At 55.7% G+C, this 456,143-nt stretch carries 431 protein-coding genes, 2 tRNA genes, 1 other RNA gene, 45 pseudogenes and 3 riboswitches (2 of these 482 only partly in view); of the genes and pseudogenes, 257 read left to right on the forward strand and 222 right to left on the reverse strand.

Annotated elements, in window-relative coordinates; genetic code table 11:
- The 6 genes and pseudogenes from RSAL33209_RS04935 to RSAL33209_RS04965 form a co-directional block, all read left to right on the forward strand.
- Positions 1-445, forward strand: the 3' portion of a protein-coding gene (locus tag RSAL33209_RS04935; protein WP_012244569.1) for an ABC transporter permease. It extends 260 nt beyond the left edge of the window; 445 of the gene's 705 nt are visible here — the last part of the coding sequence; the start codon falls outside the window, past its left edge; it ends in the stop codon at positions 443-445.
- Complete coding sequence (locus RSAL33209_RS04940; protein ID WP_012244570.1) at positions 442-1,251, forward strand: ABC transporter permease; 810 nt, start codon at positions 442-444, stop codon at positions 1,249-1,251. The genes RSAL33209_RS04935 and RSAL33209_RS04940 overlap by 4 nt, the downstream gene beginning before the upstream one ends.
- On the forward strand, positions 1,248-2,237 hold the full coding sequence (locus tag RSAL33209_RS04945) for an ABC transporter substrate-binding protein (protein WP_012244571.1): 990 nt from the start codon (positions 1,248-1,250) through the stop codon (positions 2,235-2,237). Before RSAL33209_RS04940 ends, RSAL33209_RS04945 begins: the two co-directional genes overlap by 4 nt.
- Before the next feature lie 121 nt (positions 2,238-2,358).
- Positions 2,359-3,576 (forward strand): pyridoxal phosphate-dependent aminotransferase, encoded by a 1,218-nt coding sequence (locus tag RSAL33209_RS04950; RefSeq protein ID WP_012244572.1) that lies wholly within the window; start codon positions 2,359-2,361, stop codon positions 3,574-3,576.
- A gap of 64 nt (positions 3,577-3,640) precedes the next feature.
- Positions 3,641-4,906: pseudogene (locus RSAL33209_RS16920) on the forward strand (IS3 family transposase).
- Between the two features lie 163 nt (positions 4,907-5,069).
- Positions 5,070-5,924 (forward strand): polyphosphate kinase 2 family protein, encoded by an 855-nt coding sequence (locus tag RSAL33209_RS04965; RefSeq protein ID WP_041684468.1) that lies wholly within the window; start codon positions 5,070-5,072, stop codon positions 5,922-5,924.
- Positions 5,925-5,941: 17 nt separating this feature from the next.
- Here the strand turns inward: RSAL33209_RS04965 and RSAL33209_RS04970 are convergent, their stop codons facing one another.
- A complete protein-coding gene (locus RSAL33209_RS04970) occupies positions 5,942-6,178 on the reverse strand; it encodes an exodeoxyribonuclease VII small subunit (protein ID WP_012244577.1) in 237 nt (78 codons plus the stop codon).
- Positions 6,175-7,464: an exodeoxyribonuclease VII large subunit gene (gene xseA / locus RSAL33209_RS04975; RefSeq protein WP_049759059.1), complete on the reverse strand. Its 1,290-nt coding sequence runs from the start codon at positions 7,462-7,464 to the stop codon at positions 6,175-6,177. Before xseA ends, RSAL33209_RS04970 begins: the two co-directional genes overlap by 4 nt.
- A gap of 213 nt (positions 7,465-7,677) precedes the next feature.
- On the opposite strand from xseA, the gene RSAL33209_RS04980 reads away from it, so the two are divergent.
- Together RSAL33209_RS04980 and RSAL33209_RS04985 are read left to right on the forward strand one after the other, a co-directional pair.
- Positions 7,678-8,514 carry a hypothetical protein gene (locus RSAL33209_RS04980; protein ID WP_012244579.1) on the forward strand — a complete coding sequence of 279 codons (837 nt, stop codon included), beginning with the start codon at positions 7,678-7,680 and terminating at the stop codon, positions 8,512-8,514.
- A 55-nt stretch (positions 8,515-8,569) separates the two neighbouring features.
- Positions 8,570-9,655 carry a 4-hydroxy-3-methylbut-2-enyl diphosphate reductase gene (locus tag RSAL33209_RS04985; protein WP_012244580.1) on the forward strand — a complete coding sequence of 362 codons (1,086 nt, stop codon included), beginning with the start codon at positions 8,570-8,572 and terminating at the stop codon, positions 9,653-9,655.
- A 4-nt stretch (positions 9,656-9,659) separates the two neighbouring features.
- Here RSAL33209_RS04985 and RSAL33209_RS04990 read toward each other — a convergent pair whose 3' ends face one another.
- Entirely contained in the window at positions 9,660-10,796 is a 1,137-nt protein-coding gene (locus RSAL33209_RS04990) for a DNA recombination protein RmuC (RefSeq protein ID WP_012244581.1), read from the reverse strand.
- A 33-nt stretch (positions 10,797-10,829) separates the two neighbouring features.
- Between RSAL33209_RS04990 and RSAL33209_RS17465 the strand changes: the two genes are divergently transcribed.
- From RSAL33209_RS17465 to RSAL33209_RS05025, 7 genes and pseudogenes are all read left to right on the forward strand, one after another.
- Positions 10,830-10,994, forward strand: coding sequence for a hypothetical protein (locus RSAL33209_RS17465; RefSeq protein WP_155116074.1), 165 nt, complete (start codon positions 10,830-10,832; stop codon positions 10,992-10,994).
- Positions 10,995-11,052: 58 nt separating this feature from the next.
- The gene (gene ychF / locus RSAL33209_RS05000; RefSeq protein WP_041684472.1) at positions 11,053-12,138 is read left to right on the forward strand and encodes a redox-regulated ATPase YchF; all 1,086 of its coding nucleotides are present in this window, start codon (positions 11,053-11,055) and stop codon (positions 12,136-12,138) included.
- A gap of 66 nt (positions 12,139-12,204) precedes the next feature.
- On the forward strand, positions 12,205-12,504 hold the full coding sequence (locus tag RSAL33209_RS05005; RefSeq protein WP_012244583.1) for a VOC family protein: 300 nt from the start codon (positions 12,205-12,207) through the stop codon (positions 12,502-12,504).
- Positions 12,505-12,723: 219 nt separating this feature from the next.
- A pseudogene (locus RSAL33209_RS16025) lies at positions 12,724-13,432 on the forward strand (VOC family protein).
- 332 nt (positions 13,433-13,764) lie between these two features.
- Complete coding sequence (locus RSAL33209_RS05015) at positions 13,765-15,543, forward strand: ABC transporter family substrate-binding protein (protein WP_041684474.1); 1,779 nt, start codon at positions 13,765-13,767, stop codon at positions 15,541-15,543.
- 193 nt (positions 15,544-15,736) lie between these two features.
- Positions 15,737-17,272: an ABC transporter permease gene (locus tag RSAL33209_RS05020; protein WP_012244588.1), complete on the forward strand. Its 1,536-nt coding sequence runs from the start codon at positions 15,737-15,739 to the stop codon at positions 17,270-17,272.
- Complete coding sequence (locus RSAL33209_RS05025) at positions 17,269-18,408, forward strand: ABC transporter permease (protein WP_012244589.1); 1,140 nt, start codon at positions 17,269-17,271, stop codon at positions 18,406-18,408. Before RSAL33209_RS05020 ends, RSAL33209_RS05025 begins: the two co-directional genes overlap by 4 nt.
- 15 nt (positions 18,409-18,423) lie before the next feature.
- Here the strand turns inward: RSAL33209_RS05025 and RSAL33209_RS05030 are convergent, their stop codons facing one another.
- Positions 18,424-19,041 (reverse strand): PH domain-containing protein, encoded by a 618-nt coding sequence (locus RSAL33209_RS05030; protein WP_012244590.1) that lies wholly within the window; start codon positions 19,039-19,041, stop codon positions 18,424-18,426.
- A 92-nt stretch (positions 19,042-19,133) separates the two neighbouring features.
- Between RSAL33209_RS05030 and RSAL33209_RS05035 the strand changes: the two genes are divergently transcribed.
- Entirely contained in the window at positions 19,134-21,020 is a 1,887-nt protein-coding gene (locus tag RSAL33209_RS05035) for an ABC transporter ATP-binding protein (RefSeq protein ID WP_012244591.1), read from the forward strand.
- Between the two features lie 52 nt (positions 21,021-21,072).
- On the opposite strand, the gene RSAL33209_RS05040 is transcribed toward RSAL33209_RS05035, so the two are convergent.
- Complete coding sequence (locus RSAL33209_RS05040; RefSeq protein ID WP_012244592.1) at positions 21,073-21,876, reverse strand: SGNH/GDSL hydrolase family protein; 804 nt, start codon at positions 21,874-21,876, stop codon at positions 21,073-21,075.
- A gap of 259 nt (positions 21,877-22,135) precedes the next feature.
- Here RSAL33209_RS05040 and typA point away from each other — a divergent pair, with 259 nt between their 5' ends.
- Both typA and RSAL33209_RS05050 read left to right on the forward strand, forming a co-directional pair.
- Positions 22,136-24,058 carry a translational GTPase TypA gene (typA, locus tag RSAL33209_RS05045; RefSeq protein WP_012244593.1) on the forward strand — a complete coding sequence of 641 codons (1,923 nt, stop codon included), beginning with the start codon at positions 22,136-22,138 and terminating at the stop codon, positions 24,056-24,058.
- Positions 24,059-24,075: 17 nt separating this feature from the next.
- Positions 24,076-25,383: a PIG-L family deacetylase gene (locus tag RSAL33209_RS05050; protein WP_233494275.1), complete on the forward strand. Its 1,308-nt coding sequence runs from the start codon at positions 24,076-24,078 to the stop codon at positions 25,381-25,383.
- Here RSAL33209_RS05050 and RSAL33209_RS16925 read toward each other — a convergent pair.
- Positions 25,310-25,810 (reverse strand): helix-turn-helix domain-containing protein, encoded by a 501-nt coding sequence (locus RSAL33209_RS16925; RefSeq protein WP_080503766.1) that lies wholly within the window; start codon positions 25,808-25,810, stop codon positions 25,310-25,312. The genes RSAL33209_RS05050 and RSAL33209_RS16925 overlap by 74 nt on opposite strands.
- Before the next feature lie 99 nt (positions 25,811-25,909).
- On the opposite strand from RSAL33209_RS16925, the pseudogene RSAL33209_RS05055 reads away from it, so the two are divergent.
- Positions 25,910-27,166 (forward strand): annotated as a pseudogene (locus RSAL33209_RS05055) (MFS transporter).
- A 7-nt stretch (positions 27,167-27,173) separates the two neighbouring features.
- On the opposite strand, the gene RSAL33209_RS05060 reads toward RSAL33209_RS05055, so the two are convergent.
- Both RSAL33209_RS05060 and RSAL33209_RS05065 read right to left on the reverse strand, forming a co-directional pair.
- Entirely contained in the window at positions 27,174-27,998 is an 825-nt protein-coding gene (locus RSAL33209_RS05060) for a hydroxymethylpyrimidine/phosphomethylpyrimidine kinase (RefSeq protein ID WP_041684475.1), read from the reverse strand.
- A 127-nt stretch (positions 27,999-28,125) separates the two neighbouring features.
- Entirely contained in the window at positions 28,126-28,374 is a 249-nt protein-coding gene (locus RSAL33209_RS05065) for a putative acetyltransferase (protein WP_012244599.1), read from the reverse strand.
- Positions 28,375-28,425: 51 nt separating this feature from the next.
- Between RSAL33209_RS05065 and fdxA the strand changes: the two are divergent.
- The 3 genes and pseudogenes from fdxA to RSAL33209_RS05075 form a co-directional block, all read left to right on the forward strand.
- Positions 28,426-28,788 (forward strand): annotated as a pseudogene (gene fdxA, locus RSAL33209_RS19565) (ferredoxin); the annotation flags it as partial.
- A gap of 24 nt (positions 28,789-28,812) precedes the next feature.
- Positions 28,813-29,982, forward strand: coding sequence for a succinyldiaminopimelate transaminase (gene dapC / locus RSAL33209_RS05070; protein ID WP_041685225.1), 1,170 nt, complete (start codon positions 28,813-28,815; stop codon positions 29,980-29,982).
- A 75-nt stretch (positions 29,983-30,057) separates the two neighbouring features.
- Complete coding sequence (locus tag RSAL33209_RS05075) at positions 30,058-31,341, forward strand: citrate synthase (protein ID WP_012244600.1); 1,284 nt, start codon at positions 30,058-30,060, stop codon at positions 31,339-31,341.
- Positions 31,342-31,416: 75 nt separating this feature from the next.
- Here RSAL33209_RS05075 and galE read toward each other — a convergent pair whose 3' ends face one another.
- Positions 31,417-32,430 carry a UDP-glucose 4-epimerase GalE gene (galE, locus tag RSAL33209_RS05080; RefSeq protein WP_012244601.1) on the reverse strand — a complete coding sequence of 338 codons (1,014 nt, stop codon included), beginning with the start codon at positions 32,428-32,430 and terminating at the stop codon, positions 31,417-31,419.
- A 103-nt stretch (positions 32,431-32,533) separates the two neighbouring features.
- Here galE and RSAL33209_RS05085 point away from each other — a divergent pair, with 103 nt between their 5' ends.
- On the forward strand, positions 32,534-33,145 hold the full coding sequence (locus tag RSAL33209_RS05085) for a hypothetical protein (RefSeq protein WP_012244602.1): 612 nt from the start codon (positions 32,534-32,536) through the stop codon (positions 33,143-33,145).
- 18 nt (positions 33,146-33,163) lie between these two features.
- Here RSAL33209_RS05085 and RSAL33209_RS05090 read toward each other — a convergent pair whose 3' ends face one another.
- A complete protein-coding gene (locus tag RSAL33209_RS05090; protein ID WP_012244603.1) occupies positions 33,164-34,030 on the reverse strand; it encodes a hypothetical protein in 867 nt (288 codons plus the stop codon).
- A 28-nt stretch (positions 34,031-34,058) separates the two neighbouring features.
- Positions 34,059-35,060, reverse strand: coding sequence for a 2,3,4,5-tetrahydropyridine-2,6-dicarboxylate N-succinyltransferase (gene dapD / locus RSAL33209_RS05095; RefSeq protein ID WP_041684479.1), 1,002 nt, complete (start codon positions 35,058-35,060; stop codon positions 34,059-34,061).
- Positions 35,061-35,138: 78 nt separating this feature from the next.
- Here dapD and dapE point away from each other — a divergent pair, with 78 nt between their 5' ends.
- Positions 35,139-36,212, forward strand: coding sequence for a succinyl-diaminopimelate desuccinylase (dapE, locus tag RSAL33209_RS05100; protein ID WP_012244604.1), 1,074 nt, complete (start codon positions 35,139-35,141; stop codon positions 36,210-36,212).
- Positions 36,213-36,222: 10 nt separating this feature from the next.
- On the opposite strand, the gene RSAL33209_RS19570 is transcribed toward dapE, so the two are convergent.
- The 3 genes from RSAL33209_RS19570 to RSAL33209_RS05115 all read right to left on the reverse strand — a co-directional run bounded on the left by RSAL33209_RS19570 (position 36,223) and on the right by RSAL33209_RS05115 (position 39,521).
- Positions 36,223-37,761 (reverse strand): amino acid ABC transporter permease, encoded by a 1,539-nt coding sequence (locus RSAL33209_RS19570; protein ID WP_012244606.1) that lies wholly within the window; start codon positions 37,759-37,761, stop codon positions 36,223-36,225.
- 66 nt (positions 37,762-37,827) lie between these two features.
- Positions 37,828-38,661 carry a glutamate ABC transporter substrate-binding protein gene (locus RSAL33209_RS05110; RefSeq protein ID WP_012244607.1) on the reverse strand — a complete coding sequence of 278 codons (834 nt, stop codon included), beginning with the start codon at positions 38,659-38,661 and terminating at the stop codon, positions 37,828-37,830.
- Between the two features lie 107 nt (positions 38,662-38,768).
- Complete coding sequence (locus tag RSAL33209_RS05115; RefSeq protein WP_012244608.1) at positions 38,769-39,521, reverse strand: amino acid ABC transporter ATP-binding protein; 753 nt, start codon at positions 39,519-39,521, stop codon at positions 38,769-38,771.
- Positions 39,522-39,655: 134 nt separating this feature from the next.
- On the opposite strand from RSAL33209_RS05115, the gene RSAL33209_RS05120 reads away from it, so the two are divergent.
- From RSAL33209_RS05120 to RSAL33209_RS16935, 5 genes are all read left to right on the forward strand, one after another.
- Positions 39,656-40,438, forward strand: a complete 783-nt coding sequence (locus RSAL33209_RS05120) for an LOG family protein (RefSeq protein WP_012244609.1) — start codon at positions 39,656-39,658, stop codon at positions 40,436-40,438.
- Positions 40,435-40,872, forward strand: a complete 438-nt coding sequence (locus tag RSAL33209_RS05125; RefSeq protein ID WP_012244610.1) for a DivIVA domain-containing protein — start codon at positions 40,435-40,437, stop codon at positions 40,870-40,872. Before RSAL33209_RS05120 ends, RSAL33209_RS05125 begins: the two co-directional genes overlap by 4 nt.
- Entirely contained in the window at positions 40,869-41,444 is a 576-nt protein-coding gene (locus RSAL33209_RS05130; protein ID WP_012244611.1) for a DNA-3-methyladenine glycosylase I, read from the forward strand. Before RSAL33209_RS05125 ends, RSAL33209_RS05130 begins: the two co-directional genes overlap by 4 nt.
- A 40-nt stretch (positions 41,445-41,484) precedes the next feature.
- Positions 41,485-42,696: a hypothetical protein gene (locus tag RSAL33209_RS05135; protein ID WP_244862352.1), complete on the forward strand. Its 1,212-nt coding sequence runs from the start codon at positions 41,485-41,487 to the stop codon at positions 42,694-42,696.
- 100 nt (positions 42,697-42,796) lie between these two features.
- Positions 42,797-42,970: a DUF3117 domain-containing protein gene (locus RSAL33209_RS16935; protein ID WP_080503864.1), complete on the forward strand. Its 174-nt coding sequence runs from the start codon at positions 42,797-42,799 to the stop codon at positions 42,968-42,970.
- Between the two features lie 107 nt (positions 42,971-43,077).
- Here the strand turns inward: RSAL33209_RS16935 and RSAL33209_RS05145 are convergent, their stop codons facing one another.
- A complete protein-coding gene (locus tag RSAL33209_RS05145) occupies positions 43,078-43,710 on the reverse strand; it encodes an O-methyltransferase (RefSeq protein WP_041684485.1) in 633 nt (210 codons plus the stop codon).
- Positions 43,711-43,877: 167 nt separating this feature from the next.
- On the opposite strand from RSAL33209_RS05145, the gene sigE reads away from it, so the two are divergent.
- From sigE to RSAL33209_RS05160, 3 genes are all read left to right on the forward strand, one after another.
- Complete coding sequence (sigE, locus tag RSAL33209_RS05150) at positions 43,878-44,549, forward strand: RNA polymerase sigma factor SigE (protein WP_080503768.1); 672 nt, start codon at positions 43,878-43,880, stop codon at positions 44,547-44,549.
- 6 nt (positions 44,550-44,555) lie between these two features.
- Positions 44,556-45,317 carry a hypothetical protein gene (locus RSAL33209_RS05155; protein WP_012244616.1) on the forward strand — a complete coding sequence of 254 codons (762 nt, stop codon included), beginning with the start codon at positions 44,556-44,558 and terminating at the stop codon, positions 45,315-45,317.
- A 68-nt stretch (positions 45,318-45,385) separates the two neighbouring features.
- Entirely contained in the window at positions 45,386-45,766 is a 381-nt protein-coding gene (locus tag RSAL33209_RS05160) for a twin-arginine translocase TatA/TatE family subunit (RefSeq protein ID WP_012244617.1), read from the forward strand.
- Between the two features lie 47 nt (positions 45,767-45,813).
- On the opposite strand, the gene RSAL33209_RS05165 is transcribed toward RSAL33209_RS05160, so the two are convergent.
- From RSAL33209_RS05165 to RSAL33209_RS05175, 3 genes are read right to left on the reverse strand one after another with little or no spacing between them, the layout of a single operon-like run.
- On the reverse strand, positions 45,814-46,953 hold the full coding sequence (locus tag RSAL33209_RS05165; protein WP_012244618.1) for an Mrp/NBP35 family ATP-binding protein: 1,140 nt from the start codon (positions 46,951-46,953) through the stop codon (positions 45,814-45,816).
- Positions 46,953-47,600: a DUF1003 domain-containing protein gene (locus tag RSAL33209_RS05170; RefSeq protein ID WP_012244619.1), complete on the reverse strand. Its 648-nt coding sequence runs from the start codon at positions 47,598-47,600 to the stop codon at positions 46,953-46,955. The genes RSAL33209_RS05165 and RSAL33209_RS05170 overlap by 1 nt, the downstream gene beginning before the upstream one ends.
- Positions 47,593-48,879 carry a magnesium transporter MgtE N-terminal domain-containing protein gene (locus RSAL33209_RS05175; protein ID WP_012244620.1) on the reverse strand — a complete coding sequence of 429 codons (1,287 nt, stop codon included), beginning with the start codon at positions 48,877-48,879 and terminating at the stop codon, positions 47,593-47,595. Before RSAL33209_RS05175 ends, RSAL33209_RS05170 begins: the two co-directional genes overlap by 8 nt.
- A gap of 148 nt (positions 48,880-49,027) precedes the next feature.
- On the opposite strand from RSAL33209_RS05175, the gene RSAL33209_RS05180 reads away from it, so the two are divergent.
- Positions 49,028-49,786: a general stress protein gene (locus RSAL33209_RS05180; protein WP_012244621.1), complete on the forward strand. Its 759-nt coding sequence runs from the start codon at positions 49,028-49,030 to the stop codon at positions 49,784-49,786.
- Between the two features lie 95 nt (positions 49,787-49,881).
- Here RSAL33209_RS05180 and RSAL33209_RS05185 read toward each other — a convergent pair whose 3' ends face one another.
- A complete protein-coding gene (locus RSAL33209_RS05185; RefSeq protein ID WP_012244623.1) occupies positions 49,882-51,543 on the reverse strand; it encodes an aminopeptidase P family protein in 1,662 nt (553 codons plus the stop codon).
- Here RSAL33209_RS05185 and RSAL33209_RS05190 point away from each other — a divergent pair.
- The gene (locus RSAL33209_RS05190) at positions 51,526-52,371 is read left to right on the forward strand and encodes a PHP domain-containing protein (protein ID WP_041684487.1); all 846 of its coding nucleotides are present in this window, start codon (positions 51,526-51,528) and stop codon (positions 52,369-52,371) included. The two genes, RSAL33209_RS05185 and RSAL33209_RS05190, sit on opposite strands and share 18 nt — an antisense overlap.
- A gap of 28 nt (positions 52,372-52,399) precedes the next feature.
- On the opposite strand, the gene RSAL33209_RS05195 is transcribed toward RSAL33209_RS05190, so the two are convergent.
- The 5 genes from RSAL33209_RS05195 to RSAL33209_RS05210 all read right to left on the reverse strand — a co-directional run bounded on the left by RSAL33209_RS05195 (position 52,400) and on the right by RSAL33209_RS05210 (position 58,345).
- Positions 52,400-53,257: a DNA-methyltransferase gene (locus RSAL33209_RS05195; protein WP_012244624.1), complete on the reverse strand. Its 858-nt coding sequence runs from the start codon at positions 53,255-53,257 to the stop codon at positions 52,400-52,402.
- An 8-nt stretch (positions 53,258-53,265) separates the two neighbouring features.
- On the reverse strand, positions 53,266-54,963 hold the full coding sequence (locus RSAL33209_RS05200; protein WP_012244625.1) for a DEAD/DEAH box helicase: 1,698 nt from the start codon (positions 54,961-54,963) through the stop codon (positions 53,266-53,268).
- Positions 54,964-55,244: 281 nt separating this feature from the next.
- Positions 55,245-55,400, reverse strand: a complete 156-nt coding sequence (locus tag RSAL33209_RS17470) for a hypothetical protein (protein ID WP_012244626.1) — start codon at positions 55,398-55,400, stop codon at positions 55,245-55,247.
- A 50-nt stretch (positions 55,401-55,450) separates the two neighbouring features.
- Complete coding sequence (locus tag RSAL33209_RS05205; RefSeq protein WP_012244627.1) at positions 55,451-56,833, reverse strand: MinD/ParA family ATP-binding protein; 1,383 nt, start codon at positions 56,831-56,833, stop codon at positions 55,451-55,453.
- Positions 56,834-56,869: 36 nt separating this feature from the next.
- Entirely contained in the window at positions 56,870-58,345 is a 1,476-nt protein-coding gene (locus RSAL33209_RS05210) for an RNB domain-containing ribonuclease (protein ID WP_012244628.1), read from the reverse strand.
- 58 nt (positions 58,346-58,403) lie between these two features.
- Here RSAL33209_RS05210 and RSAL33209_RS05215 point away from each other — a divergent pair, with 58 nt between their 5' ends.
- On the forward strand, positions 58,404-59,027 hold the full coding sequence (locus tag RSAL33209_RS05215) for a ferritin-like fold-containing protein (RefSeq protein WP_012244629.1): 624 nt from the start codon (positions 58,404-58,406) through the stop codon (positions 59,025-59,027).
- Between the two features lie 34 nt (positions 59,028-59,061).
- On the opposite strand, the gene RSAL33209_RS19980 is transcribed toward RSAL33209_RS05215, so the two are convergent.
- Together RSAL33209_RS19980 and RSAL33209_RS05220 are read right to left on the reverse strand one after the other, a co-directional pair.
- The gene (locus tag RSAL33209_RS19980; protein WP_411740984.1) at positions 59,062-59,262 is read right to left on the reverse strand and encodes a thiamine phosphate synthase; all 201 of its coding nucleotides are present in this window, start codon (positions 59,260-59,262) and stop codon (positions 59,062-59,064) included.
- Positions 59,247-59,726, reverse strand: coding sequence for a thiamine phosphate synthase (locus RSAL33209_RS05220; RefSeq protein WP_012244631.1), 480 nt, complete (start codon positions 59,724-59,726; stop codon positions 59,247-59,249). The genes RSAL33209_RS19980 and RSAL33209_RS05220 overlap by 16 nt, the downstream gene beginning before the upstream one ends.
- A 59-nt stretch (positions 59,727-59,785) precedes the next feature.
- Positions 59,786-59,909: riboswitch (TPP riboswitch) on the forward strand.
- Here RSAL33209_RS05220 and thiO point away from each other — a divergent pair.
- The 3 genes and pseudogenes from thiO to RSAL33209_RS05235 all read left to right on the forward strand — a co-directional run bounded on the left by thiO (position 59,904) and on the right by RSAL33209_RS05235 (position 62,032).
- Positions 59,904-61,010: pseudogene (gene thiO, locus RSAL33209_RS05225) on the forward strand (glycine oxidase ThiO). It overlaps the preceding riboswitch by 6 nt.
- Positions 61,007-61,243 carry a sulfur carrier protein ThiS gene (gene thiS, locus RSAL33209_RS05230; protein ID WP_012244634.1) on the forward strand — a complete coding sequence of 79 codons (237 nt, stop codon included), beginning with the start codon at positions 61,007-61,009 and terminating at the stop codon, positions 61,241-61,243. Before thiO ends, thiS begins: the two are co-directional and overlap by 4 nt.
- A 3-nt stretch (positions 61,244-61,246) precedes the next feature.
- Entirely contained in the window at positions 61,247-62,032 is a 786-nt protein-coding gene (locus tag RSAL33209_RS05235) for a thiazole synthase (protein WP_012244635.1), read from the forward strand.
- Positions 62,033-62,051: 19 nt separating this feature from the next.
- Here the strand turns inward: RSAL33209_RS05235 and RSAL33209_RS05240 are convergent, their stop codons facing one another.
- From RSAL33209_RS05240 to RSAL33209_RS05250, 3 genes are read right to left on the reverse strand one after another with little or no spacing between them, the layout of a single operon-like run.
- Complete coding sequence (locus RSAL33209_RS05240) at positions 62,052-62,357, reverse strand: hypothetical protein (RefSeq protein ID WP_012244636.1); 306 nt, start codon at positions 62,355-62,357, stop codon at positions 62,052-62,054.
- A gap of 1 nt (position 62,358) precedes the next feature.
- The gene (locus RSAL33209_RS05245; RefSeq protein ID WP_012244637.1) at positions 62,359-62,583 is read right to left on the reverse strand and encodes a DUF3107 domain-containing protein; all 225 of its coding nucleotides are present in this window, start codon (positions 62,581-62,583) and stop codon (positions 62,359-62,361) included.
- Between the two features lie 56 nt (positions 62,584-62,639).
- A complete protein-coding gene (locus RSAL33209_RS05250; protein ID WP_012244638.1) occupies positions 62,640-63,269 on the reverse strand; it encodes a TetR/AcrR family transcriptional regulator in 630 nt (209 codons plus the stop codon).
- A gap of 77 nt (positions 63,270-63,346) precedes the next feature.
- Here RSAL33209_RS05250 and moeB point away from each other — a divergent pair, with 77 nt between their 5' ends.
- Entirely contained in the window at positions 63,347-64,462 is a 1,116-nt protein-coding gene (gene moeB / locus RSAL33209_RS05255; RefSeq protein WP_012244639.1) for a molybdopterin-synthase adenylyltransferase MoeB, read from the forward strand.
- Here the strand turns inward: moeB and RSAL33209_RS05260 are convergent.
- The 3 genes from RSAL33209_RS05260 to RSAL33209_RS05270 form a co-directional block, all read right to left on the reverse strand.
- Positions 64,459-65,622, reverse strand: a complete 1,164-nt coding sequence (locus RSAL33209_RS05260; protein WP_012244640.1) for a hypothetical protein — start codon at positions 65,620-65,622, stop codon at positions 64,459-64,461. The genes moeB and RSAL33209_RS05260 overlap by 4 nt on opposite strands.
- A 284-nt stretch (positions 65,623-65,906) precedes the next feature.
- Entirely contained in the window at positions 65,907-66,176 is a 270-nt protein-coding gene (locus RSAL33209_RS05265) for a WXG100 family type VII secretion target (RefSeq protein ID WP_012244641.1), read from the reverse strand.
- Between the two features lie 111 nt (positions 66,177-66,287).
- Positions 66,288-67,601: a glutamyl-tRNA reductase gene (locus tag RSAL33209_RS05270; RefSeq protein WP_041685237.1), complete on the reverse strand. Its 1,314-nt coding sequence runs from the start codon at positions 67,599-67,601 to the stop codon at positions 66,288-66,290.
- Between the two features lie 112 nt (positions 67,602-67,713).
- On the opposite strand from RSAL33209_RS05270, the gene hemE reads away from it, so the two are divergent.
- The 9 genes and pseudogenes from hemE to hemL all read left to right on the forward strand — a co-directional run bounded on the left by hemE (position 67,714) and on the right by hemL (position 77,362).
- On the forward strand, positions 67,714-68,799 hold the full coding sequence (gene hemE / locus RSAL33209_RS05275; RefSeq protein ID WP_049758842.1) for a uroporphyrinogen decarboxylase: 1,086 nt from the start codon (positions 67,714-67,716) through the stop codon (positions 68,797-68,799).
- 39 nt (positions 68,800-68,838) lie between these two features.
- Complete coding sequence (locus tag RSAL33209_RS05280; RefSeq protein WP_012244644.1) at positions 68,839-70,275, forward strand: protoporphyrinogen/coproporphyrinogen oxidase; 1,437 nt, start codon at positions 68,839-68,841, stop codon at positions 70,273-70,275.
- A 73-nt stretch (positions 70,276-70,348) separates the two neighbouring features.
- On the forward strand, positions 70,349-71,059 hold the full coding sequence (gene hemQ / locus RSAL33209_RS05285) for a hydrogen peroxide-dependent heme synthase (RefSeq protein WP_041684490.1): 711 nt from the start codon (positions 70,349-70,351) through the stop codon (positions 71,057-71,059).
- Positions 71,056-72,249 carry a ferrochelatase gene (locus RSAL33209_RS05290; RefSeq protein ID WP_012244646.1) on the forward strand — a complete coding sequence of 398 codons (1,194 nt, stop codon included), beginning with the start codon at positions 71,056-71,058 and terminating at the stop codon, positions 72,247-72,249. Before hemQ ends, RSAL33209_RS05290 begins: the two co-directional genes overlap by 4 nt.
- A complete protein-coding gene (hemC, locus tag RSAL33209_RS05295) occupies positions 72,242-73,168 on the forward strand; it encodes a hydroxymethylbilane synthase (protein WP_041684492.1) in 927 nt (308 codons plus the stop codon). Before RSAL33209_RS05290 ends, hemC begins: the two co-directional genes overlap by 8 nt.
- A 38-nt stretch (positions 73,169-73,206) precedes the next feature.
- Positions 73,207-74,001: a uroporphyrinogen-III synthase gene (locus RSAL33209_RS05300; protein ID WP_233496578.1), complete on the forward strand. Its 795-nt coding sequence runs from the start codon at positions 73,207-73,209 to the stop codon at positions 73,999-74,001.
- Positions 73,998-74,978: a porphobilinogen synthase gene (hemB, locus tag RSAL33209_RS05305; RefSeq protein WP_012244649.1), complete on the forward strand. Its 981-nt coding sequence runs from the start codon at positions 73,998-74,000 to the stop codon at positions 74,976-74,978. The genes RSAL33209_RS05300 and hemB overlap by 4 nt, the downstream gene beginning before the upstream one ends.
- A pseudogene (locus RSAL33209_RS05310) lies at positions 74,975-76,064 on the forward strand (LLM class flavin-dependent oxidoreductase). Before hemB ends, RSAL33209_RS05310 begins: the two are co-directional and overlap by 4 nt.
- Positions 76,061-77,362, forward strand: coding sequence for a glutamate-1-semialdehyde 2,1-aminomutase (gene hemL / locus RSAL33209_RS05315; RefSeq protein WP_012244651.1), 1,302 nt, complete (start codon positions 76,061-76,063; stop codon positions 77,360-77,362). The pseudogene RSAL33209_RS05310 and the gene hemL overlap by 4 nt, the downstream one beginning before the upstream one ends.
- Positions 77,363-77,451: 89 nt before the next feature.
- Here hemL and RSAL33209_RS05320 read toward each other — a convergent pair whose 3' ends face one another.
- From RSAL33209_RS05320 to RSAL33209_RS05340, 5 genes are all read right to left on the reverse strand, one after another.
- The gene (locus RSAL33209_RS05320) at positions 77,452-77,925 is read right to left on the reverse strand and encodes a GNAT family N-acetyltransferase (protein ID WP_012244652.1); all 474 of its coding nucleotides are present in this window, start codon (positions 77,923-77,925) and stop codon (positions 77,452-77,454) included.
- Between the two features lie 227 nt (positions 77,926-78,152).
- Entirely contained in the window at positions 78,153-78,995 is an 843-nt protein-coding gene (locus RSAL33209_RS05325) for a MetQ/NlpA family ABC transporter substrate-binding protein (protein ID WP_012244653.1), read from the reverse strand.
- Between the two features lie 31 nt (positions 78,996-79,026).
- Positions 79,027-79,710, reverse strand: a complete 684-nt coding sequence (locus RSAL33209_RS05330; RefSeq protein WP_012244654.1) for a methionine ABC transporter permease — start codon at positions 79,708-79,710, stop codon at positions 79,027-79,029.
- The gene (locus RSAL33209_RS05335) at positions 79,707-80,726 is read right to left on the reverse strand and encodes a methionine ABC transporter ATP-binding protein (RefSeq protein ID WP_041684498.1); all 1,020 of its coding nucleotides are present in this window, start codon (positions 80,724-80,726) and stop codon (positions 79,707-79,709) included. Before RSAL33209_RS05335 ends, RSAL33209_RS05330 begins: the two co-directional genes overlap by 4 nt.
- 254 nt (positions 80,727-80,980) lie before the next feature.
- Positions 80,981-81,667 (reverse strand): 3'-5' exonuclease, encoded by a 687-nt coding sequence (locus RSAL33209_RS05340; RefSeq protein ID WP_012244656.1) that lies wholly within the window; start codon positions 81,665-81,667, stop codon positions 80,981-80,983.
- A 63-nt stretch (positions 81,668-81,730) separates the two neighbouring features.
- Between RSAL33209_RS05340 and RSAL33209_RS05345 the strand changes: the two genes are divergently transcribed.
- From RSAL33209_RS05345 to RSAL33209_RS05355, 3 genes are read left to right on the forward strand one after another with little or no spacing between them, the layout of a single operon-like run.
- On the forward strand, positions 81,731-82,135 hold the full coding sequence (locus RSAL33209_RS05345; RefSeq protein WP_012244657.1) for an MGMT family protein: 405 nt from the start codon (positions 81,731-81,733) through the stop codon (positions 82,133-82,135).
- A complete protein-coding gene (locus RSAL33209_RS05350) occupies positions 82,132-85,353 on the forward strand; it encodes an ATP-dependent helicase (protein WP_012244658.1) in 3,222 nt (1,073 codons plus the stop codon). The genes RSAL33209_RS05345 and RSAL33209_RS05350 overlap by 4 nt, the downstream gene beginning before the upstream one ends.
- Positions 85,350-88,592, forward strand: coding sequence for an ATP-dependent helicase (locus RSAL33209_RS05355; RefSeq protein WP_012244659.1), 3,243 nt, complete (start codon positions 85,350-85,352; stop codon positions 88,590-88,592). Before RSAL33209_RS05350 ends, RSAL33209_RS05355 begins: the two co-directional genes overlap by 4 nt.
- A 20-nt stretch (positions 88,593-88,612) precedes the next feature.
- On the opposite strand, the gene RSAL33209_RS05360 is transcribed toward RSAL33209_RS05355, so the two are convergent.
- Entirely contained in the window at positions 88,613-89,782 is a 1,170-nt protein-coding gene (locus RSAL33209_RS05360) for a macrolide 2'-phosphotransferase (RefSeq protein ID WP_012244660.1), read from the reverse strand.
- A gap of 151 nt (positions 89,783-89,933) precedes the next feature.
- Here RSAL33209_RS05360 and nudC point away from each other — a divergent pair, with 151 nt between their 5' ends.
- The 3 genes from nudC to RSAL33209_RS05375 are packed head-to-tail and all read left to right on the forward strand — an operon-like array spanning position 89,934 to position 93,602.
- Positions 89,934-90,875 (forward strand): NAD(+) diphosphatase, encoded by a 942-nt coding sequence (gene nudC / locus RSAL33209_RS05365; RefSeq protein WP_012244661.1) that lies wholly within the window; start codon positions 89,934-89,936, stop codon positions 90,873-90,875.
- Positions 90,868-93,012 (forward strand): ATP-dependent DNA helicase UvrD2, encoded by a 2,145-nt coding sequence (locus tag RSAL33209_RS05370; protein ID WP_012244662.1) that lies wholly within the window; start codon positions 90,868-90,870, stop codon positions 93,010-93,012. The genes nudC and RSAL33209_RS05370 overlap by 8 nt, the downstream gene beginning before the upstream one ends.
- Positions 93,009-93,602: a M48 metallopeptidase family protein gene (locus RSAL33209_RS05375; RefSeq protein ID WP_012244663.1), complete on the forward strand. Its 594-nt coding sequence runs from the start codon at positions 93,009-93,011 to the stop codon at positions 93,600-93,602. The genes RSAL33209_RS05370 and RSAL33209_RS05375 overlap by 4 nt, the downstream gene beginning before the upstream one ends.
- 13 nt (positions 93,603-93,615) lie before the next feature.
- Here the strand turns inward: RSAL33209_RS05375 and RSAL33209_RS05380 are convergent, their stop codons facing one another.
- Both RSAL33209_RS05380 and RSAL33209_RS05385 read right to left on the reverse strand, forming a co-directional pair.
- Positions 93,616-94,251 carry a class I SAM-dependent methyltransferase gene (locus RSAL33209_RS05380; RefSeq protein WP_012244664.1) on the reverse strand — a complete coding sequence of 212 codons (636 nt, stop codon included), beginning with the start codon at positions 94,249-94,251 and terminating at the stop codon, positions 93,616-93,618.
- Positions 94,252-94,259: 8 nt separating this feature from the next.
- Positions 94,260-95,672, reverse strand: coding sequence for a zinc-dependent metalloprotease (locus RSAL33209_RS05385; protein ID WP_012244665.1), 1,413 nt, complete (start codon positions 95,670-95,672; stop codon positions 94,260-94,262).
- A gap of 291 nt (positions 95,673-95,963) precedes the next feature.
- Here RSAL33209_RS05385 and RSAL33209_RS05390 point away from each other — a divergent pair, with 291 nt between their 5' ends.
- The 3 genes from RSAL33209_RS05390 (at position 95,964) to RSAL33209_RS05400 (ending at position 100,529) form a co-directional block, all read left to right on the forward strand.
- Entirely contained in the window at positions 95,964-97,130 is a 1,167-nt protein-coding gene (locus tag RSAL33209_RS05390; protein WP_233494279.1) for a YlbL family protein, read from the forward strand.
- A gap of 173 nt (positions 97,131-97,303) precedes the next feature.
- Entirely contained in the window at positions 97,304-100,318 is a 3,015-nt protein-coding gene (locus tag RSAL33209_RS05395; protein ID WP_012244667.1) for a UPF0182 family membrane protein, read from the forward strand.
- Positions 100,319-100,455: 137 nt separating this feature from the next.
- Positions 100,456-100,529: transfer RNA gene (locus RSAL33209_RS05400), tRNA-Met, on the forward strand.
- 224 nt (positions 100,530-100,753) lie between these two features.
- Here the strand turns inward: RSAL33209_RS05400 and RSAL33209_RS19155 are convergent.
- A complete protein-coding gene (locus tag RSAL33209_RS19155; RefSeq protein WP_012244668.1) occupies positions 100,754-100,981 on the reverse strand; it encodes a trypsin-like serine protease in 228 nt (75 codons plus the stop codon).
- Positions 100,982-101,037: 56 nt separating this feature from the next.
- Positions 101,038-101,478, reverse strand: coding sequence for a trypsin-like serine protease (locus RSAL33209_RS19160; RefSeq protein ID WP_012244669.1), 441 nt, complete (start codon positions 101,476-101,478; stop codon positions 101,038-101,040).
- A gap of 316 nt (positions 101,479-101,794) precedes the next feature.
- On the opposite strand from RSAL33209_RS19160, the gene RSAL33209_RS05420 reads away from it, so the two are divergent.
- A complete protein-coding gene (locus RSAL33209_RS05420; RefSeq protein ID WP_199533202.1) occupies positions 101,795-102,277 on the forward strand; it encodes a DUF6640 family protein in 483 nt (160 codons plus the stop codon).
- Positions 102,264-102,647 carry a winged helix-turn-helix transcriptional regulator gene (locus tag RSAL33209_RS05425; protein WP_012244672.1) on the forward strand — a complete coding sequence of 128 codons (384 nt, stop codon included), beginning with the start codon at positions 102,264-102,266 and terminating at the stop codon, positions 102,645-102,647. Before RSAL33209_RS05420 ends, RSAL33209_RS05425 begins: the two co-directional genes overlap by 14 nt.
- Before the next feature lie 17 nt (positions 102,648-102,664).
- Here RSAL33209_RS05425 and RSAL33209_RS05430 read toward each other — a convergent pair whose 3' ends face one another.
- Positions 102,665-103,774 carry an oxygenase MpaB family protein gene (locus RSAL33209_RS05430; protein WP_049758843.1) on the reverse strand — a complete coding sequence of 370 codons (1,110 nt, stop codon included), beginning with the start codon at positions 103,772-103,774 and terminating at the stop codon, positions 102,665-102,667.
- Positions 103,775-103,921: 147 nt separating this feature from the next.
- Positions 103,922-104,536, reverse strand: a complete 615-nt coding sequence (locus RSAL33209_RS05435) for a TetR/AcrR family transcriptional regulator (RefSeq protein WP_158539294.1) — start codon at positions 104,534-104,536, stop codon at positions 103,922-103,924.
- A gap of 216 nt (positions 104,537-104,752) precedes the next feature.
- Between RSAL33209_RS05435 and RSAL33209_RS05440 the strand changes: the two genes are divergently transcribed.
- Both RSAL33209_RS05440 and RSAL33209_RS05445 read left to right on the forward strand, forming a co-directional pair.
- Entirely contained in the window at positions 104,753-105,385 is a 633-nt protein-coding gene (locus tag RSAL33209_RS05440) for a DUF6230 family protein (RefSeq protein ID WP_145962044.1), read from the forward strand.
- A 55-nt stretch (positions 105,386-105,440) separates the two neighbouring features.
- Positions 105,441-105,968, forward strand: coding sequence for a DUF6114 domain-containing protein (locus RSAL33209_RS05445; RefSeq protein WP_145962160.1), 528 nt, complete (start codon positions 105,441-105,443; stop codon positions 105,966-105,968).
- Positions 105,969-106,003: 35 nt separating this feature from the next.
- On the opposite strand, the gene RSAL33209_RS05450 is transcribed toward RSAL33209_RS05445, so the two are convergent.
- Positions 106,004-106,402, reverse strand: coding sequence for a hypothetical protein (locus tag RSAL33209_RS05450; RefSeq protein WP_012244677.1), 399 nt, complete (start codon positions 106,400-106,402; stop codon positions 106,004-106,006).
- A 22-nt stretch (positions 106,403-106,424) separates the two neighbouring features.
- On the opposite strand from RSAL33209_RS05450, the gene RSAL33209_RS05455 reads away from it, so the two are divergent.
- Positions 106,425-106,862 carry a hypothetical protein gene (locus tag RSAL33209_RS05455; protein WP_041684502.1) on the forward strand — a complete coding sequence of 146 codons (438 nt, stop codon included), beginning with the start codon at positions 106,425-106,427 and terminating at the stop codon, positions 106,860-106,862.
- Here the strand turns inward: RSAL33209_RS05455 and lepB are convergent.
- Complete coding sequence (lepB, locus tag RSAL33209_RS05460) at positions 106,849-107,502, reverse strand: signal peptidase I (RefSeq protein ID WP_012244678.1); 654 nt, start codon at positions 107,500-107,502, stop codon at positions 106,849-106,851. The genes RSAL33209_RS05455 and lepB overlap by 14 nt on opposite strands.
- Before the next feature lie 4 nt (positions 107,503-107,506).
- Positions 107,507-107,965 (reverse strand): Lrp/AsnC family transcriptional regulator, encoded by a 459-nt coding sequence (locus RSAL33209_RS05465; protein WP_041684504.1) that lies wholly within the window; start codon positions 107,963-107,965, stop codon positions 107,507-107,509.
- Positions 107,966-108,058: 93 nt separating this feature from the next.
- On the opposite strand from RSAL33209_RS05465, the gene RSAL33209_RS05470 reads away from it, so the two are divergent.
- Positions 108,059-108,496 carry a rhodanese-like domain-containing protein gene (locus tag RSAL33209_RS05470; protein WP_041684506.1) on the forward strand — a complete coding sequence of 146 codons (438 nt, stop codon included), beginning with the start codon at positions 108,059-108,061 and terminating at the stop codon, positions 108,494-108,496.
- 21 nt (positions 108,497-108,517) lie between these two features.
- Here RSAL33209_RS05470 and RSAL33209_RS05475 read toward each other — a convergent pair whose 3' ends face one another.
- Together RSAL33209_RS05475 and RSAL33209_RS05480 are read right to left on the reverse strand one after the other, a co-directional pair.
- On the reverse strand, positions 108,518-108,784 hold the full coding sequence (locus RSAL33209_RS05475; RefSeq protein ID WP_012244681.1) for a DUF7218 family protein: 267 nt from the start codon (positions 108,782-108,784) through the stop codon (positions 108,518-108,520).
- Positions 108,785-108,787: 3 nt separating this feature from the next.
- A pseudogene (locus tag RSAL33209_RS05480) lies at positions 108,788-110,227 on the reverse strand (cryptochrome/photolyase family protein).
- A gap of 137 nt (positions 110,228-110,364) precedes the next feature.
- Between RSAL33209_RS05480 and RSAL33209_RS05485 the strand changes: the two are divergent.
- On the forward strand, positions 110,365-111,588 hold the full coding sequence (locus RSAL33209_RS05485) for an SGNH/GDSL hydrolase family protein (RefSeq protein ID WP_012244685.1): 1,224 nt from the start codon (positions 110,365-110,367) through the stop codon (positions 111,586-111,588).
- Between the two features lie 3 nt (positions 111,589-111,591).
- Here the strand turns inward: RSAL33209_RS05485 and RSAL33209_RS05490 are convergent, their stop codons facing one another.
- The 4 genes from RSAL33209_RS05490 to RSAL33209_RS05505 all read right to left on the reverse strand — a co-directional run bounded on the left by RSAL33209_RS05490 (position 111,592) and on the right by RSAL33209_RS05505 (position 116,024).
- Positions 111,592-112,368 (reverse strand): YidC/Oxa1 family membrane protein insertase, encoded by a 777-nt coding sequence (locus tag RSAL33209_RS05490; RefSeq protein WP_041685250.1) that lies wholly within the window; start codon positions 112,366-112,368, stop codon positions 111,592-111,594.
- 129 nt (positions 112,369-112,497) lie between these two features.
- Positions 112,498-112,824 carry a hypothetical protein gene (locus RSAL33209_RS05495; RefSeq protein WP_012244687.1) on the reverse strand — a complete coding sequence of 109 codons (327 nt, stop codon included), beginning with the start codon at positions 112,822-112,824 and terminating at the stop codon, positions 112,498-112,500.
- A gap of 157 nt (positions 112,825-112,981) precedes the next feature.
- Positions 112,982-113,800, reverse strand: a complete 819-nt coding sequence (locus tag RSAL33209_RS05500) for a PspA/IM30 family protein (protein ID WP_012244688.1) — start codon at positions 113,798-113,800, stop codon at positions 112,982-112,984.
- A 148-nt stretch (positions 113,801-113,948) separates the two neighbouring features.
- Positions 113,949-116,024 carry a TPM domain-containing protein gene (locus tag RSAL33209_RS05505; protein WP_012244689.1) on the reverse strand — a complete coding sequence of 692 codons (2,076 nt, stop codon included), beginning with the start codon at positions 116,022-116,024 and terminating at the stop codon, positions 113,949-113,951.
- 321 nt (positions 116,025-116,345) lie between these two features.
- On the opposite strand from RSAL33209_RS05505, the gene RSAL33209_RS05510 reads away from it, so the two are divergent.
- Positions 116,346-118,124, forward strand: a complete 1,779-nt coding sequence (locus RSAL33209_RS05510) for a trypsin-like peptidase domain-containing protein (protein WP_049758845.1) — start codon at positions 116,346-116,348, stop codon at positions 118,122-118,124.
- 310 nt (positions 118,125-118,434) lie between these two features.
- Here the strand turns inward: RSAL33209_RS05510 and RSAL33209_RS05515 are convergent, their stop codons facing one another.
- The 4 genes and pseudogenes from RSAL33209_RS05515 to RSAL33209_RS19165 form a co-directional block, all read right to left on the reverse strand.
- Positions 118,435-119,580, reverse strand: a complete 1,146-nt coding sequence (locus tag RSAL33209_RS05515) for an FtsX-like permease family protein (RefSeq protein WP_233494280.1) — start codon at positions 119,578-119,580, stop codon at positions 118,435-118,437.
- Positions 119,577-120,422 (reverse strand): annotated as a pseudogene (locus RSAL33209_RS05520) (ABC transporter ATP-binding protein). The gene RSAL33209_RS05515 and the pseudogene RSAL33209_RS05520 overlap by 4 nt, the downstream one beginning before the upstream one ends.
- Positions 120,305-121,570 (reverse strand): annotated as a pseudogene (locus RSAL33209_RS16940) (IS3 family transposase). Before RSAL33209_RS16940 ends, RSAL33209_RS05520 begins: the two co-directional pseudogenes overlap by 118 nt.
- A 12-nt stretch (positions 121,571-121,582) precedes the next feature.
- Complete coding sequence (locus RSAL33209_RS19165; protein WP_267895929.1) at positions 121,583-121,705, reverse strand: hypothetical protein; 123 nt, start codon at positions 121,703-121,705, stop codon at positions 121,583-121,585.
- A gap of 170 nt (positions 121,706-121,875) precedes the next feature.
- Here RSAL33209_RS19165 and RSAL33209_RS05535 point away from each other — a divergent pair, with 170 nt between their 5' ends.
- The 4 genes from RSAL33209_RS05535 (at position 121,876) to RSAL33209_RS05545 (ending at position 125,054) form a co-directional block, all read left to right on the forward strand.
- Positions 121,876-122,709 (forward strand): electron transfer flavoprotein subunit beta/FixA family protein, encoded by an 834-nt coding sequence (locus RSAL33209_RS05535; RefSeq protein ID WP_012244696.1) that lies wholly within the window; start codon positions 121,876-121,878, stop codon positions 122,707-122,709.
- Positions 122,710-122,730: 21 nt separating this feature from the next.
- Positions 122,731-123,684, forward strand: a complete 954-nt coding sequence (locus RSAL33209_RS05540) for an electron transfer flavoprotein subunit alpha/FixB family protein (RefSeq protein WP_012244697.1) — start codon at positions 122,731-122,733, stop codon at positions 123,682-123,684.
- A 119-nt stretch (positions 123,685-123,803) separates the two neighbouring features.
- Entirely contained in the window at positions 123,804-124,073 is a 270-nt protein-coding gene (locus tag RSAL33209_RS16040) for an NAD(P)-binding protein (protein ID WP_012244698.1), read from the forward strand.
- A 21-nt stretch (positions 124,074-124,094) separates the two neighbouring features.
- Positions 124,095-125,054 carry an NAD(P)-binding domain-containing protein gene (locus tag RSAL33209_RS05545; RefSeq protein ID WP_080503769.1) on the forward strand — a complete coding sequence of 320 codons (960 nt, stop codon included), beginning with the start codon at positions 124,095-124,097 and terminating at the stop codon, positions 125,052-125,054.
- A 52-nt stretch (positions 125,055-125,106) separates the two neighbouring features.
- On the opposite strand, the gene RSAL33209_RS18590 is transcribed toward RSAL33209_RS05545, so the two are convergent.
- The 9 genes from RSAL33209_RS18590 to RSAL33209_RS05585 form a co-directional block, all read right to left on the reverse strand.
- The gene (locus tag RSAL33209_RS18590) at positions 125,107-125,481 is read right to left on the reverse strand and encodes a TipAS antibiotic-recognition domain-containing protein (RefSeq protein ID WP_233494281.1); all 375 of its coding nucleotides are present in this window, start codon (positions 125,479-125,481) and stop codon (positions 125,107-125,109) included.
- Positions 125,423-125,884 carry a MerR family transcriptional regulator gene (locus RSAL33209_RS18595; RefSeq protein WP_012244701.1) on the reverse strand — a complete coding sequence of 154 codons (462 nt, stop codon included), beginning with the start codon at positions 125,882-125,884 and terminating at the stop codon, positions 125,423-125,425. The genes RSAL33209_RS18590 and RSAL33209_RS18595 overlap by 59 nt, the downstream gene beginning before the upstream one ends.
- Before the next feature lie 111 nt (positions 125,885-125,995).
- The gene (locus tag RSAL33209_RS05555; protein ID WP_012244702.1) at positions 125,996-126,793 is read right to left on the reverse strand and encodes an anti-sigma factor; all 798 of its coding nucleotides are present in this window, start codon (positions 126,791-126,793) and stop codon (positions 125,996-125,998) included.
- A gap of 1 nt (position 126,794) precedes the next feature.
- Positions 126,795-127,397, reverse strand: a complete 603-nt coding sequence (gene sigK, locus RSAL33209_RS05560; protein ID WP_041684508.1) for an ECF RNA polymerase sigma factor SigK — start codon at positions 127,395-127,397, stop codon at positions 126,795-126,797.
- 73 nt (positions 127,398-127,470) lie between these two features.
- On the reverse strand, positions 127,471-128,034 hold the full coding sequence (locus tag RSAL33209_RS05565; RefSeq protein ID WP_012244704.1) for a class I SAM-dependent methyltransferase: 564 nt from the start codon (positions 128,032-128,034) through the stop codon (positions 127,471-127,473).
- A gap of 12 nt (positions 128,035-128,046) precedes the next feature.
- Positions 128,047-128,307, reverse strand: coding sequence for a methyltransferase domain-containing protein (locus RSAL33209_RS05570; RefSeq protein ID WP_012244705.1), 261 nt, complete (start codon positions 128,305-128,307; stop codon positions 128,047-128,049).
- Between the two features lie 24 nt (positions 128,308-128,331).
- Positions 128,332-129,192: a class I SAM-dependent methyltransferase gene (locus RSAL33209_RS05575; protein WP_012244706.1), complete on the reverse strand. Its 861-nt coding sequence runs from the start codon at positions 129,190-129,192 to the stop codon at positions 128,332-128,334.
- A gap of 41 nt (positions 129,193-129,233) precedes the next feature.
- Positions 129,234-129,701, reverse strand: coding sequence for a tRNA (cytidine(34)-2'-O)-methyltransferase (locus RSAL33209_RS05580; protein ID WP_041684510.1), 468 nt, complete (start codon positions 129,699-129,701; stop codon positions 129,234-129,236).
- 58 nt (positions 129,702-129,759) lie between these two features.
- On the reverse strand, positions 129,760-130,680 hold the full coding sequence (locus RSAL33209_RS05585; protein ID WP_041685258.1) for a J domain-containing protein: 921 nt from the start codon (positions 130,678-130,680) through the stop codon (positions 129,760-129,762).
- Between the two features lie 215 nt (positions 130,681-130,895).
- On the opposite strand from RSAL33209_RS05585, the gene RSAL33209_RS05590 reads away from it, so the two are divergent.
- From RSAL33209_RS05590 to RSAL33209_RS05610, 5 genes are all read left to right on the forward strand, one after another.
- Positions 130,896-131,480 (forward strand): GNAT family N-acetyltransferase, encoded by a 585-nt coding sequence (locus RSAL33209_RS05590; protein ID WP_411740985.1) that lies wholly within the window; start codon positions 130,896-130,898, stop codon positions 131,478-131,480.
- A 101-nt stretch (positions 131,481-131,581) separates the two neighbouring features.
- On the forward strand, positions 131,582-131,878 hold the full coding sequence (gene gatC, locus RSAL33209_RS05595; protein WP_012244710.1) for an Asp-tRNA(Asn)/Glu-tRNA(Gln) amidotransferase subunit GatC: 297 nt from the start codon (positions 131,582-131,584) through the stop codon (positions 131,876-131,878).
- A gap of 4 nt (positions 131,879-131,882) precedes the next feature.
- Positions 131,883-133,445 (forward strand): Asp-tRNA(Asn)/Glu-tRNA(Gln) amidotransferase subunit GatA, encoded by a 1,563-nt coding sequence (gatA, locus tag RSAL33209_RS05600; RefSeq protein WP_012244711.1) that lies wholly within the window; start codon positions 131,883-131,885, stop codon positions 133,443-133,445.
- Positions 133,445-134,950, forward strand: a complete 1,506-nt coding sequence (gene gatB, locus RSAL33209_RS05605) for an Asp-tRNA(Asn)/Glu-tRNA(Gln) amidotransferase subunit GatB (protein ID WP_012244712.1) — start codon at positions 133,445-133,447, stop codon at positions 134,948-134,950. The genes gatA and gatB overlap by 1 nt, the downstream gene beginning before the upstream one ends.
- A 2-nt stretch (positions 134,951-134,952) precedes the next feature.
- Entirely contained in the window at positions 134,953-135,714 is a 762-nt protein-coding gene (locus RSAL33209_RS05610; protein ID WP_012244713.1) for a protein phosphatase 2C domain-containing protein, read from the forward strand.
- 95 nt (positions 135,715-135,809) lie between these two features.
- Here RSAL33209_RS05610 and RSAL33209_RS05615 read toward each other — a convergent pair.
- The 3 genes and pseudogenes from RSAL33209_RS05615 to RSAL33209_RS05620 form a co-directional block, all read right to left on the reverse strand.
- A pseudogene (locus tag RSAL33209_RS05615) lies at positions 135,810-136,370 on the reverse strand (S1 family peptidase); the annotation flags it as partial.
- Between the two features lie 12 nt (positions 136,371-136,382).
- Positions 136,383-136,517 (reverse strand): hypothetical protein, encoded by a 135-nt coding sequence (locus RSAL33209_RS19170; RefSeq protein WP_267895930.1) that lies wholly within the window; start codon positions 136,515-136,517, stop codon positions 136,383-136,385.
- Positions 136,518-137,201: 684 nt separating this feature from the next.
- Positions 137,202-138,467 (reverse strand): annotated as a pseudogene (locus RSAL33209_RS05620) (IS3 family transposase).
- A 63-nt stretch (positions 138,468-138,530) separates the two neighbouring features.
- Here RSAL33209_RS05620 and RSAL33209_RS05630 point away from each other — a divergent pair.
- Genes RSAL33209_RS05630 through RSAL33209_RS05640 form a run of 4 tightly spaced genes read left to right on the forward strand, consistent with a single transcriptional unit; the run spans position 138,531 to position 141,274 of the window.
- Positions 138,531-139,484, forward strand: coding sequence for a Gfo/Idh/MocA family protein (locus RSAL33209_RS05630; protein ID WP_233496584.1), 954 nt, complete (start codon positions 138,531-138,533; stop codon positions 139,482-139,484).
- Positions 139,485-139,528: 44 nt separating this feature from the next.
- Entirely contained in the window at positions 139,529-139,912 is a 384-nt protein-coding gene (locus RSAL33209_RS19175; RefSeq protein WP_080503770.1) for an SDR family NAD(P)-dependent oxidoreductase, read from the forward strand.
- Complete coding sequence (locus tag RSAL33209_RS19180) at positions 139,896-140,279, forward strand: SDR family oxidoreductase (protein ID WP_080503771.1); 384 nt, start codon at positions 139,896-139,898, stop codon at positions 140,277-140,279. The genes RSAL33209_RS19175 and RSAL33209_RS19180 overlap by 17 nt, the downstream gene beginning before the upstream one ends.
- A complete protein-coding gene (locus RSAL33209_RS05640; protein WP_041684514.1) occupies positions 140,276-141,274 on the forward strand; it encodes a DMT family transporter in 999 nt (332 codons plus the stop codon). Before RSAL33209_RS19180 ends, RSAL33209_RS05640 begins: the two co-directional genes overlap by 4 nt.
- On the opposite strand, the gene RSAL33209_RS05645 is transcribed toward RSAL33209_RS05640, so the two are convergent.
- The gene (locus RSAL33209_RS05645) at positions 141,219-142,205 is read right to left on the reverse strand and encodes a LysR family transcriptional regulator (RefSeq protein ID WP_012244720.1); all 987 of its coding nucleotides are present in this window, start codon (positions 142,203-142,205) and stop codon (positions 141,219-141,221) included. The genes RSAL33209_RS05640 and RSAL33209_RS05645 overlap by 56 nt on opposite strands.
- A gap of 85 nt (positions 142,206-142,290) precedes the next feature.
- Here RSAL33209_RS05645 and tdh point away from each other — a divergent pair, with 85 nt between their 5' ends.
- From tdh to menC, 18 genes and pseudogenes are all read left to right on the forward strand, one after another.
- Positions 142,291-143,337: an L-threonine 3-dehydrogenase gene (gene tdh / locus RSAL33209_RS05650; protein WP_041685263.1), complete on the forward strand. Its 1,047-nt coding sequence runs from the start codon at positions 142,291-142,293 to the stop codon at positions 143,335-143,337.
- A gap of 63 nt (positions 143,338-143,400) precedes the next feature.
- Positions 143,401-144,651, forward strand: coding sequence for a glycine C-acetyltransferase (locus tag RSAL33209_RS05655; RefSeq protein ID WP_012244722.1), 1,251 nt, complete (start codon positions 143,401-143,403; stop codon positions 144,649-144,651).
- Between the two features lie 92 nt (positions 144,652-144,743).
- Positions 144,744-145,316, forward strand: a complete 573-nt coding sequence (locus tag RSAL33209_RS16055; protein WP_012244723.1) for a M20/M25/M40 family metallo-hydrolase — start codon at positions 144,744-144,746, stop codon at positions 145,314-145,316.
- A 55-nt stretch (positions 145,317-145,371) separates the two neighbouring features.
- Positions 145,372-145,905: a M20/M25/M40 family metallo-hydrolase gene (locus RSAL33209_RS16060; RefSeq protein ID WP_233494311.1), complete on the forward strand. Its 534-nt coding sequence runs from the start codon at positions 145,372-145,374 to the stop codon at positions 145,903-145,905.
- A 19-nt stretch (positions 145,906-145,924) separates the two neighbouring features.
- Positions 145,925-146,197, forward strand: coding sequence for a hypothetical protein (locus tag RSAL33209_RS16065; RefSeq protein WP_012244725.1), 273 nt, complete (start codon positions 145,925-145,927; stop codon positions 146,195-146,197).
- Positions 146,198-146,256: 59 nt separating this feature from the next.
- A complete protein-coding gene (locus tag RSAL33209_RS05665; protein ID WP_012244726.1) occupies positions 146,257-147,573 on the forward strand; it encodes a PucR family transcriptional regulator in 1,317 nt (438 codons plus the stop codon).
- A 130-nt stretch (positions 147,574-147,703) separates the two neighbouring features.
- A complete protein-coding gene (locus RSAL33209_RS05670) occupies positions 147,704-149,017 on the forward strand; it encodes an ABC transporter substrate-binding protein (protein ID WP_158539295.1) in 1,314 nt (437 codons plus the stop codon).
- The gene (locus RSAL33209_RS16070; RefSeq protein WP_049758848.1) at positions 149,010-149,288 is read left to right on the forward strand and encodes a hypothetical protein; all 279 of its coding nucleotides are present in this window, start codon (positions 149,010-149,012) and stop codon (positions 149,286-149,288) included. Before RSAL33209_RS05670 ends, RSAL33209_RS16070 begins: the two co-directional genes overlap by 8 nt.
- Before the next feature lie 13 nt (positions 149,289-149,301).
- Positions 149,302-149,892, forward strand: a complete 591-nt coding sequence (locus RSAL33209_RS18055) for an ABC transporter permease (RefSeq protein WP_012244728.1) — start codon at positions 149,302-149,304, stop codon at positions 149,890-149,892.
- Between the two features lie 9 nt (positions 149,893-149,901).
- On the forward strand, positions 149,902-150,300 hold the full coding sequence (locus RSAL33209_RS18060) for an ABC transporter permease (RefSeq protein WP_012244729.1): 399 nt from the start codon (positions 149,902-149,904) through the stop codon (positions 150,298-150,300).
- A complete protein-coding gene (locus tag RSAL33209_RS18065; protein WP_012244730.1) occupies positions 150,300-151,406 on the forward strand; it encodes an ABC transporter permease in 1,107 nt (368 codons plus the stop codon). The genes RSAL33209_RS18060 and RSAL33209_RS18065 overlap by 1 nt, the downstream gene beginning before the upstream one ends.
- A 16-nt stretch (positions 151,407-151,422) precedes the next feature.
- On the forward strand, positions 151,423-152,121 hold the full coding sequence (locus tag RSAL33209_RS18070) for an ATP-binding cassette domain-containing protein (protein ID WP_267895942.1): 699 nt from the start codon (positions 151,423-151,425) through the stop codon (positions 152,119-152,121).
- A pseudogene (locus RSAL33209_RS18605) lies at positions 152,118-152,972 on the forward strand (ABC transporter ATP-binding protein). Before RSAL33209_RS18070 ends, RSAL33209_RS18605 begins: the two are co-directional and overlap by 4 nt.
- A 204-nt stretch (positions 152,973-153,176) precedes the next feature.
- Positions 153,177-156,275 (forward strand): serine hydrolase, encoded by a 3,099-nt coding sequence (locus RSAL33209_RS05690; RefSeq protein WP_012244734.1) that lies wholly within the window; start codon positions 153,177-153,179, stop codon positions 156,273-156,275.
- 43 nt (positions 156,276-156,318) lie between these two features.
- Positions 156,319-157,468: pseudogene (locus RSAL33209_RS17475) on the forward strand (M20 family metallopeptidase).
- Positions 157,465-157,788 carry a hypothetical protein gene (locus RSAL33209_RS18610; RefSeq protein WP_012244737.1) on the forward strand — a complete coding sequence of 108 codons (324 nt, stop codon included), beginning with the start codon at positions 157,465-157,467 and terminating at the stop codon, positions 157,786-157,788. Before RSAL33209_RS17475 ends, RSAL33209_RS18610 begins: the two are co-directional and overlap by 4 nt.
- Positions 157,719-158,246, forward strand: coding sequence for a hypothetical protein (locus RSAL33209_RS05700; protein ID WP_049758849.1), 528 nt, complete (start codon positions 157,719-157,721; stop codon positions 158,244-158,246). Before RSAL33209_RS18610 ends, RSAL33209_RS05700 begins: the two co-directional genes overlap by 70 nt.
- Before the next feature lie 56 nt (positions 158,247-158,302).
- On the forward strand, positions 158,303-159,427 hold the full coding sequence (gene menC / locus RSAL33209_RS05705; protein WP_244862353.1) for an o-succinylbenzoate synthase: 1,125 nt from the start codon (positions 158,303-158,305) through the stop codon (positions 159,425-159,427).
- 45 nt (positions 159,428-159,472) lie between these two features.
- On the opposite strand, the gene RSAL33209_RS05710 is transcribed toward menC, so the two are convergent.
- Together RSAL33209_RS05710 and hutH are read right to left on the reverse strand one after the other, a co-directional pair.
- Positions 159,473-160,087, reverse strand: a complete 615-nt coding sequence (locus tag RSAL33209_RS05710) for a LysE family translocator (RefSeq protein WP_012244740.1) — start codon at positions 160,085-160,087, stop codon at positions 159,473-159,475.
- Positions 160,088-160,152: 65 nt separating this feature from the next.
- On the reverse strand, positions 160,153-161,715 hold the full coding sequence (gene hutH, locus RSAL33209_RS05715) for a histidine ammonia-lyase (RefSeq protein WP_233494284.1): 1,563 nt from the start codon (positions 161,713-161,715) through the stop codon (positions 160,153-160,155).
- Between the two features lie 121 nt (positions 161,716-161,836).
- Here hutH and RSAL33209_RS19985 point away from each other — a divergent pair.
- The 5 genes and pseudogenes from RSAL33209_RS19985 to RSAL33209_RS05735 form a co-directional block, all read left to right on the forward strand.
- Positions 161,837-162,259 (forward strand): annotated as a pseudogene (locus RSAL33209_RS19985) (IclR family transcriptional regulator); the annotation flags it as partial.
- Between the two features lie 264 nt (positions 162,260-162,523).
- The gene (gene hutU, locus RSAL33209_RS05720) at positions 162,524-164,257 is read left to right on the forward strand and encodes a urocanate hydratase (protein WP_169305789.1); all 1,734 of its coding nucleotides are present in this window, start codon (positions 162,524-162,526) and stop codon (positions 164,255-164,257) included.
- Positions 164,258-164,261: 4 nt separating this feature from the next.
- Positions 164,262-165,485 (forward strand): allantoate amidohydrolase, encoded by a 1,224-nt coding sequence (locus RSAL33209_RS05725; RefSeq protein WP_012244743.1) that lies wholly within the window; start codon positions 164,262-164,264, stop codon positions 165,483-165,485.
- A complete protein-coding gene (locus RSAL33209_RS05730) occupies positions 165,482-166,693 on the forward strand; it encodes a formimidoylglutamate deiminase (protein WP_012244744.1) in 1,212 nt (403 codons plus the stop codon). The genes RSAL33209_RS05725 and RSAL33209_RS05730 overlap by 4 nt, the downstream gene beginning before the upstream one ends.
- Complete coding sequence (locus tag RSAL33209_RS05735) at positions 166,690-167,916, forward strand: amidohydrolase family protein (RefSeq protein WP_012244745.1); 1,227 nt, start codon at positions 166,690-166,692, stop codon at positions 167,914-167,916. The genes RSAL33209_RS05730 and RSAL33209_RS05735 overlap by 4 nt, the downstream gene beginning before the upstream one ends.
- A 55-nt stretch (positions 167,917-167,971) precedes the next feature.
- Here the strand turns inward: RSAL33209_RS05735 and RSAL33209_RS16080 are convergent, their stop codons facing one another.
- The 4 genes from RSAL33209_RS16080 to RSAL33209_RS16095 all read right to left on the reverse strand — a co-directional run bounded on the left by RSAL33209_RS16080 (position 167,972) and on the right by RSAL33209_RS16095 (position 172,548).
- The gene (locus tag RSAL33209_RS16080; RefSeq protein ID WP_049758851.1) at positions 167,972-169,999 is read right to left on the reverse strand and encodes an NPCBM/NEW2 domain-containing protein; all 2,028 of its coding nucleotides are present in this window, start codon (positions 169,997-169,999) and stop codon (positions 167,972-167,974) included.
- 73 nt (positions 170,000-170,072) lie between these two features.
- Positions 170,073-170,912, reverse strand: coding sequence for a glycoside hydrolase family 101 beta sandwich domain-containing protein (locus RSAL33209_RS16085; RefSeq protein ID WP_012244747.1), 840 nt, complete (start codon positions 170,910-170,912; stop codon positions 170,073-170,075).
- Positions 170,900-171,733, reverse strand: coding sequence for an endo-alpha-N-acetylgalactosaminidase family protein (locus RSAL33209_RS16090; protein WP_012244748.1), 834 nt, complete (start codon positions 171,731-171,733; stop codon positions 170,900-170,902). Before RSAL33209_RS16090 ends, RSAL33209_RS16085 begins: the two co-directional genes overlap by 13 nt.
- 38 nt (positions 171,734-171,771) lie before the next feature.
- Positions 171,772-172,548, reverse strand: a complete 777-nt coding sequence (locus tag RSAL33209_RS16095) for a hypothetical protein (protein ID WP_145962045.1) — start codon at positions 172,546-172,548, stop codon at positions 171,772-171,774.
- Between the two features lie 226 nt (positions 172,549-172,774).
- Here RSAL33209_RS16095 and RSAL33209_RS05745 point away from each other — a divergent pair, with 226 nt between their 5' ends.
- The 5 genes and pseudogenes from RSAL33209_RS05745 to RSAL33209_RS05765 all read left to right on the forward strand — a co-directional run bounded on the left by RSAL33209_RS05745 (position 172,775) and on the right by RSAL33209_RS05765 (position 177,322).
- Entirely contained in the window at positions 172,775-173,683 is a 909-nt protein-coding gene (locus RSAL33209_RS05745) for an SIS domain-containing protein (protein WP_012244750.1), read from the forward strand.
- Between the two features lie 44 nt (positions 173,684-173,727).
- Complete coding sequence (locus tag RSAL33209_RS05750; protein WP_012244751.1) at positions 173,728-174,696, forward strand: ROK family protein; 969 nt, start codon at positions 173,728-173,730, stop codon at positions 174,694-174,696.
- Positions 174,693-175,589 (forward strand): annotated as a pseudogene (locus tag RSAL33209_RS05755) (1-phosphofructokinase family hexose kinase); the annotation flags it as partial. The gene RSAL33209_RS05750 and the pseudogene RSAL33209_RS05755, both read left to right, overlap by 4 nt.
- A gap of 69 nt (positions 175,590-175,658) precedes the next feature.
- Positions 175,659-176,508, forward strand: a pseudogene (locus RSAL33209_RS05760) (class II fructose-bisphosphate aldolase).
- Positions 176,509-176,530: 22 nt separating this feature from the next.
- The gene (locus RSAL33209_RS05765; RefSeq protein WP_012244753.1) at positions 176,531-177,322 is read left to right on the forward strand and encodes a DeoR/GlpR family DNA-binding transcription regulator; all 792 of its coding nucleotides are present in this window, start codon (positions 176,531-176,533) and stop codon (positions 177,320-177,322) included.
- A 3-nt stretch (positions 177,323-177,325) separates the two neighbouring features.
- Here the strand turns inward: RSAL33209_RS05765 and RSAL33209_RS05770 are convergent, their stop codons facing one another.
- The 3 genes and pseudogenes from RSAL33209_RS05770 to RSAL33209_RS20165 all read right to left on the reverse strand — a co-directional run.
- Complete coding sequence (locus tag RSAL33209_RS05770; RefSeq protein WP_145962046.1) at positions 177,326-177,571, reverse strand: PLD nuclease N-terminal domain-containing protein; 246 nt, start codon at positions 177,569-177,571, stop codon at positions 177,326-177,328.
- A gap of 163 nt (positions 177,572-177,734) precedes the next feature.
- Positions 177,735-177,923, reverse strand: a pseudogene (locus RSAL33209_RS16955) (deferrochelatase/peroxidase EfeB); the annotation flags it as partial.
- 258 nt (positions 177,924-178,181) lie between these two features.
- A pseudogene (locus RSAL33209_RS20165) lies at positions 178,182-178,475 on the reverse strand (transposase); the annotation flags it as partial.
- Between the two features lie 183 nt (positions 178,476-178,658).
- On the opposite strand from RSAL33209_RS20165, the gene RSAL33209_RS05780 reads away from it, so the two are divergent.
- Together RSAL33209_RS05780 and RSAL33209_RS05785 are read left to right on the forward strand one after the other, a co-directional pair.
- Complete coding sequence (locus RSAL33209_RS05780; RefSeq protein ID WP_012244757.1) at positions 178,659-179,684, forward strand: polysaccharide biosynthesis protein; 1,026 nt, start codon at positions 178,659-178,661, stop codon at positions 179,682-179,684.
- Positions 179,685-179,687: 3 nt separating this feature from the next.
- On the forward strand, positions 179,688-180,917 hold the full coding sequence (locus RSAL33209_RS05785; protein WP_012244758.1) for a glycosyltransferase family 4 protein: 1,230 nt from the start codon (positions 179,688-179,690) through the stop codon (positions 180,915-180,917).
- A 164-nt stretch (positions 180,918-181,081) separates the two neighbouring features.
- Here RSAL33209_RS05785 and RSAL33209_RS05790 read toward each other — a convergent pair whose 3' ends face one another.
- The 5 genes and pseudogenes from RSAL33209_RS05790 to RSAL33209_RS19990 all read right to left on the reverse strand — a co-directional run bounded on the left by RSAL33209_RS05790 (position 181,082) and on the right by RSAL33209_RS19990 (position 186,327).
- A complete protein-coding gene (locus tag RSAL33209_RS05790) occupies positions 181,082-182,104 on the reverse strand; it encodes a GDP-mannose 4,6-dehydratase (RefSeq protein ID WP_012244759.1) in 1,023 nt (340 codons plus the stop codon).
- On the reverse strand, positions 182,101-183,084 hold the full coding sequence (locus RSAL33209_RS05795) for a GDP-mannose 4,6-dehydratase (protein WP_012244760.1): 984 nt from the start codon (positions 183,082-183,084) through the stop codon (positions 182,101-182,103). The genes RSAL33209_RS05790 and RSAL33209_RS05795 overlap by 4 nt, the downstream gene beginning before the upstream one ends.
- A gap of 77 nt (positions 183,085-183,161) precedes the next feature.
- Positions 183,162-184,280, reverse strand: a complete 1,119-nt coding sequence (locus RSAL33209_RS05800; RefSeq protein ID WP_012244761.1) for a glycosyltransferase family 4 protein — start codon at positions 184,278-184,280, stop codon at positions 183,162-183,164.
- Positions 184,281-184,354: 74 nt separating this feature from the next.
- Positions 184,355-185,620 (reverse strand): annotated as a pseudogene (locus tag RSAL33209_RS16960) (IS3 family transposase).
- A gap of 12 nt (positions 185,621-185,632) precedes the next feature.
- A pseudogene (locus RSAL33209_RS19990) lies at positions 185,633-186,327 on the reverse strand (GH25 family lysozyme).
- 364 nt (positions 186,328-186,691) lie between these two features.
- Here RSAL33209_RS19990 and RSAL33209_RS05820 point away from each other — a divergent pair.
- The 16 genes and pseudogenes from RSAL33209_RS05820 to ssrA all read left to right on the forward strand — a co-directional run bounded on the left by RSAL33209_RS05820 (position 186,692) and on the right by ssrA (position 198,847).
- A pseudogene (locus tag RSAL33209_RS05820) lies at positions 186,692-187,916 on the forward strand (TadA family conjugal transfer-associated ATPase).
- Positions 187,916-188,770 (forward strand): type II secretion system F family protein, encoded by an 855-nt coding sequence (locus tag RSAL33209_RS05825; protein WP_012244767.1) that lies wholly within the window; start codon positions 187,916-187,918, stop codon positions 188,768-188,770. The pseudogene RSAL33209_RS05820 and the gene RSAL33209_RS05825 overlap by 1 nt, the downstream one beginning before the upstream one ends.
- Positions 188,767-189,243 (forward strand): hypothetical protein, encoded by a 477-nt coding sequence (locus tag RSAL33209_RS19580; protein WP_012244768.1) that lies wholly within the window; start codon positions 188,767-188,769, stop codon positions 189,241-189,243. The genes RSAL33209_RS05825 and RSAL33209_RS19580 overlap by 4 nt, the downstream gene beginning before the upstream one ends.
- A 62-nt stretch (positions 189,244-189,305) precedes the next feature.
- A pseudogene (locus RSAL33209_RS19585) lies at positions 189,306-189,488 on the forward strand (type II secretion system F family protein); the annotation flags it as partial.
- Between the two features lie 258 nt (positions 189,489-189,746).
- Complete coding sequence (locus RSAL33209_RS05835; RefSeq protein WP_041684520.1) at positions 189,747-189,995, forward strand: hypothetical protein; 249 nt, start codon at positions 189,747-189,749, stop codon at positions 189,993-189,995.
- A gap of 2 nt (positions 189,996-189,997) precedes the next feature.
- The gene (locus RSAL33209_RS05840; protein ID WP_012244771.1) at positions 189,998-190,387 is read left to right on the forward strand and encodes a TadE/TadG family type IV pilus assembly protein; all 390 of its coding nucleotides are present in this window, start codon (positions 189,998-190,000) and stop codon (positions 190,385-190,387) included.
- The gene (locus RSAL33209_RS05845) at positions 190,368-190,865 is read left to right on the forward strand and encodes a hypothetical protein (protein WP_012244772.1); all 498 of its coding nucleotides are present in this window, start codon (positions 190,368-190,370) and stop codon (positions 190,863-190,865) included. The genes RSAL33209_RS05840 and RSAL33209_RS05845 overlap by 20 nt, the downstream gene beginning before the upstream one ends.
- 171 nt (positions 190,866-191,036) lie before the next feature.
- Positions 191,037-191,345 carry a hypothetical protein gene (locus RSAL33209_RS05850; RefSeq protein ID WP_012244773.1) on the forward strand — a complete coding sequence of 103 codons (309 nt, stop codon included), beginning with the start codon at positions 191,037-191,039 and terminating at the stop codon, positions 191,343-191,345.
- Positions 191,346-191,371: 26 nt separating this feature from the next.
- Positions 191,372-192,496, forward strand: coding sequence for a peptide chain release factor 2 (prfB, locus tag RSAL33209_RS05855; protein WP_012244774.1), 1,125 nt, complete (start codon positions 191,372-191,374; stop codon positions 192,494-192,496).
- Between the two features lie 157 nt (positions 192,497-192,653).
- Positions 192,654-193,403 carry a cell division ATP-binding protein FtsE gene (gene ftsE, locus RSAL33209_RS05860; RefSeq protein ID WP_049758858.1) on the forward strand — a complete coding sequence of 250 codons (750 nt, stop codon included), beginning with the start codon at positions 192,654-192,656 and terminating at the stop codon, positions 193,401-193,403.
- Positions 193,400-194,314, forward strand: coding sequence for a permease-like cell division protein FtsX (gene ftsX, locus RSAL33209_RS05865; RefSeq protein WP_012244776.1), 915 nt, complete (start codon positions 193,400-193,402; stop codon positions 194,312-194,314). Before ftsE ends, ftsX begins: the two co-directional genes overlap by 4 nt.
- 46 nt (positions 194,315-194,360) lie before the next feature.
- Positions 194,361-195,725 (forward strand): M23 family metallopeptidase, encoded by a 1,365-nt coding sequence (locus RSAL33209_RS05870; RefSeq protein WP_114597704.1) that lies wholly within the window; start codon positions 194,361-194,363, stop codon positions 195,723-195,725.
- Between the two features lie 48 nt (positions 195,726-195,773).
- Positions 195,774-196,244 carry an SsrA-binding protein SmpB gene (gene smpB / locus RSAL33209_RS05875; RefSeq protein ID WP_012244778.1) on the forward strand — a complete coding sequence of 157 codons (471 nt, stop codon included), beginning with the start codon at positions 195,774-195,776 and terminating at the stop codon, positions 196,242-196,244.
- Complete coding sequence (locus tag RSAL33209_RS05880) at positions 196,245-197,153, forward strand: cytochrome c oxidase assembly protein (RefSeq protein ID WP_012244779.1); 909 nt, start codon at positions 196,245-196,247, stop codon at positions 197,151-197,153.
- On the forward strand, positions 197,150-198,430 hold the full coding sequence (locus RSAL33209_RS05885) for a glycoside hydrolase family 3 N-terminal domain-containing protein (RefSeq protein ID WP_080503774.1): 1,281 nt from the start codon (positions 197,150-197,152) through the stop codon (positions 198,428-198,430). Before RSAL33209_RS05880 ends, RSAL33209_RS05885 begins: the two co-directional genes overlap by 4 nt.
- Positions 198,431-198,479: 49 nt before the next feature.
- Positions 198,480-198,847, forward strand: a transfer-messenger RNA (tmRNA) gene (ssrA, locus tag RSAL33209_RS16970).
- Between the two features lie 44 nt (positions 198,848-198,891).
- Here ssrA and RSAL33209_RS05890 read toward each other — a convergent pair.
- The 6 genes from RSAL33209_RS05890 to RSAL33209_RS05915 all read right to left on the reverse strand — a co-directional run bounded on the left by RSAL33209_RS05890 (position 198,892) and on the right by RSAL33209_RS05915 (position 203,200).
- Positions 198,892-200,028 carry a glycoside hydrolase family 3 N-terminal domain-containing protein gene (locus RSAL33209_RS05890; RefSeq protein ID WP_012244781.1) on the reverse strand — a complete coding sequence of 379 codons (1,137 nt, stop codon included), beginning with the start codon at positions 200,026-200,028 and terminating at the stop codon, positions 198,892-198,894.
- Between the two features lie 91 nt (positions 200,029-200,119).
- Positions 200,120-200,365 carry a holin gene (locus RSAL33209_RS05895; RefSeq protein ID WP_012244782.1) on the reverse strand — a complete coding sequence of 82 codons (246 nt, stop codon included), beginning with the start codon at positions 200,363-200,365 and terminating at the stop codon, positions 200,120-200,122.
- Between the two features lie 93 nt (positions 200,366-200,458).
- A complete protein-coding gene (locus tag RSAL33209_RS05900) occupies positions 200,459-201,283 on the reverse strand; it encodes a LysM peptidoglycan-binding domain-containing protein (RefSeq protein ID WP_012244783.1) in 825 nt (274 codons plus the stop codon).
- A gap of 42 nt (positions 201,284-201,325) precedes the next feature.
- Positions 201,326-201,610: a hypothetical protein gene (locus RSAL33209_RS05905; protein WP_012244784.1), complete on the reverse strand. Its 285-nt coding sequence runs from the start codon at positions 201,608-201,610 to the stop codon at positions 201,326-201,328.
- Between the two features lie 6 nt (positions 201,611-201,616).
- Positions 201,617-202,711 carry a hypothetical protein gene (locus tag RSAL33209_RS17765; protein ID WP_012244785.1) on the reverse strand — a complete coding sequence of 365 codons (1,095 nt, stop codon included), beginning with the start codon at positions 202,709-202,711 and terminating at the stop codon, positions 201,617-201,619.
- A 9-nt stretch (positions 202,712-202,720) separates the two neighbouring features.
- Positions 202,721-203,200, reverse strand: coding sequence for a hypothetical protein (locus tag RSAL33209_RS05915; RefSeq protein WP_145962047.1), 480 nt, complete (start codon positions 203,198-203,200; stop codon positions 202,721-202,723).
- A 411-nt stretch (positions 203,201-203,611) separates the two neighbouring features.
- Between RSAL33209_RS05915 and RSAL33209_RS16975 the strand changes: the two are divergent.
- Positions 203,612-204,877: pseudogene (locus RSAL33209_RS16975) on the forward strand (IS3 family transposase).
- A gap of 267 nt (positions 204,878-205,144) precedes the next feature.
- Positions 205,145-205,528 carry a YrdB family protein gene (locus RSAL33209_RS05930; protein WP_012244790.1) on the forward strand — a complete coding sequence of 128 codons (384 nt, stop codon included), beginning with the start codon at positions 205,145-205,147 and terminating at the stop codon, positions 205,526-205,528.
- Positions 205,529-205,554: 26 nt separating this feature from the next.
- Here RSAL33209_RS05930 and crcB read toward each other — a convergent pair whose 3' ends face one another.
- The 10 genes and pseudogenes from crcB to RSAL33209_RS05980 form a co-directional block, all read right to left on the reverse strand.
- Positions 205,555-205,935 carry a fluoride efflux transporter CrcB gene (gene crcB, locus RSAL33209_RS05935; RefSeq protein ID WP_012244791.1) on the reverse strand — a complete coding sequence of 127 codons (381 nt, stop codon included), beginning with the start codon at positions 205,933-205,935 and terminating at the stop codon, positions 205,555-205,557.
- Positions 205,932-206,357, reverse strand: coding sequence for a fluoride efflux transporter FluC (locus tag RSAL33209_RS05940; protein WP_041684527.1), 426 nt, complete (start codon positions 206,355-206,357; stop codon positions 205,932-205,934). Before RSAL33209_RS05940 ends, crcB begins: the two co-directional genes overlap by 4 nt.
- Positions 206,354-207,061: a metal-dependent transcriptional regulator gene (locus RSAL33209_RS05945; RefSeq protein ID WP_012244793.1), complete on the reverse strand. Its 708-nt coding sequence runs from the start codon at positions 207,059-207,061 to the stop codon at positions 206,354-206,356. Before RSAL33209_RS05945 ends, RSAL33209_RS05940 begins: the two co-directional genes overlap by 4 nt.
- Before the next feature lie 39 nt (positions 207,062-207,100).
- Positions 207,101-208,351 (reverse strand): Nramp family divalent metal transporter, encoded by a 1,251-nt coding sequence (locus RSAL33209_RS05950; protein WP_012244794.1) that lies wholly within the window; start codon positions 208,349-208,351, stop codon positions 207,101-207,103.
- Positions 208,352-208,437: 86 nt separating this feature from the next.
- Positions 208,438-209,211 carry a class I SAM-dependent methyltransferase gene (locus RSAL33209_RS05955; RefSeq protein ID WP_049759068.1) on the reverse strand — a complete coding sequence of 258 codons (774 nt, stop codon included), beginning with the start codon at positions 209,209-209,211 and terminating at the stop codon, positions 208,438-208,440.
- 72 nt (positions 209,212-209,283) lie between these two features.
- Positions 209,284-210,679 (reverse strand): annotated as a pseudogene (locus tag RSAL33209_RS05960) (aminotransferase class V-fold PLP-dependent enzyme).
- 50 nt (positions 210,680-210,729) lie between these two features.
- Positions 210,730-210,843, reverse strand: a riboswitch (SAM riboswitch).
- 62 nt (positions 210,844-210,905) lie between these two features.
- A complete protein-coding gene (gene hisN / locus RSAL33209_RS05965) occupies positions 210,906-211,718 on the reverse strand; it encodes a histidinol-phosphatase (protein ID WP_012244798.1) in 813 nt (270 codons plus the stop codon).
- Positions 211,719-211,764: 46 nt separating this feature from the next.
- The gene (gene rsgA / locus RSAL33209_RS05970; protein WP_114597586.1) at positions 211,765-212,862 is read right to left on the reverse strand and encodes a ribosome small subunit-dependent GTPase A; all 1,098 of its coding nucleotides are present in this window, start codon (positions 212,860-212,862) and stop codon (positions 211,765-211,767) included.
- Positions 212,838-214,205, reverse strand: a complete 1,368-nt coding sequence (locus tag RSAL33209_RS05975) for a 3-phosphoshikimate 1-carboxyvinyltransferase (RefSeq protein ID WP_041685281.1) — start codon at positions 214,203-214,205, stop codon at positions 212,838-212,840. The genes rsgA and RSAL33209_RS05975 overlap by 25 nt, the downstream gene beginning before the upstream one ends.
- A gap of 17 nt (positions 214,206-214,222) precedes the next feature.
- Entirely contained in the window at positions 214,223-214,723 is a 501-nt protein-coding gene (locus RSAL33209_RS05980) for a DoxX family protein (RefSeq protein WP_041684529.1), read from the reverse strand.
- 196 nt (positions 214,724-214,919) lie between these two features.
- On the opposite strand from RSAL33209_RS05980, the gene RSAL33209_RS05985 reads away from it, so the two are divergent.
- Positions 214,920-215,591 carry a sigma-70 family RNA polymerase sigma factor gene (locus tag RSAL33209_RS05985; RefSeq protein WP_174258556.1) on the forward strand — a complete coding sequence of 224 codons (672 nt, stop codon included), beginning with the start codon at positions 214,920-214,922 and terminating at the stop codon, positions 215,589-215,591.
- Entirely contained in the window at positions 215,588-215,848 is a 261-nt protein-coding gene (gene rsrA, locus RSAL33209_RS05990) for a mycothiol system anti-sigma-R factor (protein ID WP_012244803.1), read from the forward strand. Before RSAL33209_RS05985 ends, rsrA begins: the two co-directional genes overlap by 4 nt.
- Before the next feature lie 179 nt (positions 215,849-216,027).
- Here the strand turns inward: rsrA and RSAL33209_RS19995 are convergent, their stop codons facing one another.
- The 8 genes from RSAL33209_RS19995 to RSAL33209_RS06015 all read right to left on the reverse strand — a co-directional run bounded on the left by RSAL33209_RS19995 (position 216,028) and on the right by RSAL33209_RS06015 (position 223,330).
- Positions 216,028-216,102, reverse strand: a complete 75-nt coding sequence (locus RSAL33209_RS19995; RefSeq protein WP_369299106.1) for a 50S ribosomal protein bL37 — start codon at positions 216,100-216,102, stop codon at positions 216,028-216,030.
- A gap of 101 nt (positions 216,103-216,203) precedes the next feature.
- On the reverse strand, positions 216,204-216,365 hold the full coding sequence (locus RSAL33209_RS17490; RefSeq protein WP_155116076.1) for a hypothetical protein: 162 nt from the start codon (positions 216,363-216,365) through the stop codon (positions 216,204-216,206).
- Between the two features lies 1 nt (position 216,366).
- A complete protein-coding gene (locus RSAL33209_RS05995) occupies positions 216,367-217,005 on the reverse strand; it encodes a PadR family transcriptional regulator (RefSeq protein ID WP_012244804.1) in 639 nt (212 codons plus the stop codon).
- A complete protein-coding gene (locus RSAL33209_RS06000) occupies positions 217,005-217,811 on the reverse strand; it encodes a DUF4097 family beta strand repeat-containing protein (RefSeq protein ID WP_012244805.1) in 807 nt (268 codons plus the stop codon). The genes RSAL33209_RS05995 and RSAL33209_RS06000 overlap by 1 nt, the downstream gene beginning before the upstream one ends.
- 20 nt (positions 217,812-217,831) lie before the next feature.
- Positions 217,832-218,143: a DUF4097 family beta strand repeat-containing protein gene (locus tag RSAL33209_RS17495; RefSeq protein WP_114597588.1), complete on the reverse strand. Its 312-nt coding sequence runs from the start codon at positions 218,141-218,143 to the stop codon at positions 217,832-217,834.
- 33 nt (positions 218,144-218,176) lie between these two features.
- Entirely contained in the window at positions 218,177-218,653 is a 477-nt protein-coding gene (locus RSAL33209_RS17500; RefSeq protein ID WP_012244807.1) for a hypothetical protein, read from the reverse strand.
- A 177-nt stretch (positions 218,654-218,830) separates the two neighbouring features.
- Positions 218,831-219,430 (reverse strand): GDSL-type esterase/lipase family protein, encoded by a 600-nt coding sequence (locus RSAL33209_RS06010; RefSeq protein WP_041684531.1) that lies wholly within the window; start codon positions 219,428-219,430, stop codon positions 218,831-218,833.
- Between the two features lie 102 nt (positions 219,431-219,532).
- Positions 219,533-223,330: a multifunctional oxoglutarate decarboxylase/oxoglutarate dehydrogenase thiamine pyrophosphate-binding subunit/dihydrolipoyllysine-residue succinyltransferase subunit gene (locus RSAL33209_RS06015; RefSeq protein WP_041684533.1), complete on the reverse strand. Its 3,798-nt coding sequence runs from the start codon at positions 223,328-223,330 to the stop codon at positions 219,533-219,535.
- A gap of 224 nt (positions 223,331-223,554) precedes the next feature.
- Here RSAL33209_RS06015 and RSAL33209_RS06020 point away from each other — a divergent pair, with 224 nt between their 5' ends.
- From RSAL33209_RS06020 to RSAL33209_RS06060, 8 genes are all read left to right on the forward strand, one after another.
- Positions 223,555-224,202 (forward strand): TetR/AcrR family transcriptional regulator, encoded by a 648-nt coding sequence (locus RSAL33209_RS06020; protein ID WP_012244810.1) that lies wholly within the window; start codon positions 223,555-223,557, stop codon positions 224,200-224,202.
- Positions 224,203-224,246: 44 nt separating this feature from the next.
- Positions 224,247-225,137, forward strand: a complete 891-nt coding sequence (locus tag RSAL33209_RS06025; RefSeq protein WP_012244811.1) for an alpha/beta fold hydrolase — start codon at positions 224,247-224,249, stop codon at positions 225,135-225,137.
- Between the two features lie 30 nt (positions 225,138-225,167).
- Positions 225,168-226,634 carry a GMP reductase gene (gene guaB1, locus RSAL33209_RS06030; RefSeq protein WP_012244812.1) on the forward strand — a complete coding sequence of 489 codons (1,467 nt, stop codon included), beginning with the start codon at positions 225,168-225,170 and terminating at the stop codon, positions 226,632-226,634.
- A 249-nt stretch (positions 226,635-226,883) separates the two neighbouring features.
- Positions 226,884-228,221 carry a hemolysin family protein gene (locus RSAL33209_RS06040; protein WP_012244814.1) on the forward strand — a complete coding sequence of 446 codons (1,338 nt, stop codon included), beginning with the start codon at positions 226,884-226,886 and terminating at the stop codon, positions 228,219-228,221.
- Positions 228,218-229,258: a hemolysin family protein gene (locus tag RSAL33209_RS06045; RefSeq protein WP_012244815.1), complete on the forward strand. Its 1,041-nt coding sequence runs from the start codon at positions 228,218-228,220 to the stop codon at positions 229,256-229,258. Before RSAL33209_RS06040 ends, RSAL33209_RS06045 begins: the two co-directional genes overlap by 4 nt.
- Before the next feature lie 135 nt (positions 229,259-229,393).
- Positions 229,394-230,341 (forward strand): metal ABC transporter solute-binding protein, Zn/Mn family, encoded by a 948-nt coding sequence (locus tag RSAL33209_RS06050; RefSeq protein WP_012244816.1) that lies wholly within the window; start codon positions 229,394-229,396, stop codon positions 230,339-230,341.
- Between the two features lie 25 nt (positions 230,342-230,366).
- A complete protein-coding gene (locus RSAL33209_RS06055) occupies positions 230,367-231,173 on the forward strand; it encodes a metal ABC transporter ATP-binding protein (protein WP_012244817.1) in 807 nt (268 codons plus the stop codon).
- 29 nt (positions 231,174-231,202) lie between these two features.
- A complete protein-coding gene (locus tag RSAL33209_RS06060) occupies positions 231,203-232,081 on the forward strand; it encodes a metal ABC transporter permease (protein WP_012244818.1) in 879 nt (292 codons plus the stop codon).
- A 40-nt stretch (positions 232,082-232,121) separates the two neighbouring features.
- Here RSAL33209_RS06060 and RSAL33209_RS06065 read toward each other — a convergent pair whose 3' ends face one another.
- A complete protein-coding gene (locus tag RSAL33209_RS06065) occupies positions 232,122-232,553 on the reverse strand; it encodes a Fur family transcriptional regulator (protein ID WP_012244819.1) in 432 nt (143 codons plus the stop codon).
- Between the two features lie 100 nt (positions 232,554-232,653).
- Between RSAL33209_RS06065 and RSAL33209_RS06070 the strand changes: the two genes are divergently transcribed.
- Positions 232,654-233,187 carry an MBL fold metallo-hydrolase gene (locus RSAL33209_RS06070; protein ID WP_012244820.1) on the forward strand — a complete coding sequence of 178 codons (534 nt, stop codon included), beginning with the start codon at positions 232,654-232,656 and terminating at the stop codon, positions 233,185-233,187.
- Positions 233,188-233,306: 119 nt separating this feature from the next.
- On the opposite strand, the gene cds1 is transcribed toward RSAL33209_RS06070, so the two are convergent.
- Complete coding sequence (cds1, locus tag RSAL33209_RS06075; protein WP_012244823.1) at positions 233,307-234,404, reverse strand: L-cysteine desulfhydrase Cds1; 1,098 nt, start codon at positions 234,402-234,404, stop codon at positions 233,307-233,309.
- A gap of 72 nt (positions 234,405-234,476) precedes the next feature.
- On the opposite strand from cds1, the gene RSAL33209_RS06080 reads away from it, so the two are divergent.
- The 5 genes from RSAL33209_RS06080 (at position 234,477) to RSAL33209_RS06095 (ending at position 237,170) form a co-directional block, all read left to right on the forward strand.
- Entirely contained in the window at positions 234,477-234,788 is a 312-nt protein-coding gene (locus RSAL33209_RS06080) for a UBP-type zinc finger domain-containing protein (protein WP_041685293.1), read from the forward strand.
- A 10-nt stretch (positions 234,789-234,798) separates the two neighbouring features.
- Positions 234,799-235,446: a sulfurtransferase gene (locus RSAL33209_RS06085; RefSeq protein WP_325050123.1), complete on the forward strand. Its 648-nt coding sequence runs from the start codon at positions 234,799-234,801 to the stop codon at positions 235,444-235,446.
- A 3-nt stretch (positions 235,447-235,449) separates the two neighbouring features.
- Positions 235,450-235,620 (forward strand): hypothetical protein, encoded by a 171-nt coding sequence (locus RSAL33209_RS19590; protein ID WP_342341890.1) that lies wholly within the window; start codon positions 235,450-235,452, stop codon positions 235,618-235,620.
- Between the two features lie 63 nt (positions 235,621-235,683).
- The gene (locus RSAL33209_RS06090) at positions 235,684-236,733 is read left to right on the forward strand and encodes an NAD(P)-dependent alcohol dehydrogenase (protein ID WP_012244826.1); all 1,050 of its coding nucleotides are present in this window, start codon (positions 235,684-235,686) and stop codon (positions 236,731-236,733) included.
- A gap of 8 nt (positions 236,734-236,741) precedes the next feature.
- Complete coding sequence (locus RSAL33209_RS06095) at positions 236,742-237,170, forward strand: HIT family protein (RefSeq protein WP_012244827.1); 429 nt, start codon at positions 236,742-236,744, stop codon at positions 237,168-237,170.
- Positions 237,171-237,245: 75 nt separating this feature from the next.
- On the opposite strand, the gene RSAL33209_RS06100 is transcribed toward RSAL33209_RS06095, so the two are convergent.
- From RSAL33209_RS06100 to RSAL33209_RS06120, 5 genes and pseudogenes are all read right to left on the reverse strand, one after another.
- On the reverse strand, positions 237,246-237,866 hold the full coding sequence (locus RSAL33209_RS06100) for a flavodoxin family protein (protein ID WP_012244828.1): 621 nt from the start codon (positions 237,864-237,866) through the stop codon (positions 237,246-237,248).
- Positions 237,859-238,410 (reverse strand): annotated as a pseudogene (locus tag RSAL33209_RS18620) (SRPBCC family protein). The gene RSAL33209_RS06100 and the pseudogene RSAL33209_RS18620 overlap by 8 nt, the downstream one beginning before the upstream one ends.
- Entirely contained in the window at positions 238,407-238,745 is a 339-nt protein-coding gene (locus RSAL33209_RS06110) for an ArsR/SmtB family transcription factor (protein WP_012244830.1), read from the reverse strand. Before RSAL33209_RS06110 ends, RSAL33209_RS18620 begins: the two are co-directional and overlap by 4 nt.
- Positions 238,746-238,884: 139 nt before the next feature.
- Complete coding sequence (gene hrpA / locus RSAL33209_RS06115; protein ID WP_012244831.1) at positions 238,885-242,775, reverse strand: ATP-dependent RNA helicase HrpA; 3,891 nt, start codon at positions 242,773-242,775, stop codon at positions 238,885-238,887.
- Positions 242,776-242,787: 12 nt separating this feature from the next.
- Positions 242,788-243,747 (reverse strand): helix-turn-helix transcriptional regulator, encoded by a 960-nt coding sequence (locus RSAL33209_RS06120; RefSeq protein WP_012244832.1) that lies wholly within the window; start codon positions 243,745-243,747, stop codon positions 242,788-242,790.
- A 103-nt stretch (positions 243,748-243,850) separates the two neighbouring features.
- Between RSAL33209_RS06120 and RSAL33209_RS06125 the strand changes: the two genes are divergently transcribed.
- The 3 genes from RSAL33209_RS06125 to RSAL33209_RS06135 all read left to right on the forward strand — a co-directional run bounded on the left by RSAL33209_RS06125 (position 243,851) and on the right by RSAL33209_RS06135 (position 245,073).
- Positions 243,851-244,417 carry a DJ-1/PfpI family protein gene (locus RSAL33209_RS06125; protein ID WP_041685294.1) on the forward strand — a complete coding sequence of 189 codons (567 nt, stop codon included), beginning with the start codon at positions 243,851-243,853 and terminating at the stop codon, positions 244,415-244,417.
- A gap of 74 nt (positions 244,418-244,491) precedes the next feature.
- Positions 244,492-244,842: a hypothetical protein gene (locus RSAL33209_RS06130; RefSeq protein ID WP_012244834.1), complete on the forward strand. Its 351-nt coding sequence runs from the start codon at positions 244,492-244,494 to the stop codon at positions 244,840-244,842.
- A 36-nt stretch (positions 244,843-244,878) separates the two neighbouring features.
- Positions 244,879-245,073: a helix-hairpin-helix domain-containing protein gene (locus tag RSAL33209_RS06135; protein ID WP_012244835.1), complete on the forward strand. Its 195-nt coding sequence runs from the start codon at positions 244,879-244,881 to the stop codon at positions 245,071-245,073.
- Positions 245,074-245,097: 24 nt separating this feature from the next.
- On the opposite strand, the gene RSAL33209_RS06140 is transcribed toward RSAL33209_RS06135, so the two are convergent.
- The 5 genes from RSAL33209_RS06140 to RSAL33209_RS06155 form a co-directional block, all read right to left on the reverse strand.
- A tRNA-Arg gene (locus tag RSAL33209_RS06140) sits at positions 245,098-245,170 on the reverse strand.
- An 83-nt stretch (positions 245,171-245,253) separates the two neighbouring features.
- Positions 245,254-245,598, reverse strand: a complete 345-nt coding sequence (locus RSAL33209_RS18625; protein WP_012244836.1) for a ferric reductase-like transmembrane domain-containing protein — start codon at positions 245,596-245,598, stop codon at positions 245,254-245,256.
- Between the two features lie 14 nt (positions 245,599-245,612).
- Positions 245,613-246,773 (reverse strand): FAD-binding oxidoreductase, encoded by a 1,161-nt coding sequence (locus RSAL33209_RS06145; protein WP_012244837.1) that lies wholly within the window; start codon positions 246,771-246,773, stop codon positions 245,613-245,615.
- Entirely contained in the window at positions 246,770-247,636 is an 867-nt protein-coding gene (locus RSAL33209_RS06150; protein ID WP_012244838.1) for an FAD:protein FMN transferase, read from the reverse strand. The genes RSAL33209_RS06145 and RSAL33209_RS06150 overlap by 4 nt, the downstream gene beginning before the upstream one ends.
- Entirely contained in the window at positions 247,636-248,121 is a 486-nt protein-coding gene (locus RSAL33209_RS06155) for an FMN-binding protein (RefSeq protein WP_041684538.1), read from the reverse strand. The genes RSAL33209_RS06150 and RSAL33209_RS06155 overlap by 1 nt, the downstream gene beginning before the upstream one ends.
- An 878-nt stretch (positions 248,122-248,999) precedes the next feature.
- Between RSAL33209_RS06155 and RSAL33209_RS06165 the strand changes: the two genes are divergently transcribed.
- The 12 genes from RSAL33209_RS06165 (at position 249,000) to RSAL33209_RS06220 (ending at position 264,895) form a co-directional block, all read left to right on the forward strand.
- On the forward strand, positions 249,000-249,377 hold the full coding sequence (locus tag RSAL33209_RS06165; protein ID WP_145962048.1) for an MFS transporter: 378 nt from the start codon (positions 249,000-249,002) through the stop codon (positions 249,375-249,377).
- A 235-nt stretch (positions 249,378-249,612) separates the two neighbouring features.
- On the forward strand, positions 249,613-251,157 hold the full coding sequence (locus RSAL33209_RS16130) for an HNH endonuclease family protein (RefSeq protein WP_080503869.1): 1,545 nt from the start codon (positions 249,613-249,615) through the stop codon (positions 251,155-251,157).
- Positions 251,158-251,211: 54 nt separating this feature from the next.
- Positions 251,212-252,861: an arginine--tRNA ligase gene (gene argS, locus RSAL33209_RS06175; RefSeq protein ID WP_012244844.1), complete on the forward strand. Its 1,650-nt coding sequence runs from the start codon at positions 251,212-251,214 to the stop codon at positions 252,859-252,861.
- A gap of 2 nt (positions 252,862-252,863) precedes the next feature.
- Complete coding sequence (gene lysA / locus RSAL33209_RS06180; RefSeq protein ID WP_012244845.1) at positions 252,864-254,315, forward strand: diaminopimelate decarboxylase; 1,452 nt, start codon at positions 252,864-252,866, stop codon at positions 254,313-254,315.
- A gap of 4 nt (positions 254,316-254,319) precedes the next feature.
- On the forward strand, positions 254,320-255,687 hold the full coding sequence (locus tag RSAL33209_RS06185) for a homoserine dehydrogenase (RefSeq protein WP_049758871.1): 1,368 nt from the start codon (positions 254,320-254,322) through the stop codon (positions 255,685-255,687).
- Between the two features lie 8 nt (positions 255,688-255,695).
- Positions 255,696-256,784, forward strand: a complete 1,089-nt coding sequence (gene thrC, locus RSAL33209_RS06190; RefSeq protein WP_012244847.1) for a threonine synthase — start codon at positions 255,696-255,698, stop codon at positions 256,782-256,784.
- A 1-nt stretch (position 256,785) separates the two neighbouring features.
- The gene (gene thrB, locus RSAL33209_RS06195) at positions 256,786-257,757 is read left to right on the forward strand and encodes a homoserine kinase (RefSeq protein WP_012244848.1); all 972 of its coding nucleotides are present in this window, start codon (positions 256,786-256,788) and stop codon (positions 257,755-257,757) included.
- Positions 257,758-258,059: 302 nt separating this feature from the next.
- Positions 258,060-260,204 carry a transcription termination factor Rho gene (gene rho, locus RSAL33209_RS06200; RefSeq protein WP_041685301.1) on the forward strand — a complete coding sequence of 715 codons (2,145 nt, stop codon included), beginning with the start codon at positions 258,060-258,062 and terminating at the stop codon, positions 260,202-260,204.
- A gap of 115 nt (positions 260,205-260,319) precedes the next feature.
- Positions 260,320-261,402: a peptide chain release factor 1 gene (gene prfA, locus RSAL33209_RS06205; protein WP_012244850.1), complete on the forward strand. Its 1,083-nt coding sequence runs from the start codon at positions 260,320-260,322 to the stop codon at positions 261,400-261,402.
- A gap of 3 nt (positions 261,403-261,405) precedes the next feature.
- Entirely contained in the window at positions 261,406-262,308 is a 903-nt protein-coding gene (prmC, locus tag RSAL33209_RS06210) for a peptide chain release factor N(5)-glutamine methyltransferase (protein ID WP_012244851.1), read from the forward strand.
- Positions 262,308-263,105 (forward strand): L-threonylcarbamoyladenylate synthase, encoded by a 798-nt coding sequence (locus RSAL33209_RS06215; RefSeq protein ID WP_012244852.1) that lies wholly within the window; start codon positions 262,308-262,310, stop codon positions 263,103-263,105. Before prmC ends, RSAL33209_RS06215 begins: the two co-directional genes overlap by 1 nt.
- Positions 263,102-264,895, forward strand: a complete 1,794-nt coding sequence (locus RSAL33209_RS06220) for a glycosyltransferase (RefSeq protein ID WP_012244853.1) — start codon at positions 263,102-263,104, stop codon at positions 264,893-264,895. The genes RSAL33209_RS06215 and RSAL33209_RS06220 overlap by 4 nt, the downstream gene beginning before the upstream one ends.
- 22 nt (positions 264,896-264,917) lie before the next feature.
- Here the strand turns inward: RSAL33209_RS06220 and RSAL33209_RS06225 are convergent, their stop codons facing one another.
- Entirely contained in the window at positions 264,918-265,853 is a 936-nt protein-coding gene (locus RSAL33209_RS06225; protein WP_049759069.1) for an NAD-dependent epimerase/dehydratase family protein, read from the reverse strand.
- Between the two features lie 171 nt (positions 265,854-266,024).
- On the opposite strand from RSAL33209_RS06225, the gene RSAL33209_RS06230 reads away from it, so the two are divergent.
- The 13 genes from RSAL33209_RS06230 to RSAL33209_RS06290 all read left to right on the forward strand — a co-directional run bounded on the left by RSAL33209_RS06230 (position 266,025) and on the right by RSAL33209_RS06290 (position 277,367).
- Positions 266,025-267,821 carry a polysaccharide biosynthesis protein gene (locus RSAL33209_RS06230; RefSeq protein WP_114597589.1) on the forward strand — a complete coding sequence of 599 codons (1,797 nt, stop codon included), beginning with the start codon at positions 266,025-266,027 and terminating at the stop codon, positions 267,819-267,821.
- Entirely contained in the window at positions 267,822-268,859 is a 1,038-nt protein-coding gene (locus tag RSAL33209_RS06235; protein WP_012244856.1) for an MraY family glycosyltransferase, read from the forward strand.
- 110 nt (positions 268,860-268,969) lie between these two features.
- Positions 268,970-269,449 carry a Cg1360 family ATP-synthase-associated protein gene (locus RSAL33209_RS17505; protein WP_012244857.1) on the forward strand — a complete coding sequence of 160 codons (480 nt, stop codon included), beginning with the start codon at positions 268,970-268,972 and terminating at the stop codon, positions 269,447-269,449.
- Positions 269,442-269,741, forward strand: coding sequence for an AtpZ/AtpI family protein (locus RSAL33209_RS06245; RefSeq protein ID WP_114597590.1), 300 nt, complete (start codon positions 269,442-269,444; stop codon positions 269,739-269,741). Before RSAL33209_RS17505 ends, RSAL33209_RS06245 begins: the two co-directional genes overlap by 8 nt.
- A 103-nt stretch (positions 269,742-269,844) precedes the next feature.
- On the forward strand, positions 269,845-270,645 hold the full coding sequence (atpB, locus tag RSAL33209_RS06250; RefSeq protein WP_012244859.1) for a F0F1 ATP synthase subunit A: 801 nt from the start codon (positions 269,845-269,847) through the stop codon (positions 270,643-270,645).
- Between the two features lie 84 nt (positions 270,646-270,729).
- The gene (locus RSAL33209_RS06255) at positions 270,730-270,933 is read left to right on the forward strand and encodes an ATP synthase F0 subunit C (protein WP_012244860.1); all 204 of its coding nucleotides are present in this window, start codon (positions 270,730-270,732) and stop codon (positions 270,931-270,933) included.
- Positions 270,934-270,991: 58 nt separating this feature from the next.
- Positions 270,992-271,549: a F0F1 ATP synthase subunit B gene (locus tag RSAL33209_RS06260; protein WP_012244861.1), complete on the forward strand. Its 558-nt coding sequence runs from the start codon at positions 270,992-270,994 to the stop codon at positions 271,547-271,549.
- Positions 271,549-272,364: a F0F1 ATP synthase subunit delta gene (locus RSAL33209_RS06265; RefSeq protein ID WP_012244862.1), complete on the forward strand. Its 816-nt coding sequence runs from the start codon at positions 271,549-271,551 to the stop codon at positions 272,362-272,364. The genes RSAL33209_RS06260 and RSAL33209_RS06265 overlap by 1 nt, the downstream gene beginning before the upstream one ends.
- A gap of 86 nt (positions 272,365-272,450) precedes the next feature.
- Positions 272,451-274,088 (forward strand): F0F1 ATP synthase subunit alpha, encoded by a 1,638-nt coding sequence (gene atpA / locus RSAL33209_RS06270; RefSeq protein ID WP_012244863.1) that lies wholly within the window; start codon positions 272,451-272,453, stop codon positions 274,086-274,088.
- A gap of 84 nt (positions 274,089-274,172) precedes the next feature.
- Entirely contained in the window at positions 274,173-275,066 is an 894-nt protein-coding gene (locus RSAL33209_RS06275) for a F0F1 ATP synthase subunit gamma (protein ID WP_012244864.1), read from the forward strand.
- A 101-nt stretch (positions 275,067-275,167) separates the two neighbouring features.
- Entirely contained in the window at positions 275,168-276,622 is a 1,455-nt protein-coding gene (atpD, locus tag RSAL33209_RS06280; protein ID WP_041684542.1) for a F0F1 ATP synthase subunit beta, read from the forward strand.
- Entirely contained in the window at positions 276,623-276,925 is a 303-nt protein-coding gene (locus RSAL33209_RS06285) for a F0F1 ATP synthase subunit epsilon (protein ID WP_012244866.1), read from the forward strand.
- Positions 276,926-276,935: 10 nt separating this feature from the next.
- On the forward strand, positions 276,936-277,367 hold the full coding sequence (locus RSAL33209_RS06290) for a DUF2550 domain-containing protein (RefSeq protein WP_041684543.1): 432 nt from the start codon (positions 276,936-276,938) through the stop codon (positions 277,365-277,367).
- A 189-nt stretch (positions 277,368-277,556) separates the two neighbouring features.
- On the opposite strand, the gene RSAL33209_RS06295 is transcribed toward RSAL33209_RS06290, so the two are convergent.
- The 3 genes from RSAL33209_RS06295 to nucS form a co-directional block, all read right to left on the reverse strand.
- A complete protein-coding gene (locus RSAL33209_RS06295; RefSeq protein ID WP_041685304.1) occupies positions 277,557-277,763 on the reverse strand; it encodes a cold-shock protein in 207 nt (68 codons plus the stop codon).
- 270 nt (positions 277,764-278,033) lie between these two features.
- Positions 278,034-279,257, reverse strand: a complete 1,224-nt coding sequence (locus RSAL33209_RS06300) for an N-acetylglucosamine-6-phosphate deacetylase (RefSeq protein WP_041684544.1) — start codon at positions 279,255-279,257, stop codon at positions 278,034-278,036.
- 54 nt (positions 279,258-279,311) lie between these two features.
- On the reverse strand, positions 279,312-279,998 hold the full coding sequence (nucS, locus tag RSAL33209_RS06305; protein WP_041684545.1) for an endonuclease NucS: 687 nt from the start codon (positions 279,996-279,998) through the stop codon (positions 279,312-279,314).
- An 89-nt stretch (positions 279,999-280,087) separates the two neighbouring features.
- Here nucS and RSAL33209_RS16985 point away from each other — a divergent pair, with 89 nt between their 5' ends.
- The gene (locus RSAL33209_RS16985) at positions 280,088-280,432 is read left to right on the forward strand and encodes a hypothetical protein (RefSeq protein WP_080503777.1); all 345 of its coding nucleotides are present in this window, start codon (positions 280,088-280,090) and stop codon (positions 280,430-280,432) included.
- A gap of 19 nt (positions 280,433-280,451) precedes the next feature.
- Positions 280,452-281,264, forward strand: coding sequence for an alpha/beta hydrolase (locus RSAL33209_RS06315; RefSeq protein ID WP_041684547.1), 813 nt, complete (start codon positions 280,452-280,454; stop codon positions 281,262-281,264).
- Between the two features lie 26 nt (positions 281,265-281,290).
- Here RSAL33209_RS06315 and RSAL33209_RS06320 read toward each other — a convergent pair whose 3' ends face one another.
- Positions 281,291-282,547 (reverse strand): AI-2E family transporter, encoded by a 1,257-nt coding sequence (locus RSAL33209_RS06320; RefSeq protein ID WP_012244872.1) that lies wholly within the window; start codon positions 282,545-282,547, stop codon positions 281,291-281,293.
- Positions 282,548-282,836: 289 nt separating this feature from the next.
- On the opposite strand from RSAL33209_RS06320, the gene RSAL33209_RS06325 reads away from it, so the two are divergent.
- The 10 genes from RSAL33209_RS06325 to RSAL33209_RS06360 all read left to right on the forward strand — a co-directional run bounded on the left by RSAL33209_RS06325 (position 282,837) and on the right by RSAL33209_RS06360 (position 292,107).
- The gene (locus RSAL33209_RS06325; RefSeq protein WP_145962049.1) at positions 282,837-284,525 is read left to right on the forward strand and encodes a DUF8094 domain-containing protein; all 1,689 of its coding nucleotides are present in this window, start codon (positions 282,837-282,839) and stop codon (positions 284,523-284,525) included.
- Between the two features lie 14 nt (positions 284,526-284,539).
- A complete protein-coding gene (locus RSAL33209_RS06330) occupies positions 284,540-285,502 on the forward strand; it encodes a tetratricopeptide repeat protein (protein ID WP_012244874.1) in 963 nt (320 codons plus the stop codon).
- Between the two features lie 6 nt (positions 285,503-285,508).
- Positions 285,509-286,606 carry an NADH:flavin oxidoreductase/NADH oxidase gene (locus RSAL33209_RS06335; RefSeq protein ID WP_012244875.1) on the forward strand — a complete coding sequence of 366 codons (1,098 nt, stop codon included), beginning with the start codon at positions 285,509-285,511 and terminating at the stop codon, positions 286,604-286,606.
- A gap of 60 nt (positions 286,607-286,666) precedes the next feature.
- The gene (locus RSAL33209_RS06340; RefSeq protein ID WP_012244876.1) at positions 286,667-287,452 is read left to right on the forward strand and encodes an ABC transporter ATP-binding protein; all 786 of its coding nucleotides are present in this window, start codon (positions 286,667-286,669) and stop codon (positions 287,450-287,452) included.
- A complete protein-coding gene (locus RSAL33209_RS16135) occupies positions 287,437-288,069 on the forward strand; it encodes a hypothetical protein (RefSeq protein WP_012244877.1) in 633 nt (210 codons plus the stop codon). The genes RSAL33209_RS06340 and RSAL33209_RS16135 overlap by 16 nt, the downstream gene beginning before the upstream one ends.
- 67 nt (positions 288,070-288,136) lie before the next feature.
- Positions 288,137-288,466 carry a hypothetical protein gene (locus RSAL33209_RS16140; protein WP_012244878.1) on the forward strand — a complete coding sequence of 110 codons (330 nt, stop codon included), beginning with the start codon at positions 288,137-288,139 and terminating at the stop codon, positions 288,464-288,466.
- A gap of 39 nt (positions 288,467-288,505) precedes the next feature.
- A complete protein-coding gene (locus RSAL33209_RS16145; RefSeq protein WP_012244879.1) occupies positions 288,506-289,009 on the forward strand; it encodes a hypothetical protein in 504 nt (167 codons plus the stop codon).
- Between the two features lie 97 nt (positions 289,010-289,106).
- Positions 289,107-289,889 carry a glucosamine-6-phosphate deaminase gene (gene nagB / locus RSAL33209_RS06350; protein WP_041684548.1) on the forward strand — a complete coding sequence of 261 codons (783 nt, stop codon included), beginning with the start codon at positions 289,107-289,109 and terminating at the stop codon, positions 289,887-289,889.
- Between the two features lie 65 nt (positions 289,890-289,954).
- Positions 289,955-290,257 carry a DUF3039 domain-containing protein gene (locus RSAL33209_RS06355; RefSeq protein ID WP_411740986.1) on the forward strand — a complete coding sequence of 101 codons (303 nt, stop codon included), beginning with the start codon at positions 289,955-289,957 and terminating at the stop codon, positions 290,255-290,257.
- Between the two features lie 50 nt (positions 290,258-290,307).
- Positions 290,308-292,107 carry a DEAD/DEAH box helicase gene (locus RSAL33209_RS06360; RefSeq protein ID WP_012244882.1) on the forward strand — a complete coding sequence of 600 codons (1,800 nt, stop codon included), beginning with the start codon at positions 290,308-290,310 and terminating at the stop codon, positions 292,105-292,107.
- An 18-nt stretch (positions 292,108-292,125) separates the two neighbouring features.
- On the opposite strand, the gene thrS is transcribed toward RSAL33209_RS06360, so the two are convergent.
- From thrS to RSAL33209_RS06375, 3 genes are all read right to left on the reverse strand, one after another.
- Positions 292,126-293,385: a threonine--tRNA ligase gene (gene thrS, locus RSAL33209_RS06365; protein WP_114597591.1), complete on the reverse strand. Its 1,260-nt coding sequence runs from the start codon at positions 293,383-293,385 to the stop codon at positions 292,126-292,128.
- A gap of 166 nt (positions 293,386-293,551) precedes the next feature.
- Positions 293,552-294,169 carry a nicotinamidase gene (locus RSAL33209_RS06370; RefSeq protein WP_012244884.1) on the reverse strand — a complete coding sequence of 206 codons (618 nt, stop codon included), beginning with the start codon at positions 294,167-294,169 and terminating at the stop codon, positions 293,552-293,554.
- 29 nt (positions 294,170-294,198) lie between these two features.
- Positions 294,199-295,539, reverse strand: coding sequence for a nicotinate phosphoribosyltransferase (locus tag RSAL33209_RS06375; RefSeq protein ID WP_012244885.1), 1,341 nt, complete (start codon positions 295,537-295,539; stop codon positions 294,199-294,201).
- Positions 295,540-295,575: 36 nt separating this feature from the next.
- On the opposite strand from RSAL33209_RS06375, the gene clpS reads away from it, so the two are divergent.
- From clpS to rdgB, 6 genes are read left to right on the forward strand one after another with little or no spacing between them, the layout of a single operon-like run.
- Complete coding sequence (gene clpS / locus RSAL33209_RS06380) at positions 295,576-295,890, forward strand: ATP-dependent Clp protease adapter ClpS (RefSeq protein WP_012244886.1); 315 nt, start codon at positions 295,576-295,578, stop codon at positions 295,888-295,890.
- A complete protein-coding gene (locus RSAL33209_RS06385) occupies positions 295,883-296,464 on the forward strand; it encodes a DUF2017 family protein (RefSeq protein WP_012244887.1) in 582 nt (193 codons plus the stop codon). The genes clpS and RSAL33209_RS06385 overlap by 8 nt, the downstream gene beginning before the upstream one ends.
- Complete coding sequence (gene murI, locus RSAL33209_RS06390) at positions 296,461-297,381, forward strand: glutamate racemase (protein WP_012244888.1); 921 nt, start codon at positions 296,461-296,463, stop codon at positions 297,379-297,381. Before RSAL33209_RS06385 ends, murI begins: the two co-directional genes overlap by 4 nt.
- On the forward strand, positions 297,378-298,175 hold the full coding sequence (locus RSAL33209_RS06395) for an MBL fold metallo-hydrolase (protein WP_012244889.1): 798 nt from the start codon (positions 297,378-297,380) through the stop codon (positions 298,173-298,175). The genes murI and RSAL33209_RS06395 overlap by 4 nt, the downstream gene beginning before the upstream one ends.
- Before the next feature lie 45 nt (positions 298,176-298,220).
- Positions 298,221-298,973: a ribonuclease PH gene (rph, locus tag RSAL33209_RS06400; RefSeq protein ID WP_012244890.1), complete on the forward strand. Its 753-nt coding sequence runs from the start codon at positions 298,221-298,223 to the stop codon at positions 298,971-298,973.
- A complete protein-coding gene (rdgB, locus tag RSAL33209_RS06405; RefSeq protein WP_012244891.1) occupies positions 298,973-299,614 on the forward strand; it encodes an RdgB/HAM1 family non-canonical purine NTP pyrophosphatase in 642 nt (213 codons plus the stop codon). The genes rph and rdgB overlap by 1 nt, the downstream gene beginning before the upstream one ends.
- On the opposite strand, the gene RSAL33209_RS06410 is transcribed toward rdgB, so the two are convergent.
- The 3 genes from RSAL33209_RS06410 to RSAL33209_RS19600 all read right to left on the reverse strand — a co-directional run bounded on the left by RSAL33209_RS06410 (position 299,615) and on the right by RSAL33209_RS19600 (position 302,309).
- The gene (locus tag RSAL33209_RS06410; protein ID WP_012244892.1) at positions 299,615-300,340 is read right to left on the reverse strand and encodes a VTT domain-containing protein; all 726 of its coding nucleotides are present in this window, start codon (positions 300,338-300,340) and stop codon (positions 299,615-299,617) included. It abuts the gene before it with no gap.
- Between the two features lie 63 nt (positions 300,341-300,403).
- Entirely contained in the window at positions 300,404-301,636 is a 1,233-nt protein-coding gene (locus RSAL33209_RS19595) for a cation:proton antiporter domain-containing protein (RefSeq protein ID WP_012244893.1), read from the reverse strand.
- Between the two features lies 1 nt (position 301,637).
- A complete protein-coding gene (locus RSAL33209_RS19600; protein ID WP_012244894.1) occupies positions 301,638-302,309 on the reverse strand; it encodes a cation:proton antiporter domain-containing protein in 672 nt (223 codons plus the stop codon).
- 149 nt (positions 302,310-302,458) lie between these two features.
- Between RSAL33209_RS19600 and RSAL33209_RS06420 the strand changes: the two genes are divergently transcribed.
- Entirely contained in the window at positions 302,459-303,085 is a 627-nt protein-coding gene (locus RSAL33209_RS06420; protein WP_012244895.1) for a hypothetical protein, read from the forward strand.
- 185 nt (positions 303,086-303,270) lie between these two features.
- On the opposite strand, the gene RSAL33209_RS06425 is transcribed toward RSAL33209_RS06420, so the two are convergent.
- Entirely contained in the window at positions 303,271-303,681 is a 411-nt protein-coding gene (locus tag RSAL33209_RS06425) for an NUDIX hydrolase (protein ID WP_012244896.1), read from the reverse strand.
- Between the two features lie 130 nt (positions 303,682-303,811).
- Between RSAL33209_RS06425 and RSAL33209_RS06430 the strand changes: the two genes are divergently transcribed.
- The 3 genes and pseudogenes from RSAL33209_RS06430 to RSAL33209_RS06440 all read left to right on the forward strand — a co-directional run bounded on the left by RSAL33209_RS06430 (position 303,812) and on the right by RSAL33209_RS06440 (position 305,829).
- Complete coding sequence (locus RSAL33209_RS06430; protein WP_012244897.1) at positions 303,812-304,201, forward strand: GntR family transcriptional regulator; 390 nt, start codon at positions 303,812-303,814, stop codon at positions 304,199-304,201.
- Positions 304,198-305,143, forward strand: a pseudogene (locus RSAL33209_RS06435) (ABC transporter ATP-binding protein). Before RSAL33209_RS06430 ends, RSAL33209_RS06435 begins: the two are co-directional and overlap by 4 nt.
- Positions 305,140-305,829, forward strand: a complete 690-nt coding sequence (locus tag RSAL33209_RS06440) for a hypothetical protein (RefSeq protein WP_012244899.1) — start codon at positions 305,140-305,142, stop codon at positions 305,827-305,829. The pseudogene RSAL33209_RS06435 and the gene RSAL33209_RS06440 overlap by 4 nt, the downstream one beginning before the upstream one ends.
- 100 nt (positions 305,830-305,929) lie before the next feature.
- On the opposite strand, the gene RSAL33209_RS06445 is transcribed toward RSAL33209_RS06440, so the two are convergent.
- Positions 305,930-306,526, reverse strand: coding sequence for an HAD family hydrolase (locus tag RSAL33209_RS06445; RefSeq protein WP_012244900.1), 597 nt, complete (start codon positions 306,524-306,526; stop codon positions 305,930-305,932).
- 87 nt (positions 306,527-306,613) lie between these two features.
- Between RSAL33209_RS06445 and RSAL33209_RS06450 the strand changes: the two genes are divergently transcribed.
- Positions 306,614-307,597 carry an exonuclease domain-containing protein gene (locus tag RSAL33209_RS06450; RefSeq protein ID WP_012244901.1) on the forward strand — a complete coding sequence of 328 codons (984 nt, stop codon included), beginning with the start codon at positions 306,614-306,616 and terminating at the stop codon, positions 307,595-307,597.
- Here the strand turns inward: RSAL33209_RS06450 and RSAL33209_RS18110 are convergent.
- Together RSAL33209_RS18110 and RSAL33209_RS18115 are read right to left on the reverse strand one after the other, a co-directional pair.
- Positions 307,594-307,974, reverse strand: coding sequence for an SDR family NAD(P)-dependent oxidoreductase (locus tag RSAL33209_RS18110; protein WP_199533206.1), 381 nt, complete (start codon positions 307,972-307,974; stop codon positions 307,594-307,596). The genes RSAL33209_RS06450 and RSAL33209_RS18110 overlap by 4 nt on opposite strands.
- 17 nt (positions 307,975-307,991) lie before the next feature.
- On the reverse strand, positions 307,992-308,480 hold the full coding sequence (locus RSAL33209_RS18115) for an SDR family NAD(P)-dependent oxidoreductase (protein WP_012244903.1): 489 nt from the start codon (positions 308,478-308,480) through the stop codon (positions 307,992-307,994).
- A 51-nt stretch (positions 308,481-308,531) separates the two neighbouring features.
- Here RSAL33209_RS18115 and RSAL33209_RS06460 point away from each other — a divergent pair, with 51 nt between their 5' ends.
- The 3 genes and pseudogenes from RSAL33209_RS06460 to RSAL33209_RS06475 all read left to right on the forward strand — a co-directional run bounded on the left by RSAL33209_RS06460 (position 308,532) and on the right by RSAL33209_RS06475 (position 310,932).
- On the forward strand, positions 308,532-308,951 hold the full coding sequence (locus RSAL33209_RS06460; protein ID WP_012244904.1) for an MmcQ/YjbR family DNA-binding protein: 420 nt from the start codon (positions 308,532-308,534) through the stop codon (positions 308,949-308,951).
- Positions 308,952-309,035: 84 nt separating this feature from the next.
- Positions 309,036-310,302 (forward strand): annotated as a pseudogene (locus RSAL33209_RS16995) (IS3 family transposase).
- Positions 310,303-310,344: 42 nt separating this feature from the next.
- Positions 310,345-310,932, forward strand: coding sequence for a DUF4395 domain-containing protein (locus RSAL33209_RS06475; RefSeq protein WP_012244905.1), 588 nt, complete (start codon positions 310,345-310,347; stop codon positions 310,930-310,932).
- Between the two features lie 5 nt (positions 310,933-310,937).
- On the opposite strand, the gene RSAL33209_RS06480 is transcribed toward RSAL33209_RS06475, so the two are convergent.
- The gene (locus RSAL33209_RS06480; RefSeq protein WP_041684551.1) at positions 310,938-312,020 is read right to left on the reverse strand and encodes an ADP-ribosylglycohydrolase family protein; all 1,083 of its coding nucleotides are present in this window, start codon (positions 312,018-312,020) and stop codon (positions 310,938-310,940) included.
- A 161-nt stretch (positions 312,021-312,181) separates the two neighbouring features.
- Here RSAL33209_RS06480 and RSAL33209_RS06485 point away from each other — a divergent pair, with 161 nt between their 5' ends.
- Positions 312,182-313,162: an MIP/aquaporin family protein gene (locus RSAL33209_RS06485; RefSeq protein WP_012244907.1), complete on the forward strand. Its 981-nt coding sequence runs from the start codon at positions 312,182-312,184 to the stop codon at positions 313,160-313,162.
- A gap of 100 nt (positions 313,163-313,262) precedes the next feature.
- Here the strand turns inward: RSAL33209_RS06485 and RSAL33209_RS06490 are convergent, their stop codons facing one another.
- Both RSAL33209_RS06490 and RSAL33209_RS06495 read right to left on the reverse strand, forming a co-directional pair.
- On the reverse strand, positions 313,263-315,920 hold the full coding sequence (locus RSAL33209_RS06490; protein WP_012244908.1) for an AAA family ATPase: 2,658 nt from the start codon (positions 315,918-315,920) through the stop codon (positions 313,263-313,265).
- Positions 315,917-317,050 (reverse strand): metallophosphoesterase family protein, encoded by a 1,134-nt coding sequence (locus RSAL33209_RS06495; RefSeq protein WP_012244909.1) that lies wholly within the window; start codon positions 317,048-317,050, stop codon positions 315,917-315,919. The genes RSAL33209_RS06490 and RSAL33209_RS06495 overlap by 4 nt, the downstream gene beginning before the upstream one ends.
- 195 nt (positions 317,051-317,245) lie before the next feature.
- Between RSAL33209_RS06495 and RSAL33209_RS06500 the strand changes: the two genes are divergently transcribed.
- The 5 genes and pseudogenes from RSAL33209_RS06500 (at position 317,246) to RSAL33209_RS16160 (ending at position 321,226) form a co-directional block, all read left to right on the forward strand.
- Complete coding sequence (locus tag RSAL33209_RS06500) at positions 317,246-318,538, forward strand: MFS transporter (protein ID WP_041684552.1); 1,293 nt, start codon at positions 317,246-317,248, stop codon at positions 318,536-318,538.
- A gap of 65 nt (positions 318,539-318,603) precedes the next feature.
- A pseudogene (locus RSAL33209_RS06505) lies at positions 318,604-319,146 on the forward strand (flavin reductase family protein).
- A gap of 92 nt (positions 319,147-319,238) precedes the next feature.
- Positions 319,239-319,970 (forward strand): annotated as a pseudogene (locus RSAL33209_RS18630) (4-hydroxyphenylacetate 3-hydroxylase N-terminal domain-containing protein); the annotation flags it as partial.
- A 118-nt stretch (positions 319,971-320,088) separates the two neighbouring features.
- Positions 320,089-320,661: pseudogene (locus tag RSAL33209_RS18635) on the forward strand (4-hydroxyphenylacetate 3-hydroxylase C-terminal domain-containing protein).
- A gap of 31 nt (positions 320,662-320,692) precedes the next feature.
- On the forward strand, positions 320,693-321,226 hold the full coding sequence (locus tag RSAL33209_RS16160; RefSeq protein ID WP_158539297.1) for a GNAT family N-acetyltransferase: 534 nt from the start codon (positions 320,693-320,695) through the stop codon (positions 321,224-321,226).
- A 58-nt stretch (positions 321,227-321,284) separates the two neighbouring features.
- Here RSAL33209_RS16160 and RSAL33209_RS06520 read toward each other — a convergent pair whose 3' ends face one another.
- The 12 genes and pseudogenes from RSAL33209_RS06520 to RSAL33209_RS06575 form a co-directional block, all read right to left on the reverse strand.
- Positions 321,285-322,622: an MFS transporter gene (locus tag RSAL33209_RS06520; protein ID WP_012244916.1), complete on the reverse strand. Its 1,338-nt coding sequence runs from the start codon at positions 322,620-322,622 to the stop codon at positions 321,285-321,287.
- A gap of 45 nt (positions 322,623-322,667) precedes the next feature.
- Positions 322,668-323,747 (reverse strand): annotated as a pseudogene (hpaD, locus tag RSAL33209_RS06525) (3,4-dihydroxyphenylacetate 2,3-dioxygenase).
- On the reverse strand, positions 323,744-325,204 hold the full coding sequence (hpaE, locus tag RSAL33209_RS06530; protein ID WP_233494316.1) for a 5-carboxymethyl-2-hydroxymuconate semialdehyde dehydrogenase: 1,461 nt from the start codon (positions 325,202-325,204) through the stop codon (positions 323,744-323,746). Before hpaE ends, hpaD begins: the two are co-directional and overlap by 4 nt.
- Before the next feature lie 47 nt (positions 325,205-325,251).
- Complete coding sequence (gene dapA / locus RSAL33209_RS06535) at positions 325,252-326,214, reverse strand: 4-hydroxy-tetrahydrodipicolinate synthase (protein WP_012244920.1); 963 nt, start codon at positions 326,212-326,214, stop codon at positions 325,252-325,254.
- The gene (locus RSAL33209_RS06540) at positions 326,211-326,885 is read right to left on the reverse strand and encodes a GntR family transcriptional regulator (RefSeq protein WP_012244921.1); all 675 of its coding nucleotides are present in this window, start codon (positions 326,883-326,885) and stop codon (positions 326,211-326,213) included. The genes dapA and RSAL33209_RS06540 overlap by 4 nt, the downstream gene beginning before the upstream one ends.
- Positions 326,882-328,348, reverse strand: a complete 1,467-nt coding sequence (locus RSAL33209_RS06545; protein ID WP_411740995.1) for a fumarylacetoacetate hydrolase family protein — start codon at positions 328,346-328,348, stop codon at positions 326,882-326,884. Before RSAL33209_RS06545 ends, RSAL33209_RS06540 begins: the two co-directional genes overlap by 4 nt.
- Positions 328,349-328,513: 165 nt before the next feature.
- A complete protein-coding gene (locus tag RSAL33209_RS06550; RefSeq protein ID WP_041684553.1) occupies positions 328,514-329,353 on the reverse strand; it encodes a serine/threonine-protein kinase in 840 nt (279 codons plus the stop codon).
- 123 nt (positions 329,354-329,476) lie between these two features.
- Positions 329,477-330,265, reverse strand: coding sequence for an alpha/beta fold hydrolase (locus RSAL33209_RS06555; protein ID WP_012244924.1), 789 nt, complete (start codon positions 330,263-330,265; stop codon positions 329,477-329,479).
- Positions 330,265-330,594: a biotin/lipoyl-containing protein gene (locus tag RSAL33209_RS06560; protein ID WP_041684554.1), complete on the reverse strand. Its 330-nt coding sequence runs from the start codon at positions 330,592-330,594 to the stop codon at positions 330,265-330,267. Before RSAL33209_RS06560 ends, RSAL33209_RS06555 begins: the two co-directional genes overlap by 1 nt.
- A complete protein-coding gene (locus RSAL33209_RS06565; RefSeq protein ID WP_012244926.1) occupies positions 330,587-331,618 on the reverse strand; it encodes an alpha-ketoacid dehydrogenase subunit beta in 1,032 nt (343 codons plus the stop codon). Before RSAL33209_RS06565 ends, RSAL33209_RS06560 begins: the two co-directional genes overlap by 8 nt.
- Positions 331,611-332,582, reverse strand: a complete 972-nt coding sequence (locus RSAL33209_RS06570) for a thiamine pyrophosphate-dependent enzyme (RefSeq protein WP_233494317.1) — start codon at positions 332,580-332,582, stop codon at positions 331,611-331,613. Before RSAL33209_RS06570 ends, RSAL33209_RS06565 begins: the two co-directional genes overlap by 8 nt.
- Before the next feature lie 203 nt (positions 332,583-332,785).
- On the reverse strand, positions 332,786-334,183 hold the full coding sequence (locus RSAL33209_RS06575; RefSeq protein ID WP_012244928.1) for an amino acid permease: 1,398 nt from the start codon (positions 334,181-334,183) through the stop codon (positions 332,786-332,788).
- Between the two features lie 98 nt (positions 334,184-334,281).
- Here RSAL33209_RS06575 and RSAL33209_RS19605 point away from each other — a divergent pair, with 98 nt between their 5' ends.
- From RSAL33209_RS19605 to RSAL33209_RS06605, 8 genes and pseudogenes are all read left to right on the forward strand, one after another.
- A complete protein-coding gene (locus tag RSAL33209_RS19605; protein ID WP_012244929.1) occupies positions 334,282-334,518 on the forward strand; it encodes an Lrp/AsnC family transcriptional regulator in 237 nt (78 codons plus the stop codon).
- A 16-nt stretch (positions 334,519-334,534) separates the two neighbouring features.
- Positions 334,535-334,747 carry an Lrp/AsnC ligand binding domain-containing protein gene (locus RSAL33209_RS19610; protein WP_012244930.1) on the forward strand — a complete coding sequence of 71 codons (213 nt, stop codon included), beginning with the start codon at positions 334,535-334,537 and terminating at the stop codon, positions 334,745-334,747.
- 143 nt (positions 334,748-334,890) lie between these two features.
- On the forward strand, positions 334,891-335,670 hold the full coding sequence (locus tag RSAL33209_RS06585; protein WP_012244931.1) for an NUDIX hydrolase: 780 nt from the start codon (positions 334,891-334,893) through the stop codon (positions 335,668-335,670).
- 26 nt (positions 335,671-335,696) lie between these two features.
- Entirely contained in the window at positions 335,697-336,989 is a 1,293-nt protein-coding gene (gene nadA, locus RSAL33209_RS06590) for a quinolinate synthase NadA (RefSeq protein WP_012244932.1), read from the forward strand.
- Between the two features lie 7 nt (positions 336,990-336,996).
- Positions 336,997-338,048: pseudogene (locus RSAL33209_RS06595) on the forward strand (L-aspartate oxidase); the annotation flags it as partial.
- Positions 338,049-338,255: 207 nt separating this feature from the next.
- A complete protein-coding gene (locus tag RSAL33209_RS18640) occupies positions 338,256-338,480 on the forward strand; it encodes a hypothetical protein (RefSeq protein ID WP_233494318.1) in 225 nt (74 codons plus the stop codon).
- A 14-nt stretch (positions 338,481-338,494) separates the two neighbouring features.
- Complete coding sequence (gene nadC, locus RSAL33209_RS06600) at positions 338,495-339,379, forward strand: carboxylating nicotinate-nucleotide diphosphorylase (protein WP_174258559.1); 885 nt, start codon at positions 338,495-338,497, stop codon at positions 339,377-339,379.
- Positions 339,380-339,383: 4 nt separating this feature from the next.
- On the forward strand, positions 339,384-340,565 hold the full coding sequence (locus RSAL33209_RS06605; protein ID WP_041684555.1) for a cysteine desulfurase family protein: 1,182 nt from the start codon (positions 339,384-339,386) through the stop codon (positions 340,563-340,565).
- Between the two features lie 17 nt (positions 340,566-340,582).
- Here the strand turns inward: RSAL33209_RS06605 and RSAL33209_RS06610 are convergent, their stop codons facing one another.
- Positions 340,583-340,942, reverse strand: a complete 360-nt coding sequence (locus tag RSAL33209_RS06610; RefSeq protein ID WP_012244937.1) for a nuclear transport factor 2 family protein — start codon at positions 340,940-340,942, stop codon at positions 340,583-340,585.
- A 102-nt stretch (positions 340,943-341,044) separates the two neighbouring features.
- On the opposite strand from RSAL33209_RS06610, the pseudogene RSAL33209_RS18645 reads away from it, so the two are divergent.
- A pseudogene (locus tag RSAL33209_RS18645) lies at positions 341,045-341,923 on the forward strand (LysR family transcriptional regulator).
- Here the strand turns inward: RSAL33209_RS18645 and RSAL33209_RS06620 are convergent.
- The 10 genes and pseudogenes from RSAL33209_RS06620 to RSAL33209_RS06660 all read right to left on the reverse strand — a co-directional run bounded on the left by RSAL33209_RS06620 (position 341,920) and on the right by RSAL33209_RS06660 (position 349,238).
- On the reverse strand, positions 341,920-342,444 hold the full coding sequence (locus RSAL33209_RS06620) for a GtrA family protein (RefSeq protein ID WP_049758882.1): 525 nt from the start codon (positions 342,442-342,444) through the stop codon (positions 341,920-341,922). The pseudogene RSAL33209_RS18645 and the gene RSAL33209_RS06620 sit on opposite strands and share 4 nt — an antisense overlap.
- Before the next feature lie 63 nt (positions 342,445-342,507).
- The gene (locus tag RSAL33209_RS06625; RefSeq protein ID WP_012244941.1) at positions 342,508-343,164 is read right to left on the reverse strand and encodes a DUF1684 domain-containing protein; all 657 of its coding nucleotides are present in this window, start codon (positions 343,162-343,164) and stop codon (positions 342,508-342,510) included.
- Positions 343,165-343,173: 9 nt separating this feature from the next.
- Complete coding sequence (locus RSAL33209_RS06630; RefSeq protein WP_049758883.1) at positions 343,174-344,046, reverse strand: MurR/RpiR family transcriptional regulator; 873 nt, start codon at positions 344,044-344,046, stop codon at positions 343,174-343,176.
- Positions 344,039-344,968 (reverse strand): metallophosphoesterase, encoded by a 930-nt coding sequence (locus RSAL33209_RS06635; protein WP_012244943.1) that lies wholly within the window; start codon positions 344,966-344,968, stop codon positions 344,039-344,041. The genes RSAL33209_RS06630 and RSAL33209_RS06635 overlap by 8 nt, the downstream gene beginning before the upstream one ends.
- Positions 344,965-345,795 carry a phosphonate ABC transporter, permease protein PhnE gene (gene phnE / locus RSAL33209_RS06640; protein WP_049758884.1) on the reverse strand — a complete coding sequence of 277 codons (831 nt, stop codon included), beginning with the start codon at positions 345,793-345,795 and terminating at the stop codon, positions 344,965-344,967. Before phnE ends, RSAL33209_RS06635 begins: the two co-directional genes overlap by 4 nt.
- A 111-nt stretch (positions 345,796-345,906) precedes the next feature.
- Positions 345,907-346,596, reverse strand: a complete 690-nt coding sequence (locus RSAL33209_RS06645; protein ID WP_012244945.1) for a PhnE/PtxC family ABC transporter permease — start codon at positions 346,594-346,596, stop codon at positions 345,907-345,909.
- Positions 346,593-347,408 (reverse strand): phosphonate ABC transporter ATP-binding protein, encoded by an 816-nt coding sequence (gene phnC, locus RSAL33209_RS06650; RefSeq protein ID WP_012244946.1) that lies wholly within the window; start codon positions 347,406-347,408, stop codon positions 346,593-346,595. The genes RSAL33209_RS06645 and phnC overlap by 4 nt, the downstream gene beginning before the upstream one ends.
- A 3-nt stretch (positions 347,409-347,411) precedes the next feature.
- The gene (locus tag RSAL33209_RS19190; protein WP_012244947.1) at positions 347,412-347,546 is read right to left on the reverse strand and encodes a hypothetical protein; all 135 of its coding nucleotides are present in this window, start codon (positions 347,544-347,546) and stop codon (positions 347,412-347,414) included.
- Between the two features lie 21 nt (positions 347,547-347,567).
- Positions 347,568-348,305: pseudogene (gene phnD, locus RSAL33209_RS06655) on the reverse strand (phosphate/phosphite/phosphonate ABC transporter substrate-binding protein); the annotation flags it as partial.
- A 201-nt stretch (positions 348,306-348,506) separates the two neighbouring features.
- Complete coding sequence (locus RSAL33209_RS06660; protein WP_012244949.1) at positions 348,507-349,238, reverse strand: HAD family hydrolase; 732 nt, start codon at positions 349,236-349,238, stop codon at positions 348,507-348,509.
- A 113-nt stretch (positions 349,239-349,351) separates the two neighbouring features.
- On the opposite strand from RSAL33209_RS06660, the gene RSAL33209_RS06665 reads away from it, so the two are divergent.
- Both RSAL33209_RS06665 and RSAL33209_RS06670 read left to right on the forward strand, forming a co-directional pair.
- Complete coding sequence (locus tag RSAL33209_RS06665; RefSeq protein WP_012244950.1) at positions 349,352-350,728, forward strand: M20 family peptidase; 1,377 nt, start codon at positions 349,352-349,354, stop codon at positions 350,726-350,728.
- 123 nt (positions 350,729-350,851) lie between these two features.
- Entirely contained in the window at positions 350,852-351,601 is a 750-nt protein-coding gene (locus tag RSAL33209_RS06670; protein ID WP_012244951.1) for a transglutaminase-like domain-containing protein, read from the forward strand.
- Here RSAL33209_RS06670 and RSAL33209_RS06675 read toward each other — a convergent pair.
- Together RSAL33209_RS06675 and RSAL33209_RS06680 are read right to left on the reverse strand one after the other, a co-directional pair.
- Positions 351,598-352,062: a MarR family winged helix-turn-helix transcriptional regulator gene (locus RSAL33209_RS06675; RefSeq protein ID WP_012244953.1), complete on the reverse strand. Its 465-nt coding sequence runs from the start codon at positions 352,060-352,062 to the stop codon at positions 351,598-351,600. The genes RSAL33209_RS06670 and RSAL33209_RS06675 overlap by 4 nt on opposite strands.
- Positions 352,059-352,262: pseudogene (locus tag RSAL33209_RS06680) on the reverse strand (5,10-methylene tetrahydromethanopterin reductase); the annotation flags it as partial. The pseudogene RSAL33209_RS06680 and the gene RSAL33209_RS06675, both read right to left, overlap by 4 nt.
- Before the next feature lie 55 nt (positions 352,263-352,317).
- On the opposite strand from RSAL33209_RS06680, the pseudogene RSAL33209_RS06690 reads away from it, so the two are divergent.
- Positions 352,318-353,583 (forward strand): annotated as a pseudogene (locus RSAL33209_RS06690) (IS3 family transposase).
- 643 nt (positions 353,584-354,226) lie between these two features.
- Complete coding sequence (locus RSAL33209_RS06695; RefSeq protein ID WP_080503782.1) at positions 354,227-354,637, forward strand: flavodoxin family protein; 411 nt, start codon at positions 354,227-354,229, stop codon at positions 354,635-354,637.
- Positions 354,638-354,661: 24 nt separating this feature from the next.
- Here RSAL33209_RS06695 and RSAL33209_RS06700 read toward each other — a convergent pair whose 3' ends face one another.
- The gene (locus RSAL33209_RS06700; RefSeq protein WP_041684559.1) at positions 354,662-355,240 is read right to left on the reverse strand and encodes a GNAT family N-acetyltransferase; all 579 of its coding nucleotides are present in this window, start codon (positions 355,238-355,240) and stop codon (positions 354,662-354,664) included.
- A gap of 107 nt (positions 355,241-355,347) precedes the next feature.
- A complete protein-coding gene (locus tag RSAL33209_RS06705) occupies positions 355,348-355,929 on the reverse strand; it encodes an alpha/beta fold hydrolase (RefSeq protein WP_199533207.1) in 582 nt (193 codons plus the stop codon).
- Between the two features lie 144 nt (positions 355,930-356,073).
- On the opposite strand from RSAL33209_RS06705, the gene RSAL33209_RS06710 reads away from it, so the two are divergent.
- The gene (locus RSAL33209_RS06710; RefSeq protein ID WP_012244957.1) at positions 356,074-357,036 is read left to right on the forward strand and encodes a helix-turn-helix transcriptional regulator; all 963 of its coding nucleotides are present in this window, start codon (positions 356,074-356,076) and stop codon (positions 357,034-357,036) included.
- Between the two features lie 137 nt (positions 357,037-357,173).
- Positions 357,174-358,010: an endo-beta-N-acetylglucosaminidase H gene (locus RSAL33209_RS06715; protein WP_012244958.1), complete on the forward strand. Its 837-nt coding sequence runs from the start codon at positions 357,174-357,176 to the stop codon at positions 358,008-358,010.
- Between the two features lie 157 nt (positions 358,011-358,167).
- On the opposite strand, the pseudogene RSAL33209_RS06720 reads toward RSAL33209_RS06715, so the two are convergent.
- The 6 genes and pseudogenes from RSAL33209_RS06720 to RSAL33209_RS06740 all read right to left on the reverse strand — a co-directional run.
- Positions 358,168-360,599 (reverse strand): annotated as a pseudogene (locus RSAL33209_RS06720) (ATP-binding cassette domain-containing protein).
- 60 nt (positions 360,600-360,659) lie between these two features.
- Positions 360,660-361,070, reverse strand: coding sequence for a VOC family protein (locus tag RSAL33209_RS06725; RefSeq protein WP_012244962.1), 411 nt, complete (start codon positions 361,068-361,070; stop codon positions 360,660-360,662).
- A gap of 5 nt (positions 361,071-361,075) precedes the next feature.
- Positions 361,076-361,525, reverse strand: coding sequence for a helix-turn-helix transcriptional regulator (locus RSAL33209_RS06730; RefSeq protein ID WP_041685340.1), 450 nt, complete (start codon positions 361,523-361,525; stop codon positions 361,076-361,078).
- A gap of 148 nt (positions 361,526-361,673) precedes the next feature.
- A complete protein-coding gene (locus RSAL33209_RS17855) occupies positions 361,674-361,910 on the reverse strand; it encodes an LPXTG cell wall anchor domain-containing protein (RefSeq protein ID WP_012244964.1) in 237 nt (78 codons plus the stop codon).
- A gap of 36 nt (positions 361,911-361,946) precedes the next feature.
- Entirely contained in the window at positions 361,947-362,108 is a 162-nt protein-coding gene (locus tag RSAL33209_RS20000; protein WP_411740987.1) for an SdrD B-like domain-containing protein, read from the reverse strand.
- Between the two features lie 38 nt (positions 362,109-362,146).
- Positions 362,147-364,555, reverse strand: a pseudogene (locus tag RSAL33209_RS06740) (SdrD B-like domain-containing protein); the annotation flags it as partial.
- Positions 364,556-364,557: 2 nt separating this feature from the next.
- Between RSAL33209_RS06740 and RSAL33209_RS20005 the strand changes: the two are divergent.
- On the forward strand, positions 364,558-364,845 hold the full coding sequence (locus tag RSAL33209_RS20005; protein ID WP_012244966.1) for an NmrA family NAD(P)-binding protein: 288 nt from the start codon (positions 364,558-364,560) through the stop codon (positions 364,843-364,845).
- Positions 364,842-365,210, forward strand: a complete 369-nt coding sequence (locus tag RSAL33209_RS16185; RefSeq protein WP_049758889.1) for a Rossmann-fold NAD(P)-binding domain-containing protein — start codon at positions 364,842-364,844, stop codon at positions 365,208-365,210. The genes RSAL33209_RS20005 and RSAL33209_RS16185 overlap by 4 nt, the downstream gene beginning before the upstream one ends.
- Before the next feature lie 9 nt (positions 365,211-365,219).
- Here RSAL33209_RS16185 and RSAL33209_RS06750 read toward each other — a convergent pair whose 3' ends face one another.
- On the reverse strand, positions 365,220-366,071 hold the full coding sequence (locus tag RSAL33209_RS06750; RefSeq protein ID WP_012244968.1) for a 3-hydroxyacyl-CoA dehydrogenase: 852 nt from the start codon (positions 366,069-366,071) through the stop codon (positions 365,220-365,222).
- 157 nt (positions 366,072-366,228) lie between these two features.
- Here RSAL33209_RS06750 and RSAL33209_RS06755 point away from each other — a divergent pair, with 157 nt between their 5' ends.
- Positions 366,229-367,128: a dihydrodipicolinate synthase family protein gene (locus RSAL33209_RS06755; protein WP_012244969.1), complete on the forward strand. Its 900-nt coding sequence runs from the start codon at positions 366,229-366,231 to the stop codon at positions 367,126-367,128.
- 531 nt (positions 367,129-367,659) lie between these two features.
- Here the strand turns inward: RSAL33209_RS06755 and RSAL33209_RS06765 are convergent.
- The 4 genes from RSAL33209_RS06765 to RSAL33209_RS06780 all read right to left on the reverse strand — a co-directional run bounded on the left by RSAL33209_RS06765 (position 367,660) and on the right by RSAL33209_RS06780 (position 370,060).
- Positions 367,660-368,262 carry an aminoglycoside phosphotransferase family protein gene (locus RSAL33209_RS06765; RefSeq protein ID WP_012244971.1) on the reverse strand — a complete coding sequence of 201 codons (603 nt, stop codon included), beginning with the start codon at positions 368,260-368,262 and terminating at the stop codon, positions 367,660-367,662.
- A gap of 9 nt (positions 368,263-368,271) precedes the next feature.
- Positions 368,272-368,883: a VOC family protein gene (locus tag RSAL33209_RS06770; protein WP_012244972.1), complete on the reverse strand. Its 612-nt coding sequence runs from the start codon at positions 368,881-368,883 to the stop codon at positions 368,272-368,274.
- Positions 368,884-369,018: 135 nt separating this feature from the next.
- Entirely contained in the window at positions 369,019-369,648 is a 630-nt protein-coding gene (locus RSAL33209_RS06775; protein ID WP_012244973.1) for a class I SAM-dependent methyltransferase, read from the reverse strand.
- Between the two features lie 136 nt (positions 369,649-369,784).
- The gene (locus tag RSAL33209_RS06780) at positions 369,785-370,060 is read right to left on the reverse strand and encodes a hypothetical protein (RefSeq protein ID WP_145962050.1); all 276 of its coding nucleotides are present in this window, start codon (positions 370,058-370,060) and stop codon (positions 369,785-369,787) included.
- Between the two features lie 155 nt (positions 370,061-370,215).
- Here RSAL33209_RS06780 and poxB point away from each other — a divergent pair.
- The 3 genes and pseudogenes from poxB to RSAL33209_RS16190 all read left to right on the forward strand — a co-directional run bounded on the left by poxB (position 370,216) and on the right by RSAL33209_RS16190 (position 373,129).
- Positions 370,216-371,929 (forward strand): annotated as a pseudogene (gene poxB, locus RSAL33209_RS06785) (ubiquinone-dependent pyruvate dehydrogenase).
- A 130-nt stretch (positions 371,930-372,059) separates the two neighbouring features.
- Entirely contained in the window at positions 372,060-372,575 is a 516-nt protein-coding gene (locus RSAL33209_RS06790) for an HAD family hydrolase (protein WP_199533208.1), read from the forward strand.
- Complete coding sequence (locus RSAL33209_RS16190) at positions 372,572-373,129, forward strand: YbhB/YbcL family Raf kinase inhibitor-like protein (protein WP_049758892.1); 558 nt, start codon at positions 372,572-372,574, stop codon at positions 373,127-373,129. Before RSAL33209_RS06790 ends, RSAL33209_RS16190 begins: the two co-directional genes overlap by 4 nt.
- Positions 373,130-373,160: 31 nt before the next feature.
- On the opposite strand, the pseudogene RSAL33209_RS06800 reads toward RSAL33209_RS16190, so the two are convergent.
- Positions 373,161-374,166: pseudogene (locus tag RSAL33209_RS06800) on the reverse strand (sugar phosphate isomerase/epimerase family protein).
- 122 nt (positions 374,167-374,288) lie between these two features.
- On the opposite strand from RSAL33209_RS06800, the gene RSAL33209_RS16195 reads away from it, so the two are divergent.
- Positions 374,289-374,489, forward strand: a complete 201-nt coding sequence (locus RSAL33209_RS16195; protein WP_012244981.1) for a DUF1801 domain-containing protein — start codon at positions 374,289-374,291, stop codon at positions 374,487-374,489.
- A 149-nt stretch (positions 374,490-374,638) separates the two neighbouring features.
- On the opposite strand, the gene RSAL33209_RS06810 is transcribed toward RSAL33209_RS16195, so the two are convergent.
- Positions 374,639-375,355 (reverse strand): SRPBCC family protein, encoded by a 717-nt coding sequence (locus RSAL33209_RS06810; protein WP_012244982.1) that lies wholly within the window; start codon positions 375,353-375,355, stop codon positions 374,639-374,641.
- The gene (locus RSAL33209_RS06815; protein ID WP_012244983.1) at positions 375,352-376,002 is read right to left on the reverse strand and encodes a winged helix-turn-helix domain-containing protein; all 651 of its coding nucleotides are present in this window, start codon (positions 376,000-376,002) and stop codon (positions 375,352-375,354) included. The genes RSAL33209_RS06810 and RSAL33209_RS06815 overlap by 4 nt, the downstream gene beginning before the upstream one ends.
- Positions 376,003-376,103: 101 nt before the next feature.
- Between RSAL33209_RS06815 and RSAL33209_RS19615 the strand changes: the two genes are divergently transcribed.
- Entirely contained in the window at positions 376,104-377,330 is a 1,227-nt protein-coding gene (locus RSAL33209_RS19615; RefSeq protein WP_325050130.1) for a sigma-70 family RNA polymerase sigma factor, read from the forward strand.
- A 31-nt stretch (positions 377,331-377,361) separates the two neighbouring features.
- Here the strand turns inward: RSAL33209_RS19615 and RSAL33209_RS06830 are convergent, their stop codons facing one another.
- The gene (locus tag RSAL33209_RS06830) at positions 377,362-378,105 is read right to left on the reverse strand and encodes a 2-phosphosulfolactate phosphatase (RefSeq protein WP_012244985.1); all 744 of its coding nucleotides are present in this window, start codon (positions 378,103-378,105) and stop codon (positions 377,362-377,364) included.
- Positions 378,106-378,163: 58 nt separating this feature from the next.
- Between RSAL33209_RS06830 and RSAL33209_RS06835 the strand changes: the two genes are divergently transcribed.
- Both RSAL33209_RS06835 and RSAL33209_RS06840 read left to right on the forward strand, forming a co-directional pair.
- Positions 378,164-378,577, forward strand: coding sequence for a DUF3054 domain-containing protein (locus tag RSAL33209_RS06835; protein WP_012244986.1), 414 nt, complete (start codon positions 378,164-378,166; stop codon positions 378,575-378,577).
- 28 nt (positions 378,578-378,605) lie between these two features.
- Positions 378,606-378,887, forward strand: coding sequence for an Lrp/AsnC family transcriptional regulator (locus tag RSAL33209_RS06840; protein WP_012244987.1), 282 nt, complete (start codon positions 378,606-378,608; stop codon positions 378,885-378,887).
- A 43-nt stretch (positions 378,888-378,930) separates the two neighbouring features.
- On the opposite strand, the gene trpD is transcribed toward RSAL33209_RS06840, so the two are convergent.
- Entirely contained in the window at positions 378,931-379,944 is a 1,014-nt protein-coding gene (gene trpD / locus RSAL33209_RS06845) for an anthranilate phosphoribosyltransferase (protein WP_049758894.1), read from the reverse strand.
- A gap of 215 nt (positions 379,945-380,159) precedes the next feature.
- On the opposite strand from trpD, the gene ctaE reads away from it, so the two are divergent.
- The 4 genes from ctaE to qcrB all read left to right on the forward strand — a co-directional run bounded on the left by ctaE (position 380,160) and on the right by qcrB (position 384,527).
- A complete protein-coding gene (gene ctaE / locus RSAL33209_RS06850) occupies positions 380,160-380,798 on the forward strand; it encodes an aa3-type cytochrome oxidase subunit III (protein ID WP_459178745.1) in 639 nt (212 codons plus the stop codon).
- A 91-nt stretch (positions 380,799-380,889) separates the two neighbouring features.
- Entirely contained in the window at positions 380,890-381,678 is a 789-nt protein-coding gene (qcrC, locus tag RSAL33209_RS06855) for a cytochrome bc1 complex diheme cytochrome c subunit (protein ID WP_012244990.1), read from the forward strand.
- A gap of 84 nt (positions 381,679-381,762) precedes the next feature.
- A complete protein-coding gene (qcrA, locus tag RSAL33209_RS06860; protein ID WP_012244991.1) occupies positions 381,763-382,806 on the forward strand; it encodes a cytochrome bc1 complex Rieske iron-sulfur subunit in 1,044 nt (347 codons plus the stop codon).
- 2 nt (positions 382,807-382,808) lie between these two features.
- Positions 382,809-384,527 carry a cytochrome bc1 complex cytochrome b subunit gene (gene qcrB / locus RSAL33209_RS06865; RefSeq protein ID WP_080503786.1) on the forward strand — a complete coding sequence of 573 codons (1,719 nt, stop codon included), beginning with the start codon at positions 382,809-382,811 and terminating at the stop codon, positions 384,525-384,527.
- Positions 384,528-384,625: 98 nt separating this feature from the next.
- On the opposite strand, the gene RSAL33209_RS06870 is transcribed toward qcrB, so the two are convergent.
- Positions 384,626-385,444 (reverse strand): GntR family transcriptional regulator, encoded by an 819-nt coding sequence (locus RSAL33209_RS06870; protein WP_012244993.1) that lies wholly within the window; start codon positions 385,442-385,444, stop codon positions 384,626-384,628.
- A 141-nt stretch (positions 385,445-385,585) separates the two neighbouring features.
- Between RSAL33209_RS06870 and RSAL33209_RS06875 the strand changes: the two genes are divergently transcribed.
- Positions 385,586-385,906, forward strand: a complete 321-nt coding sequence (locus RSAL33209_RS06875; RefSeq protein WP_041684564.1) for an HPr family phosphocarrier protein — start codon at positions 385,586-385,588, stop codon at positions 385,904-385,906.
- Between the two features lie 107 nt (positions 385,907-386,013).
- On the opposite strand, the gene RSAL33209_RS06880 is transcribed toward RSAL33209_RS06875, so the two are convergent.
- The 5 genes from RSAL33209_RS06880 to RSAL33209_RS06900 form a co-directional block, all read right to left on the reverse strand.
- Positions 386,014-386,415, reverse strand: coding sequence for a cytochrome c oxidase subunit 4 (locus RSAL33209_RS06880; protein ID WP_012244995.1), 402 nt, complete (start codon positions 386,413-386,415; stop codon positions 386,014-386,016).
- Positions 386,412-388,169: an aa3-type cytochrome oxidase subunit I gene (gene ctaD / locus RSAL33209_RS06885; RefSeq protein ID WP_012244996.1), complete on the reverse strand. Its 1,758-nt coding sequence runs from the start codon at positions 388,167-388,169 to the stop codon at positions 386,412-386,414. Before ctaD ends, RSAL33209_RS06880 begins: the two co-directional genes overlap by 4 nt.
- A 12-nt stretch (positions 388,170-388,181) precedes the next feature.
- A complete protein-coding gene (gene ctaC, locus RSAL33209_RS06890; RefSeq protein ID WP_041685349.1) occupies positions 388,182-389,054 on the reverse strand; it encodes an aa3-type cytochrome oxidase subunit II in 873 nt (290 codons plus the stop codon).
- Positions 389,055-389,292: 238 nt separating this feature from the next.
- Entirely contained in the window at positions 389,293-389,667 is a 375-nt protein-coding gene (locus RSAL33209_RS06895) for a HesB/IscA family protein (RefSeq protein ID WP_012244998.1), read from the reverse strand.
- Positions 389,668-389,800: 133 nt separating this feature from the next.
- The gene (locus RSAL33209_RS06900; RefSeq protein WP_049758896.1) at positions 389,801-391,225 is read right to left on the reverse strand and encodes a dipeptidase; all 1,425 of its coding nucleotides are present in this window, start codon (positions 391,223-391,225) and stop codon (positions 389,801-389,803) included.
- 65 nt (positions 391,226-391,290) lie between these two features.
- Between RSAL33209_RS06900 and RSAL33209_RS06905 the strand changes: the two genes are divergently transcribed.
- Positions 391,291-391,893 (forward strand): DUF3043 domain-containing protein, encoded by a 603-nt coding sequence (locus RSAL33209_RS06905; protein ID WP_012245000.1) that lies wholly within the window; start codon positions 391,291-391,293, stop codon positions 391,891-391,893.
- Positions 391,894-391,926: 33 nt separating this feature from the next.
- Here the strand turns inward: RSAL33209_RS06905 and RSAL33209_RS06910 are convergent, their stop codons facing one another.
- The gene (locus RSAL33209_RS06910) at positions 391,927-392,994 is read right to left on the reverse strand and encodes a quinone-dependent dihydroorotate dehydrogenase (RefSeq protein ID WP_041684565.1); all 1,068 of its coding nucleotides are present in this window, start codon (positions 392,992-392,994) and stop codon (positions 391,927-391,929) included.
- 141 nt (positions 392,995-393,135) lie between these two features.
- Between RSAL33209_RS06910 and RSAL33209_RS06915 the strand changes: the two genes are divergently transcribed.
- Together RSAL33209_RS06915 and RSAL33209_RS06920 are read left to right on the forward strand one after the other, a co-directional pair.
- Entirely contained in the window at positions 393,136-394,170 is a 1,035-nt protein-coding gene (locus tag RSAL33209_RS06915; RefSeq protein ID WP_012245002.1) for an alpha/beta hydrolase, read from the forward strand.
- On the forward strand, positions 394,167-395,189 hold the full coding sequence (locus tag RSAL33209_RS06920) for an alpha/beta hydrolase (RefSeq protein WP_012245003.1): 1,023 nt from the start codon (positions 394,167-394,169) through the stop codon (positions 395,187-395,189). The genes RSAL33209_RS06915 and RSAL33209_RS06920 overlap by 4 nt, the downstream gene beginning before the upstream one ends.
- Before the next feature lie 21 nt (positions 395,190-395,210).
- Here the strand turns inward: RSAL33209_RS06920 and RSAL33209_RS06925 are convergent, their stop codons facing one another.
- From RSAL33209_RS06925 to leuA, 3 genes are all read right to left on the reverse strand, one after another.
- On the reverse strand, positions 395,211-396,059 hold the full coding sequence (locus RSAL33209_RS06925; RefSeq protein ID WP_012245004.1) for an isoprenyl transferase: 849 nt from the start codon (positions 396,057-396,059) through the stop codon (positions 395,211-395,213).
- Positions 396,059-396,814 (reverse strand): DNA repair protein RecO, encoded by a 756-nt coding sequence (gene recO, locus RSAL33209_RS06930; RefSeq protein ID WP_012245005.1) that lies wholly within the window; start codon positions 396,812-396,814, stop codon positions 396,059-396,061. Before recO ends, RSAL33209_RS06925 begins: the two co-directional genes overlap by 1 nt.
- 96 nt (positions 396,815-396,910) lie before the next feature.
- On the reverse strand, positions 396,911-398,659 hold the full coding sequence (gene leuA / locus RSAL33209_RS06935) for a 2-isopropylmalate synthase (RefSeq protein ID WP_012245006.1): 1,749 nt from the start codon (positions 398,657-398,659) through the stop codon (positions 396,911-396,913).
- Positions 398,660-398,914: 255 nt separating this feature from the next.
- Between leuA and RSAL33209_RS06940 the strand changes: the two genes are divergently transcribed.
- Positions 398,915-400,690 carry a M13 family metallopeptidase gene (locus RSAL33209_RS06940; protein ID WP_012245007.1) on the forward strand — a complete coding sequence of 592 codons (1,776 nt, stop codon included), beginning with the start codon at positions 398,915-398,917 and terminating at the stop codon, positions 400,688-400,690.
- Here the strand turns inward: RSAL33209_RS06940 and RSAL33209_RS06945 are convergent.
- Positions 400,651-401,916 (reverse strand): annotated as a pseudogene (locus tag RSAL33209_RS06945) (IS3 family transposase). The gene RSAL33209_RS06940 and the pseudogene RSAL33209_RS06945 overlap by 40 nt on opposite strands.
- A gap of 242 nt (positions 401,917-402,158) precedes the next feature.
- On the opposite strand from RSAL33209_RS06945, the gene RSAL33209_RS06955 reads away from it, so the two are divergent.
- Positions 402,159-402,926: an SGNH/GDSL hydrolase family protein gene (locus tag RSAL33209_RS06955; RefSeq protein WP_114597713.1), complete on the forward strand. Its 768-nt coding sequence runs from the start codon at positions 402,159-402,161 to the stop codon at positions 402,924-402,926.
- Between the two features lie 98 nt (positions 402,927-403,024).
- Here RSAL33209_RS06955 and RSAL33209_RS06960 read toward each other — a convergent pair whose 3' ends face one another.
- The 4 genes and pseudogenes from RSAL33209_RS06960 to RSAL33209_RS06970 all read right to left on the reverse strand — a co-directional run bounded on the left by RSAL33209_RS06960 (position 403,025) and on the right by RSAL33209_RS06970 (position 406,153).
- The gene (locus RSAL33209_RS06960; RefSeq protein WP_145962051.1) at positions 403,025-403,639 is read right to left on the reverse strand and encodes a TetR/AcrR family transcriptional regulator; all 615 of its coding nucleotides are present in this window, start codon (positions 403,637-403,639) and stop codon (positions 403,025-403,027) included.
- A 69-nt stretch (positions 403,640-403,708) separates the two neighbouring features.
- Positions 403,709-404,656, reverse strand: coding sequence for a homoserine O-acetyltransferase MetX (gene metX, locus RSAL33209_RS06965; protein ID WP_012245010.1), 948 nt, complete (start codon positions 404,654-404,656; stop codon positions 403,709-403,711).
- A 31-nt stretch (positions 404,657-404,687) separates the two neighbouring features.
- A complete protein-coding gene (locus RSAL33209_RS20010) occupies positions 404,688-404,843 on the reverse strand; it encodes a homoserine O-acetyltransferase (protein ID WP_012245011.1) in 156 nt (51 codons plus the stop codon).
- Positions 404,840-406,153 (reverse strand): annotated as a pseudogene (locus RSAL33209_RS06970) (bifunctional o-acetylhomoserine/o-acetylserine sulfhydrylase). The gene RSAL33209_RS20010 and the pseudogene RSAL33209_RS06970 overlap by 4 nt, the downstream one beginning before the upstream one ends.
- A gap of 90 nt (positions 406,154-406,243) precedes the next feature.
- A riboswitch (SAM riboswitch) is annotated at positions 406,244-406,371 on the reverse strand.
- Positions 406,372-406,506: 135 nt separating this feature from the next.
- Here RSAL33209_RS06970 and RSAL33209_RS06975 point away from each other — a divergent pair.
- The gene (locus RSAL33209_RS06975; RefSeq protein WP_041685357.1) at positions 406,507-407,145 is read left to right on the forward strand and encodes a VOC family protein; all 639 of its coding nucleotides are present in this window, start codon (positions 406,507-406,509) and stop codon (positions 407,143-407,145) included.
- A 93-nt stretch (positions 407,146-407,238) separates the two neighbouring features.
- Here the strand turns inward: RSAL33209_RS06975 and RSAL33209_RS06980 are convergent, their stop codons facing one another.
- Positions 407,239-407,991, reverse strand: coding sequence for a CPBP family intramembrane glutamic endopeptidase (locus RSAL33209_RS06980; RefSeq protein ID WP_012245015.1), 753 nt, complete (start codon positions 407,989-407,991; stop codon positions 407,239-407,241).
- 93 nt (positions 407,992-408,084) lie between these two features.
- Here RSAL33209_RS06980 and RSAL33209_RS06985 point away from each other — a divergent pair, with 93 nt between their 5' ends.
- From RSAL33209_RS06985 to RSAL33209_RS07010, 6 genes and pseudogenes are all read left to right on the forward strand, one after another.
- Entirely contained in the window at positions 408,085-408,762 is a 678-nt protein-coding gene (locus tag RSAL33209_RS06985) for a histidine phosphatase family protein (protein ID WP_012245016.1), read from the forward strand.
- 101 nt (positions 408,763-408,863) lie between these two features.
- On the forward strand, positions 408,864-409,838 hold the full coding sequence (gene efeU, locus RSAL33209_RS06990) for an iron uptake transporter permease EfeU (RefSeq protein WP_012245017.1): 975 nt from the start codon (positions 408,864-408,866) through the stop codon (positions 409,836-409,838).
- Positions 409,795-410,496, forward strand: a complete 702-nt coding sequence (locus RSAL33209_RS16200; RefSeq protein ID WP_049758898.1) for a hypothetical protein — start codon at positions 409,795-409,797, stop codon at positions 410,494-410,496. Before efeU ends, RSAL33209_RS16200 begins: the two co-directional genes overlap by 44 nt.
- 47 nt (positions 410,497-410,543) lie before the next feature.
- Positions 410,544-411,809: pseudogene (locus RSAL33209_RS07000) on the forward strand (IS3 family transposase).
- 50 nt (positions 411,810-411,859) lie between these two features.
- Positions 411,860-412,597 carry a glycosyltransferase family 2 protein gene (locus RSAL33209_RS07005; protein ID WP_012245020.1) on the forward strand — a complete coding sequence of 246 codons (738 nt, stop codon included), beginning with the start codon at positions 411,860-411,862 and terminating at the stop codon, positions 412,595-412,597.
- Between the two features lies 1 nt (position 412,598).
- Positions 412,599-413,000 carry a DUF2304 domain-containing protein gene (locus RSAL33209_RS07010; RefSeq protein WP_012245021.1) on the forward strand — a complete coding sequence of 134 codons (402 nt, stop codon included), beginning with the start codon at positions 412,599-412,601 and terminating at the stop codon, positions 412,998-413,000.
- 382 nt (positions 413,001-413,382) lie between these two features.
- On the opposite strand, the gene wecB is transcribed toward RSAL33209_RS07010, so the two are convergent.
- Genes wecB through glf form a run of 8 tightly spaced genes read right to left on the reverse strand, consistent with a single transcriptional unit; the run spans position 413,383 to position 424,609 of the window.
- Complete coding sequence (gene wecB, locus RSAL33209_RS07015) at positions 413,383-414,534, reverse strand: non-hydrolyzing UDP-N-acetylglucosamine 2-epimerase (protein ID WP_012245022.1); 1,152 nt, start codon at positions 414,532-414,534, stop codon at positions 413,383-413,385.
- Positions 414,531-415,625: a polysaccharide biosynthesis C-terminal domain-containing protein gene (locus tag RSAL33209_RS07020; RefSeq protein ID WP_041685359.1), complete on the reverse strand. Its 1,095-nt coding sequence runs from the start codon at positions 415,623-415,625 to the stop codon at positions 414,531-414,533. Before RSAL33209_RS07020 ends, wecB begins: the two co-directional genes overlap by 4 nt.
- Positions 415,626-415,643: 18 nt before the next feature.
- Positions 415,644-417,623: a DUF6541 family protein gene (locus RSAL33209_RS07025; protein WP_012245024.1), complete on the reverse strand. Its 1,980-nt coding sequence runs from the start codon at positions 417,621-417,623 to the stop codon at positions 415,644-415,646.
- On the reverse strand, positions 417,620-419,809 hold the full coding sequence (locus RSAL33209_RS07030; protein ID WP_158539298.1) for an acyltransferase family protein: 2,190 nt from the start codon (positions 419,807-419,809) through the stop codon (positions 417,620-417,622). Before RSAL33209_RS07030 ends, RSAL33209_RS07025 begins: the two co-directional genes overlap by 4 nt.
- A gap of 13 nt (positions 419,810-419,822) precedes the next feature.
- Complete coding sequence (locus RSAL33209_RS07035) at positions 419,823-420,554, reverse strand: ABC transporter ATP-binding protein (protein WP_012245026.1); 732 nt, start codon at positions 420,552-420,554, stop codon at positions 419,823-419,825.
- A gap of 1 nt (position 420,555) precedes the next feature.
- The gene (locus RSAL33209_RS07040; RefSeq protein WP_012245027.1) at positions 420,556-421,428 is read right to left on the reverse strand and encodes an ABC transporter permease; all 873 of its coding nucleotides are present in this window, start codon (positions 421,426-421,428) and stop codon (positions 420,556-420,558) included.
- Positions 421,425-423,428 (reverse strand): glycosyltransferase, encoded by a 2,004-nt coding sequence (locus RSAL33209_RS07045; protein ID WP_012245028.1) that lies wholly within the window; start codon positions 423,426-423,428, stop codon positions 421,425-421,427. Before RSAL33209_RS07045 ends, RSAL33209_RS07040 begins: the two co-directional genes overlap by 4 nt.
- A complete protein-coding gene (glf, locus tag RSAL33209_RS07050; protein WP_012245029.1) occupies positions 423,425-424,609 on the reverse strand; it encodes a UDP-galactopyranose mutase in 1,185 nt (394 codons plus the stop codon). The genes RSAL33209_RS07045 and glf overlap by 4 nt, the downstream gene beginning before the upstream one ends.
- A 233-nt stretch (positions 424,610-424,842) precedes the next feature.
- Between glf and RSAL33209_RS07055 the strand changes: the two genes are divergently transcribed.
- Complete coding sequence (locus RSAL33209_RS07055) at positions 424,843-425,298, forward strand: hypothetical protein (protein ID WP_012245030.1); 456 nt, start codon at positions 424,843-424,845, stop codon at positions 425,296-425,298.
- A gap of 715 nt (positions 425,299-426,013) precedes the next feature.
- Here the strand turns inward: RSAL33209_RS07055 and RSAL33209_RS07065 are convergent.
- Complete coding sequence (locus RSAL33209_RS07065; RefSeq protein ID WP_145962052.1) at positions 426,014-426,343, reverse strand: hypothetical protein; 330 nt, start codon at positions 426,341-426,343, stop codon at positions 426,014-426,016.
- Between the two features lie 379 nt (positions 426,344-426,722).
- Between RSAL33209_RS07065 and RSAL33209_RS17005 the strand changes: the two genes are divergently transcribed.
- A complete protein-coding gene (locus tag RSAL33209_RS17005) occupies positions 426,723-426,971 on the forward strand; it encodes a WhiB family transcriptional regulator (RefSeq protein WP_041684568.1) in 249 nt (82 codons plus the stop codon).
- A gap of 46 nt (positions 426,972-427,017) precedes the next feature.
- Here the strand turns inward: RSAL33209_RS17005 and RSAL33209_RS07075 are convergent, their stop codons facing one another.
- The 4 genes from RSAL33209_RS07075 to RSAL33209_RS07090 are packed head-to-tail and all read right to left on the reverse strand — an operon-like array spanning position 427,018 to position 435,469.
- Positions 427,018-428,481 (reverse strand): sensor histidine kinase, encoded by a 1,464-nt coding sequence (locus tag RSAL33209_RS07075; RefSeq protein ID WP_012245033.1) that lies wholly within the window; start codon positions 428,479-428,481, stop codon positions 427,018-427,020.
- 27 nt (positions 428,482-428,508) lie between these two features.
- Entirely contained in the window at positions 428,509-433,389 is a 4,881-nt protein-coding gene (locus tag RSAL33209_RS07080; protein ID WP_012245034.1) for an NAD-glutamate dehydrogenase, read from the reverse strand.
- An 11-nt stretch (positions 433,390-433,400) separates the two neighbouring features.
- Positions 433,401-434,828 carry a CpaE/TadZ family protein gene (locus RSAL33209_RS07085; protein WP_012245035.1) on the reverse strand — a complete coding sequence of 476 codons (1,428 nt, stop codon included), beginning with the start codon at positions 434,826-434,828 and terminating at the stop codon, positions 433,401-433,403.
- Entirely contained in the window at positions 434,825-435,469 is a 645-nt protein-coding gene (locus RSAL33209_RS07090; protein ID WP_012245036.1) for a CpaB family protein, read from the reverse strand. Before RSAL33209_RS07090 ends, RSAL33209_RS07085 begins: the two co-directional genes overlap by 4 nt.
- A 192-nt stretch (positions 435,470-435,661) precedes the next feature.
- On the opposite strand from RSAL33209_RS07090, the gene RSAL33209_RS07095 reads away from it, so the two are divergent.
- Entirely contained in the window at positions 435,662-435,880 is a 219-nt protein-coding gene (locus RSAL33209_RS07095) for a helix-turn-helix domain-containing protein (protein WP_012245037.1), read from the forward strand.
- 46 nt (positions 435,881-435,926) lie between these two features.
- Here RSAL33209_RS07095 and RSAL33209_RS07100 read toward each other — a convergent pair whose 3' ends face one another.
- Positions 435,927-436,280 carry a hypothetical protein gene (locus RSAL33209_RS07100; RefSeq protein WP_145962053.1) on the reverse strand — a complete coding sequence of 118 codons (354 nt, stop codon included), beginning with the start codon at positions 436,278-436,280 and terminating at the stop codon, positions 435,927-435,929.
- Between the two features lie 372 nt (positions 436,281-436,652).
- Here RSAL33209_RS07100 and RSAL33209_RS07105 point away from each other — a divergent pair, with 372 nt between their 5' ends.
- The 4 genes and pseudogenes from RSAL33209_RS07105 (at position 436,653) to secA (ending at position 441,859) form a co-directional block, all read left to right on the forward strand.
- The gene (locus RSAL33209_RS07105; RefSeq protein ID WP_145962054.1) at positions 436,653-437,351 is read left to right on the forward strand and encodes a LysM peptidoglycan-binding domain-containing protein; all 699 of its coding nucleotides are present in this window, start codon (positions 436,653-436,655) and stop codon (positions 437,349-437,351) included.
- 29 nt (positions 437,352-437,380) lie between these two features.
- Complete coding sequence (locus RSAL33209_RS07110; protein ID WP_041684570.1) at positions 437,381-437,611, forward strand: hypothetical protein; 231 nt, start codon at positions 437,381-437,383, stop codon at positions 437,609-437,611.
- A 47-nt stretch (positions 437,612-437,658) separates the two neighbouring features.
- A pseudogene (locus tag RSAL33209_RS17010) lies at positions 437,659-438,924 on the forward strand (IS3 family transposase).
- Between the two features lie 136 nt (positions 438,925-439,060).
- Positions 439,061-441,859: a preprotein translocase subunit SecA gene (gene secA, locus RSAL33209_RS07125; RefSeq protein ID WP_012245042.1), complete on the forward strand. Its 2,799-nt coding sequence runs from the start codon at positions 439,061-439,063 to the stop codon at positions 441,857-441,859.
- Positions 441,860-441,871: 12 nt separating this feature from the next.
- Here the strand turns inward: secA and RSAL33209_RS20015 are convergent, their stop codons facing one another.
- From RSAL33209_RS20015 to RSAL33209_RS20170, 11 genes and pseudogenes are all read right to left on the reverse strand, one after another.
- Positions 441,872-442,123, reverse strand: a complete 252-nt coding sequence (locus RSAL33209_RS20015; RefSeq protein WP_012245043.1) for an Rv3235 family protein — start codon at positions 442,121-442,123, stop codon at positions 441,872-441,874.
- Between the two features lie 36 nt (positions 442,124-442,159).
- Positions 442,160-443,425 (reverse strand): annotated as a pseudogene (locus RSAL33209_RS17015) (IS3 family transposase).
- Positions 443,426-443,602: 177 nt separating this feature from the next.
- A complete protein-coding gene (locus RSAL33209_RS07145) occupies positions 443,603-443,947 on the reverse strand; it encodes a hypothetical protein (protein WP_012245045.1) in 345 nt (114 codons plus the stop codon).
- Positions 443,948-443,990: 43 nt separating this feature from the next.
- Complete coding sequence (locus tag RSAL33209_RS19195; RefSeq protein ID WP_267895931.1) at positions 443,991-444,437, reverse strand: DNA glycosylase AlkZ-like family protein; 447 nt, start codon at positions 444,435-444,437, stop codon at positions 443,991-443,993.
- Positions 444,438-444,489: 52 nt separating this feature from the next.
- Positions 444,490-445,248, reverse strand: a complete 759-nt coding sequence (locus RSAL33209_RS19200; protein ID WP_267895932.1) for a DNA glycosylase AlkZ-like family protein — start codon at positions 445,246-445,248, stop codon at positions 444,490-444,492.
- Positions 445,249-445,322: 74 nt separating this feature from the next.
- Positions 445,323-446,051, reverse strand: a complete 729-nt coding sequence (gene hpf / locus RSAL33209_RS07155; protein ID WP_041684573.1) for a ribosome hibernation-promoting factor, HPF/YfiA family — start codon at positions 446,049-446,051, stop codon at positions 445,323-445,325.
- A gap of 141 nt (positions 446,052-446,192) precedes the next feature.
- A complete protein-coding gene (locus RSAL33209_RS07160) occupies positions 446,193-446,861 on the reverse strand; it encodes a ComF family protein (RefSeq protein WP_158539299.1) in 669 nt (222 codons plus the stop codon).
- A 311-nt stretch (positions 446,862-447,172) separates the two neighbouring features.
- A complete protein-coding gene (locus RSAL33209_RS07165; RefSeq protein WP_012245050.1) occupies positions 447,173-448,927 on the reverse strand; it encodes an LpqB family beta-propeller domain-containing protein in 1,755 nt (584 codons plus the stop codon).
- On the reverse strand, positions 448,927-450,609 hold the full coding sequence (mtrB, locus tag RSAL33209_RS07170) for an MtrAB system histidine kinase MtrB (RefSeq protein WP_114597594.1): 1,683 nt from the start codon (positions 450,607-450,609) through the stop codon (positions 448,927-448,929). The genes RSAL33209_RS07165 and mtrB overlap by 1 nt, the downstream gene beginning before the upstream one ends.
- A gap of 58 nt (positions 450,610-450,667) precedes the next feature.
- Positions 450,668-451,342: an MtrAB system response regulator MtrA gene (gene mtrA, locus RSAL33209_RS07175; RefSeq protein ID WP_041684574.1), complete on the reverse strand. Its 675-nt coding sequence runs from the start codon at positions 451,340-451,342 to the stop codon at positions 450,668-450,670.
- A 344-nt stretch (positions 451,343-451,686) separates the two neighbouring features.
- Positions 451,687-452,103, reverse strand: a complete 417-nt coding sequence (locus tag RSAL33209_RS20170; protein WP_145962162.1) for a hypothetical protein — start codon at positions 452,101-452,103, stop codon at positions 451,687-451,689.
- Between the two features lie 161 nt (positions 452,104-452,264).
- Between RSAL33209_RS20170 and RSAL33209_RS07185 the strand changes: the two genes are divergently transcribed.
- The 6 genes in view from RSAL33209_RS07185 to RSAL33209_RS07205 are tightly spaced (at most 24 nt apart) and all read left to right on the forward strand, a layout consistent with a single transcriptional unit that may run on beyond the window.
- Positions 452,265-452,774, forward strand: coding sequence for a DUF7847 domain-containing protein (locus RSAL33209_RS07185; RefSeq protein ID WP_483313987.1), 510 nt, complete (start codon positions 452,265-452,267; stop codon positions 452,772-452,774).
- Positions 452,774-453,487: a DUF4129 domain-containing protein gene (locus tag RSAL33209_RS07190; RefSeq protein ID WP_041684577.1), complete on the forward strand. Its 714-nt coding sequence runs from the start codon at positions 452,774-452,776 to the stop codon at positions 453,485-453,487. Before RSAL33209_RS07185 ends, RSAL33209_RS07190 begins: the two co-directional genes overlap by 1 nt.
- Entirely contained in the window at positions 453,484-453,681 is a 198-nt protein-coding gene (locus RSAL33209_RS16210) for a hypothetical protein (protein ID WP_049758906.1), read from the forward strand. Before RSAL33209_RS07190 ends, RSAL33209_RS16210 begins: the two co-directional genes overlap by 4 nt.
- A 24-nt stretch (positions 453,682-453,705) precedes the next feature.
- Positions 453,706-454,755, forward strand: a complete 1,050-nt coding sequence (locus RSAL33209_RS07195) for a DUF4350 domain-containing protein (protein ID WP_012245056.1) — start codon at positions 453,706-453,708, stop codon at positions 454,753-454,755.
- Positions 454,752-455,888 carry an AAA family ATPase gene (locus RSAL33209_RS07200; protein WP_012245057.1) on the forward strand — a complete coding sequence of 379 codons (1,137 nt, stop codon included), beginning with the start codon at positions 454,752-454,754 and terminating at the stop codon, positions 455,886-455,888. The genes RSAL33209_RS07195 and RSAL33209_RS07200 overlap by 4 nt, the downstream gene beginning before the upstream one ends.
- 11 nt (positions 455,889-455,899) lie before the next feature.
- Positions 455,900-456,143 carry the 5' end (the start) of a DUF58 domain-containing protein gene (locus RSAL33209_RS07205; protein WP_012245058.1) on the forward strand. It continues 1,049 nt past the right edge of the window, so only the first 244 of its 1,293 coding nucleotides appear in the window; it begins with the start codon at positions 455,900-455,902; the stop codon falls past the right edge of the window.

Raw genomic sequence — 456,143 nt, forward strand, 5'->3', positions numbered from 1 at the left:
GACTATTTACGCCGTGGCGCTTTTGGTTCGTACGTCGTTGGATGCGCTTAACTCAATTGATAATGATCTCCGGCAAGCGGCCGTGGCGATGGGGTATCGACCCGTGCGCAGGTTCTTCACGGTTGATTTGCCGTTATCAATTCCGGTGCTGTTCTCCGGGTTACGCGTGGTCTCTGTCAGCAACATTTCGCTGGTCAGCGTGGGTGCGCTTATCGGCGTACCGAGCTTAGGCACATTATTTACCGACGGACTCACAAGCGATAATGTCAGCGAGGTCTTGACCGGCATCGTGATGATTCTGATCCTGGCTCTGCTAATGGATTTGCTTCTTGTTGGTCTGCAACGGCTGCTAACGCCGTGGCTTCGCACTAAGTTGCCAAGCCAAGAGGCGCCGTCGAGTTTTACCCCGCCGAAAGTTCTGAACACGGAAGGAGCAAGCTCATGAGCCTTTCCTTCCTGCCCGGCATAGTGCCGGCGGCTCTACCCCGAACAACCAAATACACCACCGATGATCCGGTAGGCCAAGGCATCCAGTGGCTTTTTGATGCGCAGAATTGGCAGGGTGCCAATGGGATTCCGCTGAGGTTGGTCGAGCACCTTGGCTATTCGGCGCTAACAATCGGTTTAGCTTTGATCATTGCCATTCCAATCGGGCTGTACGTTGGCCATACGGGTCGCGGCAAGGTCATCATCGTTTCGCTAGCGGGCATGTTGCGTGCGTTGCCAACCCTTGGCTTAGTGATTTTATTCGCCCTACTAACTAGCCCGTTGGCGCTTATGCCGCCGATCTGGGCCCTAGTCCTCTTGGCAATTCCGCCGATTTTGACCGGTGTGTACGCCGGAATATCGTCCGTGGATCCAGACATTGTTGACGCAGCTAGGTCCATGGGCATGTCTGAAGCGCAGGTACTTTTCCGTGTGGAAGTGCCGAACGGCCTCAAAGTGATGCTTGGCGGATTCCGAGGCTGTGTCTTGCAGGTTATTGCCACTGTGGCAGTGGTCGCCTATCTACCGCAGGGCGGATTAGGCCGCTTCATTGTCACGGGGCTGAAGTCCTATGACTACGGAAGTGTCTTCGGCGGAGCCGTAGTCATCGCTGTTTTGGCGATTGTGCTCGACGGAGTTTTGGCTTTAGTCACTCGGGTGGTTGTGCCCGCTGGCTTACGCGGCGGCGCTCTGAAAAGATTTCAACAGAACCATCATCGCGACGCTGACATCAGTGTGGCGGTCTCACAAGGAGGAACACTATGAAGTTCAGCGGAAAAGCGTGGTTGGGCGGATCAAAGACACGCGCGACTTTGATTCCTGCCGCGGCCGCCGTGACCCTTGCCGTCGCACTGACGGCGTGTGGCGGCAACAGCGGGCCTTTGAATAACGGATCTAACTCCGATAAGTCCGGTGCTGCTGGCACTGTGACGGTCGGTTCTGCCGATTTCCCAGAGAGCCAGGTCATCGCTCAGATTTATGCTGGCGCCTTGGAAGCTGCCGGGGTCACGGTCAATACCAAGCTCGGCATTGGCTCGCGTGAAATCTATATCAAGGCTCTTGACGACGGATCAATCAATTTGATTCCGGACTACACCGGTAATCTTTTGGGTTACGTTGATCCGCAAAATACCTTGACTGACAAGGGCGATATTGTTAAAGCCTTGCCAGACAAGCTCGCGGCTTTTGCTGACAAACAAACCAATAAAACCAAGTTGGCAATTCTGGATGCAGCTGCTGCGGAAGACAAAGATGCCATGGTGGTGACCAAAGCTACCGCAGCAAAATACGAGCTCAAGTCGATTGAGGACCTGGCGAAAGTCTGCGACAAGCTCACCCTGGCTGGTCCGCCGGAATTCGAGACGCGTCCATATGGTCTGCCTGGTTTGAAGGATAAGTACAACTGCGTTCCGTCAAAATTCACGCCAATTACCGGTGAAGCGCTGACGGTCAAAGCGCTGATCAATGACGACGTTCAGGTAGCGGATATCTTCACTACCTCACCGGCAATCCCGACGAACTCATTGACGGTACTGACTGACCCGAAGAACAATTGGCTTGCCCAGCAAGTTGTTCCGCTTTACGCGGTAGGCAAGCTCTCGGACGCTGCAAAGCAAGCATTGAACAATGTTTCCAAGCAGCTCACCACGGACGATCTCATCTCGCTCAACGGTGCAGTTTCAGGCGACAAGAAGCAGAATCCCAAGGATGCCGGGCAACAATGGCTCAAGGACAAAGGCATCACAAAGTAGTAGCTAACTAGCAACGAAGAACCGAGCGGCGCGCAACCAGGACTCCACTTTTTGTCCATTGGCCTGCGCGCCGCTTCGCTTTGCCAGTGCCACAACCTTGGGAATATGACATTCTTGGCAGATGGCCAAATTCTCTCAATCCGCAAAGCTGTCCAGCGTTCGTTACGACGTCCGAGGCCCGATCTTGGCCAGAGCGCAGCAGCTGGAGGCCGAGGGGCACCGGATTCTGAAACTGAACTTGGGCAACCCGGCACCGTTCGGATTCGAAGCACCGGATGCAATTTTTGTCGATATGATTCGGCATCTGCCGCACGCTCAGGGCTATAGCGATTCACGGGGAATCTTCTCTGCTCGGACCGCAGTGGTCAAGTACTACCAGACCCGAGGAATTCAGAATATTGATGTAGATGACGTCTACCTTGGCAACGGGGTGAGCGAGTTAATCGCGATGTCGCTGCAAGCTCTTTTGAACGACGGCGACGAAATTTTGATTCCGGCTCCGGACTATCCGTTATGGACCGCCTGCGTGAGCTTGTCGGGTGGACATCCCGTTCATTACCTTTGCGATGAAGAAGCGGACTGGCAACCCGATCTAGAAGATCTGGAAGCCAAAATAACGCCCCGCACGCGCGGAATAGTCATCATCAATCCAAACAACCCGACGGGAGCGGTCTACCCGCAAAAAACCGTCGAGGCTATGGTCGAATTGGTCCGCAAGCACGGCTTGATCGTTTTTTCGGATGAGATTTACGAAAAGATCCTTTATGAAGATGCCGTGCACTACAACACCGCCTTGGCTGCTCGCGACGATGTACTCTGCCTGACCTTCAGCGGACTATCAAAAGCCTACCGAGTTTGTGGCTACCGCTCGGGCTGGATGACTATTTCCGGTCCTAAAAAGGCGGCTGCAGATTATTTGGAAGGAATCAACCTACTTTCTAATATGCGCCTTTGCGCCAATGTGCCGGCACAGCACGCGATCCAAACAGCGTTAGGTGGCTACCAAAGTATTAATGATTTGATACTGCCCGGTGGCCGATTCCGTGAACAACGAGATCTTGCCTACAAGCTGATCAATGAAATCCCCGGTGTCTCTACTCGGCAGGCTCAGGGAGCGCTTTACCTCTTCCCGAAACTTGATCCAGAAGCGTACCCGATCAAAGACGATGAGAAATTTGTTCTTGACCTGTTGCAGGAACAGAAGATTTTGGTGACGCACGGTAGCGGATTCAATTGGATCAATACTGATCACTTCCGGCTGGTCACTTTGCCGAACATTAGGGATCTCACTGATGCAATCGGAAGAATTGCTGAATTCTTAAGCCATTACAAGCCCTGAGCAGCATCTGGCTGTGAATCGCCCCGGTGTGTCCGGAGACTTTCTTGTTTGAGAGGATCAGGACATGGCAGGGAAGACTACGACACGGTATCCGCAGGAGTTGAAGGATCGTGCGGTGCGCATGGTGGCGGAGATGGAGGGTGCGTCTTCGGAGTGGGCGGCGATGCAAAAAGTTGCCCAGCTTTTGGGTGTGGGTGTGCCGGAAACGGTGCGTAAATGGGTCCGGCAAGCCGAGATCGATGTTGGTACTAGAACTGGAACAACGAGCACGGAATCGGCCGAGCTGAAACGGTTACGGCGTGAGAACGCTGAGCTGAAACGGGCGAACGCGATCCTTCGGAGTGCTTCAGCTTTTGTCGCGGTCGAACTCGACCGCCACAACACTGATCGTGAAATACATCAAGGACCATGCCGGTCACCGCGAGAATAATGGATTGCGGTGGGGTGTCGAGTCGATCTGCCAGGTGCTTACTGGGACGGGGTGAAGACCGCCCCGTCCACGTACTACGAATGGGTGGATAAAACACGATCTCACCGAGAACAACGTGATGAGGTGCTCAAGCCCGTGATCCAGAAGGTGTATGCCGCTAATTACGGGGTTTACGGCACCAGGAAAGTCTGGTTGGCGATGAACCGTGAAGGTGTGCCGGTGGCCAGGTGCACGGTAGAACGGCTCATGGGGTTACTTGGCATACAGGGTGCGGTCCGTGGCAAGGTCAAACGCACCACGATCAAAGACTCGAAGGCGGCCCGAGCGAAGGACTTGGTCCGCCGTGATTTCACACCAACGGCACCGGATCGGCTATGGGTAGCTGATTTCACCTATGTTTCGACCTGGTCCGGGTGGGTCTATGTTGCCTTCGTGATCGATGCTTACTCTCGGAGGATCCTGGGCTGGTCAGCGAGTGCTTCTATGAACACCGTGCTAGTGCTCAACGCAGTTAATCAGGCAATCTGGAGTCGTGAACGGGCCGGGGCTGAGATTTCCGGGGTGATTCATCATCACGATGCCGGGGCTCAATACGCCTCCTTGGCCTTCACCGAACGCCTGGCCCAGGCCGGTATCCGCCCCTCGATCGGTTCTGTGGGTGATAGTTACGACAACGTCTTGGCGGAAACCATCAACGGGCTTTATAAGACCGAGCTGATCAAACCCGGCAAGCCCTGGCGGACTCTAGAAGAAGTCGAAATCGGCACCGCTGAATGGGTCGATTGGTACAACCACCGAAGGCTCTACCAGTACTGCGGAGACATCCCACCAGTAGAGCTAGAAAACCACTACTACAATCACTACCAGAGCACGGCAGCCGCCGACAGGCTCATCGTCTGAGAAACCCTCAGGACACACCGGAGCGATTCACTGACCAGAGGGACTTGAATTGAGGGAAACCGCCGTTGTTTCGTGGCGCAGCTGAATTTGCCTCGATTTCGAGTACGGTGGAATTGATCTGTTCAGGCGTTCTGAAGAGAACTTGAGTCTGGGAAGGCCCGCTATGGCATCGAAGCACGGGTTTAAGAAATCGCCCGCTGAATTACTTGTTGTTGGACCAGAGTTCAACCTCGATCAGGTGGACACCTCGGGGGCGCCCGGATTTAGCGGCAAAAAGCGCGACGCAGAACAAGTCCTGGCCGAGGGAGAACGTAAACTTTCGGTCTTACAGGAACAGCTCTTTGCCCAGAGCAAATTTGGTGGTAAGCATTCAGTATTACTCGTCTTGCAAGCCATGGACACGGCAGGAAAAGGCGGCATCGTTTCTCACGTTGTGGGCTCGGTTGATCCGCAGGGTATGCAGCTGCATGCGTTCAAGGCGCCCACCGATGAAGAGAAGCAGCACGATTTTCTTTGGCGCATTGAGAAGGGAGTACCAAAGGCTGGAATGCTGGGCGTCTTCGATCGCTCACACTACGAAGACGTGCTCATTCATCGCGTGCATGGCTGGGCAGACGAAACCGAGTTGGAACGTCGGTACCAAGCCATCAACGATTTTGAAGAGCAGCTCACTTCGAATGGAACCAAGATTGTTAAAGTGATGTTGGACATCAGCCCGGAGACTCAAAAGGAGCGCTTGACTGCGCGTCTGGCTGAACCAACTAAACACTGGAAATACAGCCCAACTGATGTCACAGAGCGCGAATTTTGGCCGCAGTATATGGAGGCGTATCAACTAGCCTTCGAAAAGACCAGCACCAAGATTGCGCCTTGGCACGTGGTACCGGCGGATAAGAAATGGTACGCACGGCTTGCGGTTCAGGAGCTGCTATTGGACGCCTTTGAATCACTTGACTTGAGCTGGCCCGAGGGAGACTACGATCTTGCGTTAGAGCGCAAACGAGTTGCCGCCTCATAAATTCGCGGATTCAGCGATTAGGCTTTTTCTGTCGCCGCTTTAGCTGCATCGAGGCGTTTTTGCACGCCTTCGAGCCGATGCTCGCAACGCAATGCCAAAGCTTCGCCACGCTCCCAGAGCGCTAGTGATTCTTCGAGGCTGGCTCCGCCCGCTTCTAATTTGGCAACCACAGTAACAAGCTCTTCGCGGGCCTGTTCGTAGCTTAAATTGTCAGTGCTTGAATCGTGAGTTTCTAAAACTTCGTTTTCTTTCACGATGTTCCTTTCTGGGGGCTGGCTTTGCCTTGGGAAACGGCGTCGATCATTCCACGCGCGAGTCTGACGCGCAACGAGGTACCGTCCGGAGCCTGATCGGGGGAACTCACCACGGCACCGTCGGATAGCTGCAGGACTGCATAACCGCGGTCCAAGGTCTTTTGCGGCGACAGCGAACGCACCTGGGACAGCAGATGGGCCAAAGTATCTTGATGCCTGGCGACCATAGTTGAAATTGAGCCAAATGCGCGGTCTTGAAGGCGGACTAAGTCTTCCCGTCGTACCGCGATCATGCCATCAGGCTGAGCGAGCACTGGTCGGGAGCGCAATTGCTGCAAACGGTCTTGCTCGCGGTGCAAGAATAGCGTCAGCGAACGTTGGAGTTGGTAACGAGCTTGGTTGACCAAGCCGAGCTCCTCAGCCAGGTCGGGCACGATTCGCTTAGCGGCGTCGGTTGGCGTCGAAGCACGCAAATCCGCAACTTCATCAAGCAGGGGGCGATCCGCTTCATGGCCAATGGCGCTGACCACTGGCGTGTGTGCCGCCGACACCGCACGGATAAGCGTCTCGTTGCTGAATCCCAATAGGTCCTCTAAGGAACCGCCGCCGCGCGCAATCACAATGACGTCTACCCGATCATCGGCGTCGAGCTCGGCCAACGCGGCACTGACCTGGCTGACCGAATTGACGCCCTGGACCGCTACTTCGCGGACCTCAAACTGCACAGCAGGCCAGCGTAAGGTCGCGTTGCGCAGCACATCCTTCATAGCGTCCGAGTCTCGGCCAGTAATAAGGCCGATTCGGTTCGGCAACAGCGGAAGTTTCTTTTTTCGTTCCGCATCAAAAATTCCTTCGGCGGCCAACGCCTGCCGTAACGCCTCAATTCGAGCAAGTAGATCGCCTAAACCGACTGCTTTGATTTGCCGGCCCTGCATCGACAACCGGCCAGTTTTCATCCAGAAGTCGGGTTTTAGTTGCGCAACCACGCGGGCACCGCGTTCCAGCGGGACCGCCATCGCGTCCAGTGCAGAGCCAAAAAGAGTCACACTCAAAGAGATTTCGGCATCAACATCTCGCAAGGTCAGATAGCTTATGTTAGCTCGGCGATTCAGCTCGATGACTTGCCCTTCGACCCAAGCGGCGGGAGCCCGGTCGATGTGCGCCTTCAGTTTTTCAGACAGCATGCGCAGGGGCCAAGGCCTGTCCGCGGTGGTTTCTGCCGCCGTCGTCGGCAACGTACTTTGCGGCACTGGATGTTCGGGGCTGGATTCGACTGGTTCGTTCATCTTGCCCTCCATTGCGCTGAGTTGAATTACGGCGTCTTGTTTGCTGGCCGAGTCTAAGCCTATCTACTTCCACCGACAGCGAATCACAGGAACCCTCAAGCCTGTTCGAATAGGTTCTTTTCAGTCAACTTCTCTGTTCGTTTGCCCGCGCGGCTCTGTGCTGGTGCACAGGACAAAACGATAAAGTTGAGGCGAGCAACTTGAAGGGGATTCATGCGCAGCTTTTTCTCCGCCATCGTCGCATTAGCGGCACTTTTGTTGGCGGCTATTTCGATCCCGGCCATCTGGGCTGATCGGACCGTCGTCAACCAGGCGGGTTTCGTTGCAATGGCTGCGCCTTTGGGCAGCGATCCGCAGTTTCAACAAGCGTTGGCTAGTGCCACAGCGAAAACTGTCACAGGTCAGCTTGATGCTATGCCGGGTCTGCAGAAAATCATCGCGCCCATTATTAATGACGCGACGAAGAATCTCGCTACCGACCCGGGATTTGGTACCGCCTGGACCGAGACACTTCGGCGAAGCCATGAGCTGACCGTTGTGGACCCGGCCTCGAACGCCAACGATCAGGGTGCGCTGAACTTGGACGTGGCACCGATGCTGCAGCTGGTGATCAACAAAGTCAGCGCCGGCCTTGGCCAACCCCTCCAAGCGCCCCAGCAGCTTTTAATCAGCCTGGGTAGTTCTAGCCAGCGCATGGCAATCGTGCGTTTGGCCGAGTTCAGTCCGTTGGGTATCTGGCTTGCGGGGGGAGCGGTGCTGGCTTTTGCGCTGGCTTTAGTGATCGCCCGACGTCGTTCGACCACCTTGGCGCTCATCGGCCTGGGAGTCGCGATAATTGCCGGAGCTTGGAAACTGCTTTTAGAAGTTGTCTCGAAGAATGTGCTTGATTCGGCCGGTGGCAATCCGGTAGCCGATCTCTTCAAGCAACAGTACGTTAGCGTGGTCTCGGCCAATTTCGATATGTGGATTATTTACGCCCTTTTTGCCGCTGCATTGCTGATTTTGGTTGGCCTGCTCGCGCGAGTTATGGCGCGGCGCGGTACCGTCTGACCTGGACGAAAAGCCGATGAAATCCGTATCAGCCGGAAAACCGTAGAATAGAAGTATGACCAGTACCGCCGTTTCCGTGCCGATGCCAACTATTCCGCGCAAGCGGCGTAGTCCGGAAGAGATCGCTGCGGCTTCACCAGCAACCGCTGCGAAGAAGGTGCTGCTGGCGGCTCCGCGCGGCTACTGCGCCGGTGTTGATCGCGCTGTGATCGCGGTAGAGAAGGCCCTGGAGCATTACGGCCCGCCGGTATATGTTCGGAAGCAGATTGTGCACAACGTGCACGTAGTTTCTTCGCTCGAGGCGCAAGGTGCCATTTTCGTTGAGGAAAACGAAGAGGTTCCCGAGAGAGCTTTGGTGATTTTTTCAGCGCATGGCGTTTCGCCAGCGGTGATTCAGTCCGCTGAAGATCGAGGCCTGCGCACAATCGATGCAACGTGCCCGTTGGTGACTAAGGTGCACCGCGAGGCAGTGCGCTTTGCCCGCGACGATTTTGATATTTTACTGATCGGCCACGAGGGCCACGAAGAAGTTGAAGGCACAGCAGGCGAAGCCCCAGAGCATATTCAGATCATCAATGGTCCGCACGAAGTCGACAAAGTAAAGGTGCGCGATCCGGAGAAGGTTATTTGGCTTTCTCAGACGACCTTGAGCGTTGACGAGACGATGGAAACCGTCAGAATGCTCAAGGAACGCTTTCCGACTCTGCAAGATCCGCCCAGCGACGATATTTGTTACGCGACAACCAACCGACAGGTGGCCATCAAAAAGATTGCGCCGCAAGCGGAGCTCGTGATTGTTGTTGGCTCAGCGAATTCCTCTAATTCGGTACGCCTAGTTAAAGTAGCTTTGGAGCACGGCGCAAAAGCTTCCTACCGAGTCGATTTTGCAAATGAGGTCGATGAGTCTTGGTTTGAGGGTGTCGCCACTGTCGGAGTTACTTCTGGTGCTTCAGTGCCTGAAGTCTTGGTGCGGGATGTCTTGAGCTTGCTTGCTGACTACGGCTATGGCGACGTCGAAGAGGTAGTGACTGCCGAAGAAGACTTGCTGTTCTCGCTGCCAAAGGAATTGCGCAGCACACTCAAAAAGGCTGGCGATTCATCGCGGGCTTTGGGCGGCCGGGGCCAGCGACCCGAACGTTAAGACCTCAGCCGGTGTATCCGGGCGCGCTGAGATGTCTGGGCTGAACGTCGACTTGGGCTGGTGCAGCCAACGATTCAGGGTCTAATAAATTCAATCGTCGAGCAGACGGAAGCACTCTAGCTTCCAATGACCCAACCATGGTGTTGTACTTTTCGACCGACGATCTAATCGATGCGCCAAGCTTTCCCACGTGTTCGCCAAGGGTTGCCAATCGTTCGTAAAGCTGGCTGGAAACTTCGAAGAGCTCTTTCGCGCTTTCGGTGAGGACGTCTTGGCGCCATGAATAGGCAACAGCTTTGAGTACTGCGAGCAGACTGATTGGCGAGGACAGCACTACGCCTTTACCCAAGGCATAGTCGAGTAATTGCGCGTCAGCACTCAGTGCCGCCGAAAGGATGGACTCGGCCGGCAAGAAACAGATCACTAGTTCAGGGGAGGTAGGCGAGCCCTGCCAATATTTCTTGGCGGCTAATGCGTCAATATGGCTTCGAACGGCCTTGGCATGCTGGTTGAGGGAAATTGCGGCATCTCGTTCGCTACCGGCCTCCTGCGCCTGCAAAAAGGCGCTAAGCGGAACTTTGGCATCCAGAATTAATTCCTTTCCACCGGGCAAGCGAACGATCATGTCTGGCCTTTGCACGCCGTCGATACCGGACTGTTGAACCTGCTCACTGAAATCCACGTGAGCCACCATGCCTGCAGACTCGACGACGCGGCGCAACTGAACTTCGCCCCAACGACCGCGAGCGCTGGTAGAACGCAATGAAGACGCAAGATTTTGCGTGGTCTGCAGAAGAAGCCGGTCCGCATCTTTTGCATCATTGAGCTGCTGAGATAGCTGACCGTACTGTTCCACCCTGTCCCGTTCTAGCAGTGTCACTTGACGTTGCACATCACCCAGGCGCTCCGATACTGGGGCTAAAGCTTTCAAAATCGAAGAGTTCTCACCGCTTTGCGCCGTCAAAAGTCGGGATTCGGCTTCAGCCGCGGCCAGCGCGGCATTTGCTTCGCTAAGCCGATCTGACATGTCGTTTAGATCGGACGCTAAATTAGCTTGCCGACGTCGGCTGACAAAGTAGCTGACGATCGCGCCGAGAATGAGACCGAGCAGCAGACCAATAAGCAATGTGGAACTCTCCATAGCGCAAGCCTGTCACGAGGCTCTGACAAAATCGTGACGCGGCTTATCGCTTCTTGCACGGACGTTGCTGCCCACTCGAACCGCAGTCTTGGTGGGGATAGCTGGTTCCTGCCCACCGAGCATGCGGTTCGAGTGGGCAGCAACGTTGACGACGGCACACCGTTCCGTCAGTTTGGGTCCCTCGCCGGTATCGTTTAGCGGCTGCCTCCGCAGTTCGTTCCTCACTGCGAGGATCCTGCCGCTAAACTTAGTTCCCGTGGCTCTTACTATTGGCATCGTCGGACTGCCCAACGTCGGCAAATCAACTCTTTTCAATGCGCTCACCCGCAATAATGTGCTCGCGGCGAACTACCCGTTCGCTACGATCGAGCCCAACGTGGGTGTGGTAAATCTTCCTGATGCCAGGCTGGCCAAGCTCGCTGAGGTGTTTGGTTCGGCGCGGATCCTGCCCGCCGTCGTGTCATTCGTGGACATTGCCGGCATTGTCAAAGGCGCTTCCGAGGGCGAAGGATTGGGCAATAAATTCCTGGCCAATATCCGCGAGGCAGAAGCAATTGCCCAAGTAATCCGGGTTTTCGACGATCCCGATGTTATTCACGTCGACGGCAAAGTCGATCCGAGCTCCGATATAGAGACCATCAACACCGAGCTGATCCTTGCCGACTTGCAGACCATTGAAAAGGCTGTTCCGCGCATCGAGAAGGCGGTCAAGCTAAAGCAAAAAGACGCCGCTGAGCTGAATGCGATTCTGACTGCGCAGAAGGTCCTCGAACGTGGTGACACCATTTTCTCCTCGATCAAGAGTGACAAGCTGGAGATGGAACATCTCAAAGAATTGGGACTGCTCACGGCTAAGCCCTTCATCTACGTGTTTAACGTCGATGAAGCGGTGCTGAACAATACCGAACGCCAGGGCGAGCTGCGTGAACTGGTGGCCCCGGCTGACGCTATTTTCCTGGACGCGAAGCTCGAAGCCGACCTGGCCGAGCTGGATGAAGAAGAAGCTCGCGAGATGCTGGAAATGAACGGGCAGGAAGAGTCTGGCCTGGACCAGCTTGCCCGCGTCGGCTTCCACACCCTTGGTCTGCAGACCTATCTGACCGCAGGAACCAAGGAAACGCGCGCCTGGACCATTCGACAAGGCGACACCGCACCGCAGGCGGCTGGAGTCATTCACTCGGACTTCCAACGTGGCTTTATCAAGGCTGAAGTCGTCCACTTTTACGACCTGATCGACGCCGGTTCGATGTCGGAAGCCAAGTCGCGCGGCAAGGTTCGGATCGAAGGCAAAGAGTATGTAATGTCCGACGGCGACGTGGTGGAGTTCCGCTTCAACGTCTAGGCCAGAGGCTGATATCTGCCACGATTTTTCCTTCTTTTCGGTCGCCTCCGTTGGTAGGGTCAAGACATGGCATTCAGGTTTGACAACATGGGAATTGTCGTAGAGGACCTTGAACTTACGGTCGAGTTTTTTCTTGCACTTGGCCTTGAACTCGAAGGCCGAGGGATGGTCGAAGGTGAGTGGGCTGGCAAGGTCACTGGCTTAGGCAACCAACGCGTCGAGATCGCCATGATGCGGATGCCTGACGGACATGACCGGCTTGAACTTTCGCGCTTTCTTTACCCAGCAGTCATCGCCGATCATCGAAACGCCCCGGTAAACGCTCTGGTGTTATCTTCGAGTGATGTTCACAGTAGACGACATTGAAGACACGATGGCGAGGCTAAGTAAGTTCGATGTAGAGCTTGTAAGCAGCGAAATCGTTCGTTACGAGGACGTTTATAAGCTTTGCTACATTAGGGGACCCGAGGGCCTTCTGCTGGGCCTTGCCGAGGAGCTGGCGTAAGCCTTCGACGCGACTGCTAACCCAGCTGGAATTCTCTTCAAACCCTGGTAGTGCCGCACACCCTCGGGGTAGCATGCGCTATGACATCTGATCTTGCCGCGCTCTGTTTTGATGCGCACCGGCCTGCACAGCTTGCGAGGTTTTGGTCTGAGCTACTGGGGCGGAAAATTGGCGTCTACTCCGAGGATGAAGTTGAGCTGTTGCCAGGTGCGGCAAGCGAATTTCCAATCCGGTTCTTCCCGACGCAGGAGCAAAAGCAGGGCCAGAATCGCGCCCATTTTGACCTCACCAGTTCTTCCCTTGAAGAGCAAGAACAAATCGTGGCCCGAGCTCTGGAACTTGGCGCTAAACACATTGACGTTGGGCAGCTGCCAGAGGAAGAGCACGTGGTGCTCGCAGACCCTGAGAGCAACGAATTCTGCGTGATTGAACCAGGGAACGACTTTCTCGCCGGATGCGGGGTCTTAGGCGCGTTGGCTGGAGACGGTTCGCAGGAAGCTGGTTACTTCTGGAGCAAAGTATTGGGCTGGCCTTTGGTCTGGGACGAAGATCAAGAAACTGCTATTCAGTCGCCACGTGGCGGTGCAAAACTTACCTGGGGTGGCCCGCCACTCATGCCCAGGACGCATACGGATCGACTTCATTTTGACTGCTCAGGGCGTTAGTCAGGATGCTGAGATTGAGCGTGCCATTGCACTTGGCGCTAGCCGAGTTGGCGTCGATGAACGTGAGTCTATCGTCATGGCCGATCCAGATGGCAATGAATTTCGAATATTGGCCAAGAGATAGCTAACGCAGTCTGGACATCAGGAGTTTTTGCGCAGTTAACCTGAGTCTTGGCAACGTATTTCGTTGCACTTCCAAGCATTTAGATGTGGTTTAGACACACATAGAGGTACAACAATGACGAATGAATCTGGGAATGTCCTGGACGTTGACAGTGAATTTCAGGTTGCATCTCGGTAACAACCCAGTAACGGGAGTCAATTTTTTACCACTCGGCAACAAATCCGGTCTACGCTCTTGACAATGTGAGACAGGAAACTTGCCGGATCGGCAAGGGTTGTCGGGTCAGGATGACAGCATCTTGGTTAACACACTCTTCAGATATAGGAGGCGGAATGCGTTTCGGACGTATTTCCAAAGCAGCCGGCATTGCAGCAGTAGCTGCACTTGCTTTGAGTGCTTGCGCCGGCAACTCCGGGAACACCAATTCCAGCGCTTCGACGAGTGGCAAGACGGGTGGCTCAGCCACAGTGGTTGAGGTGAACGGCTTCACATCGTTCAACTCAACCACCCCAGCCGGAAACGTTGAGATCAACTCAAAAATTGCGTACGCCACGCACTCCGGTTTTGGCTACGTTGACGACAAGCTAAACGTTGTCAACAACGATAAGTTCGGCAAGATCGAAAAGGTCTCTGACGATCCGTTGACGGTCAAGTACACCGTTAACGACGGCGTCAAATGGTCTGACAACGCACCGGTTGACGTAAATGACTTGGTCCTAGCTTGGGCGATCGGATCGGGTTACTACAGCGATTCGAACCCCGATGCGAAGACCGGCAACGCGTACTTCCAGACTGCCGCAGACACCGCTGGTTTGAACCTCACCAGCTTCCCGGAGCTTGGCAGCGATGGCCGTTCAATGACGATCAAGTACTCGAAGCCTTATGCTGACTGGGCGATTGCGCTTGGTATTCCAACCATCGACAGCCCGGCACACGTTTTGGCACAGAAAGCTGGCCTCAAAGATGCTGCTGCGCTGACTGACTTGCTGAAGGGTTTGCCTAAGGGTGATCCGGCCAAGCCAGCCGCTGTTAACGAAACCCTCAAAAAGGTCTCAGACTTCTGGAACACGGGCTTCGACAGCAAGCAGTTGCCATCGGACGCTAGCTTGTTCCTCTCCAACGGCCCGTACGTCGTGAAGTCAATGGAGCCGGACCAGTCAATGACTTTGGTCAAGAACAATGACTTCAGCTGGGGCAACAAGGGCAAGCTTGATCAGATTACGGTTCGTTACATCGGTAGCGCATCTGCTCAGATCCAGGCTTTGAAGAACGGTGAAGCGGATATCGTTGCACCGCAGGCTTCCGCAGACACGGTTGACCAGCTCAAGGCTCTAGCGGGCCAGGGCGTCACCATGGACAAGGGCCCGCAGCTCTCCTATGACCACGTTGACCTGAACTACTCGGGTGTCTTTGCTGATCAGAACGTTCGTGAAGCATTCATGAAGACGATCCCGCGTCAAGATATCTTGAACAAGATCATCAAGCCGCTCGATCCCGACGCCAAGGTGCTCGATTCGCAGTTCTTCTTGCCGGGCCAGCCGAAGTACGACGATTCCGTCAAGAACAACGGCTCTGATAAGTACCCGAGCGTAGATATCGACGGAGCTAAGAAGCTGCTGAACGGTGCAACCCCGACCATTCGGATCATGTACAACAAAGACAATCCAAACCGTCTTGATTCCTTCACTCTGATTTCCCAGTCGGCTTCTAAAGCCGGATTCACCGTCGTTGACGGTGGCTTGGGCAAGTCTGAGTGGGGCAAGGCGCTCGGTAACGGATCCTACGATGCTTCGATCTTCGGCTGGATCAACCCGGGCGTTGGCGTCAACAACGTTCCTCAGGTATTCAATTCCGGTAACGGCTCGAACTACAACGGCTTCGCTAGCGCAGACGCTGACAAGCTGATGGACACCTTGATGACCACGCCGGATAAGGCTAAGCAGGACGACCTGATTTCTCAGATCGACAAGATTGTTTGGAGCACGGGCTACGGTTTGCCGTTGTTCCAGACCGTCGGTGTTGACGCTTACAGCGACAAGGTCACCGGAGTTACCTACAACCCGACGCAGACTGGCGTTTGGTGGAATGTATGGAACTGGTCCTCTAAGTAATAGTTTCCAACCTTTACGGTAATCATCAGAAGGGCGCCAGGACCACGTTGTGGTTCTGGCACCCTTCTGATGATTAATACCTACAGGTTTTCCAGCAATTTGTTCATGCGACTCGTAGTCACTGAGGCTCAGGAAGCTGAAGTAGACTTCAACAGCATCGGGTAATCCCCACCCCCCACAATTCGAGGTCCACATGCTCAGCTATCTCGTGCGGCGAATCATCACAGCCGCACTAATTCTGCTCGGGGTGTCCTTCGTGGTGTATCTTCTGACAGCGGCGTCGGGCGATCCACTCGAAGCGCTTCGCACCAGTCAAAACCCTAATAAAGCCGATTTGATCAAAGCCCGAAGCGACTTGCTTCACTTGGATGTTCCGGCACCTCTGCGCTATTTCGTTTGGCTAAAAGGCGCGGCCGGTTGCTTGGTCCCCTTTGCGAATGCTTGTGATCTAGGCAAAAACCTACAAGGCCAGCCAGTTACCGAGCAGCTTAGCCAAGCTCTTGTCCAGACATTGTCTTTGGTTACCACGGCTACTTTGCTCGCGATCATCATCGGCGTCACGGTCGGTATCATTACCGCTCTTCGCCAGTACAGTGCATTGGATTACGGCGTAACGTTTATGACGTTCCTGTTCTTCTCGCTGCCCATCTTCTGGGCTGCTGTGTTGCTGAAAGAGTTTGGCGCGATCAGCTTCAACACCTTCCTCCAAGATCCACAGATACCAATAGGCGTCATTCTGGTCGTCGCGGTGATCTTCGGTTTGATAGGTATGGCGGTTGCTCGAGGAGCATGGAAGAAACGATGGATTGCCTTCGGTGGGACGGCCGTCGTCGTCGCACTGGTACTGGGTTACATTTCACTGACCGGTTGGCTCAAGACTCCCGGATTAGGGCCCGTTGTCATTGCGGCCAGCGGGGTGGGAATTGCTTTTGGTATCACCGCGCTCACCGCTGGACTTAAGAATCGCAAGGCGCTTTACTCTTCGCTAGTCGTGGTGGTTATCGGTCTGATTTGCTACTACGCACTTCAGCCGTTGCTAAGCGATGCGACCTTCTTGATGGTTGTTATCTTGGCGATCGTCGCGATCCTGGTTGGAGTTGCGGTTGGCTATTTCTTCGGCGGTTACGACAGAGCTCAGAATATGCGTGCTGCTGCGCTAACGGCCTTTTTAGTTGCCGCTCTAGTCTTGCTTGACCGTTTTATGCAGTCTTGGCCTCAGTACTACGATCAAGTTCGTGGTCGCCCAATTGCAACGATCGGCGCGTCGACGCCGAACTTCCAAGGTGATTTCTGGACCGGCGGCTTGGACCGTTTTACGCACTTGATCCTGCCGACCATCGCCTTGATCTTGATCTCGATTGCTTCTTACACTCGCTACTCGCGAGGTTCGATGTTGGAAATCATGAATATGGATTACATCCGCACCGCTCGGGCCAAAGGGCTCTCCGAACGTACCGTTGTGATGCGGCACGCTTTCCGTAACGCGCTGATTCCGCTAGCTACTGTGGTCGCCTTCGATATTGGCGGTTTGATAGGTGGCGCGGTGATCACTGAATCGGTCTTCTCCTTCACAGGTATGGGACAAATGTTCGCGCAAGGCCTGCTCAACGTCGACCCGAATCCCGTGATGGGCTTCTTCGTGGTCGTGGCTGCTACGGCGTTGGTATTCAATCTCTTGGCGGATCTGGTCTATTCCGCTCTCGATCCCCGAGTGAAGGTGAAGTCATGACGACACTCACAAACCCTGAAATAACGCCCCAACCACCGGCTGTAGGCATCGAAGACATCCAGGAAACCAAGGGTCTAAGTCAAGGCCAAATTATCCGGAAACGGTTCTTTGGCCACACCGCTGCCATGGTTGCTTTGGTGGTCTTTCTGCTCGTGGTGATCTTGGTATTCAGCGCCAGCGGCATCAAGCTTTGGGGCTGGATTAATATTCCTGGCTGGTGGAAGTACAGCTATCTTGACGTGCAGGACCTAGTCAAAAACGCTGCTCCCACTTATCAATTCCCGTTCACGCTAGGCGACCATCCCTTCGGTCAAGACCGGGTTGGTCGGGATATGTTCGCGATGACTATGCGCGCAGCCCAGCTGTCCATCATGGTGATGTTCACGATCGGTATTGTTGCTTGTTTCATCGGTGTTGTTGTTGGAGCGCTTTCCGGCTTCTTCCGCGGTTGGGTTGAAACAGTTCTTATGCGTATCACCGACGCGATCATCATCATCCCGGTGATTGTCACCGGAGCCGTCCTCGGTCAGATTGTCGGCAACGCAAGTGTGGGTAATACGGTTATTGGCGCGGACGGCCAGCCTGCTGTCCAACGTGACTTAACAGCGGATCTCTTCAAATGGCTGCAAGATAACCTGGGCGTAGTTCTGCTCGGTATCTTCTTGTCCTTAGTGATCTGGGTCGGGCTGGCTCGATTGGTTCGTGGTGATTTCTTGAGCTTGCGTGAGCGTGAGTTCGTTGACGCGGCACGAATTGCGGGAGCTTCAAACGGCCGAATTATCTTCAAGCACATCCTGCCCAACGCGGTAGGCGTGATCATTGTGAACACCACGCTGTTGATGTCCTCGGCAATCTTGCTTGAAGCGGGTTTGAGCTTCATTGGGCTTGGCGTGAAACAGCCAGATATTTCACTGGGCTCGCTTGTTGTGCAAAACCAAGAAGCGTTTTCCACCCGTCCGTGGCTGTTCTGGTTCCCTGGCTTGTTCATTATCATCATCTGCTTGTGCATCAACTTCATTGGTGATGGCTTGCGCGATGCCTTCGATCCGCGGCAGAAGAAGTTCAACGCCAAGCGGGCCAAGAACAAGGCAGATGCTGCTATCGCTAAGGCCGAGACCAAGGCTGGCAAGGCCTAAGCGATGGCTGCTAAATCAGACAAACACGGCAACAAGCGTTACCACCGCGGCGAGCAGTACCGCCGCGATTGCAATACGCAGCCAGTTAATCTTGATGTCAGCGCGAGCAGACTCAGTTTGCTCGACGTCGATCTTGCCGGCGTCAACCAAGCCAGCCCAGCGCGCGCGGACCAGATAGGCTGCCGCGCCGGAGTCGCTTCGCTTGAGGTCGCCAGGTCGCAAGGATCCAGCCGCACCGTAGCTGCTACCCGGCAGGTTCAAAGCGTCTTCGCGCTTTCCACGGAAGGTTCCGATGACGCCGGGAGCCGGTGCAGCCCAAGCGCTGTATCGGCCGTTGGCAGTAATCAGGGTCAAGGCGAATTTCGTCTCGACGGTGACCAAAGCTACCCATGGCACTCGGATCGTTCGGCTGGGATTGACCAGAGTGATGCCGTCGTCATCGACCACCACTTCGGGGTAACCGAAGAGCCAGTATCCGCAGTAAGCCAGAAATGCCAGAACCGGAAGAGTCAGCAAGATTTCGCGTCCGTTGAGCCCGCTCAACAGTGCGACGGCCAGTCCGGCCACAGCCAAGGCGTAAAGAACGATGGCCAAAATAATGCCGGTACGGGGGCGGAAACGCTCAGTTGTCATGCACCTATCGTGACAGCACAGCCGAGCAGCCGACTAATTCGCAGATCAGCGAACGCTTATGTGGCGTTCCTGAGCGGAAGGAAACACACAGCATGAGTGAAGAAAACATCACTCCATCGGAACCCACCGAAGTCGACAACATCGGCCCAACGTCAGCGACTCGCGCTTCGGGCCGCCGTAGTTCGGCCGAGGCAGTGCTCCAGGTCAAGAACCTTTCGGTGGACTTTGGCGTGGACAAGCAATGGGTGCCGGCGGCAATCGAGCTTAATTACGAAGTCAAGGCTGGCGAAGTGCTAGCAATCGTTGGCGAGTCAGGTTCGGGCAAGAGCGCAAGCTCGATGGCGATCTTGGGTCTGCTGCCGGACAACAGTCGGGTGACCGGCTCGGTCAAACTCAACGGCGAAGAAATCCTCAACGCATCGCCCTCCAAACTGCGCAAGATCCGCGGCAGTGACGTCGCAGTGATCTTCCAGGAGCCGATGACCGCGCTTAACCCGGTTTACACGATTGGGTTTCAGATTGTGGAGACCTTGCGTCTGCACAACGAGATCTCACCGGACGAGGCAAGAGTAGGTGCGATTCGGATGCTCGAATTGGTCGAGTTGCCAGATCCGGAAAAAGCGTTCAAATCGTATCCACACCAACTTTCGGGTGGCCAACGGCAACGCGCAATGATTGCGCAATCTTTGTCTTGCGATCCGAAATTGCTGATTGCGGATGAGCCGACTACTGCGCTGGATGCGACGGTTCAAGCAGAAATCTTGGACCTGATGCGTAACCTGCGCAACAAGTTGGATTCGGCGATCGTCCTGATCACGCACGACATGGGTGTGGTTGCTGACCTCTCCGACCGAATCGCCGTGATGCGAAAAGGCGTCATCGTGGAAACGGGTACCGCAGAGGAAATCTTCTACAATCCGCAACACGAATACACGCAAGCCCTACTTGCCGCCGTGCCGCACCTTGGCCAAGGCAACGATCAAGCGGCCGAGGTAGATGTCACCGCGGTACTTGCTGACGCAACCCAATCGTCAGTTTCGGCAGTTGATTCTGAGGAACTAGCCCGTCGTGAAGCGGCAAAAAGTAGTGCTCTTGCCTCAGCTCGTGCGGTTAGCGAAGCGCAAGCCAAGGCTGAGCACGGTGAGCCGGTACTGGAGTTGCGAGACGTTGCGATTGAGTATCCGAAGCAGGGTCGAGTGCCAGCATTCAGGGCGGTCGAAGGCGCAAATCTGACCATCTACCCAGGCCAAGTTGTTGGACTGGTAGGGGAGTCGGGCTCGGGAAAGACCACGATTGGCCGGGCAGCGGTTGGTCTCTTGCCAGTTGCCGAAGGCACGCTTCAGGTCGTTGGCCAAGACATTACCAAGGCCAAAAAGAACGGCCGGCAGCTTTACGAGGCCCGACGCAACATCGGCATGGTATTCCAAGACCCCTCGTCATCGCTCAACCCGCGGTTGCCGATCGGTGAAAGCATCGGCGAGCCAATGTTCTTGGCCAAAGAAGCCAAAGGCCCTGAGCTGCAAAAGCGAATTGAAGATCTGCTTGATCAGGTGGAACTCCCGAGAAGCTACCGTAACCGCTACCCGCATGAGCTTTCCGGTGGCCAGAAGCAGCGCGTGGGCATTGCCCGAGCCCTGTCGTTGAAACCGAAGCTCATGGTTGCCGATGAGCCGACGTCGGCATTGGATGTTTCGGTGCAGGCTCGCGTCTTGGATCTTTTGCAGAACTTGCAGAAGGAAATGGGCTTTGCCTGCCTCTTCGTGACCCACGACCTTGCCGTCGTTGATTATTTGGCTGACCGCATTGTGGTGATGCAGTGCGGCAAGATTGTTGAGCAGGGCACTCGTGACGAGATCCTACGCAGCCCGAAAGAGGCTTACACTCAGCGATTGCTGGCTGCTGTGCCGCTGCCGGATCCGCAGAAGCAGCGCGAACGCAGAGAACTGCGCGAACAGCTGCTTGCCGCCGGCGTCGAGTAGCAGGGCGTTTTGAGCTAAAAACTAAATATCACGCCGCTTGTGGGTTCGAACGCTATTCTGCGTTCGGGCCCACAAGTGCAAGTAGCCGCTCGCGCAGGGCGATTGCCAAAATGCCGTGTCCTGAGGGGTTCAGATGGACGCCGTCAACAAGTTTGTTGCTGACTTTGTATTTGGTCAGCCAATCACCCACGCTAATAAAAGGAAGCTGGCGTGAAGCGGCAACTCGGCCAAGGAGCGCATCAATCTGGCTCCGCCGACCACCATTGTCGTTCAGGCCTCGGCCCAGAGTGCCGATCATAATTATTTGTGCTTGTGGGTAGAGCTTTTTCAGATCGGCAAGCAAACGGTCCGCATTGGCGGTAATTTGTGCGTCGCTGGCGCCAATGCGTGCGTCATTTCCACCACCCTGAATCACTACCAAGCCGCGCCCGAGGGAGGGAGATTGCAAGCTGGGCGGCAAACTTAGTGCCCACTGACCCGTTTCCAGCGCCTCAGGATAATTCGAAGCCTTTGCCTTGCTAGCTACGAAACCGGTACCACCTCGGCCGCAAAAGGCAACGCGGTAGTTTAGCGAGCGTAAGGCTTGTTGTACCCAGGTGTCCGCGCCGGGAACACCGGCTGCGCCGTCGGACTGCGAGTCGCCAATCAGTACGGCAGTTTGGCTAAAGGGTGCCAAACTAGTGCTGAAAGACTTAAAAATTACTTTACCAGGTTTGACGACTGGTGAGGTGGCGTTTGCTTCAAACGGTGCGATGACGCCCAAAGCCGTGACGCAGGTAAAAACTACGGCTCCAACCCGCCAATAACGTTCGTGGCCGGCTGTTCCGTGTGGTTTTCGGTACACTGTGCTCTGCACTTTTCATGAATTCCCCGGTCAGCGATCTGATCTTCTCTTCATGATGAGGCATCTATCGGCGGTTTACTAGAGCAGTGTGGTGAACAAGTCAGTAATGATGCGTGTTTTAGCGCATTTAGGCTGCGGCTGCGGTAGCGACTAGAATATTGTTGTGCTATGTCGGCGCGAAGCTGCGCCGAGCCCTTGACAGCTAACTTTTGTGACGCTGAGAGGGACACCGGAGCGCACCCGCCGAAAACACTGAAACGAGTCTTCACGCATGTCCGATATCACTACTGCCCCGGCTACCGCTTCGCGGAATGATCTGCGCAATGTGGCCATTGTGGCGCACGTTGACCACGGCAAGACCACGTTGGTCGATGCCATGCTGAAGCAGACCCACTCCTTTGCCTCGCACGGCGAGGTTGCCGACCGGGTCATGGACTCAGGTGACTTGGAGCGCGAAAAGGGCATTACGATCCTCGCGAAGAACACGACTGTTTCCTATAACGGTCCTGCTTCCAACGGCGAGACTGTCACGATCAACGTGATTGATACTCCAGGCCACGCTGACTTCGGTGGCGAGGTGGAGCGCGGCTTGTCCATGGTCGACGGCGTCGTGCTGCTGGTTGATGCCTCAGAAGGCCCGCTGCCGCAAACTCGCTTCGTGCTGCGTAAAGCGCTGGCCGCAAAGCTGCCGGTGATCTTGCTGGTAAACAAGACTGACCGTCCGGATGCTCGCATTGACGAGGTCGTGCACGAGTCGATGGACCTGTTGCTTGGCCTGGCCAGCGATATGGCCGACGAAGTTCCAGATCTCGATTTGGACGCCATTCTCAACGTACCAGTGGTCTATGCGGCCGCCAAGGTCGGTGCCGCATCGCTGGAGCAGCCGGAAAACGGCAGTGCGCCGTCGAACCCGGATCTGGAGCCTTTGTTCAAGACCATCCTGGACCACATTCCGGCGCCGACTTACAACCCGGACGGTGTGCTGCAAGCTCACGTCACCAACTTGGACGCTTCGCCGTTCTTGGGTCGTTTGGCTTTGCTGCGTATCTTCAACGGCACGCTTCGCAAGGGCCAGACCGTTGCCTGGGCCCGTCACGACGGAACCATGAAGAGCGTTAAGATCACCGAACTGCTGGCCACCAAGGCGCTCGAGCGCGTTCCTACCGAATCGGCTGGACCGGGCGAAATCGTCGCCGTCGCCGGAATCGAAGACATCACCATCGGTGAGACGCTGACCGACTTAGACAACCCGCAGCCGTTGCCGCTGATCACTGTCGATGATCCCGCGATCTCGATGACCATTGGTATCAACACCTCGCCGCTGGCCGGCAAGGTAAAGGGCGCCAAGGTCACCGCGCGCCAGGTGAAAGACCGTTTGGACAAGGAACTTGTCGGTAACGTTTCGCTGCGCGTGCTGCCCACCGAGCGTCCTGACGCTTGGGAGGTTCAAGGTCGTGGCGAGCTTGCGCTGGCCATCTTGGTAGAGCAGATGCGTCGTGAAGGCTTCGAGCTGACCGTTGGTAAGCCGCAGGTTGTTACCCGGATTGTTGACGGTAAAGTCAACGAGCCAATGGAGCACATGACCATTGACGTGCCGGAAGAGTACCTCGGTGCCGTGACTCAGCTGATGGCTGCGCGCAAGGGCCGGATGACCAATATGGCCAACCACGGCACCGGCTGGTGCCGGATGGAATTCCTCGTTCCGGCTCGTGGCCTGATCGGCTTCCGGACCAAGTTCCTCACTGACACCCGCGGTGCTGGTATCGCTTCCTCGATCGCTGAAGGCTATGAGCCGTGGGCCGGTCCGATTGAATACCGCACCAATGGGTCATTGATCGCGGACCGCGCTGGCGTGGTCACTCCGTTTGCGATGATCAAGTTGCAGGAGCGCGGTTCATTCTTCGTTCAGCCAACCTCGGAAGTATACGAAGGCATGATCGTTGGCGAGAACTCGCGAGCCGATGACATGGATGTGAACATCACCAGGGAAAAGCAACTCACCAATATGCGTGCAGCGTCCTCGGATACCTTTGAGAACCTGACCCCGCCGCGGGATCTGACTTTGGAAGAATCACTCGAATTCGCCCGTGAAGATGAGTGCGTTGAGGTTACTCCGGAATCAATCCGCATCCGTAAGTTGATCTTGAACATCTCGGAGCGAGCTAAAGCTGCTCGCTCGCGCTCGCACAACTAAGGTCGCAACAGTCTTTGTTGCCTGAAAAAGCCACGGCAGCAGACGGAATATTCCGTCTGCTGTTTGTGCATGCCCACCCGGATGATGAATCCATCACCACGGGCGGCACGATGGCTTATTTTGCCCGCTCCGGTGCGCAGGTCACGTTGTTGACCTCCACCCGGGGTGAGCTAGGCGAAGTGATTCCGGCAGACCTGCGTTACCTGGAACAGGGCTTGCCAAAGCCAGGCCGGGCAGGTCAATCCATTGACGACGGCGGCGCTGGCCTAGCGCGAATGCGCACCGCCGAGTTGAATCAAGCGGCGGCAGAGCTAGGCGTTTCGCAGCGGATGTTTCTGGGCGAAGCTCCGGCGCTTGCGCCCGGTGCTGAGCCGGTCATTTACCGTGATTCCGGCATGATGTGGGCGCCAGATGTGCCAGGGGAGCGCCGTCGAGCGATTGCCTCAGAAACCGTGCTGCCGGGATCGTTCTCTCGAGCACCGTTGGATGAAGTTGCCAATCATACTGCCGTGCTCATCCGGGCCTTGCGGCCAGACGTCGTGGTCAGCTACGCCTCCGACGGGGGCTATGGTCACCCCGATCATGTCCGGACGCATGAGATGACTGTGCGAGCTCTGGAGCTGGCTTCGATGCAGGGAGATGCTGTCAATCCAGCGTGGCGAGTGCCGTTGGATTACGAGATTCTTTCGAGAAGCGAACTTGAGCCAGAGGCAACAAATACGCCATTACTCTGCGTTGACGGATCTTATGACGCCAAACGTGCCGCAATGCTGGCGCATCGGACCCAGATTGTTGTTAACCAAGATCAATATGCGCTGAGTGATCTGGAGCTTAAACCGATAAGTGCGGTAGAAGGGTTCCGGCTCGGGGCTCATACTGCCGCTCGGCAGCCGTCATTGCCGCCACGACGGACGATTTCTGAGTGTGTGGGATACACGCTGGGTGCACTGCTCGCTGGCGTCATTTCAGCTTTTCTTGGTACAGCCCTGCATTTGCAGACGATGCAAATTGGCGATACTTCGGTGCCGTGGGGTGCTGCGCTTGCTTTGGTTTTGGTAGCTGCAGTGCTGACGCTGGTGGGCAGCTGGGCACGTTCACCAACCACGGGCTTACTCAGCGGTGCTGCGGCCTATCTGAGCTGTGTTGTTTTGGCGATCCCGCATGGTCGGATTGGCATGATTATTGCCAATTCAGCCGGAAATATCTGGCTTTATGGCGTTGCCGTGGTGACGGTACTTTACTGTCTTGTTGCTATGGTGCTGGCCGGGCGCTCAAAGGCTGCTCGGGGTCGGCGGAATTCTGGTCGACGCGGTGAGCGAACATAATTCCAGTTGGTTCGCTGTCTGGGTCTGAGGGCATCTCAGCATATTCTCGGAGCAGGGCGTTGAATCTGGAGAGCATCTCCTCACGATGTTCCTGATTCAGGTGCAAGCCCAATCGAGAAGTTTCAATCTGGCTAGGATGTAGCCCTTTAATTTCCTCGAGAAAAGCGTTAATGAGAATTGGCGATGCATCAGGGACACTCTGACTGAACGACCGTCGGGTGGCTAGATAAGGCACTTCACGTGCGCCTCGCGTTCCTCTTCGCAATTCCTGCGGTGCAAGGAATCCAGTGTCAACAAGCTTTCTCACGTGGTGCAGAATCGACGCCGGATTAGCCTCGAGCAATTCTGCAATCTCCTTATTCGTACGTGCTTGGTGTAAGCAGAGCCGAAGGATTCGCAATCTCAGTGGCGATGAGAGCGCCTTGATCTTGGCTTCATTAAGACTCTAGCTCCGTGGCTGAACATATTCCAAGTATAAGTGATTGACTTAAAACAATCACTTCAGAACACTGGAATGGTGAACACCATGAGCCTGCTCCGCAGCAGCAATTTTCTGAAGTTCTGGTCAGGTCAGACGATCAGCCAGCTCGGCTCTCAGCTGGGATTATTAGCGATGCCGGTGCTGGCAGTTGGCTTGCTGCATGTCAGCGAATTTGAAGTGGGCGTACTGGCTGCGGCCGGCACCATCGCGTTTCTCGTGGTGGGATTGCCTGCTGGTGCTTGGGTAGATCGCTGGGTGAAAAGGCGCGTGATGATTGCCGCGGACCTGGTCCGAGTTGCTGGCATGCTAGCCGTTCCAGTGCTTTGGTGGACCGGCACGCTGCACGTTTGGCACCTCTATCTCATTGCTGCGGTGGTTGGCGTAGCCACGGTCTTCTTTGATGTTTCCTACCAGAGCATTGTGCCGTTGTTGGTGCACGGCGAACAGGTTGCTGACGCTAATTCGAAGCTGGAGGGCACGGCGTAGATTTCCCGTATTGGTGGACCAGCGCTTGGCGGCGGTCTGCTGACAATTATTAGTGCGCCGGTATTATTCGTGGGCGAAGCCTTGGGTTACTTTGCTTCGGCAATATTTCTCTGGCGGACAAAGGTTTCTGAGCAAGCTCAGCCCAAGGCGGATCGCAGACCATTAGTCGTCGAGATCAAAGAGGGGCTTGTTTTTGTCGCCAAACACGCTTTGTTGCGCCGGATTGTGATTTGCACGGCGTCGTCGAACTTCTTCGGCAATATCTCGGCCACTTTATTGCCAATATTGGTTCTACGCCATTTAGATTTAGGTGCCGCAGGACTGGGCATAGTGCTTTCCGTCGGGGCTGTTGGCGGGCTTTTGGGCGCAATCGCAGTTCCTCGCTTAGCCGGTTGGGTGGGTGAAGGCCCGCTGATTCCGATCTCCTCGATTGCCTTTTCGCTGGCGCTACTTTTAGTCCCGTTGAGTGCCACATTGTCTGGTCGAGGTTTACAGCTGAGCGTTTTGATCGTTGGTGAATTCATCTCAAGTTTTGGCATTCTTGCTTACAACGTGATGCAGGTGAGTATGCGGCAACGAGTCTGCCCACCCAAGTTACTGGGTAGGATGAACGCGTCGATCCGGTTTGTCATTTTCGGTGTGATGCCGATTGCCGGCATACTCTCGGGTTTGCTCGGCAGCTGGCTCGGATTGCTACCAACTATTTGGATCGGTGTCCTTGGCGGATTACTGGCACCGGTCGCTGTGGTCTTCTCGCCGCTGTGGCAGATGCGCAAACTGCCGGATTCGGTCGATTACTCGGCAGCTTCAGTGTGAGGGCCAGCTAGCGCGTAGTTCCCTGCCAGACGGCGTCAAAGGGTGCGTGTGAAGCGACGCGGGCTTGTATTGCCTCGGTCACAAAAGACTTAGCAGTCTGCGCCGCAGCCAAATGCGTTGCGCCCTTAGCTAGTTCGGCGGCCACAGCTGCGGCGAGTGAACAGCCTGCGCCGGAGACGGCGACTTCACCAACCTTGGCCGCGCTCAGTACTTCAAGAGTGGATCCGTCATAGAAAACGTCCACTGCCTCAGCTCCGGCGAGCCGGACGCCGCCCTTGGCCAGGACCGTGGCACCAGAGGCATCAAAGATCCGTTGGGCGGCTTCTTTGAGCTGCGCCACAGTGTTGATCTCGGCCAAGCCAGACAAGGAGAGCGACTCAAAGTGGTTTGGCGTGACGAAGGTTACCTTGGGCAAAATTTCGCGCTTCAAGGCTTGATCGGTATCCAAAGCAGCGCCAGGTTCTTGGCCTTTGCAGATGAGAACCGGGTCAAGCACGATGTTTTTCCAGGACTGCCCAGCCAGCGCGTTTGCCACCGTCTCGATCGTTGCTGGCGTGCCCAACATGCCAATCTTGACGGTGTCCAACTGATCCGGTTGGTACGCCGTCGTAATCGCTTCTAGTTGGTCAGCAATGACCTGCGCTTCAACCGGAACGAAGCGGTGGTTCCAGTTCTGTTTCGGGTCGAACGAGACGATGCAAGTTAGAGTCGCGATGCCAAAAACGCCAAGTTGTTGAAACGTCTTCAGATCTGCTTGCGCGCCAGCGCCACCGGTTGCTTCGGAACCAGCAATAGTCAAAGCAATGGCGGGATTGTTCTGGGTAGAAGTCATAAGAACAATCCTGCTCTTCTGAGCCGCCAAACATCAAATTGCGCATGCACACCAAATCGCGTATTCGCGATAGCTTGACAGCTTTGCGTTAGCCAGAAGGCGTGTCAACTAGCTAACGCAAAGCTGTCTAGCTATCTGAAACCGGTGCGGGGCCCAAGCGTCGGGTTCGAGGGAGCGGAGCGGGTGGTACCTCTTTAGCCGCCACGATGTCTGCGCGAAGAATTACGACGTCGCCACGCTTGGTCTGCACCGTGGCCGAGATATCGTCGAGGGTCAAAAGCTGGCCCAGGGCATCGGTGAGCGGCAACGGTCCTGGAATCCGATGCCGCACAATAACGCGCATTCCAGCCTTGAGAGCCGCCATGTGATCAACCACCTGTTCATAGTAAGACTTGATGGCACGTCACGGGCCGTCTTGTGGGGGATAATGAATAAGGCTCGAGTCGAACCAGATCGAGCTGAAGGCAGCAGGAAAGGTTGGGACGTGACGTATGTAATCGCGCAGCCGTGCGTGGATATTAAAGACAAGGCATGTATTGAAGAATGCCCTGTTGACTGTATCTACGAAGGTGAACGATCGCTTTACATTCACCCCGATGAATGTGTGGACTGCGGCGCTTGCGAGCCAGTGTGCCCAGTCGAAGCAATCTATTACGAAGACGATGTGCCGGAAGAATGGGCCGATTATTACAAGGCAAACGTCGAATTCTTCAACGAAATCGGTTCTCCTGGTGGAGCGGCCAAAGTTGGCAGTACCGGCACCGACCACCCCTACATTTCGGCACTTCCGCCGCAGAATCAAGGCTCATCTCCAGTGCCGGGCGCTAAAAGGGGGTTTAGCCTAGAGCTTCCAGAATATCCCTGGGAAGCAGTTGCGCCCTACGCCGAGCGTGCGCGGCAACACCCGGACGGCATAGTGGACTTGTCAATTGGTACGCCGGTTGATCCGACGCCACAACTGATACAGGACGCGCTACGTTCTGCGACTGATGCGCATGGTTATCCGACCACGCAAGGCCGTGAACCGTTGCGCCAAGCCGTGGTCGGTTGGTTCGCTCGACGGCGTGGCGTCGCGGGGCTAAGCCCAGAACAGATCTTGCCAACGATTGGTTCAAAAGAACTTGTTGCCTGGCTGCCGTTGCTGCTGGGCCTGGGCGAGGGCGACGTCGTCGTCCGGCCAAAGATTGCTTACCCCACCTATGACATGGGGGCTTTGCTGGCCGGAGCAACACCGGTTGCCGCAGATTCGCTGGCTGAGTTGGATGCGGACACTCTAAGCCGGGTGCGGCTTATCTGGCTAAACTCGCCGGGCAACCCTACTGGCGAAGTGCTTTCCACTACGCAGATGGCAGAAGTGGTCGCGCAAGCGCGCGAGCTCGGCGCTGTGGTCGCCTCTGACGAATGTTATGCCGAGCTCGGTTGGGGTGAGTGGGAAGACGGTGTGCCGTGCATTCTGTCGCAAGAGGTCTCTGCTGGTTCTAGCCAAGGTTTGTTAGCGATTTACTCGCTCTCCAAACAATCAAATCTTGCCGGGTACCGGGCTGCTTTTGCCGCGGGTGATGCAGATTTGATTGAGAACCTGCTCAATAGCCGCAAACATGCGGGCATGATTGTGCCTTGGCCGGTTCAGGAAGCTATGCGAGTGGCTTTGGGTGATGATGCGCATGTTCAGGTACAAAAAGACCTGTATCGAGCTCGACGTGCGGCGCTCAAGCCAGCTCTTGAAGGTTTTGGATTGCAGATTCACGGTTCAGAAGCAGGTCTCTATCTTTGGGCGAAGCCGGTCGGTGCGCATGCGAATGATGACTCTTGGGCTACCGTGGGCAGGTTTGCCGATCGTGGCATTTTGGTAGGGCCAGGGGTGTTTTATGGCGAGGCTGGTACGGGATTCGTACGAGTATCGCTGACCGGCACCGACGAGCGAATTACAGCTGCAGTGCAGCGGCTAAGTCAAGAGATTCCTGAGTTCAGCACTTCAAATTAGCGCTACAGCCCTACTGGGCGGTAGTTTCTTAACTGCGGAGACATCCCATTAGCCGCGAAAATCGAAGGGGACCCCATGACTGATTCCACATCGGCATCGTTGCGCTATGCGGGCGGCGAGCTCGAGTTGCCTCGAATCAAAGCTGCCGAAGGCAATGACGGGTACGACGTATCCAAACTTCTCAAAGACACCGGAGCGGTCACCTATGACCCCGGTTTCATGAACACTGCGGCCACGACCTCCGCAATCACCTACATCGATGGTGACGCCGGCATCTTGCGTTACCGGGGTTACCCGATTGAAGAGCTGGCGCAACACTCAAACTTCCTTGAAGTTTCGCACTTGCTGATCTACGGAAACTTGCCGACCGGAAACGAGCTGTCGGAGTTTGATCAGAAGATTCGTCGGCACACGTTGCTGCACGAGGACCTGAAAGGGTTCTTCGGCGGATTCCCTCGGGATGCACACCCCATGCCGGTGCTGTCGTCCGCGGTCTCGGCACTTTCAACGTTTTACCAGGATTCGCTTGATCCGTTTGACGACGATCAGGTGGAGCTGTCCACAATTCGACTGATGGCAAAGCTGCCCGTTATCGCGGCATATGCGCATAAAAAGTCCATTGGCCAGCCGATGCTTTACCCGGATAACTCGATGAATCTGGTGGAGAACTTCCTGCGGATGTGCTTCGGCCTGCCCGCCGAGCCATACGAGCTGGACCCGGTAATGGCTAAGGCGCTCGACTTGTTGCTCATCCTGCACGCCGATCACGAGCAGAACTGTTCGACGTCGACGGTGCGTTTGGTCGGTAGCTCGAATGCAAACATGTTCGCTTCGATTTCCGCGGGTATCAATGCACTTTTTGGTCCTTTGCACGGTGGCGCGAACGAAGCTGTGCTGAACATGCTTCGACAGATCCAGGCCTCGGGCGATCCGGTAGAGAAGTTCATTGAGCGAGTCAAGAACAAAGAAGACGGCGTGAAGCTCATGGGCTTCGGGCACCGGGTCTACAAAAACTACGACCCGCGGGCCAAGATCGTCAAATCAGTAGCTGATGACGTGCTCTCGCGTTTAGGCGGTAACGACGAGTTGCTAGACATCGCGATGAAACTTGAAGAGAAGGCGCTGACTGATCAGTACTTCGTCGATCGCAAGTTGTACCCGAACGTAGACTTCTACACCGGCGTGATCTACAAAGCGATGGGTTTCCCGGAGAAAATGTTCACGGTGCTCTTTGCCTTGGGCCGTCTGCCCGGTTGGATCGCGCAATGGCGCGAAATGATGAAGGATCCGGCCACCAAGATTGGCCGCCCTCGCCAGTTGTACACGGGAGAGCCTGAGCGCGCTTACCCCTCACGCTAACTTTCAACAAACGCTGCACCACTTTTCGGCCTTAAACCAGGGTTTTAAAGCCGAAAACTGGTGCAGCGTTTGGGGTTAAGCGGTGTAGCCGTTGGGGTTGTTCTTTTGCCAACGCCAGTGGTCTTCACACATTTCGTCGAGCGACTTTCTGGTCGACCAGCCTAAATCAGCTAGCGCCGAAGAAGGATCGGCCCAGAACGCTGGCAGGTCTCCTGCACGTCGAGCAGCAATTTCGTAGGGCAGCGAGTGACCCACTGCCTTCTCAAACGAGTGCAAGACTTCAAGAACCGAACTGCCGACGCCGGAGCCCAAGTTCCAACGAAAAACACCCGGCATTGCGGTGATGAAGTCCAAAGCGGCGACGTGACCTTGGGCAAGGTCCATCACATGGATGTAATCACGCTGTGCCGTGCCGTCCGGGGTATCGTAATCGCCACCGAAAATCATCAGCTTATCTCTGCGGCCCACGGCAACCTGAGCGATAAAAGGTACTAAGTTATTAGGAATGCCCAGCGGATCTTCGCCAATCCGGCCCGAAGGATGTGCGCCTACCGGGTTGAAATAGCGCAGCAAAGCAATTTTCCAACGGTCATCTGCGGCGCAAATATCAGACAAGATGTCTTCAATGTGTTCTTTCGTGCGGCCGTAGGGGTTGTCAGAGCCGATTTCCATTTTTTCGATATACGGGAACGGACTCAGGCCACCGTAAACCGTAGCTGACGAAGAAAACACAATATTCCGGACGCCATGCGCGTCCATCGCTCGGAGCAGATTGATCGTGCCAGTGACGTTGTTGTGGTAATAACGCAATGGCTCGCGAACGGATTCGCCAACAGCTTTCAGCCCGGCGAAGTGGATGACCGAGTCGATATTTTCCTGGCTGAAAAGCTCAGTCAACGCCACTTCGTCGAGCAAATCGATCTGACGGAAAGCCGCAGCTTTTCCGGTAAGTTCTTCAACACGTCGTAGCGATTCTTCGGAAGAATTCACTAGGTTATCTAGTACCAGCACCTCATGGCCGGCCTCGAGGAGGGTCAATGTCGTGTGGGAACCGATATAACCGCTTCCGCCTGTTACAAGCACTTTCATAACGTCAGCCTACCGGGCAAATAAGCTAGCCAGCCGAAGCGAAATTGCCGGTATGGCGAAAATTAAACCGAGACTGTGGCTGGAACTGAGCTAATCTTGAGGCATGCACCATACCGGCGGCCCCGGATGGCGAATCACCATGGACAGTTCCGGCCCTTTGCTGATCGCCCTCTATCTTCGAGACGTTTCAGGCTTGGTGACGGCCGGGACTCCATCGCTCTGCGCTGCTAGCCCCGCGATCAAGGCGACCGATAGCCGGCAACTAACCCAGGCCGTTGGCGGTATGGAGATGCTGCGCTTCGAATGGGAGCAATGGTGGTCGCAGCTTTTAGGTACTTTCCCTGGACTGCCACCAGAACTGACTCCGCCAGATTTTCCTGGTTTTGATGGAAACGCTGCCTTACAACGTCTTCTGCAAGCCCATTTCGGCGCCGCATTGAATTGGTCGCGCGAACGACTAAGCGAGTATCAATTGCTCGCAAGCCAGCGCGAGACTTTGGGGAACCCCAAGATTTTGGCACGACTGGTCCAAGAGCGAGAGCTTGAACTGGGCCGGAATGCGCGGGATTTCAACCTGAAAATTGTAGAACTTCCGTTGGCAGAACCCAGAGCCTGGTTTTTGGAACCGAATCGAATGGTGATGAGTCAAGAGTTGCTGGGGGACCCAGAAGCGTTTCGAAGCTACGTGCAGCCAGTAGTCGAGATTCTGGTCTGAATCGTCTCAAGATTACCGTTAGGGCGATTTCAGAGTGATTATGACTTCCTGGTTGTTCGACTGATCGGAAGGCTGCCAGCCGCGATTTGCGCCGGCGTCGTTATTTGAGCGTTGCCAACTTTCCCCGGCATAGCTCACCTGGACTATGCCAAGGTCTAGCGCGTTTGCCACCGCCCATTGCGCAAAAGCCCAACCAGCGGGCTCGCTTGCACTGATTCTGACCGCGGAGCCATCAATACGTGCCGGTGTGGAACCGAAACTCGACTGCAGCTTGGTCAAGATAGCCTGGCCCGGAACTGCTGCATCGGGGGCTTCTAAGGTGCAGATGAGCGCGGCAGTGGAATAGCCAGTAAGCGCGGAGGCGAAGGCTCGCGCCATTGACTCATGCTGACCGTAGGCCTCAGGAAAGGCTGAGCGTTGCACGGCGTCGCCAGCTTCGGTAATAGTCAGGTTTTGATAGTTGGCAATTTTGACTAAGCCATCATAAAAAGCATTGATTGAATAAACCGGGTCCATAATCTGTTCCACCGTGCCCCAGCCTTGTGAGGGACGCTGCTGAAACATGCCCACCGAGTCCCGGTCGCCATGCGATATGTTCCGCAATTTGGATTCCTGCATTGCGACGGCGATCGCGATGGTCACGGCACGTGGCGGCAGCGAACGTCGGGTGGCAACGGCGGCTATGAGGGCAGCGTTTTCAGCTTGATCTGGTGCCAGCATAAACTTGCCGCTTTCAATTGCGGCTGAGCAACCGACTAACAGCTTGGCTGGCGGCTGTTCGAAGAAATTGACCGCCCACAGCCCACCAGCAACGATCAGCACGATCGTAAAAGCCATGGCCAGTAGCCAGATTAAGGCAGCCCGAGTTCTAGACTTGCGACTCATTGGCTACTCAACTTAATATTCATTGCGGCTAATTGCTATGCAGGGCCGCGTTGAGCTCAACTGTTTGGCCTTGGCGGGGCAAAACTTCAACGCCGCCCGAAGTCGAGTTGCGTCGGAAGAGCAAGTTTGGCTGCCCGGAGAGCTCGGCGGCTTTGACGATCTGGAACGTGTCTTCACCGTCAGCGTCCTTCGGGCCAGGCACTCGCACCCTGGTGCCCGCGGTAACGTAGAGCCCGGCTTCGATCACCGAATCATCACCCACCGAGATTCCGACGCCGGAATTGGCGCCGAGCAACACCCGGTCACCAATAGTGATGCGCTCTTTGCCACCGCCGGAAAGCGTGCCCATGATGGATGCGCCGCCGCCGACGTCGGAGCCTTCACCCACTACAACTCCGGCCGAGATACGGCCCTCAACCATGGAGTTACCCAAAGTGCCGGCGTTGAAGTTGACGAATCCTTCGTGCATGACGGTGGTGCCCTCGGCCAAATGCGCACCCAAACGAACCCGATCAGCGTCGGCAATGCGCACGCCCGCCGGGAGCACATAATCAACCATGCGAGGGAACTTATCTACCGCGAAGACCTGTACATTGCCACGGCTGCGGAGCCGGCCTCTTGTGAGTTCAAAGTTCTCCGGGGAGCAGGGGCCAAAGTTCGTCCACACGACGTTTGGCAATACTGCGAAGATGCCGTCCAGTGAAATGCTGTTCGGGGCAACCAATCGGTGTGAAAGAAGGTGCAGACGCAAATAAGCATCGGCAGTATCTGCCGGAGCAGCGTCGAGGTTAATCTGGGTAAAGATCACTTGCTGGCTTACAGTACGGTCGGCGTCGGTGCCGGATTCAGCGAGCGCGCTCAGTTCTGGATCAGCTTCCGGCGCACTGCCTAGAGACTCGGTGGCTAACCCGAGAGCTGGCGCGGGGTACCAGACCTCCAAGACGGTGCCATCAGCGGCGATTGTGGCCAGGCCGAAGCCGTGTGCCGCGCGGTCAATAGTGGTCTCTGCCCCGGATGCTGTTGTGCTCATAACTCCATCTTCGCTTAGTCGCTGCAAGCATGCCAAAAGCGTTGCTGTGAATACCAACGAAAGTATTAGGCTAAAAAGATGCGATTTGACCTGCACGCTGACGTTGCCGAGCTGGCTGCCGCCCTCCTCGATGTTGAGAGTGTTTCAGCTAACGAAAAACAGATTGCTGATTTCGTTGAGGAGGCCTTGCATGCGCTTCCGCATCTAACAGTGTTGCGCGACGGTGATTCGATCATTGCGCGAACCGAGCTTGGCCGGGCGGAGCGGGTTATTTTGGCTGGGCACTTAGATACCGTGCCATTGCCGACGACGCCGGGAGCACGCGGGACGGTACCTTCCAGCTGGTCGGATGGGGTGCTATACGGTCGGGGTGCCACCGATATGAAGGGCGGCGTGGCCGTGCAATTGGCGCTCGCTGCGGCGCTCACCGAACCAAACCGGGATCTTACCTTTGTGTTTTATGACCATGAAGAGGTTGAAGCGGATCTGAGCGGCCTGGGCCGGCTGGCTAAAAATCATCGTGAGCTATTGAACGCAGATTTCGGCATTCTGTTGGAGCCTACCGATGGCGTAGTGGAGGGTGGCTGCAACGGCACGATGCGGTTTGAAGCCCGGATGCACGGCAAAGCAGCACACGCAGCCAGGGCTTGGATGGGGCATAACGCAATTCACGATGCTGCTGAGATTTTGAACCGGCTGCGCGATTACGCGCCGTTAACGGTATCGGTGGAGGGTCTTGATTATCGGGAGAGCTTGAACGCGGTAAAAATTCGCGGCGGCATTGCTGGAAACGTCATCCCAGATGAAGCGGTTGTGGAGATCAATTACCGCTTCGCGCCGAATAAGACCATAGAACAGGCTGAGGCCGTGGTGCTTGAGTTGCTTGCCGGATTAGATATAACCCGTACTGACGCTGCTCCGGGTGCGCGACCGGGCTTGGACCAGCCAGCGGCTGCGGCTTTTGTCGCGGCGGTAGGTGGCACCCCGAAACCCAAGTTTGGTTGGACCGACGTCGCCCGGCTTGGACAACTGGGCATCCCGGCCGTGAACTTTGGCCCGGGGGATCCGTTACTTGCGCATAGCGATGATGAACATGTCAGCGGCCAGGCAATCCGTGATTGCCTGGCCGCGTTGACGCGTTGGTTGAGCTAAAAGGATTAGCTTACGAAACTCCGATACCAGCGTTGCCCATATCGAGGTTGCCAGCTCCTGGTACAGCTGGAGGGTTCTTATTTGACGCTTTAGGGCTGCGACGCAGTCGGCTTTCTGCGAACTTCGCGAGGCCAGCAAGGATCAAACAACAGCCCACATAGAGCGTGCCGCCGATTATTGCGGCCGGGATGATCGGGGTTTCATATGAGGTCTGACCACCGTAGTAGTTGATCTTATAGAGCAACTCTTGGTACGTAATGATGAAGCCAAGCGCGGTGTCTTTGAGCGCTACCACCAATTGCGCAATGATCACCGGCAACATAGTACGCACCGCTTGCGGCAGCAAGATCATCGTCATCACACGGGTCTTGCGCAGTCCAATGGCATAAGCTGCTTCACTTTGTCCTTTCGGGACCGCGAGAATGCCAGCTCGAATGACTTCAGCAAGTACCGATCCGTTGTACAGGATTAGGCCCACAACCACCGCGATAAACGGCGTCATTCCTTGGAATCCAATTGACGGCAGACCGTAGAACATTAGCGCCATCAAGATCAGCAGCGGCACTGCGCGGAATAGCTCGGTAAACCAACCGACCGGGACCGAGATCCATCGTCGGTCAGACAACCTGCCGACAGCAAGAACCATACCTAAGATCAGTGAGCCAACTGCAGCGACGCCGAAGGCGCTGAGCGTAGAGCCGAGACCCTGCAGAATGTTTTGCTGAACTAGTGGAAAAGTGAAAAGACTCCATTTTTTCGCGCTAAATTGGCCGCTTTCGGCGAATTTATAGATGATAAATGCCAGAACTGCGGCAACAATCACAACAGTGATGATGCCCAATACTCGGTTGCGGCGAATGGCTTTGATGCCTGGGGCATCGAACAAGACCGTAGTCATCGGGCACCGCCTACTTTCCACTTCATTTTCTAACTTGCGCTGCACGAGGCTCAGTACCGCGACCAAAATAATGAAGCCCAACGCCACCCAAAGCAAGCTCTGCATCGCGGGATAGCCACGTTCGGAGAGGTTCGACCGGATCGCACCAGCCTCCAGCACCGAGAAGCCGGCTGCCACCGTGGTGTTCTTCAAAAGCGCGATAAATACGCTCATCATTGGCGGCACCACCGCACGGAAGGCTTGCGGCAGAATAACTAGCGACATGGTCTGGCCAAACGGCAAGCCAATTGCTCTAGACGCCTCGGCCTGGCCTACTGGCACAGTGTTAATACCGGCTCGAATGGCCTCAGAGACATAGGTCGCGGTGTAGAGCGACAATGCGATGATCGCCAATGGCACGAAACCGGGATTTGGAAAGCCGAGCTTCGGGTAGCCAAAGAAGAAAAACAGGAACACCAGAGTCAGCGGGGTATTCCGGATGACATTGACGTAAAACGTACCCAGAGCGCGCATCGGTGTGACTGGTGAAACGCGCAATGCCCCGACAATGACGCCCAGAATCAGGGCGAAAATTGCGGAGAAGAAGAACAGGATGATGGTGTTCTTGAAGCCTTCACCGAAGAGTTCAAGATTGTCTGTCAGTGTGTTCACTGAGTGATTCGCTGTCGATCAAGACGACGGTGGCACTCCGCATTGCGCGGAGCACCACCGATAGTCTTAGTAGTTTTCGACGGCGGGCTGGTCAACCTTGGTGCCCGATTTGCCCAAGGTACTGTCGTAGATTTTGGTCCAGACGTCTTTGCCCTTGGTCAGAGTGTCATTGAGGAAGGTCCGCAGCGCGGTATCACCCTTTTTGACGCCAATGCCGTACTTCTCCGTAGTAAACGGCGGCCCAACAACCTTCAAATTGTCCGGATCCTGGGCGGCGTAGCCGAGCAGGATCGCCTGATCGGTGGTCAACGCATCAGCTGAACCGTTCTTAACTTGTTCTACGCACTTTGAGTACAGATCGAATTCGGTAGTTTTAGTATCCGGGAACTTCGCCTTGATGTTCTGGATCGGTGTCGATCCGGTCGCCGAGCAGACCGTTTTGCCAGCCAAGTCTTTTTCGGAGTTGATCGAAGTGTTGTCCTTCTTCACCAGTAGGCCCTGACCGGTAACGAAGTACGGGCCAGCGAAGTCAACAAGGGCTTTGCGCTTGTCTGTAATCGAGTAGGTGCCCACGTACAAGTCAACCTGACCGTTTGCGAGCGCCTGCTCTCGGTTCGATGAGGCAATGGCTTGGAACTGGATCTTATCCGCGCTCAAGCCCAGCGAAGCGGCCATCCAACGGGCAATTTCAATGTCGAAACCGGAGTATTCACCGGTTGCGGGATCTTTGAAGCCCAGACCAGGCTGATCTTCCTTTACCCCAATGGTGATTTTGCCGTTTGACTTAATCTTGTCAAAGGTCGGGCTGCCGGAGAGGGAGACGTTGTCCGCGACCTTGTATGCGGCCTCGGAACCACCCTCGGAACTGCCGGGGGTGCTACCGCCACCACAAGCGCTCATGGTCAGCGCTGCGGCGACTCCAATGGCGCCGAAGATGCTGGCTTTTTAGTGAATCGCATGTTCTACCTTTCGATGGTGCGAGTGAGTTGCTTGATATCAGTCAAGGGTCAGTGCGTCAGAATCTTGGACAGGAAGTCCTTAGCCCGGTCACTCTTAGGGTGCGTGAAGAACTCTTCTGGCGTGGCATCTTCAATAATCTGACCGTCGGCCATGAAAACCACGCGGTCTGCTGCGTTGCGCGCGAAGCCCATCTCGTGAGTCACCACGACCATGGTCATGCCGTCCTTTGCCAAACCGACCATGACGTCCAAGACCTCATTGATCATTTCCGGGTCCAAGGCCGAGGTGGGCTCGTCAAAAAGCATCACCTTGGGTTTCATCGCTAGAGCTCGAGCGATCGCAACGCGTTGCTGCTGACCGCCGGAGAGCTGCGCCGGTAACTTCGCTGCCTGCTGGGCGACCCCCACCCTTTCGAGCAAAGCCATCGCGTCCTTTTCAGCCTCAGTCTTTGAAAGACCTTTGACTTTGATCGGGCCTAACGTGACGTTTTCCAGAATTGTTTTGTGCGCAAAGAGGTTGAAGGCCTGGAAGACCATGCCGACCTCTGCACGCAAATGTGCCAACTCTTTACCTTCTTGCGGCAATAGCTTTCCATCGACCCGAATTTCGCCGTCGTCAATGGTTTCCAACCGGTTGATCGTCCGGCACAAGGTTGACTTACCCGAACCGGACGGTCCGATGACTACGACGACCTCGCCCTTAGCGACGTTCAAATTGATGTTTTGCAGCACGTGAAGTGCTCCGTAATGCTTGTTCACCGCCTTGACTTCCACCAGCGATTCAGCATTTTTACTACTCATGCTTAGAACTTACCGAAAGTTTTCTTGTTATTCACCATATGTCGCAGATTACTCAAGATCGTAACCAAGGTGTGACTGGCGCCACTCCGGGCGGGTAACCCTTTGGGGACCGGCTCATGGCATAGCCTGGCACTATGAGTTCGCCGACTGAGAAAAAGACTGAAGTTCCGTCCAGGCATCGTGGACCGGTGGAACTTCGCCGGAGTCTTGCCCAAGGATCCACTGCGGATCAGCATTTGTTGGATACCCGATCGCCGTCGGAATTCACCAGCACTGATCCTTGGCTTGTACTTCGAATCCAAGCTGAATTCGTTGAAGGCTTTGGCGCCTTGGCCGACGTCGGGCCCGCCGTGAGTGTCTTTGGTTCCGCACGCACTAAACCGGGTACCGATTTTTATGAGACCGGAGTCGAAGTAGGTCGCAAACTTGCGCAGTCTGGATTCGCGGTGATTACCGGTGGTGGCCCGGGCTCAATGGAAGCGGCGAATAGGGGCGCTGTTGAAGGCAAGGGATTGTCGATTGGCCTTGGCCTTGAGCTGCCCTTCGAGCAAGGGATGAACCAATGGGTTGATCTAGGGGCCAACTTCCGATACTTTTTCGCGCGAAAGACGATGTTCGTCAAGTACGCGCAAGGATTCATCGTGCTTCCGGGCGGGCTGGGCACCTTGGATGAACTGTTCGAAGCCATGGTTCTGGTGCAAACTCACAAAGTGACCTCGTTCCCCATCGTGCTGATTGGCACGAAGTTCTGGGGCCCGATGGTGGAGTGGATTCGCGAGACGCTCGTGGCCGACGGTTTGGTCTCGCCCAAAGACCTCAACATCATTTCAGTTGTTGATAGTGCCGAAGAAGCGGTTGCTACCGTAATCGCCGCGATCCGCGGTGACGAAGAGTCATCTGAAACAATAGACCAGTGAGTTATTTCCTCATTTTTCTTGCCGTGATCCTGGCCGGCGCAGTCGCACTTTTCTTAGTGGGGCTCCGCCGCCGTGAGACGCGCGCCTCGAGTGGCCGCTCGGAGCTGGTCAATGACTTGCTCGACGACGGTCTGGCGGCGCCCGTATCCAACCTGCCGCCAGTGCTCCTGCCGGACGCTGCGACGGCGTCCGACGTCGAAAAGGTGCGCTTCTCGCTTGGCCTGCGCGGTTACCGGATGGATCAGGTGGACCAAGTCTTAGACCAGCTGGGGGCTGAACTAGACCAGAAGGACCAACGGATTAACGTGCTGGAAAACCAGCTGAATCCGGTTGCTCAGACGGTACCTGAGCCGTCATTCATTGATGAGGCAATTTTTCAACGACCTCGACACAAGGCAGCCGAAGACCTTGAGGGCAAAGGATCTGCAGGATGAGTGAATTGATCGTTGGCAATGACGGTAAAGCGCGTTGCAATTGGTTTGGCATGCTTGGCGATGAACTTTACGAGCGGTACCACGACCAAGAGTGGGGCCGCCCAGTCAGCGGCGAAATCAACCTCTTTGAACGACTGAGCCTGGAAGCATTTCAGTCTGGGCTCAGCTGGCTGACCATCTTGCGCAAACGTGAAGCCTTTCGGGCAGCATTTGCCGGCTTTGATCCGGAAAAAATCGCAAAGTTCAATGAGACCGATGTGCAAAGGCTCATGGCAGACGCCGGCATTGTCCGTAACGGTGCCAAAATCAAAGCAGTCATCAACAATGCTCAGGCAATGCTGGTGCTGCCGGCGGACACCACGCTGCAGTCTTTGCTGGAAGAGCATCGTCCGGGCCCGCGAGCTAAGGGTGAACCAATTCCGGCTTCAACGTTGGAGTCAGCAGCGTTGGCGAAGACGCTCAAAAAGCACGGATTCCGGTTTGTGGGCCCGACTACCGCCTACGCGATGATGCAAGCGGTCGGATTAGTCAACGACCATCAGCCTGGCTGCTGGGTTGCCCATGAGCTCTAGGGCTACCCGGCCCGGCGTGAACCAGATGATCTGGGAGAGTGTGCTCCAGCTCGTTCGTCCGGTAGCCAGATCACCTTGGTGGTTACGGATCACGGTGCTTTATTTGCTCACCCGGCTTGTCACGTTTGTCATCTTCTCTGCGGCAGCGCTGCATCAGGGCCCGAATCCTTGGATTCAAGCCAGCCCTGGTTACCTACAGTTCATCGGTATTTGGGACAGCGAGTGGTATCATCGGATTTTCCAAGATCTATATTCACAAGTTATTCCGCGAGCTGCCAACGGCTCACCGCAAGAGAACGCTTGGGCCTTTTATCCGGTGTTTCCCCTGCTGGTTCGAGGGCTGTGGCTAGTAACGGGTCTTGACTGGCTTGTGTTGGCACCGTTGGTGGCGACCATAGCTGGTTTGGCTGCGACGTTAATGGTCTACAAGCTGTTCCGGCTTTTTGCCAGCACAGTGACGGCGACTTGGGCCATAGCATTCTTGCTCGTCTTCCCGATTTCACCGATTCTGCAGGTGCCGTATTCGGAGTCTCTCAATCTGTTTTTGCTTTCCGCGGCACTGTACCTGGTGATCAAACATCGCTACGTCTTTGCGGTTCCAGTCATGGTTTTGGCTGACTTGTCCCGACCAATCGGCGTGGCCTTTGCCGGATTCGTCTTTTTGCATCTGCTCTTCCGATTAGTGCCAGTGGGGCAGATTAGCTGGGCTGCAATTCGACAGGCCTGGCATCGGATCCCTGTTAGAGAAAGAATCAGCGCGCCAGTTCTGCTCGTTGCTAGTGGACTTGCGGCTTTCGCGTGGCCAATGATCGCCTGGTGGGTTACCGGCGATCAGAATGCCTATACCGACACCGAAACTGTCTGGCGCGGCGGGCCTTTGATCTTGTTCAAGCCTTGGTTCGACTCTGGAGTTCAGCTACTCGGTCCGCTGCTGGGATTGTTGGCCCCACTGCTGCTTATTGCAGCGTGCTTTGTCTATTTGAACTCTGCCTCGGTGCGCAAAATCGGAATTGATTTGCGGCTTTGGTGCGCTTGCTACATCTTTTATCTTTTGGCAGTTTTGCACCCGCAGACTAGTACTTTTCGATTGTTGCTGCCCCTTTTCCCGCTTGCTTTGGCAACGGCATTTATCTCGAAATCCAAGGCGTTCCGTGGCGCGGTACTGGTGAGTTTTCTGCTCTTACAAATCGTCTGGGTGGTCTGGCTATGGGCGTGGGCGCAATTGCCCGGTGGTGGCGACTACCCACCTTGATGGTTTGTCAAGCGTGAGTACCAATTGGCTCCAGAGTGTGATCTACGAGATAATGGACCAAGCGATCATTCGCTCGAGCAACTGTGAAGGGGTTTACCTGATGGCGGCTATGAAGCCCAGAACCGGTGACGGTCCAATGGAGGTCACGAAGGAAGGGCGCAGCCTGATTATGCGTGTTCCGCTTGAAGGCGGCGGACGGCTAGTGGTCGAACTTAATCTCGACGAAGCAACTCGTCTTAAGGATTGCCTTCTTGGTGTGACCGGACAAAGCTAGCTCGCAGCCCGCCTTCTTCTGCGATTGCCGCTATGGGCGGACTGCCAACTTTCAGGGCAGTCTGATACCTAAGCAGGCACTGCAGCGAGGGCGGGCAGCAAGCTGGTCTAGCGCTTAACTGCGAGTAATACGCCGTCCCCAGTGGGTAACAATGTCGAAACTAACCGTTCGTCATCACGAATGTTTTTTCCTACTTCTCGGAGCACCACTGTGCTGGCCTCGCGGACCGCGGGCTCGGCAACCCGATCTTTGTCGAGTGCATCGTTCACAATCAGCAAGCCGCCAGCCTTGAGTAGCCGTACTGCTTGGTCAACATAAATCGGGTATGAGGCTTTATCAGCATTCACGAAGACCAGATCGTAGGCCGCGTCAGTCAATCGAGGCAGCACATCGGCGGCGCGACCGCTAATGGTCCGGGTCCGGTTCGCCGGAAATCCTGCTTCGCTGAAGGCTTCGCGGGCGGCTTTGAGGGTTTCAACATCGCCATCGATGCTGGTCAAAACAGCTGCCGTAGGCAAGCCTCGCAAGAGGTAGACGCCTGAGACGCCGGCACCGGCGCCGATCTCGACGGCGGTCTGAGCCTTCGAAGAGGCGGCCAAAACGCTCAGAAGCGCTCCGGTTGCGGGCGTGACCGTGGGGGATCCCAGCTCATGTGAACGCTCTCTGGCGCGCAGCAATCTTTCGTCCTCCACCGGGAGGCCTTCGGTATACGACCAACTTGTGGTTTTGTCCGTGCTCATGATGCCAAGCCTACTGCGAATTGGCACTTTGAATGTCTTCTGCTTCAGCTCTGCGCGGAATAGCTCTTTGGCACAGGAAACTTCCAGTCGAATCTGTTATGATAAGTCTTCCAGAATTCTCGGGGGTGGGCCCTTTGGCACTAAACGTGGCAATAGAAAATTCGGCAATGAACTCTGCGTCAAAAGCCGCAGCCGTGCCGGCCGTTGACGCGGCTCCGTTAGAGCGGAGCGCCTTCATTGACGCTGCCGGTGAAGAATGGGTCGCGCCCAGCTGGGAAGAAGTGGTGCGCAACCATTCAGCCAAAGTTTTCCGGCTCGCTTATCGCCTTACCGGAAATAAATTTGACGCTGAAGATCTCACTCAAGAGGTTTTTGTTCGCGTATTCAGATCACTAGCGAATTTCACGCCCGGCACTCTCGATGGCTGGTTGCACCGGATCACAACAAATCTGTTTCTCGACCAAGCCAGACGCAAATCTCGAATCAGGTTTGACGCGCTCGCCGAAGATGCTGAGACCCGGTTGCCTGGCCGGGATCCTGGTCCTGAGCGTAGTTTTGAATTTAACAACTTAGACGTAGACATTCAGAAGGCTCTGGATGCGCTGCCACCGGATTTCCGGGCTGCCGTTGTGCTCTGCGATCTTGAAGGTCTTTCCTACGACGAGGTTGCTGCGGCGCTCGATGTGAAACTTGGCACTGTCCGCTCGCGAATTCATCGTGGCAGAATCATGCTCCGGGCCTCTTTGGCGCACCGCGACCCTCGGCCGTTGTCTACGCAGCAACCTGCGGTCAAGAAGCTACCGAAGCTGAAGTTGCCGCGCATCGTCAGCGCACACTAAATCAAGATGGTGGCACCGATCCCTTCACCGTTCAATTCTGACTCGCCGATTTCCGAGGATCTGACCAGAAAGATCCTGCAGCGAACACAAAACATCAGTACCACCTGCTCGGAAGAGTTGCGCTTGCCGTACCGGCACAGCCCGTGGAAGAAGCCGGCGTTCTTTGGCGCCTGCTTAGTAGCAATCACCGGTCTATTTGGTGGTGCAATCTATTTAGTTGGCGCACCAGACCCAAGCCAGGAGATCATTGCGCAATGGCCAGCAACTCCGGCAGGCGGTTTAGCGTTAGTCGGTAATGAGGATATTGCCAAACTGCGGCAATCTGGCTGGACCTGCCCAGATTTGCACGCGTTGGGCTTCAAGCTTGATCAAGCCCAAGGCGCGGTGCTGGACGGCTCACCCACGCTCAAGCTGAAGCTTAGCGACGGCGGAAATTCGGTCACCGTATACGAGCGGCATTCGACCAGCTCCGGTAGCACAGCGCCGATGAATCCTTTGACTGGTCATCCAGCGTCGCAAGATGGCTTTCAACCCCTTGGCGGTGGCAAAGTCTGGCTTCAGCCAGGGCCTACCTGGCAAGCGGTGCTTGCCTCGGGAGACACCAGCTATTTAATGGTGAGTAACATGCCGCCGAGCTCGCTCAAACCAGCCACAGCAGCGCTCACCTCGGGGCCGACGTCGAATTCAACCTTGGCAGTCACCGGGCCAAGCAACGACCTCTCGAGTCGACTCATGCGCGGCTTGGCACGAATCCTAGCGATGGAGTGATGATGCGCGTTAATCTTTTCGAGCCGAGTCGTGGGGGCCCGCGCTAAGCGGGTAATGTTTGCTCAGAAATGTTTAACATCAACGGCTTCGAATTCCTGATCATCGGCATCATTGCGGTGCTGGTCATCGGTCCAAAGCGGCTGCCAGAATATACGCAAAAGTTCCGTAATTTTGTCCGAGAAGCTCGCCGAATGGCTAGTGGGGCTCGCGATCAGATCAAAGAAGAGGCTGGCGTCGATCTCAGCACGATTGATTGGCAAAAGCTGGACCCGCGGCAATATGATCCGCGCAGAATTATTCGCGAAGCGCTGCTTGATGACGACGTCAAACCGGTTTCCGAAGGTGCTCCGGTGGCTGCGGCAATCGAATCGGCCCCGCCAGCACCAGTTCGCGAAGTTGAGCGCCTGCCAACGGGGCAACGCGCGCCGTGGGACGCTGAAGCCACCTAAGCCAACATTGGCAACATTGGCAAGACAGACAGATTAGGCCCGGCAGATTAAGTCGGCGAGACGCCCAAATTTCGGCCGGCCAATCCGCGCGGTCGTCCGGCCAGCTGCTCGGCAATCGCAATCAATGCCGAGCCCGCGGCTGATGCTGGGTCACTCAGAACAATCGGCAGACCAGAATCGCCGCCTTCTCGAAGGGCAATGTCGAGTGGTACTTGGCCCAGCAACGGAATTTTACTGCCAATTGTTTGCGTAAGCCTGTTTGCAAGCTGCTCGCCGCCACCCTGACCGAAAAGCTCGATTCGGCCGCCGTCTGGCAACTCCATCCAGGACATATTTTCCACAACGCCGATGACTTTTTGCTGTGTTTGCAGCGCAATCGCTCCCGCTCGTTCGGCAACCTCGGCTGCTGCCGATTGCGGCGTCGTGACCACCAGAATCTCAGCATGCGGGAGTAGCTGGGCGGCTGAGATGGCGATGTCTCCCGTACCGGGGGGTAGGTCCAGGAACAACGCATCTAAATCACCGAAGTAGACGTCGGTCAGGAATTGCTCTAGTGCTCGGTGCAACATCGGTCCGCGCCAAGCAACCGGTTGGTTCCCGGCCACGAACATGCCGATCGAGATGACTTTTACGCCGTGGGATACCGGGGGCAGAATCATTTCGTCAACCCGGGTAGGCTGCTTGACGCTGCCGGCATGGCCCAGGCCCATCAGACCTGGCACTGAGAATCCGTAGATATCCGCATCAATGATGCCGACTTTCAGGCCCTGAGCCGCCATGGCGCAGGCTAAGTTCACGGTCACACTAGATTTGCCAACTCCGCCCTTGCCACTAGCCACGGCATAAATCCGGGTGAGTGAGTCAGGGCGATTGAACGGTATTTCGGTACGATCTTTCTCTGGACGCAAGAGCGATTTCAGCTCTGCGCGTTGCTCCGTACTCATGACGCCAAGTTCAACCTCAACGGAGGTGACACCCGGTACAGAAACCAATGCTGCGCGGGAATCAGCCGTGATGGTGTCTCGAAGCGGGCAACCAGCGATGGTTAGCAATACCCGTACCGTGACTCGGCCGTCGTCGTCGGCCGAGACACTTTCGAGCATGCCTAACTCAGTAATAGGACGGCGCAGTTCAGGGTCGATCACCGATGTCAGCGCGACGCGAAGGTCCTCGTTGCTGGGACGCATTACGAAGCCGGAGCTGCCGGCGGCTCTGAAGAATCCAGCGGCTTTTCGGTTACCGTCTTTTTCTTGACCTTGGGCAGCGCTTGTGTTTTAGGGGAGCCTTTTGAATCTCTAGATTTCTCCCGCGGGCGTTCGCTTTCTTCAGATTCGTTGGCGCTCAGTAAGTCTTCCAAAAGTGACTTCAGCTCAGATCTCACAAAGTCACGGGTAGCAACTTCACGCAATGCGATACGCAATGAGGCGAGCTCTCGCGTGAGGTACTCAGTGTCAGCCAAATTGCGTGCTGCGGTTTGCCGATCTTGCTCAATGGCTACCCGGTCCCGGTCATCTTGACGGTTTTGGGCCAACAACAACAGCGGCGCAGCGTAGGAGGCCTGCAACGACAGGATGAGCGTGAGCAGTGTGAAGTTCAGTGCCCGCGGATCGAACTGCAATTCTTCCGGAGCTAGAGTGTTCCAGCCTAGCCAAGCCGCACAGAAGAGCGTCATGTAAAGCAGGAACTGCGGAGTACCCATGAATCGCGCGAAACCCTCGGTCAACCGACCGAAGGAATCTGGGTCGGGAGAAAATCGAGGGAAGAGCCGCGAGCGAAGTTCTAGCGGGGTGTCTAACCCGCTGTTCTGCCGCTTATCGCTGTATTTTTCAGCCAACTCTGCCTCCTATTTTCTTCAATGGTTCGCCATCTTCATGTGCACGCCAGTCATCTGGTAGCAGCTGATCCAGGAGGTCATCGACCGTCACCGCCCCGACCAGGCGACCGGCGTCGTTGACGACCGGCAAGGAAACCAAGTTATACGAGGCCATAACGTGTGAGACTTCGCTGATGGAGGCTAGATCTGAAACCGGTTCGAGATTCTTATCAACCAAAATGCCGAGTTGTTCTGGCGGCGCACTGCGTAACAACTGTTGCACGTGTACAACGCCTAAGAATCTGCCAGTAGGGGTTTCTAGCGGCGGACGGCAAACGAAAATTGCCGATGCCAATGCGGGGGAGAGCTCTTCGCTGCGCACATGGGCTAAGGCTTCTGCCACGGTAGCTTCCGGCGGCAAGATGACTGGCACCGGCGTCATCAGGCCACCGGCAGTGTCTTCGTCATATTGCAACAGACGGCGAACGTCGTCCGCTTCGTCGGGCTCCATCAAAAGCAAAAGCTCTTCGGCTTTGGCGCTGGGCAAATCCGCGAGTAGATCAGCGGCGTCGTCCGGGTCCATCTCTTCGAGCACATCAGCGGCGCGCTCATTGTCCAGCGCAGAGAGTAGCTGCACCTGATCTTCTTCAGGCATTTCTTGCAGCACATCGGCTAGGCGTTCATCTTGAAGCTCTGAAGCGACTTCGATCCGACGCTTATCGCTCATTGCTTGCAGTGCGTCCGCGAAGTCAGCAGGTTTAAGGTCCTCGTAGCTCGCGACGAGCTGCGTCGCGCCCTGCGGGTCATCTGAGTCGTGGATCGCTTCATTCCAGTCAATCAAGAGCGTGTGACCACGGCTGAGGCGGCGGAGCCGGGAAGCTGAGTTGCCTCGGCGCACAAAGAGTTTACTGATCAACCAGTCGCCATTGCGCTGCTGATCAAGGGCAATATCTTCGACGATTGCGGAACCAGAACCATCGGTCAAAGTCAGTTTGCGGTCAAAAAGCTCGCCAACAACTAACTGTTCGGCGCCACGCTGTTCAAAGCGTCGCAGATTTACCAAACCCGTAGAGATGATTTGCGTTTGGTCCATTGAGGTCAACCGGGTCATGGGCACAAATACTCGTCTTTTGCCGGTGACTTCAACAACGATGCCAACCGCGTGCGGTGCCTGGTGACCACGTGAATGCACGACGACGTCGCGCAATCGCCCCAGGCGATCGCCTCGCGGGTCGAAGACGTCGAGTCCAATAAGACGCGCAATGAAGACGCGGGCCGAGCTAGCATTCGTGTTCACCACTCAAGGCTACTGTTTTAGCGGCTGTCCGTGAAACAACGTCTCGATACTGACACTAAATATAGGTGCACAGCGTTTCCACTGGTTCACTCGCAGCGATACAGCTGTCGCTTGCACCGCGAAATAGGCGAGAATAGGCGAGAATAGATCCATGTCAAACCTTTTTGGAAATGCCCGTACACTCGCAGATCCTCGCAGTGTTCCCGACGGCGACACGGTGGGAACCTACACTTCTTACCTGGATGCCCAAAAAGCTGTGGACTATTTGGCTGACCAACAGTTTCCCGTCCAGCTCGTTTCGATTGTAGGAAACGACCTGAAAATGGTTGAACGGGTGACCGGGAAACTCAGCTATCCCAAAGTGGCGCTCAATGGGGCTCTTACCGGAGCATGGTTTGGTTTATTCGTGGGTGTGTTGTTGTCCTTCTTCAACCCGAATGCGAGCACGTCGTTTCTTTCCATCCCGATTGCCATGGTTTTGGGCGCAGCCTTCTGGATGCTCTTTGGCATCGTGACCTATGGGGCGCAACGCGGGAAACGCGATTTCACCTCAACGTCCCAGGTTTTGGCATCTAGCTATGACGTCATCGTGGCTCGTGAAGCTTCCGCCGAGGCGCAGCGATTGCTAAAGAATCTGCCGATGGCGCAAACTGCGGTGTTGCCGCAGGCCAAACCCAGGGAGCAACACCTACCGGATGCTTCCCAAGCGCCCCAGCGGCCAAGCGGCTGGACCGATCCTTATGCTGCGAAGCAGGACGGTCAAGCTGAAGCAGCTGAGCCCGCCGCGCCAGTTGTCGAAGGTGCGATTGAAACGGCGCGAGGAAAATACCCTGATTTGTGTGACGGTCGGCCGCAGTATGGCGTTCGGGTAGATCCAGAAAAGTCGAAAGATGAACCCTCCGCCGGATAACCCGCGGCAGATGTTTTAACAAACGTAAAGCGCCCGTCTACAGATCAATCTGCGGACGGGCGCTTTACGTTTATTCTTCGAAGTGGAAGCTGAAACTAACGAGCCTGATCCTCGTAAATGCCAGCCATCCAGGATTCGACGTCTTCTGGCGTGCGCGGCAGCGCTGCGGAAAGATTGACATTTCCGTCTGCGGTGACCAAAACGTCGTCTTCAATCCGGACGCCAATGCCGCGGTATTCCTCAGGAACTGCGAGATCGTCGGCTTTGAAGTACAGGCCAGGTTCGATCGTGAAAACCATACCTTCCTCCAGGATGCCGTCAAGGTATAGCTCTGCTTTTGCCTGCGCACAATCGTGCACGTCAAGGCCCAAGTGGTGACTGGTGCCGTGTGGCATCCAGCGGCGATGCTGCTGGCCCTCGGGGGCGAGTGCTTCTTCGACCGGGACGGTCAGTAGTCCCCACTCGACCAGACGCTCGGCAAGCACCTTCATGGCAGCGCCATGCAGCTCGCGGAATTTGATGCCGGGCTTGGCAATCGCGAAGCTAGCATCAGCCGCATCGAGAACAGCCTGGTAGATCTTGCGCTGAGTATCGTTGAACTTTCCATTCACCGGCAGCGTGCGAGTAATATCCGCGGTGTACAGCGAATCTGCCTCCACGCCGGCATCCAGCAGAAGCAATTCGCCGGAATTCACTTGGCCGTTATTGGTGATCCAGTGCAAGGTTGTTGTGTGGTCTCCGGATGCTGCGATGGTCTCGTATCCGAGGCCATTGCCTTCCTCACGGGCTCGGGCCGCAAAGGCCCCTTCAACCACACGCTCGCCGCGATGATGCGTGATGGCACGAGGCAGCGCCTTGACCACCTCCGCGAATCCTTCAGCCGTGGCGGCAACGGCAATTTTGAGCTGTTCAACTTCCCAGTCATCTTTGACCAGGCGGAGTTCGGAAAGCGCTTCAGCGAGTTTCGCATCTAATTCATCGGCTTGCGAAAGATCAACGGTTTCCGGATTTGACGCGGTATTGATCCGAGCCGTGTCGATCAGTGCATCAACGCTGAGATCAACATCTCGAACCAAGCGCACCCGGATGCCACCGAGGCTCTGTTCACCGATGTTTTTAGTCAAAGCAATTTCCAGCTCGGAAAGGTCGGCAGTATTCAGTGCCAGCTCTGCACTCAATTCAGCCAAGGCGGGGCGCTTACCGATCCAGAACTCGCCTGAACGCGCATCAGAATAGAATTCCTTGGTATCCCGGCCAGCCAAGGGACGGAAGTACAGCGTAGCCTGGTGGTTACCGCCGTCGTCGCCGGCGTCCTCATTCACCGGTTCCAAAACTAATACCGCGTCGGGTTCGTGATCTACGCCCAAGCCGGTGAGGTGCGCAAAGGCCGAATGCGGGCGGAACATGTAGTCGGTGTCATTGGAGCGCACTTTGTGCGGCCCGGCAGGCAGCACAAGGCGTTCGCCGCTAAAGGCGGCGCTGATCGCCCGACGCCGTTGGGCGGCAAAGTCGGCGACGGCAGATTTGGCCGGTAGCTCTTGGCTTACCGGAGCCCAGCTAGAACTCATGAACTCTCGGAACGCATCCGAATTCGGTCGCAACGAACGGTTGTTTACCCGATCGATGAGCGGTTGCTCTTGGCCAGTGTTTTCGGTTTCAGGGGTCTCAGTCACGCCCCTAATCCTGCCACCGCTCGCGCAACGCCGCCAGTCGCCATCGCTCGGGGCTAAGGTGGGGTGGTGAGAATTGACCTGCATACGCACTCAAATGTTTCCGACGGCACGGAGTTGCCAGCGTACTTAGTCCAATCTGCCGTTGCGGCGAGGCTGGATGTGGTGGCACTTACCGATCACGATTCCACTGCTGGTTGGCCGGCTGCAAGTGTTGCTGCGCGGGAGTTAGGCATTGCGTTGGTGCCAGGAATGGAAGTTTCTTGCCGAACCAGCGAGGGCATTACCGTGCATTTGCTGAGCTACTTACATGATCCGCAGCATTCAGGTCTTTTAGCAGAAATCAGTAAATCCAAAGACGCTCGACTCCGCCGGGCCGAAAGCATGGTGTCTAAACTGGCGGAAGATTACCCGCTAAATTGGGACGATGTTAGCCAGCACGTTGCCCCGGGGGCGACGGTAGGGCGGCCGCATATTACCGACGCTTTGGTCGCCGCTGGCATAGTCTCGGATCGTAACGAAGCCTTCGCTTCAATTCTTACTTCGCGGAGTAAATACTGGGTTTCGCACTATGCTCCGGACCCGATCCTGGCCGTCGAACTGGTTAGAGCGGCAGGGGGCGTGCCGGTCTTCGCGCACCCGGTAGCGGTGGAACGTGGCCGAGTAGTTTCGGAGGCCGTGTATCAGGACATGATTGATGCCGGACTTGCTGGCCTAGAAATTGAGCATCGAGATAACCCTGCTGAGGGCAAGGAATTCCTTTACAAACTGGCGGCAAAACACGAGCTAATCGTTACTGGGTCCTCGGATTATCACGGCACGGGCAAACCAAATCGTTTGGGCGAAAACCTCACCAGCCCCAACTCGCTGGCAAGGATCGAAGCGCTGGCCACCGGAACCACTGTGGTGCGCTGAAGCCCAGAACCTCTCGGCTCAGATCGTGTCAGGCGCGGACGATTTCAGCTACGTTACTCAGCCTTTGCGTCATGATCTCGATTGCGGCCGGATTCTGGTCAACACAGACGAATCTGCGGTCCAGTGCCACCGAAACTGCGCCAATGGTGCCGGAACCAGCAAAAAAGTCCAAGACCCAGTCGCCTGGTCGTGACGAGGCAGCTACCACTCGACGCAGCAATCCCACCGGTTTCTGCGTAGGATAACCAGTTTTTTCCTTACCCGTGGGAGAAACAATGGTGTGCCACCAGACATCAGTGGGCAACTTACCTAATGCCACTTTCGCCGCGGTGACCAAACCCGGCGCCATATAGGGCTCCCGGTCCACAGCAGCATTGTCAAAGTGATACTTATTCGGGTTCTTGACGTAAACCAAAATATTGTCGTGCTTAGTGGGCCAGCGTTTATTTGCTCGCGCACCAAAGTCGTAGGCCCAGATGATTTCGTTGAGAAAGCTCTCCCGGCCAAAAATTGCGTCCAGCATGACCTTGGCGTAATGGACTTCTCGATAGTCCAGGTGCAGGTAAAGCGTGCCGTCTTCGGAAAGTAAGCGCCAAGCCTCTACTAATCGGGGCTCTAAGAATGCCCAGTAGTCGGTAAAAGCGTCATCATAGTGGTGTAGCGCGCCTTTGACGGTCTCATAATTTTGACCGCAAAAGCCTAGTCGTGAGCCGCTTTGACTACGCACCATAGTGGTGGATTGACGTTTTTGAGTCCGCCCGGTGTTGAAGGGCGGATCCAAATAGATGAGCGAGAACGCCCCATCTGGCAAGGTCGAGAGATAACTGGAATTTTCTGCCTCGACCACCAGATTAGGTCCGTCGTGCCGCCAAGCGTTCCCGCTCATCGAAGCGTTCAGGAATCCGACGACGGCGCGCTGGCCGTAGCTGAATCCGTGCCGCGATCCGTCGCCGAATTGCTTTCGGTGACAACTTCGCCATTACGACGACGAGTCCGGCTGCGCCGAGCGCGGGCAGGTTTACTGGCCTCGGTGGACGGCGTTGAATCCGCAGCATTGTCCGCGGCCGGGCCGTTGCTGTTGCGGCTCCGCGCGGGGCGCTCGTCATTGGAACGACGGCGTTGGCCATCTCGTGACTGGCCGCCCCGATTTCCGCCGGCACCGTTTCGGTTGTCGTTTCCGCGCCCCGATCCAGTGCTTTGACCACCGTGGCGTTTGCCGGTCTCGCCCAGATCCTCTAAGACCTCAGCGTTCAAACCAGCATGCGTACGCTGGCTCTTGGGGAGTCGGCCCTTGGTGCCTTCCGGGATATCCAGATCGCTGTAAAGGTGCGGCGAGGAAGAGTAAGTCTCCACTGGCTCATCGAAAGGCAGGCCCAGGGTTTTGTTGATTAAGCCCCAGCCTGGCATGTCATCCCAGTCCACGAAGGTCACTGCAGTGCCCTTATTGCCAGCGCGGCCCGTGCGGCCCACTCGGTGCAGGTAGATTTTTTCGTCTTCCACACACTGGTAATTGATCACGTGCGTCACATCGTCAACGTCAATGCCACGAGCAGCGACGTCGGTTGCGACTAAGACGTCGACCTTGTTGTTACGGAAGGCGCGCAACGCTTGTTCACGCGCGCCTTGGCCTAGGTCGCCGTGGATCGCGGCTGAAGCGAATCCGCGCTCTGCGAGTTCTTCAGCCACCTTGGCGGCGGTGCGCTTGGTCTTGGTGAAGATGATGGTCCGGCCGCGGCCGCGTGCCTGCAGGATACGAGCGACAACCTCGATCTTATCCATGCTGTGTGCGCGGTAAACGAGCTGGCGGATATCCCGCTTGGTGAGACCCTCATCATCCGGATCGGCGGCGCGGATGTGCGTCGGCTGAGTCATGTAGCGCCGAGCCATCGCGACGATCGGGCCAGGCATGGTCGCGGAGAAAAGCATTGTCTGGCGCACCGCGGGGGTTGCCGCCATCAACGTTTCAACGTCCGGCAAGAAGCCCAGATCGAGCATTTCGTCGGCCTCGTCAAGAACCACCATGCGAACGTTCTTCAAGTTCAAGTGGCGCTGTTTGAAGAGGTCAATCAATCGGCCCGGGGTACCAACAACAACTTCGACGCCCTTGGTGAGGGATTCGATCTGCGGTTCGAAAGCACGGCCACCGTAGATTGTGGTGATGCGTGCGCCACGCTTGCGAGCGGCGGTCTGTAAATCATTAGCTACCTGCACGGCAAGCTCACGCGTGGGCACCACAATAAGTGCTTGCGGAGCTCCTGGCACGGGTAAAGCGTCATAGCCCTCATCTTTTGGCGCGGTAACGCGTTGTAGCACCGGTACGCCAAAGCCAAGAGTCTTTCCGGTGCCGGTCTTAGCCTGACCGATGATGTCATGGCCGCCCAGTGCGACCGGCAAGGTCATCGACTGGATCGGGAAGGGGTGCACAATGCCGGCGTCGGCAAGCGCCTCAACAATATCCGCCCGAACGTTGAAGTCGGCGAAGGTTTCAGCCGCTTCTGCGTGCGGATCTTCGGTGGTGGTGGGTGAGGCTTCGACTGTCAGTTCGTCGTCGGAACCTTCGGCATGCAAATGGTAGTCGTTATCGATAGTCAAGAGCGTGTACTTCCTTTAAGGTGCCATCTCAGGCTCGACGTCGGCCGCCCGATTGGGCGGTGGACGGAGCCAAGGTGGTTGGCACAGCCAGTGGAAGCCGATCGCGGATTTGCGTGTGACGCCGAGAGATTCAGCGCCACTGGAAAGATCGCGGCGATAAGTGGAGCGATCGTGAAAAGTCATTGCAGGAACGACCGGGCATCCTTTTATACCGAATCAGTCTATCTGATCTAACGGGAATCGCTGGCGAGGTGGATTTAGCCGCGTCGATCTGCTGTTCCTTAACCGCCAATGCCGCCGAACCAAGAGGACACGGTGCTGGCCCAGCCGCTCACGGTAGTCACCACGTTATTGATGCCACTGATGATTACGCCAACTGTGCTAGTGATCCAATTCCAGGTGGAACCGATCCATTTGAAGATTTCTTGAAAGTCCATACTCAGCAGTACACATCAATATATACAAATATCTAAATGTTTATCGAGACTCAAACATAACCGCCCACAATTGCTGCCGCGATTTCTTTATACGCTCGCCGAGTCGCAGGCCGCAGCGCGTCGAGGGAAATCTGATCGCCATCGGCCACTCCGCGATCATGTGGCACCGCGATCAACTGTTTGCAATGGCCAGCAAGTTCGGCATCAATCGCGTGTTTGTCCACTCGACTAGACACCTCGTCTTTGTCCGTGATCACCACGACCGCGTTGCGTGCCAGGGTTTCGTAGCCATGGCTAGAGAGCCATTCGAGCGTGCTGCGCGCCCGCTTCGCACCGGAGACTGCGTATCCGGCGGCGATAATCAGATTTGTGGCGGTGGGAAGGATGCCAGACATTGCCGCGTGCGATACCCCGGTGCCGCAGTCGGTCAAAATCACCGAGTAGTACTGAGAAATCAGATTTCGAATGCGCAAATACTCTTCTGCAGTGAGCGAATCTGACAGCGCAGGATCCTGCTCACCGGCGATGAGGTGTAGCCGGTTGGCGCGATGCATATAGCGCGAGAGCTCGGTCAAGGTTGTGATTGAGTCAATGTCCCGAATCACATCGCTGATGGTTCGGGAGCCTTCCGGCTGGTATAGCAATTCGCCCAAGGCGCGTTCGGCGAGATCGCCGGAATCTGGGTTCGCGTCAATTGCGCAGGGCGGGTCTCCTCGGTACTCGGCCAAGATCATGCCCACCCCGACCGTAGTTGAGGTTTTGCCGATGCCGCCTTTGAGCGAAAGCACGGCAGTGGTGTAGCTGCCCGGCAGCTGACGGGCAATTCGGCGCTCCAGCTCGGCTTCTTCGCGCTCGCGGACGCTCATGCCTAAATTCACGGCACCGCCACTGAGGGTATACACCGCGCGCCGAATGCCGGTGGCTGGACGTTCCTTGGGCGGTTTGACGAACTGCCGTCGAGTCAGAGGCTGCACAGCGTCAGCGATGTCAGTGGTTACCTGGGTCGGCACGGCCTCGGCAGTCGCGGAGGCTCGAAAAGCTTGCGCCATTGACGCTTCGGCGCGCTGCTGGATTGGCCGATCTCGCAACACAGTTTCGGCCACGTCATCGTCCGGATGTACCGGATAAGGGTCGAAATTAGGAAGTTGATCGATGGGTGCATTGTTGACAGCAGTAGGTTCAGTGGCGGCTGCGTTAAATGCCGAGTAGGCCTCGCCGCGTTCGTCCACGTAGAACCAACTCACATCGCCATTGGTATGGTCGATGCCTTTGGCTAGTAACCGGGTGCCACGTTGGGCGGCTTGGTTTCCGATGTAGGCAATTGCAGCGGTGTAGGCGTCCTGCTGCCCTTCCGGGCTGATTGAACGGCCAGATACGGCAACCTGGCCATCAAGAAATACTTCGACCAGGATGAACTCGTCTGCACCTGACATTTATTGCTCCCATCGATGGATCATGGCTGGCTCAGTTTATCCAGCGGAGTTCGTTTTAGCAGGTGAAACCGTGAAGAGCACTTTTCGGCTGTGGATATCTGCTCTGAGCAAGCGCACCGTAACCTCGGTGCCGGGGGCCAAATCACCTTCGCAAGGGGCGTTGACTGCGGGTTCCCGGAGCTGAACAGCGCAGCGGGTGTCGCCGTTTTTCTCGCCACCGGATTTGCGCGCGCCTGCAACCACTACGGCGTCGAAATCTTGACCAACTCGGGTACTCAAGAGCGCCGCTTCAATCGTGTCGAGGGCAGCACGCTCGACCTTCCCCGCCAGCTGATCCGAGGCAGCCATCAGAGCAGGCAAGCTGGGCAGCGCTTCACGAGCCCATTGCGGCGCCGGCTGATTGTTGCTGAGCGCATCGCAAATTGTCAGGACGAAGCGATCAACCAGCCTGCGCAGGGGAGCGGTGGTGTGCGCATAAGGCGCAGCTACCGCCGCCTGGCCGGGGTTTGGCGGCAGCTCGCCGTCGAAATTGGTGTAGCCGGCACCGCGGAAAAGCGACGTGGCATCGTGTAATAGCGCCAGCTGCTTAGGGTCAGCTGCATCAAGTGAGCGCAGAAACTCGCCGTAAGCGAGCTCCGCAGGCCAGGGTTTACCCAGCGCCACCGCTTGATGGCGAAACTTAGCGATCGCAGCCGGGTCCGGGGCCGGCATAGTGCGTAAGATGCCGATCTTGCCATCGAGCATTATTCGCGCAGCAGCCATGCCCGTCAGCAGCGAGATCTGCGCATTCCAATCTTCAATCGCTAGATTCGGCCGGAAGATCAGGCTGTATTCGCCGTTTTCATGAACTATTTCCTGCTGGGGAGAATTCAAACTTGCGCCACCGCGCTCGCGTTCAAGTTGAATCCGTTTAAGCCCGATTTCTTCGAGAAGTTTGAGAGTTTCCAGATAAGCCGATTCAGTCTGGGCGGTTAGCTCATCTTGGGCTTGCTGATATCCAAGCTTTGCGATCGAAGAAATAACAGCCCGTCCGACGACGGCGCTCACGGTCTTGCCAGAGGCGTCCAGCACAATTTGCCAGACGAAAGCGCCGCGACGTTGTTGCGCTAAAAGGCTCGCGGCGGCTTCGCTGAGCTTAGTCGGATGCAAGGGCACCACTTGGTCTGGTAGATAGATCGTTTGCCCGCGCTTGCGGGTTTCGGCATCTAAAGTCCCGCCAGCGGGCACAAACGCCGGAACGTCAGCGATCGCATAGTAGACCCGATAACCTTGACCTTCGCGGCACAAGAACATCGCTTGGTCCAGATCCATCGAACTGGGTGGATCAATCGTGATGAAGCCCAGCTGGCTCAAATCCGCCGTTGGAGCGTCATAGTCTTTGATCGATTGCTCGAGCTCAGCCATCACCTCCGGGCTAAAGTCTTGAGGCAGTTCGAACTCAAGCCGAAGGGCTGCCAGGGCTTCGCTTAAGCTCTGGTCACTGTCACGCACAAAGATGTGGGAATGAGGCACAGGCTCAGCCTAGCGTCTCGGTCCAGAGGTATGTCCATTGTGATTTAGTCTTGCAAGCATGACTGATCGGTTTATTGTTGGCTTGCTCGGCGCAATGGCCTATGGCGAGCTTTCTGCTTTTGAGCGCTTGTCTTCAGATGCCAGATTTTCGCCAACGCTGCAAGATCGTGCCGCGCTCGGTCGCATTGCCGTGCTGGAGTTTGGGCACTTTGAATCGGTTTCTGATGCGCTAATTGAGCTTGGCGAGGATGTTGAGTCTGCAATGCTGCCGTTTCAGAGCTCGGTTGATTCCTTCCACGAACGAACCCGGCCTGCCGATTGGTACGAGTCAATGATGAAGGCTTATGTCATCGACTCGGTCTCCGCAGACTTCTATCAAGCTATTGCGAAATTCCTTGACCCGGCGACAAACAGTCTGATCGAGCGAATCATGGCGGCAGATGACACGTCATCGGTTCTACAACGCCGACTTCGCAGCATGCTTGACGACGATCCGCGGCTGGCTTCACGACTGGCGCTTTGGGGGCGACGTTTAGTTGGCGAAGCACTGACACAAGTACAAAGAATCAGCCAAGAAAACGGATTCATACCAGGGATCAGCACAGCTGAGCGGCAACAGCTGCTGGCCGGATTGAGCAGAAATCACTCTCGCCGCATGAGTCAGTTGGGGCTTACCGCGTAAATATCTTTACCGGGATGTCGCGTCGCGAGCCAGTTCAGAGCTGAGGCAGCTCAGCTTTGAGCGCAGTGGCCGCGGCCGCCGGGTCGGTAGCTTCAGTGATCGCCCGAACCACCACAACGCGTTGCGCGCCAGCAGCCACTACTTCAGCGATATTGCTCAAATCGATGCCGCCAATACCGAACCACGGTTTACTCGCCTGCAGCGTCGCGGCATAGCGCACTAAGGCCAGGCCCACCGCGGCTCGGCCGGGTTTCGTGGGCCAGGCCCACCGCGGCTCGGCCGGGTTTCGTGGGCGTTGGCCCACAGTGGCCCAACGCAGAAATAGTCGACGCCGGGATTCGCTGCCGCTGCCGAAGCCTGCGCGGGTGAATGGCTAGACAGTCCGGCGCTAACGTTGGGTAACAGCGCGCGCATCGCCGGAACTGGCAGATCCTTTTTACCAATATGGAAGACCGGTGCTTGGCTCAACTGGGCAATGTCTGCGCGATCATTGACTGCCCAGAGCTTGCCGTGCTGTTCTGCAACGCTGCGCAGCACGCTCAGCAGTTCCAATTCTTTGGCGGCCTCAAGGCGCTTGTCTCGGAGCTGAATAATATCCACACCACCGCTGAATGCCGAGTCAAGGAAATCCTCGAAATAACCTTCGCGCTCGCGGGCCTCGGTGCATAAATAGAGCTGAGCTGTCTGCAAATTCGTCACGAGTTCCAGCCTAGCGGGCGATTCGTGGCTTGCCGGTCAGGGCAATAACTCACTTAGACTAGAGCTACCGCGGGAGCCCATCGTTTGATCAACGGGCTGAGAGGGTGCAACTGACAATAGCGCCGACCGTCAACGAACCTGAACCGGATCATGCCGGCGTAGGGAAGGGACCAATGAATGCAACACCATGACGTCGTCATAGTTGGCGGCGGCATCGTCGGGTTAGGCATTGCCTGGCAGGTTCAATGCAGCGGACGTAGTGTGCTGGTGGTTGATCCAGACCCAGCCTCTGGCGCCACCTTCGCTGCTGCCGGGATGCTGGCGCCGGTCACTGAATTTCACCATCAGGAACGGCCGCTGCAGTCGCTGATGCTTGCGGCGGCGGGATTATGGCCGCAATTCGTAGCCGGATTAGCAGCCAACATTGGTTATCGAAAAACCGGCACCGTGTTAGTTGGTGTGGATGCCGCAGATAGAGCTGCGCTTTCGGACTGAGTTGCGGCGCAATCACTAGCAGGCTTGCCGGTGGATCGGCTTTCCTTGGCTGAACTACGCCGCCAAGAGCCGCTACTGGCGGCGCATGTTGGCCCTTTTGGTTACTTTGCCTCCGGCGATCACCAAGTTGATCCGCGAAAGCTCGCGCAGGCCCTGATCGAAAGACTCGACATTCAGCGCACGGCGGCGGTGGCGGTTGCCCCCGGCATGGTTCAGCTTGCTGACGGAAACCAGTTCTTTGCCGATGAGGTGATTGTGGCTAATGGGCTTGCTGCGGGCACGTTATTGGGGTTACCGGTGCCGCTTCCACTGCGACCAGTCCACGGTGATATTTTGCGACTTGGGGTTCCCCAGGCCCTTCGACCGCTTCTGACACACACCGTCCGCGGACTGGTACATGGCTCGGCGGTGTACTTGGTGCCACGTGATGACGGCACCGTGGTGATCGGTGCGACGCAACGTGAAGATCAACAAACGGGAATCTCAGCAGGTGGTGTCTACCAACTGCTGCGGGATGCGCAGGCGCTAGTGCCAGCGGTTGCAGAACTAGAACTGCTTGAATCCACCGCTCGAGCGCGCCCCGGTACGCCGGACAATTCGCCGTTGCTCGGACGAGTCTCAGCCGGATTGATAGTAGCCACTGGAATGTTCCGGCACGCTGTTCTTTTGACTCCCGCGATTGCCAAAATCTGCCTCGAGATCTTGGCTGGTGCGCCGGATCCGCAATGGGATCAGTTTGCCGCAACACGGTTCAGCACAGAGGGATTATCCACAAAGGAACCACGATGAGAATCAGCGTCAACGGACAGGAATTCCACACGAATTCAACGTCGAACGTTGCCGATTTGGTGTCAGCGCACACCGGTCGCGGACTCTTGACCAATGGGCAACCGGCCGACGGCGGCAGGCTAGGCATCGCCGTCGTCCGCAATGCGGAACTGGTGCCGCGCTCACAGTGGGCGAGCTTTGCTCTCACCGAAGGCGACCAGCTTGAAATCGTTGCTGCAGTTCAGGGAGGCTGAAAGATGTCCAAGAATCTGTTGGCCGATGAATTGGTCATTGATGGGGTTTCGCTAGGTTCCAGACTCATCATGGGCACTGGTGGCGCCCCGAGCCTGAGCGGGTTGGGCGAGGCGTTGCTGGCTTCGGGCACCGAATTAACTACGGTGGCGATACGGCGTTACGCCCCGGGGCAAGATAACTCGCTCTTTGAATTGCTGCTGAGCAATTCAATTCGGGTGCTGCCAAATACTGCGGGCTGTTTTACCGCCAGAGAAGCAATTCTTACCGCCGAGATTACCAGAGAAGCTTTGGAAACCAACTGGGTGAAATTGGAAGTCATCGCAGACGAAGAGACATTGCTGCCAGATTCGGTGGAGTTACTTGAGGCCACGGGGCAACTTGTTGAACGCGGCTTTACCGTGTTCGCCTATAGCAACGACGACCCTGTTCTGGCGCTTCGACTGGAGCAGCTTGGCGCCGCAGCCGTGATGCCCCTTGGTGCGCCAATTGGCACCGGTCTGGGCATTCTCAACCCGCACAATATTGAACTTATTGTGTCCCGGGCATCGGTACCAGTTGTGCTTGATGCCGGAATCGGTACTGCATCGGATGCTGCGCTCGCGATGGAACTTGGTTGCGACGCCGTGCTTTTGGCAACAGCGGTCACCCGCGCTGGCGATCCGGTCCGAATGGCTGAGGCCTTCAAACATGCAGTGATTGCCGGGCGTTTGGCGGCCGGGGCTGGTCGCATCCCACGACGCGAACACGCCCTGGCATCTTCGCAGATGCAAGGGCGTGCCGAGTTATGAACGTTTAGTTGTTGCTCGCTTAGCCGCGAAGCAGGATCGCGGTCATCTGCGCGGTGTCAATGTTGCTCCGGCTGCGGCCGACTACCTGCGTCGCAATAACCGAAACGATCACACCGACTAGCAGCGAAGCGATCCAAGGAACCCAAATCCAGCCGGAAATGTAGCCTAGTCCTACCGCGACGGTGAGTATCCAAGTAAGCATCGCACCAATGACGGCAGCAGCCGGAGCCAGTACTGCTCCATACTTTTCATGCCGCTTGTCAGCTGCCCAAACAATCATGCCTAAGCCCACTGAAATCAGCGCGATGACCACCAGATCTACCATGTCAGAGTGATCCGAATCCGACTCGTCGGGCTTCTTCAGCACCGAGCTCTACATAGCCAATGGAACTTCCGGGCACAATCACGGTGCGTCCCTTGTCGTCCGCTAGGCGGAGTTCCGTGCCAGATTTAATAGCTTCTGAAACCAGCTGCGCAACCGCGTCAGCATCCTGATTGGATTCGAAGACGATCTCTCTAGCAACGTTCTGAATACCGATCTTGACTTCCACCGCGCATGCTCCTTCTGGGTTTGCTACCGCTTAGTTTCCTAGCTTAGGCCTTCAGTCTAGCTTCCTTCAGCCGTGGGCTCCTTGGGGAATCGGCTGATTCCGCGCCAAGCTAAACGGTAAATCAATTGAACGGCCCGATCCAGCTCAATTTCGCCGTCGTTTTCAACCCGATACCGGGCACTTACGTTAGACAAACCCGCCAGCGCGCGGGCCAATAAAGTAGCTTCTTTGTCATCTAACGCTGTGTCATGCACAAAGACGCCCGCGATCGCATTGGCGTACGTTGCGTTGAACAGCTCAATTTTTGCGGCAACTTCAGGATCGTTGACCAGATCATTTTCGAAGATCAGTCGATGCGCCTGATCGTCCTTGGAGACGAACTCGAAATACGCCTTGATGGTGGCCTGTACTCGATACTTGTTGTCGTCCGTTGAAGCTAGTGCGGTGAGCATGCGTTTGGTTAGCTCAGCCAATTGTTGATCCAAAAGCGCTAAATACAGATCTCGCTTCGACGGGAAGTGTTGGTAGAGCACCGGTTTTGAAACTTGGGCAGCAATCGCGATTTCGTCCATCGCAGCACCATGGAATCCGTGAGCAACAAAGACTTCTTGGGCGGCCAGCAGTAATTGGGCGCGGCGCTCTTCTCGGGGAAGCCTTGCTGGTCTAGTGCGGATATCTTCGGTCATCGCATCTCCTTAACGTGCTCCGTACATCCTACTGGGCGGTAACATCGCCGTCGCGGAAATGCGGATAGATTTGAACCATGTCCTGGCCAACTGATGTGGATCTACCTGTTCTCGTCCAACCTGATGCTGAACTTACCGATTTAGAAATGCACCGCTATTCACGGCACCTTTTGCTGCCAGAAGTTGGTGTTCTGGGTCAGCGAAAACTGAAGAACGCCAAAGTTCTGCTGATTGGTGCTGGTGGCTTGGGCTCGCCAGCAATTGCGTATCTAGCCGCGGCCGGTGTGGGCACTATCGGGATCATTGACGACGACGTCGTCGATGTGAGCAATCTGCAACGCCAAGTTCTGCACAGCACTTCTGCGCTAGGCCAAGCAAAGGTTGATTCGGCCGCTGAGCAGGTGGCCGCTCTCAACCCGTTAGTTTCGGTGCAGTCCTATCAGAGCCGATTGACCGCTCAGAACGCCTTGCAGATTTTTGCCGAGTATGACCTTGTGCTTGATGGTTCAGATAATTTTGCCACCAGATATTTGGTTTCAGATGCCTGCGAAATCTTGGCTAAACCGCTTGTCTGGGGTTCAATTTTGCGCTTCGACGGCCAAGTCTCGGTATTTTGGGCCGGGCAGGGGCCCACTTATCGGGATATTTTTCCAGAGCCACCCGCGCCGGATTCGGTACCGTCCTGTTCAGAGGCTGGCGTTTTCGGCATGCTTTGCGGAGTAATCGGCTCGGTCATGGCCGGGGAAGCGATCAAACTTATTACCGGGGCCGGCACGTCACTATTAGGTAAGCTACAGATTTTTGATCAGCTGGAGAGCTCGTGGCGTACGATCACGGTGCGTCCAGATCCGCAGCGCGCGGCGGTTACTGAGCTCATTGATTACGACGAGTTTTGCGGAGTCTCGATGCCAGAGTCAGTGGCAATCAGGCTTGCGGATCTTGCGCCGAATAGTTATCAAATGATTGACGTCCGAACTCCGGCGGAAACTGCACTCGCGGTGCTGCCAGGCGCAATTTTGCTGCCGAAGACGCTTCTTGACTCGGGCGACTATTCACTTTTGCCTGAACGTCCCGACGGCGTTGCTTTGGTGTTGTTTTGCCGGACAGGATTGCGCTCCGCCGTCGCAGCACTTGCCTTGCGTCAGGCAGGTTTCCACTCCGTTTTCAGCGTGGCTGGCGGTTTGGAACTTTAGCGTTTGGTGACTGATCCGGGGAACTCTCGCGGGTTGCCTTGTTCGAGGTTGTTGGCTTGCTGATTTGCCCCCGCGATCGATTGCAGCAAGCTTTGACCGTTCCCGCCAGCAGTTTGGATTTGCACGGCGAACTGGTCTGGTTTGTAATCCGAGCTCAAGCCCAGGACTGAAGAATCGCCCGTGTACTGGGTGATATTTTGATGTGCTGCTTTTGCCGTGTCCTGGAAAGTAGCCAGCTGTTGTGCGGTCAGGTTCACTGTGATGTTGTCTCCAGGCTTGAAACCGCCGCCGTTGATCCCCGAGTAGGACTTGGTGTTGAGAATTTGGGCATCAAGATTTGAAATGTTGTTCATTTGGTAGCTGTAGTTTCCGGAGCCCGGAACCAAGTTTCCGCCTTGGTCGAACTTTGACGTGATAGCCATGTCCGGGGAGCCAGGACTGTGTACGTTGACCAACTGGTCCGAATAGCCATCGCCGTATTTCGTGCTGACCATCGAGGACGTGTAATCCTCTCCTTTGCCGCCAAGCTCAAGCGGGCCGATTTTGATGCCGGCTTCGGTACCTGAGGTGTAAGTGACTTTAGTTACCGTAGCCAAATTTCTTACGCCAGGACCGTCATTGCTGGGGATCTTGCCGCTGCTCATATAGTCATTAATCGCGGCCTGACCTTGAGGGGTGTTCGGGTCAAAAGTCGCGGAGTTGAGCGTGGTATCTGTGAGGGATTTGCTGGCACCAATGGAAGCTTTGATTTCGTCGAGGCCCAGTGAAAGCGTTGCGCTATTGGTGATGTTGTTGGTGGGCCCGGTCATGACCGAAACTTTGCCGTCCGGATTTTTGGCAATTATCTGCGAGGTTCCGTCTGAAGAAGAAACATTGCTATCAAGGCCCAAAGCGCCGTATTTGATGCCCATACCTTGGGTGGAAGAATCTGAGCTATCAACCTGCACGGTGGTCCCGGGTGGCCAGGTGGCCGAATCGTTGGGATTGATACTTAGGGGATCGGTACCCTTGGGCACCGTGCCTTTATATTCGAACTTTTGACCATCAGATAATGAACCACTGAGGCCGAAGCGTTTGAGATCGATGGAGCCTTTGGCTTCTGTCTCTACCGTGCTGGTGACTTTGAAGCTCGTGGTGGTATCGGTATGTCCAATCTCCACGCCAACACTGGCTACGTTTTTAATGCTGCCGCCAACTTTAAACTTTTCCGGATCCAGACCGCCCAGCCCCGGGATTTTGGCCAGCGGTTGTTTTCCGTCGACCGAATTCGAATTGGTTACCGTGACACTGTCGGAATCTTTGCCGTGTTTGATCGAGACGCTGCCATCAGGTTTTCCGCCGGGGAATGGCGGCGCGATTGGAAGGGGAACAGACGTAGGGCGGACGCCCGGAACTATTGCCTGAGGTTGAACTGCCGCCTGCGCCGTTTGAGCTGCTCAGGCTGTCAACGGAACTGGCTTTTTTCTTGTTCATCGGCATTATTTCGAAGTTTTTTGGCACAGTCCCGCAACAGGCTTACGGCGCTGACCAGTTGTGGCAACTGTCGGTTGTGGAAGCCGTCTATCGAGTGCGCTGCATCGGGACCACGCCAACGGATTGAATTGAACGTGCTGGCAAGCTGGGTTCTTGCTGAATCGAAGCTGGTTGCGGATTTTTCCATATCCGCTGCAAGTAAGCGGAGCTCTGCTGGGTTGGCTCCAAGCATCTCAGTCATATCGTCCCCCAGAATTAGCTATCGATTGTGTTAAACAATAGCTAACGGTGAGGAATCTGCCTATGGGCAGAACTATCCATCTGGTTTCTTAGTTGCCGGAAGGTCGAAACTTCAGGCTGATTGGCTACGATCAACAGCGTTGTGGTTAACCGGGCAGGATGCCGGTTCAACCGCTGGAATTGATTCGACTGGCTGGGCTGCTGGAGTGGGGGACTCCAGTTCAATGCCGTACAAAGATTGAAGTGCTGCGATGTATTCAGCCTGTTGGCCGGCGGCGGCCAGTTCCCGTGCTCGAACCGTAGGACCGTGCAAAAGCTGTTTGACCATCCGACGCAGCGCGAATTCGACTTCTTCAGCGGCTGCGGTGCAACCATGCTGAGCGCGGACGCGTTCCATCTCGGCATCCAGCACGGCCATGGTGTGCTTACGCAGGGCGACAATCGCGGTATCTACACTTCGAGTGGCAATTGACAGTTCAAAATCGGCGGCGGCCCGCGAAACGATCACTTGGGTCTGTAGCAAAGCTGATTCTTGCTCGGAAGGGGCTGCCAAGCGAACAGTTTCTAGCGTCAAGAGTTCAACGCCGGGAAGTTCGGTAATCGCCGGATCAAAGTCCCGGCTCAAAGCCAGGTCAATCACTGATAACGGTTCGCCGGCGGTGCCGGTGCGGCGTCGAATATCTGCCAGAGTCTCTGCGCTAACCCGCTGATCAGAACCACTGCAGCCGATGACTAAATCTGCTGAGCCCAAAGCTTCTTCAAGCGACTCCGCTGCGGTGCCGCCCCTTGAGGCGACGAAATCTGCTGCTCGGCCTGATGAGGAATAGACGCTGAGATCGCTCACACCGCGTTCGCGAAGTAAGGCCATGGTCACGCCAGCGTAAGCGCCGGTGCCGAAGACGACGGCCTTGCGCTGATCCCAGGCGGTAGCCGATGAATCGCCAGCAAGGTCCAAGGCGACCGAGACAATCGAGCGCCCCTGGCTGCCAAGAGCAGTTTGTGAACCAACATCTTTGGCGGTCCGCGAAGCTGTTTGGAAAAGTCGTACCAGCGGCCCCGGTACGGGGAACGCAGTTTGCGCGTCAATGAGTGCGCGGCGAACTTGGCCAGCAATTTCGCGTTCGCCCACCACAGCAGAGTCCAAACCTGAAGCCACCGCGAAAAGGTGCTTAGCGACGTCGGTCCCGGTCAAAAGCTTGAAAGAAGATGAAACTAACGACGGCGCAAAACCGGTTGCATGGGCCAGTGCGGCTTCCATTTCGGCGCGGGCGGTCGCGGGGTTTTCTGCCGCTGAGTAGATCTCGAAGCGATTGCAGGTGGCTAAAACCACAGTGGAAGTGGATACGGCTGCAGAGCCGGCGCTCAATCGGGCGACGGTTTCCAAGTCGATGTCAGCGTGAGTCGCTACCAGAGAAAAGAGAACCACAACGTTCATATCCTACGATTTCGTAGCCTTGTAGAATAGAAAGGCTTGCCTCACCAGAAAATTGACAGGGTGTCGTTATCTTAGCGACGAAACCACCGGCAGAATCGAAGTCATGACGCTGAATTCCAGCCATCCGTTGATCGATGGACGTACGACTGAATCACCACTGATTATGGCCTACTCGGGAAAGACCCCGAGTCGCCGTCCGGTGTGGTTCATGCGCCAAGCCGGCCGTTCGCTGCCCGAATACCGGAAAGTCCGCGAAGGCATCTCGATGTTGGACTCGTGCCTGAAGCCAGATCTGGCCAGCGAGATTACTTTGCAGCCGGTGCGCAGGCACGATGTTGATGCGGCGATCTTTTTCTCCGACATTGTTATTCCGCTGAAGCTGGCCGGCGTCGGCGTAGACATCGTGCCAGGAGTGGGGCCGGTGCTGGAAAAGCCGGTTCGAACCCTTGCTGATGTTCGGGCACTGCCAAAGCTCACGGAAGATTCACTTGAACCGATCCGGCAGGCTGTTGCTTTGACGGTTGCTGAATTGGGCAACACGCCCCTTATCGGTTTCGCGGGCGCACCGTTCACGCTCGCTGCCTACATGGTGGAGGGCAAGCCTTCCCGAGATCATTTAGGGCCACGCACCATGATGCATGCAGATCCACAGGCGTGGCAGGAGCTCGCCGCCTGGGCAGCCGATGCCTCGGGAATGTTTTTGCGTGCGCAGCTGGAAGCAGGCGCTAGTGCGGCGCAGCTTTTTGATTCTTGGGCGGGATCTTTAGGGCTCTCCGACTACCAAACTCACGTGGCGCCGGCGTCGAAACAGGCTTTGGACCATGTTCGCGACCTGGGCGCACCGCTTATTCATTTTGGCACTGGCACATCCGAACTTTTGTTGGCGATGCGGGACGTTGGTGTGGATGTTATTGGCGTTGACTACCGACTGCCGCTGGATGAAGCGAATCGCCGCCTCGGGGGTATGACTCCGCTGCAAGGAAATATCGACCCCGCATTGCTTCCCGCGCCGTGGCCGGTGCTCGAAGCGCACATTTTGGATGTGTTGCGGCGCGGCGAATCTGCGCCCGGAAACGTCGTTAATTTGGGCCATGGGGTGCCGCCAGAGACTGATCCGTCGGTGCTGAGTCGTATCGTTGAACTAGTGCATTCCGTTGATCCGGTCCGCACTGACGATCAGAGCGCTTAGCCAGCAGAAGCTGGCCGGAGAAACTGGGAGCTGAACGCCATGACAGACGGATCTAGTACGGACAAAACCTTTTCCGTACCGCGCAAGACGGTTGCGGTAATTGGTGGTGGAATGGCGGGATTGGTCGCCGCGCGCGAGTTGGCCAATGCTGATTTTGCGGTGACACTGCTTGAAGCTGGTGTTGAAGTAGGCGGCCCCGTGTCTGCGCATGAGGTGGGCGGGCTGGTTTTAGATGCCGGCGCAGAAAGCTACGCCAAACGAGGCAATGACTTTGCTGAGTTGGCCACCCAACTCGGTTTGGCCGACCAGCTTGTTGATCCGAATCCGGTGGGAGCTTGGCTCGAATACGCAGAGGGCAAGGGTCAGCCAAAAGCAACTCCGTTGCCGAAAGTCGCAATTTTGGGAATTCCTGGCGATTTAGATGACCCGATCCTGCGTGAAGTATTAGGGCGCACCGGGTTATTGCGCGCCAAATTAGACGGGAATTTGCCACGAGGAGTGGGTGCAAAAGCTAGGACCGTTGCGGATCTTGTCCGTGCCCGAATGGGCCAGACCGTGCTCGATCGTCTAGTTACGCCGGTTATTGGCGGCGTCTATTCGAGTTCTGCAGAAGAGCTGGACCCGGATGTAGCTCTGCCGGGCCTGCGCGCAGCGTTGCGTGAACACGGTTCGCTCGCAGCTGCTGTGGCAGCCCTCAAAACACCAGCCGGGCGAGTCAAGCCAGGATCAGCTGTGGGCGGTTTGCGCGGCGGAGTATTCCAAATCGCTCGCGCCCTGCGCACCGAACTCGAAGAACTGGGCGTACAGATCAAGTGCGAGACCAAGGTCGGCTCGATTCGACCGACCGGCACCGCTTGGCACCTCAGCATCCCGGACGCGGAGCTGGAAGTAGACAAGGTGGTGCTGGCTACCGAAGCTGCTGCTGCCTTGGATTTGATCCGCGAAATCGTGCCGGAAGCGGAAGAATTTGGCCAGCCAGAAGCTAAGGTGTTGGCGCTCGTCACAGTTGTTGTTGATCTGCCTGAATTGGACGCTGCTCCGCGTGGTACCGGTGTGTTGGTTTCGCCATTGGTGCCTGGCGTACGCGCCAAGGCGCTCACGCACGCTACGGTGAAATGGCCGTGGCTGGCTGATGAAGAGGGCCCGGGCACGCACGTGCTGCGGCTTTCCTACCCGGTAGCTAGTTCGGGGGCAGAGGACTCTGCTGCGGCGCCTGTTGATCTTGCTCAGGCGCTCACCGATGCTTCGACCTTGCTGGGCCTAGAAATTCAGGAAGAAGACGTTTTGGACTGGGACTTGATCGAGTGGACCAGTTCAGTTTCGGCCGCGGGTCTAGGTCGGGCAAGCAAGATTGAGGCTTTCCGGGCTGCCGTTGAAAACATTGACGGTCTTTGCGTAACTGGCGCTTGGTTGGCAGGAAATGGCCTGGTTTCAGTGATCGCGGACGCCAGGGTGCAAGCGCTACGTCTGGTGTGACTTTAGTAACTTCTACGCCTTGTAGAATCATTTCGTTTAGACATTAAAGCCGGTGAGGAGCAGACTGTTAGCCATGAGCGACACTTTGGCAGAATCTGTCAGTAAAACTGTTGAGATCGATCCTTCGAACACCCCGTTCACGTTGTGGACTGTGGTGAAGCGGACAGGCCAGCCGACCGTTGGGAACGGCAAGGTTGGCGCTTTCGATGAGGTGATTGACCGCTTGTCGAGCCAAGGGATTACCTTGCGTGGTGCCTACGACGTCTCGGCGATGCGCAATGATGCCGATGTGATGATTTGGCTGGTTGGGCCAAGCGCAGAAGGCCTGCAGCAGGCTGTTCGCGACATTCGGCGCACCGAGCTTTTTGCCAACACCGAGATCACTTGGTCAGCGATGGGCGTACACCGTGAAGCTGAGTTTGCGAAGAACCACATTCCTACCTACATGCGCGCCGGAATCGAACCCAAGAAGTGGGTTTGTGTTTACCCGTTCGTACGCTCATACGAGTGGTACATTTTGCCGAACGAAGATCGCGGACGGATGCTTCGCGAACACGGCATGCTGGGCCGGGACTTCCCAGGAGTACTGGCAAACACGGTCTCTTCGTTTGCCTTGGGCGACTGGGAATGGCTGCTCGGATTGGAAGCGGACGACGTCGTGGAACTTGTGGATCTGATGCGTCACCTGCGGGCCACCGATGCCAGAATGCACGTCCGTGAAGAAGTTCCGTTTTACACCGGGCGGCGGATCAACGCTGCTGAGATCGCTGAGGTATTGCAATGAGCATCAGCCCTATGAGCAAAAATGCCATTACCGAGCGCGGCCGAATGGCGGCCAAAGACTACGACGCAATTTTGCTCGCGTCTTTTGGCGGTCCTGAAGGTCAAGATGACGTCATTCCGTTTCTGCGTAATGTCACCAGAGGTCGAGGCATCCCGGACGAACGTCTTGAAGAGGTTTCGCACCACTATCGGGCGTTTGGTGGGATCAGCCCAATCAACGAGCAAAACCGTGCATTGAAACTGGCGCTTGAGACCGAGCTTGCTGCTCGCGGCATTGAACTGCCGGTGCTTTGGGGCAACCGAAATTGGGATCCCTACATTCCTGAGGTGCTTCAAGAAGCCTACGACGCCGGTCATCGCCGAATCCTCACGGTCACCACGAGTGCCTACTCTTGCTATTCGTCCTGCCGACAGTACCGAGAAGACTTGGGTATGGCCTTGGTTGACTCTGGCTTGGACGGCAAACTTGAAGTGGACAAAGTCCGGCAATACTTCGATCATCCTGGTTTCGTTGAACCCTTCATCGAAGGCACCACCGCGGGCTTGGCCAAAGTGCGCTCCGAGTTATCTTCCGATGAAAAAATTCACGTTCTGTTTGCAACGCACTCAATCCCTACTCGCGACGCAGAAGCAGCTGGCAACTCCGCCGAGGAGCCTCGCGAGTTCGCTGAAGGCTCCGCGTATGTTGCCCAGCATCTTGCCGCTGCTACCGCGGTGATGGCACAAGTAGATGCTGCATCGGCTGAGCCCACGGATTGGTCGCTTGTCTATCAATCGCGTTCTGGGGCACCGCATGTACCGTGGTTGGAACCCGACATTAGCGACGCAATGGAAGAGCTTGCTGAGCAGGGCGTACGCGGCGTCGTCGTGGTTCCCTTGGGTTTCGTCAGCGACCATATGGAAGTTGTCTGGGATCTAGACACCGAGGCAAAAGAGACCGCCGAGAAACTGAATATGGCCTTTGACCGAGTACCCACGCCGGGAACGCATCAGAAATTTGTGGCCGGATTGGTTGATTTGGTCTGCGAACGTACCCTGGCGAATAACATTGCTGATCGTCCAGCGATGACGCCACTGGGCCCCTGGTACGACGTTTGCCGTCCTGGCTGTTGTACGAACTTCCGCGGTGAGAAGCCCACCATTGCTGGTGCTGACACCTTGGTCGGAACGGTGGCGGCAGCCAGTGCCTAACAGACCGGCGGTAGAAACGTTTAAGCTCGGTACGCGTGGATCAAAATTGGCCCGCACCCAATCTCAGTTGATTGCCGATCAATTGAGCGCAATCGGTGGTTTTGAGGTTGAGCTGGTGCAGATTCGCACCGATGGCGATGTGTTAACCGGCCCGCTGTCGCAAATGGGCGGTACTGGCGTGTTTGTGACCGCCCTTCGAGAAGCGGTGCTTAACGGCAGCGTCGATTTTGCCGTCCACTCGCTCAAAGACCTACCCACCGCGGCAGCGCCGGGCATGAAGATAGCGGCTATTCCGGCCCGCGCCGAAGTGCGAGATGCTTTGTGCTCGCGATCCAATCGATCACTGGCAGAGCTGGCCACCGGTGCGAAAGTTGGTACCGGTTCGCCTCGACGTGCTGCCCAGTTGCGAGCGGCCCGTGCGGATATCGAGGTTATTGATATCCGCGGGAATGTAGACACTCGGTTAGCGCGCTTGGAAAATGATCTAGACGCGGTAGTGCTGGCAGCTGCCGGGCTGGGACGGATCGGCCGTTCAGCGGCAATTTCAGAGCTTTTCGACGACGCCGTGATGCTTCCGGCCCCCGGCCAAGGTGCGCTTGCCGTGGAAACCGCCCTGGACGTTCCCACGGAATTAGCCGCAGCGTTAGCCGCTATTGACGATGCCGACAGTCGGCTAGCAGTAACCGCGGAGCGGGCATTGCTAGCCCGGCTTGAGGCTGGCTGTAGTGCCCCTGTCGGTGCCTTTGCCCAGCGCAAGGGCAGCATGCTTCGTTTGGAAGCTTGTATTTGTTCTTTAGACGGCTCCCGAGTGATCCGGCAAGCTAAAGCTACTGACGGGCTCGCCGAGGTCGCGGCAACCTTATTAGGTATCGAACTGGCCGAGTCAATGCTCGCCGACGGTGCTGCCGACTTATTGTGATGTCTTTGCCTCTTGCGGGTTCGTTACACGGGATCTCGGTGTTGATCACCCGTAGCCCGGACCGCGCTGGCGGATTGGTTTCCGCGCTCTTGGCTGTCGGTGCGGAGCCGTTGTTGCTGCCCTTGATTGACTTCGAAGCGGTGGATTTCTCGGTTGAAGATTTGCGGGCCGGAAATTACTCCTGGTTGGTTGTCTCCTCGATCACCACGGTGCGCGCATTGAAGGCAGCAGCGGCGAAAATTGGCTTGCAGCTTGCCGAGCTGGTGCCGCCGAAGACGAGGATGGCCACCATCGGTCCTTCCTCGCGAAGAATTTTAGAACACGAAGGTCTCACCGTGCACTTGGCACCGGAAGATATTCAGTCCGCAGCCGGGCTTGTTGCGATCTTGCCAAGATTAGACGGTAACGCCGTGTGGCTGCCGCAGTCCGACGTCGCAGGTCCTGCACTTGCCGAGGGGCTTCGCGCTGCTGGTGCGCAGGTGAGCGTGACGACGGCCTATCGCACGGTTGATTACCCGGCGTCGAACCGCTTGGTGACCGAGCTCGCCGTCGGCGTCGAACCGGTGGCTGCGCCCATGCTGAGCTTGGCCGCTGCCCGCGCGAAGATCGCTGATGGAAGTCTGCAGGCTGTGGTGGCTGCTTCAGCCAGTGCGGCAAGCCGGATCGCCGAAACTTTGCGGCCACTACAGAACACCAAATTTATTGCCATCGGAAGACCGACAGCAGAACAAGCTGCTGCCGAAGGGATTGTGGTGGCAGGGATCGCTGAGCAACCGACACCTGAGGGCATCGTAGCGGTGCTGAATAGCGTTTTTGAAAGGGATATCTCATGAGCTTTCCTACCCAGCGGCCGCGTAGGCTGCGCAGCACGCCGGCAATGCGTCGTCTCGTCGCAGAATACCGAGTGCACCGTGCTGATCTGATTTTGCCGGTGTTTGTGAAAGAAAGCCTGCGCGAGCCGAAGCCTATTCCATCGATGCCCGGCGTTGTACAACACAGCTCGGATTCGTTACGACGTGCTGCTGCCGAGGCTGCCGAAAAGGGCCTTGGCGGCATCATGTTATTTGGCATCCCGGCCGAACGAGATTCGATGGGCAGTGGTTCGATTGCTGAACAGGGGATTCTGAACCGATCAATCCGTGAAGTTCGTGCCGAAGTGGGCGACGAACTAGTGGTGATGAGCGATCTCTGCCTTGACGAGTTCACCGATCATGGCCATTGTGGCGTCTTGGACGAGCAGGGCCGGGTGGACAACGACGCCACGCTGGAAATCTACGCCCAGATGGCGGTGGCTCAAGCTAACGCGGGCGCGCATTTGCTCGGCCCGTCTGGCATGATGGACGGCCAAATTGCGGTGATCCGGCAAGCCCTTGACGAAGCCGGTTATCAAGAGACCGGGGTGCTGGCCTATTCAGCGAAATATGGATCGGCATTTTATGGGCCGTTCCGCGATGCAGTTGATTCGGCGTTGCAAGGCGACCGGCGCACGTATCAGATGGACGCTTCCAATCGCCGGGAGGCGCTGCTGGAAGTTGAGTTAGACCTCCAAGAAGGTGCAGATATGGTGATGGTGAAACCGGCCATGAGTTACCTGGACATTTTGGCCGACGTCGCGGCGATTTCGCCAGTACCGGTTGCCGCATATCAAATCTCCGGCGAATACGCGATGATCGAGGCGGCAGCTGCCAACGGCTGGATCGATCGGCGAGCAGCTATTGAGGAATCGGTATTGAGTATCAAACGCGCAGGTGCAGATTCGATTTTGACTTATTGGGCCACAGAATTAGCTGATTGGTTGGCAGAACGATGAGTAACTCCTTAAGCGGCCCCACGAATCCGGTCGCGGCCGATCAGATCCTGCTAGGCCTTAATAAGCTTTGGCGACATTGGTTTGGAAGCTGACGGCACAGCGGTGGCGCCAGCCAAGGTGCTTCGCCAGTTACTGCAACAAGCAGAGCTTGCGGACTCGCTTGGGCTCCATTCCTTCGGGGTGGGGGAGCACCATCGCAGAGACTTCGCGGTCTCCGCTCCCGAGGTTTTCTTGGCCGCTGCTGCCGCCCGGACTGAGCAAATCAAACTCGGTTCCGCAGTCACGGTTTTGAGCTCAGATGATCCGATTCGTGTTTTTCAGCGGTTCGCCACTGTAGACACCTTATCAAACTGGCGTGCCGAAGTCATGCTCGGCCGGGGTTCGTTCATCGAATCTTTTCCGCTTTTCGGGCTGGATCTCGACGACTACGAAATGCTCTTCGAAGAAAAGCTGGAACTCTTTGATCAGGCTCGATCGCAAAAACCGATGCATTGGGAAGGCCGGAGTCGGCCCGGAATTAGCGGGCTCAAGGCGTATCCGCCGCTAGAAAATCACCTATTGCCTGCCTGGATCGGAGTTGGTGGCACACCGGAATCAGTACTTCGCTGTGCCCAGTACGGTTATCCGATTATTTTTGCGATCATCGGTGGTCGGCCGCGTTCATTCGCTCCTTTGGTCGATCTTTACCGTGAAGCGATGGTCAAGTATGGCCATCCGATGCAGCAAATTGCCACGCACTCGCCGGGGCACATTGCGGAAACCGACGAGCAAGCGCGCGACGAATTGTTTCCGCATTGGATTATTAGCCGGAATAAGATCGGCGCTGAACGTGGTTGGGGCCCGGGCAGTCGTGAGGACTTTGACGTGATGTGTGGACCGGAAGGCGCGCTCTACGTTGGTTCGCCAGAAACGGTGGCGCAAAAGATCGTGCTGCTCAAAAACAATCTTGGCGTAGATCGCTTTGATCTGAAATACAGCAACGGAACCCTTCCACATGAGGCCATGATGCGTTCGATTGAGCTCTTTGGTTCAGTCGTGAAGCCGCGCGTTACCGAACTACTTGAGATCTCCAGGAGACTGCCATGACGTCGTCGCAAGAACTTTTCGATCACGCCCGCGAGCTGATGCCCGGTGGAGTTAACTCACCGGTCCGTGCCTTCGGTTCGGTGGGCGGTACGCCGCGTTTCATCACCTCAGCACAGGGTGCCTATCTTACGGATGCGGACGGCCGCGATTATGTCGACTTAGTCTGTTCCTGGGGACCGGCGCTCTTGGGCCACGCGCACCCCGAGGTAATCGCTGCGGTGCATGCCGCCGTCGACCGTGGCTTATCTTTCGGGGCGTCAACACCGGCCGAAACCGAGCTTGCCGAGCTCGTGCTCGGACGAGTTTCCGCCGTCGAGCGACTACGGATGGTCTCCACCGGTACCGAAGCGACGATGACCGCGGTTCGCCTGGCTAGAGGGTTCACCGGACGAAATCTGATCGTGAAATTTGCTGGTTGTTACCACGGCCATGTAGATAGTTTGCTGGCCGCGGCGGGCTCTGGTTTGGCGACGCTAGCAATGCCAGGTTCCGCTGGCGTTACTGAAGCTACTGCGGCGGAAACCTTGGTGCTGCCGTACAACGACCTTGAAGCAGTTCGCGAAGTTTTTGCGGTACACGGTGGCCAGATTGCCGCAGTTATCACGGAGGCAGCACCAGCAAATATGGGTGTGGTTGAGCCCGCCCCCGGATTCAATGCTGGCTTGGCACAGATCACTCGAGAGCATGGCGCCTTGTTGATTTTGGACGAGGTATTAACAGGTTTTCGGGTTGGGCCTTCTGGCTATTGGGGCCTAACGGGCGCATCTGAAGGCTGGACGCCAGATTTGCTAACCTTCGGCAAGGTCGTAGGGGGCGGATTGCCGACGGCGGCACTCGGCGGCCGGGCCGATGTGATGGAGTATTTGGCACCATTTGGCCCGGTCTATCAAGCAGGCACGCTGAGTGGGAACCCGGTGGCAATGGCTGCCGGCGTCGCCACGCTGAAAGCTGCAACGGCTGACGTGTATGACCAAGTTGATGCGCGGTCGCTGGAGCTCTCAGCGGCGTTGTCGCGGGCGCTTGAAGCAGAGGGAGTGCAGCATTCAGTGCAGCGCGCTGGAAACCTATTTTCGGTTGCATTTGGGGTATCTGAAGTTCGCAATTATGCGGATGCGAAAGCCCAAGAAACGTTCCGGTATGCGCCGTTCTTCCACTCGATGCTGGATTCTGGCGTCTATTTGCCGCCGTCAGTTTTTGAAGCTTGGTTCCTGTCTGCCGCGCACGATGATACCGCGATGAACCGAATCTTCGACGCGCTGCCGTCCGCGGCAAAAGCGGCTGCCGCCGCAACCGTCTAATTCCCAAACGCCTAATTCCGCAACGCTGCACCACTTTTGGTCGCTAAAACGACGTTTTAGCGACCAAAAGTGGTGCAGCGTTTACGTTATCAAGGGTGGAGGTGAAGTTCGAACTGATATTCCAGTCCGCCTTCGGGATCTATTTCTTCGCCAACTTTACTGAAGCCATAGGGCTGAAGCGGTTTGTTTGAGGCGATGTTTTGCGGTGCGATGCTTGCCCTGACAACCTTTACTTCTGGGGTTCGCCAAGCACGGTCCAGTAATATTTCTAGCGCCGCTTTCGCATAACCCTTCCGACGAAATTCAGGGTCGATTTCGTAACCAACTTCGACCATGCCGCGCTCATCGGGAGGGCCGTGGTAACCGGCGCGGCCAACGGTCTGTTGACTTTGTAGATCCAGAATGATGCCGGTGATCCAAGGCTCGCTGGCCGGATCTGCGCTCACTTGCTTACTACGACGAATCCAAATGCCACGATTCTCGACTCTGCCAAAGTATTCGCTCAGTGGTAGAGCTGAACTGCGGCGAGCTCCAGCCAGGTCACCAGCGGCTAAGGCGTGCAAACTAGCTGGGGCAAGATGGACGATCTTAATCTTGGGCCGCTTTGACTCAGCACTCGGACTGTTGGTGATCGCTCCTGAGAATGGAAAACTTCGCTGGCTTCTCAGCCTAGCGCTTGAAGCTCAATGGTGTTGTTTCAAGGTCGCTACGAAAAACGCTGCACCACTTTTGGTCGCTAAAACACGGTTTTAGCGACCAAAAGTGGTGCAGCGTTTTTTGAAAAGATGGTTTAGAACGCGGGGGTCACATCGCCATTCGGCCAGGTGTCCTCGATGTATTTCTTCACCTCGGGGGAGTGCAACAGCTCATCCAATTTTGCGATTCGGGCATCGCCCTTGGAGTCGCTGCGCCAGGCCAGGAAGTTCGCATATGGATTGTCTTTGATTGACTCCACGGCGAGCGCATTCTTAGTGGACAGACCAGCTGCCAAGATGAAGTTTCCGTTGATCAGTGCCAAGTCCACGGAGGGGTCCTTGAGGTCATTGACCAAAAGCTCCGGCTGGTTCTCGGAGAACTTTAGCTTTTTCGGATTCTGCGCGTCGGTTAGTGTGATCGCCGTCGATTTGTCATCGATATCTTTCAACAGTCCGGCGACTTGGAGTACCTTGAGTGCTCGAACCTGGTTCGAAGGGTCGGAAGTGATGGCAATCTTGCCACCCTCGGGGATCTCTGAAATGGCTTTGTGCTTTTCGGAGAACGCAGCATAAGGCTCAATGTGCACCCCTGCTCCGTGATCGAACTTATAGCCCTTAGTTTGAACCTGATCATTAAACCAAGGCAGGTGTTGATAGAAGTTTGCGTCTAAGGAGCCATCACTCAAGGCGGTGTTCGGGGTCTGGTAGTCCTCGATTTCCTTGATCTCAAGCTTCAGCCCGGCTGCTGGAGCCAGCTTCTCATTGACGAATTCCAAAATCTTGGCATGCGGGGTGGGGCTTGCCCCCACTTTGAGGGTTACTGGATTTTTTGGATCCAGAGTTGCGGACGAACTTGACGTTGCGGCGGCGCCGCCACAAGCCGTCAGCGCAATCGCTGCCACAATCCCCGTTACCGCAAGTGCGAGTTTCTTACGCATGTAGTACTCCCTTTTCGTAGTTCTAAGCTGATTAGCGGTGATCAGTACGACGGGCGATGAAGTCGCCGATCAACTGAATAGCAATGACCAAAATGACGATCAAGACCAATACCGCCCACATGACATTTGGCTGGAAACGCTGGAATCCGTAGTTATAGGCAAGCTTGCCTAGGCCACCGCCGCCTACTAGCCCAGCCATAGCTGAATATCCGACCAAGGTCACGACCGTCGTCGTGATGCCAGATACCAAACTAGGCATCGCTTCGCGCACCATAACCTTTGAGATCACTTGATAATTTGTTGAGCCCATTACCAAGGCCGCATCGATTTTTCCCTTGTTGACATCGCGCAGCGCCGTCTCAACGAGCCGGGCGAAAAACGGGATAGTACCGATAGACAATGACACCGAAGCCGCAATGGGGCCTAGCGAGGTGCCAGTGATGAGCCGAGTAAACGGAATAAGCGCAACCATCAAGATGGCAAACGGGATCGAGCGGGTGATGTTGACAATAATCTCGGAGAGTAAGCGATGGAAAATTGGCAACGGCCTAAGCCCGCCCGGTGCGCAAACATGCAGCACAATGCCTAAAAGCAAGCCGACGACGACGGTCACCACAGCCGAGATACCCACCATGGTCAGCGTCTCGATGGTGGCTTCGGGTAAGGCCTTCTGGATCACGGGATCGTTGAAAAATTCGGAAAAGAAGTCGCTCATGCCGAGGCCTCCTCATCGGTTGCGCCGAGATGGGCTAGACCTGGTCGGCCCACTGATACGCCGAGCTCTTCCAAATAGCGGATAACAGCCTCGACATCGGTTTCCGGCCATAGGCCGATGCGCAGCCGGCCGAATTGTTGTCCGCCAATTGGCTCGATGCTCCCGGAGATCACATTGACATCAATGTCGAATTTTCTGGCAAGTCCAGATAGCACTGGTGTTCCAACGTTATGGGCGCTGAAAACGATGTCTAGCAAGATCTGGTTTTCCGGGTTGGCAACCGCCGGTAACGGCAAAAGCGCCTGGGCGAGTTGACCATCAGCATTTTCGGAGATCTCCTGCAAGGAGCCGTGCTCGACGATTTTGCCTTGCTCAAGCAGAGATACTGAATCGCAGGCCCGTTTTACTACGTGCATTTCGTGCGTGATGATCACCACGGTGAGGTCCAACCGGACGGTCAGATTCTTGATTAAGTCGAGGATTTCTTCGGTGGTGGCGGGGTCTAGGGCCGAGGTCGGCTCATCGCACAGAAGCACATCTGGGTCTGCTGCCAATGCCCGGGCGATGCCAACTCGTTGGCGTTGGCCACCGGAAAGTTGTGCCGGATAGGCATTTTCGAAGCCTTCAAGACCGACCAATGGCAGTAACTGCCGAATCTTTTCATCGATCTGAGCTTTATTGGTTCCGACGATTTCTAAGGGGTGAGCCACATTAGCGGCCACGGTTCGGGAGTCGAGTAAATTCGCGTGCTGGAAGACCATGCCGACTTTGCGGCGTGCTTGCCGAATCTCTTTATTACTTACTGAGCTGAGGTCCACGCCGTTGATTTCCACCCGACCAGATGTGGGGCGGTCCAGTAAAGTTAAGCAACGAACCAGCGTCGACTTCCCTGCACCAGAGTGGCCAATGATGCCGTGAATCGAACCTTTAGGCACGCTCAAGGAGACGCCGTCGAGGGCTGTCACTTCGCGGCCGCCTTGCTGATAGACCTTACGGAGATCAGTAATGGTGATCATGGAACCTCTTGTGGGAATCGGAATGCCTGCGGGTCGCCAATGGCGCACGTCGTTGCAAGCGAACTTAAGTATTCCATGAATCCTAGCTGTGAAGATTCTTCGAACTTATAACGCCACATTCCGCTAAGCATCGAATATTATTCGAACTTTGGCGATTCAAGGCGCTTCCTTTAATGCTCGATAGCCGCAGAGCGAAACTATTACTCGCCAATTACGGTAAAACCGGTGAGTGTGAGTTTGCCCGCAATGGTGTTTTAGAGCTGACCTTGCGGCCAAAGCCCATCGACGACGGCGTCGGCTTGCGTTCGGCGCAGGTATTCCTGGAAGCTTGCGGCTTGTTCGGCCGCCCAGACTATTTGTTGAGCGTGTAGCTCTTCAGCTGGAATTGAAAGTTCTGGGAAGCGACGAGCTAGCGCCTCGGCGAGCTTGATCGTGGCCAGTGCATCAGCTGCCGAAGTATGTGCATCGATCAGTGGGATGTTGTAGTGCTCGCAGATTGCGACAAGTGTGCGTTTTCCACGGCGAAACCCATCGACTTGTTTGTCTAAGACGAAAGGATCGATGACCGGAAAAGCGGTGGGTGCAGAAACACCAATCCGAGCACATTCGGCAGCTAATACGGTGAAATCATAAGGCGCGTTGAACGCCATAACCGGAGTTCCAGCAGCGAAATATGAACGAAGAACCTGGGCGACTTCGGTCACCACAGCACCGATGGGGGCACCCTCAGCTCGCGCGCGGGCGGTACTAATACCGTGGATTAGCGTCACGGCCTCAGGGATCTCGACGCCGGGATCAGCGAGCCATTCGTGTGATTCAACGACGTCATTATTGGCATCGACTAAAACGATCGAGGCACTAACTAATCGAGCTTGGCGCGGGTCACGACCAGTAGTTTCCACATCGAATGCTGCACGGTTTCCGTCAAGCCAAGTATTCATAAAATAACGCTAACCGATAGAATTGACAGTTTTCGTACGCCAGCATTGGATAGGCTAAATCCCATGCGGACGGAGTACATCGATGCGGTGTTGAGAATTGCGGCTCTCATCCCCTCGGGTCGAGTGCTCGCATATGGTGATGTGGCTGAAATGATCAACAACGGCGGCCCTCGGCCAATAGGCAGCGTCATGTCTCACTACGGTGATCAAGTGCCGTGGTGGCGCGTGTTACGTGCCAGTGGTCGGCCGCCGGAAGGCCATGACGAGCGTGCCCTGGCACAGTATCGACTAGAACAGACTCCGTTACGTGGCAAAACTAGCGGTGAAGATTCCTCCTGGCGGGTTGATATTGTTCAGGCGCGATGGCAGCCGGATGAACAATCTTGGCTAGAGATTGATCGAATCGCTGATTCACTCGAGCCCGCGGTACGTGTTTTGTCGGAACCCGATGATTTGATGGGGTCTTGAACCTTCCGCAGAGCCCAGTGCTGCGACTCGTCCCCTCAGCGAGCCGCCTTGCTGACGCGCCCGAGCTAAGTTGGGACCAAGCTCAGATTGTCGAACGGAAACAAGGTAGCGGCCCGCTATTGATATGGGGCGCACCCGGTACTGGGAAATCCACGGTGCTGATCGAGTCAACAGTTCGCAGAGTAAATCACGATGACGTGGATCCGGCCAAAGTTCTACTTTTGGCTCCTAGCCGAGTCGCAGCCGCTCGATTGCGGGATGCTCTCAGTGCTCGATTAGACCGGACGGTGAGCACGTCCCCAGCACGCAGCTGGGCATCATATGCTTTTGACATCTTGCGAAGGGCTCAAGCTGAGGGGTTGGTCCCGAACGCAGATCGGGTGCCTAAATTGATCAGTGGGCCCGAACAAGATCTGTTTATTCGTGAGTTGTTAGCTGGCCACGCTTTGGGCCTGGCCCCGGGCCCGCAGTGGCCAGAAGAACTTCACGAGGCGTTGCTTACCAGAGGCTTCCGGCAAGAAGTACGGCAGCTCTTTGATCGTATTGTCGACAACGGCCTGTTGCCGAGCGATTTAGTCGAGCTCGGTAGGGAAAATAATCGACCCGATTGGCAAGCCGCCGCCCAGCTTTATCGCGAATATCGAGATCTCATCGAATTGAAGAATCCGGGTTGTTATGACCCGGCCGGCATCGTCCGGGCAGCTAGCGAACTATTCGATGCCAACCCGGATTGGCTGGCGCGCGAACGAGAACGACACAGCCTGATCTTGGTCGATGATCTGCAGGAGACCGGTCGAGCGGTACACGGACTATTACGCAGAATTGGTACTGGTCAAGAGATGCTGGCCACGGCCTGCCCAGATACCGTAGTCCAGGGTTTTCGTGGTGCCAGACCAGACCGCGTTGGTTTGGTCCGTGATGAGCTCGGTGCAAATGAGGCAGTGCTCAGCAGCTCGCATCGGCTCAATCAACCGCTGGCCGCGGCCTGGCTCAGAATTGCCGAGCGAATTGCGCAAAGCAAAGGTGGGCACAAGGCTCGCCAGCTAGATTTCCCAGCGGATGAGCCGACTGTAGGCCCAGAATCAGAGCAGGTGGTGTCCGGCGTCGTCGTTGGCTCTGATGTGCAGCAGCGTCGATTTGTGGCAGAACGAATTATGCACTTCCACGTAGATCGCGAGCGTCCGCTTCGCGATATGGCGGTCATCGTGCGCACCGGTGCGCAGGTTGCAGCCTTTGGCCGGTACCTGGTCTCACACGGCATCCCCGTCCGAATTTCGGCAGCGGAAACGCCAGTTCGTGATGAACCCGCAGTGCGGCCATTACTGCTGGCATACCGAGTTGCGGTAACACCAGAGCTTCTGGATGCCGAGCTTGCCGTGGACCTATTGACCTCCAGGATAGGCGGACTGAGCTCGGTACAGATCCGCCGAGTCCGAAAACTCCTTCGGGCCGAAGAGATCGCTAACGGCGGCGTGCGTGGCAGCGATGAGCTGCTGGTTGAGGGCCTACAGAGGCCGGCGCAGTTGGCTGCCCTTGGCGTTGATGGTCGGGCAGCTGCCAGAATGGCTACTGTCCTGGCTGCGGGCTCGCAAGCTATGACTGAGCCCGGAGCCAACCCACAATCCGTGCTTTGGGCCCTTTGGGATGCCACTGGGTTAAGCACGGAGTGGGCTACGGCAGCATTACGCGAAGACGCTAACGGTTCGCGGGCAGATCGGGATCTGGATGCCATGATGGCGCTGTTCCAAGCCGCCGAGCGCTATGTTGAACAGTCGCCCGCAGCAAGCCCAGAAGCCTTCGTTGAGTATCTACTCAATCAGGAACTGCCCATGGACACCTTAGCCGCGCGGGCCGAAAGCGGTGATGCTGTTGAAGTGATGACTCCTGCCAGCGCAGCAGGCCGGCAATGGCCAGTAGTTATCGTGGCTGGCTTGCAGGAAGGAGTTTGGCCGAATAATCGCTTACGTGGTGAATTATTGGGCAGCCAATATCTTGTTGAAGTATTGGAACTTGGCGCAGCGTCGGCTAGAAGGTTAGCCGCAGTACAACGGATGCGAGATATCCGCTATGACGAATTGCGCAGTTTTGCCACCGCGATCTCTCGCGCCTCTGAGCGGTTGATTTGCGTTGGCGTTTCGTCTGAAGACGAGCAACCATCAGGATTTTTGGACCTGGTTGATCCCTGGCCGATCGAAGATAACGATGGGCTGCGCCCTTTGACCGACGTTCGTCGGCCCAAGACGCTGCGGGCATTGGTTGCTGAGTTGCGTCAAGCTAACGAACGAGGCGCTAACGAACGAGATTCCGACGATCGCGCTGAGCAGCCAGCCGCTGAAGCCGCTCGAGTGCTGGCTGAGCTTGCCCGCAATGCGGTACCGGGGGCTGATCCTTCGAGCTGGTGGGGTTTAGCACCGCTTAGCTCCACTGATCCGATCTTGCCGGTGGACGCCGTGGTGCCGGTCTCGCCGTCGAAAATTGAAGCTGTGCATGAGTCTGCTTTGTCCTGGTTCCTACAAGCTGCTGGCGGCGAAGCGCAACTGGACTTAGCCCGAAGCCTGGGCACGCTAATTCACGGGATTGCACAGGATTTGCCTGCTGGCAATGCCGAGGAGCTGTTAGCTGAATTGGCCAATCGGTGGCCTGCGCTTGGCTTGCCAGAAAATTGGGAGACCGCCGCTCAACTTCGACGAGCCGAACGAATGCTGCGTAAGTTGGCAGGCTATTTACGGCTCATTTCGGCGCAAGGGCATGAACTGGTCGGCGTCGAACAGGGTTTTGGTATTGAAGTACCTGGTGCACGGATTGCGGCGCTGAAAGGCATCGTTGATCGGCTCGAATTAACGGCCGAGGGCACATTGATTGTTGTTGATCTCAAGACGGGTAAGAACAAGCCGACGGCAGCCCAAGTGGAGCAGCATCCGCAACTTGGTGCTTATCAAGTTGCGGCCAAACATGGGGCTTTCGAACAGATTGCTCCCACTGCCAGTGTGGGCGGAGCAGCCTTGGTGCAGCTAGGCGACGGCACGGATAAGTACGATCCGCAGTTCCAGGCGCCGGTGGATCCGGAGCATGATTGGGCGACGCCGCTGGTTCAGGAAGCAGCAGTTCTGATGTCCGCTGCGGCTTTTATCACAGCGCACGACCCTTCCGCGAACCGAAATAATTGTCCATTGCCAGATGTCTGTCCACTATGCCGTGGAAAGCAGGTTACGCAATGAGTGAGGCGTTGAGCGGCACCGCACGGCAGCCCACCGCCGAGCAGCGGGCGATTATCGAAGCGTCCCTGGATCCGATGCTGGTCATCGCCGGTGCCGGATCTGGAAAGACCACCACAATGGCAGATCGAGTTGTGCACCTTGTTGCCAACCGATTAGCCAAGCCAGAAGAGATTCTTGGCGTTACATTCACTCGAAAAGCTGCCGGTGAACTGGCAGCTAAAATTCGAGCCAAACTGCGGATTCTCGGCCAGCAAAATCCGGAACTCTCAGATGTGCTGGGCCCGGACTCTCTGGAAGCCGAAATTTCTACTTACCATTCCTACGCCAGCGGGATTGTTTCAGACTATGGCCTTCGAATCGGGGTAGAACGGGATGCCACGGTGCTGGGGCAGGCGCAGTGTTGGCAATTGGCAAGCAAGATTGTGGAGGCGTACGACGGCGATTTGTCTCGGTATTCTGGTGCGTCCTCGACGCTAGTGCAGGCCGTGATTTCCTTAGCCTCCGAATGCGCAGAACATCTTCAAAATCCCCGTGACGTTGAAACTTGGCTAGCCGCGTTACGTGATGAATTTGAAGCGCTGCCATTGAACACTGGAAAAGGCCGTGGCCCGGCTGGCAAGGCTTTAGAGCTTGCTGACCGGCTCGACATCCGGGCACATGTGGCACAAATGGTTCAGCAATACCAGCTCGCAAAGTCTCAACGGAATGCCCTGGACTACGGCGATTTAGTGGCGCTTGCGGCCAAGCTCGCGTTGAACGTGCCTGAAGTGGCAGAACAAGAACGGCTAAAACACCGAGTGGTGCTACTTGATGAGTTTCAAGACACTTCGCACGCCCAGCTGACCTTATTCGCGGCGCTTTTCGGCGCTGGTCATCCGGTCACCGCGGTCGGGGATCCGCACCAGTCGATCTATGGATTCCGGGGTGCATCGGCAGGTCAGCTTTTCCGGTTTCCCGGAATCTTTCGCCGTGCGGACGGGCAGCCAGCTGAAACCGCGGCGTTGACCGTTGCCTGGCGAAACTCACTGTCGATTCTTGAATCCGCAAATGCAATGTCTAGCGAGCTCAATCGTCGAGCTGAACAAGGGCACGCGGAATCGTCGACGCAACTCTCGCCGCTGCAGCCACGGCCCGGAGCACCGCGCGGCGAAGTGGAACTTTCCAGATTTGGCACGGAAAACGAAGAGGCCCAGGCTGTGGCAGATCGTATTTTGGCACGGCGATCGGTCCGGTCCCAGGACGTCAGCGTGGCGATTTTGTGCCGCCGCAGAACGCAGTTTCAAGCCCTGCAAACTGCCCTGGAAGCGCAAAATATCGACTATGAAATCGTTGGTCTGAGTGGTCTATTGGCCACTCCAGAGGTTATTGATGTGGTCTCAACCTTGCGTGTTCTAGTAGACCCAACTCGCTCTGATGCACTCATGCGATTGATGACCGGTGCGCGTTGGCGAATCGGCAGCAAAGATCTGATGGCCTTGGCAGACTGGTCGAAGTTTTTAGTTGCCAGCGCGAAACGAGCCCGCAAGGCAAGTCCTACAGTTATTGACGATGTAGCTGAAGCTGCAAGTTTGATCGAGGCAATCGATGCCTTGGACGCTGATTACTGGCCAGATTCCGCTCGTGAGCTCAGCGCAACGGGGCTGCAACGCCTGCTGGCATTGCGTGATGAACTGCGAACGTTACGCCGTTTTGTGGGTGATGACTTGCTCAGCTTGATTAGCGAAGTAGAACGGACCATTCTGCTCGACATTGAACTCGCCGCCAAACCCGGAATCTCCTACCATCGCGCCCGGCATCATCTTGATGCCTTTCAAGATGCGGCGTCCTCCTTCCTGCAAAGCGCTGAACGCGTTGATGTGCTGGCGTTCTTGGCTTGGTTATCCGCCGCAGACGGTGAAGAAGGCGGACTGGAAATGCTTCCCGTAGAGCCTAAGTCTGGTGCGGTGCAGCTTTTGACCGTGCACGCGGCAAAGGGACTTGAATGGGACGAAGTGTATGTTCCGGGGTTGGCGACGAAGAGTTTTCCTAGCGATCGGGCCGATCATTGGGGTACTGGAAATCGCGCTTTGCCCTGGCCCTTACGCGGGGACCGAGCCGATTTGCCGGAATGGAAGCTCCAAGGGGAGGACCAGCGAACTTGGATTGGTGAATTAGCTGAATTCACGGAGTCCGTCAAAGATCATGCACTACAAGAAGAGCGTCGACTGGCCTATGTTGCCTATACCCGAGCCCGGAGCTTTCTGGCCGTAAGCACGTCAAAGTTTGCTGGCACTTCGGTACGTGCGAAGGAAATTTCACCCTTCCTGACTGAGCTGGTGGACGTCGCGGAGCAAGAATCGGCGGCAAGCTATGGTCTGGGATTTAGGCATTGGCCAGCAGAGCAGCATCTTCCAGAGGAAAATCCAGAGCGTGAGGCAGTAATTCGCGCGCAATGGCCATTCGATCCTTTGGCGGGTCCATATCTGAAGATTGGCGAGAAAGTGGTAGAGCCATTGGGCAGCCGCCGGGCGGCGTTGCTATCCGCGGCACAGCGGGTGCAAGCCGCACGGCCCTCAGAGCTTTCGCTGCCCGAGCTCAGTGCTCGGTGGGGGATTGAAGCTAAGCGCCTTCTGGAGCAACGTACCGTGCGAAAGCAAGTGATCGACGTCGAACTACCGACGCATATTTCCGCTTCAACGCTAGTTGAGCTGCGCGTCAATCCAGCGGCGGTTGTTGCCCAGATTCGGCGGCCGGTTCCCCGAAAGCCAGGTCTCGCGGCACGCAAAGGTACAGCCTTCCACGCCTGGGTAGAAAGCTATTTCGGCCGCGCCGGCCAGCTTGACTTGGGCGAGTTTCCTGGCGCCGCTGATGATTTTGTTGAAGATGCTTATCAGCTTGAGCAGCTTCGAGAGAATTTTGAAGCATCCGAATGGGCGGCCAAACAGCCAAGTGAAATTGAAGTTCCGATTGAGACGAAAATTGCGGGCGTGGTAGTTCGCGGACGAATAGACGCCGTGTTCCAAGATGCCGATGGCGGATGGGAATTGGTCGATTGGAAGACTGGGCAGTTACCCAAGGGTAAAGAACTTGGCGACCGTTCAGTGCAGCTGGCGCTTTACCGTCTAGGTTGGGCGCGGCTCAAAGGGATTGCGGTAGAGAAGGTCCGGGCCGCCTTTTATTATGCCGCCCGGAATCAGACCGAGCGCGTACTAGACCTAGCAGGAGAGCAAGAGCTGGAAAGCATTATTTCCCAAGCCTAGGGCGGCAACCTAACAGCCGACTAAGCGCTTTGCTGGACCACTTTCAAAGCAGTGGTTTCGGTATTATCTGCAGATTTGGCAACTGGCTCCGCCGATTGCTCAGGCTGGTCCGATGGAGTGTCAACCGTTGATTCCGGGATAGGTTCTACCGCTACTTTGGCAGCATCTGCGGAATCAGTCGGAGCGGTGGGCTCTTCAGCCGTGGTGCTTTCAATCGTGACCGCAGGTGTGGAGACTGGCACAACAACGGGGGCGTCAACGCTAATCGGTTGACCACCGTGCTCAGCAATGTCCTGTTCCAGCGAATGCAACATATCTTCAGCTTCGGCAATCATCTCTGGATCACCGGCGGCGACACCTCGGACTAGCCATTGCGCTAGTGCGAATTCAGCGGAAAGGGCTGCTCTCCGCAAAACGTGCCGGTCTGGTACCTCTTGGCGAGCGGCCGAGTAGCTTTCCTGAACGGCGTCGGTAAATGCTTGATCGCCAATGGCCGTAAGCCACGCAAAATCATCTGCCGGGTCACCAATCCGCAAATCAGTCCAGCCGGTAATTGCGGTCAGCCTTGACCCTTCGAGCAGAAGATTATCTTCGTGCAGATCGCCGTGAACTACGCACGGGTTGAAGCGCCACAGCGCCACATCTTCCAGCGCATGCTCCCAGCGGTGAAGGAGCACAGAGGGGATCTTGCCGGTGGTAGCTGCCTGGTCCAGCTCGTTGAGTCGGCGCTGGCGGAATTCGTTGGCGGTATAAGAAGGAAGATCTGCCTGGTGCACCATGGCTACCGGAAGGTCATGAATGGCCGCCATCGCAATGCCTATTTCTTTGGCAACTGCGGCACCGCCAGCGGCAAGAGTTTCAACAGGAGTAGCTCGGCCAGCCAAGTGTGAGTAAACAAAAGTGGTTAAATCGCCAACGCGAACGGTGCCGGCCACTGTTGGCAATAAAAAGGGCAGTTCTGCGCGGACCGCTGGGCTAAAGGCGCGCAATACGAGAAGTTCAGTCTCGAGTCGAGTGCTCGCTTCAAGGTGTTTCGGCGCGCGAACTCGCCAGCGCTTACGGTCGGCATCGAGGAGCAACGCTGAATCAAAGTCCACGACGTCGTCGGGTTCAATGGCGACTGCCGTCGGACTCAGGCCGGGCACAGCCGCACTGGCAATGGCAGCAAGTTCCATAGGTGTACGTTTCACCTTTCCACCGTACGGCGGCTTATCCGGATCCTGTGCAGCTGGGGCGGCGAGTCGTCCGAACTGGCCAAATCACAGCGTGTTTTCAGCTCACGTCCGGCTATGGGTCGCTGATCGAGTGTGAATTGTCGGGCCTAGTCAGTACGGTAGGACTATGACCCGTTTGGACGCATTGCCGTGGCAGCACTCTGTAATCGACAGAGGGAGCGAACGGCGAATCGAAGACGGTTTTTTGGCCAGGCTTGCGGCAAACCCGCGGACAGCTTATTTGCTGGTCCGAGAGGGCAAAACTTTGGTCCACGACGGCCAGATTTATCTCGCGAGCGCTGCCATACCGGGTGCGCTAGCGGTTTATTTGGGCCGTACTGAAAATGGCACTGAATTAGTCGCGTTGGATTTACCGGCTGCAGACCAATCCGTTGAGGAGCTCTCTGACGCTGAGGCTTTTGGCGCTCCTGAGAATAGCCGTTGGCTCGGATTCCGTCAGGTTGGGATGGATTTAACTGCTGATCGTTCACAGCACTTTATTGAAGCGCTGGCCATTCTCAATTGGCATCGGGTGCACACACACTGTCCTCGATGCGGATCAGTCACAGTGCTGGAAGCCGCAGGTTGGGTACGTCGCTGCCCGAATGAGAATTCTGAGCACTATCCGCGCACCGATCCGGCGATCATTGTTACGGTGGTGGATCGTGATGACCGGTTGTTGCCAGGTAACGGCGCCACCTGGGAACCGCATCGGTTCTCTACCTTGGCTGGCTTTGTTGAGCCGGGGGAGTCATTAGCGCAAGCCGTGGTGCGGGAAATCGGCGAAGAAGTAGGCGTCCGAGTGCACACCGTGGATTATTTGGGCTCACAACCTTGGCCGTTTCCGGCGTCATTGATGCTCGGGTTCCATGCCATCACTGACGATACTGAGGCAAAGCCCGACGGCGTCGAAGTTGCCAGTGCGCGTTGGTTCAGTAGAGACGAGTTGCAAGCGGCCGTACTCAGTGGCGAAATCGTCATCTCGCACCGGATGTCAATTGCGCGCGCGTTGATTGAAAATTGGTATGGCGGGCTAATCCAGGAGCCACTGAGTAAAACTGATGGTTGATTCACTTGAAGAGCGCGTACTGGCTGGCCTGGATGAGGAGCAGCTGCTAGTAGCTACTACGCTGAGCGGTCCAGTATGTGTGCTTGCTGGTGCCGGCACTGGTAAGACTCGGGCAATCACGCACCGAATTGCCTATGGCGTGCTTGGCGGTTCCTATAATCCTCAACGGCTACTTGCCGTGACATTTACCGCGCGGGCAGCTGCCGAGATGCGCACTCGGTTACGTGATTTAGGTGTTGGATCGGTTCAAGCCAGGACCTTTCACGCCGCGGCACTGCGGCAGTTACAGTTTTTCTGGCCGCAGGTGGTTGGCGGTGCATTGCCCGGATTGCTAGATCACAAGGCTGCATTAATTGCGGAATCCGCACGACGATTAAGGCTCAGCACGGATCGGGCTGCCGTTCGAGATCTTGCCTCCGAGGTTGAGTGGGCCAAAGTATCAATGCTTACGCCGGAAACCTATGCCCAGAAAGCCACCGATCGAGGCACTCCTGGTGGCTTCGACGTCACGACGATGGCAAGGATTTTCCAGTCTTATGAGGACGTCAAAACCGACCGAAATCTGATTGATTTTGAAGACGTGCTGCTTTTGACCGTAGGGATATTGCAGGAAGATCAACGGGTAGCCGCGACGGTTCGGGAGCAGTACCGGCATTTTGTTGTGGACGAGTACCAGGACGTTTCGCCACTCCAGCAGCGATTACTTGAGCTTTGGCTGGGCGGGCGTGAGGAACTGTGTGTAGTCGGTGATGCCAGCCAGACTATCTACTCGTTCACTGGTGCTGACTCAAAACATTTGCTTGAGTTTGGGCAACGGTACCCGGAAGCGCAATTGGTGAAACTTGTCCGAGACTACCGTTCCACCCCGCAGGTTGTGCAGCTGGCTAACTCGCTGTTGGCGGCACGCCGGCCTGCCGGTCGAGTTGCTGACGCCGCGTGGGCACAACCATTGCAGTTGATCGCTCAGCGTGCGGCTGGTCCAACACCAACATTCACAGAATGTGCAGACGATGAGGCAGAAGCGGTTTCAGTAGCGGCGAAAATTAAGGCGCTCATTACTTCCGGCGTGCAGGCAGCTCAAATCGCAGCGCTATTCCGAACAAACGGTCAGTCTGAGGCCTATGAGCAGGCCTTGAGCTCCGCGGGGATTGGTTATCAGCTCCGCGGCGGCGAACGGTTCTTTGCGCGCAAAGAGGTCCGCGATGCAATTCTGTCTCTTCGGGCAGCCTCGCGTGCTGACACAAGCTATGACGACGGCCAAAACCCACCGCTACCGCAGCAAGTACGTGATGTGCTCACTAGCTTGGGGTATTCGGAGCAAGCACCTGCTGGCGGCGGCGCCGTCCGTGAGCGCTGGGAGTCCCTTGCCGCGTTGGTGGCGCTAGCCGATGAACTGACGGTTGCCCGCGCCCCGGTAGATGGCGGCCCAGAGTTTGCTTTGACTGATTTTGTTGCCGAGTTGCAAGAGCGTTCACTTTCGCAGCATGCGCCTACCGTCCAAGGCGTCACCTTGGCTTCGTTGCACTCTGCCAAGGGTCTGGAGTGGGACGCGGTGTTTTTAGTTGGCCTGAGCGAGGGTCTGATGCCGATCAGCTTCGCCGATACCGCCAAGGGTGTAGACGAGGAGCGCAGGCTTTTTTATGTCGGTGTCACTCGGGCACGCGAACACCTGAACCTGAGTTGGTCGTTATCGAGGACTCCGGGCGGCAGAGCACATCGAAAGCCCTCTCGTTTCCTGGACGGGCTCCGTCAAGGAACCGCGCCCGTGTCTGGGCGAAATTTTGCTGCCCGCGCTGAGTCGAAGTTGACCCGGAAACCGCCCGCGCTGTGTCGGGTGTGCGGCAAGCCGCTTAGCAGCGGTGCTGAGCGGAAGATTGGTCGCTGTGCTGAGTGCCCGGCCACGTATCAGGAAGCAACTTTCGAAGCGCTGCGCTCCTGGCGGCTCGAAGAGGCACGAACGGCACAGCTTCCAGCCTTCATGATTTTCACAGATGCGACCTTGGTCGCGATTGCCGAGGCTCGACCAAGTTCAATGGAAGATTTATCCGCCGTGGTGGGCATTGGCCCGAGCAAATTGGAACGGTATGGCGATGCCGTGCTCGAGTTATTGCGGTTGGAAGTAGAAAAAGCCGGATGAAAGCAACGAAGCCTGCGCAGGTTTGGGACGGCGAAAGCGAGTTGCGCACCTCGGAGGGATTGCCGGTCATCATCCGCAGGTCCGCCAGGCGTCGTCGAACTGTTAGCGCATTCTGGGAAGACGGCCGCGCGGTCGTAGCGATTCCGGCGAGTTTCAGCCGTCGGCAAGAGCGTGAATGGGTGCAGAAAATGTTGCTAAAACTGGAGGCGACTAGTCGTCGAGCAGCGCCCAAGCACAAGAGCGATGATTCGTTAATGGCGCATGCTGTGATGCTTTCCGCGCGGTATCTGGACGGGCGTGCGGCCCCGGCTTCGGTGCGATGGGTCAGCAACCAAAACGGTCGGTGGGGTTCAGCAACTCCAGCAGAGAAAACCATCAGACTCTCGGACAAACTTCGAGGGATGCCAGACTGGGTGGTCGACTACGTGCTGCTGCACGAACTTTCGCATTTAATTGTTGCTGGGCACAGCAAAGATTTTTGGGCTTTACTCGAGAGCTATCCAAAGACAGCTGAGGCTAAAGCATTCTTGGCCGGCGTCGGATTTGCAATCGGACGCGGGATAGAGCAAGAAGCGGATTCACCCGAGTAGCCGGGAAATTACCTCATCTTTTGGTCGCGAAAATAAAGGCCTGTGGTGTCTTTTCGTAGTCTTCGGGAGCACGTAGCGTAGTGGCTCGGATAGTGAAGCCTACTGCCTCCAATAAGGTGCAAATTTCTTCGGGCGGAAGACGGAAAGCACCGAGGTCGATCTGGTGCCCATAAGCATCGGCAATATGCCGGGCTTCATTCCCTGACTGACATGCTAGTAACAATTCGCCGCCCGGACGCAGTACACGAGCAAATTCCTCGAAAGCTTCTGGCAGTAGGGTTGGCGGCAAATGAATGATCGAATACCAAGCCAGCACGCCCGCTAATGATGCGTCTGGCAGTGCCAAGGCGAGCATCGAGCCGACGTCGAACTGGATATTCGGATGCCGTTCTTTGGCTACCGCAATCATGCTCGGAGACAGATCGATTCCGCTGGAATCAACGCCTAAAGCGCGAAGATGAGCGGTCACTCGTCCCGGCCCGCAACCAATATCGAGCACCGGACAGGTCAGAACGTATTCGGCAAAACCGGCGAGGATCGCCCGGTCTAAAAATTTGCTATCCAATTCGTGACGCAAAAGTTTTTCGTAGTCCGCGGCAACCGTGTTGTACGCCGTTCTGGTCGTGGTCAGATGCGTGGCCTCGGACATCGGCTTAACTAACTCTTTTCGGGAGGCAGTGCCGGACCAGCATCGCCGTCCTCGGGACCCTGCTCCTCAGAGGGCTCCTCTAGAGTGTCATATCCGCCAGCTAAGAGCTTCTCAAGAGCTTCATCAACTGCTGAGTCCGAAGCCTCGGCCAATTGGCGCCGCTCGCTAAAGCCGCTCGGATCATCCAAATCCTCGGCCGTGGGCAACAAATCCGGGTGTTTCCAGATTGCATCGCGGCCAGCAATTCCGCGCTCGTCTTTCAATGCGGCCCACAAAACTGCGGCTTCACGCAAGCGTCGCGGTCGCAACTCCAGCCCGACCAACGAACCAAACGCGTGCTCCGCCGGCCCACCAGTTGCCCGACGTCGTCGAACCGTTTCACGCAGCGCGGCTGCCGAAGGAAGTTGTGCCGCTGCTTCGAAAGTTAGTTCGTCCACCCAACCTTCAACCAGAGCTAAAGCCGTTTCTAGCTTGGTCAGAGCGGCATCCTGTGCCGGTGTGCGCTGTGGCATAAATACGCCCTGCGAAAGAGCTTCACGAATCCGCTCGGGGTCCGAGGGGTCCAAGTCGCGAGCGAGCTCCTCCATCCGAGAGGTGTCAATGTGAATCCCGCGGGCATAAGCCTCAATGGCACCCAAAAGGTGGCCTCGAAGCCAGGGCACCTGTACGAAAAGGCGCGCATGCGCAGCTTCGCGCAATGCGAGGAAAAGCCGAACATCTTGCTCTGGCAGCTCGAGCCCCTCGCCGAAAGCCGTGACATTAGCCGGCAGTAGGGCCATCTGCAGATCCGCCAACGGAATTCCGATGTCGGTGGAAGAAACAACTTCCTTGGCGAGCGCACCGACGGCCTGGCCCAATTGCATACCGAACATTGCGCCGCCCATGTTTTGCAGCATCGAAGCGGCTCCGCCCATCATGGACTTCATCTCTTCGGGCATTTGCTCTTGCAACGTGGTGGACAGTGCCAAAGCCACGCTATTCGCGACTGGTTCGGTAAGTCGCTTCCAGGTTCCTAAGGTTTCCTCGACCCATTCAACGCGCGACCAAGCTTTACCGATTAGTCCAGTGCTGGCCAGGTCTGTAACCGGGTCAAGCCACAGCTCAGCTAACCGCAACGCCTCGTCGACTTCATGTGATTGCAATTCGGAGACGGACGGGTCGCCGCAAGCTGCCGCCTGCCGCGCATTGTCGTGCGCCAATTGCCAATTGACGGGCCCTTCGGAGGGCGAATTCATCATCGTCTGGAACTGGGCGAACATCTGCTGGAGCACATTTGGATCGGAAGGCAGCCCGGCAGCTTTTGCTAGCTCGGCGGGATCGATACCCTCCAGGCCCTTGCCACCCATCAGGTTCGCCAACATTTCTTGCAGCGGGTCGCGGGGCGTCTCGTCATCGTTGTTATTGGCTGGCTCGTTGCTCATCGCGCATCCTCGGCTGGGCTGACTATTCCAAAGACCGGTGCTCTGGCCTTCATGCCAAGGTACCGCCGTGGGGTGCTCTTTGTCTGCGTATCTGGGCTTTAAGTTCGCTCTAGGCCAAGATCTCAGCAGATTTCACAGGCTCGGGGGAGCAATTGTTGTTCCGGCCAATCGCCTCAGCACAGGCAGAACGCGTAGGCTAGGAGTTTGACGCCCACCAGTGTGCACTCAGCGTAAAAATTGTCGGGGAGTCGGATTGAGGTCGAATTGAGTCAGGCGCACCCCGGGAATCCGGTGCCCAACAGCAACATCCCCGATAACCAGCTGCCCAGTTATCCGGCAGTGAATTCGCAATTTTCACAGTTTCCACCGAGCTATCCGTTGCCGGGCTACCTGCCGCCTAAGCGACCACGGGACGGTCGTTCGGTAGCGATGATCGTTTCAGGCGTGTTGGCGCTAGCCTTGGCCGTCCTGGTTATTGTCTTGCCAGCACCGTACGTACTGGAGTCTCCTGGACCGACGCTCAACACCTTGGGCGAAGAAAACACGTCCAAAATCATCTCTATAAGTGGTCACGATAGTTTCCCAGCGAGCGGGCAGCTAGATATGGTCACCGTTTACGTTAACGGTGGGCCACAGAATCCGGTTAATTTATTTGAGGCTTATCGGGCGTGGTTAGACCCCAAACAAGCGGTCATTCCGGTCGAATTGCTTTATCCGCCCAGCGCGACCAAAGACCAGATTAATTCACAAAATGCTGCGGAAATGAGCAACTCGCAAGATAACGCTCGGGCAGCGGCACTGGGATATTTGGGCATTCAATATCAAGACCAGATTCTGATTGATTCGGTTGCCGACGGATCGCCTTCTACTGGCAAACTCCAACCGGGCGATCAGCTGAAAAGTATCAATGGGAAGCCGATTACCGGATTGACTGTGATCCAAGACGAACTCGCTGCTGGCAATGGCGCTGCAGTGACAATCGATGTTTTGCGCTCGGGGCAAGCACAGAAGCTGAGTATCGAGCCGAAAAAGAATAGCGAAGGTCGGTATCTGCTCGGCGTTGTCCTCAAATACAAATATGTTTTTCCGTTCGACGTGAAAATCAGTTTGGAAAATGTTGGCGGACCGAGTGCTGGAATGATGTTTGCGCTGGGCATCATTGACACGCTGACGCCAGGTGATCTCACCGGTGGAAAGCATTTTGCTGGGACCGGGACTATTGACGCCGCCGGAAATGTTGGTGCCATTGGCGGCATAGTGCAGAAAATGTACGGCGCACGCTCTGCCGGCGCAACGGTATTCCTTGCGCCTGCGGTTAATTGCAATGAGGTAGTGGGCAATGTTCCGGAAGGTCTTCAAGTAGTGCGGGTGGACACGCTCAAGAGCGCGTACGACGCCGTCAGCCTGATCGCCAGCGGAAAAGATAGCTCAGCGTTGCCTAGCTGTACCACGAGCTAACCAAAGCGAACGTGGAAAGCGTCAGAGTAAAGACAAAGAAAGCGAGTGGAAATGGAACTGCGAAACACCGTCGTTCGTGGGCTATTTGGGGGAACCTGTGCCTGGGCACTGGAAACCCGGCAAACTTGCTTAGCATTTGAACAAAGCATTACCACTGAGGACAGAGGATCACTGTGACATCCGGACAAAGCACTTCGACACCACGGCGCCGCCGCGGCGCACTGCTTCCCACCCTGATCATCTTGGTGTTGGCGATTATCGCCTTCGTCTTTTTTGCCAATGTTTACACCGAGGTTCTCTGGTTCAACCAGCTGGGCTTTGGTGGAATTTTCTGGCAGCAAAACATTTCCAAGGCGATTATTTTCGTCGCAGCGTTCCTGGTGATGTCGATCGCGGTTTATTTTTCGATCAGAATCGCGTACCGAGCCCGCCCGGTCTACGCACCCGATAGCCAAGTTCAGGACAATCTAAACCATTATCAGGCCCAGCTTGAACCGGTTCGCAAGGTTGTCATGATCGGCGTGCCAATTGTTTTTGGTGTTTTCGCTGGTGCAGCAGCCCTGGGTCAATGGCAAAAGGTGTTGCTTTTCCTTTTTCAAGTTCCGTTTGGCCAAACTGATCCGCAGTTCGGCATGGATATTTCGTTCTACACGAACACCCTGCCGTTCTTTGGCTTCTTGTCCGGCTTTTTGATCGCAGTGGTGCTGATTTCCGGCATCGCAGCTTTGCTCACGCACTATCTTTATGGCGCGATTCGCTTGCAGGAACGCGGAATCTTCACCTCGCGTGCGGCGCGCGTTCAGCTTGCCGTCATGGCTGCGCTGTTCCTGATCATCCTCGGTGTCAACTTCTTCTTGGACCGGTTTGCGACTCTGCAGAACAATGGCGCATTACGTTCTGGCGCCATGTACACCGACGTCAATGCGGTAATCCCGACCAAGGCGATTCTTGCGGTCGCCGCCGGCATCGTTGCCATCCTATTTATCGTGGCCGCCGTCGTCGGACGTTGGCGTCTGCCAGTAATCGGCGCCGCGATGCTCATTATCACCTCAATTGTGGCGGGCGGAATTTACCCTTGGGTCATCCAACAGTTCCAAGTTGGCCCTTCTGAAGCTTCGGTGGAGAAGCCCTATATCCAACGCAATATTGATATGACCCGGTCTGCTTATGGCATCAACGACGTCGAAGTGATTCCTTATAAAGCTTCGACGACGGCGACGCCCGGTGCACTTCGCCAAGACGCTACTACGACGGCAAATATTCGCCTGCTTGACCCAAACTTGATGTCGCAGACTTTTGGCCAGCTGGAGCAGTACCGGCCCTACTACGGTTTCCAGAAGACACTCAACGTTGATCGGTACACGGTTGATGGCAAGTCGCAAGACACCGTGATCGCGCTTCGCGAGTTGAACTCTGGCGGCATTCCGGCCGAGCAACAGACTTGGTACAACAAGAAGCTGGTCTACACGCACGGGTACGGTGTGGTGGCTGCTTACGGCAACACTGCAACAGCAGACGGCAAGCCGGTCTTTATGCAGTCCGGTGTGCCCACCAATGGCAAGCTCGGCGACGATAATTCTTATCAGCCGCGGATTTACTTCGGTCAGAGCACTACTGATTATTCGATCGTCGGTGCCGGTGAAGGTACCGCTTCGGTCGAGCTGGATCGCCCACAAGGCGGCGACAATAGCTCGGACTCGAAGAACACTTTCAGCGGTAATGGCGGCCCGGATGTTGGCAATTGGTTCAACCGATTGGCGTACTCCATCAAATTCCAGTCGACTGACCTGTTGCTTTCTGACGGCGTGAATAGCAAGTCACAGATCCTCTACGACCGCACTCCGGTACAGCGTGTGCAAAAGGTCGCACCGTATCTGACTATCGATGGTAATCCTTACCCGGCAATCGTCGATGGCAAGGTCAAATGGATCGTAGATGGCTACACCACCTCGAATGCCTACCCTTATTCGCAGCAGCAGCCCTTGGATTCGGCTACCTCAGACTCGCTGACGCAGCGCAGTGGTTCTGGCGCGTTGGCCGGCTCGATTAACTACATTCGTAACTCGGTCAAGGCTACGGTTGATGCCTTCGACGGCTCGGTCAACCTCTATGCCTGGGATGACAAAGATCCGATTCTGAAGACTTGGCAGAATATCTTCCCGGCTACGATCAAGCCGATCTCAGAAATGTCTGGCGCATTGCTGAGCCATATTCGCTACCCGGAGGACCTTTTCAAGGTTCAGCGTGAGCTACTTGGCCGTTACCACGTCACCAATGCGACTGAGTTCTATAACAACACCAATGCTTGGAGCGTCCCGAATGATCCAACTACCGGTGATAACACCAAGCAGCCGCCGTATTACATGTCGCTACAGATGCCAGGGCAGAACGCGCCGGCATTCTCGCTGACTTCTAACTTGATTCCGCAACAGGTTGGTGCTAATACCCGTAACGTGCTTTACGGCTATCTAGCTGCCGATGCGGACGCTGGCTCAACTCAGGGCGTGAAGTCGGACTCGTACGGCAAGCTCAGGCTATTGTCATTGCCTACTGATACCCAGGTACCTGGGCCTGGTCAGGTGTTTAATAAGTTCGTCTCCGATCCCAGCGTCTCTAGTTCGTTGAACTTGTTGAAGCAAGGGCAATCGCAAGTGGTGAATGGTAACTTGCTCACGCTGCCCGTTGGCGATGGCTTGCTCTATGTGCAGCCGGTCTATGTGCAGTCTTCCACTGGCGGTTCAAGTTATCCCACATTGCAAAAGGTCTTGGTTGCTTTTGGTGACAAGATTGCCTTTGCTGCGACGCTGAGCGCTGCACTGGATCAGCTGTTCGGTGGCGACTCTGGCGCGGTGACGGGGGATAAAGACAAGCCAACGACGCCGGGCACTGGCGGCACCGGCGGAAACACCGGAACGCCGGGGGAGAACCCGGACGCTAAGGCTGCTTTGGCGAAGTCGCTGCAGGATGCAAACCAGGCGATCAAAGATGGCCAGGACGCATTGTCTAAGGGTGACTTCACCGCTTATGGCACGGCGCAGAAGAAGCTCAATGATGCGATTACGGCAGCTCTAGCAGCCGAAGGGAAGCTCGACGTGACTGCGCCGGGCAGCACCGGCGCACCCACCGGCAGCGCTCCGCCGTCGACTCCGCCGACGGCTGGTAGCTCAACCGGATCGCCGACGCCGTAGCCAGGCGGTCTAAGCTGAAATAAGCGTGAATCGCAGTGCTAATATCCTCACGATATTGGCACTGCGATTCGCATTTTCACAATGAAAAGCCGCCGATTTGGTTCCCAGCACCTGAGCGGGTAAAGTTAGTAAAGCGCAGCGGGGTGGAGCAGTTCGGTAGCTCGCCGGGCTCATAACCCGGAGGTCGCAGGTTCAAATCCTGCCCCCGCAACGAAAGTTGCACGGATAGTGCGTATAAAGTGGCCCTGACCAGCAGAAATGCTGAGCAGGGCCACTTTGCTTTAAGTAGATCACGGTTCAAAAGAAGACCAAGGGGAAGCTGTATAAACCTTAGGGATAAGCGCAGTCGGAAAGTTGGCACTCGTTGAGCGCGGCGACAGCATCCAAAGATGGTCTTGACCAATAGATATTCTGGCCAAGACCATCTAGCAGGGCTTAGAGACCAGAGGTCTGAGTGATCCAGCTCCGAGAGTCAGTCAGGTTCGCGTATTGGCTTGTTGCGTGGGTATCCGATCCCTTGTCGTCAAGATCGCCTCGCGAATCCACTGCAACGATCTTGTTGTTGATGATCAGCGGTCCGCCAGAGTCACCGTGATTTGAGGTTCCCGAGACGCCTTGAACCTGAACTGAGTTTCCACCGTAAGCATCTTGGCCGGAGCCCAAGACCTTGACGGTAGCCTGGTACAGGCCGTCTGAACGGACCGCGTTCGCGCGTCCGCCTAACCCATGATGAGTCCGGAATCGCCCTCATTCGCCTGGTAAGAGTCAGCCAACGCAGGATAGGAAGAAAGGCTCTTTGACTGGGAAAAATGTACCAGACCAACGTCTCCAGCCGAGGAGGCATAAACGTTATCGGCTGCGATTGCGGAGCCACGGTTGGACGTGCTGTTCGAATAGTAGACTTTCATGGAGGAAATGCCGTCGACGCAGTGCTTCGCGGTTAAAACCCACTCTGAGGAAATGGCCTCGCCCGTGCAACCATAGCTGGTGCCATCTTGGACGAACACTAGCTGAACTTCCCACGGCGTATTCGGAGCCTGGCTGCCGCCGATAATTCTTGGCGTGAAGCTTCCAGAAGCTGCCGGGGCCGCACTCGTGCCCGCAAAGGCGAGCGAAGCAACAGCTAATGAGATGACCGTAGATTTGATAACACTTTTCACAGTGCAATCCTTTCAAATTGATTCCAACGCTTGGCGAGCATCGTTGCCTGCCAAGTTGCCAGCGGCAAAGTTGTTTGGACGGGTAGTAAGTAAATGAATCCGGGCAGTTCCGTGCGGAGTTGCCGGGCCGAGTTCGAAACTATGAGCGGTTCCTGCGGGAAAGCTGCGGATATGCCTGAGGAACGTTGAATTCGGCAAAATAGTGAAAAAGATGACGAATAACGGCACTATCTATTTGTTAACTAGTTTCTTTAGGAAACTATCCTGAGGGGTAAGCGCGCCTTTGGCGTTCGATACCCAAGGGAGGTCTCCACTCGTGAACAACTCAGCACGCACAGTAATTGGCACTAAAACACATCTCGGTGGCGGAAAGCTTAGCTTCGGAAAAGCAATTTTGACCCTGACATCGGTGGTGACCATGGTTTCGCCCTATCTAGCTGACTTTAACCGGACGCATGTTTTCAACCCTGAGTGGACTCCACATGCAAAATTCCACAATGGGCAAACCATGGGTACCGGGGCCGCCCTTGGTGCAGCTGCGTTGTTGGCGCTCTGGAAGAGGGGCGATTTTTCTCGGGGCCGATTAGAAGTTGCTGCCGCGTCGGCTTCACTTTATTGGCTCACCCAAGCGTCAGCGTTGCTTTACCCGGGTGCCAAGATGCTCGACGCAGACGGCGATCGGCCAGCAAACAATAAGGGCCCGCAATGGGCAATTTTTAGCGGGATTCTAGCGATGAATGCCTGGGCGTATCGGAGTGAGATACGAAAAATTCTGCGGGGCGTCGATGTCAAAGTCTAGTCAAGACCTGCAGGGCATTGATCCTTGTCCGATTGCCCCCGCGGTTGGTTTGATCTTTGGGCGTTGGACCTCGCACGTCTTGTGGGTGCTGACCCAAAAGGGTCGATTGAGATTCACGGAATTGAGCGCTCAGCTGCAGGCAATTACGCCTAAGATCCTTACCGAGCGATTGCGTCAATTGGAGCGCAACGGATTGGTCAAGCGAACGTATCACGCTGAAGTACCACCACGTGTTGAGTACGAAGCTACTGAGCTAGCACATACGCTGAGCCCAATTTTCACTGCCCTTACGGATTGGTCGGAGGCATATCTACCCGAAGTGGCCCAGTCACAGCGCGTTTTCGACGCGGAGGCTGCCTCTCGAAGGTAGCCTCCGCGAACCCGTGATTAGTCGAAACTTAGAATCGCGTCATGGTGACGGGGTATGTACGGCTTTGGCCCTTTACCTTGTGCGCGTGCTTCTTGATAGGCCGCAAACTGCTCGATCGGTGAGACGGTGTGGCCGAACTTTTCCCGGGCTTCAGCGATGTCGTAGACCTTATCTTCGAGCGGTTGCTGCTTCATGAAGATTGGATCCAGGATCGGGTAAGACAATGGAGAAATATCCGCGACGACCTTCATGACTAGTTTGGGTTTATCACTGAGGAACTTGTGTGCGAACCGCACCGAAAAATTGCCAAACACCGTCATGAACGCCTGATCAAAGGCGGTGACGCGCTGGCCACCCATGGTGTTGGCCCATTCTGGCAGCGTTGAAAGAATCGCGCGAGAGGTAACGAAATTGAGGATCTTTCCAGCAAATCGACGTTTCGGGTCGTCGTATTGCGAAGAGATGTTCCCAATGCCGTTGACTAAGAAATCGTAGTGTTGCTGACCACCCTCGGTTGCGGTGTTACGCGGGCGCCAGTCCCTGAAATATGCTCGAACAGCCTCCCGAGACCGAGGTACTTTGTCTGGATCCATGGTCTGGAACTCGGCGGCTTTAGCGCAGTCTTCCCAGTACTTCACTTCGTCTTGCCGGCTTAGCTTGCCGGGCCCAAACTTCTCATACATCTTAAGAATCGAGTGCCAAGCGGTCATATGAATCCAGAGTTGCGAGTCCGGATTGTTCGCGTCGAACGTCTTGCCAGTGACCGGGTCATGACCGTGAGCTCGGGAATGGATCTTCATCAACATATCCGAATACTTCAACACGGTCTCCGCGTCGGCATACAGCACGGCGGCAAAGTACTGCAGCGTGCGGTCATAACGGAGTTGAGTCCGTTGGCGCACTTGGTCAGTCTGCATCACGGCCGCTGTCAGGTGCGGATCGAGGAACTCTACCGATACCGCTCGAAGGAAACCTAGGGATACCGAGGTAGGGTATAGCCAAACTTGATAGCCAACCGATTCCGGACCGAAAAATCCCCAATCGGCCAACGGCTGTTGTTGGTTTTCTTCGCGTTTTGCGGTGAGTCTGGCCTCGCGATTACTGGCACTTTTAGCTGTGTCTGACATTTCTGCACCTCTTTGAGCAATGAAATCCAACGAAACTGTCCGGGGTGAACCTTAGTAAGTTACCGTCCGGTAATTTACTTCCAGTAAAGTTAGATCTATGCTGACGAGTTGTCAACGACTTGGCTCGAATTCGAGGAATTACCGAAGTTACACCCGGCCAATTCCCAGCATTGGTACGAGATAGCGCAGCGCAAAAGCGCGGATTTCATCTTCGTTTTCGAGGTCAATTTTGCTGACTGGGGTGATGAAGAACGAAACTGTGATGCGCGAATACAACTCGGCCATGATCTCGATATCCACGTCAGGCGCGATGGCGCCGTTCTCTTGTTCATAGCGCAGCGCGTTGACCAGGAAAGTGAACATCGGATTATCGTTGGAGGCGGCAAAGAGCGCCCTTACCCGCTCGGGTTCTGTTACCAGGAACGTCTTCAATAGCGGATGGCGGTGCACTGCGGTGAGGGTAGCGGCGAAGCCTTCCGCTAATCTACCCTCGAGAGTGTCGACGCTCCTCACTGAGTGTAAGTAATGTTCCATCAACACGCCGGCCTCGTGCAGGAAAACATGTTCCACTAAGCGTTCTTTGTTTTCGAATCGGCGGTAGACGGTGATTCGTGAGACTCCGGCCCGCTGCGCAATATCTTCCATACTTGAACGCCGGATGCCGAGGTCGCGGAACTGAGCTTCGGCAGCGGCAAGAATTCTCAGTCCGACTGGATCTTGAGCATCAGAAAGATATGAATCTGGCATTGCGGCGAGATCCAAGCTTTGGTCGTTGGTAGCATCATTCATTATCTTCGCAACGTTACCGGAATCTTGCCAGACTAAGGTGCTAAGGCCGCTGATTTTTCAGATAGTTCTGCGGATAGTCTTGCCAATGGCGCTTGAGCAAATGATACTGAGCTACACAACGTGTATCTATGTTTCATAACAGTCTGGACCGTGAGCTTGCTCACTGTCCTCAGGTTCAAGGAGGAACCGATGGCGCTTAACGTGCAGTCTGGGCAATCAAGTGTTCGGCGTGGCGGACGGACTCGGTGGCGCAAGGCTGTGCTGCTCTTCGCACCGTCGTTGGTCGTCGTGGGAGTACTCGGCGTCGGAATGGCGCAAGGCGCAATCGCTGCTTCTTTCGGCGTATCCGGTAATAGTCTGAAATTCACCACTGGCGATGTGGAGGCTTCAAACGTCTCAGCATTTTTGGGCACTGCTACGAGCACCACATCGTCTGATAAGCCAGTGATGCTTGCTGGAATTCAGACCGCACTGGTGCATGGAATTTGCGCTTCTTCGGTGCTGGACGTGCCAGTTTTTGGCACCATCTCGCTGAAATTCATCGCGAATCCGGACCAACCGATCACCGCAACTAACCTAACTGCTGATGCGGACAGTCTGTTAACTGGCGACGGTGTAATCAATGGCATGCAGGCCGGGATCGATGCTTCGACGCTTAGTGCCACTCCCGGCTTCAAGGGGCCCGCCGGCGTCTTCGGGTTTCAGTCCAGCAGCCTGAACGCGACCGGTTTGAAAGGTACCGCATGGCAAGCAGCCGGTGGATCGATGAAAATTTCTGACATGCAGGTTCAGATGAATCAGGGCAAGGTCGAGTGTTACTGATCCGGCTTTTCGCTTTCTAGATTTTCGAAAGGCCAGCAGAATGCCGATGAGTTCGATGAGTTCCAAAGTGAGAGATGCTAGAAGCCAAGTCAGCGAATGGTTTGATCGAGTACTGCCCTTCCCCGGCCTCCGGCACGGATTCCGAAAATGGCGCCGCTCACGTCCGTTCTGGGGTGGGATCTTTCTGCTCATAAGCGGTGCAATTATTATTGCTATTCCGCTAGCGCCATTGCCGATCATGCTGGCCGTTGGCATCGCCTCGATTTCCGGCGTTTCGCTCGGATTCATTATCGGCATCGCAGGGTTGTTCATGTGGTTCGCGCCGCAGCAACGGATGTTTATTGCGATCGTCGCAGCGGTTTGCGCCATTATTTCCTTTGTTACCTCGAACTTGGGTGGCTTTGGCTTCGGGATGATATTCGGTCTGATCGGTGCCAGCATGTGCTTTGGCTGGCAGCCCGGAGCCAATACTCCTGAGGGGCGGCGACAGTCTGCTCGACGTCGGGCAAGTACTGCTTTCCGGCGGTCGGCAAAACCGATACCGGCTGCTGAAATAGCTGATCGAGTGGACATCGAAGATTAATCGGCAGGCACCGGAACGACGCAACCGATCAGTATTCAGGAGCTCAAAGAATTTACTACCCGAGCAAGCATGAAGTCCGTGGTGCTGCCAATGGTGATTGCCACGGCGATGATGTGGGCCGTCGCTGTTCCAGCCGGGGTTGCCTCCGCAGGTGCGCCGGCGGTAACCCAGCAAGCAGACGACGGGTGCTGGCTTTGGATATTCTGCCCGGTCAAGCCATCTCCCACCCCTACTCCTCCACTTACTCCGCGCCCCACGCTGACAAGCCCAGCCAGACCTACGTCATCGCCAACCCCCTCAACAAAGCCCACCCCGAGCCAAAATCCGACCCCACTGCCGAGCGTGCCGGGCCAAAATCCTAGCCCGGCAACGCCGGCGCAGCCGCCGTCGACTTCAGCCGATAAGCCAGTAGCCAGCTCGAAATATGATGACAATGATCGCGTACCGGCACCGCAAATGGCTGACCCAGGCGCGCTGGCAGAAGTTGTTAATCCAACTCAGGTGAAAGTCACCATTGACAAGTTCGACGCTAATAATTTCATCATCAAGGGGTCTAAGACGATCAGCACGACTAGTGGCCCGCTTCGGGTACTAGTGCTTGGTGGATCCTGGGTGCACGGTGATCCCTACACCATTGATACGGCGGATGCCGGCCCACATCTATCGTTTAGCAGCGACATCACTGGCGAGAACATGGAAGTGTACGTAACCAAACTTGTGGCGACGATCAGTTTGCTGGGCATACCGGTCACGATCACCTTGAACCCGGACACGATTCCCAGCTGGTTACCGATCTGGTTTCCGGTATTTTCCGCAACTAAGGTCCAGATGGATCAAGCGCTCATGAAACTGGACATCAAATCTCTGAAAGATACGAAGATTATTGCTTCCTAGCTAGCTTTCCTAAAAGCCATTGGCCAATGAGTAAGAACCCGGCCAGGACGCTCAGCAGCAACCCAGCAGCTACACCACCAAACAATACTTTGATGAATCCGTTCGTTGGAAAGATCGAAGCATGTGCTGCCGGGTAGATCGTGGCGGAGTATTTTGCTTGAATGCTGGCGATGGGGATTGTCCCGCTGGATTGGTCTAGATGTGCTCGTGAATCCAGCGAAGAGTTTCGATTATCGCCTAGCAGAAACACCCGGCCTGCTGGCACGACGATGTCGAAGCTGACGGTAGAGCCCGAACCGCCTTGCGGAAGATAAGTTTCCAGCACCGGTTCACCATTAACGAGCAGCGGACCACCGGCGTTGCAAGAGACTTTGTCACCGCCAATGCCTAAAACTCGTTTAATTTCAGTGCCCCCGGCACCCCATAAGCTTGCATTGAACACGAAAATATCGCCGCGTTGCGCATCGGTATCCCATCGGTCAGCGAGCACTCGGTCACCAATCTGCAACGTGGAGGCCATCGATGAACTAGGAATCGCGAAGGGTTGATAGCGGAGCAGGACTAGCGCTACCGAAGCCAAAAACAACACGATGCCTGCGGTAAGAATTACCGAGAACCATCGGCGTCCGGTTTGTTGCATGTGCTTACTTTACGTGGGGTAGCAGTTCGCGACCGGTCAATACCGAGGAATAGACCACCGATGTTGTCACTGAGCCAAGCTGCCCGATCCGGCCACTTATACGTTCAAGATGCTGCATCGACGATGCCGCTACTTTCATAATGAAACAGTCGTCACCGGTGACATGGTGCGCCTCAAGCACCTCCGGTGTTTTAGCAAGCAGATCATGCAATGGTTCATATTTGCTGCTGGGATAGCGCAACCACAAGTACGCCAATAACGGGTAACCGAGCTGTTCTGGGTTGACCACAGCGGCGTAGCCAGCGATGGCACCGCACTCTTCGAGTCTGCGTAAGCGCTCGGTGGCAGCGCTGCTAGACATGTTGATCTTGCGGGCAAGCTCGGCGACCGATTGGCGGCCATCACGTTGCAGTTCGGCGAGAATTTTGGTGTCAATTGCATCGAATGTGATTTCTCCGGTAATCTTCGGATTATACCGTGAAAAGTCTTGCTATTCCAGTAGAACGCCGGAATATCTATCTTCAAATACACCTGAAACTTGAATAATCTCAGCTTCATGATAAATAACCAGCACGCAATCGAGCACTTTAGCCACAAACTTCGCTTTGAGACGGACCCCTCTGATGTCTATGCGGCCTGGCAAAGTGGCAGCGGTCTTGTCTTGGTGGACAGCCGGGGCGAAGATTCATGGCGGCAAGGCCGAGCGGCTAACGCCGTACACCTGCCGACGGCGATGATCGCGGAAAAGGCTTCGGAACTTATTCCGCGCGATAGCTTGGTAGTGGTTTACTGCTGGGGCCCGGGCTGCAACGGGGCAGCTAAAGCTGCACTGGAATTCGCTCGGCTAGGCTACCAAGTCAAGGAAATGATCGGCGGCTTTGAATATTGGGCGCGGGAAGGCTTCCCAGTGCTCAACGACGACGGACCCGTTTTGCGGCAGACCGATCCGCTCACCGCGCCGCTAGCCACTACTGGCATCAGCTGCGACTGCTGAAATTGCGCTAAGGCTGCAAGCCTAGGAATTGCGAAGGGCTGCGATTAGCCCGGACTTCCGCATGGATGAATAACCTTTGAGGCCAAGCTCTTTGGCACGAGCTTTGAGATGAGGCACGGTCCAGTCTTGGTAATCGCCAGACTTGCCGCCCTTCTGCGCAATAGCACTTCGCCCTTTTGCCGCAGCTGCGTTTGAAATTCGTGCTGCTTTTTGTTTGGACGCGCCATCATCGCGGAGTTTTTCGTAGAGTTCTTCATCTTTAAGTGATGGATTCTTTCGAGGGGACATGAGCTAGCTCCTTCCAGCTACTTTTGCGCGCAGTTCTGCGTAAGCCTCAAGCGCCCGTTCTCGGGATACGCCGAGGTCTACCAACGGATCAGGATATTCCAGCGGTTTGTCATCAAGGGTGGGCTTGATTTTCCAGGGTTCATGGATTTCTTTGCTGCCCAAAGCAGCCAACTCGGGCACAAATTTTCGTAAATAGTCGCCGTCAGAATCGAATTTCTTTGATTGCGTCACGGGATTGAAGACCCGAAAGTAGGGCGCCGCGTCTGCGCCGGAGCCAGCCACCCACTGCCAGTTTGCCGGGTTACTGGCCAGATCGGCGTCGACCAAAGTATCCCAGAACCACTTTTCGCCCTCACGCCAATCGATCAAAAGATTTTTGACGAGGAAGCTGGCCACCACCATCCGCACTCGATTGTGCATCCAACCTGTTTGCCAGAGTTGACGCATGCCAGCATCGATTATTTGGTAACCGGTGTGGCCATGCTACCATACCGATAGCTCTGAGTCAGAAGCTGGCTGCCAGCGAAAGGCGTCAAAGTCGCGTCGGTAGTTAGTGTCAGCCAAATCAGGGTGGTGATAAAGCAGATGCCAGCAAAACTCACGCCAACCGACTTCGCTACGGAAGACTCGTTCGTCTTCTGCGGCAATACCAGGGGATTGACGTAACGCTGCCCAAACTTGGAATGGGCTGAGCTCGCCAAACCGCAAGTGCGGGCTTAATTTGCTGGTGGCCGCCATTGCGGGGTTATCGCGCGCCACGGCATAGCTTTCGGCCCGACGGTCTAAAAGTCGCTGAGCCTAAATTTCCGCGCCAGATTCGCCGGGCGTCCATTCCGCAGCCAAACCGTGCGACCAATCCGGTTTACTCGGCAAGAGCCCCCAATCATCTAAGACATCGCTCGGCGCCGTTAAACCTGCGAATGATTCAATGCGAGTCAACGGCTGACGAGGTTCAGCTGACTCTTGGCAAGCTCGCCAAAACGGGGTGAAAACCTTGTAATGAGCAGAACTTTCAGCTGGCCCAGCACCCTTGGGCTGAATCGTCCAGGGCTCAAAAAGCAGATTGGCTTGAAAGCTCTGCACGGTGAAATCGGCTTTTGTGAGCGCGCTCTTGAGTTCCGAATCAATCGCACGCTCGGCACCGCCATAACGTCGATTCCAAAACACCGCCTCAGCACCGGTTTTTTGGGCAACTTCCGGCACAATCTCAGCAGCATTCCCGCGCCGCAGAATGAGCGAGCCGCCCAACTCAGCAATTTCAGCAGCCAAGTTCTGGAGCGAATGATGCAGCCACCACCGGGTGGCACCGCCGAGTGGCCGGATGCCTTCGGAGACTTCATCGAGAACGTAGAGAACAGCGGTTGGTCCAGTTGCACAGGCTTTGGCCAACGCCGGGTTGTCCGTTAAACGAAGGTTATCTCGAAGCCAAACCATGCTTTTCATACCTTCGAACCTACCGGCTCTAGCGATGTCTTGCAGATGTTTACTCATAGGTAACTTCTCGGTAGGCTCCGGTTAGCCAGAGAACGCTCGGATAGTAACTGTCAGTTCAAGGACGAACAGACCTTTCGCAATGACGCGTGGGGTCGGAACAGGTATCGCGTGAAAAACAACTTCTCTTTCCGCACTGCAGCAGCAATCATTGCAACTTCGCTACTCGCGGCGAGCGCTATTTCGCTGGCCGCACCGGCTCAAGCTGCGCCGCCGTCGGGCGCTGCCTGGGCGGTAAGCCTCGGCGATTCATATATCTCGGGGAGGGCGGTCGCTCGGCCGGAAACTCTTCAGATGCTGCTCAGGTCGATGCGCTTGGCAGCGGCGCATATCTTGATGGCGGGAATGCTGAAACCATTGAGCGATGCCACCGCTCCACTTCAGCCGAAATCAAAGTGGGTGGCGGTAGCTCGCTCAACCTGGCCTGCTCAGGTTCGAAGACTTCAACCTTTACGAATTCGAAAGGCTACTTCAAGCCTGGATTAGATTTCTTCGATGACGGAAAAGGGAACATCGGCCAAGCGTTGGCACTACAGCAGTTCGCGGCAAAAAATAAGGTCAGTACCGTCGCCGTCTCCGCGGGCGGTAATGATTTGAACTTCGCCAGCGTAGTAGCTACTTGCGTCACAAAGTTTTTGACCACCTCCTCGTCTTCGCCAGGATTATGCAAGGATGATGACTCGGTGAAGGCCAACTGCACGCAGTCGAACGTGACGGCTGTGGCCAGTAAAATTTCGGCGTCGTTGAAAAACATTCGTCAAGCAATGACCAATGCGGGCTACGCGGATTCCGACTACCGGATCATCATGCAGAACTATCCGCAACCGTTGCCTACCAGTGACAAGATGCCTTACCCACAATCCGGATTCTCGCGGCAAAGCACCTACGGCTGCGGGTTCTGGAATGCAGATTTGGATTGGGCGGCAAAGACAGCTCTCCCGACCATCAACTCCACTGTCAAAGCCGGGCTGTCCGGTGCTGGCTTGAGCAATGGCAGCCTTTTGGACATCTCGAAATTGTTCTCCGGGCACGAGCTATGTGCCAGCGGAACCAAAAAACTCAATGACACCTCGCTGACTAACTGGAAGAGTCAAGGTGCCTCTGATGTGAGCGAATGGGTCAACGAGATCCGTACCGTGAGTACCGCATTTAGCGACTACTACATTCAAGAATCGCTACACCCGAACTACTGGGGCCAACTGGCATTAAGAGGTTGCCTGCGCCAGGCGATCCAATCCGGTTCCGGCGGTGCTTGCCGCAGCTCCGGAACCGGATTGACTTCATTGGGGGAGCCGAAGGTCAAGCTGGGCTGAGCTTCAAGCTGGACTCAATTGAGGTGCCGGGCTGCCGCCTAAAGCGCGACGCATGATCGCTCGCTCGACGGCGGTCCACACGGTAGTTGTCATCAAGTACAGTGCGGCGGCCAGCGGAAAAAACAAAGCGGTAACCGCAGTGATGTAGGAAAGCCAGGGCAAGATCCGAGCCAGCGTACCGGTACCCGCCGGTTGCGTTGCGCTTGGATCTTGCCCTGCTGCATTGAGCCGGAGCGCCCGACTTCGGTTGTACTCGGCCACCGCGAGAATCACCGCTACCACGCCTGCATAAACCCAGCCGGCAGGTAGCATCGATCCGGTCGAAACGAGATGCACGACTGATTGACCCAGGGGAGCGCCACCAAAAACCTGATCGAGCAAGGTATTGGCATGACCGCCAATTTGCGCCAGGATAAACAAGCCATAGACCACCATGAGCACGGGTGCCTGTAAAAGCGCCGGACCAATTCCGGCGAACATTGAGACGCCTTCTGACTTGTAGAGCGCCATAGTCTTCTCGCTGAGCAGCTGCGGATTCTTTGCGTGCTTCCGTTGAATTTCTTTGAGCTGGGGCGCAATTCTGGCCCGGCCAATTTCGCCGCTTACCTGGGAAAGCCCCGCCGGAATAAGCACCGTGCGAACCAGAATTGTCAGAGCAATAATAGCCAGTCCCGCGCTCGCGGCCCCGGCAAAAGGTTCAAGAACTGAGGCGAGCCAGTGCAGAAATTGGTAACCGATTTCTAGAGCCCAAGCCAATGGTGGAAAAGCGTAAATATTCATGATGTCCTCGCTGAAGAATGGTTGCCTGGCCGCTAGCCAAAGCAATGTCAGTGCTGGAAAAAGCGCGGCAGCCAAAAAGATGCCGCGCAGCGTAGCGAGGAGGGTGAAAGTTGTTGAAGGGACGTCCTGCTACGCGGAGCAGGACGTATTCGGTGCGGGAGGTTGGGGGCGTCCTGACAGCTGCGGATCATCCGCGACGCGGAACTTTTCTGGACCGGGGTAGTCACGGTCCACTAATCGAACGGCAGCGGGGCGCGCCGTAGATCGCGTAACGAGCATTGCTAGCCCGGCGGCAAGCGTGGCAACTGCTGCCGCAGTCAAAGCCACGGTGAGTACGTCCTGCTGCCCAAGCAACGGAATAACGATTGCAGCCAAGACACCCAAAAGTGCGAAAAAGCCGAAGAAATGGCGCACAACAGCGAGCTGGTGCTCTTGCTGCTGATTCTTATGGCGCATAATTCAACGGTAGCAGCTGCTGATCACCGAATGTCCGGAAATTTGCCGAATCTGCTGTGCTGGCAGCGAACAGCTGATGAAACAGGAGGGCTCGAACCTGTTCTCAGGTTCGAGCCCTCCTGTTTGCTTATTCAGCTAAAGACGGGTTTCACAAAGCTTAGAGCGTTTTGAAGTCGTCTTCGTTGACTACCGGAGTAGCTGCTGGCGCGGCCTGTACCGGGTTCGCAGCCGGAGCGGCCGGCGTCGCGCTAATAGCAGCTGGCGTAGCGCTAGCTTTCAGCGCGGCCAGGCGTGCTTCAACTTCGGTCTGCTCGCCCAAATCTTCTAGGCTATTGAACTGCGCATCCAAGCTAGAAGACGCCAGTTCTTGCTGACCACGGACTTTGGCTTCTTCGCGGCGAATCTTATCTTCGAAGCGGCCAACCTCGCTGGTTGGGTCCAAAATGTTGATGCTGCCGAGCGCATCGTTAACCTGCGTCTGAGCTTGAGCTGTCTTAGCGCGAGCTACCAGTTCGTTGCGCTTAGAAGCCAGCTCGTTGAGCTTGCCCTTCATCTGGTTCAGCCCGGTCTTGAGCTGCTCAACAACAGCCTCTTGGGACTGGATATTAGGCTCTGCCGTTTTGGCTTCATTCTCCGAGGAGATCTGGCGCTGCAGCGCGACCTTGGCAAGGTCGTCGAACTTTTGTGCATCAGTGGCATTGCCAGCAGTGCGGAATTCGTCCGCCTTACGGCTTGCCGCCAGAGCTTTATTGCCCCAGTCCTGCGCGTTTTTGATGTCTTCGTTGTAGTCGTCCTGCAGCATCCGCAGGTTACCGATGGTCTGTGCTACTGCTGACTCCGCCTCAGCGATGTTATTGGTGTAGTCGCGCACCATTTGATCGAGCATTTTCTGCGGGTCTTCGGCCTGATCAAGCAGCGCGTTGATATTAGCCTTAGCCAACTGTCCAATGCGGCCAAAGATTGACTGCTTTGCCATCGTGTTACCTTTCGTTCTGCGATTGTTGAACTTCGATTGTGGGAGATTTCGCCGAGCTGAGTACTGCTGTTCTGTAGGTAGACTGCCAAAAATAAACGGTCTTGGCTACTGATACTGCTTCACGTGCCGGGTTCGTTACTCACGGGGCTTAGAAGCTGGAGTCGCCTCCAGAGTCGCCACCCCAACCGCCGCCGGAATCTCCGCCGCCAAAGCCGCCGCTAGAATCTCCGGAACTCCAGCTGCCAAAGCCGCCGCCACCAAAGTTATTGTTGTTGTGGCCGCCAGAAAGCATGCCGCCAAGAATGCCACCAAGAATCGCGCCGCCGAAGCCGCCACCAAAACCGCCGCCCTCGCCGCGGTTGCCATAACCGCCGCCATAGCCGGAATTGGCTAGACCAAAACCGTCGACATCTGATTGTGCGAGTTGAGTGGCCTGTTGCGCTAGCGTGATTGCCTGGTTGGCGTAGGTGAGCGCGCTGACCGGATCAGATCTCTGTATTGACAGCGCATAATCGAGGTTTCGTTGCGCTTCAGCGATACGGGTGCGTGCTTCAGCTCCGACGCCGCCGCGTCGAGCAGCAATGTAATCCTGTGCTGACGAGATCTGAGCCTGCGCGTTCATAATGGCCTGTTGCAGCGAAGCTTGAGCGCGTTGCGCTTGTTGTTGTTGATCTCTGATGCCGCTGAGCAACTGATCAAGATTCGTGTGTGCAGTTTCGACCTGTTGCAAAAGCGCAGTGGGATCGATTTTGCCGGAATTCAGCTGGGCCTGAGCCTGATTGATCACTGACTCGGCTGCCGAAACTTGGCCAGCGGCTTGCGTATTCTGGCTTGCCGCAACCATTGCCTTGGCTTTGGCCAGGTCAGTCTGAGCTTCTGCGATCGCTGCCGGCAAGTTAGTGGCTGCGCTTTGTAAATCGGCAGAAACCTTACCAATAGCGTCCTCAAGCAAGCTGGCTTGGTGCAAAGCTTCTTCGGCAGCGCGCACCGCCACGGCAGCTCCGGAGGCATCTTGCGCGCTGAGCCGTTGACTGGCCTGCTGCGAAGCAGTGTCAACGAAGGTGAGCCGTTCTTGAGCTTGGCCAATATTGTCTTTGATTGTCGCGGTCGCTGAATCTGCATAGCGGCCCTGAAGATCGCTCAGCGTAGCTTGTGCGGTCTGCAGTCCTGCTCGGACTTGTTGCGATTTAGCGGAAACATTTGCTAGCGCCTGCGGGGCATTCTTCTCTAACTCGCGCAGCGAATCGAAGCTCTTCTTCTGTTCCGCGAGTGCTTGGTTGGCTGCCTCCGACCGGCGAATAATTTCACCGTACCAAGAACGTTGCTGCTCAATGGTGTCTGGAATTTCGTCGTCGAGCTGCTGTTGCAACTTGAAGGACTCAGTAAGATGCCCTTTTGCCTCGAGCAAAGCAGTCTGGAACGGTTTGACTGCTTCATCGCCATAAGCGGCTTGGGCGAAGCTGATTTCTTGGTCACTCGATTTAACGGCGTCATCGGCAGCGATCAGCATTGAACCGGCTTTGGTGCGCAGCTCTTCGACGCTGGTGCCAGCCATCGGATCAAGCTGTTCACCGCTAGGGCTGTATCCGGAAGCGGTAGCAATTGCCGCTTTTTCTTTCCGACGACGTCGAACGACGACAAAGGCCACTACGGCGCCGGCCACTAGTACTAAGAAGATGACTGTTCCCACGATTCCCCCTGCTGGATTGGGTACGGTGCCTTTGCCGCCGCCGACCGCGTCGCCAATGGCGGCTGCGGTATCTATTGCCGCCTGTGCATAATCCTTTTTGCCGCCAGCAAGATTCGCGGTTACCGCGTTTTCATTGATACTGGCGCGCTGAGCGGTGGTGATTTTGCTCTTATCGCTTTTTTGCAGAGTGGCTTTGCCTTGTTCCGTGGCAATGGCCAGGATCAGGTCATTAGCACCCATCGACTTATTCTTGGCAACTTGCGCTGCCCACTGCGAAGGATCGCTGGGGTTTTCAAAGTTCTTGACAATCACCACGTAGAGGTTGTACTTCTTCTCATTCAGCAATTTCGTGATTGCTGCTTGAACCTCACCTTTTCGGCTGCCAAGTGCGTTTGAATCGTCGATGATGTTTTGGCCAGCAGGGATGCTCACGGGCGGTTCCGCTACCGCGATTGCTGCCTGCGCACCGGCGGCAGGCAGAGCCAGCGCAACGGCTAGCCCCGTCGCAACGAGAATTCTGCTGAGCATCCGCATGGCATTCCTTCAGTATGTGGACGTGGCTACTATCGAATTCCGACCTTGCCGCGCCGCTCTCAACGCTTATTTCAATACTATGGGTGTATGTTCCGGCCAGTCCATCGTCAGGGCCCTTACTGACTACGCCGCTGGCGAAAAAGACGACAGCGGTAGGCATTCTTAGCGAATACTGGCGAAAACACAGAGGAACCACAGAATAGTAAGCCCCGCATACTTTCACCTTTCTCACAGGTAGTGTCCAGCGAACTTTCGCAATCAACTTATATCGGCCCTCGATAGTTGAACCAAGATCACAACGAGCAGAGCAGGGGACAGAGAATGTCTGATCAGATCAACGGTCCGACGCCGAACGAGGAGAACAAACAGCCGAAGCACGGCTGGTGGGACTCAGTCGAAGGCGGTAATGAATCGAAGAGTGAAGCCGCTGACGGCGCAGCAGTGAGCCCGGAAAGTAGCGCCGCTCAGCACAGCGAGCCTTCCGAGGCTAGTCCGCTTGAGACAAATCAAACTGAGACTCATCAGACCGAGCGGCTTTCGCAGAGCTCATTCACTAGCCCGTCGCAGTCCTGGGCTGACTCCCAGCCAACTGAGCCGCAACCGACCGAGCCGATCAGCGCACAGCCAGCTGACCCCCAGCCGACGCAGCCGCAACCGATGCTGCCGACGCAGCCGGTACACCAGCCGCGGCACGGCCAATATGCGGGCGGTGCTTCATATGGCACTCAGCCCGGTCACGAGGTGCCAACGGCTAACCAAACACCGGGCGCAACGCCGCACTACGGGCAAGCTGGCGCGTGCAACGGTGCTTTTGGCACTCCCACACCGGCACCAGGCGCCTCGCCCGTCAAAACGGAAAAAAAGCGTTTCGGTGCCGGGGTTCTGATTAGTGGCATGGTGATTGCCGCTTTGATCGGCGGCGGGGCGGCCGCAGGAAGTTCTGCCCTTTTGAACGGCAACCGCTCCTCCTCGGTTTCACAACAACAAAACCAAAACGCTCCGGTTGTGGTGAACAACCCGGACAAGGTCAATGCCGTGACTGTCGCCGCACAAAAAGCATCCCCCTCCGTAGTGACTATTGCGGTGAGCAGCGGAAATTCGGCCGGCAGTGGCTCGGGCATTATTTTGGATACGGATGGCAACATCTTGACCAATACCCACGTGGTCACGCTGGATGGCAAGGTTGCTAACCCAACATTGCAGGTCAAACTCAATGACGGACGCCTGTTCAATGCCAAGGTCGTTGGCACCGATCCGCTCAATGACTTGGCGGTCGTCAAAATTGATGCACCAAATCTCACACCCGCTGAACTCGGCGATTCGTCGAAGACCAACGTGGGGGACACTGTCATCGCTATCGGCACACCATTGCAGCTTTCCTTGAGTAATACCGTGACCGACGGCATCATTTCTTCGAATAATCGCACTATTTCGGTAGCTTCTTCGGCTGCGCCGAAGAGCCAGGGTGACACTTCGAGCGATGGTAGCTCCAGCAAGGGCAACGGAGGGTTCAACTTTGCGCCACCGGACGGTTCAACTCCCAATAGCAGCGCTCAAGGTTCGATCAATCTCAACGTGATCCAAACTGACGCGGCAATCAATCCCGGCAACTCGGGTGGCGCGTTGGTCAACTCTAGCGGTCAAGTCATTGGTGTCAACGTAGCAATTGCCGGCGCCAGTTCGGGATCGAGCGAAGGATCAAGCGGAAACATTGGTGTTGGCTTCTCAATTCCGATCAATACTGCTAAGTGGGTCTCGCAACAGATCATCAAGAACGGCAGCGCCACGCACGGAATGCTTGGCGTCAGCGTTCAGCCAAAAGCACCTGGCGATGACAGCAGCAGTAACCAGCAATCCAGCAGCCAGTTCTCGGTTGGTGCCTTGGTCGCCTCGGTAACCGATGGCTCGGCAGCCTCGAAAGCCGGTCTCAAACAAGGTGATGTCATCACCAATTTCGGCAGCCGGGTGATTGACGACGCGTCCTCGCTCACCGCCGCAGTTATGGAGCAGCAAGCCGGGGCCACGGTCAAGGTGACCTTCACTCGTGGTGGCCAATCGCAATCGGTAGACGTCACGCTCGACGCGAAGAGCAACGGCTAAAAACTAACGAATCCGCTCCCGTGCTTCTGTAAGTGACCAGCTGGTCGAAGAAGCGCGGGAGCGGTTTCGGTTTAGATCAGAATCGCTCTGGTGCGCGTAAGACAGTCGAAACTACGGGTGAGGTAGATTTCAGGCTGAGCCACACCAGGGCGATTCCTGCTGCTAAACAGCTGAGCACAGTGGCTGGATTAGTCAACAGTGGAAGTGCAGTGAGTGGAAAAGCACCACTGCTGCAATAACGGCCGAGCCGAGTGAAACAACACAGAGCGGCACCATGACGGCACGAGCGCGCGCAGCTTCAAGGACCCGCCTAGGTGCCCCAAACCGGTCCAAGCTGACCAAAACGTCGGCGCGGTCCAAGATTTGCGATGCCTGGTTGACGCCTACCGAACAGGCCACCATCAGGAATGAAACGACCACGGTGATGATTACTCCAGTACGGATATCTGCAATCAATATAGAGGTCATCCCCACTGTTTGAACCAGAAGACTCGGCCGTGCTGATGACCGCTAATCCAACGCCGGTAAATACCGCCATGAAACTAGTCATCGCCACACCAGACACTTGCCGCCAGGCTGCCTTAGGCGAGTCCAAGATTTGCCGGGCGGACAAGAGCTTTGCTGGCCTCACGGCCCGGCGGAGCTGCCGTTTTGCGATGCCGCGAATCACTGCCGGGCCCATGAGGTTCAGTAAGCCCAGGACGCCGCCAAAGCCGACTACCAAGACGATTCCCATGGCAAGAATCGACGGGGCTAAAGCCAAGTTGGACATCGCCGCGTAGACCCCGGCAACGACCAGAACCCCCAATACAATGCGTAGTGCAGCGACCTTCGGCGGATTCGCACGGGTACGCACGCCCAACGGTGAAATGTTCACCCGGCGTAAGCCAATCGCCGAGCTGAGCACGGACAGGATCGCGATGAAGAGGACAACGGCAGCAATGATTAGCGGGTTGAGCAACAAGGCGTCGAAGCCCAGCGGATTGCCGCGGAACGGAATCAATGCCACGACTGGTAGCAGCACAAAGTAGCCAGCCACGCCGGCAAAAGCCCCGATAAGCGCCAGTGCACTGGATTCCAAAACCGTCATGGTGCCCACGAGTGCAGGCGTAGCACCGAGCAGCCGAAGCGTGGACAACTTGTCATCGCGACGCCGTGCGGAAAGTCGAGCGGCAGAACCACCTAAGGCAATTAACGGGACCGCCAGTAATGCGACGGCGATTCCGGCGAGTATTTGATAGAAACCGCCAGTTTCGTCATTCCAGCGGAAGAAGGACAACGCCCACGATAACACTGTCAGCAGCAATGCCGTAGTCAAGGTAAACGCGAAGACCGGTAAAATGAGTGTACTGCGCCCCGCGCCGCCACGGGCCGTGAGCCGACTCAGTCGAATGGCGGTGACGAAGCCCAGGGATTTACCAGCAGCGGGTGCCTGCAATGCCAAATCGAGGCTCATTGGACCGACCAACTTGTGCTAATCGCCGTCGAACTTGGGGCAGAAGCTGAGGCTGGAAACTGCTCCTGAGCGGTGTCGCGAACAACGCGGCCGTCGCGAACAACGCGGCCGTCGCGAAGCTCGATCAGCCGGCCGCATCGCGCGGCAACTGAGGGGTCAGTGACAACAACCAAGGTCTTTCCCATCCCCACAGTGCTGTCCAATAATGCGTCCATCACCTCGGCGGAGGTATTTGAGTCGAGAGCACCGGTGGGCTCATCGGCAAAGATCACATTGGCGCCGGTTACCTGTGCGCGGGCAATGGCAACACGTTGGGCCTGTCCGCCGGAAAGCTCGCCAATTCGGCGTTGCTCCATGCCACCCAAGCCAAGAGCCGTAAGCCAGCGCGCAGCGTAACCTTCGGCTAGTTCTCGATTGCTGCCGTTGAGCATCAGGGCTAGCGCAACATTTTCCAGCGCGGTCAGCTCAGGAAGTAACAATCCTTACTGGAAGACGAAACCAAAGGACTCGCGACGGAGCCTTGACCGCTCAGTCTCACGTAAGGAGCTGATGGTTTGTAAGCCGGCGGCAGTGGTTAACGTCACGGAACCCGCATCAGGGGTAATGATGCCGGCCAAACAATGCAACAGCGTAGTTTTTCCAGAACCGGAAGCGCCCATGATGGCTACGGATTCACCACTGAGCAAATCCACATTGAATCGCTCCGGTGTGTCCTGAGGGTTTCTCAGACGATGAGCCTGTCGGCGGCTGCCGTGCTCTGGTAGTGATTGTAGTAGTGGTTTTCTAGCTCTACTGGTGGGATGTCTCCGCAGTACTGGTAGAGCCTTCGGTGGTTGTACCAATCGACCCATTCAGCGGTGCCGATTTCGACTTCTTCTAGAGTCCGCCAGGGCTTGCCGGGTTTGATCAGCTCGGTCTTATAAAGCCCGTTGATGGTTTCCGCCAAGGCGTTGTCGTAACTATCACCCACAGAACCGATCGAGGGGCGGATACCGGTCTGGGCCAGGCGTTCGGTGAAGGCCAAGGAGGCGTATTGAGCCCCGGCATCGTGATGATGAATCACCCCGGAAATCTCAGCCCCGGCCCGTTCACGACTCCAGATTGCCTGATTAACTGCGTTGAGCACTAGCACGGTGTTCATAGAAGCACTCGCTGACCAGCCCAGGATCCTCCGAGAGTAAGCATCGATCACGAAGGCAACATAGACCCACCCGGACCAGGTCGAAACATAGGTGAAATCATCTACCCATAGCCGATCCGGTGCCGTTGGTGTGAAATCACGGCGGACCAAGTCCTTCGCTCGGGCTGCCTTCGAGTCTTTGATCGTGGTGCGTTTGACCTTGCCACGGACCGCACCCTGTATGCCAAGTAACCCCATGAGCCGTTCTACCGTGCACCTGGCCACCGGCACACCTTCACGGTTCATCGCCAACCAGACTTTCCTGGTGCCGTAAACCCCGTAATTAGCGGCATACACCTTCTGGATCACGGGCTTGAGCACCTCATCACGTTGTTCTCGGTGAGATCGTGTTTTATCCACCCATTCGTAGTACGTGGACGGGGTGGTCTTCACCCCGTCCCAGTAAGCACCTGGCAGATCGACTCGACACCCCACCGCAATCCATTATTCTCGCGGTGACCGGCATGGTCCTTGATGTATTTCACGATCAGTGTTGTGGCGGTCGAGTTCGACCGCGAAAAAAGCTGAAGCACTCCGAAGGATCGCGTTCGCCCGTTTCAGCTCAGCGTTCTCACGCCGTAACCGTTTCAGCTCGGCCGATTCCGTGCTCGTTGTTCCAGTTCTAGTACCAACATCGATCTCGGCTTGCCGGACCCATTTACGCACCGTTTCCGGCACACCCACACCCAAAAGCTGGGCAACTTTTTGCATCGCCGCCCACTCCGAAGATGCACCCTCCATCTCCGCCACCATGCGCACCGTACGATCCTTCAACTCCTGCGGATACCGTGTCGTAGTTTTCCCTGCCATGTCCTGATCCTCTCAAACAAGAAAGTCTCCGGACACACCGGGGCGATTCACCTCGATTCCGGCCAGCGCAATAGTGTTGTTCTGCGAACCATAGCTTTTCTGTAGGTTGCGAGTGCTGAGGATGATTGAATTCATAGCTCTAGCATCCGTTCCATTGTGGTGTCGCGGCATCGGGCTCTAGCAGGAGATTCGGCGCGCTGACCCATACCTCGGGATGACAGATTCGACACATGGAATGTCCGTGACGGCGGGAATCCACTAAGCTCCGAAGGAGAGGTTCGCCCACCAGGAGAGGTTTTCCGAGCATGGCCAAAGCAAGCCGAACAGACGGCAACTCATCAGCACCGCTGACGATTGCGGTGCTGGTCAAATACGTACCTGATGCCCAGTTTGACAGGCAGTTGGCTGGTCCGCAGCATACTGTTGATCGATCTGAGAGCATCTTGTCCGAGCTGGACGAGTATCCGATCGAAGCCGCCTTGAAGCTTTCTGAAGAGCGCGGCGGAGAATCGGCGGGGAACCGAGTCATTGCCATCACGGTGGGTCCGGAGTCGGCGCAAGCCGCCGTCAAAAAGGCGCTTAAAATTGGCGCCTACGAAGGCGTACATCTGAGTGATCCGGCCCTGGCAGGCTCCGATGTGACAGGAACGTCTGTTGCTCTGGCTGCGCTGATCGGTTCGCTGGGCAGCGTTGATTTGGTGCTGACCGGAATGGCTTCCACCGACGGCGAAACCTCAATGGTTCCAGCGCAGCTTGCGGCGAGGCTAGGCATTGCGCAGATTACCTTTGCTTCAACCCTTGAAGTCGACGGCGACACCGTGCAGGCTCGACACGACGGCGATGGATACTCCGAATTGCTCGAAGCTAGCTTGCCAGCTCTGGTCTCAGTAACAGACCAGGTCAATGACCCGCGGTATCCAAATTTCAAAGCCATGATGGCGGCCAAAAAGCGCAAAGTCACCGTGGTATCGCTGGCAGATTTAGGCATCGACCCAAATTCAGTGGGCAGCCAAGGGGCCTTGACCACTATCACCGAGGCTTCGACTCGGCCGCCACGCAGCGCGGGAAACATCATTACGGACAATGGAGATGCCGGCATCAAGCTGGTGGACTTCCTTGTTGAACAGAAACTGCTTTAAGAGAGCGCGGGGAAATCTACTATGAGTGACATTGTTGTCTTTATTGATCAGCCTGGCGATTCGCTTGGCAAAGCGCACCGAGAATTACTGACCTTTGCGCACCGTGCCGGAACTCCGGTAGCCGTCGTCGTCGGCGTAGTCCCAGCGGGAGTATTGGCCGAGCTGGGCAGCTATGGAGTCGTGCAGGTATTTTCCAGCGAACAAGCTGAGCTGACGAATTATTCAGTAGTACCCAAAGCCGAATTTCTGGCCACCATTGCGGTCAAAGTTGGCACCCGTGCGGTTCTCACCGGAAACTCTTCGGAGCAAAAGGACATTGCGGCTCGGGTAGCCGTTTCGCTAGCTGCAGGGGTGATTTCTGATGCCGTCGGACTAGATGAGCAGCTGGTGGCCGAAAAGTCAGTGTTGGCAGGTTCGTATTCGGTGCGAGCAAAAACTACCAGTCCGGTGTCAGTGATCGCGCTGAAATCGAATAGTACTGAGCCAGAAGTTTCACCAAACCCTCAGCAAGCCGTTCTAGAAAGCGTGACTGTCGATTTTTCTACGGCGGCATGGGGCAGCAAGGTTCTTGAGCGCACCGACAGGCCAGCTAACGGACGACCAGAACTAAGTGATGCTCGAATCGTGGTGGCAGGTGGTCGCGGGGTCGACGGCGATTTTGGTCCGGTTGAAGCTTTAGCGGACGCCCTTGGTGCGGCCGTTGGCGCTTCGCGCGCAGCAACTGATGCGGGTTGGATTGACCATGCGGCGCAAGTCGGGCAGACCGGCAAAACGGTATCGCCACAACTCTATATTTCAGTCGGAATCTCGGGCGCGATTCAGCAAAAAGCTGGTATGCAAACCGCCAAACTCATCGTGGCGGTTAACAAGGACGCGGATTCGCCAGTTTTCGAAATTGCAGACCTGGGCATTGTTGGCGATCTATTCAAAGTCTTGCCGCAAGCCGTTGAGGAAATCAACCGACGCAGACAGTAAGTCATAGGCTACATCTGGCCCGGATTGGCAAGCATCTGTGGCATTTTTCACATTATAATAATGGCTCTCATTTTGGTGTCTAAGGTTGTCCTTACTATTCACCATGTGAGGGAGGCGCCATGTCCGAAAACGGTCAGAAAATTGGCACGGTCATCATTGGGGCTGGCCAATCCGGCTTGGCTTTGGCTTGGGAACTGCAGCAACGAGGCGAACATCCAATAATTTTGGAACGTGCATCAGCAGTGCATGCCTGGCGAGACGATCGCTGGGACAACTTCACTTTGGTAACGCCCAACTGGATGTGTCAATTACCCGGATATTCCTATCTGGGGGATGACCCGCACGGCTTCATGGCTAAAGACGAGATCTTTGGTTGGTTGAAGGAGTAGGTTCGGGTCGTTGGCGCGGAAATTCGTGAAGGCGTGAACGTCGAATCGGTAACCGCTGAAGCTGGCGGATTCGTCCTCCAAACCAGCCAAGGGTGCTTGGAAGCGCGCAATGTGGTGTTGGCTACTGGCGGTGCATTCCAAGTGCCGTTCACACCGGAGCTGGCCGCAGATCTGCCCGAGTCATTGCATCAGATTCATTCGATGGCCTACCGCAATGCCGCGCAGTTGCCTGCCGGTGGCGTGTTGGTAGTTGGCTCTGGCCAATCAGGTACTCAAATTGCCGAGGATCTGATGTTGGAAGGACGCCAAGTTCATCTTGCGCTTGGCAAGGCGCCCAGATACTCACGGTTCTATCGTGGCAAAGACATGTTGGATTGGCTCGACGAACTTGGCCGAGACGGTCGGATATCCGGAATCTCGTTGGGGCGGGATAAGTTGACTTCGCCTTATGTCACCGGGCGCGATGGCGGCCGAGACATCGACCTTTACGACTTTGCCGATCGCGGTATGCAACTTTACGGTCGGATCGCCAAAATCTCAGCAGCGGCAGTCTATTTCGAGCCAACGGTCAATTTCTCACTGGAAAATGCGGACGCCTTTAACCGAGGTTTCAAAGGGATGGTGGATGCCTATGTTGCGGACCGAAATATTGATGCTCCGCGCGAAGCGCCCTCGGTAGCTCGAGCACCGCTTGCTGAACCTGAACTGCTGGACTTTGCTGCCGCTGGAGTTACCAGTGTTATTTGGGCTACCGGGTTGAAGCAAGACTGCAGCTGGGTTGATTCTGCCGCGCTGGACGAGGCCGGTCAGATTCGGCATCTGGACGGTGCCACCGAGATTCCGGGGCTTTATTATTTCCGCACGTCCGGTTTGCTCGGATCGGGGGCAAATTGGTTCGATCCAACGCCGATTGATGCCGGGCGGATCGCCGAGCAAATAGCAGCGAATTCGACGTTGACAGCCCGCCAGGACTGCGGGTAGGTGCGACTGAGCTGCGGCCGGGCGGATATTTCCCGGCCGCAGCTCAATGCCTTTAGAGCTTATTTACCGCGTAAACTTTGATGCCTTCAAGTAAAAACTCGGGGCTTACGCCAACTTTTTCATAAGTCGCTCGGAAGCGATCATCATCGACGTACATCTGGCCAAGGTTTTGATAGCTTGTCGCATCTGGCGTCCAGCTTAAGAGGATCCAACGGTAGTGCCGGTCCACCGCGGCCTGGACTTTTACGTCGTCGGCCGGCAGCTTTTCTTCTTGGCATTGGACGAGCGATTCGTTGATTGCGGTGAATTCATCTGCAGCCGCCATTCGGCCCTCTTTGCCCATCGCAGACCAGGTTGCTTTCGACTTCTCAACAGCTTCCTTGCCCCAACGCTGGATGGCTTCTTCCTGATACGGGTCCTTTTCCAAACCCTTCGAACATTTCTCGGGCTGACATATTTTCTCCTTTGCCCAAAGCCGCCAACGTCGTTTCAACTGTCTTGGCCAGACGCGTCAACCGGTCCCGTTCCGCAATGAGCCAACGGTAATGAGTGTCAAGCGCCTGACGTTCATCAGCCTGTCCGTCTAGTACCTCGGCAATTGCGTCCAGCCCCAAGCCCAACTCGCGCAATAGCAGGATGCGTTGCAATCGATGCAGCTCGCCTTGCGCATAATGGCGGTAGCCATTTGGCGCAGTCCAAGCGGGAGGCAACAGACCTAGCTGATCGTAATGTCGAAGCGTCCTGGAGGAGATTCCGGCGATCTTAGCAACCTCAGAAATTCCCCAAGAGTCTTGGCTCAGATCGTTTCCAAGCATCCTCGGCGTGGACATGTTGACCTCGACTCAACTGGCGGTGACCAGGACTTTCCCGGCCGAAAACCACGTTATTAGTTGACGTTACGTCAAGGTCAAGTAGCTGCCAAGAATAATCTGCCGCTACTTCTAGGCGTGCAGTTGGGCGATCATCACCGGCGTGGTGGTAGGCGTCTTGGAACCGCCAGACGGTTCGACGGTAATTGCCAGGGCTTGACCCTTATCAATGCCATCGACCAAAGCTGGTTTGCCCAAAGCTGTGCTGGATGACATCAAACCCAATGAAACCGGAGCAGCCGCATTTTGTGGGATAAGCCAGAGTTGATAGGTGGTGCCGCTAGCCGGAGCCGCAACATTTTCCATCCGAACTACTGCCGCATTTTTGCTACTGGAAATGCTGACCTTCGCTTGGCCGCCACCTTGCACGGAAACATCGAGCGTAGAGACGTCCGAGGCAGAGATCACCTGGTTGACCGGGTCCTGCGCCTGAATGATGCCATTTACCCCAAGGGTTCCAGCAACCGCGATAACGGCAGCGGCGGCCGTAGTAAGCACCCAAGTCCGCAGGGGACGGCGTTTTGCTCCTGCACCACGTTGCTCGCGTCGGGCAGCGAGTTCGTCAATAACAGGGCTAGCGACTGCTGGAGTTGGTACTGCCGCGGCGGCAATTTGAGCCTGAATTCGGTCGAATAACCCAGCCGGAGGCTCTTCCTCGATCGTGCCGTAGGCGCTAGCCAAAGTCTCGCGAGCCTGGCGAACACGGTTATTAAATTCCGCTTGGGCTGATGAATCTAGTTGTTCTAGGTTCGCCTCAATAGCAAAGCGCTCTTCCTCAGCTACCGCATTGATCGCATAGAGTTCTGTAAGTTCCAGGACTCGGCCGGCGGCCAAGTCAGAGTAGATATCCTCTGCAAAGTTTTCGCTCATTTCAGCTCACCTCCAAACATGATTTCAGTCTCAATAGTCCGTCTCTGATCCGTGATTTCACGGTGGGCACCGCAGCGCCCAATTTCTCCGCGACTTCGCGGTAAGTCAATCCGCCGTAATAGGCGAGTTTGACCGATTCTTGCTGGGTATCAGTCAAAGTAGCCAAGCACTTGACCACTGATTCTGCGTCAATTTTGTCACTAACGGCATCGGCAACTTCATCGTGTTCGATGCCTTGACTGGCTGCACCATAACGGGCTTCCCGGTCAGTGGAACTTTGCGTCGATCGCACTTTGTCTACCGCTCGACGATGCGCAATCGTCATGAGCCAAGCAAGCGGCGAACCTGCGCTGGAATCAAATTTCGCTGCGTTCTGCCAAATCTGCAGATAAACCTCTTGGGTAGCATCCTCGGCCAGCTCGGCATCAATCAACACCCGCCGTGCCATGCCATAGACCCGACGCGAGGTGAGTCGATACAGCTCAGCAAATGCTTCATGGTTGCCCTGGGCGGTGGCTCTGATTAACTCGACCAAAACATCAAGTCCTTGGCCCGGCTTGGGCAGGGCTGCGGGGGCAGCTTCGGTAGTCTTCGGTGTATCCATTTGGTACAAGCTTAGGCGGGTTCTTGATCCGAAGCCCGTATATGGAGATAACTGAATCGTTGCGGCCACCTGTTCACCCCCTCTTGCAAATCTCTGACACCTGATATTCGCAGCTCAGGGCGGGTTGGATGGGCCAGGGTTTTGTGGCACGGGCAATAAGGGCATCTGCTTCTAGATTTAGGGGACACCAATTCGCAATAAGACGTTGTCGAACGCGTTCGACAACGCGCGGATCAGTGGGCAGCGCAGCGATAAGCAGGCTCGAGAGCACAAAGTCCCAGGCGCTTTCTGGCGTGAGAGGCACGGAAAAAGGAATCGCACTCACCGTAATATCCGATAGGCCTGCCGTGCTGAGGATGTCAATCAGTTTTGCTTCGGTATTGGTTTTGCCAAGATTTCGTGCAGATGCGCTGGCTACTTGGCGGGGGCCGCCTTCCGCTTCGCAAGCGGCCAACACCAACTTCGTTAGCGAGCTAAAAGGCCTACCTTGCCAGACGCTCAGCACTAGCTGGCCGCCTGGTCGTAGCCGAGAGCTCAAAGACTCGCAAGCTACCGCTGGCTCGCCGAGGAAGAAGACGCCAAAACCACAGAGTACGGCGTCGTAATTGTTTGACTCGGTAGTGAGCGCGTCGCCCACTTTGAAGGAGAGTTACGGAACGTCCAGTAGCCGAGCAGTATTTTGGGCTGCGCTAACCATCTGCGTTGACAGATCAACGGCAGTTACGACGCCGGCTGAACCCAGGGCTTTCGCCGCGAGAAAGGCTGATGCACCTGTGCCGCAACAGGCATCGAAAACCGCTTCACCAGGCTGCAACGCGGCGGCGTCCACTAAGGGGATAGCCAGCGGGGCCCAGAGCGATTGGGTCCATCGATCGAATCTGTCCGCGGCCCGGTCCCAAAGTTCGCTCATCCAGTCCGACTTATTCGAGCCGAATCAGGCTTTGCTAGCTTTGGCGACGAGCGTGTCGGAATTGAACTCAACTTGGCTACCAAGCGCGCGGATCGAGCCCAAAAACTCTTTGCTTACCCGGGCAATGGCATCTGGATCGCGTGGCAAAAGCGTTCGCCAGCCACTTCCCATAACCAAAGCCCAGGCCATTTCCGCGTCAACACTGAGTTTGAGCGGGTGCGTTTCGACCTCGATGGCGGTGAGGCCGAGTTTCGCGAGCCAGTCATGTAGCGAATCGGCATTGGAGATCAGGTCCATATTTTGATTAGCCAAGGGAATGACCTCAGCAAGTCGCGGGCGTTCAGTAATGGCCGCTTGCAAAATCAACTCAGCAAGCGGTGACAATGCGCCCCGGACCCAGGTATTGAGCACAATTCGCCCGTCAGGCCTAAGCATCGAAAGCAGATGGGCTACGCCGTCGGACATGTCTTGAAAGAAGAAAATCGAGTAAGAACACAGCACCGCATCGAAAGTTCGATGGCCGCGCCAAGCAGTCACATCGGCGTGCGTCAAAGTGGTGTTCAGAATGTGAGCTGCACCGAGCTTCTTACCGGCCGAGGCGAGCAACCCGGACGAAAGGTCAACGCCGTCAACGCTCCCGCTGGCCCCTACCGCGAGCGCCGCTGGAATCGTTGCTGCCCCCGATCCGCAGCATGCGTCCAAGACTCGTTCGCCTTCTTTGAGCTGAGTAGCCGCCACTATTGTGCGCGCGGCCGGATCCCAGAGCGCTTCGGACCAGGCCTCGAACTGCATCGAACCATCGGTAAAGGCTAAGCCAGGATCCCGAGCCGTCAGGCTGCTTCTGGGGCTAAAGGTTCTGACGTTGTTATTGCTGCTCGAGTCCATGGCGTTCCTTTGCTTAGTCCGGTGTTGCGGGGCGGTTCCGGTCAGAGTTGTGCGCCGGGAAATCCGTGTTGCCGCCAGGCTTCATAGACAGCGATTGAAGCAGCATTGGCCAGATTGAGTGATCGCAGTCCAGGCAGCATAGGCAGCCGAACACGAGAGGTAACGTGCGGGTCGGTTTTGACTTCTGCTGGTAGGCCGACAGATTCCGGACCAAACATCAGCACATCGCCAGCTTGATATTCGATGTCGGTATAAGAAGCTTCCCCGTCAGAGGTGAAAGCGAGCACTCGTTCAGGAGCGAGCGCAGCCCAGGCGCTCGGCAAATCCGGGTGTACGTGCAAAACGGCAAGATCATGATAATCAAGACCTGCGCGGCGTAGCTTGGAATCTTCTAGCTCGAACCCAAAGGGTTCTACTAAGTGCAGCTCGGAGCCGGTAATTGCCGCAAGCCGAATGGCATTGCCGGTATTGCCCGGGATTTCTGGGGTATAAAACAGGATGCGAAACACCGGATCAGTGTAGCGGTTTAACTTTGCCAGGCCTTGTGATTTAGCTTGCGTGAAGCAGTTAGTACATGCCGCCCAAAAGTCGTGAAAGTACTTGTAGATCGACAACCTGCGGTGTGCGCCCGGCGACCAGAAATGAGCCGAGTTCTCGCCCTAATCGAGCAGCGCCAACCACGTTGAGGTGCGGGCCGCCGTCGGTCTCGTTGCGGCGAGTGTAGTCAATTACTGGTTCAAAGGGATTCCCGCCGGGGGAGTGCACGATGATCCACGCGGACACCGTACATTCAGGGAAAAGCTGGGAAAGCGCGTGCACTGCCGGTAAGAGCCGAGGAGCCTCGATACCGCGTTGGCCATGCACCAGGGTGCTGCCATTCCAACGGTAGGCTCCCTCGGGCACCATCATCGAGGACACTACGGCCAGCCGATATCCCATCAGCACCACGTGATCTAGATGACTTTTGTCAATGGGCGATACCAAGCCATTGACCAGCCGGGCTGAGGGATATTTGTGCAGAATGTGCTGTTGGATCAGCTCGATACTGCGGGCTTCGCAAATGAGTCGAGCCTGTGCACCGAAGAGCCCTCGTTTCCGAGGTGCACCGTGAATCTGTCGGCTAGCTTGCTCCAGCGGCAGTAGTGGGGCTTGCTGCCCGCCGAACGCAGGCACGAACACCGGGAGGCCCGTGGCGTTACGGTTTGCCTGTTCCTGTTCTGTACGGCTAGTTCTAAATTGCGCTTTCTGCGTACTTTGCCTAGCTTGCTCTGGCCCAACCGGGGCATAAGCGCGGTCGTAACTGGCTCGCTTAGTCGGATCAATGAGGGTTTGATACGCCTCAGTGACAATGCGGAATTCTTCGGCATTTCCACCATGATCAGGGTGAGCTTCGCGGGCAGCACGCCGGTAAGCGGCTTTGATCTGCTTCTGGTCTGCTGTCACGGCTAACTGCAAGACTTGGTAAAACGTGCGGTATTCACGGCTCACGTCGAGGCCTTTCCACACGTTCGGATTGAAGTTTAATAGTTGGCGGATTGGCTGTGTAACCGCCGGTAATATGGTGCGGCACTCAACCGTTCCTTGGCAACTGGGCGCGGCCAGAGTTCTTGAGAAGCGATTCGCAATCACTGTCTCGATGTCAACGCCTTAGCGGGCGTGCAGGTTCCAATCAGCAGGTTTTGCGAGGTGATCGAGTTGATATTGTGCCCTTAGGCTCTGTCATCGTGGGGATAGTGATTACTTTCCGCCCTGCCGTTCCTGGCGATTTTGACGACGTCGCTCGAATCACCAGAGATTCCTACCTGGGTGCTGGCTACTTCGATTCAGCTGAACACCCCTATTTAGTTCAAATCCAAGACGTGAAACGGCGGGCCCAAGCTGCGCAAATTTGGGTTGCCGAGCAGGATCGTGGCAACGGTGCCCAGGTGGTTGGTGCGGTTACGCTAGCTCGGCACGGTGAGCCCTATGCGGATATTGCCATGCCTGACGAGCTCGAAATGCGAATTTTGGTGGTAGACCCCAGACTTCAGCGCAGCGGAATTGGCAAGGCTATGGTGAAGGCCATCATTGCGCACGCTCAGAGTTTAGACGGCGTTGATGCGGTGAGTCTGACCACGGGGGACAACTGGGTGTCAGCCCATGCCCTGTACCAGTCGATGGGCTTTAGCCGCCAAGAATGGCGTGACTGGACGGTGCCAAATACCGGGCCAAATACCGATCCTGAGGTAGAAATCTGGCTGCGGGTTTACCGCCTGGAACTCGAAGAGTCTTTGCCCGAATTTCCGTAGCGATTCCCCTAGCGATTCCCACCGCACGGAATGATTCTCGCTGGGTCTACGGCTACGCATAGACTAGTGGGGAATCTTTACACAGCTTCCAAGGGAGTCCCATGGCTGAAATCAATCGTGATGACGTTGCGCACCTGGCGCAGCTCGCGCACATTGACATGTCCGAATCAGAACTGGATCGGATGGCTGGAGAATTGGCCGTCATCGTCGATTCGGTGAAGTCTGTTAGTGAAATTGCTGGCGATGATGCGCCGGCAACCTCGCACCCTATCCCGTTGAGCAATGTGCTTCGGGAAGATACCGTGGGCCACGTGCTGAGCCAAGAACAAGTACTCTCCGGTGCTCCGGATGCTGAAGACGGCCGTTTCAAAGTCCCCGCGATCCTGGAAGAGGACTAATTTCATGACGGAACTGATTAAACTTTCGGCGGCCGCTTTGGCGGCCAAGCTTGCCTCGGGTGAAGTGACCAGCGTCCAGGTGACGCAGGCATATTTGGACCGAATCGCCCTGGTAGATGGCGAGTTGAACGCCTTTTTGCATTTGAATGCTGAAGAAGCTCTACGCGTCGCTGCCGAGGTTGATGCAGACCGTGCGGCAGGCAAAGAGCTGCACGAATTGGCCGGTGTGCCGATTGCGATCAAAGATCTCATCGTGACTAAAGGGCAACCGACTACGGCCGGTTCTAAAATCCTGGAGGGCTGGATCAGCCCTTACGACGCCACCGTGATTGAAAAAATCCGGGCTGCGAAGATGCCAATTTTGGGTAAAACCAACTTGGACGAATTCGCGATGGGCTCCTCAACTGAGCACTCCGCTTTTGGTCCCACACGTAATCCTTGGGATTTGACCCGGATCCCCGGTGGCTCAGGTGGTGGTTCGGCAGCTGCCGTAGCTGCTTTTGAAGCGCCATTGGCATTGGGTACTGATACCGGCGGTTCGATTCGTCAGCCGGGTGCAGTTACTGGAACTGTCGGCGTCAAGCCGACCTATGGCGGCGTCTCCCGCTATGGGGCAATTGCGATGGCCTCCTCGCTGGATCAAATCGGCCCGGTTAGTCGTACCGTGCTCGACGCTGCGCTGCTGCAAGAAGTCATTGGTGGCCACGATCCCAAAGACTCAACGTCCCTGGTTGATCCGATTAACGGGCAGACTGGCTGCACGGGCCTCGCGGATGCCGCCCGGCTGGGAGCCAACGGTGACCTAACTGGCGTGCGCATCGGCGTCGTCAAGGAGCTCGGTGGCGAAGGTTACCAAGAAGGCGTTGAGGTGCGCTTCCGTGAGTCTTTAGAGTTGTTACGCGGTGCAGGTGCTGAGATCGTAGAAGTTTCCTGCCCTAGTTTTGGTTACGCCTTGGGCGCGTACTACTTGATCATGCCGTCAGAGGCATCAAGTAACTTGGCAAAGTTTGATGGCGTTCGCTTTGGTCTGCGCAAGCTCCCCGAAGACGGCCCGATGACGATTGAGCGAGTCATGTCTGCGACCCGTGCGGCCGGATTTGGCAACGAAGTGAAGCGTCGAATCATCCTTGGCGCCTATGCGCTTTCAGCCGGCTATTACGACGCCTATTACGGCTCAGCACAAAAGTTCCGTACGCTGATTCAGCGTGATTTTGAGGCGGCATTCGCTCAAGCGGATGTCCTCATTTCACCCACTGCGCCAACCACGGCGTTCAAATTTGGTGAGAAAATGGCTGATCCGCTGGCGATGTACCTCAACGACGTTGCGACCATTCCGGCAAACCTCGCTGGTGTACCTGGTATGTCATTACCGAATGGCCTGGCTGATGAAGATGGGCTACCTTCCGGCATTCAGCTGTTGGCTCCGGCCCGCGAAGATGCGCTGATGTACCGCGTAGGTGCCGCGTTGGAGGCATTACATGAAGCGCAGTGGGGCGGGCCCATCCTAGACCGGGCCCCGGAATTGGGCGCTGCCTCGAATGCAACAGCTGTGGAAGGAACGAAATAATGACTGAAACTTTGGTTCCCTTCGACGAATTGCTCGAACGGTACGAGCCCGCGCTTGGCTTTGAAGTACACGTGGAATTGAACACCGCCACGAAGATGTTCTCCTCAGCTCCGAATGCTTTTGGCGATGTACCGAACACCAATGTGAATGAAGTTGACTTGGGCCTGCCCGGGGTTCTTCCAGTGGTGAACAAAGCCGCGGTGGAAAGTTCGATCAAAATCGGACTTGCGCTGAACTGCAAGATTGCCGAGTTCTGCCGCTTCTCGCGGAAGAACTACTTCTACCCGGATACACCCAAGAACTTCCAGACCTCGCAGTACGACGAGCCAATTGCTTATGACGGCTACCTGGACCTTGAGCTGGCTGATGGCACGGTGTTTCGCGTTGAAATCGAGCGCGCGCATATGGAAGAAGACGCTGGAAAGCTGACCCACTTGGGCGGCTCGACGGGCCGAATCCAAGGTGCCGACTACTCTTTGGTTGATTACAACCGTTCCGGCGTTCCGTTGGTGGAAATCGTGACCAAACCAATTCTCGGAGCTGGTTCTCGCGCTCCGGAACTGGCCAAAGCCTACGTTGCTGCGATCCGCGAAATCGTCAAAAACTTGGGTGTTTCCGATGCCAAGATGGAGCGCGGGAATGTGCGCTGTGATGCGAACGTTTCACTGATGCCTAAGGGCAGCACAACTCTTGGCACCCGGTCCGAGACCAAAAATGTGAACTCGCTGCGCGCCGTCGAACATACCGTTCGCTTTGAAATGGAACGGCATGCCGGAATTCTGGATGCCGGCGGCAAGGTAGTCCAAGAGACTCGACACTGGCACGAAGACACCCGCACGACGACCTCGGGTCGACCGAAGTCTGATGCCGATGATTACCGGTATTTCCCAGAGCCAGATTTGGTCCCGGTGGTCACCACCGCAGCTTGGGTTGAAGAGCTGCGCGCGCAATTGCCCGAACCTCCTGCTGAACGACGCAAGCGGCTGCAGGCCGACTGGGGCTATACGGACCTTGAGTTCCGGGATGTTGTCAACGCCGGTATCATGGATGAAATCGAAGCGACCATCACCGCGGGTGCTACTGCTGCGGTCGCCCGTAAGTGGTGGATGGGTGAGATCGCTCGTCGAGCCAAGATCGCCGACGTCGAACCGGTAGAGCTTGGCGTGAGCCCCGCGGTTGTTGTTGAGCTACAGGGCCTAATCGACGCTGGCAAGATCAATGACAAGCTGGCCCGTGATGTGCTCGACGGCGTATTAGCTGGCGAAGGCTCGCCTACCGAGGTTGTCGCCTCACGTGGCTTGGCTGTGGTTTCCGACGACGGCGCTCTGCAAGCTGCTATTGATGAAGCCCTGGCAGCTCAGCCCGATGTCGCGGACAAGATCAGTGGCGGCAAGGTGCAAGCCGTTGGCGCGATTGTTGGCGGCGTGATGAAAACTACTCGCGGACAGGCGGATGCCGGTCGCGTGCGTGAACTGATCCTGAAGACTCTGGGCGTGGAGGGCTAACTTTGTCTTGGCAGATTGTTGCCCGGGTACTTTCTGAGGGCGACAATCATCCCAATGAGGATGCTTGTGGCTTTGCCGGTAATACTGCCTGGGTCATTGATGGAGCTACCTCAGTCCTGGGGCCCTTGAGCTTGCCTGCCGCGAGCGATCCTGGTTGGTATTCCGCAGCTTTGGGCCAAGAACTCGCTTTGGCCGCTAGCTTGTCTGGTACTCGGGCGGTGCTGGCGGCGGCCTTGGCTCAGATTGATCGAATCGGTGCGCAGCTGGTCGGTGAGGAACGGGTGCGATTTCCCTCCGCAGCTTTATCAGTGGTGCAGCTGACCTTTAATCGGGCAGGCGACTGCGACGGCGTCGAAGTACTTTCGCTTGCGGACTGTCATGTGGTGGTACGAGAGCGCGGCGGCGCAATCAAGCACGTGGTTGCTGCGCTCGCTGATCCTCAGGCCGCGAAGATGAGCTCTGAGGATTTGGCGGCTTCGCGTCGCCGTCGCAATACTACCGAGGGTCTCTGGGTGGCTCGACGCGAGCCGGAAGCCGCTGAGCATGCCTTGGTAGTTCCTTGCAACGCGCCGGAATTGTTAACTCTGGTCAGCGATGGTGCCTGGCGGGCCGTCGACCTTGGCCTGATTGCCAGCCCGGAGGAGTTTCTTGACGCGGTCTCGACCCCGATTGGCGTCCTGGAGTTACAGACCGAGCTGCGCCAGCACCAGGCCGCTATTGGTGAAAAGGCCGACGACGCCACAATCCTCACCCTCCACCCCTAACGCTCTACCCCCGTCGAGTGTCGATTTGTGGCTGGTTTGAACACCAAAAACCAGCCACAAGTCGACACTCGACGGAGTGGAAAAGCGGGAGTTGCTTAGAGTCCGGCGACGTCCTTGATCCAGGAAAGGCCCTTGGCTACATCAACGTAGTCGCAAGCGCCCTGTGGGTTACTGCCGCCATTGGAGCTAGTCGAGGCAACTCCAACGACTTTGCCGCCAACGATCAAGGGACCACCGGAATCGCCCTTCCAGCAAGATCCGCTGATGCCATTGAACCTAACGGACGGTCCACCAGCATTGTCTGAACCGTAGCCGGTAACCTTCACACTGGCCGTTTTCAGCACGGGCGAAGCTGGGCCGGTAGGAGTTTCCCGTCCCCAACCGTAAATGTTGCCCTTCGCGCCAATTGAAGGCGTCGTGGAACCGAGCGTGGCAGTTGGTGTGTCTGTTGGCTGCGCCAACTCTACGAGAGCCAAATCGCCGTCATCCCAGGTGACAACTTGGCTGCTGTCTAGCTAAGTGCCACCATCGATGTCGGTGCTGCCTACTTTGATAGTGATTGTGCCGCCCACGCAGTGCTTTGCCGTCAGAACCCAAGTGCTAGAAATAACTTCTGAGGTGCAATTGAATGCACCGTTCTTGAGAAGTTTTGCGGTGAAGGGAACCGATTAGAAATCAGCAGCTTCACCGCCGACAATTCGGGGTGCCACGGGCGCAGCATTTGCTGCACTGGGCAACGCAGATGCGCCGCTTAGCGCAATTACCGTCAGTGCGGCGCCGACGAGAAATTTATTCAGCTTCATAAGAACTTCCTCTATTGAGACTGCTCGATGTGCCAAATCTTCCGCATTTTTTTTGCACAGAAGATTCAGTGGATAGTTTCACGATCCCCTAAATTCGCATGAATTATCAATGGAAATTGAAGATTGTGAGAAACTTGACGGTAAATTCGGATTTTTCTTTCAGGCTCGCAGAATTGTGATTTATTTTGAATTAATTCCGAAGGTATCTATCTCATTCGTTTGATCGTAAAATCGCCGAATTTTTCCCAGCTTTCTTACCAGCAAGAGCCCGTTAGTTTCGAGCGAGACGCTCGACGCACTCAACCGCGATCATGGTCCAAGCTGATCGAAACTTGGTTCTGCAATCATCTTCTTGCATGTTTTCGATTTGACTCTCATGGTTTGTTAAACGATTAACAAGATCTGAGCTGAGTCACTGATCCAGTTCATGGTGAGAGAGGGACTCCATGGGTTCAGCAACGCTGCAACGCTCCGATTCTCCGCAGAGCAATGCCGGGTCGGCCTCATCCGGAGTGTCAACCGATACTCTCGGGCGAAAAGGCCGGGGGAGTAAGAGAGGTCGAGGCGGTAAGAACGCAACGGCCAAGAAGATTCCATTGCGTCTGAGGTTCAAACGGGATTGGCAAATGTTGCTGCTCATGATCCCGGGCCTGTTGAATCGCCCCGGTGTGTCCGGAGGGTTTCTCAGACGATGAGCCTGTCGGCGGCTGCCGTGCTCTGGTAGTGATTGTAGTAGTGGTTTTCTAGCTCTACTGGTGGGATGTCTCCGCAGTACTGGTAGAGCCTTCGGTGGTTGTACCAATCGGCCCATTCAGCGGTGCCGATTTCGACTTCTTCTAGAGTCCGCCAGGGCTTGCCGGGTTTGATCAGCTCGGTCTTATAAAGCCCGTTGATGGTTTCCGCCAAGGCGTTGTCGTAACTATCACCCACAGAACCGATCGAGGGGCGGATACCGGCCTGGGCCAGGCGTTCGGTGAAGGCCAAGGAGGCGTATTGAGCCCCGGCATCGTGATGATGAATCACCCCGGAAATCTCAGCCCCGGCCCGTTCACGACTCCAGATTGCCTGATTAACTGCGTTGAGCACTAGCACGGTGTTCATAGAAGCACTCGCTGACCAGCCCAGGATCCTCCGAGAGTAGGCATCGATCACGAAGGCAACATAGACCCACCCGGACCAGGTCGAAACATAGGTGAAATCATCTACCCATAGCCGATCCGGTGCCGTTGGTGTGAAATCACGGCGGACCAAGTCCTTCGCTCGGGCCGCCTTCGAGTCTTTGATCGTGGTGCGTTTGACCTTGCCACGGACCGCACCCTGTATGCCAAGTAACCCCATGAGCCGTTCTACCGTGCACCTGGCCACCGGCACACCTTCACGGTTCATCGCCAACCAGACTTTCCTGGTGCCGTAAACCCCGTAATTAGCGGCATACACCTTCTGGATCACGGGCTTGAGCACCTCATCACGTTGTTCTCGGTGAGATCGTGTTTTATCCACCCATTCGTAGTACGTGGACGGGGTGGTCTTCACCCCGTCCCAGTAAGCACCTGGCAGATCGACTCGACACCCCACCGCAATCCATTATTCTCGCGGTGACCGGCATGGTCCTTGATGTATTTCACGATCAGTGTTGTGGCGGTCGAGTTCGACCGCGAAAAAAGCTGAAGCACTCCGAAGGATCGCGTTCGCCCGTTTCAGCTCAGCGTTCTCACGCCGTAACCGTTTCAGCTCGGCCGATTCCGTGCTCGTTGTTCCAGTTCTAGTACCAACATCGATCTCGGCTTGCCGGACCCATTTACGCACCGTTTCCGGCACACCCACACCCAAAAGCTGGGCAACTTTTTGCATCGCCGCCCACTCCGAAGACGCACCCTCCATCTCCGCCACCATGCGCACCGTACGATCCTTCAACTCCTGCGGATACCGTGTCGTAGTTTTCCCTGCCATGTCCTGATCCTCTCAAACAAGAAAGTCTCCGGACACACCGGGGCGATTCACGATTTGGACGCTGTGGTGGTGCTGACGCCGGACTATCTGCACGCCGAGCATGCGATCGACGTCTTGGAATCTGGCAAGGCCGTTTACGTTGAGAAACCGCTTGCCGTAACGGCCGAGCAGGCGGAAGCGGTGCTGGCCGCAGCAACGCGCAATCAAAAGCTGCTTTTTGTTGGGCACAATATGCGATTCATGCCAGTGGTTGAATCGCTCAAAAAAGCGATCGACGACGGCTTGATCGGTGAAGTGAAGTCCATCTGGTGCCGGCATTTTGTTGGTCATGGTGGAGACTTCTTCTTCAAAGACTGGCATGCAGATCGGCAGAAGGTGAACTCGTTGCTCCTGCAAAAAGGAGCCCATGATCTGGACGTGATTAACTATCTCTCCGGTTCTGAGCCTGAGCGGGTGAGTGCTTTTGGTAAACGCACCGTGTACTTCCCGGTACCTGGTGCGCGGCCCGAACCTTCGATCGACCATGATTGGGAGGCCTACTTACGCAGTTGGCCACCGGTGGATCGTACTGATCTGGCTGAGGTAATTGATGTCGAAGATCTCAGCATTGTGAACCTGCAGATGAGCAACGGGGTCTTGGCGACCTATCAGCAGTGCCATTACACACCGGATTATTGGCGCAGTTACACGGTGATTGGTGACCGGGGCAGATTAGAGAATTTCGGTGACGGACCGGGAGCTCAGATCAGAGTCTGGAATCAGCGGATCATGGGTTATTCGGAGGAACCAGATATCCGAATCAATGTGCATCATCCTTCTGGCAGTCACGCCGGCGCGGATCCACGCATCGTGGCGGCTTTCTTGCAAGCGCTGGCTGAAGGCGATCCGGGCGCCGGAAACGGTCGCTCGGCCCTCGCCGCGGTCCGGGCAGGGGCCGGAGCTACCGAGTCGCTGCGCGATGCCGGTAGACCGGTAGGGTTCAAACGAGTGGGGTTCAAGCGAGAGGCTTCGATTTGAGTGCCGAGATCGCTCTGGTAACCGGTGCTGCGGGCTGATTAGGACTGCCCGTTGTGCAGAGGTTGGCCGAGCACGGTGCAACTGTGGTGGCCACCGACATTTCCGCTGAAGGCATCGCACGAGCGCAAGAAATTACGGCTGCATTCCAGCCTGGATTGGTGCACTGGCAGTTGTTGGATGTTACGGATGAAGCCGCTGTTCAGCAGGTTTTCGCCTGGTCTGCCGCCGAGCTTGGCCCGTGCAGTATTTTGGTCAACAACGCGATCAAGCCATGCGCTATCCCGCACAGTTTTATCGATACTGAGCTGACGCAATGGCGCAGCGACTACGCCATCATTGTGGAGGGCGCCGTCAGTTGTAGCCGGGCCGCTTTGCAGCAGATGCTGCTAGCCGGGCGAGGCAGCATCGTTAATATTTTCTTCGGTTAACGCTGCGGGGTTTTATGGTCATCCGCCCTACAGCGCGGCCAAAGCAGCGCTGCTCTCGCTGACGCGCAGTATTGCGGTGCAATATGCGCCGAAGGGCATTCGCTGCAATGCGATTGTGCCGGGAACCATTAAAACGCCGGCCTGGGCCGAGCAAGTTGCGGTCAACCCGGAAACGTTTGAGATTCTGCGGCAGTGGTACCCCTCCGGGGACGTTGCAGAACCAGAAGATATCGCTGATATTGTGCTGTTTTTAGCCTCTGCACAAGGCAAGGCCATGAACGGTGCGTCATTAGTGGCCGACAGCTGGCTCACGGCAGGAAATCTGGCGATGTCCCGGTTTGTCGAAGGAGTTTTGGGCGAAGCATGAGTCAACATCCGGCAATTGACCAGGTGCAGCGGCCCGGTTTGCGGCGAGGACTGGTGCTAGCCCTGTGTGGTGGGCTGGCATTGTTACTGGCCGCAACATGGATTCTTTCTGGCGCTTTAGTTGAACACAATGATGCTCAGACGGTTGCTGCTGGCCGCTCGTTGTTTAGCTGCATTGGCTTGTTGTTGATTGCTTTGCGCAGCAGAGGGTCACTCAAACGATCTGTGTATTTGATTGTTAACCGACCAATCCCGCTCTTGATATCGGGTCTTCTGGGTGTTGCCATCTATGCTTTGTTCTCGGTTTTTGCCATCTCCATCGTAGGCACCTCGGTGACCAATCTGGTGATTGCGATGGCGCCCGGATTATCAATGGTGTTCGGGGTACTTTTCTTCAAACAACGCACCAGCTGGTTGGCGGTAATGGCCGTGGTCTTGGCGGTTGCCGGCGCAGCGGTTTACGTTCTGGGCTCTTTCCAGGACTCCAGTGCAGACGGCGCGATGCGAATCGCGGGAGTAGTTGCCGCGGTCATTGCGGTGTGTTCGATTGCCCTCTACGGCCAGCACTATGCGCGGATATCGCGGGGACACAACCCCAGTGATCTTCTTTTAAGAATTTTCCTTTTTGGCACGGTGCTGCTGTTTTGCGTTATGGCCGCGAGCGGAACTTTGGCGGGATTCTTCCGCATTGCCCCGCTTGATTGGTTATGGTTCCTGATTTTGGGCGTGGTGGTTTACGTCCCGGTGTATGTGATCCAGCATCGGCTGATTCACGAAAAGGGCGTAGTATTCACCGCAACTGTTTCGCTTGCCGTGCCGTTCCTCGTGCGAGCTGCCGAAATTATCTGGTTTGGCCGATCCTGGCCAAACCTTGCTGAGACCATCGGATTGCTGGTCTGCGTTGCTGGGATCGCCGTTGTCGTGCGCAATGGAACCGCAACTAAAACTGCCGTTGAGACACCGGGGGAGCTGAGCGAAAAGCCAGCTCGGTCTTAGCGTCAACCAACTCGGTAACCACTTCTTGCAAGGTTTCCGCGACAATCCGGACGGATTTTCTGGCCAGGTTTTCTGGTCGGCTGAGCAAATCGATTTTCCGTCGAGTTCGAATTCCTTCGAGCGGCTTCAGCGTGACCCCCGCGGGCAGCGCAGCAGTAGCCAAGTAGCGCGGCAGTAAGCCCAAGACCCCACCTGCTACCACGACGCTGGCGACGGTGCTGTAGTCGTTGACCCGGTGCACCACCCGAGGCTGTTCGCTGGTCAGCACCGAAATCGCGTTCAGCACATCGGCGGGGGAGTAACCGGGTCTAGAGGTTGCCCAGCGCTCACCAACAACGTCCTGCGGTCGTAACGAAGGTCGGGAGGCAAAAGGATGACCCGGCGGCAGCACGACGTCGAAAGGCTCTTCGGCCAGGGTAGTTGCGGTGATACCGGGTGACTGCCATTCGCCGCTATGTGACATTCGGTGCGCCAGCACCAGGTCGTAACGTCCAGCCAACGCGGGAAAGTCCTGCTCGGCGACGTCTTCGTCGGCCACAATGACTTCCGGGCCGCCACGCGCGGCAATCCGGGCGATGAGTTGACCAAAGAGCGTTTGCCCAGCGCTGTGGAAGGCACAAATTCGTACCGTACCCGTTGGCTCCTCAAGATGCTCACCGATAGCGGCTTCGGCTTGAGCCATGGCCTGCACGACTTTGCCACCGGCCTCAGCGAGCACTCGTCCGGCATGAGTAAGCACCAAGATGCGACCTTCTTTGCGCGTCAGTGGCACCGTAACTGAACGTTGGAGCTGGGCGAGTTGCTGAGAGACTGCGGACGGCGTCACAAACAATGTTTCGGCCACGGCGGTGACGCTGCCTAGTTCGCCAAGCTCGCGCAGCAGCTGTAGCTGATGTATTTCCATGTAGTAAATGCTAAAGGGAACTTTCATGTATTCGAGATTGTGCTAACGCGATGTTCGTCATCTAATGGAGCTGACAGCAATCAGCGCATCAGCAGCGAAGGTCAAAGACATCATGAAAGCACTGTTCAAACCTGGTCCGCAGGCAGGTTTCGAACTCGTTGACCGGCCAGAACCACAAGCTGGCGAGTTTGACGTCAAAATCAAGGTCATGACCGCGGGTATTTGCGGTACAGACCTGCACATCCAGGCATGGGATGCTTGGGCTGCCTCGACGATCAACGCGCCGTTGGTGCCCGGGCATGAATTCTACGGCGAGGTCGTAGAGGTCGGCTCGGAAGTCAAGGACGTCAAGGTTGGCGATCGCGTTTCTGGGGAGGGTCACATTGTCTGTGGCACCTGCCGTAATTGCCGCGCTGGCCGGCGACAAATGTGTATTCGGACCCAAAGCGTTGGCGTGCAGCGTGATGGTGCATTCGCGGAATATGTGGTTATTCCAGAGACGAACGTCTGGGTGCACCACGACGAATCAATGACGCCCGAACTTGGCGCGGTCTTCGATCCTTTTGGCAACGCGACGCATACCGCATTGGCGTTCCCGGTACTAGGCGAAGACGTCTTGATCACGGGGGCTGGCCCGATTGGCTTGATGGCAATCACCGTCGCCCGGCACGCTGGCGCACGCAAGATTGCGATCACTGACATTTCGCAGCCCCGGTTGGAGCTGGCCCGCAAACTTGGCGTGGATTTAGCCGTTGATGTTTCCAAGATGCGAGTCAAAGATGCTCAAGCCGAGCTGGGTATGCGTGAAGGGTTCGACGTCGGACTAGAGATGTCTGGTCACCCTACTGCTTTGCCGGAAATGATCCAGAACATGAATCATGGCGGTCGGATTGCGATGCTGGGCTTACCTGCGGCTTCAATCGATATTGACTGGGCTAAGGTCGTGACCCATATGCTCACGCTTAAGGGCATCTATGGGCGAGAAATGTATGAAAGCTGGTACGCCATGAGCGCTATGTTGAGCTCAAATCCTGTTCTTCGCGCCGGAATTTCCTCGATCATCACGGATGTATTGCCCGCGACTGAGTGGGAGACTGGATTTGCCGCGGCGAAGTCCGGCGTTGGCGGCAAAGTTGTTCTTGACTGGACAGTTTTCTAAAACCGTAACGGCTTCGATAGCCACTCCGCTTGTCATCTGATCACCAGCGTCTGAAGGAACATTATGTATTCAAGTATCAAAGACCAGCTCGGCACGGAGCTCGCTGAGATCCGGGATGCCGGATTGTTCAAAACCGAACGCAAGATTGCCTCTGCGCAAAGCTCGCACATCGAAGCCGGACCGCTTGATGGCAGCGTTCAAGCTGGCACGGTAAAAAAGGTACTCAACTTCTGTGCGAACAACTATCTTGGTCTGGCGGATAATCCAGCGTTGATCGCAGCGGCTAAAGATGCGCTGGATAATCGTGGATTCGGTATGGCGAGCGTTCGATTCATCTGCGGCACACAGGATGTGCATTTGGAGCTGGAACAAAAGCTTTCCGCCTTCCTCGGCACCGAAGACACGATCTTATTCTCCTCCTGCTTTGATGCCAATGGCGGTGTCTTTGAATCCTTGTTCGGTCCCGAAGACGCGATCATCTCGGACGCCCTCAACCACGCTTCGATTATTGACGGCATCAGATTGTCTAAGGCCGCTCGCTACCGCTATGCGAACCAGAATATGGCGGACTTGGAAGCTAAGCTCATCGAGGCTTCGCAGCAAAAGAACGCAGATGGCGCCATCATCGGCGCACGCCGCAAGATCATCGTGACCGATGGTGTGTTCTCGATGGACGGATATTTGGCCCCGCTTGAGGCGATTTGCGATCTGGCCGATAAATACGACGCCTTAGTGATGGTGGACGATTCGCACGCCGTTGGCTTTATGGGCGGCACTGGTGCCGGAACCGCTGAACATTCCGGAGTCTCGGATCGAGTCGATATTTACACCGGAACGTTCGGTAAAGCTCTGGGCGGCGCATCCGGCGGCTACGTGGCAGCCCGTTCGGAAATCGTTGCTATGTTGCGCCAAAAGGCGCGGCCTTACTTGTTCTCCAACTCCTTGGCTCCGGCTATTGTCGCGGCTACGCTCAAAGCCCTTGAGCTGGTGCAAAACAGTGGCGAATTGCGCGAAAAGCTCTTTGCCAACGCTGCTTTGTTCCGGCGCAGAATGACCGAAGAAGGCTTTGAGCTACTAGACGGCGAACATGCCATTATTCCGGTAATGTTTGGCGATGCTGCGTTGGCTGATCAAGTTGCTGATTCGATGTTGACGCACGGTGTTTACGTCACAGCGTTCAGCTTTCCAGTAGTGCCACGTGGCGCGGCAAGGATCCGGGTGCAGCTTTCAGCTTCGCATTCTGCTGAAGATGTTGAAGCCTGTGTGCAGGCCTTCGTTGCAAGCCGTGCGGCGGTTGGCTCCAGCTTAGGCTGATAGCATTCCGGCCGAGCGCTTATTGCGTTCAAAGCGCGATCCCTAAGCCGGGGTTCTGCGTACCGGGATATTGACCTCAGGAAGGCCCGTCCTTGCCGAAACTGCTGATTTCCGTACCGCGCGCCGCAGGCTCAGTTGAATCGCTGCTGAGTGAGCTCAAAGTGCTTGTGCATGCTGAGTCGCCAAGTAGGGACCGGATCCTATTGGAACGTTGCGCGGGTTTGATCTCTGCGATCGCAGAACTACACCTGGGCGTCTCGGCACAAATTGAGATTGAGCATGGTGTGCCTCGGCTACATTTTGATTTTGGTGCGCACCCCGAAGGTCGAAATGTTTTGCTACTGTGCCATTACGACACAGTGTGGACAGAAGGCGCTTGGTGCGGCGAGATGTTCGTGCGCGAGTTAGATACGATTCGGGGTCCGGGCGTCTTCGACATGAAGTCGGGATTGCTGCAAGGTTTGCGAGCCTTACGATTACTCCGTGAAGCGGGAGCTTCGCTGGAGGGCGTGCAGCTGTTGATCACCGGAGACGGCGAGGCTGGCTCGGATACCTCTCGTGGTGCTATTGAGAAGCTAGCCAAAATGGCAGAGGCGGTGCTGGTTTTAGAACCTTCGGCCGACGGCGGCACGCTCAAAACGGCCAGAAAAGGCGTTTCGACCTAATCTCCTTGAGATCGAAGGCGTTGCCTCGCATTCTGGCCTTGAGCCACACAAAGGCATTAACGCCACGGTGGAGGCTGCGCACCAGGTGCTGGCCATTACCCAGCTGGCCGACGCCTCGTTGGAAACTTCTGTGGCACCAACCGCCTTGCACTCGGGCACGACGTCGAACACCATTCCGGCTCGGGCAGAATTACAGATCGATGTGCGTGCCTGGACGGTTACCGAGCTAAACCGAGTTGATGCGCAGCTGCGGGCCTTGCTGCCGACATTACCTGGCAGCGTGCTCCGGTTGGAAGGTGGGATTAACCGGCCACCACTGAGCGCAGAAGCATCTGCGAGCCTATATTCGCTGAGCACTGAAGTGGCTTCCGAGCTAGGCATCAAACCGCCCGGATCGGCTGCGGTTGGCGGAACCTCAGACGGAAATTTCACCGCAGGACTAGGCATTCCCACTTTAGAGGGGCTGGGCTCGGTAGGCGGTGGTGCGCATTCTGCCGATGAGCACGTGCTCATTCCCTCGATTGCGGAAAGAACGGCGTTACTTGCCGGATTAGTACAGCGGATCTTAGAAGGTCATTTGACGCGCTGAGCCAGGTAGCATCGGCTAGATGAGTAGAGCAGCAGAACGAGGCATCGCCATTGCTGAGTTGAAACAGCGATTGGGCTCGATTCTTATCGACTTCGATCTGGAACTTCCGGCCGAACCGGGCTTAGTAAGCAGTGTGTACCTAGTCGCTGACGAAACTGAACCTGCCCAAGGCTCAATGGTTCTTGCCAACACGATTACCTCGACTGAGCTGGCAGATTTGCTTGCGCAATGCCTAGAAGCTAAGGCTGCGTTGCTGTTGTTGCCGGCAGGCCTGTCCTCGCTGAACCTCTGATAGATCTGACCCGATCCTCGCAACTGGCCCTGGCAAATTTAACCCGAGAAGCGTCGTGGTTGCAAGTAGCGGCCATTGTGCAATCAATGATCGACGGCGTGATTCAAGTACCGAATGCGCCGTTGGTGCCGGATGCGCATGCTGACCTCTTTGACCTGGCCAATTCGCTGGCCAGAATTCTCGGCGGGCCGGTCACGATTGAAAACATGGCCTCAAGAATCTTAGCTTTTTCCGCGGATCAAGCTGACGCAGATGAAGCACGGAAACACTCAGTCTTGGGGCACCAAGTGCCGGACCGCTACGCTTCGATGCTGGAAGAACGCGGGGACTTTAAGCGCCTGTATGCTTCGGAGACGCCATACTTCATGCCATCCATGGGCGAGTCAATCAGGCCATGTGTCGGGTTACGGATCAAAGCGGGGAACGAGCTGCTGGGCTCAATCTGGGTGGTGGTGGATGCACCGTTGGATCCACATCGAGCCAATGCTTTGGTGGAAGGCGCCGATATGGTTGCGCTGAGTATGCTGCGTACTCGAACCGCTAACGATGCTGCACAACGGCTCCGACTCGGCTTGCTGATGATGCTTTTGGAAGGCGGTGCAGCCGCCGAAGAAGCAGCCGCCAGAATCGGATTCGCTGGCGAAGCTGCGGCTGTGCTAGCCCTGGGCCAGGCGAAACCGGCGGCAGATGAAGCAGAACTTGACCGGATTGCCAGTGCCCTGATTTTGCACTTGCATGCCGCGCATCCCTTGTCGATCGTTGGTGTGGTGGGCCGCACGGTCTATGGAGTTCTGCCGGCTAACGGGAGCGCTGCGCCCGGTGAGATCGAAACCACCATGCGGACGCTTGCCCGGGACTTTCTGGCGCGCCTAGGCAGGATTGAGCCGGTATTTGTTGGCTTGGGCCGATCTCAGCTCCAAGCTGGGCTACTCAACGTTTCTAGAGCTGAAGCAGATGCTGCGCTACGCGTGCTCAGACAACGTGACTGGCCCGATGCCGGTTCAATGACTGGCTTGTCGGAGCGAATTGTCAGCTCACCGCAAGTGCAGATCGAATCGTTGATGATTCGGTTGAGCGATCAATTGGCGGTTGGTCGTGAGCCTTTGGCCGGGCCCTTGGCCACGATTGTGGCCAAGGATGAGCAGCACCAGAGCGAATATTTACTCACTTTGGCCGCCTGGCTTGATGCTTTTGGCGATATTGCGCTCGCAGCAAAGGCATGTCATATTCATCAAAACACCTTGCGCTACCGATTGGTCAAGCTGTCAGAGCTGGCCGGTATAGATCTAGCTGATCCGCAGCAGCGGTTTGAACTCATGATGCAGATTCGACTTTTCCGGCTGACCAGTTCCGCCCGAACCGCGGAGGCTTTATAGAATTCTACAAAATTGAGGCAATTCTTCATATTTTTCCCTGATGCTTTATGGCTGGTGCCGAGGCAAGATTTCTTCAAGGCTCAACCTCGCTGAGGTCAAGGTCGCTCGCCTGGGGATCTTTGGAGGAAACATGAAGAAGCAGATAACCGTAGTTTGTGCACTGATAGCCACATCAGCTTTGGCCATGACTGCGTGTTCAAGCAGTAGCAACTCTGGCGATAGCAATGCAGAGTTAGCCAAAGATGGCAGCTACAGTATGGCTTTGAGTAGCGATCCCGGCACGCTGAGTCCTTTGATGACGGCGTCGAGCACCGCTCGATCAGTGATCAACTACCTCTACGACCGAATGGTTTTTATCGATCCTAGTTCGGGTGAGGTGAAACCGTGGTTGGCTGAGTCCTGGACCGAATCACCTAGCCAAGTGAGCTACAAGCTCAAGACGGGCATCACCTGTTCTGACGGCAGTGCCTTGACGCCGCAAACCGTGGCCGACAACTTTAACTTCGTCGCTGACAAAGCGAATAAATCTCCGTTGCGCGGTGCGTTTGTGCCCGGAGATCTGGTTGCCACTGCCGATGGCAGCACTGTGTTGTTGAAGATGTCTAAGCCTTCGCCATTTTTGCTCGCCAATACCGCAGCCCTAAACATCGTCTGCCAAAGCGGCATCAAGAATCCAGATTCATTAGCTACCGCCTCGGTGGGAACCGGCCTATTCAAGCTCAATCAGGCGGTACCGAATGATCACTATTCGCTTGATAGGCGGGACGGCTACAGCTGGGGACCGGATAACCAAACCACCTCGGACACTCTTGGCGTGCCAAAGACCGTGAACTTCAAGATCGTCTCGAATTCCAGCACCGCGGCAAATCTGGTGCTCTCTGGCGAACTAAACGCAGCAAACGTCACTGGCGCTGACGAGGATCGATTGGGTTCGTTGCAGTCGATCAGCACCAACCGTCCGGTGGGCGAAATGTTTTTCAATCAAGCCGAAGGTAAGCCGACGGCTGACGCTGCTGTTCGGGAAGCGCTGACCAGCTCGATTGACCTCAACAGTCTGGCCAAGATCATCACGGCGGAGAAGGGCGGCATCAGCAAGCAGCTCTCCGGTATTGCTCCGTTGGGCTGTCAGATGGAGACCACTTCTGCGCTGCCGAGCTTCGATGCGGACGGCGCGGCCAAAAAGCTCACTGCGGCCGGATGGGCCCTAGGCAGCGATGGGAAACTTACAAAGAACGGTCAGCCGCTTACCCTGAATTTCATTTACGAAAACAGCCAAGATACCTCGAACGCTGCAGCCGAGTACGCACAGCAGCAATGGGCCAAAGTTGGTGTGACTGTCACCCTGAAAGGCGGTGATGAGAACTTCATGGTTGACCAATTGCTCAGCGGAAAAAAACGCTGGCTGGGACATCTCCTGGGAGACCATCAACGTCAGTGTGCCTAGCACTATCGTGCCGCTGATTTCTGGTGCAGCTCCGCCAGAAGGAACCAATTTCGGCGTCATCAAGAATGCCGATTATGAGGCGGAGGTAGCTAAGGCTGCCGGTCTGGTTGGCACAGAAGCTTGCGCGGTTTGGGGCGATGGCGAGAAAGCTCTGTTCAGCAAAGCCGACGTCGTACCTTTTGCCTCCGCGCCGAGTAATACCTACCTCAACAAGGTCAAACCGCTCTTCGGTACGGTAAGCTTGGGCCCTGCCGTCCGGCTGCAGAAGTAGGCTGACGCACGCTATGGCCGTCAATACGCTCTCGCCAGAAGCACAGCAAAGCGCCTGGTTTGCGCCGGGAAGCTGGTCACGGTTTGCCGCCCGGCGAACCGGACGGTTTCTGATCGCAATTGTCATTCTGGTCACGGTGGCATTTCTGATGCTGCATCTGATTCCCGGTGATCCAGCGCGGCAATCCTTAGGACCTACGGCTAGCCAAGAGCAAGTTGCTGATCGCCAGCATGAACTGGGCTTGGACCAGCCGCTCATTGTGCAGTACTTCAGCTTTTGGCAGGGTCTGCTTACTGGCAATCCGGGGCATTCAATTAGTTTGCGAATTCCGGTTTCCGAAGTAATCGCCAGTAGATTCCCCGCCACCGCGGAGCTTGCCTTATTCACTTTGATTGTGGTGCTAGTTGTTGCGATTCCGTTGGGACTGCTTGCCGCGGCCCTGACCAGGGGCGGCCGGCGTCGCGGATTGGAACTTGGCTTCACCTCGGTAAGCGGCTTAGTTTCGGTCATTCCAGAGTTTTTGATTGGCGTCGGGCTGGTGTATTTGTTTTCGGTCAATGTGCAATGGCTGCCGGTAGCTGGCCGGGCCGGACCCAGTAGCTAAATTCTGCCGGTGGCGGCACTGTCGATCGGCTCCATTGCTGCGTTATCTCGGATAATTCGCTCCGAAGCGATCGAGGTGCTCGGCTCGGAATACCTGCGTACTGCACGCAGCAAAAGGATGTCTCAGCTGAGGCTGCATTTACGCCATGCACTGCCGAATCTGATGACGTCGACGCTGACAATTGCCGGACTTTTCCTGGGCTCTTTGATCGCTGGCACGGTGCTAGTCGAAAGCATCTTTGCTTGGCCTGGCTTGGGTATGACGATTGTGCAGTCGATCAAAGAAAAAGACTTCCCGCTGGCTCAAACACTGGTGGTGGTTTACGGCGGTATTGTGCTGCTGATCAATCTTGCCGTGGACATTTTGCTGGCCATTCTTGATTCGCGCTCGACGATTAAGGATTCCTGATGAGTGCCTCAGTCTCAGAGCAACGCTGGCGCTCTGCGTTGCTCTCGCCAACCGGCGTCGTCGCCGTCCTGGGGCTTGCAGTCCTGCTCTTTTTGGTGATCTTTGGCCCGGTGATTTGGGGTGGTCAGAGTGTCACAGCAGACCCCAGCGCGCTTTCTAAAAAACCCAGCTCGCTGCACCCTTTTGGGACCGACGCTGGTGGCCGTGATGTCTTTACTCGAACCATGACCGCCACGCAGCTGAGCGTATTGATGGCGTTGATTGCGAGCGCAATGGGGGTGCTGGTCGGTACCGTCCTCGGCGTGCTGCCCAGCGTGTTGCCTAAATTTTTGGGCCGGTTCATTCTGGCCGGGATTAACTTCGCGATTGCCTTCCCGGGCTTGTTGATCACCATCGTGCTTTCGGTGATTTTCGGCCAGGGCGCGGTTGGTGCTGTGTTTGCGATTGGCCTGGCGATCGTGCCGGCGTATGCCCGTCTGACCAGCACTCTGTCTGCTTCCGTGCAAGGACGTGATTTCGTGGCAGCTGCCAAGGTTCTCGGTGTCAGCAGGTTTGGCTTGCTGACACGGCATATTGTGCCAAATATTGCCGCACCGCTGGTAGTCAATGCCTCGGTGACCGCCGGGGGCGCGCTGATTGCCTTTGCCGGGTTGTCTTATTTGGGCTTGGGCGTGCAGCAACCGGACTTCGATTGGGGACGGATGCTTAACGAAGGTCTACTGAAGATCTTCGTGAACCCGGCGACCGCGTTGGCTCCGGGCATCGCCGTGGTCTTCTCTGGCATCGTCTTTACTTTGCTAGGCGAGACCATCGCTAGAACTACCGGGGCCAATCAAGGGCTCAATTTCCGGCTGCCGCGCTGGTTAAAGGCGGCAGGCACACGCCAGCTCGCGGCTAACGAGGCAGCTGATGCCGAGAACGGGCAGATTCAGGAACCAGTTTTGCGGGTCCGCGGGCTCCGAGTGTCTGCGCCGCATAAAACTGGCTGGACTGACCCGGTGCAGCAAGTTAGTTTCGACGTCGGACGCGGCGAGATTGTCGGCATCGTGGGTGGAAAGTCGCTCAGCTGCATGGCCGTGGCTCAGTTGACCGACTACTCCGCTTAAGGTCACGGCGGAAAGCATCCGTTTTGACGGTGTGCCCATTTGGGCGGGTGAGCAGCGTGTTGGTTCTGCGCGACAGATAGCCAAGTTGCTGGGCACCAAGATGGCGATGGTCTTCCAAGATCCGATGTCCTCACTCAATCCCTCGCTGACCGTCGGCAGCCAAGTGGCTGAGCCAGGGTTTCTGCACGGTGGGCTGTCCGTCGCGGCGGCCAAACGCAATGCGGTACAGCTGTTAGCTAAAGTACAGATTTCCGAACCGGCCAGACGTGCCCGGCAGCATCCGCATGAGCTTTCCGGTGGGATGCGGCAACGAGCCATGATCGCGATGGGTCTGATGGGCACGCCGGCCTTGATCATTGCCGATGAGCCGACGACGGCGCTTGACGTGACGGTGCAGCGCGAAGTGCTCTCGTTACTTCATCAGGTTCATGAAGAATCTGGCACCGCGATCTTGATGATTTCGCGCGATATTGCGGTGATCACCGGTTTCTGCAGCCGGGTTCTCGTGATGTACCAAGCCCAGATTGTCGAAGAAATCAGCAGCGCTGAGCGAGTTGCGGGTAACGCCAAACATCCATATACCCGAGCATTACTTGCCGCAGTACCCACGATGCACACCGATCGAGATGCTCCGATGGCCAAAATTTCTGAAGGTCAAGATTTTACGACTGACCGCGCAGCTTCAGCGGTTGAGACGGATGAACACTACGTATGAACGAATTAGTTTTTGATCGGGTCAACGTACGTTTCGGTCATGGTTCGCGCGCCTTCAGCGCAGTGGAAGATTTCAGCTTGGTGGTGCCGGCAGGCAAAGTGGTGGGCTTGGTGGGGGAGTCAGGCTCTGGCAAATCAACGGTGGCTCGCGCCGCGGTGGGGCTCTGCGAACCAAGCTCAGGTTCTATCCGATGGCGATCAGATTCTGCTGATATCGAGTTGGGGAATGCGCGCGGGGCAGCGTTGCGGGCCCGTCGTCAGGTTCAGATGATTTTTTAAGATCCAGCCTCTTGTCTTGACCCAAGAATGACCGTTGGTCAGTCAATCACCGAGGCTTTGCGCGCCGTCGAACGCCGTAAAGCTAAGGCTGGCACCTCCCAGGAGGTTAGATCGTCCGCCACCCAGCGTCGCGTCCGTGTTGGTCAGCTGTTGGAATCGGTGCAGCTGCCTGGCAGCCGAGCCGATGATTTGCCCGGTGCGCTTTCTTGCGGTCAGCGGCAACGCGTGGCGCTGGCTCGGGCACTCGCGGCAGATCCGGCCTTTATTTTGGCGGATGAAATCACCTCGGCACTGGACGTCTCGGTCCAGGGTTCAGTACTTAATCTGCTGGTGGAGCTGCAAGCCGAGCAACAATTTGGTCTGCTTTTTATTAGCCACAACCTCGCGGTGGTGCGTTATCTTTGCGATGAAGTTGCCGTGATTCGTCAGGGCAAACTTGTTGAATCCGGTCTAACAGACCAGGTACTTCAATCGCCGCGCGAGGAATACACCCGGCAACTACTTGCAGCCGTACCTGGAATTGGCGAGCCGCTGTTCGCGGGCTCATCGAATGTTGAAAGGACATCACTATGACATCAGCTCACAGCACCTTCCGAGCAGAGGATCTGTCCCGGCTGGAAGTTGCCGCGAATCCGGTCATTCGACCAGATGGACTGGAGGTTGCTTATCAATTACAGCGGGCCGATGCGGAAACGGATTCAACAATTAGTGCACTCTGGCTGGTCAGCGTAGCTGCCGAAAGTTCGCCTCGTCGGCTGACCTCGGGGCCCGCAGATAGTGAACAAGCTTGGTGGGCGCTCACTCGCGTTCTTACGTGCTTCGAAGGACCAGCCGGCTCAGTTGCATCGAATTGGTGCTGCCGGTGGCGAGGCCGAACCGCTCACTGACGCGGCAGATTTTCCTTTTGGCGCGGGCCGGCCAGTGTTGAGCGCCGATGGCAAAACGATCTATTTTGCCGCACCGGTGTCAATTGACGCAGGCTATTCAGCAACTGCTCCAGTGGTCGCGAAGTCGCTGTCCTATAAGTACGACGGCGCAGGCAACTTTGGTTCGTTGCGCCAGCACATCTTCGCGTTTGATGTTGCCAGCGGAGTGGCGCGACAACTTACCGACGGCGATTGGCACGCCGGTGAGCCTGTGGTTTCTGCAGATGGTAGCAAGCTTGCTTTCACCGCGGCTCTGGGTGAGTGCGCAGACTTGGAACTTAGTAGTGAAGCTTGGTACCTGGAGCTGGCGGATCCGATGCTGAAGCTGCACAAACTCGGTCAAGCCGCTTCAGTCCATGGTTCATTGCAATGGGAGGGCGAGAGCGTGCTGGCTGTTGGCCAACAGCGCACCGAGATTGGCAATGCGAGCTTGTGGCGGCTGTCGGTGGACGGTAGCTTGGATGTTGAACTCAGTGCGGGTTTGGATCGAAACGTCATGATTGGTGGGGTTGGCTATCCCGGTGGGCGGCCGCAGCTTGGCGAGGCTGGGCGAATCTACTTTTGCGTTCGAGAAGGTGGCAATACCAACTTGCTTTGCCGCGAACTCGATGGCGGCATCAAAACGATACTTGGTGAGCCGCATCAGGTAGTTGCTGGGCTGTCTTATGCCAACGGCGTCTGTGCTGTGCTGCTGAATGATCAGCACAGTTTTGGTGATGTTGCGGTTGTCCGGGATGGCGAATTGCACAAACTGACGAAGCACACCGAGCTGAGCCTGCCTGACCGGGAGCTTATTGCGCCGCAACCGCGTCAATTCAGCATTTCAGATGGTCAAACGGTGCACGGTTGGCTTATTCGGTCAGCACAAACTGAAGGTGCTGCGCCGACGCTGCTGGATGTGCATGGTGGTCCACACAATGCCTGGACCGGGGTCGCGGATACCATGCATCCCTACCACCAGAGCCTGGCGGCCGCTGGCTGGAATATCGTGATTCTCAATCCGCGCGGTAGCGATGGCTATGGTGATGCGTTTATGCGTGCTGCCTGGGGTGAAGGTGACGCCCAAGATTTTATGCAACCGTTGGATGCCTTGATCGCGGAAGGTTTAGCCGATGAAAACCAGCTTGCGGTCACTGGATACAGTTACGGCGGCTTCGCGGTTTGCGATCTAACAAGTAGAACGGACAGGTTTTCTGCAGCGATTGCTTGCGGTTTGGTCTGCGATTTGCGGCACTTCCCAGGCGCTTCGGATCTGGGACATTTCTTAGGCTCGGTCGAATTAGCGGCTTCTGACTCTGAAGACCGTGCTGCTGAGCTCTCGCCCATCAGCCGGGTTAACAACGTCAAAACACCCACTTTGGTGCTGCATGGCGGAAGCGACCAACGTTGTCCGGTAAACCAGGCTGAACAATGGTTCGCCGAATTGCGCATCCGTGAAGTGGAAACCGCTTTGGTGCTCTACCCAGGACAGCCGCATGCTTTTCCGCTCACGGGACCGTTGAGTCACCGGGTTGACTACAGCAACCGCATTATCGATTGGTTGCAGCGACATGTGGGTGAGCCTGCCGCTGTCTACTCGAGAGTTGGTATTCCGGAGTTTGACCGGGGATATTGGCAGCACCGCCTCGATGTGATCCGGCAGAAGTACGAGGTCCCGGGTGCGGTCTTTGGCATTTTGCAACTTGCCCGAGATGCTGAACCGGAATCATCCGGCAGCGGCGTGACCTCGATCGACAGCAAGATTGAAGCGACCGCGGACACCTTGGTGCAAATCGGTTCAATTAGTAAGACCTATACCGCGACCCTAGTCATGCAGCTCGTCGAAGAGGGGCTACTGGACCTGGATGCACCGATTCGCCAAGTGCTGCCAGACTTCAAAGTTGCTGACCAACAGGCTTCGGAAACGGTGACCATGCGACACCTACTGACGCACACCAGCGGCATTGACGGCGACATATTTCAGGACACCGGACGTGGCGACGATTGCGTACAAAAGTATGTGGAATCGCTTGGCGACGCGGAACAGCTCTTCGCACCCGGCGAGACTTGGTCCTACTGCAATACCGGACTGGTTATTGCCGGTCGGGTGGTGGAGGTATTGCGCGGCAAGATCTGGAACAAAGTGCTTGAAGAACGAATTTTCGCACCACTGGGGCTTAAAGAGAGCACTACCTTGGCCGAGCAAACCGCTTTGCACCGCTACGCCGTCGGGCACATCGGGCTGGGCGCAGAGCAAAAGACCACTCCGCAGTTCGACATCATGCGTAGCGCCGGACCAGCCGGGCTAATTACCTCCTCCAGCGCTGATGTGCTTCGATATGCCCGATCGGTGATCCAAACCGATCCAGCATTGTTGCAGGCAGATTCATGGTCTGAACTGCTCCGGGCTCAGATTGATGTTTCAGCCGCTTGCCCGATTGCGGAACATTGGGCGCTTGGCTGGTGCTTGCCGGAGTGGGGCGGTCAACGTTGCCTAAATCACAACGGAGGTACCTTCGGACAAAGTAGTTTTCTGCACATTTTTCCGGATGCTGGAGCGGCATTATTTCTTTCACTCAATGGTGGCCGAGTGGCTGAAGCCTTCCAAGAGTTGTTTACCGAGGCGGCTGCGCACTTCGCGACTGCTGAGTTCCCGGAACCATTTACGCCGGATGGTCAAGGGGACAGCCTGGCGCCGGCGATTGGCTCATACGAGGCAGCTGGCAGTCGGGTCGAGATCCGCGAATCTGAACAAGGAATACGAATTTTCCAAACTGGCACCTCGGGCATGGTGACCGACGGTGAAAAGCACGAATTCGAAGTGCGCGAAGATAGCTCGGGGCATTTTGGTGCTCGAATGACGCCGAATAGTCCGTGGACCCAGTGCTACGTCGAATCAGTAGCCAGCGGACGGTTGGTCCACTTAGGTACCAGAGCCTATCCACAGCGAGATGGTGTCAGCGATGACTGAGCTTTCAGTGAGTTCCTCAGCAGCGGCAGGTGCCGCGGCCGCGATGAGTCAGCGGTTACAAGCCTGGGTGGAGGCAGAGTCGCCCAGCTCAGATCTGGTGGCATTGTCTCTGCATGCAGACTTGCTTGCTACGCAGATTGAGTCCTTATTAGGCGTGCCGGCTCGACGGATCGAAACCGCAGGATTGCAACATCTAAGTTTCGAATTTGACGCGGCCAGCCCAGCCGGTCAGCGGGTGCTGTTGTTGTGTCACTATGACACGGTGTGGCCACTGGGGTCCTGGGGCGAGCATCCTGTTGTGCTCGAGAGAAACGGTCGAGACGGGCCAATTTTGCGTGGTCCAGGAGCTTTCGATATGAAAGCTGGCACCGCGCAATGCGTTCAAGCGCTGCAGCTGCTACGCGAAAAGGGCCAGTCGATAGATGGTGCGGTTGCTGATTACCGCTGATGAAGAGCTTGGCTCAGGCAGTTCGCGGGAGCTCATCGAGTATGCCGCCGCAGAGTGCGCCGCTGTTTTGGTCTTTGAAGCATCCTCCGACGGCGGAGCGTTGAAGACCGGTCGCAAAGGTACCTCGATCTACCAACTGGTCATCGAAGGGCGTGCCGCTCATGCCGGCCTAGAGCCAGAAAAAGGAGTCAATGCCACGGTGGAAATTGCGCATCAAATTTTGGCGATTTCGGCACTGGCGGATCCGGCTTTAGGCACTACCGTCACGCCCACGCGGATGATTTCGGGAGAGACCAGTAATACTGTGCCCGCGCGGGCTGAATTGAGTATTGATGTCAGGGCACGCAGCGTGGCGGAATTGAAACGAGTTGATCGAGCAATGCGTGCGCTACAGGGCTCGTTGCCCGGCAGCCTGTTGCAACTGCACGGCGGGATCAACCGCCCACCACTTGAAGCCAAGGCGTCAGCCGCTCTTTATCAACTCAGTTGCCAGGTCGCCATCGAACTCGGCATCGCGCCGACTGGGTACGCCGAAGTAGGCGGCGCTTCAGATGGCAACTTCACGGCAGGCTTGGGCATCCCCACCTTGGACGGCCTTGGTGCGGTTGGCGGCGGCGCACACGCGCAGAATGAGCATGTAGACCTTTCGGCAATGCCGGAACGCACCGCCCTGGCGGCGGGACTGATTCAACGACTTCTCGAAGGACAGCTTCACCATTTTGACGAATCCGAGGTGCCACAGTGAGCGCAATTTTGGCCGGTTTGCAGTTCCGCGAATTACACGGTGTGGAGCAGATCAATCAGGCAAATGCGCTCTTCGATTCGATTTGGCGTACCGGACCAGACCGTCCGCACTTTGAGCCAGCTTTGCTGACGGCAATGGCGCACGCTGGTAACTACGTAGTTGGCGTCTACGAAGGTGAAGAAATGATCGCGGCCTGTGTCGGGTTTTTCGGCGCACCTGCGGGCAACGTTTTGATTCGCATATCGCTGGCGTGCGGGCCGATCACGCCGGGCGAGGCATCGGCGTCGCGCTCAAGCTGCATCAGCGGCAATGGGCTTTAGAACGTGAGCTGACCGAGATTACCTGGACCTTTGATCCTTTAGCGAGCCGAAACGCTTACTTCAATTTGGTCAAACTGGGTGCGGACGCCCAGGAATACGTGATCGATTTTTACGGCGATATGCACGACGGCGTCAACGAAGGTCAGCCAAGTGACCGCATGATTGCGCGGTGGTCGCTCTTGGCACCGTTGTCGGACCGAGCAACATCAGGGGCCGGGTACCTGCCGGTGCTAAGACTCGGCAGCGAAGGGCAGCCGCAGCACGAAAGCGCAGATTCATCGGTCCAGCGGCTGGCAATCGGCATTCCACAAGATATTGAATCTTTGCGTGGAGAGCGTCCAGAAGCCGCAAGGCTTTGGCGGCACGCGTTACGTGAGGAGATGGCTGACCGGTTGCAATCGGGATGGCGGATCGCAGGCTTTGACAAACGAGGTAGCTACCTTTTGGCGCGGGGATGAAGAGTATTTCCGGCTTAGACGACGATAGGACAATAGTGCGCATCGATTCAGTACAGATGAGATTTTTAACTCTGCCTCTGGTGGCTCCGTTTACCACCTCTTTTGGCACTCAGACTGAACGCAAAGCTTTAGTGATTTCGGTACGTGGGAAGGCTCCGGATGCCTCAGGTGCTCCCGCTCCCGTCACTGGCTGGGGCGAGTGCGTAGCGTTAGCGGATCCCTATTACTCAGCCGAGTACACGGAAGGCTGTGCAGCGATGATTAAGAATTATCTGGTGCCAGCGTTATTCGCTGCGCAGGAATCGGGTAGCCAGATCACAGCTGAAACCGTGGCTTGGCATTTGCGCCATATTGTTGGCCATCCGATCGCCAAAGCAGCAGTTGAGATGGCGGTGCTGGATGCGCAGCTCCGAGCCCAAAAGCAATCTTTAGCCAGTTATCTGGGTGTTGTGCGCGCTACCGTGCCATCGGGGGTCTCGGTAGGAATAATGGACTCGATTCCGGAGCTCTTGGCAACCGTTGCTGATTATCAGGACCAGGGTTACGTTCGAATCAAGCTGAAAATCAAACCTGGCTGGGATCTGGAACCGGTTCGGGCAGTGCGAGAGTTGATTGGCGACTCAATGGGCCTTAAGGTGGACGCGAATGCTGCTTATTCACTGCTGGACGCGCCACTGTTGCGCAGGCTAGATGAGTTTAACTTGCTATTGTTGGAACAGCCGTTGGCTGAAGATGATCTAGTCCAGCACGCTCAATTGGCAAAATCTATGAACACGCCAATCTGTTTGGACGAATCGATTGTTTCCGCAAAAAGTGCGGCCGATGCGATAAGCCTTGGCGCCGTCGATGTTATCAACGTCAAACCGGCGCGTGTCGGCGGATATTTGGAAGCTCGTAAGATTCACGATTTAGCGCAGGCACACGGCAAGGCGGTGTGGTGCGGCGGAATGCTAGAAACTGGGCTGGGGCGTGCGGCTAATGCTGCCCTAGCAGGTATGAATGGCTTCACACTGCCAGGGGATATTTCCGCTTCTAAGCGTTTTTACGCCGAAGACATCACTGAGCCTTTTGAACTCGAAGACGGCCAAATCCGCATTCAACAAGGTCCAGGAGTCGGTGTTGAACCACTTGACGCTATGCTCAAAAAATTCAGCACGGCATCGGCGGAAATCAAACGGTAAGTCTGAGATAGCTGCTGACTTCAGACAGATCTGGCCGCGTTGGGTTTAGGCTTCGGTCGCGGTGCTGATCGCAATGCCGAGGCCCAACGCGGCTAAGATTCCGCTGGTACTTCGATCAATGACCTTGGTAACTTTTGGCTGTTTGAGCCAGCTGAACATTTTTGCCGAAGCAAAAGCAATGATTGATAAATATGCCATGCCCACCGCGCAGTTAATCGCGCCCAAAAGCAGTGCGGTAGGCAATGCGGTTCCATCATGGGGCAAGAACTGCGGCACCACAGCTAGGCAGAAGAGGCCGACTTTCGGATTCAGAATTGTCGATAGCGCACCAGCAGAAAAACCTGACCACAGGCTCATTTTTCGGGCCGCAGGCAATTCTGGACTTTTCGCTGCTTTGCGCGACTTGATGAACGAAGAAACTCCCAAGTAGATCAAGTAGGCAGCGCCAAGTAATTTGACTCCTCGGTACAGCTCTGCAGATTGTTCAAGAACTGTTGCAATGCCGAATCCCGCCAGTAGCGCCCAGACCAATGTTGAGAGTGAGCAACCGGCTGCGGTAGCCAAACCAGATGCTGTACTACCCAGCGAGTAGCGCAGCACAAGGAAAGTATCTGGCCCGGGAGTAATGACTAGTAAGGTGCATAGGCCAAGGAAAGCCAAAAGTTAAGGTGAGCGTCACCCCTGATTCTAACGCGATATTTCGCGCTAAAAACAAGGGCTGGAATTTAGAGCAGTGGCTCAGCTAAAGCACTGTTTACTGCCTCGAGTAGCGAGCCGTCGTCAACGAGTTTGCGAACCGCCTCGATCTCAGGTGCCAGGTATCGATCGGTACCAGGGCCCTCCACATGTTGCCTGACCACGGCCCGCACCGCGGTAGTCGCGGCAGAACCTTTAGAGCTTGCAACTCCGCCATCGCGGAAGTCCATTGCTCGGGCAGAGGTGAGGATCTCAATTGCCAACACCCGGGTGAGTCCATCCAAAGACCTCCGCAATTTCAGGCCCGCTGCCCAACCCATTGAAACGTGATCTTCTTGCATTGCAGAGGAAGGAATCGAGTCCACGGAAGCAGGGGCAGCTAATCGCTTGAGCTCGGAAACGATGCCAGCCTGCGTGTACTGGGCAATCATGTGGCCGGAATCAACGCCGGGATCGTCGGCCAAGAAGGCGTTGAGGCCGTGGCTTCGAGCTTTGTCTAAGAATCGGTCGGTGCGGCGTTCACTCATTGAGGCAACGTCTGCGACTGCGATAGCCAAGAAGTCTAGGGCATAACCAACTGGTGCCCCATGAAAGTTTCCATTGGATTCAACCCTGCCGTCCAGGGTGACGACGGGGTTGTCCACCGCAGAGGCCAGTTCATAACCCGCTACTGATTCGACGTGGCTCAGTGTTGCCCTGGCTGCGCCATGAACTTGTGGAGCGCAACGGAGCGAATAGGCGTCCTGGACACGGGTGAAGGAGCCTTCCGCCCTCGTTTCGGCGATGAGCGCGGAGCCGGCAAGGACTCGGCGCATGTTGGCTGCTGAGATCTGCTGGCCCGGGTGCGGCCGCAGTGCGTGCAAATCTTCGGCGAAAACTGAATCGGTGCCGAGTAGTCCTTCGACGCTCATTGCTGCGGAAATATCTGCGAGCGTGAAAAGTCGGTGTAGGTCATGCGAAGCCAAGATCAGCATGCCGAGCATGCCGTCAGTGCCGTTGATAAGGGCCAGACCCTCTTTTTCCCGCAGCTCAACGGCTTGCAGTCCCGCTGCGGCAAGAGCTTCGGAGGTAGGCATCAGCACGCCAGCGTTGTCGCGGACTTCACCCTCGCCCATCAAAGCCAAAGCGCAATGTGACAGCGGCGCAAGGTCACCAGAACAGCCAAGCGAACCGTATTCGCCGACAACGGGGGTAATCCCGGCATTGAGTAAACCAATATAGGCCTGAGCCGTAGTCGGCCTGACACCGGTCCGGCCCGTGGCCAAAGTTGCGATCCGGTTGAGCATGAGGCCGCGAATGACTTCTCTGTCTACCTCAGCGCCTGAGGAGGCAGCATGCGATCGGATCAGCGAACGTTGCAGCTGGCTGCGCAGCTCGACAGGGATGTGCTTTGTAGCAAGGGCCCCAAATCCTGTCGAGACACCATAGTGTGGCTGCTCGTCATCTACCAGCGCATCGATAACGGCCCGAGACTCTGTCATAGCGGCCAAAGACTCCTGACTCAAGGTCACTGTGGCGTCGTGCCGAGACACTGCCACTACATCCTCGAGGGAGAGTGCGCCGACTCCGATTTCCGCTTCAGTCTTGATCACTTGAGTCCTCTTCGCCTTAGCTCTTGCCAATTGTTGAAATACGCGTTTCAATAAGTGAAATACATTGCGCGTCGGAATGCAAGAGCGAAGACGGCAATTAAACAGATTTTAGGAGACCAAGATGGCTGATCCATCGACTCGCACGGTTGAGCGAGCGCTGAACCTCCTGGCTGCCGTATGTGATGCCGGAAGTATGAGCTTGGCGGAGGCTGCGCGTGAGACCGGGCTTTCAGCATCTACCGCTTTGCGGCTACTGCGCACGATGGAAACCGAAGGTTTTGTTCGCAAAGACGACGACGGTTACCGGCCCGGAATGCGGATCGTCCAGCTGGGTGCGCAGGCTTTGGCTAATGAATCACTGGTCTCGCTGGCGGAAGAGTCTATGAAGCGACTGGTGGACGCGACGGGAGAGTCAGCCTATCTCAACGTGCGCTCTGATCGTGGCTCTGAAAATGGGATCTACATTGCCGTTCGGGAAGGAACGCATTCCGTCCGGCATTCAAGCTGGGTCGGACGGAGCATCCCGCTTCAGGGCACCGCCGCTGGGGCGGTACTGCGCGGTGATATTGGCCCTGTTGACTACATCGTGGTCAACGACGGCGTAGAGGTAGATATTACCGCGGTGGCCGCACCGGTGATCGTCGGCGGCAAGACCGTGGCTGCGCTGAGCGTCGTCGCACCGAGTTACCGAATTAGTTCGCAAGAAGCAGAGCGGATTGGCAAGCTCGTCGCGGCCGAAGCGCAGTCCATTTTGCATGCCGAACCCGCTCCTATTGAGAAATTTGCGTTACCCGAAATAGAGAGGCCAATGATGGCAACGTTTACCCAGCATGATCCGAGCCGAAGCATCCGAGCTGCTCGTGGCACTGAGCTCAGCGCCAAATCGTGGCAGACCGAAGCTCCGCTACGGATGTTGATGAACACCTTGGACCCCGAGGTTGCTGAACGCCCGGAAGACCTTGTGGTTTATGGTGGAACGGGACGGGCGGCGCGCAGCTGGGAAGCCTACGATGCGATCGTGCAGAGTCTTACTACGTTGGAAAAAGACGAAACGCTGCTTGTTCAATCAGGCAAACCAGTCGGCGTTTTTCGGACCAACGAATGGGCGCCGCGAGTATTGCTAGCCAATTCCAACTTGGTCGGTGACTGGGCGACTTGGCCGGAGTTCCGCAAGCTCGAGGCAGAAGGCCTCATGATGTATGGCCAAATGACTGCTGGCTCGTGGATTTACATTGGTACACAGGGTATCCTGCAGGGCACTTTCGAAACCTTTGCCGCTATTGCTAAGAAGCTGCATGCCGAAGGCCGAATCGCCACGCCAACCTTGGCCGGGACGTTGATTCTGACCGGCGGCTGCGGCGGCATGGGCGGTGCCCAACCATTGGCAGTGACCCTCAACGGCGGAGCCTGCTTGATTATCGACGTCGATGAGTCCAGAATGCGGCGTCGGTTGGGTAAGCGCTATTTGGACGATGTCGAAACCGACCTAGAGGCTGCTTTGGTAAAGGTTTTGGCTGCCAAAGCCGAAGGCCGTGCTCTTTCTATCGGCTATGTGGGTAACGCCGCAGAGGTGTTCTCCGTGCTGCTGGAGCGGCACAAAGCCGGCGAATTTCACATCGACATCGTCACCGACCAAACCAGTGCGCATGACCCGCTGAGCTACTTGCCCGAAGGTATTGCCGTTGATGAATGGCAGCGCGAAGCAGAAGGAGATGCTGAGGGCTTCACTAAGAAGGCGCAAGCCTCAATGGCGCGCCAAGTAGAAGCAATGGTTGGTTTTCAAGACGCCGGGGCAGAAGTCTTTGACTACGGAAATTCGATCCGAGATGAAGCTCGTAAGGGCGGCTATAACCGCGCATTCGATTTCCCCGGGTTTGTTCCCGCGTATATTCGTCCCTTGTTCTGCGAAGGTTTGGGGCCGTTCCGTTGGGTGGCGCTTTCCGGAGATCCGGTTGACATCGCCGTGACTGATGCCGCGTTGAAAGAGCTGTTCCCGCAAAATGAACACTTACACCGCTGGCTAGACGCGGCCGCTCAGCACGTGGAATTTGAAGGTCTGCCGGCTCGAATCTGCTGGTTGGGCTACGGCGATCGCGCCAAGGCGGGGTTGCTTTTCAACCAGTTGGTAGCGGAGGGCAAAGTGTCTGCACCGATCGTTATCGGACGGGATCACTTGGACTCCGGCTCGGTCGCCTCGCCTTATCGGGAAACCGAAGCAATGGCCGACGGTTCCGACGCAATCGCAGACTGGCCGCTGCTCAATGCGCTGCTCAATACCTCTTCGGGGGCTACCTGGGTGTCGATTCACCATGGTGGTGGCGTAGGTATTGGTCGTTCGATTCATGCGGGTCAAGTTTCGGTAGCTGACGGAAGTGAATTAGCTGCGCAGAAGCTAGAGCGTCTGCTGACTAACGATCCCGGTATGGGCGTCATCCGACACGTTGATGCAGGCTATCCTCGGGCTGATGAGGTTGCGGCAGAGCGTGGCGTGCGAATTCCGATGAACGAGGTTGCTAACGCCGCCGGTTCAGTTCAAGGCTGACGCGATGGCCTCGGTATCGTCGCTGTTAGCAGGCATTTCTGGCATCGGGCGGGACCAAACCCGCGGCGGCTACAGTCGGCCGGTCTACTCCACCGCAGAACTCGATCTGCGTAGCTGGTTCGTATCTGAAGCGCAGTTGCGCGGTTTGGACGTGCGGACAGACCGAAATGGCATCATTTGGGCTTGGTGGGGTCCGGAGCAAGATGATTCCTTGGTGACGGGAAGTCACCTGGACTCGGTTCCTGGCGGTGGGGCTTTTGACGGCCCGCTCGGTGTGGCCGCCGCTCTCGCAGCCGTGGACGAGCTCAAAACCAGGGGTGTGACTCCTGGCGATGGTGCGCGTTCCCTGGCCGTCACAGTATTTCCCGAGGAAGAGGGATCCCGCTTTGGCATCGCTTGCCTTGGCTCGCGGTTGCTCAGCGGAGCGATTGACGCAGACAAAGCACGAAATTTGCGTGATGCCGATGGGAACTCGTTCGCTGAACTCTCAGCGCAAAATGGGATCAATCCGGAGTTCCTCGGCACCGACCCTGAAGCGCTGGCGCGGATCGGTCAGTTCATTGAACTGCACGTTGAGCAGGGCAAAGGACTGATTGACCTTGACGGCGCTGGAAGTAGTTGGCCCACCGCGATTGGCGGTGCAGTACTTGGCCATGGTCGGTGGAAGTTCGCGATTCGGGGCCAAGGCAATCACGCTGGAACAACCCTGATGGCAGATCGAGCAGATCCGATGGTGGCTGCCGCGCAGATCGTACTAGCCGCGCAAAAGGTTGCTGCTGAACAGCCTGAGGCGCGCGCAACCGTCGGCAGAATCGTTCCAATCCCCGGCGGTACAAATGTCATCGCATCCAGCGTCGAGCTGTGGCTTGACGCTCGGCACCCGGATGACGCCGTGACCGCAGCGGTTGTCCAGAAGATCCACGGCAAAGCGCAGATCGCTGCGGCAAATGAAGGTTGCTCAGTGTTTCTGACCGAGGAGTCGCTTAGCCCAACGGTAGGTTTTGATGTAGGTCTGCAGCGACGTCTGATGGAACTTCTGCCCGGCTCACCTGTGCTAGATACCGGAGCTGGCTATGATGCCGGAATCTTTTCGTCCTTAGTCCCCGCCGGAATGGTATTTATCCGCAATCCAAGCGGAATCTCACATTCACCTGAGGAAGCTGTCGAAGATGCAGACGCTGATCTCTCGGCCAAAGCGCTCGCTGACGTCTTAGAAGGTCTGTTATGACGGTAATACTTCCTTCGGTGGTCAACGCACACTCACATGCCTTCCACCGAGTGCTTCGCGGTCGAACGCATAGCGGCGAAGGCAGTTTTTGGACTTGGCGCGATCAAATGTATTCGGCGGCCAAAGCGCTAACACCCGCGCTGTACGAGAAACTTGCCACCGCTGTCTATGCGGAAATGGTTGTGAGCGGCTATACCGCGGTGGGGGAGTTCCACTATCTGCATCATCAGGCGGATGGCTCGCCGTACCCGCACCATGACATGGAACTCGCGCTAGCTCGTGCGGCAAGGAACGCGGGGATCAGACTGGTTCTGTTGGACACCTGTTACCTCGACGGCGGCTTTGATCTGGAAATTGGTTCGCCGAGCGGATCACGCGTGCCTCCCAACGAAGTTCAACAACGATTTAGCGACGGTACTGCCGAATCGTGGTTACAACGGCTGGCGTCTTTACGACAAGTTATCTCTGATGAATTCGACCCGCAGCTGGTTCAAGTTGGTGCGGCAGTGCACTCGGTTCGGGCTGTTTCACCGGAGCAACTCAAAGTCATCGCTGAGGGTTTGGACCCTGAACTAGTGCTGCACGTGCATTTGTCCGAACAGCCTAAAGAGAACTCGGATTCGCTTGCCGCGACAGGCTTGACTCCGACTGCCTTGCTTGCCGAAAGTGGATTGCTCAGTCCAAGAACTTCTGCGGTGCACGCTACGCATTTGACGGATGCGGACATCAAGCTACTGGGCGAGCATGAATGTACCGTCGTGATGTGTCCAACCACCGAAGCTGATCTGGCCGATGGCATCGGCCCGCCTCATGAGCTAGCCGCGGCTGGCGCGCATTTGGCAATTGGCAGTGATCAACACGCCGTGATCGACCCATGGCAGGAACTGCGTGCCTTGGAATATGGTGAACGGCTGAATTCCGGCATTCGAGGCCGATTCTCACCCGATCGGCTGCTAGACATCGCTTCGACTGGCGGTTCGAGAAGTCTAGGGCTCGGCAAGATTGACGACGTCGTCGGGATCGCTGCGAGTTCGCTGCGAACCACGGGATCGAGTCCTGACCAGCTCGTCATGAGTGCAACCGCCGCCGATGTGCGTAGCGTCTCAGTTGCGGGACGTAAGGTAGCCTCCGACGGAGTTCATGCCGAACTTGGCGATCCCGCGATTCTGTTAGCAAAGGCCATCGACGAATTGGAACGCACATTATGAGTGAAACCTCCGCAAGCGTTTTGATCACCAATATTGGTGAGCTCATGACCCAAGATTCTGAGCATCGAGTTCTCCAGGACGCGGCAATAGTCTTTGAAGGTGAGCGGATCTCCTGGATCGGTGAGGCAAAAGCTGCACCAAGCGCAGACAGCACATTCGACGCGGATGGTAGCGCGCTGCTGCCGGGCTGGGTGGATTCACATAACCACTTGATATTTGCTGGCGACCGAACTGCCGAGTTTGAGGCTCGGATGGCAGGCCAGAACTATGTAGCTGGCGGGATTGCGGTAACGACTACGGCTACCCGGGCGGCCACCGACGTGGAATTGCAAAAACTGGCCAAGAGCCGTGTCGATGAAGCTCTGGCGCAGGGCACAACGTTTGTCGAAACAAAAACTGGCTACGGTTTGGACGTGGCCAACGAGGCGCGAAGTGCGCGCATCGCCGCAGCCGTTGCAGATACCGTGACCTATTTAGGTGCACATCTAGTGCCAGCTGGCGTAGATGCGGACGAATACACCGACTTGGTTTGCGGGCCAATGCTCGAAGCCGTCAAACCGTGGGTGCAGTGGGCGGATCTGTTTTGCGAACGTGGTGCCTTTACCGAACAACAGTCACGACGAGTTCTCGCCGCTTGCCAAGCTGCTGGTTTGGGCCTGCGAGTGCACGGAAACCAGCTGGGCCCAGGGGCGGGGGTGCGTCTGGCCGTCGAGTTTGGTGCGGCTAGCGTGGACCACGTCAACTATCTCGATGCGCAGGACATAGCCTTACTCGCGGAAAGCTGGCAAAACGGCAGCTGGGACGGCGCCAGCGGTAAAGCTGGTACGGTAGCGACTTGTTTGCCGGCTTGTGATCTTTCCACCAAGCAACCATTTGCACCCGGTAGGGAACTCCTCGACGCCGGAGTTCCTATTGCCCTGGCTGCCAACTGTAACCCAGGCACGTCTTTCACCACTTCGATGCCGTTTTGCGTCACGACGGCGGTGCTTCAAATGGGTTTGAGCGTTCACGAAGCGGTCCGGGCCGCAACCTGGGGCGGCGCACTTGCGCTGGGACGGCATCAAGGCGCAGATAGCGACGGGCTGCGTGCAGTCGGCTCAATCGCTGTAGGCAATCGAGCCGACTTGCAGCTACTTAAAGCTCCGAGTGCGACGCATCTGGCATACCGCCCAGGTGTGCCGCTCACCGGTGCAGTATGGCGTGCCGGAATCAAGGTGCACTAGACAGTCAGGGGGACTGTCAGCGCGACCCGCCAGCTCATTGACAGCCCGAACCGGATCAGGAGTGACGGTGCCTTCGTACGATAATCGCGGCAGCACCGATGAGCAGCAGCATTAACCCAATCCCGAGCGGAAGTACCAACCCGGAAAAGCCCGTTTCGGCCAAAGAGCTGGCCGAGTTGCTGCCAGTTTTGGCGTCCATACCCGCACCATTGCCGAAGCTGCCGCCTGACCCATTTACGTAGGTTCCATTCGCACCGGAACCATTGGCGCCACCGCCCGAACTGTTGCCGCCAGCGCTGCCCGTGCCGGGATCGGTCCCCGGGTTGCTACCCGTACCCGGATTGCTGCCAGTACCCGGATTGGGATTTGCCGCTTTGATTTGCGCGTCAACGGTACCGGTCGCTGCCAGCCCGTTTTTGTCCGTGCCGGTGACAACGATTTGATGATTGCCGAGGGGCGCGTCCTGAGCCAAAGTCACCTGGAAGCTGGCTACGCCGTCGTTATTGGCTTGAACGCTACCCAAATCGATTGGATCAGAGTGCAACTCCGCTTTGGCAGTCGACCCCGACTTAAGCTGATCCACCCGCACGGTAAAGGCACTCCCTGGCTGCAAGGAGTCCGTTGGAACTGAGAGCGTCGGTTGCAAAGTAATCGGTGCAACGGGAGCCGAGCATAAGAACTTGGCATTCGCCCAGTCGGACCAAGCGTTGCCATTATTAGCGCCAGAAATCGCGACCTTCAGGTCAACATACTTTGCGCCGTTAAGCGGCACTGTAATAGTTTGAGCCGCGGCTCCGCCCTTCATGACCGGCGAGGTATAGAGCGAATTCCCGTCGCCGAGCACGGAGAAAACAGCTTGGCCCTTGAGCTTTTGAAAGTCATCAATGCCAATCACCGCAGTAAAGGCGCTGCACTGTGATCCAACATAATAACGAATGCTAGAAGCAGCGTGTGCGCCAAGCCCCTTCGGGTAGGTGACGCCGCCTAGTTTGAGCGGTGGACCATCGCCTTGCGCTTGTTCGCCGTTCGCCTGATCTTTCTCCACCGGGCCCCAGCCATTGCTCGGCGTACCAATCCACTGCATGTCCGAGGCGTAAGTGTCCTTGGTCGGCGGCTTTGGCAGTGTGTAAACCGCCGTTTCTGTTGTGGCGCTACGGGAGCCGATCGGATCCACTGTGGTTTGATAACTGGCCTTTGCCTTGATGGTGTAATCGCCATCCGCATCGGCTGGAACCTGGACCTTCCACTGAGTTTCTAAGCTACCACCGGCAGGTAAAGTTGCTGCCGTCGCCGGTGTCGCGGCGCTAGCCGTCCAGCCTGCAGGCAAGTCCAGCGCCACCGAAAGCCCGGCAATCGATTGTGCTTCGCTGCTGCTAAACGATGCGCTAAAGGTATTAGTTTGGCCCTGCTCAATCACGTCTTGACCAGAGGTTAGCGAGAGCGAAGCGCAAGCCGGCGTCTCGGCGGAAGGACCAAGATCCTCTACCAAGAGGTTGTCCATACTGAACTCGGCGCCGCCGCTGCTACCGGTACGCTGCAAGCCAACCCAAGCCGGTCCACAGCTGCCCGCACTCAGCGTCTGGCTCCAGCGCGTGGTGTCAGTAGCTACCGGAATTGCGGTACTTGCAGTCTGCACGGGGTTCTTACCGCTGTCGTAGCCGGAAACCCAGGTATATTGATTGGCCAACGAAGCTTGGTAGTCGAATGAGACTCGGTATTGCCGGCCGGCCTGTAACGGAAGGGTGTAATTGCTGGTGCGGTAAACCAAACCTTGATTCTCTTCATGCGAGTGCAAGGAATACGTATCATCCAGCACATCAGAGGTGGTCTTCCCGTTCCAGCCCTTCTGGGTATATGGCGCATTGAGTTTCGCGATGTGCGTACGGGGATCCGTTTGACCGCCAGCGTCGCCCTTGATAAATGGCAACCAACCTTGGTCAGTGTTCTCAAAGTTCTCAGACAGGATTCCGGTCGTCGGCACCTTGTTAGCTTTGACGACTCGGACGTCGTCGATTCGTACGGCAGCCTCACCGGCTGGTGCCGATATTGACAGTTGCGGTGCGCCAGCGTTCGCGATGTCCACCAAGACTCGTAGGCGCTGGAAATATGTACCGCGTTTCTCATCCGAAGCAACGAAATTCTCGGCACCGGACTGATCAACGGTAACGCTGATGGGCGCGCCACCGGCCGGGGTGACGGTGAGCGTCGTCGGGTTCTATTTCTACCCAGGCGCCGATCGAGTAGCTGCCCGGATCCAGACTTCCCAGTGTTTGGGAGATTGCGGAGCTGCCTTGGCCTAGCTTGGCAACCAGCAGACCCTGCGCAGTGCGTTCGACGGCGGCACCGCCGGTGGCGTTCCAGTCCTTGAGTCCGGCCGAGTTAAAGCCCGGGTCCTTGACCTTGCTACCGGCCCCATAGCTTGGATCGGCCGGAACCGTCGTCACCGAGGCGTCAGCGACCAGTACGTAGGCTTGATTTGCCTCTGCAGTCAAGGTTACCGAGCCGTTCACGACCGGCACCGAGCCAATAAGTTCACGCCCATAATCGGTGAGCTTGTAGATTTGCAGGCTGCTCGCAGTGGCAAATTGTGGCGTCAGCTGCCACGTACTGGTGCCGCCGTCCGCGCTGTAGTGATACAGCTTGTTTTGCGTGGTGTCGTTGACCGCGCCGGAGCCAAAGGATACCGGAGCCGCAGACCAAGGCAGCAAGTAATTAGAGCCTTTGAGCACCGGCACGCCCTGCTGACTAATAACGCGATCTGCAAGCGAAGTACCAGTGACTTTGAGCCCGCCGGTGAGATCGACAGATCTTGACTTCCAGGAGGTGATCTGCTGCTGTTGAAGGAACTTTACTGGCAGGTTGTTTCCCCAGATGTTCTTCAAAAACGCGTTGTAGTCATTTTGATTGGTCCAACCTTCCCACTCCACAATGTGCGAGGTGCCCAATAACGGGTCAGGATTCCAAATATCGCGTTGTGAGTTGTCTACAAAGCGCAAAATCTTTGAGTTCCAGCCTTAATGTTATTGCTGCCACCGTGCTTCTCATCATTAGCCCAGTGCGACCAGGTGTTGTTTGCTGGCATAGCAGTAGCAAATTCGCTGGCAACACTGAATCCAGCATCTTTAAGGCCTTTTTGTAACCGGTAGGATTTCCAGCCACTTTCGTAATAGACGTCTACGTAGGCCATCGTGAGATTTGGGCCGGCTTCGCTGCGGAGCTGATCGATTCGTTGCTGTTGGCTGCCGGAGAGAATATCGCGTTGTTGATCGATGTAGAACGACTGATCTAGCCAGTTCCAACCCTTCTTCGTCGGGTCGACAAAGTCGTTGCTGAACGAATTGGCTTCAGGGTAGGCCTCGGTGTTGTTGATATGTACGCCAAAGGTGGCGCCGTAAGCTGAGCCACCGGAAAGCATCGCGTTAAAGTCGGTCAAACCGCCGGCACGCTCGTTGAAGTTGCCGCCGAAGTCTGAGTTGGCCGAATCGTGGCCTTCCGAGGTGTAACCCTTTTCCAGGGCCATCTGGCCAAGGCCATCAGTGGCGAGCGCAATGTGCTTCACATCGTCCAAAGTTCGCAAAAACGGGTGCGTCGCTTGGCTCGCGAAGTTAAACGGGATATGCGTGACTACCCGATTTTTCACATCATCGCCGCCAGCGGGCTTGGACTCAATGCTGCGGTAAGCAATTGCGCCATCTTGCCAGTCAACTTTGCCGTCAGCATTGGCATCGCCGCTGATGACCACTTTGCTCCAAGGCAACTCTTCGGTCTGGTCCGAGCCAGCGGATCGGTAGAGCCAGGCTCCGGAGGAGACGGCCATTTTTACTGCCGGTTTGCCGTCGGCACCGGTGCCATCCGCTAGCGCTTGGCGCCAAAACTTACCTTGGTCCGATGGTCCGATGGTGCGCTGGGGTTACCGGAGTCGTAAAGCGAATTGGTTTCAAAGCCCGCCGCTAGCTGATCGGTGGCGGCGATGGCCAGCATTGATCGTTTTGCCGTGGGGTCTAGCGCGGTGGTGGAGCTGAGGTTGGTGATCGTGTCGCCGGATACCGCGCGATCGACCGAGACGACGGCGGAGGCAACTGTCGCGCCAGGCTCTTGAGAAGAGACTGTGACCAAATCCTGGTTCTTGATCTGGAGATTATTTACCCGATTTTCAGCGGTGTCCTTGATTTTGCTGATCTTGAAGGTGAGGGTCATGCCCTCCACCCGTAATTGTGCGTCAAGGCTTACGCCGGCCAAGTTATTGGGTGTGATGAGATAGTTCACGGTTTGGGCATCGGCTTTTTGTGAACTGACTTTGACCGGTTGATCCGTACCGTTGATGGTGATCGAGCTTGCTAACGTGCGGGCACCGGAGAGATGTTTTGCGCTGGAGGTCTCGGTGTAGCTGAGAGCTTGCGGAAAATCGGCGGAAACTTCCACGGTGAGGTTGGCGGAGTTGATACTCAGGCCAGCGGCAGTAGGTAGTGGATCCGCTTGGGCGGGGGTGGCGAAAAGCGCTCCGCTGATACCGCTGCTGCCCGCGGCCAAGCAGAATGTTGCAGCCAGGCTGAGGCCGCGGAGCGCGCTCTGGCGTCGCCGCCCACGAAATGGCATAGCGCGCTCGGCGGGTGTTGAACCTATAGTCGTCATCGGTCTCTCCTGAGGAAACGGCTGCGACGAAGCTATGATGCGGCTATGAATCGCAAGGAATATCGTCCATCCTGCCGGAGTAATTCCTTTGCGACAAGAGGTTTCAATCAAAAAGATGATTGAATTAACACAAGTTACTGATTGATAACTAGCCAAATACATCATTAATCATCACTGCGTGATATCTTCGCAGTAGACTTTTGAGTCGAACCGGGAGAAGACTCGTATGACTGATTACCTCGTCCGTGCTGGTGCTTCGATGGAGGCCGAGCTACGGAGTCAACCTGAGATCTGGGCGCAAGCGATTGCCGAGTCTCGCGCTGAGAACTTGTTGCCGCAACACGGCGCGCGGATCGCCGTCGTCGGCTGTGGCACCTCCTGGTTCATGGCGCAAAGCTATGCCAATGCCCTTGAGGCAGCCGGGCACGGCATCACCGATGCTTATGCAGCATCTGAAGCGCAGCTAGACCGGGACTACGATGCGATCGTTACCCTCTCGCGCTCTGGCACTACGACCGAAGTTCTTGAGGTATTGCGCCGTTTCCAAGGCAAAGTCCCCACGGTCTTGATCGTTGGCGATACTTCCTCCACTGCGGTTGAACTTGCGGACAAGGTGGTCGCCTTGCCGTACGCCGACGAAAAATCAGTGGTGCAAACGCGATTTGCCACCGCAGCATTGAGCTATATGTTGACCAGCCTGGGCATCGATTTGAGCCAGGCCGTTGCCGATGCGCGAACGGTTCTCGCCGAGGAATTGCCCGCTGAGCTAATCGATGCGGAACAATTCACTTTCTTGGGCCATGGCTGGACTGTGGGGTTGGCACACGAAGCCGGCCTGAAGATGCGTGGAGCAGTTCAAGGCTGGACTGAGTCCTACCCTGCGATGGAATACCGGCATGGGCCAATCTCGATTGCCGCGCCGGGACGGGTGACCTGGATGTTTGGCGAGGCACCAGAAGGCCTCGACGCCGAAGTGGCGCGCACGGGCGCGATCTTCCACGCAGCAGCTGTCCACCCATTGGCCGATTTGGTCCGGGTACATCAACTTGCCTTAGAACGCGCTCGGGTTCGTGGCTTGGACCCGGATGCACCAAGAAACCTTAGCCGTTCAGTAATTCTTACCGAACAAAACTAGACATGGTTGATTTGCTCTTGGACATTCGCGCCTAGACTTTTCGAATGGGAAAACCAGCGGCCGTGCTGGCCTTCGACGTCGGCGGAACTGATACTAAAGCTGGCCTAGTCTTGGCTGCCGAAGCCGGGCAGATACCGCAAATCATCGATATCAGGAGATTTCCTACTGCGCTAAACGCAGAGCAGCCAGGGGAGACTTTGGTGGAATTTCTGGCGGGTCTAATGGAGAGCTATCAAGCCGACCACCCAGAGCATCAAATTCAGGCGGTTGGCGTCACTGTGCCGGGGCTGGTTGATGAAGTCGAAGGCATTGGGGTTTATGCGGCAAACCTGGGTTGGAAGAACTTTGGTTTCAGAGCAGCGCTCGAGCTACGGATGCAGGTGCCGGTAGCTTTTGGGCACGACGTCGGAACAGCTGGCGACGCCGAAGTCGCTTTGGGTGCCGCTCAACACGCACTCAACGCGATGATTTTGATTGTTGGTACCTGGATCGCTGCGGCGCTTTACGTCGATGGAGGCCGGCTCAACGCGGGTGGGTACGCTGGCGAGGTTGGCCATGCACTGGCACCAGCGCCAGGGGGCGGACTCGGCATTGTCGAAGCCAACGGTTCCGCCGGCAGCATTGCTCGACGGTACGGTGCTCGAAAGCATGGCTTCGAAGGCGGTGCGCGAGAGGTGCTTGCGCTTGCTAAAGCTGGCGACGCGCTCGCCCAGCAAACCTGGAACGAAGCCATAGACACGATAGCGTTTTCGATCGCCCAGGCGGTCGCTATGATCGGCACCAATAAAGTCGTGCTGGGTGGCGGCCTTGCTGAAGCCGGTGATGACTTGCTCGTTCCGCTGGCTGCCCGCATCGATGCGCTGTTGACTTTTCAACCGCGCCCCGAGCTGGTGAAAGCTGCGCTGGGTCAGAATGCGGGCCTGATTGGTTCGGCGCTCAAGGCAATCGAGCGCCGAGATGAGCAATTGAACGATGAAGCCGATCTTCGCAGAAAGACCGTGCAGCACAGATGATTCTCACGCTCACCCCGAACCCCGCAATCGACTTGACCTACCACATCGAGTCATTCGTCCCGGGTAGCACGCATCGGATGCCCACGCCATTGGCACGAGCCGGTGGCAAAGGCATCAATGTAGCGCGAGTATTGGCCGGCCAAGGATTCCCAGTAGAAGCGGTAGCAACTGCGGGTGGGCAAACCGGGCTGGAGCTTGAATCCGGTCTTAAGGAGATAAGACACCGACTAGTTCCGGTGGCAGCTGCGACTCGAAGGACCATTGCCTTCTTTGATGAGAAATCGGGCCAGACCAGCATTTTCAATGAATTCGGTGCGCCGCTAAGCGCCACCGAATGGCAAGCTCTAGCCGTTACGGTGACCGAAGAGCTGCAGGGTGCTTCGATTTTGTTGGCATCGGGTTCGTTGCCAACGGGGGCGCCAGCTGATTTTTATCCAGGTCTAATCGCGCTCGCAAAGCACCTCAACGTGCCTTCTATTATTGATGTCTCCGGGGCTTGGCTGTTGTCTGCAGCCAGCGCAGGCGCGGACTTACTCAAACCGAATCGCGCAGAACTTGCCGAGGCGACCGGCGAAAAGGAACTTTTGGCTGGCGCGCGAGTCTTGATGCGTCTAGGCGCACGCCGAATCCTGGTGAGCGACGGCGAGAATGGCATGTTGGCCTTTGAGAACGGCAGAGCTGGCTATTTGAGCGCCAGACTAGCTGAGCCTTTAGCCGGAAACCCGACCGGTGCCGGTGATGCCGCAGTTGCTGGCGCAGCCACTGTGTTGGCTTCCGCCGTCGCAGTTCAACCAGGCGACGCCCAGCCTGCTGGGGGCCAACCAGCTGACGGCGAGCTGAAAAATTTACTCCGGCGGGCAGCCGCTTGGGGATCGGCAGCAGTCTTGATGCCTGGTGCCGGCGAAATTTCGGCACGCTGGAAAGAATTTGAATCGGAAATGATAGTGGAGGAGCCATTCTTAATGGCTTTGACCCCAACGCGAGAACTCATGGACGCCGCAGTTGCTGGCGGATTCGGCCAAGGTGCCTTCAACGTTTTGCATTTGGAAACGATTGAAGGCTTGATTGCTGGTGCCGAGCTGGCGCAAGCTCCGTTGATCTTGCAAATCTCAGAAAACTGCATTGCCTTCCATGGCGGGCTATTGCCCATCGCCAAAGCAACTCTCGCCGCCGCCGAAGCTGCATCGGTGCCAATTGCGGTGCATCTAGACCATGCCGAAGATGAGAATCTAGCGCTACGTGCCGTGGACCTAGGCTTCGGCTCGATTATGTTCGACGGCGCAAAGTTGCCATACGAGCTCAATGTGGCGGCGACTCGGCGGGTTGCCGATTATGCGCATGCACACGGAGTTTATGTCGAAGCCGAGCTGGGCGAAGTAGGCGGTAAGGACGGCGCACATGCACCGGGTGTGCTCACCGATCCGGTTGAGGCCGCAGAGATTCGTCGCCGCCACCGACGTCGATGCCTTGGCCGTAGCCGTTGGTTCCTCGGATGCTATGACCGAACGGAGCGCTGCGCTGAATTTGGTAAGAATTGCTGCGCTAAAAGAAAGTTTGTCAGTTCCCTTGGTGCTGCACGCCTCCTCCGGCGTGCCGGAGGAGGCTCTTTTGCGCGGAATCCAAGCTGGAATGCGTAAGATCAATGTTTCTACCCATTTGAATGGATTTTTCACTCGCGCGGTTCGCGAGTATTTGAGCCAGAATCCAGATGTGGTGGATTCGCGCAAGTATTTGGCGGCGGGGCGTTCCGCGCTGGTGCCAGAGGTTGCGAGATTATTGAATTTGTTCCGCAGTAACCCCGAACGTCCCTGAACGGCAAAGGAAAGGCCCCGCAATGAATCGAACGGAGCGACTGACAGCGATTCTGGACTTGCTGGCGCGATCTGGCCAAGTTGAAGTTGACGACCTGGTAGACAAGCTAGCTATTTCGCCAGCTACGGCTCGGCGGGATCTGGACTCACTGGCCAACGAACGTTTGCTCAGTCGCACCCGCGGCGGCGCCGTCGCCAGTGCCGTTGCTTACGATTTGCCTGGCCGATACAACCGGGATGATCACGGCTCGCTGAAACATCAAATTGCGCTCGCTGCGAGCGAGCTCATTCCGCGCGGTGCGGTGATCGGCTTGTGCGGCGGCACGACGTCGACGGCGCTCGCCCAGGTGCTCTCTACCCGAGAGGACCTAGCGGAACCCTCGAATAAGCCAACGTTGACCGTAGTGACCAATGCCATCAACATTGCAGCGCAACTCGCCGTTCGACCGAATTTCAAAATCATGGTCTGCGGTGGCATCGTGAACCCGCGCTCCTATGAGTTGGTTGGCCCTTATACCGACATCATCTTGCAAAAGGTTGCGCTTGATTTTGCCTTCATCGGCGTGAACGGAATTGATCCACTCGTGGGGCCAACCGTGACCGACGAGGGCGAAGCCACGGTCAACTCGCTTATGGCTAGGCGGGCAGCTGATGCCTACATGCTTGCTGACTCGTCAAAAATTGGTAAGCGAGCCTTTGCCACCATGGAGGGTTATCATTTTCAACGTCTCATCACAGACTCCGGGATCACCACCGAGCAAATCGAGGCGTTTAGCGAAAACGGCATTGACGTACTAGTAGCGCCGGAAGCCTAAACTCTAGCCAAGCTGATTGGCTGACACGGAACGCTCCAAGGACCTCTTGCTTGCGAACCAGACAATGCAACCTAAGAACGGCATTGCCAGGACCAGCAAAGCGCAGACCAATTTCATCGTCGGGCTAATTTTGCTGCGCACAATGCTTACTATTGTCAGAATAAACAGCGCCACGGCCAATAAGCCCAATGACACCAAGGCGATATCCCAAATATTGGGGATTATTGGGTTTGTTCCTTCAGAGCTCATCTGCTGATCCTGACACGGCTTGATGATGCAGTCCAGGGCTTTCGGCAACAGCTCGAACACGCTACAACAGATTCCCCAAATCAGGGACGCAAATTAGACACAGCGGCCTCAGCAGTCACAACCGCACCACTATCTGTTGTGGCGTGTTCCGGGAAAATTCGGGTCAGCTGAAAAATTCTTGCCCGTAGTATCTGCCAGCTTCGGGCAGCCCACGCGGCACAGCAAATAGTACCGAGCCAACATGCCGAATGTACTCATTCAATCGGTCGTTTGCGCCAAGCTTCGATTGTAAGGAGATGAACTGAGCTGGATCTTTTTGGAAGCTGAGGAAGAACAAACCAGCATCTAGGCGCCCTGAATCGCCCCGGTGTGTCCGGAGGGTTTCTCAGACGATGAGCCTGTCGGCGGCTGCCGTGCTCTGGTAGTGATTGTAGTAGTGGTTTTCTAGCTCCACCCATTCGTAGTACGTGGACGGGGTGGTCTTCACCCCGTCCCAGTAAGCACCTGGCAGATCGACTCGACACCCCACCGCAATCCATTATTCTCGCGGTGACCGGCATGGTCCTTGATGTATTTCACGATCAGTGTTGTGGCGGTCGAGTTCGACCGCGAAAAAAGCTGAAGCACTCCGAAGGATCGCGTTCGCCCGTTTCAGCTCAGCGTTCTCACGCCGTAACCGTTTCAGCTCGGCCGATTCCGTGCTCGTTGTTCCAGTTCTAGTACCAACATCGATCTCGGCTTGCCGGACCCATTTACGCACCGTTTCCGGCACACCCACACCCAAAAGCTGGGCAACTTTTTGCATCGCCGCCCACTCCGAAGATGCACCCTCCATCTCCGCCACCATGCGCACCGTACGATCCTTCAACTCCTGCGGATACCGTGTCGTAGTTTTCCCTGCCATGTCCTGATCCTCTCAAACAAGAAAGTCTCCGGACACACCGGGGCGATTCAGAAAGCGTGCTGCGTTGCATCGACCACGCGGAGAGCGGCCTGCCCGGTGCGCATTGCGTTCTACCGCGCTGATATCATCGAACGGATGGAGCCGGACTTATGCCGGTTGATAGGCGTTGAACGAGGAGACTAAGTGTTCAGGGACAAGACTCTACTAATAACTGGCGGCACAGGTTCCTTTGGAAACGCTGTTCTCAAGAACTTCCTCGATTCAGACATTGGTGAAATACGCATTTTCTCGCGAGATGAGAAGAAGCAAGATGATATGCGCAAGGCTTTCAACAACGACAAACTCAAGTTCTATATTGGGGATGTTCGTGATCTCGCAAGCGTCCGCGAAGCGGTTCGAGATGTGGACTTCATCTTCCACGCTGCCGCTTTAAAGCAGGTGCCCTCTTGCGAGTTCTTTCCAATGGAAGCAGTTCGGACGAACGTCATGGGTACCGATAACTTACTCACAGCAGCGATCGACGAAGGCGTCAAGCGGGTCGTCTGTCTCTCTACTGACAAGGCGGCCTATCCGATCAATGCGATGGGGACCTCCAAAGCAATGATGGAAAAGGTAGTCATTGCGAAATCAAGAAACGTTGATCCTGCAAAAACGATGATTTCCTGTACTCGATACGGGAACGTTATGGCATCTCGAGGTTCAGTAATTCCGCTATTTGCTGAACAGATATTGGCGGGAAAACCGCTAACCATTACAGACCCGAATATGACCAGGTTCCTGATGAACCTTGATGAGGCAGTCGAACTCGTGATTTTCGCCTTTGAACATGCAAATCAAGGTGATCTTTTTATTCAGAAAGCCGACGCATCTTCAGTAGGAGATCTAGCGCAAGCGATGAAGAAAATTTTCGCTTCTTCCACGGATATTCAGGTTATTGGTACCCGACATGGCGAGAAGGCTCATGAGACGCTGCTTACTCGTGAGGAGCGTGCTAAGTCTGAGGATCTTGGTGATTATTTTCGCGTTCCTGCGGACACCCGTGATCTTAACTACGGTAAGTTCTTTGACTCTGGTGAAGCATTGGAAGACGAACTTGATGACTATACGTCGCACAACACTCAACAGTTGGACGTAGACCAGATTGTGGAAAAGATTCTGAGCACAGACTATATGAAGGCTGTTTTGCAGTCGCGCTCCGCCGGTAACTAGCCAATGGCTCGCAAACCTAAAGTCTTGGTAGTTGGGCAGCATTTTTGGCCTGAAGGTTTTCGAATAAACGATATTTGTGACTTTTTTGTTGAAAACGATCTCGATATAGAGGTCTTATGTGGACTGCCAAATTATCCGACGGGGGAGTATTCGCCCGGATACTCATGGCGAGGTCCGTATCGTGAATCTCATCGGGGCATAAAAATATATCGTGCATTCGAGATCAGACGCGGATCAAACTCTAACGCTAGAGTTTTTTTGAATTACGTTTCGTTTCCATTTTTTAGTCTGTTTCATCTCCCTCGATTGATCTTCGGCAGATACGATCATGTTTTCATTTACCAACTTTCACCAGTGATGATGGGAATCGTCGGTATCTTTTTGGGCAAGATCAAGCGGATTCCAACGACGATGTATGTCTTGGATCTTTGGCCAGAGAACCTCTTTTCAGTGCTCGATGTGAAGCGTCCCTGGATGCGGAAGATCGCGGAAAAAGTATCGCATTGGCATTATCGACAAGTAGATAGGATTGTCGTTTTATCGGACTTGATGAGATCCAAATTGGGTGAGATATCGCATCTCGCCGCCGAAAATATTGAAGTGATTCCTCAGGCCTGTGAAAAGATCTATGAGGAAGAAATTCACGACGCTGAACTTGCCGCCCAGCTTGGCCCCGGGTTCAAGATAGTCTTCGCCGGTAACATCAGTCCTACACAGTCTTTCGAGACCATTCTGGACGCGGCGACGGAGCTCCAGCTTGACGGCTATACCGACATAAAGTGGGTCATCGTTGGCGATGGCATGAGCCGACATGAGGTCGAGGCCGAGGTTGAAAGGCGTGGACTCTCCTCGGTATTTGTTTTCGAAGGTCATCACCCGATTGCAGATATACCGAAATACACAACCTTGGCCGACGCTTTAGCCGGGTGCCTAGTGAAGAGCGAGCTGTTAGAAGCAACCGTTCCAGCAAAGGTGATGTCCTACATCGCGGCGGGGCGCCCGCTATTGCTAGCTATGGATGGCGAAGTAAAAGAGCTCGTGACCGAAAATGCGAAATGTGGTCTGGTCGGACCCGCTGGAGATGCTGCTGCTTTGGCCGCCAACGTGCGCGTTCTCTACTCGATGTCAAGCGACGAACGGCAAACGATGGGTGCTAGGGGCAAGAAGTATCACTTTGAGCACCTCGAGAGGAATTTAGTGTTGGGCCAGCTCACCGATTTCTTGCTGAAATAGCTGAGCTGCGTACTTGGCCGAGCTGGGTAAGGTTTGAAAAGAGAATCTTTGTTGGTTGAATACGCGTGAAATGAGCTTCAGGCAGAAGTTTGCCACTTCGCCCAGAATGAAACTATCAAGACGTGATAACCATCTTTCAGCTTGGTTCGGAAAGTAAGACTTTTCTATGCTTCGTTGAGTAGTTCCGGCCCTTTTTGCCTTAGTAATGCCAAATCATGTTCAACCATGTTTCTGGCGATTTCGTGGAATCGAGTTGTCGGGCTCCAGCCCAGTCGATCTGAAATCTTCTTCGCTTCTCCTCGCATCTCGGGTGCCTCCAGAGGGCGAGCGAATAGGGGATCGGTTCGGATCAGTGATTCTCCGTTAGCGATTCCAGCCGCTTCGAAAGCCGACAGTACAAATTCTCGGATGCTGTGTGATTCGCCGCTGGCAATGATGTAGTCATCCGCTTCTGCCGACTCTAAGATTAACTCCATGGCCCGAACACAGTCCGGTGCCCAGCCGAAATCTCGAATAGCATTGAGATTTCCTAGAATCAAGTCTTTTTTCATCCCAAGCGCTATTGCTGCCACCCCGAGGCTTATCTTGCGGGTGACGAAGCTAGGCGGGCGACGGGTCGATTCGTGGTTATACAAGATGCCGGTTGAGGCGAGCAGTCCTCTGGACCTATAGAGTGCTGCCGAGCGATGCGCCATAGCCTTAGCGACTCCATAAGGAGAAAGCGGAGCTAAAGCTGTCCCTTCAACCTGTGGGACTTCGCTGGCATGACCGAAAATCTCTGCACTCGAGGCCTGAAAAAAGCGAACTTCTGAGCCGGAAGCATTTTGGAGCTCCAGCGAGGCGTCCATCAAGGCGATTGCTGAAGCCCCACTGATCAAAGCAGTTTGGTATGGCTCTTTCCACGAAGTGGCAACTGAGCTGATCCCACCGAGATTGAACACCGCATCAGGAGTCAAGTCTAAAATTAGTTGGCGAAGCCGATTTGAGTCCGAAAGATCGCCTTGATGCAGTTCAACTTGCTCGACCAACGTTTCGTTTCGCGGCAGTTCGGTCTCGCGTACTAGTCCGTGCACCTTCCAGCCCTTGGCAACGAGACTTTCTGCTAGATATGATCCATCCTGGCCACGGACTCCAGTAATAAAAGCAACACGATCGGTAGCGATCGAAGTAGGGCTCGGCTGACTCATCGTGCTAAGTGTCGCTGTTCCTGTAGATCATTGGTAACCATCATCGTGACTAGTTCTTTGAACGACACCTTAGGTTGCCAACCCAATGCGTTTTTAGCCTTGGCAGAGTCACCAATGAGTAGATCGACTTCAGCGGGTCGCATGAACTGCGGATCTTGGCGAACATAACTCCGCCAATCGCTGAGCTCCGCCGCTTCAAAAGCGGCATCGAGGAAGTCCTCGATCGAATGAGTTTCTCCTGTGGAGATGACGTAGTCGTCAGCCTCTGGCTGTTGCAACATAAGCCACATGGCCTCAACATATTCTCCCGCGAATCCCCAATCACGCTTCGCATCAAGATTACCGAGAACAATTTGTTGCTGCAGGCCCAATTTAATCCGGGCTACAGCCTGCGAGATCTTGCGCGTGACGAACTCGGGTCCGCGCCGCGGCGATTCGTGGTTGAACAGAACGCCGCTTGAGGCATGCATTCCGTAAGATTCCCGATAGTTGATAGTCATATAGTGACCGAAAACCTTAGCTACACCATAAGGGGATCGTGGCCAGAGCAGGGTCTCTTCAGTCTGAGGAACTTGTTGAACCTTCCCAAACATTTCAGAGGACGACGCCTGGTAAAAGCGAACCTTTGTGATGTCATCTGCAGCATAAAGCCTGGTTGCCTCAAGCATGTTGAGCACGCCCTTGCCCGTTACATCTGAAGTAAGAGACGCGTTTTCCCAGGAGTAAGCGACGAACGAGATTGCACCAAGGTTATAGACCTCATCTGGTTGTGCAATGCCTAAAACCCGCACCAAGGAGGAAACATCAGTGAGATCCCCTGTTAATAATTTGACGTCAGGTACGGTCTCCCGCACTAGATCGAACTTTGGATTGTTCTGGCCTCGGATTAGGCCGAAGACCTCGTACCCCTTGGAGAGCAGTAACTCTGCGAGATATAGCCCGTCTTGGCCCGTAATTCCTGTTATTAGCGCGCGAGGCATCGTCCATCAATCCTTTTCGTCGAGAAGTAGGCAAGGCAATTGCAGTTGCCTAAACGCTTGCCTATTGTTTCACTGTTTTACTGGTTGCGCTGGTTCAACGCGAATTTGTAGGCGGCATCGTGGGCGGCTGCACACCGTTCCCAGGTGAATTCTTTGACTCGGTCCAACCCTTTCGCCTGAAGTTCCGCGCCGCGCTCGGTCGCCTCCAATATTCCCTGTGCAATCGATTCAGCTGACTCGGCGTCGAAAAGAACTGCTGCGTCGCCCACTACCTCTGGCAGCGCGCCGGACTTTGACGAGGCTACTGGACAGCCAGAGGCCATCGCTTCTAACGGGGGTAAGCCAAATCCCTCGTACAGGCTCGGGAACACCATGCATTTAGCGGTGCGATAAAGATCCTTTAGCTCTTCAAACGACACTAAACCGCGGACTTCGACATTATCCGGCGGTGATAATTCGTCCAATCCGCCTCCCGTAAGAACTAGGGTGAGATCGGGATGCGATTTTTTAAGAATTTTCATGGCTTCAAATAACTTCGCGTGGTTCTTATGTGCCCAACCTCTAGCTGGGTACATAATGAAGTCGCCGCGGTCACCCAAATTCGGTATGAATGCCTCAGTCTCGACGGCTAAGTACGCTGTGAAGATTTTTTCCGGTGAGACTCCCAGATGATCTATGATCGTTTGCTTTGCAAAGTCACTGATAGTGATCAAAGCATCAGCTTTCCGGGCGGTCCTTTCGTAGAAGAATCTGCGATAAATTTTCTCCACACGGCTGAAGAGGTGCGGCAGGTCGCGATGCTGAACATCGCAAAGCGTTTGAACCATTGGCATCGACTTGCGAGGTCGGGGGAGGGCTACGGCAAAAGGAACGTGGTAGACATCGTTACCATCAATCCGCCGACGGAGTTTCGAATGATGAATTAGACCTTTGAAGAGAGTCAAGATCTTGTCTTTGTTGGAAGCGCCGCCTGCCATTTCCGGACACACGACCTCGTCAATTTTGGCTGAAAAGCCTTGAGCTTGTGGCCCGACAAAGGTAGTGGCTTTGATCTTCGGAAAATCTTCTAACCCTTGCATCAACCCTCGGGCATACGTCTCGCCGCCACCCATGGACCCAGGTACTAGGGTGAGCATCGGAATCGCGACGCGTAAGTCGGGCGCTGTTGAATCATTGAGGGATGTACTAGAACTCATGACTCAACAATATCTGTCCCAAAGGTCCACCTGAATCGCCCCGGTGAATCGCTCCGGTGTGTCCGGAGGGTTTCTCAGACGATGAGCCTGTCGGCGGCTGCCGTGCTCTGGTAGTGATTGTAGTAGTGGTTTTCTAGCTCTACTGGTGGGATGTCTCCGCAGTACTGGTAGAGCCTTCGGTGGTTGTACCAATCGACCCATTCAGCAGTGCCGATTTCGACTTCTTCTAGAGTCCGCCAGGGCTTGCCGGGTTTGATCAGCTCGGTCTTATAAAGCCCGTTGATGGTTTCCGCCAAGACGTTGTCGTAACTATCACCCACAGAACCGATCGAGGGGCGGATACCGGCCTGGGCCAGGCGTTCGGTGAAGGCCAAGGAGGCGTATTGAGCCCCGGCATCGTGATGATGAATCACCCCGGAAATCTCAGCCCCGGCCCGTTCACGACTCCAGATTGCCTGATTAACTGCGTTGAGCACTAGCACGGTGTTCATAGAAGCACTCGCTGACCAGCCCAGGATCCTCCGAGAGTAAGCATCGATCACGAAGGCAACATAGACCCACCCGGACCAGGTCGAAACATAGGTGAAATCATCTACCCATAGCCGATCCGGTGCCGTTGGTGTGAAATCACGGCGGACCAAGTCCTTCGCTCGGGCCGCCTTCGAGTCTTTGATCGTGGTGCGTTTGACCTTGCCACGGACCGCACCCTGTATGCCAAGTAACCCCATGAGCCGTTCTACCGTGCACCTGGCCACCGGCACACCTTCACGGTTCATCGCCAACCAGACTTTCCTGGTGCCGTGCACCCCGTAATTAGCGGCATACACCTTCTGGATCACGGGCTTGAGCACCTCATCACGTTGTTCTCGGTGAGATCGTGTTTTATCCACCCATTCGTAGTACGTGGACGGGGTGGTCTTCACCCCGTCCCAGTAAGCACCTGGCAGATCGACTCGACACCCCACCGCAATCCATTATTCTCGCGGTGACCGGCATGGTCCTTGATGTATTTCACGATCAGTGTTGTGGCGGTCGAGTTCGACCGCGAAAAAAGCTGAAGCACTCCGAAGGATCGCGTTCGCCCGTTTCAGCTCAGCGTTCTCACGCCGTAACCGTTTCAGCTCGGCCGATTCCGTGCTCGTTGTTCCAGTTCTAGTACCAACATCGATCTCGGCTTGCCGGACCCATTTACGCACCGTTTCCGGCACACCCACACCCAAAAGCTGGGCAACTTTTTGCATCGCCGCCCACTCCGAAGATGCACCCTCCATCTCCGCCACCATGCGCACCGTACGATCCTTCAACTCCTGCGGATACCGTGTCGTAGTTTTCCCTGCCATGTCCTGATCCTCTCAAACAAGAAAGTCTCCGGACACACCGGGGCGATTCACTGATTCGCGGCCAGTTTTGGCTTTGTAAGTTGAAAAGAAATCTGAGGACCACGCCGTTAGCTGTGCGGAAGTCTGGCTGAAGCAGCGGTTTGTTCCGTCTTTGCCGTTATTGAACTCAAGGTCCAAGACGCCAGGAAGCGTCATTCCATCGGCGGACCAGCCACCGCCGCTTTGGATGAATACTTGCGCCTGGTTAGCCCCACTAGATTGATTGGGCTGTGCGAAATGATATGCGCCCCTAATCATGCCTATGTTGGCTGCCCGTTGTATTGCTGAGCAAAATAGTCGTTCATCGTCCAGGGGCCTTCAGACGCCTTGATATAGGCAAATCGGGCACCTTGGTTCCAGACAGTTTGCCAGTCGGCGTTTGCTTGCCAGCCGCGGACGTCGACGCCGCCCGGCATGGATTCAGCTCCAGATGGCTTACTGCCTGCCGCAGCCGCAGCTTGTGGTGCGGCGAATTGGCTATTTCCAAACCGTGTTTGAAGGTCTGGTTGTGCTGAAATTGCCTCAGCATTGGCGCCCATCACAGTGCCTGGACCGCTGGGCTTAACAATGACTTGGCCGGAAGGTAGAACCACTGAGCTTGGATTAATCGCGTTCGGGTCAGCTGGGCCGGCAAGGGGCAAATGATTGAGCGACATCGTCGATGCCATCGTGATAGGCGCGGTGGCTAGCGAGACTACGACTACGACGGAGAGTGCCGCGAGCAGCCTGATCGATTGTTGATTTAGGCCCAATGCTTTTCATTTCCGCTCAAGGGTTGCCTCGAACGTGACTGGTCTGCAATAGCGAGGCGTTGGCTTTCGAAGGTCGAAACACCACAGTCAATTCGTGCTTAAGGTTAGCAGCTGTGTTACAGGTGTGACTACTGTGAATATTGTGAACTCAAATCCATTGATTTGATTGAAGCGGTTCGAAATATTTATCCACAGCTTTTCGAAAATAATGGCAAACCTCCAGATTCGTGAATTATCCTGTCGCCAGTCACAGGAAAAACACAGACTGGAAGGTATTGCGGTGGAAGCGACCAAAATCGTTGAGGACGAGGTCAGGGGATTGATCCGTCGGCGCGGGATTGATCCTTCGCGTCATGCAGCAGAATTACGTCGACTGATTGAGGCGGCCGTCAACGACTATGCCGATCGAGCGCTGCTAGGTGCTGTGCCTTCATTGGGTCATGCTGAGTTAGCTCGGCAATTGGTTTTTGATGCCGTTGCTGGATTTGGCGTTCTACAGCCGTATCTTGACGACCCAAATATTGAAGAAATCTGGATCAATTCGCCGACCGAAATTTACGTCGCCCGTCAGGGGAAAACTGAGCTCACGCCGCTACGGCTCACCGCCCAGCAAGTCCGCGATTTGGTTGAGCGGATGCTCAAGAGCTCTGGACACAGGCTTGACTTGAGCAGCCAGTTTGTTGATGCGGCGCTACCAGATGGTTCTCGACTGCACGTGGTGATTCCGGACATTACTCGTGAGCATTGGGCCGTCAATATCCGTAAATTTGTCGCCAAAGCGACAAGGTTAGAGCACCTTGTGGAGCTTGGGAGTTTGAATCAGCAAGCTGCCCGTTTTCTTGGCGCTGCCGTAACTACGGGACTGAATATTCTGGTCTCGGTGGCCACTCAGGCAGGTAAGACGACCTTAGTTGAATTGTTTGTCGGCGAGTATCGGTACACGTGAGCGCGTGGTCACGGTTGAAGAAATTTGCGAATTGCAGTTTCCGCTTCGCGACGTTGTTGGGCTGCAGTGTCGTCAGCCCAATTTGGAAGGACAGGGAGGAATCCCGCTGCGCAGGCTGGTCAAAGAAGCACTGAGAATGCGCCCTGACCGCCTCATCGTCGGTGAAGTGCGGGAAGCAGAGAGCCTAGATATGTTGATCGCGCTCAACAGTGGCTTGCCGGGCATGTGCAGTATTCACGCCGATTCCGCTCATGATGCCATCACGAAGCTTTGTACCTTGCCGCTGTTGGCCGGGCAGAACATTTCGTCCTCGTTCGTGGTGCCAACAGTAGCCTCGTGCATCGATTTGGTGGTGCATTGCACGCGCCTTCCCACTGGACGCAGGCAAGTTACCGAGATCCTGGCGGTAGGAAGCCGAGTGGAAAACGGAATCATCGAAACTTCGCCAGTCTTCGCCGTGAAAGATGGCGTACTAACTTTAGTTGCCGCTGAGATGCCATCGCAGCGCAAGTTCGCTCAGGCCGGTTATGACGTGGCCGCGCTGTTAGAGGGGCGCTAATGGCCGCCGCCTGGGGATTGCTCGGTGGCTTGGGGTTGCTCCTACTCTGGTGGTCTTGCTGGGTACATCCGGTAAGACCACGTCGGCACGCCATTTTGGATCCGATGACGCAGATGGTGTTGCGAGCGGGAATCGAAAATGTTTCTGCTATTGGGTTCGCCGCGACCTGCCTGGGCTGCGGCGTTACTGCGTTTTTGTTGACTTTTATCATTTCCGCCTCGATGCCAATAGCTTGTTGTTTCACCGTGTTCGGTTTGATGCTCCCGGTCTTGGTAGTCCGACGACGCGCTAAACGTCGGATCGCCGTGTTGCGCGAACTTTGGCCAGATGTAGTCGATCATCTTCGCTCGGCAATCCGAGCCGGGCTCTCGCTAGCCGAAGCACTCATTCAACTGGCCGAAAAGGGGCCAGAGCCGTTACGGCCCTACTTTCGCGATTTTGGTGCGGACTACCGTGCCGGCGGCAGCTTCGAGACATCCTTGGACCTGCTCAAAGAACGCCTTGCTGACCCGGTTGCCGATCGAATCTTCGAAGCCCTGAGATTGACGCGTGAAGTGGGCGGATCAGACCTTGGACTGTTACTAGGCACCTTGTCCGAGTTTTTGCGGGAGAGTGCTCGAACTCGAAGCGAGCTTGAGGCGAGACAATCATGGACGGTGAATGCGGCGCGAATTGCGGTTGCTGCGCCCTGGATTGTCTTGGTCCTTCTGGCGGCTCAGCCCAATGCTCTGCTGGCGTACAACTCGCCCTCCGGATGGATATTACTGCTGGCCGGATTGATAATCTCGGTGGTCTGCTATCGATTGATGTTGCGGATCGGTGCATTGCCGGATGAACGGCGGACCCTGCGATGAATGTCTCGTTGGCCGCCGCATTGCTTACCGGGCTTGGCCTCGGGTGCGGAATCTTGCTGGTATCGCTGAGATTGCCTTTTATGAGACAGCGGAGTTTTAGCGCAAGAATTGAGCCCCAACTCCGTTCAGTCGCCGCTGACTCAAGGCTTTTGCGGCCGGTCGAGGCCACCCTGAGATTTTTCGGTCCGCTCGAACGAATTCTGCGCGCTCTGCTCAAGGACACGTCAAGTTGGCTCAATAGATTTAATACTGGAAACGCCGCTCTTACGGCTCGGCTGGAACGCGCAGGCAAAGATCAGGCAGCTATTGACTTCAGGGCGGAGCAACTCATCTGGGGGAGTTGCAGTTTTGTCCTAGCCGTTGTCACAGTGATCGTCTTTGCCAGCTCAGGAGCGTTTAATCTGCTTTTTGCGGTTCTCATCTGTTTGGGCGCGGCAATTTTTGGCTATAACTACTCCGCGACTACATTCTGACCGTGAAAATAACCCGACGTGAAGCTCGAATGCTGGCCGAATTTCCATCGCTTGCCGAGTTGATGGCGTTAGCCGTTAGGGCGGGCGAAAGCGCAACAGGAGCTTTAGAACGTGTTTGCCGAACTTCGCAGGGCGATCTAGCCCAGGAGTTTGCGAGAATCCTTGGCCAAACTCGAAGTGGTGTCCCGCTGACCGAAGCTTTGGCCGCCTTCTCACGTCGAACCAAAATTGCGCCGTTGGTTAGGTTTACCGATGGTCTGACGGTCGCGGTGGAACGCGGCACCCCATTAGCTGGCGTATTTACGAGCTCAAGCTCAGGATGTTCGAGATCTCTCCAAACGGGAATTGATGGAGGCAGCGGGCAAAAAAGAGATCGCCATGATGATCCCGCTTGTCTTTGGCATTTTGCCGCTAACCGTGATCTTTGCGGCATTCCCCGGACTTCAACTGCTAAGTTTCGGTTTTTGAAAAAGGTAATTCAACTTTAATTGGGAAGGAAAAGCATGAATACTTCGGTCAAGAGGTTCTTTCGACAACGACTGAGCCCGGTTGCCCTATTCTGTGTGCTCAGTGTGGTGGCATCTACGTTGATAAGTCGGTTGAAAGCCGACGACGGCGACGAGCGTGGCGATGTGCCTGGTTGGGTTATGGTCACCTTGATGAGCGCACTATTAGTGGTCGGGCTGCTGGCGATTGCGGGCCCAGCGCTGGCCAAAATGTTTGAAGACGCCATCGGCAAGGTCGGCAAATAGTCTTGAAATCGGCAGTTAAGCAGTCTGCGGAACGAGGCTCAGCAGTCGTCGAATTCGTGTTGGTTGGTGCCTTATTAACCCTGGTCTTTATCTCAGTTGTACAGCTGGCCTTAATTCTTCACGTGCGAAATACCTTGATTGACGCTGCCGCCTTAGGCGCTCACTTTGGCACCCTGGCTGATCGTTCTCCTGAGGAAGGAACAGACCGCACACGAGAATTGATTGCTGTGGCACTGAATTCCGGCTACGCACAGGACATTAGTTCTTCGCGTGAGCGCGTCAATGGAATCACTACATTGAAAATCACGGTTCGAGCGCCGATGCCGATTATTGGGCTGATAGGGCTATCGAACGTTATGGAAGTGAGCGGACATGCTGCCTTCCAGCCGTGAACCATTCAATTCGGTAAAGCTAACAACCGATATTTCAAGACATCTGCCTCGAGTCTTCTTTGAAGAGCGCGAATCCGGCAGTGCCATGATCGAGTTCGTATTTCTTGGGCTGATTTTGCTGGTACCGGTGGTTTATCTCATTATCACCCTGGGGCAGTTACAAGCCGGGGCTTTTGCCGTAGTAGGTGCTGCAGACCAAGCCGCAAAAGTTTATGTCACGGCACCCGAATCTGGGTCTGCACAAGGGCAAGCTGAACAAGCTGTGCAACTTGCCATGCACGATTTCGGATTCCGTGCCGAAGACGTGACTCTTCAAATTAACTGTGATCCAGCTGATTGCCAGTCTTCGGGCAGCGTCGTCAAAGTTTCGGTCAAGGTTGCCGTTCCTTTGCCGCTTATCCCGTATTTGCCCGGGGTTCAACTGCACGCTGCCACGATGGCAGCGGAGGCGACGCAAGTCGTTGGCAGGTTCCGATGAATATTCGGCGCATGGTTCGTTGCCGGCGAAATGAGGCGAGCTGCTTTGACCGTGATGGCGAGCGCGGGCAGACGATGATTTTGATTATCGGGTACGTGGTGCTGACGCTTTTAGTGGTATCCGTTGTGACCGGGGCGTCCGCTGTATATAGGTCATAAGAAACTGCTTTCGGTGGCGGACAGCGCTGCAGCCGCCGCGGCAGACAGTTTTTCGCTCGGCACGGCGAGCGAAACCAATGAACCGGTGGTCAGCTTGGACCGGGAGCAAGTTCGTAGTGTGGTTCAGCGCTACCTGAAAAACAACGTAGCGCTGAACAGTTTCGATGAGCTGACAATCTCGGCGAAAACCGGAACGGATGATGCGCGCAGCGCGACGGTCACTTTGGGGGCAATCGTACATCCACCGATCATAAATTTCCTGATTCCTGCTGGAATTTCGATTTCGGCCACGAGCACGGCCAGACCTCAACTGCGCCGCTGAGCTTCAATGCCATAAGCTAGAGCATCATGGCTGACATCGATTTTCCGGCAGAGCTCCGCGCACTTCGCGCACTTCGCGCCACCTACGATTCCATCGAACGGGTGATCGATGCCGACTCACTGCGGAAAGATATTGCAGTGCTCTCCGAACAGGCTGGCGTGCCTGACCTTTGGGACAATCCTGCCGAAGCGCAGAAAGTTACCTCGAAGCTTTCACACGCACAGTCGAAGCTTGAGCGCCTAGAGACCTTGACCGCACGAATCGATGATCTTGAAGTTCTTGTTGAACTTGCCGAATCTGAACACGATGAAGACAGCTTGGCGGAAGCAAGCAAAGAGCTTGTCTCTTTGCAGAAATCATTGCAAGAGCTGGAAGTTGTCACTTTGTTAGCGGGGGAGTACGACGAGCGCGAAGCCGTGGTGACCATTCGCTCGGGTGCTGGTGGCGTCGATGCCGCCGACTTTGCTGAAATGTTGCTCCGGATGTATCTGCGCTGGGCCGAACGGCATGGTTACCCGACCTCGGTTTTGGATACCTCCTATGCCGAAGAAGCCGGTTTGAAGTCCGCCACTTTCGAGGTGAAGGCACCTTATGCCTTTGGCACACTCAGCGTTGAAGCTGGAACCCACCGGTTGGTGCGAATTAGCCCCTTTGACAATCAGGGCCGCCGGCAGACTTCGTTTGCCGCGGTAGAAGTCATTCCGCTGATTGAGCAGACCGACAGCATAGAGATTCCAGATAATGACATTCGAGTCGACGTATTCCGGTCCTCTGGCCCAGGCGGCCAGTCCGTGAATACCACCGACTCAGCCGTCCGCCTGACTCACTTGCCCACCGGTACCGTGGTGTCAATGCAGAACGAAAAATCCCAGCTGCAGAACCGGGCGGCCGCGACGCGTGTGCTGCAGTCCAGATTGTTGCTCTTGAAGAAACAACAAGAGGACGCTGAGAAGAAGGCGCTCGCTGGTGATGTCAAAGCATCCTGGGGCGATCAGATGCGCTCCTACGTGCTGAATCCATACCAAATGGTTAAGGATTTGCGCACCGAACATGAGGTCGGTAATACCTCCGGTGTGCTCGACGGCGACATCGATGACTTCATCGACGCGGGCATCCGTTGGCGGGCGAATAACCGCAACGCGGCCGAGTAATTCCGGTCTTGGTGTAGAAGCAATTAGCTGGGAAATCACCGACACACCGCGACTCGTCCCTGATTTAGCGGGGTTCCGATGCCTATAGTCGATTGGCCGGTGGATTCTTCCCCGAACCATGCCCAGCTACCGGCTATCGTCTGGGCGAAAAAGAGCCATGATTCGTTTCGACAATGTCACCAAAGTCTACGACCGCAAGAGCCGGCCTGCGCTGGACAAGATCTCCTTGGAGATTGACCGCGGCGAGTTCGCCTTTTTGGTGGGCTCTTCCGGTTCTGGAAAGTCTACTTTCTTGCGCCTAGTGCTCAAAGAGGATCGCGCCACAGGCGGTGCGGTGTACGTTGCTGGCCAAAATGTGGCCAATATTTCCTCCTGGCGAGTGCCCAAGCTTCGCCGAGGCATTGGTGTTGTCTTCCAAGACTTCCGCTTGCTCCCGCAAAAGACGGTCTTCGCGAATGTTGCCTTCGCCATGCAGGTGATTGGACGAAATCGAAGCATCATCCGCGAGACTGTCCCCGAGGTTCTTAAAACCGTTGGCCTTGAGGGCAAAGAAAACCGCCTTCCGCATGAACTGTCCGGTGGTGAGCAGCAGCGCGTGGCAATTGCCCGCGCCGTCGTCAATAAGCCCGGTATCTTGCTCGCTGACGAGCCCACTGGAAACTTGGACCCAGACACGTCGCTGGGCATCATGAAAGTTCTGGACAAGATCAACCAAAACGGCACTACCGTGGTGATGGCAACCCACGATGACGACATTGTTAATCAGTATCGAAAAAGAGTTGTGGAATTGCGTAACGGCGTGATTGTCCGCGATGAAGCAAAGGCCTTATACACCTCGATGATTCCCAAGCTAGCCCCAGGCACCGTGGACTCTGACCGCGCTGCGGACGAGGAGGCTGGCGCATGAGGCTCGGATTTATCCTCGGCGAGATTGGCTCTGGTCTGCGCCGCAATCTATCAATGGTCGTCTCGGTTATCTTGGTGACCGCAGTTTCGCTGGGCTTCGTGGGCGCTGCTATTGGTTTGCAAGTCCAGATCGGCACCATGAAGGACTACTGGTACGACAAAGTTCAGGTATCGGTCTTTCTCTGTAACGCAGGCTCACCCTCACCGGCATGTGCCGCGGGCGCGGTGACAGATGAGCAGCGCAAGAATGTCGAAGCGATCTTGAATTCGGCTGGACTGAAACCAGATATCAAGAGCTATGTCTACGAATCCCAGGCTGAAGCGCTGGAGCACTACAAAGACCAGTTTAAAAATTCAGCCATTGCCAGCTCGGTTACGGCTGACCAGCTGCCTTCTTCATACCGCGTGAACATGGTCAATGCCGAAAAATATCAGGTGGTCTCCGAGGCGCTTTCCTCGGTACCCGGTGTAGATCAGGTAGTTGATCAGCGCAAAGCTCTGGAGCCACTGTTCGAAGTGATGAACCGGCTTACCGCGGTTGCCGTTGGTGTTGCGTTAGTAATGATCCTGACCGCCTGGCTGCTGATTGCTACCACAATTAGGCTCTCTGCCTTCAGCCGTCGTCGCGAAACTGGCATTATGCGCTTGGTCGGAGCGTCTAAGACCGTTATTCAGCTGCCTTTCATTATGGAAGGCGTGATATCCGCTGTGATCGGTGCCGGAATTGCTTGGCTGGCGATCTGGGGCTCAATCAAGATCTTCGTCGAAGGCGCTTCCGCAGCAAATCAGCAATCCATCGCGCTGATTTCTGCCGCAGATGTTTGGTGGATCGGGCCAATTCTGATTGGCATCGGCATTTTTGTTTCCGCATTTTCTTCGTGGATAACCCTCAGGAAGTACCTGAAGGTTTAGGCTGCACGAAGACGACGATCACATGGAGAGAATTCGCATGGACGCAATGGTGCCGAAAATTAAGCGAGTCGAGCGAACGACGTCGGCTTGGCGCAAGTCAATCGCGGGCGTAGCTTCTGCCGGTCTGGCGGTAGCTCTTTTGGTGCCAGCCCTTGCCCTTGCTGCGCCAGCGAGCGCGGATAACCTTGACGATCAAGCTCAGAAGCTGAAAGACCAAGCGGCCGCGGTGCAGTCTTCACTGGAGTTCGTCGACGCTGGAATTGCCAAATCGGCGGCTGATCTCACCTTGTACTCTGGCATGTTGCCGGGTGCACAACAGGCATTAACTGACGCGCAGGGTCGGGTCGCCACGGCTACCGGACAAGTGCAGTCCTTGGCGGCTCGGGTCGATTTGGCGCAGCAAAAGAAAGACAACATCGCTGCGCAGATCGAGTCAGACAAGGTTCAAGCTGAGTCGTCGAAAAAGGTCATTGGTCAGATAGCCGCCCAGTCTTATAAATCTGGCGGAGTGTCAGGTAATTTCTCGCTGTTTTTGGGTACCGACCTTGGCAAGGTTGCCGACAATCTAAATATGGTCGACCAGCTGATGCGCAGTCAGTACGCCGCCTTGGACAAACTGAATCAGCAAAGTGCCACCAACTTAAACTCGCAAGCCCGGCTGGTTGCTGTTGAAGCGGAAATCAAAGATCTAAAAGCCAAGGCCGACGCCGCTTTAGTTGCCGAGAAGGCAGCTCAAGATGAAGCTGCGGCTAAAAAAGTCGAACTAGACAAACTGGTGACCGATACCACTTCGCTCAGCAACGAACTCAATGCGCAGCGCCCCACGATTCAAGCGAAGTTGGCCTCTGTGAAGACAGAGCAGGACAACATTGCCGCACAGATTGCCGAGCGGCAGCGCCAAGAAATCGAAGCTGAGCAAGCTCGGCAACGTGAATTGGCGAAGAATCAAGGCAATAACAACTGGACTCCACCGCCAGCCGGAAACCCCTCAGCATTTGGCTTGGTTTCGCCCTTTGCTGGTTTTCCAATCACCTCCGGCTGGGGCTGGCGGCAAGTGCCGGCCGGCACCATCGACTGGAATGGCGCCGGCGGATACATGCACACGGGGCTCGACTACGGAGCTCCTTGTGGGACTCCGGTCCGTGCGCCAGCGCCGGGAACCGTGGTAGTTGCGGGCTGGCTCAATAACGGCGGCGGCAACGCCATCCAGCTTTCACATGGTGTTGTTCAAGGCAATGCGTTGACCACGGTTTATTATCACAACACTTCGGTTGCGGTTTCGGTGGGCCAACGAGTTAACACCGGAGACATTTTGGCGTACACCGGGAGCACCGGAAACTCCACTGGTTGCCACGCGCACTTTGAAACTTGGCTCAATGGAACTCCGGTTAACCCGGCAGGATTGCTCTAAATACCGGAGTAGACTAATTATTCTGCCAAGACGATAGAGGAGACTGCTGTGCCGAAGGAAAGTGGCCGGAAAGTAGTGGCCACCAATCGCAAGGCGCGGCACGAGTACCACCTCGGTGATACCTACGAAGCTGGCCTTGCCTTGATGGGCACAGAAGTTAAGTCGTTGCGTGAAGGTCGGGCAAATCTGACCGATGGTTTCGCAACCTTTTATGGTGACGAGCTCTGGCTTGAAGCCGTCTACATCCCTGAGTACCTTAACGGTTCTTGGAATAATCACAGCGCCCGCCGCCGTCGAAAATTGCTTTTGCACCGTGCCGAATTGATCAAGATTTCGCACAAGACTCGTGAAGCTGGGTTTACTTTGGTGCCGCTGCAGCTATATTTCCTCGATGGCAAGGCCAAGGTCGAGATTGCGTTGGCTAAAGGCAAGCGGGATTATGACAAGCGTCAAGCGCTGCGTGAAGCACAAGACACACGTGAGTCCTTACGGGCGATGCGGGAAAAGAACCTGGGTTAAATGCCCACACTTAGCGAATTCTTCTCCACCTGGGGTTTTGGTCCCTGGGCGTTGATCGCTTCAGTTCTCCTTGCAGCCTTGTACGGGGCAGGAGTTTACCGGCTGCGTGGACAATGGCCCTGGCACCGAACCGCGTTTTTCGTTGTTGCCGGGCTTGGCTCCTATTTGTTGATCAGCTGCGGATTTCTTGGCATGAACGCGGCAAGCCTTCGTTGGGCGTTCGCCATCAAACTGGCAGCTCTGCTCTTTGTAGTCCCCTTGCTTTTGGCTTTGGGTAAGCCCATAGCCTTGGCCCGTGCCTCCATCAAAGAAGGTCCGTTTCGGGATCGACTGGCTTCTTTGAGCCGCTGGCCAATGAAAGTATTCGGCAACGCGATTGTTGCTCCTTTGGTGGGGTTGGCCTTTTTCGCCTCGTTGTTGATGCCGATTTCCGGCGCAGTGCGAATGAGCGGGGTCGCAGAAGGTCTTCTGACAATCTTGGTCCCGATTTTAGGTCTGGTCCTGATCCTTCCGGTAACTGAAGCTGGCACTCGAATCTCCAGCACCTTCATCGTGCTGGAGATTTTTTTTGCCTTTATTGAACTATTAGCTGATGCCATTCCCGGCATTCTGCTGCGGCTCTCGGAGACGGTTCTTGACGGGGCTGGCATTGTTCCGGGCGCGCATCCTGGCTGGTTTCCCAATCCACTTCGGGACCAGCAGCTTGCCGGTGACTGGCTGTGGTTTATTGCCGAAATCTCGGACTTGCCAATTTTGGTGTTGATGTTCTTGCGGTTCGCTCGCACCGATAAGCGAGAACGTGCGGAAGTAGATCGCCTGACTGACGAGGAGATGGAAGCATTGAGCGAGGAGCACCTTCGTAGATTCAGCAACCATGGCGCAGCCGATCACGGAGCGTCCAGCCGATGACGCGCAACCGTTGGATTGCCTTGACTGCGAGCATCGCCGCGTTGGTCGTTATTGTCGTGTTGTTTGCCGTGAATTCTTTGATCTTCCAAGGGGTGAGCGCGCCGAGCTTGGCCTCGAGCGGAACTTCCACGAGTTCGACGCCGTCCACAACTGACTCGCCACTTGCGAGCGCCACACCGAGCAGCACCAGCCCATCACCCAGCAATCCACCGGCAACTAGTCCGCCGCCGCTTTCACCTGCGCAGCAGACGCTCGCCAGGCTGACGCTGGCGCAGCGTGTGGGCCAAATACTTATGGTTTCTTCTCCGGTGGGTGGCCCAGACGGTAATACTTTGGCTGCATTGAACACGATGAATGTTGGCAATGTCTTTTTGAAGGGTCGCGGTTACGGTGGCACCCAGGCGGTTGCCGCCGTCGTCGGGCAACTGAATGCCTTGGTTTCGCCGGCTACGACGGGCGGAGTCAAGCAGTTTATTGCGACCGATCAAAAAGGCGGTTTAGTCCAGATCATGAATGGTCCGGGCTTTTCAAAAATTCCTTCAGCTATTGATCAAGCTGCCTTAGGGCCGTTTCAGATCAAGGCTGATGCGACCATCTGGGGCCAACAGCTTGCGGCCGCCGGTGTGAACGTGAACTTTGGTCCGGTCTTGGACACCGTGCCGTCAGCTGCTTTTGCCCCGCAGAATGCCCCCATCGGCTACTTCGGTCGCGAATACGGCTTTACACCGCAAGACGTTTCCGCCAGGGGAGTTGCGGCGGCGCTTGGATTTGCTGCTGGTGGAGTTGCGCCAACGGTGAAGTATTTTCCGGGACTTGGCCGGGTGAGTGCGAATACTGACGTGGCAAGTAACGTCACCGATGAGACTACCGTGCGTCAAGACGCGTTTCTGCAACCATTCCGAGATCCTGTCGCGTCAGGCGTGCGTTGGGTGATGGTATCTAATGCCTATTACCCGGCGATCGATCCGCAGAACATCGCACCGTTTTCGCCTGTCGTCATGAAAGAAATGTTGCGCGGAGATTTGGGCTTCAACGGAATCATCGTTTCCGACGACATTTGTGATGCGGTGCACCTGTCGCCGTTCGCGGTGGCAAATCGTGGCGCAAATTTTATCGCCGCTGGTGGCAGCATGGCTCTTTGCACAAACCAAGCCTTATTGCCTGCTATGTATCAGGGAATATTGGCCAGGGCGACGGCGGATCCAGTGTTTGCTGCTTCTGTTGATGCAGCCGCTTTGAAAGTTTTGGAAATAAAAGCCGAGTCTGGGCTGCTGTAGCTGATGTCTGCCGAATACGGTAGAGTGGAACACCTTGATAACTGAACACGGGGATGACTGGTTTCGACGATGTTAGTCGCGACAGGTGAAGCGGGCCGAGGATGCAGAATTATCTCGTAAACGCTGTCTGCAAACCAATAAGTGCCAATTCTAAGCGCACTGACTTCGCTCTCGCTGCCTAAAGCAGCCTGACGGTCCGTCAAGCCGGGGATGCTCTCTACCCGGACCTTGACGTCATTTAGAGAGCCACTGCTTTGCGTTGTTGCCGTTGCAACGTGAGGGACTTTTAGATGGCTGGGCCTGGCAGCGACTTGTTTGCATGATCACTGGGGCCAAGAAAAACCGACGCAAACTGCGCCCGGAGAAGACCTGGCAACACGACATCGGACGGGGGTTCAATTCCCCCCATCTCCACTAAAGCGGCCTCGGCTGAATACTCAAGTATTCGGCCGAGGCTATTTTTATGAAATCTTCGAGGCCAGCTTCGATATGCGCTGCTGCGAGCGCAAAAGTGTGAGCAGGTCTAGCTTGCCGCCCTTGAATCCGGAAACGAGGCCTTGGGCTGCCTCTTCGCCTTGGGCTAGCGATCGTGAAGAACAGCACAAAAGGTCATTCCCGGCCTGGAGAGCCTTGACCGCACGTTCGGCTGGGCCACCGAATGGTTTGAGCGATCCCGCTTCGAGGGCATCGGTCACCGTGACCCCTTTGAATCCGAGCTCGTTGCGAAGCAGGCCTGAAACGATTTTCTTCGAAAAACCGGCTGGAACGGCAGGGCCAAATGCAGGGTAGATTGCCCACGACGGCATCACCATTGGCACGCCGGCCTTGATCGCAGAGTGATAGGGGAAAAGGTCGATGCGCCGTAGTTCTGCTTCAGTTAGGTCAATCGTTACTGGCACAAGGTCGGTATTGGCTTCTTGCGGGGCGGCGCCAAGGCCTGGGAAGTGCTTTGCGCTCGAGATCACGCCGGCGTTGTTCAAAGTTCTAATGAAGGATTCACCACAGTTCGAGACAATTGCAGGGTCTTGGCTGAAACTGCGGTCGTAATGATCCAAAAAGTCATCGTATTTACGGTAAACACCTAAAACCGGCGCCAAATCGGAGTTCATCTTCGCAGTGGCCAGCACAATAGCTACCGTGCTGGCTTGGGCAGCAGCAGCCGCTGCTGGATCAGTAGCTCTGCCTACCACGGCTGCTGATTCCTTGGGGCCACCGGGAAGCCGATTGACGTAGCCGCCCTCCTGATCAACCTTAAGCATGAGTCGGCGCTTGGCCGCACCAGCGAGGGACGCCTCTTGAAGCTGTTGGGCCACCGAAGCTATTTGAGCGATTGAACTGATATTTTCGCCGAAGAAGATGATTCCGCCTATGGTGCCCTGGCTAATAATCTCAAATAGTTCGGCTGGAGGAACTAGCCCAGAATATGAATAAATGACGTGCTGACGTGCCGCCAGTAGTGGAATTCGGTTCCAGAAATTGTTCGGGGATGCGAGCGAAGAATCTGCGTCCTGGGCATTTTGCAGTCCAACGGTACCAACGGCGGCGGCACCTAATGATGCCCCGAGAAATCCGCGCCGGGAGATGTTCGAAAGTGTCATGTTCCCTGTCTAGGCGGTGTGGGGGTTTTGGTCAACCCTTTGAATGGAGAGTGCCCCTTGCCCGAGATTCGGACAAGGGGCCTTCCTCCGGCTACCGGGGAGCGTGCCTGCCGCCGGCGGTTTCCGCGTTGGTCGCGGAGGGGTTGCCATCTCCAGCGGCTGAGGCCAGCGAGGTCAAGATAGAGACCACTGCGGCTACGCCGGAGACGGAAGAAATTTGTAGCCAATTCAGGTCAGTGAACCCCACAGCTCCGGTACCAATCAAAGCGATCGCAGCTTGGGCAGCGGTTTTAACGGCCCGTTCGAAGGCGGCTTTCCAAAAAAGTAGCGTGAGCATGGGTTCTCCTAAAGACCTGCCAGAAGATTCAAGCCCCGTTGGAGGGCCTGCGAAAAAAAACGATTAAACAGCTGAGGGCTATTCGTTCGCTCATTATTGGATCGTCAATACTTGACCCGGATAAATTAGATTTGCATCCGCAATGTTGTTGAGTCGCTGCACGTAGTCAGCGCTCAGACGGTAATAGCTGGCAATACTGCTCAAAGTGTCGCCCGGATCCACGACCCATTGCAGTGGACCAGGAATGGTCAGTACCTGGCCAACCTGGAGGTTATTGGGGTCAGCAATGCCGTTTACCGCGGCTATTTCAGCAACACTTGGACCTTGATAGTAAGCGGCAACTTGGCTCAACGTTTCGCCTGGTTCTACGAGCCACTGCACTGGCTCATTTTCTGGGTTCCGGGCCGAGGGAGTTACCGTAGGCGGAGCGATCACCGGTTGAATATGCGGTGCGGGACTAGCGCCAGCCCGAGCTATGGAGTCCAGCCGTGCCAGATCCCAGCTACCGGGGCACGCCGTCGCTGTCCAATCACTGTGCCGAAAAAGTCGCAGATCGCCATAAGCTTGACGCAGTTCAACAACTAGCTCCGCAACTGTCGCGTAGTCACCGTCCGTAGCCTCGGGACGACACTCGATACCGATCGTCTTTGCATTTCCGCGCGGGTTTCCGGCATGCCAGGCCGCGTCGTTTGGAGACACTATGCACGCGATGGTGCCCGTTTCGACCACGTAGTGTGCCGAACTGGGTACGTTATTCGTGCAGAGCCAATCCCGGACTTGCTCGAATCGCTGCCCCGGAGCGCCCCAATGGTGAATGGTGATTCCTTCGATGCTGCGGGCCATACCGAAGACTGCTGGCACCTGTGCTGCTGGCATGAAATTTTTGCTGCTGTATTCGGTTTGAGCGGTATATGCCATGGTGATTCCTTCCGTTCTGCTAGCACAACTTCTGCTCCGAGTTCAGGGGATGTAGCCCGCTGGCGGGTCAGGTGGCGGTGGTTCTTTGCGTTGCCAAATATGGTCCAAAAGCGCCGCGACGTAGATTCGGCTGGCATGCTTATCTGCGTAGAAGGCATCAATGCGGTGCTCTAGATCGGTGATCTGAGCTTCCTGAAGTGTTCGTTCTTCTTGTAGCTGATCGATCATCGAGTGGCGGTTCCGGCTCAATCCGGCTAGAAAAGCTACATAGCTGGTTAGCATTGCCGGAACCGCCGTCGCAATGACAAGGGAAATCCAGGGTTGCATCAGTCCCTAGGCTCCGTCGTCATATACGCAGAGCTCTCGGCTGGTTATAGAGAATTTGCTTGTTCCCGTAGCACGAGCGACTTCAACGTAGATTCGGACAATCTCATCAGCTGTCGCGGTAAAATTCCAAGAGTATGCCCCAGCAGTGGTTCTGTTGCTCAACGGGGCGGTGATGTGGACTCTGACGTCAGAGAGCCGGGTCCCGACCATAGCGCCAGTCGTGCCTGCCGGCGCCTTACCCAAGAAGATAAAGATCGAATCACTACTTCCGTTGGAGGACTGAAAGTTTGTCTCGAACTTGATTCGATAACGGCGGCCATTGATGAGTTGAACACCATCAATCGAGTCGGGAACACTAGAGTCACCTGAAAGTCCGTCGACCGATTCAGTTTTGAACGAACGGGCAATCAATCCCAAGGCCGGGCTAGTCCAGTTTTTGTGAAAGGACGCGTCGAAGATGTAAGTCGGGTAACCAGGGCAGTCGAGGGCTACAAATTGGGTGCCGTGAAACAAATTCAGCTCATCACGCTCTGCTTGATTCCGAACCGGAATGGGAACGCCGCGAGGCACGGTGTATCGCCAAACTTGGGTAATGGATGCATCTATTGTGGTGCTTGCGCCCGCGGACAGCAGGGCCTCGGATAATACATATGAATTTGCTGGCAACGAGGCAGTTGGTTTGCTCGGTGTTCCGGAGGCGGCTCCTTGGAGCACTGCCAGTACCGGCTTGGACGTCGTCGAATCAGAGGTGGACTCAGGAAACCGGACATAAATTAAGTCCCAGCGGCTGCCAGTGCTTGGCGCGGGAGTTGTGGGTACATCAACGACCCCGTCGTTCGCATACAGCACGACGCCGTCACTACCATTGGTTTCGCGGGCTATCACGCCTTCGAACGGTTTGATGCGATAGATCATCCCGGATTGCGAACCGATGACAATTAAGACATCTTTCTGCGCGAAGAGGCCGGAACGCGGAACACCGTCTGCATTCGTGGCGATGAGCCAGCTGAGGGCTTTGCGAGCAGATCGGGGATCGGTACCTGCCGCTTCGGGAACAGATTTTCCATCTTTGCGAACAAAGATTCCTCGGGTGAGTGCCATGGGTTTCTCCTATCGGATGAAGTGGACCTGCATCATGAGATCGCAAGTCATGTCTGGGTCGGAATGGTAACCAGCTGGGGTATTCGATGCTGCGGAACACCAAAGCTGGATCTTGCCTTCGATCGTGGAACCGACGGCTAGATCTTGCCCGCGAAGTTGGATGAGCGCAGTAGGAACGGAAAGTGATTTCACCACCCGGCTCAATTTGCCGTCAGCGTCGGTCTCTTGGCGAACTATCGTCGGGCCAGCAGCGAGAAAAGTCTCGGCACCAATTTGAAACCTTCCATAAGCTTCGCCCCAGCCCGGGTAACCGGAAGGACTTGCTTTGGCATCCCAAATAATCTGAATTTGTGCACTCAGAGTTACCAAGGCGAAATTGAAAGCTTGTGGCACAACTGCGGTTGTAGTGAGTAGTGCGACTGGCGTGCTGCTCAGGGCAAAACCCACAGAACGTCGTCGATCGTAAGCTGAAGAGATCGAACCAGGCATTGTTCGAGTCTCCAGATCGCTAAGCCGGCGCCCGAAGGCTTGAAACATCTGCGCCATGCCAAACTGATCCTCTGGCCGGCGAGTCGGGTATTACCAGCCTTGATCCTGGCTCATCGGTCCTCCATTGTTGGTGCAATTTCTACTGAAATTCCTTCGGAAGCAAGCTGTCCGGATACCGAAAGAACTCGGGTGCGGTATGGACCTGGGCGAAGGTAAAGATGATCATCCGGGACGAGTATTTGGCACCAATCGCCTGGACGGTAGTCGCCCAGAGCTGGGCTGCCGGAAGGTGTCACAGTCAGTTTCCAGGTCTGCCAAGGTCTACTGCTGGAGGCCACTAGCGCTCGAGCATACGAATCACTGAATCGCCCCGGTGTGTCCGGAGACTTTCTTGTTTGAGAGGATCAGGACATGGCAGGGAAAACTACGACACGGTATCCGCAGGAGTTGAAGGATCGTGCGGTGCGCATGGTTGCGGAGATGGAGGGTGCGTCTTCGGAGTGGGCGGCGATGCAAAAAGTTGCCCAGCTTTTGGGTGTGGGTGTGCCGGAAACGGTGCGTAAATGGGTCCGGCAAGCCGAGATCGATGTTGGTACTAGAACTGGAACAACGAGCACGGAATCGGCCGAGCTGAAACGGTTACGGCGTGAGAACGCTGAGCTGAAACGGGCGAACGCGATCCTTCGGAGTGCTTCAGCTTTTTTCGCGGTCGAACTCGACCGCCACAACACTGATCGTGAAATACGTCAAGGACCATGCCGGTCACCGCGAGAATAATGGATTGCGGTGGGGTGTCGAGTCGATCTGCCAGGTGCTTACTGGGACGGGGTGAAGACCACCCCGTCCACGTACTACGAATGGGTGGATAAAACACGATCTCACCGAGAACAACGTGATGAGGTGCTCAAGCCCGTGATCCAGAAGGTGTATGCCGCTAATTACGGGGTGCACGGCACCAGGAAAGTCTGGTTGGCGAGGAACCGTGAAGGTGTGCCGGTGGCCAGGTGCACGGTAGAACGGCTCATGGGGTTACTTGGCATACAGGGTGCGGTCCGTGGCAAGGTCAAACGCACCACGATCAAAGACTCGAAGGCAGCCCGAGCGAAGGACTTGGTCCGCCGTGATTTCACACCAACGGCACCGGATCGGCTATGGGTAGATGATTTCACCTATGTTTCGACCTGGTCCGGGTGGGTCTATGTTGCCTTCGTGATCGATGCCTACTCTCGGAGGATCCTGGGCTGGTCAGCGAGTGCTTCTATGAACACCGTGCTAGTGCTCAACGCAGTTAATCAGGCAATCTGGAGTCGTGAACGGGCCGGGGCTGAGATTTCCGGGGTGATTCATCATCACGATGCCGGGGCTCAATACGCCTCCTTGGCCTTCACCGAACGCCTGGCCCAGGCCGGTATCCGCCCCTCGATCGGTTCTGTGGGTGATAGTTACGACAACGCCTTGGCGGAAACCATCAACGGGCTTTATAAGACCGAGCTGATCAAACCCGGCAAGCCCTGGCGGACTCTAGAAGAAGTCGAAATCGGCACCGCTGAATGGGCCGATTGGTACAACCACCGAAGGCTCTACCAGTACTGCGGAGACATCCCACCAGTAGAGCTAGAAAACCACTACTACAATCACTACCAGAGCACGGCAGCCGCCGACAGGCTCATCGTCTGAGAAACCCTCCGGACACACCGGAGCGATTCAGAGCGGGGTGGTGAGCACGGAAAGTGCTAGGCAGGTCGCTTTGTTTTCGGCAGTGCTGCTCATTCTGGGTGGAATTGTTTCAGCGATCGGGATACAAGACCCCCATTCGAAAAGAAATGACATGGCAGCGAAGCTGATTCCGCCCGCGACGAATCTTCACCCGTAAGGCGGGCGGCGCTCAGATTGCTAGGATGCTGAATATGGACTACAAAGTGCAACAGTTGACTGACGCTGCCGATGAATAAGTCAACACTGGATTCAAGCCTTACTCTGGCTAACAACGTGATTGCCTTTGTCTTAGAAGTGGCCCTTCTGGTTGCCGCATTTTTTTGGGCGTATAAGACATTCTCTGCACCAACCGGGCTAATAACGGGCCTGCTGCTGGATATCACAATAGTTGTCTTTTGGACTTTCCTTATGGCGCCAAAGTCACGCTTTCGGATCCGCTGGCCAGCTCAGCCTTTAGTAGCACTAGTACTATTTCTGCTTGCCGGATTGGGTTTGATCCTGGCCCAAGCGGGATTATTAGGCATTCTGATGATCATCGTGGCCGTAGCGAATGCCGCGTTGAGCTACTGGCTCAAGTGGAAAAATGGCACAGCATCGAATCCGGATAAATAGCGCTTTAGCTACCGCAAAAGCTGCTTTCAAGCCGCTAGCGACAGCCCTAGCCAAGCGGCGCCAAGGCCTAAGACTAGATTCAACCCGATATTCACCATTGCGCTAAATTTGTTTCCTAGTTGCCATAGTGAAACCGTGGCTACGGCGAAAGAGCTGAACGTGGTCAGTCCGCCCGCAATACCGATGGAAATAGCTGAATGCCAGTCCGGCGAGAGTTCTGCGTGCGAAGCAAAGCCGCCCGCCAGGCCGATAATGAAGCTTCCCAGCACATTTACTGACAAGGTTGCCAACGGAAAATGATGAGCTTGGCCGTGCGCGAAGCGTCCCCGTTGGGCAAAGAAAGAGTCAAGACCAAAGCGCATCAATGCGCCTAGAACTCCTGCGAGACCGACGAATATTACGATCATTGAGATCTCCGAGCGGTGCCCTTGGCTGACCAGTTAGTACCCCAACGTAAGCCAAGCCAGGCCGCACCAAGACCTGCTAAGACTGTTGCCAGCAAATAACCTATCCAGAGGCCATGCAGGCCGACTCGCGCGTACTGATCGACTGCGTAAAATACCGCTGAAAACGTGGTGAATGAGCCAAGCAATCCAGGGCCCAAAGCTGCGCGTAGCCACCAACGCGCGGGACGTCGAGACCAAAGCCCGGTAAGGACGCCAAGCGCGAGTGAGCCCGAGAGGTTGATAAACAGCGTGACAAAGGGGAACGCCGTCGAACTTTCGGGGAAAAGTAAGCCCAATCCGTAACGTAGTTCGGTGCCAAAGAATCCACCCACTGCAACAGCCAGCCAAGCGCTAGCTGGCGGCCAGGAAGTGCTCTGGGTCACCGAACCAAACAATCTTGATGCACTGAAGTGTCCACGACCCACAGAGCAGAGCCAACCTCTTCGCTCAGATCGATCTCTCGGCTTTGCGAGCCGTCACCCAGACGAACCACCAACGCACCGCCAAAAGGCTTACGATCAATGACTTCCACGGCGGCATCCAACTGAATGTTTTCGTCGTCTAAATAGCGCAACAACTTCGGATTTTCATCGCTGATCCGAATTATTTGCCCCCGGTGGCCAGAATCCAGCACTGCTAGTTGATGAGCCGGCGGTAACTCAATGGTGCCGTCAGGCCCAGGAATGGGATCGCCGTGCGGATCTCTGGCTGGGTGGCCAAGTTTCTCGGAAAGCCGTTCGATAAATGTGTCAGAGACCGCATGTTCTAACGTCTCTGCTTCATCATGAACCTGATCCCAGCGATAACCCAGTTCTTGAGCAAGATAAGTTTCCAGCAATCGATGCCGACGCACCATAGAAAGCGCTAGCTTCAGGCCATTGGAGGTCAAAGTGACACTTCCATATGGTTGATGGTCTACTAGCCCGGCATCCTTGAGTTTACGAACCATTTCGGAAACAGATGAATTGGCAACACCTAGCCGGGTTGCCAATTGTGATGAGTTGATCGGCTTATCTTGCCACTCGGTGTAGGCATAGATGGTCTTGACGTAGTCTTCGACGCTCGATGAGGTGGGGTTCGCCTTCACTCACACCACAATACCTTCCCTGGACGGTATAGCTGATAATTAGCTCGTTCCGGTGACTGTAATGAACACTAGAGCCAGATTAAGCGCGACGATCAAAATTGCCGACACTATTGAAACTACCCGGAGCACTAACGAGTCGCGGTGTTCGCCCATGATCTTCTTGCTGAAGGTCAATCGCAGCAACGGGATAAGTGCAAACGGAATGCCAAAACTCAGGGCTACCTGGCTAACCACTAGCGCCCAGGTGGGATCCACGCCGAGGCTGAGCAGAAGGAGCGCTGGAATAAGACTGATCACTCGACGCAAAAGAAGTGGGACCCGGAAGCTCAGTAATCCAGACATGATGGTCGCCCCGGCATAGCAGCCGACCGAAGTAGAAGCTAGGCCGGAGGCGAGCAAGCCGATGCCGAAGATGATGCCCACCGCTGGGCCCAGCGACGCAGTGATAGCTTGGTGGGCTCCGGCGATGCTGTCCGTGCCGTCGACGCCGCGAAGCGTCGAAGCGGCGAGAAGCAACATGCCAATGTTGACGGTGCCAGCGATAAGTAGCGCAACTACGACGTCGACCCTGGTAGCGCGCAAAAGTTGACGCAATTTCCCTGCGCTTGGTGCTTCTGAACCGGCCGGTCGATGCCGGTCCCGGGCTAATGCAGAATGCAGATAGATTGCGTGCGGCATGACGGTAGCGCCAAGCATGCTGGCGGCGAGAAGTACCGATTCTGAGCCGCTGAACCGCGGTAGGAGCCCGGCTACCGCGTCGCCGGCATTTGGTGGGCTGAATATCAGGCCGAAGAGGAAGCCAACCGTGATGATCGCTAACAAAAAGATAATGACCGATTCGAAATGGCGTTGACCAAATCGATTTTGCACCGCGAGCATTGCCATCGACAGGACACCAACGATGAGTCCGCCTATGGGGAGGGGGAGTCCGAAGAGTAGATTCAAGGCGATGGCTCCGCCGATTACTTCCGCAAGGTCAGTAGCCATCGCCGTGAGCTCAGCTTGGAGCCAGAATGCTCGTCGTGCGGTTGGTTGGAGCCGAGTCCCCAAAACTTCAGGGAGCGATTTACCCGTTACCAAGCCCAGCTTGGCTGACTGGTACTGGATCATCATGGCCATCAGATTCGCTGCTACCAAAACCCAGACCAGGAGGTAACCGAACTTTGCGCCGCTGGTGAGATTCGCGGCGACGTTGCCAGGATCAACGTAAGCAATTGCCGCGACGAAGGCCGGGCCCAGCATGAAAATTGTTCTGGCCGGAACCTTGATCTTTGACGTCTTTTGCAGCACACATTCTCCTGAAAATCGGTGTGCCTACTAAAATAATTTAGGCATAACGAAATTCTAGGCTTATGGCTTCGATTTGGCAATCAAGCTCAGGACTTTTTTACCTGCCGAGCAATCGTCAGATAGGGCAAATCAAGTTGATCCTCGGCTCGGTGTCCTAGATGCTCAAAAAGGTACCAGTTCATGTTCTGGATAACCTTCGCGCGGCTTGTTTCGTTGGCGCGCAGATAGTAGCTCCGAGATTTGACCAATTCAATCAACTCCGCTGGGCAGAGAGTTTGGTTCCAATGGCTCAAATGCGAACGCGCTGGGCTAAACTCCTTGCCAATGACGGGTTGATGATCGCTTTGATGAACGTCACCGGCGTGCATGATTCTGGACAGTCGATGTACCCAAGGCACACGTACGTCCAGCTGGTTCCAAATGAGGCCGAATGTGCCGCCTGGACGCAACACTCGTGCGATTTCAGTGCTCGCCGCGATCGGATCGAACCAATGCCAGGCCTGGGCAACCAGCACTGCATCGGCGCTCGCTGTTGCCAACGAGCTACCTTCAGCGCTGCCGACCACTGTGCGTACCTCTGGAAAGCGTTGATTAAGCTGTCTGAGCATATTCGCCGAAGGATCAACTGCCGTCACCTCGAGTCCAATGTCAACGAGCCGCTCAGTGAATTTTCCGGTGCCTGCGCCAAGGTCAACCACTTGTTTCGCCCCGGCCGGAACCAGCCAGCGAGCGGGTCCGTCCGGATAACCAGGGCGAACCCGCTCGTAAAGTTCACCGCCGGTGGCAAAAGCCGAGCCGAGCTCGCGACGTCGAAGATCTTCAATTTTGGGCCCGCTTGATTGCTGCGGATTGATGGGCACGAGTGCGGCCTCCTCATAGCGGTTTGCGTGTTTCAGCGCCTCCACTCTAATCCACCCGGCTACCCGGGCGAACTATTCAGTTGCGCACGGCGCAGCGCCAGCGGTGCCGTGGGTATTGGGCGCCCAGTCGGGGAAGACCCGGGAGTCATTGGCCGGTACCCAACGGCCGGCGTCGACGACGTAGTCCCAGCTAGGGCCTTGTTCTACCAAAGTGCGGACGCCAGCAATAAGTTGGTTGACGTCCTCAAGTCTGGACCCGACGCCGAAGCTCGCGCGAAGAGATTCCGGAAGGCAGCCCTAAACGGCGCAGCAAGGGGTGGGCGCAAAACCTGCCATCGCGGACGCCAACGGCAAATTCCGCGGACAAGAACGCCGCAGCCAAGCCTGAATCGTAGCCTTCGATCGAGAAATTTACCACGCCGATGCTGCCGCCGCCGGGGTAACTATCGGTGTCTTTAAACAGCGTGTGTACCCGAACGCCCGGGATCTCTGCCAATGTCTCAATTAGCGTGCTTCGAAGCTGGTCTTCGTGCTCGCGCCAAGCAATCGGGTCCAGGTTAGCTAGCGCCTCGGCGGCCCGGGCCAATGTCGCGGCGCCCAAGACATTCGGCGTGCCGCCTTCATGCCTTGCGGGGCCTTCTGCCCAGCTGACCGAATCAAGTCGGACTTCGCGCACCGCACCGCCACCAAAGAGATTGGGTAGGCCGCCGTCGAGCCAATCAGGGCGACCAACCAACACGCCCGCGCCAAAGGGAGCGTAGAGCTTGTGGCCAGAAAAGGCTAGATAGTCAATGCCAGCGGCGCTGATATCGATGCGGCGGTGCGGAGCCAACTGCGCCGCGTCGACGACGATCCTGGCTCCGTGTCGATGGGCCAATGCGGCCAGCTCGGCTACTGGGAGAATTTCGCCAGTGACGTTTGAGGCGCCAGTGATAGCGAGTAGCGAAACCGGTCCAGCAGCAAACTCTGCTTCAAGTACCGAAATTGTCTCGGCAATAGTGTCCGCAGCGAGCACGCTTCGATGCGGTAGCGACTGCCAAGGCAGCAGATTAGCGTGATGCTCAATATCCAAATACAGCACGTCGCCCTGCGTTGCGCCGTCCGCTTCTGGCAGGCAACGAGCCAACAGATTCAGCGAATCAGTGGTGTTCCGCGTGAAAATCACGGCGTCGTCTGCTCGGCCACCGATAAAGGTTCGTACGATGTTTCGAGCATTTTCATAGACCGAGGTGCTGATTTGCGAGGCATAGCCAGCGCCACGATGAACACTGGCGTAATAAGGCAAGATTTCCTGCAAATACTCAGCAACCGATTCGATTGCCGGAGCAGAAGCAGCATAATCCAGATTGACGTACCGGGTTTGACCGCCGTGAATCAGCGGTGCTTGTAGTTCTGCACCCACAACCGGAAGTAACGCGGGCAGATCGATCTTATTCGGGGCGGGGTTTTCGACAGTAAGCGTGCTCATGAGACCTCGTTTAAAGAAAACCTCCACTGTTTGGCCGTGACAGGCCTGGAAGGTCGCGCTTGCCGGGACCACTCCGGTCCGGCCAGGTCGTCACCCGGGGCACCCCGCCGCGATAGGAGGGTTGCCGGCCAGCAAACCGGGGTTTAACGCTGGCACTCGTGACCTGAAACAAGCCTAAAGGAATCAGGCAGGTCTTCGCACACTGTTACGGAACACTGCTTTGTGCTTAGATCAGCGGATCCAGCTGTGGGTTCAGCAGACGCAATACTTCTGAGTGCAGAATTCCATTAGTGGCCAAGGCATTTCCACCAAAGGGGCCTTCCGTGCCTTCCAAGGAGGTGAATCTGCCGCCGGCTTCAGTCACGATGGGAACCAAAGCTGCCATATCGTGCAGGTTCAGCTCGGGTTCGCAGGCGATGTCTACCGCGCCTTCGGCAACTAGGCAGTACGACCAGAAATCGCCGTAGGCCCGGCTCCGCCAGGTGGAATCCATTAAAGTAGTGAATTCGGAAAGATTGCCCCGCTCACGCCAGCCCTTAAGCGAGGAATAAGACAAGGAAGCATCGGCTAGTTTTGACACGTTGGAGACTCGAAGTCTGCTCGCTGCAGCCAAAGATTTTCCAGTGAATGCACCGGTCCCTTTAGAAGCCCACCAACGTTTGCCCAGCGCTGGCGCACTGACTAACCCGACGACCGGCACGCCCTCATCTACCAAGCAGATCAGCGTGGCCCAGACCGGCACGCCCCGAACAAAGTTTTTAGTACCATCAATCGGATCGATGATCCACCGGCGGGATCCATGGCCGGAACTGCCAAATTCCTCGCCTAAGATCGCATCTCGCGGCCGAGACCTCGACAACTGGCTCCGGATCGCCTCTTCAGCGCTTTTGTCTGCGTCAGTTACCGGAGTCAGGTCGGGCTTGGTCTCAATTTTCAGATCGAGAGCCTTGAATCGGTCCATAGTCTGAGCATCAACGGAGTCTGCGATGACGTGCGCGAGGCGTAGATCATCGTTGTAACCTTGCGGGGCGAAGTTCATGCCTCAACGCTATCCTGAAATTTCAAGAATTCTGAGTATTCTTCGCTCAGTTCGAGCTCGTGCCTGTATTCGACGGACTTGCCAGCACTGCGGCAAGCAAACGGCGGAAGGATGCTAATCGTTCTGGTCCGCTTTCACCGGCGTTTCCCTCCGTAACCCAAGCGTCTAGCCCGCATTCGGGCGCCTCGGCGTCGTGCTTGCAACCGCGTGGGCAATCTTCCAAGCCCGGTAATAAATCAGGGAAGGCGTTCAAGATCCGGGCCGGATCAACATGCGCTAAACCAAATGATCTAATGCCAGGTGTATCAATAATCCAACTACCGGGCTGAGCTTCGGCGAGTGGCAGCGCAAGCGCGGATGAAGAGGTATGCCGGCCACGGCCAGTCACCAAATTTACGCCGCCGGTTGCACGGGCAGCACCGGTGAGTGCGTTGACCATAGTGGATTTCCCGACGCCGGAATGGCCAACCAGAACCGAGACTTTGCCATTTAGATGTTCGCTGAGTTTTTCCACTGCGTCATTCGCTAACGCTGCAGATCCAGTTTCTGCTTGAACGCCAATTGTTCGGCTGAGCACGATGGTGAAATCGAGCTGTTCATAATGTGCCAGCAATTCGGCTGGGTCTTTCACATCCGTTTTGGTGATGAGCAGGATCGGATCGAGCCCAGCATCGTAGGCGGCAACTAGTGCGCGGTCGATAAAACCGGTGCGAGGCTCGGGGTTTGCCGCAGCGACCACAATGACCAGCTGGTCCGCATTGGCCACTAACACTCGCTCAACTGGATCGGAATCATCAGCAGAACGACGTAACAGAGTTTTGCGTCCCTCTATCCGAACCAATCGAGACAAAGTGTCTGGCTCGCCGGAAGTATCACCGACTAGCGAGACGAAATCACCTACGACAACTGGTGAGCGACGCAGTTCGCGGGCTCGGGCGGCGATCAAGACGCGTTCAGTATCGAGTCCTTCGTCAACGATCGCGGTATAGCGGCCGCGGTCGACAGTGATAATCCGACCGATGAGTGCGTCAGAATACGCTGGTCGATCTTTGGTTCGCGGACGAGTTCCTTTTTTGTTAGGCCGAATCCGAACATCAGACTCATCCCATTCGCGGGCCACTATTGAGCCAACATCCGGTGCCATAGTTCGGGAAACTCCGGCATTGTCTTTGCTGTGGTCGCGATATTTTCGACGGCGACGCCGGGCACTGCAAGACCGATGATCGCGCCCGCAGTAGCCATTCGGTGGTCGGCGTAGCTGTGGAATATCCCGCTATGCAAGGGCTGTGGCTCGATGATTAGGCCATCGGCAGTCTCAGCCACGTGCCCACCGAGGGCATTGATCTCAGCCGCAAGAGCGGCAAGGCGGTCGGTCTCGTGCCCACGAAGATGAGCGATGCCGGTTAGTCTGCTGGGTCCCTCGGCCAAGGCACAGAGTGCAGCAACCGTAGGCGCCAGTTCTGAGGTGTCAGCTAGCTCTACGCCGCTAATGTGTGCGCCGCCAGTCACTATGAGCGTGTCGCCCTCCAGGACGACGTCGGCGCCAAAGGCGGTAAGAATTTCGCGCCAAGAATCACCGACTTGGCTTGTGTGAACTGGCCAACCCGTGATGCGGACCGTGCCTCTGGACACCAGCGCTGCGGCAAGGAACGGGCCAGCATTTGATAAATCCTGTTCGACGATGACATCGAAGGCTCGGATCGGTCCAGCAGCGACGATCCAATGATTCGGTACCGAATCATCTACCTCGACGCCAGCTTCGCGTAACAGGCGGACAGTCATTGCGATGTGATCTAGGCTCGGCACCGGCTTGCCAAGGTGTTCCAGATGCAGCCCGTTTTTGAACTGTGGCGCGGCAAGTAGCAAAGCTGAAACGAATTGTGAGGATCCCGAAGAATCGAGTGAAATATAGCCACCCTCGACGGATCCAGCAGCGTCGAGTACGAAGGGGAGGCTTTGCGGCAGAGCCGTGTTTTGGCTCGCGTCTTCGGCGGCGTGATCTTCTTGAACCGATTGGACAGATTGAACAGATTTGACCGGTCGAACAGCGACGCCTAATGAACTCAATGAGGTCAGCACCGGTCCCATCGGACGCAGCCGGGCATGTTCATCGCCGTCGAACTGGATTAGACCCTCAACGAGAGCGGCAAGCGGCGGCACGAAGCGCATGACCGTGCCAGCCAAACCACAGTCGATAGCAGTTTGACCGATTTTTTGTCCTACTTTGATCGGCGTTACCAGAAGGTCCGGACCGTAAGCGCCTTGCCCCGGCGTCTCCTTAATTTCTGCACCAAGCTGCCGCAAGGCTTGAACCATCAGGAGTGAATCACGTGAGTGCAGCGGGGCGCGAAGTCGGGAAGGACCATCGGCAAGCGCCGCCAAAACGAGATAGCGATTGGTTAGTGATTTAGAGCCGGGTACCGTGAGATCAGCCGAGATGGGCTTTTCTGCAACCGGGGCTGGCCATAAGTTATCGGATTCAAGCATTGTTCCGGTTTGGTTCACTATCCCTGCACCGCGTCAGAGATCGAGTTTGCAGTCTTTTTCAATTGCTTCTTGCCAGCCTTTTTGCCAGATTCGGCCAAATGCTCCGCGCGCCAGGCGAGGCCGGGCTTGCCAGCAGTATCAACAGATGCCAGTAAGACTCCGCCAAGCAGAGAGACGTTCTTCAGCAATTGCGTACGCTGCCACCGTCGGCCTTCAGCCGTGGTGGTGTCTGCTGAGCCGAACTCGGCTGTGGCGTTGACGGTTGAAGTAACCGCCAATAAGAATCCAGCGAAACGAGGGAGCTTTCCCACCGCGAGTAAAATTCCGGCGCCAAGCTGCACTCCGCCGATGGCCCGGGCTACGAGTTTTTCGTCTGCTTTGGGCAACGCATTGGCCACAGGCCGGAGGACTATGCCCAGGTTTTGAGCCGTTTCGTCCGCGTGTCGGATTCTGCCGATCCCGCCGACAATGAAACTCGAAGCGAGCAACGGACGAGCTATGGCGCGGACGAGTGACATCAAGAGCCTCCTGTTGATTGGTGCTGGTGAGTTCTAGTCTGGCACTTTTACGGAATAATTTCGCTCCCGGCCAAGTTTGGATGGTTAGAAGTCGAGAGAAAAGGACATCATGGCTGAGTTGCGTTTGGCAGCGCCTGGACGAGCTGACGTCACCGCAGGCGATAACCCGTTGCGTCTGAGACTAGACTTGAAGACAATGAGCAACGCTAGCAATGAAGTCCTGACCTCCGCGTCCGAGGAACTTGTGGTCGATCCAACTACGGAGTCGATCGAAGATCGTCGTGTGCGCTTTGAACGTGATGCCATGCAGTACGTTGATCAGCTGTATTCAGCTGCAATGCGGATGGCACGTAATCCCTCCGATGCTGAGGACCTGGTCCAAGAGGCATATACGAAGGCATTTTCAGCCTTTCATCAGTACCGGCCAGGTACGAATCTGAAGGCTTGGTTGTACCGGATTCTGACGAACACGTATATCAACCTTTACCGGAAACGTCAGCGTGAGCCGTTGCAGTCTGGGTCTGATCAGATCGAAGACTGGCAATTGGCTCGGGCCGAGTCGCATACCTCATCAGGGCTGCGAAGCGCCGAAGCTGAAGCTTTGGATCATTTGCCAGATTCTGATGTGAAGCGGGCATTGCAGTCGATTCCGGAAGAGTTCAGGTTGGCGGTCTATTTCGCCGACGTCGAAGGCTTCGCTTATAAAGAGATTTCAGACATCATGAATACGCCGATCGGCACCGTGATGTCGCGATTGCATCGCGGGCGAAAGATGTTGCGCGAGATGCTAGCCGACTATGCCGCCGAACGCGGATTCACGGCGAGTAATACACAGGACAGAGTTGAAACTAGGGGAAGTGCTTCATGAACGACTGCCAGAGTCTAGGGGATTGCGAAGACTCGCGCGTCCAAAAGATTTACGAATATTTGGACGGCGCGTTATCTTGCGATGATCTTGCCGAGATCAAGGACCATCTGGATACTTGCGCCGATTGCGCCGGTAAACACGATTTGGAGTGCGTCATTCGATCAGTCGTGAAGCGCTCCTGCACGGAAGCTGCGCCAGAGAACCTCAAGGCGTCGATTTTGGAGCGTATTCACGCGGTGAACTCAGTCAACTCTTAGAGTTTGAGGCACGCGGTCTCGTTGTTTCTGGTGGCTATCTCCCAGGAGCAGCGGCCGCCCAGCGGGACAAAATGGTACTTCCCACTCAGATAGCTGATTCAGCGGGACTGAATGGGAGCACAAAAAGAAAGACCCCCTCGGATCAAGCGGATTCTTGCCGAAGGGGTCTTTTTCACGTCTCAGGTGTTGGGGCGCTTACCGTGGTTCGCGCCGCCACGCTTCCGGTCACGACGCTTGCGTGCACGCTTTGACATAGCAGCCTCCATTCCTCTATTGATACTGAATACTTCAGATGAGCTCTGAAACGAGCTCAAAAAGATTCGCATCCAAGTCTTTCACACCTTTGCTGTCCGGCCTAACCGGGAAGTTGATAGGCCACGATTTTTGCGCCCGCGGCCAGGTCGTTGTCTGCCACTAGCCGCAATCCCTGCGTCGTATTGTGCGGAAGGTTCTGCCGCCGTCGGCTTGTCTCGGCATCGAAGCGGCGTGGTGGGAGGTGGTTCCAAACTAGTTGCATCTCATTCTCCTGTCGGTTCCGAACTTCGATTTTCGCTGCCGCGCAAAGTAGCCCGGATGGCAATTTTGGCCTGGTCTAAGACAGTCCGAACAGTTTCCAAAGTGACTTCCGCCAACACATCTTGCCGAGTATATTGCCGCAACTCAACGCGCATCTCGTCGCGGAAAGATTGCAACAACATCTCCGCCTCTTTGAGTAGACGTTGGTTTGTCGGGGAGTAGCGGCCAGCTTCGGGCATCTTTCGAGCCGCACTTCTGGCAGCTTCGGCCGTTGCGGCTAGATCTGCCCGTAGGCCCTTCATATTCGTCCTGATGTCTTGGCGCAAGGTGTCCGCCAAGCGGCGTACCGAGGCTGAGATGTCCTGCTCGACCTCGTTTAGCTCATCCCGGCGTCGATCTAGCTCGGCTCGGCCACTATCGGTGATGTTGTATGTTGTTCGCCGGCCATCTGTTGTAGTGCCAACAAGTCCTTCCTCCTCAAGCTTGGCTAGCCTAGGGTAGACCGTTCCGGCGCTGGGGGAGTAGGTGCCGCCAAAGCGGTCGCTGAGCGCCCTGATCACGTCGTAACCGTGTTTGGGGCCCTCTTCCAGCAGGGCCAGCAGGTAGAGTCGCAGGGCGCCATGCGCAAAGACGGGAGGCATTAGTTTTGCACCCCGCTGAGCTGGTTGACCACTGAGATGGCACCGGTTACGGAAACGCAATTGATTTGCACCGCTCCGTTGCTGCGCTCGCCGAAACTGCGTTTGGTGTTACCTAAAACTCTTATCGATTCGTCATTGATAGTGATATTGCTGGCCACCGAGGTTGCCGAAAGGTCTACGGCGAGCTGCTGCGGCAATCTGATGAGTAAGTCGCCGGACACCGAGTTGCTAGAGATCTTCTGAATGGGACCCAGGCAATCTAGGGTTACATCGCCAGTGCCGGTATTAGTTTTTACCGAACTCAACGCGCCGGAAGCGGTCATTTCGCCGGAAACGGAATTGAGGGAAAGATCGCCTTGATGATCACGAACAATAACTTCACCAGAGACGGTATTTGCCGCCACAGAACCTTGGGTGGAGTCGCTGATGACCGACCCGCTGACCAAAGAAACTTTCACTCGACCGTTGATCCCTTGAACCAGTCCGTCTCCACTGACCGTTCCGGCGTCAATCGCGGTTGTTGCGGGAACCGAAATGGTGATGACTAGCCTATTTGGCGATTCGACCGGATTGTTTTTGGCCAGCCAGCGGCTAGCGTCGTGGTGCCCGTGTTTGATCTGTAGCGCCCCATTGCTGAAATGGATTTCTAATGAATCGCCCGAAATCTCAGCGATGGCAAGGCGAGTAACCGGCTCGTCGTGCACCACGACGTCGAACCTGCCGCCGACTGCGTTCAGCTTGAGTTCGGTGACGTCATCTATCTCTAGGGTCTGGGGAGATTCAATGCTCCAGTGTTGATCATTCATGGTGAGGTCTCCTTTTAGATTTATGCGTTTTGGTGCACAACGGAGATATTTCCGGAGACTGAGCTGCCGGAGATACTTAGTTGCGGTTGTTGGGGGCCCGTGCTGGTCCGGACCTTTTGGCCAGTGCCGGAGAACTTTTGGTCGTCGAGAATAATTCGACCGGACACGGTTTTGACGTCCAGAGCTGCGCCGACGTCGGACGGTAGCCGCACGGTGACATCGCCAGAGACGCTGTTCAGATCCAGCGAGTCGGGCTCGCCATGGAAATCGAAACTCAGATCGCCACTGACAGTTTTGGCACGTACTGCTAAAAGTTCTCCCGATGCAGTTATTTCGCCGCTAACACTTTTGGCACCGAAGCGGCCCTAGTGGTTGCGAACGATGATTTCGCCACTGACGGTGTCCACATCTAGGCTCCCACGAGTTCCATCGGCCATTACTGAGCCGGAAACAGTCTTCAGCTCGTTGCTGCCGGTAGTTCCGCTGATGAGACCTTCGCCGCTTACCGTTGAAGCGCGAACAGTGGTTTCCGCCGGCACCGCGATGCTCAGCACAATGCGTTGTCCCGATAATGTGCCGAGTCGTTTGAGCCAACCGAGCGGATTGTGATCCCGATGTTCAATGGTGAGCACACCGTTATCGAACGAAATTTCAAGATCTGTCCCGCTGATCTGGGCAATTTCAATCCGAGTAGTGTGTTCGTCATGCGTAATAACATCAACTCGACCAGCAATTATCGCGGCCCGTAGCTCGCGGACGTTGTCCACATCGATGGTTTGAGCAGACCCCACGCTCCATTGTTTGCTGGTGGATTCTTGGTCCACTGATTCTTGTTCGCTCATGATCTCTCCTGGTCGAGTTATATCGCGTTTATGAATCCACGATATATCGCGTTTGCGAAGAGGTCAAGCTATATCGCGTCTTAATTGTCGTCTAACGAAAACGCCCCCGATATTGGTGAGAGCCGCCAAAATTTCAGCGGCTCCCACCAATATCGGGGGCGTAAGTGGGGTAGGGGACTAGACGGCTTCAGGGATCCCAAGCCACTGGAACCAGCCACGATGCAAAACTAGCCACGCCATAAGCCCGTAACCGGCTTGGCCAGGCGTGCCGCCGTTGGCAGCTAAGTCGGCGCGCCACTGCTCATGGTTGAGTAACGGCGAGAAAGTGTCAACGTAGACGTGTCGACGTCGGGTAGTGACGTCGACGAAGGCGGTATTGAGCTCACTGAGCTTCTTATTCGACGTCGGGTCCAGGCCCGGAGGTGGGCCGACGACGAACACTGGCACGCTGAGTTGAGCAGCGCCGTCGAGAATATTTGCTAGATTCAGCCGACTGCGCGCCGTCGAAAGTCCCAGCTCAATGTCTCGGCTAGACAAACCGATGACCAGTCGATTCTCGTAGAAGTCATCGAATCTACGGCCAGATTCGGAGAGCCAGCGCGCGGCTAGTGCTTCGGTGCCCTCTTGCGGGCATGCCAAAGAATACGACTCGAGTGAAAGCTCCTCCTGAGGGGTCCGGGCTAACACTCTGCCAACCCAACCCAAGGCACGAGGGTCGCCGTGTCCGGCCAACAGCTCATCGCCTACTGCGGCAAGCCGAATCTTTCTGTGCTCCACGCCAAGCCTTCTTTTCATTGATGGGGATGTTCTTGAAACAGTACTCGTCTAGACACGCCGATGCCCAGTCCGCGCTATGGCGAACTGGGCATCGGGATGAAACTAGCGAGTGAGAACGCGATTTACCAGCTGCGTTTGCTCAACCGCATGTCGCTTGCTTGAACCGGTCGCGGTGGAAGCCGAGGCGGGCCGAGAGACTAGGCGGATGCCGCGCTCTAGTGCTTGCGGCACGTTCAGACCCATGTACGGCCACGGACCCTGGTTGGCCGGTTCGTCCTGTGCCCAAACAACTTCGGCATTCGGATACTTAGCAAGTTCAGCTTTGATTTCCTCAGCTGGCAAGGGGTACAGCTGCTCGACTCGAACCAGCGCGGTGGACTCATCGCCGCTCTTTTGGCACGCCGCGAGCAGGTCGTAGTAGAGGCGACCAGATACCAGAACCACGCGATATACCTTGGTACCATCAAGCGGGCGGTGTTCACCGATCACCGGGCGGAACGCACCGGTAGTGAAGTCCTCAACGGGTGAAACAGCTGCCTTGAGACGCAGCAGTTGCTTCGGTGTGAAGACGATCAGCGGACGGCGCGGCTGAAGGTAGGCCTGCCGACGCAATAGGTGGAAGTGCGAAGCAGGAGTGGTGGGCTGGGCCAGAATCATGTTGTCCTCGGCGCACATCTGCAAATAACGTTCGATGCGAGCTGAGGTGTGTTCTGGTCCGTGGCCTTCGTAGCCGTGCGGAAGCAGCATAACCAGCGAAGAACGTTGCCCCCACTTCTGCTCGGCAGAGGAGATGAACACGTCGACCATTGACTGCGCACCGTTGGCAAAATCGCCATACTGAGCTTCCCAGAGGACCAAAGCATCGGTCCGTTCCACTGAGTAGCCGTATTCGAAGCCAACCGCTGCGTACTCACTGAGCGAGGAGTTGTAGATCATCATCTTGGCTTGCTGATCAGTGAGCTGCTGGTACGGAGCCCATTCAGCATCGTTTTTGCGATCATGCAGAATCGAATGCCGTTGCGCGAAGGTGCCGCGCTGAGTGTCCTGACCAGTAAGTCGGATCGGGATTCCTTCAGTGGCCAGCGAACCCAACGCCAATAATTCGCCGAAACCCCAATCGATATTGCCTTCGCGCGTCATCACTTCGCGCTTTTTCAGCAGTGGTTCAATTTTGGGGTGCACGGTGAACTCGGGTGGGATCGTTGCTTGAACGGCACCAATGTGCGCAATCATCTCCGGGCTGACATTTGGCACGTCAGTTGAGAGCTTCAGCTCAGAGTTGCGTTGCGCTACTGGGCGCTCTAGATCGGAAACCGCTTTGGAGTCTTCGGTGATGATCGGAATCGGCGAAGTCTGCGCGGCATGCGTTTCGGCAAAGGCCCGCTCCAAGCGTTCCTGGTAATCGCGCAGCAGCTGCTCGGCTTCTTCGCTCGTGATGTCGCCACGGCCGATCAACGCTTCAGTGTAAAGTCGGCGAACCGAACGCTTGGCATCGATCAAGTTGTACATCATCGGCTGGGTCATCGAGGGATCGTCGCCCTCGTTGTGGCCACGACGGCGGTAGCAGACCAAGTCGATCACGATATCTGCAGCAAACTTCTGCCGATACTTGAATGCCAATTGCGCAACGCGAACAACCGCTTCAGGGTCATCGCCATTGACGTGGAAAATTGGTGCCTGAATCATCTTTGCCACGTCGGTTGAGTAAACCGAAGACCGCGATGACGACGGCGAGGTGGTGAAGCCAACCTGGTTGTTGATCACCACGTGGACAGTGCCACCGGTACGGTAACCGCGCAGCTGGGAGAGTTGGAGCGTTTCCGCAACGACGCCCTGGCCAGCAAATGCGGCATCGCCATGGATCAGGACAGGGAGCACGTCGAAGCTTGCACCATTGGTATCCAGCACGTCCTGCTTGGCTCGAACGATGCCTTCAAGAACCGGATCAGCTGCTTCCAGGTGCGAGGGATTCGCGGCTAAGTACACCTTGGTTTCGTTACCGTTGAACGAGGTGAACGTGCCTTCAGTGCCCAAGTGATACTTCACATCACCTGAGCCCTGAACGGTGCGTGGATCTTCGTTTCCTTCGAATTCACGGAAGACCTGAGCGTAGGTCTTGCCCGCAATGTTGGTCAATACGTTGAGTCGGCCACGGTGTGCCAGGCCAATAGCGACCTCGTCGAGGTTGTCGTCAGCGGCATCGGACAAGATCGAGTCGAGCAGCGGAATTAGCGATTCGCCGCCCTCGAGCGAGAAGCGTTTCTGACCGACGAACTTGGTCTGCAGGAAGGTTTCAAAGGCCTCTGCGGAGTTCAACTTCGAGACAATGCGAAGCTGCTCTTCGCGACTGGGCTTGGAGTAAGGGTGCTCAAGCTCATCCTGGAACCACTTGCGCTGTTCCGGATCTTGCAAGTGCATGTATTCGACGCCGGTGGTGCGACAGTAAGCGTCGCGGAGCACGCCAAGGATGTCGCGGAATTTCAGGCTGTCTTTGCCACCGAAGCCGCCGGTTGGCCATTCGCGGTCCAAGTCCCACAGGGTTAGACCGTGATTGAGCACGTCCAAGTCAGGGTGTTTGCGCTGCACATATTCGAGCGGGTCAATATCCGCCATCAAGTGCCCGCGAACCCGGTAGGCGTGAATCAGCTGTTGGATCCGGGCGACCTTGTTGATCTGATCAAACGGATCCACCTGGACGTCCGGGCTCCAGCGCACCGGCTCGTAGGGGATGCGCAGCGATTCAAAGATCTCGTCGTAGAAATTCTCTGCACCAAGAAGGAGCTGGTGTACGAGCTTCAGGAACTCACCGCTACCGGCGCCCTGGATGACTCGGTGATCGTAGGTTGACGTCAGCGTAATGACTTTGCTGATCGCGTTCTTGGCGATGATTCGTTCGCTGGTGCCCTGAAATTCAGCGGGGTAGTCCAGTGCGCCAACGCCAATGATGCTTGCTTGGCCCTTGGAAAGCCGCGGGACCGAGTGCACGGTGCCAATGCCGCCAGGGTTTGTCAGCGAAACCGTGGTGCCGGCGTAATCGTCTGCCGTCAGTTTGCCGTTGCGGGCGCGCTTGATGAGCTCTTCGTAAGTGCGCCAGAATTCGGAAAAGGAAAGCGTCTCAGCTTTTTTAATGTTCGGCACCACAAGCAAACGGCTACCGTCCGGCTTGGGCATATCAATGGCGATGCCGAAGTTAACGTGCGCGGGCTTCACAGCAACCGGCTTACCATCGCGCTCTTCGTAATGAACGTTCATGGAAGGGAATTGCTTGAGCGCGCGAATGACGGCGTAGCCGATGAGGTGCGTGAACGAGACCTTACCGCCGCGGGCCCGGGCCAAGTTTGAGTTGATGACCAAACGGTTGTCGATCAAAAGCTTTGCTGGAATGGCGCGCACGCTGGTAGCTGTGGGTACCTCGAGGCTGCTGATCATATTGGAAGCGATCGCCTTGGCAGGTCCACGCAATACGTCGACTTTGTCCTCTTCAGGAGCTGCGGTGTTCTTCGCAGTTGGCGGCAGCTGGGCCGGAATCGGCGCTGTGGCAGTCTTCGGAGCCCGGATGCCGGGGGAGCTCACCGGTGCCGCTGCCGGCGCAGGAGCTTCAGTCGCCGTCGCCGTCGCCGCCGGAGCCGCCGCTACGGGCGTTGCAGCTACCGGAGTCACCACAGGAAGTTGGCGAGTAACCGGTCGAGGGTCTGCCGCCGCTTTTTCTGCAGCGTGCTTACCGTTACTGTCATCTGAAGTCTGGCTAGAAGAGGAATCGGCGTCGAGGGAAGCGAATAAAGGCCACCACTTTTCATCAACCGAATTCTTATCTTGCCGGTACTTTTCGTACAGTTCGTCGACGAGCCATTCGTTTCCGCCGAACTCTTCGGTCAAACGAGGAATGGATTGTTCTGGCACCTGAAATACGCCTCTTCCATGAGCTTTAAGACATTGCCGTCCGGGTATCATTCTAGTAACGGCGAGTGCAGACAATCCAATCAAAACGGCATGTTTCGGATTTCTGTGTTGCACACCACATCAAATCAGTGCCCGGGGCTTCAAGCGGAGGTGGTTGGACGTCCTATTCGACAATGTCTTGAGCTTCAATTACGATACGGTACGTTACGTATATTAAAGATGATGTGGCGAGCTCACGAGGGCGGCCCAGAGACACCGAGTTGGAGCGTCGGATTGGCGCCGCCGTGCTCATGGTGCTCGCTGAGGGCGGGTACGAGGCAGTGTCCTTTGAAGAGGTGGCGCGGCGCTGCCACACGTCTAAAGCCAGCCTGTATCGCCGGTGGAAATCCAAGCGCGAGATGGTCATTGCTGCGGTAAAGGCTGGCCCAGCACAAGATCATCAAGGAGCGATTGTCGACGCAGGCAACCTACGGGGGGACCTCCTGAGCCTGTGCCGACAGCTTGATCGCACTATGCGCGCAACCGATAGTCGAACAGCGATGCTCTTGCTGCAAGCTGGCCTAGAAGACCCGGACTTGTGCGAGGCCATCGAGACCTCGGTGGGGCCCACCGGATCACGCCTTCCGGCTCAAGTTATTGAGGCAGCGGTAGCTCGTGGCGAGTTACCGGTAAACGTTGATCCCTTCGCTTTCGAGGAAGTAGTTGGTGCCGTACTGCTACTTCGGCGTGTCAATGGCTTGGCGGCTGACGAACAGTACCTGGCAGCGCTAATCGACACCGTCGTCATCCCTGCTTTGAAGTCGTCAGCCGGTAGGCAAACTGCTTTGCCAGCGGGGATCTTCTCGGGCCGAACTAGCACCACCGTCGCATAACTCGCTACTTCCACAATCGAGTATCCACAAAATGAGGACTAAGCATGACTAATCAATTGACCATCGATGGATTCAAATATCACCGCGTTCCGGGTGTCAACGGAGTCAACATTAATGTTGCGGTGGGTGGAGAAGGGCCAGCCGTTGTCTTACTGCACGGCTTTCCGCAGACCCACTATATGTGGCGCCATGTCGCCGAAAAGCTCGCCCAAGAACACACTGTGATAGCCCTTGACCTGCGTGGTTACGGCAATAGCGATAAGCCTGAGGCGAGTAGCGCTGGTACTTATTCCAAGCGCGAAATGGCCATGGATGTTGTGGTTGTTGCAGCGCAACTCGGCTTTGCGCACTTTGGCCTGATTGGTCATGATCGCGGTGCCTTGGTTGCGGTCCGCGCCGGCTTAGACCATCCCGGCGTCGTCGATTACCTGGGCATCCTCGATGTGCTGCCTACCCTGGATACTTGGGCTGTACTGCAGGGAGTTAACGCGAAGGTGGCCTGGCATCTCTATCTGATGGCCCAGCCTGTTGGGCTACCCGAAAAGATGATTCGTGCCGTCGCTGCGGAGTTCTTCGGATCCTTCCTTACGGCGGGGGATCCCACCGGGAGTACTTTCACAAAGCAAGAGCACGACTACTACGTCGACAGCTCGACCGCCGCCATCGATTCGATCGCTGCCGATTACCGCGCCAGCGCGAGTGTGGACCTTGAGATGGACTTGGCGGATCGCGAACAAGGAGCGCAGCTGTCGATGCCGGTGGGGGTTATCTCGCAGGATTGGGGCTCGCAATTAGGATTTGCTGCTGCCGCGCTGTGGCGTGCATGGGCACCTGGGTCGACGTATCAGCCGACGACTTCGGGACACTTTATGGCTGAGGAGAATCCTGACGAGATTGCAGCTTTCATCACCGGGTTGGCTGCCCGGGCTGAGTAGGCCAGGCAATGATCCAACTAGACTGAAAATATGCGATTCATCGATGGTGCCCAGCACGCCGCAAATCCTGATCTGACCTACTCAGACGTATTTCTGGTCCCGTCACGCTCAGAAGTCATTTCCCGGCTCGACGTCGATTTGTCCAGCGACGATGGTACCGGGACGACAATTCCGCTGGTGGTAGCCAATATGACGGCGGTGACCGGCAAGCGGATGGTGGAAACCATGGCGCGCCGTGGCGGGTTAGCGGTCTTACCGCAAGACATTCCGTTGTCGGTGCTGCGCGAAGTCACTGCGTGGGTCAAAGCCCGCGATGTACTTTTTGAGACTCCGGTAACGCTGACTGCAGCTGACACCGTGATTGATGCCTTGCACCTCATCGATAAGCGCGCTCACGGCGCAGTAGTAGTCACCGATGAAAGCGGTGCTTGTTTGGGTGTGGTCCGGGCCGCCGATTGTGAAGGTGTGGATCGCTTCAGTTCTTTGGGTTCGGTCATGAAAACCAACCCGATCACCCTTGATGCGGAACGCTTTGACGGCGCAGACCGCACTGCAGCGCTAAGAGAAGCCTTCGATACGCTCGACGCTGCGCCTGGTGGATTCGCGCCAGTGCTTCGTGTGGGCAAACTGGTTGGTGCACTCACCCGCACCGGCGCTTTGCGGTCGACAATCTACGCCCCGGCGGTGGATCGGACAGGAAAGCTGAGGGTCGCGGCCGCCGTCGGAATCAACTGCGACGTACAGGCCAAAGCCGCCGAGTTGCTCGACGGCGGTGCGGACTGCCTGGTGATCGACACCGCACATGGGCATCAACAAAAGATGTTTGATGCCCTCGCCGCCGTGCGCGAGATTGGGCCCAAAGTGCCGATCGTCGCCGGCAACGTGGTTAGCGCAGCTGGCGTGCGCGATTTGATTGAGGCTGGCGCGGACATCATCAAAGTCGGTGTAGGCCCGGGCGCCATGTGCACTACTCGGATGATGACTGCCGTTGGTCGGCCGCAGTTTTCTGCGGTGCTGGAATGTGCCAAGGCCGCACGCGAGTTGGGCAAGACCGTCTGGGCCGACGGCGGCGTGCGCTATCCACGCGATGTTGCTTTAGCGCTCGCAGCTGGGGTAAGCCAAGTGATGATCGGCTCTTGGTTTGCCGGTACTTACGAAAGCCCAGGCGATCTCATGGTGGACGCTTCCGGACGCAGGTACAAAGAAAGCTTCGGTATGGCCAGCGCACGCGCCGTACAGAACCGAACACAGCGCGAAGGCGCTTTTGATCGGGCCCGCAAAGCCTTATTTGAAGAGGGCATCTCGTCGTCCAAGATGTATTTGGACCCCTTGCGTCCGGGGGTCGAGGACCTGTTGGACATGATCACTTCGGGCCTACGCAGTTCCATGACTTATGCCGGTGCTACCGATCTTGGCCAGTTCCGGGATAAGGCGCTCGTTGGCATCCAGTCTGCTGCCGGATATGAAGAAGGTCGTCCGTTACAACAGAGCTGGTAAACGAATCCGAACGCACTTGCCTCGAAAATCCGGTAACCTGGAGAGACTATGGACTACCACTCTAGGAGCCGGCAGCCGATTCGACCTGCGGTCGCGGCACTTGCCGGCACATCTCCTGTCGAAGCCTCTGCCCAACTCATTTCGGCCCTACTGGGCGATTTGCCCGGCGAATACGGCCAAGAAGACCAGCCTCCATCATCTGCAGCGCATTGCGCGCGCGGATACTCAATCGCGGTGGTGAACCGCTAGATGGAATGGCTATTACTCCTGCTTGGATTAGGGCTCATCCTTGGCACTGGTTTTTTCGTCGCAGTGGAATTTTCGCTGGTGGCGCTTGACCAGACCACGGTTCAGAAAGCCGTTGACGACGGCGATCGTGGCGCGGAGCCGTTGCTGCGCTGCCTCAAGTCACTTTCTACTCAGCTCTCTAGCTGCCAACTGGGTATTACGCTCACTACTTTGCTGACTGGCTTTGTGATGGAGCCGTCTCTGGGCGTGCTTTTGGACCCGCCTTTGACCGCAATCGGCATTCCGTTAGCGATCAGTCATACCGTGTCATTAATTGTGGCGATGGTTCTGGCCACCTTGCTGTCGATGTTGCTGGGTGAGCTAGTGCCCAAGAACATGGCGATCTCGCGTTCGTTTGCGATTGGCAAACTAGTGGCGCGTCCGCAGCTGGTCTTTACTGCCGTTTTCAAACCAGCGATTGTGCTGCTGAACGGATTTTCTAATCGCGTCCTGCATGTCTTTGGCTTTGAAGCTAAAGAGGAGATCTCTGGTGCTCGAAGCCCTGCGGAGCTGGCATCATTGGTGCGGCGGTCTGCCGAAATGGGGACTTTGGACGCGGGTACAGCAAACTTTCTGGCCCGGTCGCTGAGGTTTTCCGACCGCACCGCGGCCGATGTGATGACGCCGCGGATTCAGACCGAGATGATCGATATCGATGCCCCGTTGACTGATGTTATCGAGGCTGCGCGGCGAACAGGTTTCTCCCGGTTCCCGGTTATTGGGGATTCGGTCGACGATATCCGTGGTGTGGTGCATGTTAAACGCGCAATTGCAGTACCCACTGATAAGCGTGAAGGGTTACAAGCCGGCACGATCAAAGAAGATGTGCTGCGAGTCCCCGAAACGATCCATTTGGATGCCTTGTTGCGCGAGCTTAGGGCTGGAAACCTGCAATTAGCAGTTGTTGTTGACGAGTATGGTGGCACGGCTGGCGTGGCGACGTTGGAAGATCTGGTCGAAGAAATTGTTGGTGAGGTAGAAGACGAACACGACCATACGACTCCCGGCGTATTGCAGAGCGCTTCAGGGGATTGGCACTTCCCGGGGCTAACGCGGCCTGATGAAATTACCGATCAGATTCCGGGGCTTCGCGTGCCGGATGAAGCCAGTTATGAGACGGTTGGCGGCTTCTTAATGGCTGGACTCGGCCGGATTCCGGAAGTGGGAGATTCGGTCGAAACTGTTGGCGGCTTACTTGAGGTAGAACGCATGGATGGAAAGCGGGTCGATCGGATCCGATTCGTCCCGGGTGCGCCCGGCGTCCTTGGCCTGGCAGTTCAGCAGGAGGAACAGCGATGAACGACTGGGTAGGAATCGTCTGGCTCATTGTTCTGTTGTTGGTGAACGCTTTTTTCGTTGGCGCCGAGTTCGCGATTATGAGTGCAAGGCGAAGCCAGATCGAACCGCTGGCCGAAGCTGGATCGGCGCGTGCTCGCACTGCGTTGTACGCAATGGAACACGTTTCGCTGATGCTCGCCTGCGCTCAACTAGGTATTACGGTTGCCTCACTGCTGATTTTGAACGTAGCTGAACCAGCGATCAAGCACTTAGTCATCGGACCAGTGCTGGATCTGGGCATTCCGGAAAGCGTCGCTTTGCCAGCGGTGTTTGTGCTGGTGTTGCTTCTGGTGACTTTCCTGCACGTAACCTTCGGCGAGATGGTGCCCAAGAACATTTCGGTGTCTGCCGCAGATAAAGCTGCGCTGTGTCTAGCACCACCCTTGGTATGGATCTCAAAAGTCGTCCGGCCGGTGATCTTTACGTTGAACTGGCTAGCAAATCACATAGTGCGGTTGTTCGGAATTGAGCCGAAGGACGAGGTGACGTCGAGCTTTACTTTGGAGGAAGTCCAGTCCATTGTGGCGGAATCTACTAAACACGGTTTGGTTGACGATGGCACCGGACTGCTCAGTGGAGCGCTCGAGTTTTCCGAGCATACGGCCGGCCAGGTCATGGTTCCGCTAGCCTCGTTGCACACGCTTGGGGTGACTTCGACGCCGTTGGATGTCGAAGCGGCGGTGCGTCACACGGGCTTCTCCCGATTTGTCTTGGAAGATCGGGCAGGTGGCAAGGGACTAACTGGCTATGTGCATATCAAAGACGTTTTGAACGTGCCCGAGGACGAATACGAAATGTCGCTAGCGGAGTCCCGGGTTCGAACCCTGGTGAATCTGAACGAGTCTGAGGAAATTGAAGATGCGCTCAAGATTATGCAGCGCACCGGCTCGCACTTGGCCCGCGTGATTGCTGCCGACGGCGAAGCTTCCGGAGTGCTGTTCCTGGAGGACGTGATTGAAGAGCTAGTGGGCGAAATCAGGGAGCGAGAGACGCGCTGATCTCTTCGCGGTTGGAAGCTACTTAGTCTCGTTTATGCGAATGATTCCGATTAGCCTATGCTGAGAGCTTGCTTGTTGCACATCATTCTCGATAACTGATCGGGCTGCGAACTGCTGAAGAAACTTGGGGTCCCCATGCGTCAAAATCAATCAACGTCGTCAATTCGTCCTTTCCGCGCAGTGTCTGCGCTCGCAGGTGCGCTTGGCCTGGCGCTAGTACTGGCCGCCTGCGGTGGATCGACTGCTGGCTCAGCCGGTAGCTCCGGTGGCTCCGATAAGACGATTGATGTTGTTGCGGTAACCAATGTCTACGGCAGTATCGTCTCGAAAATCGGCGGGGATCGGGTCAAAGTAACTTCGATCATCGCTAACACCAGCCAGGATCCGCATTCTTATGACAGCTCACCGCAAGACAAGCTGGCAGTGAGCAAAGCTGGATTGCTGATTGAAAATGGTGGCGGCTACGACGATTTCTTTACCAAGCTGACCGACGGAATCGACAAGTCCAAGCTGATCGACGTCGTCGATCTTTCCGGCCTAAAGACTGCGGAAAACAGTGCGGATTTCAACGAGCACGTGTGGTACTCCTTGCCGACCATCGCCAAGCTTGCAGACACCGTGGCTGAGAAGCTTGGCGCCCTGGATTCGGCACATGCGGCGGACTTCACTGCGAATGCGGCAAAATTCAAAACTTCACTCGCTGATATTGAGACGACGTTAGCTGGCGTCAAAACGACAGCTAATGGCCAGCCGGTAGCTATTACCGAGCCAGTCCCGCTTTGGATGTTGCAATCGGCCGGTCTGGTTAACAAAACACCGGAAGCATACAGCCATGCGATTGAAGAAGGCTCTGACGTGCCGCCAGCGGTACTCAAAGAAACGACTGATTTGATCAGCAGCAAGTCGGTAAAGTTTCTCGCCTACAACGATCAGACCGAGGGTCCGCAGACCAAGTCACTCAAAGCCGCCGCGGAAACTGCCGGGGTTCCGGTGGTCAATTTCACCGAAACGCTTCCTGAGGGCCAAGATTATCTGGGATGGATGACGCGGAACGCGCAAAACATCGCTAAGGCCGTCAAGTAACTGAACTCAATTGAAAGCGTGACCGGTGCCAACAACCACAGTGCCCACTAACTTGGTGCCAAAAACTGTACTCAGCTTGCGACAGGCCACGCTGAGCTATGGTGAGTGCACTCTGTGGAGTGGGTTGGATCTTGATATTCAAGCTGGTGAATTCTTTGCCGTCCTTGGTCCAAATGGCAGCGGCAAGACAAGCTTTCTCAAGGTGCTTCTAGGCTTGCAGCAACTTAGTGCCGGTTCGATTGAGATTTCTGGCAAACCCGCAGGGCGTGGAAATCGAGATATTGGCTATGTTCCGCAGCAAAAAGGCTTTGCCAGTCAGACGCCACTTCGCGCTCGGGACCTAGTCGGTCTGGGCATCGACGGCGACCGATGGGGAATCCGGATGGGCTCGCGGCGGTACCGGCACCGAGTTGATGCGCTCTTAGACAAGGTTGGTGCACTGGCGTATGCCGATGTGCCAGTTGGCATTCTCTCCGGTGGCGAGCAACAGCGGCTACGCGTAGCGCAGGCTCTTGCTACAGAGCCGGCCTTGTTGCTTTGTGATGAACCGCTGCTTTCACTTGATCTGCAACATCAAAAGGCGGTCAGCTCCTTGGTAGCCGAGCAGGCACACCAAGAGGGCACCTCGGTGGTTTTTGTCACGCACGAGATCAACCCAATTATTGAGCACATGGACCGGGTGCTTTATCTTGCCGGTGGCAAGTTTCGAGTGGGCACTCCGGACGAAGTCATGACATCTGAGGTGTTGAGCGATCTTTGCGGAACGCCGGTGGACGTCTTCCGCAGTAATGGTCGAATCGTAGTGGTTGGTCAACCTGATGCAACCACGTAAGATCACTCACATGCGGGGGAGGAAGCCGGATGAACTGGCCAGACTTAGTCGCCTTTTTTGGCGAAATCTTCAATTTCAGTAACTACGGTGAACTGCTTCCGCTTTTCCGGGATTCGATTCTTGCTGGTGCGGTGATCGGCGTCGTCGGCGGCTTGATCGGCGTCTTTGTCATGATGCGCGACCTAGCCTTCGCGGTGCATGGTATCGCCGAGCTATCTTTCGCGGGCGCGGCCTTTGCCTTGTTAATTGGTGCGGATGTCATTACTGGTTCGCTGCTTGGTTCGGTGATCGCCGCGGTGATCCTAGGCCTGATGGGTGTGAGAGCCAAAGACCGGAATTCAATTATCGGCGTGCTGATGCCGTTTGGACTCGGGCTGGGCATCTTGTTTCTGTCTCTGTATCAAGGCCGGGCGGCGAACAAGTTCGGCTTACTTACCGGACAGATCGTTTCGGTGGATGCTACGCAACTCAACTCCTTGGTGATCGCGGCAGCAGTGGTCATCGTTGCTTTGGTGCTCATCTGGCGACCGCTGACTTTTGCCAGTGCAGATGCGGATATAGCTCAAGCTCGTGGCGTGCCGGTTCGCGCCCTGTCGATCGGCTTCATGATTTTGTTGGGCGTTTCCGTCGCCTTGTCGATTCAAATCGTTGGCGCGCTGCTAGTTTTGGCGCTGTTGGTCACGCCAGCTGCCGCCGCGATGCAAGTAGCAACTTCACCGAAGATCGTGGTGCTGCTGAGTGTGGTTTTTGCGGTAGGAGCAACCGTCGGTGGCATTATGCTGGCGCTGGGCGGACGCATTCCCATCAGCCCCTATGTCACAACGCTGTCGTTTGCCATCTATCTTGTCTGTCGGTTAATAGGCGGACGACGCCGGGCGCGCGGGCTCACGCGAAAGCGCGCGGTCTGATCCAGATCAGACTTGCCTGCAGCTAATCAGTGCGAGGAGCTTAGCGTTTTGCCGCTTGCTGGCTGGCCGTGCACTCCGGGCATAGACCGATGATTTCCACGGTGTGGCTCACCTGGGTGTAACCGTGTTCTTGGGCGACCTTTGCTGCCCACTTCTCCACGACCGGTGCTTCGATTTCGACTGCCTTACCGCAATTTCGGCACAACAGATGATGATGGTGCTCAGCCACGGCGCAGCGGCGATAGACAGCTTCGCCGTCAGGGTTGCGCAAGACGTCGACTGCACCATCTTCGGCCATGGACTGCAGGATTCGATATGAGGTAGCCAGTGACACCGACACACCACGCTCGTGCAAAATTCGGTGTAATTCTTGCGTGCTGACGAAGTCATCGAGCTCATCAAGGGCAGCGCTCACAGCGAGTCGTTGTTTCGTGACTCGTTGTTCTTTGACTGGTGTGCTCATCTCAACCATTTTGGCCCCCTGCTCCTTCATCATTCCCCATATTCAAGGCTATCAGTCAGCGCAGTATTCCCAGACTTGGCAAGCCAAGTCTCCGGCGTATGCTGATCTCATGTTGCTCACGAAATTTGCTCACGCATGTGTCCGCCTAGAAAAAGATGACTTTGTTTTGGTGATAGATCCGGGCAGTTTTTCAGAACCGAAAGTAGCGCTGAAGGGTGCCAATGCGATTCTGATCACGCACGAGCATTTTGATCACATTGATAGTGAGGTAGTCGCTGAGGCATTAGCGAGTAATCCAAAATTGCAGATCTATGCGCCTGCCGGGGTAGCCGCAGAATTGCAGACGGCTAATCCAGCTCAATCCGAACAGGTACATGAGGTCTTGCCAGATAGCTCCTTTGACGCTGCGGGCTTCTCAATCAAGACTTATGGTGGTCAGCACGCTCTGGTCAACCCGAGACTCATGCCGGTGGCAAACATCGGATATTTGGTGGACGGCAACTTGTATCACCCCGGCGATTCTTTTACCGTGCCCGATGGCTTACAGGTGGAGACGCTTCTGGTACCGATTCATGCACCATGGTCAAAAACCATGGAGGTGGTGGATTTTGTCACCTCAATTCGGCCAGCCAAAGCATTCTAGATTCACGACGCTTTGCTGTCGGAACTAGGGTTGAAGTTCGTGGCTACCCAAATCGAACAGTTTGGCTCCCGTTACGGCGTTGAGTTCAGAACCCTTGCGGTTCAGGAAAGCGTCGAGATTTAACTCTCGGCGGTATCAGCCCACTCTCCAGTGCGGAAAAAGGCCTCGATCTGCTGTTCTCTAGCCGCAGGAGCGAGGCCTTTTTCCGCCAACCAGGCGTCGTCGTAGTAGCTAGCCTGATAACGATCAGCGGCATCGCAAAGCAGCGTAACGATGCTTCCGCGCTCGCCGTTGGACACCATCCTGGAAACCAGTTGCCAGACACCCCACAGGTTAGTTCCGGTTGACGGGCCAGCATGTAAGCCAGCCCAGTCCGCCAAATGGCGCATCGCGGCAATGGAGCCAGCATCGGGAACGCTAAACATTTCATCAATGACGCCGGGGATAAAACTGGGTTCCACTCGAGGCCTACCAATGCCCTCGATGCGCGAGGGCATCCCGGTGGTTAGTTCGGGATCGTGATTTTCCCAGCCGGGCAGAAATGCCGAGTTTTCTGGATCAACTACGGCTAGTTGGGTGGGGTGCCGATGGTAGCGAAGGTATCGGCCGATGGTTGCGCTCGTGCCGCCGGTGCCGGCGCCGACCACAATCCAGCGCGGAGTCGGATGTTCTTCGGCAGCGAGCTGCTCAAAGATCGATTCAGCAATGTTGTTGTTACCGCGCCAATCGGTTGCGCGCTCCGCGTAGGTGAATTGGTCCATGTAATGTCCGTTGGTCTCGGCAGCGAGCCGGGACGCGGCGTCGTACATTTCATCGGCCCGCTGCACAAAGTTGCATCGACCGCCAAACTTTTCAATGAGCGCGATCTTTTCCTTACTGGTACTAGCGGGCATTACCGCGACGAAAGGCAAACCAAGTAACTGGGCAAAGTACGCTTCAGAGACTGCGGTACTGCCGCTGCTGGCCTCAACAATGGTGGTTCCTTCATTGATCCAGCCATTGACCAAACCGAACAGAAACAGCGACCGGGCTAAGCGGTGCTTTAAGCTGCCAGTACGGTGGGTGGATTCGTCCTTGAGGTAAAGTTTGACGCCCCATTGTTCCGGCAACGGCACCGAATAGAGGTGGGTATCTGCCGAGCGATTGTTCTCCGCTTGAACGAGCGCGATTGCAGAGTCGGACCAGCGGCGGTTAGCGGCACAATGAAAAGTAGTCACCTTAAGAGTTTAGGTGCCGAGCCGGTCAAAGTGTGGTTAAGTAAGCCTAAGCCGCCCGAGGAGGAGAAAAAGATGGCCCAGACGCCCGGAATTGATGAAACCGCACCGCCCAGCGGCACTGGCTGCGCCGAATGCGACCATATTGGCTGTTGCGATACTTCGCCAGAACAACATGCTTCGGCACATGTTCGGCTAACCGGTCACGCCATTATTCGGAGTTTTGAACCTGGCGAAAACTGGTTTTATGACTTTACGACGGAAGGCTTTTTACGTGGACCGGTTCTTGCTGGCGCGCAAAGCCGTCCAGCGAAGCAGCCAGTACCGGGTCCGCTGGGGGCGGTGCCGGAAAATTGGCGTGAGCTGATTCATGGCGAGCCCAGCTAGCATGGCAAATATGACCAACATCTTGATCGACGCCCAGAAGCTACAGGACCGCCTTGATCACGGTGAGCGCACCGTGTTGATCGATGTTCGCTGGGTTTTGGGTGATCCACAGGGGTATCAGCACTATCTGGACGGGCACCTTCCTGGCGCAATCTTTGCGAATTTGGAAACCGAACTCGCGGGGCACGGAGATCCGCAAGACGGCCGGCATCCTTTGCCAGCTGAAGAGTCGTTTCAAGAGACTGTTCGCCGTTGGGGGATCAACGCTGGCGACTTTGTGGTGGTGTACGACGACTCCGGCAATATGGCGGCGGCAAGATTGTGGTGGCTGCTTCGGCATGCTGGCATGGAGTCAGTGGCAATGCTCGACGGCGGCCTCGGTGCCTGGGCTGCGGCGTCATATCCGGTCGAAACCGGGCCTAGCGTGCTGACCGCGCCAGGAAATGCTGAGATCAACTTTGGGCAGATGCCGGTTATTTCAATAAAGGACGCAGGTGAGTGGTCCTCGCACGGAGTCTTACTTGATGCTCGTGCCGCTCAGCGGTATCGCGGCGAAGTTGAGCCCATCGATCCGAAAGCGGGGCATATTCCCGGTGCGCTGAGCGCGCCGACGGCCGGCAACTTGACCAGTTCGAAGCAGTTTTTGCCGGCTAATTAATTGTTGGCCAGATTCGAAGGGCTAGGTGCGCGCCCCGAGTCCGCCGTCGCAGTTTATTGTGGTTCCGGCGTAACTGCCGCGCATCAGATTACGGCCTTGGAAATCGCCGGAATCAAAGCGGCGCTTTCCCAGGATCTTGGTCTTCCTGGTCGCAGCATGCTGAATTGCCGGTAGCTACCGGGACCGAGTGATTGTAGCCGGAGGCAACGGTCTGCTGAGCTTCGATATGATGGTGCTATGACTGTTGCCAAAGCTTATGCAGCTATGTCCGCTACAACCGGACTGAAACCCACCACCATCGATCGGCGCGAGCCCGGCGCGAACGACGTCGAAATCGATATTGAATTCTGTGGCTTATGCCACTCGGACGTGCACTCAATTCGAGGTGAATGGGGTAATACGCACTGGCCGCTTGTTCCTGGGCACGAAATCGTCGGAACGGTGTCCCGAGTGGGCTCCGAGGTTACCGAATTTAGCGCCGGCGATTCCGTCGGCGTCGGCTGCATCGTTGACTCCTGCCACGAATGTGATTCCTGCCAGGAAGGCTTTGAGCAGTATTGCGAACGCGGAATGATCGGCACCTATGGTGTTCCGGATGCCCGTAACGGTGGCGTCATCACCCAAGGTGGTTACGCCAGCTCTGTTGTTGTTGATGAAAATTACGTGGTGCGCGTTCCCGCGGGACTAGATAAAGCCGCCGCGGCTCCCTTGCTTTGTGCTGGAATTACCACCTACTCACCGCTTCGCTACTTCGGCGTTGAAGAGGGCGACACCGTTGGTGTGGTCGGCTTGGGCGGTCTAGGCCATATGGCCGTCAAAATTGCCAAGGCGATGGGTGCCGAAGTTACCGTATTCACCACCAGTCCGGCGAAAGCCGAAGCTGCACATGAGCTTGGCGCGGACAACGTGGTGGTATCTAAAGATGCAGAGCAGATGAAGGGTGCGCGCAATACGCTCAACCTGATCATTGATACGGTCGCTGCCGATCACGACATTAATACTTATTTGAAGACCCTCAAGCGCGACGGCGCAATCGTCCAGTTAGGCATGCCGGAAAAGGCCATGCCGCCGGTCAACCCCGGTGCGCTGATCCGTCGTCGGCTTGCCTATGGTGGTTCGATGATTGGTGGCATCGCGGAAACCCAAGAAATGCTCGACTTCTGTGCCGAACACGGTGTGGTCTCGGACATCGAAATGGTGACTGGCGAGCAAATCAACGGCGCCTATGACCGGATGGTTGCCGGTGACGTGAAGTACCGTTTTGTCCTCGACACGGCAACTCTCTAGGAGCGATCATGGCTTCGCTTTTCGGCAAGATCATCGCCGGTGAAATTCCGGGACGTTTCATCTGGAAAGATCCGGACGTGGTGGCATTTTTGACCATTGGGCCGTTAGCGGACGGACACACTTTGGTGGTGCCGCGGCAAGAAGTGGATCGCTGGACTGATGCCGATCCAGAGCTGATGCGAAAGTTGACCGACGTAGCCCAGATTATTGGTAAGGCTCAGGTGGAGACCTTCGCCTCGGCCCGGGCTGGGCTGACGATTGCGGGCTTTGAAGTGGAGCATTTGCACTTGCATGTCTGGCCGGTCAACGAAATGGCCGATTTCAACTTTAGCCAAGTGGATAACAACCCGGACCCGGCGCGACTCGATGCGAATGCGGAAAAGCTCCGCGCTGTGCTGCAAGCCGCCGGCCATCAGGAATTCGTACCAGAGTCCTAAACCCTTCGAAACGCTGCACCACTTTTCGGCCTCAAACCACCTGGTTAAGCCCGAAATGTGGTGCAGCGTTTCGGGTTAAGTGGTTGCTGGGGTCAATGCTCGACGTCCGGCGACCAATTCCGCCGTTACTTCTGCTACCCGGTGGCCCAAGTATTCGCAGGTGCGAATATCAGCCTCGTGTACTTGGTCTGCTGGTAGGTCGACGTCGGTCTGTGCGGCAGCGCCCAGCCAAAACCCCAAGCGATTCAGGTCAGAGGGACTGCTGGTGCTGCTGTTCCAGCCAGCAGCGAGGCCAAGATTCACCCAGTGCATATGGTGTTGCGCGGCGAATATTGACAAGGTCATCAGCGAATTGAGTTTATCCCCACTTTTTGCGCCGGAATTTGTGAATCCTGCGGCTACTTTGTTTCGCCAGCGACCGCTGCTCAATCGCTTAGACGTCCGTTCGGCGAAAACCTGAAATTCGGCGGCGATGCTGCCCATATAGGTCGGCGCGCCAAAGATGATGGCATCGGCGTCATCCAAAGCACTCAGATCATTTTCACTGATGTCTTGAACCGCGAAAATCGTCGTTTCGGCTCCAGCTTCGTGCGCGCCAGTGGCCACGGCTGCTGCAAGCTTGGCCGTGTGCCCCCATCCGGGGTGATAGGCAACGGCGAGTTTTTGCCCTGGTGGGAATCCTTGCGTTTCATACATTTTCTTGGTCCCTTTCTGGCACTGCTGACTCTGGAACGACTGACGAAATACGCCACAATGAGTCGGCCGCTACCTGGCGGTACTGTGCCTGCCATTCAGGCAAGTTGTCTCCGTTCAGATACGCGCCGAGGCGATCGAGGAAGGCGTGAGTCCCTGGGCCGAAACCCTGTGCTTGTTTGGTGCTAAGTCCGCTGTGGCTAAACCTCAAAATGGTATTTTCACCGGCTGGCTCGAGTTCGTAGCGCACTATGCCGTCTTTAATGAATGATTGCCGCCATTCATGCTCCAAAAGGTAGGGCGGTTCCCAGCGCAAAATTCGTCAAGTCATCTTGATGCGTTCGGGCGATAGTGGTGGTCCGTTGGGTACCATTTCGATTGACCCACCAACCTGGCCGTCGAGAATGGTCTCGCCGAACCATTGAGCGCGTTCTTCGGGATCAGCAATAGCTGCCCAGACAGTTTCTATCGGGAAGGGCAACTGCCGGACGAATGCCAAAGTGGTTTCGTCTCCGTTGATGATCATTTCGCCGCGTTGGGTACTCATGCGTTGTTGTCCTTTGCCTTTTTGGCGAGATGTTCTTCAAGAGCCGTGAGATGTTGGCCCCAGAACAATCTGTATCGATCAATCCATTCGTTGATCTCGATCAGTCCATCAGGGCGCAGCGCGTAGATTCGGCGTTGCGCCTGAACTCGAACATCGACGAGTCCAGAATCTTTCAGAACTTTCAGATGCCGTGACACCGCTGGCTGGGTAAGAGTCGGCAGGCTTGCAACGAGTTCGCCGGCTGAGTGTTCACCTTCAAAAAGGGTGTCCAAGAGCGCTCGGCGGTGAGGTTCGGCAATGATTTCAAAGACATCCACAACGTTTATATTACTCATTTATTATATGAGTTCAAGTCTATATAAGGAACGCTGCACCACTTTTCGGCCTTAAACCATCTGGTTAAGCCCGAAAAGTGGTGCAGCGTTTCGTGAAGTGGCGGTGTATGCCGGGGTATGTCGGGGGGGGGGGGGGGGATTAGCTGAGCGCTTGGGACATCGCCTGGCGTATTCGTTTCTCCGAGACCGAATACGCGGTACCAAGCTCAACGGCAAAAAGCGAAACCCTTAGTTCTTCAAGCATCCAGCGCACTTTTCGTAAGCTCTGCGGAACCGATCGGCCGGCCGCAAGTGCCGCAACGGCGTCGTCATATTCGTCTTCGAGACGTTGTACAGCCGCCATATTGAGACCATCGCGCTGTACGTTCGTTGGCAACTTCTCCAAACGCTTTTCAATAGCTACCAGAAAACGGGGTAGCTGGCTCAATTGCGCGTACCCGGTCCGGGAAATGAATCCGGCATAAACCAGTCCATCCAACTGGGCGCGAACATCGTTCAAAGCGCTGATTAGGGCCAGGCTGGTGCTTCCCTTGAGCTGCGTCTCAATCCGTCGAGCGCTCGCCAAAATCCGCTCGACGACGGCGACTACGGCGAACACGGTATCGATCAACTCGGCTCGGCTCGCCTCGTAAAGCGCATCAAACTCGGCTTCGGTGAACGGAAGCTCTTCCGGGATCAGTTTGTCAATCGCAGCCAAGGTGCAATCAGCAATCAGATCTGTCACTTTGCCGTGCGGATTTTGACTGAAGGTCAGCTTCTCCGAGTTACTCAAATGCTCCAGAACGTAGCGGTCTGGCGACGGGATTCGCAAGGCCAGTAACCGAATGACGCCCGCTCGATGAGAGACCAGAGCTTCGTCTTCGTTCTGAAATACCCGCAAGCCAGCGGTGGTGCCTTCATCAGTTAAAGCTGGATATCCGGTTACTGAGTGACCGTTGACAAGCCGACTCACTGACCGTTCTATTGTGCCCAGACTCCAGCTAGTCAAGCCGCTGAGCTCGCGAATCGAGGGCTCTGCAGCAACGGCCGCAGATGGACCGCGTTGTGCGGGATTTTTGGGCGCAGCAGTTTTCGGCATTGCGCCCAATGATTCCGCAATCGCCCGCCTGGTAGCACCGGCGAGCGATTCCTGTAGAGCGGCGAGATCTTTTCCTTTGTCTAAGATCTTTCCTGCTGAATCGACCACCTGGAACGTCATGCGTAAATGAACTGGCACCGCGTCCCAATTCCAGGAACCTGGCGGGATGACGTGTCCACGCAGCCGACGCAAGGCCAACTCGAGCGATGATTCTAAATCATCCTGGCTCGGATCCAAATCTGCAGCTAAGGCTGTGGCCGCTTGCCTGCCGACGTCGGGCGCTGGCACGAAGTTCTTCCGCACCGGTTTGGGCAGCGACTTGATCAGCGCCGTGACTAACTCAGCTCGCAAGCCCGGAATCTGCCACTTGAATGGCGCATCCTCGAGCTGATTGAGGAACAGTACGGGAACCGTTACAGTCACGCCGTCAGAGTCGTTGACTGGCGTCCCGGCAGCCAAATATTGTGACGACGGCTGAAATTCGTAACTCAGCGCAAGCTCAAACTCGCCGTGCCGAATCGACTTCGGGTATGCGGTCTCGTCAAGATCGGCGTCCTCGGTCATCACTACGCCAGGATCAAAATCTAACAGCGTGGGATTCTCATGCCGGGCGCTCTTCCACCATTTGTCGAAGTGCCGTTCGGAGACAACCTCCGCGCCCACCCGCGCATCGTAAAATTCAAAAAGCGTTTCATCATCGACGCGTAAATCACGACGGCGCATTCGAGTTTCTAGTTCTTCAACTTCGGCCAACACCGACTGATTGCGGTGGAAGAACTTGTGGTGCGTACGCCAATCGCCTTCTACCAACGCATGCCGAATAAACAATTCGCGCGAAAGCGGTGCATCAATACGACCGTAGTTTATGCGGCGCTGCGCAACGATCGGCACGCCGAACAGCGTCACCTTTTCGTAGGCCATCACGGAGCCATTGCGCTTGGACCAGTGCGGCTCAGAGTAACTTCGCTTCACCAGGCCTGCAGCCACTTCTTCGGCCCAGATTGGATCGATTCGGGCATTTACCCTCGCCCAAAGCCTAGAAGTTTCAACCAACTCCGCGCTCATGACCCAATCGGGGTTCTTCTTGAACAACGCCGATCCCGGGAAGATCGCAAAGCGGCTACCACGGGCACCGGCGTATTCGCGTTTACGATCATCGAACAAACCAAGATGACTGAGCAAGCCGGCCAAAAGCGATTGGTGCACCGGAATATGTAGCCCAACGGGATCCACTTCACCGGTGCTCAACGTGATGTTCAGCGGCTTAGCCAATTGGCGCAGTTGCGCAAAAAGATCTTGCCATTCGCGGACGCGCAGGTAATTGATGAACTCAGCCTTGCAAAGCCGGCGGAAGGCAGTGCTGGAGAGTTCCTTTTGTTTCTCCTGTAGATATCGCCACAGGTTTAAAAAGCCGGTGAAATCAGAGTTCTCATCGCTAAACCGCTTATGTTTTTCATCGGCAATTTGCCGCTTTTCGGTAGGGCGCTCGCGCGGATCCTGAATAGTCAAAGCGGCCGCCAGAATCATCACTTCGCGAGCACAGCCACGCTTGCCCGATTCCACAATCATCCGGCCCAAACGCGGGTCCACCGGCAACTGTGCCAACTGGCGTCCCACGGGGGAGATGCCGCCGTCGGGCTGCAATGCGCCCAACTCGCTCAACAGCGCGACGCCGTCGGCAATCGCTTTCGCGTCTGGCGGCTCGACGAACGGGAAAGAGGCAACATCTTTGGGCTCGCGCGCCACCCCGATGGCACTCATTTGTAAGATCACCGCGGCGAGGTTGGTACGTAGGATCTCCGGGTCAGTAAATTCGCGGCGGCCCTGGAAATCCGCCTCCGAATAGAGCCGGATGCAGATACCGTCAGAGACGCGCCCGCAACGACCCGCACGTTGATTCGCGCTGGCCTGCGAAATGCGTTCGATCGGCAGGCGCTGGACTTTGGTTCGGTGCGAATAGCGCGAGATTCTGGCCGTACCAGTGTCGATCACGTATTTAATGCCGGGTACCGTCAGCGAGGTCTCAGCCACGTTGGTAGCGAGCACAATCCGCCGGCGCGATCCCGGGCTGAAAACCGCGTGCTGCTCGGCCAGCGACAATCGCGCAAACAGTGGCAAGATCTCTGCCTCGCGTAGCCGGGGATGATGCGCAAAGCGCCCGCGTAGCGCCTCAGCCGCATCCCGAATTTCGCGCTCGCCGGAGAAAAAGATCAGTACATCGCCAGGGGCTTCGCCGGAAAGTTCTTCCACGGCGTCGCAGACCGCGTCGAGTGGATCCTTATCTTCGGAGTCGTCCTCGCTCTGCTCGGCAGGTTCGCCATCGCTACCGTCAAGCGGCCGGTAGCGGATCTCCACTGGGTAAGTGCGCCCTGATACCTCTTCGATTGGTGCGGGCACATTATCAATCGCAAAATGCTGGGCAAAGCGTTCCGGATCAATGGTTGCGGAGGTGATGATGATCTTGAGATCTGGGCGCTTGGGCAGGATCTGGCGCAAGTAGCCAAGAATGAAGTCGATGTTCAGGCTGCGTTCGTGGGCCTCGTCAATAATGAGCGTGGAGTACCGGTGCAGCAGTTTGTCGCGCTGAATTTCGGCCAACAAAATGCCGTCAGTCATTACTTTGACTTTAGTTTGTCGGGAAACTTCACCGGTGAAACGGACCTGGAAGCCGACCTCTTCGCCGATCTTTACGTCAAGTTCGGCGGCAATTCGCTCGGCAACTGTGCGAGCAGCAAGTCGACGAGGCTGGGTATGCCCAATGAGCCGGGGCTTACCGTCTTTACCAGGCTCAGTTAGGCCGAGTTCAAGACACATTTTGGGGATCTGTGTTGTTTTGCCCGAACCGGTCTCACCAGCGATGATCACCACTTGGTGGTCTCGTATTGCCGCCATTAGCTCCTCGCGGCGGGCAGATACCGGAAGCTCGGGCGGGTATGTGATTGTCAGGCTCATGGCCTTTATATCCTAGTCGGAATCGATGGCCCGCAGCAGTCGTTTCGCCATCAGCTTGGCTCGCTCGCGAAGTTCTGGCGGCGCGAGAATGTCAAAATCCATCCCGCGTTCGGCAAGATAGGCCAGCGGAGAGTCAAGAGAGTCCCAGCCAAATCGCAGTAAAGTTCGGTCTGGCCCTTCTGCCTCCAGTACCGCCGTCGCAGTGGAAAAAGCTTCCGCAACTTCCGAGGTTGCGGCATGAACGCGCACTACCAAGTCGTATCGGTACGGTGAACGGGTAATTGCTTTGTGCACGTAGGCAGCTAGATCCGTGGCGGGCAGCGGACGGGCGCTAAAGCGTTGACGTTCCTGGGGCTTGCTGATGATCCGATCCACTCGGTAGGTTCGCCAATCTTGTCGATCTAGGTCGAAGGCAACCAGATACCATCGTTGACCTGAATCGACTAAGCGGTAGGGCTCGACGACGCGCGGCGAGGATTCGCCATCGTGTTTTTGGTAGTGGAACCCTAGCGCGCGGCGTTCAGAAATCGCCGCTGATGTCTGGGTCAACAGCTGCGGATCGACGGCGTCGATTGGTGCGGCAATCCGGCTTACTGCGGATTTTAGCGAAGTGAATCTGGGCCGCAACCTCGGCGGAAGCACCTGTTCCAATTTAGCTAGCGCACGCACCGAAGCTTCACCAATGCCAGCAACCGGGCCAACGGCAACATTGCTGAGACCCAGTGCAACTGCAAGTGCCTCTTCGTCATCGAGCAACAGTGGCGGGAGCTCAGCTCCGGCACCGAGCTGGTAGCCACCAGCAACGCCAGGCGATGCATTAATCGGGTAGCCCAGATTGCGCAACTTATCTACGTCGCGACGCACCGTGCGTTCGGTAACGCTCATCCGCTGGGCTAGCGCAGAACCGGTCCATTCCCTGCGCACTTGGAGGAGGGAGAGCAATTGCAGCAATCTGGCCGATGTTTCGATCATGAAAAAAGTCTACTGGCCATCGCAGACAGAAGCTGTCCTTGATTACTTCTATCGTGAAGTTATGCAACTCAATGACAGCTGCCAAACCTGGGGTCGGAATCGGATGGAAAAGCAGCTCAATATACTTCTCTACCTTCCGCAAGCTATGGCCGATTGGGAGGTTGGGCTTTTGACGGCTGAACTGAACACTGGTCGGTTCCTGCGAGAGGGCGTCCAAGTACAAGTCACCACGACGGCGGCAACTGAGGGGCCGGTGCAAACGATGGGAGGGCTCAGCTTTTTACCGCAAAAGGCGCTCGCTGAGGTTGACGAAGCATGTCTTGACGCGTTGATTTTGCCGGGCGGCGAATCATGGGCGGATCCGGCAGCGAATCGAGAGGTTTTAGCGTTAGCGGCTCGGCTGAGCGGTCGCTCGGTGTTGGTGGCTGGAATTTGCGGCGCAACCGAAGCACTGGCCGCTACTGGGTTGCTGGACAATGTGCAGCACACTGGCGATAGTCGCGAGCTGATGGCCAGCATTGACGGTTATCGCGGAGCACCGAATTACCTCGATGAACTAGTGGTTGCTGATTCGAGGCTGGTGACGGCGGGCAGCTGGGCGCCGATCGAATTCGCAGCTGCGGTGTTAGCGGAGCTTGACGTATTTTCGCCACAAACCACCGAGAGCTGACTCAAGTTTTGGGCAAAACGTGACGTCACTGGGATTTATGCCTTGATGACCGAACATCAGCTGGTGCAAGCCTTATGGGCGGGTTTTTCCAGCGCGCAATCAGCAAGATGCTATTTGGCACATTGCTGTTCTTTGTGGCGTTATCTTTATTTATTGCTAGCTTTGGCTCGCTTGTTTATTGCGCCTATTTGGAAGGATTTTCAACCTGGCCCTTACCAACAGCTGGAACGGTGTTGAGCTTGATCTTGCTGATTTGGGCGGCGGTATTGCTCAAAGCGCAGCCCAGCAAGGCAGTGCGGAGCTTGGATAGACCGCTGGATTTGCCCTATGACCTGGACGGAAGCATGAAGGCACCATCGTCGATGGCGCAGATTTATCGGCACCCGATGGGACCGTTTAAAGCCAAATCGACCAAATTGGTTTAGAGAGGCAAAGGACTAGTGGCCAAGTAGGCTGATCAGATGGACGAGAAGATTTCGTTACCGAAGATTGGTGCTCCGGCGACTAGGGCTTTGACCAATGCTAGATATTCGACCTTGGAATCGCTCGACGGCGTTTCAGAAGTGCAGTTGGCCGCTATGCATGGCGTAGGGCCAAAGGCGTTGCGAATTCTCAAGGAATCGATGGCTGCTGCGGGAAAATCGTTCGCCCCCTAGATGAGGGGTAAACCTGCACAAAAGTGCCCTCGAGTGGATTCGAACCACCGGCCTTCTGCTCCGGAGGCAGACGCTCTATCCCCTGAGCTACGAGGGCATCGGGACTTATCGAGCTTAGCAGGTCCGCTCAGGAGAAAAAAACGAGAATCCGAAACCCGAGCTCGCACCGGTGACCGAATCTCAGTAGCCCAGGAAACGGTCGGTATGCACCTTTCGCGCACCGGCTTGATGCCCGGCGTGAACCGCATGTGCAATGAAGGTTGGTGAGCCAGAGGCATAAACTCGGCGAGTTGAAATATCAGCGACGGCCTGGAGAAGTTGCTCCGAGCTAGGGTAGCCCTCGCCTAAGTACTCGCGGACCTGTGGATCCTCAGGACAAAGCACGATGAGCCGCACACCGTCTACCGCGCAAAGCTCCACTAATTCTTCTCGGAAGCCAAAGTCTGCCAGCGAGTTCACCGTGTAGATCAACACGACATCGCGCTTTTCTGCTGGGTGGTGCTGTACTGAACGCAGATGGCTCATAAAGGGCGTTATGCCTACGCCAGCGGCAAGGAATAATATGCGGTATTTCCTCTCGGAATCACGAAGTCTCCCCAGACACCGGTTGCCGAGATTGGTTGCCCTGACTCAAGCGCACCAAGGGCAGTTTTGAAGCTACTGGATGGTTCAGAAAACCGCAGCGCAATGGCAAGGTTTCCGCCGTCGTGCGGATCCGTGGTGATGCTGAAGACTCGTCGAATTCCCCGACCATCCACACGCGAATGCGGCAAAGTCAGCTCCAGATACTGCCCGGCTTGGAACCGAACTGGCTTCGGAACCGTGAAAGAAAACTCTCGGCTGCTAGGTGTCAGTGTGCGCGATGAGCTGAGCTTCAATTGAAGTTTGCGGCGCTGGCCAAAGGCAAACGCCAAGAAGTTACCTAGGACCAAGGCCAGCTCAGGCGAAGAAAAGACCGGTCCCAGGCTAAACGGCACCGAAAACAGCAAAGCGACGACGGCGGCCAAACCCCATTTTTGCCAGCGTCGAGGCGGCAGCGTGAGCGGTTCGCAAAGCATGAACCCGATGAAAAATAGCACTGGGTATGATCCCAGCGGTGATGCTAAAGCGGCAATTGGGTCCAGCGTCGCCGTCGACCGAAGAAAAATGACTGACACCGAAAGGAGAATAAAAATCGTGGCGAAGATTAATTTCGAACTGCGATATAAAACAATCAGACCAGCAGGGACGACTAACCACAGCATGCTGGACGTAGCGACCCACCAACTGGCTAAGTTCAATCCGACGAAGTCTGGCCCAATAAGTGCCACCAAAAGGGCGCCTATTGCCGCTGGATTAAAGATATGTCGGCCGCGGTAGGCCAGCAGGAACTTTGAGGCACCAGCGATCGCGGCGGCAAGGGCAATGCCTAGCAGCGGGCCCAGTTCTAACGTTGGCGTAAAGAGGAAATAGAGCAAAAGACCGGTAATCAGGCTCGACTCGGTTTGAATCTTTACGCCAAAGATCAGCGCCAGGAGCCGACTACTCAACCACGTGACTAGCAGGCAGACCAGCAAGCTGAGCAGCATCGCACCGAGTCCGAAGGTGAGCCAACCCAGTAGTTGCAAAATCATTGAGTAAACAGCCAAAATCCCCAGCGCGAATAACACTAGGCGGTACATTGTCAGGCGGCCCAGCTGGCCATCGAGCCAAACTTTCATCTGAACATCTCACCTTCGAAATTGGGCGATATTTCGGCCCGACCATCAGGAAATATCCGCACCGCTGAGAAGCTGAATTCAGCGGAAAGGGTGGAAAAATCTGCGAAAAACAGTGCAGTTGCCAAAGCGTCCGCCAGCATCGTGCTGCTGGCAACTGCCCAGGTGGCCACCACAGTTTGAACTGGTTTTCCGGTAGCACCGTTCAGCACATGATGCAGCCCGTCGCCCCAAGTTCGCCGATTAGAAGCAGAGGCGCACAGTGCGGCGTCGGCCAATTCCAGCACCCCTACCGCCTGGGAGGCATCGTAGGGGTGCTCTAAAGCAATGCGCTGCGCTGGTAAACGCCGGCTCAGCAGATCGCCACTGGCATCGATAAAAAAACCCGAGAGTCCGTCAAAGTCGAGACGCTGCGCGATCAAGTCCACCAGCTGCCCTTTGCCCGCAGCCCCGACGTCGAGCAATGCTGGCTCTTTGACTAGCAAGGATCTGCCGTTCCACTCAATCGCGGTTTCCCAAGGCGGTGCAGGTTGAAAACCTGGGCCAGCGCGTAATGAATAGCGAGCGTCGTAGCCTAGATGCTCCAAAGATCTGCCTACCAGCGGCGTCATTGCGCCGTCTGTCAGCCGGTAAAGGCTTCGATACAGTGGCTCAAGGTCTTCGGCAGCGACCGGGAGCGTGTAAAGTCCCGGCGAGCTCGACTGCCGGACCGCAGAATCCGCACGGAATCGTGAGAACCCCAGATCGTATTCTTCGACTATCTCAGCAATCGCATGTTGAGTGCTCGCCGGAAGTGTCACAGCAGTATCAATTTGCCATTGCGTGCCAATGGCTTCGAATTTGTAGACGGCTGGCGGATTGCTCACTACTTTTGTGCAGCTTCCTTTTTGATCTGCGCAATCGCATCGTTGAAGCCGCCACTGGTCAGAGAAGAGCCCGAAACCTTTGAAACATTCAGGCTGTCGATGCTTTTGCCGACTACTTGCGCGTCGACGCCGGAAATAAATTCACCTTGAAACCGTTTGGTATTCGGATTGGACGGATAAGAAGTGAGTTTCAGGTTCGTCACGGTACCGGCGGTGAGGGTCAGTTCAACACCGAGCTTCTCCTGGCCATTCGGCGAAATGTAGCTGCCATCAGCTTGGTAAGCTCCGTCTTTATAGGGGCTCTTTGCGCCACTACTTGGTGACGAGCTCTGATCGGAACTAGTCGCAGAGCTGGCGGCCGGTGCATTGGTACTTGGTGACTTAGCTGCCGATTGGTTTGCCGCAGGAACGCAAGCAGCCATGCCCGAGGCCAGGGTGAGCCCCTCGGTTGAGGCGAAAAGTGTCTTTCGGGTGGTCGACTTCATCGGTAGTCTCCGCATCAGTGTCGAATCTGGGTGATGAACTTTTCACACCCTATGCAATTCAGACGAGCGCGATGGCGAATTGGTTCAGCTATCGCTGCCAATTGTGCCTTGATATTTGCTGTGAGGAATCAGACACTCGCTCCCCGAGCGGTTTGGTCTACCTACGCGGTAGAGTCACACGAGTGGTGAAATCAGCAACTTTCAGAGGTCGGATCCTTGTCATAGTCGGGATCCTCTTGGCTGCCGTCACCTTGCGTTCGGCAGTGACCGTGGTTCCACCGGTGGTCCCGGAAATCAGTCGTGATCTGCCTTTTGATTCGCTGACTATCGGTTTGTTGGGCATGTTGCCCACCTTGGCATTCGTGATCTTTGGCTTCTTAACACCTTTTGTTCTGCGTTGGACAAGCCTAGAAAAGCTAACCATTCTGGCCATGTTGGTTGCCGTGGTTAGGGCAAGTTGTGCGAATTTTTGTGCCGAACACGCCCTTGTTTTTGATATTTACCGTAGTTGCGTTGGCCGGTACGGGTGCTGGAAACGTTGTGCTGCCACCCCTGGTCAAGCACTATTTTCCGGACCGAGTAGGGCTGATAACCGCGCTCTAGGTCACCGTACTCAGACTGGGAACCGCGCTTCCGGCCCAGTTTGCCGTGCCGGTTGCTGACAGTGCCGGTTGGCAAGTTTCTTTGGTGATTTGGGCTGGTGCAAACTTCATCGCAGCTGTGCCCTGGATCTTGGTTTTGCTGAGAGGCCGGGCCGCTGACGCGCGGGTTGATCTTGAAGTCGCGAGTACGATGGCTCCGGACGGATCGCTGAGTAAAACAGAATCGGTAGAGGATTCCTCGGCTACCGCGGCGGTATCAGATCAAAAGATCAATGTTTGGCGCTCTTTTCAATTTTGGGGCTGCCAATGAGTTTGTTGATTCCGTTGTTGGCAAGTCGGATGCGTAATCCGTTTCCGATCGTGCTGGTGCTGCTGCTCTGTTTTGTCACTGGCTACTTGGGCCTCTGGCTCAGTCCCGCGAGCCCCACCTGGCTTTGGGTTGTCTTTGCCGGTGCCGGACCTGCAACGCTCCCACTTTCGCTGTTGCTGATCAATCATCGGACGAGAACTAAACTTGGTGCCGGCGCGCTCTCTGGATTTAGCCAGGGTGTAGGTTATGCATTGGCTTGCATAGGACCATTGCTCTTTGGACTGCTACATCAAGCAACCGGAAATTGGGCCTCTGGCTTTAATCTTTACTGTTCTGCACGTTAGCGGTTCTGGGCCTCGGTGCTTAATTTCGCCTGTAAGCCGGTCTACTTAGAGGATCAACAGGCGCGAGCTTAGCCTTTAGCAATATTCTCGAAATCGTTTGGAAATATTCTGCAAACTTTCAGGAATCTTCCATAAGTCTGATTTCATCGGGAGTCTTTGTAGCCAGAAAAATGGATTGAGCTCGAACCAAATCCAGTTGGCGCAGTGCGATTAGAGTAAAAATGGGGAGGTGGCTATGGGCAATGAGTCTAAAATTGAGCCTAAGCCGGCGTTTGCGCTGCCTACCCGATTCCGATACTGGACTTTGTCGCTGGTAGGACTACTAATTTTTGGTTTTATTTTGGTTGTTGGTGGCATGCTTCGTGGAGCCTTGGCGTCATCGGAGACCAGCTCACTGCCAATCTCGTCCTCGGTGCCAACAATTTACGTCACCAAACCACCTGGCAACCAAGCCTCTGTTTCAGCCGCTGATATACCTCCGGTGGAAGCAGCTCCGAAATCTACCAAAATTCCGGCCGGTGCCGTGCCTCCTGGTGATGAGCCAGCTTTCGGCACCACGGCCCTTGAGCTGCTGGCCCAACTTCCTATTAGGGAGTCAGCGTCAAAAACGGGTTATGCCCGAAGTAATTTTGGTCCCGCTTGGCTTGATCTGCAGGGCAAAGGTTGTGACGCGCGCAATGAGGTGTTGCGTCGGGATCTTAATAAAGTCTCTTTCACGGCTGGCGACAAGGGTTGCTTAGTGCAAAGCGGGGAGTTTTCGGACCCGTATCTGGGTACACGAATTACCTTTGATCGCTCTACTGCTGCATTGGTCCAAGTCGATCAGGTAGTCTCGCTCGCTGACGCATGGCAGAGCGGAGCGCAAGATCTCAGTGCGGCACAGCGGATTGCCTTCGCCAACGATCCCTTGAACTTACTTGCAGTTGATGCAGTTGCGAGCCTGCAGAAAAGTAGTGCCAATGCCGCTGGCTGGCTACCGTCCAATAGCGCCTTCCGCTGTTCCTATGTGGCTCGGCAAATCAGCGTGAAAGCAACCTACAAGCTCTGGGTCACCCAAACTGAGCACGATGTCTTGGCCGGCGTCTTGGCCGATTGCCCGCAGACGTTGGCACCAACCGATCAGGTTGCCCGGATTGAAGTTGCGGCGCCACCGACCAGCACTAGTGGCACCGCGCCCGCTAACGGATCGACGCAACCGGGTAAGACACCCAGCTCGTCGACGCAACCCAGTAAACGACCGGTTCCCTATGCTCCGATTCCACAGTTGCCCTTGCCAAAGCCTCCGGTCTTGCCCATCCCTCCCGTTTTGTTCCCGCCGGGCAATAACTCTGCTCCTGACCAGAGCAAAGATCAGTCCAAAGATCCTTGGTCGGAATGGGGACCATTGAACTTGCCGCCCGAGGTGCCGTTCCAGCCGCCGAGCGGGCTGTGGGAAGAGGGCCCATCAGAACACAACCCTGATCAAGATCGTGATACGGGCAATGTCGGTTCGTCGATGCCCGATGAAAACCCGTTGCAGGATCCTACGGCTCCGGTTAGCTCAGAGAAACCAACGGCACCAGTGCAGCCAACCTTGCCGGAACAGCCGACAGTGCCGGAGCAACTGACCAAGGATGCTCCGGATCCGAGCACGCCAACCCCGGTAAATCACCTTCCGGAATCACCTGATCCGCCTGTTTCCACCACCGCACCGGCGACAGTGCCGGTTAGCGCTGTAACAGCCACAGCTCCGAATCAGCCCACGGCAACCCCAATACCTCCCGCAACTGCTGCTCGATGAGCAAGTACTGGGGTCATATTGGGGGCAACGGTTCCTTCCAACTATGCTTGAACAGTGACTCCTGACGAACTTTCTGTAGCCCTTACCGCCTGTCTCAAGGCCGCCGTCGAAGCCGGTGAGCTTGTTGTGCCAACCGAGGCGGTGCCCGCCGAAGTGCGGGTTGAGCGACCGAAGAATCGTGACCATGGCGACTGGGCCACCAATATCGCCTTGCAGCTGGCTAAGCCAGCCGGGCTGAATCCGCGTGCCGTTGCTGAGATACTCAAAAGCCGGCTTGAGGCCATCGAAGGGGTTGCTGCTGTTGATATTGCCGGTCCGGGCTTCCTGAACATCACCTTAGATGCCGCTGCGGCGGGGGCCTTGGCAAAAAATATTGTCCATGCGGGCAGCCAGTATGGCGAAAATCAGGCCTTGACTGGGCAGGTAATCAACGTCGAATTTGTCTCGGCAAATCCCACCGGGCCGCTGCACTTGGCGCACACTCGGTGGGCCGCCGTCGGCGATTCGGTCGCCAGGCTGCTCAAAGCGAGCGGTGCCACGGTGACGAGCGAGTATTACATCAATGATGCTGGCTCGCAGATGAACAACTTCGGAGCATCCGTATTGGCAGCTATTAAAGGCGAGCCAACTCCGGAGGGTGGTTACCCTGGCGCGTACATCACCGAATTGGCACAACAAGTAGTCCGGGACCATCCTTATGTGACCGAACTTACCGATGAGGCGGCTCTGCCAGTGGTCCGCGCCGCGGCCTATCTTGCGCAGCTCGCTGATATCAAAGAGACCTTGAACGACTTTGGTGTGCATTTTGATGTCTTCTTCTCTGAGCAGGAATTACACAGCACCGGTGCGGTAGAAAAAGCTGTTGATAGGCTGCGCGGACAAGGTCACGTCTTTTATCAAGACGGCGCAATTTGGTTACGAACAACTGATTTCACCGATGACAAAGATCGGGTGTTGATTAGAGCCAACGGTGAGCCGACTTATTTCGCCGCCGATGCTGCCTACTATCTTTCGAAGAAAGACCGTGGCTTTGTTGAGAAGATCTATTTGCTCGGTGCCGATCATCACGGGTACATCGGTCGACTCAAAGCTATTGCAGCGTGCGCCGGCGATGATCCGGCACGCAATATTGAAGTGCTCATCGGGCAAATGGTTTCAGTCAATGGCGCTCGGCTATCAAAACGGGCCGGAAACATCGTTGAGTTGCGCGACCTACTTAACTGGCTTGGCGCAGACGCCTTGCGCTATTCGTTGGGTCGCTCCCCGGCCGATTCGCCGCTTGCCTTGGAACCAGAGCAGTTGCAAAAGGCCAGCAACGACAACCCGGTTTTCTATGTGCAGTACGCCCACGCACGTACCAAAGCCGTAGATCGTAATGCCGAGGCTGCTGGTGTTGACCGCAGTGCTTTTGAAGCCTCATTGCTGACTCATCCGACCGAATCGAACTTGTTGGCGCAACTCGGTGCCTTCCCCTCCGTTGTCGCTGAAGCAGCAAAGTTTCGTGAGCCACATCGGGTGGCTAGGCACCTTGAAGTTGTGGCGGGTACGTACCATCGCTGGTACGACGCCTGCCGCGTCACGCCGTTTGCTGGGGAGGAAATTACCGATCTGAACCGGACCCGACTTTGGCTCAACGATGCAACTGGACAGGTGCTGGCTAACGGTCTGGATCTGTTGGGCGTCAGTGCGCCTGAGAGGATGTAACGGTGGCTTCCGTAACGGTGCCGTCCTCGATCGCCCCTGGTTGGTTGAGCGCAGCCGTTGATGCTAATGCCTTGCGTGAGCAAGAATGGGCGTGCGATGTATTACGGCACCCAGCTGGCGAGTTAGCTATCGATGGTGTCAGCGTGCAGCATCTTGCCGCGCAATTCGGCTCGCCATTATTTGTAGTGTCAGAAACGGATTTTCGACGGCGCGCCCAAGAGTTCTATACCGCGTTCAACGAGGCATTTACGGATATCTGTGGGGGAGTAGATATCTATTACGCAGGTAAGTCCTTTCTTTGCACCGAAGTTGCCCGTTGGGTGATGGACGAAGGGCTGAGGTTAGACACTTGTTCTGGCGGCGAAATGCTGGTTGCGCAGCGTGCCGGAGTACCTGGCGAAAAACTCGGACTACACGGAAACAATAAATCGGACGCTGAAATCCGGCGAGCACTGGAAATTGGCGTGGGCAGGATTGTTGCCGATTCACTGCCAGAAATCGAACGGATTGACTCGATCGCTGCAGGCCTGGGCACTATTGCTAAGGTCATGCTGCGGTTGACGCCCGGGGTGCACGCGCATACGCACGAGTTTATTGCTACCGCGCATGAGGACCAGAAATTTGGTCTGTCATTGGCAACAGCCGGGCAAGATGCCAGCAGCCAGGGCGCAAATGTAAGCCCAGCCGAGCAAGCGGTACTTGCGGCACACGCCGGGAAACATATTGAAATGCTAGGCATCCATTGCCATATTGGCTCGCAAATTTTTGATGCCGAGGGCTTCGCAGTAGCGGCGCAGCGCCTGCTTGGCTTCAGCGCTGACATGAAATCCCGCCACGGTATAGATTTCGTCGAACTAGATTTGGGCGGCGGCTACGGCATTGCCTACACCGAGGCAGACACCCCACGCCAGGCCGCGGAGATCGCAAACGAAATGGCCGCCGTCGTCCGTGCTGAATGTGCCGAACTTGGCCTCACAGCACCCCGGATTTCGATCGAGCCGGGCCGGGCTATTGTGGGCCCAAGTACGTTCACCCTTTACCAAGTGGGTACGGTAAAAACTGTCGTGGTGGACACACCAAGTGGTCCGGCAGAACGTCGCTATATTTCGGTTGATGGCGGGATGAGCGACAATCCTCGACCAGTGCTCTACGATGCGGATTACACAGCAATTTTGGCCAATCGCTCGAGCTCAGCAGATGCGGTGTTGTCCCGAGTGGTGGGCAAACATTGCGAATCTGGGGACATCGTTGTTAGAGATGTATATCTGCCCGGGGACATTATTGCTGGCGATTTGCTAGCTGTGCCGGCTACCGGTGCATATTGCTGGGTGCTATCCAGCAACTACAACTATCTGCCCAGGCCTGGTGTCGTCGCGGTTCGCGGCGGCACAGCACGAGTAATTGTCAGGGCAGAGACCGAAGAAGATTTGTTGTCCCGCGATCCAGGAGCTTAATTCCTTGACTGAGCTTGATACGCCAACTGTTCCTACCCCGAACCCAGACGCGCAGCACCGTACCTTACGGATTGCGCTGCTGGGCTGCGGCAACGTTGGCACCGAAGTTGCCCGAATTCTGCTAAAAGACGCTGATTCGCTAGCCGCACGCACTGGTGCCCGACTGGACCTGGTCGGCATCGCGGTTCGAAATCTTGACGCACCGCGTAGTGCCGATATCCCGCGCGAGCTCTTGACGACGGATGCCGAATCTTTGGTCAAGAATGCGGACTTGGTTATTGAGCTCCTCGGCGGAATCGAGCCGGCCCGTAGCCTGATTATGTTGGCCATCGAGCATAATGCCTGTGTAGTTAGCGGAAACAAAGCCTTGTTGGCCTCAGACGGTCCTCGACTGTATGAGCTGGCTGATGCTAAAGGCGTTCAACTTTCCTACGAAGCAGCGGTAGCTGGCGCAATTCCGATCCTTCGGCCCATCAGGGACAGCCTGGCCGGGGACAAGATTACTAGAGTTCTAGGCATCGTGAATGGCACCACCAATTACATTCTCGATCAAATGGATTCGACGGGTGCTGACTTCAACAGTGCGTTAGCTGAAGCGCAACGGCTTGGCTACGCAGAAGCGGATCCGACTGCCGATGTGGAAGGGCGCGATGCAGCAGCAAAAGCGGCGATTCTTGCTTCCTTATCCTTTCACAGCAGCTTTTCGCTCGACGATGCCTATTGTGAAGGAATTAGTTCAATCACCGCTTCCGATATTGAAGCGGCGCGTGAAGCTGGGCTGGTCATCAAACTTCTTGCGATAGCTGAGAAGGTTACCGCAACAGATGGGGCGCAGGATGGCGTGAGCGTTCGGGTGCATCCGACTCTGCTGCCGCGCGAGCACCCGCTGGCAGCGGTTCGTGGCGCCTTCAATGCAGTTTTCGTCGAATCCGAATACGCCGGTGAACTGATGTTCTATGGCCGCGGAGCCGGTGGTACGCCAACGGCAGCGGCAGTTCTTGGCGACTTAGTTTCTGCCGCGCGTCGCATCGTCTTAGGCGGGCCGGGCCGAACCGAAACTACCGCTGGACGCGTGCCGGTTCTCAGCATTGATGCGGTGCAAACTAGCTATTGTATTGGTCTGGAAGTGGCCGATGAGTCTGGCGTCCTAGCTCGAATTGCACAAATTTTCGCCACACAAGGCGTCTCGATCGAAACCATGCGGCAGACCATCCATCCTGCCGATGACCAAGATCAACAGCAACAATACGCAGAGCTTCGGATCGTGACACATCGTGCCGCAGAATCCGCGCTCGCCGCCACCGTGGCACAAATCCGAGATCTTGACGTCACCACTGCTGTGACGTCTGTCCTGAGGGTAGAAGGAGTCTGAGGCACATCATGGCTCAGCAATGGCGCGGAGTAATTCGTGAATACGCCGACCGCTTGCCGGTCACCGAATCAACTAAGGTCATCACGCTTGGCGAGGGCGGTACGCCGCTGGTGCCCGCACGAGCATTATATGAGCTGACCGGCTGTAACGTTTACGTCAAGGTCGAGGGCATGAACCCGACCGGTAGTTTCAAAGATCGCGGTATGACGATGGCGATTACGGCCGCTGTTGAGGCCGGCGCTAAGGCCGTCGTTTGCGCTTCTACCGGAAACACTTCGGCTTCAGCTGCTGCTTACGCGACCGCTGCCGGCCTGACTTGCGCAGTGCTCGTTCCGGCCGGAAAAATTGCGATGGGCAAGCTCAGCCAAGCAGTGGCACATGGTGCAACATTGCTTCAAGTTGATGGCAACTTTGACAATTGTTTGGAAGTTGCGCGTAAGTTGGCGGACTCGTACCCGGTATTTTTGGTAAATTCGGTCAACCCAGCGCGGATTGAGGGCCAAAAAACTGGCGCTTTTGAAGTCGTAGATGTGTTGAGCGACGCTCCCGACATCCATGCACTCCCGGTAGGGAATGCCGGAAATATTACGGCATATTGGCAGGGCTACCGTGAATACGCTGCACCGTTTGGTGATCAACCAGCGGTGTCTTCGAAACTTCCTAAAATGTGGGGGTTCCAAGCAGCTGGTTCTGCACCAATCGTGGCGGGCCATCCCATCACCGAACCAGACACAATTGCTACCGCTATTCGAATCGGAAACCCGGCTTCGTGGGATCAAGCTGTTGCCGCGCGCGATGAATCGGGTGGCGTTATTGAATCAGTAACCGATGAACAGATCCTTGAAGCGCACCGCTGGCTTTCGGCCCAAGAAGGGGTCTTCGTTGAACCAGCCTCAGCGGCCGGCGTTGCGGGCATTCTGAAGAAATATCGAGCCGGAGAATTAGCTGCTGGCCAGACAATCGTGATCACGGTAACCGGCCATGGTCTTAAAGACCCAGAGTGGGCCTTACGAAACCTCGATGGCAGCCCGGTTGAGCCTCGCAAGGTGGAGTTCGACGTCGTGAGCGTCGCTCGCGAACTAGGTTTGGAAAACTGAGGTGACTTCACCAAGTCGGCAGGACAATAACGCCGGAGATTTGTTGCTGGTTTCTGGCCAGACAATAACTGTGCAGGTGCCGGCTACCAGCGCAAATTTGGGTCCGGGTTTTGATTCGCTAGGTCTGGCGCTTGGCCTTTACGACACCTTGACGGTGCAGACTCTCAGTGGCGATGAGCTGGAATTTGAGCTCAACGGCGAGGGCAGCGAGTCGTTGCCGCGCGATGCTTCGCACTTGACCGTGCGCACGATCAATGTGGCATTGGACCGGCTGGGATTACGACGCGGCGGTCTACGAATTGAGGCCAACAACGTCGTTCCGCATGGTCGTGGCCTGGGCTCATCGGCGGCCGCGATCGTTGCGGCGTTACTCGCAGTTCGGGGACTGGCCCCTCTCTCGCTGCAACCGGACTTGGATTGGGTATTTCAGCTGGCTTCTGAGCTAGAAGGGCACCCAGATAACGTGGCGCCAGCGCTGTTCGGCGGCTTGGCGATTTCCTGGCAAGAAGACACTGGTTACCGGAGCGCAAAAGTGACGCTGAGCAATACAGTTCGTCCCGTTGTTGCGGTACCGGCTGTTGAACTATCAACGGAAACTGCCCGAGCAATGTTGCCTTCGTCAATTTCGCATCAGAGTGCGGCAGCGAATTCAGGCCGTGCCGCATTATTGATCCACGCACTAAGTGCTGCACCAGAATTCCTTTTTGCCGCGACGGAAGATTATTTGCATCAGGGTTACCGGGCTCAGGCTATGCCGGGTAGCGCCCAGCTGCTTGATTTTTGGCGAAATCATGGGCTGGCAGCGGTAATCTCTGGCGCAGGACCGACAGTTTTAGTTCTGGCCGCAAACCCAAATCAGGTGCAGGATTCCCTTGAATTAGCTGGGAATTTTGCCGAAGATTCGGCGTGGCGTGTCCAAGAGCTCGAAATAGACAATGAAGGTGCTAAAATAATCTTGCATCGGCAGTCATAGACTGCCTGAATGGGACCGTATTAGTTGGTCTGCCACTTGCGATGCAAAACCACCCGGAGCTGCGGGATCCTCATACTCAAGGCTTTCCATGGATAACAATTGTTGCCATGAGCCGCAAGCGTGAACCGCTATTGCCTGCGGGGGTTGTTTCACCACCTGGTTCAAGCGCCAATTCGCGTGCTTCTACCGGACAATCAACTCACTGGAACTGACTCCAAAGAGCCAGACACCCCGTGAGCTGAAACCAATCAATGCGATTTCATGGACGCCATGAAATCGGTATCGAGGGGGAAGGATCCTTCGTGACAGAAACCACCAGCCTGGTAACAGGCATGGACCATGCCGAATCTGCCTCATCTGAGGCTCCGGCAAAATCAAATGGACTTGCCGGTTTGAAGCTGGCGCAGCTGCAGGCTCTTGCCGGTCAGCTAGGAATTACCGGCGGTTCGCGGATGCGCAAGGGTGACCTAGTCACTGCGATTTCCGCTCACCAGCGCGGCTCTTCGGTTGCAGACCGAAAGACCCAGCCAAAGAACGAACAAGCAAAGGCAACGGAAACCGCCTCAGCTAACGGTTCGAATGGCGCGCAGCCTGCCGCAGAAACACCGCAAACTGAAGCGGCTCCTGCTCGTCGTGGCCGCAGCCGCCGAGCAGCTAGCAGCGGAGTAGTAAGCACCGAACCGGCCGCAGTCGAGACTGTTGCTGTTGATGCACCTGCTCAGAGCGAATCAACCAACGAGCCAGTTGCCAACGAGGGCGGCTCACGTCGCCAGCGCGGACGTAACCGTCGTGCAGATGATACGAACACCGCCGCTGAGGCAGCTTCGCCGTCTGAGAATGCCGCTGAAGGTGCTGCCCAGGATTCCGTGCAAAAGGAGTCCGGCCAAAACCGCAACGACAACCGTCAGCGCCAGGATAATCAGAACAACGGCCAGAATAACAACCGCCGAAATGACGATGAAGAAGGTCGCGGTAACGGCCGCAATGATCGTCGCAATCGCAATCGCAATCGAAATCGCAATGACCGCGATGGCGAAGGCGAAGGCAGCAACCGGGTTGAGGGTAATACCCGCAACGAAGGTAACCAGCGCAACGAGAACAATTCGCGCAACGAGCGTGCCGACCGCAATAGCGGTAATGATCGCAATGAGGGCAATGCCCGCAACGATCGCAATAACCGCAACGATCGCAATGATCGTAACGACCGCTTCCGCGACCGTAATGATCGCCGTCGGAATCGCAATCAGGGTCCCGACGTTGACGACGTCGAGGTCACTGAGGATGATGTCCTGTTGCCAGTAGCTGGCATTTTGGACCTTCTGGAAAACTACGCTTTTGTCCGTACCTCGGGCTATTTGCCAGGTTCCAATGACGTTTATGTCTCGCTGTCGCAGGTTAAGAAGTACAACCTACGCAAGGGTGACGCCGTCGTTGGCGCAATTCGGGCTCCGCGCGAAGGTGAAGAGAACCGTCAGCAGAGCCAACGGCAGAAGTTCAACGCCTTGGTCCAGATCACCAGCATCAACGGCAAAACGCCAGAAGAGCTGAAAGATCGCGTTGATTTCTCCAAGTTGGTGCCGTTGTACCCCTCGGAGCGCCTGCGCCTGGAAACCGATCCGAAGAAGATTGGTCCCCGCGTTATCGACTTGATCGCGCCGATCGGTAAGGGCCAGCGTGGTTTGATTGTTTCGCCGCCTAAGGCCGGTAAGACCTTGATTTTGCAGGCAATCGCTGATGCAATCACGATCAATAACCCTGAAGTACACCTGATGATGGTGCTCGTGGACGAACGTCCTGAAGAGGTCACCGATATGCAGCGCACGGTACTGGGCGAAGTTATCGCCTCGACCTTCGACCGGCCAGCGGATGACCACACTCAGGTCGCTGAGCTTTCAATCGAACGTGCTAAGCGCCTCGTCGAAATGGGCATGGACGTTGTTGTGCTCCTCGACTCGATGACCCGTTTGGGCCGTGCCTACAACAACTCGGCGCCGTCTTCTGGACGTATTCTCTCCGGTGGTGTGGACGCTGCTGCGCTCTACCCGCCCAAGCGCTTCTTCGGTGCTGCACGTAACATCGAAAATGGTGGCTCGCTGACCATTTTGGCAACTGCCCTGGTGGAGACCGGGTCTAAGGCCGATGAGGTGATCTTTGAGGAATTCAAGGGCACTGGCAACATGGAACTCCGGTTGTCCAGAAATCTTGCAGACAAGCGTATTTTCCCGGCAGTGGATGTCAACGCATCCAGTACTCGCCGCGAAGAAAATCTGCTCTCGCCGGAAGAAGTCCACATTATGTGGAAGCTCCGTCGGGTCCTTTCGGGGCTGGAACAGCAGCAGTCACTTGAATTGCTTACCTCCAAGCTCCGCGAAACTCAGAGCAACGTCGAATTCTTGATGCAGATCCAAAAGACCACTTTGGGTTCGAAGTCCGACGACGACAGATAGCTTAACTGCCGTTGAGGAGGCAGCTAACGCACCTTTGCTAGCCTGGAAGATGCGTTAACTGCCTCCTCAACGGTTTTTTGTTGGTCAAAATTGCTTTTGTGAAAGGTAAGACAAGATGTTCGAGTCAATTCAAGGTCTGCTAGATGAGCACGCCGATTTGCAGATCCGTTTAAGTGATCCCGCAGTTCACGCAGACCAGTCATTGGCGCGAAAACTCGGCCGCCGTTACGCGGAGCTGAGCACCATCGTTGAGGGTTACCACCAGGTTCAACAGCTTTCGGATGATCTCGCGGCAGCAAAGGAAATGGCTTCCGAGGATTCGGAGTTTGCCGCTGAGGTTCCAGTTCTCGAAGAGCAGTTGGCGCACGCCCAAGAAAAGCTTCGTCGATTGCTGATTCCTAGAGATCCCGACGACGGCCGCGACGTTATCTTGGAAGTCAAAGCAGGTGAAGGCGGAGATGAATCGGCTTTGTTTGCCGCTGACCTGGTTCGGATGTACTCCCGATACGCCGAGTCAAAGGGTTGGAAGATTGAGGTCATTTCAGCCACCGAATCTGATCTTGGCGGGTATAAAGATATTCAAATTGCGGTCAAAGGACGTTCCAACGACCCAGCCGAAGGCGTCTTCGCAGCACTCAAATTTGAAGGTGGCGTGCACAGAGTGCAACGCGTGCCGGTCACCGAATCGCAGGGCCGCATTCACACCTCGGCAGCCGGCGTATTGGTTTTCCCCGAAGTTGATGAGCCTGAAGAAGTCGAAATTAGTCAGAACGACTTGAAAATTGACGTCTATCGTTCTTCCGGGCCTGGTGGCCAGTCGGTTAATACCACCGACTCCGCAGTTCGGATTACGCACTTTCCTACTGGGATTGTCGTCGCGATGCAGAATGAGAAATCACAGCTACAGAACCGTGAAGCTGGCATGCGGGTGCTTCGAGCTCGAATTCTCGCGCACCAACAAGAGCTGATTGACGCGGAAAACTCTGCTGTGCGGAAATCGCAGATTCGGACCATGGATCGCTCCGAGCGGATTCGTACCTACAACTTCCCGGAAAACCGCATTGCGGATCACCGGACTGGCTATAAGTCCTACAATCTAGATGCTGTGATGAACGGTGATTTGGGGCCGGTGATCCAATCAGCAATCGAAATGGACGAACAATCGCGCCTTGATGCACTTTCGGGTAGCTCTGAGTAGGTCATGAACAACGCCGAAGGCCTAGCAGAGGCCTTGCAACTTGCCACGGCCAAGCTTACGGCATCTGGGGTTCCCTCACCAAAAGTTGATGCTGAAATCCTCGCCGCGCATTTGAGCGGTAAGACTTTGGGCGAAATTCGTGCAGCTGTGCTGTTAAATGCGCCAGTTCCAGCTGGATTTGCTGAACTTGTTGCAGAGCGGGCGCAACGAATTCCGCTGCAACATCTCACCGGAGTGGCGTACTTTCGCCATCTGGAACTTGCTGTCGGGCCAGGTGTATTTATCCCGCGACCTGAATCCGAGGGGGTGGCTCAGCTGGCCATTAACTTCCTTGCGGCCCAGGTCGAGTTGACCGCACCAGTGGTAGTCGATCTGGGCACCGGCTCTGGTGCACTTGCCGCGGCAATTGCCTCGGAGGTCCCGGGATCTCGGGTATTCGCCGTCGAACTTTCAGATTTGGCGCATGATTGGGCAGCCCGGAACTTGGCCCGTTATGGTGCTCAGGTTGAGCTACGGTTGGGTGACTTGCGCTCGGCCTTTGAAGATCTCGATGGTTTAGCTGATGTGGTCTTGAGTAACCCGCCGTACATTCCGGATGAAGCAGTTCCCAACGAACCAGAAGTTGCTGAACACGACCCAGAAATTGCGCTGTACGGTGGCTGGGCCGACGGGCTAGAGCTGCCCCGAGCGGCACTTGCGAGTGCCGTGCGATTGCTCAAGCCCGGTGGTCTTTTTGTCATGGAGCACGCAGAAGTTCAAGCAGCAACCATGGTGCGGCTGTTTGAGAATGCTGGGTTTGGCTATGTTGAAGGACATCTCGATTTGACTGGCAAGGAGCGTGCAACAAGTGGACGCTTGGCGTCCAATGCACGTCCAACGCACCCGACTGATGAAAGAATGGGCTAGTGAGCACGATTGTCTATGACTGCACTGTAGAGTCCCAACGCGCAGAAGGCATGGCGCACGCCAAAAAAGCCATCGCACAAAAGCAAACTATCGTTATGCCTACCGATACCGTGTATGGCATTGCCGCTGATGCATTTTCACCGGTTGCGGTGGCAACATTGCTTGCCGCGAAAGGACGCGGCCGATCGATGCCGCCGCCCGTTTTGATCCAAAGAGTTCAGACGATGGACGGCTTGGCTGTTGATATCAGCGAGGAAGCCCGCAAACTTGCTGAAGCTTTCTGGCCCGGCGGACTGACGCTAATTTTTCATGCTCAGCCTTCGCTAGATTGGGATCTTGGTGACTCATTTGGCACGGTTGCGCTCCGAATGCCGGATGACAAATTGGTGCTGGATCTTTTGACGCTTACCGGGCCACTCGCCGTGTCTTCGGCGAACCGCACCGGTCAACCGACGGCCCGAACCGTTGCCCAAGCCAGGGAACAACTTGGCGAAGTTGTCGAAGTCTATTTGGGCGAAGGCGAACGGCCGCTAGACGGTGCAGAGGTGCAGCCTTCAACAATCGTCGACGCTACCGGGGACCGGCTCCGGGTCGTTCGACCGGGAGTCATCACCATCGATCAGCTCCGTGGAGTGGTGCCGTCGGTCCTTGATTTTGGTGAGGTTCCGGTTGCCGAAGAGGTCGTTACAGTTGATGAAATCCCTGCCGCCGTTGAAGTCCCCGGGACCGAAGAGATTCCGACAGCTCCGCAGCACGTTGACGGCGCGCAGGAAGCCGTTGGAGACGACAAACGATGACGGCTGAGTTTCCGGTTCGAGTTGTAGCTGTGCTGGTTAGCTACAACCGCAGGGAGCTTCTTGGAAAGGCCATTGAGGCTTTGTGCGCGGGGGAGCGCACACCGGATGCTCTGGTAGTGGTTGACAACGGCTCGACCGATGGCGCAGCTGACGATTTGCGAGCGCTCAAACTGCCGTTCGATTACGAACTTGTCGCTTTGGAAAGCAATACCGGCGGGGCTGGTGGATTCGCCGTCGGAATGGCCCATGCTTTGGCAAACCACAATCCTGAGCTGGTTTGGATCATGGACGATGATACTGAGCCGCACCAAGACACGCTCAGTGAGGCTGTGAAATTGTGGTCTGCTTATCCGAGTAATGCTAAGCCGGCTCTCATTGCGAGCAGAGTGTTATGGACTGATGGTCGCGATCATCCGATGAACACGCCACGGACTAAGGTTGGCGCCCGACCCGCAGAGATGGACCGTGCCCGCCGAAATTCAGCGCGACCAGTACGTTCAGCCTCGTTCGTCTCACTTTTTATTGATGCGCAAGCAATTCGAGACAACGGCCTGCCGATCATTGACTATTTTCTTTGGAACGACGATTTTGAGTTCAGTACCAGGCTCGCGCGACGCCGTTTTGCCTTAGCTAGCGAGACCTCGGCGGTAAGTCACCACACCAAGGTTTTTGACTCAAATACCGTTGACGTTGGCGAACGGTTCTTCTTCGAAGTTCGGAACAAGATTTGGCTTTTCACCCGGTCACCAGCACTGAGCGGCCGGGAAAAGTTACTTTATGGGGCTTCGTCGCTTCGACGCTGGACGCTCATGATTGGCCGAAGTTCGAGCCGCAGCGTTGTGCTTAAAGCGGGATTGCGCGGACTCAGCGAAGGCTTAAGGAAGGCTCCGCGCAGTAACGAACAAGCACTTCAGGGGATCCATCAGTTGCCTGATTGGAAACTTGGCGGACAAGCGCAATCTAGTAGCAATGAAGATTTTTCCGTTTTGCTCCCGGTTTATGCTGGCGATGATGCGGAGCTATTTCGCCGGGCAGTTGAATCTGTCAGTTCAGCACAGAGCCGTTTGCCGCAAGAAGTGGTAATTGTGCGCGATGGTCCAGTGCCAGCCGCAATTGAAAGCTTCCTGCTGGAGTGCGAACAAAAGCCCGATGGCCTAGTACGCGTTGTACGACTTCCGCAATCAGTGGGCCTAGCTGGCGCGCTTGATGTGGGGCTGCTTGAGTGCCGTAACGACATCGTGGCCAGAATGGATGCCGACGATATTTCATTGCCACAACGTTTTGAACGTCAAGTGCAGTATCTGGAAGCAGGTTATGACATTGTCGGCTCCGCTATCGAAGAAATTGGCGACGACGATTCGCAGCCACTTGCTTACCGACCGGTAGTTACCGATCAAGCTGCGCTTGCGGCAAATTCAGGCTTCCGCAGCCCTTTTCATCATCCCTCTGTTGTTTACCGAAAGAGTGCTGTGCTCGCAGTCGGCGGCTACGGAGATATGCACCTTATTGAGGATTTTTGGCTTTGGATGAGGCTGCTTCATTCGAGCAGCAAAGCGGTAAACCTGCCAGAAGCCTTGGTCCGTTACCGAGTGAGTGCCGGGGCCTATCAGCGTCGTGGCGGCCTGAAACTGCTCAAAGCCGAGTTTGCGCTGCAGGGCAGAATGATTTGTTCTGGCTATATTTCGCCCTTGCAATGGCTGCGAAATGTGTTGATTCGTTGCGGTTATCGACTGATCCCGACCGGCATTCGATGCACTGGGTACCGGGCTGCATTCACCAAGAACAGCTAAGTCTCTGCTGTGAGTATTGAAGCTAACCTTTCATCAAGGCAATTCCATCGCTGAAGGTTAGCGGGGGCTGCCAGTCGAACCCGGATTCGGTGCTGCCGACGGAGATTTCCAGGGACTCCGTGAGGCGATTGATTTCTGCAGATTTTCCTAGCAGGCGGCCGGCAAAACGTAACATCGAAACGGGGACTGAGAGAATCCTCGCAGGTGCGCCTAAAGAAGTTGCCAGTTCGCGGTAGAGCTCGGCGGTAGATGAACTCTGCGCATCTCCTGCCAAGACCAATCCGAGCTCTCGACTGTCTGCTGGCTTTTGTACGAGATATGCTAACAAGTCGCTAAGATTCTGCACCGAAATCATCGTGCGGCGATTGTGGATTGCACCAAACGGCACGGGAAGGCCTCGGCGAGCTAGACCAGCCAATCGCTCGACATTGCCTTTCCCCGCCGGGCCGTAGACCATCGGCGAACGGACCGCGACCAGGCTCATTGCGCCGTCGGCGGCAATTTTTGCCAATCCTTCTTCCGCTTCGTATTTCGACATCGCATAGGGGTCAACTGGGTAAGGCATCGATGAAATGCTGAAAGGGTCAGCAGTGGTTTTTTCGCCGTTGACCTTGATGGAACTCAGGAAAATAAAGCGCGACACGCCAGCGTCATGAGCTGCCTGTGCAAGGGCCAAAGTGGGAGCCGTGTTGGTTGCTCTGAAGCTGTTGAGCGGATCAGCCGAATCGTCATTCATTTGGTGTACGCGTGCCGCTAGATGAATGACTGCGTCGATTCCATCTAGCAACTCTGGCCACGCATTGAAGTCCCTGAAATCAGGCACCACAACGTGCTCGGCACCGAATTTCGCTTGTGCCTCGCTTCGGACCGTGTACCTGAGCTGATTGCCCTGATTTCGTAGGACTGAAACTAACGTTTGGCCAACAAATCCGCTGGCACCGGTAACCAAGACCTTCACTGATTCCATCGCTTTCTTCGGGCGCGTAAGACCGCAATACGGACCAGACCCACTCTAGCCAAGCTAAGCTGTTATGAGTGCGGATTCGGGAAACCAGCTGCGCAACTCAATTGAAACTCGACGCAAGGTAGGCCATTGTCAGAAAGTAAGGAAACTGAGTCCAAGCCGATTATGTGGCTTTGGTCCCAATATTTCCTCGACGCTTTCAGCTGGATCGTGGCGATCTTGCTGGCGCTGCTTTTGCGTTACGAGCTCGATGTCAATCGGATCTCTTGGCTTGCGGCCTTGAGCGTCATGGGTGTAGCAGTGCTAACTCAGGTGATTGCCGGATATTCGTTCTCTCTGTACCGGGGCAGATATAGTTTCGGCTCTTTTCAAGAGGCCAGACTATTAGTCATTGTCACGTTGATTGTGGCGGTTACTACTTCGCTCTATCTGTTCATCTTCATCAACCAAACGGGCATAGGCCGTAGCGTCGGCGCAATCGCCTTCCCGTTCGCCTGCATGTTTATGGCGGCCATTCGTTATCTCAAACGGCTATACGTTGAAGGCAAACCCCGTCCTGGTGAGCAAGCACAACGCACGCTGGTCTATGGTGCGGGTTTCTTGGGAAATTCGTTGGTCAACCGGATGTTACAGGATACACAGTCACCGTTTTTCCCCGTGGGGTTGGTTGATGACGATCCAGCAAAAAAACATCTACATCTTTCTTCAGTTTCGGTTTTAGGCCGCGGTGACGACCTTGCCGAAATTGCCAAGCGTACGCACGCGGAAATTTTAGTCTTGGCCTTCGCCAAGGTGGAATCCGCTAAAGTCCGGGAGATTTCCGAAATGGTGGCGGGGCTTCGTCTTCGGGTGCTGGTGCTACCCCCGTTGCAGAAGATGCTTGACGGCGGTATTTCTGACTTTCGTGAGATTGCTGTTGAAGACCTTATTGGCAGACGCCCGGTCGACATTCAGGTAGAGAAAATTGCCGGCTATGTTACCGGTAAGCGAGTTTTGGTCACCGGGGCGGGCGGATCCATTGGCTCCGAGCTATGTCGACAGCTAGTTGGCTTTGATCCATCCGAGCTGATGATGCTGGATCGAGACGAATCTGGACTGCAAGCAACGCAGCTGAGTATTTCCGGTCACGGACTACTCAACGGAAGAGACACCATTCTCGCTGACATCCGGGATGAAAACGCGATACGAGAGATCTTTTTGGATCGCCGACCGGAAGTGGTTTTTCACGCCTCAGCGCTCAAGCACGCTCCCTTGTTGCAGCAGTATCCACAAGAGGCGTGGAAGACAAACGTTGTCGGAACATTGAATGTGTTGCAGGCGGCCAGAGACGCTGATGTGCAGACGTTAGTCAATATCTCCACCGATAAAGCCGCGAATCCTACAACGGCGTTGGGACATTCCAAACGAGTCGCGGAGAAACTAACGGCTTGGATGGCGCAGCAAACCGGAAAGACTTATGTCTCGGTGCGGTTTGGCAATGTCATTGGCAGCCGAGGTTCAATGCTTCCGCTGTTCAGCGAACAGATTCGTACTGGCGGCCCGCTAACGGTTACGCATCCGGATGTCACGAGGTTCTTTATGACTATCCCAGAAGCTTGCCAACTGGTCATCCAAGCTGGCGCAATTGGCACCGGTGGCGAAGTTTTGCTTTTGGACATTGGGGAGCCCGTTCGGATCCTGGATGTTGCGAAGCAGATGATCGCTATGTCTGGCAAAGACATTGAAATTGTCTTCACCGGTCTGCGCCCGTCGGAGAAACTTCACGAGGTCCTCGTCGGCTATGACGAAGTAGGCGCTCGCCCACTGCATCCCAAAATTTCGCACACCAGGGCAAAACCGCTGAATCCGCAGCTAATGGATTACGCGTCCTGGCTGCTTCGTTCTCAGGAAGAAGCTGGCGAACCGGCATTTGAATTAGAAGGCGACGTCGAACCTTTCGGCTCGATGTCCAAGGGGGCCTGAATGCTCTGGCTCACCATCATTCTGTGTGCCGTTGTTGCTCTGGTCGCGAGCCTTTTATTTCCTTTCGTGTTCAAGCCTTGGTTGCAGCGGCTCGCCGTCGTTGATATGCCCTCCGAACGCTCTTCGCATTCGGTGCCAACAATCCGCGGCATGGGAATCTCAGTTCTTGCCGCGGTGTCTTTGGCATTGCTGGTTTCGCTTTTCACGCCGCTCAGCGCCAACCACAAAGCGATTATCTTGACCATCTTGATCGTGGTCTTGGCCGCATCAATTGTCGGCTGGGCTGAGGACCTTCGGGGCTTGCGCGTGACAAATCGTGCTGCGTTTCATCTGATTATTGGTGCAGCTGGCACTGCAGTCTTGGCGTGGCTCACTGGTGGCACCGGCTATTGGTGGGCGCCCGCTGGCGCAGTAGCCGTGGCTGCCTACATCAACGTGGCCAATTTCATGGATGGAATCAATGGGATATCCGGTCTTCATGGCGCGGTAGTGGGTGCCGCGTATGCGATTGCTGGTGCACTGACCCAAACGCCATGGCTAGTGGTAGTTGGCGTAGTGATTGCAGCAGGGTTTATCGGATTTCTACCGTGGAATTTAAGCGGAAAACCAGTATTCCTTGGCGATGTGGGCTCTTATCTGCTCGGATCCTCAATCGCGATTACTGCCGTGGCAGCGTTTTTGGCCGGCGTGCCGGTCGAGTATCTTTTCGCTCCGGTACTGATCTATTTAGCCGACACATTTGTCACCCTGATTCGCCGAATGGCAGCCGGCGAGCGTTGGTACGTGGCACATCGTCAGCATGCCTATCAACGAGTGGTCATTGTGGGGTTGAGCCATCTGCAAGCATCCAGCATGGTTACGGTTGCGACGATCCTCACGAGTGCACTGGGAATTTTTGCCGTAGCAAATGGCCCCACCGGGCTCTTGATTTCTGCGATTCTTTGTGTGCTGGTGGTCCTGCTGTATTTGCGCACGCCAACAATATTTCAGCGCCTGATTAGACATCGAAAGGCGCGCAGCACAGCAGCGACACAGTAGTGTCACAAGCACTGTTCTATCTCGTGTAGAATTTATCCTGCGGTATTGAATTGTGCCGCTTCCTGTTTCGCTGGCTTCCAGACCAAAGCCTGACTTAAGATTGGGTCCCAATGACTGACTCCCAGAGCAGCAAAGCCGTCTCTTCGGCGCCGCTTGCCGTTTCGGGTCCAACCGAATCCCCCTGGATGCGCATCTTATTGCGCTGCCTGAGCTTTACTGTGCCGGCCGTGCTGATCATTGCGGTCATCGGCTGGATCGTCAACGGTGACTATGGGGCACTAAGCGCTCTGCTCAGTGGCTTTGTTGTGATTGTCTTCTTTGGTATCTCGCTGCTTATTGGACACTTCATGGGGCGCAAGAACCCCTCAGGAGTATTCGGAGTTTTCGCGGTCGGTTACGTGGTTAAGTTTGTTGGCTTCGCATCAGTTTTCATTGCCCTGGGTTCGCCTGACTGGATGGTTAAGCTGTGGTTCTTTATCTCGGCTCTCGCCGCAGTATTAATCTGGCTCAGTGTAGAGATCCTGGTGTTCTCAAGATTACGTCTGCAGATCTTCAACGATCCGACGCCGAATGGTGGCGGTAATGTCTAAAGAAAAAATCTCCGCGGCCGAAGGTGGCAGCGATCATATCGACGGTAACTCAACTTCGAGTGCCGGAATGGCTGTATTCAGCTACATTTTTGGCGGAATCGTCGTATGGAGTTTGATAGGGTGGGGGCTGGAAAATTTGTTCAAAACCCAATGGCTCGTACTGATTGGTGCGCTTTTTGGCGCAGCCGGAGGAATGTACCTATCCTTTGCGCCAAGATTTCGACGGGGGCACGTCAGCGACGACGCGTCCGCGACCAAGGGTTCTGCCAGCAAAACAACGGATCAAAACTGATGCGTGACGGTGCCTGGCAAGTTTCGAACAAGTTCAGCGTTGAAAATCCGAAGTCGGATCTTCAACTTTTGCCCAATGAAGGACACAGCAGAGAGGAAACGCGTTGAACGCGCTTATGCTCCCCGCCGAAGGCTCGTCGGATGGCGGCTTTAACCCGCCAGGAATCGGTGACGCTGGCTTGCCAGGCGCCTGGTTCGCCTGGGACGGAATCACCGAATATCACGTACTCGTGGTGCTCTCGGTTGTATTGATTGCGGTGTTCTTTGTCTTGGCTGCTCGCAAAGGCAAAATGGTGCCCGGTCGATTCCAATTCGCCGGCGAGATCGCTTACGGCTTTGTCCGTAACTCGATCGGTAAAGACATTATCGGCAACAGGGATTTCATCAAGTTTGTCCCGGTGCTGTTCACTTTGTTCTTCTTTATCTTGGTGAACAACATCTTCGGAGCCATTCCGTTGCTGGAAATTCCAACATTTTCGCACGTTGGCGGTGCTTATGCTTTGGCCGGCGTCGTCTACTTCACCTGGATTATTCTCGGCGTGAAGCGCAACGGCTGGAAGTACTTCAAACTTTCAGTAGTACCTACTGGCGTGCCGTGGTACTTGCTTTTCATGGTGATCCCGATTGAGATCATCTCTAACTATTTGGTTCGGCCTGCAACGCACTCTTTGCGTTTGTTTGCAACGATGCTTGCTGGGCACATGATTGTTTTGATGGCTGGCTATGGCACCGAGTTCTTGCTGGAACAGGAAAACTTCCTCGTAAAAGGCGCCTCGATTCTGATTGTGGTCGGCTTCATCGCCATGTACATGCTCGAGATGCTGATCATGGTGTTGCAGGCTTATGTCTTCACGCTTTTGACTGCAACTTATATTGAAGGTTCGCTGCACGCGGACTCGCACTAAAGATTTTTTTACAACTGAAGAATTCCCACCCGGGATAACTCCAACAACCTACCGTCACCGTGGCGGTATCTTGAAAGGAACATCATGACTGGCTCTCTCAACATGATCGGTTACGGCCTCTCCGCAATCGGTGGTGGTATCGGTGTTGGACTGGTCTTCGCCGCGTACATCAACGGCGTTGCTCGTCAGCCCGAAGCGCAGCGCGTGCTCCAGCCGCTGGCCTTCCTTGGTTTGGCATTCACCGAAGCGCTCGCGATCCTCGGTTTGGTCTTCGCCTTCGTTCTCTAATTGAACCTGAAGATCAACCAACTGGACTCTGTCCACGTAGATAAGGAGAGGTGAAAGATTGAGCAACGCTGAAATTTTCGCCGCAAGCGGCGAGGGTGTGAACCCGATCGTCCCGAATATCTGGGATACCGCGTTGGTTCTCATTGGCTTCGCGATCCTGCTCTTCATCGTCATCAAGTTTGTGGTGCCGATGTTCGAGAAGACCTTCGCGGAGCGCACTGAAGCTATCGAAGGCGGCATCGCCAAGGCGGAAGAAGCACAGGCCGAAGCCACTGCAGCACTCGAAGAGTACAAGCAGCAGCTGGCCGAAGCTCGCGCTGAAGCCAATAAGATCCGCGAAGACGCTCGTGCCGAAGGTGCGCAGATCCTTGCAGACCTGAAGGAAAAGGCTGCCTCCGAATCCGCTCGAATCACTGAGCAGGCTCAGGTGGCAATTGCCGCTGAACGCCAAGCCGCAGTGGTTTCGCTGCGTTCGGAAGTTGGCTCGCTGGCTACCACCCTTGCTGGTCGCATCGTCGGTGAATCATTGCAAGACGACGCTCGTTCTAACCGTGTCGTCGACCGTTTCTTGGCGGACCTTGAGGCGAATAGCAAGAGCGAAGGCGCGGCCAAGTAATGGCTGGAATTTCCTCCGACTCCCGGGCCAAGGTCTTGGCTGAGCTGGAATCTGTTCTTCCCACCGCAACCGCGCAATTAGCGCGGGAGCTCTTCTCGGTCTTAGCCGTGGTAGACAGCTCAGCCGGTTTACGCCGCGCGCTGACCGACCCGTCTCGTGAGGGAAAGGACAAAGCAGCACTGCTGAGTTCTTTGGTCAGGGGCAAGGTCTCCGCGCAAGCTGAGCAGATTGTTGACTCATTAGCTAAAGAACGCTGGGCTTCGGCTCGCGATCTTGGCGATGCTTTGGAGACGGTGGCTGCCACGGTGGCAATCGCTGTCGCTGAGAATGAAGCTCCTGGCGCTGAAGGTTTGGAAAAGCTGGAAAACGATTTGTTTGTTTTCAATCAAACAGTTGCGGCAAATCACCAAGTGCAACGAGCCCTCAGCGAACCGCAAGCAAGCGCTGAAGCTAAGCAAAAACTTGCTTCGGCATTAGTTCCAGGCGCTTCGCAAGTTGCTGAACTACTCATTGGCCAAGCGGTTGCTGCACCTCGCGGTGCGCGTCCGGCGAAGCTTGTGGAGCAGTTCGCAACTCTGGCGGCCGCTCGGCAACAACGCTGGATTGCCACTGTTACGGTCGGCCAAGCATTGAACAAGAATCAAGAAGCTCGGCTGTCTGCCGGACTGAACAACCTCTACGGACGCGATCTAAAGGTCAATATCAGTGTCGATCCGACGCTGATTGGTGGCGTACGCGTTCGTGTGGGCGATGAGGTGGTTGACGCGTCAGTGGTCAACCGACTCGGAGAACTTCGTCGGCAACTGGCCGGCTAAGAGCAAGAATTTAGCAACACCGTACAAAAGTACAAAGATTTGCCGTAACTCGCGGTGATCATGATTGAGGAGAGCAGGGACTGCAGATGGCCGAATTGACCATCAACGCCGACGACGTGCGTAATGCGTTGAATGAGTTCGCGGCGTCCTACGAGCCTGGCAACGCAGAACGTGTCGAAGTTGGCCGGGTTACCACCGCCAGCGACGGCATCGCCCGGGTCGAGGGGCTTCCCTCGGTCATGGCGAACGAGCTGCTGCGCTTCGAAGACGGGACCCTGGGCCTAGCCCAGAACCTCGACGTCCGTGAAATCGGCGTTATCATCTTGGGTGACTTCACCGGGATTGAAGAAGGCCAGGAAGTTCACCGCACCGGTGAAATTCTTTCTGTGCCGGTAGGCGACCAATTCTTGGGTCGCGTTGTGGATCCGTTGGGCGTGCCCATCGACGGACTTGGCGAGATCCAGGCCGAGACCACGCGTGCTCTTGAGCTCCAGGCGCCGGGTGTTACTCAGCGTCAATCGGTTAAGGAACCGATGCAGACGGGTCTCAAAGCTATTGATGCGATGATCCCGATCGGCCGTGGCCAGCGCCAGCTGATCATTGGTGACCGTAAGACTGGTAAGACCGCGATCGCTGTTGACACGATCTTGAACCAGCAGGCTAACTGGGCTTCGGGCGACGTCAAGAAGCAGGTTCGCTGCATCTACGTCGCTATCGGCCAGAAGGCATCTACGATCGCTGAAGTTCGTCAGACGCTTGAAGACAACGGTGCGCTGGAATACACCACCATCGTTGCCTCGCCGGCTTCTGACCCGGCCGGCTTCAAGTACTTGGCTCCCTATGCGGGCTCGGCTATTGGCCAGCATTGGATGTACTCCGGTAAGCACGTTCTGATTATCTTTGATGATCTCTCGAAGCAGGCCGAAGCCTACCGAGCAGTGTCGCTGTTGCTGCGTCGCCCGCCGGGCCGCGAAGCTTACCCAGGCGATGTGTTCTACTTACACTCTCGCTTGCTAGAGCGTTGTGCAAAGCTTTCCGATGAACTCGGAGCAGGCTCGATGACCGGTTTGCCGATCATCGAAACCAAGGCGAACGACGTCGGAGCTTTCATCCCGACCAACGTCGTCTCGATCACTGACGGCCAGATCTTCTTGCAGTCGGATCTCTTCAACGCTAACCAGCGTCCCGCTGTTGACGTCGGCATCTCGGTGTCCCGCGTCGGTGGTTCGGCTCAGGTGAAATCGATGAAGACGGTTTCCGGTACCTTGAAGCTCGACTTGGCTCAGTACCGCGATATGCAAGCATTCGCCATGTTTGCCTCGGACTTGGATGCGGCTTCGCGCCAGCAGCTGACCCGTGGTTCGCGCCTGATGGAATTGCTCAAGCAGCCGCAGTACACCCCGTACCCGGTAGAAGACCAGGTCGTTTCGATCTGGGCTGGTACCCACGGTTACTTGGATGAAGTACCGGTGGAGGACATTCTTCGCTTCGAGCGAGAGTTCCTTGAGCACCTTCGCCACAGCACCGAGATTTTGACGACGCTGGCACAGACGAACAAGCTGGAAGACAGCACCGTCGAGGCGCTTAAGACCTCGATTGTTGACTTCAAGAAGGGCTTCTTCGGCGACGGCGCCAACCACTTGGTTGGCGCTGGCCACGAAGAGTTCGACTCCTTGTCCGAAGCCGATGTCGATCAAGAGAAGATCGTCAAACAGAAGCGCTAATTGATTTTCGCTGCTGTTCCGGTACGGATGCCGGGCCGGAACAGCAGTTATCTTTCAGCCGCCGACGTTTAGGAAAGGATAAGAATGGGAGCCCAGCTTCGGGTCTACCGCCAGAGGATCAAATCGACTCAGTCGATGGGAAAGCTCTTCAAGGCGATGGAACTGATTGCCACCTCGCGCATCAGCAAAGCCCGCTCGCGCGTGCAGGCTTCACTGCCTTACGCCAACGCGATCACTCGTGCTGTCTCGGTAGTGGCTTCTCAGTCCGAAATCCATCACCCGCTAACCACCGAGCCAGAGCAGATTCTTCGTGCCGCGGTTTTGGTCTTGACTTCAAATCGCGGTCTCGCTGGTTCGTACTCAGCGAGCGTGCTGAAGCAAGCAGAGCAGCTCAACACTCTTCTGCAGGCAGACGGTAAAGAAGTCAAAACCTACCTGGTTGGCAACAAAGCACAAGCGTATTTTCAGTTCCGCAATCGCAGCTTCACGAAGGCCTGGGTCAACCCCACGGACGCACCGGAGTTTGCTACCGCTCAGGAAATCAGCAAAACCCTTCTTGAAGACTTTGCTGAGGAATTCGAAAAAGATGGCGTCGATGAAATTCACGTTGTCTACACGCGGTTCAAGTCGATGGTTGTCCAGGAACCTACGGTTATCCGTTTGCTTCCCTTGGAAGTCTCCGAAGAAGAGGTATCGGAGTCCTCGGATCTCTTGCCGCTCTACGAATACGAGCCTGAGCCGGAAGCAGTGCTTGACGCTTTGCTACCACGCTATATCGAGGCTCGGATTTTCAATGTGATGCTTCAAGCTGCTGCAAGTGAGCTAGCTGCCCGCCAGCGGGCAATGAAGTCCGCAAGCGACAATGCACGTGATCTGGTCAAGAAATTCACCAGGCTGGCCAACACGGCCCGCCAGGCGGAAATCACCCAGGAGCTTTCCGAGATTGTTGCTGGCGCCGACTCGCTCAACGCGTCGTAGCCAAACATTGAACTGCCGCTGAAAATCTAAATTTTTTTCAGCACCGATAGTATTAAGCCCATAGCTAGTTACTGACAGCTACATTGAGTGAAGTGAGAGAGATGACTGCCACAGCAACCGAACAGGGAGCCAGGACCGCTGCCGCCACGGGCCGTATTGCCCGCGTCATCGGCCCGGTGGTCGACGTCGAGTTTCCGGCTGACGCCATCCCCGGTATTTACCATGCTCTGACCGCCGAGATCACCCTGAACGGGGCCACTCACGCGGTCACCTTCGAGGTCTCCCAGCACTTGGGCGACAATCTTGTCCGCGCGATTTCGCTGCAGACAACTGACGGTCTGGTTCGCGGTGCAGTTGTCACTGACACCGGTGCGCCGATCTCAGTTCCCGTTGGTGACGGCGTCAAGGGCCACATCTTCAACGTTCTGGGCCAGCCCCTGGATGTTGCGGAATCGGAGATCCAGTACACCGAGCGTTGGCCGATCCACCGCAAACCCCCGAGCTTCGATCAGCTCGAAGGCTCCACCGAGATGCTTGAAACTGGCATCAAGTCGATTGACTTGCTCACCCCGTACATCAAGGGTGGCAAGATCGGACTCTTCGGCGGTGCTGGCGTTGGCAAGACCGTGCTTATCCAGGAAATGATCACCCGTGTTGCTCGTAACTTCGGCGGTACTTCGGTATTCGCTGGCGTAGGGGAGCGCACCCGTGAAGGAAACGACCTTTGGGTTGAAATGGAAGAGTCGGGCGTTCTGAAGGACACCGCGCTTGTCTTCGGCCAGATGGATGAGCCGCCGGGAACGCGTTTGCGCGTTGCACTGTCTGCGCTGACCATGGCGGAATACTTCCGCGATGTACAGAACCAGGACGTGCTGTTGTTTATTGACAACATCTTCCGCTTCACCCAGGCAGGCTCGGAAGTTTCGACTCTGCTGGGTCGTATGCCCTCCGCCGTGGGTTACCAGCCGAACCTTGCCGATGAAATGGGCTTGCTCCAAGAGCGCATTACCTCGACCAAGGGCCGCTCGATCACCTCGATGCAAGCCGTTTACGTGCCTGCTGATGACTACACCGACCCGGCTCCGGCAGCAACGTTCGCCCACTTGGACGCGACCACCGAACTTTCGCGTGAAATTGCGTCCCGTGGTCTGTACCCGGCTATTGATCCGCTGACTTCAACCTCGCGTATCTTGGATCCGCAGTACATCGGCAAAGATCACTACGACACCGCAGTGCGCGTGAAGCAGATCTTGCAGAAGAACAAGGAGCTCCAAGACATCATCGCGGTCCTCGGCGTCGATGAGCTTTCTGAAGAAGACAAGATCGTGGTTTCGCGTGCTCGTCGTATTCAGCAGTTCCTCTCGCAGAACACTTACACCGCTAAGCAGTTCACCGGCGTTGAAGGCTCCACGGTGTCCATCAAGGACACTGTTGAAGGCTTCACGGCAATCTGCAACGGCGACGTTGACCACATTGCTGAGCAGGCGTTCTTCAACGTCGGTGCAATGGACGACGTCGAGCGTCAGTGGGCGAAGATCCAGGAATCGACGAAGTAAATGGCTGAGTCCTCCGAACACGCACTTGACGTAGAGATTGTCGCAGCGGATCACTTTGTGTGGTCCGGCGCGGCGAGCTTGGTCAAAGCTAAAACTTCTGACGGCGACATCGGCATTATGCCGGGGCACTCTCCAGTACTTGCGATTCTCGCTGCTGGCGAGCTGTCGATTGTGCCGTTAGAAGGCAACCGGATCGAAGTGAGCGTCGATGGTGGTTTCTTCTCCGTTGAAAGCAACCGCGTCGTGATCGTTGCGGACAACGCCAATGTAGTATCCGGGGTTACCTCCGCAGGGACTCGATAGATCTTCCTTGATGAACGACCCTGGAATCCCGTTCATCACCATTGCAGTAATTTTCCTGTTGGTTATCGCCTCGCTCTGTCTTTTCGGAGTGAGGCGATTCCAGCTACGCCGTGCATTGGGCACGGTAGACGCCTCCATTTGCCGGTCGGGTGACCGCTGGCAAATGGGGGTTTGTCGTTATCAAGACCGGGACCTGGAATGGTTTCGGCTTTTGTCGCTTAACCCGCGGCCGCAATATAGCTACCGCAGAAGCTCACTAGAACTCCTAGGACGCCGGCACCCCAGCGAGGCAGAGCGTCCTTTGGTGCAACCTGATTCGGTCATCGTGTTGCTTCGTTATGAGGGCCAAGATTTCAGCATGGCGATGAAATTTGATGCCTATGCCGGACTGAGTTCGTGGCTTGAAGCTGGTCCCGTTGTTGGGGTGGGTACCTGGCGCTAGCCGCCAGTATGTCCCGCTGAGTGGTCGCATGAACTGGGACATACTGTTTTGTCCCACTGAAACATGTTGGATACTGGGACCCACCTGGGGCATTCACTCTGAGCTGAACCCCCAAGAACCCTGTTAAAGGGCAATAAAAATGGCTCCCAGCGCGAAGCTGGAAGCCATTCTCTCGAGTATTTGCTCGAATTAGGCGATTACGTTAACGCCTGTAGCCTGGGGACCCTTGGCACCCTGGCCGATTTCGAACTCTACGCGCTGGTTCTCGTCCAAAGTACGGAAACCCTTGGTCTGGATTTCCGAGTAGTGTACGAAAACGTCGTTCGGGGACTCATCAGGAGTGATGAAGCCGAAGCCCTTTTCCGCGTTGAACCACTTGACGGTTCCTTGAGCCATGTTACTTATCTCCTCGTGTGAAACGTTGTGGAGTTGCACCTTAATGTGCAGCTCCAGAGTTACTGCGCGAGAAGAATCCTGATCAGTGAAATACACCAGTCCGGGCGCTCCACGCTCGCAACTTGTCTTGCGAGCATGAAAAACACGTACACAAAGACTTCTCTAAGCATTCCATGGGAAATGATCTGGGTCAACGTCAGAAGGCGATATTTGCAGTAAAGATATTTTGTTTTGACTCAAATGTGCTTCAAATTAGTCTCAAAAGCGGAATTACTCGCCAGATTCGAGCCAAATGCCACTTCGCATGACCAATCTCACATTCATTTGAGGCGCTAAGATAACCACGTCTGCGCGCAGTCCTCGGCGTAATCCACCTACCTCATCGGATAATCCCAAAAGCCGGGCAGGTACTGCGGTTGCGCTGAGAACTGCCGATTCAAGCGACACACCGGCATCAACAGTTCGTTTGACGACTTCGATCAAGGTTGCTGTGCCGCCGGCAATTGAACCAGTGGTATCTAGCGTGGCTACGCCACCGCTAACGGTGACGTCTGCGGGACCAAGCGAATACTTGCCATCTGCTAAACCCGTGGCCGCCATGGAATCCGTCACCAAGATAATGTTTTTGGCGCCAACGAGTTCAAAAACCATCAATACGGTTTGAGGGTCCAAATGAGTATTATCTGCAATGAGTTCGACGGCGGCGCCACCGGCGCGTGCGATGCGCAGACAGGCAGCAACTGGCCCAGGGGAGCGGTGGTGCATCGGAGGCATCCCGTTGAAGAGATGCGTCACGGTGGGGCGTCCACTATTACCATCAAAGCCGGCTGACTCTAGTCCTTCGCGGACTCGGGTGAGTGAAGCAGCAGCAGTTTGCGTGTTGGAATCAGTGTGCCCCAAAGACGGCGTTACACCGTGGCTGGTCAAAAAATCGACTAGGGACTCTGCGCCTTCTAGTTCGGGGGCGTAAGTCATGGTGAGAATCTTGCCTTCGCCAGCATCGATGAGCCGCTGGGCTAGATGAAGATCTGGCGCTTTCAGAAAATCAGGGTCTTGAGCGCCGCATCTGGCCTCCGAGAGAAAAGGACCTTCCAAATGAATTCCGGCGATGAGGCCTTCTTTGCTCAACTGGACATAGAGTTCGATTCCGCGAAGCAAATCTTGCTCTGAAGCGGTAACCATCGATGCCAATAATGTGGTGGTGCCGGCACGGTGTAAAAAATCGATCGCTTTCCGCGCAGCGGTCTCGTTGGCGCCGGGAAAATCTCCACCCACAGCACCGTGGTTATGCACATCGATCAGGCCAGGAAGGATTAGCGAGCCTTCCGGAAGCCTTGTCTCTTCTGCCCCGGCGTCGGGGACAAAGCCAGCGGCGGGGCCCGCATAGCTGATTCGATCACCTTCGACCGCAAGCACGCCGTCGTCAATGCGATAACCATCGCTGATGAGGGTGCCGAAGACAACGCGCTGCTGGGCCAAGGGAGGAGGTGTCATGCAGACAATTCTAGTCACCTGGCGTCGGCGTCTGCTTAACGCAGACGGCGCGAATCAGAACAGTCGGGAAGCGCTGTCGTCAACGCCGCGCATTACGTCATAGTCCAAAGTGATGCAGTCTATGCCGCGGTCGTTTGCTAGGACTCTGGCTTGCGGCTTTATTTGCTGGGCAGCGAAAATTCCTCGGACGGGGGCCAGCAGGGGATCGCGGTTGAGAAGTTCCAAATACCTGGTGAGTTGTTCCACGCCGTCAATATCACCGCGGCGCTTTAGCTCAATCGCTACGGTCGCCCCTTTGGCGTCCCTGGCCAAAATATCCACCGGGCCTATGGCAGTGAAATACTCCCGTCGAATGAGCGAGAAGCCGTCGCCGAGCGTTTCGATCTGCGCGGCAAGTAGTCGCTGCAAGTCAGCTTCTACGCCATCTTTGATCAGCCCAGGATCGACGCCAAGATCGTGACTTGAGTCGTGACTCTTTTCGAGGATGTTGATAATCAACCGATCGTCAGTCTTTGCGGACTGGACAACCCATTGCTCCAATACGCCCTCGTCTAAGTCTTTTTCTACGATCCGCAAAGTGGCAGGCTGGCTCATCCAATTGAGCGGCTTGTAGGAGCCGCCGTCGGAATGAACCAGTACCGAGCCGTCCGACTTAACCATCAATAGTCGGGTCGCGAAAGGCAGATGGGCTTTGAGCCGACCTTCATAATCGACTGAGCAACGAGCAATCACCAAACGCACGTCCAAAACTCTACCGTGAGAATTCGCTCTGCGAGCACCATATAAGCGCGCGTTGGGTCAGATCGCGATGCCTGCGGCACAATAGTTCTATGCCTCGATCCAATAGACCCCGTCGTCGAGGGTCGAGCAGAGCGGGCAGTAGAAATCCCGATCCGGGCGTTGAGCATGAGCCGTTAGATGCAGATCGCGTCTTTGCTGGCCGAGCCACGGTGGAGAGCGCTGGGGACGGCGAGTGGATGGTTCGGCAAATCACTGCCGTGCAGGCCAAAAAAGATTATGTTTGCCCAGGTTGCGGAAAAGGGGTCAAGGCTGGCATGGCGCATTTGGTCATTTGGCGCGAAGACTGGATTTTTGGCGAGGCTGATGCGATTGCTGGTCGGAGGCATTGGCATACAGCGTGCTGGCGGGGCCGGAGTTTCCGAAGCCGAGCCTAGGAAACCTAAGATAACGATTATGAATGCTGCAACTTTTGCTTCCGCTGAGTTCAACCCAGACATCTTCCAATTTGTTGATTCCGGTGAATCCGAACCTATTCGGGCGGGCTCCGTGCTGCCAGCGATTAGGGAGAATATTGAGCTGCATACCAGCGATGGATTGCGACTAGTAGGTGAATTGGCGCTACCAAGCGACGGCGAAATCCGCGGCACCTTGGTCACACTGCACCCGCTTCCAACCCACGGCGGGTTCATGGATTCTCATGTTTATCGCAAGGCCTCCTACCGGTTGCCCGCATTGGCCAAAATTGCGGTGCTCCGCTTTAACACCCGCGGCACTTCGTCACCGCGGGGCACCAGCGATGGGCATTTTGAAGAAGGCATCGGCGAGCATGCGGATGTCACTGCAGCAAGCCAATTTGCGCTGGACCGAGGGTTGCCAAATCGGTGGCTCCTTGGCTGGTCCTTTGGCACTGAACTTGCGCTAAAGTACGGTGCTTTGAGCCCGGTTGCTGAGCAAATCGAGGGAGCAATTCTCCTTTCGCCGCCGCTTAAACGGGCTACCGATGAGGATCTGGAGAGCTGGGCTAAGACAGGCAAACCAGTTACCGCGCTGATTCCGGAGTTTGACGACTATCTTCGCCCGCCGGAGGCGCAGCAGCGATTCGCTCGGCTACCCCAGGCGCGAGTCATCGGTGTTGACGGTGCTAAACATCTCTTGGTCGGTGAAAAGTTCGCGGCACGAGCCCTGAACGAAATTACCGGCACCGTTTTAGGCCAACCGGTCGAGCTGTCCAGCAGCTGGCAAGGCCCGCTCGCCAGCGCCGGGTAATCCGTCAAGAGCTGGAGCCGGAAGCGTTATTGGCGATCCTGACGGGCCAAGAAGATCTCTTTGATCAACAACATGATCGCAGCTGCCGTGGGAATAGCTATCAGTGCACCAAGCACGCCTAGCAAGCTGCCGCCAGCGATAACCGAGATCACCGCGACCGCACCTGGCACTGCCACTGCTCGTTGCATGATGCGTGGCGAAACGAAATACGCCTCAAACTGCAGATAAGCGAAGTACAGCACAGCATAAATGACCATGGTCTGCCAGCTATTAGTCAGCGCCACCAGGCTCACTAAGACGCCGGCAATCAAACCACCGACCAAGGGCACAAAGGCGAGCAGCGCTACGACAAAGGCCAGCAAGATGCTGTAGGGCACTCCAACAATCGACATCACAACAAAAGCGAAAACTGCGTTAAGAATAGCTACGCAGGCTTGGCCGATCACGTAGTTGCCAACTGAACGGGTAATCTGCTCGCTCAAAGCCTCAACCCGCAAGCGCCGGCTACGCGGAGCAAGCCGGTAAGCCCAGCGTTTCATCGATGGCAAAGATGCCAAGAAATACAAACTGAGCACCAGCACTATCAACGTGCCGAAAAGCCCATTGGCAATGGTTGAGCCAACGCCCACGACGCCGCCGAACACGCCACCCACGGCTTGTGAATCGGCGAAGAACTTTGTTACCTCTTCGGAAATTCGATCTCTGACGTGGAACTGTGAATCGATGCTCACAAAGAAGTCCCAGTTCAAAAAGTCCTTGATCAGCGTGGGGGCTTGCTGCACCAGTTGAGTAGTTTGTTCCACGATCGTGGGAATAAGCGTGGAAAAGAAACCCGCTATCGCGCAAAAGAGCACCACTAATGCGAGAACTATGCCGGCCGGGCGAGGAATCTTTCGTTTTTCAAGCCACCGAACTACCGGGTCTAATCCAAGGGCTATAAACAGCGCGGTAAGCATCCAGACCAGGAGCTGAGTGATATTGACCGCGACAAAATATAGACCAATTGCGATGCCGACGCCGACAGTACCCATGAAGCCGAAGTAAATTGGCCGCTGAAAGAAAAAGGGGACTACAGTGGGATTCTGCCGTTTCTCATCCTCAGCGGAAGGCGTTTCAACATCGCCTTCCGGTGGCATGTCGAATCGAATCCTTGGCTGCGCGCCGGGCAAAGGTTTGCCAAATAGCTTTGCTAGCCAGCCCTTGCGCTTGCTGGGCTCAGGCGTGCTTTCAGTGCTGTCTTGGGCAGTCTGAGCGCCCTTCTCAGCTGTATTCTCCGTGCTCAATGTGCCAGGCCTCCAGCGGGTTTCATGCGGTCCTTAATGCGGTGCTGTTTCAGCCAAACCATACCAGCGCAGCTTCGATGATCCAGTGATTCCGCGCACTCATGGCGCTTTCAATAGGGTTCGGAAATGGCAAAACGGTTACCCTTAGTATTGATAAGAACACAAAATGCAGTCAGTAGATTTTTTGCTGGCTCGACGAAATGTCTGTCAAAAGCAGACTGACAACAGCAAGTATCCGCGGCAGCGCATTCAGCTGCGGCACCGAACGATGACGATGAGGAATGGCCCAGTGCAACGACGACTCTCTTTGGCGGCACCGCTGCTGGTAATTGTGATCGGTTTACTCGTCCTGGCGCTTGGCATTGCGCAACGTACCATCTGGCAGCCGCCGGCGGATATCACCGCAGAAGTTGATGTTTCATCAGTCTCGGCCGGGCAGAATGCGCCGTTAGCAGTCATCGAATCTAAAGCCCTCAACCAGCGTCCTGGCCCGGTGAAGGTCAATGTACAAGGAAGCGGTTCTTTGCAAGTAGTGCAAGGACGAAGCGACGACGTCGATGCGTGGGTTGGCCAGACGCCACATCTGAAGGTAGCGAGCGCCTCGGACAATTTCAGCTCGCTCAACGCTAGCTTTGTTGGTGGCGCCGGTGCCACTGCTAATCCGGCAGGTTCTGACCTCTGGACTAACGAACAAAGGGGTTCTGGTTCTTTGGATTATGAATGGAACGCCCCGGGCAGCGGTGACTGGTCGCTATTGGTTGCCAGCGACGGCAAAGCCTCTGCGGCACAAAAAATCTCCTTGACGGTGCCCAACGACACCTCCACGCCGTGGGCTGTTCCGCTGATTGTTTTCGGTTCGGTTCTGATCTTGCTTGGGTTGCTTTACTTGATCTTTGGTCGGGGCAAAGGAAAGAAAGATGGCGGCTCCGGTCGTCGAGCGGCAAGTGCTGCTGCGGTGGTGCTACTTGCCGCGTTAGCTCTTAGCCAAGCACCCGCCCAGCGAGCTGAGGCTGATGACAGCGCGACGCCGTCGGCTCCCGGATCCTCTGAATCAAGCAGTGCTTCAGCCTCGGCTAGCGCTGAACCAGACTCCTTAGCGGCTTCAGTAGTGACGGATGGTCAATTCACCAGAATTCTGGACTCTGTGGTCAAGACAGTTGCTAACGGTGATGCTGCCAAAGACGCTAATTTACTTCCCAGCAGAATTGCTGATCCAGCGCTGCAATTGCGCACAGGTAACTACAAAATCCGCTCCGTCGTTGCTGACTATCAAGCAAATGAGCCGATTGCGGACAAACTACTCACCAGGATTGTCAGCACCAATCGGGCTTGGCCACGATCTTTGGTCGCGGTAACCCAGGGCCCGGCCAATGTCGTACCTCAGCTGCTTACTCTGGTGCAAGCAACTCCTCGGGATAACTACAAACTGACCGCAACTGCGCGACTGTTGCCAGGTCAGAGTCTGCCGGAAGTCAATACCAACGGTGCCGCGATCGTTGCGGCAGACAAAAAGGGCACCGGACAAAAGACGCCCGCGGAGGCACTCGCCGCGCTAGGTGATCGGCTCACTAACCCGGACGGCGCGGCCAAGGATAGCTTTGCGGCGTCACAAGGCTTCAAATACCTTGACGAGGTGGCAAAGTTCCAGGCGGACACTGTTGCCGGCAGCCCCCAAGCGACAATCGTGTTCAAGCACGATCCGCAGCCCAAATCGATCGTGGCCTTTGAAACCGCCGACGGTGGAACCCTAGTGTTTGGTACTTTCACTTTCACGCAAGACGGCACACCAAAAGGTGAGGGTGACAAATTGAGCGTTGGCGACAACGCAGCGGCCTTTACCAGCGGCAAGGACACACTCAAAGGGTATGTGTTGACCTTCGACGAACAAGCGGTGTTTTACATCCCGAAAGCCGGTCCGTCAGCGCCCATGACGATGTTGGCAGCAGAACGCGGACTCACCACCGCAGCCTTCAAATAGATAAACTGGGTTTCATGACTAACTCAGCTTCACAGCCAACAACGAATCTTGGCGCGGGTAACACTCGCGGTGCGATCGATCTCTCCAGCTTGAATGGTTCAAGCCAACCGGTATCTGCTCAAGCAACGCCAGGGCAAAGAACTCCATCACAGAGTTTTGTGGTTGACGCAACCGAACAAAGCTTCCCAGAATTAGTGCAAATTTCTGCCGAGGTGCCCGTTGTGGTGGCAATGTTTGCCAGCTGGTCACCACAATCACAATCCGTCGTTGCCACTTTGGAGAGTTTGATTCCAGCGTATGTTGGCAAGATTTTGCTGGCGCGCGCCAATATTGAGACTTTCCCGCAGCTTGCACAGGCTTTTGGCACGCAAGGTGTTCCAGCCGTCGTTGCTTTGGTCAAGGGACAACCCGTACCGCTGTTCAACGGGGAAATTGCTGAATCAGAAGTCAAGCGCTATTTGGAAGAGCTGCTCAAAGTTGCAGCCGCAAATGGCGTCAACGGTACTCTCGGCGATGAATCAGCTGAGCCGGAGGAAGCCCCATTGCCGCCGTTGCATCAAGAGGCGGTTGACGCCATTGACAACGGTGACCTGACCGCAGCGGAAGCTGCATATCGTAAAGCCCTTACCGCAGCGCCGGCTGACCGCGATGCCAAAGTAGGGCTTGCGCAAGTTCAGCTCATGCAACGCACTGACGGTTTAGATACTGCAAGCCTTGAAAAGCTGCGCAGCGCAGCCGCCGAGCAGCCCGACGACGTCGACGCACAGCTTGCGGTAGCGGACATGGATTTGGTCGGCGGGCATGTCGGTTACGCTTTGGACCGAGTAGTGGGTTATATCGCTGCGCATCCCGGTAGCACGTGGGAGTCTGAGCGAGAAAAGGCGCGATTGCGAGTTCTAGACTTATTCGACATTGTGGGCTCGGCTGATCCACGAGTTGCCAAGGCGCGCCAAGCGCTGGCGCGAGCACTGTTCTAAGCCAGCATGTCTAAGTTATTTGAACCTTTGACATTGCGAGGCCTGGAACTACGCCACCGGGGCTGGGTATCGCCAATGTGCCAGTATTCTGCCGATGAGTTAAACGCTCCGGGTGTGCCAAATGACTGGCATCTGATGCACTTAGGACAATTCGCGGCCGGCGGAGCAGCGTTGATTCTTTCCGAAGCTACAGCAGTGCTTCCGGAAGGCCGGATCAGTCCTCGAGATACCGGACTCTACAACGATGACCAAGCCGCAGCCTGGCGCAGAATTGTTGATTTCGTACATCAGCAAGGCGCGGTGGATAGCAAAATTGGCATCCAATTGGCGCATGCGGGCCGAAAAGCAAGCACCTGGTGGCCCTTCGCGGCAAACTCCGGTTCGGTTCCGCAAGCCCAAGGTGGCTGGCAAAGTCTGGGTGCGACGTCGGAAGCCTTCACCGGTTATGCGCCGCCGCTCGCTATGAGCGAGACGCAAATAATGCAGGTGATTTCGGCTTTTGCTGATTCGGCGCGTCGAGCAGTGCAGATTGGCTTCGATGTCATAGAAATTCATGCAGCGCACGGATACCTTCTACACCAATTCCTTAGTCCGTTGGTCAACACTAGAGAAGACAAATGGGGCGGCAGCGAAGAACGTCGATTCCGGTTGACTCTTGAGGTCGTCGAGGCGGTTCGTGCGGTAATGCCAGAGTCAATGCCGCTGCTTCTTCGAGTCTCAGCCAGTGATTGGTTCCCCAGCGGGCTAGATGCTGACGCCGTCTCTCGGCTCGCTGTCTTGGCTAAGGCTCGTGGCGTTGATTTGATTGACGTATCTAGCGGCGGAATCGTTGCTGAAGCGAAGATCCCAGTAGGGCCGGGATACCAAACAGCTTTTGCGCAGCAGATTCGGCGTGAAGCTGCGATCCCGGTGGCCAGTGTGGGTCTGATAACTGATGCTTTTCAAGCGGATCATTTGTTACGCACCGAGCAAGCGGATGCGGTATTGGTTGCGCGGGCTGCCTTGCGAAACCCACATTGGTGGCAACAAGCGGCACATGATCTGGGCATCGTGCTGCCTTGGGCCCCGCAGTATGAACGAGCTACCCCGCGCGGACGGTTTTAAGCGAGTCCCTTTAGTCCGCAAAGTTGGCTAATCTCGGTCAAAAGGCATTAGCGTAGAGAGATGAGTGAAATCGCGCAGCCGCCCGGCGTCGTCCCTCCTTTGGCCTTGAGCATTCGTGGTCTGGTCAAAAAGTTTGCTGGAAAAGTGGCGGTCAACCGCATTAATCTAGATGTTCCCTCCGGATCGTTTTACGGTTTAGTCGGACCGAACGGTGCTGGGAAGACGACGACGTTATTAGCGGCCACCGGGCTTCAGCGCCCAGACGAAGGCGCTATCTTGGTTCAAGGCGTCAACGTGTGGGAACGGCCCTTAGAAGCGAAGAAACTGCTGGGCATCTTGCCTGACGGCGTGCGGTTGTTCGACCGCTTGAGCGGTGAACAACTTGTCACTTACGCGGGATTATTGCGCGGTATGGACCGGGAAACTGTAGCCACCCGAGTCAAAGATTTACTGGACGCCTTGGATCTCAGTAAGGATGCCGGCACGCTGGTTGTTGATTACTCGGCCGGGATGACTAAGAAAATTGCCCTAGCATCGGCGTTAATCCATGCGCCAAGAGTTCTGGTCTTGGATGAGCCATTCGAATCGGTCGATCCGATTTCCGCCGCCAATATTCGAGACATCTTGACTGATTATGTCCGGTCCGGTGGCACGGTGATTGTCTCTAGTCACGTTATGGACCTGGTGCAAAGAATGTGTGACCACGTTGCGGTCATCGCGGGCGGAAACGTCCTTGCCGCGGGAACTGTTGACCAGGTTCGCGGTGAATTGAGTTTGGAAGACCGATTTGTTGAACTCGTCGGCGGACGGACACACGGGGCGGGGCTGACATGGTTGCGCACTTAATCCGGCTCAAACTCGCGATCCTCCGTAATTCACCCAAGCGAAGCACCGCACAGCTGGTTGGCATCATCATCGGCGGGATATATGGCGCATTTTTGATGATCTTCTTCGTGGCCGGGTTGATCACGTTGGCCTTCGCGCCAATCGAGTTAGCAAGGACAATTGTCGTGCTTGCCGGGTCAGCTCTGCTTTTGGGCTGGTGGATTGCGCCAATGCTGCTCTCCGGAGTCGATCTGACCTTAGACCCGGAAAGGTTTACTACTTTCGCTATTCCGCTGCGCCAGCTGCTGCTGGGACTGGGTATCGCAGCGGTAGTGGGGATTCCGGGCCTGGTGACATTGGTGGCCGCATTAGGCACATTGGTAACCTGGGCACGCAACCCCTTCTCCGCCGTCGCCGCCTTACTCTGCGCCATGTTAGCTGTAGTTACCTGCGTGGTGGGGTCGAGGGCACTGACCTCGATGAGCGCCAACATGGCAGCATCGAGAAAATTTCGGGATCTCAGTGCGCTGCTTATCCTCATTCCGTTGATTCTGCTTGGCCCGATTATTAAAGGGCTGACGCAAGGCATCAAGTCTTTGGGGCAATCGATGCCTGGAATCGCAGAATCAATCTCCTAATACTCCCTTCGGTGCCGTATGGGCGGTTCCGGCCGACGTCGCTGCTGGGCAGTGGTGGCAAGCTGCGGTGAAGTTTCTTATCGCAATTGCGACGGCGGCCCTCTTAGCCTGGGCCTGGAAAATCAGCTTGGCTCGAGCTCTGGTAACGCCTACGCACAGCGGCGGTCAGCGTCGCGAGGGTGGGAAGTTGGCTGCCTTTGCGTTCTTTCCCGCAACAGCATGGGGTGCGGTGGCCGCTAGAACCTGTAGCTATTTTCGCCGTGATCCGCGCTACGCCGCCGCGGTCTTGATGGCACCGCTTTTGCCGATCATCATGGCGATTCCCGCGCTGCAAAGCGGGAATTTTGGCACCCTAGCCTTTTCTGGCAGTATTGCAGTTTTCTTTCTTACCTGGTAATTATCCACCGACACCTCTTATGACAACACAGCTTTTGCCTTGCATTTGGCAACCGGAGTCAGCGGCTTCCACGACCGGTTGGGTCGCGCGGTCGGTTACGCAGTTATCGCGCTGCCCTTAGGGCTAATTTATACCGTGTTGGGCGCTGTCTTGACTAACGGTTGGGTAATGTTTCCGGCCCAACTTGGCGTGATGCTTGGCACCGCGTTGAGTGGCCTTGGCTTGGGCTCGATCGCTTCAGCGTATTTCATTTACAACGTACCCGCGCCGGGGGACAATCCGTTCAAATCCAGGCCAGGAAACAATTTCACCCAAGCACTGCGGCAAATGGCTGGACTGCTTGCCTTTGCCGTAGTTTGTCTACCGGAGCTGATTCTGCTGATCATTTCGCTAGCTACCGGATCGGTGCTGTTGGCTTGGATTACTTTTGTCACCGGGATCTTATTAGGCGCCGTGATGCTATTTATCGGCCTACGAAGCGGTGCAAAAGCTTACGATCGGCGTGCGCCAGAAATTCTGACCCAATTGATAGCGCAAAACTGAGATATTTTGGACAGAGCTTGGTGGATCGGCTCGGTATTGCGGAGAATGAGTCGGGATCAATTCTCGATCCGTAGGGTTGTCGATGGAAGCAGGGTGCATGGAAGTCGTCATTCTTTCTGACAAGGATGAAGCAGGTTCGCTGGCTGCAAATGCGATAGAAGCATGGCTCAAAGCAAAACCGCACGCAGTATTGGGCCTGGCCACGGGTTCTTCTCCGTTACCGATTTACTGCGAATTGGCTCTGCGACATGACCGCGACGGCGTGGATTTCTCGGGTGCACAAGGCTTCGCCCTGGACGAGTATGTTGGTTTGCCGGTAGGGCACCCACAGTCCTATGCCGAAGTTGTCCGGCAAGAGTTCAGCAGTCGGGTCAATATTGATCCGGAGCATGTCCACGCGCCAAATGGTGCTGCCACTGATATTGCGAGTGCCTGCGCCGAATACGAAGCCGCAATCACCGCAGCGGGCGGCGTCGATCTGCAGATCCTTGGCCTTGGTACTGATTGCCACATCGGCTTCAACGAGCCAGGCTCGTCACTGGCTTCGAGGACCCGAATCAAAACGCTCACCGAGCAGACTCGTCAAGATAACGCCAGGTTCTTTGACTCCATCGATGAAGTTCCACATCACGTGGTCACCCAAGGCTTAGGCACGATTATGAACGCGCGACACGTGGTGATGATTGCCACCGGTGCGAATAAGGCCGCCGCAGTTCGCGAGGCGGTAGAAGGCCCGGTGAGCGCACTTTGCCCTGGTTCTGTGCTGCAATTTCACCCACACGTCACTTTTCTTGTCGACGAGTCAGCTGCCACCGATTTGGCGCTCGCAGACTATTACCGCCATACCTGGCTCAATAAACCAGCTTGGCAGGGACTGTGAGTCAGCGAGTCGACAAGGCTGGGGCAAGGACTCATTGGGCTCAGCTAGACGGTAGGATGGTGGCTATGAGTTTGCCACCAGATCCTTTCGAAAATGATCCCGGCAACCCCATGGGGCCTGGCGGATCAACAGCAACTATTGAGCGCACTGAGCTGCGCGAAGAACTTGAGCCTGGCGATGCCGAGCGGTTCGCACACTATGTGCGTAAGGAAAAAATCCTAGAATCCGCACTCAGCGGCGAACCCGTTATCGCCTTGTGTGGCAAGGTTTGGACTCCTGGTCGAGATCCGAACAAGTTCCCGGTTTGTCCGGAATGCAAAGAAATTTATGACGGCTTGCGGCCGGGCAAAGACAGCGACAAGAAGTAAGCACCACAACACAGCGCCGGTAGTTTTCTGCCGGTTCGGGAGCACCACACGTGACAGAAACCCTCTTCGGATCAGGCTCAACCGACCCTGATTTGAACACCCCCACGCTTGCGCTTTCTCCGGCCTACCCAGCACGAGCAGCGTGGGGTACCGCCCAGAAGCTGCGCGCTTGGCAGTCCGAGGCACTGCATAAGTATTTTGATGGTGATCGTCAGGACTTTCTCGCGGTGGCGACGCCCGGTGCCGGTAAAACTACCTTCGCATTGACTGCTGCGCGCAATCTTTTAGATAGCGGCCAGATCAATCGAATCACTATCATTACGCCAACTGACCACCTGAAACGGCAGTGGGCGGACGCCGCGGCCAGAGTTGGCATTGCCATCGATCCGAACTTCAAAAACGCCGATGGTAAACATGGCCGAGACTTCATCGGGGTTGCTGTTACGTATGCCCAGGTTGCTTCGAAGCCCGCTTTGCATCGAGCGAAAACCGAGGCTGGCAAAACTTTGGTCATCATGGACGAGGTGCACCACGCTGGTGACGCCTTGTCTTGGGGTGACGGAATCCGGGAAGCCTTTGAACCGGCCGCACGCCGTCTTGCTTTGACGGGCACGCCCTTCCGGTCTGACACTTCGCCTATTCCGTTTGTGGAATACGTTGAGGATAAAGACGGTATTCGGCGTTCCCGGGCGGATTACACCTACGGCTACGGTTCTGCGCTAAAGGATCATGTGGTCCGGCCCGTGATCTTCATGGCCTACTCGGGGCAGATGCGTTGGCGCACCAGTGCGGGCGAGGAAATGGCCGCCACGCTAGGGGCTGCGGTGACCAAAGACATCACTGCGCAAGCTTGGCGCACCGCGCTGAATCCCACCGGGGAATGGATTCCGGCGGTGATTGCGGCAGCTGATAAGCGGCTTTCTGAGGTGCGACGGACGGTGCCCGACGCGGGGGCAATGGTTATCGCCACCGATCATGAAGATGCGCGGGCCTATGCTGGCCAGATTAAAAAACTCACGGGCGAATCCGCGACAATTATTCTCTCCGATGATGGCGGCGCGTCACGCAAAATCGATGATTTTTCTGCAGGTACTACGCGCTGGATGGTTGCGGTGCGCATGGTTTCCGAAGGTGTCGACGTGCCACGGCTGGCCGTGGGTGTTTATGCCACCTCAACAGCGACGCCGTTGTTTTTCGCTCAAGCAGTTGGTCGCTTTGTGCGCGCCCGAAAGCGTGGCGAGACGGCCTCAGTTTTCCTGCCCTCAGTGCCTCAACTCATGGCGTTGGCAAATGAACTTGAGCTCGAGCGGGACCACGCCTTAGACCGGCCCGAAGCCGAATCTGATGGATTTGTTGAAGAAGACGCCGAGATGCTTGAAGCCAATCGGGAAGAAAAGGCTTCGGGGGAGTTGGAAAAGACCAAGTTTGAGGCGCTTGAGTCGCAGGCGTCTTTTGACCGGGTGCTTTTCGACGGCGGCGAATTTGGTCTGGGCGGCGAAATGGGCAGCGAGGATGAACAAGACTTCTTGGGCATTCCGGGTTTGCTGGATGCAGATCAGGTGTCGATCTTGTTACGTCAGCGCCAGGCGGAACAGGTTAGCCGACGCCGCAAGAAGAACCCTGAGGCGTCGGCTGCTCCCGCGATACCTGATCATCGGATGCTGACTGAGCTGCGTAGCGACCTAGCTAAGAATGTCTCCGCCTGGTCGGCGCGGACTGGCACCCCGCACGGCGTGGTGCATTCTGAGCTGCGTCGTCTGGACGGTGGGCCAGCGGTGGCCCAGGCTAATGAGGCTCAACTGCAAGCGAGAATCAAGCGATTACAAGGCTGGTTCATCGGCCGAAAGTAGTACCGTTCGGCCCAGCTCTTAACGCATTACTGATGGTTCTCTGCGCTGAATTTTCTGCCGCATCAGTTCAATTGCTTCGGTGACTGGCAGGAGTTGAGCTGGCCGCGCGCCCGGAATACTGAGGCTCAGTTTTCCGGATTCGCTCTCTTGGCTGCCTACGACGGCGAGCCAAGAAACTCGCCGTTGACTTGTTTTACGCACTCGGGAACCGACGCTACCGTCGTGATCAACAATGACGCGGATCCCGGCGGCGAGAGCTTGCGCGCTGATCTCCGCACAGCGGGCTGCTTGGGTGTCGCTGACCGGAAGTACCGCGAGCTGTACCGGAGCCAGCCATGGTGGCATTTTCCCCTGATGCTTCTCGATGAGTAAAGCGACAGTACGTTCCATGGCGCCGAAAAGGCCTCGGTGCACCATCATTGGTCGGTGCGCGGCACCGTCGTCGCCAATGTATGCCAAATCGAAGCGCTCTGGCTGCACAAAATCGAGTTGCACAGTGGACAAGGTTTCTTCTTTTCCAGCCGCGTCAAAGAACTGAACGTCAATTTTCGGTCCATAAAAGGCAGCTTCGCCAGCTACTCTGCGATACGGCAGGCCAAGTTCGTCCAGAGCGGCTTTCAATACTGATTCCGCTGCGGCCCAATCCGAAGCAGAACCGGCAAAACTGGTGCCCGAGTCGCGAGCGGAGAGTCGAAAGTAGTCCGGTTCCAGACCAAGAATTGAATAGCCAGCGCTGATGGCTTGGATGCCGCGGACCACTTCAGATTGAGCCTGTTCTGGGGTGCAAAATACGTGGCAATCATCCAGATTTATTTGCCGAACACGACTTAGACCAGAAAGCACGCCAGAGAGTTCGCTACGGAACATGGAGCCGAGCTCAGCGTATCGAATAGGCAGCTCGCGCCAGGAGTGTGGGCGAGCGGCAAAGAGCATGGCATGATGTGGACAATTGGCTGGCCGGAGCACCAATTCTTCATTGCCAATTCGCAGTGGCGGAAACATATCTTCGGAGAATTTAGCCCAACGCCCACTGCGTTCGTAGAGTTCTCGTTTTGCCAGCACCGGGGAATACACGCGCTGGTAGCCACTCCGTAGTGACTCTTCAACCGCGAGTTTCTCTAATTCAGTACGAATCACTGCGCCATCAGGCAGCCAGAGCGGCAGCCCAGGACCAATAAGGGGATTAGAAGCAAAAAGGTCCAGCTCTCGGCCCAATTGGCGATGATCAGCCAACGCCTTGGCCTGGTCAATATTCGATTGGTCAACATCGTTATTCATAATTTCCTCAGGGTTTTTTGTGAAGTGCCCTAGGAAACGACGCCAGAAACAAAAAGGCCCTGGGATTGTCTCCCAGGGCCTGACGGTGTTATTTGTTCGCACTCACACCGATGGACGCCGGGGGTGACCCGACGTCGTCGTGCTGAACTTGAACAGATGCATGCCGTTACTCTACAACGAGTTCGACGCCGGCGTCTGCCATCTCTGCCAAAGCTGCTTCCGAGGCTTCGACATCCACACCGGCGCACAAGTTCACCAAAAGCCGCACATCGTAGCCAGCCTGGATTGCGTCTAAAGCGGTTGCGCGAACACAATGATCAGTGGCGAGTCCGGCGATGGTCACCGTATGTACGTCATTTTCGCGTAGCCAATCGTCCAAGCTCGATCGATCCTCGCTAGTGAGTTCTTGGCTGGCTTTCGCCTCGCCTAACGGCACCTCTAGATCTGCTGCTAGGATGCCCTCGAACCCCGAATATGCAGCTGAAAACTGGCCTTTTCGGAAGTAAGCATCAATGTACTCTGCGTCCAAATTTGCATGCAGCTGGGCTCCGCGTGAACCTGCCACGCAATGCACCGGCCATGAATCTTGAAAATTCGGCGTCTCAGAGAAATGTGAACCGGGATCAATGTGCCAATCCTGAGTTGCTGCCACCACATCGAACTCGGTGGCGTCGTCGAGCAGCTCACTGATTGCGGTGGCAACCTCAGCGCCGCCGTCGACCGCAAGCGAACCGCCTTCGCAGAAATCGTTCTGCACGTCCACGATGATGAGAGCTTGTGCCATTGTCGTCTCCGTAATTTGCGCTAGCGGGATCAGGATTGGTACTCGGTAGCGATCACGGGCTCGCAACGCTGTAGCTGCCGCCAAGATGATGGAAGTTCGTTGGTGGCGGAAAGATGCTTCGCGGCGGCTCGCACGACCGCTTCTGCGCCAGTCCAGCCGTCCTGAAGTACGCCATTGATCACAAAATCCTGCAGTAGCGGGCGATCGTTGCCGTCGTCGTCAGCATGATGCCCAATACCAACGACTTCGGTCTGCGCAATACCGTCCTCGGAACGTCGACGCAAGGCAAATTTCTTACCGCCAACGCTGGTCTTGTTTTTGGAGGCCTTCGCCACCGAGACAAATTGGCCGTCGTCACCAGCACGGCTGACTAATTTATAGACCATGCCGGCCGTCGGCGCACCCGAGCCAGTAACCAGCGAAGTGCCAACACCATAGGCATCCACGGGGGCTGCCGCTAGGCCGGCGATAGCAAATTCGTCCAGATCCGAGGTCACGACGATGCGGGTATTGAGGTTACCCAATGAATCAAGCTGAGCCCGGACTTGCCTCGCCTGGGCCAGCAAATCCCCTGAATCTAACCGGACTGCACCCAGATCTGGACCAGCCAACTCAACAGCGGTGTTGACCGCGGCAGCGACGTCATAGGTATCCACGAGCAACGTTGTTCCCACGCCTTGGGCTTCAAGTTGAGCTTGGAATGCTGCGCGTTCACTGTCGTGCAACAAGGTGAACGAATGCGCGGCCGTGCCCACCGTGGTCACACCGTAGCGCAACCCGGCTTCGAGATTAGAGGTGCTGGCAAAACCAGCGATAATCGCTGCCCGTGCTGCGGCAACAGCTGCTTCTTCATGCGTGCGGCGCGAGCCCATCTCGATGCACGGGCGTCCCTGCGCAGCGGAGGTCATCCGAGATGCGGCGGAGGCTATTGCGCTGTCATGATTGAGCACGGAAAGCACATAGGTTTCTAAGATGCAGGCTTCAGCAAAGGTCGACTCGACCATCAGGATTGGTGAGTCCGGGAAATAGACCTCGCCCTCGGCGTAGCCATATATATTTCCAGAGAACTTGTAATCAGCCAGGAAATCCAGAGTTTGTTGGTTGACTACCTTATTGCTTTGAAGGTAATTCAGCTCCGCTTCTTGAAACCTGAAGTTAGCAAGACCTTCTAACAACCGGCCCGTTCCGCCGACCACGCCGTAACGGCGGCCTTCGGGCAGCCGACGAGCGAATACCTCGAAAACGCTGGCACGCATTGCGGTGCCGGAAAGCAAAGCTGCCTGGAGCATGGTTAGCTCATAGCGGTCGGTCAAAAGAGCAGTGTTCGCGGCTGCGCTGGGGCGGGCTGGCCGGGCATTGATCGAAGTCACATCTGTACTCTAATCCGGCCCGCCTAGAATGGGCATATGAGTATCAGCACCTTGGCGGAGCCCGTTGAACAGAGCGCGGTGGAAAACTCGCCTGCCCAGGACGCCTCGGGGGAGCATCCGTGGTCTGTTGTGGTCTGGGATGACCCAATCAACACCATGGACTATGTGAGTTACGTTTTCCAGAGCTATTTTGGTTATGGCAAAGAACGAGCGGAAGCGCTCATGCTTCAAGTTCACAACGGTGGCAAAGCGGTGGTGTCCCGTGGGGCGCGCGAAAAAGCCGAAACGGACATGATGGCGATGCATTCCTTTGGTTTGCAGGCTACCGTGCGGAAGGGCTCCGATGTCTGAAGCGTTTAGAGTGAGCTCGGAAGGCATTACCGCCATCATCGGCGAGGACGAACGGCGCATTTTGCAGGCAGTATTCGCCTCAGTAATCGCGATCCTGGAACCGAGCGAGTCAGAGGATTCGCTTGCGGCGCTGGTCGGTTGGGATGAAGATGTTGAGCTGCCCAGCGATCCGGCGCTGCTGCGCCTACTGCCCAACGGTATTGAAGGCGACGACGATGAGGCGTTGGAGCTACGCAGACTCACGGAGCGATCCATTCGGCAGAGCAAGATCGGTGCATTGCGTGCTGCTAGTCTGATGCTTGAAGCTCAGGAACTGACCCTTAGCCGCGCACAAGCTGAGCTGCTCGCCCGGGCATTGAACGACGTCCGAATTGTGTTTTCTGAACGGCTTGGTCTCCATTCCGCCGAGCAAGTAGAGGCGCTGCACCGAGATTTGGAGTCCGAAGAAACCGCTGAAGCAACCGATCACGAACTGCGGACGCTACTTTATTTTGTGGGCGCGGTGCAGAACGGCGTAGTTCAGGCGCTTTTGGCCGACCTGGACCAACAAAAACCGGAGGGCGCGGCCGGATGAATCAACACCCTGTAGTTCAAGCCCAGGCGCCATTGGGAATCTTCGATTCCGGCGTCGGTGGCTTGACCGTTGCCCGCTCAGTCATTGATCAATTGCCAAATGAATCGATCTTTTATGTTGGAGATACTGCCAACGCTCCGTATGGGCCGTTGCCGATTGCCGAGGTCCGCGCGAACGCCCTGGGTGTAATGGATGAATTGGTGGATTCTGGCGTCAAGCTGTTGGTCATAGCCTGCAACTCGGCAACAGCCGCGGTTCTGCCAGATGCCCGTGAGCGCTACACGTTACGGCACGGAATTCCGGTCGTTGAAGTGATTCGGCCAGCAGTTCGCCGGGCGGTGGCAGCAACCCGGAACGGTCGAATCGGCGTGATCGGAACCGAGGCTACTATTGGCTCGCGCGCCTACGAGGACTCATTTGCCGTCGCATCGGACCTGCAAGTAACGTCCGCGGCCTGCCCAAAGTTCGTCGAGTTCGTCGAACTGGGTATCACCGCTGGGCCCGAGCTGCTCAATACCGCGGAGGAATATCTTGCGCCGCTGAAGGCTGCCGGGGTGGATACCCTGGTGCTGGGCTGCACGCATTACCCATTGCTAACTGGCGTTATTTCGTATGTCATGGGCGACGGCGTGACGCTAGTTTCTAGCGCCGAGGAGACTGCCAAAGACGTCTATAAGGCGCTCATAGAGCACGATCTGGAGCGTACAGAGAATCTGCCACCGCAGCATCGCTTTATTTCAACCGGTGATGCTGAGGGTTTTGGCACCTTAGCCCGGCGTTTCCTCGGGCCGGAAGTTCTTTCAGTTGAACATGCCGCCCATGTTTCGGCACATTATCCAACCGGCTCGCTGGCTCGAATTACCCCGGAGATGCTGCGCGATGCGCATGCTTCGGCGAAGGCTGGGGGACTGCGATGAAGCTCACGATAGTAGGCTGTAGCGGCTCATTCCCGGGCCCGCAATCACCAGCTTCGTGCTACCTGTTGACCGCGCATGACGGTATTCGACCGTGGCGGATTCTGCTTGATTTAGGCAGCGGTGCCTTGGGTGCAGTCCAAAAATATATGGACCTTCGTGACATCGACGGCATATTCCTGAGCCACTTGCACCCGGATCACTGCATGGATTTATGCGGCTTGCACGTGGCTGTCCGCTGGGATCCAGATGGTTGGGACGCCGGCCGAATTCCGGTCTGGGGACCAGCCGCCACCGCTGACCGGCTTGCCACCGCTTATGGCCTGGACCCAGAACCCGGTATGCGCGAAGAATTTGATTTCATTACGTGGTCTGAACGCACGGCCGTCTCACTGGGACCGTTCACGATCACGCCCTACGCAGTGGACCATCCGATGGAGGAGGCCTATGCACTGAGGGTGGAGGTCAGCGAGTTTGACGGCACTGGCGTGGACCGGCGAGTGGTTTTGGCATATTCGGGCGACACCGACACTTGCCCTGGTCTGATCGAGGCCGCCCAAGGTGCACATTTTTTCCTGTGCGAGGCAGCATTTCAAGAGGGCCGCGATGACGCGATCAAAGGCGTGCATCTTACGGGTAAACGGGCAGCCGAAGCGGCAACAGAAGCCGGCGTCCGTCGTTTGCTTTTGACACATTTGCCGGTCTGGACCGATCCGTCCGTCGTCGTTGCCGAAGCCAAAGCTGCCTATTCCGGTGAAGTAGCCGTTGCCGTGGCCGGAGTGCATTACACGATTTAGATTTTTGCTCAGATCGGCCAGGCAATTTTCGGTAGGCTTGGAGTTATGTCTTCGACTTCTGTTACTTCCGACCTGCGCGCCGACGGCCGTACCGCTGATCAACTTCGCGATATTTCCATTACTCGTGGCTGGTCTAGTCAAGCTGAGGGATCCGCGCTGATCGAATTCGGTAACACGCGAGTGCTGTGTACTTCTTCGCTCACCGAGGGCGTTCCGCGCTGGTTGCGCGGCGAAGGGCGGGGCTGGGTCACCGCCGAATATGCGATGCTTCCCCGGGCCACTAATACCCGTTCAGATCGCGAGTCCGTAAAGGGAAAAATCGGCGGACGCACGCACGAGATTTCGCGGTTGATCGGACGCTCGTTGCGCTCAATCATCGATACTAAAGCTTTGGGCGAGAATACGATCGTTCTTGACTGCGACGTCCTCCAAGCCGACGGCGGCACCCGGACTGCCGCGATTACCGGCGCCTACGTAGCGCTCGCAGAGTCGATCCGTTTCGCGCGTGAAAACAAGCTCATTTCCGCGACAGCTCAGCCGTTGACAGATACCGTGGCGGCGGTCTCAGCTGGGATCATTGATACTGTGCCGATGCTGGACTTGGCCTATGTGGAAGATGTTCGAGCAGAAACCGATATGAACGTCGTGGTGACCGGAAGCGGCAAATTTGTTGAGGTACAAGGCACCGCGGAAGGGGCACCTTTCGACCGAAATCAGCTTGACGCATTACTGGACTTGGCTTTGCTCGGCACTGCGCAACTTGCTCAGATTCAACGCGAAACTCTCGGTTTGCTCTGATGCCGGAGCTTGCAAGCGCTGAGCAACCACGACTCATTCTGGCTACCCATAACCAAGGCAAACTCCGCGAATTGCGCGAGCTGCTACGAGGCCAAGTGCCGGGACTTGATGTCGATAGCCAAGTGATTGATGCCGCGAGTGCGGGTGCACCTGATGTTGCCGAGACTGGCGTCACCTTCGCAGAGAACGCCCTTTTGAAAGCACACGCCGTTAGTGCAGCCACTGGATTACCAGCGATTGCTGACGATTCTGGCCTCGCGGTGGAAGTTCTTGGCGGTTCGCCAGGAATTTTCTCCGCACGTTGGGCCGGTCAACACGGCGATGACAAGTCAAATTTGGCGTTATTGCTCGCGCAACTCGGGGATATTGGCCCGGAGCATCGTGCGGCAAAGTTTATTTGCGCGGCAGCGCTCGTAGCACCTGGCGTGGAAACGGTTGAACTAGGTGAGCTGAAAGGCGCCCTATTGGCCGCGCCGCGAGGTGAAAAAGGCTTCGGCTACGATCCCATTTTGCAGCCAGAAGGCTTAGATCGGTCCTGTGCCGAGCTGGAACCGGCAGAAAAGAACGCCATTTCACATCGTGGCGAGGCATTCCGAAAATTGTTGCCCGCGATTGTGGAACTGCTGAAGCCGCGCGTCTAACTAGGCTTGTTTCTTCTTCTTGCTGGCGCGCCAGCCCCGGATGACCTCGATCAGAATCGGCACAACCGAGATCAACACGATGATAACGAAGATCAAGTCTAGGTTGGCAGTAACCCAGGGGAATCGATCGCCCAAAATAAAGCCAAGTAGCGTGACGCCGCCGGCCCAGAGCACGCCACCAATGACGTTGAAGAGGAAGAATTTCTTCCGGTCCATCTGCGCTACGCCGACAATTACCGGCACAAAGGTCCGCACAATGGGTACGAATCGGGCTAACACGAGTGCTTTGCCACCGTGCTTTTCAAAGAATGCGTGCGCTTTGGCGATGTTTTCCTGCTTGAAGAAACGAGAGTCAGGGCGCTTGAAGATGGCGGGACCGGCTTTTTTGCCGATCAGATAGCCCACTTGGTTGCCCACAATCGCACAGATGATCAGCAACAGCGCTAGAACCCAAATATTGATCGGCAGCTTACCTGCGGCGGTTAGCAGGCCGGCCGTGAAGAGCAACGAGTCGCCGGGCAGGAAGAACCCGATCAACAGCCCCGTTTCGGCAAAGATAATGGCACAGGCGATCACAATGACCCAGACGCCAAGCGTTGGGTTTAAGATGTTGATCGGATTGAGCCAGTCGGGCAATAGTCCGGTACGCACAGGACCGCCGGTAAAACCCGAAAGCGTGCTGGAAGCGGACAATAGGGCGTGGCTGATCGTTGCAAGAGTCACCACTCAAGGGTACGTTACGCCGCTGTGCGAGTTTCTCAGCAACGCCGGGAACTAGCGACCAAATGCTTAGCCAAGGAGCTCGTCTGGGTAGCACCAGCGCCACGATTCGCCCGGCTCAATGCTGTGCATGACAGGATGCTTGGTTTCGCGCCAGTGTTGATCCGCGTGCCGACCGGGGGAGGAGTCGCAACAACCCACTTCGCCGCACTGCAGACACATGCGCAGATGCACTGGCTCAACGCCCTCTCGGAAGCATTCCTCGCAGACAGGCTCCGTTGGGGCCCGGGGGTCTTGCGCGGCTAACAAGTGCTCACAGCCATCGTTACGGATCGCCAGCTCGGAGGGGTCACCAAACTCACTGTCCTCGGTGGCGTTTTCCAACATCGATTCCTCAACATCCAGACGATCGAGAACTTCGCTCAGCACTTCGTGGGCATATTCGCCAGTGCGGCGCAGGTTCAACACTTCAGCTCGTTCTGCTTCAAGCATTGCCCGCCGAAGCTGTCCATAGCGCTGCGAGGGCGTTTGGCCATCTGCCTCGGGCCGGCCTAATCGTTCCCAGGCGGCCAATCCTCGCTCCTGGGTGCGGCGTTTGAGCATCGCAAGCACTTCTGGCGGATCATCTTCGATGGTGATCTCTTTGAGCTTACTGAGCCCCGTCGTCGTCGCTCTTTGCATCAGCGCTGCCTCAGATAATAAGTCCTCGCGACGATCCGGGCCGCGGACGCCCAAGAGTCGGACCAAGGCCGGAAGCGTAAAGCCTTGGAGAGCTAAGGTGCCGGCGACAACGACCATACCCGCTAAAATCAACACATCGCGATGCTCAAATCCAATGGGTAGCGTCAAAACCGCGGCCAGCGTGACCACACCGCGCATGCCGGCCCAGGAAATGATTGCCGGATTAGTCCAAGGCGGCCGGGGTTCGTTTCTTCTGGCTGCCGGAATGAGCCGTGGTAAATAGGTGGCGGGAAAAACCCAAATCGGTCGCAAGAGCAACACCGCGCCAAGAATCGCAAGGCAGCCCCACCAAATGGTTTCCAGACCGAAATCATCTTGGCTGACTTTCGCCAGAATTGATTGTCCTTGCAGGCCGATCAATAAAAACACCGAATTTTCCAGCAGGAACTGCACGGTGGCCCAGTTGCTGCGCTGGCTCAACAGTGAGGCGCCGCCGGGCATGGCTGGGCTTTTGGCACCCATGAGTAAGCCGCAGACGACGACGGCGAGCACGCCAGAAGCGGGCATGTCTTCGATGCCGAGCGCGGGGATGTGCAGGGATCTCAGCTCTTCAGCCGGCAAATTAGGCCAGGAATGGCGCGGCCAATGACATTGAAGTGTTGATCGCAACGTTGCGCACGCGCTTGCGGATGTAGATCAGAATGATGGCTGCAACCAGACCGATCACAATGCCGCCGCCAGCTGCCCAGACAAATTGTGTGCCAATCTGCCAGGCGGAGACGGTTCCGGCCGAGGCAGTTATTGCGGCCCGTAGACAGACTAAGGCAGTCGCGTCATTGACCAACGACTCGCCCTCTAAAATGCTCACCACCCGGCGGGGCAGGCCAACCTTTCGCGCAATGGCGGTTGCCGCCACGGCATCCGGCGGCGCCACCACCGCGCCCAACGCAATGGCTGATGCCAGCGGAATACCGGGGAAAACCAGCCAAGCGACTAAGCCGACGCCCACGGTGCTGAAGATGACGTAACCGACCGAAAGCAGCCCGATGGCCCGCCGATTGGTACGGAAATCGATGAGCGAGGTTTGCAATGCTGCGGCATAAAGCAAAGGAGACAGCAGTGCGAGCAGCACAAATTCTGGGTCAAGCACGATCGGCTCAACGAACGGCAAATACGACACACCAGCACCAATGATCACGAGCAACAGTGGTGCGGAAATTCTGAGTTTGCGGCCGAGCCCGCTGACCGCGCAGACCAGCAGAATGACGAGCAAGAGCGTCAGCGAAAATTGCATAGACCTATTCTGTCAGTAGCGGGTCTGAGAGCATTCTCGAACGGTCAGATTTTGTGTGTCGAGTTTGTGCCGTGCGAGCTAGCGGGCTTCGATGACATACGTCATTGAGCCTGCGGGGCCAAGGTGGCAACATGGAGAGGTGATATGCCGTGAATGAGTCGTTGAATACCGTCCTAACCTTCATTGGTGAGCGCTGGTGGTTGATCTTTTTGCTGCCAGTCTTTGGCGGAATAGTTCGCTCGACCTTCGGCCGCGGCAAATCTCGACGTAGTCGGCTTGAGCAGCGTCGAGCTGATCGGCATGGCGGTTACCAAAACCGGGAGCAGAACTATGGGTCGCAGCCCGAGGTTTCTGTTCCGGTGGAAAAGACGCCTGCACAATTACGACTTGAGGAAACGCAGCGGCTTTTCGTTGATCATGATGCAGTTAACGCACGTTGGCTCGATTACGAGCTTGATGTAGCTAAGCTGATCGATTTTCCGATGATGTCCGATGTGCGAGAGCCGCTTACGGTTGAATTTTTACGGGCCAAACGACTAGCTGATGGATTGCGTCCGGAGAGCCCTTCCGGGGTTGTCAACGATGCGCAGCTGAGCGAGTACCGGCAAGCGTTACGCAATTTTGAGGTCGCATTTGACGTGGCAGAGCGCGAAGCGCGAAGAATCAAGGATGCGCATTACACCGAGCCAGAGCGGCAACGGTTAGGTACGGCACGTAAATTGTTCACAATGGCTGTTGACGATGCGTCGACCCAGGCGGAAAAACAATTGGCGTAAAGCCGGGCTCGTAAGGAACTTGACGGGCTTTTAGTGTTGCCCGAAGAGGCAATTGCCGCCCTAGAGCAACGAATTCAGGCGTAGCTTCTGCCCGGAACGACGCCGGTGGCTGAGCCAGTTGCGGAGCCTGTATTGCGGGTGCAACCACGAATGGGCCACGCGGAGTAGCAAGATATTAGCCCGTTTCAGGGCTGGGAAATGAAGCGATCACGCAATGTTGGCAACAAAAAGTGCCGCAGTAGTGGTGCTAGTTCTGGCCCGTCAGCGTCGAGTGGAATCCAACGCAATTCAGCAATCTCAGCTTGCGGCGCTGCCTGCCACAGCCCATCGGCGAGATAGAGATCGGCGCAGACTTGGTCGGCGTCGTCATTTGCTGCTTCGCCGAGCCAACGTCCTAGTGAGGTCAAGGCTGAGCTTGGCACCTCAATGCCGGTTTCCTCTCGGACCTCTCGGATGGCTGTTTCTAGCGGAGTTTCGCCGTCGTCGGGTTTGCCGCCGGGAAGTCGGAAACGTTGTGAATTCCTTTTTCGGACGGTGAGCAGTTCGTTGTTCTGATTGAGAAATGCCACTGCGCTGACGGTCACGATCCGGTTCATTTTTCCACTTTAGTCAGGAAAGTCTGCCAACTCGGGTTGACATCGGAAAGACCGCGCCTTAGGTTAGTTGTATGAGTAATGAACCGGCTAACCAAGTAACCAGCTTTGTTGGCCGTGAACGGGGGCTTTTGTGATTGATGACAGTAAGCCGATTTTTCTGCAGATCGCGGAGCTGATCGAGAACGAAATCGTGGACGGAACATCGGCCGAAGAGGCGCAGGTGCCATCGACCAATGAATTCGCGGCATTTCACCGAATCAATCCAGCGACCGCTGCAAAGGGCGTCAATCTCCTGGTTGACGAAGGAATCTTGTACAAACGACGGGGAATTGGCATGTTCGTGGCAACCGGAGCCCGGAACACCTTAGTGGTCCGCAGACGCGAAGAGTTTTTCCAGCAATATGTCCAGCCACTGCGACTGGAGGCCCGCAAATTGGGCATAGACAACGACCAACTCGCCGAGATGATTACCCGTGCGAGTGAACCCATGACCGACCATGAAAGGGCCGTGAATCGATGAGTAGAACGCTGACCGCCCCTGCGCCTGTTGTGAAGGTGCAGAACCTCACGAAGCGATACCGTAACTTCACCGCGCTGGACAAGGTGAGTCTTCAGCTGGAGCCGAATAAGATCTACGGACTGTTAGGCCGAAACGGTGCTGGAAAAACCACCATCATGTCTATCCTGACCGCACAGGGATTCAAAACCAGCGGCGCAGCCGAGGTTTTCGGCGGTGACCAGTACGAAAATGACAAGATTCTTGATCGAATCTGCTTTATTCGGGAGTCTACAGAAATACCCGGACGACTTCAGCGCTCAGCATGCTTTCAAAGCGGCCAGAATCTTCTTCAGTGGCTGGGATCAAGCTCTAGCTGAGCGATTGGTCGAAGATTTCCAGCTACCGATGAAACGCCGGATTAAAAAGCTTTCGCGGGGACAGCTTTCTGCTGTCGGTGTGATTATCGGGTTAGCATCCCGAGCCGAATTGACCTTTTTCGACGAGCCTTATTTGGGTTTGGATGCCGTGGCGCGGCAATTGTTCTATGACCGTCTGGTGGAAGACTATGCCGATTTTCCGCGAACTATCGTGTTGTCTTCACACCTGATCGATGAGGTGGCCAATCTTTTGGAGCACGTCATTGTGATCGATAAAGGCAAGATCATCATGGACAACGACGCCGAGGAAATTCGCGGCAGTGCGGTGACCGTGGTTGGCGTAAAAGCACGATTGGAGCACTTTATTGCCAACCGTGAGGTGCTACACCGAGAAAACTTCGGTTCACTTTCTTCTGTAACCGTAAACGGGCATCTGAGTCAAGCCGAACGTCAAGAGGCTGCTGAGCTGGGGCTGGAATTGGCCCCAGTTTCGCTCCAGCAGCTGATTGTCCGCAAAACAATTGGTTCCGCCGGCTCAGATTTCACTGAGACCGAGAACGAACTCAGCAAGGAGGCTGTCCGATGAATAAGGCACTCAATGTGATCCGCATGCAGCTGATCAACAAATGGACATTCTTAGGCATACCCGCAGTGATCTTGGTATCAGCTTTCCTGCTCAGTCTTGCGATCTGGGCGATGATTCCAAACACTGTTGGCTATAAATTCGCTGGGGCCGGGCAAGCGCCAATCTGGTATTTTTTCGCGCTCGGTATCCAAGCCCTCACGCTAACTTTTCCTTTTTCACAGGGGCTGAGCATTAGCCGGAAAGCTTTTTATCTGGGTTCGATGTTACTTTTCGGTGGTGTCGCCTTGGCCATGGCAATAATTTTTTGGTTGGCCGGTCTCATCGAAGGAGCCACCAATGGCTGGGGCATGAACGGTCACATGTTCAAATTGCCTTGGGTTTCGGACGGGCCTTGGTTTGCCGTGATCTTATTCTTCTTTTCGGCGATGTTGCTGCTGTGTCTGCTCGGTTTCCTCGGTGCCACAATTTACAAGCGCTGGCGGGTTATGGGCTTGCTTATCACCAGCGCTTCGCTTGCCATCATCCTGGTCGGATTGGGCGCACTATTGACCTGGTCGGGCAAATGGCCCGAGTTCGGCGGTTGGCTTTCTGGGCAGACCAATCTCAGCGTTGCGGCATCGGCGCTCGTTATCGCGGTAGTGCTGGCTGGTGGCTCATATCTGATCTTGCGCAAGACGACGCCGTAACAATCAACCCCCAAAACCGTCGAGTTGTGGTCGGAAAACAACGTGTTTTCCGACCACAACTCGACACTCGCTGCCTTGTGGCGGAATTCAGAGACGAAGATTAGAGTCTGAGTTCGGTGGAAAGGTCGACGCCGGGATGATGCAGCACGGTGCGCAGACCCAAAGCTGCGGCTGCGTCCAGGTTCTCCTTCCGGTCATCAATGAAAGTCACATTTTCGGCCGAGACTGATAACTCAGCCAAGACGTGTTCGAAGATCGCTTTTTCGGGTTTGATCAAGCCCAAATGACCGCTGAAATACAGTTTGGAAAAGTACTTGGCCCAGGCACTGGAGTGCTGGAAGAAATCAGCCATTTCTGTGGGCATATTGGACAGCAATGCCATGTTGGCGCCGGTGGAATCTATCGCCTCAAGCACATCGAGCGTATCCGAATTGAGGTTGGACCACGCTCGGATATCAAGCGCATGAAGTTCCTCGCGCAATCCATCGGAAATTTCACGTCCCAGAACCAGCTCCCAATATTGCGAAACATTGAGTTTACCGGCGTCATAATCTGCGCGATTCTGCCAATAAGGACCCTTCGGAGTCGCTAACTCTAAGCCTGCGGCCTCGCTTAGCGCTCGCCAATCTTGCTCAGTTGGTGCGTCCGAAATCACCATGCCGTAGTCGAATAGATACCAATTCACTTGTGAGCTCACCTTTGCAGCCTATCGAAACCTTTCCGCCTCTGATGCTCGGGGCGTGCCGGAGGCAAAAACGTCGGACCGCAGCGCTAACCTTGAGAGGTGAGTTTGGATTTCACGGCGATCGACTTTGAGACCGCCAACGGTTTCAGGGGATCGCCCTGCGCAGTGGGCTTGAGTAGAGTCCGCGGTGGTGAAATTGTCGAAGAGGCTTTTTGGCTGATGCGACCACCAGCTGGGCACGACCGTTTTGATCCGCGGAATATTGCCATTCACGGTGTCACGCCGCAGCAAGTGGCCAGTCAGCCTAGGTTTGATCGCGTTTTTGATGAGGTGCAGCGATTCATCGGTCAAGACATTTTGGTGGCACATAACGCAGCTTTTGACACCGGCGTCATGCGTTCTGCCCAGGAAGTATCGGCGAAATCGGGACCACGGTATGACTACGCCTGCACCGTAATGTTGGCGCGGCGTAGTTATTCTTTGCCTTCCTATTCATTGCCCTTCGTTGCCGAAGCCGCGGGCGTGCCGCTGATCAACCATCACGACGCCGTCGAAGATGCCAGAGCCTGCGCCGGAATCATGATCGATATTGTCGCCAGGCATGATGTGGCTAATATTGCAGAGCTCTATCGAAAATTTGGCCTGACCTTGCCGTCGCTGGAAGTATTTCAACCGAGTGATCTGCCGGCAGCAACAAGTTTGCTAGCTGATTCTGCCGCTTCGAATCAGGAGCGTAACTGGCTCGGCTGGCCCGAAGAAGGTGCTAACCCCGCTGCTAATACGGCGGCGGATGCCAACCATCCGTTGTTTGGCCAGACCGTAGTTTTCACTGGGAACCTCCAAATTCCGCGCGGAAATGCCAAAGTAAAAGCAGCCGAACTGGGCGCGCAACCAGCCTCAAGTGTGACCCGACGAACCACCGTTCTGGTGGTAGGAGACGGCTTCATCGCCGCAGACCTGCGCCGCGGTGAAACCAAAGGCTCTCGACTCACGGCAAAAGCCAAGCGAGTATTGGAATTACACGGAAAAGGTCAACAGATTGAGGTGCTCTCCGAAGGAGAGTTCATGCAAATGATCGGCTAAAAATCGAAGTCGACTTTTGTAGCGGCAACGGAAGCCTGCCAAAGTCGGCTGGCCGCGACGCGATCATAGGCCGTCGAAGCAGCCGAGACCTTTGTTGGTTCGCCCACCATGCCAAATAATCGGTCCGGACCCCAAAAAGATCCGCCGGATACATCGGAATCGATTGCGGCATGAACCACAGGCTTGGCTCCGGCATCTTTACCCTCTGAAAATGGCGCCGTCAGTGCTTTCAATACTTGATTCATCGGCGCGCTGAGCGAAAGTCCTGGACGGTTTGGCGTGTAAGCACTTGGCGCATTACCTGGATGTGCCAGCACCGAAAGCAGATCTACTTCACGTCGTCGCAAGCGTCGGTCCAGCTCGAAGCCGAATTGCATTACTGCAAGCTTAGAGTTCATGTAATTGGTGAACCATCCGAGTTTCCCTGGTTCGCCAGTAATTGGTTTGGCACCGAGGTGGGACAAACTGCCGAGGTGGACGATTCTGGCCCCGGGGACGGCTTTAGAGCCGGAAAGAGCTGCGCCAGCAGGGCGAAATGACCAAGGTGATTGGTGCCAAAAAATAACTCGTAACCGTCCGCGGTGCTCGGAGCTTCGTGGCCGTGCACCACGCCAGCATTCGCGATCACAGCGGCCAGCTGCCCAGCGTCGGAAAGCTCAGCGGCGGCCCGTCGGACTGACGCCAAAGAGCCCAGATCGAGTTGCTGGAAGCTCACCTTTGCCAGCGGAACGCGGGCCCGGATCGCCTCAATGGCGTGCTGCGCGCGTTCGGGATTGCGAGCCGCGATGATCACCTGATGACCGGCACGGGCCAACTGTTCGGAAACGAAGTATCCGATTCCATTGCTGCCACCGGTAACTACATAAGCGCCTGGTCCACTCATCGGTTCAACCTATTGATGGTTGCAGCCTATCTTGAGGACTAATCTTGATTTATGGCCCACCCGAAGATGTACGACGACGGCGACTTTGGCTTGGCCCCGTTGCGCGAGCTGGCTTTGGCTTTTCCAGAGGCCTTGGAAAAAGAAGCGCACGGCAGACCGACTTTTCGGGCGGGGGAGAAGGGCAAGATCTTTGCCTACTTCGGTCAAGGGCAATCTGGGCGGCCGCATCCGAGCTCGGTGCAGATACTTGCCTTTGGTTCGGAACGCGATGCTCTCCTTGCCGATGAGCGCTGCTATTTACCAGCCTATTTGGCTCCAGCGGGTTGGATTGGCTTGGACTTTGCAGTCGCTACCGTCGATTGGCAGGAGATTGCGGAGCTTTTGGACTCCTCATACCAGGCCATTGCCTCTGCACGGTTGCTGGCAAAAATAGATCTTGCTGGCGGTCCAGCCACATCTAAGCAGTCTTAGTTCGACACATTACTAGGGCCTATTGCAAGAGCAGTGAATCGCCCCGGTGTGTCCGGAGACTTTCTTGTTTGAGAGGATCAGGACATGGCAGGGAAAACTACGACACGGTATCCGCAGGAGTTGAAGGATCATACGGTGCGCATGGTGGCGGAGATGGAGGGTGCGTCTTCGGAGTGGGCGGCGATGCAAAAAGTTGCCCAGCTTTTGGGTGTGGGTGTGCCGGAAACGGTGCGTAAATGGGTCCGGCAAGCCGAGATCGATGTTGGTACTAGAACTGGAACAACGAGCACGGAATCGGCCGAGCTGAAACGGTTACGGCGTGAGAACGCTGAGCTGAAACGGGCGAACGCGATCCTTCGGAGTGCTTCAGCTTTTTTCGCGGTCGAACTCGACCGCCACAACACTGATCGTGAAATACATCAAGGACCATGCCGGTCACCGCGAGAATAATGGATTGCGGTGGGGTGTCGAGTCGATCTGCCAGGTGCTTACTGGGACGGGGTGAAGACCACCCCGTCCCACGTACTACGAATGGGTGGATAAAACACGATCTCACCGAGAACAACGTGATGAGGTGCTCAAGCCCGTGATCCAGAAGGTGTATGCCGCTAATTACGGGGTTTACGGCACCAGGAAAGTCTGGTTGGCGATGAACCGTGAAGGTGTGCCGGTGGCCAGGTGCACGGTAGAACGGCTCATGGGGTTACTTGGCATACAGGGTGCGGTCCGTGGCAAGGTCAAACGCACCACGATCAAAGACTCGAAGGCGGCCCGAGCGAAGGACTTGGTCCGCCGTGATTTCACACCAACGGCACCGGATCGGCTATGGGTAGCTGATTTCACCTATGTTTCGACCTGGTCCGGGTGGGTCTATGTTGCCTTCGTGATCGATGCTTACTCTCGGAGGATCCTGGGCTGGTCAGCGAGTGCTTCTATGAACACCGTGCTAGTGCTCAACGCAGTTAATCAGGCAATCTGGAGTCGTGAACGGGCCGGGGCTGAGATTTCCGGGGTGATTCATCATCACGATGCCGGGGCTCAATACGCCTCCTTGGCCTTCACCGAACGCCTGGCCCAGGCCGGTATCCGCCCCTCGATCGGTTCTGTGGGTGATAGTTACGACAACGTCTTGGCGGAAACCATCAACGGGCTTTATAAGACCGAGCTGATCAAACCCGGCAAGCCCTGGCGGACTCTAGAAGAAGTCGAAATCGGCACCGCTGAATGGGTCGATTGGTACAACCACCGAAGGCTCTACCAGTACTGCGGAGACATCCCACCAGTAGAGCTAGAAAACCACTACTACAATCACTACCAGAGCACGGCAGCCGCCGACAGGCTCATCGTCTGAGAAACCCTCAGGACACACCGGAGCGATTCACAGATCTACGCTTTGAAAATGGCACAGTTATTTGAATCAAAGGGCGCTAGCGCATTAGCCGGCACGGTTTCGGCCACAGATTTTATTAGTGTGCCGCAATCTCGGTTTAAACGAATCTTCGCATTTCCCAATCCGGTCAATGAATATACTGCGCGATTTACCGCCGGATTAGTCGTCATCTTGGCTTTGGTGACTCTTGCTACCGGCTGGGGCTGGGGGTTGGTAATTTTGGCTGCCGGCTTCGTATTACGAGTGCTGTTTGGACCCCGAATTTCACCTTTTGCCTTGCTATCGGTCAAGGTACTTGCGCCAAGGCTTGGCGAAGCCAAGTTGTTCGCCGGGCCACCAAAGCGCTTCGCACAGGGCATGGGCGCCGTGATCTCATTGGCGGCTACGGTGTTCTTTTTCGCCGGGATTCCCGTAGTCGCTTGGGCGATTTTGGTGCTTTTTATCGTGGCATCATCCTTGGAATCATTCCTGGGGTTCTGCTTGGGTTGTGTGATCTTCGGCTTCTTGCAACGTCGCGGGGTGAACCCGGAGTCAGTTTGCGAAGCCTGCAATAACGTGAGCCTGCGTTCGGTATTTAGTCAGCAGAGCTAGCAGACTCAACTAGCTGGCTCAACACTGCAAGCATCGAGCAGGGCGTCAGCCACCGCATAGATAAGTTCCGGTGCCTCGCAAAGTCGCAGCCAACCTTCTGGCAAACACTGTATTCCGTAGCGGGCACCAATAATGTTGCCGGCAATTGCCGCGGTGGAATCCGAATCGCCACGATGATTAGCCGCGATCCGTATTGAGCTTAGAAAATGCGCCGTCGGGCTGTTGCCGGCTTCATGAGAGCCGCTCACGATGGCCGCATAGAGCGCGAGGCTTAGGGCCTCCTCGGCGACCCAGCCGTCACCGAGTGCGTCGTTAAGTTCGTTCCCGGTGCGGACCCGACCGGAGTCAAGATCTGCTCGACTCAGCACCACGGCGTTCTGAACCGCGGCTAGTAGACCGGCTTCGGCCGGGATTGACTCGAGGTACTCGAGCATGGAATCAGCAGCGTCACCGAGCGAAAGTTCGACGACGGCAAGCTGGTGGATCAGCCAGCTAAAGGCCGCAGATGCCTGGATAGCAATCGGATGACCGTGCGTCAACGCGGCTCCATCCATGCTCATCCGGGCCGCCAAACCGGCATCGATATGCGGAATTAGCCCGAAAGGCGCCGAGCTCATGACCGTTCCGCACCCTTTCGCCTCGCGATTAATAGGACGAGACAGGGTGCCGATCGCACCGGTTTTGAGCGACGTCAGGCAGGCATTGCCGGGGTGCCGGCGATGTTGTAAGACCTCTTGTTGGTCGATCCAGCGCAACGGTGGCGTCGGTGCCTCTTCCGGAAGTTGTTCACCCTGGGTTCGAAGCCAACGAAGGTAACCCAGCCAAAGACAGGCCGTGGGATCTGCCGCGATGCCTTGCTTTGCCCAATCGAGGACTTCCGTCAGACCGTCCGCGGTGTACAAAGTCAGCTGAGTGTCGTCCGAAAAATGCACGGCACCGGGCACCTGGGATAGGTCGAGAAGGCCCGCCGGGCCAAAATTGCGTTGAATAGTCGCGAGATCGTCAGTTTCAACAAGATAGCCAAATGAATCACCCAATGCGCCGCCCATCAGACAGGCGCGGACGCGGGAGGGGAAACTGATCTGCATTTGAACTAATCTACCGGGATATTCAACGGAATGACTCCTTGCCGGAATCTCCCAAGGTTTTGTACGGCGTGGACACAGCCGCCTCACAGAGCCGAACCGGTACAGTAATCTGCAGAATCAGCGCAGTAACGCTAATCCCAACGCTCAAACAAAGGAACTCCATGGCTGAGGCCGCCGTACCCACAATAATTACACCCGAAGCAGCGCCGAAAGGGCATTCACTTTATGCTCGCTTGGGCGCCGAGTTTCTGGGTACCTTCATCTTTATTTTCGCTGGCATCGGTGGCACGCTCGCCGTCGTCCAGCAAAACAGTGCCTCGGTTCAGACCGCGCTGGGCTTCGGGCTTGCCCTGGTTGCCGTGACGGTTTTGTTCGGTAAGGTTTCCGGCGGGTACTTCAACCCTGCTGTTACCCTCGCCTCGGCAATCGCCGGGCGGATCAAGTGGCTGCACGCACTGTATTACGTCGTTGTGCAAGCTGTCTCGGCATTACTTGCCGTGCTGGTGCTTTACGTAGTGTTCAATTCGCTGCCTGTGTTCCGGACCCCTTCGCCCAACGGCGGCGGTGTCAGCGCAGTATTCAAGGCTGCCTCGAACGGATTCGATGCTTCCTCAACCGCTCAGGTGCCGCTGTACAGTGCGATCCTGATTGAAGTAGTTGCCACCGCAGTTCTCGTCGCAGTTGTTCTCGCTGCTTGGCGGCCAACAGTGAACAAAGCGGTAGCACCGATCGCCATCGGATTCACCTATGCCACCTTGACGCTCGCGCTGCTGCCGTTGACCAACTCTGGCATCAACCCGGCACGGACGCTTTCGGTTGCCTTCTTCGCCGGTGGCGATGCAATTGGTCAGCTTTGGGTGTTTGTCCTGGCCCCGCTAGTAGGCGCTGCCTTGGCCGGTCTGATTTACCGCGGATTTGTGGTCCCGGACGGCGACGGCGCTAAGGAAGCTGTGGCAGTCGTCGCTGAGGCGACTGATGAAAATGTTGCTGACGCCGCTGACGAGCAAGCCGCTGATGGTGCACCGGTAAAGGTAGCTACTGCTGAGGTTCCCGTTGACAAGTCAGTCAAAGCTGAGCCCTCCGAGGATGAGGCTCGCGAATTCTTTGACAACAAGGCAAAGAAAACCACTGACGATAAGTAGTCATGAGGTTTTAGAAAGCCGGGCCTTGATCAGGGCCCGGCTTTCTTTTTGTGTGCTGTGACCTTTTTACGCTGTGACTTTTTACGCAGTCGCGCAATGACTAAACAGCGTTGGTTTCGCGCTCCAGCCGAATGGTGGTTGCGGATCCGATGCTCCAACGGCCTGGTGTGCAGGTGAAAAGGAAGATCTGCGCCTCAGAGCTAGCCGTCACGGTGCCCAGGAGGGCGCTCAGTAATCGAATCCGGCCTGGATCCGAATAGCCAAGGGCATCGTCAATCAGCAGCGGAACGCCATCATCTGGGTCAACCATGGCCGCACAAGCTAATCGAGCCATAATCTCTAACTGCTCTTTTGCGCCCGCTGATAAGGCATCGTAGGGAATCGAGAGCCCACCAATTGTTCGGGTGGTGATTTGAAGGTTGCTGTTCAGATCGACGGAAAAATCTTTTCCGTAAACAAAACGACCCAATTTGTTGACCTGGTCTTGAAATGGCTTAACGTATTGCTGCTTGGCGAAGTCTCGGTGTTTTTGCATCACCTCGTGCAGCAGCTTGGTCGCTTGAGCGCGCGCTCTGACTGTTTTGAATTTCTTTTCGGTATGGTCCAGGCGAGATTCTGCTACGTCGAGCGCTTCTTGTCGGCCCTGGCTGCCAGCGATTTCAAAACGAGCTTTGGCCTCGGTCAGTACTGCCCGCATTTGCTCAATTTGCTGATGGAGGCTCAGGGTGAGCTCTTCGGCGTTCTGGCTTCGGTCGCGCAAATTTGGTAGATCAGAGTCGGCCAAATCTGTTGAGAACTGGCGTTCCAGCAGCTGGGCCGTGGTCAGGTTTTCTTGGGCTTGTTTTAAATTGCCGGCGAGGATCTCGTCTGCCACGACCTCTCGAGCTTGTTGAATTGAAATTTGCGCTTTTTGTAACTCATCCTCATGGACTTTGAGTTCGGATTGCGCAATGCCCAGTTCAAGTTGGACAGCGCTCCAGGCGCTTTGGTATTGAGTTAGTGCAGTTAGCCCAAGGTCATAAGCGGCACGCGACTCTCGCTCTGCAGATTCAGCATCGTGACGCAACGATTTGGCTGTGGCCTCATCCGCCGGCAGCGGATGCGAGTCTTCTCGGTCTGCGAGGTAGCTTTGCTGCTGCGTCTCTAACTGCGCAAACCGCGCCCTGAGTGTGCTTTCGTCATCGGTACCCAGTAGCCGCTGACGTTCTTTTTGAGCTGATCGGAGCTCGTCGTCGGCCTCTCGGCGTTGCAGATGTTTGAGGCGAGCTTGCGCAGTATCTGTTGCTTTAGCTTGTCGAAGCAACGTGTTCAGTTCTTCGGTGGCGGTGGCAACCTCGGTTGCGAGCTGGCCAGCGTCAGCAGCTGACCGGAGCACCAACTTGATAATGCCAGGAACTACGAACTCAACAGCTTTGCTCAGCGAGACCTCATGCTCGGCTGCGGGGGAGATCCGTAACGGAATCCCGTCAATTTCAACGTTGACTTCCGGACTGAGCGCCTGGGCAGTCAGCTGCGCTGAGGCGGCCCGAAGGGTGGCTTCAGCGATATCTACCGCGGACTTCGCTTTTTCAATCTTTGCCAATAACTGGGCATCCACGATCTGAGCGGCAATGGTCCGATGAGCTGCGTCGATTCGTTCTGCGAGTTTAGCCAGGCCGGTCAGCTGAGCACTGAGCCGAACAGTCTCTTGGCCGCTTTGCCAGTGATCTACATCGGCACGTGCAGTTTCCGAAATTGCGCGGTTGGCATCGGCTGCCTGCCGCAACGTATTTGTCGAGAGCTGGTGGTGTTCTAGCTGTGTTGCTACCCGTGTTGATTCCAGGGATTTTTGTTCGATCGAGGTTTGCAATGTGGCTGCCGCTGACGCGCGTTTTCGTTCAGACTCAAGGAGTTCAGTCCGGCGGAGCTGATCTTGCTCAGCGCGTTCGGCAAGTTGTTGCGCGGCTTCGCTGGCCTCGGCGGCTTCGAGTTGCCGTCGTTCCAACTCATGCCAACCTTCGATTTGCTCGTTGAGCACCACTAACTCTTCTTCAGTCACCGACCGTTGAGTGCCGAGCTGCTCGATTCGCGCCGTGAGTGACTCGTGTTTTGCGACGTCGAGCGCGATTTCAGCCACGGCGCTGTTGGCCTTCGCAACCTCTGCGCGCGCTGACTCGAGCTGATTCTCAAGGGCAAGGTACTGACCGGTGATTTTGCCGGTTTTGGTGAAATATTTCAGGTACTCAGTTTCGATCGCGGTGATCAGCGGATCGTTTCCTTCGTGATCTGCGGTGGTGCCGGCAGCACGGTCGAGCGCGGTAGTTAGCGAGCCGCTCTCCGCCAAAGCTACCTGGCTAAGCGGCTGCGCCTGCATCATCCTAAGCGCTTTCCAAAGCGCTTGATCTAAGGTCTCGGCAAGAATTGTTTGGACTCGCTCATGAGCTTCTGCACCGCTGAGTTGCACGGCGGAGGGCTTGCTAATTTTTAGCGTGGTTGAGCTGGTGCGATTGAACTGTTTTCGATACACAAATCGATATGGCCCGGTGCTGATCTCAGCTTCTACTGAACTGCCAACGTCTGCATTGACTGGTTTTATTGCTCGTACGGCAGCTTTATTTGAGCTGTCTTTCTCCGTGATGAGTAGATCGAGGGCTTCGATCATCGAGGTCTTCCCGACTTCGTTCTCACCCTCGATGACAATCGCGCCTGTTTCCGGGAAATCAAGGCTTCGTGCCGAGATTCCGCGGAAGTTTTCCAAGCTCAGCCGATGCAGTTTCATTTGCTGCCCCCGGCTAATCGATAGAGCAAGGACAAGGCATCTTGTGCAGTTGCGGCATCGTCTCCAGTTCCAGCGCTGGTCGCCATCAACTCGGCTACCGCCTCTGCCGCGAATCCGTTGACGCCAAGATCGCCTAATTCCTGACCATCAACGTATACCTGCAAGTCGGTATGACGCTCCCAGAGATGGACCGAAGCGAAACGCAAACTATTGCTTTCCAGCAGCAGGTCCAATTCGGCTTTGTCTTTGAGCGATAACGTGCCTTTCAGACTGAGCCTCAGCACGGTTCGATCCTTGTTTTCAAGCGCGTCAAGCTCAGCGGCCAAGTCTGTTAGATCAAACGAATTATTGAGCTCGAAGGCCAAATCAAGGAATGCCCAAGTGCCGATTTGATGCTGACTAACCTTGGGCGTTGTAGTCGAGGAGTCCAGATCAACAAGCAGAACCTTGCCCGGGTTCGGCTCTCGAGATGAGGTAACTTCCTGTGTTCCGGAGTACCAAATTCGTCCGGTGTCTCCGACTTTAGTTGCTGAGTGTTTATCACCCAATGCGACATAGCGAAGGCTTCCTTGGCTGAGGGCCTCTTCTAGTTTGGCGACCCGGATCAAGGCGGGGTTTGTCTGGTCTGGATCGAGCAAGTCCGTACCACCGTGCGCTACCAGCACTCGAAGCGTGCCGTCCGGCTGTAACTGGGAAATTGCTGCTGCGGCAAGATCTTCTAGCGGTTTTTTGGAAAACCAGGGTGCGGCTAAGATTTCCACGCCGGGGGAGACTTGGTGGGCGCCAGGCGTCAGCAGGACGGTGACATTTTCGGGGCAGGCAGCTTTGAATGATGCCCTTGTGTAAATTGATGAAGCTTCGAGCGGATCGTGATTTCCAGGCAGCAAATAGACCGGTAACCGGATGGAACGCATCGCTTCTAAAGCACGACTAACCACTCCTGGAGCAACAATATTGGTTTCGAAAACATCGCCACACACCACAACGAACTCGCAATTTTCACGCTGTGCCAGCGCGGCGATTTCCCGAATAGCATCGATTCGGGCTGCGGTATAGCGCGGCTGGGCGTCTTCGTCCAGGAAATGACGGGTCATCCCGAGTTGCCAATCTGCGGTATGCAGAAACTTCACCGTGGGCTCCCGGTTCTCGAAGGGTTATCGCACTGCTTCGAGCCTAGGCGGTGCCACCGACAATCACCAAGGCAGCAATTTCGCTGCGGCGGCTGGGCTAGTATGCAATGCTCGGTCAGCTAGAATAGTGGTGTAACCGGTTTGGGTGCAGCGGGCGGAGGGACGTTGCACATGTCTTAGGTGTGTTCAGATTCTATGACGACTAATTCGACATTGCCGACGGCGCCCACTGGTGGCCGTTTTTCCCGGATTACCGCCCTTTCGGGCCGGGGCTTTATCCCCTTAGGACTTTTTACCCGCTTGCCGTTGGCCATGGTGACCGTGGGAGTTCTTACCCTGGTAACCGGCGTCAGCCATTCGTATGCAATTGGCGGGTTCGCCGCTGGCGCAGTAGGTATTGGCGCCGCGATGGGTGCACCGATCGCGGGATTTCTTGCTGATCGAATCGGCCAAAAGCCAGTATTAATTTCAGCTGCGCTGGCGAACACCATCGTGGTGATCGCCGTGGTGATCCTCAGCTACAGTATTGCCGCCAGCGACGATGGCTTTGCACCGGCGGCCGTCGTTTGGCTACTGGTTGTGGCCTGGTTGGCTGGCGCTAGCTCGCCGCAAGTCGGACCGCTGGCTAGGGTGCGCTGGATGGCGATGGTTGGCAAAGCCCCGCAAGAACGCAGGGATGGCCTTTTAGACACTGCATTGTCTTATGAGAGCACCGCGGACGAACTAACTTTTGTGCTGGGACCGGCAATTGTGGGCCTCCTGGCTTCATTGATTGCACCTTGGCTACCTTTGGTTATCTCGGCCGCCTTGACTATTACCTTGGTGACACTTTTCGCGCTGCATCACACAGTGAATTCTGTCGCGATCCAACGTGGTGGCAAGCATGCCCCGGCTCCGCAAGAACAAATTGTGGATCGCTGGCTTTGGTTGAAAGTCGCAGTTCCGGTGCTAGGCATGCTCTGCATGGGTACCTTTTTCGGAGCCACCCAAACTTCATTGAGCGCTTTCGCCGGCGAGGTCGCGCCCACTGCGGGCGGTTCTGAACTGGCCGGATTGCTTTACGCGGTGATGGGTCTGAGCTCGGCTGCCGCAGCGCTCTCCGTTGCCTATTGGCCGCGGAAGTTCGTGCCGCGTTGGCGATGGGTATTTTCCGCCGCGGCGATGGCCGGGCTGGCTTGGCTATTGTTGCTGCCTACTGAAATCTGGCCGATGCTCGTGGTGTTATTTTTGCTTGGCATCCCAGTGGGGCCGACCATGGTGACCATCTTTACCATCGGTGGAATAGTGGCACCGCGCCGCTGGTTGGGCACAGTGATGACTGCGTTGGCCAGCGGGATCGTCGCCGGCACCGCGTTGGGCGCGGCTCTGTCCTGTTCACTGGCCCAGAGCCAGGGTTACCATCAGGCCTTCGTGGTTCCCGTGGTGGCCGCGACATTGCTTTTTGTTTTGGGTTTGGTCACCGCTTTGACCTTGCGTCGTTCGGTTTAGCCGCGATGCTATATCAGTCCTCTGCGGCGGAGTAACGTAAGAGAGTGCTATCGGAGGGAGATCGGGTGAACTCACCTACATCGAGCAAATCAGGTCAACGTACCCTGCGCTCGCGGGATCACCATTTTCGAGGTTCGCTGGGTCGGTTTGCCACCGGAGTGGCTATTGTGACTTTCGATGGCGCCGGAATTGCCGAGGCAGCTGGCAAACGGCATGGCATCACCGTCAATTCTTTTACGTCGGTCTCCATGGAGCTGCCATTAGTTTTAGTCTCAATCGCTCGGAGCACTAGATCCCATGATGAGCTCAAGGACCGGCCCTTCACCGTTAACATTCTTGGCGCCGAACAGCAGGGCCTGGCGATGTATTTCGCTGGCCGGCCAGCGCATGAACCGGTGTGGGTTGAGGGCTAAGTGGCCCCGAGGTTGAGTAATGTGCTGGCCTTCTTTGAATGCAAGCCCTGGGCGGAGTACAACGGCGGCGATCACACGCTCTATCTCGGCGAGGTAGTTGATTTTAACTACCGGAACGGTGATGCCCTGGCTTTCGCGAACAGCCGATTTACGACAATTCCGGAAAGCCAACTGGGCGTCGAAGATTTGCTCTGAGACCGTCGTCGAACATTTTTAGTACCTTCTCGAAGGAAGCAGAACACATGGGCATTCGAACTGGTCAGCAGTACTTAGCTAAATTGAATTCGATGCACCCCCATGTGGTTATCGACGGCCAGGTGGTCAGCGAGAGTATTGCCGAGCATCCCGCTTTTGCGAACGTAGCGCGTAGTTACGCGAAACTCTTCGATATGCAGCACGAGCCGAGGTATCAAAGCGCACTTACCTACGACTCGCCGAGTACTGGCGATAAAGTCAGCGCGTCGTTTTTGATCCCCCGAACCCAAGAGGACTTGGCACATCGCAGAGCCGCGATTTCCACCTGGGCCGAGTATGCGAATGGGTTCTTGGGCCGGACCGGCGACTACATGAACGCTGCCTTGACCGCGTTGGCTGCGGCCGAGAAGTGGTTCGCCCAGGCTGGTACCGAATCCGGCATCGATTTTGGTGCCAATATAAGGGCTTACTACGAGCATTGCCGTGAAAACGATCTGTTAGCAACGCATACGTTGATCCCGCCGCAAGTCAACCGATCGGTCTCTGGCTCGGAACAGCTTGGCGGTCAGCTGGCTGCTCGAATCGTCTCGGAGCGCGAAGACGGCATTGTGATCCACGGTGCGCGAATGCTCGCTACTAGCGCGCCGATCGCGGACGAATTATTGGTCTTCCCCTCGACGGTATTGCGCGGCACGCAAGAAGACGCCCCGTATTCGTATGCCTTTGCGATCCCCAATGACACCGAGGGTGTGCGATACCTATGCCGCTCTTCGCTCTATACCGGCAAGAGCGTGCATGACGAACCGCTGGCTGCGCGCTTTGAAGAGATGGACGCAGTGGTGGTTTTCGACAACGTCTTCGTCCCTAACGAACGAATTTTCATGTTGGGCCACCCGGAGCTGTGCAATAACTTTTATTCGGAAACTGACGCGGTAGCAATTGATGACCCACCAGGTAGTCACCAGAACCATTGCCAAAAGCGAGTTCTTCCTGGGCCTAGCTTCAGAGCTGGCAGATTCGATTGGTATCGACGGTTTTCAACATATCCAAGAGGATTTGGCCGAGCTGATCCAGACTGTCGAGATTGGCAAAGCGCTCATGCGATCCTCCGAGGCGGACGCCGCATTGACTGACGACGGCGTATTGCTGCCCCGTTGGTCCAGTCTCAACACTGCGCGCAATTGGTACCCCAAAGTGGCCCAGCGTTTCCCACAGATTATCCGCAAGTTCTCCGCGAGCGGACTGATGGGACTGCCCGGCGAAGCAGATCTGAATTCTGAAGCCCTGCCAGATATTGAGCTGTAGCTGCAGGCTAAAACGCTCACCGGGCCGGAGCGAATTCGCCTGTTCAAGCTCGCCTATGATACGTCAATCTCCTCGTTCTCCGGCCGGCAAGCGCTGTACGAATACTTCTTCTTTGGCGATCCCGTCCGAATGGCCTGTGCCTTGGTCAATTCTTATGACCGCGAACAAGTACGGGAACGCGTCCGCGAGTTTTTGAGTCGCGCAGAATGAAGTCGGCGGCTTGCGGGTTGAGGCTGACCCGGTGAATTTATTCGCCGCCTTTGACCACGGCAAACGATCGGCGCCAGCCCCTGCTGGACTTCTCATCAGAGGCCCGGTAGAATCGGATTTTCGGGCGCTTGAGCGCATTGAGCAATTGATCCGAGGCGGCGATGGCGAAGCTCGCAGAAGCAGTTGGGTCCGCAGCATTGAGCGTGAAGATGCGCTGCTCATGGTCGCAGAAATCGGTTCAGCTGTAGTGGGGTATGCCAAGGCCAGCAGGCTGGAACCCGCAGCTGACGACGTCGCCAGACCGGGTTTCTATCTAGTCGGTTGCTCGGTACATCCCGAATTCCGGCGGCAGTCTGTTGGCCGCGAACTCACCAAAGCCCGTCTGAGCTGGATCGCTGAACGTGCGGATGAGGCCTGGTATTTCTGCAATGCGCGGAATGAGTCCTCAGTGGCAATGCACGATGAGTTTGGCTTTAGCGAAGTCCTTCGCGCGGAACGCATTTACGGCGTGCAATTCTCCGGTGGCGAAGGGCTGTTGCTGCGGGCCAAACTCATCGTGCATTGACAGTTACGAATCACGGCGAAAAACAATCGCCGTTCGCGGTTGCCCATTTTGCTGTTGTTTATTTTGTGGTCGCCTCATGTGAGTCGGCGACCCGAAGCCGCGCACCCTTTGTCTCTTTCACCAAAGACACGCCAACTATTGAAATAACACAAAGCACGATCATGTAAATAGCGATGCTGCCGGACCATTTGGTGTTATCAAGAAGCCATTGGGAGAGCAGTGGAGCAAACGCTCCGCCGAGGATTGCACCCAGAGCGTAGCCGATTGAGACACCTGAGTAGCGCACTTCGACGGGAAACATCTCTGCATACAGTGCGGACATTGGTCCATAGGAAAGCCCCAGGCCAAAACCCATCACGATAACGGCAATCAGGAAGAGCCAGATATTGGTGCTGTCAATCAGCAAAAACATCGGAATCATCCACACGATCAACGCAATGTAGTCAATTTGGAAGGTTCTGACTCTGCCGATTCGGTCGGAGAGCGAGCCACCATAAAGTGAGAACGCGAGCCAACTGAGCGCACCAACCATCACAATGGGCAGCACGGTGCTGGTGGGCATTTTGAGTGTTTTGGTGGCGTAGGAGGAGAAGAAGGCGATCAGCAAATAACCTACGGCATTGTTGCCAATGAAGATCAGCGCGGTAAGGATCACCTGTTTGGTGTTCTTGCGGAACAGCTGCACTATTGGTGCCGAAGACTCGCGCTTGCGCTCCGCGAGCTCCTTGAAGACTGGGCTTTCAGACACTGCTCGGCGAATCACATAACCGACCACAATCAGAATTACCGAAACTAGGAACGGTACGCGCCAACCCCAGGCCAAATACTGTTCAACGCCAAGCCATGCGTTGAGTGCAAAGATTACCGAGGAGGCCAAAATGAGGCCGACCGGCACGCCAATTTGCGGGTAGGCACCCCACCAGCCGCGCTTCGCCGTCGGCGCGTGTTCTACCGCCATCAAGGCCGCACCGCCCCATTCACCGCCAGCGGAGAAGCCCTGCAGTACCCGTAGAAGCGTCAAGAGCAACGGAGCCCAGATGCCGATCTGCACATAGGTCGGCAGTACGCCAATGAGCGCAGTGGAAGCGCCCATCATGATTAGCGTCAGCACCAGCATCGCCTTGCAGCCAATTCGGTCACCGAGGTGACCGGCGACTATTGCACCAAGAGGGCGGAACAGGAAAGAAATGCCCACCGAGGCCCAAGAGAATAGCTGAGCGACCGGCGAGTTGGCCGGGCCCATCGGAGCAAAGTACAACTGGGCGAAGACCAAGCCAGCAGCTTGGGCATAAATGAAGAAGTCATACCACTCAATCGTGGTGCCAACCAGCGTCCCCGCGAGGACTTTCCGGTCTTCCCGCGACATCTTCTTGCGTGTGATTGCGGTATTGCTCATGCGAACTCCTTTGTTCGTAGCGCCAAACCTCCCGTTGAGGGGTGCTTAGAGCTGCTTGCCGAGTTTGAAGCCTTGTTCTTCGCCGGGTTCGCCTGATTCGGTGGTGCCGCGAGTGTAAGAGAACCCATCAGCGCCAACGGTTACTGCCATTTCAGACTTGTCTTCCCGCGCCACAATGGGTTGCGGTTTGCCGTCAAGATCTCGCACCGGCGAGGCTTCGGTGTACCAGCTCGGAAAGACGGGGTTGCCCCACCAGTCCCGGCGCTGATTGTCGTGCACATCCCAAGTGACCGTGGGGTTGTCCGGGTCACCGGTGTAATAGTCCTGCGAATAGATCTCCACTCGGTGCCCGTCTGGATCCCGAATGTAGAGGTAGAAGGCATTCGAAACGCCGTGCCGGCCGGGGCCACGTTCAATCTGATCTGAGATGCGCAGCGCACCCATCTTGTCGCAGATCTGGATGATGTTGTGTTTCTCATGCGTGGAAAAGGCGATGTGATGCAGACGAGGGCCGTCGCCGCCGGTCAGCGCCGTATCGTGCACAGTCTGCTTACGGTACATCCAGGCGGCGTAGGTGACGCCGTCGGAATCCTGAATATCCTCCGAAACCTTGAAACCTAAGTCTTCGAGGTAGGCGCGGCCCTTGGGCACATCGGGCGTTACCTGGTTGAAGTGGTCCAGCCGGACCAGCTCACCAGCGTTGTACAGGTCGTAGCGCTGGGTAAGCCGCTCAACGTGTTCGGTCTCGTAGAAGAATTCGTACGGGAAGCCGAGCGGATCCTCCACGCGAACCGAGTCGCCGATGCCCTTGGTAAAGCCATCACGACGGCGTTCGGTGCGGCAACCGCGCTCGGCGTATCAAGCCTCGGCTTTATCCACATCCTCCGGCGTGCGCACCCGGTAGGCGAAGGCCGCAGCAGCGGCGCTCGGACCTTTCCGCAGGACCAAATTATGGTGGATGAACTCTTCGAATGAGCGCAGGTAGATTACTTCGTCGTCTTCTTCCGTGACGTGCAATCCAAGGACATCGACGTAGAAAGCACGTGAAGCGGCCAGATCAGTAACTACCAGGTCAAGATACGCACAGCGGACAATATCAGGGACGGGAGAGGTATAGGCGTTCATCGGGAAGCTCCAAATTTTGGCGTGTGTACAGCACCCAGCGTGATGTGCACGGCTTGCTGGTCGGTGTAGAAGTCAATCGAACGGTAGCCGCCCTCATGGCCCAGCCCCGAGGACTTGACGCCGCCAAAAGGCGTGCGCAGATCACGCACGTTATACGAATTGAGCCAGACCATTCCGGCTTCAACGTTTTGCGCAAAGTTGTGAGCGCGGGTGAGATCTTGCGTCCAGATGTAAGCAGCCAGACCATATTTCACGCCGTTGGCTAGTTCGAGCGCCTCTTCATCGGTGTCGAATGGCGTAATTGCTACTACCGGGCCGAAGATTTCTTCCTGGAAGATCCGGGCACTGGGGGCAACGTCGGCAAATACTGTGGGGGAGACGTAACTGCCGTTTTCTTGCCCAGCAGGCAGATTCTCCGGACGGCCGCCGCCCGCAAGCAACCTTCCCTCGGTCTTGCCGATCTCCACGTAGGACATCACTTTGGCGTAGTGCTCCGGGTGCACCAGCGCGCCGACTTCAGTGGCCGGATCGTGCGGATCGCCGACGACGATGTTCTTGGCCCGCTCGGCATAGCGCTCGCAGAAATCGTCATACACGCTGCGGTGTACCAAAATTCGCGAACCGGCGGTGCAACGCTCACCGTTAAGTGAGAAGACGCCGAACAGCGTCGAATCAATGGCGGCGTCCAGATCGGCGTCTGCAAAGATGACGGCAGGGGATTTGCCGCCGAGTTCCATCGAGAGTCCTTTGAGTCCGGCTGCTGCATTTCGGAAAATGGTCTGCCCGGTAGTGGTTTCGCCGGTGAAGGAGATCAGTGGAACATCGGGGTGCTTGACCAAAGCATCGCCAGCCTCTTCGCCCAGCCCATTGACCAAGTTGAACACGCCGTCGGGCAGTCCAGCGTCTTTGAAGATCGTTGCCCAGAGTGATGCGGAGAGCGGCGTGAACTCCGCAGGTTTGAGCACTACACAGTTACCGGTGGCTAGTGCGGGGGCAAGCTTCCACGACTCCAGCATGAACGGTGTGTTCCATGGCGTGATCAGGCCGGCGACACCGATTGGCTTGCGGTTCACATAGTTGATCTGAGCGCCCGGGACCTTCATCGCGTCGTCGAACTGGGCAACGATCAAGTCGGCAAAGAAGCGGAAATTCTCCGCGGCGCGCTGTGCCTGGCCACGAGCTTGCTTAATCGGCAGGCCAGTGTCGAAGGTCTCTAACTCAGCGAGTCGGTCTTCTTGGGCTTCGACGGCGTCGGCAATCCGGTTCAGCACCCGAGCACGTTCCCGCGGCTTCATCCGTGGCCAGGTGCCAGTGCGGAAAGCCTCGCGAGCAGCGGCGACGGCGGTATCAATATCTTCTTTTTGGCCAGCCGCAGCGGTGGTGTACGTCGTGTTGGATACCGGGTCCAACACCTCGAAAGTGGCGCCATTGATCGAGTCAACAAACTCACCGTTGATTTAATGCTGGATTTTTTCCGGCAATTTTTCTGGAATATAGTGCTGGCTCATGCCTTCGGCTCCGTAACTTCGGTGAGGTATTCCCTGCCTGCTTCGAGCAGGGCATTGATTTTGGTCAGGCCGCCTTCGGTGGGGCGGATCAGCGGCGGCCGCACGTAGTCCGAGGAGATCAGGCCGCGCTGAGCCATCAGCCATTTAGCCGGGGCCGGGTTGGTCTCTGCGAAGAGTAGATCGACCAGCGGATGCACTCCGTAATGGATGCGTTGTGCGGTCTCCAGATCGCCAGCTGTCCAGGCGTTGTACATTTCGGCGGACGCTTTCGGCGCGATGTTGGCTAGCGCAGAGATGAAGCCGATCCCGCCAAGGGCCATCAGCGGCAGGCAGAGCAGTTCTAGCCCGCTCCAGACGAGCAGGTCTTTGCCTGCTACGTGCAGAACCCTGGAGAAATGCTCAAAGTCCTTGGTCGTTTCCTTGATGCCCACGATGTTGTCGAAATCGCGAAAGAGCCGGCCAACGGTTTCCGGCGCAATGTCCACCGCAGTGCGCGAAGGCACGTTGTAAATAATGAACGGCATGCTGGGGAATTCCCGCGCAATGGTGGCGTACCACTGGTACAGCGCTTCCTGTGTGGGCCGCGCATAGTAAGGGGTGATAATCATCGAGGCGTCTACGCCGGCGTCGACCGCTACCTGAGTTAGTTCCAGCGTCTCGGGGAGTTGAGCGGTGCCAGTTCCTGCCATAAAAGGCACGCGATTATCCACGGCGGCCGCTACCGTGCGGATTACTTCTGCGCGCTCTTCAACGGACTGGGCGCCGGGTTCACCGGTCGAACCGGTCGAACCGCCGATGGTCACGCCGTGTGAGCCAGAAGAAATTTGCCATTCCACCATGCGGCGCAACGAATGGTGATCGACTGTGCCGATGCCCGGTTCTGCAGGCTCATTGAACGGCGTGAACATTGCGGCAAATGATCCGCGTAAGTGGGTAGCCGGATCGGATCGGAATTTCATGGATTCTCCTGCGAGGTTTTTTGTTGGCTGAGATAAGCATCAAGAGTTGCGGATCGATGTGCCCGAGCGGCGTTTTCCACGACGTCTGCGGCAGCTTTTGACTCGATGAGTCGCAGTAATTCTTCGTGTTCGGCGACCGATTGCGCGGCACGGCCCGGGATGAAATTGAACGTCGAAGTGCGCAATGCGTTCAACCGGTTCCAACCGCGGTGCACCAAATCAAGCAGGTGCGGATTGGGGCACGAGCGGTAGAGGAGTTCGTGGAAGTCGTGATTGAGCGTGGTAAATCGAACCGGGTCGAATTGCGCCAGGCAATCTTGCATCGCGGCGTTGATTCGATGAGCTTCAGCCAAATCTGCGGCACCGAGCGCGGGCAGTGCGAGTGCGGTAGCTGCGCTTTCCACAATGCTAAGTGTCTGCATCGTATAGAGGTACTCCGTTGGATCGATACCCGCAACAGTCGCGCCAATATTGCGTTTGAACGTCAAGAGCTTTTCAGCTTCCAGCCTCCGGATGGCCTCGCGCACAGGTACAACGCTGACGCCCAGATCACTGGCGATCCGAGCCAGCACCAGCCGATGACCGGGAGCATAGTCACCAGCGAGAATGTGGCCTCGAATCGAGCTATAAGCCAGTTCCGATTTACTAGCCGCGCTAGTTTCGAGACTCATGGCTGTAGCGGATTCGCTGCTGCCCAGAGCAAGTATTTCTCTTTCCAAGCCGCGTTCATCGGATACAGCCCATCGACGCCATGACCTTCGCGGACCATCTGCGCGATGAAGTTTTCTTCATGTTCTTGCTGCAAAGAGTCGTCGGCCAGCTCGGCGGCAAGCGCCGGCGGAATGACCAGGATGCCGTCGTCGTCGGCAACGATGATGTCGCCCGGTTGTACAGCGCTGCCACCACAGCCGATGGTTTCATCAACCGCCCAGGGCACATGCTTTCGGCCCAAAACTGCCGGGTGCGGGTTTGCCGCGAAGACGGGTAACTCTAGCTCAGCCACGGCGGTGTAATCGCGAACACCGCCGTCGGAAATAATTGCTGCCGCACCGTTGTGTATTGCTCGCAGTGCGAGAATGTCACCAAGCGTTCCGGTGCCTTTTTCTCCGCGGGCTTCCATCACCAGAACTTCGCCCTCTTTGAGCGTGTCGATGGCGCGCTTTTGCGCGTTGTAGCCGCCGCCGAACTCTTTGAAAAGGTCCTCGCGATTGGGGATGTATCGCAACGTACGCGCGGTGCCCACAACCTTTTCACCGGGTCGGGTGGGGCTCAGGCCGTCGATGCTAACGTTGTTGAAGCCGCGTTTGCGCAGTTGTGAGCTCAGCGTGGCGGTAGCGACTCTGGCTAGTTTTGCCTTGAGCTCTGGGCTCAAAATCGCTTCGGGCTCCGGAGCTGGCGTGCCCCACGCTTCGGCACGCTGCACGTCGTCGGCCTTTGACTTCGCGCCGTACTCTGCGAGCGGGACGGTGCCCGCGATAACTTCGGTGCGTAGTCGCCCGGTCGAAGTCTCGCCGGCAAAGACTTCGACCTCGACGATGTCGCCCGGAACCGCGACCGAGGCGCCAGCCGGCGTGCCAGTAAGGATCACATCGCCTGGCTGCAGGGTAATCAGCTGGCTCAAATCAGCGGCCAATTGGCTAAACGGGAAAAGCAAGGTGTCGGTGCTGTCGTCCTGAACAAGTTCGCCGTTGAGCCAGGTCTGAATGCGCAACTGAGCTGGATCGACGTCAGAGGCCGCAATGAGGCCGGGTCCTATCGGGGTGAAACCGTCGCCGCCCTTGGAGCGCAAATTTGAACCCTTGTCGGCGTAGCGCAGGTCGTAAACACCTAAGTCGGTGCTCGCGGTGACCCACTTAACGTGTTGCCAAGCGTCTGCGGGGGAGACTTGCCGAGTGGTGCTTCCAATGATCAACGCGATTTCGCCTTCAAAGCCGAGTAGCTCGCAGCCTAGCGGTCGTTCTACCTGGCCATTCTGCGCAAGCGACGTTGAAGGTTTGAGGAAATACGACGGCAACTTCGGTGTGCGGCCGCGCTGAGCTGCGCGGGAGGGATAGTTGATGTGGACCGCGATGACTTTGCCAACGGAACTCAGCCGGTTGTCGTCGATCGGCTGCACGCTCGCGCTCACAGGGATACTCCTCAAATCGTCGTCGATAAGATATCAAATCGTATACGATCAGAATAAGCGGGTGCCTTACATCACGTCAAGAGCAAAACCCCTTCCGTCGAGTGTCGAGTTGTGGCTGGTTTTCGACTCGAAAACCAGCCACAACTCGACACTCGACGGAAGAAGGAGGGGTTAGGCGGCGTGTGCGGCTTGGCGAAGTTGCAGTTCGAAAAGTGCCTCGGTGCATTCCGTCGCCGTAGGCCTGTCAGCAGCAACGCGATCGGTCATTGCGGTGACCAGCTGAGACCACTCGGAGCCAAGCCACTCAGGGATGACGGGATCACGCAGCAGCCGGGCAATTGACGCTTCCAAGGCGGACCCTGGGAAAGCTTTGACTCCGGTGAGGCATTCCAGCAGCACCAGACCTAAAGAGTAAATATCTGCGCTGGCGTGCACCGGCTCGCCAAGTGCCTGTTCTGGACTCAAGTAGCTGGCGGTGCCGATAGTGATGCCGGGGATGGTGGCCTCGGCGCTGTCGTGAAGCCGGGAGACACCAAAATCGCAGAGCTTAGGTAACCCCGAAGTGTCGATGAGAATATTTGCGGGTTTGACGTCGCGGTGCACCACCGAATTTGCGTGCACAGTTTCTAGGGCCTGGGCCAATACCCAGCCAAGCCGGGCTACTTTTGCCAATGGCATGCCAGTAGAATGTTTAGCGATCATGGCACGAAGGTCTGATCCGGCGACGTATTCCATCACCATGAACGGTCGGGGAGCGCTCAGTTCCTCAGCCCAGACACCGCAATCGAGAATTGTCACCAGGAACGGGTGCTGCAGTCGGGCAAGGATGGCTAGCTCGGACTCCCAACTGGTGGGGCCGGCGGAAAAGACCTTCACAGCCACCGGTCTAGACAGTCGAAGGTCCTCAGCACGAAAAACCGCAGCGCAGGCACCAATGCCTATTCGCTCAGCGAGTCGGTATCGCGTTAGTAGGACACGGTCAGGGGCAACATCGGAACAATCGCGGTCCATTGCGTTCCTCAAAATGAGTGGGAAGTGAACACATGTGGCTTTGACTGTTAGTTTAAGCCCGCGGTAGCAGACGACGGCGGCAACTGGTCGGTAGTGGCGAGTCGCCGCCGTGCGCAGAGGTGCTTAGGCTGCGAAAAAGGCGATAGCGGCTTGTTTGAACGCCCTTGAAGTAATGGCGTTGAAGTGGTTCCGGGCCGGCAAAATCAGAATCTCGGCGTGACCATTCAACTCGGCCAGCTTTGGCATTTTCTCAGCTAATTTGTCCTTCTCGCCGGCCACAAACAGGATCGGCATCTTCGGGACTGACTCGGTTGCGTCGTAGGGCTCAGTTTTGACGGCCCGAGCCATCGACAGCAGCGCGAACATGTCATTTCCGGGGATCTGTTGCGCCCAGCCAATAAGATCGGCTGTCACCGGATCAGCGATCGGAGTTCCCGAAGTTAGCATCTCCTCGGCCTGTGCCAAGTTGAAGTCAGCGAGTGGATCATCGGCCGCCGGGCCACCCAAAACCATTCGATGCACTAGCTCAGGCTGAGCTGCGCCGAATTCCCAAGCGAAGCGGGCACCCAGCGAATAGCCGATGATGTCCACGCCCGAGGTTGGATCTTCGGCGTCGAGCGGTTTGACGCCTTCATCGGCCAGAAGCTGGAGGATTTCGGCTCGAATCCGGCTTGGTGTGTATTCGTCCAGCGCCTCCGGTGCCGGGTTACCGCCATGCCCGGGTAGATCAACCGCTATCACCCGTCGTCCAGCATCGGTGAGCGGCTGAATCCAGCCAGATTGCACCCAGTTAAATTCTGCTGACGAACCAAAGCCGTGCAGCATCAGTAGCGGACGGCCGGAATCTGCGCCGAAATGATGCACGCGCAGCGTGGAAGCCCGTCCTTCTACTGAGTGAACTGAGTGCGGCATTAGTCCTCATCCAGGTTCATGGACAAACGAACCCGACGTTTCGGTGCTTCTTCGGTCGGGACGGTGCCAACGATCCCGGCCGTGTCATCTGGCACCTCGAAGATAATCAGCGGGTCGCCGACCTGAATTACGTCGCCAGGTTCACCGAAAATCTTGACAACTTTTCCGGCTTGCGGTGAGGGGAGTTCCACCGATGATTTAGTGGTCTCTACTTCAACCATCGGCGTGTTTCGTTCAATCTGATCGCCTTCGGCTACCAACCACTCAAGCACGGTTGCATCGATCAAGCCTTCGCCCAGATCCGGCAAAGGGAAAGAAATTTCAGCCACGTCGGTACTCCAATACCCGTTGAATGCCAAAGAGAATTCGATCCACGTTCGGGACGTACTCGTCTTCGAGGTCTCCTGAGGGATACGGTACGTCGAAGCCGGTCACCCGTTCAACTGGTGCTTTGAGCGTGTCGAAGCAATGTTGAGTTACCTGCGCGGCAATCTCGCCGCCCATTCCGGCGGTCAGCGGGGCCTCATGCACCACGACGGCGCGTTGGGTTTTGGTCACCGAGGCCGCAATCGTGGCAATGTCTAGCGGCTTGATCCAGCGCACATCCACCACTTCGACGTCGATGCCGTCTTCAGCGGCCAGCTCGGCAACCTTGAGGCAACGGGCAACCATGGCGCCATACGCAATGAGGGTCAGGTGTTTGCCTTCGCGGGCCACTCGCGCTCCGTTGAGCTCGCCCGGGTTGGCTAGGTCGACGTCGTCCTTTTGCCAATAGCGTGGCTTCGGCTCTAAGAACATCACCGGATCTGGCATCTTGGCGGCTAACCGCATCAGGTGATAGGCCTGGTGCGGATTCGATGGCGAGACCACTTTGAGGCCGGGCACATGCGCGAAGAGCGCTTCCAAGCTTTCGGTGTGCATCTCTGGGGCGCGCAAGCCGCCAAAGCTGGGTACCCGAAGAGTGATCGGCATTGGCATCGTGCCGCGGCTGCGATAGTTCAGTCGACCGATTTGGCCGATAATCTGGTTCACCGCGGGGTAGGCAAAACCGTCGAATTGCACTTCAGGAATGGGGTGATAACCAGCGATGGCTAGGCCGACGCTCATACCGAGGATGCCGGATTCGGCCAACGGAGTATCGAATACCCGGCGGTCGCCGAACTCAGCTTGGAGGCCATCAGTCACGCGGAAAACTCCACCGAGCTGACCGACGTCCTCGCCGAGGATAACAACTTTGGCATCTTCGCGCATCGCATCAGCCAATGCGCGATTGATTGCTTTTTGCATTGAAATCTCTGTTGTTGCGGTGTTCGTCACCGATGCCGCCTCTCGTTCCAAAACCGACTCAGACATGTTCGCTCTCCTCGCGCCACGCCGCGGCCTGGGCTTTCAAAGCCTCGGTGGGCTCCTGGAAGACGAAGTCGAAGATCTCGGTTCCCGGGCGGGCACCAAGGGCCTCGATCCCATGCCGAGTGGATTCTTCTTCAGCTTCGGCTGCGCTGAGAGCCTCGGCAAAGAACGCGTCATCGGCAACGCCTTGGGCGCGCAGCGCATCAGCGTATCGATCCACCGGATCTTGGCCACCTTCAGCGCGTTCTTCCTCGAGGGAACGGTAGCGTCCTGGATCATCACTGGTCGAGTGTGGTCCACGTCGATAGGTCATTGCCTCGATCAATACCGGGCCGTTGCCTGCTGAAGCATATGCTCGGGCGGCTTTGGTCGCCGCGTAGACAGCCTCGACGTCGTTGCCGTCGATCTGCACGGTGGCTATCCCGTAACCGGCGGCGCGCGCTGATACTGAGCCGCCAGCTACTTGCCGTTCGGTGGGCACTGAAATGGCCCAACCGTTGTTTTGCACGAAGAAGATCACCGGAGCTTTGAATACCGCGGCAAAGTTCATCGCCTCGTGTACATCGCCTTGCGAGGAGCCGCCATCACCGAAATAGGTCACTGCGACATTTAGTGGCGCGCCCGCTTCGGCTTGGTCCAGAGTCTGGCCATGAGCCCAGCCGACGGCGTGTAGCACCGAACCGGCAACCACGGCCTGGATTGGTGCAAACCGACTCGCCATTGGGTCGTAAAGGCCACCATGCCACGTGGCTTTATGTGTACTCATGTAGGCGATCATGTCCACGCCCCAGGCCCGCGCCACACCCACTTCACGGTAGGTAGGGAAGATAAAGTCTTTCCCCTTTTCCAGCGCATAGGCGCTGCCAACTTGAGCCGCTTCTTGGCCGCGTCCTGGCGCATAGCCCGGGATGATGCCTTGGCGTTGCCACCCAATGGTGGAGACGTCCAGGTGGCGGACGGCGGCCATCAGTTGGTACAGCTCACGCTGCTGGTCAGCGCTCAGGTTCGACGGTGGCACCTCAAGGGTGGTAACCGTCGTCGAGCGCTCATTTCGGGGTGCGGTACTCACATCAGCCTCTCTGCGAACAGGTGTCGCTGTGAGCCTAGTCACCTGAACGGTCATCTGCAATCTTGCTTAGTCAAGGTGTGTATATTGACACAATTTGTCTATTATTTCTTTGTTTTATCTGACAATTTGAGACCAATCCAACTGAGAATAGCGATTCCGGCGGTGAGGCCGATCGTGCTCAGCAGCTGAATAGCTACTTGGGCATCTGTGAAGCCAAGAACAAAGACTGCAGCGATCAAGGCCAGCGTCAGCCAGGACAAATACGGGAAGCCCCACATGGGTAGGCTCATCTTTTCACCGGCGGCATTGGCTCTGCGGCGCAGGATCAATTGGGAAGCCACTGTTGAAAGCCACATCATCAATACTGTGGAGCCCACGAATTGAAGCAGAATCTTGAGCGCATGCTCTTGATCGATGTAGTTCAGCACAACGGCCATGAATCCGAAGAGAACTGAGGCGAGTACTGCGATCCGTGGCACCCGATCGGTGCCGAGTTTGCTGATGAACTTCGGTGCCATGCCACGTTCGCTCAGCGAAAAAATCATGCGAGAAGAGCCGTAGAGGTTGGCGTTGAGTGCGGAAAGCACCGCAATGGCAATGACTAAAGTGGTCAGCTCTTTGGCGTACGGAATATGAGCTTCGGCCAGCACCGAGGCGAACGGGTTCTTGGTCTCTGCGGAATCCCAAGGCAGTACCGCTACCATCACCAAAACGGAGCCGATGTAAAAAACCAGGATCCGCCAAAGTACTGAACGGATGGCGCGGCCCACATTGCGCTCGGCATCTTCCGTTTCCGCGGCAGCAATAGTCACCAGTTCGGTGCCGCCAAAGGCAAAGACCACAATAAGCAATCCGGCGGCGACGCCCGCCCAACCAGTAGGTAGGAATCCGCCATGGTCAAACAAGTTGCGAAAACCCGCGCCCGAGCTGCTGGGGATGATCCCCACGATGAGGAGCACGCCAACAACCAGGAAAATCACGATTACGGCGACTTTGAGGATCGCGAACCAAAACTCAAGCTGACCAAAGCGGCCTACGCCGAGCAGGTTGATCCCAGTAAATAGCACCATGAAGACCAAAGCGAGCAGCCACTGCGGCAGTACTGGCCAAAGTTCACTTAAGATTTGTGCGGCTCCGGTGGCCTCGGCAGCAACGACGACGACGATTTGCACCCACCACAGCCAGCCAACAGTAGCGCCGGCAACCTTGCCCATCGCGCGTTCTGCGTAGTAGGAAAAAGCTCCGCTGTTTGGGTGGGCTGCTGCCATTTCACCCAGCATCCGCATGACGAAGATCAGAATTGCGCCCGCGATCAGGAAAGAGATCAGTACCGCTGGTCCGGCGACGCCGATGGCTGAACTTGAACCAATGAAGAGGCCGGTGCCAATCGAGGATCCAAGCGCCATCATGATGAGTTGGCGAGGCTTAAGACCACGAGTTAAGGACTTCTGCGAGCTCTCCAGGGCAGTGGAGGTTTTCGCGGTTTTTGTGTTCGCCATTGAAAGCTTTCTTCTGATGGGGCATGGGTCATATTGTGTGAGTTACGACACTTACCATATTGTCAGGTGAACGGTATTTCAACCTTAAGGATTGACTAGTGGTAGATGCATTCGATGCAAGAATTGTCAAGCTCTACACCCAAGAGCCGCGCACTTCTGTTCTTGAGGAGTCACGGCAACTTGGCGTTGCCCGAGCCACCCAGGTTTCGCGGTTGGAGAAGCTGCAAGCCTCCGGCGCAATTCGGTCTTGGGCTCCCACTTTGGAGCCGGTGAATTTTGGCTATCCAGTCTTAAGCGTTTTGTTTTCTGACGATCCAGCAGGACCAAGGGCATGATGCGGTTGTCTCTGCGTTGGTCGGTATCCCCGAAATTATTGATGTGCATACCGTCTCGGGTGAGAGCGACATGTTGGTCAAGGTCGCTGCCCGATCAAATTCGGATTTACAGCGCGTTTTAGACGCCATCGCCTCAACCAAAGTCGTGGTTCGATCGTCGACGGTGCTTGCGCTGAATACTCATTTCGAAGCTCGGACGCTGCCGCTTTTCGAAGCCTCAGCAGAATAACCTCCCTCTTATTTCAAACGGTGCACCACTTTTGGGCCTTAAAACCCCTAGTTTTAAGGCCCAAAAGTGGTGCACCGTTTGCTGGTGGGATGGGGAGGATTTGATTGCGTCGGTGAGCGGGTCTACTATTAGTTAAAGTCAAAATGACTATAACTAATCTTGGTCGAGGGGAGGCGCACGTCAACGCTGATTATGCCAACGCGACCAATGTATCGGAGCGCCAATCTGCTCCGCCCACACTGGCTATTTCAACGGTCATCTTTGCACTTCGCGAAGCTGAAGGAACCGGCAGGACTAGCCTCTGGCTACCCCTTGTGTGTCGAATCCGGGAGCCTTTTAAAGGCCAGTGGGCTTTACCTGGCGGCCCTTTGAGTCACGAAGAATCTTTGCAGGGCGCGGCTGGGCGCAATTTGGCCGAGACTACCGGTTTGAAGCCGCTTTATCTAGAACAGCTGTACGCCTTTGGTGGCTTGCAACGTGCTGCGAGCTGCGCGCCAAACCTAGCGGCTCCACGAGTGGTGTCGATCGTCCACTGGGCGCTAGTTCAATCAACCGAAGCCGCCCTGGCCTTGGAATCAGATAATGTGCGCTGGTTTAAAGCTGATTCCTTGTCCACAACTCTGCCTGAGGGCCTGGCCTTCGATCACAACGAGATTGTCGATTATGCCCTGTGGCGGCTGCGCAACAAGATCGAATACGGCTCAATTGCCTACCACCTATTAGGCGAGAAATTTACGTTGGCCCAAGTTCGCGAAGTCTACGAGGCGGTACTGGGCCGGGAGCTGGAGCCAGCTAATTTCAGGCGTCAACTCAAATCCACGCCAGATATTGCCGAAACTGATGAATATTTGCAAGGCGGGAAGCACCGCCCGCCCAAGCTTTACCGCTACACCGGTAACACCGACGTCATTAGCTCGAATTGAACAACTCCTAGATCAGTGAGAAGACCATGAGTTCAGTCAACACCGCAATCCAGCTTTCCGTCCGCGGCGCTAGCAATAGCGCCACCTGTGGCACGGACTTGGCCCAAGGCCCGTGGGAATTCGACCTCGCCGAGGCACTCAATGGCGTTCCTGGCTACGGTCCGGGGGCATCGGTGGCCGATACGGCGCCAAGTAGTACGCCACGGCAAGGCGATATTCCGCAAGAGTATAAGGACGCAAGCAACGAGGAGCTCGATGCTCGCATCCTTGCCGCGCAAGCGAAGCTGGGCGAACGAGTGGTAGTTCTGGGCCACTTCTACCAGCGCGATGAAGTGATCAAATACGCCGATTTCGTGGGCGACTCCTTCCAGCTGGCGAATGCCGCGAAATCTAAACCGGCAGCTGAAGCCATCGTCTTTTGCGGCGTGCATTTCATGGCCGAAACGGCAGACATGCTTTCTGGCCCAGAGCAAGCAGTCATCCTGACCAATTTGGCGGCTGGTTGTTCGATGGCGGATATGGCCGATATTGCCTTGGTGGAAGCTTGCTGGGCGCAGCTTGAAGAGATCTATGGTTCGATGACGACGCCGGACGCCGAAGGTAAGGTGCCGGTTATCCCGGTAACCTACATGAATTCCTCGGCAGCGCTCAAAGGGTTTTGCGGCGAGCACGGCGGCATTGTCTGCACATCGTCGAATGCTAAGACCGTTCTAGAGTGGGCTTTCCAGCGCGGGCAGCGAGTGCTGTTCTTCCCTGATCAGCATTTGGGCCGCAACACGGCTAAGGCTATGGGTGTTCCGCTTGAAGAAATGCCGATGTGGTCGCCTCGTAAGCCTTTTGGCGGCAACGATCCACAATCGCTCCAGGACGCCCGGGTCATTTTGTGGCACGGCTTCTGCTCGGTACACAAGCGATTCAGTGTGGCGCAAATTGCCAAGGCTCGTGAGGATTTTCCTGGTGTTCGGGTGATTGTGCACCCTGAGTGCCCCATGCCGGTGGTCGACGCCGCAGATGAGGCAGGCTCGACGGACTACATTGTGAAAGCGATTCAGGCGGCACCAGCAGGGAGTACCTTCGCCATTGGCACAGAAATTAACCTGGTCAATCGGCTTGCTGAAGAATACCCTCAGCACACCATTTTCTGCTTGGACCCGGTAATCTGCCCTTGCTCAACGATGTACCGGATTCACCCAGGCTATTTGGCTTGGGTCTTGGAATCTTTCCTTGACGGTGAAATTCAGAATCAAATTACCGTTTCTGAAGACGTTGCGGTGCCGGCACGGGTGGCCTTGGAGCGGATGCTGGCGGCCCGGCCGTGAGTCGATCATGCTGAAAGTAGCCATCGTTGGTTCTGGACTAGCTGGGCTTACCGCAGCGATCGGACTTGCTGGCCGTGCCGAGGTCACCTTGCTGAGCAAGGCTGAGCTAGGCGAATCGAACTCGCGCTACGCCCAAGGTGGGATTGCCGCGGTGCTTAGCGAGCAGCTTCGTACCCCCGGTGATTCCGTCGCTTCGCATGTCTCGGAGACCATGACCGCGGGTGCGCAGCTCAACTACCGAGACGCCGTCGAACTGTTGTGCGAACAGGCGCAGCACACTATCGAATCGCTAGCGGACAATGGGCCCTTGGGCTAGAGGCTGCGCACAGTTTTGCTCGAATTCTGCACGTCGGTGGCGATGCGAGTGGCGCTGGCATTGTGAAGGCTTTGGCCGCGATTGTGTTGGAGTTTGCGCGGGACGGAAAGCTCCACTTGCGTGAAAAGACTGAACTGGTAGATCTACAGGTGGATTCCGGCCAAGTCACGGGCTTGCAGTTGCGCAGCGACGAAGGTCAAAAGATGACGGAAACCTTCGACGTCGTCGTACTCGCCAGCGGGGGCGGCGGCAAGCTCTTTGAGCACACCACTAATCCGGAGGGCGCAACCGCAGACGGTCTTGCCGTTGCTTGGCGCGCTGGGGCGGTGGTGCAAGATCTGGAATTCTTCCAGTTCCACCCCACGCTGATTGAGCACGAGCGGCCATTCATGGTGTCCGAAGCGGTTCGTGGCGAGGGCGCGGTGCTTATTGACCAAACCGGTGAACGGTTCATGCTGACCGTAGACGCGGCGGCCGAGCTAGCGCCGCGTGATGTGGTTTCTCGGGGCATCGCCGCGGTGATCGCCGCTGGCGGCAAGGCTTTTCTAGATGCTCGACCGGTGGCGGCCAAGCATGGTCTCGGCTTTCTGGCCAAGCGGTTTCCAGGCATTTCGGCGCAACTGCTTGATCGCGGAATCGATTGGGAACGGGAGCCAGTCCCGGTAATCCCCGGGGCACATTATTGGATGGGTGGCATTGCTACCGATTTATCTGGCCGGAGCTCGATCCGAAACCTCTTCGCGGTTGGTGAGGCGGCTTGCACCGGCGTGCATGGCGCGAATCGCTTGGCTTCAAATTCCTTGCTTGAAGCTGCGGTATTTGCGGCACGTTCAGTGCAAGCAGTACTTGCGCTGCCGGTGAGGGCCGAATGGCCCAGCTTCGCTGCACAACCATTGGCCCTGGAAAACAGCGTCCTCACGCCGGAACGTGGCGAATTGCCGCAGCTTATGATGAGCCATGCCAGCTTGATTCGTGATGCTGATTCGCTCGCAGTAGCGGCAAAACAACTTTCGCAATTTAGTGCCGATGCACCACTTGTCACGGCCGCCCAGCTCCTAGTGGCGGCCGCGCAAAATCGTCAGGGCTCGATCGGCGCACATTGGCGTTCCGACTTTCCCGAGCTGCGCGATCAACCCCGTCATTGCTGGATCAAAAATGAAAGTTCGGTACCGTGACCACCTTAAACACTGTGACCATTCAAGCTCTTACTAAGCAGCAGATCGAGGCAGTGGTTGCTGCCGCGCTGCTGGAAGACGCACCGTATGGCGATATCACTTCGCAGACACTGATCCCCGCGGACGCAACGGCTATTGCCACCGTAGGCGCGCGTGAAGCCGGTGTGTTGAGCGGCAGTGCGGTCTTCGATGCGGCGATGAAAATGACAGATCCAACGATTGAAGTCAGCTGGTTGCTGGCCGATGGTGAGCAGTTCGACGCCGGTGCACATCTGGCGACGGTCAAAGGGGCAGCCCGATCGGTGCTCACCGCAGAGCGAGTGGGATTGAACCTGCTGCAGCGTATGAGCGGCATTGCAACCTTGACTGCACAGTTCGTCGCGGCGCTAGCCGGGACAAAAGCCCGGATGGTGGATACTCGAAAAACTACGCCCGGTCTGCGTGCCCTAGAACGCTATGCGGTGCGTTGCGGTGGCGGGCACAATCATCGCTTCAGCCTCTCGGACGCCGTGATGGCAAAGGACAACCACTTAGCGGTGCTGACCGGAGGCGATCCGGAAAAGCTCACCGAGGTGTTGTCTGGTTTGCGTGGAAAGCTTTCGCATACAACGCATATTGAGGTTGAAGTAGACCGAATCGCGCAAATCGAACCGGTGCTGGCAGCCGGGGTGGAAACCATCCTGTTAGACAATTTCTCGCTGCCCGAATTGCGCCAAGGCGTGGAGTTGATTGGCGGCCGAGCTCTCATCGAAGCAAGCGGAAACGTTCGGTTGGATACTGTCGCTGAGATTGCTCAGACCGGCGTCGATATCATCTCCGCCGGGGCCCTCACACACAGCGTTCGAGCACTCGACTTGGGCCTGGATATTTCCTTCAATGCCCAAGGGGCGGAAGCCTAATACCGTGATTTACCTTGACTCTGCGGCCACCTCGCCCGTACGCCGCGAAGCAATAGAGGCAATGTTTCCCGACCTCACAGGTTCTTTTGGCAATCCCTCCAGTCACCATAGTTTGGGGATGGCGGCAGCCCGCGCGCTTGCGGATGCACGCGAGATAATTGCCAGCGTCGTTGGGGCCAAGGCGGGTGAGGTCACTTTCACTTCTGGCGGGACTGAAGCCGATAATCTTGCGATCAAAGGTATTGCTTTAGCTCGTCGAGCGGCTAACCCGAGGCGAAACCGTGTCGTGTTGAGCGCCATCGAACACCCCGCAGTGCGCGAAAGCGCTGAGTACCTGCGCCGGGCCCATGGCTTTGAACTCAGCATCCTGCCGGTCGATTCGCAGGGCCTGCTGGATGTGGAAGCAGTTGAAAAAGCTTTGGGCTCAGATGTGGCGATGCTCAGCGTCATGTACGCCAATAACGAAATTGGCAGTGTTCAAGATCTACGCGCGATTTCTGCGCTCGCGGGGGAGTACGGAGTTCCCTGCCATACCGACGCTGTCCAAGCAGCCGGTTGGCTTTCGCTGAACCATACTCAGCTCGGAGTGCAAGCGATGAGCCTAGCGGGGCACAAATTCGGCGCGCCCAAGGGAATTGGCGCGTTGATTGCCCGGTCGAGCACTGCGATCGAACCGCTAATTCATGGTGGTGGCCAACAATCAGCACTGCGTTCTGGCACCGAAAATGTTGCCTTTGCGGTGGCTTTTGCTACCGCAGCCCAACTTGCGGAAGCAGAACGAGTTGAGGCGGCGGCTCGGGTCTCCGCGTTGCGAGATGATTTTATTGAATCAATACTGAACCGCGTGCCAGGCGCTCAGCTGACCGGGCCAAACCCACTGACTAGCCCGGTGTCTTCAGCCACACGCCTGCCTTCTATCGCCTCGTTTTGCTTCGCCGGCACCCATGGCGAGTCGGTGCTACTGGAATTGGAGCGACGATCGGTGATCTGCTCCTCGGGCTCAGCATGCGCGGCGGGTTCTTCAGAACCGTCCGACGTCCTGCTGGCGTTAGGGCTTAGCTCGGAGTTGGCGCAGACCGCCGTACGGTTTAGCTTCCCGCATTCAATTACTAGTGCAGACCTTGACCAAGCAGCCGACGCGGTGGTGGCTGCGGTAGCTGAACTGAGCCGTTACGGGCGCAATTAAATTTGTCCTTGGCGACGTTACTGCTGCGGCATGCCAGCTAAGAAAGCTCGTTGGTCAAAGACCACCTTGATCTCCGTGATGAGGCCATTTTCGACGTGTGTCCAATTCGCTACTGGAATTGGCTCCGTCCAGCTGGTGCGTAATTCGAACCAGCTCACGGAGTTGTCACCGTCGATCCACCGTTTCAGCGGCACAATATCGGTGAGTATCGTCTGCAATCTGATGATCGACGTGGCACATTCATCTGCGTTGTTCAGATGTGCCATCGGGCCAGAAAAGTCCACATCGTCGGCTAGTAAGGCGCGAAATGCTAGCTGATCACCCGCTTTCCAAGCCCGGAAGTACTCTTCGGCAATTTCACTAGTTGTGCGACTCACGGGGGAATCCTTCCAAAGATCAGTTAGCAGCCAGTTCCATTCTGTCTCGATGCTTTCTAGAAGAAAAATAACTAGGAATGGTTATTGCTATACGATTTGTTGATGGATCTGCACCAGCTGGAGCCGTTCGTTGCGGTAGCCGAAGAAGAAAGCTTCACTTATGCGGCGATGCGGCTGAAGTTGACCCAACCGGGAGTTAGTGCGCAGATCAAACAACTGGAGCACGAGCTTGGCATTCAGCTTTTCCAACGGGGGAGCCGGCAAAGCGTGCTCACCGACGCCGGTACAGTGCTCTTGTTATCCGCTCGAAAAACTCTGCTTGCCGCGCAGAATTTACGTGAAGAAGCAGCGGACCTCCGCGGTGTGCTGAGCGGAACTTTAGCGATTGGCACCTTGCAATCCGCAATGCCCGCGGTGTTAGCGCAGATTATTTCGGACTTTCACCTGGCGCACCCGCAAGTGCGAATCACCCTCGCGGAGGACCGTAGCTCGGCATTGATCGATGGAGTTCTAGCCGGCAAGTTCGACGTCGTTTTGGCAGGTTTAGCAGGTCCTGCGCCGAAGCAGCTGGTGGGGTTGACGGTTTTCGACGAAGCGGTTGTGTTAGCTATTGCCCGAATGCACCCGCTTGCTGGCAAATAAGCGATTGCGATCACAGAGTTGGCGGAAGTGCCGATCATCGCCTTGCCCTCCGGGAGCGGTTCTCGAAGCGCAGCCGAGCAGATCTGGAAGCAGAATGGCATGCCGTTTCGGCCCGACTTTGAAGCGAGCGCGCCAGAATCTGTTTTTGATTTAGCGGCTAGAGGCCTTGGTATCGCAGTGATCAACGAGTCGGCGGCGCGGGCAAACACTGGTGTCAAAATTGTGCCAATAGGCAATGTGCGAAGTCGAGCTGATCTAATGTGGCGCCGTGCACCAGGCCCGGCAGCGGCGAAGTTCGTGGAACTGAGCCGGCTGCATTGTGAGCGCTCGAAAAACTAGCGTCGAGTCCTGCGGAAAATCCAGTAGCGAAGCAATAAAAAGCGCGATACCGCAGCAAGAACATTAGCCCCGGTAATCGTCAAGACTTCATCCAGCACTGAGGAATTGGGGTTGATCGTGTGTAGTAATAACAGGCTTGAAGAGGTGAGCAAGAGCGCCAAAAACATTACCCAAAGCCCTTTGCTCTGGTCGTCAAGCCAATGCTTGCGGTCTCGGATGGACCAACTGTGCCGCCGGTTCAGGTCAGTATTCAATACCGAGGTGAGGACCAATGCGATCAGATTTGCCCATTGCGTGCCAGCAAATGGCCGCAATGCGGTAAAGATGCCTAACGAAGCCGCCGTGCAAATTGCGCCAACAATCAGAAACCCAATAACTTGCTTCCGCAAGCTTGCCGCCGGTCGCGCAGCGGACTCAGAGGTCACCACGAATGACCGCTCAGTTGCTTTGGCTGCACCTGTGTCGGGGCTGAGGTTTCCGGTGGGGATTTCTGCTGCCGGATCAGCGATCTCGCTCGCCATAGTACTTAAACTCTGCCAGGTTCCCATGAACAGGCCAAATATGGCCGGTTGGCGAACTGTGAATCAGATCGCACTGGGTGCAGAAACGCTGAGTTCGGGCGAATAAAGTTCGCCAACTGGAACGAGTGCGGATAAGCGATTTGCCGGCCACGGCAGTGGGCAGGCCCACGTCTCGTCATAGGCACATGAAGGGTTGTAAGCGAAGTTAAAATCGATAATCCAGGATCGTTCAAATGAGCCGAGGTGGGCACCTTTAATAGTGTCTAAGAGATAGCGTCCGCCGCCATAACTGCCACCAAGCAAACCAGAGGAATCGTCGCGGAACGGCAAGAAAATTCCGCCGCCGTAACCACCGTGCCGCCATACTGCGAGCGAGCCTAGGCCAGCCAATTCGGCAGTGCCAAGCCGCTCGTAATGTACCTCACCATCCGTACCGGTCTGGACGCTCAATTGTTCGCCGACGCCAACCTGATTAAGCACCACAGCGAAGCGATAATCAGGATCGTAACTACCCACCGGTAGTGCGCTGAAACGTGATTTTGCTGCTACGGACAGCGCGGACGCTGGGTGTTGTGCAAACATTTCGTTTCGGCGCTGTAACCAGTGCGCATGTGCCGTCGCAGGGTCTTCTTGCGCCATATCCCTTACTTTGGCATAGAGCTCAAAGGTCTGCAAACGCCAATCAGCGATCTGCGCCGCGAGAAGATCCGGTTGGTCCATGTTGCCAGCCTACTCGGCCAAGTTGTCACCAATTACTTCTAATGCTGCGGTTTTCGCGCGCGCAGCTGTCGCAGCGAGTTTCGAGGCGATCGCGGCAATAAGACCCTCGATCAAGATGGTTTGCGGAATTCGAGTGGTGACGGTGACTTCATCGCGGAAACTCAAATCTGGCATACCGACTATTAAGTTGATCTGGGCCAGCGCCGCGAGCGGCGAGCGAGCAAACGCCGTGATGACGATGACCATGGCCCCAGCGGTTTGGGCGGCCTGGACGACCTTTGCGCTCGTCGAGTTGGCGCCGCTTCCGCTGAGCATCAAAAGTACGTCGCCAGGGCTGAGCAGCCTGGCGGCGATTTGCTGCCCGATCGCGTCGGCTTGGAACTCGGCGGCCCGTCCGGTAGCGGTCAGCCGGGCAGCGGTGTCCATAGCCAGTGCCGCGGATAGTCCGTTGCCAGCAACTATCACCCGGCGGGCAGCACAGAGCTCAGTTACGGCTCGTTCGACGTCGGCGCTAGCCAAAAGCGCGGTCATCGCGCCAACTGCCTCCCTGACTTGCGCAAAGGATTCGGCGACGATCGCGGCCGATCCCACCGGTTGAGCCCGGCTAGTTGTGCTGTAGCCAGCGTCCCGAGCTACCAATACGCGTAGTTGTTGGTAGCCGGTAAAACCTAAGCTTTGGCAGGTTCGCACCACGGTTGCCCGCGAGGCTCCGGAAAGCTCCGCGAGCTGTTGTGAGGACAGCTCCACTACTTGATCGGCCCGCTCTAAAAGGACTGCCGCAACTGCTTGTGCTGCAGGCAGTAACGAAGGCAGTAACGAACGGATGGTGGCGAGCACTTGCCCGGGCACATGGCCATCAGCTGATGAAGGATGCTCAGCCATCGCTACCCTCATCCGGGCGGGCAGAAATCCGGGCAGAGATCTCCGCCAATTCTTCCGGGCCCAAATCGAAGAGCTCTTCGACCACGCCAAGATTTAGCGGCAGCGACCGTACTCTTGCCGCTGCCGCCGTTGGGGCACTGGCAAAGAGCGTGTGTAGCTGTGCACCGCTGCTTCGCAGTGCGCGCTCATGGCCTTCAGAGGCCAACACATCGTTGACGTTGACGATACCCGGCGCCACCAAGACCGGGATCAATTGATCGCCCAGTAGTACTGAATCGACCAGGCCATGGTGATAATGACCCGAAAGAATCAGCCGAACGTCGCTGCCGTGCAGTACTTCGAGCAGATCTTCCGGGTTTTGCAGCTCGATGCCGTCGTGTAGCGGCGTCACGGGTTCCACCGGTGGGTGATGCAGAACTAGCACAGTGCCAGCTTCGCTTGCGCTGCCGAGTTCTTCCGTGAGCCAATCGAGTTGCCCGCGGTCCAAATAACCGTGCGTCCGGCCCGGAACAGAGGTGTCTAAGCTGATAATTCGGAATCCGCCCAAAACACTGCTGCCGTAGACCGGTAATTGTCCGCCGTCTTGCTCCGCTGGTGAATCTGGATGCCCATTGCCAAGCACTTCCCAGAAACCCGGCCGGCCATCATGATTACCCATGGTGTAGATCGCTCGAGCTCCGCGATGGCTAGCAAAATTTTCCACCAGCTCTTGCACCATGCGATAAGACTCCGCGGTGCCGTCGTCCGAGACATCTCCCGAGACAACGACTAAATCCAATTCTTCGACTGGAACCAAGGCGCGCAATGCCTCGAGCAAGTTCTGCCTGGTATCTACGACGTTGGAATGCAAGCCTTTGGCCAACACATGGGTATCCGAAAGGTGCAAGATGCTGAGAGTTTCGTAACTATTCGAGGTACTCATAGGGCAATCTTCTCCTGCGGCACTGACAATTTGGTAGCTGGTTGATTCTTGCGGGGTCGTACTCGTCGCCAGCGACCGTCAACGATCCGGCGTCGAACCGCACCTGAGAGTTGGTCGATGAGCACCGTGATGACGATGACCACAATAAGTAGCATGCCAACCGCGTCCCAATTGCGGAAATGCACATTGTCTTGGAGCATTTTGCCGATGCCACCAGCACCGATCAGGCCCAGAATTGCAGAGGCTCGAACGTTTATTTCAAAGCGATACAGCCAAAATGAGAAGACCTCAGGTTGTGCCGAGGGCCAGATGCCCCAACGCATCAGATCCCAACGCGAACCGCCAGCAGAGCGAACCGCCTCAAGCGAGCCAGGACCGACTCCTTCGAATGACTCGTAACCCCATTTGCCTAGGGCCAACGCACCGGTAAACGGGGTCAGTCCGGTAACCGACAGGATCAAGATGGCGATCACAACTTCCGGAACTGCTCTAATCACCGCGAAGATGAATTGTAGCGGCCAACTGGCAAAACGCGAAGAGATCCCGGCAGTGGCTAAGAAACTCAACGGAAACGAAATCACGATGCCGATCAGGGTGCCGATCCAAGCCATCTGGACTGAGAGCAGCATTGCCGAAATTGCTTCGCCAAACTTTGACCAGTCCGGTGGCAAGAAAAGCAGCCCAAAGTATTTGGCACTTTCAGCGGGGAACTCACCGAGGGCGGCCCAATTGATCTTAGAACCCCAGAAAGCTGCCACCACCAAAAGTGAGATAAGTAGCCACGAAAGCGTACGCGCCGGGTGGTGTGGCTTATTCGGTCGGCTCATCAAACCAGCCTCTTTCGTAACCAGGCGGAGAGCGATTCCAGCACCAGGACCATAACCAGAATTTCAAAGATGATCATCGACAGTTCGTGATACCTGAAGAAGCTACGCACGTTATCGATCAGCACCGAGCCCGCCGGCACCAACCAAACCAATCACCGCGGAGGCGCAGATATTGATTTCGAAGGTGTAGAGCGTCTGCGAGGTTAAGGTTGGCAATATTTGTGGCAACATCGCCGCTCGGTCGGCCTTCAACCAACTTGCACCGGCGGCGAGGGCAGTTTCTTGCGCGCCACGGTCTTCGCCGTCGAGCGCTTCCGAGACCAATTTGGCAATAATCCCGACGTTGAACAAAAACAGTGCCATGATGCCAGAAAGTGCGCCAACGCCCACAACAGCGACGAGTATCGCGGCGTACAAGATATCTGGAACTGAGCGGATCAGGTTCAGAATCGTACGTACAACTGTCAGCAGTGCACTATTCGGGTTAGTTTCCCGCGAAGCTAGGAAGCTCAGCGGCAAAGAAACGGCCGCGCCTAATGCGGTGGCAATGACCGCCATCGAGAGCGTTTCCAAAAGCGCGGGGAACGTCTTGGGGATGAAGGCATAGTCCGGCTGGGTAAGCTGCACAATGTTGCCCCAGGCATTGCCGAAGTTGGCGAAAACCGCGGGGAGATCGACGCCGATGCCAATCGAGGCCCACACCGTAACCGCCAGAACAACCACACAGACAACCAAGATTTTCCAGCCATGTTGTGGTCTGATCGGTCGGGCGCTGCTGAGCAAAGTGGAAGCGCTGCTCATAGCTCTGGCTTAGCTTCTAAGACGTCCTCTGCGGTGAGCGAACGGCCATAGATGTTCTCAAATACTGACTCGTCGGCATCAGCGCCCGCACCGTCGAAGACCAGCTCGCCAGAACGCAGCCCGATGAGACGGTCGCTATATCGGCGGGCCAGATCGAGGAAGTGCAGGTTCACCACCACGGTGATCCCCAGCTCCGCATTGATGCGTTGCAAATCACGCATCACCACATTGGAAGTGGGCGGATCTAGCGACGCTACTGGCTCGTCGGCCAGGATGACTTGTGGCCGCTGAGCCAAGGTGCGTGCGATGGCCACGCGTTGCTGTTGACCACCAGAGAGGCTTGAAGCTTTCTCGTAGGCTTTGCTGACAATTTCCACGCGCTCCAAGGCGCGCATGGCAAGCTCGACGTCGTCCGCTTTCCAAGCTGCGATCAGCGAGCGCCAGGCTGGTGTGCCGTGTAAGCGGCTCATGAGCACGTTATTGAGCACCGTAGTGCGTTTGGCCAGATTGAAGCTTTGGAAGACCATGCCCATATCGGAACGCAATTCGCGCAGACCGCGGCCGCGCAAGCTGGAAACTTCGCGGCCGCCAACACTGATCTCGCCAGTACTAATCGGCACCAAGCCGTTGATGCTGCGGATGAGGGTGGATTTCCCGGTGCCGGAAAGGCCGACGATGCTGACCATCTGACCGGCCGGGATTTCCAGACTCATGTCCTTCAAGCCGGTAAAACCGTTGGGGTAGGTCACCCCAACCCGCTCAAAGCGGATCGGGGCGCCACCTTTTTCAGAATTCGTTGCTAAATCTGACACGAATTAGCCCAGACCGATTGAGCGAGCTGCGTCTTGGGTCTTCTTCAGGCTTTCCGGATTGTCTAGCTGTAAGCCGGTGATCTGATAAATCGCGGTAAGCGCAGTGACGCCTTCCGGGGTTTTGGCGAAGTCGAGCATGGCGTCAGAGATCTTTTTCTGTCAGTCGGCGCTCAGCTTAGAGCTCATTGACACCCCGTCGTTCGGGACCTCATCGGTGAGTGCGAAGACCACTGCTTTCTGGCCGACGTCGGGATTGTCTTTTTTGACCACTTCGCGCGCATCCCAATAGCTGAAGCCAACTTCGGCATCGCCCTTGTAAACGGCGAGCACCGAGGCGTCGTTCGCGGTCACCTTGATGGGGGAGACATCATCGACCGAGAGGCCTTGGGCCTTCATCGCGGCGACCGGGAAGATGTAGCCAGCCGGCGATGCTGAGGAGAGCATTGCGACCTTGGCGCCTTTGATCTTGCTAATCTGATCGACGCCAGCTGGACCGTTGCCGCTCGCGGTGCCATTGCAGTAGAGCATGCCATTCGGCCCGGCAGCCGGAGTGTCTTTGCAGTATTTCGAGGGATTGTTGGTCATCAGCTGGGCCGCATAGATGCTTTTGGATTTACGCAGCGTCTGCAAGGCCGGCTTAGCGCCGTACTTATCGCAAGCTTGGCTCATCTGTAGCGAGGGTAGCATGCCGATCTGGGCTTGGTTTGAGCCGATAGCTTCTACCGCAGCTTGGTAATCAGCGGTGATGACGCCGTGTACTGGAATACCGAGACGGCTGGTTAGCGCCGATTCGAGCGGTTTGACGGTATCTACCAACTTCTTCGCATCGCCGGAAGGTACCAAGGCAAGAGTCAGCTCAGTGGGGGCTTTGGCTGAGTCGTCACTCTTGCCGGTACAGGTAGCTGCGGCCGAGTTGTTGGCGCCCGAGCTGGCTGAGTCTTGGCTAACGCCTCAGGCGGACAGTGCTAGTGGAGTAAGTGCCAAAGCGCCGATCACGGCGATAGCTCGCAAGGTCAAATTCTTTTTCATGCTGTGCCTCTTCATGGGGTTCATGGATTTCAACAGAATCGAGTGGAGTGATGTGCGATTGCGGTGCGGTCAAACAGTGGAGCAAGTAACAGAATGTGCTGCGTGGAAGGCAATCGGGTCCCTCGCCCAATCCGCCATTCCGGTATAGAGGTCTTCAATTGCGGGCGCAGACAGATGCGCTGGGCCAGAGTTAAGGCCAAAGCGATCGATAAAAGCTGTTGCGCAACCTGCTTCCAAGGGGTGTTTGATGTCATTGAGCCAGACATCTCCCACGCTAAGTAGGCGTTCCGGTGTCCGGCCAGCTAGTAGCTCGGGCAGTTTGCTAGCGAAGCCGTCCGGTTTTCCGGCGTTTGGCACGATGCTGTCGATGAGGCCGGTTAATCCGAGCGAGTCAAGGGACTCGGCCACGCCAGTCAAAGGCGCATTGGTGAACAGTAAACGGTGAACATGCTGGCCCATTTCGGCTAAGAAATCTGTCAGTCCCTCCGGTGCGTGTACTCCGACTTCACCGCGGGCAAAATAGGCTGCATTGCGTTGGTCCCTGTTGACCGCGTGCTCGCTGAGTTTCGCGACGGCGTCGTACCCGTCTTTGAAGACAAGCTCACTCGCGCTTTCCGGGCCACCGGCGAGAAACTCATCGAGAGTGGCTAGCAGGCGGTCGCGATCGCTGCTGTCTAGGTATTTAGCGACGGCCTGCGCGTAAGCGTAGATCGGGCCATCGCCAAGGGCGACGGTGCCGTCAAAATCTAGAACTAGCAACGGTTTATCGGTAGAAAGTTTCGAAAGGGTGTTCATGCTCACACCGAAACCCTAAGTCATCAAGAACGAAGTATCCATGAAAATCGATGACATGAAACAACTGTTCACTCATCGTTAATCAGATCGATTCTGACCGTGCGCGATAAACTCCGGTCATGGCATCAACTGACCCTTCTGGCGCTGAAGCGGAGCGTGGGCAACGAGCGGCCCAAAGTTTGAGTGAACTTATCCGGTACCTGACAGTTTCTACTCGGCGGGCTGAAGATCGTGACGATGCGCAATTTGAGGCACAGATTGCCGCGATGGAAAGACTTTATCCGCGGATACACCTGGAGCTATCGTGTGAGCGGATTAACAGCACGGGATTGCTCTTTCGTTGGCAAGGACGAGCCGCGAATGCAGGTTTGGCACCAGTGGTTTTGCTGGCGCATCTGGATGTCGTTCCGGTTGACCCGAACATTCAGCGGACTTACCCGGCTTTTGACGGCGTGCAGGCGGATGGCTTTCTCTGGGGACGCGGCGCACTCGACGATAAGGGTGCTGCAGTAGTGCTACTTGAAGCGGTTGAGTCGCTTTTGGCTGAAGGCTTCCAGCCTGAACGTGATGTCTACTTATCCTTCGGCAGCGATGAAGAGACCGGCGGTCTTGACGCTCAAGCCGTTGTTGAGCTGTTCCAGGAACGCCAGATCCATCCATGGCTGGTCTTGGACGAGGGCGGCGCGGTGGCGGAGCAAGTATTTCCCGGTGTCACGGAGCCAATTTCTCTGGTCGGCGTGGCAGAAAAAGGCTCGCTCAACGTCACGGTGACTGCAACCGAAGCGGGTGGCCACTCGTCAATGCCGCCGGCGCTGACTGCAACCGCCAGGCTTGCCCGGGCGGTCAGCCGAATCAGTCGGAATCCCTTTAAGCCCAGTCTGCACCCAGCCAGTGTTGAGCTGCTCGAAACTTTTGCGGCCAGAATGGACGGTGCACAGGCACAGCTGCTGCGTCGCGCCAGCAAGCTGCGTTGGCCCTTGGCGAGGATTTTGCCGTTTTTCGGTCCGGAGGCGAACGCCATGGTGCGTACGACGGCGGCGGTCACCGAGCTTAGCGGCAGTACGGCAGCGAATGTGCTCGCCGAGACTGCTACTGCCACGGTCAACCTGCGGATTGCTCCGGGCGAAACCACGAGCTCGGCTTTGCAACGGCTTCGATCAGCGGCCAAAGACCCGCAGCTTAAGTTTGAGGTCTTCGAAGCGAATGAGCCCTCGCCAACATCCGCGACTGATAATGCCCAGTTTGGCCTTATTTCTGCGGCAATCAAGGAAGCCTTTGCGGGGGTTGCTGTGGCGCCATACATCGTGATGGCGTTGACAGACTCACGCAGATTTAACCAGATTTGCTCGGCTGTTTATCGGTTTGCGCCCTTACGGATGAGTGCAGCGCAACGAGCGAGCCTGCATGCTACCGATGAGCGAGTATCACTAACGACGCTGGGCGAAGGTGTGAGTTTTTATCGGGGTATTTTGACGAGGTTGCTGGCCTCGGACTGAGCCTGTCTGGGGTTGGATTCGCATAGAATATTCTCGCGGTAGTCGCCGCATCTGTTTCTCAGGAGCATTCTTGCAACGCAAGTATCTTCTCGTCTGCTTTTTACCACCCAACCGCAGACTTCCGTGGTGCTCAACGTTGCGTTAGCGCATCGCGGTTATGCGGAAGTGCGTGAGAATCTCACGCTCCTGGCCAACGGACAGCCACTGCAATACCGTGAGCTGCCAGACGCTCATGGTGGCCGGTTGATGGCTTTTGACCTCATCGACTCGAGTGAAGTGTTGATGGAATACTGGGCAGAAGTTGACGGTTTCGCAGCACCGGAAACCAGCTCGGAAACTGATCTAATCCGGTACGTACGGCCCTCCCGGTACTGCGAGTCAGATCGCTTGCTGCCCACTTCTTATGCGGAATTCCCGGGGCTTCGCGGCATTGCCTTGGTAGCAGCCATTCGGAACTGGGTTGCGCAAGAACTGCGTTACGTTAGCGGATCTTCTCGTGGCACCGATGGTGCAGTCGAAACTCTTTTGGCTCGGCGCGGGGTGTGCCGCGATTTCGCGCATTTGGCGATCTCGCTTTTACGTGCCAAAGCTATCCCGGCTCGGTTAGCAGCTGTCTATGCGCCGGGGCTTGCTCCTATGGACTTCCACGCGATTGCCGAAGCCTGGGTAGACGGCCAATGGTTTGCCCTTGATGCCACTGGAATGGCACCCAGGGCATCAATGTTGCGGATATCGACGGGCCGAGATGCCTCCGATACGGCTTTCCTCTCCACAGTGGGCGGCGCGCTGACTTTGAAAGAGATCAAAGTCAGCGCCACTTCGGCTGGCGAGCTGCCCGTTGAAGATGCCGCAGAGCTCATCACTTTGCACTAAGACGTTTCGACCGCTGCCTCCAACTTTCTGCTGATCCTGATCAGCTCGGCCATATCTGCCTCGTCGAGCGCAGAACCCACCAAAGCATTGATGTCTTTGGCGTGTTCCCGGCCCACGTCCCGCTGTAATTCGCGACCGGCGTCAGTCAGCCTCAGCAGAAGCCCCCGACGATCGTCGTCGGCACTGCGTCGCTCAATCAGACCGCGAGCTTCTAGGCGTTCGACCAGTCTGGACATACTGGGCTGGGTGAGCAAGACATTTTTGCTGAGTTCATTGAGCCGCAACCAATCAACAGGGCATTTGGAGAGCGTATACAACACGTCATATTCACGCATGCTGACCCGTTTGAAAATCGGATCCGGCTGCAGTTTCCTGATCACCGCAACTTGGGCACGAAATAGTGCCTCCCAAGCGTCGACGCTGAGCCTACGTCGCGCAGCCTGGCTCAGATGCGCTTTCATGCTTTGGCCACTTGTTTGGTTGCGGCAGCTTCGGCAGCGGCCTTCCGGCTAGCATGCGTTGGTGCATCAGGAACATGTGCCGGTTTGCGCGCGGCAAATTCTTTGCGCAAGGTTGGCAACACTTCCTCGCCAAAGAGATCTAGCTGTTCCAACACTGTTTTCAGCGGCAAGCCAGCATGGTCAATCAAGAAAAGTTGCCGCGAGCTGAATCGCCCCGGTGTGTCCGGAGACTTTCTTGTTTGAGAGGATCAGGACATGGCAGGGAAAACTACGACACGGTATCCGCAGGAGTTGAAGGATCATACGGTGCGCATGGTGGCGGAGATGGAGGGTGCGTCTTCGGAGTGGGCGGCGATGCAAAAAGTTGCCCAGCTTTTGGGTGTGGGTGTGCCGGAAACGGTGCGTAAATGGGTCCGGCAAGCCGAGATCGATGTTGGTACTAGAACTGGAACAACGAGCACGGAATCGGCCGAGCTGAAACGGTTACGGCGTGAGAACGCTGAGCTGAAACGGGCGAACGCGATCCTTCGGAGTGCTTCAGCTTTTTTCGCGGTCGAACTCGACCGCCACAACACTGATCGTGAAATACATCAAGGACCATGCCGGTCACCGCGAGAATAATGGATTGCGGTGGGGTGTCGAGTCGATCTGCCAGGTGCTTACTGGGACGGGGTGAAGACCACCCCGTCCACGTACTACGAATGGGTGGATAAAACACGATCTCACCGAGAACAACGTGATGAGGTGCTCAAGCCCGTGATCCAGAAGGTGTATGCCGCTAATTACGGGGTTTACGGCACCAGGAAAGTCTGGTTGGCGATGAACCGTGAAGGTGTGCCGGTGGCCAGGTGCACGGTAGAACGGCTCATGGGGTTACTTGGCATACAGGGTGCGGTCCGTGGCAAGGTCAAACGCACCACGATCAAAGACTCGAAGGCGGCCCGAGCGAAGGACTTGGTCCGCCGTGATTTCACACCAACGGCACCGGATCGGCTATGGGTAGATGATTTCACCTATGTTTCGACCTGGTCCGGGTGGGTCTATGTTGCCTTCGTGATCGATGCTTACTCTCGGAGGATCCTGGGCTGGTCAGCGAGTGCTTCTATGAACACCGTGCTAGTGCTCAACGCAGTTAATCAGGCAATCTGGAGTCGTGAACGGGCCGGGGCTGAGATTTCCGGGGTGATTCATCATCACGATGCCGGGGCTCAATACGCCTCCTTGGCCTTCACCGAACGCCTGGCCCAGGCCGGTATCCGCCCCTCGATCGGTTCTGTGGGTGATAGTTACGACAACGTCTTGGCGGAAACCATCAACGGGCTTTATAAGACCGAGCTGATCAAACCCGGCAAGCCCTGGCGGACTCTAGAAGAAGTCGAAATCGGCACTGCTGAATGGGCCGATTGGTACAACCACCGAAGGCTCTACCAGTACTGCGGAGACATCCCACCAGTAGAGCTAGAAAACCACTACTACAATCACTACCAGAGCACGGCAGCCGCCGACAGGCTCATCGTCTGAGAAACCCTCCGGACACACCGGGGCGATTCAGACTGTGTTCACGGCAAAGAGTGTGGATCTATGGGATGGTGGAGATATCGCTCTGATCAAGCTGGTTCAGCCCTACAAGGGTTCGGTCTCGACACTTAGCGCGCCCGATCCACAGATTGGCGATCTGGGAGATGTCTATGATTGTGGGAATACGAATCACCTGATGGCCCGGACTCGATCATTTTAAAAACGGCTCAATTTTCCACCTTCCGGCGTCTATCCGCGGGTCCAGAACCCTAATCAAGCACGGAACGAACTGCGTATCGATCTCCGGCCTCTGGGTGTAATTGAGTCGACCTCCCAGCCGAGGATCATCAACGTCCGATGCGCAGGCAATCAACTGTCATACCATCCAGATTACCCCATGACTTTACATAAGTTACATTATCGGTGACTTCTTAATGCAGTGGTCAATCCCATGGATCCTAAATTTCCACCAGTTAGTCTTTGAGTACCAGTATCCTCATAGACCTGCAGTGCGGACGTGCCGAAGTTTGACCCGTGAGCGTCGTGCGATCTATCAGGGTAAATATCTTCATCGAGAAAAAGGTCACGCTGAATGAAACACATTCTTGTGAGTGCATCACGTTGACCCCACGAAAATACTCACAAAATCGCTCAAGCGATCGCCGGCGAGCTCGACGCCCCGGTATTGGCTCCTGCGGATGCTGTTCCCAAGCGTATTCGTGAGGCGGATATCGTTGGTTTCGGGTCCGGAATTTATTGGATGAATTTCCATCCTGAGCTGATCCAGCTTATTCAAAATCTGCCTGATATCACAGGGCGTGCTGCTTTCATTTTCGCCACCAGTGGGCTTCCCGAAACTCCGATAAACCGTTACACGCGCAGACTCAAAAAGCTCCTTGAATCCAAAGGGTTTCGGGTCATGGGCACCTACACTTGCCGCGGCCTAGACACTTGGGGGCCATTCGGGGTGATAGGTGGGGTAAGCAAATACCACCCCAACGCGCAAGACCTAGACCTGGCGATCGAATTCGCCAAAAACCTGAAATTAAGCGTCTAGAGGGCCACTTAACGTAGCGACGAATTACTGCGGTGTGACGAGCTTACTCACTACATACGCATGTTTACCCAGTTGCCGGCCGCGTTCAAAGCCAAGATCCTCAAACAACTCGACCGTAGCGCTGTACAAGAATCTGCCGTGTGCAATCCGTCCATCCGTTACCTCAGGGATCGCTTCAACTAATCCCCCACCAGCGGCCGCAATTTGCGCCAACGCACCTTCTAAACCGACTCTGGCAATGCCTTGGCCGCGGTGTTTCGTGTCAACATAAAAACAGGTGATGCGCAAGTTAGGCCATGGCGGTTGATCTTTGAGATATTCGCGCTTGTGTTTGATCCCTGGCAATTCCTTAGGACTGCCGTACTGGCACCAACCTTGAGCTACGCCGTCGGCGTCAAAGACTAACGCGGCATGCGCTTGATCACTAAATACTCGCTGCCGCTTAGCCTCTCGATGATCAATCCCCTCATGCTTGTTTTCTAGATGGAATCCGATGCACCAGCAACCGCCAAAGATGCCGTTATTACGCTCAACCAGTTCTGCGAATGCATCCCAGCTAGCAGAATCGAGTGGCGCACTCCGGTACCCAGCCAACGCCGCCACCTCATATCCCCTTGGTGATTGAATCAAGCATCTGAGCTAACGCTAAAGGTTGGCTAAACATCGGCCAATGCCCTGACTCAATGTTGATATAAGAAAGGTTTTGCGCCTTAGCCAGCTCTGGAACATCGCCAGATTTGACCCATTCCATTGCCTGCGCGGGTGAAAATTCCGGGCACAGCACATAAGGTTGGCACATCGAACCGGCGGGGGTCCTCCAGCTGTACGACTCCCCTGGCAACGGCTTCTGGGATGGGGATTGCCGCCGCCGTCATCTGCGCCCTGGTCTCAGCGTCAAGGTCGGCAGAATCCGGGCCTTCAAATTGCTGCCACCCTGGAAATAGCATCTCGCCATTCCTCATCTCGAAAAAATCAGCATAGAGCTCCGCATCATCACTGGGAAAACCGCCAATCAACACCGTTGCAGCCACCTTCTCCGGCCTGGCATCAGCAGCAATCCAGGCTAGCGTACAAGCTGCCGAGTGGCCTACCACCAACGGTTTTCCCTTCGCCGCATCAACAGCAGAAATCACCGCGGCCCGCTGGTCGGCAAAGGTCGCCGTTACCTGGCCGTCCCCCTGCCCCGGCAACGTTAACGGGGTCACCCGATGGCCCCACTTTTCCAACTCGGGCACGACGTCGCGCCAAGCCGAAGCGTCCAACCACAATCCAGCGATAAGTATGATTTCCACTGCCACTCCTTAGTCTTCCAGGACTCGCCACAACAGCGCGCCGATTAGTCCTACTGTTGTGTAACTTCTGCCGATCTGGTGAGCGTAACTTTGATACAGGACAATACACTTCCGCTTTGAAAGATTCTGTTCTAATCTGATGCGATGAATCCTGAATCGAGCCCCACGGCTAGAGCGCTTCAGGCGCTTGAGATTCTCCGAAGCCGTCCTGGTACCACCGCTGAAGAACTCGGCACGCGACTTGGCGTTACCGATCGGGCAGCAAGAAGATATGTGGCAATACTGCGCGAAGCAGGAATACCAGTGGAATCAATCCGCGGCGCCCATGGCGGGTATCGACTTGGTCATGGCGTGCGCCTCTCCCCCGTCAGTTTCACCGAAACTGAATCCTTGCGCTTAGTCATGGCAGTACTCGGCGGGAAAACGACTTCACAAAGCAGCGAAGACCTCCTAGATTCGGCGCTGAGCAAAGTAATCAGAGTGTTGCCCGACGCCGTCGCGCAGCAAGCGAGGACAATCCGCGAATACGCGGCCACAGTGCCAGATAGTCACCTATCCCCGCCTGAGCCGTCCGTGGCAAGCACCCTAGTTACCGCAATTGCTGGCAAAGTCTCAGTATTGTTGAATTACCGTAACGCCGGCGGCAAAGAGTCAACTGTTGAAGTTGATCCTTGGGCGGTCATCGTCCGATTTCATTACTGGTACTTGCTTGGATACTCTCATCAAGCAGCAGCCATTCGCACCTATCGCCTTGACCGGATAGGCGGCGTTCGCCCAACGAACGCCAGCTTCCAACCGCCCGAAGACTTGGATCCGGTGGCTTCCTTGGAAGAAAATCTTGGCCAAGGCTGGAAATTTCAGACCCGAGTAATCTTTAATGAGCCCTTTGCGTCGGTAAAGCCTTGGATAAGTCCCACCATGGGCACGTTGACCGCTTTAGGCGAAGGTTGCGTCCTAGTTGGCAGCACGAGTAATCCTGCGATGTACGTTCGGGAACGTTTGGCCGTCCTGCCTTTTAGCTTCCGCATCGAAGACAGTCCCGAGCTTCTTGCTGAAGTTTCAGCATTAGCCCAGCGATTCAATCAGGCCTTAGCAGCCAGCATCTGATTCACACTCCCCTAAGCAATTCGTATGTATCTCGCAGAGATTTAGTCTTGACAGCACAGAATTTCGACGTAGATTAGCAGGTAACTTAATCGGTTTAGCCGGTAAGCGTCTTACGCCCCTTCAAAGAAAGAGTTTCAATGACGAAACAGCCCATCGGAAGAAGAACCCTGCTGTCGCTGCTCGGCGCCACCGCAGCGGTAGCCGCTACTGGAGTTGCCGCAGTTAGCCCGGCGGTGGCAGCTACCACCGCGAAGGCTGCCAAATCTGGTCCAACCAGCGTGGTGTATATCGAAGTTAACAGCAACAGCATGCTCAATGCTGGGAAATACACACTCAGCACTGGTGGCGCTCAGGTGTTCGATATTGCGGTCATTTTTGCAGCCAATATTAACTACGACACCAGCACCAATAGTGCCTACCTGCATTTCAACGATCAGGTCACCGCAGTCCTCAATGATGCGGAGAACCAGATCAAGCCGTTGCAAGACAAGGGCATCAAGGTTTTGCTTTCGGTATTGGGCACTCATCAGGGTGCAGGCTTTACCAATTTTCCGGACAAAGCGTCCGCTGAGGCATTTGCCGCTGAGCTTTCCAATGCGGTCACCCAGTACGGCTTAGACGGCATTGACTTCGATGACGAATACACCGAATACGGCAACAACGGCACCGGCGATCCGAACGATAGTTCTTTCTACTATTTAGTCACCGCATTGCGCCACAAACTGGGTAGCAGCAAACTGATCACACTGTATGACATTGGTCCGTCAGCTGAACGAATGAGCTACAACGGAAATAGCATCGCGGATACCTTCAACTACTCTTGGAATCCCTATTATGGAACCTGGTCTGACCCCCGTGGACCCAGCTCCAAATCCAAGCGCTCCCCCGCCGCGGTCCAGATCAATTCGACCAGCAGTTCAACAGCTGCCAGCTATCTAAGCGCACAGTTGACGAAGGCTATGGCGTCTATCTGACCTATGATCTCAAAGCAGGAGACTCAAGCAGCTACATCTCCTCGTTTACCAAGAACCTCTACGGCAGCACGGCGAAGTACACCGCCTAATTTTGCACCACCATCACGAAGCCAGTGTTGCCCCGAACCTCGACGGCAGCACTGGCTTCGTTGTTGACTCAACTGCCTACGTAGGCTGCAAGATGTTCGCCAGTCAGGGTCGAATGAGCCGCCACCAACTCGCTAGTCGTTCCTTCAAAAACGATCTTTCCGCCATCATAGCCGGCCCCTGGACCAAGGTCAATAATCCAATCAGCATGCGCCATCACCGCTTGATGATGTTCAATCACAATGACCGACTTTCCAGATTCAACAAGTCTGTCAAGCAGTCCCAAAAGCTGTTCGACGTCGGCAAGGTGAAGACCAGTGGTCGGCTCATCGAGAACCAGAACGCCACCCTTCTCCCCCATGTGCGTGGCCAATTTCAGCCGTTGCCGCTCACCGCCAGAAAGCTTCGTCAGCGGTTGGCCAAGCGTTATGTAGCCAAGACCCACGTCGGCCAGCCGAAGCAAGATGGCATGTGCAGCGGCGATTTTTGCTTCGCCAGTAGCAAAGAATTCGACGGCGTCGGCAACAGACATCGACAACACCTCACTAATGTCCCGACCTCCGAGGTCATAGTCGAGCACTGCTGCTTGAAACCGTTTGCCTTCACACACCTCGCACGTGGTGGCCACCCCGGCCATAATGGCCAAATCCAAATAGGTAACGCCAGCGCCGTTGCAATTGGGGCAGGCACCCTCCGAATTGGAACTGAACAAAGCTGGTTTGACGCCGTTAGCCTTCGCGAATGCCTTACGAATCGGTTCTAGCATTCCGGTATAGGTAGCCGGTTTGCTGCGTCTGGAACCTTTGATCGCGCCTTGATCAATCGAGACAATGCCTTCTCGATTAGATACGGAACCGTGAATAAGCGAGCTCTTACCTGAGCCAGCCACGCCGGTCAGCACGGTCAAAATGCCAAGCGGAATATCGACGTCCACCTCTTGCAGGTTGTTCGCAGAAGCGCCACGTATTTCTAGCTTTCCGCTCGCCTTGCGTACCTCGCTTTTGAGCGTAGCCCGGTCGCAAAGATGCCGGCCGGTCAGTGTGTCACTCTTTTTGAGGTCCGCCAGAGTTCCTTCAAAGACAAGTTCCCCGCCCGCCGTCCCCGCGCCAGGGCCAAGATCAACCACGTGATCAGCGATCGCGATCGTTTCCGGCTTATGTTCCACCACCAGAACGGTGTTTCCCTTATCGCGGAGTCTCAATAGCAGACCGTTCATCCGCTGAAGGTCGTGTGGGTGTAAGCCGATGGTCGGTTCATCAAAAACATTAGGTGACGTCCGTGAGCGAAGATCCCAGATGTCTGATCATCTTCACCCGTTGAGCTTCGCCACCGGAGAGCGAGCCCGATGCGCGGTCGAGCGAAAGGTAGCCAAGGCCGATCTCAACACATGAGTCCAAAGTTTCACCTAGGGCGGCGAGTAGCGGAGCCATAGATGCTTCTTTAAGCCCGTTAACCCAGGGCGCCAAGTCGCTAATTTGCATCGCGCACGCTTCAGCAATGTTGAGGCCATCCACCTTTGAAGACCTTGCGCCCTCATTGAGTCTGGTGCCGCCGCATTCTGGACAGGCAGTAAAAGTTGCCGCGCGATCTACGAATGCGCGAATATGCGGTTGGAGCGCATCCACATCTTTGGACAAAAAACGACTTTTGAATTGACGGTATCAGTCCGGAATAAGTCAGATTGATGCCATCGACTTTGATCTTGGTCGGCTCTTTGTAAAGCAGATCTGCCAGTTCAGTCTTATTGAATTTCTTGATCGGCTTGTCCGGATAAAAGAAGCCACTCCCCCGGAAGATCCGGCCGTACCAACCATCCATGCTGTAGCCAGGAATAGTGATAGCGCTCTGATTGAGCGACAAATTTTCGTCGTACAAAGCGGTCAGATCAATATCGTTGACCTTACCCATGCCTTCGCAGCGTGGGCGCATTCCGCCGGTGATGTTGAAACTACGTCGCTCTTTGACGGTCTTACCACCGCGCTCCATCGTGACCGCACCGGCACCGCTAATAGACGCCACGTTAGAGGAGAAAGCCTGCGGCGACCCAATATGCGGTTGACCTAAGCGACTGAAAATAATACGTAGCATCGCATTAACATCGGTCACGGTACCAACGGTCGAGCGGGGATTTGCACCCATACGTTCTTGATCAACGATGATCGCAGTAGTCAATCCGTCGAGCAGATCAACATCCGGTCGAGCCATATTCGGCATGAAACCTTGCACAAAAGCGCTGTACGTTTCGTTGATCATCCGCTGTGACTCTGCGGCAATCGTGCCAAAGACTAGTGAGCTCTTGCCAGAGCCCGAAACCCCGGTAAACACGGTCAGCCGACGTTTTGGAATCTCCACACTGACATTCTTGAGATTGTTTTCGCGCGCACCTTGTACGCGAATTAGGTCGTGGCTGTCAGCATCGTACAGCTCGGGCGACTGCGTCGCGGTATTAGTGGCCTTACTGATGGTCTCTCCATCCGTAACGCAGCGGTCGTCCTGCGGCATAGCTTGCTTTCCATCTTATCCAAGCCAAAAGCGCAACTCATGGCCAACGTCGTGCCCTGTTTAGCGCTTTTGCTGAATGCGAAGCAAGTTTCCTGCTGGATCACGTACCGCAAAGTCCCGGACGCCGTACTGCTGCTCGATGGGTTCTTGGACGATTTCAGCATCGCTCGCCTGAATTCGCTCAAAGGTGGCATCTAAATCGTCTGTAGCCAGGAGCACACGTGCGTAGCTGCCTTTTGCCATCATTTCGACGACAAAACGGCGTTCCTCATCGGTGATACCAGGGTCGGCCGCCGGCGGTTCTAAAACGATGGCGGTATCGGGCTGATCGGCGGGACCGACGGTGATCCATCGCATTCCGCCGTATCCGACGTCGTCACGAACTTCAAAACCTAGTAAGTCGCGGTAGAAAGCTAAAGTCGCATCCGCGTCATTGTGTGGGAGGAAACTGGAGTGAATTGAAATGTTCATGGCAGTCAGTCTAGGCCGAGCTCAGCAACCGACGCTTCTCGATTCCTGATCGGTCTTGTGACCTGTGTGGCCACACAAGCTGGTAAGCCTTGAATATCCAGATCAGGCTGGTTTCGATAGCTACTTGGCGAGATACCAACGAGCTCTGTGAACCGCGTACTAAAGGTACCAAGTGATGAACAGCCGACGGTGAAGCAGACTTCGGTGACGCTCAGGTCTCCCCTGCGCAATAGCGCCATTGCGCGCTCAATTCGCCGGGTCATCAGATACGCATAGGGCGGTTCGCCGTAGGCAAGTTTGAACTGCCTGCTGAGGTGGCCGGCAGAAATATTTACTCCCCGGGCTAATGCCTCAACGTCCAGCGGTTGCGCATATTCGCGATCTATCCGATCACGAACTCTGCGCAAAAATGCCAGGTCACGTAAATACTGTTCCTCAGTTGGCCTGTTGGTCACCTGCGTGATGCTTTCACCCCGGAGCGCTGTTGTCCAGTAGCTGTTGTCCAGCTTCTGGGCAGTAAAAAAGGGCGGGTGTTGCGGAAACAATCCACAACACCCGCTCTTAGCGGCTTATCACCGCCATTATTGTTTTAGAACGCTATGACTAGCTCCGACACGGGCGTCGGAAGACCATCAAGAGCAGCCCACCAATAATCAATAGACCGCCACCGGCCGCAATGAGCCCAATGGTGCCATTGACGCCGGTGTCCGGAAGATCACCGTTCGGAGCTGTCTTCGTGTAACCAAAGTTATTAGCTCCCGCAGTCTGGTTAGCAACCACGGTGATTTTGCCGGCGGCTTCCTTGAAGTTCAGACCCGCGGGCGGATTCTCAACACTCACGGTGTAGCCCTCGCCTACCGGAATGCCGGTGAAAGTTTAGGCGCCGTTGGCGTCAGTCACCGTCCTAGCAATTTCGTTGCCGTTGGCATCTTTCAACACCACGGTCACGCCGGGGAATCCTGGCTCGTTTGGATCTTGCTTACCGTTTCCGTTGGTGTCGTTGTAGATGACGCCAGCAATATTTCCAACGGCGAGCAAGCCGGCATCAATACGAGGGTTGTTCTCCCCCCCGCAGCAAGCGTCACCACGCCGCTGCGACCAATGGTCACATCAGCCTTGGAGTCGTTCGACGCGGCCGGATCAGTACCCTGCTTCGAGAACACCAAACCAGCAGGCTTGACGAATTCGACGATGTAGCTGCCGGGCAGCAGATCTGTGAAGGTGTATTTACCGTTGGCGTCAGTAACCGTAGTTAATGGCTTGCCATCGGCACCAAGGACGGGCTTGCCGTCCTTGTCTAGCAGATTCACGGTAACCCCAGCGATGCCGCTTTCATTCGGATCTTGAATGCCGTTGCCATTCTTATCGCCAAAGACAAAGTCTCCCAAAGTCGCCAACGGGATCAGCCCGGCGTCGACCGTGTTGTTCGTCTCGCCAGCCTTGACCGTTACCGGATCGGACTTGCCTGTCTTGGGGTCAGCATTGGAGTCTTTATCCGCGGCAGGATCGGTACCCTTCGGTGAGAAAGCGGTTCCTGCAGGTTTGACGAATTCCACCGTGTAGGTGCCGGGCAGCAGGTTGCCGAAGCTGTACTTGCCGGCCTTATCGGTCGTCGCGGTAGGGATCAGATTACCGAATTGATCCTTTGCCGGATTCCCGTCCTTGTCCAACAGGTTCACGGTAACGCCGGGGGTGCCTGGCTCGTTATCGCCCTGCTTGCCGTCGCCATTGTTATCCGTGAACACCGTGTCACCAATGGTGGCTGGCTTCGGCAAGATACCAGCGTCAATGGTGTTATTGGTTTCGCCCGCCTTCAGCGTGACCTGTGCGGTCTTGCCGTCGGTTCCGGTATTTGAATCGGTGTTTGACGCCGGATCAGTACCCTGCTTGGTGAAGCTCTGACCAGCGGACACTGTTACCTGAACCGTGTAGCTGCCAGGCAGCAAGCCAGCGAAGCTGTACTTGCCATTGGCGTCGGTCGTGACAGGCGGAACCGGCTTGCCGAACTGATCGTTAGCGGGCTTGCCGTCCTTGTCCAGCAGCGTCACCGTCACGCCAGCCAAACCAGGTTCACCAGCGTCCTGGATACCATTACCATTGGTGTCTTCGAAGACGAAGTCGCCCAGAGCAGCAGGCAACGGCAAAATACCAGCGTCAATCGTATTGTTGGTATCGCCCGCCTTGACCGTCACCTTGTCTGACTTGCCAGTGGCTTGATCAGCATTGGAATCTTTATCCGCTGCCGGGTCGGTTCCCTTGTTGGTGAAGCTTTGCCCGTCAGGTTTGTTGAAGTTGACGATGTAATCGCCAGCAGGCAAATTAGTGAAGCTGTATTTGCCATCCTGATCCGTTGATGCTTCCGGAACGGGGTTACCCAGCAAATCAGTCGCTGGGGTGCCGTCGGCCTTGGTCAAGGTCACTTTGAGACCAGCAATGCCGGGCTCGCCGTCGTCCTGCTTACCGTTACCTTTGCTGTCCTCAAAGACCGTGTCACCAATGGTCGCAGGTTTGGGTAGAATGCCAGCGTCAATGCTGTTGTTGGTCTCGCCAGCTTTCAGCGTGACCGGCGCAGTCTTGCCATCGCTACCAGCGTTAGAGTCGGTGCCATTGGCCGGATCGGTACCCTGTGTGGTGAAGGCTTGACCCTCGGGTCCAATGAACTGAACTACATAATCGCCAGGCAAGAGATTAGTAAAGGCGTACATACCGTTAGCATAGGTTGTGGTGGTCAGTGGCTGACCATCCGAACCGTTGACCGGCTTGCCGTCTTTATCTAACAAATTGACCTTGACGCCCGCAATACCAGGTTCGCCAGCATCCTGGATGCCGTTGCCATTGGTGTCTTCGAAGACGAAGTCGCCCAGAGCAGCAGGCAACGGCAAAATACCAGCGTCAATCGTGTTGTTGGTATCCCCCGCCTTGACCGTCACCGGATCAGTCTTACCGGTAGCCGGGTCAACGTTCGAGTCCTTGTCCGCTGCTGGATCGGTGCCCTTGGTCGTGAACTTCTGACCATTCGGAGCAACAAATTCAACCGTGTACGTTCCGGGTAGTAGATCCGTGAAGGTGTGAACCGGTAACGGTTCATCCTTCTTGTTCGAAGAAATGGTTCGTTTTGGTGTTGGTAAAGACTCCACGACTGGTTCCGTTTTCGAGGCCGAAACAGTCGCGGGGTCTTCCTTTTTTCTCACACCCGGCGGGCTTCCCCGCCCCGCCGAGGAGCCTTCACAGGCCTTCCGGCCTGTGAAAACACTGTACCTATTTTCTGGGCCACTATTTTCCGTGCGCATCATCGTAAGAATCCTTTCCTTGGATTGTGGATATTTCAAACCGGTTTTCGACCGGAACCCACACCACAGAAGCGATCCAGGTGCCACCGGAATCAGATGGATAAGCAAACGCGACCACCGAACCGGCAAAACCTCCGTCCGCTTCCTTACGACACAATAAAGTCCGTTTTCTGCAGCGACCCCTCGATAGGGCATATTTGGTCACCCCGTCGAGCGAAAACGCAGAACAGCAGCAACTTCGTTTCATTGATGCTGCAATCGCGGCCGGTGTTCAACACATAGTCTTGCTCTCTCAGCTAGGCGCCGACGTCGATTCTCCCGTTCGCTTTCTTCGCTACCACGCAGTGGTCGAGCAGCGACTTGAACAGTTAGGTATTGGCTATACCTTTCTGCGCCCTAATCTGTTTTTCAAGGCTTGTTTGCATTCAAAGAAGGTATTGCTGCGACCGGTAATTTCGCAGCCCCGATTGGGAATACTCGAGTGAGCGCTATTGATGTCCGAGATATTGGTGACGTCGCTGCTGCCGTTCTGACCCAATCAGGGCACCTTGGCAAGACCTACACGTTGACCGGGCCAGATTCGCTAACTCACCAAGACATTGCAACATCCTTGACGCGAGCAACTCGTTCCCAGATTACTTTTAGCGATGTTGAACCGGCTCAATTTGGCCAATATTTGCAAGGCATTCTGCCGAGTTGGCAGCTCGACGGATTACTTGAAGATTATGCGCACTACCGTCGCGGCGAGGCGGCTCGAACTACCAACACCGTCACTGAGATAACCGGAAAGACTGGCCGTTCTTTTGACGAATTTGCGACCGAATTTTCCGCCGAGTTTGTCGGCTATTGATTCGCCTAGTCATTGTCTGTAGGTGTAGAAACCCTCTCCGGTCGCTACGCCGAGCTTCCCTTGGCCGATGTATTTGGCTTTGATTTGGCGAGCGAATTTTTGCATTTTGGCATCTTTGCTCGAGGAAGTGATGTTGTAGAACGTAGTCAGACCCACAATGTCTTGAATTTGGAACGGGCCTCGCGGTGAGCCTGTTCCTAGGCGCCAGGTCTTGTCGATCATGTCGGGACTGGCGATCTCATCGACATAGAGAGCAGATGAAGCGGCTAATAGCGGTACTAGCAATGAGTTGAGTAAGTAGCCGGCCTGTTCCTTTTTCAGCTCAATTGGCACCATGCCAATATCTTGAGCGAACTGCACTACCGTTGCGTAGACCTCTGGTGAGGTTTGCGCTGTGCCCATTATTTCAGCGGTGTTTTGCGCCCAAATATGATTGGCAAAATGTAAAGCAAGGAATTTCTCCGGACGTCCGGTGTGCGGTGCCATTGCGCTAGGTAGCAGCGTTGACGAATTGGTAGCGAAGATGGTTTTAGCTGGTGCGATTGCGCTGAGCTGCTGGAAGATTCCATTTTTGACTTCAATATTTTCCGGCGCTGCCTCAATAACTAGATCAGCGTTGTGGACAGCTTCGGCTAAATCTACCGAGTAACTTAGCCGCCCCAACGCACCATCAACTTTTGCATCGTCCGCTCCTGACACCTGATTGCGATAAGTGGTGGCCAGCGCCGCAAATCGGATTTTCGCCTGCTCAATTGCTTCTTCATCGACGTCGAAAGCAACCACGTCGAAGCCGCTAAAGGCTGTTTGGAAAGCAATTTGCGAGCCCAAGACTCCAGTTCCAATGACAGTTACATACTTCATAAGCCAGCTCCTCGGTCAGATGTAAAACCAATCAATGTTGTCCAGAATGCTACTAGTGCTCAATGAAGTAACCCGCTTAGGTACGCTGATTCTAGGCATCAACTGCCCTGACACAATCTACCCCTGATAGCTAGGGATTCGACAGCAGAGGAATGCAATGTTTTCTGGCTTATGCGGTTTTCCGATCACACCGGTCCGGGCGCAGGAAATTGATCACCCAACGCTAGGGCTGCTGGTTAGCCGAATTGTTTCTTCAGGAGCTAGCTCGCTGGGCATTCTCGGTTCGACTGGTGGTTATGCCTATTTATCTCGCCAAGAACGCACTGAAATTATTCGAACGGCGGCCGAGTTTGCCGTTGGCACGCCAATCCTGGCTGGTATCGGTGCATTGACCACCGATGAGGTTTTACGGTTGGCCGACGACGCTCAAGGCGCTGGTCCCGCTGGCGTGCTACTAGCGCCCCTTGGCTACCATAAGCTCACGCCAGATGAAGTATTTGGTTTATACCAGGACGTCACCGGCGAGTTATCCGTACCTCTTTGCGTTTACGACAATCCAGCCACCACGGGGTTTAGTTTCAGCGATGATTTGTATGCACGTATCGCAGAATTACCTCGGGTTGCTGCGATCAAGATTCCACCAGTACCTCTTGATCGCGATACTGCTAGGCACCGGATAAACCAGCTTCGGGAAGGGTTGCCCGAGCAGCTTGCCCTTGGTATTAGCGGTGACGCAAGCGCATCCGTGGCGCTCTCTGTCGGTTGCCAGAGCTGGTTTTCAGTAGTTGGTGGGCTGCTACCGAAGACTGCGATGAATATTCTTACCGCGGCTCAGAACGGTGACTTTCAAAGTAGCCGAGCCCTTTCAAAGCAGCTGGATCCGCTCTGGGACCTGTTCCGCCGTTACGGTAGTTTTCGAGTGATTTCTGCTGCCGCTGAGGTCATGGGCTTAGTTGGAGACTCTTTTATGCCCCGGCCCTTGCTGGGCCTAGATTCGGCAGCGCGCCAAGAAGTAGCTCAGGCGCTTTTGCCATTCAGCAGTTTTGACTCAGTATAAAAGAGCCTTTTCAATATGGATTCTTGCATGGCATGATCTGAGCTGTGCCTAAGGAACCGTATTTTCACTCAGTTGAAACGCTAGCGCTACTTTCCGAGGACCGAGTTGAGACGGCAGCGAAGTTGCTAATTTCGGCCTTTACGCCGCTTTTAGACAAAGCTGCCCCGCACTGCTTTTTACCTGCGCTAACGAAGAATCTAGCGGAGATCTATCGAACACAAACGGGGATTCTCAACGGCGAACCTTCGCGACAGCCGGGTGGCGTTCTGTTCCAGGTGGCGCTTGAATCGGTGCTTATTTGGGAGCAAGCGCGGCTGGCTAGCAGAGGGGCCTTTTCTGAGTGGACTCCTATTGTCTTGCTACTTCCAGGTGAGCAAATTCTTCGCAGCGCTGAACCGCACCGGAGGCTGTTGGAAATTCTTAACTAAGTTCCCGATGATCGGCTAAGACCTCATCGATGATTAGGAATGACCGAGCAACTTCGCGGTTATCCGTGCCTGGCATCTCTGCGGCCACAATTGCCGCTTTCCATCAAGTCCACCCTCTACCCCGAGCCCAGGTCTGTGCGTCAACTTTATAACCAGGCCGGAAGGCAGCACGGGCGTCCCCTTCAAAATCAGTCCAAGCAATAGCAAGATCACATGCTGGGTCGCCAATGCCGGAGGTGCCAAAGTCGATAACTGCACTGAGCTCGCCATCTTTGACGTGTAGGTTTCCCAGCGAAACATCGCCGTGAAACCAGACTGGAGCGCCCCGCCAGCTCGAGGCGAGAGCCATTTCCCACACCGACGTCGCTAAGGGGACGTCTATTATGCCGGCCAATTTGGACAGCGATTCTCGAGTTCGCTTGTCGTAGACCGAAAGACTTCCGCCACGGTAGAAGTTGTGTTGGCCCGGTAACGGTCCGCCGGTGGCGTCCGCATTTCCTAGCCCAGTAAGAAACTCCGCTAGCGACGTCGCGAACTCCGGAAGGTTGTTGATTCTGCCTTCTCTTGCGCTGTCGCCAGGTAGCCAAGTGTAAACTGCCCAATTCCAAGGAAAGGATTCGGTTGGCCGGCCCAGCGCAAGCTGGCTTGGGATGGGCAGCGGCAACGTTGGCGCAAGTTTTGCCAACCAAGTTTCTTCCTTCAGCACCTGCTCCGCTTACTCTACAGCGCTTGGTAACCGCACCAACATGGAATCGCCAAGGTGAAATGTTCGATGATCCCAGCCGCTGAACTCAACTGGCGCTATTTGCTGTCCGGACCAGTTCGGAAATTGTGCGTCGACTAATTTCCGGACCAGATCAGCGTCAACGGGAACAGGCGTCTTCATAGTTGAGGATCGCTCCTGGCCGAATCGCTCCCTCGAGGCTAGGGGAATGAGTGGCTTTTCAGCGCGCACTTTGAGTTGCTGTACCGCCCAGGTGTTGCCGTCTGGGTCCGCGAAGCCGAAGAAGGTGCCGCCGTCGTCGGGGCTAAAGACTGTGAGCTCACTTGCCTCGACGCCGCGCGAGAGCAGTTCATCGCGTGCAGCCTGGGCGTCAGCCACCACCAGCTGCAATCCGCGCATCGAACCGGGTGCCATTTCACTTTGAGCAGGTAGATCACCAATGACTATCGAACACCCTGATCCGGGCGGCGTCAGTTGAACCACGTGCATATGCTCGTTTTTGGTGTCGTGATCGAGGACAAAACCGACTTGGTCACGATAAAAGGCCACCGCGCGGCCAATATCGCTGACGGGAAGAACAACTACTTCTAACGTCCAATCCATGAGGAGCTCCTTTGCTGGATCCGATTAACTCTTGTATGCCAGAACAATCATTTCTTTACTTGAATCCGCGAGGTAAGGGCTTTCATCCCAGTCCCCTACCCAATCCACTCGGGCGAAGCCAGCTTCCTCTAGTAGCTAAGCCAGCCGTGCTGCTGAGATAAAGCGAAAAGTCGCACGTTCAACAATCTCGGCGCCATCAGAATCAAATTTAGTGCGGCAGCCAAAGTCAACCAGTTCATTATCGACAGAAAAGACGCTGTAGCACTCTTCAATCCGACCGGCGGAAGTTTCTGACACCGAGGGGCTATCTTCGGCGCTGTTCCAGCCCAGCCAAGCTTTAGCTGACGGATTTCGTGACTCAAACATAAATTTTCCCTGAGCCGTCAATCGACTGCTTATCGCGCAAAGCGTCTCTAAAATCGCGGCATCTGAGATCAAACACTGGAATGCGTGTCCCATCATGACAGCGCTATCAAACGGACCATCGGGAAGCACTTTGGCGATACCAGAGAGCCAGCTGACAGCATCGGCCCCCGGACGGTTCCTCGCAAAATCCAACATGGCGTTTGATGGATCCAGCCCGATAACTCGATGCCCCGCTTCGGCTAGTCGAACGGCAAAGGCGCCAGTGCCGCAACCAATATCGGCAACGTATTGCGGTGATTTTGGTAGCTGAGAAAAATAAAAGTCATGATCCCACCGCCCACCATTGAGATCGTCGTAGATCGCCACCAGCCGGGGTTCGTCCTCTGTGTAGTCAGCCAAGCAGCCACTCCAAGGTCAGGATGTACATTCCATCATCGGCGCTTCGATCTCTGCCAATCATAGTAGCGCTGTGCGCAAAATTGAAGCTTCCAGCCCTATCGTCCAAATTGCGGTCTCGGCAGCACTGGCAGGGAAACTAGAGAATACCGCCGGCAGAGCCCTCTTCGGCCGATTCCGGTTGTTCCGCGCTCTTCTCTGAGAGCTCCGAGCGCACCTTGCTAAACAGCACCGCCCAGACCGCAAGACCCGCTAAAGCAGGCACTGTCCAGAAAAGCCACATGTTCAAAAGGAACCCTAATGCAGTGCTAAGTACCATTACCGGAATCATGACAAGCACTCCGGTCACAAGCGAAGCGTCCACCGCGATAGCGCGTTCGGGCGTCATTGTCTCTCCGAAATTTTCGCTGCTCATACCTTCGACGGTAGCAAGCGTGAAGAACAAATCTTGGTTGATTCACCTGCCTCCTAGGAAAGCGCAACCGGTTCGTTACTCAATTCCTCATTTCATGCAAATAGGTGTGTTCTAGATCGCATTGATCGGGAGTGATCGAAGCATAGACTCCTGATATGGGCAATGTTGCAGATAATATCGTGGCCACTCTTGAAGCTAGCGGAGTCCAGCGAGTTTACGGTCTTCCCGGTGACTCGCTCAATGGATTTACTGATGCGCTCCGAGAATCAAAGGTGATCGACTGGGTGCACGTGCGGCATGAAGAAGCGGCGGCATTCGCGGCGGCCGCGGAAGCCACGTTTAACGGGTAATCTGGCCGTCTGCGCTGGTAGTTGCGGACCGGGAAACTTGCACTTGATCAATGGGCTTTTCGATGCGCAGCGTTCGCGGGTTCCGGTCTTAGCTATCGCGGCACATATTCCAAGCTCCGAAATTGGCAGTAACTATTTTCAAGAAACTCATCCCCAAGAGCTTTTTCGAGAATGCAGTGTTTACGTTGAACATGTCTCAACTCCCGAGCAAATGCCTCGTGTACTCAATATTGCGATCCGTACCGCGCTGGAAAAACGCGGGGTGGCGGTCATCGTCATTTCTGGGGATGTGGCACTTGCCCAAGCTGCCTCAGAAGCAGTGAGCAACATCCAGGCAACAGTCTCTGAGACCGTTCCGGCGCCGGCTGAACTCGATCGGGCGGCGACCTTGCTCAAGAGGGCAGAAAAGATCACTATTCTGGCTGGCGCTGGCGCCCAGGGTGCGCACGCCGAGCTGGTCGCTTTAGCTGAGGCGCTTCAGGCTCCGATTGTGCACGCGTTGCGGGGTAAAGAGTTCATCGAGTACCAAAATCCTTTCGACGTGGGGATGACCGGTTTGCTTGGATTTGCCTCCGGATACTGTGCCATGGAAGCTTGCGACACGCTCTTAGTGCTCGGGTCAGACTTTCCCTACCCGGATAAGGCAACAAAAATTCAGCTGGATATTCGCGGCGAAAACCTGGGCCGTAGAACGGCAATCGACTTGGGCCTGGTTGGCGGAGTCAAGGAAAGTATCCGGGAACTTCTCCCCCGACTTAGTGCCCGAAAGCCGGGTAAACATCTCCAAGCCTCGCTGGAGCATTATGCAAAGACTCGCAAAAAACTCGACGATCTGGCCATGCCGCGCAAAGACGGCCAGCCGATTCATCCGCAGTATCTAGCCAGACTGATCGATCAGCTTGCCGACGACGACGCCGTCCTGATTCCGGACGTCGGCTCACCGGTTGTTTGGGCTGCTCAGTATTTGACCATGAACGGTAAGAGACGAATGATTGGGTCCTTCAGTCATGGCTCGATGGCGAATGCGTTATCGCATGGTATCGGCGCTCAAGCCTCGCACCCGAAGCGTCAGGTAGTTGCGTTAGCTGGCGATGGTGGGTTGGCGATGCTCTTGGGTGAATTGATTACGCTCACTCAAAATAAGCTGCCCGTTAAAGTTGTGGTCTTCAATAACTCCTCGCTCAACTTCGTCGAGCTCGAGATGAAGGCCGCTGGCTTTGTTACTTTTGGCACGGATTTGGTCAATCCAGACTTCGCCGCGGTAGCTGAAGCTATGGGGATCAAAGGATTTAGCGTACAGAACTCTTCTCAGCTGGAATCCGCTTTAAGCGAGGCATTTGCTCATCCAGGACCGGCATTAGTTGATGTGCGCACCGAACGGCAGGAGCTATCTGTTCCACCCTCGATCACGGTAGAACAAGCCAAAGTTTTTGCACTATATGCCCTGCGTACGGTGATGTCAGGTAGAGGCGATGAGCTGATTGACCTGGTCAAGAGCGATGCACGGCAAATTCTCTAGTGAAGAAGTACATCCTGTTCGATCATGACGGCGTGCTGGTGGACACCGAATTTTGGTACTTCTAAGGCTGCCGAAATGGCGTTGCGCGAGATTGGCCTAAATCTGGACCAAGAAAAGTATCTTTATGGACATGAGCCTAGGCCTCGGCAGCTGGGTTCAAGCCAAGGCTGCCGGTGTTGATGTGGAAACCATCGACAAGCTACGGATAGCTCGTGACACCAATTACCAACAATATCTTCGCACCGAGCAGATCGAGATTCACGGGGTACTTGATGCCCTCCCTGAGTTATCTCGACACGTCAGGATAGCGATTGTCACTACATCGAAGCGCGCCGATTTCGAACTCATTCATGAACGACGGCGGATCAGGGACTTCATGGAGTTTGTCCTGGTACGCGAAGACTACAAACTGGCCAAACCCCAACCAGATCCGTACCTTGCCGGACTAAGCCGCTTTGGCGCATCTCGCGATGAGACCTTGGTGGTGGAAGACTCTGCTCGTGGATTGCGCTCGGCCATCGCTGCTGGACTAGATTGCGTGATTGTGCATAACGAATTCACCAGCTCTCATGACTTTTCCGAGGCAAATGCTCGAATCCAATTACTTTCGGAGTTGAATGATCTGGTACTAAATTGGCATCCATGAGTTTCATCGGAAAGATGTTTCGACCATTGCGAGCCGGTCAAAAGTACAGTTTCTGGCAGCGGTCCGCTTTTAACGCTCCGGAGACTCTGGTGCTATCAAGCTCCGAGTTCGACGCAAACGCAGCCCACTTACTGAAGCACGCAGGCAAGGGACTGGGAGAAAATATTTCGCCACAGTTGAGCATCGAAAATATCCTTCCTTCAAGCATCGGCGTTCTGCTATTGCTCGAGGATTCTGATGTTCCGCTACCCAGGCCAATCGTTCACACCGTGGCTATTTTCAATGCCGAACTGATCGTGAACGGCACCGTAACGCTGGCCGCGGGTGCACTCACAGAGAACACCCTCATGCCGGCAAGTTTTGGCAGACGAGGTTACGAGGGGCCACACCCGATTGCTGGGCATGGCCCGCACCACTACGAATTCAGTGCGTATGCGTTTTCGGCTGATGATGCGGCCGCGTTCCGCATCAAATCGCTTAAAGCGCTGAAGTCGCTGCCCAGTGGAAAAATCCTCGCGCGAGGCAGGCTCGTGGGATCTTTCGAACAAAAATAATGAGCTGATCTCTGCTTTGCCCAGGCAGCAACTATTTTGTTGTAAAGGCTGAATCAAAGGCGGTTTCGCTGGGCGTAATTCTGGCGAGCTGTTTGACCAAAGCCAATGCTTCTGGAGCGCCAATTAGGCGGTCCATACCGGCGTCTTCCCACTCAATGCTGGTAGGTCCGGTGTAACCAATTGAATTCAGCATCCTGAAGACTTTGTCCCAAGGTACATCGCCGTGTCCGGCCGAAACGAAATCCGAGCCCCGGCGCGGGTCGCCCCAGGGAAGTAGCGATCCCATTCGACCGTTACGACCATTCAGTTGTTTGGTGGATTCCTTGACGTGTACGTGATAAATCCGGTCCTGAAAATCATAGAGTAAAGGCCATCGGATCTAGGTATTGCCAGATGAAGTGTCACGGATCAACATTCAGTCCAAAGCCCGGTCGATTGCCAATAGCATCGAGTGTTGCTCGGGTGGTCCAGTAATCAAAGGCAATTTCCGAAGGGTGAACCTCTAGCGCAAAGCGAACACCAACCTCATCAAAGACCTCAATGATCGGATTCCACCGGTCGGCGAAGTCTTGGTACCCGCGTTCGATCATAGAGTCAGGCACTGGAGGGAACATCGCCACAGTTTTCCAAATGGCTGAGCCGGTAAATCCGGTCACCGTCTTTACGCCCAGCCGCGCAGCGGCACGAGCGGTCATCTTTAGCTCCTCTGCTGCACGTTGCCGTACACCCTCCGCCTCGCCGTCGCCCCAAACCCGAGCAGAGACAATACCTTGATGACGCTCATCAATCGGGTCGTCGCAAACAGCTTGCCCGTTCAGGTGGTTTGAGATTGCAAAGACCTGCAGGTTATTTTTCGCCAGAATATCCAGTCGACTTTGCAAATATGCATCGTCTTCAACCGCCCGCCACACATCCAGGTGATCGCCCCAGGAAGCAATCTCTAACCCGTCGAATCCCCATTCTCCGGAGCGGCGGGCAACCTCTTCAAATGGCAAGTCCGCCCACTGGCCTGTAAATAGTGTGGTTGGACGCGCCACAGTATCTCCCGCACTTTCGATAGAATTCGTCTTACTTATGACGCTATACAAGCAGAAGTGCATAGTCAATGAATTCGCTTGCAGCAGCTGCTTTCAATGCCTTTATTGCCTAAGGTATTTTCATGACAACGATCGATACTTACCTGCAAGACCTACCCGCCGATCAACAAGCAGTAGCCGCTTCGCTTGCTGGCCTGCTTAGCAGTAATCTTCCCGACGCCACGGGGCAACTTTGGCACGGTCATCCCGTTTGGCTGCGCGGTAAGGAGCCAATTGCTGGCTTTCAAGCATTTCCGAAATACGTCACACTGATGTTTTGGTAAGGGCAGCAGTTCCAGGATGGTTCTGGCAGGCTAGCGGCATCCGGCTCGGCACAGATGGCAAGTCTAAAGATCGCATCAGACGATCAAATTGATGATGATTTGTTCGTCGGCTGGATCAGCCAGGCTGCCAAGCTATAACAACGTGCGCTCTAGTAGAGCCCATCCAGCCAGCTCTGCCAAGCAGCTTCGTTGGTTGCGGCACCGGGCTCAAACTCATGGACGGTCATACCCACGACTTGGCCGAATGCATTCCGGCCAAAAAACCGATACATCGCTGACGATGTGCGAACACCCGCAAAGTGTTCTGTGGCATAGTCCAGAACGCCGCGAATTTCGCCGATGCCTGGAACGGTAAAGCTAACTTCAGTATCTACAGAGGCGTCAGCGCCAATAGCGGATTCAAGGAGTTGAAACCCTGTCGCGGACTGGGACTCTGCCGGGCCTTGGATGTCTGTGAAGGCAGCCTGCTGACCAGCAAAATGCTTTACATACTGCCCTAGCGTGTGTTGATAAAAGTCAGTGTGCAAGCGAACGCCGTCGTACTGGTTTCCACATTCTGTGTCATCCATTTCTTGTAGGAAGACACCAGCGTGCATATATCGAATCCAGGCTCCACCGTCAGCGGCTGCTTCAATTTGATAGTCCAGGGTGTTAAAAAAGCCGTCTGGACCGTCTACGTGATTGGCAAAATGGTTGGGTGGCTCCCAGGCTGTCACTTCGCTGCCAAACGGACCAGCGCCGCCAAGTTTCGGCTCAACTTCCATCGGCCACAGCCAGCCAGAGTTACCGTTGACTACGGCATCCCAGGCTTGGGCGGGCGTGCCATCAACCCGATTTTCGGTGCGAACTTCAAACTTCCTGCTCATGAGCGTTCTCCCTGTTCCGTTCTGATCGTTTGTGTTGTGCGTACCAAGGCTGCGGAGTTTTCCGCTTCCTTTTTCACGCTGGGATGTATTGCGAGCACGATACGGTGCTTCCGCCCGCTGGCGGCAGCAGGCTCGTGATACTTCTGCATTAATTGGCCGATTTGACTGCTTAGATCTTCGATAAAAGCCGCTCGATCAGCTGCGTTTTTGAAACGAACCTCGCCGTCCAAAGCGAAGGTTGAAAGCTTCTGTTTGGCAGCCGTGGCTCCGGTGATGAGAGTGCCAACGTCACGAATTAGCCTGGCTGCAAGAGCGACTAACCAACGTGCAGAGAGGCGATCTCGCCCCTCGGTGGGATCAGGTGCCAATTCGAGCAATGCCACCGGTGAAATAACGAAGCTGGCGGCATTCGCCTGAAGTAGGCGTTCGGTGACGTTGCCTTTTCGACGTTCTTCAACCAAGCTCACTAAGCCCAAGCCTTCTAGAGTCTTGAGGTGATAGTTGACCTTTTGCCGTGGCAAGCCAAGGCGATTCGCTAGCATCGTCGCAGAAGCCGGTTCGCGCAACGCTGCGAGCAAGGATGACCGAATCGGGTCCAAGGCCGCCTCGGCTGTCGCCGGATCTTCGATAATGCTGAGAGCTTCCATGAGCTAAGATTTACGCCAAAAAATTAATTTGTCAAGCATATTTTATTTGTCGGATGAACTTTTTGCTGTGCCATATCGTTTGATGGGTGGGAGGGAAGCCGATGGGATCAGATCACGCTGAAGTGCAGGAGGAAATGCTCTGTACCCTGCACGGCGCGCATGCGGCCGAACTCGGTCGGTTTGTCAATCGACTAACGGGAGACCATGCCTACGCAGAGGACGTCACGCAGGAAACCCTTTTTCGTGCGTGGCAACGTCCGGCGATCTTAGAACGCCCAGAGGCTGCCGTCAGGGCATGGCTCTTTACCGTGGCAAGAAATCTGGTTGTGGACGATTGGCGAAGTGCCCGACGGCGGCACGAAGTAGGCGCCGAAAGCCCTCCAGAGCAGCATCAAGCCGACGCAACTGATCGCGTATTGGACTCCTGGCTAGTCACCGACGCATTGGCCTGCCTTTCGCTTGAACATCGAGAAGTTCTAGTGCATGGCTACTATCGAGCGCTGTCGGTGCGCGAGATTTCGCAGACTTTAGATATCCCCGAAGGAACTGTGAAATCCAGAATGCACTACGCGTTAAGAGCTAATGAGGCTCGCACTGCAAGAGAGAGGGGTGACCCAATGACCGACCACAACGATTCCTTAGCACAATGGGATGCGGCCTATGTATTAGGTGCCCTCTCCCCCGCAGAACGGCATGAATTTGAGATCCATTTGAGTAGTTGTGCCCGTTGCGCTGCATCAGTAGCAGAACTGGCAGGCATGCCAGGTATTTTGGCGGCATTACCAGCAGCCGCCCAAGCTGAAGCGCTGTTGCGCTCAGAGGCTGAACCAGTGCAGGCCTCAGCAAATGTCTTGCCAATGTTGGCTCGCCGGGCACGAAAGTCTAAGGTTCGACGTCGACTCATGACGGTAGCAGCGGGCATCGCGGTGGCAGCCGCGGCGACGACCGTAACCGTCGTCGCGCTTCCGGCCTCACCCATTTCGCAAGTACAAGCAAATGCGGTTCCGCTTAACTTTTCCGCCATCGATGCGCAGCCCGTTACGGTCTCAGGAAAGGCTCTGCCGGTTAGCTGGGGCACGCAGATTGAATGGCGTTGCAGCTATGCGGCCAGTCAGAGCACCCCCGGATATACCGGCGGTGCATCAACCCCGTTCCAATTGGTCGTTGTGGACCGAAATGGCAAAGAAACTGTCGCGGCTAGTTGGGATTCTTCCGACGGTTCGGTAGTTTCACCGGTAACAACGATTGATACCCCGCTGACAGAGATCTCAAAGATTGAAGTCCGTTGGGCTAATTCTGGCAAGGTCGTGGTATCCGCCAAGCTCTGACGGGAGTACTTTCGCTACGAGTAGGCCGCGATCAAGCAAGTTTAAAACTCTTTCTGCTCTGATCGAAGATAGCCACCGAGCGACTTTCATTGAGTTCGCATGCGATATTGACGTCGTCGGCAAATCCGGCGTCGATCAGTTCGCGCCCGCTGGCCGAAGACTTCACCAGTTCGACCAACTGCGCAGCGAACGATCGATAGCTGTCCAAGGCAACGGCTGCATCGATGCCGAGCGCAATATCTGTGGAGATTGCCTTGATTTCGCTGATCAACATGCCAGCTCCCATCAGGTCTTCAACGGCCGGGCGTAGAGAATCATCTGGCCATCGTTCGCCTGCCGAGATGCAAACGACTTTTCCATGATGTTTTTCGGCCAGCCATTTTGCTATGACGCTTGCGTTTCTCAGGCCGGAAGTCAGTACTTTTATGCCGCGAGCCGCCAAATTTGCGCTTCTCGTCGAGCCATTTGGCGAAGGCAAAACAAGTTTTTGCTGCATCAAAGTACCCGAATCGTGCGAAAAGTGGCTCCGAATCGATAGCGGTGACAAAGTCATTTGGCCGGGAGTACCGCGTCGGGCTGCGTACATGGCATCGTTTTGCGCCGCGAAAACAATGGCAGCTTCATCGTTGCCGGCAAACGGCAGTACGTCAGCCCCCGCATCCAAAGCTACTGAAACTGTTGTGGAGAAGCTCAGCACGTCGTGCACTACCGCGATATCGCCGGCACGACATTGGGCGAGCGCCCCGTTCAACCCCCAGCATTGTTCGACTGGCATACTTATCTACCTCCGTTCTCGCTCAGGTGAATCTCTAGCATCCTGCTAGCCTGCAGGAATGGATTCAAACTCTGTCAGTCCAAAGCCCGTTCGGTTCGGAACGGTACTTTACGCCTTTGTTGCAGACCTCGTGCTCATCGTGATTTTCGCCGCGATAGGCCGGGCTAGCCACCAAGAAGAGAGCCCGATTGTCAATGTTCTCAGCACCGCATGGCCTTTTTTGGTTGGTGCAGCCTTGAGTTGGATCGTCGGCCGAGTTTGGCGAGCTCCATTACGGTTATGGCCACACGGAGTTTGTCTTTGGCTTATTACCCTGATCGCCGGAATACTGTTGCGGCTCGTGAGCGGACGCACGGCAGAATTTAGCTTCATCGTCGTGGCTGCCATAGTTTTAGCCGTCTTCCTGCTGGGTCATCGCGTGATTGTCACTGTGATCGCAAACCGCAAAAGTCGCCATCAAGAAGCAGCATAATTTCATCCTGGTGCGTTAGTCTGATCGTGTGATCACCGCATTCGTTCTTATCAAGACCAACGTCGACCGCATCCCTGAAGCAGCTCAGGAGATCTCTGAGATTGACGGTATTAGCGAGGTGTACTCAGTTACCGGTGAATGGGACCTGATCGCCATCGCCCGAGTCGACAAACATGAGCTTTTGGCGGACGTTATCGCAGATAAGTTATCCAAAGTGGATGGTGTCCAAGCGACCACAACCCATATTTCTTTCCGCGCATATTCAAAGCACGATTTAGACGCGGCATTCTCCTTGGGATTCGAACACTAATCTCGTTCAGTGCGCCTTTCGCGGCCACTTTCTCGCCATCGATTCATTTCGAGCTGAACGCCACCCAACGCTGCAGAACGTCAGTGGCAGCGCCGGAACTAATAGCTGTTTCTGCTGTGGCCAAAGCGTGTTGCATCCGCTCCGTCAATGAACCTTCTGCGCTTTGATCGAATGCCACCAGACCGGCTGCGGCGTTAATCACCACAGCATCATGAATTGGGCCTGCTCGGCCGGCTAACGTCTCGGTTGCCACCTGAGCGTTGTAGGCGGCATCTTTACCGCGAAGATCGTCCAGAACAGCTCGTTGAATGCCAATTTCTAACGGATCAAAGCTGGACTCAACGACTTCACCGTTCCGGAACTCCCAGACTTGCGATGGCCCCGTCGTCGTGAGTTCATCTAGACCATCACCGCCGCGAAAAACCAAGCCCCGGCTGCCCCTCGCGGCGAGTACGCCAGCCACAAGCGGTGCCATCCTGGCGTCGGCAACGCCAACCGCAGATGCTGAAACGCGGGCGGGGTTTGTCAATGGACCCAAAAAATTGAATGCCGTCGGAATCGCCATCTCGCGTCGCGGCACCGAGGTGAATCGAAATGAAGGATGGAAAACTTGTGCGAAGCAGAAAGTAATGCCCACTTCGCTCGCAGCACGAGCAACTTCCGGAATTGTCAGGTCTAGCCGCACGCCGAGCGCTTCCAATACATCGGCCGAGCCAGCCGCCGAAGAGGATGCCCGATTGCCATGTTTCACAATCTGAGCGCCCGCACCCGCGCAAACCAAGGCTGCCATCGTCGAAATGTTCACCGTATTAAGGCGGTCCCCTCCGGTGCCAACGATGTCTAGGGCATCACCTGCAAAAGGAAACGGGTTGGCGTTACTCAACATCGAGTCCGCCAAGCCGGTCAATTCAGCAACCGTTTCGTGCTTGGCGCGCAACGCAACGAGAAAACCCGCAATTTGGGCGTCAGTAGCAGCGCCAGCCATGATCGTATCCATCGCCCAGCCTGTTTGTTCCTTGCTGAGATCGCGCCCATCGATCAACTCAGTCAGCAACATCGGCCAACTCGGCTGAGGTGTTGAAGGGACACTTGCTGGGGCACCCGCGGTATCGCTCACCGTACGATGCTATCCGCGTTCAGGCCAAGCGAGCCAATATGACCTCCAACACTGAGCCGCGGAACTTCCGCGAGTTTTCGCACGTTTGTAGAAAAAGATGCTGGCAAAGGTATTTCGTATTGGGCGCTGGGGAGTTTTACAGACATAATGTCTATGTGACATCTGCGACCCAAGCCTCCAGCGCCCCAGCACACCCCACGCTGAACCGGCCCAACATGGTTTCTGTAGGAACCGTTGTCTGGCTCTCCAGCGAGTTGATGTTCTTTGCGGGGCTCTTTGCTATGTACTTCACTCTCCGCTCGACTTCTGGCTCTTTGTGGGCCGAAGAAGCTGCGAAGCTGAACTTCCCGTTCGCCCTGGTGAACACCATCATTCTGGTATCCAGCTCATTTAGCTGCCAGATGGGTGTCTTCGCCGCTGAGCGACTTCAACCCCGACGCGTAGGCGGTCCATTCGCCTTTGCCAAATGGGGTATGACGGAATGGTTCTTCCTTACCTTCATTCTGGGTGGGATCTTCGTAGCTGGGCAGTCCACCGAATATGCCATGTTGGTTTCCGAGCATGTAACGCTGTCTTCGAACGCGTACGGCTCAGCCTTTTACATGACAACCGGTTTCCACGGACTGCACGTTATTGGCGGTCTGATTGCCTTCCTGTTCATTATTGGTCGCGCCTACGCGGCTAAGAAGTTCGGGCATTTTGAAGCCACGAGCGCCATTGTGACTTCTTACTATTGGCACTTCGTCGACGTCGTCTGGATTGGCCTGTTCATGGTCATCTACGTGTTGAAGTAAGCCGAACCGAACTTGACTGCATTTCTAGCAGCGGAAGAATTCAGACAGCGGTCGATAAGACCGTCGAAACGAGAACAAAGGAACTTGACCGGTGAAGACACTTTCACAGAAGCGACGGCATCCTCTAGCAATCCTGGCATTGCTGCTGATGGGCCTGCTGGTGACAGGTGGGGTGTATACCCTCGCTACGACGGTCAATGAGGCCAAGGCAGAGACCACCAAATATTCCGCCGACGACGCAAAAGAAGGCGAGAAGCTCTTCCTCGCCAACTGTGCGACTTGCCACGGCATGGGCGCAAGCGGCTCGCCGGCTGGTCCATCTTTGGTGGGTGTAGGCGCAGCCGCGGTGGACTTCCAAGTTGGTACTGGCCGGATGCCGCTGCAGATGCAGGGCCCCCAGGCATACCAGAAGCCCCGCCAGTTTAACCATGAGCAGACTAAGCAGCTCGCTGCATACGTCGCTACTTTGGGCGCCGGGCCGTCTGTACCGGGCGAGGAATACCTTGACGGTAAAGGCAACGCCGCTGAAGGTGGCGAGCTATTTCGAGTCAACTGCGCAATGTGCCACAATGCGGCCGCGGCCGGTGGCGCTTTGACCCAAGGTAAGTTCGCGCCCTCGCTCGCCGGGGTCGAACCATCACATATTTACGAAGCGATGATCACCGGTCCGCAAAACATGCCGGTATTCAATGACGCCAACATCACCCCTGAAGGCAAGCGAGACATCATCACCTTCCTAAAGACCATTGAAGCTAATGGTTCTCCCGGTGGCGCTGAGCTAGGTGGACTTGGCCCAGTGGCCGAAGGCTTGTTTGTCTGGATCGCTGGCCTGGGCGTCGTTATCGCTTTCACTATTTGGCTGACCTCTAGAACCTCATGAGTTTGACTGGTCGCCAGTGCGGCCTCTGTTTAGATGATTTTGAAATATTCCCCGTAAAACGGGACGACAGAAGGAAGAAGGACAATGGGCGACCGTAGTGACGACCATCCGGCAGAGCTGGAAGGCACCTCGGAGGTCGAAGCTAAGTCTGGGCAGACGGTACTAGCGAAATTCCAAGATCCTGGAATTCCTCCGCACCGCCTCCGGCTGGCTGACACCGACCCTCGCGCGGCGAAACGCGCCGAACGCCAGGTTGCGGTGCTCTTCGGAATATCTGCGCTCGGCACTGTTTTGTTCTTTGTGGCCTACTTCGGCGTGCACCTAGACCAAAGCATTGGGGCCTTGCGCCTGCAGAATCTGCTGCTCGGCTTGGGAACAGCTTTCGCTATGCTCGGAATCGGCACTGGCATCGTGCATTGGGCCAAGGTCCTGATGCCAGACCACGAGGTTTCTGAGGAACGGCACGCGATTCGCAGCGAATCTGATCGCCAAGATGCGGTTCATATTGTTGACACTATTGCTGAAGAAAGCGGCATCAAGCGTCGACCGCTGATTCGTAACACCTTGATTGGGGCGATTGCCTTGGCGCCGTTGCCGGCAATCGTCATGTTCAGGGATTTGGACCTGAACCCGGATGTCAACAAACTCCGGCACACTATGTGGAAAGAGGGAACCCGTCTGGTTCGGGATCCAACTGGCACCCCGATCAAGGCTTCCGACGTTACGCTCGGCTCGGCTTTCCACGTTATTCCGGAAGGTTTGAACGAGCTCAAGGAAGGCAAGTTGAACGAAAAGGCCAAGGCCGTTGTTCTGCTGATGCGCCTTGACCCAGCTTCGTTGAACCCCTCCCCTGGTCGCGAAAATTGGGGCTACAACGGCATTGTTGCCTACTCAAAGATTTGCACGCACGTTGGCTGCCCCGTGGCGCTTTACGAACAGCAAACGCACCACCTGCTGTGCCCGTGCCACCAGTCGACTTTTGATTTGACCGAGGAATGCAAAGTAATCTTCGGGCCGGCTAAGCGTCCATTGCCTCAGCTGCCCATCAAGGTAGATTCTGAGGGCTATTTGGTGGCGCAAAGCGACTTCCATGAACCTGTCGGTCCGAGCTATTGGGAGCGTGGCTAAATATGAGCAATGCGACTAGCACATCAACTATCAGCCAACCTGGTGAGGCTACGTACAGGCCGTCGACGAAGGTCGGCAAAATTACCGACTTTGTCGATCAGCGCGTCGGCGGCTCCGGAATTCTCAAAGAGTTTGGCCGTAAAGTCTTCCCCGATCACTGGACCTTCATGTTCGGTGAGGTGGCACTTTATTCCTTTGTCATCTTGTTGCTGTCCGGAACCTTTTTGACCTTCTTCTTCGATGCGTCAATGGTTGAGACCCATTACAACGGTTCATACGTTCCACTCAAAGGCTTAGAGATGTCCGCGGCGTATAACTCGTCGTTGAATATTTCCTTTGAGATCCGCGGTGGGCTATTTATCCGTCAGGTACACCACTGGGCAGCGCTGCTTTTTGTGGCTTCCGTTTCGGTGCACATGCTGCGCGTCTTTTTCACGGGTGCGTTCCGCAAGCCTCGTGAGCTGAACTGGGTCGTTGGTGGCACCTTGGTGTTGCTATCAATGGGCGCCGGCTTCACTGGATACTCGTTGCCAGATGATTTGCTCTCCGGTAACGGTTTGCGCATTATTGACGGCATCTTGAAGTCCATCCCGGTCATCGGGTCCTATATTTCGTTCTTCCTGTTTGGCGGCGAATTCCCTGGTTCTGCGGTTATCGGCAGGCTATATGTGCTGCATATTCTGCTGATTCCGGCGATTATTTTGCTCATGATTGTGATCCACCTCTTCATGGTCGTGGTCCACAAGCACACCCAGTACCCGGGGCCGGGTCGAAGCGATAACAATGTTGTCGGTTACCCTTTGGGCCCGGTTTACGCCGCTAAAGCCGGTGGATTCTTCTTCATCGTCTTTGGCATCGTCGCAGCAATGGCGGCGGGTTTCACGATCAACCCGATCTGGAACTATGGCCCTTACGATCCTTCACCGGTCTCCGCGGGCACCCAGCCTGACTGGTACATCGGTATGTTCGATGGCGCCCTGCGTTTGATGCCGGGCTGGATGTGGGACTTCCCCTTTGAATGGGAAATTCCGCTGCCCTGGGGCACTAATACTTTGTCGCTGAACATTCTGCTTGCAGCCCTTGTGCCAGCTGGCATCGTCTTTGGTCTGTTGTTCACCTACCCCTGGATTGAACGCTGGATCACCAAAGACGATCGCGAGCACCACGTGCTCGATCGCCCGCGCAACGTTCCTACTCGTACGGCCATTGGCGTGGCAGGCATCGTCTTCTACTGCGTGATGTGGGCAGCTGCTAGCTCTGACTTGATAGCCACGCACTTCCACGTATCGCTCAATGACGTCACCTACTGGCTCAGGACGCTCTTCTTCATTGGCCCGATCATTGCTTATCAAGTGGCAAAGCGAGTTGCTTTGGCCTTGCAGCGTAAGGATCGCGAGATCGTCTTGCACGGCCGCGAGACAGGCCGGATCATCCGCCTGCCTCATGGTGAGTACAAGGAAAAGCATGCCCAGCTCGATGAATTCAAGCGCTACCGCCTGGTCAGCTTTGAATCGCCGAAGGTACTTCCAGGAGAACCCAATGAAAAGGGCATCGTGGTGCGCAAAGAAAAGCGTCGCGCTTGGCTCTCGAAGTGGTTCTTTGAAGATCGTGTTGCTCCAGTAACCCCTGCTGAGCACCGCAAGGCGCTTGAGCACCCGGCCCACGAAGATCACGTGGACCACGAAGCATTAGAAGCCAATGACAAGGCGCTAACTCGCTAACTGTTTTCGGCAATAAATAGCGAAGGGACCCAGTATTTTACTGGGTCCCTTCGCTATTTCATCGGTCAAAACCATTGGCAGGGGAATCAATAACTTAGCTACCCGGGCTTTGCTACCCCCTTCAGGCGGTCAACGAAGCCGGTGGTGGCATACGGACGAGAGGTGCGCGAGCCCGGGCGCTGTAGCGGCACCCAGAGCTTGTAGCGATCTGCGCGATAGTAAGACACCGAGTAGTCGACCACAATGCCAGAGACAAAAGCATGCCTTTGGATTTTCAATAGCGGCGCGCCGTTCTCAACTTTAAGCTGACGAGCGACAGACGGCGCCGCGGCAGCGGCCTCGATCATGTCCTCTCCCCACTCCATGACCAAGCCGTAGCGCTCCCCCAGTGTGTTGTACAACGACGACGGCGGTGGGCCGTCAGTCAGACCGGGAACACGGTAGCCCGGTATGAAGTTCTCATCCACGCTCATTGGTTCTTCGTCAGCCAACAAGAGTCGCCGAAATCGAACTACCATCTGACCTTCATGTAGCTGCAGCTCACGGGCAACGCTTGTACTGGCGGCGATGAGCTCAAAATCCAGGACTTTCGCATCGGGAACCATACCGCGGCGCTGCATCTCTTCCGAATACGACGTCAGCTTTACCTGAAGATCGACCTTAGGACGATGCACAAAAGTTCCAAGGCCAACAACCCGGTCCAGAATTTCTGCGGAAACCAGTGTGTCAATCGCCTGTCGCACCGTCATACGAGCCAAACCGAAGCGCTGAGCAATATCTCGTTCGGAAGGAATGGCGGTAGCAGAAGGGCCTTTGCCGGCTACGTACTCACGTAGCAAAGCAGCAAGCTGAAGATAGATTGGCGTCGCCGAGCTGCGATCAATCTGGCCCACAATTGAGTCCGCCGTATCGCTCATAGCCGCACCCTCCGGTCGTAACAGTTAATCAATTTTGCAACCCGCGCATTTGCTGGTCCTGCTCCAGCATAAGTGCCGCTAAGGTCGCGGGAGAGAAATGCTGGCCGCCTGGGGCCAATACCGAGAACTGGAGATTGCCGCATGATCAGCCGCCACGCCGTCGTAAGCTCTGCGATTGGACTGCACGCACGCCCAGCTGCCGAGTTTGTCAGAGCAGTTAGCGAGACCGGACTGCCAATTCGGATCACAAAAGTGACGGCCGACGGCGCAACCTCGAACCGAACGTCGGCCGACGCCCGCAGCCTTTTGGAAGTGATGACCGCTGATTTTCAACACGGTGAACAAGTTCAACTATCGATTGAATTCCCAGCTAACCAGAATGCTGAATCAATCCAAGAGATTGATCGTCAAAGCTTAGAAAGAAAACTAGAGGCGCTGGTGGCGATACTCGAACGCCAGTAGGCATAAAAACGTTTCGGGTGCATCCTCAGCTTCTGGGAAGAAATCGGCATACATACCATCCACAAGCGAGCATGCACCCGAAACGGCTGCAGACCTACAGTAATTATTTAGTGAGCGTGATCGCCACGGCTATATTCGAAGACCCAACCGACGAGCCCAATAGCGGCAAGACCGGCTGCGATGAAGAAGATCCACCAGCCGATTGCGACGCCGAGGAATGCGCAAGCGCAAGCAGAACCAAGCACTAGTGGCCACCAGCTCCAAGGACTGAAGTGTCCTTGCTCGCCAGCGCCTTCATGAATCTCGCCATCATTGCGATCTTCCGGACGTAAACCTACTCGCTTACCGGTGAAGCCAAGATAGAAGCCGATCATTACGGCTAAGCAACCCACAAGCAAAATGCCCAGGATGCCGACCCATTCGCTCCAATTAGTCATGAAGCCATAAACGACTGCTACGACGAAGAAGAACGGCGATCCGTACAAAAAGAGTTTGGACTCAATTTTCATTTGCTCTCTCCTGCCGCTTTATCAGCCTGATCGGCGTTGCCTAGCACGGTACCAGCTGCGCTGACGCCGGCCGTAGCCAGCTCGTCAGCGGTATGCCATTGCGCGAGCTCAGGGTGATGCAAGTCCAAAGCTGGTCGTTCAGAACGAATTCGTGGCAACGAAGTGAAGTTGTGTCGCGGCGGCGGGCAAGATGTTGCCCACTCAAGCGAGGCGCCAAAGCCCCAGGGATCATCGACTTCAACGCGCTTCTTTGAGCGCCAGGTGATGTACACGTTCCAGAAGAACGGAATCAATGAAGCACCCAAGACGAAGGAAGAAATTGTGGAGAACTGGTTCATCCAAGTGAATCCGTCTTCTGGGAGGTAGTCCGCATAGCGACGCGGCATACCGAGGACGCCCAACCAGTGCTGGATCAGGAATGTGCCATGGAAACCAAGGAACAGCATCCAGAAGTGAATCTTGCCCAGACGCTCGTTAAGCATCTTTCCAGTCCACTTAGGCCACCAGAAGTAGAAGCCTGCGAACATTGCGAAGACCACGGTACCGAAGACAACGTAATGGAAGTGAGCTACCACGAAATAGGTATCCGAAACGTGGAAGTCCAAGGGCGGCGAGGACAAAATGATGCCGGTCAGACCACCGAAGAGGAAGGTTACCAAGAAGCCCAAACTCCACAGCATCGGAGTTTCGAAGGTAATCGACCCTCGCCACATCGTTCCTATCCAGTTGAAGAACTTCACGCCGGTTGGCACCGCGATCAGCATCGTCATAAAGGAGAAGAACGGCAGCAAAACCTGACCGGTGACGTACATATGGTGCGCCCAAACAGTCACAGACAGTGCCGCAATTGCAATCGTCGCGTACACCAGGCCCTTATAGCCAAAGATCGGTTTTCGGCTAAAGACTGGGAAGATCTCCGAGACGATACCAAAGAACGGCAAGGCAATGATGTAGACCTCGGGGTGCCCGAAGAACCAGAACAAGTGCTGCCAGAGAATGGCTCCACCATTTTCGGGATCAAAAATATGCGCGCCAAATCTTCGATCCGCACCGAGCGCGAACAACGCTGCCGCGAGCGGCGGGAAGGCCATCAAAACCAAAATAGAGGTCACCAGTGCGTTCCAGGTGAAGATAGGCATCCGCCACATCGTCATACCGGGAGCACGCATACAAATAATCGTGGTGATGAAGTTGACGGCACCCAAAATGGTGCCAAAGCCAGACAGAGCCAAGCCAAAGACCCAAAGGTCGCCACCTATACCAGGTGTGAACGTGGTATTTGATAATGGCGCATAGGCAAACCAGCCAAACGAGGCCGCGCCTTGCGGAGTGATGAAGCCCGAGACCGCGATGGTGCTACCAAAGAGGAAGAACCAAAAGGCCAAGGCGTTCAGCCGAGGGAAAGCAACGTCAGGGGCGCCAATCTGCAGCGGCATGATCACGTTGGTGAAACCAGCAAACAGTGGAGTGGCGAACATCAGCAACATGATCGTGCCGTGCATCGTAAACAGCTGGTTGTATTGTTCCTTGGTCTGCAAAATCTGCATTCCCGGTTCAAACAGCTCCGCACGGATCAGCAACGCCATCACACCGCCGAGGCAGAAGAAGATGAACGACGCGATCAAGTACATGTAGCCGATCGTCTTGTGATCGGTAGAGGTGATCCAGTTGACCACCACTCGTCCTTTGGAGATCGGCACCACGGGTTCGTGGTTTTCAATCTGCTGGGGAGCAGTTTCAGTAAGTGTAGACACCTGTCCGGACCCCTATTTCTTCTCGTTCAGGTTGGGATTACGGTCATATTCGTTGCCCAGCGTGCCGGTATTGCCGGCTTGCTTGAGTTTCGCAAGATGATCCTGGAATTCTTGCTCGGTGACGACCTTCACCCGGAAAAGCATCTCGGAGTGGTACTCGCCGCAAAGCTCTGCACACTTGCCATCAAAAGTGCCGAGGGCCTTGGGTGTAAGCGTTATGTAGTTGGTCTTGCCGGGGATCATGTCCCGCTTTTGCAAGAACGCCGGTACCCAGAAGGAGTGAATGACGTCGCGTGAGTTGAGTTGAAACTCCACGCTCTGGTTGATCGGCAAATAAAGCGTTGGCAGCTTCTCTTTGTCGATGGGCTGACCGTTAAGCGGCGTCTGAGTGGTGGCTTCGTAGACACTCTCAGAAATATCGTTCCCGGCCAGGTAGTTGAAGTCCCATGCCCATTGCTTGCCACGGACGTCAATCTTCACCTGTGGGTTTGGATCGCGAGCATCAACAGATTGCTGATCGCGATCGGTGAAGTAGAAGAACACCAGAACCATGAACAACGGAATGGTCAGATAAAACACTTCCAAAGGAAGGTTGGCAGACATCTGTCGCGGGTAGCCCACCGTGTCTTTGCGACGACGGTAAGCGATGATGCACCAAATAATCAGACCCCAGGTGATGATGCCAACCGCAAGGGCGGCAATCCAGGAATTCACCCACAGATCAATGATGGTGCCAGTGTGGTTCGTGGTATCCCGTTCAGTCGGCAACCAGCCGTTTTTCATCTCGGGGGTACATGCCGACAAGACCAAGGCGCTCGCGACTCCCACTGCTGAAACAGTGAGGATCCTGGCGCGTCGGCTGCCGGTTCGGTGCTGCGAACTCACAGACGGCCCTTCCTTTTCTTGCACGTGCCTACTGGATGTCTCCGTGGCAACGTTCTGCATTCAAAACCATGCTCTTTTTTGTGTTCTACTACTGCGTGTAGAGAGTATTCCCTTAGAGCTTACCGCGCTCGGGAACTTTTTGCGCACACTGTGTCTAGCGCGTCAGATTCACTCGCTTGCAAGCTGATCTGCACACACGAAAGGCCCGGCAATCCGGGCCTTTCGTGTGCTGTAAAACTTAGTGGAATGAATCGCCGCAAGCGCAGGATCCACCCGCGTTGGGGTTATCAATGGTAAAGCCCTGTTTCGAGATGGTGTCTTCAAAATCGATACTCGCACCGTCAAGGTACGGAACACTCATCTTGTCTACAACGACTTCGACGCCGTCGAAGTCTCGCACTGCATCGCCGTCAAGCATGCGCTCGTCGAAATACAGCTGATAAATCAGTCCGGAACAACCGCCGGGCTGAACGGCGACGCGCAGACGTAAATCTGTGCGGCCTTCTTGTTCGAGCAAACTGCGAACTTTATCCGCAGCAACGTCGCTCAAACCGACTCCATGCACGGTAGGCTCCGCTGCCGAGACTGCGGGAGTTTCTGTCGTGGTCGTCATATCTGATTCCTAACTTTGGTGTACGACTATGGTACTTCTGAAGTGGCCAACTTCCCAGCCACAACCCGCTGAGAAACCTCTCCTCAGCTTTGACAACACTCGGGGCCTTGCAGTTGTTCCCGCAAAGCGAGGATCAAGAATTTAGTTTGGTGAGTAACAAAGCTTCGGCCAAGACTGCCTTTTCGAACTCTGCTAGATGCAGCGATTCATTGGCGCTGTGCGCGCGCGAGTCAGGATCCTCAACACCAGTAATAAGAATCTGGGCGTCCGGGTAGAGCTCGGTGAGATCCGCAATAAACGGGATGGACCCGCCTAATCCTGCTTCTACCGGGTTCACTCCCCAGGCAGTTTGTAAGGCCCACAACATACTTTGGGCAGCGGGTGCTGCGGTATCCGTGGCGAAAGCGCTTCCCTTCTCACCAGGAATGAAAGTCACCTTCGCGGTTTTGGGTGCGTGGTTTTCTACGTGTTGAGCTAGCGCATCCATCGCAGCCTGTGGGTCTTGACCGGGCGAAAGTCGCATGCTGACCTTCGCCGAGGCACGGGACAACAATGTATTGGATGCTACGGCTACCGCGGGTGCATCAATTCCAGTTACAGACAACGCCGGTTGGGTCCAAAGCCGCGAGGAAATGCTGCCCTTGCCGGAAAGTGCCAGCCCGGGCAGTACTGAGGCATCCGCCCGGAAGCCAGCTTCGTCGTAATCGATTTCCGGCTCTGCCGCTTGAATCAAGCCGTCAATTGCTACTGATCCTTCGTCGTCGTGCAGGGTAGCCAAAAGCCGAACCAGCTGCGTTGGGGCGTCAAGGATCGGCCCGCCGAACATACCTGAATGAACTGAGTGATCTAGAACATCTACTTGAATTACGGCATCGAGAACACCGCGCAAGCTTGTGGTCAGCGCGGGCACGCCTACCTTCCAGTTGGCTGAATCGGCTACCACGATGACATCTGCCCGCAGTAGCTCTTGGTGCCGTTCTAAGAAGTTGCGAAATGTTGGAGAGCCCGCTTCTTCTTCGCCTTCAATAAATAACGTGACGCCAACGCCAAAATCAGCGCCAAGCACTTCATTCACAGCACGAAGCGATGAGATATGCGCCATCACACCAGCTTTGTCATCTGCAACGCCTCGGCCCCAAAGACGGCCGTCTTTCTCTACCGGCTCAAAGGGAACCGAATTCCACAGGGTGCTGTCCCCCGGTGGCTGCACGTCGTGGTGAGCGTAAAGCAAAATAGTTGGCTTGCCGGGCGCCGCCTTCTTACGCGCAACGACGGCCGGGCCGCCCGGCGAGCCATCAGACTTAGCTTCACGGAGGATCTGTACGTCGTCAACACCGACGCTGCGAATCAGCTCGGCTACTGCCTCTGCGCTGCGGTCCAGATGAACTGGGTCAAATGCGTCCCAAGCAACGCCAGGGATTTTTGCTAATTCAATCAATTGCGCGACGGTGCGCTCGAAATCACTGTGGACTCGCGCTCTGAGCGCTTCGATGGTTTCCGGGGCCGGTTGAGAGGCAACTGGCGCGGCGGATTCTTCAGAAAAAGAGTTGCTGGTCATAAACCCGACATTACCGTTCAGCGTAATCGACTCCAAAGCCAATCTCAGGAAGGTATCCTAGATAGGTGTTTGGACGAAATAAAGAAGCCGCAACTGCCCAAGAGACAGCCGATGAGTTAGCTGCCGCCGCCGCGAAAAACGATCCGCGAGCCGGCAAGGGCACACCAACGCCTAGCCGCAAAGAGCAGGAGGCTGCTCGAAAGCGACCGTTGGTCCCCAATGATCGCAACGCGGCCAAGGTTGCGGACCGTGACGCGCGTCGCGAGGCTCAGCTCAAAACGCGGGCGGCCCTCGATACCGGAGACGAACGTTACCTGCCGATTCGAGATAAAGGACCGCAGCGTCGTTTCGCGCGCAATATGGTTGACGTCCGCACCAGCCTGGGCGAATTTGTCATGTTCATTGCCTTAGCAATTGTGGTTCTAACGCTCTTCGTTCCAGGCAGCATTGCGCTGCAGTCTTACATCTTTATTGGTTTTTGGGTGATCGTCTTGCTGGTTGCGATTGACGCCTTCTTCTTTGGCCGCCGGTTGAAAAAGCGGATTATCGCCAAGTTTGGCTCCGTCGATCAGGGCGTGGTTTGGTACGGCGTTGTGCGTTCATTGCAGTTCCGCCGTCTTCGCTTGCCCAAGCCGCAGGTAAAGCGTGGCGGAAACATCGAGGACTAAACCTAAAACAGTCAATCGAAAAGACCTAGCAAATTACCGTACGGTTTTTGCTAGGTCTTTGTTAATTCGGGCGGCCCAAAAAGGTCCTTCGTAGAGAAAAGCGGTATAGCCCTGAACCAGCGTTGCGCCGGCATCAAGCCGTTCGCGCACATCGGCCGCAGTTTCCACACCGCCAACTGAAATCAGTGTCAGCTTGTCGCCGACTACCGAGCGTAGGCGTTGCAGAACTTCCAAGGAGCGTTCCTTTAAAGGAGCGCCAGACAATCCACCCACGCCATAACTCATCACTTGGGCGGTCTCGGTGCGCAGATCTTCGCGGGTAATGGTGGTGTTGGTGCAGATCACGCCGTCGAGCTTCAGATCCAACGCAAGTCGGCCGACCTCGTCAAGGTCTTCGTTGCTGAGGTCTGGGGCAATTTTCACTAATAATGGCACGGCTTTACCAGCGGCGCTCACTGATGCGGCGCGGACCGCGGTAAGCAACGGTCGAAGAGTCTCGACGTCCTGCAATAGGCGCAAGCCAGGGGTATTCGGTGAAGATACGTTGACTACGAGGTAATCCGCCATCGCAGCAAGCTCACGAGTGCTCACCAAATAGTCTTCAATGGCATCCGCCAAATCAACCTTCTTGGTCTTACCAATGTTCACGCCAATCACAGGACGCGCTGTCCGATAACGGCGGTCCAAACCCTCCTGGGCTTTACGCAACCGAGGGGCGACCGCTGCCGCGCCGTCGTTGTTGAATCCCATTCTGTTGATCAACGCACGGTCCTCGACGAGCCGAAAAAGCCTTGGCTGCGGATTTCCTGCTTGGGCTTGCCCGGTGATGGTGCCCACCTCGATGTGCCCGAAACCTAGATCAGCTAACGCTTCAATGCCATGACCTTCTTTGTCAAAGCCTGCAGCTAAGCCAAAGGGCGACGGAAAGGTTCGGCCCAGCGCTTTGACTTGGAGCGACAATGCCGGTCGAGTCAGTGAACGCAAAATTGCGCCCGCTCCGGTCCGGTGAGCTAACCGAACTAGACCGAAGCCAATCCGATGCGCCCTTTCGGCATCCATCCAGGAGAAGCAGACACGGAAGAGGGTGGGATAAATTCGCATGTCTCTAGTTTTCCGTGAGCTGCTCACTTCGCAAAATGCGACTAACAAAAAGCAGCTGGTCGAGGGTTAGCATAAAACCATGGCACGGAGAAAAATCGGGGCGCGGAATGCTAGCCGTCAACTTCTTCAGGTGATCTGCGCATGCAAATACTGACCTGGTCCCCCGATGTTTTAGGCACGGGATACGAATCGACAGTTTTGAACGTCGGAGTAAAGGACTCGCTCAATCGTGTTGCCACCCTGGTACGGCATTTGCCCGCAGATCAAGTGAGCAAACCAGGCCAAGCAGTTTTGTTTTTGCACGGTTGGAGCGATTACTTTTTCAATAAAGACCTGGCTGAGTTTTTTACCGAGCAGGGCGTGGCCTTTTACGCGCTAGATTTCCATAACCACGGTCGGAGCCTCCGCACTGGTGATCTAGGCGGATTTGTGGCAAACCTGGATGACTATGACGCCGCATTGGCGAAAGCCATTGAGGTAGTTGGAAAGAACGTCGATTCAATCTACGGCACGCCCGCTGGCCCGATCGCGAAAACAAAAATAGCACTTATGGGGCATTCCACCGGTGGTTTGGTCGCTGCGCTCTGGACTAGTCGTTTTCCGGAAACCGTCAGCCATCTAATTTTGAACAGTCCGTGGCTGGAAATGCATGGCAGTTCCTTCGTTCGGCATGCTACTTATTCCATGGTGGAACCGCTAGCTCGTTGGTGGCCGCAAAGCCGAATTAAATTACCGGAGCGAAATTTCTATTGGCGCTCGATTTCAGCAAGTGCTGAGGGAGAGTGGGAATTGGACGATTCGCTTCGCCCACCGTTAGCTTTTCCGATCATATTTGGCTGGATGAGTGCAATTTTGGCCGGCCAGGCTCAGGTAGCGAAGGGTTTGAAGATCTCGGTGCCAATTTTGGTCCTGATGAGTGCGCGTAGCCTCAATGGGCCCCGTTGGCGTGAAGGAATGCGCAGTGCTGATGCAGTTTTGGATATTCAGACCATGGCAGCCAGAGCTATGACCCTTGGCGAAAGCGTCACGATAGAAAGAATCGACGGCGGTCTGCACGATGTACTGCTTTCGGAAAAACCTGTGCGTGATGAAGCATATGCACGCTTACGCCGTTGGCTGCACGGCTACATGTTTTACCAGGAGCCCGTTAAGCCAGCGGCTGGTGATCCTTCGTGAGTTCAGACGACAGATCAACAGCGCTGTATGAATCGGGTGCGCAGTCAACTTGGCAGGCTGATTTTCTTGGCCCGCACTTTGAGCGGCTGGACCTTGATTTGGGCCACGACGACGAAGGCCCGGTATGGGCGACCTTGATTCGGCGCAAGACGGCAGCTAAGAAGTTTGATGCTTCCTGGCTACGGCACGTAGTGCATCGCAATTTGCCGCAGGCGGCGACGCCACGGCATGCGGTGTTGTACCTACACGGTTGGGCCGATTACTTCTTTCAAACCGAACTGGCAGATTTCTTGGCGGACCGTGGCATCGCCTTTTATGCGCTCGACCTGCGCAAATATGGCCGGAGTTTAAGGCCCGGTCAATCTGAAGGATTCGCCGACGATCTGCAGATTTACGACCAAGATATTGAGGCGGCACTTGAGGCAATAGCTCAAGATCTAGGTCCAGAACATCAAGTTCACTGGCTAGCTCATTCGTTGGGCGGACTCATAGCCAGTCTGTGGGCGGACCGGCATCCGGGCAGAATCTGCTCATTGATTTTGAACGGGCCCTGGTTGGAATTACAGGGCAGCCGATTGGTCCGCCAGATTGCCACCCATCTAGTGGACCCGTTTGTTCGTTCCGATCCGCGCCGAGTGTTTCATTTTCCAGATATGTCTGCCTACTGGCAGTTCGTTTCTAAGACAGCGCAGGGCGAATGGGATCTAGACCCGGCTTGGCGTCCAGCACGATCGTTTCCTTTTCGTGCTGGTTGGATCAAAGCTGTTCTCAACGGGCACGCTCAGGTGGCTAAGGGGCTGCATATCGACGTCCCTATTCTGATGCTGCTCTCTGAACGGACACTGATCCAGGCGGACTGGAGCGAAGAAATGATGGGCGTCGACGCCGTCATCGACGTTCATGTGATGGCAAAGCTCGGCTTACAGATTGGCCGCAGGGTGATGGTGAACCGTTTTGATGGCGCTTTGCATGACGTGTTTTTGTCTCGGCCCTCGGTGCGAAAATTCGCTATATACTGAGTTAGGCGACTGGATGCGTTCTTATGCTTCAGCTTGAGATTCCGCTGCCGCGTCAATAGCGCCGCCATAACGACGATCGCGTTGCGCATAGACATCGACCGCATGCCACAAAGTGCGACGGTCCACATCAGGCCACAGCGTATCTAAAAAGACGAATTCAGCGTAGGCGCTCTGCCAAAGAACAAAATTGGAAATCCGTTGCTCACCACTAGAACGCAGAAAGAGATCTACCTCGGGAAGATCAGGTTGATAAAGATGCTTCTGAATCGTCTTTTCGGAAATCCCTGACGGTTTGAGCTTCCCCGCAGCGACCTCTTGAGCAATCGAGGTAACCGCGTCGACAATCTCTGCCTGGCCGCCGTAATTCACGCACATGGTCAAGGTGAGCGTGTCATTATCCTTAGTCTGTTCCTGAGCTACCTCAAGCTCTTTGACCACCGAGGCCCAGAGTCTCGGTCGGCGTCCAGACCAACGGATTCGCACTCCCCAGGCGTCAAGCTGATCCCGCTGCCGCCTTAAGACATCGCGATTGAATCCCATCAGGAATCTGACCTCGTCCGGTGACCGACGCCAATTTTCAGTTGAGAAAGCAAATACCGTGAGATGTTTGATACCCAGATTGATGGCACCCGCCACCACATCTAGTAGCGCCGGCTCGCCTGCCTTATGACCTTCGATTCTGGTCAGACCGCGCTGGTTAGCCCAGCGTCCGTTGCCGTCCATCACAATTGCGACGTGCGCGGGAACAAGTTCTGCCGGAATATCCGGCATTGACTCGCCTGAAGGATGTGGCCAGGGAGCCACGACGGCAGCTTTGGTGATGCTGCGCGATGATTTACGTGCTGATTTCCGAGATGAACGAAGAGCCATCAGCTTCTTTCAACGAGTTGGAGCGACCGAACGACACGTTCCAGATGCCACTGCACGTAGTTGGCAACTAAACCCGCTGCCTCGCGCCGATTGGTGATCGGTGAGATATCCGCAATTGACCAATCACCGCTCAGGAGCGCTGGGAGTAGTTCCATCGTGGCCGCTGCCGGTGAGGGCGAACCTGGTGGCCGGCAGTCATGGCAAACGGCTCCGCCAAGTGCGGCCGAAAAAGCCGTATGCGGGCCAGGGTTTCCGCAGCGGGCACAATCGGTAAAGCTGGGTGCCCAGCCAGCGGTGGCCAATGCGCGTAATAAATACGAATCTAGAATCAGCTCCGGCGCGTGTTCGCCGCGCGCTAAGGACGAAAAGGCGCCGATCAGTAGCCGATATTGGGCACCAGCAGATTCGCTGTCTGCGTCCGTGAGCCGTTCAGCTGTTTCTGCCATCGCGGTGGCTACTGTGTAGCGGTCATAGTGCGCAGCAATTTGCTCGCCATAGGCGCTTTTGCTGACCGCTTGCGAAACGATGTCCAATGATCGGCCAGATATTAGCTGCAGGTCAGCGACCATAAAGGGCTCCAGCCGGGCACCAAATTTGCTACTTGTTCGCCGGATACCTTTAGCGACTGCTCGAATCTGGCCATGCTCTCTGGTGAGCAAAGTAATAATTCGGTCAGCTTCGCCCAACTTATGGGTACGCAACACCACGGCGTCATCACGATAGGTGCGCACGGCAAAGCTCGATGAACGGGACACCTAGCCATTCTCCCACTTGATGCCGCAAGAAGCAGATTTTGACACACAGATACCGAACGACGGCGGAGCATGGATTATCGCTCCGCTGTCGGAAGTTCAGTCGACTTGGTTGTCTCGGATAGCCCTATTGACCGCGGAGATCACTGCTTTGAGCGAGGACACTGTGGTGTTGGGGTCGATGCCAAGACCCCAAAGCACACGATCGCCAACGGCGCACTCTACATACGAAGCTGCACTCGCGTTACCACCTTCGGACAGGGCGTGCTCGCTATAGTCCAAAACTCGGACGTCCACGCCGTCGTCGTGCAGAATATTCAGCAATGCGGCAATTGGTCCGTTGCCACTGCCACTGCGCCTTTGTTCTACACCATCAATCCGCATTGCGGTGTTGAGTTTCGTGGTGCCATCTTCTTCGGTATCGGCATTCATCGAGCCCAGCGCATAACGTCCCCATTGCCCGCCAGGATGCCCAGCCGGACTCGGCAGGTATTCATCAGTGAACGCTTCCCACCGCTGATCAGCGCTAACCTCGCCGCCAACTGAGTCTGTTCGACGCTGAATAACTCCCGAAAATTCGATTTGAGCGCGTCGCGGCAGATCCAGGCTGTGCTCGCTTTTGAGCAAATAGGCCACGCCACCCTTGCCGGACTGCGAGTTAACCCTAATGACTGCTTCATAGCTACGGCCCAGATCCTTGGGATCCACCGGCAAATAGGGAACCGCCCACACCGTGTCTGCCACAGCAATTCCGGCCGCGTCGGCATCCCGCTCCAAAGCTTCGAAACCCTTCTTGATCGCGTCCTGATGCGATCCAGAGAAGGCGGTAAAGACCAGATCGCCGCCGTAGGGCATCCGCTCCGGCGCGGGAAGTTGATTGCAGTATTCAACGGTCCGACGAATCTCATCGATATCTGAGAAGTCGATCATGGGATCCACTCCTTGACTAAACATATTCAGCCCGAGCGTTACCAGGTCAACATTGCCGGCGCGTTCGCCATTGCCAAAAAGGCAGCCTTCAATGCGATCTGCGCCAGCCAAATATCCCAGCTCAGCAGCAGCAACGCCGGTCCCCCGGTCGTTATGGGGGTGGAGTGAAAGGATTATTCCTTCCCGCGGGTGCAGGTTATGACTCATCCATTCGATCGAATCCGCGTACACATTGGGCGTAATCATCTCCACAGTTGCCGGCAGGTTCACGATGACTTGATTGTCTGCCGAAGCCTCAAAAATATCAGCAACCGCGTTACAAACCCGAACTGCATAATCCAGTTCAGTGCCGGTAAAAGACTCAGGCGAATACTCATAGGTGATCTTGGTATCGGTCAAAGTCTCTTGGTACTTCTTACACAGCAGCGCACCTTGAGTTGCAAGCGCCATAATTCCGTCTTGATCTTCGTTGAAGACCACTCGGCGTTGTAAGACCGACGTCGAATTATAGAGATGAACAATGGCCTGCTTTGCGCCAACAAGTGATTCGTAGGTGCGTTCAATGAGGTGTTCGCGCGCTTGAGTAAGGACTTGGATAGTTACGTCTTCGGGAATGTGGCCGCCCTGGATCAGCTGGCGGACGAAGTCGAAATCTGTTTGTGACGCAGAGGGGAAACCCACTTCGATCTCTTTGTAGCCCATCTTCACGAGCAGCTCAAACATTTTCAGCTTACGAGCCGGGCTCATCGGATCAATGAGGGCCTGATTGCCGTCTCTGAGGTCCACAGCGCACCAGCGGGGTGCCGTGGTGATTCGTTTGGTGGGCCAAGTCCTATCTGGCAGTTCCACTTCGATCTGTTCGTGGAACGGCAAATAGCGATGGACAGGCATTCCAGAGGGTTTTTGTGCGTTTCGCAAGTCAGCAGGCCTTTATCTCTTGTGATGATTTCTCGACCGGGTACGAAAAACTCCGCGGCGAGGAACCGGCCTGCCCTTGATGCTGCTTCATCAACCGATGAAGCTCATATTCAATGGGTCTTGGTCTCGCCGCGGAAGCTAAGAAGGAGAATATCAGCGCGCACGAAAAGTAGCCTAGCATGGCAAATAGTATGAACTAGATACGTCGTAAAACGATGGTTCAGTCATCAACCAATCTCGATCAAGGGAGCATCAATGGCGCAGTCCGGCACATCGTCAGGAATAGATCAGCGCAACTTCGCTGAGGAATTCAGACCACAAGACGATCTCTTCCGCCATGTCAACGGTAAGTGGATGGCAGAGAATGATATTCCGGCTGATCGCGCCGCAATTGGCGCCTTCTTCACATTGCGTGATAAATCGGAAGAAGCGGTTCGAGCCATTGTTGAAACTTCTTCCCAGGCCAGTGACGACCCGATTTCCAGCAAGATTGGCGATCTGTATGCCAGTTTCATGGCGGAAGAGAAAATTAATGCCGCCGGTTCAGCACCAATCGCGGAAACTATCCGCTCGGTATATGGCACCGAAAGCATTGAAGATCTGCTTGCCTTGATGGCAAAGCTGCAGCGCAGCGAAACAGCGGGTCTGATTGGCTTTGACGTGTATAACGACCCGGGCAACCCAGAACGGTACCTGTTTCAAATCCAGCAGGGCGGCCTAGGCATGCCGGATGAATCTTATTACCGGGAAGAGAAATCCCAAGAGCTACTGCAGAAATATCGCGGACATGTGGACAACATACTTCGACTGGCTGGAATCGAGCACAGTACCGAGGCTGCAGCCCGGATTCTGGAATTGGAAACCGCGCTTGCTGCGGGCCACTGGGACAAGGTGACTCTGCGGGATCCGCAGAAGCGTTACAACCTGCTTAGCAGAGCGGATGCCATTGAGCTGTTCCCCGCTCTGGAGCTTTGGCTCAGCAATCTGGGCGTCAGCGAAAGCCAGAGCTCGGAAATAATTGTTGTCACTCCTGACTTTTTCCGTACTGCAGCCAAATTACTTCACGAGGTGCCGTTGCGCTCTTGGCAAGACTGGCTCGCAATGCGCGTAATCTCCTCCGCAGCACCGTATCTCGCCGAAGAATTTGTTTCTGAGGACTTCGCTTTCTACGGCACTGCACTCAGCGGCACCACCGAGAACAAAGAACGCTGGAAACGCGGGGTGGCCTTAGTCGAAGGCGGCCTTGGCGAAGCGGTCGGCCAGCTCTATGTCGCGGAACATTTTCCGCCTGCGCACAAGCTGCGAATGGAAAAGCTGGTGGCTGATCTCATCGAAGCTTACCGGCAGTCAATCACCGCCCTTGATTGGATGAGCGATAGCACCAAGACCAAAGTCCTTGAGAAACTTTCCAAATTTGTGCCCAAAATCGGCTACCCTGCAGTCTGGCAAGATTATTCAGCTCTTGAAATCAAGGCAGAGGATTTGCTCGGAAATATCACCAGGGCCAATATCTTTGAACTTGAACGCCAGCTTGCCCGGATTGGGCAGCCGATCGACCGCGACGAATGGCTGATGACGCCGCAAACGGTTAACGCCTATTACAACCCCACCATGAATGAAATTGTCTTTCCTGCGGCGATCTTGCAGCCGCCATTCTTTGACGCAACCGCGGACGATGCAGCTAACTACGGCGGAATCGGCGCCGTGATCGGACATGAAATCGGCCACGGTTTTGACGATCAAGGGTCGCAATACGACGGCGATGGCGCATTGGCAAACTGGTGGACCGACCAAGACCGAGAAGCTTTCGAGACTCGCACCGCGGCTTTGGTGGCGCAATATGACGAGCTAAGCCCGCTTGCTGCGCCACAGGAACGAGTCAACGGGAAATTCACGCTTGGCGAAAACATCGGCGACCTTGGCGGACTAAGCATTTCCTATAAGGCCTGGCAGCTGCATCTTGAATCGCTCCGGTGTGTCCGGAGGGTTTCTCAGACGATGAGCCTGTCGGCGGCTGCCGTGCTCTGGTAGTGATTGTAGTAGTGGTTTTCTAGCTCTACTGGTGGGATGTCTCCGCAGTACTGGTAGAGCCTTCGGTGGTTGTACCAATCGGCCCATTCAGCGGTGCCGATTTCGACTTCTTCTAGAGTCCGCCAGGGCTTGCCGGGTTTGATCAGCTCGGTCTTATAAAGCCCGTTGATGGTTTCCGCCAAGACGTTGTCGTAACTATCACCCACAGAACCGATCGAGGGGCGGATACCGGCCTGGGCCAGGCGTTCGGTGAAGGCCAAGGAGGCGTATTGAGCCCCGGCATCGTGATGATGAATCACCCCGGAAATCTCAGCCCCGGCCCGTTCACGACTCCAGATTGCCTGATTAACTGCGTTGAGCACTAGCACGGTGTTCATAGAAGCACTCGCTGACCAGCCCAGGATCCTCCGAGAGTAAGCATCGATCACGAAGGCAACATAGACCCACCCGGACCAGGTCGAAACATAGGTGAAATCATCTACCCATAGCCGATCCGGTGCCGTTGGTGTGAAATCACGGCGGACCAAGTCCTTCGCTCGGGCTGCCTTCGAGTCTTTGATCGTGGTGCGTTTGACCTTGCCACGGACCGCACCCTGTATGCCAAGTAACCCCATGAGCCGTTCTACCGTGCACCTGGCCACCGGCACACCTTCACGGTTCATCGCCAACCAGACTTTCCTGGTGCCGTAAACCCCGTAATTAGCGGCATACACCTTCTGGATCACGGGCTTGAGCACCTCATCACGTTGTTCTCGGTGAGATCGTGTTTTATCCACCCATTCGTAGTACGTGGACGGGGTGGTCTTCACCCCGTCCCAGTAAGCACCTGGCAGATCGACTCGACACCCCACCGCAATCCATTATTCTCGCGGTGACCGGCATGGTCCTTGATGTATTTCACGATCAGTGTTGTGGCGGTCGAGTTCGACCGCGAAAAAAGCTGAAGCACTCCGAAGGATCGCGTTCGCCCGTTTCAGCTCAGCGTTCTCACGCCGTAACCGTTTCAGCTCGGCCGATTCCGTGCTCGTTGTTCCAGTTCTAGTACCAACATCGATCTCGGCTTGCCGGACCCATTTACGCACCGTTTCCGGCACACCCACACCCAAAAGCTGGGCAACTTTTTGCATCGCCGCCCACTCCGAAGACGCACCCTCCATCTCCGCCACCATGCGCACCGTACGATCCTTCAACTCCTGCGGATACCGTGTCGTAGTTTTCCCTGCCATGTCCTGATCCTCTCAAACAAGAAAGTCTCCGGACACGCCGGGGCGATTCACTCAACCTGGCAGCATTTTCTGCCTATATCTAAGCACACAGACTATCCTTTTGCTCCTTCGGCGTGAACCTACGTTGGCGTAATAAGGGCCATGAGGAGCAGGATAGGACTGTGACGAATCTGAACTTGCCAGCCAGCGAACCCGGAACCGCAACAGAAACCGTATCGCACCCTTGGGCGCGATACGGTGCCATGGGCGACTCGTTTACCGAGGGAATCGGTGATCCCGAGCAAAGCAGTCCAGGCGGCCATCGCGGCTGGGCCGACCGCCTAGCAGAAGAGCTCAGCAAAGGACATCACGACTTCGCGTATGCGAATCTAGCGATTCGCGGCCGGCTCCTGCAACAGATTCTGACCGAGCAGCTCGAACCCGCCCTGGCTCTGAAACCTGATCTCATTTCAATCTCGGCAGGTGGGAACGACTTGATTCGGCCTGGTTCGGACCCTGACGCGCTAGCCGAGAAAATGGATGCAGCAGTGGCGAAGATGACTGCTTCGGGTGCCACGGTATTGCTCTTTAACGGCCCGGATATCCGTGATACCCCCGTACTAGGTCTAGTCCGCGGCAAAGTCGCCATCTACAACGAAAATCTCCGCACGGTAGCTGCCCGTCATGACGCCGTTATTGCCGATATGTGGTCGCTGCGTGAACTCTCCGATCCACAAATGTGGGACGAAGACCGACTGCATTTTGCGCCTTTAGGCCATCACCGGATTGCCATTATGACCTTGGATGCGCTCAACGTACCTCATCAGCTTGAGCCATTACGGCCGGAGCCGCTCGCGCACCGCACCTGGCGTGCCGCCCGGAGCGAGGACCTTATTTGGGCATGTGAGTTCTTGGTGCCGTGGGTGGTCCGCCGATTGCGGCACCAATCATCTGGCGACGGAGTCAGCGCAAAAAGGCCCACCCCTGGCCCAGTGTTTATGCCCTCGGTCGACGTCAAAAAACTGAGTTAACGGGCAGTCTGAGGCGAAGTTTCACTTGGCTCGAAACTCGCTTGTTCGCGCATCGACGCTTCAATACCGTCTAGCAAAACGTCCCGCTTACGCTGCCACTAAGCTTTGCCATCGGTGCTAAAAGCCAACCCCAATAGGTGCTCCAGCCCGGCCAGGTTCTTGATCTTCAAGGGTCCAGGCGGTGATTCAATGAATCGACTATTGACCACCGATTCCGGTTTGAGCGGTTTTAGCGCACTGCGTCGAAGACGGTAGGCGTTCATATAGCTATCGATGGTCAGATCAGAGACCAGATCCATGATCAACACCGCCTGCTGCTCTTCAAAGCCAAAGTCAATCAGCGCCTCACTACCGGCGGCAAAGATACAAATAACGCTAGGCGGCGTTGAGGCTAAGCGTTGCAGCTCCGGAGCTAAACCAGGAAACGATTCGTAGATTTCCCACATCACATCGGTCAGTTGCTCAACGTAACGTCGCCAGCCTTCGTTCGGCTCCGGCCAATTAGCTTCCCAAGCGAGAAGGCCAATGGCGAGCGTGACCAGATCGTCACGGGATCCGACGTGTCGGTAGAGCGAAGAATGTTTCACGCCCAGTGAGCTTGCCACAGTGGACATGGTCAATCCTTCGAAACCGAGGCTAATGGCAGCACGGGCTACCGACTCACGAGAAATAGTCGGTACGCGGCCGCGTCGACGGGCTTGTAGGTTGGTCACTCGATCATAATAACTGTCAAGAATGAGCGTAAGCCGGGCACCGATTGATAACGCACCCAAGTTTATTATTCAGGCTAGCGCCGGAGCAATGAGTGCGGCGATCTGCCCGGTTTCCAGCAGAAATGCATCGTGGCCGACCTTCGAGTCGATACTTCGAACCGAAACTCCGCCAGGCACGGCTGCCGCAAGTTGCTCAGTTTGTGCGGGTAAATACAAGCGATCTGAACTCACCGAGGCAAGAGTGAACCTCACGCTAGCGGCGGCAAGAAGCGCTTGTTCAAGACCACCCCGGCCGCGCCCCACGTCATGACTCATCAAAGCTTCGGTCAAGACAATGTAGCTATTAGCGTCAAACCGCTGCACCAATTTAGTCGCTTGATGGTCTAAGTAGCTTTCCACCTGGTAACGGTTCAGTTCCGGCTGCTCGCCCCGCTCAAGAGAAATCGGTTGCTCGCCACCTTGCGCCGCTCGACCAAATCGATGGCCCAATTCAGCTTCTGAACGATACGAAATATGCGCAATTCGTCGCGCCAGCCCCAGCCCAGCCAGCGGCGGTCGACCCGAATAATAGTCACCGCCGTCGAAATTGGCGTCCTGCCAGATAGCGAGGACCTGAGTCTGCGCCAAAGCGATTTGCTCCGCGGTACTTGCTCCGCACGAGGCCAAGATCACTGCCTGACGCAGGCGGTCGGGAAACTCTGCCGCCCATTCCAGCGCCCTAGCGCCCCCCATTGAACCACCAATCACGGCATGCCACTGCTGGATGCCCAATGCATCCGAAAGCACTGCCTCTGACCGCACGCTATCTCGCAATGTTAGGTAGGGAAAGCGCGAGCCCCAAGGCACGCCGTCGGGCGCTAACGACGACGGACCAGTGCTGCCATAACAACCGCCCAGAATATTCGCTGCGACCACGAAAAAGCGGTTGGTATCGATAGCTTTTCCGGGGCCGACCAAACCGTCCCACCAGCCATCCTCATCGCTGTCTCCCCTGGCAACATGCGTGCTGCCGGTCAAAGCGTGCTGAATAAGAACCGTAGTTGAAGCATCAGCGTTGAGTTTGCCCCAGCTTTACATAGGCCAAAACCACTGCCGGGATGCTCGCGCCGGATTCGAGCTCAACATCACCGATCAACTGATATTGCAAAATGCCATCGGCAAAACTCTCTGCTGCGGTCTCCGCAGAAACTTCCAATGCCGTCAAGACTTTGCCGCCCGGAAGCCTGCATCCAAATCAGCCAAAATATCGTCAATGTGCTCCAGCCCAACCGATAGCCGGGCCATTGATGGGCTGACGCCGCTCGCGAGTTGCTGCGCTTCGCTCAGTTGCGAGTGCGTTGTGGACGCCGGGTGAATGACCAGCGAGCGGACATCACCAATGTTGGCCACGTGCGAATGCAATTCCAGTCCGTCAACGAACTTTTTGCCCGCTTCAACGCCGCCTTTGATTTGAAAAGCGACTACCGCACCGGTGCCACGAGGCCCATATTTCCGGCTGCGCTAGTACCAGGGGCTAGATGGCAGGCCTGCGTAGGCTACGGACTCGACGCTGTGATGTTCACTGAGCCATTGGGCGACTTCGACGGCGTTGGAAACATGCCGTTCTACCCGCAGGCTCAATGTTTCCAAGCCTTGCGCAATCAAAAAGGCGTTGAATGGCGAGACCGCTGAGCCAAGATCGCGCAGCAGCTGAACTCTGGCCTTGAGGATATATGCCAAATTGGCACCTAGGGCACTACCCACACCCAAGTCCCGGGCAAAAACCAAGCCGTTATACGACTCATCCGGCGTATTGAATCCGGGGAACTTCTCCGGATCCTTCGCGTAATCAAACGTGCCGCCATCGACTATGACACCCGCGATAGCCGCACCATGACCACCGAGATACTTCGTCGCCGAATGCAGTACGACGTCCGCTCCCCATTCGAGCGGGCGAATCAAATAGGGCGTGGCAAGCGTCTTATCGACAATGAGGGGCACGCCAGCTTCATGCGCGACGGCGCTAACACCTTCAATGTCCAGGATGTCCTGGCGCGGGTTAGAAACCACTTCGCCAAAGAGCAACTTGGTGTTTGGCTTTATTGCTGCACGCCATTGATCCAGGTTGTCCGGATCGTCAACAAAAGTTACCTCGATCCCGAACTTCTTGAAGGTGTGAGCAAAAAGGTTGTAGGTGCCGCCGTAGATGCTCGGGCTAGAAACAATGTGGTCGACGGCCTGAGCAATATTGAGCACGGCAAGAGTTGCAGCGGCCTGCCCCGAAGAAAGCAGCAGCGCGCCAACGCCGCCCTCAAGATTCGCAATGCGCTGCTCAACGGCGTCCTGGGTGGGATTGCCGATTCTGGTGTAGATCGGCGCCAATTCAGCGAGCGCAAACCGATTTGCCGCACTTTCAGCGCTAGGGAAAACAAACGAGCTTGTTTGATAGATCGGCAACGCTCGCGCGCCAGTAACTGCATCTGGTTCTTGGCCGATGTGGATTTGTCGTGTTTCGAAAGACCAACCATTACTCATAGGGCTGGCTCCTTTTCTGGAAAGGGCCCAATAATCAGCAGCGGCCGGACGGTGGCCAGAGATACCCCGTTCAACCGGGTGCGATGCATCGACCCGCGCTTGCCTCTACCGGTTGGTGGAGGCCAGGTCTTCACCCGGGGCACCCCGCCGCGGTGGAGGGTTGCCGTCCAGCAAGCCGGGGCAGGCGTCTGGTCAAGACATTGCTGGCACTCGTGACCTAAAACAAGTTTGCGCAAGCAAAGCTCATCAGTTCAAGTCCATGACGGGGTGTGACGTTTTTTGGCCAGCCCCCACAGCTGTTGCTTAGGTCACCCTAAGTCGAGACAGGGGTCACAAAGTGCAAGGATATGGGCATGCGCATGGATCACGTTTCTTACGCTTGTGACCCCGATGGACTAGCTGCCACCTCGGAGCGGATTGTCACGGCACTCGGCGTCAAAGCCGTGTGCGGAGGCGTACACCCTCGCTTCGGTACGCGGAATATGATCATCCCGCTCACCTCGCGCCACTACCTCGAAGTTGTCGAAGTCCTCGACCACCCTGCTTCAGATAAAGCACCCTTCGGCCAAGCCGTGCGTGCTCGCTCCAACGCCGGTGGCGGTTGGATGGGCTGGTGCGTCGAAGTGAACGACCTTTCGCCTTTTGAAGAACGGCTTGGCCGCTCTGCAGTGCCTGGTAACCGAAAGTTCCCAGACGGTCGCGAGCTTGTTTGGCAGCAAATTGGCATCAAGGGACTCATCGCCGATCCGCAGGTGCCCTACCTGTTGAAATGGGAGGGCGATCCAAGCCTGCACCCGTCTCAGGCAGAGCCCAGCTCTGTGATTTTGTCTAGCCTTACCATTGCCGGCTCGGCTGAACGGGTCACCGAATGGCTTGGCGAGTGTGTGGACAAGCCGCTCGAAGACGTTGCCGTCGAATGGATCGCTCCGCACGGAACGCCGGGCATCATGAGCGTGACCTTTGAAACAGCGAACGGTCCAGTAACCCTCTAATTTTTTTCCATCCGTTGAGTGTCGACTTATGGCGAGTTTGAGTACGATTTATTCGCCACAAGTCGACACTCGACGTTTGTTTAAGGGTGTTGATCAGCCGAAACCTAGTTGCCTACCGAAAGTGAACGCGGCAATGTCTAATAAACTATGCGCGATCACCAGCGGCATGACTCGCTTCGTCTTGGTATAGAGCCAGCCAAAGACCAGGCCCATCGCAACATTGCCAATAAACGGTCCGAAGCCCTGGTACAAGTGATAGCTGCCGCGCAAAATTGCGCTGGCAATAATCGCTGGCCACAGCCGCCATCCCAGCTTATTCAGCCGGTCCAGCAAATAGCCGACGACGATTACCTCCTCCAAAACTGCGTTGCGGATCGCGGAAATCACCAGCACCGGCACTGTCCACCAAAATTCCTGCAGCGAATTGGGCACGAGTTGCGCGGTAATTCCCAACGCCCGGCCAATCGCATAGAGCCCAAGTGACGGCGCACCGATGAGCACCAATAGCCCCACACCCCACAGCAAATCGCGACCCGGCTTAGCGAAAGTGAAGCCGATCGCGGTGAAACCACTTCGGGCTGGTTTCCAGAGTAAATAGAGCACTAACGCCAAAGGTATTAAGGCGAAGAAGTTGCCCAGCAGCTGATACGCCAGGTCAAAGTATTCGCGATTGTTTTTGCTGGTATTCAAGGTGGCCGTGGCTTGGGCGATCGGACCTCGGCTGAGGTTATCGATCAAATTGACCACGGCATAGACCGCAGATTGGCCAAGAGAAAGCCCCAGCACAATCAAAATTTCAACACGCCAACGCTTGCGTAATGCGCTGGGTGGGCGGCGAACAGACATGGCACCATCCTGCCTCGGCATCCTTGTGCAAGCCGTTACGACACCCGGTGCGCAACAGAACCGAGCACAGATTTCGAACACTAGACTCAGATCATGAGCGCACCCCGGCAGATCTTGATGCTCCGACACGGTCAGTCTGAGGCGAATCGAGACCAGACCATTTACAACCGCGTGCCTGATTACCGAATACCGTTAACCGATATTGGTTTAGCTCAAGCAACCGCGGCGGGTGAAAATATTCGACGCCGTCTTGATGGCCAACAAGTCTGCGTCTACGTCTCCCCCTATTTACGCGCATATCAAACCCTGGAAGCTCTAAACTTGGGCAACTTGGTGGAACGGGTCATCGAAGAACCTCGGCTTCGGGAGCAGGACTGTGCAAATTTTCAGAATCCTGCCGAGATCGCAGATCAAAAGGAGCTTAGGAACGCCTACGGGCATTTTTTCTACCGATTCCGTGAAGGCGAATCGGGCTCGGATGTTTACGATCGGGTGTCGTCGTTCTTGGAAACTTTGCATCGACATTGGCAGAAACCTGATTACGCCGCCAATACCTTGCTGGTGACGCATGGACTCACCATGCGCCTTTTTTGTATGCGCTGGTTTCATTGGTCCGTTGAGTACTTCGAGTCGCTCAATAACCCGGAAAACGCGGAAGTGAGATCACTTCTTTTCGACGACGGGCGTTATCGCCTGGACTTGCCTTTTGAACAATGGAACGCTGTCGCACCCGGCCAGACGGTGCTGGATAGCCCCCGGGTAACGTGGTAATACGTTATGAGCGCATGACTTAATTGGCCTGAGACAACGGCCAGAGGGTAGCCTTACCTATGTTCTGAACGATTTGGAACCTAGCTACCGAGAGAACGCTCTTGCTCGCAACTTTGGTGATTGGCCTCCGCGAAGGCCTAGAGGCCGCACTAATTGTCGGCATTATTGCGGCGTTCTTGCGGCGCAGCGGCAAAAGCCTTTTCGCTATGTGGATCGGCATTGGCATAGCGGTGGCGATCAGCCTTGGCGTCGGGGTAACCCTAGAAGTCATCTCCGCCGGACTACCGCAAGCCCAGCAAGAGGGCATGGAAACAATCATCGGCGCAGTCGCCGTCGTAATGGTTACCGCAATGATTCTCTGGATTGCAAAGAACGCCCGGTCGCTCAAGGGTTATTTGGAAGCACATGCCGCGAGTGCGCTAAAAACCGGTTCGACGGCGGCACTCGCCACCATGGCCTTTCTTGCAGTTTTGCGAGAAGGCGTCGAAACCGCAGTCTTTCTGCTGGCAGCATTCCAATCCTCGGTCGACCCGCTACTGGCTGGTGCAGGTGCTCTGATCGGTGTCCTGATTTCTATCGTCATTGGCTATGGCATCTACCGTGGCGGCGTCAAGCTCAATATGGGCCGCTTCTTCACCATCACCGGCGTCTTCCTGGTCTTAGTTGCCGCGGGTCTAGTACTCAAAGCGCTTCGTACCGCACATGAAGCAGGCTGGATCATGATCGGTCAAGATAAGACGGTCGACTTGTCCTGGCTAGCGCCAAATGGCTCAGCACAGGCGGCATTGCTGACTGGTGTTCTTGGCATACCGGCAGATCCGCGAGTTATTGAAGTTCTAGGTTGGCTGCTCTATCTCGTTCCCATGCTGCTTTTTGTGCTGTGGCCAGCAAAGCGCCGCATTGCGCCCGCCAAGTTGCCTGCTTTTCACCGAATCATCGCGATTAGCTTGGGTTCCGCAGCAGTATTACTGGCCCTCATTGCCGCCATTCTGCCCACGCCGCAGAGTTCTGCAGCAGCGCTAAACGTTGTAAGTGCTCAAAATACTGTGGCTGCCAGCTGGGCTGCTGAACGGTAAAACACTTTCCTTCACCAGCCCAGCTGGCAGCCGAACCGATTTCCAGCTAGCTGACCAACCACAAGAGCTCGGTGAGCACCTTGGCGTCGCCGCGCAGCGATTCAGCTTGCAGCTACCCACGGAAGCAAATCAACCAGCAAACCTGAGCCTCAAAGACCTCATTGCGCTAAATGCTGGCCGGTTACCTGTTGGTATTTCCACTCAAAGTAATCCAGGACCATTTCAGGCTCATTGGATCAACAAAAACGGGCTGACTGTATGGCTTGCAAACGGAAAATTACTTGACGCCTCTCGCGAGTCTGATGCCGCTGTAACGCTCAGCGACGGCGGTCTCAGCACGGCCAGAACTGTGGCCTTCTCCCAGACAAGGGATAACTGGCAGATAGACCCTTCAGAAGCAGCTTCGGCCGCAACCGCAGCCGGATCTGCTCAGGGCTCGCAACAGGAAAGACAGCTCTGGGGAGTTTGGTTACCAGTACTTTTTGCCGCGGGTGCGCTTAGCTTCCTGGGCCTCTCTTTCCGACGTCGTCGTCAGCTTGCCGCACTGGAACCTGCACCGGCTTCAAACACCCCGGTCCTAGAAACCAAGCTGCTCGTCGAAATAGCTTTCGCAATTATTTCCTCGATTCCTCGCTCCGCATTGAAAGGCTCACTATGAATCGCCCCGGTGTGTCCGGAGACTTTCTTGTTTGAGAGGATCAGGACATGGCAGGGAAAACTACGACACGGTATCCGCAGGAGTTGAAGGATCATACGGTGCGCATGGTGGCGGAGATGGAGGGTGCGTCTTCGGAGTGGGCGGCGATGCAAAAAGTTGCCCAGCTTTTGGGTGTGGGTGTGCCGGAAACGGTGCGTAAATGGGTCCGGCAAGCCGAGATCGATGTTGGTACTAGAACTGGAACAACGAGCACGGAATCGGCCGAGCTGAAACGGTTACGGCGTGAGAACGCTGAGCTGAAACGGGCGAACGCGATCCTTCGGAGTGCTTCAGCTTTTGTCGCGGTCGAACTCGACCGCCACAACACTGATCGTGAAATACATCAAGGACCATGCCGGTCACCGCGAGAATAATGGATTGCGGTGGGGTGTCGAGTCGATCTGCCAGGTGCTTACTGGGACGGGGTGAAGACCACCCCGTCCACGTACTACGAATGGGTGGATAAAACACGATCTCACCGAGAACAACGTGATGAGGTGCTCAAGCCCGTGATCCAGAAGGTGTATGCCGCTAATTACGGGGTTTACGGCACCAGGAAAGTCTGGTTGGCGATGAACCGTGAAGGTGTGCCGGTGGCCAGGTGCACGGTAGAACGGCTCATGGGGTTACTTGGCATACAGGGTGCGGTCCGTGGCAAGGTCAAACGCACCACGATCAAAGACTCGAAGGCGGCCCGAGCGAAGGACTTGGTCCGCCGTGATTTCACACCAACGGCACCGGATCGGCTATGGGTAGATGATTTCACCTATGTTTCGACCTGGTCGGGGTGGGTCTATGTTGCCTTCGTGATCGATGCTTACTCTCGGAGGATCCTGGGCTGGTCAGCGAGTGCTTCTATGAACACCGTGCTAGTGCTCAACGCAGTTAATCAGGCAATCTGGAGTCGTGAACGGGCCGGGGCTGAGATTTCCGGGGTGATTCATCATCACGATGCCGGGGCTCAATACGCCTCCTTGGCCTTCACCGAACGCCTGGCCCAGGCCGGTATCCGCCCCTCGATCGGTTCTGTGGGTGATAGTTACGACAACGTCTTGGCGGAAACCATCAACGGGCTTTATAAGACCGAGCTGATCAAACCCGGCAAGCCCTGGCGGACTCTAGAAGAAGTCGAAATCGGCACCGCTGAATGGGTCGATTGGTACAACCACCGAAGGCTCTACCAGTACTGCGGAGACATCCCACCAGTAGAGCTAGAAAACCACTACTACAATCACTACCAGAGCACGGCAGCCGCCGACAGGCTCATCGTCTGAGAAACCCTCCGGACACACCGGGGCGATTCATTCAGCGTAGAATCAAAATCATGCCCAGGAACGATGGACGCCGGATCCTTGTGATCACGCCGGCGTGGAACGAAGGCGAGACTGTCGGTCACACGGTCACCGAAATATATTCCATAGACAAGGGATATGACGTCCTGGTGGTCGACGACGGCTCCAAAGACAACACCGCAATAGCTGCCGAAGCCGCCGGTGCCATGGTCTTGAAACTTCCGTTCAATATGGGAGTCGGCGGTGCCATGCGCGCTGGATTCAAATTTGCTCAGCGGTTTAACTACGACGCTGCCATCCAGGTTGATGCTGACGGCCAACATAATCCACGAGATATTGAAGCAGTGATCTCTGGACTAGATTCGGCTGATATTTCGATTGGTGCCCGTTTCGCGGACAAAGGCGACTACAAAGTGTCCGGCCCTAGGCAATGGGCCATGATTTTCCTAGCGAAAGTCATTTCGAGTATCGCCAGAACTCGACTGACAGATGTCACTTCAGGGTTCCGGGCAGCCAACCGGCGGGCGATAGCGCAATATATTGATCATTATCCGGCTGAATACCTAGGCGACACCATTGACTCCCTCGTGGTCGCGATCAAGTCCGGTTGCAGAGTCACTCAAGTTAGCGTGGCTATGCGTCCGCGTCAGGGCGGGACGCCGAGCCACAATCCTGTGAAATCGGCAATCTATCTTTTGCGCTCCATCTTTGCTTTGCTGTTTGCAGTGACGCGTAGTAAATCGAAGCCAGTAATTCAGGAAGGTGCTTAGCATGGGTAGCACGGTTACCGCGTTCATCTTCGCTCTCATCGTGGTCTGTATCATTCTCGACCTGGTGCGTAGAAAGGTCTTTAAGGAGAAATATGCCGCTCTCTGGCTTGTCATTGGCCTTGGTGCCATGGTGCTCGCAGGCTGGCCTGGCCTTTTGGGAGCCGTTAGTAGTTTCCTAGGCGTCCAAGTTGCTTCAAACCTCTTATTCGGCCTATGTATTTTGCTCCTTTTGGGCGTCTGTCTGCATCTTTCATGGGAAATGTCCGTTATCGAAGAAGAGACGCGAACTTTGGCAGAGGAAGTTGCCATTCTTCGACATCAAGTGGCCGCACTGGTCAAGGACGCCGAAGTGAAGTCACAATCCAGTTCAGATGAAGACTCAACGGGTGGAGACCGCCACTAGATCCGTGAAGGATGTCGTCGCCAAAGCCTGATCGTGCGTATGCTCTAGCCTTAGTGCTAGGCGCAGCCAACATTTGGCTCCGACTAAAGTCAAGGTAATTCGCAGCTGCGCCCGGTGCAAATTTGGGCATAGCGACGCTGCACTCAATTGTTGATGACTCAAAACAATGCTGCCGTTGTTGGTCAATGGTAGCTAAGAGACGCCTTATCGTGATTTGTACACGTGTCCCGGAGAAACCGGCCTATTGAACGGACTGCCCTCATAGCGCGGAGGGTCCATTGCGAAATTGCAAAGGCTTTTCGGCAACTTCCACTCGCCTGAGCAAGTGAAGCCACTCGAAAAGTCAATTCTCAATGAGGAAATCACCAGGTCTAACCATATTTCAGATGTTCTTTCGGAGATATATTCCTGCACGTCTGTGATGAGTGTGAGCTGTCGAGCGAATGAAATTCACGGTTCGTCGAGACGTATCGCTAATTTGATAATCGGTGGGGATCGTCGGACGCCCCAAATCGGCGTATTGCGAGAGCACGATATCGATCGAATCAACGATCGCGTCAGCATTAACTCCGGTCGTGATAATGGCTCCGGTGTCCAACGACTCTGGCCGTTCGATAGCATCTCGTAAGGTCACTGCTGGGAAGCCCAATAGCGAAGACTCCTCGCTAATCGTGCCGCTATCCGAAAGGACTAGCTTCGCTTCTTGCTGTAATTTCACGTAGTCATTGAAGCCAAATGGTGGATGGAAAATCAGGCCCGCTTTTAGCTCCTCAGGCTGCTCTTCTAAACGTTTGCGGGTGCGAGGATGAGTCGAGATTAGGACAGGAACGTCGTACTCGGATTGGATCGCTTGCAATGCTTTGAGGATTTCAGTGAGTCGCTCCGGGCTGTCTACGTTCTCTTCACGGTGAACACTGACCATGAAATATTGGCCCGAAGTAAGACCCTGAGCCGCCAAAACTTGGCTCGACTCAATTGCCTTAGCGTTGCCTGCAAGCACCTCCTTCATAGGAGAACCTGTCAAGAGAATTCGAGCGGGCTGTAGACCCTCGGAAAGCAGGTTTCTACGAGCGTGTTCCGTGTAAACCAAGTTATAGTCAGCTACGTGGTCAACGAGACGTCGATTCGTCTCCTCTGGCACGTTTTCGTCGAAACAACGATTTCCGGCTTCCATGTGATAAACCGGAACGCGAAGCCGCTTAGCTATCAATGCTGAGATACAAGAGTTAGTGTCCCCCAGAACAAGCATTGCGTCCGGCTTTTCCTGAATCAAAACTTCCTCAGTCTTAGCAAGAATTGATCCGAGAACCGCACCCAAGCTCGAAGTATCAGCTTGCAAGAAATGGTCAGGCCGACGTAGCCCGAGATCTTCGAAAAAGACCTCGTTCAACTCGTAGTCATAGTTCTGCCCGGTGTGGACCAAAATATGATTTGTATCTTTTTCGAGCTGTCGGATGGTTGCAGCCAACCGAATTATTTCGGGCCTCGTTCCGACAACTGTCATCACTTTGAGCTTGCGGTCGGTCGCGGTCATACTTCCTCCGGGAAAGTGTCGGGAGAGGAGGGATCATAAATTTCGCTGATCCAAAACATCGTATAAAGCATATCTGATCCAACGTTGGTGATTTTGTGTGACCACATTGTTGGCATGTCTATGGCAACAGGCTGATCCCCATTCACCCGGTAAGTCACAACCTCATCAGAGAACAACTTACGCATCGCGATTTCTGCAGAACCCGCCAGGACCGTGAATCGCTCTATTTTTCTGCGATGATAGTGCTGCCCACGAGTGATGCCGGGAACCGTCGTGGAAAAGGAGGACTGGCCTTGTCCGTGTTCACTTCGCACAACTTCAAAAAAGGCTCCGCGCGAGTCCTCTTTCCGATCCAGCTGAATTGGTAGCTTATCTCCCACTAGGAACGAGCGATAGGTGTTGAATAAATTGCGATCAAAACGATCCGCAATTGCTGGTACAGTTCCCCGCGAGTAAGTCGCCGCGATTTCAGCAAGCGCACTCGCCAGCTCCGACACAGATCTTTGGGCTACTAACTCAGACATTGCGGAAACCGGTACCTGGCCTATTAGCACCTCTGCGGCATCCTGTGCGTGCAACAGGTCAAGCACCCGATCTTCGGTGACTTCAGGATGCCTGCCGTCTACCAACATCTGGCAAAACGTTGCCACCACTGAGTTATAGAAAGGTCTTCCGTGCTCACCGAAAAGGTTTGGGAGCAGTACATCGACAAAGTCAATTCCTAATTCCTCAGCTGCCACACGGAGAATTCGGCCAGCTTCTGCCTTTGCTTCACCGTAAACAGATCCATTTCCGGCTTGAATCGAATTGGCAAAGACCAACCGCTTCGGCTTGGAAGTGGTGATCTTCAGCGCGCTCACGAGTTGCTGCGCAAACTTCACGTTGCCTTCGAGAATTTCATGATCTGAACCGCGGTTAACTCCGGCTATGTGAATCACGCTTTCGACGTCGTCCATTGCAATTGCCGCGGCCGAAATCTCGAACTCAGCACCGATCTCAATCCGGCGACTCGTCGAGCCCACACTATGAGCCAAGGCTCGAGTGTGCCAACCCAAAAAACCATTTGATCCAGTCAGAGCAATAGTGTTCATGAGCATTCCCTCCATTCTCTAACAGGCAGAAATCTTATAGAGCTTGGCGTCTCCTTGAGAGTCGACCAGAGTAGCAACTCCGCTCGCCACGAGGTCATCGAGCCCTTTGTATCCGTTGTCTCCGCCGTGAACTTCACGATGTCCAAAATCTAGAACATAAGCGACTTTCAATTCTCTGACAGCAGGGCAAACATCTGCGTCAATCTTGGCGTCCTTTAGATGATCGTAAATTTCCGGAGCACCGTTCGGAATTGTACTGAGGATATGGAGCTGGAGCGTCTTCCGATCGGCGAATGCGTAAGCAAGCGCGCTACCGTTCCATGGATTTCCGGCCAACACTGCATCTTTCGGCACATTTTTATCTAGGCGCTCGATCAGAGCCATCTCGTCGGAAGAAACTAGTGGCGACTGGGGCGACAGCTGATAGCCCGGGACTGCTGCGAGTGACGCTTCTCGCAAGTTCTCCCTTTGAGTCCCCCAGATTAAGCCCCCTAACAAGACCACGGATACCAAGATGAATGAAATCGCGCGCGGCCATACTATTGTCTCCGCACGCCGTCCTTGGTTATTACATGCCGCCCAGAACCCAAGGATTCTTGCCTTGCAGAAATCCCAAATCCGAATCGCTCCGATGGTTGCAATCGGCAAAATTACCAACGGAAGCAGAGACGCAAGCCTGGGGGGGTCATTATACCAGAGGCCAGTGAAAAAGGTTCGAACCTGTCCGAACGGGAAAGAGGCGACAATGACAAACAACGCCCCGATGACCAGGTACATCCCGAGTAGCCAAAATTGACGACGGTGCAGGACCAGGCTGAAGATGCCAAGTACCGCCAATATCATAATGATCCAGGAAACCGGCCGATTGATGCCGGCGCTCGCAATCACTTCACCGATCGCACGAGCACTGGATTCAACCGGTGGCCAGAATGCAGCAATTTCTGGAGGTCGGACGTTCTTCCATAGATGATAGGCGACCAAAGCACCGACGACTAACGCGATAATCAAGACAATCAACATCAGCCAGTTTGACCTTAGCTCTCGAAGCCGGGGCCGAACTGCCTTGCCCCAGAGAACTAGCCATGCGGGAATCGACAAGGCCAAAAGTACCATCAGGCTGCTTGGATGCGAAAGAGCAATTCCAGGCAACACGGCGATGAATAGTAGCCAGGTAATGAGCTTAGGTACATCGCGATCCTTTGCCAGGCCCAGAGCTTGAATCATCAATCCCAAGGCGGCCGGTAGCAGCGCGTTGCCCAAGAAATTTGGATATAGCACTCCGAAGTCGAGAAGCAAGATCGGAAATGCGCCGAATCCAGCGGATAAAACTCCCGCAGCTAGACTGACGGCCGGGCGCCGACCAAGCGTCTGATGGGCAAGGAACATGCAGCCTAACGGCCAAACGACGGCACCCACGATAATGTTCGTCAAGTTCACTGACGCCGGAATGCTTCCGCCAAAAATGCCAACGCTCAGCGATACCAAATCATGCCAAGCCGAGGGATAAAATCCTCCCCCAGTCATCCCACTGACATCCATCGACGAACCCGAGCCGGTGTCTAGAATGTATCGAATCGCATTGAGGTGGAAAACATTATCGAAAGTCTGGGAAAAGGAATCAGGCTTGCCGAAAACGAATACTAAGCGACGAGCAATCAAAATTGTTGCGATGGCTAAGGCCAGCACATGAAGCACACCTTTTTTCCAATGCCAAGGTACTGCACGGCTTGGCTCTGAGCGCTTTTTGAGGAAGAACACTACGAAAAGAGCCGCCAAAGCTATCAGTACGGCGAGACCGATGACTGGCAACGGTGACCATTTCAAACCCGTAAAAGGGGCTAGAATCGCGGCAACTGAGATTAGTGTGACACTTATAAGCGGCGAAATGGCAAAGAGCGCCATTCCTCGTAACCTGCATGCCAAACCAACAAGCAGTCCAGGCAGAAAAATCACCGCTGAAACCACTATCGCTAGTGGAACGGTTGACCACCAAGTCACAATTCTCCTCCAAGAATAAATTTATGGGTACAAAACCTTCCTCTGAGACACCAACGGACTTCGCCTTTGAGAATCCTACTTGACCGGTCCAAACCCGATGGTTGACTACCAACCATCCTCAAAGCTCCAAAGCTAGAGCCAATGGCTTGGCCAAATGTTTTTGCGAAGGTGTTCGTCATATGGTTGTCCCGGTAAATAAGAACGTTGCCTATGACGTCTGGACAAAATGAGTTACGGCAAAAGTAGGGTTGCAAATTTACAATTCGCACTCCTGAGACTTGTTCAGCGGCTCTTTTTAGCGGATCAGACATCGCACCAGTTTCAGACGACGGCCTTGCGCTACATATCGTTGACAGCGCACCGTTCTTCAGTACGCATTCAGATGCAGAGGAATCCGGGTAAGGGTTATCGAGAATGACCGAAACAGGTATTCCGGCATCACGCAAGGGCTTCAGGAGCTGAATGTAGCCCTCAACCAAGCTTTCCTCATCATGCCAAGTCCATTGAAGTGCCTTTGCATACCCAGCCGGAGTCATCGCGCTAATGACCACCAGCTGTGGTTTGGATTTCAGAAGTCTTTGCAATGTGACCTTGTTTTGATCAGAACAATTCGTCAACGCGTTGCTGGCTGCTATAGGAGGGATGGCAGAAAAAGGACATCCATTTCGCACCATCGCGCTCACTTTCCAACCATTCGCCGCTCCGGCTGCGAGGATCGGATCCACGTATTGGCTCGCATGCGAGTCTCCAACTACGGCCGCCGTCTTTGTTGCATCAGCTGGACCATAAATGCATTGAGATTCCGAAATAACTTCCGGATCAAAAATGCCGCACTCATCTTTGCCGGTTAATGGAACGTCCTTCAAAGCCACGGCATGGTCAGGACTAATTGTCACACCAGAGGGAACCCTCGCTGGAGCAACAGGATCAAACACCTCGGCACCTGGATACCGTTCGTTATCTGCAGCGACGCCTAGTTCCGAAGCCTTCATCTGAACTATGGTCCACGGCACCCCAGCTGCCGCCACGCTCGAACCCACCTGCAGTATGGCAAATCCGTATGCCGCTCGTTGAGAAATCAACTGACGAAATCTGCGTCCGCCTCGTAACTCAACGGGCTTCCCATGCCGACATCTCTGTTCCACAAACCGGTACGACAGCCAAGCAAGGCTAAGACTCAAAACAACAATCATTGCCCCTTGGAATACCCCCGGCTCCCGACCCAAGATACTTACCCAGAAGACGATGACGGGCCAATGCCAAAGATAGAGCGAGTATGAGATATCTCCAACGAAAGTCATCGGGCGCAGACTCAGGAAGCTTGATATTGATCCGGCACGGTAGTGCTGAGAACTCTTGATTCCTGAACCAGCCATCAAAATTGCGCAAGTACCTAATACCGGTATTAGTGCAATTGATCCGGGGAAAGGCAGCGTGGTCGAGAGAAGGAAGACCGAGACAAAGATAAGAATGAGGCCCGACCACCCCATGAGAAATCTGCTCAATGCCGTTAGCTTGATTCGATGCACAAGTAAAGCCAAAATTCCGCCTAACCCCAACTCCCACATCCGAGTCGTGGTCGCGAAATAGGCCAGGTTGTGATTAGACCCGGAGAAAAACACGCTATGGGCGAAAGAAGGCGCAGATATTATGAGAACTAGTGTCAGACAGGCTCTTGATTTGAGCACGTTAAAGTGGCGAGCCAATGTCACCGCCAGCAGAATCAGTATCGGAATAACGATATAAAACTGTTCTTCAACCGCTAACGACCAGTAATGCTGAACCGGTGAAACGGCAGCTGTTGCTCCTTCATAGCTTGCGGAGCTGAATCCCTGATTCCAATTCTGCACTTGCAGCGTAGACATGGCTACATCCCAGGAAACGGACTGCCATCGGCTTTGCGGCAAAAATACGAACGTGCCAACTACAACTGCCAAGAGCACCAAAGTTGCTGCAGGAAGAAGTCTTCGAATCCTTCGAGCGTAAAAAGCTAAGAGTCCGATTTTTCCCGTACTGACCGCTTCACGAACAAGAGAGCCGACTATTAGAAATCCCGAAATTATGAAAAATACATCTACTCCAACAAACCCTCCGGGAGCAAAATTCGGCCACAGGTGATAAACAATCACGATACCGACGGCAATAGTTCGGAGGCCCTGAATATCAGGTCGTTGGGCCTTGGCCACCGGAATACTGCTGTTAGCCATCTTCACGCAACTTCGCGACCGCGACATCGATGGGGCCGTCGAAAACGACTGAACCATGATCCAAAAGAACACCGCGATTACAAATTCGTGAAACAAGATCTAAGTCGTGACTGACCACGACCAAAGTCTTACCGGCATCTGCTAGCTCTTGAATCTTATACAGACATTTTCTTTGGAAAGGCTCGTCTCCAACGGCAAGAATTTCGTCAACCAGAAAGACTTCCGGATCGGTGTGAACTGCAACAGAAAAGGCAAGTCGTAGATACATTCCTGACGAGTAAAACTTGACTTCCGTGTCTATGAAATCGCCGATTTCGGCAAAATCTAAGATTGATTCAAAGCGTTCGTCAATCTGTTCCTTACTCATCCCCAAGATTGCGCCGTTAAGGAAGACATTGTCTCGGCCCGACAAGTCGTGGTGGAATCCAGCCCCGACCTCTATCAGGCCCGCGACTCGACCTCTGGTCCGAACAGTGCCGGAGTCGGGCTGCATTACGCCAGAAATGTGCTTCAGCAAAGTTGACTTACCCGAACCATTGAATCCCAGCAAAGCAACCGTTTCGCCTTCCGAGACCGACAAGTCGACATGCTTTAGCGCGTCAAATTTGTTGGTTAGATCTCCTTTACGACCTTTGAGGAGCCAGACTATTGACTCTTTGATCGATCGGGAATGCCTCAGGACAAAGCTCTTTGTTACGTCTTTAACTTCAATTGAAATTGCCATATCAGAGTTCCTGTGCAAAACGGCCTTCCAGCCGACCGAAGGTGAACTGACCAACGAGAACTAGGATGAAGGATATCCCTAGCCCGATTGGCACCCAGAGAGAGAGAAAATTATCTGGCATAAGGCTGCTTCCATCAGTGGTCGGAAGCCAAAAGGCGTAGTGAAAAGATTCAACACCGATTGTCATGGGATTCATCTGATAGAAGAAATAGAAGGTTTCGCCCGCCTTCTCACGCACCATTGTCCAGGCATACATCACCGGGGATGCCCAGGTCGCGATCATAAGAAGCATATCTACAAAATTTTCAGCATCTCGGAAGTAGACATTCGCTGCACCAAAGAGCAAGCCGAGCCCTAAAGCCAACATGGCAACAATGACGAACCCCGCAACCGCTGAAAGGATTTGCAAGGCGTTCGGTCGCCATCCAACGGCAAAACATGCACCTAATAGGATCACAAGTTGTGGGAAAAAATGGACTGCCGATACCCACAGTGAAGCCGCAGGAAATAACTCTCTAGGTAGATAGATCTTTTTGATCAAATTACCGTTGGCCACGATTGAGCGTGCAGCATTTCCCAATGCTTCAGAAAAGAAATTTATGAGAATAATGCCGGAAAACAAATAGATAGCATAATTAGGAAGGCCTGTTGGATTTCTTGAGCTCTTCTCCAAACCCAAAAACACGCCTAATGCGACGTAGAAGACCGCAAACTGAACGGCCGGCTTGAAGTAGGACCAGAGAAGGCCAAGAACCGATCCACGGTATCTGACCTTAAGCTCCTTCTGAACTAGCAGCTTCAGTAGGAAGCCCGACGATTGTAAGTCTCGAAGCCCCCGTCCTTTGCCAGGTTGAACAAGTTCAGCCGCGCTCAAGAGTCTCGTACCTCGGGCTCCGAATGTTCCTTGAAAATTGCGCGCCAAGATTCGAGGGAGGTAAGTTCAGCCGCGCTGTTCTGGTAACTTTGCCGGAGCTGATTCCACTCTTTGAAAATTTGAGCATGCAAAGTAACGGCCTCACCCAACAGTTTTCGAAGCTGCCGAGGATCACGCTGATACCAAGAGACAGCCGTTCCATCTGCATTTGAAACCAAAGCACTGTCATATTGAGACATCCGCCACCATTTATTATCCTGGTGCGGGACTAGGGCCTGCGGACGCTCCTTGCTTCTGGGCTTTACCGGCTCGAGCAATTGTCTAGCAATTGTTCGCATAGTCCAAGGCAATAGCTGCAGATAACTTGGCGATTTGAATCCTTGACCTTTTCGAGGCGGTCGATCCATCTTAGGTGAGGGAAAAGCATCCACTTCCGGTTTAAACTGCGAATCCGAGAACTCACCTGTCATCGAGCGAATTTCTGGCAATTTCGTCGCGAGTAGTCCACGGAGGTGATCCGGGCCCGCCACTAGATCACGTAAAGCCATTACTCGGCCCTTTGCCGTGTAATACTGCATCGATACCATGTGCTTGATATCAAGCTGGAGCGATTCGCGGATGACTCTGCCGCCCAGTTCATAGGGACTATGTAGTAGCGCGGTAATCAGTCTATTTCTGGTGTGGAAATAGGCCTGCCAGCCAACCAGATCATCTTTATCAATCCAAGAGACGTGCCACACCGCTGCACCGGGTAACGACACTGTCGCGTAGCCATGTTGCTTTGCTCGGAGGCCATATTCGGCGTCGTCCCATTTAATAAAAATGGGCAGCGCTAGACCGATTTCCTTAATGACAGCGGTTGGAATCATACACATCCACCAACCGTTGTAATCGACGTCTGTGCGCCGATGCAACCATGGAGTCTGCCGCAGATTCGAAAGCGCAAAATCATGGCCCAGCTCTGCATCTTCAGAAGGCATGTCAGGCTGGATTCGATATGGGTTGACGACTTCGCCGAAAGTATGCAAAACCGTCCGGTTATACAGGTCAAACATGTGTCCACCGACGATGGTCGGTTTTTTGCACAATTCCGCAAAGGTAAGTAGCCGGTTAATACTCTCCGGTTCCACCATTACATCATCGTCAAGAAGCAAAACGTAGTCGCTGCCATTGTCTACAGCCTCTAGCATACCTCGAGAAAAGCCACCAGAGCCACCCAAGTTGTCTTGATTGATGATGCGCAATTTGCTGCCAACTCCGGCGGCGGCTTCTTCGAATCCAGGAGCTTGTGCGACTTTCTGCGTTCCTTGATCAACGATGATCACTTCAGAAACGTGTTCAAGAGCCGCCTGGCTCCCACCCAGAATCCGCAGATTGTTCAAGCAAAAGTCCGTCTTGTTCAGCGTGGTGATCTCAAGGGTTACCGTGCCCTCGATTTTTCGGTCGCTTTCGGTCTGCCATTGTGCCTCATGCAGAATCAGCGATTCAGACCCAGCGACCAAATCAAACCAATACCAACCGCCGTCTCCGAAAGGAGCCAACGACAAATCAAACGTCGACACTCGATCATCGCTCACACGGGCAGACGCAACACGTTGCAAGGAACCGCGGGAATTCGATTTATAAACCATCACGGAACCTGGCCCGGAAGTCTGGACGCTAAGTCGGATGGAATCAACCGACGTCCATCGACGCCAATAGCTCACTGGAAAAGCGTTGAAGTAGGTACCGAAGGAAAGCCGGCCCCCGGGCCGCACTTTGGTCGAAGTTCTAGAGATGAAATCTTCTACGTGTACAACCGAAGTGGGCGCAGCTGAGACAACGCGATCGGACTGTTTAGAACCGTTCATGGTACTCAGCTGCGCCGAGGTGGCAACGCTTGAGTCAATGTAAAGCTGCACCGTATCAATTTGCGTTTGCTCCGGCAAGATTACTCGCTGGAGCGTCAAGAATCCCTTGGCAACAAGTTCCTTATTGGCCTCTTCAGTCACAACGCTCATGCGTCGACTCCCCCACTTTCAAGTTTGCTGCCACCGCTGAAGTGCGGTTTGATTTTGTTTTCGTACATGTTCAATGCAGAGCCAATTGCCATGTGCATATCGAGATACTTGTACGTGCCCAGGCGCCCGCCGAACAGCACAGATTGCTCGCCTTTAGCCAGGTCGCGGTAAGCCAGCAATTTCCGGCGATCCTCGGACGTGTTCACGGGGTAATAAGGCTCATCGCCTTTCTCTGCGAACCGAGAGAATTCGCGCATGATTACCGTGGCATCTTTTGTGTAGTCCCGTTCGGGATGAAAATGCCTGAACTCGTGAATTCGAGTGTATTTGACGTCTTCGTCAGGGTAGTTCATCACAGCGCACCCTTGGAAGTCTTCCATCGGGAGCACCTCTTCTTCGAGGTCGATGGTGCGCCAGGACAAATCGCCTTCTGCATAATCAAAGTATTTGTCGACCGGGCCGGTATAAATTACCGGAGCCTGACCCAGCACCGAAGAACGTCCGAACTCTCCGTCGTCGAAAAAATCGGTGTTGAGTTGAACCGTGATGTTCGGATGATCTGCCATCCGTTCAATCCAGGCTGTATAGCCATCGACTGGTAGGCCTTCGTACTTGTCATTGAAGTATCGATTGTCATAGTTGTAGCGCACGGGCAGGCGCGAAATGATTTCAGCAGGCAGATCCTTCGGATCGGTTTGCCATTGCTTACCTGTGTAGTGCTTGATAAAGGCTTCATAGAGCGGGCGTCCAATGAGCTGGATGCCTTTGTCGTTGAGATTCTGCGGATCCGTGCCAGCGAGCTCGCCAGCTTGTTCTTGGATCAGGGCCCGCGCCTCAGCTGGCCCCATGGACGCGCGGAAAAACTGATTAATCGTGCCAAGGTTAATCGGCATTTGAAAAACCTCACCATTGTGGCTGGTATAGACCTTGTGCTGATAGTTGGTGAACTTCGTGAAGCGACTCACGTATTCCCAAACTTTTTCGTTGGAGGTGTGGAACAGGTGCGCACCGTATCGGTGAACCTCGATCCCAGTCTGCGCTTCATTTTCACTGTAGGCATTACCACCGAGGTGGTGCCGTCGATCAAGCACCACAACCTTCAAGCCAAGCTCAGTGGCGGCTCTTTCGGCGATTGTCAGGCCAAAAAAGCCCGAACCCACAACAACTAGATCAGCGTTCACTCATTCTCCTGGCTCAAAGTTTTCGGTCGTCGCAACGTCCGTACAATCCCCTCAAGATTACCCGAAGACGACGCCGAAGCATGTATTTGGCGCTGCCGCAGTCGCTCCTCCACAACTTGGGTTCCTCGAAGAGTTGTCCACATCCGGCAATTTCGATGCTGGGCGGCTGCAAATTCACCGTAGCGTCAAAAGTGATCGAACAGTTGTCCACCAATGCAACCAGAGGATTTTAGATGAGGCTCGAAATCACACTGATCGCTTTTCCTCGCGCTGGCTCAATCCTTCAGCTGAGCGAATTGAGTATTGATGTTGCCGCGGGAACGGACTCCAGCCAGCTCGGCGCGGCACTTTCGCAGCGCTTTGGGTCCGCTCCACTCTGGCTTAATGGCAACCCGCTTGCGCACCATACGGTAGGGATTGCTCCGCTAGTCAATGGTGCAACAATCATTTCCAGCACCTCGCCGCCTCCCAGAAATACTGAGGGGCTTCAACTCGCAATCGCAGTGCTACACGGGAATAACGCTGGCACCCTCTATCCGCTACGGATGGGAAATCTCCGCCTTGGTGACCTTAGCTCCTCGAAGCCAACGTCTGCTTCAGCTGACCAGATATATAGATCTTCAAGTATCCAAAAGAGCAGTGACGCTTTTTCGGAGGGCAAGCAAGCCGGTTCAGCTGCGCATCAATGACACGTTCATCGTCAATCGATGCACAATCGGCTTGGTGTTATTAGATCAGCCCGTAACAGTTGAAGCCAAGAATCTGACAGCGGCACACCTTCACCTAGCTGCGATAAACCACCAAATCAAACCCCGAGAACAACAGAACGACGAGTTCGTTTGCTATCTAGGAGTCCGATGGCCCTCTCCCAGGGAAAAAGGCATCGGCTAGTTCTGCAGCTAAGGAAATCCCAAACAATTCAGGTTGTTGGGCCCTTCAGGCCGGTTTCTAACTTCCTGCTCAGCCAGTTGATGCAAACTGCCTGGCAGGAAATCGAAGCGGTAGTCACTGGTCCAGTCAGTTGGTTGCCGCTATCCGCAAGATTTTTACCCAAGACTGACCTTCGATTTTCTCAAAGGTTAACGGTCTGCGAGACCAATCAAATTTTACTATCAATTTCAATGACCAGACAGCAGGGGCTGTGTCTGGTGCTAGGACACGAAGACCAGGATCAAGCCCGGGAACGCAAGACATCAATAATCAGAGTCACACTAAGCGAACTCAGAGGATCGATGTTGAAAGATAGGCAAGTCAAGCAGTTCATCCCAGATCTAGTCACAGCCCAGACATTTGATCGATTCGCCCGGAATTTCTGTTGGAGTCTAGACCCACCAGAGATAGAGCCAATTCACCCAATACGAATACTCTCAGCCGAGTCTCAGCTTTGGCTTCCCCGCGAAGATTTCAGAGCACAGCAGATCGATTACCCCGCAGCGTAAATGCCACCACGCTGGGAAAAAACAACAGCACCAGCACCAGTAAAGGCGGCAGCAATAAGACAAGACCCCATACATAACCACCTAGAACCGTGGGCACCGCTACGGTTAGCATCAGCAACTGCCAAACGAAAGTCGCAGCCCTTGTCCATCGATAGCCGCGAAAGTGCTGAATAGCAGAAGCGCCCAATGCGCCAGCGAGTAAAAACAGAATGACGGTAAGGAATACCGCGCCGCCAAAGGTTGCAACCTGAACGGTAAAAAGCCCTATGAGATAACTGACTGCAGCAATCGCCAAGGCTATTGCCTCTAAGCCCACGACTATCGAAATAGCCCAAACTCCCCACGGGCGCGCTGGAACAGCAACCGGTGTGACGGGGTTTTCATCATTTGCTTCAATAGGTCTTGACACACTGGCACCATACCGGAGATATTCATCAGGCTAGGAGTTCTACGTCAGCAAATGTGACGTATCGCTCATGCTTCTTGGCAAGTTGTTGGCTTTCACCCCTTGTTTACACACTGTTAACGTGAAACTCTTATTGGAGTGACCCCAGGGGCCTGCCTTGAATGATGTACAGCAGAAGTACAGCAAAACGCAGCCCCTTTTCTTATGTAACTGCTCGTGAATCTTTTCACAAGCGGTTTGCGATACCTGTAAGGAGCAAGTGATAAGCATGGATTGGCGTAGCCGCGCTGCCTGCCTGGACAAGGATCCGGAACTATTCTTCCCCGTGGGAAATACCGGTCCGGCCCTCCTCCAAATCGAGGAAGCTAAAAGTGTCTGTCGACGTTGCCAAGTAGTCGACACTTGCCTTCAATGGGCGATCGAAAGTGGCCAAGATGCCGGCGTCTGGGGCGGCATGGGCGAAGGCGAACGTCGCGCACTCAAGCGTCGGGCTGCTCGGGCACGTCGCGCAAGCTAGAACCATCAGAGTGCAAGTTCTAGCAGAACTTGCACTCTGCCCTTATTTATAAGGGCAGCTCAATTTCGACAGCAGTTCCGCCCCCAGTACGCCGCGTCCAGCGAATCGAACCACCTAATTCGCTGGTGACCAAAGTACGCACAATTTGAAGGCCCAGGCCCTCAGTTAGCGGCGTCTCTGGAAGCCCAACGCCGTCGTCGGCAATTGTTACCCGAAGCATTTCGGAACTTCTGTCGGTCGCCATATACCGCTCGGCAATCAACCGCACCGTACCAGCTCGGTCTTCAAGACCATGCTCAACGGCGTTGGTCACCAATTCGTTGATGATCAAGGCAAGCGGGGTAGCTAAGTCGCTGGGCAAATCACCAAATTCACCTTCGCGTTCGGTATGGACGCCCTGTGACGGTGAGGCCACCTCGGCCGCAAGGCGAAAATGCCGTCCGATCAATTCATCAAAGTCGACATTCTGAGTAAGACCCTGCGACAAGGTTTCATGGACCAGGGCAATAGTGGCGACTCGGCGCATTGCCTGTTCCAAGCCGTGTTTGCCCTCTTCAGAATGCATCCGCCGCGATTGCATTCGCAAAAGTGCTGCCACCGTTTGAAGATTGTTCTTAACCCGATGATGAATTTCTCGGATCGTGGCATCTTTGCTGACCAATTCCAATTCCCGGCGACGCAGCTCAGTAACATCGCGGCATAGCACAACGGCGCCAAATCGACGCTCTTGATCTCGCAAGGGAATTGCACGTAGCGAAAGGCTTACGCCTCGAGACTCAACTTCGGTTCGCCAAGGCATCCTACCCGTGACCACCAGCGGTAACGTCTCATCGACCAAACGACGTTCTTGAATCAGACCCGCAGTAACTTCGGCCAAGGACCGGCCTTCAAGCGATTCGATACCGCCCAACCGGCGAAAGGCTGAAATACCGTTTGGGCTGGCGTACTGGACAACACCATCGGCATCGAGCCGAATAAATCCATCGCCAACTCGCGGTGCACCTCGACGCGATCCAGTCGGCGAAGCAAAATCGGGCCACAGCCCCATGGTGCCCATCCGCAACAGATCATATGCGCTCTGCCGGTAGGTCAATTCCAGCCTGGAGGGCAACCGAGAAGACGAAACGTCTACATGTGAAGTCACAACAGCCAAAGTACGGCCATTGCGCACCATGGGTACCGCATCCACACGAACCGCCATATCCGAGTTCCAACTCGCTTCAGCAGCTCGTTCGATCGAATGACTTCGCCACGCACGCTCGACGAGCGGTCCCAGATCTCCGCGCAGCTTCTCCCCCACAAAATCCTTATGGAAAACCGTGTGGGTAGTCGACGGCCGTACATGAGCTAAGGCCAAATACCCGCCCTCCGGATCCGGGAACCAGAGCGCCAGATCAGCAAAAGCCAGATCAGCTATCAACTGCCAATCACCGACCAAAAGGTGCAGCCACTCCGCGTCGCCCGGACCGAAATCGGCGTGCTCCCGAATCGGATCAGTAAAAATCGCCACGGACTAGCCGCCTCTCAGACCGCAGAACTAGCTCCGTACGATTGAACGGAGCAACCTCAAGGCTACCGACAACGAAGCCATATCGTCTTTTTCAAGCTGATTGACTTCCTCAAACATCGATCGCGCTCTGGCAAGCTGTTCGGCATTTTTCGCTGCCCACGCCTCAATTCTGGCATGTGCGTCCAAACTCGCTTCGCTACCGTCCGAGTCAGAGCCGCCGAGGACCGTCGCGTGCATAACCGCGATAGTCATATCCGCCGTCGTTGAGTACAAATCGTCGCGGAGCGCCGCTCTAGCTAGCGCCTGCCAGCGGTCGAGCCTAGGCAAGGTTGAGATGCGTTCCAAAAGATTATCGACGCCAAACTGGGCAAACACCGCGTAGTAAACTCGTGCGATCTCTTCGACCGGTTCATGAATCTGATCGCTGATTCGAGTAATGTCCAGAAGCGCAAAGCTCTCAAACATCTCAGCCCAACGGTTTCCCAGCTCAGTCGGAACGCCCCAGGAAATCGCCTTTTCATGCCAAGCCTGCACGCGCTCGCGGTCTACGCCGTCGAGCAGCTCGCTTAGCTGCGCGCTCAATGTCCCGACCACAGGCTGATACTTTGCGACGAACTCATCAATCGGACGCGAAGTCCCTGAGTGGTTAATCAGCCAACGCACTGCCCGGTCCAGCATCCGGCGCATGTCCAGGTGCATATTAGACCAGTGCTCTGTCGAGAACGACGGCGGCAAGGTTACCAAAGCCGAAACGATGTCATCCAGACGATAAATCTCCCGCAGTGCGACGAAAGCACGCGCCACAACTGCCTCGCCGGCGCTAGTCTCCTCCATTGCGCGGAACGCGAACGTAATACCACCAACGTTGATCATGTCGTTGGCCACTACGGTGGCGATGATTTCCTTACGTAGCGGGTGTGAATCCAATTCCGCATCAAACCGTTCGGCCAGTTGCTTCGGGAAGTACTTTCGCAGCGTCGTGCGGAACCAGGGATCTTCAGCCAAATCACTCTCAGCAAGAGCCTTAGCTAGTTCAATTTTGGCGTAAGCGGCAAGCACTGAGAGCTCTGGTGAGGTCAGTCCTTGTCCACCCTCGAGCCGACGACGTAGTTCGGCAGAACTTGGCAGTGCCTCAATGTTTCGGTCCAGACCGGCATGGGTTTCCAGCCAGTCCATAAGTCTTTCGTAACTTGGGCTCCATTCGACGACTCGCATTCGGTCATTGAGAAGCAACACGTTTTGATCGATGTTGTCTTCCAAGACCAAGGTACCGATTTCATCGGTCATCGTGGCCAGGAAGTCAGCACGCTCTGCCGCATCCAGCTTGCCTGAAGCCACCATACGATCTACGAAGATCTTGATATTGACTTCATGGTCAGAGGTATCCACGCCTGCTGAGTTGTCGATCGCATCAGTATTTAGAATGACGCCATGCAAGGCTGCTTCGATTCGACCATGTTGAGTCAGGCCAAGGTTTCCACCCTCGCCAACAACCTTCACGCGCAAGTCTTGACCATCAACTCGAATCGAGTCGTTAGCCTTGTCGCCAACCTGCGCGTGTGTCTCAGTACTGGCTTTGACGTACGTACCGATACCGCCGTTGTAAAGCAGATCCGCTGGCGCTAGCAGGATTGCACGTAACAGATCCGGCGGACTCATGGTCTTGGTACCTTCGGGCAGTCCCAAGGCTTCACGGACTTGCGCTGAAATCGGAATGATTTTGACCTGCCGAGGGAAGACTCCGCCGCCCTCGCTGATCAGTGAGGCATCGTAGTCTTGCCACGAGGAACGGGGTAACTCGAACATCCGGCGGCGTTCAGCGTAGGAAACCGCTGGATCAGGATTTGGATCAAGGAAAATGTCGCGGTGGTCGAATGCCGCGACTAGCTTGATGTGTTCTGAAAGCAACATGCCATTGCCAAAGACATCTCCGGACATGTCGCCAACGCCGACCACGGTAAAGTCTTCGTTCTGAGTATCGACATCGAGCTCGCTGAAATGGCGTTTGACTGATTCCCACGCACCGTGCGCTGTAATTCCCATGACTTTGTGGTCGTAGCCAACAGAACCGCCGGAGGCAAACGCATCGCCAAGCCAAAATCCGTATTCCGCCGAAATCGAATTCGCAATATCGGAAAAGGTTGCGGTGCCCTTATCAGCTGCAACCACCAGGTAGGAATCTTCGTCGTCGTGCCGAACCACCCGAGCCGGCGGCACCACGATTTGGCCTTCTTCCGAAGCCACTAAATTATCAGTGAGATCCAGCAAACCGCGGATAAAAGTCTTGTAGCTCTCGATTCCTTCAGCCAGCCAAGCAGCGCGATCGACTGCTGGATCTGGCAGTGCTTTGGCGTAAAAACCGCCCTTAGCGCCAGTCGGCACAATCACAGCATTTTTCACCGTTTGGGCCTTAACCAAGCCCAAGATTTCAGTGCGGAAGTCCTCGCGGCGATCCGACCAACGCAATCCACCGCGAGCGACCTTGCCGAATCGAAGATGGACGCCTTCAACCCGCGGGGAGTAGACCCAGATCTCGAAGTGCGGCCGCGGGAACGGTAGCCCATCTATTGCAGTCGGATTGAGTTTGATGCTCAAGTAAGGCTTCTCTTGGAAGTGATTCGTGCGCAACGTCGCTTCGATGAGATTAGCCAGCGTCCGGAGCACCCTGTCCGCATCAAGCGTCGGTACCTCTTCGAGCTGTTCCGCCAACAGAGCGCGCACCTGCTCTAGGCGCACCGTGCGATCTTCTGCCGCGACCGAAGGATCGAAGCTAGTCTCGAAGAGTTCGACCAAGGCCTTGGCAACGCCCGCATTTGCCAACAAAGTATCCGCAACAAATCCGTAGGAATTGCTATTACCCATTTGCCGGAGGTACTTCGCGTAGCTTCGCAGGATCACCACTTGGCGCCACTGCATTCCCTCACGTAGCACCAGACGATCAAAAGCGTCAGATTCGCTTGCCCCGGTGATTGCAGCACCAAACGACGCTTTGAGCAGCTCGCCGGTAGCAAGCGGATCGATTCCGGCCGGATACTTCAGGCCCAAATCGTAAAGGAAAAAGTCGCGTTTGTCCGCAGTTTGAATTTCAAAAGGTCGCTCGTCGAGTACTTCGAGTCCGAGATTATGAAAGAACGGCAGAATTTGACTGAGGCTCTTGGGGTGCGCCAAATACAATTTCACGCGGGCGTCTTCTTCAAGCTCGTCTTCCGCACCTTCGGGAAGATAAACAGTTAGCCCAGGTTCGCAGTCAGTTCCGGTCTGCGTCTTTCCGGACTTCTTCGCCGTGACATAAGCCTGGTCGTATTCTTCGAATCGACGAATATCCTCAATCGCGTCTTCAACTTCGAAATCCACCCGATAGCTGGCCGGAAATGCCTCAGCCCACTGAACGGCCATCGGCTGAGCTTGGTCAAAAGGCAAGGCTTTCGCTAGAACTTCGGTCAGCCCCTCTGACCAAGACCGTGCCGCAGTGACCAATCTGGCCTCCACCGCGACAGGATCGACGTCGGTAACTTGGCTTTCGTTGGCACCTTTGGGAAGGCGGATCCGGAAAAATAATCTCGCTAGCGCGGACTCGCTCATTCGTGCTTCAAAGTCGATGCTGACCGCGCCGAAAGTGCGCGTCAGCTCGTCTTCAATCCGTTTTCGAACTGCCGTCGTGTAGCGGTCGCGCGGAATGAAAACCAGCGCCGACATGAAGCGCCCGTAGATGTCCGGTCGAAGGAACAACCGAGTGCGGCGGCGTTCCTGCAGACGCATAATCCCGTCTGCAATCTCAATCAGATCGGCAACATCAATCTGAAAAAGCTCGTCACGCGGATAAGTCTCCAGTACAGCGAAGAGATCTTTACCGGAGTGCGAATCGGGCGGGAAACCAAAGTGCCGCAAGACCTGATTGACCTTTTCCCGGACCACCGGGATCTTGCGCACCGATCCGGTGTAGACAATCGAGGCGAATAGACCAATGAATCGCTTCTCACCGTTGACGTTGCCCTGCGCGTCAAAGGACTTCACGCCGATGTAATCGAGATAACCCGTGCGGTGCACCGTCGAGCGGGAATTGGCCTTGGTGATGACTAAGGCCCGCTTCTCACGAGCCTTACGACGACCTTCTGCGGTCAAATGCTGGACTTGTTTATTCGCCTCTGCATCGCGGAGCAGGCCAAGACCGCTGCCCGCTCTGTTGCCCAGTACGTCTTCACCGTGTTCAGTTATCAGGTCGTACTCTCGGTAACCCAAGAACGTGAAATTTCCAGCGTCCATCCAGCTGAGCAGCTCTTCTGCTTCGCGTAGATCTGCCACTTGATCGCCGTCAGTAACTTTGGCCAGTTGGCTAGAGCAAGCAATGGCTTTTTGGCGCATGGCTGGCCAGTCGTCCACCGCAGCACGAACGTCAGCAAGTACTCGGTTCAAGCCTTCGACGAGCTCCTGGCTGGAGTCAGCATCTTGTTGACCGATTTCGATGGCGATCCAGGACTCCAGATGTGAAGTCCGATCACCATCGGAAATAAGGTTTGAGATATCTGGCATCGCAGCAGTGTCTCCACTGGAGACGCCAACATATGCGGGCACTTTTGAGACGCTGACGAGTTCGTCATCGGTTTTGTCCCTAGACACCACGAACATTGGGTGTACGACGAGGGTTATTGCCGCATTCTGCCGAACAATTTCTGCGGTAACCGAGTCAACGAGGAACGGCATATCGTCCGTCACGATATAAACGATCGACTCTTTGTAATGGCGGGCATCATCGTCCTCATTGACGACGGCGACTTTGGCAGTTCCGGCGGGCCGCTTCTTTGCCAATTCCCAGTGCTTGAGTGCCCTGCTACGCAAAGTGCTTGCTTCGTACTTAGCTCGATCGTCTTCGGCGATCTGCTGATAATAGTCGTCGATAAAACTATCCATTGTTTCTTCGGTTAGCTTCGTTGTCCCGGTGCTGGACACAACGGTCTCTTCGGACCCGTTCGACATGGAAATACGCCTCCGTCGCAGTTTAAAGGCCGCTTCCTTGCAGTCTCAAAATGACAGTAGCCTGAATCAGTCCACGTTGCTATGGTTGAAGGCACAGCGTATTTCCTATTTCGCTGTGCATCTGCACCAACGATTTTCTGAATGCGGCGACGTAACTCCGACTCTGGCGCAGCTTCCAGAAGCACCTCCCCCGCGAGCAGTGCCCTGTCAATTGATTGCGGGTCCCAAGGCAAATAGTGCGCGACCGGCCATTCCGGTCCAAACCGATCCCAAGCCTGTTGTAATGCGCGTTCCGGGTGACGCCCTGCAGCACTTGCTCGGACTTTATTAAGGACCACAGTGACTTGTTGTCCCGGGGCAACCGCGTCGAGATCCTGCAGCGCCCGAACCAATCGTGGAATACCAATGCTGTCAGAAGTGCCGACAGCCAGAACTTCATCAGCGGCCGCTACTACGGTCAAGGTAGCCGCGTTCCTTCGAGGCGCAAGAGCGTCAAAGCTAAGCTCTTCGTCAGCTTCCAAGGACAACCCGCAGTCCACGACCACTACATCGCACAGGGTCCGAGCAGTTTCTAACACTCGGGACAATGTTGAGGAACGCAACTCAGGCCAGCGATCCGCTCGAGTCAGTCCGGTGAGTACCCGGAACTTCCCACCGCGGAACATTAACTCTGGCGCAATTCGACGAAGGCTCTCCTGGTCTAGTTTGCCTTGATCAGCCAGGCGGTAAGCTTGAGCAATTGCGGCAGATTCATCCAACAGCCCTATTGTTGCTGCAATACTGGCACCGTAACTGTCCGCGTCGATCAACAGCACGGATTTTCCGGCGCAAGCTAACTCGGCGGCCAGATTAACGGCAATTGTTGTTCTGCCGGGCGAACCAACCGGTCCCCACACGGCAATCAGGCGATGCCCGGCGTCGAGCTGCTCTTGGGTTGAAACTCCGGTAACTGGCTCTGTCATCGACGCATTTTGGCCCGGGGCGGCAAATCCAAGGTGATGGTAGCGATCCGCAGCCACCGTCTGACCTGCTTGAGATACGGCCCGCACTATCTGTGCGGATAGCGCGCTCACCTCACTTTGCTCAGCAGCAACCAAGACGCCCAGTCGGCGCAGTCGATCTACCTGCTCAGCATCATCCGTCAAAGCAACGATGACGACGCCTACCGTAGCCAAGCGATCCACCAGAGTCACGTTAAGCTCGGCTACATTCTCCGCCACAATTGCCGCTCGAGCGAGACCGCTCTGACAAGCCGCAATCAATTCTGCAAGGTCTGCACAGCGGCGGACTACTGTCACGGGGCCATGTAATGCTTCGAGATCTCCAGCCAGCGCATCCATCGAGTTGCCGACTGTTACTACGGATATATTCATCGTCCGGAGCCTGCTGGATTCCAAACAACTGAAACCTTTGCTTTGCTCGCCAAAGCACCGAGGATTTGAGGCAGCTGCGGCTTGCCAGCTAGTACGTAGACTGTCGTCGTCCTAGCACTGCCGAGACCATTTGACTCGGAGTCCAATTGAGATATTTCCACTCCCGGTAGGAGCAACCTCGGCTCAACAAAGCCGCCGGTTTTCGCATCCGGCAAGCTAACCCAAACATCCACTCTGCTACCAACCTTCGCACCGATTGGTAGCTTCTCTTCAAGGGTCGGTGCCACCGGATTGCGAGCAAGCGCTTGTGGCTGATCGACGCTGGACTTCGCGACTAAGTCACCATGCGGGATTCGCCGCGCTGCAACCGCATTTCCGGGAAAAATATCGGAGGCTAAAAAGTAATGGTCTTGAACTTCGTCCAACCGAACCTTCACTCGTTCCAAGAGCTCTTGATTAATAGTGTGACCCACTGCGATATCGCTTTTGGCGGCATAGACATCGACGGTTTTGTCCGCACCGCCGACCAAGACCACTACCGCTGCTACTGAGACTAGAACCAGGAGAATACCAATAAGAAGCCGGGGATCCCGCCATGAGGGCCGCTTCAACCGCGGTGCAGCAGGTGAGTAAAACGCCATTGTTTCTCCTTGGTCGATACTTGCTGGGCAAGAGACACTTGGGCTAATCTGGCACGCGTCGTCGCGCGCCTCACCGTAAGAATCCTCTACAGAATAAACTGCGAACCTTGGCTAACAGCCTGACAGGTGCTGACCTGTGGATAACTCGGATCAAAGTTACCCAAATGGCATCAAAAGTGACAAAATCGATTTATGCCTCGCTTCCTGACTCTTGCCGATGTTTCTGAGCAGTCACAGCTCTCCTCACCAGCAACATATGCTTTGGTCCGCAGCGGCGAACTGCCAGCAATTCAGGTTGGTGGCCGAGGCCAATGGCGGGTCGAAGAGACAATGCTCGAAAAGTACATCCAAGATCGCTACGCCGAGACTGAACGCCTCATCGCGGAAAATCGCCTCAAAGGAACCAGCTAGGACTAATACCTGGTTCGTTCGCTCATCGCAATGCCGTGGCTAATTGCTAATTGCGAGCTTCCAGGGGAGAAGCAATCGCGAGAATCGCACCAAATGGAATGGTTTTCCGAACCAACACTTCACGCTGCCGGCGCACTTCGCCGTCGCGCACCACGGCAATATCGCAATGATCTTCGCCAACTCGATCAATCACGGCGTGAAATCTTCTGCGGCTTTCGTCGCTGACCATGAGATAGATGGTTACCATTGCTCGATCACGCGCCAGCAAGCGCAAAGCAGAAGAAAGAGTACGAAAATTCTGCCGAACCAGGCTACTCGCTGTCAGAGTTTCTGCGCCTAGTCCTTCGATCGCCATGATATTTGGCAACAGAACTACGACTGATTGTGAACCTTCACTCAACAGAATCCAATCCGAGCCGATTTGCCTGATAGCTCCGCTGAATTGCAGACCATACGCCAAATCGACGGTAATTCGGAGAGAAATCGCGGCTCTCAGCCGATCAATCAGCGTGATCCTGGCGATCTCAACGCGTGCGCGTTCGGTAATTTCCGACTCTAAATCAAGCAGCTAAGAAGCAGCCATCTGCCCTTGTAAGTCGTCGAAAAGTGCGTCCCATCGCATCAGGTCAGCGTATGGGCCGTAGTCACTTGACGTCAAGAAAATTAAAGGATGACAAAATGGCTACTTAATGCTCAAATAAGCTTTATTAACATTAAAACAATTCAAACAACGTTAAAACAAGTTAAAGAGCCACTCCAGGATCGGGCCTCATTGGCTAGTGACGTTTCGCTGGCTGCGATGCTTTTGCTCTTGGGCGTCCTGCTTCTGTTTTGCGGAGCCCAAGCACTGCCTTCCTGGAACGAAACAGCCGATTTCTCTTCGTCTGGTCTGAGCAACGCGTTAGCGGCACTAGCAGTTTCCGCCGGCTTGCTGATTGTCTCGTGGTGGCTGCTCGGTTTCCTTGCGGCATTTTGCTCGGCCGTTGCATGGGCCAATGGTTTTCGGCGTTTTGCCAGTTACAGTTCGCGACTTTCACCAATATTTATGCGTAGATTGGTCGCGACTATTTTGGGCATCAACCTACTGGCGATTTCTGCCGCGAGTGTCAGCGTGGCCACTGCCGCAGGAAGCGATCCGGCCTGGTCAACAGATCAGAGTAGTCAAGCAACGCAAATACCGACTGAGGATCTAGTCGATCCTGCCTGGCGCGCCGAACCCCCTGGAGTTCGTCCGGGGCTTTTGCTGCCAGCACCCTCCCGCGCTCCGCTTGCCGAATTCTCGCCTTTCGAGGTAGTTCGTCCCGGCGATTGTCTCTGGACAATCGCCGCAAGGGCTCTCGGTTCCTTTGCTTCAGATGCGGAAATAGCCCACGAATGGCCGCGCTGGTATGCCACAAACCGCGAGCTAATCGGTAATGATCCGAACTTGCTCACACCGGGAACGCTGCTACAGACTCCCCCGCAATCCTGAGAATACTTTCAGACGACCAAGGAGGAACTATGGAACTCGCCAGGTCCAAAAACATTGAATCGATCGAATCGGTAAGCGGAGTTGGGGGAACTCAAGATACCTTGCCGCGGCGAGCGTATGCCAGAGGACGCCGACCTTCGAGTCGGGTGGTTGCCCTTGAAATTCCACCCCAGGAAGAACAAGCCACCGTGCGCAGAATTGCCGCCTACGTTGCACACGGCACCTTAGAAGTACGTCCTGCTCAGCAGCTGTCTGTCTGAATCGCCCCGGTGTGTCCGGAGACTTTCTTGTTTGAGAGGATCAGGACATGGCAGGGAAAACTACGACACGGTATCCGCAGGAGTTGAAGGATCGTACGGTGCGCATGGTGGCGGAGATGGAGGGTGCATCTTCGGAGTGGGCGGCGATGCAAAAAGTTGCCCAGCTTTTGGGTGTGGGTGTGCCGGAAACGGTGCGTAAATGGGTCCGGCAAGCCGAGATCGATGTTGGTACTAGAACTGGAACAACGAGCACGGAATCGGCCGAGCTGAAACGGTTACGGCGTGAGAACACTGAGCTGAAACGGGCGAACGCGATCCTTCGGAGTGCTTCAGCTTTTTTCGCGGTCGAACTCGACCGCCACAACACTGATCGTGAAATACATCAAGGACCATGCCGGTCACCGCGAGAATAATGGATTGCGGTGGGGTGTCGAGTCGATCTGCCAGGTGCTTACTGGGACGGGGTGAAGACCACCCCGTCCACGTACTACGAATGGGTGGATAAAACACGATCTCACCGAGAACAACGTGATGAGGTGCTCAAGCCCGTGATCCAGAAGGTGTATGCCGCTAATTACGGGGTGCACGGCACCAGGAAAGTCTGGTTGGCGATGAACCGTGAAGGTGTGCCGGTGGCCAGGTGCACGGTAGAACGGCTCATGGGGTTACTTGGCATACAGGGTGCGGTCCGTGGCAAGGTCAAACGCACCACGATCAAAGACTCGAAGGCAGCCCGAGCGAAGGACTTGGTCCGCCGTGATTTCACACCAACGGCACCGGATCGGCTATGGGTAGCTGATTTCACCTATGTTTCGACCTGGTCCGGGTGGGTCTATGTTGCCTTCGTGATCGATGCTTACTCTCGGAGGATCCTGGGCTGGTCAGCGAGTGCTTCTATGAACACCGTGCTAGTGCTCAACGCAGTTAATCAGGCAATCTGGAGTCGTGAACGGGCCGGGGCTGAGATTTCCGGGGTGATTCATCATCACGATGCCGGGGCTCAATACGCCTCCTTGGCCTTCACCGAACGCCTGGCCCAGGCCGGTATCCGCCCCTCGATCGGTTCTGTGGGTGATAGTTACGACAACGCCTTGGCGGAAACCATCAACGGGCTTTATAAGACCGAGCTGATCAAACCCGGCAAGCCCTGGCGGACTCTAGAAGAAGTCGAAATCGGCGCCGCTGAATGGGCCGATTGGTACAACCACCGAAGGCTCTACCAGTACTGCGGAGACATCCCACCAGTAGAGCTAGAAAACCACTACTACAATCACTACCAGAGCACGGCAGCCGCCGACAGGCTCATCGTCTGAGAAACCCTCCGGACACGCCGGGGCGATTCATCGGGGCGCTCGCCGAGACGTGACTCACGTAGACTGATCACGCTGGAAACCGTCCAGGGGACCACAAGCCCCGAAATTAGACTGCTGCAACCCAGGAGCATGGAACGTGCCATCACTGTTTGAAAAGATTCTTCGCACCGGCGACCGTAAGACGCTCAAACGGTTGCACGTCTATGCCGACGCGATCAATACGCTGGAAGATTCCTTCCAGACGTTTACTGACGCTGAGCTTCGTGAGGAAACGGATAAGCTCCGGGCCCGGCACGCAGACGGCGAGTCGCTGGATGATCTGTTGCCCGAAGCATTCGCTGCGGTCCGAGAGGGCTCGCGACGCACGCTCGGCATGCGACAGTTCGACGTGCAACTGATGGGTGGTGCGGCCCTTCACCTCGGCAACATTGCCGAAATGAAGACGGGTGAAGGCAAGACTTTGGTTGCCACCGCGCCGGCATATTTGAACGGCCTGTCCGGCAAAGGCGTACACATTGTGACGACGAACGACTATCTGGCGTCGTACCAGTCCGAGCTGATGGGGCGAGTGCATCGTTTCATGGGCTTGACCAGCGGATGCATTCTTTCGGCTCAAGAGCCGTCTGAGCGACGCCTGCAGTACGCGGCCGATGTCACCTACGGCACCAATAACGAATTCGGTTTCGACTACCTCCGCGACAATATGGCGTGGAGCTCGGAAGAACTCGTCCAGCGTGGACACCACTTCGCCATCGTTGACGAAGTTGACTCGATTCTGATCGATGAGGCTCGTACTCCGTTGATCATTTCCGGTCCTGCCAGTGGCGATGCGAACCGCTGGTACGGCGAATTCGCCAAAGTGGTTCTTCGCTTGGACGTCGACGACGACTACGAAGTCGATGAGAAGAAGCGCACGGTCGGCGTACTTGAGCCCGGGATCGAAAAGGTCGAAGACTACCTGGGCATAAGCAACCTTTACGAGTCCGCGAACACGCCGCTCATTGGCTTCTTGAACAATGCGATCAAGGCGAAAGAGCTCTTCAAGCGGGACAAAGATTATGTCATTCTCGACGGCGAAGTACTGATCGTCGATGAGCACACCGGCCGTATTTTGGCTGGTCGGCGGTACAACGAAGGCATGCACCAGGCCATCGAAGCCAAAGAAAGCGTTGAAATCAAGGCTGAAAACCAGACCTTGGCCACGGTGACCTTGCAGAACTACTTCCGGCTTTACGAGAAACTCTCCGGCATGACCGGTACTGCCGAGACTGAAGCATCTGAATTCATGGGCACGTACGAATTGGGCGTGGTGGCTATCCCGACGAACAAGCCGATGGTGCGAATCGACCAGTCGGACTTGGTTTACAAAAATGAAGTCGTTAAGTTCGAAGCAGTAGTCAAAGACATCGAAGAACGCCACAAAGAGGGCCAGCCGGTCTTGGTGGGTACCACCAGCGTAGAAAAGAGCGAGTACCTTTCTAAGCAGCTGTCCAAGCTAGGCATCAAGCACGAAGTTCTCAACGCGAAAAACCACGCCCGTGAGGCCTCGATCGTTGCGCAAGCTGGCCGCAAGGGTGCTGTGACGGTTGCGACCAATATGGCTGGTCGCGGTACCGACATCATGCTCGGTGGTAACGCAGAGTTCAACGCAGTGACCGAATTGGCCAAACGCGGGCTGGACCCGGAAGAAACCCCTGAAGAGTACGAGGCCGCGTGGGCTGAAGCCTACGAAAAAGCTCAAGAGGCGACCGAGGAAGAGCACGAAGAGGTTGTTGAGCTTGGTGGGCTCTACGTTCTGGGCACTGAACGCCATGAGTCTCGACGCATCGACAATCAGCTCCGCGGCCGCTCTGGCCGTCAGGGTGACCCGGGAGAATCGCGCTTCTACCTTTCGTTGACTGATGACCTGATGCGCCTTTTCAACTCGGGTGCAGCTGAGCGGCTCATGGGTCGTTCAGTGATGCCAGACGATCAGGCCTTGGAATCGAAGTTGGTTTCCAAAGCTATTGCCTCGGCGCAAGGACAGGTTGAGGGCCGCAACGCCGAACAGCGTAAGAACGTGCTCAAGTACGATGACGTATTGAACCGGCAGCGCGAGGCCATCTATGGTGACCGACGTCGAATTCTTGAAGGTGACGATCTTCACGAGAAAGTGCAACACTTCCTCGAAGATACAGTCAACGAAAGTATTGACGCTACGACGGCGGAAGGCCACGCCGAAGGCTGGGACTACAAAGCATTGTGGAGCTCGCTTGGCACGCTTTACCCCATCGGTCTGACCGCGGATGACGTCGCTGAAGAAGTTGGCGGTTTGGCAAACGTCACTTCCGATGTGCTCAAGCGTGAGATCCTTTCTGATGCCAAGCTTGCCTACCAAGGCCGCGAAGAAAAGCTCGGTTCAGAGACCATTCGTGAGCTCGAACGCCGGGTAGTGCTGTCCGTTATTGGACGCAAATGGCAAGAGCACCTCTATGAAATGGATTACCTCAAAGAAGGTATTGGCCTGCGAGCGATGGCTCAGCGCGATCCGCTGGTTGAGTACCAACGTGAAGGCTTCGTGATGTTCCAAGCGATGATGGGCGCCATTCGCGAAGAAAGCGTTGGTTTCTTGTTCAACCTGGAAGTACAGGTTGAAGAGGCGCCGGCAGCTTCGGCCGGAGTGCAAGCAAATCAACCTTCAGCGCTCCTGGATCGAGTCAACGGTGAAGACGCCGGTGCTGAGGCTCATGCCTCCGCAAAGCCGGTGCTCAACGCTCCTGGCCTGGCTGAACCGGAACGCCCTAGCCAGCTTCAGTTCACAGCCCCAGATGCTTCGGGTGAAGCGGAAACTCGTATTGAGCGCCGCTCGACTGCTGGTTCCGCTGGTGATTCAAATTTGCCGCCGTCGGCCCGTAAGACCAATAAGCCGGCACCAAAGCGGAAGAAGCGTCGCTAATCTTTTAGCGAATCAACCTATCAACAGGGCGGTAACTTTCCAGTTACCGCCCTGTTTTTCTATCCGGATCGCTACTGCGCGGTAACGGGCCCGTTCTGACACCACGATGCTTAGCTCGTATATTCCGGCAGCCACCCTGCTGCCGTGAACTGACCTGACCTGGATACTTTGATGCAATCGCTCGGGGTTGTGCTGAACCGCACGCCGAGCCCGATTAGTTAGTTCTGCTCGCATCAGCAAGCTGGCAAAAAGTTGCTGATCCAATATGCATGAATCGCTCCGGTGTGTCCGGAGGGTTTCTCAGACGATGAGCCTGTCGGCGGCTGCCGTGCTCTGGTAGTGATTGTAGTAGTGGTTTTCTAGCTCTACTGGTGGGATGTCTCCGCAGTACTGGTAGAGCCTTCGGTGGTTGTACCAATCGGCCCATTCAGCGGTGCCGATTTCGACTTCTTCTAGAGTCCGCCAGGGCTTGCCGGGTTTGATCAGCTCGGTCTTATAAAGCCCGTTGATGGTTTCCGCCAAGGCGTTGTCGTAACTATCACCCACAGAACCGATCGAGGGGCGGATACCGGCCTGGGCCAGGCGTTCGGTGAAGGCCAAGGAGGCGTATTGAGCCCCGGCATCGTGATGATGAATCACCCCGGAAATCTCAGCCCCGGCCCGTTCACGACTCCAGATTGCCTGATTAACTGCGTTGAGCACTAGCACGGTGTTCATAGAAGCACTCGCTGACCAGCCCAGGATCCTCCGAGAGTAAGCATCGATCACGAAGGCAACATAGACCCACCCGGACCAGGTCGAAACATAGGTGAAATCATCTACCCATAGCCGATCCGGTGCCGTTGGTGTGAAATCACGGCGGACCAAGTCCTTCGCTCGGGCTGCCTTCGAGTCTTTGATCGTGGTGCGTTTGACCTTGCCACGGACCGCACCCTGTATGCCAAGTAACCCCATGAGCCGTTCTACCGTGCACCTGGCCACCGGCACACCTTCACGGTTCATCGCCAACCAGACTTTCCTGGTGCCGTGCACCCCGTAATTAGCGGCATACACCTTCTGGATCACGGGCTTGAGCACCTCATCACGTTGTTCTCGGTGAGATCGTGTTTTATCCACCCATTCGTAGTACGTGGACGGGGTGGTCTTCACCCCGTCCCAGTAAGCACCTGGCAGATCGACTCGACACCCCACCGCAATCCATTATTCTCGCGGTGACCGGCATGGTCCTTGATGTATTTCACGATCAGTGTTGTGGCGGTCGAGTTCGACCGCGAAAAAAGCTGAAGCACTCCGAAGGATCGCGTTCGCCCGTTTCAGCTCAGTGTTCTCACGCCGTAACCGTTTCAGCTCGGCCGATTCCGTGCTCGTTGTTCCAGTTCTAGTACCAACATCGATCTCGGCTTGCCGGACCCATTTACGCACCGTTTCCGGCACACCCACACCCAAAAGCTGGGCAACTTTTTGCATCGCCGCCCACTCCGAAGATGCACCCTCCATCTCCGCCACCATGCGCACCGTACGATCCTTCAACTCCTGCGGATACCGTGTCGTAGTTTTCCCTGCCATGTCCTGATCCTCTCAAACAAGAAAGTCTCCGGACACACCGGGGCGATTCACCCAGGGCCGGGCGAACAGGTATCAAAATCAATGGCAGCAACTAGCTGTTGCTCTCGAAACACCAAATTGTAGGGGGGCAAAGTCGTTGTGACAAATCACCTCGGCTGGCTCATGTGACCGCAGCTGCTAACGGACGTTTTCGACGGCGAAGTCCAGGCTTGCGTCATGAACCATTCGAAGAAACACCGCGGCATCATCAAGAATTTTCTCCGTCCACAGCCAATCTGGCATCGGATAGTGCGGGACTATTCCGTTGATGAACTCCAGTTCTTCGCGTCCGTCAGCGGTGAGTCCGAAGGGTTGCGGCACACCAGGAAGCTTCTTGGCCCGCAAATGGCTGAGAAAAGCTTGAATTGTGGGCGTCCACGGGCCACTTGGCCGGAGTACCTTGTCGCCACGTCGGGTAGCTCCGCCCATATTTCCGCCAGCCAACGAGATGTCTCCCGGTTGGTTTAGGGGCAGCTGATTCATGCCCCCAGCTTAGTTACCCGGTCGGCCTTCGACGCTGGTTAGTTTAGTTTTTGATTGCTGCCGCAAGCTTGTCTGCAAGATTACCTACCGGCTCCACGACGACATCAGTCAGTTCCAGCCATTGAGCCATCAGCCTCAGTTCTGCGGCAAGTTCCGTCGCGGTATCCGCAGGTGCATTCGGTTCGGCGAATGCGGTTCGTACCAACAACCGACTAGCAGCCCGATCAGCTTTCAGATCAACTCGGGCCACAATTTCTTCACGCAAAAAAAGGGCAACACATAGTAGCCGTGCGTCCGCTTTTCTACAGGTGTGTATTATGCCGATCCGGTAATGCATATCAAAAAGATCAAGCAGCCTTCGACGCTCGAAGACCAACGAGTCAAAGGGGCTCAACAAGGCTCGCGCCCGCGAGATTCGGGGCTTGGCAGCCTCCTCCTGGTGCAGGAAAAGGTCAGCGTCCCACCCACGGACCGATACTCGCTCCAACACACCAGTATCCAGTAATTCGGCGACGGCGGCAGCGGAGTCCCGGATTGGCAGCCTAAAATAGTTCAGCGAAGCAACGCACAGTACCGATTCCGTGTGCTCTAGCCGCCGCCTCGGTGAGCCGCACGATGCCCTCCGCGCGGTCAGCGGCATCGTTTGCTACGCTGCGAAAAATGCGGCCGGTTGGCGTGTAACGTCGTTCAAATTGCTCGTTCCGACCTGCCACGCTGATATCTCCGGCAATGAACAGTCGCTCAAGACACTCTTTAACCGGGTTCCAGCCCCAGTTGGAGCGGTCAGTTGTCTTTTCGTAACCTACTCGTTCGCTTACTTGGCGCGCGGTCATCGCTCGGCCAGCTTCGAGAACTCTCAATATCTTCAGGGAAAGATCGCGCGTCTGCTCTGGTCGCTGCGGATTGTTTCCGAACCAGCTTCTACGTTGCCAAGAGCGCATATCAGCAAAGTGCTCCGGCTTGATGAAACTAGCCTCATGTGCCCAGTATTCGACCATTTTGCGCGGGTGAGCTGAGCTGAATCTGTTCAAGATTTCACGATCGTAATTGCCTAGTCTGGCAAAAAACGGTAAATAGTGACTGCGAGAAAGCACGTTGACAGAGTCAATCTTGACGAGCTGCAACTGATCAAAAACTCTAGCAATGCCGCGAGCTCCCGCAGCGACTTCCGGTTTACCTTTGATCAGACCCTGTGCCGCAATAGCGATTCGACGAGCTTGCGCCAAAGTCATCGGAGCGGACGCTGTGGGCCTTAGGTTCTGACCGGTGGCCAATTGCTGCGATTTGTTAGCGGAGGTCATGGCAAAAAGCGTAGGGGCTATCCAGGACAGCAAACGTCCTAGATAGCCCCTACGGCATTAATTGATGGAAATTCTTATGAAACGCTTGCCGCCCGGTCCTCGGAGCGATATGCCAAGATCTGCTCGGCAGGAGCAGAACCGACATCAGCACAGTCTGCGTCAAGAGTTATCACGCCATAGGTCCAACCGCGGCGACGATAAACCACCGAGGGCGCATTAGTCACCGAATCAATGAACAAGTAAAAGTCGTGGCCTACTAACTCCATGTTGTCCACGGCGTCATCAACACCCATAGCGGCAGCAGGAAAAACTTTGCGCCGGATCAAGACCGGTGAGTCACCAGCTGGAATGTCATTTTCAATTTCATAAGGTGACGCTGTTTGTTTTGCTGCTTCAGCTTCGACAGAAACTTCAGTGTTCAGCAAGGTAATCGGACCAGTGCCTACCGGTTCCAGGGACGCCGTCGCTTCACTCACTGCTTTTGGCGTATGCCGACCGTGGTGAAGCTTTTTCTTATCTTTAGCGCGGCGTAATCGTTCCAAAAGCTTGTTATAGGCAACATCGAAGGCTGCAAACTTATCCCCAGCATGCGCCTCAGCTCTAATCACCGGCCCACGGCCCTGGACAGTTAGCTCCACCGTCAACTTGGTGTCAGCCAGCCGAGCGTTCGGCTGCTTGGACACTTTAGCGTCGACTCGCTGGACTTTTTCGGTGAGGTGCTCCAGTTTGGAAATCTTTTCTGTCGCGTATTCCCGGAACCGGTCCGAGACAGTGAGATTGCGGCCGCTGATCATGAATTCCATAGTGCCCTCCACATGACGAAAGTGACACGACGGTCGGCTTTCGGTTCTGCTGCCAGACCGCCGACGGGTCCTCATCCTCGAAGAGGTACCCGTTTACTCACGTTAGTTCAAAGCCACCCGTTATTCATCCTCTGTTCGCAATTATTTTCTTGGAAGTCGCTGTACATTTCGAGATACTGCTGCAATAACCACAGCACCAATGACGTTTCCGCCCGCTGCTGAAACCGCCCGAGCCGCTTCAGCAAGGGTTGCGCCTGTGGTCAGCACATCGTCGACCAACAGGCAATTGAGGCCCTGAACATGATTTAGCTTTCGCTTTGGCACCATCAAGCTGCCGCGAAGGTTGGCCCTTCGAGCAACGGCAGAGAGCGATTTCTGGGCGGCTTGCGGAGCGAAAAAGGTTTTCCAATCGAACTTTCTTCGCTTCTGCAAAAGGGCCGAAACCGGAAAACATTGACTGTTCCGGCGGCGTAGGCTGCCAAGTATTTGACCCACTGGGTCGTAGCCACGCCTTCGGTAGCCGGAAATTGTCGTAGGCACTGGCACTAAATGCGGCAGCGCCCGAAAGGAAGGGCCAGGCACCGCTAGCTGCTCCGAAAATATCGAGGCCTCAATCGCTCGACCAAGAGCAGCCGCCAGATCATTAGCCAATGGAACTGCACCCTGATTCTTAAACGCCAGAATCGCATGAGCCAGTTGGTTTCGATAAGAACCTGCTGCGATTACTGGAAACAGTACTTCGCCGTCCAAATCTGTTAATGCCGGCGCTTGAGCTGCCGCTTGGAATGGCGAACTAGTCAGCGAGCGCAACGCAGCTGAACAGTCTGTACAAAGCAAAGCATTCGGACGTCCGCATGAGACGCACTCAATCGGTAACACCAGGGCCAGAAACTCCTGCCAGGCACTGCCGATGAAGCTATACCAGCGCAGCAAACGTGCTTGTGGCTGGTGCCGATGCCGCACTCTTGAGATTTGCTGAAGCCCCATAAATCAAGGATCCGTTACCGGTGCCCCGGTAACCCCCGGAACACAAACAACCTCGATAAATGTGCGGAAAGCCAAGCGAACAGGGCATGTGTCGGACAAGTCAGGCTGTCAGAAAAGCGATCTACTGGAATTGATTAACCAGCAAATGCCAAATCGTTCAGATCTTTCAATTGGGATTGTTCTTGCCACCCGTTGACCGCATAGCTGAAGACGTCCCCCGAGTTATTTTGTGCATAGACCTCGGATAAATCGTTACCTACGGTGGAACCCTTCAGCTCTTTCAAAGCAGTGAACTTATTTGAGGCCTTATTGTCCGGAGCATCGACTGAAATGACACCAGCTACCACTTCACCAGGGCCGGGCGCCGTCACCAATATTTTCGACTCCCCGGCCCAATTGCCGGTGGTGAAAGCCAAACCTTCTGCAAAGAGATTCAAGGGTGCCGTGAGTTCTCGTGGGGTACTCACAGAGTTGTTATCCTGTTTGAGAATCCCGCTCAGCTGAACTTGGCTTTGGCCGTTCAGCGAAGAAATCACCATAACTCGCGCACCATCACGCGAGACTCGCAGCGCAGTGACCGTGCGACCCTTTAGCCAGTCTGCGGTCAAGGTAACGGTAGTTGCCTGGTTCCCGTCCGTGATACCGGGATAGCTGGCAAATATTCGGCCGCTCTGATTTCCTTCCGCCGTCCAGACCCAGTTTGACGGCGAGAACGACGGCGGCGTCAACGCTGTGCCGCTCACTGCCAACTTTTCCGTCTGGTTAGGAGAAACGGTATACATTTCCGTGGAAGTTCCGTTCAAAAACGCAACGGGACCACCCGGTGCGTAGGATTCAGCCGGAGATTTCGGTTGATACCGGGCGACTGAAGGAATCCCGGCAATTTGCTGCTGCTGGCCGTTGTCAAAATAGACCAGTTCGCTTTTTGAAATTCCGGCTAACCTGTTTGGCACCGGCGCGCCGTGAACAAGGCTTAGCGAGCTCGAGGGTGCATCATTGGCGTCCAGCGTGAGCTGATCGGCTCGAAGGATGATGTTAGTTACCGTATTGAGCTGGCGAGTAAGTGTTTCTTGCAGCTGGGCCCGCATCTGTTGGCGCACTTGTGCGCTCGCAGCCTGCAGCACAGTTGCCGTTAGATCGACGGTCGCGGTCGACGAGACAATGGGCACCGTGTCCCTTAAAAGTCGGATTCCGTCGGGGAAAGCGCTTGCCACTGCCCCCTTGAGATAGCTCGCTGGACCGCTAATCAAGGCTTTCACCATGACCGTTGGCACAGTGCTTGGACTCGCCGCGAACCAACGAACATCCGGAACCATGTAGGAAAAGCTGGGGTCGTAAAAATACAACGATCTGGCTTTGAAAATATTCTGGAAGTTCTGTTGCGCAATCATAATTCCGTCCGGAATCGAACTGATCCGCCATTCGCCATCAACCCGGGTCATCGTGAGTTGAACTGTGTTGGGCACGCCAGAGTGGGCGGGCGTCCTAATACCATCAGCGTCGATACTCGACTGAGTTTTCAACTCAATTTTGAAATCGTTGTCAGAATCACCTTTGACGATATTCGGCTGATCTTGGAACACCAGGGTGCGCTGATCACTTTTCCACGTCGTTGCAGCGGGTCCGGCAAGGAATTTTCTGGCAGTTTGAAAGTTCTCGGCAAACCCAGTTCCGGCGTTAATGAACCCGTTGATAATTGCCATCTGATCCGCACCGGGGGCAGGCGGATTAGGCGGTGCGTAATTGAAATTAAGTTGAGTATCGCTGCGATCAGTTGGTTGAATCTTCGAAACACCGCCACCGGTTGGAATGCTCGCGCATGCGGACAACGTCAACACAGCTACGAGCAGAGCGCTTAGCACCACCAGCAGCTTCTTTTGCGGGCTCATCAGCGCTTCTCCTCTGCTGGTGTTTTTCCGTCAACATGCATGACGCCACCCAGCGAGGAAAGTGGAATACTCTCGTTTCCTGGTGGCAGTGCTAGCGGCGAATGATCTACGCCGGTGCCGCGTTTGCGTGGCAAGGTGAGGCGGAAACATGCACCTTCGCCAGGACGTCCCCAGACTTCTAAAAGACCATCATGCAACTTCGTGTCCTCAATCGAAATGGCCAAGCCCAAACCACTGCCGCCAGTTGTTCGCGCACGCGCCGGATCCGCTCGCCAAAACCGATCAAAGACTCGAGATATCTCTGATTCAGTCAGACCAATGCCATGATCGCGTACCGCAATCGCTACCACGTCGGCATCTGCAGCAATGAAAATCTGCACTGGACGCTTTTCTCCGTGCTCCAGGGCATTGACCAGCAAATTTCGCAGAATTCGCTCAATTCGACGTGGATCCATCTCAACAATGCAGCTGTCATCTGGTACTGCCGAAACTAAGGTAAGCGGTGAGCCAATCTTGTCTGCCAGCATTTTCGCTTCGTCAAGCACTTTACTAATGACAGTGAAAATTTCTTGCGGTTCGGCGTCCAAAACGGCCGCGCCCGCGTCAAACCTTGATATTTCCAGTAGATCCGCAAGCAGCGCCTGAAATCTTTCCACCTGGTGATACATCAACTCGGCCGAACGCCGGTTGACCGGATCAAAACTTTCCCGAGCGTCATAAAGCACTTCGGCAGCCATCCGCACCGTGGTCAGTGGGGTACGCAATTCATGTGAAACGTCGGAAACGAAATTGCGTTGCATATGAGACAAGGTGGCTAGCTGAGTGATCTGTTCTTGGAGTGCGTTCGCCATCTTGTTAAACGACTCTGCCAACCGAGCCACCTCGTCTTCGCCTTTGGCGTTCATTCGCTCCTGTAGTTCACCCGCTGCTAGTTTCTCCGCGACTAAGGCGGCTTGGCTAACCGGTTGCACAACGTTCCTGGTTACAAACCAAGCGATTCCACCGATCAAAAGCAGCAATGCCGCCCCCGAAATCCACAACACAGACTGAATGTAGTTCAGCGTCTCCTGGGACGAATTGAGATCGTAAACCACGTAAAGCTCGTAAAAGTTGTTGGCAAGTTCTACCCGAGATCCGAAGACAATAGCCGGGTGGCTTCCCGAGCTGCCGATCGGCAAAGCCATAGATTTCGAGAACAGTTCGTCGCTCTGCTTCACCATTGAACGCAGATCGTCAGGAATAACCGATGCGGTGATCTCGCCTTTATTGATGCTCGAAACCGCGAGCGGGTTCTTTTGACCTTGTACCGGAATCATCAGGTACTTGCGGATGTTGCCGGTGTCTCCGACCACAAGCCCACTCAAAGTATCGTTCGCTAGCTGAACCAAGGAGGCTTGATCTGATATTTGCGCTGCGGCAAAGCTGGTGCGTACCGTGCCTATCCCTCGGCTGGTGTCGGCGGAAGTCTGTTGAAGGCGCTCCTGAAACAGCCCGTTGGCAATTTGGTTGGAAAGAAAGATTCCCACACCGCCGATCGCGACAAAAGCGACCAGCATCGTCACTAATACCGTTCGGAACTGCAGTGAGCGGCGAAGCCTCCCGGTGAACCATTCAAATTCACGTTTGACCAACATGAGCGTCGATCGAGCAGCATGTCGAAGCGCGTTCAAGGGCTTAGCCATGCTGCCGAACCGCCTCGCAGCCAGCGTGGATCTGCTTGGCAAAGTGATGCGTCAAAAGCTACTGACCAGCCTTGTATCCCACTCCACGCACCGTGAGTACGACCTCGGGAGCTTCAGGGTCGATCTCGATTTTGGACCGCAAGCGTTGCACATGCACATTGACCAAACGCGTATCCGCAGCATGCCGGTATCCCCACACCTGCTCCAGGAGTAGCTCTCTAGTGAAGACCTGCCAAGGCTTGCGCGCCAGAGCGACCAAAAGATCAAATTCCAAGGGAGTGAGTGAAATCCGAGTTTCGCCCCTAGCCACCACGTGCCCGGCGACGTCGATCGTTATATCAGCGATCTTGAGCGTCTCTGGCGTTTTCTGATCGCCAGGTCGCAATCGAGCGCGAACTCGGGCAACCAGCTCCGCAGGCTTGAATGGCTTGGGTACGTAGTCGTCCCCGCCCGATTCAAGGCCCCGGACGACGTCGGACGTATCGGCTTTTGCCGTCAACATCACCACCGGAACGTCTGACTCGGCGCGAATGAGCCGACAGACTTCGATTCCGTCTATTCCTGGCAGCATGAGGTCCAAAAGAACTAGGTCTGGCTTTCCAGCGCGGAAAACCTCCAATGCCTGCGACCCATCCGCACAAAAGAATGGTTCAAACCCATCATTGCGGAGCACAATACCGATCATCTCGGCCAGAGCCTCGTCGTCGTCTACCACCAAAATGCGTGCCTTCATACCTCTATATTCGCCTATCCAGTGGACTTGTGTCGCACCGACCTGCAGATTCAACCGAAAATTCGCTGAGATACGCCAATATATTGACCGAAATGTTCTGCGGTTTCTGCTGCCAGCTGACCTGCAATTCTGGGTAGGCTAGGCAGCAGAGCTTTCCAGTCGAGCAAATCACAGTGTGGTTGAGTTAGTTTCCAGCCAAGCTGCGAAATGACTGACATGGCAAAACTGTCAAAATGCCCATCGTGGCGAGTCCTAACCGGAGGGGTCCAACACGCAATGTCGATGGGCAACAATACGACACCTGAGCCGCCACAACCCCAGTGGGGGCAGCAGCCGCAGTGGGGTCAGCAACCCGGCCCGCTACCCGGGTATCCGCAATACGTTGCGCCACCGAAACCCGGTGTGATTCCGCTACGACCGCGCAACTTAGGCGAGATCCTCGACGGCGCGTTCCAAACTGCGCGGCGCAATGGCAGAGCGATGTTTGGCTCGGCCTTGTTGGTGCAGGCCGGGTCCACCGTACTGAGCTTGCTTACGCTCTTAATCTTTGGTGGTGCTGGGCTCTTTTCCCTGCTCAGCAGCGTCAGTAGTGGCAGCGGATCCGGTCGGTTAAACAGTGGCGCTGGCCTTTCGTTGCTGCTGGCAATTCTTTCGGCAAGTGCGGCAACTGTCCTTGTCACGGTGATTGCCACCATGATCATGCAGGGCGCTCTAGTCATTCCGGTCATGCGCGCCACGGTGAATAAGACAACTAGTTTCAAGCAAATGTGGAGCCTCACTCGACCCCGGGTCTGGACGTTAGTGTTGCTGGCCCTGCTCTATGCTGCGGTGGCGATTGTCTCGATTGCGCTCTATTGTTCTGCTAGCTGTGGTTCTTGCCATGTCGATCCAGTGGGTCACCATTCCGATCATGTTTCTGATCATGCTCGGAGTCGCCGCGTTGGCAATCTGGATAGGCACCAAGTTGATCCTTGCCCCAGCGTCAATTGTGGTGGAGAACCTTTCGGTGTTTGCCGCCATTGCACGCTCTTGGAAACTTACTAACGGAAATTTCTGGCGCACTTTCGGTACCTATTTGCTCTCGCAATTCATCGTCGGGGCAATATCCGGCATTGTGAGCGTGCCGGTTGCTTTGGTGATCGGCATCTTGTCTCGCCTCATCAATCCAAATCCAAATCCTCGTGATGCCATCGCTATTCTGATTGTCACTCAAGTAATTTCTTACCTGATTTCGGCATTAATCGGGGCAGTCACTTTGGCCTTCCAAACTGGTGTGCTGGCCTTGATTTACGTCGACCTTCGAATCCGTAAAGAAGGGTTCGATTTAGAACTGCTCGCAAGTCTGGAAACCACGCCCGACGGCGCTGGCTTGGAAATACCAGGCTCCCGGCAGTATCAGCCGCCGCCAGGCAGAGGTTGGGTGAGCCAATGATGACCGGTTATCCGCTCCTGGACGGCTTGCCAACGGATGTTCCGGTCGATCCAGACTCTGACCAAGCACGCCAGTGGGCCATTGACGAGCTATCAAAACAGCCATATCAATCTGCCAAGCCAGGAATTTTAGACTCGGTTTGGGATGCGATTGTGAAATTCTTCAACTCGTTGCTGGAAGGTCTACAAAACGCTACCGGCATCGATGGGGGCGTCCTTGGCATAGTTTTGGTGATCGTCGTGATCGTCGTGATCGGCCTGATCGTGGGACTGGTTTTGTTACTCCGTCCGCGTCTTTTGCACCGCGAGCAACCAGATGCTGAAGTATTCGAATCTGAGCTGACGCTCAGCGCGGCACAACATCGAACGCTCGCCGCGAAAGCGGCAGACGTCCGTGATTTTGCTTTGGCAATTACCGAAACATTTCGTGCCATCGTTCGAGCCAGCGAGGAACGCGGCGTTATTGACCCACAAGCAGGACGAACCGCCGATGAGGTCGCTGGAAAACTATCAGCGGCTTTTGGCTCAGCCAGGCAAGCACTCATGAGTTCAGCCACCCTGTTCAATAGAGTTCGCTACTCAGTACAGTCATCTGGACGAAGCTCGGCAAGCGAATCCGAGTTCAGGGCAATACGCGAACTTGACGAGTCGCTCGCTTCCCTCCAACCTGAGTACAGCGACGAAGCGCAGCTCAATTGGGTGGGTCCACAATGAGTGCACCGGGCATCAACATCGCCGAAGCAACTGACTCAGAAGCTGAAGTGGCGAGAGAAGATTCAAAAGGTTCAACGGATCCAACAACTCGCTCGCTGAAATCTCGGTTACGCAAAAACCGGTTTTGGCTGATTATTGGCACGGTCTTCTTGCCGGTTGTTGCCTTTGCGCTTTACCAGAGCTTCAGCGGATGAACCCGATCAAATGTAAAGCTTTCGATGAGCAACCCTGCACCCGATGGCGCAATGGCGGTGGGCCAAATCCTTGGCGCACATGGCGTCAACGTCGTTGCCACTGACAACCTTTCCGATACCGAAGCAAATATCTCTCGTTTGGGTGCTGCCAACACCAGTGTGGTGCTTTTCGATCCGGATAATTTCCTTCTCGAAGAGCAGACACGAAAACTCGTTGATGCCGGTGCTCGGGTTATCGCTATCACCCCGGGACCATCGAAACTACAAGCGATGAACCCGGGATTAGTTTCTGCTGGCGCTGGCGATCCGCATGCAGCCGATAGCAATCAGCTCGTGAATGCCGGGTGTAATAACCCTGATGCCGAGGCGGCCCAAAAAATAGCTCCAGGTTTTAGCCGGCTCTACTCTGGACCGGTTGTCTGCTTCACAACCAACGACGGCGCAGACAAACCTGCCGGAATGATGGCGCAGAGCAGCGACGGAAAATTCACCGTTTTAGGCAGCCAATCATTTTTGAGTAACGACAAGTTGGCGGCAGAGGGCAACGCGGCATTAGCGTTGCGGCTATTGGGTCATGATGCCAATTTGGTTTGGTATTTGCCCAGCGCTAAAGATTTGGCAAGCAGCAGCGACTCGAAGCCTCAGCTAAGCGATCTACAGCCTGCTTGGCTTGCCCCAGTCGGATTATGGCTAGCGGTTGTTGGAGTCTTAGCGACGCTCTGGAAAGGCCGAAGGGACGGTCCTCTAGTGGAAGAACCACTCCCCGTTGTGGTGAAAGCTGCTGAAACCGCGGCTGGACGCGCTCGGCTCTACCAGGATGGCAAAGCCACCGAACGAGCTGCCGATAACTTACGTTCGGCAACCCTCGGACGATTGGCACGGCGCTATCGCCTAGGTGCTGGCAGTAACCGGGAAGCAATTGTGCTGGCCACAATCCGGCATACCAACATCCCAGAAACTGAAATCCGCAGAATTCTGCTGCAGACTGTGCCCAGCACAGAGGGGCAACTATTGACCTGGTCGCAGCAGCTGGAATCTTTAGAACGTGAAACCGAGAGGGACCAACAAAAATGAGCGAACAGCCCCGCGACGGATTAGACGATGTGGCCGCGCAGAACGCGCAGCTTCAGAATCCAACAACGCAAGATTACTGGCCGAACAATGCAGTTGCTGCACCCGAACAGCAGCCTGAGCCAAATCAGCCACAGTCATATCAGCAAGAGGCATATCAGCAAGAGCCCGTCGTCGCACCTCAACCGGATCCCGCGTTGCAGGCATTGCTCGCGGTTCGCGCTGAAGTAGCCAAAGCCGTCGTCGGCCAAGACTCCACCGTCACTGGTGTGTTAATTGCGTTGCTGGCGCGCGGACACGTTTTGCTTGAGGGCGTTCCCGGTGTGGCAAAAACCTTGTTGGTCAGGACGCTAGCTGCCGCCTTGAGCTTAGATACCAAACGGGTGCAGTTCACGCCAGACTTGATGCCAGGAGATGTCACTGGCTCACTTATTTATGACAACCATTCCTCGGAATTTACCTTCCGTGAGGGCCCGGTTTTCACCAATATCTTGCTCGCAGATGAAATCAACCGAACGCCACCAAAAACTCAAGCATCTTTGCTCGAGGCTGTGGAAGAGCGTCAGGTATCGGTGGATGGCATCACCCGTCCGCTCCCTACCCCGTTTATCGTTGCCGCAACGCAGAATCCCGTGGAGTACGAGGGAACTTATCCATTGCCCGAAGCGCAGCTCGATAGGTTTCTGCTCAAATTGAGCATGCCTCTGCCCGGACGCAACGAAGAAATCGAGGTAGTCCGTAGGCACAGCGTGGGCTTCGATCCTCGAGACTTGAAAGCCGCCGGTGTACAAGCCGTTGCCGGAATCGCCGAGCTAGATGCTGCCCGACAAGCCGTCAATTCCGTTCAGATATCTCCTGAGGTAATGGCTTATATTGTCGACGTCGTAAGAGCCACTCGATCCGCGCCTTCATTCCAATTGGGAGTTTCTCCCCGTGGCGCCAATGCCTTGTTGAATACCTCAAGAGCGTGGGCTTGGCTTTCTGGCCGAAACTTTGTCACTCCGGATGATGTCAAGGCTCTCACGTTGCCGGCCCTGCGGCACCGGGTGGCGCTACGTCCAGAAGCCGAAATGGACGGCGTACAGATCGACGACGTACTCGGAAGCATTTTGGCCACTGTACCGGTTCCACGCTAGGCAACCAGAAAATGGCAATTACTGGACGTTTTGTGCTCCTGGCCTTGATAGGAATCATTCCGATTCTGCTTTACCCACTACCGCAAACAGTCATGCTTTGGGCCGCTTTGTTGCTGGTCGTCCTGGTAGTCGACTTGTTGTTCGCTGGCTCTGCACGCGATGTTCGTTTTGCCCGAAATTTGCCGCAATCCGTGCGACTAGATGAAAGCTGCACGGGTGTTCTGCTCCTTGCTAACGACGGGAAACGCCGAATCC

Origin of the sequence: Renibacterium salmoninarum ATCC 33209 (assembly GCF_000018885.1) — a bacterium.
GTDB classification, from domain to species: Bacteria; Actinomycetota; Actinomycetes; order Actinomycetales; family Micrococcaceae; genus Renibacterium; species Renibacterium salmoninarum.

What these genes read in the sequence shown, in the direction of transcription:
- RSAL33209_RS19190 (WP_012244947.1), bottom strand. Translation starts at nt 347,546, where the DNA reads ATGCTCGACTTCGCCAAAACCCCGGAAGGCGTCACTGCGCTTACCGCG.
- RSAL33209_RS05340 (WP_012244656.1), bottom strand. Translation starts at nt 81,667, where the DNA reads ATGAATACTTGGCTTGACGGAAACCGTGCAGCATTCGATGTGGAAACT.
- nudC (WP_012244661.1), top strand. Translation starts at nt 89,934, where the DNA reads ATGACCCGTTTGGACGCATTGCCGTGGCAGCACTCTGTAATCGACAGA.
- RSAL33209_RS05765 (WP_012244753.1), top strand. Translation starts at nt 176,531, where the DNA reads ATGAATCGAACGGAGCGACTGACAGCGATTCTGGACTTGCTGGCGCGA.
- RSAL33209_RS06565 (WP_012244926.1), bottom strand. Translation starts at nt 331,618, where the DNA reads ATGTCTGAGTCGGTTTTGGAACGAGAGGCGGCATCGGTGACGAACACC.
- RSAL33209_RS06370 (WP_012244884.1), bottom strand. Translation starts at nt 294,169, where the DNA reads ATGGCACAAGCTCTCATCATCGTGGACGTGCAGAACGATTTCTGCGAA.
- RSAL33209_RS05470 (WP_041684506.1), top strand. Translation starts at nt 108,059, where the DNA reads ATGATAAATAACCAGCACGCAATCGAGCACTTTAGCCACAAACTTCGC.
- RSAL33209_RS05155 (WP_012244616.1), top strand. Translation starts at nt 44,556, where the DNA reads ATGGTGGCACCGATCCCTTCACCGTTCAATTCTGACTCGCCGATTTCC.
- RSAL33209_RS06125 (WP_041685294.1), top strand. Translation starts at nt 243,851, where the DNA reads ATGGAAAAGCAGCTCAATATACTTCTCTACCTTCCGCAAGCTATGGCC.
- RSAL33209_RS05335 (WP_041684498.1), bottom strand. Translation starts at nt 80,726, where the DNA reads ATGATCACCATTACTGATCTCCGTAAGGTCTATCAGCAAGGCGGCCGC.
- RSAL33209_RS05440 (WP_145962044.1), top strand. Translation starts at nt 104,753, where the DNA reads ATGGCGCTTAACGTGCAGTCTGGGCAATCAAGTGTTCGGCGTGGCGGA.
- RSAL33209_RS05030 (WP_012244590.1), bottom strand. Translation starts at nt 19,041, where the DNA reads ATGACAACTGAGCGTTTCCGCCCCCGTACCGGCATTATTTTGGCCATC.
- RSAL33209_RS06630 (WP_049758883.1), bottom strand. Translation starts at nt 344,046, where the DNA reads ATGGCTGAGCATCCTTCATCAGCTGATGGCCATGTGCCCGGGCAAGTG.
- RSAL33209_RS05290 (WP_012244646.1), top strand. Translation starts at nt 71,056, where the DNA reads ATGAGCATCAGCCCTATGAGCAAAAATGCCATTACCGAGCGCGGCCGA.
- RSAL33209_RS06340 (WP_012244876.1), top strand. Translation starts at nt 286,667, where the DNA reads ATGAGTGAAATCGCGCAGCCGCCCGGCGTCGTCCCTCCTTTGGCCTTG.
- gatB (WP_012244712.1), top strand. Translation starts at nt 133,445, where the DNA reads ATGACTGAAACTTTGGTTCCCTTCGACGAATTGCTCGAACGGTACGAG.
- RSAL33209_RS05510 (WP_049758845.1), top strand. Translation starts at nt 116,346, where the DNA reads ATGTCTGATCAGATCAACGGTCCGACGCCGAACGAGGAGAACAAACAG.
- RSAL33209_RS06780 (WP_145962050.1), bottom strand. Translation starts at nt 370,060, where the DNA reads ATGAGCAGCGAAAATTTCGGAGAGACAATGACGCCCGAACGCGCTATC.
- RSAL33209_RS16190 (WP_049758892.1), top strand. Translation starts at nt 372,572, where the DNA reads ATGAGTTTCATCGGAAAGATGTTTCGACCATTGCGAGCCGGTCAAAAG.
- qcrA (WP_012244991.1), top strand. Translation starts at nt 381,763, where the DNA reads ATGGGCGACCGTAGTGACGACCATCCGGCAGAGCTGGAAGGCACCTCG.
- RSAL33209_RS05785 (WP_012244758.1), top strand. Translation starts at nt 179,688, where the DNA reads ATGGCTCGCAAACCTAAAGTCTTGGTAGTTGGGCAGCATTTTTGGCCT.
- RSAL33209_RS06975 (WP_041685357.1), top strand. Translation starts at nt 406,507, where the DNA reads ATGCGCATGGATCACGTTTCTTACGCTTGTGACCCCGATGGACTAGCT.
- prfA (WP_012244850.1), top strand. Translation starts at nt 260,320, where the DNA reads ATGTTCGAGTCAATTCAAGGTCTGCTAGATGAGCACGCCGATTTGCAG.
- RSAL33209_RS05500 (WP_012244688.1), bottom strand. Translation starts at nt 113,800, where the DNA reads ATGGCAAAGCAGTCAATCTTTGGCCGCATTGGACAGTTGGCTAAGGCT.
- RSAL33209_RS05430 (WP_049758843.1), bottom strand. Translation starts at nt 103,774, where the DNA reads ATGTCAGACACAGCTAAAAGTGCCAGTAATCGCGAGGCCAGACTCACC.
- RSAL33209_RS07080 (WP_012245034.1), bottom strand. Translation starts at nt 433,389, where the DNA reads ATGGATAGTTTTATCGACGACTATTATCAGCAGATCGCCGAAGACGAT.
- RSAL33209_RS06265 (WP_012244862.1), top strand. Translation starts at nt 271,549, where the DNA reads ATGGCTGGAATTTCCTCCGACTCCCGGGCCAAGGTCTTGGCTGAGCTG.
- RSAL33209_RS16130 (WP_080503869.1), top strand. Translation starts at nt 249,613, where the DNA reads ATGGGCAATGAGTCTAAAATTGAGCCTAAGCCGGCGTTTGCGCTGCCT.
- RSAL33209_RS06235 (WP_012244856.1), top strand. Translation starts at nt 267,822, where the DNA reads ATGCTCTGGCTCACCATCATTCTGTGTGCCGTTGTTGCTCTGGTCGCG.
- RSAL33209_RS07095 (WP_012245037.1), top strand. Translation starts at nt 435,662, where the DNA reads ATGCCTCGCTTCCTGACTCTTGCCGATGTTTCTGAGCAGTCACAGCTC.
- RSAL33209_RS06335 (WP_012244875.1), top strand. Translation starts at nt 285,509, where the DNA reads ATGTCTAAGTTATTTGAACCTTTGACATTGCGAGGCCTGGAACTACGC.
- RSAL33209_RS06625 (WP_012244941.1), bottom strand. Translation starts at nt 343,164, where the DNA reads ATGGACCAACCGGATCTTCTCGCGGCGCAGATCGCTGATTGGCGTTTG.
- RSAL33209_RS06665 (WP_012244950.1), top strand. Translation starts at nt 349,352, where the DNA reads ATGGCATCAACTGACCCTTCTGGCGCTGAAGCGGAGCGTGGGCAACGA.
- RSAL33209_RS05725 (WP_012244743.1), top strand. Translation starts at nt 164,262, where the DNA reads ATGGCCTCGGTATCGTCGCTGTTAGCAGGCATTTCTGGCATCGGGCGG.
- RSAL33209_RS05355 (WP_012244659.1), top strand. Translation starts at nt 85,350, where the DNA reads ATGAGTGAGGCGTTGAGCGGCACCGCACGGCAGCCCACCGCCGAGCAG.
- RSAL33209_RS05370 (WP_012244662.1), top strand. Translation starts at nt 90,868, where the DNA reads ATGGTTGATTCACTTGAAGAGCGCGTACTGGCTGGCCTGGATGAGGAG.
- RSAL33209_RS16985 (WP_080503777.1), top strand. Translation starts at nt 280,088, where the DNA reads ATGCCTCGATCCAATAGACCCCGTCGTCGAGGGTCGAGCAGAGCGGGC.
- typA (WP_012244593.1), top strand. Translation starts at nt 22,136, where the DNA reads ATGTCCGATATCACTACTGCCCCGGCTACCGCTTCGCGGAATGATCTG.
- RSAL33209_RS17490 (WP_155116076.1), bottom strand. Translation starts at nt 216,365, where the DNA reads ATGCAACTAGTTTGGAACCACCTCCCACCACGCCGCTTCGATGCCGAG.
- RSAL33209_RS05795 (WP_012244760.1), bottom strand. Translation starts at nt 183,084, where the DNA reads ATGCCTCGCGCGCTAATAACAGGAATTACGGGCCAAGACGGGCTATAT.
- RSAL33209_RS05205 (WP_012244627.1), bottom strand. Translation starts at nt 56,833, where the DNA reads ATGTCAGGTGCAGACGAGTTCATCCTGGTCGAAGTATTTCTTGATGGC.
- RSAL33209_RS04965 (WP_041684468.1), top strand. Translation starts at nt 5,070, where the DNA reads ATGGCATCGAAGCACGGGTTTAAGAAATCGCCCGCTGAATTACTTGTT.
- RSAL33209_RS05195 (WP_012244624.1), bottom strand. Translation starts at nt 53,257, where the DNA reads ATGAGCGGGAACGCTTGGCGGCACGACGGACCTAATCTGGTGGTCGAG.
- RSAL33209_RS07035 (WP_012245026.1), bottom strand. Translation starts at nt 420,554, where the DNA reads ATGGCAATTTCAATTGAAGTTAAAGACGTAACAAAGAGCTTTGTCCTG.
- RSAL33209_RS06830 (WP_012244985.1), bottom strand. Translation starts at nt 378,105, where the DNA reads ATGCCAGTCGAACAATGCTGGGGGTTGAACGGGGCGCTCGCCCAATGT.
- RSAL33209_RS18640 (WP_233494318.1), top strand. Translation starts at nt 338,256, where the DNA reads ATGAGCCATGCCAGCTTGATTCGTGATGCTGATTCGCTCGCAGTAGCG.
- RSAL33209_RS06300 (WP_041684544.1), bottom strand. Translation starts at nt 279,257, where the DNA reads ATGACACCTCCTCCCTTGGCCCAGCAGCGCGTTGTCTTCGGCACCCTC.
- RSAL33209_RS06230 (WP_114597589.1), top strand. Translation starts at nt 266,025, where the DNA reads ATGTGGCTTTGGTCCCAATATTTCCTCGACGCTTTCAGCTGGATCGTG.
- RSAL33209_RS16065 (WP_012244725.1), top strand. Translation starts at nt 145,925, where the DNA reads ATGAGTAGAGCAGCAGAACGAGGCATCGCCATTGCTGAGTTGAAACAG.
- RSAL33209_RS05185 (WP_012244623.1), bottom strand. Translation starts at nt 51,543, where the DNA reads ATGCAGGTCAATTCTCACCACCCCACCTTAGCCCCGAGCGATGGCGAC.
- RSAL33209_RS06425 (WP_012244896.1), bottom strand. Translation starts at nt 303,681, where the DNA reads ATGAACCGGATCGTGACCGTCAGCGCAGTGGCATTTCTCAATCAGAAC.
- RSAL33209_RS05025 (WP_012244589.1), top strand. Translation starts at nt 17,269, where the DNA reads ATGACGACACTCACAAACCCTGAAATAACGCCCCAACCACCGGCTGTA.
- murI (WP_012244888.1), top strand. Translation starts at nt 296,461, where the DNA reads ATGAATCAACACCCTGTAGTTCAAGCCCAGGCGCCATTGGGAATCTTC.
- RSAL33209_RS06290 (WP_041684543.1), top strand. Translation starts at nt 276,936, where the DNA reads ATGAACGACCCTGGAATCCCGTTCATCACCATTGCAGTAATTTTCCTG.
- RSAL33209_RS05975 (WP_041685281.1), bottom strand. Translation starts at nt 214,205, where the DNA reads ATGCTTGAATCCGATAACTTATGGCCAGCCCCGGTTGCAGAAAAGCCC.
- ftsE (WP_049758858.1), top strand. Translation starts at nt 192,654, where the DNA reads ATGATTCGTTTCGACAATGTCACCAAAGTCTACGACCGCAAGAGCCGG.
- RSAL33209_RS06245 (WP_114597590.1), top strand. Translation starts at nt 269,442, where the DNA reads ATGTCTAAAGAAAAAATCTCCGCGGCCGAAGGTGGCAGCGATCATATC.
- RSAL33209_RS05835 (WP_041684520.1), top strand. Translation starts at nt 189,747, where the DNA reads ATGAATACTTCGGTCAAGAGGTTCTTTCGACAACGACTGAGCCCGGTT.
- RSAL33209_RS04940 (WP_012244570.1), top strand. Translation starts at nt 442, where the DNA reads ATGAGCCTTTCCTTCCTGCCCGGCATAGTGCCGGCGGCTCTACCCCGA.
- RSAL33209_RS06645 (WP_012244945.1), bottom strand. Translation starts at nt 346,596, where the DNA reads ATGAGCAGCGCTTCCACTTTGCTCAGCAGCGCCCGACCGATCAGACCA.
- RSAL33209_RS06520 (WP_012244916.1), bottom strand. Translation starts at nt 322,622, where the DNA reads ATGAGCAATACCGCAATCACACGCAAGAAGATGTCGCGGGAAGACCGG.
- RSAL33209_RS05005 (WP_012244583.1), top strand. Translation starts at nt 12,205, where the DNA reads ATGGCATTCAGGTTTGACAACATGGGAATTGTCGTAGAGGACCTTGAA.
- RSAL33209_RS07195 (WP_012245056.1), top strand. Translation starts at nt 453,706, where the DNA reads ATGAGCAACCCTGCACCCGATGGCGCAATGGCGGTGGGCCAAATCCTT.
- RSAL33209_RS06355 (WP_411740986.1), top strand. Translation starts at nt 289,955, where the DNA reads ATGAGTTTGCCACCAGATCCTTTCGAAAATGATCCCGGCAACCCCATG.
- hemL (WP_012244651.1), top strand. Translation starts at nt 76,061, where the DNA reads ATGACGTCGTCGCAAGAACTTTTCGATCACGCCCGCGAGCTGATGCCC.
- RSAL33209_RS06385 (WP_012244887.1), top strand. Translation starts at nt 295,883, where the DNA reads ATGTCTGAAGCGTTTAGAGTGAGCTCGGAAGGCATTACCGCCATCATC.
- RSAL33209_RS05330 (WP_012244654.1), bottom strand. Translation starts at nt 79,710, where the DNA reads ATGAGCGACTTCTTTTCCGAATTTTTCAACGATCCCGTGATCCAGAAG.
- RSAL33209_RS06550 (WP_041684553.1), bottom strand. Translation starts at nt 329,353, where the DNA reads ATGGACCGCGATTGTTCCGATGTTGCCCCTGACCGTGTCCTACTAACG.
- RSAL33209_RS06490 (WP_012244908.1), bottom strand. Translation starts at nt 315,920, where the DNA reads ATGAAACTGCATCGGCTGAGCTTGGAAAACTTCCGCGGAATCTCGGCA.
- atpA (WP_012244863.1), top strand. Translation starts at nt 272,451, where the DNA reads ATGGCCGAATTGACCATCAACGCCGACGACGTGCGTAATGCGTTGAAT.
- hpf (WP_041684573.1), bottom strand. Translation starts at nt 446,051, where the DNA reads ATGGAATTCATGATCAGCGGCCGCAATCTCACTGTCTCGGACCGGTTC.
- menC (WP_244862353.1), top strand. Translation starts at nt 158,303, where the DNA reads ATGAGATTTTTAACTCTGCCTCTGGTGGCTCCGTTTACCACCTCTTTT.
- nadA (WP_012244932.1), top strand. Translation starts at nt 335,697, where the DNA reads ATGAGTTCAGTCAACACCGCAATCCAGCTTTCCGTCCGCGGCGCTAGC.
- RSAL33209_RS06100 (WP_012244828.1), bottom strand. Translation starts at nt 237,866, where the DNA reads ATGTATGAAACGCAAGGATTCCCACCAGGGCAAAAACTCGCCGTTGCC.
- RSAL33209_RS06220 (WP_012244853.1), top strand. Translation starts at nt 263,102, where the DNA reads ATGACGGCTGAGTTTCCGGTTCGAGTTGTAGCTGTGCTGGTTAGCTAC.
- RSAL33209_RS05120 (WP_012244609.1), top strand. Translation starts at nt 39,656, where the DNA reads ATGAGTTCGCCGACTGAGAAAAAGACTGAAGTTCCGTCCAGGCATCGT.
- RSAL33209_RS05075 (WP_012244600.1), top strand. Translation starts at nt 30,058, where the DNA reads ATGACTGATTCCACATCGGCATCGTTGCGCTATGCGGGCGGCGAGCTC.
- RSAL33209_RS06585 (WP_012244931.1), top strand. Translation starts at nt 334,891, where the DNA reads ATGACTATAACTAATCTTGGTCGAGGGGAGGCGCACGTCAACGCTGAT.
- RSAL33209_RS05060 (WP_041684475.1), bottom strand. Translation starts at nt 27,998, where the DNA reads ATGACTTCTACCCAGAACAATCCCGCCATTGCTTTGACTATTGCTGGT.
- RSAL33209_RS05880 (WP_012244779.1), top strand. Translation starts at nt 196,245, where the DNA reads ATGCCCACACTTAGCGAATTCTTCTCCACCTGGGGTTTTGGTCCCTGG.
- RSAL33209_RS07085 (WP_012245035.1), bottom strand. Translation starts at nt 434,828, where the DNA reads ATGAATATATCCGTAGTAACAGTCGGCAACTCGATGGATGCGCTGGCT.
- RSAL33209_RS06940 (WP_012245007.1), top strand. Translation starts at nt 398,915, where the DNA reads ATGGCGCAGTCCGGCACATCGTCAGGAATAGATCAGCGCAACTTCGCT.
- RSAL33209_RS06955 (WP_114597713.1), top strand. Translation starts at nt 402,159, where the DNA reads ATGGGCGACTCGTTTACCGAGGGAATCGGTGATCCCGAGCAAAGCAGT.
- RSAL33209_RS19600 (WP_012244894.1), bottom strand. Translation starts at nt 302,309, where the DNA reads ATGCAATTTTCGCTGACGCTCTTGCTCGTCATTCTGCTGGTCTGCGCG.
- RSAL33209_RS06050 (WP_012244816.1), top strand. Translation starts at nt 229,394, where the DNA reads ATGCGTCAAAATCAATCAACGTCGTCAATTCGTCCTTTCCGCGCAGTG.
- hrpA (WP_012244831.1), bottom strand. Translation starts at nt 242,775, where the DNA reads ATGAGCCTGACAATCACATACCCGCCCGAGCTTCCGGTATCTGCCCGC.
- RSAL33209_RS07185 (WP_483313987.1), top strand. Translation starts at nt 452,265, where the DNA reads ATGCTCGGAGTCGCCGCGTTGGCAATCTGGATAGGCACCAAGTTGATC.
- RSAL33209_RS06480 (WP_041684551.1), bottom strand. Translation starts at nt 312,020, where the DNA reads ATGCAGATCAGTTTCCCCTCCCGCGTCCGCGCCTGTCTGATGGGCGGC.
- RSAL33209_RS06815 (WP_012244983.1), bottom strand. Translation starts at nt 376,002, where the DNA reads ATGGAAGCTCTCAGCATTATCGAAGATCCGGCGACAGCCGAGGCGGCC.
- RSAL33209_RS05900 (WP_012244783.1), bottom strand. Translation starts at nt 201,283, where the DNA reads ATGGCATATACCGCTCAAACCGAATACAGCAGCAAAAATTTCATGCCA.
- RSAL33209_RS16195 (WP_012244981.1), top strand. Translation starts at nt 374,289, where the DNA reads ATGACAACGATCGATACTTACCTGCAAGACCTACCCGCCGATCAACAA.
- RSAL33209_RS05445 (WP_145962160.1), top strand. Translation starts at nt 105,441, where the DNA reads ATGAGTTCCAAAGTGAGAGATGCTAGAAGCCAAGTCAGCGAATGGTTT.
- RSAL33209_RS06025 (WP_012244811.1), top strand. Translation starts at nt 224,247, where the DNA reads ATGACTAATCAATTGACCATCGATGGATTCAAATATCACCGCGTTCCG.
- RSAL33209_RS06895 (WP_012244998.1), bottom strand. Translation starts at nt 389,667, where the DNA reads ATGACGACCACGACAGAAACTCCCGCAGTCTCGGCAGCGGAGCCTACC.
- RSAL33209_RS06330 (WP_012244874.1), top strand. Translation starts at nt 284,540, where the DNA reads ATGACTAACTCAGCTTCACAGCCAACAACGAATCTTGGCGCGGGTAAC.
- RSAL33209_RS05115 (WP_012244608.1), bottom strand. Translation starts at nt 39,521, where the DNA reads ATGAGTAGTAAAAATGCTGAATCGCTGGTGGAAGTCAAGGCGGTGAAC.
- rsgA (WP_114597586.1), bottom strand. Translation starts at nt 212,862, where the DNA reads ATGGCACCGGATGTTGGCTCAATAGTGGCCCGCGAATGGGATGAGTCT.
- RSAL33209_RS06295 (WP_041685304.1), bottom strand. Translation starts at nt 277,763, where the DNA reads ATGGCTCAAGGAACCGTCAAGTGGTTCAACGCGGAAAAGGGCTTCGGC.
- RSAL33209_RS06395 (WP_012244889.1), top strand. Translation starts at nt 297,378, where the DNA reads ATGAAGCTCACGATAGTAGGCTGTAGCGGCTCATTCCCGGGCCCGCAA.
- RSAL33209_RS05505 (WP_012244689.1), bottom strand. Translation starts at nt 116,024, where the DNA reads ATGCGGATGCTCAGCAGAATTCTCGTTGCGACGGGGCTAGCCGTTGCG.
- RSAL33209_RS07200 (WP_012245057.1), top strand. Translation starts at nt 454,752, where the DNA reads ATGAGCGAACAGCCCCGCGACGGATTAGACGATGTGGCCGCGCAGAAC.
- RSAL33209_RS05640 (WP_041684514.1), top strand. Translation starts at nt 140,276, where the DNA reads ATGAGTCAACATCCGGCAATTGACCAGGTGCAGCGGCCCGGTTTGCGG.
- RSAL33209_RS05985 (WP_174258556.1), top strand. Translation starts at nt 214,920, where the DNA reads ATGAGCAACGCTAGCAATGAAGTCCTGACCTCCGCGTCCGAGGAACTT.
- guaB1 (WP_012244812.1), top strand. Translation starts at nt 225,168, where the DNA reads ATGCGATTCATCGATGGTGCCCAGCACGCCGCAAATCCTGATCTGACC.
- thrS (WP_114597591.1), bottom strand. Translation starts at nt 293,385, where the DNA reads ATGAATAACGATGTTGACCAATCGAATATTGACCAGGCCAAGGCGTTG.
- RSAL33209_RS06285 (WP_012244866.1), top strand. Translation starts at nt 276,623, where the DNA reads ATGGCTGAGTCCTCCGAACACGCACTTGACGTAGAGATTGTCGCAGCG.
- RSAL33209_RS19580 (WP_012244768.1), top strand. Translation starts at nt 188,767, where the DNA reads ATGAATGTCTCGTTGGCCGCCGCATTGCTTACCGGGCTTGGCCTCGGG.
- RSAL33209_RS05790 (WP_012244759.1), bottom strand. Translation starts at nt 182,104, where the DNA reads ATGAGTCAGCCGAGCCCTACTTCGATCGCTACCGATCGTGTTGCTTTT.
- RSAL33209_RS06925 (WP_012245004.1), bottom strand. Translation starts at nt 396,059, where the DNA reads ATGGCTCTTCGTTCATCTCGGAAATCAGCACGTAAATCATCGCGCAGC.
- lepB (WP_012244678.1), bottom strand. Translation starts at nt 107,502, where the DNA reads ATGCAACAAACCGGACGCCGATGGTTCTCGGTAATTCTTACCGCAGGC.
- RSAL33209_RS17470 (WP_012244626.1), bottom strand. Translation starts at nt 55,400, where the DNA reads ATGGACTTTCAAGAAATCTTCAAATGGATCGGTTCCACCTGGAATTGG.
- RSAL33209_RS16040 (WP_012244698.1), top strand. Translation starts at nt 123,804, where the DNA reads ATGTCCGAAAACGGTCAGAAAATTGGCACGGTCATCATTGGGGCTGGC.
- RSAL33209_RS19165 (WP_267895929.1), bottom strand. Translation starts at nt 121,705, where the DNA reads ATGAATTCAATCATCCTCAGCACTCGCAACCTACAGAAAAGCTATGGT.
- galE (WP_012244601.1), bottom strand. Translation starts at nt 32,430, where the DNA reads ATGAAAGTGCTTGTAACAGGCGGAAGCGGTTATATCGGTTCCCACACG.
- RSAL33209_RS05540 (WP_012244697.1), top strand. Translation starts at nt 122,731, where the DNA reads ATGAGTGACATTGTTGTCTTTATTGATCAGCCTGGCGATTCGCTTGGC.
- RSAL33209_RS06045 (WP_012244815.1), top strand. Translation starts at nt 228,218, where the DNA reads ATGAACGACTGGGTAGGAATCGTCTGGCTCATTGTTCTGTTGTTGGTG.
- hutU (WP_169305789.1), top strand. Translation starts at nt 162,524, where the DNA reads ATGATGGCAACGTTTACCCAGCATGATCCGAGCCGAAGCATCCGAGCT.
- RSAL33209_RS06485 (WP_012244907.1), top strand. Translation starts at nt 312,182, where the DNA reads ATGGCTGAGGCCGCCGTACCCACAATAATTACACCCGAAGCAGCGCCG.
- RSAL33209_RS06275 (WP_012244864.1), top strand. Translation starts at nt 274,173, where the DNA reads ATGGGAGCCCAGCTTCGGGTCTACCGCCAGAGGATCAAATCGACTCAG.
- rph (WP_012244890.1), top strand. Translation starts at nt 298,221, where the DNA reads ATGTCTTCGACTTCTGTTACTTCCGACCTGCGCGCCGACGGCCGTACC.
- RSAL33209_RS18595 (WP_012244701.1), bottom strand. Translation starts at nt 125,884, where the DNA reads ATGTCCACGCCGAGGATGCTTGGAAACGATCTGAGCCAAGACTCTTGG.
- atpD (WP_041684542.1), top strand. Translation starts at nt 275,168, where the DNA reads ATGACTGCCACAGCAACCGAACAGGGAGCCAGGACCGCTGCCGCCACG.
- RSAL33209_RS05895 (WP_012244782.1), bottom strand. Translation starts at nt 200,365, where the DNA reads ATGCTCACGCTACTTTTTTGGAAAGCCGCCTTCGAACGGGCCGTTAAA.
- RSAL33209_RS05380 (WP_012244664.1), bottom strand. Translation starts at nt 94,251, where the DNA reads ATGTCCGAGGCCACGCATCTGACCACGACCAGAACGGCGTACAACACG.
- RSAL33209_RS06060 (WP_012244818.1), top strand. Translation starts at nt 231,203, where the DNA reads ATGAACTGGCCAGACTTAGTCGCCTTTTTTGGCGAAATCTTCAATTTC.
- RSAL33209_RS06500 (WP_041684552.1), top strand. Translation starts at nt 317,246, where the DNA reads ATGACGACTAATTCGACATTGCCGACGGCGCCCACTGGTGGCCGTTTT.
- hemQ (WP_041684490.1), top strand. Translation starts at nt 70,349, where the DNA reads ATGAGCGACACTTTGGCAGAATCTGTCAGTAAAACTGTTGAGATCGAT.
- RSAL33209_RS06130 (WP_012244834.1), top strand. Translation starts at nt 244,492, where the DNA reads ATGGGCGGGTTTTTCCAGCGCGCAATCAGCAAGATGCTATTTGGCACA.
- RSAL33209_RS05845 (WP_012244772.1), top strand. Translation starts at nt 190,368, where the DNA reads ATGCTGCCTTCCAGCCGTGAACCATTCAATTCGGTAAAGCTAACAACC.
- RSAL33209_RS06880 (WP_012244995.1), bottom strand. Translation starts at nt 386,415, where the DNA reads ATGAAAATTGAGTCCAAACTCTTTTTGTACGGATCGCCGTTCTTCTTC.
- RSAL33209_RS05250 (WP_012244638.1), bottom strand. Translation starts at nt 63,269, where the DNA reads ATGACCGAAGATATCCGCACTAGACCAGCAAGGCTTCCCCGAGAAGAG.
- mtrA (WP_041684574.1), bottom strand. Translation starts at nt 451,342, where the DNA reads ATGAAGGCACGCATTTTGGTGGTAGACGACGACGAGGCTCTGGCCGAG.
- RSAL33209_RS05730 (WP_012244744.1), top strand. Translation starts at nt 165,482, where the DNA reads ATGACGGTAATACTTCCTTCGGTGGTCAACGCACACTCACATGCCTTC.
- RSAL33209_RS05515 (WP_233494280.1), bottom strand. Translation starts at nt 119,580, where the DNA reads ATGAGCCTCGATTTGGCATTGCAGGCACCCGCTGCTGGTAAATCCCTG.
- RSAL33209_RS05915 (WP_145962047.1), bottom strand. Translation starts at nt 203,200, where the DNA reads ATGCCTGGTTCGATCTCTTCAGCTTACGATCGACGACGTTCTGTGGGT.
- trpD (WP_049758894.1), bottom strand. Translation starts at nt 379,944, where the DNA reads ATGTTGCTGACTGAGTTGATCGATGGGCGCGATCTCAGCAAGGAACAA.
- RSAL33209_RS06985 (WP_012245016.1), top strand. Translation starts at nt 408,085, where the DNA reads ATGAGCGCACCCCGGCAGATCTTGATGCTCCGACACGGTCAGTCTGAG.
- RSAL33209_RS05655 (WP_012244722.1), top strand. Translation starts at nt 143,401, where the DNA reads ATGTATTCAAGTATCAAAGACCAGCTCGGCACGGAGCTCGCTGAGATC.
- gatA (WP_012244711.1), top strand. Translation starts at nt 131,883, where the DNA reads ATGACGGAACTGATTAAACTTTCGGCGGCCGCTTTGGCGGCCAAGCTT.
- RSAL33209_RS06875 (WP_041684564.1), top strand. Translation starts at nt 385,586, where the DNA reads ATGATCAGCCGCCACGCCGTCGTAAGCTCTGCGATTGGACTGCACGCA.
- RSAL33209_RS06870 (WP_012244993.1), bottom strand. Translation starts at nt 385,444, where the DNA reads ATGAGCGATACGGCGGACTCAATTGTGGGCCAGATTGATCGCAGCTCG.
- RSAL33209_RS06835 (WP_012244986.1), top strand. Translation starts at nt 378,164, where the DNA reads ATGGATTCAAACTCTGTCAGTCCAAAGCCCGTTCGGTTCGGAACGGTA.
- RSAL33209_RS05425 (WP_012244672.1), top strand. Translation starts at nt 102,264, where the DNA reads ATGTCAAAGTCTAGTCAAGACCTGCAGGGCATTGATCCTTGTCCGATT.
- RSAL33209_RS06315 (WP_041684547.1), top strand. Translation starts at nt 280,452, where the DNA reads ATGAATGCTGCAACTTTTGCTTCCGCTGAGTTCAACCCAGACATCTTC.
- RSAL33209_RS06555 (WP_012244924.1), bottom strand. Translation starts at nt 330,265, where the DNA reads ATGCCGCACTCAGTTCACTCAGTAGAAGGACGGGCTTCCACGCTGCGC.
- RSAL33209_RS06750 (WP_012244968.1), bottom strand. Translation starts at nt 366,071, where the DNA reads ATGAAGTATGTAACTGTCATTGGAACTGGAGTCTTGGGCTCGCAAATT.
- RSAL33209_RS05555 (WP_012244702.1), bottom strand. Translation starts at nt 126,793, where the DNA reads ATGAGCGAAAACTTTGCAGAGGATATCTACTCTGACTTGGCCGCCGGC.
- RSAL33209_RS07005 (WP_012245020.1), top strand. Translation starts at nt 411,860, where the DNA reads ATGCCCAGGAACGATGGACGCCGGATCCTTGTGATCACGCCGGCGTGG.
- prmC (WP_012244851.1), top strand. Translation starts at nt 261,406, where the DNA reads ATGAACAACGCCGAAGGCCTAGCAGAGGCCTTGCAACTTGCCACGGCC.
- RSAL33209_RS06135 (WP_012244835.1), top strand. Translation starts at nt 244,879, where the DNA reads ATGGACGAGAAGATTTCGTTACCGAAGATTGGTGCTCCGGCGACTAGG.
- RSAL33209_RS18115 (WP_012244903.1), bottom strand. Translation starts at nt 308,480, where the DNA reads ATGAGTGGACCAGGCGCTTATGTAGTTACCGGTGGCAGCAATGGAATC.
- RSAL33209_RS06255 (WP_012244860.1), top strand. Translation starts at nt 270,730, where the DNA reads ATGACTGGCTCTCTCAACATGATCGGTTACGGCCTCTCCGCAATCGGT.
- RSAL33209_RS06440 (WP_012244899.1), top strand. Translation starts at nt 305,140, where the DNA reads ATGAATAAGGCACTCAATGTGATCCGCATGCAGCTGATCAACAAATGG.
- RSAL33209_RS18625 (WP_012244836.1), bottom strand. Translation starts at nt 245,598, where the DNA reads ATGAGCCATCTGCGTTCAGTACAGCACCACCCAGCAGAAAAGCGCGAT.
- RSAL33209_RS05825 (WP_012244767.1), top strand. Translation starts at nt 187,916, where the DNA reads ATGGCCGCCGCCTGGGGATTGCTCGGTGGCTTGGGGTTGCTCCTACTC.
- RSAL33209_RS04985 (WP_012244580.1), top strand. Translation starts at nt 8,570, where the DNA reads ATGACCAGTACCGCCGTTTCCGTGCCGATGCCAACTATTCCGCGCAAG.
- RSAL33209_RS05215 (WP_012244629.1), top strand. Translation starts at nt 58,404, where the DNA reads ATGACTGATCGGTTTATTGTTGGCTTGCTCGGCGCAATGGCCTATGGC.
- RSAL33209_RS06810 (WP_012244982.1), bottom strand. Translation starts at nt 375,355, where the DNA reads ATGAGCAGGAAGTTTGAAGTTCGCACCGAAAATCGGGTTGATGGCACG.
- thrC (WP_012244847.1), top strand. Translation starts at nt 255,696, where the DNA reads ATGGCTCAGCAATGGCGCGGAGTAATTCGTGAATACGCCGACCGCTTG.
- dapA (WP_012244920.1), bottom strand. Translation starts at nt 326,214, where the DNA reads ATGAAATTCCGATCCGATCCGGCTACCCACTTACGCGGATCATTTGCC.
- phnE (WP_049758884.1), bottom strand. Translation starts at nt 345,795, where the DNA reads ATGAGCCGACCGAATAAGCCACACCACCCGGCGCGTACGCTTTCGTGG.
- hisN (WP_012244798.1), bottom strand. Translation starts at nt 211,718, where the DNA reads ATGAACTTCGCCCCGCAAGGTTACAACGATGATCTACGCCTCGCGCAC.
- RSAL33209_RS07045 (WP_012245028.1), bottom strand. Translation starts at nt 423,428, where the DNA reads ATGAGCGTTGTGACTGAAGAGGCCAATAAGGAACTTGTTGCCAAGGGA.
- RSAL33209_RS06095 (WP_012244827.1), top strand. Translation starts at nt 236,742, where the DNA reads ATGGCTTCGCTTTTCGGCAAGATCATCGCCGGTGAAATTCCGGGACGT.
- RSAL33209_RS16095 (WP_145962045.1), bottom strand. Translation starts at nt 172,548, where the DNA reads ATGACGACTATAGGTTCAACACCCGCCGAGCGCGCTATGCCATTTCGT.
- RSAL33209_RS06460 (WP_012244904.1), top strand. Translation starts at nt 308,532, where the DNA reads ATGGCCCACCCGAAGATGTACGACGACGGCGACTTTGGCTTGGCCCCG.
- RSAL33209_RS05385 (WP_012244665.1), bottom strand. Translation starts at nt 95,672, where the DNA reads ATGAGCAACGAGCCAGCCAATAACAACGATGACGAGACGCCCCGCGAC.
- xseA (WP_049759059.1), bottom strand. Translation starts at nt 7,464, where the DNA reads ATGAACGAACCAGTCGAATCCAGCCCCGAACATCCAGTGCCGCAAAGT.
- RSAL33209_RS19170 (WP_267895930.1), bottom strand. Translation starts at nt 136,517, where the DNA reads ATGAAGCTGAATAAATTTCTCGTCGGCGCCGCACTGACGGTAATTGCG.
- tdh (WP_041685263.1), top strand. Translation starts at nt 142,291, where the DNA reads ATGAAAGCACTGTTCAAACCTGGTCCGCAGGCAGGTTTCGAACTCGTT.
- RSAL33209_RS04980 (WP_012244579.1), top strand. Translation starts at nt 7,678, where the DNA reads ATGCGCAGCTTTTTCTCCGCCATCGTCGCATTAGCGGCACTTTTGTTG.
- RSAL33209_RS05145 (WP_041684485.1), bottom strand. Translation starts at nt 43,710, where the DNA reads ATGAGCACGGACAAAACCACAAGTTGGTCGTATACCGAAGGCCTCCCG.
- RSAL33209_RS06080 (WP_041685293.1), top strand. Translation starts at nt 234,477, where the DNA reads ATGGCCCAGACGCCCGGAATTGATGAAACCGCACCGCCCAGCGGCACT.
- RSAL33209_RS05670 (WP_158539295.1), top strand. Translation starts at nt 147,704, where the DNA reads ATGAAGAAGCAGATAACCGTAGTTTGTGCACTGATAGCCACATCAGCT.
- RSAL33209_RS06085 (WP_325050123.1), top strand. Translation starts at nt 234,799, where the DNA reads ATGACCAACATCTTGATCGACGCCCAGAAGCTACAGGACCGCCTTGAT.
- RSAL33209_RS06155 (WP_041684538.1), bottom strand. Translation starts at nt 248,121, where the DNA reads ATGAAGTCGACCACCCGAAAGACACTTTTCGCCTCAACCGAGGGGCTC.
- RSAL33209_RS07165 (WP_012245050.1), bottom strand. Translation starts at nt 448,927, where the DNA reads ATGAGCCCGCAAAAGAAGCTGCTGGTGGTGCTAAGCGCTCTGCTCGTA.
- sigE (WP_080503768.1), top strand. Translation starts at nt 43,878, where the DNA reads ATGAACTCTGCGTCAAAAGCCGCAGCCGTGCCGGCCGTTGACGCGGCT.
- RSAL33209_RS06120 (WP_012244832.1), bottom strand. Translation starts at nt 243,747, where the DNA reads ATGATCGAAACATCGGCCAGATTGCTGCAATTGCTCTCCCTCCTCCAA.
- RSAL33209_RS06000 (WP_012244805.1), bottom strand. Translation starts at nt 217,811, where the DNA reads ATGAATGATCAACACTGGAGCATTGAATCTCCCCAGACCCTAGAGATA.
- sigK (WP_041684508.1), bottom strand. Translation starts at nt 127,397, where the DNA reads ATGGATACACCGAAGACTACCGAAGCTGCCCCCGCAGCCCTGCCCAAG.
- RSAL33209_RS18055 (WP_012244728.1), top strand. Translation starts at nt 149,302, where the DNA reads ATGGCCGTCAATACGCTCTCGCCAGAAGCACAGCAAAGCGCCTGGTTT.
- RSAL33209_RS05235 (WP_012244635.1), top strand. Translation starts at nt 61,247, where the DNA reads ATGTCCAAGAATCTGTTGGCCGATGAATTGGTCATTGATGGGGTTTCG.
- mtrB (WP_114597594.1), bottom strand. Translation starts at nt 450,609, where the DNA reads ATGGCTAAGCCCTTGAACGCGCTTCGACATGCTGCTCGATCGACGCTC.
- RSAL33209_RS05165 (WP_012244618.1), bottom strand. Translation starts at nt 46,953, where the DNA reads ATGCGTCCCAGCAACGAGGACCTTCGCGTCGCGCTGACATCGGTGATC.
- RSAL33209_RS06715 (WP_012244958.1), top strand. Translation starts at nt 357,174, where the DNA reads ATGACGAAACAGCCCATCGGAAGAAGAACCCTGCTGTCGCTGCTCGGC.
- RSAL33209_RS05890 (WP_012244781.1), bottom strand. Translation starts at nt 200,028, where the DNA reads ATGACACTTTCGAACATCTCCCGGCGCGGATTTCTCGGGGCATCATTA.
- RSAL33209_RS16135 (WP_012244877.1), top strand. Translation starts at nt 287,437, where the DNA reads ATGGTTGCGCACTTAATCCGGCTCAAACTCGCGATCCTCCGTAATTCA.
- dapE (WP_012244604.1), top strand. Translation starts at nt 35,139, where the DNA reads ATGCGATTTGACCTGCACGCTGACGTTGCCGAGCTGGCTGCCGCCCTC.
- crcB (WP_012244791.1), bottom strand. Translation starts at nt 205,935, where the DNA reads ATGATCGTAATATTCGTCGGTCTCGCAGGAGTTCTAGGCGCATTGATG.
- RSAL33209_RS06570 (WP_233494317.1), bottom strand. Translation starts at nt 332,582, where the DNA reads ATGGCCGCCGTCCGCCACCTGGACGTCTCCACCATTGGGTGGCAACGC.
- RSAL33209_RS07090 (WP_012245036.1), bottom strand. Translation starts at nt 435,469, where the DNA reads ATGGCGTTTTACTCACCTGCTGCACCGCGGTTGAAGCGGCCCTCATGG.
- prfB (WP_012244774.1), top strand. Translation starts at nt 191,372, where the DNA reads ATGGCTGACATCGATTTTCCGGCAGAGCTCCGCGCACTTCGCGCACTT.
- RSAL33209_RS05110 (WP_012244607.1), bottom strand. Translation starts at nt 38,661, where the DNA reads ATGAGCGCTTGTGGTGGCGGTAGCACCCCCGGCAGTTCCGAGGGTGGT.
- RSAL33209_RS05090 (WP_012244603.1), bottom strand. Translation starts at nt 34,030, where the DNA reads ATGAGTCGCAAGTCTAGAACTCGGGCTGCCTTAATCTGGCTACTGGCC.
- RSAL33209_RS07190 (WP_041684577.1), top strand. Translation starts at nt 452,774, where the DNA reads ATGACCGGTTATCCGCTCCTGGACGGCTTGCCAACGGATGTTCCGGTC.
- RSAL33209_RS16090 (WP_012244748.1), bottom strand. Translation starts at nt 171,733, where the DNA reads ATGGCCGTCTCCTCCGGAGCCTGGCTCTACCGATCCGCTGGCTCGGAC.
- RSAL33209_RS05575 (WP_012244706.1), bottom strand. Translation starts at nt 129,192, where the DNA reads ATGGACTCGAGCAGCAATAACAACGTCAGAACCTTTAGCCCCAGAAGC.
- ftsX (WP_012244776.1), top strand. Translation starts at nt 193,400, where the DNA reads ATGAGGCTCGGATTTATCCTCGGCGAGATTGGCTCTGGTCTGCGCCGC.
- RSAL33209_RS05265 (WP_012244641.1), bottom strand. Translation starts at nt 66,176, where the DNA reads ATGACTGAGATGCTTGGAGCCAACCCAGCAGAGCTCCGCTTACTTGCA.
- RSAL33209_RS05325 (WP_012244653.1), bottom strand. Translation starts at nt 78,995, where the DNA reads ATGCGTAAGAAACTCGCACTTGCGGTAACGGGGATTGTGGCAGCGATT.
- RSAL33209_RS05750 (WP_012244751.1), top strand. Translation starts at nt 173,728, where the DNA reads ATGGGAAAACCAGCGGCCGTGCTGGCCTTCGACGTCGGCGGAACTGAT.
- RSAL33209_RS06710 (WP_012244957.1), top strand. Translation starts at nt 356,074, where the DNA reads ATGAATCCTGAATCGAGCCCCACGGCTAGAGCGCTTCAGGCGCTTGAG.
- RSAL33209_RS05160 (WP_012244617.1), top strand. Translation starts at nt 45,386, where the DNA reads ATGTTTAACATCAACGGCTTCGAATTCCTGATCATCGGCATCATTGCG.
- RSAL33209_RS05130 (WP_012244611.1), top strand. Translation starts at nt 40,869, where the DNA reads ATGAGTGAATTGATCGTTGGCAATGACGGTAAAGCGCGTTGCAATTGG.
- RSAL33209_RS16935 (WP_080503864.1), top strand. Translation starts at nt 42,797, where the DNA reads ATGGCGGCTATGAAGCCCAGAACCGGTGACGGTCCAATGGAGGTCACG.
- RSAL33209_RS05800 (WP_012244761.1), bottom strand. Translation starts at nt 184,280, where the DNA reads ATGAGTTCTAGTACATCCCTCAATGATTCAACAGCGCCCGACTTACGC.
- RSAL33209_RS05280 (WP_012244644.1), top strand. Translation starts at nt 68,839, where the DNA reads ATGACAGACGGATCTAGTACGGACAAAACCTTTTCCGTACCGCGCAAG.
- RSAL33209_RS07020 (WP_041685359.1), bottom strand. Translation starts at nt 415,625, where the DNA reads ATGAACACTATTGCTCTGACTGGATCAAATGGTTTTTTGGGTTGGCAC.
- RSAL33209_RS04945 (WP_012244571.1), top strand. Translation starts at nt 1,248, where the DNA reads ATGAAGTTCAGCGGAAAAGCGTGGTTGGGCGGATCAAAGACACGCGCG.
- RSAL33209_RS06145 (WP_012244837.1), bottom strand. Translation starts at nt 246,773, where the DNA reads ATGAAAGTTTGGCTCGATGGCCAGCTGGGCCGCCTGACAATGTACCGC.
- RSAL33209_RS05345 (WP_012244657.1), top strand. Translation starts at nt 81,731, where the DNA reads ATGCGGACGGAGTACATCGATGCGGTGTTGAGAATTGCGGCTCTCATC.
- RSAL33209_RS05770 (WP_145962046.1), bottom strand. Translation starts at nt 177,571, where the DNA reads ATGAGCTCTGAAGGAACAAACCCAATAATCCCCAATATTTGGGATATC.
- RSAL33209_RS06575 (WP_012244928.1), bottom strand. Translation starts at nt 334,183, where the DNA reads ATGGCGAACACAAAAACCGCGAAAACCTCCACTGCCCTGGAGAGCTCG.
- RSAL33209_RS17765 (WP_012244785.1), bottom strand. Translation starts at nt 202,711, where the DNA reads ATGGCACTCACCCGAGGAATCTTTGTTCGCAAAGATGGAAAATCTGTT.
- RSAL33209_RS16210 (WP_049758906.1), top strand. Translation starts at nt 453,484, where the DNA reads ATGAGTGCACCGGGCATCAACATCGCCGAAGCAACTGACTCAGAAGCT.
- RSAL33209_RS06635 (WP_012244943.1), bottom strand. Translation starts at nt 344,968, where the DNA reads ATGAGTACCTCGAATAGTTACGAAACTCTCAGCATCTTGCACCTTTCG.
- RSAL33209_RS05085 (WP_012244602.1), top strand. Translation starts at nt 32,534, where the DNA reads ATGCACCATACCGGCGGCCCCGGATGGCGAATCACCATGGACAGTTCC.
- RSAL33209_RS05475 (WP_012244681.1), bottom strand. Translation starts at nt 108,784, where the DNA reads ATGTCCCCTCGAAAGAATCCATCACTTAAAGATGAAGAACTCTACGAA.
- RSAL33209_RS19615 (WP_325050130.1), top strand. Translation starts at nt 376,104, where the DNA reads ATGGGATCAGATCACGCTGAAGTGCAGGAGGAAATGCTCTGTACCCTG.
- RSAL33209_RS07010 (WP_012245021.1), top strand. Translation starts at nt 412,599, where the DNA reads ATGGGTAGCACGGTTACCGCGTTCATCTTCGCTCTCATCGTGGTCTGT.
- RSAL33209_RS06675 (WP_012244953.1), bottom strand. Translation starts at nt 352,062, where the DNA reads ATGAAAGCGCATCTGAGCCAGGCTGCGCGACGTAGGCTCAGCGTCGAC.
- RSAL33209_RS06900 (WP_049758896.1), bottom strand. Translation starts at nt 391,225, where the DNA reads ATGACCAGCAACTCTTTTTCTGAAGAATCCGCCGCGCCAGTTGCCTCT.
- RSAL33209_RS05570 (WP_012244705.1), bottom strand. Translation starts at nt 128,307, where the DNA reads ATGAGCGAACTTTGGGACCGGGCCGCGGACAGATTCGATCGATGGACC.
- RSAL33209_RS06620 (WP_049758882.1), bottom strand. Translation starts at nt 342,444, where the DNA reads ATGGCGAGCGAGATCGCTGATCCGGCAGCAGAAATCCCCACCGGAAAC.
- rsrA (WP_012244803.1), top strand. Translation starts at nt 215,588, where the DNA reads ATGAACGACTGCCAGAGTCTAGGGGATTGCGAAGACTCGCGCGTCCAA.
- RSAL33209_RS06070 (WP_012244820.1), top strand. Translation starts at nt 232,654, where the DNA reads ATGTTGCTCACGAAATTTGCTCACGCATGTGTCCGCCTAGAAAAAGAT.
- RSAL33209_RS05015 (WP_041684474.1), top strand. Translation starts at nt 13,765, where the DNA reads ATGCGTTTCGGACGTATTTCCAAAGCAGCCGGCATTGCAGCAGTAGCT.
- wecB (WP_012245022.1), bottom strand. Translation starts at nt 414,534, where the DNA reads ATGACCGCGACCGACCGCAAGCTCAAAGTGATGACAGTTGTCGGAACG.
- thiS (WP_012244634.1), top strand. Translation starts at nt 61,007, where the DNA reads ATGAGAATCAGCGTCAACGGACAGGAATTCCACACGAATTCAACGTCG.
- RSAL33209_RS07055 (WP_012245030.1), top strand. Translation starts at nt 424,843, where the DNA reads ATGAGGCTCGAAATCACACTGATCGCTTTTCCTCGCGCTGGCTCAATC.
- RSAL33209_RS06910 (WP_041684565.1), bottom strand. Translation starts at nt 392,994, where the DNA reads ATGCGAATTTATCCCACCCTCTTCCGTGTCTGCTTCTCCTGGATGGAT.
- RSAL33209_RS05495 (WP_012244687.1), bottom strand. Translation starts at nt 112,824, where the DNA reads ATGCGCCATAAGAATCAGCAGCAAGAGCACCAGCTCGCTGTTGTGCGC.
- dapD (WP_041684479.1), bottom strand. Translation starts at nt 35,060, where the DNA reads ATGAGCACAACAGCATCCGGGGCAGAGACCACTATTGACCGCGCGGCA.
- RSAL33209_RS05020 (WP_012244588.1), top strand. Translation starts at nt 15,737, where the DNA reads ATGCTCAGCTATCTCGTGCGGCGAATCATCACAGCCGCACTAATTCTG.
- RSAL33209_RS06790 (WP_199533208.1), top strand. Translation starts at nt 372,060, where the DNA reads ATGAGCCTAGGCCTCGGCAGCTGGGTTCAAGCCAAGGCTGCCGGTGTT.
- RSAL33209_RS06040 (WP_012244814.1), top strand. Translation starts at nt 226,884, where the DNA reads ATGGAATGGCTATTACTCCTGCTTGGATTAGGGCTCATCCTTGGCACT.
- RSAL33209_RS05645 (WP_012244720.1), bottom strand. Translation starts at nt 142,205, where the DNA reads ATGAAAGTTCCCTTTAGCATTTACTACATGGAAATACATCAGCTACAG.
- RSAL33209_RS17500 (WP_012244807.1), bottom strand. Translation starts at nt 218,653, where the DNA reads ATGAGCGAACAAGAATCAGTGGACCAAGAATCCACCAGCAAACAATGG.
- RSAL33209_RS06065 (WP_012244819.1), bottom strand. Translation starts at nt 232,553, where the DNA reads ATGGTTGAGATGAGCACACCAGTCAAAGAACAACGAGTCACGAAACAA.
- hemE (WP_049758842.1), top strand. Translation starts at nt 67,714, where the DNA reads ATGACGCTGAATTCCAGCCATCCGTTGATCGATGGACGTACGACTGAA.
- RSAL33209_RS06980 (WP_012245015.1), bottom strand. Translation starts at nt 407,991, where the DNA reads ATGTCTGTTCGCCGCCCACCCAGCGCATTACGCAAGCGTTGGCGTGTT.
- RSAL33209_RS05180 (WP_012244621.1), top strand. Translation starts at nt 49,028, where the DNA reads ATGTCAAACCTTTTTGGAAATGCCCGTACACTCGCAGATCCTCGCAGT.
- RSAL33209_RS07110 (WP_041684570.1), top strand. Translation starts at nt 437,381, where the DNA reads ATGGAACTCGCCAGGTCCAAAAACATTGAATCGATCGAATCGGTAAGC.
- qcrB (WP_080503786.1), top strand. Translation starts at nt 382,809, where the DNA reads ATGAGCAATGCGACTAGCACATCAACTATCAGCCAACCTGGTGAGGCT.
- RSAL33209_RS05980 (WP_041684529.1), bottom strand. Translation starts at nt 214,723, where the DNA reads ATGTCACTCGTCCGCGCCATAGCTCGTCCGTTGCTCGCTTCGAGTTTC.
- RSAL33209_RS05035 (WP_012244591.1), top strand. Translation starts at nt 19,134, where the DNA reads ATGAGTGAAGAAAACATCACTCCATCGGAACCCACCGAAGTCGACAAC.
- nagB (WP_041684548.1), top strand. Translation starts at nt 289,107, where the DNA reads ATGGAAGTCGTCATTCTTTCTGACAAGGATGAAGCAGGTTCGCTGGCT.
- RSAL33209_RS04950 (WP_012244572.1), top strand. Translation starts at nt 2,359, where the DNA reads ATGGCCAAATTCTCTCAATCCGCAAAGCTGTCCAGCGTTCGTTACGAC.
- RSAL33209_RS06110 (WP_012244830.1), bottom strand. Translation starts at nt 238,745, where the DNA reads ATGAGTAATATAAACGTTGTGGATGTCTTTGAAATCATTGCCGAACCT.
- RSAL33209_RS05905 (WP_012244784.1), bottom strand. Translation starts at nt 201,610, where the DNA reads ATGCAACCCTGGATTTCCCTTGTCATTGCGACGGCGGTTCCGGCAATG.
- RSAL33209_RS05930 (WP_012244790.1), top strand. Translation starts at nt 205,145, where the DNA reads ATGAATAAGTCAACACTGGATTCAAGCCTTACTCTGGCTAACAACGTG.
- RSAL33209_RS06770 (WP_012244972.1), bottom strand. Translation starts at nt 368,883, where the DNA reads ATGGATTGGACGTTAGAAGTAGTTGTTCTTCCCGTCAGCGATATTGGC.
- RSAL33209_RS05455 (WP_041684502.1), top strand. Translation starts at nt 106,425, where the DNA reads ATGGCTGACCCAGGCGCGCTGGCAGAAGTTGTTAATCCAACTCAGGTG.
- RSAL33209_RS05535 (WP_012244696.1), top strand. Translation starts at nt 121,876, where the DNA reads ATGGCCAAAGCAAGCCGAACAGACGGCAACTCATCAGCACCGCTGACG.
- gatC (WP_012244710.1), top strand. Translation starts at nt 131,582, where the DNA reads ATGGCTGAAATCAATCGTGATGACGTTGCGCACCTGGCGCAGCTCGCG.
- RSAL33209_RS06915 (WP_012245002.1), top strand. Translation starts at nt 393,136, where the DNA reads ATGCAAATACTGACCTGGTCCCCCGATGTTTTAGGCACGGGATACGAA.
- RSAL33209_RS17505 (WP_012244857.1), top strand. Translation starts at nt 268,970, where the DNA reads ATGACTGACTCCCAGAGCAGCAAAGCCGTCTCTTCGGCGCCGCTTGCC.
- rdgB (WP_012244891.1), top strand. Translation starts at nt 298,973, where the DNA reads ATGCCGGAGCTTGCAAGCGCTGAGCAACCACGACTCATTCTGGCTACC.
- RSAL33209_RS18065 (WP_012244730.1), top strand. Translation starts at nt 150,300, where the DNA reads ATGAGTGCCTCAGTCTCAGAGCAACGCTGGCGCTCTGCGTTGCTCTCG.
- RSAL33209_RS04990 (WP_012244581.1), bottom strand. Translation starts at nt 10,796, where the DNA reads ATGGAGAGTTCCACATTGCTTATTGGTCTGCTGCTCGGTCTCATTCTC.
- RSAL33209_RS06090 (WP_012244826.1), top strand. Translation starts at nt 235,684, where the DNA reads ATGACTGTTGCCAAAGCTTATGCAGCTATGTCCGCTACAACCGGACTG.
- RSAL33209_RS05375 (WP_012244663.1), top strand. Translation starts at nt 93,009, where the DNA reads ATGAAAGCAACGAAGCCTGCGCAGGTTTGGGACGGCGAAAGCGAGTTG.
- RSAL33209_RS17005 (WP_041684568.1), top strand. Translation starts at nt 426,723, where the DNA reads ATGGATTGGCGTAGCCGCGCTGCCTGCCTGGACAAGGATCCGGAACTA.
- RSAL33209_RS05490 (WP_041685250.1), bottom strand. Translation starts at nt 112,368, where the DNA reads ATGAATATTTACGCTTTTCCACCATTGGCTTGGGCTCTAGAAATCGGT.
- RSAL33209_RS05995 (WP_012244804.1), bottom strand. Translation starts at nt 217,005, where the DNA reads ATGCCTCCCGTCTTTGCGCATGGCGCCCTGCGACTCTACCTGCTGGCC.
- clpS (WP_012244886.1), top strand. Translation starts at nt 295,576, where the DNA reads ATGAGTATCAGCACCTTGGCGGAGCCCGTTGAACAGAGCGCGGTGGAA.
- RSAL33209_RS06755 (WP_012244969.1), top strand. Translation starts at nt 366,229, where the DNA reads ATGTTTTCTGGCTTATGCGGTTTTCCGATCACACCGGTCCGGGCGCAG.
- RSAL33209_RS05735 (WP_012244745.1), top strand. Translation starts at nt 166,690, where the DNA reads ATGAGTGAAACCTCCGCAAGCGTTTTGATCACCAATATTGGTGAGCTC.
- RSAL33209_RS19200 (WP_267895932.1), bottom strand. Translation starts at nt 445,248, where the DNA reads ATGACCTCCGCTAACAAATCGCAGCAATTGGCCACCGGTCAGAACCTA.
- RSAL33209_RS05885 (WP_080503774.1), top strand. Translation starts at nt 197,150, where the DNA reads ATGACGCGCAACCGTTGGATTGCCTTGACTGCGAGCATCGCCGCGTTG.
- RSAL33209_RS05240 (WP_012244636.1), bottom strand. Translation starts at nt 62,357, where the DNA reads ATGGTAGATCTGGTGGTCATCGCGCTGATTTCAGTGGGCTTAGGCATG.
- hemB (WP_012244649.1), top strand. Translation starts at nt 73,998, where the DNA reads ATGAGCTTTCCTACCCAGCGGCCGCGTAGGCTGCGCAGCACGCCGGCA.
- RSAL33209_RS05745 (WP_012244750.1), top strand. Translation starts at nt 172,775, where the DNA reads ATGACTGATTACCTCGTCCGTGCTGGTGCTTCGATGGAGGCCGAGCTA.
- RSAL33209_RS18110 (WP_199533206.1), bottom strand. Translation starts at nt 307,974, where the DNA reads ATGCAATTCGGCTTCGAGCTGGACCGACGCTTGCGACGACGTGAAGTA.
- RSAL33209_RS06725 (WP_012244962.1), bottom strand. Translation starts at nt 361,070, where the DNA reads ATGAACATTTCAATTCACTCCAGTTTCCTCCCACACAATGACGCGGAT.
- moeB (WP_012244639.1), top strand. Translation starts at nt 63,347, where the DNA reads ATGTCCTGGCCAACTGATGTGGATCTACCTGTTCTCGTCCAACCTGAT.
- RSAL33209_RS07145 (WP_012245045.1), bottom strand. Translation starts at nt 443,947, where the DNA reads ATGAATCAGCTGCCCCTAAACCAACCGGGAGACATCTCGTTGGCTGGC.
- RSAL33209_RS06540 (WP_012244921.1), bottom strand. Translation starts at nt 326,885, where the DNA reads ATGAGTCTCGAAACTAGCGCGGCTAGTAAATCGGAACTGGCTTATAGC.
- RSAL33209_RS05870 (WP_114597704.1), top strand. Translation starts at nt 194,361, where the DNA reads ATGGTGCCGAAAATTAAGCGAGTCGAGCGAACGACGTCGGCTTGGCGC.